Source organism: Micromonospora sp. M71_S20 (genome assembly GCF_003664255.1).
Classification (GTDB): domain Bacteria; phylum Actinomycetota; class Actinomycetes; order Mycobacteriales; family Micromonosporaceae; genus Micromonospora.
In genome coordinates, this window is the sequence record NZ_RCCV01000001.1 from 4,344,109 (window position 1) to 4,805,481 (window position 461,373).

Sequence of the window (461,373 nt, forward strand, 5' to 3'; positions counted from 1 at the left end):
ACCTGCCCATCGACGCCGGTTACCCTCCGCAGCGGGTCCGGCACATGCTCACCGACTCCCGGGCTCGGGTGCTCGTCACCGTACGGTCGCTGGTCCGGGCCGACCTGGTGCCGCCCGGCACCCCGGTCGTCCTGCTCGACGACGACCGGGCCGCGCTCGCCGCGTACCCCGACCGCCCGCCGGCCGTGCCGATCGGCCCGGGCGACCTCGCCTACGTGATCTACACCTCCGGGTCCACCGGCCTCCCGAAGGGGGTCATGGTCGAGCACGGCTCGCTGCGTGGGCTGGCCCGGTGGCGCGCCGACGCGGAGCGTCTCGGTCCCGACGACCGTTGCCTGCACCTGTTCTCCCCCGGCTTCGACGCGTCGGTGTGGGACATCTGGGCGCCGCTGGTGGCCGGCGCCAGCCTCTGGATGCCCGACGACGAGACCCGGGTCGACCCCGACCGGCTGGTGGACTGGCTCGCCGCGCACGCGATCACCTCGGCGACGCTGCCCACCCCGCTCGCCGAGGCCGTGCTGACCCGGCCGACGCCGCCCGCCGGGGCACTGCGCATCCTCGGCGCGGGGGGCCAGCAGCTGCTCGCCCGCCCCCGCCCCGAGCACACGTTCACCACCGTCAACCTGTACGGCCCCACCGAGGCCACCGTGCTGGCCATGAGCGGGGAGGTGGCGGTCGAGGGCGACGGCCCGCCGTCGCTCGGGCATCCGGCTGCGGGCGCCGCCATCCGGCTGCTCACCGACGACCTGCGCCCGGTGCCCGCCGGCAGCCTCGGCGAGGTGTTCATCGGCGGGCCGGGCGTGGCCCGGGGGTACCACGACCGTCCCGCCCTGACCGCCGAACGCTTCCCGCCCGACCCGTACGGGCCGCCCGGCAGCCGCCTCTACCGCACCGGCGACCTGGCGCGCCAGCTACCGGACGGCACCTACCACTTCGCCGGTCGGGTCGACGACCAGGTGAAGCTGCACGGCCACCGGATCGAGCTGGGCGAGATCGAGAGCGTGCTGCTGCGTCATCCGGGCGTGCGGGCCGCCGCGGTCCGTCTGCACGAGGGCACGGCCGGTCCCCGGCTCGTCGGGTACGTCGTGCCTGAGATCGGTCCGGACGACGCGACGCTGGCCGAGCACGCGGCGCGCCATCTGCCCGCGACCATGGTTCCCGCCGCGTGGGTCCGCCTCGCCGGCCTACCGCTCACCCCGCACGGCAAGCTGGACCGGGCCGCGTTGCCCGCACCGGCGGAGCGGGTCAGCGAGCCGCCCCGCGACGACCTGGAGCGGCAGGTGGCGCAGGTGTGGGCGGAGGTGCTCGGCCGGTCGCCGGGCCGGGACGACAACTTCTTCTCCCTGGGCGGGCACTCGCTGCGGGCCACGATGGTCGCCGTCCGGTTGCGCGACCGCTTCGGGCTGCCGCTCTCCGCCGCGATCGTGTTCGAGGCGCAGACCGTGGCCGCGATGGCCGACCGGCTACGGGACGAGGTGGCGGCCGGGCAGGAGAACGTCCGGGCCGAGCCGGATCCGGTCCTGGTGCTGCCGGCCGGTGTGGCGTCGTCGTCGGGGCGGGTGTTGTCGTTCGCCCAGCAACGCCTGTGGTTCCTGCACACCCTCGACCCGAAATCCACCGCCTACAACACCCAGACCTCCTGGCACATCGACGGCGAACTCGACCTCGACCACCTCGACACCGCCATCACCGAGATCATCCGCCGACACGAAGTCCTGCGCACCACCTTCACCGAACACGACGGCATCCCCGTCCAGATCATCCACCCCCACCCCACCTACCACCGCACCCGCCACGACCTCACCCACATCGACCCCCGACACCACGACCACCACATCCGCGACATCCTGCGCACCGAACTCGACCAACCATTCGACCTCACCACCGGCCCACTCCTACGCTGCCGAACCCTACGACTGTCCGACACCACCCACGTGCTCTGCCTGACCTGGCACCACATCGTCCTCGACGGCTGGTCCGTCGGCCTGTTCCACAACGAACTCGACCACCTCTACACCGACCTCACCCACCACCGAACCCCCTCACTACCACCCCTCAACACCCAGTACGCCGACATCGCCCAACGCCAACACCACCACTGGCAGAGCACCGACGCACAACACCACCTCGAACAACTCGCCGCACGACTACGCGACGCCCCACCCGTCTGCCACCCACCCACCGACCGACCCCGCCCCGACACCAACCCCGGCCCCACCGCCATCCACCACAGCCAACTACCCCCCGACACCACCACCGCGCTCACCACCCTCGCCACCCAAACCGGCTCCACCCCCTTCGGCATCCTCCTCGCCGCATTCCAACTCCTCATCCACCGCTACACCACCCAGAACCCCGTCGTCATCGGCACCCCCCTCACCGGCCGCACCGACCCCGACGCCGAAAAACTCATCGGCTTCTTCGTCAACACCCTCCCCCTCGCCGTCGACATCCACCCCCACCACACCTTCCGCCAATTCCTGCACCACTCCCGCACCGTCCTCATGCACGCCGTCACCCACCAGGACATCCCCTTCGACAAACTCGTCGAACACACCCAACCCACCCGCGACCGCCACACCCCACCCCTCATCCAAACCGTCTTCACGACCATGGAAGGCACCGATCCGGCGCCGCTGCACACCGCCACGATGACGCCGCTGCCGATCGACGAGGGGGTCGCGAAGTTCGACCTCACCGTCCAGGTGCAGCTGGAGCCGGACGTCATCCGGGTGCTCTTCGACTACGCCTGCGACCTGTACGAGCCTGCGACGATGGCCGAGCTGGCCGACAGCTACCGGGCCCTGGTGTCCGCCGTGCTGGCCGAGCCGGACCGCCCGCTGTCCACCGTGGTCGCGGTCACGGCCGCCCAGCGGCAGCGGCTCGCCGACGCGTTGACCGCCAGCCCGGTTCCGGTCCCGCCCGGTGGTGTGGGGTGTGTGCCGCGGCTAGTGACGGAGACGGCCCGACGCCAGCCCGACGCCGTGGCGATCGTCGACGGCACCGGCACACTCACCTACCGCGAACTCGACGAGTGGTCCAACCACCTCGCCCACCAACTCCTACGACACGGCACCCGACCCGACCACCCCGTCGCGGTCAGCCTCCCACCCGGCGCACCCGCCATCACCGCCATGCTCGCCGTCCTCAAAGCCGGCGCCGCCTACCTCCCCATCGACCCCACCGCACCCACCACCCGCCGACACCACCTCATCACCGACTCCGGCGTCACCATCCTCATCGCCGCACACCCCCACGACACCGACACACCCCCCGGCGTCGTCACCCTCATCCCGCACCGCTCCGCCTCCCCGGCGGCACCCCGGGTCGACATCCACCCCGAGCAGGTGGCGTACGTCATCCACACCTCCGGGTCCACCGGCACGCCCAAGGGCGTCATGGTCCCCCACCGGGCGCTGACCAACCTGGTCCACTGGCACCTGGACACCCACCCCACCGGCCCCGGCCAGCGCCACGGCCAGGTGGCCAGCCTCGGCTTCGACGCCGCGATCTGGGAGATCTGGCCCGCGCTGGTCAGCGGCGCCACCCTGCACATCGCCGACCCGGCCGACCGCCTCGACCCCACCGCGCTGCACGACTGGCTGGTCCGGGAAGACGTCACGAGGACGTTCCTGCCGACCCCGGTCGCGGAGGCCGTCCTCCGGTTGCCCACCCCGTCCACCAGCCACCTGCGGACGATCTTCACGGGTGGGGACGCCCTCACCACCCGACCGTCCGCGCAGGCGCCGTACACCCTGTTCAACATCTACGGGCCGACCGAGACCACCGTCGCCGTCACCGTCGGGCCCGTCAGCACCGACGGGGTCCACCGGCCCGATCTCGGCGTCCCGATCGCCGGCGCCCGCATCTACCTCCTCGACGCCGACCTCCAGCTCGTCCCGCCCGGCGCGCCCGGCGAGGTCTGCGTCGGCGGCGACGTGGTCACCCGCGGCTACCTGAACAAGCCCGGGCAGACGGCGGAGCGGTTCCTGCCCGACCCGTACGCCACCACCCCCGGCAGCCGCCTCTACCGCACCGGCGACCTCTGCCGCCTCCGCACCGACGGCACCCTCGAATTCCTCGGCCGCACCGACGAACAAATCGCCATCAACGGCTACCGCATCGAACCCGGCGAAATCGAAACCGCCCTACGCGCACAACCCCACGTCGAAGCCGCCTTCGTCACCACCCGAACACTGCCCACCGGCCGCCACCTCATCGCCTACGTCACCGGCACCAACCCCGACACCCACCAACTACGCCACAACCTCCACCACACACTCCCCCGCCACCTCGTACCCCACAGCATCATCGCCCTGCCCCACTTCCCCCTCACCCGCAACGGAAAGATCGACCGCAACGCACTCCCCGCACCCGATCTCACCGCGCGCGGCGAGCCGCCCCGTGACGCCCTGGAGCGGCAGGTGGCGCAGGTGTGGGCCGACGTGATCGGTCGGTCGCCCGGCCGGGACGACAACTTCTTCGCCTTCGGCGGGCACTCCATGCAGGCCACCATGATCGCCGCCCGGCTGCGCGAAACCCTCGGCGTGCCGGTCTCGGCGGCGATCGTGTTCGAGGCGCAGACCGTGGCCGCGATGGCCGACAGCCTGCGGGACGAGGTGGCGGCCGATCCGTCGGCCGTCGGCGGCCAGGACGGTCCGGTCGCGTCCGGCGCGGGGGAACCGAGCGAGCCGGATCCGGCCCCGGCCCTGCCGGCCGGTGTGGCGTCGTCGTCGGGGCGGGTGTTGTCGTTCGCCCAGCAACGCCTGTGGTTCCTGCACACCCTCGACCCGAAATCCACCGCCTACAACACCCAGACCTCCTGGCACATCGACGGCGAACTCGACCTCGACCACCTCGACACCGCCATCACCGAGATCATCCGCCGACACGAAGTCCTGCGCACCACCTTCACCGAACACGACGGCATCCCCGTCCAGATCATCCACCCCCACCCCACCTACCACCGCACCCGCCACGACCTCACCCACATCGACCCCCGACACCACGACCACCACATCCGCGACATCCTGCGCACCGAACTCGACCAACCATTCGACCTCACCACCGGCCCACTCCTACGCTGCCGAACCCTACGACTGTCCGACACCACCCACGTGCTCTGCCTGACCTGGCACCACATCGTCCTCGACGGCTGGTCCGTCGGCCTGTTCCACAACGAACTCGACCACCTCTACACCGACCTCACCCACCACCGAACCCCCTCACTACCACCCCTCAACACCCAGTACGCCGACATCGCCCAACGCCAACACCACCACTGGCAGAGCACCGACGCACAACACCACCTCGAACAACTCGCCGCACGACTACGCGACGCCCCACCCGTCTGCCACCCACCCACCGACCGACCCCGCCCCGACACCAACCCCGGCCCCACCGCCATCCACCACAGCCAACTACCCCCCGACACCACCACCGCGCTCACCACCCTCGCCACCCAAACCGGCTCCACCCCCTTCGGCATCCTCCTCGCCGCATTCCAACTCCTCATCCACCGCTACACCACCCAGAACCCCGTCGTCATCGGCACCCCCCTCACCGGCCGCACCGACCCCGACGCCGAAAAACTCATCGGCTTCTTCGTCAACACCCTCCCCCTCGCCGTCGACATCCACCCCCACCACACCTTCCGCCAATTCCTGCACCACTCCCGCACCGTCCTCATGCACGCCGTCACCCACCAGGACATCCCCTTCGACAAACTCGTCGAACACACCCAACCCACCCGCGACCGCCACACCCCACCCCTCATCCAAACCGTCTTCACCGGCGGGAACGTCACGGGCATCGCCGCCGGCCCCGTGCCGCTGCACACCGCCACGATGCGTCCGATGTCGATCGAGCCGGGAACCGCGAAGTTCGACCTCACGGTCCACGCGGAGGTGGGGACCGACACCGTCGGCGTGTACTTCAGCTACGCCTGCGACCTGTACGACGCCGCGACGATGGCCGACCTGGCGGACAGCTACCGGGCCCTGGTGGCCGCCGTGCTGGCGGACCCCGACCGGCCCCTGTCCACGGTGGAGGCCGTCACCGACGAGCAGCGCCGGCGGTTGGCGACGGTGTCCGCGGGGCGGCGACGGCCGACGACCGGTCGCGCGGCCCGGCGGCCCGAGGCCGTCCCCGACGGTCCCGACCGGGCGGGCGCCCGGGCGACCGTGGTGGGCGCGCCGACGGCCGCAGTCGCCGGATGGTCGGACGGGGAACTCGGGTGTGTGCCGCGGCTGGTGACGGAGACGGCCCGACGCCAACCCGACGCCGTGGCGATCGTCGACGGGAACGGCGCGATCACCTACCGCGAACTCGACGAGTGGTCCAACCACCTCGCCCACCAACTCCTACGACACGGCACCCGACCCGACCACCCCGTCGCGGTCAGCCTCCCACCCGGCGCACCCGCCATCACCGCCATGCTCGCCGTCCTCAAAGCCGGCGCCCCCTACCTCCCCATCGACCCCACCGCACCTGCGGCACGGCGACACCACCTCATCACCGACTCCGGCGTCACCATCCTCATCGCCGCACACCCCCAGGACACCGACACACCCCCCGGCGTCGTCACCCTCACCCCGCACCGCTCCGCCTCCCCGGCGGCACCCCGGGTCGACATCCACCCCGAGCAGTTGGCCTACGTCATCCACACCTCCGGGTCGACGGGTGTCCCCAAGGGCGTCATGGTCGCCCACCACGCGCTGGCCAACCTCGTCCGGTGGCACCTCGACACCTATCCGAGCGGCCCCGGCGAGCACCACGGCCAGATCGCCAGCCTCGGCTTCGACGCCGCCGTCTGGGAGATCTGGCCCGCGCTGGTCAGCGGCGCCACCCTGCACGTCGCCGACCCCGCGCACCGCCTCGACCCCACGGCGCTGCACGACTGGATGCACCGGCAGGGCCTCACCGTGGCCTTCGTCCCCACGCCCATCGCCGAGGCCATCCTGCGACTGCCCACGCCGTCCACCAGCACCCTGCGCACGCTGCTCACGGGTGGGGACGCCCTCACCACCCGGCCCTCCGCGCGCACCCCCTACGCCCTGGTCAACCACTACGGGCCCACCGAGGCCGCGGTCGTCGCCACCGCCGGGCCGGTGCACCCCGACGGGACCCACCGGCCAGACCTCGGCACCCCGATCGACGGTGCCCGCGTCCACCTCCTCGACGCCGAGCTGCGACTGGTGCCGCCCGGCGCGCCCGGCGAACTCTGCATCGCCGGCGACGGACTGGCCCGGGGATACCTCGGCCGTCCGGGGCAGACGGCGGAGCGGTTCCTGCCCGACCCGTACGCCACCACCCCCGGCAGCCGCCTCTACCGCACCGGCGACCTCTGCCGCCTCCGCACCGACGGCACCCTCGAATTCCTCGGCCGCACCGACGAACAAATCGCCATCAACGGCTACCGCATCGAACCCGGCGAAATCGAAACCGCCCTACGCGCACAACCCCACGTCGAAGCCGCCTTCGTCACCACCCGAACACTGCCCACCGGCCGCCACCTCATCGCCTACGTCACCGGCACCAACCCCGACACCCACCAACTACGCCACAACCTCCACCACACACTCCCCCGCCACCTCGTACCCCACAGCATCATCGCCCTGCCCCACTTCCCCCTCACCCGCAACGGCAAGATCGACCGCAACGCACTCCCCGCACCGGATTCCGCGACCGTCCGTTCCGAGCCGCCCGGCGACGCCGTGCAGCGGCAGCTCGCGGGGATCTGGGCGACGGTGCTGGGCACCTCCATCGCGGGCATCGGCGTCCGCGACGACTTCTTCGCCCTCGGCGGGCACTCCCTGCTCGCCACCCAGGTCACCGCGCAGGCCGCCGCGGCGTTCGAGGTCGAGCTGCCGGTCGCGGCCCTGTTCCGGGACCCGACGATCGTCGGCCTGGCCGGCGAGCTGCGCCGCGTCGAGCGCCGGCCCGGCTGGGTGGACACCGTGGCCGGCATGCGCGAGGCCGTCGCCGCGCTCACCGAGGACCAGGCCCGACGAGCGCTGGCCGCCGCCACCCGGCCCGGCCAGCCGTACGACGAGACAGGAGCACCGCGATGAGCGGCCCGTCGCCCGACCCGGTCGCCGCGCTGCTGCGACCGCCGCCCGGCTGGCCAACGGAGGAGCACCGGCAGCTGCTGGTACGGCTGCTGCGCGAGCGGCTGCCCGCCGCGCCGACCGGTCCCGCCACCGTGGCCCAGCGTCAGCTCTGGTTCCTGCAACAGCTGGAGCCGACCAGCACCGCGTACCACATCCTGACGGTGGTGCGGATGACCGGCGAGCTGGACCTGCCGGCCCTGCGCGGCGCGCTCGCCGCCGTCACGGACCGGCACGAGCAGCTCCGGGCCACCTTCGCGATGGTCGACGACGAGGTGGTCGTGCGGATCGGTCCCTGCGCGCCGGTGCCGGTACCGGTCGTCGACCTGAGCACCACGGACGCAGCGACCCGCGAGCAGCGGGTCCGGCAGGAGCTGGAGAAGGCCCACGACGAGCTGTTCGACCTCGCCGACGGCCCGCTGCTGCGGGCGGTGCTGATCCGCTGCGGGGCCTCCGAGCACCTGCTCGCGGTCACCGTGCACCACATCGTCTTCGACGGCGGGTCCCGCCCGGTCTTCTGGGAGCACCTCGCCACGGCGTACGACGCGCTGCGGGCGGGGAAGGTGCCGGACCTCGATCCGCCGGTGCCCGACGACGAGGACGACGACGAGGACGACTTCGCCGACCCGGAGGATCCGGACGCGGCACTGGCCTACTGGCGCAAGCAGCTGGCCGGCCTGCCCGACCTGGACCTGCCCGGCGTCCGCGACCGGGCGTCCGGGGCGTTGACCGCCGGGCGGCGGCTGGACGTCCCGCTCGACCGGGACGTGACGACGGCCCTGGCCCGGCTGGGCCGGTCCCGGCGGGCCACCCCGTTCATGACGCTGCTGGCCGCGTACCTGGTGCTGCTGTCCGTGCGCACCGGCAGCAGCGACGTCGCCGTGCTGTCGCCGACGACGGGCAGGACGAGCGAGGCCGACGAGAGCCGGATCGGGTACTTCGTCAACACCGTGGTGCTGCGCGGCGACCTGGCGGGGAACCCGACCTTCGCCGAGGTGGTCGACCGGGTCCGGGAGCTGACCCTCGGGGCGTACGCCCACATGGCGGTGCCCTTCGAACGGATCGTGGACGAGGTGCGTCCGGCGCGGGTGCCGGGCCGGATGCCGTTCTCGCAGTTCGCGTTCAGCGTGGAGGGCCGCCCCGCGCCCCCGCCCCGGCTCGCAGGCCTGAGCACCGCCTGGATCGACGTCGACACCGGCACGGCGAAGTTCGACGTGCAGCTGGACGTCCTCACGGACGCCTCGGGCGGGCTCGTGGCGGCCTGGACCTGGCGCGACGAGCTGTTCGACCCGGCGGACCTGGCCGCCGTCGCCGACGACTTCGTCGCGCTGCTGGGCGCGGTCGTCGCCGACCCGCAGGCCACCGTCGACGCGCTGCCGGTGCGCCGGCCGGTGCCGGCCCCGGGCGTCCCGGCGGCGACCCCGCCGCCCGCGGCGCGCACCCGGCCGGGCGCAACGGCCTCCGGCACGCTGGTGCACCTCGGCGGGCCGACGGACCGTCCGCCGCTGGTCCTGCCGCACCCGGTCAGCGGCACGGTCGGCGCGTACGCCGAACTCGCCCGGCTGCTGCCCGCGTACCACCTGGTCGGCATCGAGTCGGCCGCCGACGCCACCGGCGACTCCATCGACGCGCTCGCCGAGGCGTACCTGGCCGAACTGGTCGCCCGCTGGCCGGCCGGCCCGTACCGGCTGTGCGGCTGGTCGATGGGCGGCCTGCTGGCGTACGAGATGTCCCGCCGGCTGGTGCGGGCCGGGCGTGCCGTCGACCTGCTGGTGGTCGTGGACACCGCGCCCGGGCAGGCGCGCCCGGCCGGCGAGGGGAGCGACGACGCCGCGGTGGCGGCCCGGTTCGCTGCGGACCTCGCCGCGTCCCTCGGTCGGGACCACCCGGCGCCGACGGCCGCGACGCTCGCCGCGCTGCCGGTCGAGGAGCAGACGATGCTGCTGCGCCGGTGGCTGGTGGACGCCGGGGTGACCCCGGTGGCGCTGCCGGTGCGCGAGGTGCGCCGCCGGGTGGAGACCTTCGCCCGGCACGTCACCGCCGTGGCCGGGTACCGGCCGGAGGGCGTGGAGCTGCCGGTGACCGTCGTCCAGGCCTCCGCGTCGCCGCGCTGGCAGCCGCGCTGGGAGCGCTACGTGGGCGCCCGGACCACCGTGCACGAGTACGAGGGCGACCACTACTCGCTGCTGCGCCGGCCCACCGTGGAGCGGATCGCCGGATGGCTGGCCCGCGCGCTGGACGGTCGGTGAGCGCAGGCGCTCCGGCGGGTGATGCGCGCGTGGGGCCGCCCGGCGGCCCCACGGGTGCGGGTGCGTCCGGACGGTGGGCGGGAGGGCCGGCGGGCGCTGACGGAACGGTCACGCCCGGGCGGCCGGCCCTCCCGTCCGCGTTACCGCGCCTCGGCCGCCATCGCCCGGCGCAGGCTCAACGGGCGCATGTCCGTCCACACCGAGTCGATGTGCTCCAGGCACCGGGCCCGCGGCCCGACGAAGCCCTCGGCACGCCAGCCCGCCGGGATCTCCCGCCCGTCCGGCCAGATCGAGTACTGCTCCTCGTCGTTCACCACGACCCGACAGATCTCGGCCGTCTCCGGCTGCTCCACCGTCATCCTCTTCTCCTCACACCTCGGACACCATGGCCAGGGCCCGGTCGATCCCGACGATCCCGTCGGTCAACTCCGCCTCCGTGATGGTAAGCGGGGGGAACAGGTGCAGCCGGTTGCCCGCCGCCAGCGGCCAGACACCCTGCCGCTTGCACGCCGCCAGGACGGCGGCCATCTCGGGCGCCAGCGTCCCCGGGGCCGCGTACGGCGCCAGGGGCTCGCGGGTCGCGCGGTCCCGGACCAGTTCGACGGCCCAGGCCAGGCCGACGCCGCGGACGTCGCCGACGATCGGGTGGCGCTCGGCCAGCTCGGCCAGCGCCGGGCCCACCACGTCCCGGCCGAGTACGGCCGCCCGGTCGACCAGGTTCTCCTCCCGCAGCACCCGCAGCGCCGCCACGATGGAGGCGCAGGCCAGCGGGTGCCCGGAGTAGGTGAGCCCGCCGGGATAGCGGCGGTGCGCGAAGTGGGCGGCCACCGCGCGGGACAGCAGCACCCCGCCCACCGGCACGTAGCCGGAGTTGACCCCCTTGGCGAAGGTCATCAGGTCGGGCACCACGTCCCAGAGGTCACCGGCGAACCACCGGCCGCACCGGCCGAAGCCGGTCATCACCTCGTCGGCGATCAGCAGGATCCCGTGCTCGTCGCAGAGCCGACGGACGCCGGCCAGGTAGCCGTCCGGCGGGACCAGCACGCCGTTGCTGCCCACCACCGGCTCGACGAGGATCGCGGCGATCGTGTCCGGGCCCTCGTAGCCGACGAGCCGGCGCAGGTGCTCCAGCGCCCGGTCGCACTCCTGCGCGGCGTCCTCGGCGTGGAAGTCGCTGCGGTACGGGTACGGGCCCATGAAGTGCACGGCGCCGCCGCTGGCGGTGTCCACCGGCCAGCGGCGGGGATCACCGGTCAACGCCAGCGCCCCCGCCGTGGCACCGTGGTAGGACCGGTAGGCGGCGAGCACCTTCGGCCGCCCCGTGACCACCCGCGCCATCCGCACCGCGTGCTCCACGGCCTCCGCGCCGCCGGTGGTGAACAGGACCGTCTCCAGGTCCCCCGGGGCGACCTCGACGATCGCCCGGGCCGCCTCGTCGCGGATGTCGACCGCGAACGACGGCCCGATGGTGCACATCCGCCCGGCCTGCTCACGCAGCGCCGCGACCAGGGCCGGATGCTGGTGGCCCAGGTGCAGGTTGCCCATCTGGGCGTGCAGGTCGAGCCACCGGTTGCCCCGGTCGTCCCAGAACCAGCTGCCCGCGCCGCCGGCGACGCGGACCGGGTCGATCTCCTCCTGGGCGGACCAGGGGTAGAAGACGGGCCCGGTCACGACGCGCGCCGTTCACGGACCAGGTCGACCTGCTCGGCCAGCGTCGGCGCCGCGAACACGTCCTGCAGGGAGAGCCGGACCTGGTAGGCCTTGCGGATCCGACTGATCAGGCGGATCGCGAAGAGCGAGTCGCCGCCCAGGTCGAAGAAGTCGTCCCCGGGATCGACGCCGTCGACCTGGAGCAGGGTGGCCCAGATCTGCCCGAGTTGGTCGAGCACCTCGGACCGGCCGTCGTCGGACACCGGGCCCGCCGCGGCGGCCGGCCCCGCCGTGGTCGCCGGGCCCGCCGTCGTCGCCGGGTCCGGCGGGGCTGCCGGCTCACCGGGGGGCGTCGCGGGTGGCACCAGGTCCAGCCGTCCCGCCGTGGTCCACCGCACGGTGGCCCCGGTGTCCCGCATCCGCGCGCCCGGCGTCCCGGCGTACGGGTCGTCGACGTCACCGGCGCCGCTGACCCACAGCCGCCCCGGGGTGTTCACCGGCACGGGTCGCGCGCGGTCGTCGAGGACGTAGCAGCGGGCCACGGCCGGCAGGTCGTCCTGGCCGGCCAGCGCGTCCGGCAGCCGCGCCGGGTTCCAGCCGTCGAGCACGGCGCGCAGCTCCCGCCGGGGCATCGCGGACAGCTCGCCCACCCGCCGGTCCTGGTCGGCGACGAGCTGGTCGAGCACGGTCAGCATCGAGTCGAGGATCCGCTGGACGGTGGCCCGGTCGAACAGGGCGAGCCGGAAGTCCAGGCTGCCCACCATCCGGTCCTCGCCGACCTGGTTCACGGCCAGCGCCAGGTCGTACTTCGCCGACGTCCACTCCGGCGGTTCCAGCCGGACCGCCTCGACCTCGCCGAGCCGGAACCGGTCCGGCACCGCCCGGCCGTACCGGACGCAGACCTGCACCAGCGCGGAGACCGCCGGGTCGCGGCGCGGCCGGAGCTCGCCCACCAGCGTGTCGAAGGGCACCCGGCGCAGCTCCAGCGCGGTCAGCACGCTGCCCCGCACGTCGTGCAGGAACTGTGCCACGGTGGCGTCCCGGTCGACCCGGACCCGCAACGGCAGCAGGTTGACCAGGCAGCCGATCAGGTCGCGGGTCGACTCGTCGTCGCGTTGCAGGCTCGGTGTGCCGATCAGCAGGTCGTCGCCCGCGCCGTACGCGCTCAGGGTGCGGGCGAACGCGGCGGTCAGCAGCGTGAACGGGCTGGTCCGCGCCACGGCGGCGGCCGCCACGAGCCGGGCGGCGAGGGCGTCGTCGACGGTGAAGCGCACCGACCCGCCCCGGTGGTCGAGGACCGGCGGCCGGGGCCGGTCCGTCGGCAGGGCGATCACCTGCGGGGCCCCGTCCAGGTAGCGCCGCCACCGGGCGAGCTGCTCGGCCATGCCGGGCCCGGCGAGTTCGGCCTGCTGGCGGCGGGCCACGTCCGCGTACCGGCACGGCACGTCCGGCAGCCGGACGGGCTTGCCCAGCGCGTAGGAGGGGTAGAGCCGGGCCAGTTCGGCGAAGAAGATCTCCGCCGCGGTCGGGTCGGCGGCGACGTGGTGGACCACCAGCAGCAGCGCCGTCCGGCCGGCGGGCAGCAGCACGGTCGCGACCCGGATCGGCCACTCCCGGCCGAGGTCCCACCGGCGGTCCCGGAACTCCGTCACCCGTACGTCGCTGGCCCAGCCGTCCGCGCGCGCGTCGGTGAGGTCCAGGCGCGCGATGGTCAGCGGCGCCGCCGGATGGATCCGCTGGACCGGCTCCTCGTCGACCTCGACGATGGTGGTCCGCAACGCCTCGTGCCGGCGGACGATCTCGTCGACCGCCGCGTGCAGCGCGCCGGCGTCCACCGGTCCGGTCAGCTCGACCGCCGCGTCGAGGTGGTACGCCGCCCCGCTCGTGCCGGCCTGCTCGGCCAGCCAGATCGCCCGCTGCGCCACCGACAGCGGCGCCGTGACGTCGTCCACCCCGGCGTCGGCGTCCCCACTTTCGGGGGCCACCACGCGGGGCAGCTCCAGCGTCGGGGCGGCGTCGGCGTCGTGGCGCACCGTCAGCACCGGCGCGACGTCCCGGGGCACGGTCAGCGCGTTGTCGGCGTCCGCCCCGGTGATCGCCAGCCGGATCCGATCGCCCGCCGCGAACCGGTACGCGATCGGGTGCAGCTCGATCTCCAGGCGGGAGTCGCCGGGAGCGCCGTCGACCTGGCCGCAGCCCTCGGTGACGTACAGCGAGGTGCCGTCGGGGGCGACCGACTCCAGGTAGGCGAAGACGTCCGCCGGGCCGTCGGTGACCCGGGCCGCCAGGCGCAGCACCGGGGCGCCGACCAGCTCGACCGCCTCGGTCAGCGGGTCAGAGGTCCAGCACAACGCCCGGGTGTCGTTGTCGGTCAGGTCCGGCCGCTGGAAGGGCGAGCCGTAGCCGCTGGCCCACCGGCTGGTCTTGCCGGACGTGGTGGCGTAGTCCACCTCGTACCGCCGGGCCTGGCCGGCCCGGGGTTCCGGTCCCAGCTCGCCGGCCGGGCCGAGGTGCCACGTGCCGGTCGTCGCCGGCTCCGGCGGCCAGGACCGGGCGGTACGCCACGCGTCGGCGCCCAGCACGTGGTACCGGACGGCCGGGCCGTCCATGACCCCGGTGTCCCGGCCCCGCAGCCAGTGGTCGAACCAGCGCAGGTGCTCGTCGGCCAGGTTGTAGCCGGCGCCGCCCAGCACCCCGCCGGTGTGCGCCCAGGGGCCGATGACCACCCGGTGCGGCACGGTCAGCCGGCGGGCCCACTCGGTCGCGTCGCGCGCCCAGACGTCGTGCCAACCGCCCAGGTGGTAGACGGCGACCCCGGAGGCGTTGATCGCCTCCAGCAGCGCCGACGGGCTGCGGGTCAGGTACGCCGCCTCGCCGGTGTCGGCCAGCCGCGACTCGCGTCCGGGCAGACCGGCGAACATCGTCCGGACGTCCCGGTTCGCCACGTGCTGCTCGCGGGCGGCGGCCAGCAGGAGACCGTCCGGGTCGTCGTCGAGGGGCGCGACCGGGCCACGCAGGTCGAGTTCGCGCACGTCCTCACCCCAGGCGCGGGCGAAGTCGTCCCGGAACACCCCGCCGTCCCAGGCGAAGCGGTACAGGTCGAACAGCGCCATCTGCGGGAAGATCGCCACCAGGTGCGGCGGGGCGGTGCTCGCCGCCAGGTACTGCGACACCCCGAGGTAGGAGCGGCCGAACATGCCCACCCGGCCGTCGCACCAGGGCTGGGCGGCGATCCACTCGGTGACGTCGTACGTGTCGGTCGCCTCGGCCGTGCCGAACGGGCCGTCGCTGGTGCCGAACGACGCGCCGCTGCCGCGGCTGTCCACCACCACCACGACGTAGCCCCGGGCCAGCAGGCGCTGCGCGACCGGGAAGGCCCGCAGCGTCACCTCCCCGGGGGCCACCTCGGCCACGCCGAGGTCCTCGATGTCGGTGAGGTCGACGTCGGCCAGTTCGGCGCGCACCACCGCCAGGAAGTCGTCCCGCCCGGGGCGCGGCGACACCTGGTGGTAGCGGTCGTGGGCCCAGACGACGGGCGCGGGGTCACGCTGGCCGACCGGCCGGAAGACGTACGCCGCCAGCCGGGTCCCGTCGCGCGTGGCCACGTACCGGGACTGGCACGTCCAGCTGCGGCTCATGCCAGGTCGGCCCGTCCGTAGAGTTCCCGCGCCGGCACTCCGACGTCGGCGCAGCGCTGGAAGAACTCCGCCATCTGCTTGAGCTGGTACGACTCGTCGGTGTAGTTCGTCGCCATGACGAACACCAGCCACGGCTCGCGGCCCATCGCGTACACGTACGCCTGCCGGGCCCGCAGCCGCCGCACGATGCCCATCGCCTCGACGGCGTCGGAGCCGTTGAGCTTGCGGCTGCGGCTCATCTTCTGGTCGACGCGGCGGGAGAAGAGCGGACCGTACATCCAGGACAGCGGGGCGCCGTCGCACTCCATGCCGAGGAAGGCCATGTCGACGTCACCGATCATGTCGTGGATGTGGCCGAACAGCGCCGGGTCCACGCAACGGTTGTCCGCGCCGAAGTAGAGGTTCTTCCCGCCGGTACGCACCGAGTAGGTCACCTTCGCGGCGATGTCGAGGTCGCAGTGCTCGCCGACGAAGGGGCAGACCACGATCTGGCCGTCGGGCAGCTCGATGGTCTCGCCCGGCTCCACGTCGACCACGTTGGGGAAGCCGAGCGCCTCCAGGCACAGCCGCAACGACGGGTCCTGCAACGCCCCGGCGGCGGTCTTCGGCACGACGACCGTGCCGATACGGTGCCGCAGCTTCAGCAGGGTGGCCAGTTCGAGGTGGTCCTGGTGCCCGTGCGTGATGAGCACGTAGTCGATGACGTCGGGCAGGTCGGCGTAGGCGTACCGGTCACCGTCGCCCAGGGCGTCGGACAGGAACGGGTCGGTCATCACGGTGACCGGGCCGGACTGCACCACCACGCAGGCGTGCCCGAAGTAGCGCACCCGCAGCCCCGGGCCGTCCAGGTTGCGGTCCGGGCTCCCGCTCGGCTCGGCGGAGAACAGCCCGCTGAAGGTGGCCAGGTCGGCGTCGGAGACGTCGAACGCCTCCCGCAGCTCGCCGAAGGGCCGGGCCGTGGTCATGGTGGAGAAGAGCAGGTCGATGCGGGGATCGCGCAGCGGCATGGTGGCCTGCACGTGCCCGTTGCCGGGGAACCGCGGGGTGGTCATCGCGAAGGGCCGCTCGTCGCCGGTGGCCAGCGACAGGTCCACCGAGTGGGCGGTCTCGTCGAAGTGCCGCGAGCGGTAGAGCATCCGCTCCGCGAGCCGGATCCGGGCGTGGTCGTTGAGGTCGTAGACCAGCTCGACGTAGCCGCGCAGCGCCGGCGGGATCTCGCCGTAGCGGGGCGTCAGGTCGAACCCGTCGGCGAGCTTCTCCAGGTTGACCGTCAGCTCGTCCATGGCCGCCGACAGGTCCGGCATCGGCCCGTCGGCGAGCCGGCCAACAAGGTCGGACACCCCGTCGAGGTGGTCGTCCTCGAGGTCGACGAACATGCCGCCGCGCAGCTTCGGGTCCCGGGCCGAGCGGCGGTGCAGCGCCGGCGCGTCGAGGAACGAGCGCAGCAGCGGCACGTGCAGCTTGGCGAAGTTCATCGCCGCCGGCACCGGCGACACCAGGTTCAGCCAGGCGTAGTACCGGTGGATCAGCGGTTCCAGCGCCAGGTTGGGCCGGGCGTGGACGAGGTCGTGGCTGGCGAAAGGCGGGTTCATCGCTCTCCCTCGGTCGGGTCCACCCGCAGTCGGTCACGGACGGTCCGGACGACCTGTGCGAGGTTGTGGAAGTCTTCGTCGTCGGCGGGGGTGTCCAGCACGAAGGTGCGTACCCCGGCCCGGATCATGCCCAGCAGCCGGTCGACGGCGCCGGCGTGGTCGGCGACCAGGTACGGCCCGTCCGCCTGGCCGGAGCGGAACGGCGCGAGCCGGTACGCCGGGTCGACGGTGACGGCGCCGTGCCCGGCCTCGGCCTCGGCGAAGAGCCGCTGCTTCCAGACGGAGTCGGTGTTGGCCATCGTGACCGCGGTGATCTTCGCGCCGTCCGGGTCCTCCGGGAAACGGGCCTCGGCGGCCCGCTCGGTCTCCTCCGCCGTCGCCCGGGTCAGCAGCCCGAAGTTCAGCGCGCCCGGCGCGCCGTCGGCGTCGGGCCGGGCCGCCGTCAGCATCTGGATGCTGGTGGCGCCCACCCGCTCGGCCACCTCCCGGGCGGCCGGGGACTGTCCCGCGACGAACAGCCTGGGCAGCAGGTGCGCGGGCAGGCCGGGCGTGAGCTGCAACCGGGACACCTGGTAGAACCGCCCGTCGAAGCTGAACGGGCGGCGGCTGCCCAGCACCCCCATCATGATCTCGACGTACTCGGCGAGGCGCGCGTACCGGTCGTCGTGGTCCAGCCGGTCGCCGAGCGCGTCCAGGTCGCTCACGGCGGTGCCGGTGATCAGGTTGAGGTCGATCCGCCGCTGGTAGAGCAGGCCGAGCGAGGCGACCATACGGGCCGCGGTGAACGGGTGCTGGTAGACGGGGTTCACCGCCACCAGCGGGCTGAGCCTGGTGGTGCCGGCCGCCGCGGCGGTCGCCAGGATCCAGGGGTCCAGCACCGCGCCGCTGCCGGTGAAGATGAGCACCCCGTCGAGGTCGGCCGCGTCGGTGCGGCGAATGACGGACATCGCCGTGTCCGCGTACGCGGTCAGGTCCCGGACCCGGGGCACCACGGTGATGAAGCTGATGTCGGGCACGGCCTCACGCTCCCTCTTCGGTGACCGCGGCGAGCGCGGCCCGGATCTCCTGCGCCTCGCGCAGCTTGCCGTCGATCACCTCGGCGAGCGCGGCGACGGTGGGGTTCTGCAGGAATACGCCGAGTTGCAGCTCGACGTGGAAGGCCTGGGCGAGGTCCCGCAGCGTGCGGGCGGCGCTGAGCGAGTCCGCGCCGAGCATCAGCAGCGAGTCGTGCGGCCCGATCCGGTCCACCCCGAGCCGGCGGCGCCACACGGCGGCCACCGCCTCCTCCAGGACCGAACCGCCGGCCGGCTGGGCGTCGACGGCCGGGGCCGCCGGCGTCGGGCCGGTCACGGGCGCCACGGCCACCGGGTCGACCCAGTGCCGCGAGCGCTGGAACGGGTACGTCGGCAGGCCGACGCGACGCCGCGACGCGCCCTCGTGCAGGGCGGCCCAGTCCACCTCGACGCCCCGGCGCCACAGCTCGCCGAGCGCGCCGAGCAGCCCACGCAGGCTGCCGGCGTCGTCGGTCAGGGCCAGCGTCGCCGCCTCGGCCGGGCCGACGGCCAACGTCAGGTCGGCCTGGGCCGGCGCCCCGGCCGGCGCCGGCGGGTGGCTGCCGGCGCGCAGCGCGCGCCCGGCCTCCGCCACCGTCCAGCGGCCGTCGACGACGGCGGCCGTCACGGCGCCCGGGCCCTCGCCGTGGGCGGCGACCGGGGTCACGCCGCAGGCGCCCAGCAGCCGGGCGAGCGCGAGCTGCCCGGTGACGGTGGCCGCGTCGGACCCCGCCGCGCCGGCACCCGGGTCGACGCCCAGCTCACCGGCCACCCGGTCGAGCTCCGCCCGCAGCCGGGGCAGGGCGTCGCACAGCGCGGCCAGGTCGGGGCAGGTGGCGCCGAACGCGTACGCCACGGTGGCGGCCTCCGGCGACGCCTCGCCCGCGCCGACGGCGGACAGCGCGCGGGCCGCCTCGTCGGCGTCGGCGGCCACCACGAAGGCCCGGTGCCGGAACGCGCGACGGCCGACCTGACTGGTGTAGGCGATGTCAGCGAGGGCCTGCTCCCGGTGGCGCCCGAGGTGCTCGGCGAGCCGGCCGGCGGCGGCGGCCAGCGCCTCGCCGCCGGCCGCGGAGACGGCGAGCAGCACGGCCGGCGGGTTCGGTCCCGGCGGCGCGGGCGGCGGCGCCTGTTCGAGGATGACGTGCGCGTTGGTGCCGCCGACCCCGAACGAGCTGACCGCCGCCCGGCGCGGCCCGGTGGCCTCGGGCCAGTCCCGCAGCATGTCGTTGACGCGGAACGGCCCCCGGTCGAGCGAGGTCTGCGGGTTGGGCTTGCGGTAGTGGATCGACGGCGGCAGCTCGCCGTGGTGGATGGCGAGGACCGCCTTGATCAGCGAGGTCACGCCGGAGGCGGTGTCGAGGTTGCCGACGTTCGGCTTGACCGAGCCGATCGCCCACCCGGCGCCCGGGCCGCCGGCGGCGCCGTACGCCTCCTCCAGGGCGGACACCTCGATCGAGTCGCCCATCAGGGTGCCGCTGCCGTTGGCCTCGACGTACTGGATGGAGCCTGCCTCGACGTCGGCGACCCGCAGCGCCCGGCGGATCACCCGCACCTGCCCCGACCGGCCGGGTGCCACGAAGCTGACCTTGCCGGCGCCGTCGTTGTTCACCGCCGAGCCCTTGACCAGGGCGTAGATCCGGTCGCCGGCGTCCTCGGCGTCCTCGCGGCGACGCAGCACCACCACGCCGGCGCCGTCGCCCAGGTGGTAGCCGGCGGCCTCGGCGTCGAAGGCCCGGCAGCGGCCGTCGGGCGAGTTGATGCCGTCGGCCTCGTGCCGGTAGCCGCGGGGCACCGGGTTCTTGACGCTGACCGCGCCCACGATCGCCATGTCGCACTGGTAGTCGAGCAGGCTGCTGATCGCGTGGTGCAGCCCGACCAGGGCCGAGGAGCAGTTGGTCTGCACCGTCATGCTGGGCCCGGTCAGGTCGAGCTTGTACGAGATGCGGGTGGCCAGGTTGTCCTTGTCGCTGGCGACGGCCATGCCGAGGCGGCCGGCGGAGTCGACCAGCTCCTGCTGGGGCAGCAGGTGGTAGAGCAGGTACTGGTTCAGGCCGCACCCGGCGTACACGGCGATGTCGCCGGGGAAGCGGCGGCTGTCGTAGCCGGCGTCCTCCAACGCCTCCCAGGCGCACTCCAGCAGGATCCGGTGCTGCGGGTCGATCAGCGTCGCGTCCGTCGGCGAGTAGCCGAAGAACTGCGCGTCGAACCGGTCGGCGCCCTCGATGCCGGACCACACCGGCACGTACGCCGGGTCGGTGCGTTCCTCGGCCGGGACGGCGTCCAGCTCGGCGGCGGTCAGCTCGCGGCCGGCGTCGACGCCGCCGCGGAGCAGCTCCCAGAACTCGGCGACGTTCGCCGCGCCCGGAAACCGTCCGCTCATCCCCACGACGGCGATGTCCATCTCGCTGCTCATCGACTTCCCACTTCCTGAATACGCTGGCGCATCAGCCGGCGGCGGTTGGCCACCTGCTCGTTGCGGTCGGGCCCCGGGTCGACGGGCGGGTCCGTCGCCGGGCGCGCGGGCTCGCCGAGGTGCTCGGCGAGCTTGCGCACGGTGGTGTGCTCGTACAGGTCGACCAGCGGGAACTGCCGGCCGAGGAGTTCCTGGAGGCGGATGTGCACCTGGACCAGGCTCAGCGAGTTGCCGCCGACGTCGAAGAAGTTGTCGTCGAGCCCGACGGCGCCGACGCCGAGGACGTCCAGCCAGATCTCGGTGACCTGGGCCTGGAGCCCACCGGCCGCCGGGGCGAGCGGCCGGGCCGTGGCGCCCGCGCCCAGCCGGGCCAGCGCCTCGGTGGCCTCGGCCGCGACGGCGCGCCGGCTCACCTTGCCGGTCGCCGTGGTGGGCAGCTCGTCGACCAGGTGCAGCAGCGGCACCATGAACTCCGGCAGCCGCTGCCGCAGGTGGGTGCGCAGGTCGTGCAGCAGGTCCCGCCGCGCGGTGGCACCCAGCGGGTCGTTGGCCAGCTCCGACCAGTCGGCGCGCCGGGTCCCGGGCGGGGTCCAGGCGACCGCGTCGTCCGGTCGGGCGGCGGGCCAGAACCGCAGGTCCATCGCGTACGGGTCGCGGGCGGTCGACGGCACCACGGCGGTCCGTCGGCCCAGCGCCTCGCCGATGCTCCAGCAGTCCTCCGGGTCGACCCCGGGCGGCAGCTCGCCGACCGGTCGGGTCACCGGGTCCGAATCGGCGAGACCGGCCAGCTGGCGTACGGGGCCGGCGACCGTGACCAGCCGCGCGTTCGGCACGTCGCGCACCTCGACCGGCCGGTTGCGGTTGCCGCGCAGCAGGCTCCGCAGCCGGGCGACGTCCAGCCCGTCGCCCGTCCAGTCCAGCCGCACCGGCTCGACCGGCTCGGCGGCCTCGCCGTCGGGGGCGGTGCCCACGTGCAGGACGACGTCGTAGCGGAACGCGCTCAGCTCGTTGGCCTGCCGGCCGCGCTTGAGATGCAGTTCCGCGCCGGTCACCCCGGGCAGCCAGTCCGGCGCGGTGAGGAACAGGTCGGGGGCCAGCACCAGCTCGTCGTCGGCGAGCACCCGGGCGGCGACGCGGCGGCGCAGCTCGGCGACGGTCAGCCCGGGTTCCGGGTCGGCGCCCAGCTCCACCGAGGCGTGGAACACCTCCAGCAGGTCCAGGTCGCGTACGTCGCCGAGGTAGATCCGCCCGCCCGGCGAGGCCGCGGTGACCGCCGCGCGCAACACCCCGCGCAGGTAGTCGTGGTTCGGGAAGTACTGGGTCACCGAGTGCAGCACCACGGTGTCGAAGCTGCCGGCCTCGATGCCGGTGAGGTCGTCGGCCTCGCGCAGCAGCAACGTGACCGTGTCCCGGTCCACCCCCTCGGCGTCGAGCCGCTGTTCGAGCACCTTGAGGCCGGCGGCGGAGAAGTCCGTGCCGACGTACGCCTCGCAGTCCGGCGCCAGCGCCAGGGTCAGGTTGCCCGTGCCGCAGCCCAGCTCCAGCAGCCGGCGGGGACGCAGCTCCCGGATCCGCCGGACCGCCTGGTCGATCCACTCGCCCATCTCGACGTCGGTGAACGGCGCGCCCGTGTAACTGCTGGTCCAGATCGCCTGCTGGGCCTCCTCGGCGGGACCGGCCTCGGTGTACATCCGGTCGTAGAGCAGCCGCCAGTCCGACACCCGGGTGGTGGCTGGCGCCCCGCCCGGGTCTGACCCGGCCGGCGCCGGCCGGGACGAGTCGCCCCGGCCCCGGGGCACGACGGCCGCGACGATCCGCTGTTCGCCGCCGCCCGGCGCCTGGGCGAGCGCGGCCACCGCGGCGGCGACCCCGGGGTGCGCCCGCAGCGTCGCCTCGATCTCGCCCAGCTCGATCCGGAAGCCGCGGACCTTCACCTGGTGGTCGGCCCGGCCCAGGAACTCCAGCCGCCCGTCGTGGCTCCACCGGCCCCGGTCTCCGGTGCGGAACAGCCGCCCACCGGCCCCGTACGGGTCGGGGAGGAACCGCGCCGCCGTCAACGCCGGCTGGTCGAGGTAGCCACGGGCCAGGCCGGCCCCGCCGACGTACACCTCGCCGGCGAAGCGGGGCGGCACCGGCCGCATGGCCTCGTCCAGGACGTAGATCCGGGTGTTGCCGATGGGCCGCCCGACGCTGCCGACCCGCTCCGGGCCGGTGACCACGTCCAGGGTCACGTCGGCGGAGATCTCCGACGAGCCGTAGAGGTCGACCAGGACGCAGCCGGGCAGGGCCGCCAGCCACCGCGCGGCCAGGTCCGGGGTGAGCGCCTCCCCGCTGGAGTGGCAGTAGCGCAGCGCCGACAGGCGCTCGCCGGCGTCGGCGACGCCGTCCAGGATGGCCCGCAGCAACGACGGTACGGCCACCAGGCGGGTGACCCGGTGCCGGGCGAGCAGGTCGACCAGGCGGACCGGGTCGCGTCCGACGTCCTCGGGCACCACGACGACCGGAGCGCCGGCGAAGAGCGGGAGGAACATCTCGCCGCCGGAGTCGAAGAAGCTCAGCGAGGTCTTGTGGCTGCCCACCTCGTCCGGCCCCATCGGGAAGCGGTCCATGATCCACCGTTGCCGGTTGACGATGCCCCGGTGCAGGCCGAGTACGCCCTGCGGGGTGCCGGTGGACCCGGAGGTGTAGACGACGTAGGCCACGTCGTCGGGGTGGGCCGTCGACCACGGGTCGCGGTCGTCCTCGCCCGCGAGCGACTCCTCGGCCGGGTCGACCACCGCGACGTCCGGGAGGCCGCCGGCCGCGCCGGGGGTGGCGACGAGCAGCCGGGCCCCGGAGTCGGCGAGCATGAACCGCAGCCGGTCCACCGGGTACGACGGGTCGAGCGGCACGTAGGCGGCACCGGTCTTGAGGATCGCCAGCACGGCGGTGAGGCTGACCGTGGAGCGGGGCACCAGCAGGCCGACCCGGGTGCCCCGACCGGCGCCCAGCCGGATCAGCCGGTGCGCCAGCCGGTTCGCCGCCGCGTTGAGCTCGGCGTAGGTGAGCCGGGTGGTGTCGTCGATCGCGGCCGGCGCGTCCGGGGTCCGCCGGGCCTGCTCGGCCACGATCTCCGGCGCGCACCGGTCGGTGTCGTAGTCGGCCGTCGTGTCGTTCCACTCCGCCAGCACCTGCCGGCGCCGCTCGGCGCCGAGCAGCGACAGGGCACCGACCGGGGTCGCCGGCGCCGCGACGGCCGCGGACAGCAGCGCGGTCAGCGCCTCGGCCAGCACGCCCATGGTGTCGGCGTCGAACAGGTCGGTGCTGTAGTCGAAGGTGCCGAGCAGTTCGCCGCCGTGCTCGCCCAGGTAGAGCGAGAGGTCGTAGTAGGTGGCCCGTTGCCGCACCGGCCGGCTGCGCACCCGCAGCCCGGCCCAGTCCCCCAGCGCCCCCTCGTGGTTGAGCACCATCGGCGTGAGCCCGAGCCGGTCGGTGCCGCGCCCGTGCTGGTAGGCGAAGGCCGCGCTGAGCAGCGCGCCGCGGCTGGCGTCGGCGGCCTGCCCGAGCCCCTCGACGATCCGCCCGAACGGCACCTCGGCGCGGTCGGAGGCAGCCAGCACCGCGTCGTGGGCCGCCCGCGCGAGGGCACCGAACTCCGGGTCGGCGGACAGGTCCACCGGCACCGGCAGCGGGTTGACCAGGTAGCTGACCAGGTCGGCGAAGCGGCTGCGGACGCGGCCGGCGTGCACGAAGCCCAGCGGGAACGCCGCCTGGCCGGCGTAGCGCGACAACACCGCCGCGTAGCCGGCGAACAGCACCGCGGTGCGGCTGACCCCGTGCGAGGCGGCGAGCGCGTCGATCCCGGCGCACAGGTCGGCGTCGAGCCGGAAGGCGTGGGCGGCGCCCCGGAAGGTACGCACCGACGGGCGGGGCCGGTCGGTCGGCAGGTCCAGCGGCACGAGGTCGGCGGCCTGTGCCTGGCACGTCGCGGTCAGCTCCCGGCCGGCCGGAGTGTCCAGGAAGGAGCGCTGCCAGGCGACGAACTCGGCCGGGTGGGCGGTGGGTGCGGGCGGTGCCGCGTCGACCCCGGCGGCGTGCCGGCCGTATCCGGTCGCCAGGTCCTCGACCAGCACCGCCAGCGACCACACGTCCATCACGCTGTGGTGGGTGCACAGCAGCAGCGTGTGGCGGTCGGCCGCGTGCCGGAACAGCACGGCGCGCAGCAGGGGCGGGCCGCCGAAGCCGGCCCTGAGCTCCGCCTCGATCTCCTCGTCGAGCCGGCCCGCCGGCCAGCCCGCCGCGTCGCGCACCTCCAGCGTCACCTCGGCGTCGTCGGCCACCCGCTGGGTCACCTCGGCGCCGGAGTCGTCGTAGCGGGTGAGCAGGGCCGGGTGCCGGACGCCGAGGTCGCGGACGGCGCGGGCCAGCGCCGCGGCGTCCAGCTCGCCGTCGACGGTGACCGCGCGGCACAGGTTGAGGTTGGCCGGGTCCTCGGCGAGGGCGCCCTGGAACCAGATCGCGCGCTGGCCGTACGACAGCGGGTAGGGCCGGTCGGCGGCGGCCGGGGCGGCCGGCGGGTCGGCCGGCGCGGGCGCGGACGGCAGCGCGGCGGCCAGTTCGGCCACCGTGCTGTCGCCCAGCAGGTCGGTCAGGGCCGGGCGGACGCCCCACTCCCCCTCGATCAGGTGTTGCAGCTCCACGGCCCGCAGCGAGTCGAACCCGAGTTCCGGCAGGCAACGCTGCGGGTCGATCCGCTCCGGATCGACGTCGAGCAGCCCGCCGGCCAGGACGCGCAGCCGCTGCGCCTGCGCCGGCGCGGCGGCCGGGGCGTGGCGCGCCGCCGGGCGCAGGGGGTCGTCCGCGACGATCGTGGCGCTGCCCGCGGCGTACGCCCGCGCGCAGTCGCCGCGACGGGTCTTGCCGCTGGTGGTGACGGGAATGGTGCCGGGCGGTACGGCCAGCACCCGGTGCAGGTCCAGGCCGTGGACCGTCACCACGGCCCGGCGGGCCGCCTCGGCGATGGCCGGCGCCTCGTCCGACGCCCGGTCGGAGCGGGTCTCGTACCACAGGACCACGGCCTCGCCGACGCCGTGTCCGTCGTCGGCGACCTCCACGCCGAACGCCGCGATCCGCCCGCCGAGGCGGGGGCAGGCGGCGCGGACGGTCTGCTCGATGTCGTCCGGGTAGTGGTTCTGGCCGCGGACGACCACCGTCTCCTTGATCCGGCCGCGGACGTACAGGTGACCGTCCTGGCGGAAGCCGAGGTCGCCGGTGCGCAGGTAGGGGCCGTCGTCGGGGTCGCCGCCGAGGGTGGCGTGCAGGGTCCGCGCGGACTCCTCCGGCCGGTTCCAGTACCCGTCGACGACGCTGCCGCCACGGACCCAGATCTCGCCGGCGGTGCCGTCGGGGACGGGATGGCCGGTCGGGTCGACGATGCGGACCTCCGCCTCGGGCAGGATCTCGCAGCCGACCACCTCCGTGCCGGGACGGTGGGGTTCCGGGTCGGCCACCGTGGTCACGACGGGCCGCTGCGGCCGGGCCCGCCCGGCGACCAGCAGCGTCGCCTCGGCCAGCCCGTAGCAGGGCAGGAAGGCCCGCTCGTCGAAACCGTGCGGGGCGAACGCCTCGGCGAAGGCGCGCAGGGTCGCCGCGCGTACGGGCTCGGCGCCGTTGAAGGCCACCCGCCAGGAGCTGAGGTCCAGGGCGGCCCGGTCGGCCTCGGCGACCTTGCGTACGCACAGGTCGTAGGCGAAGTTGGGCCCGCCACTGATGGTGGCCCGGTACCGGCTGATCGCCTGGAGCCACCGCACCGGGGTGCGGATGAACGTCGCCGGGTCCATCAGCACCGTCGGCACCCCGAGGTAGACGGGGGTGAGCAGGGTGCCGATCAGGCCCATGTCGTGGTGCGGGGGCAGCCAGGAGGCCATCACCGTCGCGTCGTCGAAGCCGAAGGAGCGGCGGATGGCCCGCAGGTTCTCCAGCAGGTTCGCGTGGCTGACCATCACCCCCTTGGGGGTGCTGGTGGTGCCCGAGGTGTACTGGAGGAACGCCAGTCCGCCCTCGGCCACCGCCGGCTGCCAGCCGGCGGGCGCGGCGTCGAGGGACTCGAGCTCCAGGACCGGCAGCCGGCGACCGGGCATGAGCGTGGTGAGGTCCACCGCGCTCGTGACCGCGCGGGCGGCCAGCACCGCGCTGGCCTGCGCGTCGTCGAGGATCCGCGCGACGACCGGGGCGCTGGCCCGGTTGAGCCGGGCGGCCAGCGGGACCGGCACGGTGCCGGCGTAGAGGCAACCGAAGAAGCCGGCGAGGAAGTCGACGCCCGCCCCGACGAGCATCAGCACCCGGTCACCGGGGCGGCAGTGCCCGGCCAGGGCCGCGCCGACCCGGCGGGCCCGGGCGTCGAGCGTGGCGTAGTCCACCGTGTCGGCCGAGCCGTCCTCGGCCACCAGGTGCAGGGCGGGGCTGCCGGGCTGGACCCGCGCCTGGTGGGACAGGGCGGCGCCCAGGTTGACGACGTCCGTCGCCTCGTGGGCCAACGCGCCGGTGTGCTCGGTCATCAGGCTCTCCACTCGCTGCACAGGGGTCCGACCGGGGGTCACGGCTGCCCGGGCGCGAGCCGGGCGGCCAGCTCCGCGACCGTCGGCGCGTCGAAGATCACCGCCACCTCGACGTCCGCCCCCAGCTTCGCGCCGGCCATGGCCACGATCCGGGTGGCCGTGAGGGAGTCGCCACCGAGGTCGAAGAAGTCGTCGTGGATGCCGATGCCCTCGCGTCCGAGCACGTCGCACCAGATGTCCAGGAGCACCCGCTCGCGCTCGTCGCGCGGCCCGTCGGCCCCGGCGGCGGGCTCGTCCTGGCCGGGTGGTGGCAGCGCCGCGACGTCGAGCTTCCCGTGGTTGGTCAGCGGCAGCCGGGGCAGGCTGACGAAGGCGGCCGGCACCAGGTAGTCCGGCAGCCGCCGGCGCAGGTGGGCGCGCAGGTCCGCGGTGCCCGGCAGGTCGTCGCCGACGACGTAGCCGACCAGCCGGGCGTCCCTGCCGGGCGGGTCCCGGCGTACGACGACGGCGGCCTCGCGGACCGCCGGGTGGCGGCGCAGCGCGGACTCCACCTCGCCCGGCTCGATGCGGTAGCCGCGCAGGTTCAGCTGCCCGTCTCCCCGGCCGAGGAACTCCAGGACGCCGTCCGGCCCGAACCGGGCCAGGTCGCCGGTGCGGTAGACGCGGGCGCCGGGCCTGCCGGCGAACGGGTCGGGCAGGAACCGCTCCGCGGTCAGGGCGGAGTTGTCGAGGTAGCCCCGGGCCAGCCCGGCGCCGCCGACGTACACCTCCCCCGCCACGCCCGGCGGTACGGGCTGCATCGCCTCGTCGAGCACGTACACCCGGACGTTGGCCATCGGACGGCCGATCGGGACGAACGGCCGCTCGTCGGCGGGGTCGCACGGCCAGGCGGTGCAGGAGACCGACACCTCGGTCGGGCCGTACAGGTTGAACATGGTGACGTCGAGCCGGTCGAAGACCAGCCGTTGCGTCTCGGGGGTGAGTTCCTCCACGCCCGAGACGATCCGCCGCAGCGACTTCAGGTCCGCGGCGTCGGCGCTGAGCAGCACCTCGCGCAGGGCGGTCGGCGCGAAGTCGGCGTCGGTCACGCCGTGCTGGGCGATGATCCCCGCCAGCCGGCGCGGGTCGAAGGTCGCCGTCTCGGGCATCAGCACGCTGGCCGCGCCGTTGAACAGGGCCCGGAACAGCTCGTCCAGCGAGACGTCGAAGGTGCAGGCCGCCTTGCGCAGCACCCGGTCGTCCGGGCCGAGCGGGAAGTTGCGCTGGGCCCACAGCATCCGGTTGGTGAAGCCACGGTGGGTGACCTGCACGCCCTTGGGCTGCCCGGTGGAGCCGGAGGTGAACAGCGTGTAGGCGAGGTTGTCCGGGTGCAGCGGCACGGCGGGGTCGGTGGCGGGGCACGTGCCGGTCAGCGACGACTCCCCGTCCAGGTCGATGATCCGCCGGCCGGGGCTCCACACCTCGTCGCACAGGTCCCCGGCGGAGATCGCGACCGCCGGGCGGACCTGCCCGAGCAGCGCGTCCCGGCGGGCCTGCGGGTCGCGCGGGTTGACCGGCAGGTGGTAGCCGCCGGCCTTGAGCACCGCCAGGATCGCCACCACCTCGGCGGTGCAGCGCGGCAGGCACACCGCCACCGGGTCCTCCACGCCGACACCGAGGTCGCGCAGGTGGTGCGCCAGGCGGTTGGCCCGTTCGTCGAGTTCGCGGTACGTCGTGCGGACGTTGCCCTCGACGACCGCGACCGCGTCCGGGGTGCGCCGCGCCTGCGCCTCGACGAGGCGGTGGACGAGCGCCTCGGGGCCGAGGTCGGCGGCGGTGTCGTTCCACTCGTGCAGGATCCGGTGGCGCTGCGCGTCGTCGAGCAGCGGCAGCCGCCACACGCTCGTGTCGGGTTCCCGCGCCGCCGCGACCAGCAGCAGCTCGAACTGCCGCGCCAGGGCGCGCATCGCCTCGGCGGTGAACAGGCTTGTGTCGTACTCGAACTCACCGACCAGTCCGTCGACCGTCTCGGTGATCTTCACCGTCAGGTCCATCCGGGACCGGCCGGTCTCCATCTGGTGCACGTCGACCCGCAGCTCGGGCAGATCGAGCCCGCCGGCCGGCACGTTCTGCAGCACGAAGGCGACCTGCGCGAGAGGCTGGTGGCTACGGCTGCGTTCCGGCTGCAACGCGGCGACGAGACGTTCGAACGGCACGTCGCGGTGCCGGAACGCGTCCAGGGAGGCCGCCTTGACCCGGGCCACCAGCTCGGCGAACGTCGGTTCGCCGGAGAGATCGGCCCGCACCACGATCATGTTCAGGAAGCAGCCGATCAGGTGTTCCAGCTCGTGCTGGTCGCGCGTGGCGATGGGGCTGGCGACGACCATGTCCCGCTGTCCGCTGTGCCGGGCCAGCAGGGCGGTGAAGGCGGCGAGCAGGGTCATGTAGGTGGTGGCGCCCTGGCGCTGCCCGAGGGCGCGGATCCGGTCCGCGTCGGCCGAGCCGAGCCGGAACCACTCGGACGCGCCGACGAACTGCTGGACCGCCGGCCGCGGGCCCCGGGTGGGCAGGGTGAGCAGGGGCGGCACGCCGGCCAGTTCGGCGACCCGCTCGCGCAGGTGCGCCGCCATCCGCTCCTCGCCGACGGCGGTGCGCTGCCAGGCCGCGTAGTCGGCGTACTGGATCGGCAGCTCGGGCAGGTCCGGCGTCGCGCCGGAGGCGAAGGCGGCGTACGTGGCGGCCAGCTCACGGCAGAAGATGGTGAACGACCACAGGTCGCAGACGAGGTGGTGCACGGTGACCCCGAGCACGTGCACGTCCGGGGCGATCCGGTAGAGCACCGCCCGCATGCTCTGGCCCGCGGCCAGGTCGAGCGGAACCCGCATCTCCCGCTCGACGGCGGCCCGCAGGACCGGGTCGTCGGGGCGCGCGGTGGCGCCGGGCAGGTCGACCACGTCGATGCTCAGCGGGGCGGGCGGCGTGACGGCCTGCACGACCTGCTCGCCGAGCTGGCGGAAGGCGGTACGGAGGATCTCGTGCCGGCGGACGACCTCCTCGATGCTGCGGCGCAGCGCGACCTGGTCCAGCGCGCCGGTCAGGATCAGCAGCGTGGCGTCGTTGTGGTGGACTGCGTCGTCCTCCAGGCGCTCGATGAACCACAGCCGCTCCTGGGCGAACGACAGCGGTGCCTCGGGGGCGGCCAGGCGGGGAATGGCGCCGGCGACGGGTGCCGGATCGGAGCGGCCGGCGCGCAGCCGCTCGTCGAGCAGGGCCCGCGCCGAACTGGACAGCCGCGCCACGCGTTGCGTGACGTCACTCGCGACCGGATGTTCCTGCCGTCCCACTGGTCCTCCGTTGTCCGTCGGTGATCCGGTCCGCGGGCCGGGATCACCGCCGGGCGCGGGCACGCCCCACCGATGCGGGTGCCGATGATCGATCTGTACCAGGCGACTGAGCGTGTAGTCAGCGAACGACGCCGTTATAGGGGTTTGACCTCACAATTCACGACATCTGTTCAGAGTCCTAGGGGTTGGGCAACCCGTTTCCCTGCCACATGATGGGCACGCTCGTGACACCGCCGGTGCGCCGGCACGCGACCCGTTCGACCGGCCGACCGGAGGTGATGCCAGGTGCGCGACGACCTCCGGATCCTGGCCGACCGGTCGTACCGGATGCTGTTCCTGGCCCGCACGCTGTCGCTGCTGGGCAGCGCCGTGATCCCGGTGGCGCTGGCCTTCGCCGTCCTCGACGCGCCGGGCGGCTCCGCCACCAACCTCGGTCTGGTGCTCGCCGCCCGGTCGCTGGCACAGGTCGCGCTGCTGCTGTTCGGCGGTGTCCTCGCCGACCGGATGAACCGCTTCCGCCTGATGGTGGGCTCCGACCTGCTGGCCTTCGCCGCGCAGGCGGTCCTGACCGTGGTGTTCGTCAGCGGCCGGCCCTCACTGCCGGTCGTCATCGCGTTGTCCGCCGTCAACGGCGCCGCCGCCGCGCTCTTCCTGCCGGCCTCCCGCGGCGTGGTGCCGCAGGTGGTGGCCCGGGAGCAGCTCCAGTCGGCCAACGCGCTGCTGCGGCTGTCCCGCAACAGCACCACCATCGGCGGCGCGGCCCTGGCCGGCGTGCTGGTGGCCGCCCTCGGCGCCGGCTGGGCGCTGGCGGTACCCGCGGCCACCTTCCTCGGCTCGGCGCTGCTGCTGGCCGGCGTCCGGGTGTCCCACCCCGGCCGGGCCGTCACCGGCTCCATGCTCGCCGACCTGCGGGAGGGCTGGCGGGAGTTCAGCTCCCGGTCCTGGGTCTGGCTGGTGGTCGTGCAGTTCGCGTTCGTCAACGGATGCTTCTCGGCGATCTACGTGCTCGGCCCGCTGACCGCCAAGGAGCAGCTGGGCGGCGTCACCGCCTGGTCGGTGATCGTCACCGCGCAGGCCGTGGGGCTGGTCGGCGGCAGCCTCGTGGCGATGCGGATCCGCCCCCGCCGGCCGATGCGGGTGGCGGTGCTGGCCACCTTCGGTTTCCTCCCGCCGTTCGCGCTGATCGCGGCCGGCGCGCCGGTCTGGCTGATCGCGGCCTCGATGCTGGTCAACGGCGTCTGCGTCGACATCTTCGAGGTGCTGTGGGACACCGCCCTGCAGAACCACGTGCCCAACGAGGCGCTGTCGCGAATCAGCTCGTACGACGCCATGGGCTCGTTCGTGCTCGGCCCGCTCTGCCTGGCCGTCGTCGGCCCGGTCGCCGAGCGGATCGGCGTCGCCCAGACGCTGGTCATCGCGGGCGGGGTGCTCGGTCTGGTGAGCGTCGCGACCTTCTCCGCGCGGTCCGTGCGTCAGCTGCCCGCAAGAGTCCCCGCCGCACAACCCACCACGGTGTGAACCCGGCGACCTCGCCGGCCACGGATCAGGGTGGAGATCGGAGCAGGATGGAGCACCGGATAAGTCGGCAGATGACCGACGCGACCGACGCGTACGGACGGCGCTTGGGGGCCTACCTCGAGCAGTCCTCCTACTCGCGGCTGCGCGGCGGCCCGGGCGTGATCGACCTCGCCTTCGGCGATCCGCACGAGTTTCCCGCCCCGGCCCTGGTCGAGGTCCTGCAGCGGCACCTGAGCCCGCAGCACACCGACTGGTTCGCCTACACCCGCGACCACCCCCCGGCCCAGGAGTCGGTGGCGGCCACCCTGAGCCGGGAACTCGCGCTGCCGTTCACCGCCGACGACGTCGCCCTGACCAACGGGGCGTTCGCGGGGCTGACCATCTGCCTGCGCAGCGTCTGCGACCCGGGCGACGAGGTGATCTACCTCGACCCCGCCTGGTTCTACTACGAGCCGATCATCGCCTCGGTCGGTGCGGTCCCCCGGCCGGTGGCGTTGACCCCCGGCTCCTGGCGACTCGACGCGGAACTCGTCGCGGCGGCGATCACGCCCCGGACCAGTGCCGTCATCGTCAACAGCCCCAACAACCCGACCGGCGCCGTCTACACCGACGAGGAGTTCGCCGCCCTCGCCGAGGTGCTGCGGGAAGCCTCCGCCCGCAACGGCCGGCCGATCTACCTGCTCTCCGACGAGGCGTACCGGCGCATCGTGTTCGACGGGCGGACGTGCCCCAGCCCGGCGACGCACTACCCGTTCACGTTCCTGGTGCACACCTACACCAAGACGCTGCTGCTGCCCGGGGAGCGCGTCGGCTACGTCGCGATCCCGCCGACCGTGCCCGACCCGGCGGTGCTCCGCCGGGCCCTGACCGTGGCCCGCCTGACCACCGGCTGGGCGTTCCCCAACAACTCGCTGCTGTTCGCCCTGCCAGAGCTGGAACAGCACGCGCTGCAGGTCAAGCCGATCGAGCAGCGCCGTGACCTGCTGGTCGACGCCCTGCGCGAGGCCGGGTACGAGGTCCAGCCGAGCGAGGGAACGTTCTACCTGCTGGCCCGGGTGCCGGACGCGGACGACTGGGCACACGCGGCCCTGCTCGAGGAGCGCGGCCTCCTGGTGCTGCCGGCCTCGGTCATGGGCGCGCCGGGCTACCTGCGGCTCTCCCTCACCGTCACCGACGACATGCTGGAGGAGACCGTCGGCCGGCTGCGGTCGGCACACCCCTCGGACCGGGAGCACGCCAGTGTCCAGCGGTGACCTCCGCGAGGCCGACGCGGCCGTGACGCACACCGGGGTGCCGGACGCACCGGCCCCGAGCCGCCGGGACGGGATGCCGGCCGGCGGCGTCTCCACCGAGAAGGAACGGCCCGACGTCGAGACCACCATGGCCCGCGCCCGTCGGGCCCAGGCGGAGGTCGAGTTCTGGCCGCAGGACCGCGTCGACGACCTGGTCGCGGCCCTCGGCTGGGCGGCCTACCAGGAGGACACCGCCCGGTCGCTGGCCGACCTCGCGTACCGGGAGACCGGCCTCGGCGACCCGGAGCACCTGTTCACGCTCTACCGGCGCCGGGTCCTCGGCACGCTGCGCGACCTGCACGGGGTCGTCACCAGCGGGATCATCGAGGAGCTGCCGGAGCGGGGCCTGCGCAAGCTGGCCAAGCCGATCGGGGTGATCGCCGTGGCCAGCCCCGCCACCGCACCCTGCTCCGGGGTGGTCGGCAACGCCCTGCCGATGCTCAAGACCCGCAACGCGGTGGTCATCACCCCCAACCCCCGGGCCCGGCACTCCGCGGCCCGCACCGTCGAGCTGCTGCGTCGGGCCCTGGAGACGGTCGGCGCCCCGGCGGACCTCGTCCAGTGCCTGCCGGTCACCGACCGACAGACCACCGAGGCCCTGATGGCCGCCGCCGACCTGGTCATCGCCGCCGGCGGGCCCGGCACGGTGCGCCGGGCGTACCGCAGCGGCACGCCGGCGATCAGCGCGGGCGTCGGCAACCCGGCGGTGATCGTGGACGCCTCGGCGGACGTGACCGCCGCGGCGGAGCTGATCGTGCTCGGCGGCAGCTTCAACAACGGCACCTCCTGCTCGTCGGAGAGCAACGTGCTGGTGGACGCCGGGATCGCCGCCGCCTTCCGCGACCAACTGGCCCGGCAGGGCGCCCACCTGTGCGACCCGGCCGAGACGGCACGGCTGCGTACGCTGCTCTGGCCGGACGGACGGCTGCTCAACCGCGACGCGGTCGGTCGACCCGCCGCGGCGCTCGCCGCCGCCGCCGGGATCGACCTGGCCGAGCCGACCAAGACTGCCGCCCTGGTGGCCCAGCTGCCGCCGCTGGCGCCCGGCGGTGTCCCGGCGCTCGACGACCCAATGCTCGGCGAGAAGCTGGCGCCGGTCTTCACCGTGTCGACGTTCACCGCCTTCGACGACGCGCTCGTCGCGGTGGAGGCGCTGCTGGGCCGGATCGGGCAGGGCCACAGCTGCGGCATCCACACCGAGCGGCCCGACCGGGTGGTCAGGCTGGCCGAGCGGGCCCGCGCCGGACGGGTCATGGTCAACCAGTCGACCGCCGTGGGCAACAGCGGCAGCTTCGACAACGGGATGCCGTTCACCCAGGTCATCGCCAGTGGCAGCTGGGGCGGTTGCTCCCGGTCGGAGAACGTGACCTGGCGCGACTTCCTCAACTACACCTACGTCTCACATCCCCTGCCGGCCAGCCTGCCGGACGAGGAGACCCTCTTCGGCGCCCACTGGCGGCGTCTTCCCTGACGGAGACCACTCACATGGACATCAGCCCTCCCGAGGCACCACCGCGCGACCTCACCCAGGCCGAGATCGACGCCTTCCACACCGACGGCGTGGTCCGGCTCTCCGGCATGATCGACGACAAGTGGCTCGGCCGGATCGCCGAAGGCGTGGAGTACCTGCTCGCCAACCCGACCGTGCTGGCGCAGGCGACCGCGTTGCTGGGCGGCGGCGGCTTCGCCGGGGACGCCTTCATGTGGAAGACCCACGACGGCTTCCGCGACTTCATGTTCTTCTCCCCCGCGGCGCGCATCGCCCAGCAGCTGTTCGGCTCCACCGCGATCACGGCCTTCTACGACCAGATCTTCGCCAAGCCGGCCGGGTCGGGTGCCCCGACGCCGTTCCACGAGGACGTCAGCTCCTGGCCGATCGCGGGCGACCAGGTGTGCGCAATGTGGATCCCCCTCGACCCGTGCACTCCCGACACCGCCGCGCTCCAGGTGGTGCGCGGATCGCACCGCTGGGGCCGGCGCTACGTGCCGATCACCCCGGGGGCCACCCACCTGGGCCGGCGCGAGGAACTCGAGGCGGTGCCGGACGTGTCCGACCAGGAGATCCTCAGTTGGGACCTCACGCCCGGCGACATCGTGCTGTTCCACCCGGCCGCGTTGCACGGCGCCACCGGCACCGGCCCCGAGCGGCAGCGTCGGGCGTTCGTCTCCCGGTGGGTGGGCGACGGCGTCACCTTCCAGCCGCAGCACGCCGTCCTGCCGTTGCTGTGGGAACACGGCCTGCGGCCCGGTGATCCCATCGGGGGTCCGCTGTTCCCGAGGGTGCTGCCGACGCCGGTGCCGACGGAGACCGGCGCCCGCTTCGACGGCCCGCAGCAGCCCCACGCCGAGCGGGCCGAGGAGTTCCTCTCCATCCTGAGGATGCTGTAGGTGTTCGGAGAACTCACCGCCACGACCGCCGCCGGCCGGGAGCTGGTCTCCCTCGCCGAGGGCCACGTCGGCACCCTCGCCGAACGGGCCGGCCGGCACGACCGGGACAACACGTTCGTCGCCGACAACTTCGCCGACCTGCGTGACAGCGGGGTGCTCTCCGCGTGCGCCCCGACCCGGCACGGCGGGCTGGGGGTCCGCTCCCTGCACGACGTGCTGGTGGCCGTCTCCCGGCTGGCCCGGGGCTGTGGGTCGACGGCCATCTGCGCGAACATGCACATGGCCTCGGTGTGGGGGCAGGTCCGCCGGTGGGAGCGGGCCGAGGCGGACGGCGACCGGGTCAGGGCGACGCAGCTCGACGCGATTCTGGAGGCGTTGGGCGGCTCCGACCTGATCATGGCCGGGGCGTCCACCGAACCGGGCGCGACGTGGAACGGCGCGCTCACCGAGGCCGTCCGCAAGGGCGACGAGTACGTCATCACCGGGCGCAAGACGTTCGTCACCAACTCGGCCGTCGCGGACTCGTTCAACGTCGCGGTCCGGGTCGCCGATCCCGACGGCGGGTGGCGGCACGCCGAGGCCGTCGTCCTGGCCGGCACCCCCGGGCTGACCGTGCTGGGCGACTGGGACGCGTTGGGCATGCGGGGCTCCGGCAGCCACGGGCTCCTGCTGGAGGACTGTGTCGTCCCCGCCGACCGGGTCACGGTCGGCGAGCCGTTCGGCCCGCCGACGTCGGAGGACCTGGCGCGTTCCTGCGCGATCAACTTCCCCCTGTTGGGCGCCTCACTGGGGATCGCCGAGGCGGCCTTCCAGATCGCGGTGGAACACGCCACGAGGATTCCCCGGCAGCCCGGGCGGGCAGCGCCGGCACACCACCCGTCCGTGCAGCGGGAGATCGCCGTCATGGAGCTCGACCTCGCGGCCACCCGGGGGGTGCTGGAGCGCTCCGGACGCCTGGTGGACGCCCTGTTCGCCGCAGACCCGGCGGAGCAGTCGGAGGCCGCCGTCCGCGACGTCGTACGGGGGTGGCAGACCGCGAAGCTGCTGGCGAACCGTACGGCGGTGAGCACTGTCGACCGGGCCATGACGATCTGCGGCGGGGCGTCCTTCAGCACCCGGCACCCCCTGTCCCGGCTCTACCGCGACGCCCGTGCGGGCGGCTTCATGCAGCCCTTCGGCTCGCTGGACGGCTACCCGTTCATCGGGCGGGTCGCGCTCGGACTCGACCCGCACGCCGACTGAAGCCGGCGGCTGCTGCGCGCTGGCCACACCGGCGGCACGTGTCCGGCGTCGGTGGCCACCCAGGTAGGCCACGCCGTCGGGCGGCGCAGCTCGGCTACCGTCGCGCGCCGGGCCGACCAGGTGCCGGCAACGCGCGCACGTCCAGCTTCCCGCTCGGCGTCCGGGGCAGCTCGTCGAGGCACACCACGGCGCCGGGCAGCAGGTAGTCGGGCAGCGTCTCGCGGAGCTGCTCGCGCAGCTCACGGGCCGTCGGCCCGGGCGGCTCGCTCGGCACGACGTACGCGACCAGGCGCGGGACGGAGCCGGTCCCGCCGACCGGCACCACCGCCGCCCGGCGCACCCCGGCGCACCGGCGTACCGCCTGTTCCACCTCGCCCAGCTCGACGCGGTGGCCTCGGATCTTGACCTGGCCGTCCCGGCGGCCGTGGAACTCCACCAGTCCGTCGGGGTGGCGGGTCACCAGGTCACCGGTGCGGTAGCACCGGCCGTCGAGATGGCCGGTGGGGAACATCTCGCCGGTCAGTCCGGCGTCGCCGCGGTAGCCGAGGGCGAGCCCCGCGCCGAAGATCAGCAGCTCCCCCTCGACGCCCGCGGCGACCGGGCGGAGGTCGGCGTCGACGACGGCGGCCCGCGCGTTGTCGATCGGACGGCCGATCGGCACGGTGGCGGTGCCCGGGCGCGCCGCCGGGTCGGTCGGCACCTCGAAGGTGAGCGCGCCGACGGTCGTCTCGGTCGGGCCGTAGTGGTTGACCATCCGCACGTCCGACAGCTCGCGGACCTGGTCCACCAGCTCCCAGCGGCACACCTCGCCGCCGACGATCAGCAGGCGGCGGGGCAGCACCCGCTCCGCCGCCTCGTCGAGCAGCGCCGCCAGGTGCGACGGGGTGATCTTCAGGACGTCGACGCGGTGCTCGTCCTGGTAGTCGGCGAAGTCGTCGGGATCCGTCGCGGTCCCGGTGGGCACCAGGTGGACCGCGTCTCCCTCGGTGAGCGCCGGGAAGACCGCGGTGTGCCCGAGGTCCGTCGCGAGGCTGGTCACCGACGCGAAGCGAAGCTGTCCGCCGTCGGCCCGTTCCGGTTCGACCAGCCGGGCGACGAAGGCCGCGTAGTTGGCCAGGGCCGCGTGGGGGATCTCGACGACCTTGGGTACGCCGGTGGAACCGGACGTGAACACGGTGTAGGCGAGCTGGTCCCCCGCCACCGGCAACGGACCGCGCGGCGCCCCGGCGCTCTCCGCCGCCGCCCCCGCGTCGATCCAGCCGGCCAGGTCGACGGCGAGCACCACCTGCCCGGACACCGGTGGGTCGTCGCGATCCGTCACCACGACGGCGGCCCCGCAGCCGCGCAGCTGGCTCTCGACGCGGGCCCGGGGCTGGTTGGCGTCCACGCAGGCGTAGCCGGCCCCGGCGTGCAGCGCGGCCAGACACGCCACCAGCTGGGCGGCGCCCCGGTGGGCCAGGACGGCCACCGGGGCGCCTGCCGCACCGTGGTGCCGCAGCACGTCGGCGAGACCCGCGACGGCGTGGCGAAGCTCGGTGTAGCTCAGCGTCGCGTCCGCGCCGACGACGGCCGTACGGTGACCGTGCCGTCCCGCGGCCGCCCAGATCAGCGCGGGCACCGCCCGGTCGGGGTCCCATCCGGCCGGCGGCCCGGACACCTCGGGATCGGCAGACATTGCAGGTCCCTTCGGGTTCGACGGCGGCGGGCCGACGGGCGGCGGGCCGACCGTGGGGTCGCGCGGCACGGGCTTCGGTGGCAGCGATCGTGACACGGGGGTCGCACCGCGACAACACCTCATTCGTGCCGCGAACCCCTATCGTCGCGACCGCTCGACGGGCGACGGCACTCCCCTGTGGTCAGACCGCCACCATGCAGTTGTCGGCGCCGCTGTCGCGCCCCCGGGCGCTGACGATCCCGGCGGAGCCGTCACCGTAGTAGCGACAGAACAGGCCCGCCGCGCGCCCGCCGAACAGCAACGGCCCGATCACCGGGGCGACCTCGACGTCGTGGGGTTCGTCGGCGCCGTCGGCGACGAGCGCGACCCGGCACGTGCGTGGCGCCACGAAGTCCTGCACCACGCTGGTGCCGTCGGCGGCGGCCTCGGCGACCGCGGACTCCCACGTCGCCTGGTCGACCTCGCCGCCGATGACCACCTGCTTACCGCTCTCGCCCAGGCCCGCCTTGAGCACCAGCAGGTCCCGGTTCGCCAGGACGAACGGGAGCAGCTCGACCTCGCGGCCCTCGCGCCCCGTCCTGCGGTCCGAGAGGATCCGCGTCCACGGCACGTACCGGTCGACGAGGCTGCGCTCGGCCGCGCTCATCCACGGCCGGCCCTCCGACAGCAGGCCCATGGTCAGCTTGCTGTGCATGAAGGTCGACGTCTGGGTGCCCACGAGCAGGCAGCCGTTGTCCAGCGCGTCCTGCACGTAGGTGGTGTCGAGACCGGCGTCGAGCCAGTCCGGGATGGTGAAGTTGCGCAGCCCGATCGGGTAGCGCAGGTGGGGCGGGCAGTCCCACGCCTCCGGCAGCTCCTCGGGCTCGAAGAAGCGGGCGGTGAGGCCGTGGTTGTTGAGGTAGTCGGCCTCCAGCTGGAAGTAGCGGCTCTGCACGCCGTAGACCCGGGCGCTGCCGACGATGGCCACCCTGGGCGCCAGGCCCAGCTCGGCGCAGAGCGACCGGTACATCTCGGCGCGCACGGCGAACGGGTCCGGGGAGCTGAACGGGGTCCTGCCCTCGGCGTCGGCGTGGAGCTTGCGCCACACCTCGAGGCGGCAGTGCGTCTCCACCACGCCGCCGAGCGCGCCGCTGACGTTGAACTCCAGGAACTGCGGCCCGTCCGGCCCGATGACGACGTCCGGCCGCACGACGCAGTCCGGATAGCGCTCCTCGACGAACGGGTCCCGCACGAACAGCTGGTCCTCGCTCTGCGGCATGCGGTAGGCCGCCAGCCGGCCCTGCGTGGTGGGGGCCGTTTCGAGGGCGGTGCGGCGGAGCAGGTCGACCAGCGCGGCGGCCGCCCGGAAGATCTCGGCGTAGGACGCGCGCGGGATTGCGATCGGCGCCGCGGGCAGCAGCCGCTGGTAGGGCCAGCCCGTGTCCCGCAGCTCGTGGCGGAGCATCCCGCGGATCGTCTCGGCAGGCGCGGCCGGCGCCAGGCGGTGTGTGCCGAACCACGGATGCCCGGCCGGCCCCGCACTGCCGACATGCTCGCGCACGGTCATCTGACGCTCCCCGGAGTTGCACGTCGGGCCGGCCGCCGGAGCGTGCTCGCGCGGGCCGGTGTCTCCGAAACGATGATCGACATAGACTAACATTCACGTTCGACAAGGACCGCGCCGGCTCGTCCACACGCGAAACGGGAGAACTGCCGATGACCTTGCGTCACGTCCAGGGCAACGAGTACCGCGAAGAGCACGGCGGGGACTACGAGGACTTCGAGCCCGGCATGGTGATCCGGCACTGGCCGGGCCGCACCATCTCCGAGACCGACAACACCTGGCTGACCCTGCTCACCATGAACCAGCACCCGCTGCACTTCGACGAGCACTACGGCGCGGGCAGCGAGTACGGGCGGGTGCTGGTCAACAGCGGGATCACCCTGTGCCTGATCGGCGGCATGACCGTGCAGGCCCTGTCGGCGCGGGCCGTGGCGAACCTCGGCTGGGACAAGGTCCGCCTGCGGGAGCCGGTCTTCGTCGGGGACACGCTGTACGCCACCAGCCGCATCCTCGACAAGCGCCTGAGCCGGTCCCGGCCCGGCCAGGGCATCGTCACGGTGGAGACGACGGGCACGAAGTCCACCGGCGAGACGGTCATCGTCTTCGAGCGTTCCTTCATGGTCCGCTGCCGGGAGAGCTCCTCCTGACCTACGCCCCGGGCGCCGCCCCCTCGTGCAGCGCCACCGCGGCGGCGGTGTCCTCGATGGCCATCCCGACCGTACGCAGGACCGACGTCCGCCCGCCGACGCGCACCGCGCCGGTGACCAGCGCGCCCAGTTCGCACAGGTCGTCCACGCCGATCAGGCCGGCGGCCAGGGCGGCGCGCACCTCGCCGGCGCCCTCCAGCGCCGCGGTCCGGTCCTCGACGACCGCCACGGCGTCGGCCAGCAGGGCGGGGTCGAGCTCGATCGCGTCGGGGTGGGTGCCGCCGATGACGTTGACGTGGGCGCCGGGCGCCACCCAGTCCGCCTCCACCAGCGGCGTGTTGTCGCTGGTGGAGGTCGCCGTGCAGATGATCGCGGCGTCGGCGACGGCGGCCTTGGCGCTGTCGCAGACGCTCGCGTGCACCGGGTGGGGCACGACGTCGCCCACCCAGTCGGCGAACTGCTCCGCCCGGTCGCGGGTGCGCGAGAACACCCGGACGGTACGGATCCGGCGCACCGCCGCCACCGCGCGCACCAGCGACCGCGCCTGCACCCCCGCCCCGATGACCGCGAGGTCCTCGGCGTCCTCGGCGGCGCACCAGCGGGTCGCCAGGGCGGCGACCGCACCGGTGCGGACGGCGGTCAGCTCCGCGCCGTCGAGCAGGGCCGTGATCTGCCCGGTGGTCAGGTCCGTCAGCGCGACGATCCCGTGGATCAGCGGCAGCCCGCGCCCCGGGTTGTCGGGGGTGAGCGTGGTGATCTTGACACTGCCCACCCCACGCCGCTCCCAGACCGCGGGGCTGACCAGCAGGACCCGCTGGGGGCCGTGTTCGATGACGGTGCGCGCCGGGGAGTCGGTCCGGCCGGCGGCCAGGTCCGCGAACATCTCGCCCAGCGCGTCGATCACCCGCACCAGCTGGGGCGTACCCGCCATCTGCGCGGCGCCGACCGTCACCGGCCCGGTCATCCGGCAGCTCCCTCGGTGCCGAACCGGACGGCCCAGGCGTCCTCGCGGGACACCGTGGCGCGGGCCATCCGGGCGAACGGCGGGCCGACCATGTTGCCGTCCAGCACCGCGATCCCGCCGTTGGCCGCCCGTACGGCCTCGGCCACCCGGCGTGCCAGGCGCAGGTCGTCCGCCTGGGGGCGCAGCACCCGGTTGATCTCGTCGAGCTCGCCCGGGTGCACCGTCGCCTTGCCGTGGAAGCCGAGCGCCCGCACCCGGGCGGTCTCCTGCGCTAGGACGGCCGGCTCGGCGAGCCGGAAGTTGGCGGTGTCGATGCAGGCCGTGCCGTGCCGCGCGCAGGCCAGCGCCATCGCCTGCCGGGCGGCGAGCATGGCCTCCCAGGTGATCTCGACCCCGAGCGTCGCGGCCAGGTCGGCCGAGCCGAGGACCAGCCCGTCACTGGCCGCGGCGATCGCGTCGATCCCCGCGACCGCCTCCACGGTCTCCACCGTCACGTAGATCTCCGGATGCGCGTCCGCGGAGGCCAGGATCCGCCGCAGCAGGGCCACCTCGGCCGCCGAGGTCACCATCGTCATCATGACGATCCCGGGCCGCACCGAGCCCTCCGTGAGCGCCACCAGGTCCTGCACCGCCGCGACGCTGCCCAGCTCGTTGATGCGTACCGCGACGTTCTCCGGGCGTGGCGCCTTCTCCAGGGCGGACCGGCACACGGTGCGCGCGGCCGGCTTCTCGGCCGCCGGCACGGAGTCCTCCAGGTCGATCAGGTGGACGTCCGCGTCGTAGGACCACGCCTTCACGACCCGGTCCAGCGACAGCGCCGGGGTGTAGAGGATGCTGCGCGGGATCGCCCGCGCGGCGCCGGTCACCGGTTCACCGGCTCGGGTCGCGCGGCCGGGCGGGCGCCCGCCTCGACGAGCACGGAGCACAGCCGGGTGATCTGTTCCTCGGTCTGGCCCGCGCGCAGCATGACCCGCAGGCCGGCGGTGCCGCGCGCGACGATCGGGAAGAACACCGGCGAGGTGTAGAACCCGGCCGCGAAGACCCGCTGGGCCGCCTCGACGACGGTCTCGTCGCTCATCGGCACCACCCGGATCGGGTACGTGCTGCCGGACTGTTCGGTGGCGAGCAGCGAGTCGAACAGCGCGATGTTGGACCGCAGCCGCCCCTGCAACCGGGTGAGTTCCTCGGTGCGGTGGATCTCGGCCGAGGCGAGCGCGGCGCCCACCGCGGCGGCGTTCATCTTCTGCGAGTAGCCCAGGGGCCCGGCGAAGCGCTCGATGATCCGCCGCGTCTCCTTGGGGAAGCCGTCGAGCAGGATCGCCGTACCGCCCGCCCCGAAGCCCTTGCTCAGGGTCGCGACGGTGATGGTCCGGTCGTCCCGCACCGGGCAGTGCGAGCGGACGTAGCCGATGCCGCGCTCGCCGTACGCCGACAGCGAGTGCGAGTCGTCGTAGAAGACCAGCATGTTGTACTTGTCCTGCAACACGGCCAGTTCCTCGACGGGCGCGTAGCCGCCGAGGCTGTCCGAGCCGTCCACGACATAGCAGACACGCTCGTAGGTGCGGCACATGTCCTCGAGGTAGTCGAGGTCGTGGTGGCGACAGGTGACGACCTCGGTCTCGTCGGCACAGTTCGGCTTGGCGTTGGCCATCGACACGTGGGCGTTCTTGTCGAAGACCATCAGCGGGCGGGTGCCGTTGCCGAGGTGCCCCGACGCGATCAGCGGCAGCAGGCCGGTGCTGGCCGCCGCCGTGGAGATCGCGCTGATCACCATGGCGTCGAACAGCTCGCCCAGCGACTCCTCCAGCTCCAGCAGCACCGACGTCTGCACGCGGGTACGCGGGATGCAGTGGTCCAGCACACCGAATCGGCGCAGCGCGTCGACGGCCCCGTCGATCACCTTGGGGTGGGTGTCCAGGTCCAGGTAGGAGCAGACGGTGAAGTTGACGAACTCGTGGCCGTCGGCCATCCGGAACACGCCGTCGGAGAGGTCGCCGACGATGCCGGCGACCCCGTGCTCCTCGGAGAGGTTCCAGAAGGTGTTCCCCACACCGATGAGCTTGTCGTTGTTGCGGTAGCGGTGGGTGGGGGTGATGGTCTTGCGCTCGCTCATCAGGAGTTCACCTCGGTGGGCTTGTAGCTGTAGACACCCTTGACCCGCCGGTAGGCGTACGTGTACAGCGCGACGCCGAGCGCGTGCGGCCTACGGAGGATCTTCTTCGACTTCAGCCAGAAATTGACGTTGATATTCATCTCGTCCAGCGACTCGGCCTGGTGCCACCAGCCGAGCGGCAGGTAGAGCATGTGGCCCGGTTCGAGGACGAAGTCACGGCGCTGGGCGAGCTTGGGCGCCAGCCTCGGGTAGCGCGCCAGGTCCACGTTGTCCAGGTCGAAGACCTGGGACTTGTCCCCGAACCCGCGCAGCACCGAGCGCGGGTAGTACTCGCGGGAACCGGGCGGGGCGATGATGAACCGCTTGCGGCCCTCCAGCGCGATGTTGAAGTTCTCGAACTCGTCGAAGTGGTTCTTGGTGAACACACCGCGGTGGCTGATCCACAGGTTCGCCGCGTACAGCGTGTCGCCGTAGCCGAAGAACTTGTCCGCGTCGAAGCCGATGACGGCGTTCACGTCGGCCGGGCTGTTGCGGATGTTCGACACCACCCGGTGCCACGTGCCCGGGGTGGTCAGGTGGCGCTCGTCGGCGAAGAAGTCGCGCAGCTTGATGTCGCGGGTCTCCCAGCGCCCCGGGTGGTTCTTGTCGCCCGGCTCGGTGAACAGGGTGACGGTCATGTCGGCCAGCCGACTCGCCACGCCCTCCCGGCCGAGCCCCTGCACGTCGCCCGGCAGCGCGATCACCACGGGCACGTCGGCCTTGAACAGGCCGCCGGGACCGACGGCCATGAACTCGTCGAACGTCATGCGGGCCACGGGGACACCCGCCGACCCGTTCGCGTTGGACACTGCGTCCGAAACTCCCATGTCGCCTTTCCTCACTGCTGGGGGCCGCGGTGCACGGCCGGTCACGTGGTGACCCTACGGGCGCTCAACTCCGCCACCACGTCCACGATCAGGTCCTCCTGGCCGGCGATGGCCTGCCGCCTGCCGAGTTCGAAGAACACGTCACGCGCGTCGACGCCGGCACGGCCGGACAGCTCGACCACCCGGTGCTTGAACCCGGAGAACACCCCGGCCAGGCCGCTCACGATGGACATCGAGGCGGTCACCGGCGGCGCGGGCATGAGTTCGCGTTCCGCGAGGTCGGCGGCGTCGAGGAGCGCGTACAGGTCGATGCCGGTCGCGAACCCGCTGCGCTCCAGCACGGGAACGAGCACCTCGAGCTGGGTGTTGCCCGCCCCGGCGCCGAAGCCGCGCGCGCAACCGTCGATGATCAGGGCGCCGGCCTGCGCCGCGGCCACCGAGTTGGCGACGGCCATGCCGAGGTTGTCGTGGCCGTGGAAGATCACCGGCGTGTCGACCGCCGCGGCGATCGCAGCGATCCGCGCGGTGACGTCGGCGGGCAGGAAGTGGCCCGCCGAGTCCATGATCCCGACCGCCTGCGCGCCGTACGCGACGGCCTGCGCGGCGTGCTCGGCCAGTTCGCCGGGGGACGCCATGTGGCTCATCATCAGCACGCAGTGCGCCTCGGCGCCGGCCTCGCGCAGGACGTCCAGGTGGCGCTCGGCCAACGACGTCTCGGTGGCGTGCACACCGATGCGGACGACGTCGGCGCCGTGGCCGATCGCGCGCCGCAGGTCGTCGGAGGTGCCCCAGCCCGGCAGCATGAACACGCCCATCCGGCTGTGCCGCAGCGCCTCCCGGACCGTCGACAGCATCTCGTCGTCGCTGACCGCCGCCTGCCCGACCTGCAGGGACGACGCGCCGAGGCCGTTGCCGTGGCCGACCTCGACCACCGGGATCCGCGCCGCGTCGGCCGCCTCCGCGTACCGGCGCAGGGCGAGGGCCCCGAGCTGGTGGCGGACCGCGTGCTGGCCGTCGCGCAGCGTCGGGTCGTGGATCACGACGTTCCTCATCGGGCCGCCTCCGTCCGGGCGGACCGGCCCAGCCGGGCCGCGTGCTGCTCGGCGACCAGGATGGCGGCCGAGTTGATGATGTCGAGGTTGCCGGCGTACCGGGGCAGCACGTCGCTGTGGGCGGTGACCTGGAGGGCGACCGTCACCCGGTCGTCGACCACGGTGCAGGCGGTCACCGCGTAGCCGGGGGCGAACGACCGCACCTGCTTGGCCACCGGGTCCACCGCCGCACGCACCGCGGCGACGTCGGCGCCGGGAATCCGCGCGTGCACGGCCGTCCGGAACGTCGCCGGCGGCACCGCCGGGCTGATGTTGAGGATCGCCTTGACGTCGGGTACGCCGGAGAAGGTCGTGACGGCGTGCCGGGTGGTCGCCACGTACTCGTCGAGGTTCAACCGCGTGCCGCGGCCCGCGACGTCGCTGGCCACCGTCGAGACGACCTCGATGTAGCTCACCGGGAAGCGGGCGGCGAGCGCGTGCGCGACCGGGATGGACGCCTGACCGCCGCAGCTGATCAGGTTGATGTTGCGCCCGGTCGTCGCCTCCACCCCGGTCACGGTCGGCACCACCATCCGGCCCGCCCTGCTGGGCGTCAGGTCGACCACCAGCGTGCCGAGCGGCTCCAGCAGCGACCAGTGGCGCAGGTGCGACGCCGCGTTGGTGGCGTCGAACACGACGTCGAACGCGTCCCCCGCCGCCAGCACGGCGTCGATCCCGGCGGCGCTGACGGGATAGCCGAACCGCTCGGCGTGCCGCAGGCCCGCCGAGTCCGGATTGCGCCCGGCCACCAGCCGACAGTCCAGCAGGGAGGAACGGTGGATCTTGCTGATCAGGTCCTGGCCGATCGCCCCGGTGCCGATGACGGCGACGGTGGCGGGTTCGACGACGCGGACCTCGGCGTCGGTCACGTCCGCGGTGAGACTCAAGGCATGCCTCCAGGGCGCCGGAGCCGGCCGATCCGCGACCACCGGGCGAGGGATCGGCGGGTACGGGTCGGATGGCTCGCGGATTCCGGGTCGTAGGTTCTCAAGTAGGTCGTCCTCACCAGTCGATGTGCACGGCGGCCCGGGCGGAACCTCGTGCGGCACCACGGGGGCCGGGTGCGCGGGGTCGGCGTGCCGGGCGTCGTCGCCCAGCCGTGCCGTCTCCCGGGTGCGGGTGCCCGGACGACCCGCGCGACGCCCACTGCGGCGCGACCGCCCTCGCGGGCGTCGCGGCCGGTGGGTCGTCGGGAGACGGGTGCGCCGGGCGCATGTCGGGACACGTCGTGACCGGGAGTCGTCCGGCGGATTCCGTTCGCTCGGAATTGCCGCTTCGTCGAACAACAATCGGACATATAGCTTGATCTCAGAAGTCTCGACGTAATATCCGAAGAAGCCCCCGTCTACAAGCACGACAACCAATGCGGCCGTTGCGCTCCACGTCAGCCGCAGCGCTCCGCCGGCATCGAAGCTATCAGATGGTCGCGCCGAGTGAACCTGGCTGTTGGGTCACTCTCACGACAGTCCACGCTGGGGTGTGACGGCGCCGACGGCACTGCGCCGTCGACGCCGGCACGACCATTTGCGACTATCTTCGTCAGCCCCACCGTGCTGGCATTTTCGGACGGTCCGGTCGAATTGTCGACGGCGGTGGATCGGCAGCTCGAAAGGGAGGGCGGAATTTGTCGTCCGCCGCCCGCCAGCGAAGCTCGACCGGCGACGGACGACGATCACCGCCGCACGCCCCTGCCGGCCCCGCCCGGCCCCGAACCGGACGCGCCACCCGCCCCGAAAGGACACACCATGACGACCACCCGGCCGCCCGCAGTGAGCAGGTCGCCACTGGGCCGCGCGTACGCCGAGCACCTCGCCCGGAGCGCGTCGACGGACCACCCGACCGCCGCCGCCCTCGACTCGGCCATCCTCGAGCCGTACCGGGACCGGTTCATGAACGGCCCCGCCTTCCTGGCCGAGAGCGAGTGCCGGGCCGTCGCCCGGGACCTCCGCACGGTCTACGACCTGCTGCGCGCCCTGCCGGAGCGGGTGTTCGACGGAGACCTCACCGCGCTGGCCGAGGCCGTCGGCATGGATCCCCGGCAGACGGCGCTAATCACGCGCGGCGCCCGCGCCGGGTCGCTCGTGCCGCTGGGCCGCGCCGACCTCTACCACGACGGCTCGGGCTTCCGCCTGCTCGAGTTCAACCTGACCAGCGCCCTCGGCGGCTTCGAGTGTGCCGAAATCAACCGGGCGATGCTGGCGTACCCGCCGCTGCGGGAGTTCGTGGACCGGCACCGGCTCCGGTACCGGGACACGCTGGGCTGCATCGTGCGGACGATGTACGCCGAGTGCGCCCCGATGATCCCCGCGGACCGACCGCCCGTCGTCGCCGTGGTGGACACGACGGAGAACTACCCGATCGTGGGCGGCCGCCTGGAGGTGCTCGCCGAGCTGCTCGCCGGGTACGGGATCGAGGGGATCGGCTGCCACCTCGGCCAGTTCACGTACCCGCAGGGTCGGCCGACCGTGGCGGGCCGCGCCGTCGACGTCGTCGTGCGCTACTTCCTGCCCGAGGACCTGGCGGACCCGGCGGTGGAGGCCCAGGTGGAGCCGCTGCTGGTCGCCGCGGAGCAGGAGAAGGTCGGCCTGTTCAGCCGCCTGGACGCCGAGCTCTACGGCAACAAGGGCACCCTGGCCATGCTCTCCGACGACCGGCACCGGGGCCTGTTCGACGCCGACGAGCTGGCCTGCATCGACCGGATCCTGCCGTGGACCCGGCACGTACGCCCGCGCGGCACCGATCCCGAGGGGGCCCAGGTCGACCTGCTCGCCTACGCCCGCGCCCGGCAGGAGGAGCTGGTCCTGAAGCCGACGCTGCTGCACGGGGGCAACGGCGTGCTCGCCGGCTGGACGGTGGACGCCGACGAGTGGCGGTCCCGGCTCGACTCCGCGCTGGACGGCCCGTTCGTGCTGCAACGCCGGGTCCGGCCCGCCGCCGAACCGTTTCCCGACGGCGCGGGCGGCGTGCAGGACCTCTACCTCAACTGGGGGGTCTACCTGGCCGACCGCGACGTCGTGGACGAGGACGGATACGCCGGCTGCCTCGTCCGCGGCAGCACCGACCCGGGGGTCGGGGTGGTCAGCATGGCCGGCGGCGCGAGGATCGGCTGCACCTTCCACGGCGGCTGAGCGCCCGCCACCGGCCGGGTACGGGCCGTCGCGCCCGTACCGCCGCCTGCCGGGCACCGGATCGCGGTGCCCGGCGGGCTGGCGGTGGGCGCCGGCCGGAGGGGCCGGCGCGGCCGGGCGCTCGGCGCCCGTGCGTGCCGGCCCACACGTCGCGGGGCGCTCAGGCACCCGCGCCGGAGCGCACCCGGTCGATCCAGGCCTCGACGTCGTCGGCGGTACGCGGCATGGCCGACGACAGGTTCTCGTGGCCGTCCTCGGTGACCAGCACGTTGTCCTCGATACGGACGCCGATGCCACGGAACTCCGCCGGCGCCAGCAGGTCGTCCGCCTTGAAGTACAGGCCGGGCTCGACGGTGAGGATCATCCCGGGCTTCAGCTCGCCGTCCATGTAGTCCTGCCGCAGCAGCATCTGGCAGTCGTGCACGTCCATGCCGAGGTGGTGGGACGTGCCGTGGACCATCCACCGCCGGTGCCAGCCGCCGCTCTCGCGGTCCAGGGTCTGCTCGAGGGTCACCCCCTCCGGCAGCAGTCCCCACTCGTACAGCCGTCGGGCGATGACCACGTTCGCGGCGGCGTGGATGTCGCTGAACTTGTTGCCCGGCTTCACCGCCGCCAGGCCGGCCTCCTGCGCCTCCAGGACCGCCTCGTAGATCTTGCGCTGCACGTCGGTGAAGCGACCGGTCACCGGGAGGGTGCGGGTGATGTCGGCGGTGTAGAGGGAGTCGACCTCGACACCGGCGTCCACCAGGATGAGGTCGCCCTCGCGGACCGGCCCGGTGTTCTTCGTCCAGTGGATGGTGTTGGCGTGGTCGCCGGACGCGCAGATGGTCTCGTAGCCGATGCCGTTGCCGTCGTGGCGGGCGTACAGGCCGAAGAGGCCCTCGACCCACCGCTCGCCGCGCTCCTTGCCGACGGCCTCGGGCAGCCCGGCGATGATGGCCTCGAAGCCCCGGTGGGTGGCGGCGATCGCCTTGCGCATCTCGCCCACCTCCCACTCGTCCTTGAGCAGGCGCATCCCCGAGAGGTGGCGGGCCAGCTCCTCGTCCGCCTCGTGCTGCTGCGTCACCGACGCGGGCGTCTCCGCCTGGGCCCGGGTCTCGTCGACGAGCCGGGCGAGCTCGCCGTCGGCCCCCCGCACGACGCGCACCACGGTCGCGCCGGCGTCCTTGGCCAGGACGTCCGGGAGCGAGTCGATGTGCCGGGTGCCGATGCCCAGCCGCTGCTCGATCTCGCCCATCGTCGGGCGGGGCCCGACCCAGAACTCGCCGAACCGGGAATCCGCGAAGAACTCCTCGCTGTCGCGCGGCGCGAGCGGCCGGAAGAACAGGATCGCCTCGTGGCCGTCGGGCCTGGGATCCAGCACTAGGACGCTGTCGGGCTCGGTGTCGAACCCGAGACCGGTCAGCCAGGCGAAGGCCGTGTGCGGCCGGAAGGTGTAGTCGGTGTCGTTGCTGCGCACCTTGAGGCCGCCGGCGGGGATGATGAGGCGCTCGCCGGGGAACCGCCGTGACAAGGCCGCCCGGCGGCGGGCCGCGTGGTCGGCGACCTCCGCCCGCGGGACAGGTGCCGCATCCGGACTGGCCCAACCGGAGGCGATGAAAGCGCGGAACGCGTCGCTCGTCGGGGTGTTGCGGTGGCTGGCTTTCACCTGCTCGTCGCTTGTCATGGTCGCATCCTGCCACGCGCTCGGGAGCCTCGGCAAAGCCGTCGCGACCCTCGACTGTGGCTCCCGCGGCGGCACGGGCGGCTCGCGGTCGTCGCCGCCGGCGTCCGCCTCGGGGCCTAGCTGTCCTCGTAGACGAGGTCCATGACGTCGGTGCGTCCGGCCCAGCGCAGTTCGAGGTGCCAGCAGCCGGCCCGCGGCATGTCGATGATCGACGGGCCCGGGCCGCCGGTGACCTCCCGGGTCACCCGGGTTCCGGTGCCGTCCAGGGTCGCGGTGATCCGCAGGGCGTCCGGGGTGGTCGCGGCGGGAGGCGTCGCGGCGGGACGGGCGACCCAGAGGATCTTGTTGTTCGTCCCGTGCTGCCTGGCCCGGGTCAGCGGGTGTCCGAACAGCACCGCGACGATCTCGCCGTTCGCGCCGAGAACGTGCGGCATCCGGGTGCTCCCGCTGAACCCGGCGTCCGCCCAGTCGGGCAGCGGCCCCGTCTCGACCCGGGAACCGCAGCCGGTGGTGGCACCACCCGACGCCGCGCCCGCCGACGCCGTCACGGCCGGAGAGGCGGCCTGCGGGAGGGGCCGCCCCGCTGTCGTGCACCCCGCCAACAGGACCACTGCCCCCAGCAACACCCTGCGCGTCGCACCCATCTCACGCCTCCCGACGACCTGCTCGTGCTCTTCACTGTCGGGACACCGGCCGGCTCCCCCGGGTTCCCGGCCCGGGCCCCTCGCCGGTGGTGGGCCGGCACCGGCACGACCACCCCTAACGCAGTGACCGGGCGATCTCGATCGCCTCGGGCCTGGTGAGGTCGCCCTCGATCCGATAGCTGACGCCGGCCTGCTCCCAGATCAGGGTCGAGGCGGCGAGCCGCGCGGTCTCCACCCGGACGGCGCCCGCGCGATCCACGTAGGAGACCGGGTGCGGGGCGTCGATCCAGACGGCGAAGCCGCCGTTCACCTGGACCCAGCTGGTGCCCGCCGCGCTGCTCTCCTTGTGGAAGGCCAGGTCGAGACGGCCGTCGAAGGCGTCGATGCGCAGCGCTCCCCCGGAGTAGAGCAGCGTCGCCACCCGGCAGAAGCCCGCGCCGTCGGGGTCGGCGACCAGCACCTGCTCGGGCGGCCCCAGCCTCGTCGGCGTGCGGACGGGGAAGCGCACCTTCCGCTGCGCCTCGGCCACGGTGGTGAGCCGCTGCGTCGGCAGTGGCGAGGCGGCACCGGTGGGACGCGCCGGATCGGGCGTCGTGGCGATCGTGATCCCGGCGAAGCGCAGCAGCCCGGCGGCGGCGTCGGCGAGGGCGGCGCGCCCCGGCGGCAGCGCCGCCACGACCAGGGCGGTGAGCGCTGCGGCGACGAGGTGGCGCCACCGGCGTCGCCTCGGCGCGGGGGCGGCGAGGCGGGCGCGTACCCGGGCGGTCACGTCGGGCGGGTCGGGCGTCTCCAGCCAGGCGGAGAGATCGCGCAGTTCGCGTTCGAGGTCATCCACGGCGCACCTCCGCGACGTCGAGCAGGCCGCGGAGCTTCGCCAGTGCCCGGGAGGTCCGCGACTTCACCGTGCCACGCGGCCAACCCAGCATGGTCACGGTCTCGTCCTCGCTGAGGTCGAGGAAGAACCGGCACACGATCACCTCACGGTCCTTCACCGACAGCGAGCGCAGGGCCCGCACCAGGGTGGCCCGGCGTTCCCCGGCGAGGACGGCCTCGACGGCGGCGTCCTCGCCGATCTCCGCGTGCGGGTCAGCCGCAGCGGCGCGCAGGGCGAGCCCGTCGCGCCGGCTGCGTGACCGGTGCAGGTTGCGGGTCTCGTTGGCCACGATCGCCATCAGCCACGACCGGAACGACGACTCTCCCCGGTAGCGGGAGATCTTGCGGTGTCCCTTCACGAACGCCTCCTGGATGACGTCCTCCGCGTCCGGACCCGCGCCGAGCAGCACCGCCGTCCGGTACGCGGATGCGGTGTGCCGGGCGACCAGGAGTTCGTACGCCTCCAGGTCGCCCGCCCGGGCACGGGTGACAAGGTCTTCGTCGTTCAGGGGTACCTCCGGTGGGGACACACTCATGACACCACCGACGCCCCGCGGGTTCCGCCGCGTCGAGGGAGATGTCCGGTCGCCGGCCTCCGCCGACCGCCCCGAGTCCGGCCGGGCCTGTAGCAAACCTTCTTGACGATTCATCGATGCGTAGCTAAGTTTCAGCCATCCGGACTGAGAGGTCGTCATCCATGAAGGCCCGACTCGTTACCGCGACCGTCCTGGTGGCCACCCTGTCGACCACCCTCGCCCCGCTGCCCGTCCAGGCCTCCGCGGCGCCCACGCCTCCACCGGGCGGCGAGCACGGCTGGGTCACCTCGACACTGCGGCACATGAGCCTGCCGCAGAAGGTCGGCCAGCTCTTCGCCACCTACGTCTACGGCGCTGACGCCACCGAGCCCTCGGCCGCCGACCGCGCCGCCAACCGCGCGGCGTTCGGTGTCGAGACGCCGGCCGAGGTCGTCGACGAGTTCCACCTCGGCGGCGTCTGCTACTTCTCGTGGTCCCACAACCTGGACAGCCCGCGCCAGATCGCCACCCTCTCCAACGGGTTGCAGCGGGCCGCCGTCGGCGACGGCACGAAGGGGCGGGTGCCCCTGCTCGTCTCCACCGACCAGGAGCAGGGCGTGGTGCTGCGGATGCCCGCCCCCGCCGCGCAGTTCCCCGGGTCGATGGCCCTGGGGGCCGGACGGTCGCCCCGGGCCGCCCACGAGGCCGCGAAGATCACCGGACGCGAGCTGCGCGCGGTCGGCATCCACCAGCCGTACGCGCCGATCGCCGACGTCAACGTCGACCCCGGCAACCCGGTGATCGGCGTACGGTCCTTCGGCGCCGACCCCACCCTGGTGGCCGAGCTGACCGCCGCCCAGGTCGCCGGGTTCCAGGACGGAGCCGGCGCGACGGCGGTGGCGAAGCACTTCCCCGGCCACGGCGACACGGCCACGGACAGCCACACCGACCTGCCGGTCATCGACCACACTCGACAGGAGTGGGACCGGATCGACGCGCCGCCGTTCCGGCGGGCGATCGACGCGGGCGTCGAATCGATCATGACGGCGCACATCGTGGTACCCGCGCTCGATCCCTCCGGCGACCCGGCGACGCTGTCGCCGACGATTCTCAACGGCGTGCTGCGCGGCGAACTCGGTTTCCGGGGAGTCATCGTCACCGACGCGCTGAACATGGCCGGCGTGCGGCGCAAGTACGGCGACGACCGGGTGCCCGTGCTGGCGCTCAAGGCCGGCGCCGACCAGCTCCTGATGCCGCCGGACCTGCGGCTGGCCCGGGACGCGGTGCTGCGGGCCGTCGCCACCGGCGAGCTGACCGAGCGGCGCGTCGACGAGTCGGTCCGGCGCATCCTCGCCATGAAGTACCGGCAGGGCCTCGCCCGGTCGCCACTGGTCGACGTCGAGCAGGCCGTACGCACGGTCGGGGCGCCCGCGCACCTCGCCGCCGTGGCACGGGTCACCGACCCGACCCTCACTGCGGTCCGCAACGACACGGGGCTGCTGCCGCTGGCCCCCGGGCAGCGGTCGGTACTGGTCACCGGCTGGAACAGCGCCGCCTTCGCGCCGGTCGAGACCGTCGCCGACGGGTTCACCGCCCGCGGCGCCCGGGCCACCGCCCGGCCCGCGACCCTGCCGTCGGACCAGACGATCGCCGCGACGGCCGCGACGGCCGCCGAGCACGACCTCACCGTCGTGCTGACCAACAAGGCGTGGGACACGACCGTCACCGATCCACGCGGCACCCAGCGGCGGCTCGTCGCCGCGCTGCTCGGCACGGGCCGGCCCGTGGTGGTGGTAGCGGTCCGGGACCCCTACGACGTCGCGTACCTGCCGGGCGTGACCACCTACCTGGCGACCTACTCGTACACCCGGGCGGCGATGGACGCCCTCGTGCGTGCGCTGCACGGCGAGTTGTCCCCCCGTGGACGGCTTCCCGTCACGATCCCCACGGCCGAGGGTGCGGGCACCGTGCTCTATCCCTACGGCCACGGCATGAGCTGGTAGGAGGCAACCCACCATGTCGTCGCTCCGTCCGCCCGCGCTCCGCCCCTTCGCGATCGGCCTGACCGCCGCCGTCCTGGGCGCGGCCCTTCCGGCCACGGCGGCCGGTGCCGCGCCGCCGCCGGCCGGATCGGCGCCGCCGGTCGTCACGCCCGCCGACATCACGTTCCGGCACGACACGCTGCGGCCCGGCCACGCCCGCGAGGTCGGCCTGCTCCCCGAGCACGTGGATCGCCTGCCCGCCGACCTGGCGGCGTACCTCGAGCCGACGCCGGACCACCCCGGCCATCCCGCCTACGCGGGTGCCGTGGTCCTGGCGGCCAAGGACGGCGTGGTCGTGCAGCACGCCGCGGTGGGTTCCGCGGTGCGGTACGCCGCCGTCGGCCCGCCGCCCGGGCTGGAAGGGGTGGAACTCCCCGCCGACGAGCAGATCCCGATGCGGCCCGACACCATCTTCGACCTGGCGTCGGTGTCGAAGCTGTTCACCGCCATCGTGACCATGCAGCAGGCCGAGCGGGGACGGGTGGACCTCGACGCGCCGGTCGCCCGGTACGTCCCGGAGTTCGCGGCCGGCGGCAAGGCGGCGGTCACCGTACGGATGCTGCTCACCCACACCTCGGGGCTGCCCGCCTTCGCGCCGCTGTGGAGCAGGTACCCGACGCCGGCGGAGCGCTTCGCCGCCGCGCTCGCCACGCCCCTCGCGCCCGGTGCGCAGCCCGGCACCCGGTACGTGTACTCCGATCTCGGGCTGATCGCGCTGGGCGTGCTGGTGGAGCGGGTGACCGGCCGGCCGCTGACCGCGCTCGTCGCCGACGGCGTCACCACGCCGCTGGGCATGACCGACACCGGCTACAACCCGGGGCCGGAGCGGCGGTCGCGGATCGCCGCGACCGAGTACCAGCCGTACGCCGGACGGGGCATGGTCCACGGTGAGGTGCACGACGAGAACGCGTGGTCGCTCGGCGGCGTCGCCGGGCACGCGGGGGTGTTCTCCACCGCGGCGGACCTGGCCGTGCTCTGCCAGTCCCTGCTCAACGGCGGCGAGTACCGGGGGCGACGGATCCTGCGCGCGGACACGGTGCGCGCGATGCTGGTCAACCACAACGCCCCGCTGGAGCAGGCCTACCCCGAGAGCGACCGCGGGCTGGGCTTCGAGCTCGACAAGCACTGGTACATGATGGGGCTCTCCTCCCCGGTGGCGTTCGGGCACACCGGCTTCACCGGGACGTCGATCGTCGTCGACCCGCTCTCCCACTCGTTCGTCATCCTGCTCAGCAACCGGGTGCACCCCGATCGCGGCTGGGGCAGCAACAACGTCGCCCGGCGCGCGGTCGCCCGCGATCTCGCCGAGGCGACGCCGGTGCGACCCCGGTCCCGCGAGGCGTGGCGGGCCGACCCGCGCGACCTCGCGACGGTCACCCTCACCGCCCCGCTGCGCCGGGCGGCGCGGGGCGGCGGCACGGCGAGCTTCCTGCTCTGGTACGACACCGAGCCCCGCTACGACAGCGCCCGGTTCGAGGTCTCCACCGACGGCGGGTCGACGTGGGCTCCGGGACGGCTGCTGCTGCGGCACTCCGACCGGCGGTGGAGCAGTGACGGCACGGTCACCGGCTACGGCGGCCGAGTCTGGTGGCAGGTCTCGGTCGAATTGCCCGACCGGGCGACCCACCTGCGTTTCAGCAGCACCACCGACGCCTCCAGCCAGGGTCGCGGCGTCTACGTCGACCGGATCGTGGCGGCGGACCGCGACGGTCTCCTCTTCCAGGGCGAGGGCGGCGACGCCGCCCGGCTCGTCCCCGTCGGCTGGTCGCCTGCCCGCACCTGACCGGACCACGACGCGCCCCGGCCCGCGTCGCCTGTGCGCCACCGTTCGGGCAGGGGCACCGCAGCGTCGACAGGAGTTCCCGCACCGCCACCGGCGGCTGGCGAGGTGTGCCGGTTCGCCGGATCCGACGTGGCCCCGATCGCACCTGCCGGGCATTGTCGATCGCCGAAACCGCGCGCCCGGGGAACACATCGCGCCGAAAAGGGTCAAGCCACCATGAAGGGCCACGACCCGACTCGGCACACCGAATGCAGTCAATTTATCGACGCCAACGCGTCACCGTTTTTAACCGAAGCGAGACGAGCCACCACTAGGGTCAGGAAACCAATTGATCGGCGTCGTGCCTGAAAATGTCCCCGGAGTGGGTGGGGCACCGGAAGGGGTGGGAATGAGGGGGGTGGCTCCGCTGGTCATCGGCATTGCCTCCTCGCCGGCCGAACGCAGGCAGCTCGCACGTCTGCTCGGCGGGACCGAGGCGTTTCTGATCGTCTCGAGCGTCGATCAGGCGCGCACCTTCCTCGGCGTGCCCGGTGCGCCGGTGGCTCGGCCCGAGCCCGTCGCGACGGCCGAGCGCGTCGTGGCGGCCGAGCCCGTGCAGGGCGCCGTGGCACCGCCGCCGGCCGACCTGAGCGTCGACTCCGACCGACGGATGCTGTGCTGGCTGGACCGCGAGGTCGAGTTGACCCGCCTGGAGCACGACTTCCTGCGGTGCCTGGTCGCCGCGCCCGGGCAGGTCTGGACCTACGAGCGGCTGCACCTCGAGGTCTGGGGCAACGTGCACCTCGGGCGGGGTTCCGACATGCACTCGGTGGTGCGCAGGGTGCGGCGCAAGCTCGCCCGGCTGGACGCCTCGGCGTCGATCCACGCGGTCCGCGGGGTCGGCTTCCGCCTCGCGCCGATCTGACCGCCCGGCCTCTTCGGGGCCCCGACGCGATCCGGCCCGCCTGGTCGGAAACCAGGCGGGCCGGACCTGTCAGCTGACGGTGGGTGTCAGCAGCGGACGGGCGACAACGCGAAGTCCTCCACCGTGGGTGCGGTGGTGTTGATCCTCGTCTGCCGGGTCTGGGGCTTCCAGTTGTCCTTGGCGACGATCATCGTCAACGGGTTGTTCCGACGGTCCAGCCAGTAGGCGTACTTGCCCTCGGCGTCCGTGGCGAACGTCCAGGACATCGCCCACGAGTCGACCTGGACGGTGGCACCGGAGAGCGGCGAGCCGGCACCCTGGCAGCTCGTCCCGGTGACCGTGCCCGTCAACTTGCCCCAGGTGGTCGGCTGCAGCACGTTCATCGTGACCGCGACCGGCTCCACCGTGTACGGGGTGTTCTCCTTGATGGCGACCGAGGCGGTGTAGGTGCCGGGCTGGTCCACGTTCGCCGTCATGCCGACGTTGACCGTAACGGCCTCGCCCGGCGCCAGGGTGGCCGCCGTCTTGTCGATCGTCATCCAGCTGACGTCGGCGGTGCTGGCGGCGCACTCCTCGAAGCCCGGCAGCGCCTCGCTGTCACGCGTCGCGGTGAAGCCGCCGGAGGAGCCGCCGACCTTGTAGAAGCCGCACGCCGCGCCGCCGCGGTACCGCGCCGTGTTGGCGTTCGGCAGGCTCGACCACGAGGAGGTGGCCGGGTCGTAGGCGAAGCCCACGTTGGTGATGGCGCCGCCCTGCGAGCCGCCGACGACCAGGAACTTGCCGTTGGCCACGGCGAACGAGCTGGCCCAGTTGTCGGCCGGCGCGTCCGCGATGGCCGTCCAGGTGTTGGCGCCCGGGTCGTAGGCGTAGCTCGCCTTCTGCGCGGCGGAGCCGTCGTTGCCTCCGGTGCAGTAGACGATGCCGTCGATCCCGCCGCAGGAGACGAAGGCCACCGACTTCGGGTAGTCGGCCAGGGTCTCCCAGCTGTCGTCGGCCGGGTCGTAGCGCACGACGTCGTTGGACATCGGCGTGCAGGACGCCGTGGTGCAGCCGCCGATGGCGTACAGCTTGCCGCCCGCGACCGCCTGGCCCGCCGCCGAGCGCGGCGCGGGGTTGTCGGCCTTCTCCGTCCAGGTGTTGGCCGCCGGGTCGTACGACCAGGTGGTGCCGTCCGGACCGGCCGCCGCCCAACCGCCGGTCGCGATGATCTTGCCGTCCAGGACGCCCACCGTCATGGCGGTACGCGCGCCGGGCAGATCGGCGATCGCGGTCCAGGTCTGCGCGACCGGGTCGTAGGCGTAGTTCTTCGCCGAGGACGCCGAGCCGGTGCCGCCGGCGATGGAGTACACCTTGCCGCCGAGGTTGACCACCCGGTTGTCCATCACCACGGCCGGGTAGTTGGCGATGTCGGTCCAGGGCGCGGCCTGCGGGCCCGCCTCGGGCGACGCCGCCGCCGTCGACTTGCCGGACGTCTTCGCCGCGAACGAGGTCGGGACCTCGAGCCGCTGCACCGGCGCGCCCTGGGAGCCGAGCACCTCCTGCTTGCTCAGCCGGGACCCGTCGGCCCGGAGCAGCTCGAACCCGCCGTCGCGCTCACTGAACTCGACCGCGACCGGGGCCCCGCCGGTGTTGGTCACCGTGAACGCCTTGGTGACCTTGCCGCTGGGCATCCGGACCGTCCCGGCCACCTGGGCCGGCTTGACCGACAGGCGGCCGGCCGCCAGCTGGAAGTTCGCGGCGGTCGCCCAGTCTGCCTGGACATCGACCTGCTTGCTCTGGCTGACGTAGCTGCCGGCCCGGGCGGTGAACTTGTGGGTGTCCGTCAGCGACGAGAACAGCCAGTAGAAGCCGTCCGCCAGCCCCGGGTCGTCCGGGGTCGCCACGGTGGTGGCCTTCTCCGTCGGCCGGTCGTCGCTGGTGACGGTGGCGCCGTTGACGTAGCCGTTGTCGTTCCTGTCGCGGACGTGGCCGAGCACCAGGCCGCCGTCGATCGGCTCGCAGGTGAGCTGGCTGCCGATCAGGACGTTGTCGACCCCCCACCACCACTCGTACGAGGCGTCGTAGTAGCGGAACCGGACCCGCGCCTGGGCCTGGCCCGCAGCCTGCGGGATGGCGACCTCGGTCACCTTCGGGCCGCGCACGTCGGCGGCCTGCCGGAGCACGTTGGTCCACGTGGTCCCGCCGTCGAGGCTGAGGTCGACGTCGGCGCGGTCGCTGCCCAGCCAGTTGTAGTCCTGGTTGAACCGGATCACCGGTGCCGTGACGCCGGTCAGGTCGACGACCGGGCTGACGAGCGAGGTGTCCTGCTTGCCGCCGGAGCCGTACTCGTCGCTGTCGACGATCGCGAAGTTGCCCGTGCCGCCGGTCAGGTTGCCGCGGGCGCCGTCGTCCGTGAACTTCCAGACCTGGCCGCTGGCGGCGTGGTCCACCACGGACCAGCCGGCCGGCACGGTGCTGCCGTCGAAGGTCTCGTACTCGCCGTCGGAGCCGAACCGGTAGCCGGGCGCGGTCGTGCAGGCGTCGGTCCGCACCGGCACCGCCACGTTGGCCGTGGCGTTACCCGTGCCGACCACGACCTGCTTGGTCACCGCCTGGTAGCCCGGGTACTGCGGCTCGACCTTCAGGTTGTAGGTGGTGCCGGCCGGCAGCTTGAGGCTGTAGCGGCCGTTGACGGGGGTGGTGTAGTCGGACACGCCCGACTGACCCTCCACGGTCACCTTCGCGTAGAGCGGCCAGCCGTGTCCGGAGCCGTCGGTGACGGTTCCGCTGACGGTGACGCTCGGCACTGCCGTCAGCGCCACGTCGACGGTCGTGGTCGCGTTGCGGGCGACCGCTGCCGGCGTCGTCTTCGCCTGGTAGCCGAACGCCGCCACGGCGACCTGGTAGTCGCCGACCGGAAGCAGGGACGAGTACGTCCCGTCGGACCCGGTGGTCAGCTCGCGGTCCGCCGCGCCGGTCAGGGTCACCGTGGCGCCCGCGATCGGGGCGCCGGTGGCCGCGTCCGTGACCTTGCCGGCCAGGGTGCCGGTGTCGCCGATCGGGGCGGCGTTGAGCAGCGTGAGCGCGTCCAGGCGTCCCTCGCCGAACACGTTGTTGTCGTCGGCGGTGCCGCCGCACTGGGCGTCGGCCTTGTCGATCGCCGAGTTGTCCAGCAGCGCGCGGGTGGCGGTGACGTCGCCGACGAGCGCCGGCGCGGCCGACCACAGCAGCGCGATCGCGCCCGCGAGGTGCGGGGCGGCCATCGAGGTGCCGTTGTAGCTGGCGTAGCCGCCGCCCGGAATGCTCGACCGGACGTTCACCCCGGGTGCCGCGATGTTGGGCTTGATCTCGCCGTTCTGGCCGGCGCCGCGGGAGGAGAAGCTGGCGATGTTGTTGTTGACGTCGTAGGCGCCGGCGGAGTAGTTGCTGACCAGGCTGCCCGGTGAGCCGCTGGTCTGGCAGGCCGATCCGCTGTTGCCGTTGGACCAGACGCCGAAGATGCCCGACGCGGTCCAGGCCAGCGTCACGTCCTCCATGAACGGGTCGTTGGAGGGCAGCGTGGTTCCCCACGAGTTGTTGATGATGTTCGGCCGCTTGCTGGCGTCCGGGTTCTGGCCGTTGAGGTCCGTCGGCTCGAGCATCCACTGGCCGGAGGTGACCAGCGCCGCGTCGCTCGGGCAGCAGCCATTGGCCGCGATCCACTTCACGTCGGGTGCGACGCCGATCTGGTTCGCACCGGCGGAGCCGGCCATCGTGCCCATCGTGTGGGTGCCGTGGCCGTTGGTGTCGCAGGGCGCGGCGCAGGAGCCGGTGGCCCGGTACCAGTTGTAGTTGTGGTCGAACGTGCCGTCGCCGTTGTTGCCCCGGTAGGAGTTCACCAGCGCGGGGTGGTCGAACTGGACCCCGGTGTCGATGTTCGCCACCGTGATGCCGGCGCCCTTGGCGCCGTACTGGGACCAGACGTCGTCGGCGTTGATGTTCGCGATGCCCCACTCGAGGGCGTTGACCGTCTTCTCGTCGGTGCCCTCGGTGACCTCGGGAACCTTGTAGGCGACCGGGGCGTACAGGCCCTCGACCTCGGCGTGCGCGGCGAAGCTCTGTGCCATCGTCAGGGAGCCGCCGCTGACCTTGATCGCGTTGGTCGCCCAGAAGGTCTCGTACTTCGTGCCCGAACCGTCGAGCTCGGCGCGGATCTTGGACTGGCTGCTGGCGGCGGTCTTCTTCAGTGCGTCGGCGACGGCGGTACCGCGCTTGGCCCAGTCCTTGATCGCGGCGGCCCCGCTGAGGTCCGCCTTGTCCTTGAAGCGGATCCAGAAATCGCCCTCGGTCTTGCCCTGGAGTTCCTTCGTGAGCTCCGGCCTGATCTTGTCGGACGGGGAGGCCTGTGCGCCTGACCCGGTCGCGGCCAGGCCTGTCGCGGCGAGGATCATCGCCGCGCCGGCGCTCACCAGAGATCTGGCTAAGCGCCTTGCGGGTGGACGTGTGAACATCGGTGGTGCCTCCTCCAGAACGACCCAGAGTGGAACGAGCCATGGTGGAGGGTGCAGGGGCCCGGCTCCGTTCGGATGATCCGGATCCGACCCCTACATGCCCCCCAGGCACCGCGCGGGTCGCGCCGGCTGCCCGTCTGGACACTATGATCGACAAGAATGGACGATCAAGAACTTGCCGTAAGCAATTTGTCACTAGCCGTTGGCCGGCGAATGGGGAGCTTGCCAATGATTGTCACGGTCATGACGAAGACGGGCAGAGGCTGCCCATAGTTTCCGGGTGGGTGCTGTGGGGGCACGCGACGAAAGCACTACGCCGGACGGACCAGCTCCGGCCGAAGAACCATTTCCGCTGGTGATCGCGGTGACGCCGTCGGCGGCCGAGCGGATACGACTCGCCGAGCGTCTGGACGGGGTCGCGCCGCTGCTGCTGGTCGCCGACCTCGACGAGTTGCGCAGGCTGATCGGGGCTCCGCCGGGGCCCGCCCCGGAGCCGTCCGCGCGCCCGCCGACCGCCGACGGCGACGCGCTGCTGATCGACTCGGCCCGTTCGACGGCCCGCAGCCGGGGCCGCGAGATCGGCCTGACGCGGCTCGAGCACGATCTGCTGGCCTGCCTGACCACCGAGCCGATCCGGGTGTGGAGCTACGCCGAGCTGCACCGCTCGGTCTGGCGTGACGAGGGGCGGGAACGCAGGGCGGACGTGCAGTCCCTGGTGAAGCGGCTGCGCCGCAAGCTCCACGAACTCGGCACCGGGGTGGCCATCGACGCGGTGCGCGGCGTCGGCTTCCGGCTGACCGACCATCAGCAGCCGAGGGTCAGCGGTTCAGGATGACTGCCTGACTTGGGCAGCCCGTGTCCGGCCCGTCGCGACCGGTGGGCCGAACCGCACCGGGACCCCGGGGGAATACAGCACGCTCACCGGCGCCCCGACGGGCCGAGGCAGCCCTGCGGCCTCGACCAGTTCGTCGTCCAGGTGCAGCAGCTCCGCCCGGTGCAGCGGCCAGCGGGGGTGCCAGTTCGGCAGGTGCAGCGTCCGCCCGTACGCCCGGGTGTGCAGCCCCCAGCGGGCGGTGACGAAGTGCTCCAGCGGGGTCGGGTCGGCGATTGGCTCCCCCACCCGCACCACCATCCGGCTCGTCGCACCCACCGGCCCGGGCCAGCGGCGCCGGCACCGGTAGGTGTAGCGGTCGCCGTCCCGGTCCAGCCGCATCGCCGACCACATGTACGGCAGTCGCAGGGTCGCCCGGGCGACCAGCACCGGGACCAGCCGCGACGCGTCGAGCGAACGGAACACCACGGCACGCCGGCCGGTGTCGTCGACCGAGTAGAGCCGGACGTTGGTCTCCCAGAAGCTGCCGAAGTACGGCACCCCCGGCCCTCGGCCGAGGCCCAGCCCGACCATCCGGAAGCCGATCAGCCCGACGTGGCTGACCCCGTCGAGGGTGTCGGGACGGGTTCCCTCGGGCAGCAGCGGCGCGACGAGCTCCGGCGCGACCGCCCAGTGCAGGAACGTCAGGTCGTCCCAGCGCTGCCGCAGGATCCCCCACGGGAACGCCTGCTCGGGCGCGGAGTCGACCGGCTCGATGTCCACGTACCCCATCCTGCCCCGGCCCCGGCGGGCGACGCCACGCGGGCAGCGCCCGGAGCGGCCCGTTGCGTCGTCGGTGCGGCGTACGGCTACCGGCGTGCCGACGACGCCCCGCGGTCGCGCCCTAACCCGGAGACACGGCCGAGCGTGGACGACGGGCGGCGGCGGGATCCTCGCTCCCGCGTCCCTTGGGGACCACGGGATCGGGCGTGCTCCAGGACCGCCACAGCCGGCTGTACCCGCCCCCGGCCGCCAGCAACTGCTCGTGCGTGCCGTGCTCGACGACGCGCCCGTGCTCCAGGACGACGATGCGGTCCGCGGTGGCCGCCTGGCTGAGGCGGTGGGCGACGATGAGTGTGGTGCGGCCTTCGGTGGCCGCCGTGGCGGCGCGGTCGAGGTCGCGCGCGCCCGCGCTGCCGGCCTCCGCGGTGGCCTCGTCGAGGACCGCGACGGCGGGGTCGGCGAGGACGAGGCGAGCCAGGGCGAGCTGCTGGGCCTGGGCGGCGGTGACGCGACGCCCGCCCTCCCCCACGCACGTGTCGAGGCCGTCGGGCAGGGTACGGAGCCAGTCGGTGACGCCGACGAGGTCGAGCGCGGCGGTGATCTCGGCGTCGGTGGCGTCCGGATCGGCGAGGCGCAGGTCGTCGCCGAGGGTCCCGGCGAAGACGTGCACCTCCTGGCTGACCAGGGCGATCTCGCGACGCACGCGGTGCTCGTCCAGTTCCGTCAGCGGCACGCCGCGCAGCCGGACCGAGCCGTCGGTGGGCGCGATGATCCCGGCGGCGACACCGGCGAGCGTGCTCTTTCCCGCTCCGCTCGCGCCGACGAGGGCGACGCGCTCCCCCGGTGCGAGACGGAGGGTGACGTCGCGCAGCACGACGGGCCCGTCGTCGTAGCAGTGCCGGGCGACGACCACCTCCAGCGCCGCGGGTTCGAGCGCGCCCGGCCCTGCCGTCGCGGGCCGTTCCGCACGGGCGGGCCCGGAGCCGTCGGGCGAAGCGGTGTCGGGCAGCGCGGTGACGCCGACGAGCCGGGCGAGGCTCGCCCCGGCCTGGAGCACGGAGTCCGACTGGAGCAGCAGCAGGCCGATCGGGTTGAAGAGGCGGTGGAAGTAGAGGGCGGCGGTGGTGGCCGCCCCCACGGTCGCCAGGTCGTCGCGGACCAGCAGGAAACCGGCGAGCAGCACGGCGGCGAGCCCCACGAACTCCGACCGGTTGATCCGCAGGCCGAACCGGGTGTGCAGGCCGAAGATCTCCAACGACAGGTCGCGGGCCGTGGCGGAGCGATCGGCGATCCGACCGACGTGGGCGTCCTCCATGCGGTACGCGCGCACGGTCGCCGCGCCGTGGAGCGCCCCGGCCATGGCCTGTGACCGCTCGCCGGTCGCCACCCGCTCGCGCGCGTAGTACGGAACGGAGCGCTTGAGGTACCAGTACAGCGCCAACGCGTAGGCGGGGGCCGCGGCCAGCCCGGCGAGGCCGAGCCGCCAGTCGAGGGCGAAGAGCCCTGCCGCGGTCAGCACGATGGACAGCAGCGCGCCGAGGAAGGCGGGGCCACTGGTGGCGATCACGTTCGTCACCACGGCCACGTCGTCGCCGGCGCGGGCGATCAGGTCCCCGGTCCCGGCGCGCTCCAGCGTGGCTGACGGCAGGTGCAGGGCGCGGTCGAGGACCCGCTCGCGCAGCCGCGCCAGCACGGTCTCGCCGAGGCGTGCGGCGAGCGCGGCGCCGACCGCGGTGAGCAGGCCGGCGAGCACCGCGGCGCCCGCGATCACACCCGCCCAGGCCACGATCCGGGGCGTGTCGGACCCGGCGATGACGTCGTCGACGAGGCGGCCGAGCACCCATGGGGCGACGAGCCCGGTCGCCGCCGCGGCAACCAGCAACGTGGCGGCGGCGGCGCTGAGCCCGGGCAGCCGGGCGAACTCGACCCGCAGTGCGGCCCAGGTCTGCCGGGCGGTGGCCGTGGGCAGCAGCCGCCTGGTCTCCACGCCGAGCGTGCTCGACTCATCGGTCACCGCAGGACCTCCTCCCGGTAGCGGGCGTCGCGGGCGAGCAGTTGCTCGTGCGGGCCCTCGGCGACGACGCGCCCACGGTCGATCACGGCCACCCGGTGCGTGGCCCGCAGCAGGACCGGACTGTTGGTGATCAGCACCGTGCCGCGGGCCGCCGCCGCGCGGGCCGAGGTCAGCCCCTCGGCGAGCAGCGCCTCGGTCACCGCGTCGACCGCCGTGGTGGGGTTGTGCAGCACCAGCACCGGCGGGTCGGCGACGAGCGCCCTGGCCAGCCCGATCCGCTGCCGCTGCCCGCCGGAGAGGTTCGCCCCCCGCTCGGTGAGCAGGCGGTCGATGCCGTGCGGGTGCGCGGCGAGCACGTCCTCGGCCGCCGCGGCGCGTACGGCGGCGCGCAGGACCGCCTCGTCGACGTCTGCGCCGGCGGCGAGGTTGGCGCGCAGCGTCCCCTCGAACAACGCCACGTCGTGCTGCTCGACCAGGAGGACGCCGCGCACGGCGTCGATGTGCAGGTCCTCGGCGGGCACGCCGTCGACGCACAGCGTGCCCCGGTAGTCCTCGCGGGGCACGCGGCCGGACAGCAGCCGCACCAGCGCCTCGGCCTCGCCCGGATCGTAGGCGAGCACACCCAGGACCTCGCCGGCGCCGACCCGCAGGCACAGCCCGTCGAGTCCGGCGTACCCGATCGTGTCGAGGGTGAGCCGCGCCGGGTCCGGGGCGGGTGGCCCGGCGGTACCCGGCCGGGTGAGCGGCTCGGCGCCCAGCACCCGGGCGACCCGCCCGGCGGAGGCGCGGGCCATGGCGAACAGCTGTACGCAGTAGCCGAGCGTCTGCACGGGCTCGGCGATGAACTGGGCCAGCCCGACGACGGCGACGAGCTCGCCGACGGTGAGCCGCCCCTGCAGGGCGAGCCAGCCGGCGACCCCGGCGACGGCCGCGAGGAAGAGGCCGTTCACCGTGGTGGTGAGCCCGAGGTGCAGGCCCTTGGTGGTGGCGGCGCGCAGGGTGACGTCGAGGGCGTGGCGGCTGGCGACCGCGTACCGGCGGGCGGCGTGGTCCTGGGCGCCGATGCCGCGCAGCACGCGTAGGCCGGTGACGAGGTCGACGGCGAGCGCGGTCGTGGCAGCGAGCGCCTCCTGCTGCGACGCGCTGCGCCGGCTGAGCAGCGGCGCCATCCGTTGCAGGGCGACGACCACCAGCGGTACGCCGAGGAGCACCCCGAGCCCGAGCGGGACGTCGACGACGAGCAGCGCGACGGCCGCTACCACGATGGCGGTGACCGCGGCGGCGCAGAGCCCCGCGACCCGCACGACGAGCGCGGACAACTCGGCGTCGGAAGCGGTGACGGACAGCAGTTCGCCGTCGCGCATGCCCGAGCGGTTCCCGCGCGGGTCGAGGGCGCTCCTGGCGATCTCGACCCGCACGAGGTGGGCCTCCTGCTCCACGGCCGCGTACGCCTGGCGGGCGCCGGCCCGGTAGGCGAAGGCGAGGACCGTGAAGAGGGCGGCGAGACCGACGAGGGAGAGCAGCAGCGCCCGCACGTCCCCGGTGGCGACGGCCCGGTCGATGATCAGGCCGATGGCGACCGGGACGAGGGCTTCGGCGGCCTGGTGGGTGCAGAGCAGCACGATGCCGGCCACCACACGACCCCGCTGGCGGCGCAGGGCGCGGCGCAGCACCGCCGGACCGCTGATCACGTCGGCTGCCATCGGCGTCACGCCCCGGTGCGCGAAACGGGGGCGTCGGCCCAGGTGGAGGCTGGGGCCCGCCTGGTCCCGGAGACGGCCCGGACGAACGTGGATGTGTACACGAGATGCGCCCTCCCAGCGATCGAGGGCCAGGTTAGCCTCACCTAATGGCCTCGGTGAACGAGGGCTCGACGACGCGTCATTCGGGCACGCCGACGCCGGGGCGGGTCGTCACGTGGTGGCGGCCGATCGGCAGCATCAGCGGCTTCTGCGACGTCGGATCGACGATGACCTGGCTCTCGAGGCCGAACACCGCGCGGACGCACTCCTGCGTCAGGACCTGCGCCGGCTCCCCCGCGGCGTGCAGCCTGCCGGCGGCCAGGGCGATGAGGTGGTCCGCGTACCGGGCGGCGAGGTTGAGGTCGTGCAGCACCATGACGATCGTCGTGCCGCGCGTCAGGTTGAGGTCCGTGAGCAGGTCGAGGACCTCGACCTGATGGCTGACGTCGAGGAACGTCGTCGGTTCGTCGAGCAGCAACAGGTCCGTCTGCTGGGCCAGGGCCATCGCGATCCACACCCGTTGCCGCTGGCCGCCGGAGAGCTCGTCGACCGGGCGGTCGGCGAGGTCCGCCGTCTGTGTCGCGTCCAGGGCCGCCGCCACGGCGGCGTCGTCCTCCCTGCTCCAGCGGGAGAGCACGCGCTGGTGCGGATTGCGCCCACGACCGACGAGGTCGGCCACGGTGATCCCCTCGGGCGCCGTCGGCGACTGGGGAAGCAGGCCGAGGGTACGGGCCAACTGCTTGGCCGGCAGCCGGTGCACCTGCTTGCCGTCGAGCAGGACGTGGCCGGCGCGGGGCGCCAGCAGGCGCGACATCGATCGGAGCAGGGTCGACTTGCCGCACGCGTTGGCGCCGACGATCGCCGTGATCTTCCCGGGCGGCACGACGAGGTCGAGCGAGGAGATGACGACGCGGTCGGAGTAGCCGAGCGTCAGGCTCTCGACCGCGAGCGTGTGGGTGGTGGTCACAGCGAGCCTCCCGCGCGGTTCGTACGGATGAGCAGGTAGATGAGGTAAGGGGCGCCGAGCACGCCGGTGACGACACCCACGGGGTAGCGCGTGTCGAAGGCGAACTGACCGACGAAGTCCGCGACGAGCACCAGCAGGGCGCCGACGAGGGCGGAGGGCAGCAGCAGCGAGCCGGCCGGGCCGATGATCCGGGCGGCGATCGGCCCGGAGAGGAAGGCGACGAAGGCGATCGGCCCGGTCGCGGCGGTGGCGAAGGCGATGAGACCGACGGCCGCGACGATGACCAGGATCCGGGTGCGTTCGAGGCGGACCCCGAGCGCCGCGGCGGTGTCGTCGCCCAGCTGCATCATGGAGAGGTTGCGGGCCTTCCCCAGCAGCACCGGCGCCAGGACGGCCACGGCGACGGCCACCGGAACGGTCTCCGCCCAGGTGGCGCCGTTGAGGCTGCCGGTCAGCCAGCGCATCGCCTCCTGCAGGTCCCATTCGGCGGCCTGGGTCAGGACGTACGCGGTGATGCTGTCGAGCATCGCGGCGATGCCGATGCCGATCAGGACGAGGCGGGTTCCCGCGACGCCGTCCTTGAACGACAGCGTGTAGACGACCAGCGCCACCGCCAACCCGACGACGATCGCGAAGGCGGACACCCCCGCCTCCCCGAGGTGCAGCGTCACGATCGCGAAGGCGGCCGCGGCGCTCGCTCCGGAGCTGATGCCGATGATGTCGGGGCTGGCGAGCGGGTTGCGCAGCATCGTCTGGAAGGTGACGCCGCCGAGCCCGAAGCAGGCCCCGGCCAGGATCGCGAGGACGGCCCGGGGCAGGCGGAGCGTGCCCACCGTGAAGGAGGCCCCGGGGACGTCCTCGCCGGCGATCACCGCCAGGACGTCCGCCGGCGGGTAGAAGGTGCGCCCCGCCATCAGCGAGACGGCGAACGCGGCGACGACGAGGACGGCGAGCACCACGAGCACGCCGCGTCGCCGGAGCGTACGGCGGACCCGGCCGTGGGTGACGGCCTCGAGAGTCGTGGTGCTCACAGCTCGCGCACTTTCTGCCGGCGGACGATGTAGATGAAGAACGGGGCGCCGATCAGCGCCGTCACGATGCCCACGTCGATCTCCGCCGGGCGCGCCACCACCCGGCCGACGACGTCCGCGGCGGTCAGCAGCGACGCGCCGAGGAGCGCGGAGAACGGCAGCAGCCACCGGTGGTCGAGCCCGACCAGCAGGCGGCACACGTGCGGGACGACCAGGCCGACGAACCCGATGGGTCCGGCGACGGCCGTGGCGGCGCCGCAGAGCAGCACGGCGCCGATCGCCGCGACGGCCCGCACGACGGCCACCCGTTCGCCGAGCCCCGCCGCGAGTTCGTCGCCGAGCGCGAGCGAGTTCAGGGCCCGGGCCGACAGGATGCAGATCGCGAAACCCACGGCGAGGAACGGCAGGGCCTGCCGGAGGCTGTCGTAGGTCGCACCGCCGACCCCGCCGATCTGCCACGAGCGGAAGCCGCCGGCCACGTCGTTGCGGGGCAGCACGAAGGCGCTGATCAACGACGCGAGCGCGGCGGACGTGGCGGCGCCGGCGAGGGCGAGCTTCAGTGGCGTCGGGCCGCCGCGTCCCAGGGAGCCGACGGCGTACACGAAGACCGCCGCGAGGCCGGCGCCGAGGATCGCCGTCCAGAGGTAGCCCGTCGCCGAGGAGAGGCCGAAGGTGACCATGGCGGTGACCACGGCGAGCGACGCCCCCATGTTCACGCCCAGGATGCCGGGGTCGGCCAGCGGGTTGCGGGTGACGCCCTGCATGACCGCCCCGGACAGGCCGAGGGCCGCGCCGACGGCCACGGCGAGCAGGGTCCGCGGGATCCGTTTGGTGACGGCGGCCTGTTCCATGGTCGCGTCCGCGCCCTGGAACGCGGCGAGGATGTCGGACCAGCCGACGTTGCGGGAGCCCAGCGCGACCGACGCCAGCATGAACGCCAGCAGCACCGCGGCCGAGACGAGGAACCACAGCAGCCGTACCCGTGCCGGACGCCGCACCACGGCGACGTCCGGCAGGGCAGGCGAGTCGAGCCGGGTCATGACACCCGGTCGGCAGCCTTGGCCAGCATCGCGACGTAGTCGTTGAGCACGAAGGGGATGGCCAGCGGGGTCGGGTTCGCCGCGGTGCCCAGCGGCGTGGTGCCGGAGAGCATGACCACCGAGCCGCGCTTGATCGCGGGGATCTTCGACAGCAGCGGGTCGGCCTGCGCGGCGGCGAGCAGCTTGTCGTCACCGTAGGCGACGATGATGTCCACGTCGTCGAAGACCTGGATCTGCTCGGCGCTCTGGTTGAGCGTGAACTTGTCGGTGCCGGCGGAGAGCTTGGCGATGCTCGCCGGGGCCTTCATCCCGAGGTCCGCGAAGAACTGGGCCCGGGTGTCGTGCGTCGTGTAGAAGCCGATCTTGCTCAGGTCGGTGGGGTCGACGTGCGTCATGAACATCGCCGACTTCCCTGCCAGTTGCGGGTGCTTCCCGGCGGCGTCGGCCATCTGCCGCTCGATGTCGGCGATCAGCGCGTCGCCCTCCTTGGCCAGGCCGAGGGCCTGGCTCTCCAGCTTGATCGTGTCGCGCCACGCCGTGGCCCAGGGCGCCTTCGGGTACGCGACCACCGGGGCGATCTTGCTCAGGGTGTCGTAGTCCTGCTGGGTCAGACCCGAGTACGCGGCGAGGATGACGTCGGGCTTGGTGTCCGCGACCGCCTCGAAGTTGATGCCGTCGTTCTCGTCGAAGAGCACCGGGGCTGTCCCGCCCAGTGACTTGAGCTTTTCGGCGACCCACGGCAGGACGCCGTCGTTGTCGTCGTCGCCGAAGTTGGCCTTCGCCATTCCGACGGGAACGATGCCGAGAGCCAGCGGAACCTCGTGGTTCGCCCAGGCCACTGTCGCGACCCGCTTCGGCTTCTCCTTGATCGTCGTCGTGCCGAGCGCGTGCGTGATCGTGACGGGGAACGCTGCGGAGCCGCCGTCGGTCGAGGCGTCCTCGGCCTTCGACGAACCGCCGCACGCGGTGAGCGCCAGGGTGGCGGCCAGGGCGACGATCCCGGTGAGGAAGCGGTTTGAACGCATGAAATTGCACCTCAATGCTGGTAAGGGGAGGCTAACCTAACACACGTTTCGGGGCGCTCTTGATCTACCGCGGCTCCGCCGGGAACGCCCCCGCACGCCGCCTCACCTGGGTTGCCGGGGCGACGGGTCCGTGCCGCGGAGCGCGGCGCCGACACCCGATGAGCGCGACGGGCACCGGCGGACGGGGCGCGGCCGGGAACACGAACCGGGCCGGCGACGGCCGGACGGGGCGCGGGACGACCTCCGCGCCGGACGGCGAACATCCCCACCCGGGCCGATTCCGCCTTCGATGACCAGGGGCAGAGGATCAACCGCGCTCAGGGCAGGCTAACCTAACTTCGCAGCAGGAGGTGGCTCACGATCCTCGAAGGAGCGACACCATGACCGTCGGCAGCACACTGGTCGAGGCCGGGGTGATCAGACGCCCGATGCTCGCCGAGGTCGTCGCCAACCGGCCGCTCACGCCTCATCTGCGGCGCATCACCCTGACCGGCGCCGAGATCGACCGCTTCGGCTACGACGGGCCGGACCACCTGGTGCGGATCTTCCTCGTCCCCGCGCCCGACGCCGACCTGCACCTGCCGGACTCGGCGCAGTGGTGGCCCGCCCTGCAGGCCATGCCGGCGGAGCGGCGGCCGGTGGTCCGCAACTACACGGTCCGGCGCCTGGACGCCGGCCGGCGCGAGCTGGACATCGACTTCGTGCTCCACGGCGACGGCGGACCGGCCTCCGCCTGGGCGCTCAGGGCCGCCCCGGGGGACCGGATCGGCGTGCTCAGCGACGGCGCCGCGTACGCCCCGCCCGCCGACACCGACTGGCAGCTGTTCGTCGGCGACGAGACCGCCATGCCGGCGATCACCGCGGCCGTCGAGGCGCTGCCGCCGCAGGCGCGGGCGATCGCGCTGATCGAGGTGGGTTCGGCAGAACACGAGATCGGGGTACGCACGCCGCCCGGCGTCACGCTGACCTGGCTGCACCGGGGCGGCGCACCGGCGGGCGGCAGTGACGTGGTGATCCGTACGCTGCGGGACCTGGCGTTGCCGGCCGGCACGCCGTACGCCTTCGTCGCGGGCGAGTCCGCCATGGTCACGACCGTCCGTCGGCACCTGTGCACCGAACGCGGCATCGCCAAGGAGCGCGTCTACTTCGGCGGCTACTGGAAGCTCGCCCCGCACTGAGCGCCCGCCGGCCGGTGTGCCCGCCGGGGCACCCGGAGCCGCCGCGCGCGGGGCAGCCGCCGGCGTACGCGCCCGGGCCCGCCCCACGGTCAGGGCGGGCCGGGATCCGCTGGCCGCGACCGGGTCGACGCGTCGGTGCGGTGGTGCTCGCGCCGCGCGGGTCGCAGCAGGCCGCGGGCGACCAGTTCGACGGTGAGGACGACGGCGACGGCCTCGACCGCGAGGAGCCCGACGAGCACGACCAGCTGCGTCACCCCGGCGGCCAGGGGGCTCGCTCCACCGAGCAGCACCCCGACGAACGCGCCCGGCAGAGTCACCAGGCCCACTGTCCGGGTCTGGTCCAGTGCGGGGACCAGTGCCTGCCCGGCCGCCGGGCGGCACACCAGCAACACCGCCTCGCGTGGCAGCAGGCCCAGGGCCAGGCCGGCCTCCACCTCGCCGCGCCGGCCGGTCAGCTCGTCCAGTGCCCGACGGCCGGCCAGCGAGGTGGCGGTCATCGCCCCGCCGATCAGGATCCCCGCCACCGGAACGATCGCGATGCCCCGCAGCGGCACCAGGCCCGACAGCAGCAGCCCCAGCACCACCAGCATGCTTCCCGCGACGATCGGCGCGCCGGCCCACCACCCCCGCCTGCCGCCCGTGATGCGCCGGCCGGAGGTGGCCGCCGCCACGGCGCACATCAGGGCCACGAACGCGGCAGTGGCCCAGAGCGACGCCACGATGGCCGCGATCAGCAGCGACACCGCACCCAGCTGGACCGCGGCACGGACGGCGGCGACCATCACCTGCCGACCGTGGCCCAACTTCCCCACGGTCACGACGGCCGCCGCCACGAGGGTCAACACCACCAACGCGACGCCGAGCTTCGGGCCGACCACCAACATCGTCGAGGGCATGCGGTCAGTCTCCCGCCACCCCGACGGCCAGCGCGCACGACGCCGGGCCGCGTGCGCCGACCGCCCTGGGGATCAGTTCCAGGACATGTCCATGGCGCGCTCGACGTTGACGTAGCCGGCCCTGACGAAGGCGTCCGCCATGGGCAGGTCGCCCAGGTCGGTGGCCGCACGGAGGCGCGGGACGGCCTCGTCGGCCGGGATGCGGGTGCCCTCGGTGGCCGTACCGGGAGCGGTCACGCGTCCGCCCGACCAGTGCGGTCGTAGGTCAGGAAGAGCGCGCCGCTGCCGAGGACGACGTGGTCCGTCAGCTCCCAGGTGCGCGGCTCGAAGACGGCGCCGCGGCCGAACAGCGGGATGCCGGCGCCGATGGTCAACGGGGCCAGCTTGACCACGAGGCGGTCGATCTCGGGATAGAGGGCGCCGGCCAGGGCGCCGCCGCCGATCACCCAGACGTCCCGGCCGTCGTGCCGCTTGAGCTCGCGTACGGTGGCGACCGGGTCCGCGGACAGGACCTCGACGGCCGGGTCCGGGCTCTGCCCCATCGTGCGAGAGAACACCAGGTGGCGCAGGTGCGGGTAGGCGTCGGTGAGGCCGGCCTTCAGCCCCAGCTCGTAGGAGTGACGCCCCTCCAGGACGGTGTCGAACCGGGCGCCCTCGCCGGTGATGCCGAACGCCTCCCGGGCCGGGCCCGGCAGCGTCTCCGGATACTCAGCGACGAGGTGTTGCAGGTAGTCGTCCGGGATCGGCCAGAATCCGTCGGGGCCGGTGGGGTCCGCGCCGTCGGGGCCGGCGATGAAGCCGTCCAGGGTGACGGCGATGTAGTACACGAGCTTACGCACGGTTGTTTCCTTCTGTTCGGGAAGCTCAGGCGGTGGACGACGCCGTACCGCCCGTGCCGGGTGGGCGTACGGCGCCGTTCTGATGATCACCATCATGCGCAGGCGCGACCCGGGCTTCAACGCTCGGTTCGGCACGGCTGACGAGCCGGTGACCTAGGCGTTGGCGGGGTCCTCCCCCGCCGCAGGCCGGTAGCAGCCGCTGGCCAGGATCACCGCGACGCGGTCCCGGCTCGCGGTGGTGGTGAGGCTGATCGTGATCCCGGTGCCGGGGTCGCGCATGGAGACGGCGCCCCGGGCGCCGTCGGCGAAGGTGCGGTCCTCGGTGATCTCGTAGCCCTGCTGCCGCCACATGTCCCGGATCCGCCGCAGCGTGGCGATCTGGTCGGCGGGCGGGACCGGAAGGCCGGCGAAGCCGCTCAACGTCCACCGTCCGTCGTCGGCGATCTCGCCCCGCTGGCCCTGACAGGGCGAGGTGTTGGTCCGCCAGCCGTCCAGCGCGACCCCGGCGGTGGCGGCGACGGCCTGGGCACGCGCCTCGGCCAGGGTGCTCACCTCGGCGACTGCCTTGGTCTGCAACGGGTCGTCCTTTCCTGAGGAACCGGGGTCACCACCGGTGCAGGCGGTGGCAGGCACCAGTACGGCCGCCAGGACCACCGCCCGCCACCAGGGCGTGCGGTGCGGCGGGGTCATGGTGCTTTGCCGTGGTCGAGTGCGGCGGCCTCGTAGTCGCCGACGATGACGGCCGCCTGGGAGCGCAGCATCTGGCTGTTCTGCGCCCAGTATCCGCTGTGGCCGGAGGTGTCGACGTGCAGGACGTTGCCGCCGAACTCCGGGTCGTGCGGGGCCGGGCCGTGGATGCCGACGAGGCCGTCGACCAACCACTCCCCGACGACGGGTACGCCGTCGAGCCAGCCGATCGTCTCCTCCGGTCGGGCGACGACGGTGTCGTCGGCCGCGGCACCGGCCCACACGTGTCTCGGGTCGACGTTGAACTCGCCGGCGTTCTCGACGCGCATGCCGGGACTGCCGACGGCGATCAGGTCGTCCGCGGCGAGGCCGTCGCCGGTGCTGGCGGCCTCGCCGAGGACGGTCGACCCGTAGCTGTGACCGATGGCGGTGAGGTGGGAGGGACTGTCGTCGTGGGAGGCGCGCAGCCCGTCGACGAAGCCGTCGAGCGCGCGGGCCCCGGCCTCGGACTTGGCCCCGAACACGGCGCTGACGATGTCGAGGTTCACCGACGGGGTGTCGTAGCCGAGCCAGGCCACGACGGAGACGTCGGTGCCGGCGGGGGCAAGCTCGACCGAGGCCTCCCGCAGGTCGTTGGCCCGCCCGATCAGGCCACGGATGTCATCGAGTTCGGTGCCGACGCCGGGTACGAGGACCGCGGTGTGGGCGGCGGTGTCCGGGTTGCCGATCGCGACCGCCGCCTTCCCGTCACCCGTCGGATCGACCGAGAGCAGGTAGAGCCGCTCGTTCGGCGCCGCGTGCTCCGTGCCTTCGAGCTTGTCCAGCAGCATGAGCGCGGTGGCATGCTGCGGGTCGTCCCGGTCGCGGTGGCGGCCGGCGTCGTCACCGACGAACGTGCGCAGCGCCAGTTGGTTCGCCGCGTCGCGGTCGGTGGCGGGCAGCCCGTCGAGGGCGCCGATCCGCTCCGGGTAGGCGGTGAGGTAGACCTGCCGCTCGTCGTCGGACAGGCCGCTCCACCAGGCGTGCACGTCGGCGGGACTGCTGCCCGGCGCCGGGATGCTCTCCTCGCTGAGCTGAAGCGCCGCGGCGGCGGCGAGAGCGCCGTCGTTGGCCCGGTTGTACTCCCAGGCGAACTGTCCCGGCGCGCCGGCCTTCAACTGGGTCAGGGCGCGGGCGATCCGGCTGTCGGCCTCGGTGGCCTCGGTGACGATCCGCGCGATGAGATCGGTGTAGATCGCGGCGTTCTGGACGTGCCGACGGTGGATCGTCTCCGCGTCCGGGTCGTGCCTGTCCCCTGCCACCACCGCCGGCGCGGACACCCGCCCGGCCTCGTCCACGGCCAGTCCGAGGGACCGGGCGGCGCCGACGGCCGACTCCAACCGCCGTTGCAGGTCGCCGAACTCCTCCGCCGCCTCCCGCAACACGCTCGCGGCGGTCCGCGTCTGCAGGCTCGCGACCTCGAACTCGTCGTCGAGTTCGTCCAGCCGGCCCAGCGCGGCACTGGCGGCCGGCCCCTGCCAGCCCGAGACGCGCAACGGCCCGGTCAGCTCGGCGCCGCACCGCTCCTCCAGCTTCGCACAGGCCCGCGACAGCTCCGTCCAGGCCTGCGCGGCGTCCCGGAGCGGGGCGACGCGCGCCTCGCGCAGGTCCGCGTACGTCACCACCGCGCGGTCACCGCCCGTGGATGTCGAAACGGGCGGCGTTGGCCTCGTCGCTGTAGCGGTAGTCCATCGCGCAGCCCTGCAGGGCGTCGCCCACCTGCGACAGATAGCGGTCCAACCTGGTCAGGTCGTCCGACCACGACCAACGCAGCTGCTCCAGCGCCGCCCGGGTCTGCCATCCGGGCAGGCCGGAGACCGCGGCCCGCGTCTCGTCTCCGACGTCGGACACGTCGCGCCGCAGATCGTCCCGCAGGTCGTCGCACACCCGCGACGCCTTCTCCAGCAACTCCGGCTCGACGTGTAGTTCGATCATTGACCGGCCTCCCGCGAAGATCGATGCGAGCCTACATAACCGCCCCACGCGCCGCGCGGATCGGTCGCCTCAGCCCGTGCTCAGCCCGGCCATCACGTCGCCGGCGTGCAGCACCGTCCACGGACGGCCGGGCGTGCCGGTCACCGTCACCACCGTCGAGCCCGGCGCGACCGGGGCGGGCACGCGGACCAGCCGGTCGAGGGCGTCGGGGTCGGTGGCGCCGGCCAGGACCGTGCGGCCGGCCAGGTCCGGCGGTACGCCGATCTCGCCGGTGTCCGCCGACGCCGCCGCGCGGACGGCGGCAACGTCGGGCGGTACCTCGGTGTAGGTGTGGTCCGCGTGGCCGACCAGGATCCGGTCGGCGCGCCCGACCGCGTGCCATGCCAGCAGGTCGAGGACCGTGGCGTGGTGACCGCCCAGGAAGTGCTCCCACTGGTCGGCGGCCGCCCGCGCGAGCTGGTCACCGTGCCGGTCGACGCTGTGGCCGTAGCCACGGCCGGTCAGGGTCAGGTCGGTCCAGAGCAACCGTCGGGTGCGCAGGTCCACGACCATCGGCAGCAGCATCCGGGCGTTGCCGCGCAGGTCGAACCGCTGCGCGACCCGGGCGCCGTCGAACTGCTCGCCCCGGGCGAGGGGCAGCATGACGCCGGCGACCGCCTCCGTGAGGGCCTCGAACGGCACGGCGTTGTAGCTGAGGACGGTCGGCACGGCGTAGTGCACGCCCTGCTCGGCGAGACGGGTCAGGTGCAGGTCGAGGAACTCGGTGGCCCCGAGCGGAGCCGGGGCGGAGGTGAGGTCGCCGGAGTGGACCGCGCCGTCGCCGGCGAACCGCAGCCGGGTGAAGTCGCAGTGGCCCACCCGCTGCCAGTCCCGGTCAAAGAACACGCAGGACAGGTCGAGGTCGACCCGCGCGGCGCCCGGCTCCTCCCAGTGCAGGAAGAACCGCAGCACCTCCGCGTCGGGCAGCGCCCGCACACTGCCCCGTGGCCACCCCGCCAGCTGCGCCGAGGCGGCCCGCTCCCGCGTCGGCGCGGGCACCTCGGCCAGGGCGGCGTCGAGGACGGCCACGTCGAACCGGCCGAGCCGGGCGGCGCGGGCGGTCAGCTCGGCGTCGACCAGCCCGCGTACCGCGCTGATCGCCGGCGCGGGCACCGGCGTGCGTCGCTCGGGCTCGGTCCAGGTGGTCACGACGCTGCCGCGGGGATGGAACACCCGCCGGGGCATACCGGGACCGGGACGGCCACCGACGATCCCGGACTCCTCGACGGGGGCGCCCACGGGCGGTGCCTCGGCGGGAGGGGGCAGCTCGCCGCCCGACCGGAGCGCTTCCCGCAGGAAGGCGGGGGTGGCACCGCGCACGCCCCGCGCGACGGCGCGCAGGACATCGCCCAGCCCGACGGCGAGCACCGGGGCGGCCCCGGTGTGCGCGGAGCCGCGAGCCCGCGCCGCCGCCCGCGCCCGCGCGGTCGCCGCCAGCTCGGCGGCCGTCGCCCGTACCGTCTCGGCGCGGCCGGTGAGTTGAGCCGCCGCCGCGGCGAGCACGCCGGGCGCCACCCGGGCCACCGTCCGGCGCATGGCCGTCTCGACGGCCGCGTACGCCGCCGGATCGTCCCCGGCGACCCGCAGCAGGTGGTCGAGCCGGCGCCACAGCTCGCCCGGACGCTCGGTGAGCAGGCCGGCGGCCCCCGCCACGTCGCCGTCGGTCAGGGCCTCCTCCACCAGGGACGCGTGGGTCCGCACGCGGACCGTGAGCGTGCCGTCGGGGTGCCCCGTCAGCACGAGCTGCCGGGGCTCGCGGGCGCAGGCCGCCACCATGGCCGCGCCGAGGGCGCTGGCGCGGGCCGCGCGGGTGCCGCGCAGCGCGGCGAAGGCGACGGCCGCCGCCGGGTGCGCGGCCACCTTCTCGTACGGGTGCAGCCGCTCGCCGAGGCGCTTCCAGACGGTGGGGTGCCGCCGCAGGTCCTCCGCCGCGCCCGCGGCACCGCAGGCGTCGAGATGCGCGAGAGCCGCGCGCCGCAGCGGCCTGGGCAGGGCCCGCACCCGGGTGACCGGCACGACGACGACGGGCTCGTGGACCGGTCGCCAGGCCGCGCCCGGAGCATCGGACTCGTCGTCCCGCCGCGGCAGGACCAGCCCGGGGTCCCCACCCGAGTACGCCCAGAGGGTCCGCGCCACGTCCGTGGCGGTCGACCACCGCCGGCGGGCCGCGGCGACCAGGTCGTGGTAGCCGGGGGTGCACGCCGTGGCGTGCAGCGCCCAGGCGACGACCAACGCGAGGGTCTCCCGCGCGGGCACCACCTCGGGCAGCCAGTCAAGGCGGCCCGGCGCGGTGGCGTTCACCAACACCTCGAGGTCGGCCCGGTCGGACTCGCTCAGGGCGGCAGGACGGGCGACCAGCTCGTCGCGGAGCCGGGCCGCGGCGCCGACCGGGTTGGCCTCGAGCCCGGCGAGACGCATCGGCAGCGGCGGCGCGGCCGGGACGGCGTGCGCGCCGGTGTCCTCGACCGGCGCACCGGCCCGCCGCAGCCGGCGGCGCACCGGGGCCGGGGGCGCGACGACGGTGAGGTAGGTGTCGTCCGCCGCCAGCCGGCGGCCGCAGACCGGGCACGCGGTGACCTGCTCCGGCGGGAAGCACGCCGGGCACACGGGATGGCCGCACGGGTCGAGCGGCGCGCCACCGTCCTCGCGGCCGCACAGCACGCAGGGCGCGCCGGGCACGGCGAACAGATGGGTCAGCAGCCGCCGCACGTAGACCGCTTCGATGTCGCGCGGGGTGTCGGGGAACGACCGGTAGAGCGGCAGCATCGAACGATCCGCGCCGACCATCTCGTCGATGGTCGCCAGCAGCCAGTCGGCCCACCGGACCCGCACCGACGCCGGCAGCCGGGCCGCCGCCGTGCGCAGGTCGTCCCGGAGCAGCCAGCCCCGACCGGCCAGATCGGCCTCGAGCGCGGCCACCCAGGCGGCACCGTCGGCAGGGGCGGGGCCCGTACCGACCACCGCGACCCGGCCGGTGCGTCGCAGCAGCACCACGGCCAGCGGATCCATGCTCGCGCCCTCCCCGTGCGAAAGCGGTGGGCGGAGAGTCGCGACGCTAGTTGCCAGGAAAGGGTGAGAAGGAAGCACCGCGGGGAGCCGCCCACCGCGGGGAGGATCATACGGGGCGGCCGCGGCCGGCCTCACCCTGATTCCCGGCCGGAAGACGTCCGCCGGCGTGCCAGGGGCACCGCTCGCAGGGGGGATCGGATTACCCTCGCCGACATGAGCCGACGCACCGATCCGGTTCCGCGTCCCCTGTGGCGTGATCGCAACTTCGGCGCCTACTGGGCTGCGCAGTCGCTCTCCGCCGCCGGCGACTCGTTCGCCTACATCGCGGTGCCGCTGCTCGTGCTCCACGCGACCGGGTCGGTCGCCCAGATGGGCCTGCTCACGGCCGCGGCCGGTGCCGCGTCCGTCGGCGCGGGGATCTTCGGCGGCGTCCTGGTCGACCGGTACGACAGACGGAAACTGATGATCACCGCCGATCTGGCCCGGCTGGTGCTCTACGGCCTCATCCCGCTGGCCTGGCTCGCTGGTCCGCAGGTCTGGCTGCTCTTCGTCGTGCTGCCGATCTGCGAGGCGGCCGGCATGGTGTTCCAGGTCGCCGCGGTGACCGCGGTGCGCAACCTCGTCGACCGGCCCAGGATCACCGAGGCCAACGGCCGCCTGCAGGCGACGTACGCGGCGGCGGCCGTGCTCGGGCCGCTGCTCGCCGGCGTGGTGTCGGCCCGCTTCGGCCCCACGGCGGCCATCGCCATCAACGCGGCCAGCTTCGCCCTGTCGGCCTTCGGCCTCTGGCTGGTGCGGCTGCGGCGGTCCGACGAGGGTGCGGAGGCCGGCGGCGCGGTGGCGCGGGAGGGCCGGCTGGCCGAGTTCCTCGCCGGCGCGCGGTTCCTCTGGCGGCAGCCCGTGCTCCGCTCGCTGACCGTGCTGCTGTCGGTCTTCATCTTCCTGACGTACGGCTTCACCGACGTCCTCGTCTACCACGTCAAGCACGACCTCGGCGGCTCCGACGGCACGGTCGGCACGGTGCTGGGCCTGGCGGCCCTGGGCACGGTCGTCGGAGCGCTGTTGGTGGCGCCGCTGCGCCGCAGGCGTGGCTTCGGCATCACCTGGATCGGCGCGCACGCGATGTGCGGTCTCGCCATCGTGGGCATCGGCGTCGTCGGGAGCGTGCGGGGCGTCACCGTGCTGACCGCGGTGTACCTGTGCGGCGTCAGCGTGGGCGGGATCTGCTCGATGTCGCTGCGCCAGGAGATCACCCCCGACCACCTGCTCGGGCGGGTCACCTCGGCGTTCTGGAGCACGCACTACGCGCTCGGCCCGGCCGGCGCCGCCGTGCTGACCTGGGCCGCGGGCCGCTACGGCGTCACCGCGGTCACTCTCGTCGCGGGAGCGGGATGTCTCCTGGTCGCGGTCGGCGGGCTGTTCACTCCGGTCCGCCGCGCCGGGTCCGAGCCGGTGGCCCGCCGGTCGGCGACCCGACGGCCCGCGACCAGCCAGGCGTCGTGACCCTGGGAGGTGCCACCCGCACGCCGGCCCCGCGCGGCACCGACGCGGCCGCGCCACCGCCGTCGGACAAGGGATCAGCGCAGGCCCTGCCCGATGCCGCCGACCCGGCGCGCCGAGGGTGCCGCCGGGCCCACCGGCCGGCCGACCCGGGCCACGTGCAGCAGGCGCTCCGGCGCCACGCCCAGCAGCGAGCCCAGGGCCTCCCGGGTCGCGGCCGTGTCGATCAGCTGGCTCAGCGGATGCGCCGCCAGCCCGGCCGCGTGCAGGGTCAGCCACGTGCGTGCGAGCACCCGACCGAATTCGACCTGGGTGGCGTCGTCCGTCCCGGGCGGTCCGATCAGGACGATCACGGCGCCACCGCGCGCGAGCGGGTTGCCGGAGGCCGCCGCGAGGAGCCGGGGCAGGCCCAGCCGGCGCAGGACCGGGTACGCCGCCAGCGCCGCCCGCAACGCGGTCGCCTCGCGCCCGGACAGGCCCAGGCACCGGTCGGTGAGCCCGTCGGCGTGGTAACGCGGATGCGCCGGCGTGAGCCGCAGCCACGACCGCAACTCGCCGACCACCGCGGGATCCGCGTACGTCTGCCGGTCGGCGGTCCTCAGCAGGCGGGCCAGCAGGCCGGCGTCCGGTACGGCCCGGACCGCCCCGTCCGAGGCCCGCGCGACGGCGTCGACGGCCGCCACCACCTCGGCGTCCGGGCCGGCCGAGAACCGGCCCCGGTGGGTGCGACGGGTGAGCACCTGCGCCGCGTCGAACGGGGTGTCGTAGCGGTGCGGGGACGCCCGCAGCCAGCCCGCCCGACGGTCGGTGGCGCAGTGGTCGGCGACGAAGCGCATCCGGAGCCCGGCGTCGGCCGCGACGACCAGGCAGGTCTCGACGAAGGCGCCCAGGGACAGCCGCAGGTCCCGGCCGGAGGGGTCGGCCGCCGGCAGGGTGTGCGCCTCGTCCCAGCCCACCCGGACCGCTCCGGGCTGGTGGTCGAGGCACCACGGCTGGGTGTTGTGCGCGCTCGGCGCCCGCCAGCAGAGCGGCTCCAGGGCGCGGAACGCCGTGAGGCCCATGTCTACAGCGCCTTCTCGTAGAAGGTGTAGCCGTGCAGCGGCCGGCCGCCCATCGCGCGGTACTGCGCGGCCGAGGCCGGGTTGTCCCGGCCGACGTAGGTGCTGCGCAGCGTGGTGTACCCGCCGGTGTACAGGTTGCGGCGCAGCGCGGCGGAGAGCAGCCGTTGGTACCCGCGCCCCTGGTGCTCGGGCAGCACGCCCTTGACGATCAGCACCGCCTCCCGCCGGTACCGGCGGCGGACCGCCAGCAGCCGGAGCTGGTTGACCGCGTGGAGGTCGCCCCGGACCCGGACCACGAACTCGCTGATGTCCGGTACGCACAGCACGAACGCCACGGGCCGCCCGGCCCTGGTCAGGTAGAGCAGCAGCGACTCGTCCAGCAGGTACGCGAGCCCGTCGGTCTGCCGGCGCAGCTGCGCGGCGGAGATCTGGGTGTAGTAGCCGAGCTGGGCGAAGGACGCGTTCAGCATCCCGCGCAGCAGTTCGAGCTGGTCGGCGAGCCGGCGGACGTCGCCCCGGTGCACCCTCAGCTCCGCGCCGTCCTCGTCGGCGCCGGGCGGGACGTCGGCGCCGGGCGGGACGTCGGCGTCGGGCGGGACGTCGGCGTCGGGCGGGACCTCGTCTCCGGCGGTGACCGGGCAGATCCAGGTGTCCGACTCGAACCGCCGGCGGAACCCGGACGACTCGTACGCGGTCACGTACCGGGGCGGGTTCCACGCGCTGTCGATGAAGCCCCGGTCGGCGTATCCGGAGGTGATGACCCCGCCCGACTGGTTGGGCAGCAACGCCACCGGCCCGAAGAGCGCGTCCCGGTCGCCGGCGGCGCGGGCGGCGGCGCCGATCGCGTCGAACAGCGGGCGCGCCGCCGCGTTGGTGAACTCGGTGAGCCCGAAGAGCTGGCACCGGCGGCCGAGTCGGGCGTCGAGGGCGGCGTCGGTGTGCAGCGTGGTCCGGGCCACGACGGCACCCGCGCCGTCGCGGAGCACGTACATCGGCACGCCGTCGCGCCACCACCGCCGCACCTGCTGGCGCGACGGCGGCACGAAGCGCGGCTCGCCGGCGTACACCCGGTCGGTGAGCGCCAGGAACTCGCGCAGGCCGCGCCGGTCGACGATGCGTTCCAGAGCGCGCGGGGCGGTCATCGCCGCACCGCCGGTCCCACCGTCTCCGATCCCAGCGGCGTGAACGTCGCGATGTGCCCCATCTCCGGGGACTCGGCCCGCCACAGCCCGTTGGAGTAGCCGTCGGGTTCGGCCGTGAAGAGCCGGATGAAGCCCGCGCTCGCGTTGCGGTTGCCGTCGGTGAGCCAGACCATCAGCTTGCGGTGGTGCCGGGACCGGGCGAAGCGCAGCAGGGCGTCGCGGTCGGCGAAGAACGCGACGGTGCCGAGGGTGAACGGGAACTCCCAGTACACCCGGTGCCAGCGGTATCCGGACATGCGGCGCATGTCGCGGACCATCCGCAGCCAGGCCGGGAGGAGCCGCAGGATCGCCAGCGGCCCGCTGTAGCGGGTGGCGCCGAAGAACATGGCGCCGGCCTGGGCCCGTGCGGGGGCGCGGGAGAAGTCACGGGTACGCATCTCTCAGCCCTTCAGGTAGACGTTCTTGATCTTCTGCTGGCCGGCGAACGGGCCGGCGCCCGGTTCGTGCAGCTCGATTCGGAGGTCACCGGCGGTCGGGTCCTCGGTCAGCGACTGCGCGAAGTCGCGGGAGACGGCCGCCAGGTGCCGGCGTACGCCGCTGCGGCAGGCACCGGCGAGAGCCTCGCGGTCCGAGTCGGGCAGCGGGCGGCGCAGTTCGAGGTGCACCACGGGCCGGGTCTCCAGCGCGGTGTCCTCGGCCAGCGCCAGGCAGAACCGGCTGATCTCGGCGGCGTACGGGTTGCCGGCGTAGAGGCCGTACTCCACGTCCTGCGGATAGAGGTTGGCGCCCAGGTACGACACCGTCGAGTCGCGCCGGCCGAACAGCAGCAGCACCGGCAGGGTCATCCGCTCGCTGGCCAGCGCCGCGCGGCACTCGGCCCAGCGCTGCGGGTCGCCGCGGACCTGGTCGAGGATCCGTCGGTACCCGACGAGCAGCGCCTCGTCGCCGACGTTGTACCGCAGCCGCGGCTGCAGGACGTCGGGGCCGGTGATGGTGCAGAGCAGTTCCCGGCGCTCGTTGGTCTCCAGGTAGGTGGCCAACGGGTTGTACTGGAACACCATCGGCAGCCGCTGCTCGTCGACGCCGAGCAGCGCCGCCCGCAGCTCGGGGTCGGTGCGCAGGCGGCGCCGCAGCCACACGGTGAACCGGGTCTCCGCGCCGATCCCGATGGTCAGGTCCGAGGCGCCGTACGCCGACCGGACCTTCAGGAACCGCTCCTCCAGGTAGGCGCGCAGCGCCTCGGTCATCCCCTCTCCCCCGCAGCTGGCGAAGATGCGGTGGCGCGACCAGTCGAAGCCGTCGGCGTCGAGCCGGTCGCGCAGGTGCTTCAGGAACGGCGGGTACGCGGTCACCAGGTAGTCGAAGTCCGGGCCGAACTCGCGAATCGTGTCGACGATCTTGCCGAGGTCCGGGCCGGTGTTCTTGACCACCGCGATCCGGGCCATCGCGGCGCCGGTCGTCGTCCCGGTCGCCCAGGCGCCCATCGAGTAGGCGTTGATGACGAACGGGCGACGCATCGGGAAGACCAGGCTGGTGTAGCCGACGATGTCGCGGTGCACCGCGCGCAGTTCCCGCTCGCCGCGCGGCCAGTTGAAGGGCCGGCCCGACGACCCGGCCGACTCGTCGACCACCACGCCCCGGGCCGGCAGTCGTCCGCCCCGGCAGCGCCGGGCGGCGTCGAAGGGAACGACGTAGCTCACCTTGTCGGTCTCCGGGAAGTCCCGCAGCCGGCGACGGACCCCGGCCGGCCGGGCGCGCAGGAAGGAGCGGTACGCCGGGACGTCCAGCGCGGCGAGCGCGCAACCCGCACGCGCGTTCGCCGCCGCGAGCAGGTCCAGTGCCGGGTGGTGCCGCCGGGCCGACCACCGCCACGAGGCGGGGTGGCGACCGGCGAGCCGCACCGCCGCCCCGAGAACCCGGCCGAAGGCCGTCAGACGTGCCCGTCGCCAGCGTTCGCCGGCCGTCAGGCGTGGTGACGCGAGAAAGGACGGATCAGCGTATCGGTGCAGCGTCTCGGCCATGTCAGAATCCTCGGCGCATCCGGCCGGGGACGCCTGAGCTGTCGCACCGATCCGACGCTGAGTATCCGCACCCAGCCCGGTCCAGGCTCCCGGCCCCTACCCGAGGTCGGTGCGGTGGGCGAGGCCTTCGACGCCGGCCTCGGCGCGCGGCAGGTGGGTGTGGTGCGCGACCGTGGCGCCGTCAGGAGTCGGAGGACCCGGGCCGCCGCGGGCGCGGCGCCACAGCCTCCAGGGCGTCGACGCTGCCGGACATGATCGTGCGGACGTGCTCGGTGAGGTGCGGGAGCGGCCAGTCCCACCAGGCCAGCGCCAGCAGGCGGACGACGTCCTCGTCACTGTACCGGCGGCGGATGAGCCTGGCCGGGTTGCCGCCGACGACGCCGTAGTCGGGGACGTCGTCGACGACGACGGCACCGGAAGCGACGATCGCCCCGTGGCCGATGCGGACGCCGGGCATCACCATGGCGCGGTATCCGAACCAGACGTCGTTGCCCACGACGGTGTCACCCCGTCCGGGCAGGCCAGTGATGAGGTCGAAGTGCTCGGCCCAGGAGCCACCCATGATCGGGAAGGGGAACGTCGAGGGGCCGTCCAGACGGTGGTTGGCGCCGTTCATGATGAACCGCACGCCCTCGCCGAGTGCGCAGAACTTCCCGATGACCAGCTTCTCCGGCCCGTAGTGGTACAGCACGTTGCGGGTCTCGAAGGCGGTCGGATCGTCCGGGTCGTCGTAGTAGGAGAACTCGCCGACCTCGATGAGCGGCGAGGTGACCAGGGGCTTCAACAGCACCACCCGCGGCTGCTCGGGCATCGGATGCAGGACGTTCGGATCGGCGGGGACGCCTGCCACCACGGATCACTTCCTCTCGGGCGGGTCGACGTACCCATGATCGCAAAACCTATATCCGGCTGCGCTGCCCCGCCCCGACGGCCGAGACTGGCGGCCATGGATCAGGTTCGGCAGGTCGTGAGGCTGGTCGGCGACGTGCTGGGTGGCGAGACCGTCGGCGCCTACCTGCACGGGTCCTGCGTGCTCGGCGGCCTCAGGCCGGCCAGCGACCTGGACGTCCTCGTCGTCTCCCGGCGGCGGATGGACGATCAGGAACGAAGGTCACTCCTCGACGGGCTGCTCGCGATCTCCGGCTCTCCCGCCGGGGCCCGTCCGGTCGAACTCACCGTGGTCGTCCAGTCCGAGGTCCGCCCGTGGCGGTTTCCGCCGACCGGCGACTTCCTGTACGGCGAGTGGCTGCGCGCCGAGTTCGAGGCCGGTGCCGTCCCGCGCCCGGAGCCGATGCCGGACCTGGCCCTGCTGATCACGATGGTGCTGGCCGGCGACCAGCCCCTCACCGGCCCGCCGCCGGCGCAGGTCCTGGACCCCGTACCGCACGCGGACCTGGTCCGGGCGTGCGTGGCGGGCATCCCCGGCCTGCTCGACGACCTGGACGGCGACACCCGCAACGTCGTGCTGACCTTCGCCCGCATCTGGAGCACGCTCGCGACGGGCGAGATCCGGTCGAAGGACGTCGCCGCCGACTGGGCCCTGGCCCGGCTACCGAGGGAGCACCGACCCGTGCTGGCGCACGCCCGGGAGCTGTACCTCAACCGCCGCTACTCCGAGGAGAGCTGGAGCGACGAGCTGCGGGCCCAGGCGCGTCCGCAGGTGGAGCGGATGCTCGCGGAGATCGACCGGCTGTCGCAGCGCTGAGCGTCGCCGGGGCGGGGCGGGAAGGAGAGCCGGTCACCGGGCCCCGGGTCGAGGCGTCGCACCGTCGACCGCCACCTGCTGCCGTCGACTGCGCCTACGTACCGAGGCGGTCCCCGCGAGGCGCGCGGCGGCCGTGCCCGCGCGGCTCAGGCCCCGGGTGACCCGGGTGGCGGCAGCGGCAACTCGACGGCGTCCACCGTCGCGACCCGTACGGCCGAATGCGCCGGCGGCAGCTTGTCGGCTCGCGGCGAACGACTGTGCACGCGACCCCGGCCGGTCGGGTCCGGCCGCCCGCTCACCTCGCAGGTCACCATCAGGATCGGCGCAGGCGGCGCGGTGAACCGGCCGGCGCCCCAGCGCACCCAGAGCGGGACCCGCCCCGCGTCGGCCTCGGCGAGCAGCTTCTCCCAGGTACGGCGGCGCGTACCGTGATCGACCTCGACGACGACCGGCGGCCCGTCCGGGCGGGCACAGGCCACGTCGAGCACCGACTGCTGCGCGGACATCGGCGGCGGCAGCGGCAGCACGCTGGACGCCCGCCGGTAGACCCGCCAGCCCCGCTCCTCCGCCCAGTCGACCACCGCGTCGATCAGCCGGGCGGTGACCTGGTCCGTGGTCAGGTCGGTGAAGGTGACCGCGTCGAGCCGGTCGGCCAGCGACGCCGCCAGCCGCTCCCCGTCCTCGCCGACCACCACCGCCGCAGGGTAACCGGCGCGACCGGACGTCGCCGCAACCGGGGCGACCCCTCCGGCGCGCCGCGTCGCCTACCGTGTTCATCCCGCTCTGGCCGTCTACACCTGTCCGGGTGTCGCCCGGCACCTGACGGGCCTGGAGGATCGGGTCCGCGTGGTCCGCGAGGGCGACGTGCTGCACGCGGCGGGCTTCCGGGTACGGGTGGTCGGGGAGAAACACCACCCCAGCCACCCCGACGTCCCGCCCGTGGACAACGTCGGCTTCCTGATCGACGAGGAGGTCTTGCATCCCGGGTGACGCGCTGACCGTCGTGGACGTGCCCACGCTGCTCGTGCCCGGCCAGGCGCCGTGGATGACCGTCCCCGACCTGATCGGCCACCTACGCCGGACGGCACCCCGGCGCGCCTACGCCATCCACGACGGCCTCCTCAACGACTGGGGCCTGCGGGTGCTCGACGGCGTACTGCGGAGCGAGGCCGACCGCCTGGGCGCCGACATCCGCCGCCTGCGACCCGGTGAGCGTGTCGACCTCGCCCGTTGACCGCTCGCTCCTATCGGGTGTCGACGGCCATCGGTGCGCTGAGGCGGCCCTCGTTGCCGCTGCGGTCCAGGCCGGAGACGCAGTAGGACAGTGGACGGTCGGCCGGGGCAGTGCGGTCGACCCAGCCGGCGCCCCGGGCGGTGCCGACGAGCCGGGCCGTGTCGCCGTCGACACGGTAGACGGCGAAGCTCGCGGCGCCGTCCCCGCGCCAGCTCAGCGTCACCTCGCCGACACCGGCACGCCGCGCGCCGGTGACCGTGGGGGCGGCCGGCGGCGCCGCCGGCAGCTGCGCCATCGCGGGCACCAGCGCCGGCCCGGCGTAGTGGGCCCCGCTGTACCGGCTGACCGCGCCGAGCTTGTCGGTGCGCACCTGCCTGGCGCTGAAGTGCACGCTCCCGCTCGCGCCGTAGCGGCGGTTGAGGGCGAGCTGGCGGTCCAGCTCGGCCGGGTCACGCCAGGCGCCGCGCTCGCCCACCCGGTAGTCGGCTTGGCCGATGTAAAGCTGGACCCGGGTGCCCCGCACCGTGGCCGTCCACCACGGCAGCAGCTTGGCGTAGTCGGCCTTGTCGAACCCGATGTGCCAGTACAGCTGCGGCACGACGTAGTCCAGCCACTGCCGCCGTACCCAGAGTCGGGTGTCGGCGTAGATGTCGTCGTAGCTCTGCAACCCGGCGGTCGCCGAGCCGGCCGGGTCGGTGCGCTTGTTGCGCCAGATGCCGAACGGGCTGATGCCGAACTTCACCCAGGGCTTGATCGCCTTGATCCGCTCGCTCATCTCGCGGACCAGCGTGTTCACGTTGTCCCGGCGCCAGGCGTGCTTGTCCGCGAACCCCCGGCCGTACCGGGCGAACGTCGCGTCGTCCGGGAAGTCCTGCCCGGCCTCCGGGTACGGGTAGAAGAAGTCGTCGAAGTGCACCCCGTCGACGTCGTACCGCCGGACCGCCTCCAGCATCGAGTCCTCGACGAACGTGCGTGCCTCGGGGATGCCGGGGTTGAAGTAGAGGCGGCTGCCGGGCCGGTCGGCGCTGGGATAGGTCACCACCCAGTCGCGGTGCCGCCGCAGCGGGTGCGTCGGCGCGAGCCGGTCCAGCCTCGGGCCGGGCCCGCCCACCGTGGCCGGCTGCCCGCCCCGGTACGGGTTGAACCAGGCGTGGAACTCCAGGTTGCGGGCGTGCGCCTCGGCGACCATGAACTCCATCGGGTCCCAGCCCGGGTCGCGGCCGTCGCGGCGCCCGGTCAGCCACTCCGACCACGGCGCGTACGCCGACGGCCAGAGCGCGTCCCCGCTCGGCCGCACGTGCACGAAGACCGCGTTGTGGTTGTGCCGCACCGCCAGGTCCAGCCAGCCCCGGAACTCCGCCCGCACCGTCTCGGCCGGCAACCCCCGTCGGCTCGGCCAGTCGATGTTGTTCACCGTCGTGATCCACATGCCCCGCAACTCGCGGGGTGCTCGGGCCGGTCGACCGGCGCAGGCGGGGGCGCGATCCGCCGGGGCGGCACCGGAGGCGGTCACGGCGCCCCGCTCCGACAGGCCGGGGAGACCGGCGACCCGGTCCCGCAGCGACCAGGCGCCGAGGGCGACCGCCACGGCGAGCGCGGCGACCACCGCGACGAGTGTCTGGGTACGACGGCGGCGGGCGGGCGGGTCGGCGGCGGGCATCGCTCCAGTCTGCCCAGTCCAGCCCACCTGACGCACCAGTTCGACCGTTACTTAACGGTCAGATAAGGCGGAGGCGCTCGGTCGGGAAGTCTCCAGCGAGGGACCCGGCGTGACCAACCTCGAACCCGAGGGCTTCGTCTACCCCGACCCCGTCGCCGCCTGCCTCGACCTCGTCGCCTCCCCGGAACCCAAGACGGTGAAGAACCGCGTGCACGTCGACCTCGCCACCACCTCGGCGGCCCATCAGGCGGAGGTGGTCACGCGCTCGGCGCTCGAAGGATCTCGGCGCAACACCCGCCGATCTGGGCCAAGGCGACGTGCCATGGACGGTCATGGCCGGACCCGGAGGGCAACGAGTTCTGCGTGCCGGACCCCCGACCGCTCTACCGGGACACCGGACCGATCGCCGCGGTAGTGGTCGACTGCGCGGATCCGCGAGCCATGGCTCGCTTCTGGGGCAAGGCCACGGACTGGGCCCTGCACGAGGTGACCGACCATGACGCGGTACTGCGCTCCGCCAGGGGCGTCGGCCCATATCTGCGGTTCATTCGCACACCCGACGTCAGGACCGGGTGGAACCGCGTCCACCTCGGCGTCCGCCCGTACCCGGGTGACGACCCGGAGGCCGAGGCGGCCAGGCTGCGGGCTTCGGCGCCACCGCCGTCGACCTGGGCCAGAACGACGTCCCGTGGACGGTCCTCGCCGACCCCGAAGGCAACGAGTTCTGCCTCCTCGCCCCAGGCTGACCCGAACGCTCGTCATCCGCGCACCACGGCCACCAGCCCGGACCTTGCGACGCGCCCTAGTGTCGGCCGGTCTCGTCAGCGGTGCCGCGGTCGGTGTCCCGGGAGACGAACGGGGTCCGCATGCGGGTCATCGCGTCCGCGCTCACGTCCACCGCCTGCCCAGGTTCGCGGTCAGTGTCCCGGTCGCTCTCTGATCCGAAGGGATTCAGGGCGGGCGGCGTCATATCTGCCAAAACGTACTCCAGGATGTCACAGGGCAGCGCACAACAGATTCACTGGCAGCTGCAGCCGGGAAGAAGGCGGGTGGTGGGGGCGCGTCATCGGCCGCCACCTACCCGCTTCGACAGCCTACCGCTTTCACGCCCCCCGTAGACGGGGAGGTGCGACCGGGGCGATCGGGCATCGCGCCGAACCAGGGCCGGCGGTCATGATCCGCGCCGGGCTGACCGCCGGTCACATCCTGGCCGATGCCGTGAAGACGTCGCATTCGCATGCTCGCCGGCACCCGAATCCCATCGACAGTCGTCGACCGATTTGCGATCTTTGAATCGACTGTTACCTTCTCGTAAATCTTGCAGGACTTTCCAAACCCCCGGATGTCATACCGGTAGAGCGGCCGGGATCGCCCCACCTCGCATCGTCCGACCCGTTCCACCACGTCACGTCGGTTCCGCGCCCCGTCCGGAGAAGACCATGTCCGCACCGCAAGCCTCGCGTGCCCGAGCCATCCTCGCCGCCCTGCTCTCCGCCGCGCGCTGGCCACCGTCGCCGCGCCCCTGATCACCGCGCCCGCGCCGGCCGTCGCCGGCATCGACACCCGCGTCCTCGGCGCCCGGTACGACACCGCCGGGTCGCGGATCACGTTCCGGGTCCACTCGTCCGCCGCCACCCGAATCGCTGGCAACCACGCGCTCGGCTGGCGGATCGACGGCACCGAGTTCGGCGACCCGGCATCGGCGATCTACGTCGGCTACAACGGCTGGTCCGGGGATGTGAAGTTGAACTTCCCGTCCCCGGGAGCCGGGAAGCACTGGTACCGGGTCGCCGACACCGCCACCTGGGCGGAGGGCGCCAACCAGGTCGCGCCCGGGTCGGAGACGCTGATCGGCGGCCAGGGCACCGGCTATCTGCTGCGTGGTCGCAGCCTGCTGCTCCTGGTCCCCCGCTGACGCGGCGTCAGCGTGCGAAACGAAGGCCTCCTGGTTGCCGGAGCGGTTCCTAACAGCTCCACTCCGCAACCGGAGGCCTTCGTCATCACGTCTGTCTACGTCGTGTCGTCACACGACCTCCATCAACCTCTCCGGGCAGTGCGACTAGCAGATGGGGACGCCAGGTAGTTGTGACGCCGGGTGGTCAATGAAGATGTTTGTGATGTAGCCGTTCTGGTCCCGCAGCCGGGCCCACCAGTTGTTCGTGTAGCCCTCGGCGGAGACCCAGTCACCCTGCTTCTGGCACAACACGTGGACGAGGGTGGGGCCGGCCAGGCTGGTCACGGTCGCGGAGGAGAGGTACGCGTCGGCGCGCACCCGCACGCCCGAGCCCCAGGTCCAGAAGGCGGTACCGCCACCGCAGCCGTTGTCGCTGGTCAGGTACTTCTGGTGGTACGAGCCGGGGTACGCCGCGAGGGAGACCCCGTTGATCCTGATGGTCTGACCGACGCCGTTGTAGAGCTGCTCGTAGTGGATGTGCGCGCCGGAGGAGTTGCCCGTGCTGCCGGTGGTGCCGATCTGCTGTCCCGTGTTCACCCACGCGCCGCTGGCGACGGAGTACGCGGCGAGGTGGAAGTAGTAGGTCTTCCAGCCGCCACCGTGGTCGATGACGATGTAGTTGCCGGCGCCGCTGGACTGGTAGTGGCGGGTCGCGGTGCCGGGTGCCGAGGCGAGCACCGGCGTGCCGGCGGTGACGCCGCCGTCCGCACGGACGAAGTCGAGGGCCAGGCGCACCTCAGCGCTGTGGTGGCTGTACGTCCACCGCTGGCCGCAGGGGTACGGCGCCTTGAAGTTGGGGGCCGCCTGGGCGGGTGAGGCGACGAAGAGTGTGGCGGTCAGCGCCGTGGCGAGGGCGGCCACGAGCGTGACGAGGGATCTGAATGATCGCACGGTCCATCCTTGGGGAGCTGGGGATAGAACACCTTCGATGCGCGCGCAGTACCGAGATCGTAGGCATGCCGTTGATCAATGTAAATAACTACCCGGAAAGAATGATCTACGGCAGTTTTCCTGCGGTCGCCGCCACGGTCCCCGCAGCGACCCGGCCGACGCCGATGACGACCGCGGCTCCGAACGTCGCCGCAGTTCGCGAGGTCACGGGGTCGACGGCGGCGTCGTGGCGGTCAGCACGGTCGCCGCCGCGGCGAGGCCGAGGAGGCAGGTCAGGGCCGCGACGCCGGCCATCCAGCCCGCCCCCGGGGTGACGACCGTCGGCCCCGGTGGCATCGGCTTCCCGCGCGCCGTCGTGGCCGGCCGCCGCCCAGTGGTGCGGCGCGATGGGACGCACCTCGCGAGGGCGAGCGCGCCCGCGCAGAGCGCCGGTGCGGCCACGGCCGGGTAGGCCCAGCCGCCGAGCAGCGGGGTGAGCAGGCGCGCGCCGACGGCACCGGCCACCAGGAACGCCGCCGCGGTGCGCCGCCAGGCCAGCATGGTCCGCTCGAGTTGCAGGCCGGGGTCGCCGTCCAGGGGCGGCGGTGTCACGGGGGGCCCTGTCGACGCCGACCGGTCCACGTACCGGGCGCGGCGGCGCGGCTCACCGGACGAGGCCGATCAGGATCAGTCCGGCCGCCGCGACCAGGCCCAGGCCGAGCGGCATCGCCAGCGCGGGTGGCGGCAGGCTCCGGCCGAGGCGCAGCGCCGCCTCCGTGCGCAGCCAACCGATCCACGCCTGCACCGGTGCCGCGGCGCCGAGCGCGATCAGGACGACGGCCGCAGCCCGGCGCAGCCCGGGCGCGATGGGCAGGGCCAGCGCCTCCAGGGCGATCCCGGCCGCGAAGAGCGCCAGCGACGTACGGATCCAGGCCAGGAACGTCCGCTCGTTGGCGAGGCTGAACCGGGGGTCGGGGTCGACGCCGGTGTCGAAGACCCGACCGGGCCACCGGCGTCGCCGGTCCGTCCGCGAGGAGGCGTCGTCGCCGATGTCGGCTACCACAGAGCGGTCACTCCCTTTCCGACGGCGATGATGCTGCCGATCAGCGCCAGGCCGATGACCGACCGCCGGGCCCGCTCCTCCGGCAGCCAGCGGCACAGGACCTGGCCTGCGGCGATGCCGACCGTCATCGCCACGCCGCAGGCCAGCAGCAGGGGCCAGGACAGCGCCGGCGTGCCCTTGGCCGCCAGCGACAGCACGTTGGTGACCAGGCCGACGATCTGCACGGTCGGCACGAAGCTGCGCTGGCCCCAGTCGGTGCTCACCGCGTAGACGGCCAGGGGTGGCCCGCCGGTGCCCGCGGTGGTGTTGAAGAACCCCGAGGTGAAGCCCGACAACACCGGCCCGCCCCGGCTGCGGAGAAACCGCAGCGGGTTGCCCCGGGCGACCCAGGCGACGGAGATCGCCGTGATCGAGCCGACGCCGATGAGCAGCAGCGGGCCCGGCAGGGACGCCACCACCCAGGCGCCGAGGGGGACGGCGGCCACGACGCCGACGATCATCTCCACGGCCAGCCTGCGGTGCAGGGCCCGGAAGGTCGAGGCCAGCACGACGAGGTTGATCGCGGCGGAGAGCAGGTTCGCCAGCACGACACCGGTGAACGGACCGAGGATGATGACGAGGAACGGCGCCGCGACCAGCGCGAAGCCGAGCCCGGTGACCCGCTGCATGGCCGCACCGAGGGCGACCGCCACCACCGCGAGGGCGGCGCCGAGGAGGGCCACCGTCAGCGGGACACGGCGTCGTCAACCACGTCGCAGAGGCGGCGCAGCCGGTCCACGGAGATGGTCCGCAGGTCGTCGGCCATCGTCGGGCTACCGACGACCGACGCCCAGATCGCCCGGCCCGCCAGGAAGCCCGACGCGCCGGCCTGGCAGGCGAGGCGGACGGCGTCGGGGAAGAGTTCGGCGGGTACGCCCGACGACAGCACCACCCAGGGCCCGGCGATGGACTCGCTCAGCTGGGAGCAGCCGGCGACGATCTCCGCCGGGGTGCCCTGTCCGGCGGTGGGGACCTCGGCCTTGTAGAGGTCGGCGCCGAGCGAGCCGAGTTCCCTGGCGGCGGCGAGGATGCCGGCGTCGTGGTCGAAGGCGCCGCCCTGGCGAGGGGCGCGGGACACCGGCTCGATGATGCTGACGAGTCCGTTGTCGCGGCACCGCCGCACGAAGTCCGTCACCAGGGCGATCCGGGGGGCCGGGTCCTCGTCGGGGCGCCAGAGCACGAGCAGCTTGAGCGCCTTGGCGCCCTGGGCGCGTACGGCGGCGGGGTCGACGCCGTCGTCGATGGCGACGTCGGCGACGAACTCGGTGGCGCTTGCGGTGAAGCGGTCGGCGGCGGCGATCAGGGCGCACTCGGCGGCGACGGCCTCCTGGGCGATGACGGCGTCCCAGCCGAACTGCTTGTCGACGAGGATCGCCGAGGCGTGCGGGCTCAGCGCGCGGGCCGCGGCGACCTTGAAGTCGGTGATCTGCTCGTCGGTCACCGGCTGGCTCTGGTGTGCGGCGAACATCGCCCGCAGGGCCTCCCGCTGGTCGACGGCGAGCATGGCGTAGCCGCCGGAGGGGCGGGCCAGGACGGTGGGCGACACGGTGGCAACGGTCATGATACCTCCCAGAATTACCAAAGGACGTTGGCAACGTACCATCCGATGGTAGAAAAATAACATCCCTCGGTTGCTCTAAACTCTCCACCGAACCCCGTGGGGTGACATCCGGCAGGAGGGCCCGGCGTGAGCGTGCAGACGTCCCGTTACGAGAGCGCCCCCCGGCGCCGCACGCAGATCATGGCGGCGCTGCGGCGGGCGGGCTTCCTCTCCGTGGCGGAACTCAGCGCCCAGCTCGGCGTCTCGCAGATGACCGTCCGCCGCGACCTGCGCCAGCTCGCCGAGTCGCACGAGGTGACCCTGGTGCACGGCGGGGTGAGCCTGCCGCCCGGCGGGGTGGCCGGTCCCGGTTTCGCCTCCCGGGCCCAGACCCACACGCAGGCCAAACTGGCGATCGGGGCGGCCGCCGCCGGCCTGGTGCAGCCCGGCGACACCATCGGCATCGACAGCGGGACCACCGCCGCCGAGGTGGCGCACGCCCTGCCCGCCGAGTTCGAGGGATGCGTGGTCACCCACTCGGTGCCGGTGCTGGGGCACATGCTGTCGCGTCCGCGCGCCCGCGTCATCGGGATCGGCGGCGAACTGCTGCACGACAACCAGGCGCTGGTCGGCTTCGCGGCCCTCGACCTGACCCGCCGCCTGCGGATCCGGATGCTGTTCCTCGGCGCCGGCGCCGTCGACGAGCGCGGCGTCTACGTGCGCTCGGAGATCGAGCTCAGCGCCAAGCACGCCCTGATGGAGATCGCCGACGAGATCGTCCTGGTGGTCGACGCGAGCAAGTTGACCGCCACCGCCCCGGTGCAGGTCTGCGGGCTCGACCGGATCGACAGCATGGTCGTCGACGCGCCACTGCCCGAGGCGGTCGCGGCGACGGCGCGGCGCAACGGCATCCGCGTCATCACCGCCTGATCTTTCGGCCCCCCTCGCCACCGGCCGCCACACCGCGCGGCGACGCGTCCCGTTGCGGGGCGCGTCGTCCTTTTTCGCCCTCCACCGCCCGCCGCCGGGTCGACCCAGTTTGTTTCCAGCCCTTGACGGGCCGATGAACGGCGGCTAGAACTGCATGCAGTTCTTCACAAGTGTGAGAGAGGCCTCATGGGACTCAGCGGAGATCTGCAGCACGCCCCGGACGCGGTCCACCAGACCGGCTCCCCGGCCGACCAGGCCGGCCCTCCGGTGGACACCGTGCGGCTGCCCGACGTCCCCGTCGCCGACGTGCGCTGCCGGGTGTTCCGCGCCCGGCCCGCCGAACGAATCGCGATGTCCTTCGCCCCCCTGACCCACCGGGTGATGGTGCTGGTCGAGGTCGAGCTGGCCGACGGTTCGGTCGGCGTCGGCGAGAGCTGGGCCAACTACCCGTCCTGGGCCTGGCGCGAGCGCGTCGCCACGATCCGGGAGGGCGTGGCGCCGCTGCTGCTCGGCGCGCGGCCGGCCGACCCCGCCGACGCGCAGCGGGCGCTGATGGCGAAGCTGGGTCCGCTGGGCCGCCAGTGGGGCGCCCCCGGCCCGATCCACCAGGCCGTGAGCGCCGTCGACATCGCGCTGTGGGACCTGGCCGCCCGGCACGCCGGACGGAGCCTGGCGTCGCTGCTCAGCACGCACCCCCGCACCGAGCTGCCCGTCTACGGCTCCAGCCTCGGTCCCGACGGGGTCGCGGAAACCGCGGCGCACTGCGGGGCACTCGGGCTGACCGCCGTGAAGGTCAAGGTCGGCTTCGGCCGGGACCGGGACCTGGACAACGTCCGCACCGCGCGGCGCGTCCTCGGCGATAAGGCACAGATCTTCGCCGACGCCAACCAGGCGTGGTCGCTGCCCGAGGCGCTGCGGATGCTGCCGGCGCTGGCCGACCTGGGTGTCGCCTGGGTCGAGGAGCCGCTCGCCGGCGACCGCCCGGAGGAACTGGACGAACTCGGCGCCCGCACCGGCATGCCCCTGGCCACCGGCGAGAACCTCTACGGCGCCGCGGCCTTCACCCCGTACCTGCGGGGCAGCGGCGTCACCATCCTGCAACCGGACCTCACCAAGGTCGGCGGGATCAGCGAATACCTGACGGTGCTCGCCGCCGCCGAGGCCGCCGGCAAGACCGTCAACCCGCATCTGTACAACGGCGCGATCGCCACCGCCGCGACCGTGCAGGTGGCCGCCAGCAGCCAGGCGACGTCCCTCGTCGAGTGGGACGTCCGTTCCAACCCGCTGCGCCGGGCCGCCGACGAGTTCCTGACCGCACACGGCACGGTCACCGTGCCCCACCGCCCCGGTCTCGGTATCGACCTCGATCCGGACCAGCTCGAGCCGTACGAGGAGCAGCAGTCGTGACCGATTCCCCGATCGTCGACGAGGTCCTGGCAACCCGGAGCGCGGTGCGCATCGGCGGCCGGGCGGTCCCGGGCACCGCCACGGGGGCGCCCGCCCTGCCCGTCGTCGACCCGTCCACCGGGACGGCCTTCGCCGAGGTCGCCACGGGTGGCCCGGCCGACGCCGCCGGCGCCCTCACCGCCGCCACCGACGCGCTGCCGACCTGGGCGGCCACCCCGGTGACCAGGCGCGCCGCCGCCCTGCGGGCCATCGCCGACGACATCGAGGCCCTGGCGACCCGACCGGACTGGGCCGCGCTGATCACCCGGGAGACCGGCAAACGCCTCACTGAGTCCACCGCCGAGCTCGGGCTGACCGTGACGTACTTCCGGGTCATGGCCGAGCTCGCCGAACGGCAGGACGAGCAGCGGCTGACGGTGGTGCCGCAGCACGAGCACCGGGTCGGCGTCCGGCCGGTCGGGATCGCGGCCGTACTCACCCCGTGGAACTTCCCGGTCTCGATCCCCGCCCGGAAGATCGCACCGGCGCTCGCCGCCGGCTGCCCGGTGCTGTTCAAGCCCTCGGAACTGGCTCCGCTGTCGTCGATGGTGCTCGCCGCGGTGTGCGAGCGGCACCTGCCCGACGGGGTGCTCGGCACCGTGCTCGGCACCCCGGCCGACGTGGTCTCCCCGTGGCTCGCGGCACCGGCGGTGCGGGCGGTCTCCTTCACCGGGTCGACGCGGGTCGGTCGCCTGGTGGCCGCCGAGGCGGCGCCGCGGTTCCTGCGTACCGTGATGGAGTTGGGCGGCTGCGCGCCGTTCGTCGTCCTCCCGGACGCCGACCCGCAGGCCGCGGCGCAGACGCTGATGGTCGCGAAGTACCGCAACAACGGCCAGTCCTGCATCGCGGCGAACCAGATCCTGGTCGCCCGGGAGGTGGCCGGCGAGTTCGTCGAGGCGTTCGTCGCGGCCACCCGCGCCCTGCGCGTCGGCGATCCCCGCGATCCCGGCACCGACATCGGCCCGCTCGCCCCGGCCGGCGACCCGGCACGCATGGCCGAGCTGGTCGACGAGGCCGTCGCCCGGGGCGCCCGTGCCGTCGCGCCGCACGGCGCGGCACCGGTCGCCGGGCACTACGCCACCCCGACTGTGCTGCTCGACGCGCCCGTGGACAGCCGCGCCATGACCGGAGAGATCTTCGGACCGGTCGCGCCGGTGCACGTCTACGACGACCTCGACGCGGCGTTGGCGGTGCACCACGCCACGGGCTACGGGCTCGCCGGCTACGTGTGCGGCACCGACCTGGACGCCGCGCGGGCGGTCGCCGACCGGCTGCGCGCCGGCATCGTCGGGATCAACACGGGCACGCCGAACACGCCGTGGGTGCCGTTCGGCGGACTCGGTGACTCGGGCGTCGGCTACGAGGGCGGCCGGCCGGGCCTGGAGGCGTTCCAGACCTACCTCAGCGTCGCCTCACGCCCGGTGAGGGCCTGAGCGTCATGCGCCTGCTCATCGGCCAGACCGGCGCGCCGACCGCCGTCGTCAACGCGAGCCTGCGCGGCTTCCTGGAGGGCGCCGAGGGACACGAGGTCCTCGCCCTGCGCGGGGGCCCCGACGGTCTCGTCGACGGCCGGCTCACCCCGGTCACCCTCGCCGACGTCCCGCCCGCCTGGACCCACCGCGGCGGATCCTGGCTCGGCGCCGGCCGCCGGGCGGTCACCGGCGACGACCTCGACGCGGCGGTCGCGACGCTCGCCGAGCACCGCGTCGACGGGGTCGCGCTGATCGGCGGCAACGGCACGATGGCGCTGCTGCGGGCCCTCACCGAACGCGCCGAGCAGGCCGGGTTGCCCCTGTGCACCGCCGGCATCCCCAAGACCGTCGACAACGACCTGGTCGGCGTCGACCACTGCCCCGGATTCGGCTCCGCCGCGCGCTACCTGACCCGGGTCGTGCCCGACCTCGCCCGCGACCACGCGGCCATGCGGGCGATCGAGCCGGTACGCATCGTGGAGACCCTGGGCCGGTCGGTGGGCTGGCTGGCGCTGGCCGCGACGTGGCACCGGGAGGATCCGGCACACGCACCGCACCTCGTCCTGCTGCCGGAGGTGCCGTTCGACCGGGCGGACTTCCTGCGGCAGGTCGCCGACGCCCTGCACACGCACGGCCGCGCGTTCGTGGTGACCAGCGAGGGCGCCGCCCGCGAGCTGACCGACGAGCCCTTCGAGGCGGCCAACCACACCCGGATCCTGCTGGGCGGGGTGTCCCGCCAGCTCGCCGCGCTGGTCACCGCCGAACTCGGGGTGGCCGCCCGCGGCGAGGTCCTCGGCATGGTGCAGCGCTCGGCCGGCGCCCTGGCGGGCGAGGTCGACCGCCGGGAGGCGACCGAGGCCGGACGGCACGCCGCGCGGCTGCTGGCGGCCCGGCGCAGCGGACTCATGGTCGGCCTGCACCGCGTCGGCACGGACCCCTACGCCGCCGGGTACGACCCGGTGCCACTGGCCGAGGTGGCCGGCCACACCCGACCGGTACCCGCGCGGTGGCGCACCACCGACCCCGCCGACCTCGACGACTTCCACGACTGGCTCACCCCTCTCATCGCCTGAGTGACCCCTCCATCGAAAGGCAGGCACATGCGGCACAGGTACCTGAGCGCGGCGCTCGCCCTGGCCCTGGTCGGCGGGCTCACCGCCGGCTGCGGCTCGGACTCCGCCGGCTCCGCCAACGAGATCAACCTGATCATGTCGAACCACCCCTGGCAGCGGGCGATCGAGCCGTTGATCGACGACTTCGAGAAGGAGTCGGGCGTCACGGTGAAGGTCCAGACGTTCGCCGAGCAGCAGATGCGCGACAAGGTGCAGCTCAACCTCCAGTCGCGCAGCTCCTCGATGGACGTGTTCATGACGCTGCCCTCCCGCGAGGGCCCCCAGTTCGCCAAGTCCAACTACTACGAGCCGCTGGACGAGCACGTCAGCAAGGCCGGGGCGGACTACGACGTCGACGACTTCCCGACCGCCGTACGTGCCGGCATGACCGTGGACGACAAGCTGATCGCGGCGCCGATCAACGTCGAGGGCGTGGTGCTGTACTACCGCACCGACCTGTTCGACAAGTACGGCGTCACGCCGCCGAAGACCCTCGACGAGCTGACCACCACCGCGGAGACGATCAAGCAGAAGTCCGGCGGCAGCGTCACCCCGATCGCGTTGCGCGGACAGTCCGCGGCGCTGCCGTTCACCTTCGGCCCGTTCCTGCACTCGCAGGGCGTGAGCTGGACCAAGCCCGACGGCACGCCCAACTTCGACGACCCCAAGGCCGTCGAGGCGATCGACCGCTACGCCACCCTGGCCCGCGAGTACGGCCCGCCCGGCGTCGTCAACAACACCTTCACCCAGTCCTCGGCCCTGTTCGCCGCCGGCGACGCCGCCATGGAGCTGGAGTCGAGCAACGAGGTCAGCAGCATCATCGACCCCAAGACCTCCAGGATCGCGGACAAGATCGGCGTCCTCGACTTCCCGGCCGGGGCCGCCGGCTCCAAGACCACCGTGCTGTCCTGGGGCCTGTCGGTCTCCTCGTTCTCCAAGAACAAGGACGCGGCGTGGAAGTTCGTGCAGTGGGCCACCAGCGCGAAGACCCAACTGGAACTCACCAAGTCCGGCATCGCCCCGCCGCGCACCTCGGTCAGCCAGGACCCCGCCTACACCGCCACCCTCAACACCGAGACGCTCAAGCAGTGGAACGCGGCGCTGACGAAGGCGCAGACCGACGGTGCCACCGAGGTCGGGCCCGTGGGTGTCGCGGCCCCCGAGATGCGCAAGGTCATCGGCGACGCGGTCGGCACCGTGATCCTCGGCCGGGCGAGTGCCGAGGAAGCGGCCAAGCAGATCCAGGACGGCCTCACCCCGCTGCTGGCGAAGAACAGCGAGTAGGAGCCTCATGAGCACCGACACGACGACGAAACGCCCGACCGGCCCCCGCTCCGCCAGCACGGCGGGGCGGGGGGCGGGGCGCCGGCCGAGAAGGACGGTGCATCCGACCGCCCGGGGGATCTGGCCCTTCGTGGTGCCGGCCGCCGTGGTCACCGCCCTGCTGGTCCTGCTGCCGATCGCGTACACCGTCTGGCTGTCGGTGACCGACCGGCAGTCCGACGGCACGAACACGGGCTTCCTCGGGTTCGACAACTACGCCCAGATGTTCGCCAACCCGGCGTTCTACAACTCCCTGAAGGTCACGCTCTTCCTCTTCGTGGTGTGCCTCGCCGTGGAGACCGTGCTGGGACTCGCGCTCGGCTACGTGATGAGCCTCGACGTGCCGGGTCGGCGCGTCTTCCAGGGCATGATGCTCATCCCGGCGATCACCGCGTCGGTGGCGGTCGGCCTGCTCTGGCTGCTGATCATGGATCCGTCGCTGGGGGCGGCCAACGAGCTGCTGGCCGTCATCGGGATCGACCCCGTGGTCTGGCTCGGTGACCCGTCCATCGCGCCCTGGTCCATCGCGCTCGTGGACATCTGGCAGTGGACGCCGTTCATGGCGCTGATCATCTCCGCCGGCATCCGGTCGTTGCCGGAGGAGCCGTTCGAGGCGGCGGCCATCGACGGGGCGAGCGGCTGGCGTACCGCGTGGAACATCGGTCTGCCCCTGCTGCGGCCGGTGCTCATCGTCGCGATGCTGCTGCGCACCGTCGACCTGGTCCGCTTCTTCGACACCATCTACATCATGACCCAGGGCGGGCCGGTCGACTCGACGAACACCCTCAACGTGTACGGCTACAACGAGGCGTTCATCAACCAGGCACCCAGCTACGCCGCCACCCTGCAGATCGCCCTGCTGGTGCTCGTCGTCCTGATCGCCACCGTCTTCACCCTGGTCCGAAGGAGGGCCGCGAAATGAGCGCGGGCAAGCGGCTGGTCGGCGTCTACACCGCGTACGTCCTGTTCGCCGTGGTCTTCTTCGGCCCGGTGCTGTTCATGCTCTGGTCGTCGCTGCGGCGCAACGTCGACATCACCGGTTCCCTGTTCGACGTGGCCTCGCCGCTGACGCTGGAGAACTTCACCAACCTGTTCGAGCGGTTCGAGTTCGGCCGCTACATCGCCAACAGCTTCATCGTCGCCGGCGGCTCCACCCTGCTCGGCCTGGTGCTGGGCGCCCCGGCCGCGTACGTGATCGTCCGGCGGCAACTGAACACGCTGGGCTTCGTGACGCTCCTCGCCCGGATGGCACCCGGCGTGCTGTTCGTCCTTCCGCTGTTCGTGCTCTCCATCCGCATCGACGCCCCGTCGAACACGGGGCTCAACTACGCCCTGCTCATCGTGGCGCACCTGATCGTCACCCTGCCGCTGTGCATCTGGCTGCTGATCCCGTTCTTCGAGGAGATCCCGATCAGCATCGAGGAGTCCACGCTCATCGACGGCGCCTCCACCTGGCAGCGGTTCCGCATGGTGGTGCTGCCGCTCGCCCTGCCCGGCGTCTCGGTGGCACTCACGCTCAGCTTCGTCTTCTCCTGGAACTACTTCCTGTTCGCCCTGGCCCTCGCCAACGACCGGACGCTGCCGCTGACGGTCATCGCCTTCAACTTCATCGGCCAGGGATCGAACGATTTCGGCGGTCTGATGGCCGCCAGCACGCTCATCTCAGCGCCGGCCCTCCTGCTGACGATCTTCGCGCAGCGGTGGCTGGTGCGTGGAATCACCGGAGGTGCCGTCAAGTGACGACCACCAGTGTCCGTGCCCGCTTCCTCGGCGACGGACGGATCGACTTCGAGCGGGCCACGCTCGGCCCGGTCGCCGACGGGCAGGTACGCGTCCGCGTCGACGTCTGCGCCCTCTGCGGCTCGGACAAGCGGCTGCTGCGGTCGGGCTCGCCCGTGGTGCCGGGACACGAGATCGCCGGCACCGTGGTCGACGTCGGCGCGGACGTCACCGTGCCCGTCGGGACCCGCGGCATCGTCTACATCCCGGTCTTCTGCGGTACGTGCCGGCGCTGCGCCGCCGGACGCACCAACCAGTGCCTGCACCTGCGGGAGCTGATCGGCTGGCAGCGCGACGGCGGGTTCGCCGAGCACGTCGACGTGCCGGCCCGCTGCCTGCTGCCGGTGCCCGACGACGTGCCGCTGGACACGGCGGTGCTGGGTCTGGACACCGTGGGCACCGCCGCGCACGCCCTGCGCCTGTGGCAGCGCACCCAACCCGACGGTGTCGACCGGGCGCTGGTGATCGGCGCCGGCCCGTTGGGCCTCGGGGTCGTCGCCGTGGCGGGCGCCTTCGGCGTCGGCGGGGTCGACGCCTTCGACCCGCACGAGGGTCGGCTGTCCACCGCCGTCGAGCTGGGCGCCCGGGCCGCGGGCGACCTGACGGCCGAGAACCAGTACGACCTCGTGGTGGAGGTCAGCGGCGCGGCGGCGGCCCGGGAGACCGCGCAGCGGGTGGTCGCGCCCGGCGGCGCGGTGATCGCCCTCGGCGAGTCCGACGAGCCCTACACGATGCCCGCGACGCCCCGGTGGCGGCGCACGGACTGCTACACCGTGCGTTCCTTCTACTTCCCCACCAGCGAGGTCGAGGCGAACTGGGACCTGCTGCGCGACCACGGCGCCGCGCTGCGGGACCGGCTGACGGTGCCGGTGACCCTCGCCGAACTGCCCGACGCCTTCGCCCGCTTCGTCGCTGGCGACTACTTCAAACCCTGCATCGTGTCGGAGGACGCCCGATGAACCAGCCGCAGCACCTGCTCATCCTCGCGGTCGACCAGCGGCCCTGGCTCACCCAGGCGCTCTACGGCCACACCGGCACCGCCACGCGCAGCCAACGCGCGGCGATCACCGACGGCAAGCACATGGTGGTGGAGGGGCTCCTCGCGGCGCTCGCCGACGAGCCGAGGCTCGCCGCGCACGCCGGCATCCTCGTCGACGCGACGCTGGGCCCCGGCGTGGCCGAGCGGGCCCACGCCAACGGCGTGACCGTGAGCATGCCGCTGGAGCGCGGCGGTTGCGAGATCTACGAGACCGAACCGGCCGACCTCAGGTCCCACCTGGAGCACCACCAGCCCGAGCTGCCCAAGGTCCTGGTCCGCTACAACGTCGAAGGCGATGTCGACGGCAACCGCGTCCAGCGCGCCCGGCTGGCCGAGGTTTCCGCGGCGGTCCGCGACGCCGGTGGCCGTTTCCTGTTCGAGCTGCTCGTGCCGCCCACGCCCGCGCAGCTGGACGCCGTCGGCGGCGACCCGGGACGGTTCGAACGGGAACTGCGTCCCGCGCTGGTGCACCGCGCGATGACCGAGCTGCTCGACGAGGTTCCGGTGGACGTCTGGAAGCTGGAGCACCTCGACCGGCAGGAGCACTACCGCACCGCGGCCCGGATCGCGGCCGAGGCCGGCGGCGAGTGCATCCTGCTCGGCGCCAACGCGCCGGCGCCCCGGGTCGAAGGCTGGCTCGCCGACGCCGCCGCCGCCGGATTCACCGGCTTCGCTATCGGGCGTAGCATCTGGTGGGACGCGCTGCGCGGGCTGCTCGCCGGGGACCTGGCCCGCCCTCAGGCGGTGGCGGCGGTCGCCGCGAACTACCGTGGATTCGCCGCCGCGTTCCTCGCCGCGGTGCCGGTCGGGCCCGAGCCACACGAGTGAGGACACCAGTGACGCCACCCTCCATGCCCCGGCCCCCCGCCGCGACGCTGCCGGTGCCCGCGCAGGAAGCGGATCCCCAGACCGGTGAGCGGGTCGGCGAGCTGCTCTACCGGACGCTGCGAGACCGGATCATCTCGGGCGAGCTGCGGCCCGGCACCCGGCTGAGCGTCCCGGCGCTGGCCGAGGAGTTCCGGGTGAGCCGCAGCCCCGTGCGCGACGCGGTGATCCGCCTGGTGCAGGACGAGCTGGCGCGCGAGACCCTCAACCGCGGCGCGGTCGTCGCCCGCATCGAGGGCGAGGAGCTGGTCAGCCTCTACGAGGCCCGCGAGGCTCTGGAGTGGGCGGTGGCCCGGCTGGCGGCGCAGCGGTACAGCCCGGCGCTGCGCCGCCGCCTGCTCGCCCTGCTCACCGAGCACCGGCAGGTCGCGGCGGACGGCGACTTCGCCCGCCACATCGAACTCGACGCCGCGTTCCACCGGGAGATCCGGCAGGCCGCGCAGAGTCCGGTGCTGACCCGGATGCTCGACGGCGTCCAGAGTCGGGTCCTGATCGCGATGCGCTCGACCAGCCTCACCGGAGGCATGGCCCAGGCCGTCGCCGACCACCAGGCCATCTTCGAGGCGCTCTGCTCGGGTGATCCCGACGCCGCGGGTGAGGCCGCCCGGGCGCACATCCGCCGACTCAAGGAGCTGCTTCGTGCCGCTTACTGAAGCCCGCACGATCACCGCCGTCCGGTGCCACGGTCCGGGCGACGTACGCGTCGAGCACCTGCCCGAGCGCGCCCCGGGCCCCGGCGAGGTGGCCATCGAGCCCCTGGCCGTGGGGGTCTGCGGCACGGACAGCCACATCGTCGGCGGCAGCTTCCCCGCGGCGGCGCCGGTCGTGCTGGGTCACGAGGTCTGCGGGCGGGTGCGGGAGGTCGGCCCCGGGGTCGACCGGCTCGCGCCCGGCGACCTCGTGACCGTCGAGCCCCACGACTACTGCACCGCCTGCGCGTACTGCCGGCTGGGGCAGGAGCATCTCTGCGACGCCAAGCGGGGCTACGGCGTACGGCTGGACGGCGGGATGGCCGAGCGCATGGTGGTGCCGGCACGGATCGCCTACCGGCTGCCCCCGGACACGCCACCGTGGATCGGCGCCCTCACCGAGCCGCTCGCGTGCTGCATCCACGGCATGGACCAGCTCGCGCCCCGCTCCGGCCTGCCCGTGCTCGTCCACGGCGCCGGCCCGGCGGGCGCGATGATGGTGGCGCTGGCCCGCTCCCGCGGGCTCGCCCCCGTCGTCGTCATGGATCCCCGCCCGGACCGCCGCGACCTCGCGCTGCGCATGGGAGCCGACGCCGCCCTCGACCCGACCGACCCGGCCAGCGGGGCGGCGGCCCGGGCCCTGACCGACGGCCTCGGCTTCCCGTACGTCGTCGACGCCGTCGGCTCGGCGCGCCTGCTGGAGTCCGCGATCGGCATGGCCAGCCGCGGCGGCCGGATCCTGATCTTCGGTGTCGCCCGGCCGGACGAGGAGGCACGGGTGCGCCCCAACGAGGTCTTCGCGCGCGAGCTGACCATCGTGGGGGCGGTCATCAACCCGTACACCCATCACCGCGCGGTGGGCATGCTGCCGACGCTCGGCCTGGACCGGCTGCGGCCGGCGTTCTTCCCGCTGGAGGAGGTCTCGCAGGCGCTCGAGGCCCAGGCCGTCGGACAGGCCGACAAGGTCTTCGTCGCCCCGCACGGCGTCGACGCCGCCCTCCGGTAGCCCGGGGACCCGACCGGGTTCACCCCGTCCGGCGTCACCGTGGCCGGTCCACGGTGGCGCCGCACGGCGTCGACGACTTTTGCCCGTCCGGACGAAAGTTCAGGCGATCTCACACAAACATCTAGACATTTAGATTTAAGAATCCTAGTGTTGCCTCACCAGGCAGCGGCGTGCCAGGCCAACCATCAGGACATGACAACGATGTCCGTTCGATGTCCGGGCCCGCCGCTGAGCCCGAGCGCCGCGCGACGACGTACGTCGTTGTCCCGCTCCCCTGGAGGAGAAGAATGCTCGGATCGTCCCGACGAGCACGCGTGCCCATCGCGAGCGCCATCACCGCCGTCATGGCGGTCGCCGGCCTGTGGCTGTCCCCGCCGAGCGCGGCTGCCGCTCCGCCCCCGCAGGAACCCGGCGTCACCCTGCGCGTCTTCGACCTGCAGGTGCCGCTGAACAACCTCTGCACCCTGAAGGCCGGCCAGACCCCGAACGTCGACAAGCTCATGCCGACGGTCAACTGGACGAGCGCGGCGGACTTCGGCATCGAGGACCACTTCCTGGTCCACGTCCTCGGCAACGTCAACATCACCCAGGCCGGCAGCTACACCTTCCGGCTCATCAGCGACGACGGGTCACGTCTGCTGATCGACGACACGCTGATCGTCGACCACGACGGCGCGCACGGCCCGGAACCGAAGGACGGCGCGGTCGACCTGACCCCCGGATACCACTCCCTGCGCATCGAGCACTTCGAGCGTACGGGCGGCCAGCAGCTCACGTTGCAGTGGCAGACGCCGGGCTCCGGCACGTTCGTGAACGTCCCGAACTCGGCGCTGAGCACCGACGCCGGCGTCGTGCGGGTGACCGCACCCGGCCGCAAGGAGTGCGAGGCCAGTGGCGACTCCCCCGGCGACGGGCTGCCGCTCACGTCGGTGCACCCGAACTACACCCTGACCGACCTGCGCCCGAGTGGTTTCCAGCCGCAGGTCACCGGGTTCGACTGGTTCCCCGACGGCCGGCTGGCCGTGTCCACCTGGGGCGGTTCCCTGACCAGCGTGGGCGAGGTGTGGATCCTGGGCAACGTCACCGGCAGCACCAGTGCCGGCCAGGTGACCCGGCAGCGGGTCGCGACGGGGCTTCAGGAGCCGATGGGGATCAAGATCGTCGATGGGAAGATCTACGTCGCGGAGAAGGCGAAGCTCACCGAACTCAACGACACCAACGGCGACGGGGTGACCGACCAGTACCGCACCGTGGCCACCTGGCCGTTCGGCAGCAACTTCCACGAGTTCGGGTTCGGCCTGCTGTACCGGGACGGGTACTTCTACCTGAACCTCTCGGTGTCCATCAACTACGGCGGGGCCACGACCGACCCGCAACCGGCCCCGAACCGGGGCACGACCATCAGGGTGAACCGCAGCACCGGCGCGGTCGACTACGTGGCCGGCGGCCTGCGCACGCCGCACGGCATCGGCTGGGGCCCGGAGGGCGACATCTTCGTCACGGACAACCAGGGTGGCTGGCTGCCGTCGTCGAAGCTCGTGCACGTCAAGCAGGGCCGCTTCTTCAACCATTACATGAACCCGGCCGGCCCGTTCGACAACAACCCGGTCACCCCGCCGGTCCTCTGGATGCCGCAGAACGAGATCGGCAACTCGCCGAGCACCCCGGTCATGCTCAACCAGGGCCCGTTCGCCGGGCAGATGCTCATCGGCGACGTCACCTACGGCGGGCTCCAGCGCGCGTACCTGGAGAAGGTCAACGGCGAGTACCAGGGCGCCCTGTTCCGGATGACCCAGGGCCTGGAGGCGGGGGTGTCCGAGGTGTCCGTCGGGCCCGACGGCGCCATCTACACCGGCGGCCTGCACGGCGGCGGCAACTGGGGGCAGGAGGGCAAGCTCAGCTACGGCCTACAGAAGATCGCCCCCAACGGCGGCAACAACTTCGACATGCTGGCGATGCGGGCGCTGCCCAACGGCTTCCAGATCGAATACACCCAGCCCCTGTCGGCGACGACCGCCGCCGCGCTGGCCAGCAAGTACCGGGTCAAGCAGTGGCGCTACGTGGCGACGGCCGCGTACGGCGGGCCAAAGGTCGACGAGGAGACCCTGTCGGTCTCCTCGGCCACCCTGTCGGCCGACGGGAAGACCGTCACGCTGGCGATCAACGGCCTCAAGCCCGGCCGGGTGGTGCACGTCCGCTCGCCCCGGCCGTTCTCGGCCAGCAACGGCCAGTCGCTCTGGAACACCGAGGTGTGGTACACACTCAACGCCATCCCCGGTCAGCAGCCGCCCGTGAACCTCGCGCTCGGCAGGGCGGCGACCGCCGACAGTTCCTGCTCCGCCGTCGAGGGCCCGGCCAGGGCCGTCAACGGAACGGTCACCAGCGGCAACCTCGACAAGTGGTGTTCGACCGGCACCAACAAGTGGCTCCAGGTCGACCTGGGCACCGCCCGGAGCGTGAGCCGCTTCGTCGTACGGCACGCGGGCGCCGGCGGCGAGAACACCGCCTGGAACACCCGCGACTTCACCATCCAGACCAGCACCAACGGCACCTCCTGGACGACGGCGGCGACCGTCACCGCCAACACGGCGAACACCACCACCCACGACATCTCCCCCACCCAGGCCAGATACGTCCGACTGAACGTCACCAAGGCCACCAACACCTCGGACAACGCGGCACGCATCTACGAGTTCGAGGCCTACGGTGGGCAGGCCGCCACCGAGAACCTCGCGCTGGGCAGGGCGGCGACGGCCGACAGTTCCTGTTCGGCCACCGAGGGCCCGGCCAGGGCCGTGAACGGCAGCGTGTCCGGCGGGAACAGCGACAAGTGGTGTTCGACCGGCACCAACAAGTGGCTCCAGGTCGACCTGGGCACCGCCCGGAGCGTGAGCCGCTTCGTCGTACGGCACGCGGGCGCCGGCGGCGAGAACACCGCCTGGAACACCCGCGACTTCACCATCCAGACCAGCACCAACGGCACCTCCTGGACGACGGCGGCGACCGTCACCGCCAACACGGCGAACACCACCACCCACGACATCTCCCCCACCCAGGCCAGATACGTCCGACTGAACGTCACCAAGGCCACCAACACCTCGGACAACGCGGCACGCATCTACGAGTTCGAGGCCCACGGCCCCGGCGGCGACACCGGCCGGGTCACGCTCCTCGACGGGTCCCACCTCGACAACTTCGAGTACACCAACGGCACACCGGCGACCTGGCCGCTGGCCAAGGGCGGGGTGGAGGTCCTCGGCGGCGACATCCGCAGCAGGCGCGCTTTCGGTGACTTCCGGCTGCACGTCGAGTTCTGGCTGCCCAACCTGCCGCCGGACGTCACCGGCCAGGCCCGCGCCAACAGCGGGATCTACCTACAGGACCGCTACGAGCTCCAGGTCCTGGACTCCTTCGGCGACACCACCCCGGCCAACGACGAGGGCGGCGCCATCTACGGAAAGATCGCGCCGTCGGTCAACGCGGCCGGCGCGCCGGAGACGTGGCAGACCTACGACGTCACCTTCCGGGCGGCCCGCTTCGACAGCGCCGGAGTCAAGACGGAGAACGCCCGGGTCACGGTCGTGTGGAACGGCGTCACCGTCCACGACAACGCGGTGATCAACGGGCCCACTGGCAACGGCGCCCCGGAGGGCCCCTCCGTGGGGCCGATCCGGTTGCAGGACCACGGCGACCCCGGCCTCAACGTCCACTACCGCAACATCTGGGTCGAGCCGACGAGCTGACCGCGCCACCCCGGGGCAGGACGGCCCACGCGGGTCGTCCTGCCCCGGCCTTCACCGCCGCCGTACGCCCCATCCCGGGGAACCCCCCGTCCCGTCGCACGGGCACGTCCCCGCGCCCGCGCCGACCCGTCCACATCGGAGACGGCATGACACGTCGCGCCCGCATCCGCACCCTGCCGCTCACGGCCACCCTCACCCTGCTGGCCGCCCTGCTCCCGCCGGTGTCCCCGGCCCGGGCGGCCCCCGCGAAGACGCCCCCACTGACCACGCCGTGGACCAGCCAGGCCCTCACCGGCACGCCCCTGCCGGAATACCCGCGACCGCAGATGACCCGGCCCGACTGGCTCAACCTCAACGGCGAGTGGCAACTCCGCCAGTCCGCCACCAACGACGCCCCGCAGTTCGGCACGAACCTCCCCGAGCGGGTGAACGTGCCGTTCCCGGTGGAGAGCGCCCTGTCCGGCGTGCAGCGCGCCGCCAACGACAACCGCCACTACCTGTTCTACCGGCGCACCTTCACCGTGCCGGCCGACTGGTCCGGCCGCCGGACACTGCTGCACTTCGGGGCGGTCGACTGGCAGGCCACCGTGTGGGTCAACGGCGCTCAGGTCGGCGGGCACACCGGGGGCTACGACGCCTTCACGTTCGACGTCACGCCGCATCTCGACGGTGGCACGAACGAGATCGTGGTGAAGGTGTGGGATCCGACGGACAGCCGTCAGGACGGCAGCCTGCCGCCGATCGGCAAGCAGACCAAGAGCCCGGGCGGGATCTTCTACACCCCCAGTTCCGGTATCTGGCAGACCGTCTGGTTGGAACCGGTGCCGACCGCGTCGATCAGCAGCGTCGACGTCTATCCGAACCTGTCCACCAACACGCTACGGGTGCGGGTGTTCACCCGGGGGAACGTCGCCGGGCACAGTGTGCTGGCCGAGGCGCTGAACGGGACCACGGTGGTCGGCTCAACCACCGGTGGCTTCACCGACTTCAGCGTGCCGGTGCCGAACGCCCGCCGGTGGTCCCCGGACGATCCGTTCCTCTACGGCCTACGGGTGACGCTGCGCGACCCGGGCGGCGCCCGGACGGACCGGACGACGCACTACTTCGGGATGCGGGAGATCACCACCGGGATGGTCGGCGGGGTGCTGCGCCCGAAGCTCAACGGCCAGTTCGTGTTCCAGGCCGGCACCCTCGACCAGGGGTACTGGCCGGACGGGCTCTACACCGCCCCCACCGACGCGGCGCTCGCCTTCGACCTGCAGAAACACAAGGACCTCGGGTTCAACATGGTCCGTAAGCACATCAAGGTCGAACCGCAGCGGTGGTTCTACCACGCCGACCGCCTCGGCCTGCTGGTGTGGCAGGACGTCCCGTCCCTGACCGCGCAGGACGTCAACGCCGACGACGCCCAGCAGGCGCAGTTCGAGGCCGAGACGCGGGAGGTGGTCGACGAACACCGCAGCAGCCCGGCGGTGGTCGCGTACACCGTCTACAACGAGGGTTGGGGCGAGCGCGCGCTCGCCGACACCCGGCGGGTCGGGCAGAACGTGAAGAACCAGGACCCGACCCGCCTGGTGAACGTGCACAGCGGCCACAACTGCTGCCAGTCGCTGGGCGACCCGGGCAATGGTGACATCGACGACTGGCACGTCTACCTCGGCCCCGCGTCACCGAGCCCGTCGGCCTCCCGGATCGCCGTGCTCGGTGAGTTCGGCGGCCTGGGCCTGCGGACGCCCGGGCACGAGTACAGCCCCAGCGGCGGCTTCTTCGCCTACGAGTGGCAGCCGAACTCCACCGCCCTCACCGACCGGTACGTCGGGCTGGTGCAGGGCACCCGGAACCTGATGCTCGGCAAGGGCCTCAGCGCCTCGGTGTACACCGAGATCACCGACCTCGAAGGCGAGTTGAACGGCTTCCTCACCTACGACCGCCGGATCGTCAAGATGGTGGAGTCCCGGGTCCGGGCGGCAAACCAGGCGCTCATCGACGCGTCCAGGTCGCTCGGCGACAACCAGCCGGTGGCACTGCCGCTGAACACGCGACGGTCGTTGCAGGTGACCACGCCCGGACACACGGGGAGGTACCTGCGGCACCAGGACAGCCTCGCCTACACCGCGATCGTCGACGCGGGCAGCACGGCGCTGCTCAAGAACGACGCCACCTACACGATCCGGGCGGGGCTGGCCGACGCGAACTGCTACTCCTTCGAGTCGGTCAACTTCCCGGGGCAGTACCTCCGGCACGCCGGGTCCCGGGTCCGCAACTCGCCGAACGACGGCTCGGCGCTGATGCGCGCCGACGCCACCTGGTGCGCCCGCACCGGGCTGACCGGCAGCGGAGTCTCGCTGGAGTCGTACAACTTCCGGGGCTCGTTCCTGCGCCACTTCAACTCGGAGGTGTGGCTCAGCAACGGCGCCGGCGGCGCGGCGTACGACACGCCCACCCTCTGGAGCGCGGACAGCACCTGGAACGTCGCCGCGCCCTGGGCACCGTGAGGACCGCACGCGCGCCGGCCGCACCGCCGCCCAGGTCGGTCAGTCGCCCAGTTTCGCCACCGCGGCCTCGACCGCCGCATCGAGCAGCCGCTCGTCCAGGGGCTCAGAGACGGCGCTGCCGTAGACGGTCACCAGGTTGTGTCCCACCCGCACGATCACGAAGGCCGACCGCCCGGTGATCCGGGCCCGCCCGCTGCCCGCGCTCAGCCGGTAGTCCACCCGCCAGGACTGCTCGCCGAGCGCGGGTGGCGGCTGCGCGTCGACCGCGAACCGCACCGCCGAGCCGCCCGCGCCCCGGGCGGTGAAGCGGGGGCAAGCCCGGCGCGCCGACTCCGCCTCGGCGAGCACCGAGGCGGGCACCGGTTCGGCGTGGGACCTGATCTCGATCACCAGTTCGGCCGACGCCGTGGCGGTGAGGCCAGGCACCGTGGCGAAGCGGGCCCGCTCCCGGACCCGTTCGACTCCGCCGAGCCGGTCCAGGTAGGAGTCCTCGGCCAGGGGCCGGCAGGCCGACGGGTCTATCCGGGAGCCGCCGCCCTCAGCCCGGTCGGGTGGCACCCGCCAGCCCCGGGGCAGCACCGCCCTGACCGCGCCGGCCGCCCGGCGGGCCTGCGCGTGGGTGAGCGGCCGACCGGGGTCGGGGCGTCCCGGAGCCGACCGTGTGGGGGTGGCGTCGGGCACCGGCGGGACGACTGGAGCGATCGACGGCGCGGAGAGCCCGGCCGGCTCCGCCACCGGAAGCGGGGCGTACGCCCCGGGGATCCCCGGACCGAGTACCGCCACCGCGAGCAGGGCCGCCAGCACCGCGACCGCCGCCACGGGCCCCCGGACGCCGGCCGGAGAGGACGGGACCGGTCCGGGCACGGTCGGCCGGGACACCAGGAACGGCAGGGTGAACGCGACGAGGTAGCCCAGCCAGGCCAGCGGGGCCAGCAGGTGCGCCTCGGCGGTGTCCCACCCGTCCGCCCGTCCGGTCAGCAGGGCGTGTGCGTACTGCAGCAGCGCCGCCGCCGTGCCGGCCGCCCAGCCCGCGGTCAGCGCCCGGCCGACACCGGCACGACGGCCGACCGCGAGCACCACCAGGACCGCCCAGCCGGTGAGCGCGCAGAGCAGCCAGCGCTGTTGGGCCTGCCGGCCCGCCTCGGCCAGGGTGCCCGGCGGGAACAGCTCGGTCCGCCACAAGGCGGCTCCCGCACCGATCAGCACGGCGGTCAGGACCGCCGCCACGACCCCCCGGTCCCACCGGCGCGGCGGGCGTCGGTGCCCCTCCCCGGCCCCGCGCAGCAGCAGGCCGACCAGCAGCGGTACCAGCAGCGCGAGCAGCGGCCAACCGCTGCGGGGCAGCGCGAAGACCAGCCAGTTGCGGGCCGCGTGGCCGTCGGTCGGCACGGACGCCACCGCCGGCAACGGCCAGAGGACCGCGACACCGGCGGCCGCCGCCACCAGGTACGTGGCCGAACGCCAGCCGACCGACCCGGGCCGGCGGGCGACCACCAGTCGTGCCAGCAGCACGCAGAGCCCGGCCGCCGACGCGGCGAGTGGCCCCGCGAGCGCGGCGACGAGCAGCGCGACGGAAACGTCCGGCCGGGCGGAGACGCCCGAGCTTCCCGGAACCGGCAGTGCGGTGGCGACGAACGCCGTCACCGCGAAGCCGATGGCCGCGCCGAGAACGGGTCGCCACCAGCCACCCGCCCCGGCGGCGGCCCGGCGGACCAGCGCGGGCAGCAGTCCGAGGCTCAGCAGGAGGGCGCCGACACAGACCGCGACGGGCGGGCCGACGGCCGCCTGCGCGGTCAGGAAGAGGTCGCGCGCGAGGGCGTCGGCGGCGCCCGTCGCCAGCATCGCGACCGCGCCGACCGCCAGCCCGTGGGTCAGGCCGCCCGGCGGGTCCGCCGGCCGGCCCAGCGCCGCCGCCCGGGTCGCCGGATCCGAATGCCGGGCGAGCAGCCGACGCCGTCGCGTGGGACCCGCGGTCCCGGCGCGCAGCAGCGCGGCCAGGCGCTCGCCGTGGCCGGCACCGGCGGCGTACCGGTCGGCTTCCCGCTCGCGCCGCCGCAGCAGCCCGGCCGCCAGCAGGGCGGTCAGCACCGCGACGACCGTCGCCCGGCCGAGCGCCGTCAGGTAGGTGGCGTTCGGCCCGAAGAAGGCCACCTCGAGCAGGCCGGCGGCGAGCACCGCCGGCACCGGCACCCAGATCAGGGCACGCACGGCCGACGCCCAGGCCACGTCCCGGGCGAGGACGTGCGCGAGTTCGTGCGCCACCACGGGGTCGAACCGCGCCGGGTCGGCGTGGGCCACCGCGACGGCCGCCGGGAGCACCACCGTCGGCGCGCCGATCACACCACCGGTGGTGTACGCCTGCCGTACGGGCGGGGCGGCGACGATCAACCTCGGTCGGCGTCGCCCGGCCAACCCGTTGCGGTCGCAGAGATCGACGAAGCGTTCCTGCGCGCCCGGCACGGTGAGCCGGCGACGAAGCCGACGCCGGTCGGCCAGCGGCAGGACCAGGACGAGCGCCGCCGCCGCGCCCAGCGCGATACCCGCCCCGGCGAGCATGACCACTCCACGCCGGCCGAACTGCCCGGCCAGGCAGCGGTCGCGGGCGGCCGACTGCTCCGCCGCCGCCACCGGATGGGCCCGGGTGCAGACGTCGACGGCGGCCGCCCAGGGCCGGGAGAGCGAGCGGTCGGCGACGAAGTAGAGGCCACCCGCGCTGATCCCGACGCTGATCAGGGACGCCAGCACGAGTGCGTAGAGCCAGCCGAGCCGGTCCGGAGGCAGGGGTGGGCCGGTGCCGGTGCCGGCGTCGCCGACGCCGGTCGTGCCGTCCGCAGCCGTACCGCCGTCGTGGTGGGCCCCGCCGGCACCGGGCCCGGTCATGCGTCCGGCGGATCGACCATCGCGCCGACCGCGGCGTCGGCGAGCAGTTCCGCCCGATCGGCGTCCAGGCCCAGCGCCACCGCGTGCCGGTGGCACGCCTCCCGCAGGCGGCGTGCCTGTTCGGGGTCCAGCCCCGGTCGGGCGTCGGGCGGGGCGGGCAGCTCCCGGCGGCGGCGACGCAGCAGGCCGGCCCGGACGGTGGTGGCACCGATGACCAGCACCTCGCCCACGGCGGCGGCCACCACCTGGAGCACGAGCTCGGTGAGCAGGGTGACGTCGATGCCGAAGCCGACCCCACTCTGCGGGACGGACCAGCTGACGCGTCCCTTCGACAGCTGCCGCCGCCAGCCGGCGGCCACCTCGTCGAAGACCGGAAGTTCCTCGGGGGCGATTCGACGCACCGCCGCGTGGGCAGCGCCCACGACCAGATCGGCGGCGACGTTCTGGGGCTCGGTCACGATGCCATCGTGCCGCTACGGCGCCAGCCCGGAGACCCGACAGTAAGGTTTCCGGCACCAGGATCCGTCGCCCGGCACGGAGTTCGAGGCCGTGCGCTGCGCCACGTGAACGTCCCCGGGCGGGTTCCCCTCATGACGTACGCCCCTGGGTGAGAGTGGCTGCCACGTACGCGGCGGCTTCGGCGACGAGGGCCTGCTGGTATTCCGCGTCCCTGGTGGCCTTGCTCGACATGATCGCGATGACGAGGGGCGCGGACGTCGGGGGCCACACGACGGCGATGTCGTTGACGGTGCCGTAGTCGCCGGTCCCGGTCTTGTCGGCCACGGTCCAGCCCCGGGGCACGCCGGCGCGGACGCGTTGGGTGCCGGCGCGGGTGGCGTTGCGTTCCAGCAGGTCACGGAGGACGGCGCGCTTCTCGGGCGGCAGGGCGTCGCCCAGCACGATCCGCTGGTAGGTGGTGCCGAGTGCTCGCGGAGAAGACGTGTCGCGGGCGTCTCCCGGGATGGCGGTCGTGATCGCCGGCTCCGTGCGGTCCATCCGGGTGACCGCGTCGCCGAGGCTACGGGCGTACGCCGTCAGTTGGGCCGGCCCGCCCAGATCGCGGAGCAGGAGGTTGCCGGCCGTACCGTCGCTGTGGCGCACCGCGGCGTCGCACAGTTGGCGGATCGTCATCCCCGAGGCCACGTGCCGCCTCGTGATGACGGAGCTCTTCATGAGGTCGTCGGCGGTGTACCTGACGACGGTGTCCAGGTGGGACAGCGGGTGGCGGTGCAGGACCGCCGCGGCCGCCAGCCCTTTGAACGTGAAACAGAACGCGAAGCGCTCGTCCGCACGGTGGACGATGGTGTCGCCGGTGTTGGTGGCCAGGGCGTACACGCCCAGGCGCGCGTCGAACGTGCGCTCCAGCTCCGCCAGGCGATCGTGGTGACCACCCGTCGCGGCGGCGGAGGGGGAAGCGGGGACAGCCGAGGTGGTGGCGACGGAAGGCGTCCTGTCGTCCGCGCAGCCGGCCAGCGGCAGCGCCGCCACCGCCCCCAGCAGAGCGCGACGGGTGACGGTCGGCTGCGTTGAAGGCATGGTCTTCCCTCCGTTGTCGGGTCACGAGGATGGGCGGGGTCGCGTCCGGCGACCGCCGACCCGCGACGCCGGGCACCCCCGGCGTCGACGCGACGTCGACGGGCGCTGCCTGAACCGGCCCGGAGCGCTTCGCGACCCGGCCGCCCGATGAGTCAACGCGCCGCCCACCGCCCGCGGTTGCGTCCACGGCAGGGATCGACGATCCGCCCGCGCGGGACGGATCCGGCCGCCTGCCGTGGCGCGTGGTCGGGCCGGCGGCACCCCCGCGTCGGCAGGAGGCAAGATGGGCGGGTGACTGCCCCCACCCGCCCGCCGTCGGCCGTGTTGGACGCGGTGCTCGAGCGGTTGACCTACGTCAACGAGGAGACCGGCTACACCGTCGCCCGGGTGGCCACCGACCGCGGCAGCGACCTGCTCACGGTGGTCGGTGCGCTGCTGGGAGCCCAGCCGGGGGAAAGCCTGCGCCTGTCCGGTCGGTGGTCGTCGCACCCGCAGTACGGCCGGCAGTTCGAGGTGCACTCGTACACGACCGTCCTGCCGGCCACGATCCAGGGCATCCGCCGTTACCTCGGTTCCGGGCTGGTCAAGGGCATCGGTCCGGTGTTCGCCGAGCGGATCGTCGCCCACTTCGGCCTCGACACCCTCCGCGTGATCGAGGAGGAGCCCGCCCGCCTGGTCGAGGTGCCCGGCCTGGGGCCGAAGCGCACCGCCAAGATCACCGCGGCGTGGGAGGAGCAGAAGGCCATCAAGGAGGTGATGGTCTTCCTCCAGGGCGTCGGCGTGTCGACCTCCCTGGCCGTACGGATCTTCAAGCAGTACGGCGACGCCTCCATCACGGTGGTCAGGAACGAGCCGTACCGGCTGGCGGCCGACGTGTGGGGCATCGGCTTCAAGACCGCCGACACCATCGCGCAGGCCGTCGGGATCCCGCACGACAGCCCTCAGCGGGTCAAGGCCGGCCTGCAGTACACCCTGTCCGAGGCCACCGACAACGGGCACTGCTATCTGCCCGACAGGCAGTTGGTCGCCGACGCCACCAGGATCCTCAACGTGCCCGCCGACCTCGTCGCCACCTGCCTGGACGGCCTCGTCGGCGAGGAGGGGGTGGTCCGCGAGACGCTGCCCGGGCCGGACGGCGAGCCGACGGCGGCGGTGTACCTGGTGCCGTTCCACCGCGCCGAGCAGTCCCTCGCCGGATCCCTGCTGCGGCTGCTGCGCGACCGCGCCGACCGGCTGCCCCACTTCACCGGCGTCGACTGGGGCAGGGCGCTGGCCTGGCTGAAAGCCCGCACCGGCACCGAGCTGGCCCCCGAGCAGGAACAGGCGGTCCGCCTCGCCCTCACCTCCAGGGTCGCCGTGCTGACCGGCGGGCCCGGCTGCGGCAAGAGCTTCACCGTACGCTCGATCGTCGAACTCGCCGCCGCGAAGAAGGCCAAGGTCACCCTCGTCGCGCCGACGGGCCGCGCCGCCAAGCGGCTGTCGGAGCTGACCGGGCATCCGGCGGCCACCGTGCACCGGCTGTTGCAGCTGCGCCCCGGCGGGGAGGCCAGCCACGACCGGGACAACCCCCTCGACGTCGACCTCCTCGTCGTCGACGAGGCGTCCATGCTCGACCTCATCCTGGCCAACAAGCTCGTCAAGGCCGTCCCGCCCGGCGCGCACCTGCTGCTCGTCGGCGACGTCGACCAGCTCCCCTCCGTCGGCGCCGGCGAGGTCCTGCGGGACCTGCTCGCCGCCCCGGCCATCCCCCGGGTCCGGCTGACGCAGGTGTTCCGCCAGGCCGCGGAGTCCGGCGTCGTCACCAACGCCCACCGCATCAACGCCGGCAAGCCGCCCCTGCTCCAGGGCCTCAGCGACTTCTTCCTGTTCGCCAGCGACGACACCGACGCCACCGCCGCCCTGACCGTCGACGTCGCCTGCACCCGGATCCCCGCCCGCTTCGGCCTCGACCCGCGCCGCGACGTCCAGGTCCTCACCCCCATGCACCGCGGGCCCGCCGGCGCGGCGGCCCTGAACACGCTGCTCCAGCAGCGGCTCACCCCGGCGCGCGAGGGCCAACCCGAGCGTCGCCTGGGTGGCCGGGTGTTCCGCGTCGGCGACAAGGTCACCCAGATCCGCAACAACTACGACAAGGGCCAGGCCGGCGTCTTCAACGGCACCGTCGGCATCGTCACGGCGCTGAGCACCGACGAGCAGACCCTGACGGTACGCACCGACGAGGACGAGAGCATCGACTACGACTTCGACGAACTCGACGAACTCGCCCACGCGTACGCCATGACCATCCACCGCTCGCAGGGCTCCGAGTACCCGGCCGTCGTCATCCCGCTGACCACCAGCGCCTGGATGATGCTGCAACGCAACCTGCTCTACACCGCCGTCACCCGCGCCAAGAAGCTCGTCGTCCTGGTCGGTTCCCGCCGCGCCCTCGCCGCCGCCGTCCGTACCGTCGGCGCCGGACGCCGCCACACCGCCCTCGACCACCGCCTCGCCTGAGCGCCTCGCCGCCTCCGCACCGCCCGGCTCCGGGGCCGCCTGCCCCCTACGCCACGGGACGGGGCGCGGTCGGCGCGGGGCGCAGCGCCGCGAGCTGGATCTGCAACGCCAGCCGCGTGCGTGGCGAGTCGAGATCCACGGGGACGACCTCGGTGAGGCGACGCAACCGGTACCGGAGCGTGTTGGGATGCACGTGCAGCTGCCGGGCGGCCCGCTGCGGGTCGCCCTGCTGGTCGAGCCAGGCGGCGACCGTGGCGACGTAGTCGGTGCCGTGTTCCCGGTCGTGGGCCAGGAGATCGGGCAGGGGGCCGCCCACCAGCAGGTCCGCGGTCGGCACGGCGCCGACCACCCGGTGCACGACAACTTCCGCCCAGTGGTCCTCGAACCGCAGCACGGGGCCCCGCTGCCCGGTCGGACCGCGCAACGCGAGCAGCTCCGCCGCCTCGGCGCGGGAGCGCGGCAGGTCCGTCAGGCTCCGGGCGACACCGCCGGACGCGGCGTACAGCCCGGGGTCCTGCACGGCGACGTCGTGGACCAGCTTCTCCATCCACCGCCGGGACCCGGGCGAGGCCCCCTCGTCGACCAGGACGGCGAACAGGACGTCCCCGACGTCCGCGAGCAGCGGCTGGCGCCAACCGTGCCGACGGGTGATCGACTCCCACAGGGCGAGGTTGTCGACCATCTCCCCCGTCCCGCCGAGGGCGACGACCCGCCACGGCCCCTCGGGGAGGGCCAGCTCCTCCCGGCCCATCCTCCCGGGGGCCCGCAGGACTGCCCGCAGGCGGTCGGCCGACACCCGGCGCGCGACGTCGGCCTGCACGCGCAGGCGGAGCAGGTGCAGGGCCAGCACGGACGCGGTGCCCTGGAGGTCGCGCAGCTGCCCCTGCGGCACCGGGCCCTCGACGACGGCCCAGATCGAGCCGAGCAGCTCGCCTCCGGCGCGGATCGGGATGACGAGGCGGGGCAACGTCCCGTCCGGGCCCTGCGGGACGAAGATCAGCTCGCTGCCCGTCGCGAGCTTGCGGAAGACGCCCCGGGAACGGAAGTGGGCGATCACGTTGCCGGGGGCGCGACGACCGACGATCGTCGACACGCGCGCCGGGTCGGTGCGGTCCTGGCGCGAGGAGTAGGCGAGCACCCGGGACCGGGCGTCCTCGATCGTCACCGGCGCGTCGACCACGGCGGCGGTCGCGTCGGCGAGGGCGAACAGCTCGTCGTACACGCCGGGCTCCCCGGTCTCCGGCGAGCCGGGCGCGACGGCCCGGTCGATCATCCCGCGGAGCAGCCAGACGAGCTGGGCCCAGGAGCCGTGACGCTGAAGCTCGACCAGGGTCAGGCGCCGTTCGGCGGCCGCCGTCGTCACGTCGGGGTGCGCGGCCAGCGGGGGCTTGAGCACCAGGCCGGCCGCCCCGGCCTCCTGGCAGCGGGCGACGACGGCGAGGGCCTGTTCCGGGGTCGCGACGCCCGCGCCGAGGACGAGGTCGCCGCTCTGGCCGGTCGTGGCGTCGTCGGGTTCGGCGAGGGTCACGTCGCGTACCTCCGCCTCGTCGGCGGCGACGACGACCTTGAGCAACGCGGCGCCGGCCGCGTCCACCACGCCAGCCACGGTGAGCATGCCGCGATTGTGCCCCGATCTTGTGCGCCAGGGCCAATGACCTGGGCGATCGTTGGCCGGAACGGACAATGACCTCCCGGCCCGGCGGGGACAGGATTGCCGCGATCCCTGTCGCGCCCGAAGGAGAAGACGCCATGTCCCCCGCCGAGTCAGTGCCCGCCCCCCAGCACGTCGCCGTCGTCGGCGCGGGGATGGTCGGGCTGGCCACCGCCTGGTTCCTGCAGGAGCGGGGGGTCCGGGTCACCGTGCTGGACCGTACGGGGGTCGCGGCGGGCGCGTCGTGGGGCAACGCGGGCTGGCTCACCCCCGGCATCACCACTCCCCTGCCGGAGCCGGCGGTGCTGCGGTACGGGGTGCGCGCCGTGCTGAGCCCGTCCTCGCCGGTCTACGTGCCGCCGCGCGCCGACCCCCGGCTGCTGCGGTTCCTGGCCGGCTTCGCGCGGCACAGCACCGCGTCGAGGTGGCAGAGCGCGATGCGGGCCCTCATCCCGGTGAACCGGCGGGCGCTGGCGGCGTTCGACGCGCTGACCGCCGGTGGGGTCGCGGCGCCGACGCACGAGGCGAAGTCGTTCCTCGCCGCGTACCGGACCGAGGCCGAACGGTCGGTCCTGCTCGACGAGCTGGCGCACATCCACTCCGCCGGCCAGGGGATCGAGTTCGACGTCCTGACCGGGGCCGAGGCACGGGAGGTGGAGCCCTCCCTGTCGGACGCGGTCGGCGCCGCCATCCGCCTGCACGACCAGCGCTACGTCAACCCGGGGCAGTACGTGCATGCGCTGGCCGACTCCGTCCGCGCGCGGGGCGGGGCGATCGAGACCGGGGTGGACGTCGTGGACGTCCGCGACGAGGCGACCGGGGTCCGGGTGCTGACCTCCGCCGGCACGGACGAGCGCTACGACGCGGTGGTGCTGGCGACCGGCACCTGGCTCGGCCAACTGGCCCGGCGCTTCGGCGTCCGCACCCTCGTGCAGGCCGGCCGCGGCTACAGCTTCAGCGTCGCGATCGAGCACCTGCCGGCCGGTCCGGTCTACTTCCCCGCGCAGCGCGTGGCCTGCACGCCGCTGGGCGACCGGCTGCGCGTCGCCGGGATGATGGAGTTCCGCAGCGCCGAGGCGCCGCTGGACCGGCGCCGCATCTCGGCCATCGCCGAGGCCGCCCGACCGCTGCTGCGGGGCGCCGACCTGGATGCCCGCACCGACGAGTGGGTCGGCTCGCGGCCCTGCACCCCCGACGGCCTTCCCCTGATCGGCCGGACCAGGTCGCCGCGCGTCTACGCCGCCGGCGGCCACGGCATGTGGGGCATCACCCTCGGCCCGCTCACCGGCGAACTGCTCGCCGAGCAGATCACCGGCGGCGGGCAGCCCGTCGAGCTGCGCCCGTTCGACCCACTGCGCTGACGGGCACCGCCCGGAACCGACGAGCCGCCGGCTGGGCCTCGCTGCACACCGGACGGATACCGCAGGCAGGCGGGAGACGGGCGAGCCTCCCGCCTCCCGCCCCGCGGCCACCGGATCAGCACAGCCGGACGTGCCAGCAGCCCAGAGCTTCCGGCGCCCGTCGAGGAAGCCCTGGTGGTCGGCAAGTCGCAGAGATCAGGGGGCGGTCGCGACCGGCGAGGGGTTGAGCCTGGCGAAGCCCTCCTGCCGCTGGTAAGGGAAGTACGGGTAGGGCGCGGTGCGGGCGCTGGCGGTGTCGAGCCGGGCGATCTGTTCGGGTGTGAGTGACCAGCCGACGGCTCCGATGTTCTGCCGCAGTTGCTCCTCGTTGCGGGCGCCGATGATCACGGTGGCCACGGTGGGTCGTCGCAGCAGCCAGTTGACCGCGATCTGCGGCACTGCCCGGCCGGTCTCGCGGGACAGATCGTCGAGGACGTCCACGATGCGGAAGAGGTGCTCGTCGTCGACCGGCGGGCCGAACGCGGCGGTGGCGTGCAGCCGGCTCGCGGGCGGTGGCGGGGTGTCGCGGCGGATCCTGCCGGTGAGTCGTCCCCAGCCGAGCGGGCTCCACACGACGGCTCCGACGCCCTGGTCGAGGCCCAGGGGCAGCAGTTCCCATTCGTAGTCCCGGCCGACCAGGGAGTAGTAGACCTGGTGCGCCACGTACCGGCAACGGTGGTCCCGGTCGGCGGCGGAGAGGGACTTCATGAGTTGCCAGCCGGCGAAGTTGGAGGCGCCGACGTAGCGGATCTTGCCGGCCCGCACCAGGTCGTCCAGTGTCGCTACGACCTCCTCGACGGGCGTCGCGGCGTCGAAGGCGTGCAGCTGGAACAGGTCGATGTAGTCGGTGCCGAGTCGGCGCAGCGCCGCGTCGACCGATCGGATGAGCCGGGCTCGTGAGGTCCCCGCGTCGTTCGGTCCGTCGCCGGTCGGCAGGCCGCTCTTGGTGGAGATCAGGACGGCGTCGCGTCGGCCTCTGATCGCCTGCCCCAGCACCTCCTCGGACGCGCCGTCGGAGTACACGTCCGCGGTGTCGAACATGGTTATCCCGGCGTCCAGGCAGATGTCCACGAGGCGCCTGGCCTCGCGCGCGTCCGTGTTGCCCCAGGCGCCGAAGAGCGGTCCGGAACCCCCGAAGGTGCCGGCACCGAAGCTCAGCGCGGGCACGGTGAGGCCGGATGCCCCCAGTCGTCGGTACTCCACGATCACACCCCTTTGTTAACGGAACTGTGGTTCCTTTAAGATGTTGAGTACGATAGCAGCCATCCGCAGTTAAGGGAACTGGAGACCCGTTATGACCGTCGGTGCCATCCGGCCCGGAGGACGGACCGCCCGGGTACGCGCCGCCGTGCTCCGAGCCGCCAGTGACGCGCTCATCGAGCACGGCTTCGACCGTCTCGACCTCGCCGATGTGGCGCGCCGCGCCGAGGTGGGCAAAACGACGGTCTACCGCCGCTGGGGTACGGTCGCCGGCCTCGTCGCCGATCTGCTGGCGGACATGGCGGAGCAGTCGTCGCCCCGGGCCGACACCGGCTCGCTGATCGGGGACCTGCGCGCCAATGCCCGGCTCGTGCAGCGCACCCTGGTCGATCCGCGCCAGGGCGCGCTGTTCCGGGCGGTCATCGTGGCCGCGACCTGCGACTCCCGTGCCGCCGAGGCGCTGCATCGCTTCTATGCCGTGCGCATCGCCGAGTGGGCTCCCTGCGTCGAGCAGGCCGTGCAGCGGGCGGAGCTGCCGGCGGGCACGGATGCGGCCGAAGTCATCCGCGCCGTCTCGGCCCCGCTCTACTACCGCCTGCTCGTCAGCGGAGATCCCGTCGACGAGGCCGCGGCGGACCGGGCTGCCGAAGGGGCAGCGGCAGCCGCCCGGGCCGGCGTCTACACGCCGACCAACGGTCGCAACTGACGGTGCGCCACATCCTCGGCTGCCGCGCTCGTTGCCGGGTCGGAGGCGGGCCGCCGCGCTCGTTGCCGGGCCCGAGGCGGCACGACAGGGACGGGGCCCTCGTTCGCCTCGGCCTCAGGTACGCCCGGCGTGGCGAGACGCCTGCCTACGTTCCGCGACCGGCGCGGCACCGCAGACCAGCCGGACGGCGGCCGGCTCGCCGACGCGCGCGGGGCGTCAGGCACGGTTCTCGGCCAGGCCAGCTCGGCTGCGAGCCGTCCGGTGACACCGATGACGATTCGTTCGCAGCTCCATGACAGTTGTGTGAAGAAGCCGTGAAAGTAACCGTGAGTGGTTTCGCCGCCCTTCCGGCGGGGGCAACACCCCGCTCGACGACAACTCTCCGGAAGGACGGCTCCAGTGGAAGTCACCGGTTTCTTCACTGCCATCATCATCGGTCTGATCATCGGGGCGTTGGGCCGCCTGGTCGTACCGGGCAAGCAGAACATCCCGATCTGGCTCACACTGCTCATCGGTGTGGTGGCGGCGATCCTCGGCACACTCGTCGCCGGGGCCCTGGGCGTCGACGACACCCGGGGGATCGACTGGATCGAGCTGGCCCTCCAGGTCGTCTTCGCCGCGATCGGCGTCGCCATCGCCGCTGGCGCCTACGGACGCCGACGTATTCGCTGACCTGCGCGCCCGGCGCCGGCCCACCCTCCCGGTGGCCGGCGCCGTCCTGTCCGCCGCGCTGCCCGAAGGACGAAGACAGGCGGCGCGCCTAGCTACGACAGTCGCAGCTGGTGCGGCCGTGGGCGGCGCGCCGGTGGGGCGCGGGCCGGCAGGTGGCGCAGTACCGGGCCGACGGGCGGTGCGCCAGCTCCTCGATCGGGATGTCGCGGTCGCACCCCTCGCAGGTGCCGTAGCGGCCCTGTTCCAGGTAGTGCAGCGCCCGGGCGATGTCACCGAGGGCCCGTCGCGTGGCGGCGGTCAACGCGGCGGCGGCCTCGAGATCGGCGCCGTCGGAGCGCACCTGGCGGGCCTGCCGGTCCAGCAGCGCCAACTGGGTGCTGTGCCGCTCGTACTGCTCCTCCAGCACGATCCGGAGCACCCCCAGCTCGTCCTGCCTGTTCACGACGTACACGATCGGTCCTTCTCCCTGCTCGGAACGAAAAGAAAGGGCGGAGCGCTGATGCGCTCCGCCCGCCGTGTGCCGGTCCTGTGGATCTCGACCGGGTGGCGGCGGGCGGCCCTGGCGAGGCGCCCGCCGGGTCGGCGGCGCGACGATCGGCGCGACGGCGCCCCGGCGGGCGCGGACGACCGACGGCACGACGAGGCGACGGGTGATCGCGCCCGCGACGAGGCGGCTCCGCCGCCCGACCGTCGCGGCCGTGCGCGACGGCGCGGAAAGGTCCTGGTGCGCCGCGGTGCGGGGCTGCCGGGAGGGGCCGGGGGCGATCACGGCGTCACCATAGACCGAACGCCCGCGCACCGGCCAGCGTCCGCAGCCTCAGGGCCTCGTCGTGGGGTCGGCCGGGGCGGCCGTGACCCGTCGCACAGGCCCCGAAACTGAGGTGCGCGCGCCGGCCCCGGCGCTCTACGTTTCGGCCGTGACCCTCGACATCGTGAGCCTGGCGGACCGCCCCGACCTCGCCCGTTCGCTCGACGAGGACTTCGACGGGGCGTGGCCGCCGTTCATGCTGTGGGACCCGATGGGCGCGCTGTACTACGGCGTCGCCCACGACCTGTACCCCGAGTTCGTGTTCGCCGCCGTCGACCCCGCCGATCCCGCACGCGCGGTCGCCCGGGCGTACGCGGTGCCGCTGCGCTGGACGGAACCCGAGCTTCCCGACGGTGGTTGGGACCGGGTGATCCAGCGATCCACCCTCAACCGCCTGACCGGCGCCGACCCGAACATCGTCTCGGCGTTGGAGATCTGCATCCGGCCCGACCGGCGGGGCACCGGGCTGTCCGCCGTGATGCTCGCCGCGATGCGGGAGGCTGTCGCGAAACTGGGATACGACACGCTGGTCGCGCCCGTCCGACCGAGCGGCAAGCACGCCCAGCCCGAACTGCCGACGGCGGAGTACGCGGCGCAGCTCCGCGAGGACGGCCTGCCGGTCGACCCCTGGCTGCGGGTGCACGTCCGCGCGGGCGGACGCATCGAACGCGTCGCCACCCGGTCGATGACGATCGCCGGGACCCTCGCCGACTGGCGTCGCTGGACGGGCCTGCCGTTCGACACCAGCGGGCCGGTCCACGTGCCCGGGGCCCTCGTGCCGGTGCACTGCGACGTGGCGCACGACCACGCCGTCTACGTCGAGCCCAACGTCTGGGTCAGGCACCGGCTCTAGGTCGTCGCGCCGCGCTCAGGGCGCGGGCCAGTTGCGCAGCAGGGCGTCGAGGGCGTCCAGGACCCGTGTCCAGGTCTCCTCGGTGTCGGGGGCGCTGTGGCTGAACCCGCCGCCCAACTCCAGGCTGACGTAGCCGTGGAAGACGCTGCCCAGCAGCCGGACCGCGTGCGTCTGGTCCGGCTCCGTCAGGTCGTAGCCGCGCAGCAACGCCCGGGTCATCTGCGCGTGCCTGCCGCCGGCGCTGGCGGCCGCCGTCTGCGGGTCGAGCCTGAGCTGGGCCGCGGCGTAGCGGCCGGGATGCTCCCGGGCGTAGTCGCGGTAGACGTTCGCGAGGGCGGTCAGGGCGTCCTTGCCGGCGCGCCCCGCCAGCGCGTCGGCGGCCCGGTCGGCGAGTTCCTCAAGGGCGAGCAGGGCGATCCTGGTCCTCAGGTCCTGGGAGCTCTTCAGGTGCGAGTACAGGCTCGCGACCTTGACGTCGAACCGCCTGGCGATCGCCGAGACGGTCACCTGGTCGAAGCCGACCTCGTCGGCGAGTTCCGCCCCCGCCAGGGTCAGGCGTTCCGTGGTCAGCCCTGCCCGTGCCATGCTCCTCCGCCCGCTAGGCATAACCGATTATGCATTTGCCTAATGCATTTAGGCAAATTAGCCTTCCTCGCATGAAGCCGCTGACCGAGCAGGAGATCCGCGCCGCCTTCGTGAACTGCACCAGGGGCGAGGCGAAGCGCCTGTCCGTCCCCCGCGACCTGGCCGAGCGCCCCTGGGACGACCTGGACTACCTCGGCTGGCGAGATCCCCGGTCCCCCCAGCGCGCCTACCTCGTCGCCGAGCTGGACGGCCGGCCGAGAGCCCTCGCGCTGCGCTGCCCCAGCCCCACCCCCGCGCAGCCACGGCGCGGCATGTGCTCGATGTGCCTGACCGCCCCGAGCGGGGGCGTCTCCCTGATGGTCGCGCCCAGGGCGGGTAGGGCCGGGCAGCAGGGCAACACGGTCGGCACCTACGTGTGCAGCGACCTCGCCTGCTCGCTCTACGTGCGGGGCAAGAAGGACGCGGGAGCCGGCGCACGGCTGCAGGAGTCCCTCACCCTGGAGGAGAAGATCCAGCGGACCGTGGCGCACGTCGCCGCGTTCGTCGCCAACGTGACTGCCTGATCCGCGGGGTGCGGCGACCCGAACTCACGGCGCGGCGGGGGGCGGCCCGGTGTAACCGCTGTTCCAGCGGAACCGATTGGGTGCCTGGGCGTACTCCTCGTTGACGTGCGCGAGCCAACCCGCCGTCCGGGCGACCGAGAAGATCACCTCGGCGGCGCCCGGCCCCATGCCGGCCGCGTGCGACAGCACGGCGACCGCGAAGTCGACGTTGGGCAGGACGCCCCGCCGCTGCGCCGTGGCCGTCAGGTCGTCCACGGCCCGCCGCAGGTCACCCTCGATCGGCAGGTCCGCGACGAGGTCGAGCAGGGTCGCGCCACGCGGGTCGCCCGCCGGGTACAGCGGATGCCCGAACCCGGGCAGGTTGCCGGCCCGCAGCCACTCGACGATCGCGGCCGACGCCCCGTCCCGCCGGGCGGCCTCGATCATCCGGTGGACGCCGCTGCCGATGGCTCCGTGCATCGGCCCGTCCAGCGCCCCGAGGCCCGCCAGGACCGCCGCGTAGGGGTTCGCCCGGGTCGAGGCCGCGACGCGTACCGCGATGGTCGACGCGGCCAGGTCGTGGTCGGCGAGCAGGACGAGCGCGGCGTTGAGCGCCCGGAGACCGGCCGCGGACGGTGGCGTGCCCGTCAGCCGCGACCACAGCCGGGCCGCGAGGCGCTCGTCGGCGGGCGCCCGCCCGGCCAGGGGCAGGGCGTCGACCATGGTGGACAGCAGCGCCGGCGCGAGGGCCGTCACGGTCGCGGGCGCCAGGTCGAAGCGCAGCGGGTCCATCGCGGCGGCGACGGCGACGACCACCGGCAGGCGGTCGAACAGCCGCGCCCGGGCGGGCAGGTGGGCGCTCGCCAGCCTGGCCCTGTCGAGGGTCTCGGCGGACGCCGCGAAGGCGCCCCGGTGCCGTTCCCCCGTCCACAGCCAGTGCACGACCTCCTCGAACGCGGTCGCCGGCGCGAGCGTGCCAACGTCCAGCCCCCGGTAGTGCAGCCGTCCGTAGGCGATCAACGTGGTGGCGGTCCGCATCGCGGGGGCCGCGTCGCGGTCCGGCCGGGTCGCCTGCGTCCGCGCGGCCAGCCGCTCGACGTCGGCGAGCCGGAACCGGCTGATCCGCTCGCCGGGGACCTTGACCCGGGGAATCAACCCGCGACTGACGTACGCGTAGATCGTCTCCGGCTTGACGCGCAGGCGAAGCGCCGCCTCGACGGTCGTCAGCAGCTGTTCCCCGGACATGTGGGCATGGTCTCACGTTGACTGAATCAACGTTGACTGTGCCCGTTCGACGGCGTGACGCTGCCCGCATGCCTGACACCATCACCGTTCCGCGCGGGCTCGCCGGCGTCGTGGTCACCGACACCACGATCGGCCGCGTCCGCGGCGCCGAGGGCTTCTACCACTACCGGCAGTACTCCGCGATCGACCTGGCCGAGCAGCGCACCCTGGAGGACGTCTGGGCGCTGCTCCTCGACGGTCGCCTGCCCGCCGATCCCACGGCGCTGCGCCGCGAGATCGCGCCGCTGCGCCACATCCCGCCCGCCGTCGCCGCCGCGCTGCCCCACATCGCCACGGCGTCGACGTCGCCGGACCCGATGGGCGGGCTACGCGCCGCGCTGGCCGTCGCCGGCCTCGCCGCCGGGGCCCGCCCGCTGTACGACACCTCGCCGGCGCAGCGCCGGGCGCAGGCCATGGCGCTCTGCGCGCTCACGCCCAGCCTGCTGGCCGCGCTGTTCCGGCTGCGGGCGGGGCTGGAGCCGGTCGAGTCCCGCGACGACCTGTCGCACGCGGCGAACTACCTGTACATGATCACCGGCGAGGAGCCGTCCGCCGCGCACGCCCGCGCGATCGAGCGCTACCTGATCGCGACCGTCGACCACGGCTTCAACGCCTCCACCTTCACCGCCCGCGTCGTCGCCTCCACCGGCGCCGACATCTACGCCTGCGTCGGCGGCGCCCTCGGCGCGCTCTCCGGCCCGCTGCACGGCGGCGCGCCCAGCCGGGCCCTCGACACCCTCGACGCCATCGGCTCCCTCGACCGGGCCGACGCGTGGCTGCGCGAGCGGATCCTGAGGGGCGAGCGGATCATGGGTTTCGGGCACCCCGTCTACCGCACCGAGGACCCCCGCTCGCGCCTGCTCAAGGGGATCGCCCGGTCCCTCGGCGGCGATCTGGTGGACTTCGCCGTGGCCGTCGAGGAGCGGGTCCTGTCGCTGCTGGCGGAACTGAAGCCGGGCCGGGAACTGCACACCAACGTGGAGTACTACGCCGGCGTGGTCATGCACCTGTGCGGGCTGCCCCGGGAGATGTTCACGCCGACGTTCGCCACCAGCCGGGTGATCGGATGGTGCGCCAACGTGCTGGAACAGGCCGAGGACTCGAAGATCATCCGGCCGGACTCGCGCTACGTCGGCCCCAGGGCGCCCCAACCGCTGCCGACCACAGCCGCACCGCCGCGGGGCTAGGCCCGGTCCGGTTCTCGTACGCGTCGCACGGCCGGCGCGACGACGTCACCCGGTTGCGGGCGCGGCCGGGCCACCGGGCCCGCCGGGCGGGCAGGCGATCCGCACCGGTGGCACCAGCGCACCGGCCCCCGACCTCGCCGCGCCCGTCCTCCACGCCACCGGCCCGCCGGAGACGGCCGGCACGGTCGCGCCGAGAAGATCCGGCGTCGCGGCGGCGGGGGCGGTCGCGACGAAAAGGTCCGACGTCACGGCGGGGGTGCTGCGCCGAGCGGCCTCCGCCCGGTACGGCGGGTCGACCCGCTCCGGTGCGGCCGTGCCGGCAGCGGCCAGCGCCACGAACGCCACCGCGACGACGGCGGCGGCGAGGGCCGCGCGAGGTTCGGCACGCAGCCCGCTCGACGGGGCCTGATCCGGGCGGACCGGCGGCGGTGGCACCGGCCGCGCACGCCGGTGGGCGGCCAGGAGCGCCTCGAGCTGCGCGGTGACGACGGCCCGTCCGCCCGTGGCGGCGGCGAAGGCGAGGGTGAGGTAGAAGCGGAAGTTAACGGTCCCGGCGGCGGGCACCCGCAGCCCGGCGAGCCGCCGCCCGTCGGTGGCGTGCAGCAGGGTGAGCGGGAGCGCCCGGTGGTGCGCGGGCCCCACCAGGTCCGCGTACCTCCACTCGTGCCGCCGCCCGCGCTCCGAGGAGAAGGCGACGCGGCGGCTGGTCACGACGGCCAGTCCGGTGTCGAGGACCCGCGCGCCCCTCGGCAGCGCGCGGCCGGCGACGTCGTCCGTGGCGACGGTCAGACCCGGCGCGGGCAGCCTCGTGCCGTGCCGCGCGTCCACCTCGATCAGGTCCGCGACCGGCAGCACCCGGTAGACGACCTCGTCGTCGTCGAGGGCCACCGGCAGGCCGGCACGCGGCTGCGTACAGCCGAGGAACCCGGCCGCCTCGATCCGCAGCCGGACCAGGTGGTCGTGGCGCCGCTGCCAGGCCGCGGACCGCGCGTCGTACGCGCGCCGCCGCCGCTCGTTCTCGCGCTCCGCCCACCTGAGCCGCCACGCGGGCTGCGTCGACGCCGGGACCGCCATGATGGAGTACGGGGCTGCCGTCACGTCTCGTACAACCACCGGCCGCGCGATGAGGAAACTGCGCCGGTCGATACTTCCCATTGTTACCGGTAGGAACGGTTCGACCCTTCGATCCCGGCCTACGGACCGTCCACGCCGCCGCACGGCGCTCCCACGCCCATCCGCACCTGCGCCTGCCGCCCGGCCGAGCGGAGCACCATCGGCACGCAGGCCGGCCGCGCCACCCAGGTCCCGCCGGCGAAGGCCAGCCACTGCGGCCGGCCCGTGCCGGGACCGCAGGCGTTCACCCGTACGCTCGGCGCGGGCGCGACCGCACCGCCCCAACCGATGCGGGCCTCGCCCTCCCGGCCCGGCGCCACCTGGATGTCGACCACCGCGCCGGAGCGCACCAGGAGCCCCCACTTGGCGAACAGCCTCAGGGCGGGATCGGCGTCCCCCGATTCCGCCACCTGTAGGACAGGCGATTCGGGCACCGCGACGTCACCCAGGACGATCCGGTAGCCGGCCGGCGGCTCCGGCAGGGTGTCGATCGCGTACGCGCACGCCACCTCGCCCGGACCGCCGGGTGTCGGGGCCGGCACCCCGCTGCCGGTACCGGCGGCCCGCGTCGGGGGCCGGGGATCCTCGGCCGGCTCCCGGGTGGACGTGCACGCCGCGAGCGACAGGAGCAGACAGCACACGACCGGCGCGCGACGCCACATGTCGTCGTCCCGCATCACCCCATCCTGCCAGCTCGCCGGCCCGTCGAGGGTCGACGTCTTCTCCACCCGCGGCGGCTGCCGACGCGGGAGACGGATGGGAGGTCAGGCCCGGCCACGCAGTATCGTCGTCCGATGCGCACGAGGGCGGAGCATGCGGTGAACCCCCACGGCGGAACCCCTCGGATCGTCGGGGAGGAGGACCTCGCCGGCTTCACCGCCGGGCAGTTCCTGGACGTGGTGAAGGCCCTCACGGCGATCCTCACGCTGCCCCCGTCGGCCGCCGACCGCGTCGACGCCCTCGTCGTGGCCACCGGCCAGGGCGAACAGTGGCGGCTCAGCCACGCGATCCGCAGTTGGGAGACGAACCCCGGCCTGCGTCACCTTTTGGTGACGAACGGGAACCCGGCCGAGGAGACCTACGTCGAACTCACGCTCGACCACCTGCGCGGCCTCGGCCTCCGCCGCTGCGAGGGGGTCTGCCTCCAGGCCACACCCGCCCCCCACACCGGCCGACAGGCCGCCTGGATCGCCGACCAGGCACAGGGCCTCGGCCTCGCGAGCCTCGCGCTCGCCGTCTCCCCCTACCACCTGCCCCGCGCCTACCTCACGGTCCTCAAGGCACTGGACAGGAAGAGCCTCCGCCTGCCCGTCATCCCGGTCCCTGTGGCCGTCTCCCCCGACACGCCCGTCCCGGAGACCGGGGCCACCGCCTACGACCTCGTACCGGGGGAGGTGAAGCGGATCCTCACCTACATGGACGAGGACCAGATCGCCACCCTCGGGGAACTCCAGCAGTACCTGCGGTGGCTGTGGAGTCGCCACGAGTCCCTCCTCGTCGGGGCCCCGGGCCGAGCCGGACGACCCGACGGTCCGTCGGCGGCCCGGGTCGCGCTGCCCTGAGCAGAATCGCTCGCCTTCCGGGCCGTAGGGCCGGAGGCTGGCGGCATGGGAACGGGCTTCAGCGGCGAGGTGGCCACCTACTACGCGAGGCACCGGCGCGGGTACCCGCCGGAAGTGATCGACGCCGTCGTCGGGGCCTTCGGTCTCGACGACGGCGACACGGTCGTCGACCTCGGCTGCGGCACCGGCCAGCTGAGCCTGCCGCTCGCCGCCCGGGTGGGCGCGGTCGTCGGCGTGGATCCGGAGCCGGACATGCTGGCGTTGGCCCGCCGGGCCGCCCTCGACGCGGGAGCGACCAACGCCGCGTGGCTGCTCGGCGCGGACACCGACCTGCCCGTCCTGGGCCGGCTGCTGGGTGACGGGGCGGTCGGCGCCCTGTCCGTGGCCGTCGCGATCCACTTCATGGACCGCGAGGCGCTGTTCCGGGCCGCCCGGCCGCTGCTGCGCCCCGGCGGCGGGATCGTCGTGATCACCAACGGCGACCCGCTCTGGTGGCAGGACGCCGAGTGGTCCCAGACCCTGCGCGGATGCCTGGAAGGGCTGCTCGGGCACCCCGTCACCGCGACGTGCCAGACCGACGCCGCCGGCCGCCGGCGCAACCGGGACGCCCTCGCCGCCGCCGGCTACCGGGTGGTGGAGTCGTCGGTGGAGTACGCCGCGCCGCTCACCGTGCACGACATGGTCGGCGGCGTCTTCTCCGCGATGTCAGCCCACCTGTTGCCCCCGCCACCGGAGCGGGCCGCGTTCACCGCCGAGGTCCGCGACGCCCTCGGCGGGCGGGAGGCGGTCACCGAGCGGGTCCACGTCTCGCTCCAGTTCGGCCTGCCCGGCTGACCGCCGACGCCCGGCCGCCCACGAAGCGCAGGGACCCCGCCGAGATGGCGGAGCCCCTGCGTCGACGCTACGGCCGGGTGCCGGTCAGCACCAGCCGTTGATCGGGCCGTTCACCCCGCTCGCCAGGTAGGCGTCGGAGATCCAGGTGCCGTCGCTCAGCCGGTTCCACAGCGCGGTGGTGCCGTACCGCCCGGTGTGGGAGGTGCCGTTGGCGGAGCAGGAGACGGTGACCGTGGCGCCGTCGCCGACCGATCCCCGCACGGCGTAGCCGGTGCCGGGCCCGGACCGCTTGTTCACCGAGCCCCCACCGTTGGCGTCGACCACCGCCTGGTTGAAGCCCAGCGCCCCGTAGTTGTAGAGGCCGGCGCCGGGGCCGGCCCAGGCCGAGCCGTGCCGCGCGCCGCCCTGGTAGGGGCCGGCGCCGTTGACGAACTCCCACTTGCCGAGGCCGTGCCCGCCGATGGAGACGTAGGCGCTGTTCTGCCGCAGCCCGAAGTGGACGTGCCGGCCGGAGGCCGCCCCGCCGCAGGTGACGTCGGTGCCCGTGTAGCCCAGGTACGCGCCCTGGCCGACGGCGGCGCCGTTGACCGAGATGCTGCTCCACAGGTGGTAGTAGTCGGTGGAGTAGCCCCGGTCGTGGATCACCCGGATCCATCCCGTGCACATCGTGTACGCCGTGCCGGCCCGCGCCGCGCGGACCACCTGGTCACCGCCGGCCAGGTCGATCGAGCTGTACGGCGTCTCGGAGCCGCCCCAGCCGTGCGGGCCGCCGGTCAGCGTCCAGGTCTGGCCGACCGCGAAGGGCAGGGCCATCCCGGTCCGGTAGTCGCCGCCCGCCTGCATGGTGCTCGGCGTACGCGTGAAGACCGCCTTCTCCTGCCTGTTCACCAGGGGCGACTCGGCGGCCAGCTCGCTGAACCCGGCCTCGCCGTCGAAGTTCACCCGCCACGTGCCGGCCTCCGCACGGGCGATGAAGATCGCCCCGGTCGGATGGACGTCCTTTTCGTGGGAGGTGACGGCGACGGCGGTGCCGAAGGCCCACTGGCCGTTCTTGCGGGTGACGGTCACGCGGGTCTCGGAGCTCTTGGCGTGCTCCGCCGCGGGGCTGTCGGCGTGCTCCCCCTCGTGGCTGTCGGCGTGCTCCGCCTCCGTGGCCCGGACCTGCGCGCGCAGCTTGGCGGTGACGGCGTCCTCGACGCTCACGCGGACCGGGTCCGGGGTGGGCGCGGCGTGCGCGGCGGTGCCCGCGACCAGGAGTTCCGTCGCCAGCAGGGCTGTGGCGATGCCTGCCCATCGTCTGATGTGCACCATTGACGACCTCTTTCAAATCGAAGGACATCGCTAAGTGGTGCTGACGATAGACAGAACGAGGAAGATTGTCTACATGTTGACCCGCCGGCAATGAAGGTATGTTTCGGCACGGGGGTCGAAGCTCCGCGGGCGGCGGGCGGGGGCCGGCCGGATCGGGGCGCCCCGCCGCACGAATCTGCTGGTCGACGCCCCTTTGCGCGGGTCGGGTGGAAGACTGGGGCTGTCGCCGAGGGGGATCCCGTATGTCTGCTGGTCGCTATCTCGCGGTCGCCGGTCCGCGCGAACTCCGTGCGGGAGAGGTGTCCGGGACCGAGCCGGGGCCCGGTCGCGTCACCGTCGACATCACGTACACGGGCATCTGCGGCACGGACGTGCACGGTTACACCGACGGACACATGCTGCCGCCGGCGGTCTTCGGCCACGAGTGGACCGGTTCGGTCTCGGCCGTGGGCGCCGGCGTGGACGGGCTGCGGGTCGGCCAGCGCGTGGTGGGCGCGGTGGGGCCCGCGTGCGGCCGTTGCCGCCAGTGCGTCGCCGGGCACGCCCGCAACTGCGACACCGTGTTCGCCGAGGCCAACGGGGTCGACGCCGACGCACCGCCGCACGGCGCCTTCGCCACCCGGGCGCAGGTCACGGCGCGGCGGGTGATCCCGGTTCCGGAGAGCCTCTCGGCGGTGGAGGCGGCGCTCGTCGAGCCGGCCACGGTCACCTTCCACGCCGTACGGCGGGTGGCGGCGGAGTACGGCAGCACCACCCTGGTCCAGGGCGCCGGCCCGATCGGGCTGCTCACCGCCCAGCACGCGCGCAACGCCGGGGCGGGGCCGATGATCATCTCGGAGCCCTCGGCGGCGCGTCGTGCGCTGGCCGGCAGGCTCGGCTTCGCCCACGTGGTCGAGCCCGCCGACCTGCGGGCCGCGCTGGACGAGCTCACCGCAGGCATGGGCGCCGACGTCGTGTACGAGTGCAGCGGCGTTCCGTCGCTGTTCCAACCGTCGGCGGAGCTGGTGCGCCGGGGCGGGACGCTCGCGTTGCTCGGCTACCCGCTGGAGAACTCGAGCGTCAGCTACGGCGACTGGCAGAGCCGGGAACTGACGGTCATCGGGTCGCTGGCCTACCACCACGAGGACTTCGTGGGCGCCATGCACGCGATCGCCGCACACCGCATCGACGTGGCGGCACTGCACACGGGCACCTTCGGGCTGTCGTCGTTGAAGGACGTCCTCGACGAACTCGACTCGGGACGCAGCGAGCACACCAAGGTGCTGATCGACCCGAACCAGCCGGACGGGGCCTGAGTCGGCGGGCCGCGCGGCCGCCGGGTCGGTGCGGGAAGACCCGGGGCGGGGCGGGTCCGTTCAGAACAGCGTCGACGGCCCGATCGGCTCCGGCTCCGGCAGCGGCTCGACCTCCGGCAGGCGCGCCCGCACCTCGCCGTGGAACCGGCGGGCGAGCTCGGGCGCGTCGGCGTTGTCCGGGGTGTGCACGAACACCGTCGGCGATCGTCCCTCGCGCAGCCAGCCGGTCACCACGTCGAGCCACGGCTGCCAGCCCTCGACCGTGCGTGCGGGGTCGTCCCGGCCGAGGTACCGGACGATCGGCCGGTCGGTCAGCGCGCGGGTGCGCAGCGGCGTGCGCGGCTTCCTGGTCCACGCCTCGCGTTCCGCGTCGCTGGTCGGCGGGGTGCGGAAGAACGCGGTCGTGTCGAAGGGCACCCACTCCGCGCCGACGGTGGCGAGCGCCTCCTCCAGCGTCCGCGCCGCCCGGGGGTCGTCGAAGAACGCGGGGTGACGCACCTCCACGGCGTACCGGTGGGCGGCGGGCAGCCCGCGCAGGAAACGGGCCAGCGCGGGCACGTCGGCGGGGCCGAACGAGCCCGGCAGCTGGATCCAGAGAGCGTGGGCCCGTGGGCCGAGGGGTTCGACGGCGTCCAGGAAGGCCCGGAGTTCCTCGTCGGCGCCGGCGAGCCGCCGCTCGTGCGTGACGACCTTCGGCAGCTTGGGCACGAACCGGAAGTCGGGGTCGGTCTGCCCAGCCCAGGACGCGACCGTCTCCCGGCTGGGGGTGGCGTAGAAGGTGGTGTTCCCCTCGACCGCCGTGCACCAGCCGGCGTACGCGCGCAGCCGCTCGTGGGCCGGCAGCGGGTGCGCCAGGTAGCGCCCCTGCCAGGACCTGTGCGTCCACATGGCGCACCCCACGTGCAGGCGCATCGGGTCCTCCCACCGCTCGACGGCGCGACCCGGGGTGACCCGCGCCGCCGGTACGGTATCCGGCCGCGCCGGCGGGGGCGAGCCCAGGCACGGGCGCCGGCCGTACCCGCGCGGTACGGCCGGCGCCCAGGTGTCCCCGGTCCGGTCAGTCGCGGCCCCGGTCGTGCGGCACGGTGACCGTCACGGTGCAGCCGACCGGGCGCCCGATCTCGTCGTGACCCGCGTACGTCAGGGTGTAGACCCTGTCCCCACCGGCGCCGTCGCGCTCCGCCCGCAGCCGGCCGCTGGTGTCCGGGGTGCCGACGGTGAAGCCGCTGACGTCCGCGGCGTCGCCGCCGGTCACCGCCGTCAGGTTGAGCGCGTACGGGCCGAGGACCCCGTCGCGCAGGTCCGCCGTCACGGTGACGTCGACCAATTGGTGGTTCGGCGGCCACAGCACCGGCCGGTCCACCACGCAGTCCACCTCGCGGGTGGGCACCGGCTGGTCCAGGGTGGCGACGGCGTGTCCGATCGTCGCGGTCAGCCGCCCGCCCGCCTCGTAGTACATGTGCGCGGTGCGCCCGTCGAAGTAGAACGTCGGCGCGGCCGAGCGCCCCAGGTCCGGCGCGGCGACCATCGAGTCGTGCACGACGCCGAGGTGGACCTCCCGGTCGAGGTCGTCGCCGACGTCGACGGCGTGCATGTTGCCGTCGGCCGCGTGGAAGATCACCAGGTTACGGCCGTTCCAGCGCAGGAAGAACGGGCCCGAGGCGTTCGGGCCCTGGACGCCCTGCGGGGTGACGATCGGGTCGGGCTGGATCGTCCAGGTCCGCGCGTCCGGGGAGACCGCCCAGCGGATCCGCCGGGACACCGGCCCGGTCGGCCCGGGCGGCGCGGCGGTCGGATTGTCCATGAAGAGCATCAGGTACCGGCTGCCCAGCCGCGGCACGGCGTGCTCGAACACCCGGGCGTAGGAGGTCTCCCCGCCGGTGCTGTCGTCGCGGCTGACCGCCGTCCCGCCGTAGTCGAAGTGGATGCCGTCCTCGGAGGTGGCGTACCGGGTGATCGAGTTCTCGCCGTGGAAGTAGAGGAACAGCTTGCGCTCCCCCTCCACCCAGATCGCATGCGGGGAGGAGATGTGGCTGACCGTGGAGTAGTGGGGCAGCCAGGTGTTGCCGATCAGCGGGTTGGCCCGGTACTCGGTCCACGGACCGTTGATCGAGTCCGCGTACGCCAGGGCGATCCCGCCGGGCCGCTCGTGGGGCGCGTAGTACAGGTAGTAGGTGCCCAACGGGTTGGGGAAGTAGTCGGCGGCCCGGATGACGCTCGGGAAGATGAACTCGTTGGTCGGGTTGTAGGTCAGGGCGCTCTTGTCGAACGCGGTGCCCGCGTAGGTGAAGCGCGGGAAGTCGGGGGCCGGGTCGGCGGCGGCCGGAGCCGCACCGGCCAGCGCGGTCACCAGCATGCCCGCGCCGGCTGCCGCCACGGCGGCGCGACCGGGCACTCGGACGGGTGCTTTCGTCATCGCTGTTCCTGCTCTGTCGGTGGGTGGTGGGGTTCCCCGGCCGCCCGTACGGGCTGCCGGCGCACGGGCCGTCGACGGAAAGCTCAGGGGGCGGGGACGGGTCCCCACCGGTGACGACTGTGGACGTCGGGCGGCACGCCGCCGCAGGGCGGCACGAAGTCACGCTGCGTGAGACGGTCGGCCACCAGGAGGGTGAGCGGGCCGCCTACCTCAATTGCTAATACGTATTACCATCTATGCTTCTCGAATGTTGCTCGACCTGGACGAGTCTTGTCAAGAGGTCGGCCGCCGGCCCCGGCGGGACGGCCCGTCGGCCCTGGCGGGAGCCGCCCACCCCCGAAGGCCGCGTCGATCGACCTGAGCTAATCCGCATTACTCCAGGGACTTCATCTCGACGAAATCTCTGCGCCCACCCCTTGACACAAACCCGGTCGGCCCGCCAGGCTCCTCCCCAACGCCGAGCGCTAATACGCATTAGCCGCACCGGAAGGACCTGCTGTGCCCTCTACACCCCGACGCGTCACTCAGCGTGACATCGCGCGGCTGGCCGGCGTCAGTCAGGCGACCGTGTCGCTGGTGCTCAACAACCGGGCCGACGCCGACGTCCGCATCGCGCCCGAGACCCGCGACCGCGTGCTGCGGACCATCGCCGAGACCGGTTACGCCGCTGATCCCGTGGCCCGCCGGCTCGCCGCACGGTTCAACCGGATCATCGGCGTCTTCACCTACGAGCCCGCCTTCCCCAGCGGCAGCCGCGACTTCTTCCACCCCTTCCTGCTGGGCATCGAGGAGTACGCGGAGCGGGCCGGCTGCGACCTGCTGCTGTTCACCAGCGCCCCGGTGGTCGACGGGCGGCGACGCATCTTCCACCAGGACAACCGGCTCCGCCTCGCCGACGGCTGCATCCTGCTCGGGCGCGAGATCGACGCCGCGGAGCTGCACCGGCTCAACCGCGACGGCTTCCCGTACGTCGCCGTCGGGCGCCGCGACGACGCGGGCGGCCCGGTGCCGTACGTCGGTGCCGACTACGCGGCGGCGGTGGGCGAGCTGGTGGCCCTGGCCCTCGCCCGCGGCCACCGGCGCCTGGCCTACCTGAACACGGACCTGAGCGCGGAGTCCTCGGCGGACCGGCGGCGCGGGTTCGTCGAGGCCGCGACGGCCGCGGAGAGCGCCCGCCACCTGACGACCGTCGCCCGGGACGCCGAGGCCATCCTCGACGACCTGCTGGCCGACCGGACCACGGTGGCCTTCGTCGAGGACTTCGCCACCGCCGTGGCGCTGGAACTGGCCAGCCGGCGGCGCGGCCTGAGCGTGCCCGGCGACCTGTCGATCCTGACGCTCGGCGACCCGACGGTCCCGGTTCCGACCGACCTCGCGTTCACCGGATTCCGCATCCCCCGCGAGGAGATGGGCCGGCAGTCGGTCGAGGTGCTCGCCAGCGTCATCGACGGCAGCGCCGTCGGCGTCCAGCAGCGGCTCCTGCCCTGCGAACTCGTCGAGGGCGACACCCTCGGCACCCCTGATCGGCGGTCCACCGCAGCTGAGCGGTGACCGTGCAACCCGGAAGGAAGCAAGTGGTACAGATGCGTGCGGACGTCCTCGTCGTCGGGGGCGGGCTGGGCGGGGTGGCGGCGGCGCTCGCCGCGGCCCGGGCCGGCCGGTCGGTCATCCTGACCGAGGAGTTCGACTGGCTCGGCGGACAGCTCACCAGCCAGGCCGTCCCGCCGGACGAGCACTCCTGGATCGAACAGTTCGGAGCCACCGCGAGCTACCGGGCCCTGCGCACCGGGATCCGCGACTACTACCGCCGGCACTACCCGCTCACCGAGCGGTCGCGGGCCTGGACCGACCTCAACCCGGGAGCCGGCTGGGTGAGCCGGGTCTGCCACGAGCCCCGGGTGGCCGTCGCCGTCATCGAGCAGATGCTGGCGCCGTTCCTCGGCTCCGGCCGGCTGAGGGTGCTCCAGCCGTACCGGCCGGTCGCCGCGGAGACCGACGGGGACCGGGTGGTCGGCGTGACCGTCGCGCACCGCGACCGCGACGAGCGGATCGACCTCGTCGCGCCGTACATCCTCGACGCGACGGAGACCGGCGAGCTGCTGCCGCTGACCGGCACCGAGTACGTCACCGGCTTCGAGTCGCAGGCCGACACCGGCGAGCCCAGCGCGCCGGCCGAGGCGCAGCCGATGAACATGCAGGCCGTCTCCGTGTGCTTCGCCCTCGACCACGTCGACGGCGACCACACCATCGAGCGGCCGGCGAACTACGACTTCTGGCGCGACTACAAGCCCGACTTCTGGGGCGACCGGCTGCTGTCCTGGCGTTCGCCGCACCCGCGCACCCTGGAGATCGTCGAGCGCAGCTTCACCCCCAACCCGGACGACGACCCGCTGGCCGTCAACGCCGACCAGCGACTCAACCCCGGCGACGGCAACCTCTGGACGTTCCGGCGCATCGCCGCCCGGCGCAACTTCACCGACGGCGCGTACGACAGCGACATCACGCTGGTGAACTGGCCGATGATCGACTACTTCGAGGGTCCGGTCATCGACGTGCCGAACGCGTCGTGGCACCTGAGCAAGGCCCGCGAGCTGTCGTACTCGGTGCTCTACTGGATGCAGACCGAGGCGCCCCGGCCGGACGGCGGGACCGGCTTCCCCGGCCTGCGCCTGCGCGGCGACGTGACCGGCAGCCGTGACGGCCTGGCGCAGGCGCCCTACATCCGGGAGTCGCGCCGCATCCGGGCCGAGTACACGGTGGTCGAGCAGGACCTGTCGCTGGCCGTGCGCGGCGAGCACGGCGCGGTCGCCTACCCGGACTCGATCGGCGTCGGGATGTACCGCATCGACCTGCACCCCTCCACCGGAGGCGACAACTACATCGACGTCGGGTCGTGCCCGTTCGAGATCCCGCTGGGCGCGCTGATCCCGCAGCGGGTCGAGAACCTGCTCCCGGCCGGCAAGAACATCGGCACCACCCACATCACCAACGGCAGCTACCGGCTGCACCCGGTCGAGTGGAACGTCGGCGAGGTCGCCGGCCTGCTCGCCGACTTCTGTCTGGCGCGGGGCGAGTCCCCGCGCGCGGTCCGCGGCACCCCCCGCCTGCTGGCCGACTTCCAGGACCGCCTCTCGGCGGCCGGCGTGGAACTGCGCTGGCCTCAGATCGCGGGCTACTGAACACCCCCGTTTAGGAGAAGATCATGAGATTGGGAAAGGCTGTGCGCGGTGTCGCGGCGACACTGGCCGGTGTCCTCGCCCTGACCGCCTGCGGTGGCGGTGACGAGGCCGGGGACAAGGGTCCGGCCAGTCTGCGGATGACCGTCTGGTCCGCCAACGAGGCGCACCTCAAGCTGTTCAACGAGATCGCCGACGAGTACCGCAAGACCCACCCGGATGTCGCGGCGATCACGTTCGACCCGCTGCCGTTCGAGAACTACACCACGACGCTGACCACGCAGATCGCCGGCGGCAACGCGCCCGACCTGGCCTGGGTGTTCGAGAACTCGGCCCCCGACTTCGTCGCCTCCGGCGCGCTGCTGCCGCTGGACGACAAGCTCAAGAAGACCGAGGGCTACCAGTTCGAGGACATCTCCCCCGCCACGCTCAAGCTCTGGCAGGACGGCGGCAAGCTGTACGCGTACCCGTTCTCCACCTCGCCGTTCGGGGTCTTCGTCAACACCGACCTGCTCAAGAAGGCCGGGCAGAAGACCCCGGCCGAGCTGATCGCGGCCGGGCAGTGGAACTGGGACACCGCGCTGACCGTCGCCGGCGCCACCGCCGGCGCGACCGGCAAGGCCGGCCTGGTGATCCGCGACTTCGACTACAAGGGCTGGGACAACCTGTCGACCGTGTGGACGGGTTGGGGCGCCCAGGCCTGGAGCGAGGACGGCAAGTCCTGCGGCTTCGCCGCCCCGGAGATGGTCGAGGCGATGACCACCCTGCACAAGGCGATCTTCACCGGCAAGGCCCTGCCCGGCCCGGGTACGACCGCCGACTTCTTCGCCGGTGACGCCGCCATGACGGTCACCCAGATCTCCCGCGCCTCGCTGCTGAAGCCGGACGGCTTCGGCTGGGACCTGGTGCCGCTGCCGGCCGGGCCGAAGGGCAACTACTCCGTGGTCGGTCAGGCCGGCGTCGGCGTGATGAAGAAGAGCAAGAACGCGGACGCGGCGGCGGACTTCCTCGCCTTCCTGACGAACCCCACCAACTCGGCCAAGCTGGCCCAGTTCTTCCCGCCGCCGCGCCAGTCGCAGCTCACCGCGGAGACGCTGGCCAAGTCGAACCCGACGCTCAAGCCCGAGCAGTTGCAGAAGGTCGTCATCGACGGCATCACCAACGGCGTGGTCAAGCCCAGTCACGCCGGGCAGGCCGAGCTCAGCCAGCAGGTGCGCGCCGGGCTCGACCCGCTCTGGAAGGCCGACGCGGACGTCAAGGCCGTCCTCGACGGTGTCTGCACCAAGATCCAGCCGCTGCTGGCGAAGTAGGGCAGCCTGACCATGTCCCAGACGGACACGACGGTGGGCGGGGTCGAGGCCCCGCCCACCCGGGACCGGTCGCGGCCGTACTGGACCAGCCGCCGCCGCGACCAGCTCACCGGTTACCTGTTCATCGCTCCCCAACTGCTCGGCAGCGCCGTCTTCGTGATCCTGCCGCTGATCCTGGTGGTCTGGTACAGCCTGCACGAGTGGAACGTGCTGGCCGGCACGTTCGAGTTCGTCGGCTCCGAGAACTACGCGAACCTCGCCGACGACACCAACCTCGGCTCGGTGCTGCGGGCCACCGGCCTCTTCTCGGTCGGGCTGGTGGTGTTCAACCTCGGCCTGGCCCTGCTGCTCGCCGTACTGCTCAACCAGAAGCTGCGCGGGACGATCGTGTTCCGCACCCTGTTCTTCTCCCCCGTGGTCGTCTCGCTGGTCGCCTGGACCATCGTGTGGGGGTTCCTGCTGCAGGACAACGGCGGCGTGAACGGTCTGCTCGACACGGTCGGCGTGGACGGGCCGAACTGGCTGCGCGGTGAGGGCACCGCCATGTTCTCGGTCGTCGTGGTGCAGGTGTTCAAGAACGTCGGCCTCAACATGGTGCTCTTCCTGGCCGCGCTCCAGGGCGTGCCGGCCGAGCTGTACGAGGCCGCCGAGGTGGACGGGGCGAGCCGGCTGCGCCAGTTCTGGCGGATCACCGTACCGATGATCAGCCCGACCATCCTGCTCACGTCGATCATCACGGTGGTCGGTTCGTTGCAGGTCTTCGCGCAGATCGCGGTGCTCACCCAGGGCGGCCCCGGCACCTCCACCACGGTGCTCGTCTACTACCTGTACCAGCAGGCGTTCCAGTTCCACCACTTCGGTTACGGCGCCACCCTGTCGATCGTCCTGTTCGTCATCGTGCTCGCGCTCACCGTGCTCCAGTGGCAGATGCGTAAGAGGTGGGTCCACCATGAGTCGTGAGCTGTCGCGCCGGACCAAGCTGGTGCTCTACGGGGTGCTGATGGTCCTGGCGGTCCCGTTCGTCTTCCCGACCTGGTGGATGGTCACCTCGTCGCTGAAGCCGGTGGCGGACATCTTCGCCTTCCCGCCGAAACTGCTGCCGGTCGACGCGGAGCTGGACGCGTACCGGCGGGTGTTCGAGTTGCAGCCGTTCGGCCAGCAGTACCTGAACAGCCTCTACATCGCGCTGGTGGTCACCGTCGGCACCCTGGCCGTGGCGGCGCTGGCCGGGTACGCCTTCGCCCGGATCCGCTTCCGTGGCCAGAACGTGCTCTTCCTGGTGATCCTCGCCGGCCTGCTCATCCCGAGCGAGGTGACGATCGTGCCGCTGTTCCAGATGTTCTTCAAGCTGGGCCTGGTCGACACCCACTGGCCACTGATCCTGGTGCCGATCCTCGGCGCGCCGAGCGTGCTGGCGACCTTCATCATGCGGCAGTTCTTCATCAGCTTCCCCGGCGAACTGGAGGAGGCGGCCCGGGTGGACGGGCTGGGTCGGTTCGCCACCTTCTGGAAGATCGCCCTGCCGCTGTCCCGGCCCGCGCTGGGCGCGGTCGCCATCTTCACCTTCCTGCACAGCTGGAACCTCTACCTGGAACCGATCGTGTTCCTCTCCTCGCCGGAGAAGTTCACCCTGCCGCAGGCGCTCACCCAGTTCGTCGACGCCTACGGCGGCCCGATGTGGAACGTCCAGCTCGCCGCGGCGTCGATGACCGCGCTGCCGGTCCTGGTGGTCTTCGTCATCGCGCAGAAGCAGTTCGTCGAGGGCCTGGCGCACACCGGGCTCAAGGGATGACGGTGCCGGTGCCCCTGGTGGGCCTCGACATCGGCGGCACCAAGACGGCGGCGGCGCTGGTCGGACCCGACGGGGCGGTGCTCGGGCGTCGCCTGGCACCCACCCCTGCCGCGTCGGGGCCGGCCGCCGTGCTGGACACCGCCGCGCGGCTCGCCCGGGAACTGCTCGACCCGGGCGGCGCCGGCCCGGTCGGCGTGGGCACCGCCGGCACGGTCGATCCGGCCACCGGCACCATCCGGTACGCCACCGACAGCCTGCCCGGCTGGTCCGGCACGCCGGTCGCCGACGAGTTGGCCGAGCGGCTGGCCCGACCGGTCCGGGTCACCAACGACGTGAACGCCGCCGCGCTCGGCGAGAGCTGGGTCGGCGCGGGCCGGGACCGGCGGGACCTGCTGCTGGTCGCGGTCGGCACGGGCCTGGGCGGCGCGATGCTCCAGCACGGCCGGATCGCCACGGGCGCCCGGGGCGGGGCCGGCGAGGTCGGGCACCTCCCGGCTCCCGGCGCCGAGCGGTTGCGCTGCGGATGCGGCCGGTACGGGCACCTGGAGGGCGTCGCCTCGGGCACGGGACTGTCCGCCGCGTACGCCCTCGGGACCGGCCTGCGGATCACCGGACGGGCCGTGGCCGACCGGGCGGCGGCCGGCGAACCGACCGCCCGGGAGGTGGTGGACCGTGCCGCCACGGCCCTCGGCCGGGCGCTCGCGGGGCTGGTCGCCCTGCTCGACCCGCAGGCGGTGGTGCTCGCGGGCGGGGCGGCCGACGCCCTGCTCCCCGGCGCCCGCGCCGCCTTCACCGCCGAACTGCCCGCGGCCTGGGCGGACGTGCCCCTGCTCGCCGCGGCGCTCGGCGCCGACGCGGTCGTCGTGGGCGCCGCCCGGCTGGCGGGCCACCACCCGGGCCACGGCCGGCTGGTGGGCGACAGCCCCGCCGTGGTCACCGACGAGAGGACGAGAGCGTGAACGTGTTCGACGAGCTGGCCGGCGGCCTCGTGGTCTCCTGCCAGCCGGTGCTCGACGATCCCGACGACCCGATGCGCGACCCGTACGTCCAGGCCCGGGTGGCCGCGGCGGTGGTACGGGGCGGCGCGGTGGCCGTCCGGGCCAACGGCACCGCCGACGTCCGCGCGATCCGCGCCGCCGTCGACGTGCCGGTCATCGGGTTGCACAAGCAGGGCGTCGACGGGGTGTTCATCACCCCCACGGCGGCGCACGCGCTCGACGTCGCCGCTGCCGGCGCGCACATCGTCGCCGTCGACGCCACCGACCGTCCCCGCCCGGACGGGCGCAGCTTCGCCGACACCGTCCGGGCGGTCCGGGAACGGACCGACGCGCTGATCCTCGCCGACGTCTCCACCCTCGAGGAGGGCGTGGCCGCCGTGCGGGACGGTGCGGACGCCGTCGCGACCACCCTCTCCGGCTACACCCCGGCCAGCCCGCCGACCGACGGACCGGACCTGACGCTGCTGGCCCGGCTCGCCGGCGTGCTGTCCGTGCCGGTGATCGCCGAGGGCCGCTACCGCAGCGCCGAGCAGATCGGGCAGGCGTTCGCGGCGGGCGCCCACTCGGTGGTGATGGGCAACGCGGTCACCTCGCCGCTGTGGATCACCCGTCGCCTGGTGCCGGCCACCCCGGCGGGGGCCCGGCTCATCTGACGCCACCGGAGCGGGCTCAGGTTCCAGCGGTCCTCACAACAGACACACCTGATCAGGAGTTGTCGGGACCATCCCCGGTCAACGATGAGCAGACTCCCACCACCGCCCATTGGCGGCGGCGTGGGCCACCGGTTCGATGATCTCCCATGCCTCCGCGATGAACCCGTCGGCGATACGCAAGACGTCGACGACCACGATCTCCGGTCCCGCGTCGGGTAGCCCGCGTCGCGAGTGCACCACGACGTGATCGCCGTCGGCCAGCAGGTGAAGGATTTCGACCCGCATGCCGGCGGTCGGGCCCAGCGCGGCGCGGACGGCGGCGAGCCATTCCGCCTTGGTCGAGGTTGTCGAATCCGGCCGGTGGTGGATGAACTCGTCGCTGAGGAACGAGGCGAGCGTATCGACGTCGCCCGTCTCGACCAGCCCCGCCAGCGCATGTTGGACGATGCCCTTGTTCTCCTTGGTCATGGGATCAAGTGTTTGCCCGGCCCGTTCGGTTGTCGATGAACTCGCACTTCATGGCGCCCGGCGCGACGATGAGTACGCTCATGATCGTGTCTACGGTCGGGGAACTCCTGCGGCAGTGGCGGCGGCGCCGGGGACTCAGCCAACTCCACCTGGCGATCGCCGCGGATGTCTCGGCTCGTCACGTCAGCCTGGTCGAGACCGGCAAGTCCAGGCCGAGCGCGGACATGATCCTCCGGCTTGCCGATCAGCTCCATGTGCCGCTGCGTGATCGCAATCGGCTGTTGCTCGCCGCCGGCTTCGCCCCCCGGTACGCGGAGCGCCCGCTCGACGGCACCGCTCTGTCGGCTGCCCTCGAAGCGGTCCGCAGGGTGCTCCAGGCGCATGAGCCGTATCCGGCGCTGGTCTTCGACCGCCGGTGGAACATCGTGATGACCAACCGCGCGGTCGACCCGTTCTTCGCGCAGGTCGCTCCCGATCTGTTGCGGCCACCGGTGAACCTCGTTCGCCTGGGCCTGGACCCGCGCGGGCTCGCTCCCCTGGTCGTCAACCTGGCAGACGTGCGTGCGGTGTTCCGCAACCGGATCTCGCGCCAGCTCGCCACCGCTCCCGACGCGGAACTCACCGCACTCTACGACGAACTGCTGAACCCTCTGCCCGAAGAACCGACGGGCCAGCGGGTCGACGGCGACGTGGTGATCCCGATGATCCTCCGGATCGGCGGACGAGAGCTGCGGCTGTTCTCGACCATCACCACCTTCGGCACTCCGATGGACATCACGATCGACGAAATCGCGATCGAGTCCTACTACCCGGCAGACCCGCAGAGCGCCGCCTACTTCACGGGGTAGCGCACTGTCATGCCGTCCGACGTGCGCACTGGCGGCTCGGACAGCGCCCGCCTCTGACGATCCGCACCGCGATCAGGAGACGGGTTCGGGGCAGCAGACCGTCAACGCGCCGGGCACCACCCGCACCTTGAGCCTGGTGACCTCCCCGCGCGCACCGCCGTCCAGCTCACACGTGCGCGGCGCGGCGAGCCGGACCTTGATCCTGCGGCCCCGGGTGATCCGCACGAACGGCGACTCCTCCGAGCGGCCGGCCGCCATCCGGCCGAGGGTGCGCGCCCAGTCCACCGCGCCGTCGGCGGTGGACACGCCGACTTCCAGGCAGCCGTCGTCGGGGCGGGCGTCGTCGAACGCCGGGATGCCACCGGTGATCGTGCCGACGTTGCCGAACAGCACGCAGCTCGCGTCGCCGTCGAACCAGTCCGCGCCGTCGACCGTGATCCGCGTGCGGACCAGTTCGCCGCGGACGTGCCGCAGCCCCGTCCACATGTAGGCCAGGCGCCCGAGCTTGCCCTTGAGCGTGCGGTCCGCCTCGCGGATCAGGTCGCCGTCGAAGCCGGCACCGGCCATCACGGCGAAGTGCTCGCCGTTGATCCTGCCCAGGTCGAGGGCGCGGCGCCGGCCGTGCAGGCCGATGCGGACGGCCTCGGGAAGGTCCTCCGGGACGCCCAGGTTGGCGGCGAAGAGGTTGGCGGTGCCGGCGGGCATGATCGCCATCGGGATGCCGGAGCCGGCGAGGGTGTCGGCGCAGCGCTGCACCATGCCGTCGCCGCCCCACACGAAGACCAGCTCGGCACCCTTCTTCAGCGCCTTACGGACCTTCTTCGGCGCCCTGCGGCTCTTCGGCACCTCGTACCAGACGAGGTCCTCGACGCCCGCGTCCGCCAGCTCCGCGCGCAGTTCGTCGAGGCCGCCGCCGAGGGTCTTCCTCCGGTGGGCGACGACCGCGACCGTGCCCACCCGGACGGCGGTCGCCGGCTCGTCGCCCACCACGCTGCTCGTGCTCATGACCGCCGGGAATACCCGACCCGCGGGTTCCCACGCCCCGAGGGCCGGTCGGTGCGGTCTGCGGCGAGGCGGTCGGCCTCACCGTCGGGCCGGACGCCGCCCCCGGGTCGACACGAACTGGTACGACATCACGACGAACCCGGGATCGCGCAGGAGCCGGCGGAACGCCTCCAACTGCCCCGGGGACACCCCCGCCTCGATCAGCTCCGGCTCCAGCTGCCGGGAGTTCGTCTCGTAGAGCGAGGCGCCGAGCGAGCCGCCGGGCCAGCTCTGCGAGTGGGTGACCGTGTCGACCTCGACCAGTCCCGCCGACGCGAGGTGCCCGTGCACGTCCTGCGCCCAGGCCAGGTCCGCGCCGTTGCTCTGCAGGACGCCGAGCATCGCGTCCGTCACGTGGGCGAAGAGCTTCGCCGCGTCGTCGCTCGGCGCGGTCAGCACGCGCAGCGGGGCGGTGCAGTCGAACTCCTCGACCACCAGCCACCCGCCCGGGGCCAGCGCGCCGGTCAGCGAGGCCAGCACGCGCCGCCGCTCCGGCAGGTGGAGCAGCACCAGCCGGGCGTGGATGAGGTCGAAGGCGTCGCCGGGCGGCGGCTCGCTGCGCACGTCGTGCCGACGGACGTCGAGATTGGCCGCGGGGGCGAGGCGCGCGACGTCGATGTCGGTCGCCAGCACGCGCCCCGCCGGGCCGACCGCCTCGGCCATGCTCCGGGCGACCGAGCCCCCGCCGGCGCCGATCTCCCAGCACACCGCGCCCGGGGCGAGCACCGGGGCGCCGATCCGGGCCGCCGTGATCGGATCCAGGAAGGACTCCAGCGCCCGCAGCTGGGGCACCGCCTCCGGGGAACCGTTGTCGAAGGTGTACTCGGTGTCACGGATGTCTGTCGGCATCGTCGCTCATCCCTGTGGAAGGTGATCGGGTCAGGTGCGCGGGATCGGCCCGGAGGCCGGGCACCGGTCGGGGAGCCGGCAGCTCCGCGACGGCGGCGACGCTGAGCATCGCCGCCAGCCGGCCCGGTTCGGCCCGGGCCTCGTCCGCCGGGCGGTCGTAGACCACCCGGCCGTACTCGAGCACCGCGATCCGGTCCGCGATCTCGACGGCGTGCTGGAGCTGCTGCTCGACGAGGAGCACGGCCAGCCCGGTGCCGGCGAGGGTGCCGACGAGGTCGCGTACCCGGGCGGCCAGGCCGAGGGCGAGCCCTTCGCACGGCTCGTCGAGCAGCAGCACCCTGGGCTGGCCGAGCAGGGCCCGGGCGATCGCCAGCATCTGCTGCTCGCCGCCGGAGAGCTGGTCGCCGCGGTGGCGCAGCCGAGCCGCCAGCCGGGGCAGCAGCTCCAGGATCCGCGCGACGGTCCACCCCTCGCCGCCGGGTGTCGCCGCGCGCCACGGCACCGCCGCCAGGGCGAGGTGCTCGGCCACGGTCAACCGGGAGAAGACCCGCCGGCCCTGCGGGACGAGACCGACCCCGCACCGGGCGATCCGGTGCGGCTGCCGGCCGGCGACCGGCACGCCGTCGACCTCGATCCGCCCCCCGGAGGGCCGCACGAGCCCGGCGACGGCGTGCACGAGGGTGCTCTTGCCGGCCCCGTTGCGGCCCACCACCGCCTGCACGGTGCCGGCCGCCACGTCGAGGGTGACCTCGTGCAGCACGATCCCGCCGGCGTAGCCGGCGCAGAGCCGCTCCGTCCGCAGCATCACGACACCCCTTCCGCGTAGGCCTGCCGGACCGGACCGGAGGCACGGATCTCGGCCGGCGTCCCGGTGGCCACCGTCCGGCCGTCCCGCAGCACGGTCACCTGGTCGCAGAGCGCGTACACCAGGTCCAGCCGGTGCTCGACCAGCAGCACCGCGACGGCGCGCGGCAGGGTCCGCAGGAACTCCACCAGCCGGCCGACCTCGACGACGGACAGGCCGGCGGCCGGCTCGTCGAGCAGCAGCAGCCGCGGGCGACCGGCCAGCGCCATGGCGATCTCGAGTTGCCGGCGCTGTCCGTGGGCGAGCTGACCGGCGGGAGTCGCGCCGAGCTCGCGCAGGCCCATCCGCTCCAACCACGCGCCCGCCGTACGCTCGGCGGCGCACCGCCGCGCGCCCGGCCGCCACCGGCCGGGCCGCACCGCGTGGGGCAGCGCGGCGACCACCACGTTCTCGGTGGCGGTCAGGGTCGACCAGACGGCGGGACGCTGGTGGATCCGGCCGATGCCCCGCCGGGCCCGGGCGGCCGGGCCGAGCCGGGTGACGTCCCGGCCGGCGAGGAGCACCCGGCCGCCGCCCGCCGGGGTCGCCCCGCCGAGCACGTCGAGCAACGTGCTCTTGCCGGCGCCGTTGGGCCCGATCAGGGCGTGCCGCTGCCCGTGGTCGATCCGCAGGTCGACCCCGTCCAGCGCGACCAGCGACCCGTAGCGGACCGTGACGCCCCGGGCGGACAGCAGCGGCGTCATGCGCGTGCCCCCGTCGGCGCCGGCCGCTCCGCACCAGGAGGCTCCGCCGGCAGTCCCGGCAGCAGCCGGCCCCGCACGCCCGCCGGCCGGCGTCCGTCGCCGGGCAGCAGGTAGACGGTGGCGACGAACGCCACCCCCAGCACCAGGGGCGCGTGCCCGGGGAGCACGCCGAACAGCCAGTCCCGGGCGGCGATCACGATCGCGGTGCCGACCAGGGCGCCACCCACGGACGCGACGCCGCCGACCACCACCCCGAGCAGCAGGAGGGCGGAGGTGTCGAAGCCGAAGTCGGCCGGCGAGACGAATTGTTGCGCGACCACCAGCAGCGAGCCCGCGGCGCCCGCGACCGCCCCCGCGGCCACGTGCACGGCCGCCACGTGGGCCGACACCCGGTGGCCGCTGGCCCGCAGCCGCGCCTCGTCGTCGCGGCCGGCCCGCAGCAGCAGGCCGACCCGGGTGCGCAGGATCAGCAGCACCGCGCCGACCAGTACGGCGACGACCGCCAGGGCGTACAGGTAGCGCGCCCGGTCGGTGGCCAGCACCGGCAGCCCCCACAGGGGACGCACCGGCGGAACCCCGGCGAGCCCGTCGGTGCCGCCGGTCACCGAACGCCACCGCCCCACGACGGTCACCACCAGCTCGCCGATCGCCAGGGTGATCATCAGGACGATCACACCGCGGGCGTACACCACGAGCGGGACGGTCGCCGCCGCCAGCGCCGCCCCGGCCGCCGCCGCGACGACCAGGTGCACCACCGCCACGTCGGAGAGCCGGCTGCCGACGACCGCGCTGGCGTACGCGCCCGCCGCGTAGGGCGCGGTCTGCCCCAGGGTGGGCAGCCCCGCGACGCCGGTGAGCAGGGCGACGCTCACCCCCACCAGGCCCAGCGCGAGGGTACGGGCCAGCAGGGCCACGGTGTAGTCGTCGACCGCCCACGGCGCCAGCACCAGGCCGGCCAGGACGAGGACGGCGACACCGCGCCGCAGCGCGCGTACCGCCTCGTCCCTCACGTCGCCCTCCGGGCCGTGGCCAGGCTCCGTGCCCGCACCGCGAGGACGGCGGCCATGGCGGCGAAGAGCAGGAACGGGGCGGCCGACGGGGCGAGCGCCACCCCGAGGGTCTGGATCTGCCCGACCGCCAGGGCCGCGAGCAGCGTGCCGGTCATCGACCCGAGCCCGCCGAGGACGACGACCACCAGCGACAGCAGCAGCACCGCGTCGGCGGTGTCCGGCCCGGGACCGATGATCGGCGCGCCGAGCACGCCCGCGGCGCCGGCCAGCGCCCCGGCGACGGCGAGCACGCCGACGCGGATCCACGCCGGGTTCACGCCGAGCACGGCGACCATCTCGGCGTCGTCGACGGCCGCGCGGACCAGCATCCCGGCCCGGGTGCGGCGCACCGCGACGTGGAGCAGGCCGGCGAGCACGGCGGCGACGACGATGAAGACCAGCCGGTACGCCGCGTAACGGTGCCCGGCCACGACCACCGACCCGTCCACCGCCGCCGGCACGCGCACCGGCGGGTCGTCCGGCCCGAACGCCCCCACGAGCAGGCTGCCCCCGGCCAGCGCCACCCCGAAGGTCAGCAGCGCCTGGGTGAGATGACTGCGCGCGGCGACCCGGGTGAGCAGGCCGGCGACCAGCGCGCCGGCCGCGGTGGCGGCGACGGTCCCGACGGCCAGCGCCAGCACCAGGCTCGGCCAGCCGCCGTCCAGCAGCGCGGCGGCGGTGTACCCGCCGATCGCGTACAGGGTGCCGTGCGCCAGGTTCAGGATGCCGGCGACGCCGAAGCAGAGCACCAGTCCCGCCGCGGCGACGAAGACCAGCAGCCCGTAGGCCACCCCGTCCAGGGCCGGGACCAGGTACGGGTCGATCCGGATGCCGCCCGCCACGGCGCTCACCCGCCGATGGTGGCGAGGTCACCCACGACGGTGTTGGACAGCGCCCGGCCGTCCTGGCGCACCTGGCGCAGGTACCACTTCTGCACCGGCGCGTGCGTGCTCGGCGAGAACTGCCAGGTGCCGCGCGGGCTGGCGATCTGGCCCAGCTGGCCGATCGCCGCGTTGATGCTCTCCGGGGTCGGGTCGTCCCCGGCCGCCGCGATGGCCCGGTCCAGCACGGCCGCGGCGTCGTAGGAGGCCATGGCGTACGTGGTCGGGGAGCCGTCGTTCTTCGCCTTCCAGGCGGCCACGAAGGCGCGGTTCTCCGCGTTGTCCAGGTCCGGCGAGTAGTTGAGCACCGAGTAGACGTCGCGGGCGGCCTCGCCCTGGGCGTCGAGCACCCCGCCCTCGGTCAGGAACCCGGCGGCGTAGAGCGGCAGGTCGCTGATCTCCGACTGCGCGTACTGCTTGACGAAGTCGACGGCCGCGCTGCCCGCGTAGAACGTGTAGACGGCGTCCGCCCCGGAGGCCTTGATCCGGGCGAAGTACGGGGTGAAGTTGGTGGTCGTCGGGAACGGGGTGAAGGTGGTCTTGCCGTCGGCGTTGGCGAGCCTGCCGCCCTCCTTGACGAAGGCGTCGGTGAAGCCGCGCAGCTCGTCCCAGCCGCCCTGGTAGTCGGGGCCGATGGCGTAGACGCTGCCCTCGACGTTGTCGCGCACGTGGCGGGCGATCGCCTCGCCGGGCTCGTCGGAGAGGTACGAGGTGTGCCAGATCCGGGACACGTCCTTGAGTTCCGGGCGGCCGTTCGAGCCGACGAACGGCACCTTGGTCTCGTTGAGCAGCGGATAGACCGCGGCCACCGATCCACCGCCGACGATCCCGGTGAGCGCGACCACGCGGTCCTGCTTGAGCAGTTTCGTCGCGGCGGGCACCGCGGTCGCGGCGCCGTTGCCCTCGTCGGCGACGACGAGTTCCACCTGTCGTCCGCCGAGCTTGCCGTCGTGGGTGGCCAGGTAGAGCTCGAAGCCGGCGCGGATCTCCTTGCCGACCGCCTGGTACGTGCCGGACAGCGACGCCAGCAGGCCGATCTTGATCGATCCGGCGGCGCCGGCACCGCGCCCGCCGTCGGCACAGGCGGTCGCGGCGAACAGGACGAGGGCGAGCAGGGCCGCGGTGCGGGCACGGCTGCGCCGGGGGATGGTCAGCGACATGTCTTCTCCAGGAGGGATGGGGGTTCCGGCGTGAGGTGCCGGGGTGTCAGCGGCTGCGGCTGAGTGCCGCCCGCGCCGCCGGGGTCAGCGCGTCGCCGATGCGGTTCGCCAGCTCGGTCATCTCGTAGGAGACCTTGCCGACGTCGCACTGCGGGTCGGCGAGCACGAGCAGGGACGCGCCGTCGTTGAAGGCCATCGAGAACATGAAGCCGCCCTCGAGCTGGGTCACGTTGGAGATCACCGCGCCGGCGTCGAAGAAGGCCGCCGCGCCGCGCAGCAGGCTCACCAGCCCGCTGCCGGTCGCCGCCAACTGGTCCGCCCGGTCAGGCGGGAGGCCCCTGGTGGCGGCCACCATCAGGCCGTCGCTGGAGATCGCGATCGCATGGCTGACCTCGGTGGCGCGCTCGGCGAAGGCATCCAGCAGCCAGCCGAGATCCTGGTGGTCGGTCACGTGCTCTCCCTGTCGGATCAGTTGTTGATCAGGTTGGGCCGGCGGCCCGCGACGCCCCGCGCGTACGCGGCCATCGCGGTGGCCACCTGGGTCGGGTCGCGGTGCGCGGAGCGCTGCTGCGGCACGGCGACGCCGCCCGGGACGAGGTGCTGTTGCGGCTGACGCCGCGGCAGACCGGACGTGGTGGTGGCGACCACCTCGGGCGCGTCGGCCCGGGCGGCGGTCCGCCAGGCCTCGTCGGCGGGGCTGGCCCACGGCCCGCCGTTCGTGGCGTCGTCGTGGCCGGCCTGGAACCAGTGGTTGACCTGCTCGAAGATGACGAGTTCCTCGGTGGGCTCGTCACCTCGCCCGGCCGGCGTGGGTGCGGGCCGGAACACCGGCGCCACCGGCAGTGCCCGCTCGGCCGGCGGCCTGCCCGCCCACGGTTGCGCCGGGCTCCCCGCCCACGGTTCCGGGGCGGCGGTGTACGCCGGCGACGCGAGGGTGGTCCGCGCCGCGCGCCGCGACGGCCTGGTGGGCGTGAGCAGGAACTCCTCCGGGGGCAGCGGTCGGATGATCGCCCCCGGGAGCGCCGCCTCGGCGATGGTGCCGCGGCGGGGGCCCGGACGGAGCTGGACGGCCACGCCCAGCCGGGCGGCGAGCTGTCCCACGACGACCAGCCCCATCGCCCGTACGGCCGCGACGTCGATGGCGGGCGGGCGGGCCAGCAGGTCGTTGAGCTGTTGCCGGCGCTGCGGGGACAGCCCCACGCCCTCGTCGCTGACCTGGACGATCACCCGGTCGCCGAGGCTGCGGCCGGTCACCCACGCCTCGGTACCCGGCGCGGAGTAGCCGGTGGCGTTGTCCATCAGCTCGGCCAGCAGGTGCACGACCTCGTCGACGGAGTCGGCCGCGACGGCGACGTCGCCGTCGACCATGCCGAGGCGGATCCTGGCGTAGTGCTCGATCTGGCTCTGCGCGGCCTGGCACACCTGTTGCAGCGGCACGTCGTGCTGGCGTACCCGCCCGACCCCCACCCCGCCCAGCACCAGCAGGCTGGCGTTGATCCGTCCCATCCGGGTGGCGAGGTTGTCCAGCGTGTAGAGCTGGTCCAGCCGCTCGGGGTCGGTCTCGTCCCGCTCGACCTTGTCGACCTGGGCCAGCACCGCGTCGACCAGCCGCTGCTCGCGGCGACTGAGGTGGATGAAGATGTCGGCCGTGTTGGCCCGCATGACCGCCTGCTCGGCCGCGGTACGCACGGCCGCGCGGTGCACGGCCGCGAACGCCTCCCCCACCTCGCCGATCTCGTCGCCGCGAGACGGCTCCAGGGCGTCCTCGGACTGCCGGCGGGCCAGCTCGTCCGGGTCCACCGACGAGCTGTCCGGGTGCTGGAGCCGGGCCACCACCTGCGGCAGCCGTTCGAAGGCGACGGCATTCGCCGCGTCCCGCAGCCGACGTAGGCGCCGCGTGATCTGCCGAGCCACCGCCCAGGTGACCAGGGCCGTGAGCAGCAGGGCCAGCACCACGGCCGCCGCCTCCACGGCCGTGCGCCGCCGCTGGTCGGCGTGGGCGGAGCGGATGTCGTCGAGCACCGCCGCGTCGACCCGTTGACGCAGCTCGGCCAGGCGGACGGACCACTGCTGGGTCGCGGCGATCCAGGCGCCGAGGTCCAGCCGCAACCGGCTCCCCGCGCGGGTCCTGGACACCTCGTCCTGCAGCCGTTGCAGCAGCAGGGCGTCCTCGCCGCTGCCGGCCTGCTCCCACCAGCCCCGCCAGGCGGGCCGGGCGAGGGCCAGGAAGGACAGGCTGGACTCGGTGAAGCCGGACCGGGCGGCGGTGATGTCCTGCTGCATGGCGGGGGTCAGCTGGTCGGCGGCGACCGCGCGCAGGACGGCGACCTGCTGCTGGCCGGCCGCCTCGGCCGCCTTGGACAGCGCCGCCGAGGCCCGCATGCCGTCGGTGATCCGGGCGTTGACCGCGCCGAGGGTGACGCTCTCGCGGAGGCTGAGCAGGTCGGCGATCACGATCCGGTAGCTGAAGGTCATCGCCGACACCGAGGCGTGCGCCGCCGTACGCACCTGCGCGCGCAGCGGCGGCAGGCCCTCCAGCGCCAGGTCGATCCGCTGGAGCGCGGTCTGGCCGGCGGCGGGTCCGGGGGGCACCGTCGCCCGCTGCCGGCGGTAGCGGGCGACGGCGTCGTCGGTGCTCCCGGTGGCGTCGGCGAAGGCTTCCTGCTGCTCGGCCGCGCCCCGGCTGAGCAGGTCGGCGGCGACGACGCGCTCACGTTGCAGCCGGTGGGCCAGGTCGCCCGCGTCGGCGCCGAGGTGCGCCAGGAGTCCGAGGTCGCTCGCGCGGGTCGTCTGGCGGACGCTCTCGGTCAGCGCGAGCCCGGCGAATCCCATCACGGCGACCAGCGGGGCCGCCACGATGAGGCGCATCCGGGTGCCGATCTTCCAGCCGCGGCGGCCGGTCGGGTAGGGTCGGGCCGCGTGGGACCTCGTGCTCGACGCCAAGACTGACTCCCGCGACTCATCCAAGACGGCCAATGCGCACCTTGCCATTTGCACGTCTCATTCCGCCGGAACCCGCGCCCGCAGAGAAGACCTGACGGTGGTACAAACGGCCCGTACCGGCATCTGTACCCAGCGTCAGCAGCGCCGGTCCCGCCCCGCGATCCCGACCCCCGGCAGGTCAGGGGCGTCCGGACCGCTCGCCTGACGGGTGCGGCGGGAGGTCCGCCTCCGACTGTCCGCCGAGCACCTGGCCGATCAACTCCCGCAGTTCGTCGATCGCGGCCACGACCGCCTCCGGGTCGCGCGCGTCCCGCCGCGCCACCGGCGGCGCGGGGATCTGGTCGAGCCCAGCCACCGCGAACCGGGGGCCCCGGCGGCCGTCCGCCGCCAGCTGCTCCGCCGCGACCTGCGGCCACAACGCCGCCAGGCAACCGCCGGTGCCGAGCACCTCGTCGCAGCGGACGGCGAACTCGTGACTGCCGTACCGGCGACCGGACTCGACCGCGGCCACCGTCTCGCGGCTGAACCGCACCCGCTCCGCGAGCGCCCGCTGGGTCAACCCCTGACGGGTACGCCAGGTGCGCAGCTCGGAGCGGAACCGGTGGATGGCACCGGAGCGGTCGGCGCTCGACGGGGGCGTGCGATCCATGTGTTCACCTTCACGACGCCGACCGGCCGGCGTCGGCATCAATAGACATTGGGCGATGAATGGGTATTCGCAGGGGACAATTCTTAACCCATCAGCCGACGGGTGTGAAGACGTGACTTCGGAGGGTAGTCGCCCGCCGGAGGCCACCGGGCCGGGCCCACCGACCCGACGGGGCCGCGCACAGCCGGCCCAGCGCCGCACGGCACGGGCCGACGCACACCCGCCCGGGGATCAGGACCGGCGCAACCGCGAGGCGACCGGTCACCCGGCGACGGGCGCCGCCGGAGGACCGGACGGCACCGTCGCGTCGATGACCACCGGCAGGCTCCGGTGCGCGCGGAAGGCGATGTTGACCTTGTACGAACGGCGATGGCCGGGGGTCAGGCGCAGTCCGGGAACCGCCCGGCAGAGCCGGGTCAACGCCATCCTCGCCTCCAGCCGGGCCAGCGCCGCACCGATGCAGAAGTGCGGCCCGTGCCCGAACGACAGGTGCCCGTCCGCGTCGGACCGGTGCGGATCGAATTGCTCCGGACGGGCGAACACCGCCGGATCCCGATTCGCGGCGCCGATCAGCAGCAGGCAGCGCGCACCCGCCGGAATGGTGACGCCGTCCAGGGTCACGGATCGACGGGTCACCCGCAGCCAACCGTCGATGGCGGGCGCGAAGCGCAGCGTCTCGGTCAGGAACGCGGGTATCCGTCGCGGGTCCTCGCCGAGCTCCCGCCACCTGTCCGGGCTCGACAGCGCCTGGTCCAGCGCGTGGGCGAGCAGCCCGGCAGTGGTCTCGTGCCCGGCGACCAGGAGGTTGAACACGATGCTCGACACCTCGGCCACCGTGAGCACCTCGTCGTCGCCGTCGCGGTACGCCAGCAACTGGCTGACGTAGTCGTCGCCGTACCGGCCACCGCCGAGCCGGGCGCCGACCAACTGCTCGCAGTAGCACCAGAACTCCCACAGACCCCGGGCCAGCCGGACCTGTTCGGCCGGCTCCGGCCGCCCCCAGAGCAACGCGATCTGACCGTCCCCCCAGGCCCTGACCCGCCCGACGTCCTCCTCCGGTACGCCGAGGATGTCGAGCAGGACCAGCAGGGGCAGCTCGGTGGTGAACTCGCCGACGAGGTCCGCCCGCCCGTCGGGGCGGTCGACGAGCCGGGACACCAGCTCGTCGACCCGACGCTGGACGATCGCACCGTAGCGGCGCTCCACGCGTTCGGCGGTGTTGGCGAAGGTCGCCCGCAGGGCCCGGCGGGTCCGGGGGTGCACCGGGGGGTCCGCGGCGGCGGTGGTGGGCGGCGCGTCGATGCGGGCGATGAACTCCATCGCCTCGGGGCAGAGGTCGTAGATCGGAGCGAGGGTGAGGGCGTTGCCGAAGGCCTCCGCGTCACTCAGCGCGCGGCGGACGTCGGCGTGCCGGGTGATCAGCCACAGCCCCAGATCCGGGTCGTGGTGCACCCTCTCGGGCTCGTCGAGCAGCCGCCGCCACACCTGCGCCGGATCGACGAGATACGCCCCCGCGAACGGATCCAATCGCATGACCGCCTCCTGGAGTGCCATGGCCACGAACGGAATTGCCGAACGACTTCCGAGGATCCGGTTATCGCCGCACGCCTTCACGGTGCGCCCATTCCGAGAGCAAGTCAATATCAGCGTTCTTCAATGTGCCGATGTGCAATTTCCACGCCTTCGGTCAGGCGCGCACCGCGTCGTGCTGCAAGTTGCGGGGTGTTCCTTGCTCGCCGGTCGCGGCGATGAACAGGGTAGACGACGCAGCCGCCGACTTCGGGCACTCCGTCGCGCCACGGCCCCGCGTGTCCCGGGCGGCCGGGCGGAAAGGCAGTGCGACATCGGCCGATGGGGTGGCCGTGAAAGGCCGACGGGCGTCCGTACGCGTACCAGAAACAGGGCTCACGATGCGTTGCGTGAACGGCCGCCCGAATGCCGGCAGGAGTTTTCCCCGGTAGGACGCGGCGGATTCCGGAGGACGACTCGGGTCCGCGCGCCGCGACGCGGGCGCGGTGTGCTCGTCGAGCAGGACGACGCGCGGTCGGCGGCGCTCCGGCGACCGGCGACGGGCCGTCCGCGGTCCGCCGGGGCGTGGGAGCCGACCGGTCACGGGCCGGCCGGCGGCGCTCCGCCGACCGGCCCGTGCGTGGTGCTAGAGGGTACGGGCGAGGCGGTCGGCGAGCACGCGGGTGAACCGGGCCGGATCGGCCAGCTCCCCGCCCTCGGCGAGCAGCGCCAGACCGTGGAGCAGCTCGGCGGTCTCCTTCAGCGACTCCTCGGCACCGCCCTGCTCGTGTGCCTTGCGCAGGCCGTTGACCAGCGGGTGCCCGGGGTTGAGCTCCAGGATCCGCTTCACCGTCGGCACCTCGTGCCCCATCGCCCGGTACATCTTCTCCAGGGTCGGGGTGATGTCGTGGGCGTCGCCGACGACGCAGGCGGGCGAGGTGGTCAGCCGGGAGGAGAGGCGGACCTCCTTGACGGAGTCGGCGAGGGTGGCGCCCATCCAGGTGAGCAGGTCGGCGAAGTCCTTGCGCTGCTGCTCGCGCTCGGCCTCGGCCTCCTTCTTCTCCTCCTCGGTGTCCAGGTCGACCTGGCCCTTGGCGATGGAGCGCAGCGTCCTGCCGTCGTACTGGCCGACGCGCTCGATCCACACCTCGTCGACCGGGTCGGTGAGCAGCAGCACCTCGTAGCCCTTGGCGCGGAACGCCTCCATGTGCGGCGAGTTCTCGATCATGGTGCGCGAGTCGCCGGTGGCGTAGTAGATGTCGGTCTGCCCGTCCTTCATCCGGCCGACGTAGCCGGCGAGGTCGGTGGGCTCGGCCGGGTCGTGGGTGGAGGCGACCGACAGGATCTCCAGGAGGGTGTCCCGGTTCTCCGTGTCGTCGATCAGGCCCTCCTTGACGGCGGCCCCGAACTCGGTCCAGAAGGTCCGGTAGCGCTCGGCGTGGTTGGCCTTCATGTCCTTGACGGTGGACAGGATCTTCTTGACCAGCCGGCGGCGGACGACCTGGATCTGCCGGTCCTGCTGGAGGATCTCCCGGGAGATGTTCAGCGACAGGTCGTGCGCGTCCACGACGCCCTTGACGAAGCGCAGGTAGTTCGGCATGAGCGCTTCGCAGTCGTCCATGATGAAGACGCGCTTGACGTAGAGCTGCACGCCGCGGCGGCCCTGCGGGGCGAACAGGTCCAGCGGCGCGTGCGACGGGATGAACAGCAGGGCCTCGTACTCGAAGGTGCCCTCGCCCTTCATGTGCACGATGTCCAGCGGGTCGGCCCAGTCGTGGCTGACGTGCTTGTAGAACTCCTTGTACTCGGCCTCGTCGACCTCGTCGCGGGACCGGGCCCAGAGCGCCTTCATCGAGTTGAGCGTCTGGGTCTCGGTGCTGGTCTGGTCGCCCTCGCCGGGGCGCTCGACGGTCATCCGGATCGGCCAGGCGATGAAGTCCGAGTACCGCTTGACGATCTCCCGGATCGTCCACTCGGCGGTGTAGTCGTGCAGGTTGTCCTCGTCGTCGGCCGGCTTGAGGTGCAGGGTCACCGAGGTGCCCTGCGGCGCCTGTTCAACCGACTCGACGGAGTACGTGCCCTCACCGGCCGACTCCCACCGGGTGCCACCGCTCTCCCCCGCCCGGCGGGTCACCAGCTCCACCCGGTCGGCGACCATGAACGCCGCGTAGAAGCCCACGCCGAACTGGCCGATCAGCTCCTGCCGCGCCCCGGCGTCGGAGGACTCGCGCAGCTTGCGCAGCAGCTCGGCGGTCCCGGACTTGGCGATCGTGCCGATCACCTGGACCACCTCGTCGCGGGACATGCCGATGCCGTTGTCCCGCACGGTCAGCGTGCGCGCCGCCTTGTCGACCTCGATCTCGATGTGCAGGTCGGAGGTGTCGACCTCCAGCTCCTTGTCGACCATCGACGCCAGGCGCAGCTTGTCCAGCGCGTCCGAGGCGTTCGAGATCAGTTCACGCAGGAAGACGTCCTTGTTCGAATAGATCGAGTGGACCATCAGCTGGAGCAGCTGACGCGCCTCGGCCTGGAACTCCAACGTCTCGGCCCGGTTGCTCACACCGTGTCCTTTCATCCTCGAAAGCCCACCGAAGGTTCGCGGAAAGGATACGAGCCGTCGCCGACGGCGAGACGACGGGACCGCTGAGCGTCGACTGGCGTCGCGTTGCCCCCGCGCCCTACCGTCGGGGGTGGCGTCGACGTGGCCGCCGGGAGAAGCCGAGGGCTGGTGCGACCGCCGCGGCGGGCGGTCAGTACGGTAGGGATGTGTCTCTATGGATGGCCGCGATGTGGGGACTGGTCGGCAGCGCGGTGGCCGAGGCGCTGAACCTCTCCGGGATGATGCGCCCGACCAGCGAGTCCGGGGGCCGGTGGCAGTGGCCGTGGCGGGACCGGCGGGACGCCCCGATCGTCGTGTTCGCGGTGCTGCTCAGGACCGTGGCCGGCACCGGCCTCGCCGCCGCGGCCGGGGCGGGTGGCCTGGCCACCACGGCCTTCGCCAGCTTCACGTTCGGGGTCGCGGCCCCGCTGGTGATCGCCAAGATGTTCGACCAGGTACGGGTGGCGGAACGACCGGCCGACAGCGGTCGGGACGGCACGAGCGGCACGAGCGGCGAGCACGATGACGCCGCGTGATGACCTGCTGGGCAGGTTCGTCTCCGCGCTGGCCGCCCGCCCGGCCACCACCGCCACGGCCGTTCCCGTACCGGCCCGGACGAGGCTCGCCGCCGCGCTGGCCGCGCGCCCGGTCACCGCCCGCAGCACCGGCCCGCTCCCCCACTCCGACGCCGAGGACGACGGCGGCGGGAAGCTGACCCACCGGGTCAGGGCGGTGCTCGCCGGCCTCCTCGGCGTCACCACCGACCAGTTGCGCGTCGACGCCGACGGCGACGTCGGCATCCGCGCCGGCTCGGCCATGATCTTCGTACGGGCGCAGGACGACCCGCCGCTGGTCGACGTGTTCTCCCCGCTGCTCACCGGCGTCGACCCGACCGAGTCCCTGTACCGGCGGCTCTCCGACCTCACCAACGGGCTCGTGGTCGGGCGCGTCTACTGCACCGGCGACACCGTCTGGGCGTCCATCCCCGTCTTCGGGCAGGACTTCGCCCCCACCCACCTGCTGCTGGCCCTGCGGGCCATGATCGCGCTCGCCGACGACCTCGACGACCAGCTCCGGCGGGAGTTCGGCGGCAGCCGCTTCTTCGGCCCGGAGTCCGCCGGGCTGGTGGCGGTGCCCGACCCGACCGGTTACCTGCGCGACCTCGACCGGGCCGGCGCGAACGGGGCGGGCAGCGTCCTGGTCGACCTGCTGGCGGACCGAGGGCGGACGGATGAGCTGCGGATCCGCGCCGAGCACGGCGACTGGCACGCCGCCGCCCGGCTCGCCGCGCTGCTCGCCGGGGAGGGCCGCACCAACGAGGCCGAACGGTACTGGCGGATCGCCGCCGAGCAGGGTGATCCGCGCGCCCGGGACGAGCTGGCCGCCCTGCTGGCCGCCCGGGGCCGGCGCGACGAGGCAATCGATCTGCTGCGGCAGGCCGTCGACGGCGGCGACTGGCGGCACCTGCCGCTGCTGCTGACGCTGCTCACCGAAGGCGGCCTGGTCGACGAGGCGGTCGAGCTGCTGCGCCGCCGGGCGGCCGCCGAGGGCTGACCCCCGTCCGCCCCTGCGACCCGACCTGGTGGGTCGAGGTGTGGAAACGCGGAGGCCTGGGTACAGACACCCGCTGGGGTGCCGGCGGACGTGCAGCTGAAGCCGGGTGCCAGGATGTGCGGGTAACACCAGCAAGGGTCGTCGGGGCCCGGAAGTGAGGGCTGCGATGGGGTGCGACCGAGGGTGACGCGACCCACGGGGGACCTGTTCGCCGACGGTGGTGGGACCGGGCGGCTGATGGCGCGCCTGGACTGGGCCGCCACCCCACTCGGCCCGGTCGACGGCTGGCCGCAGAGCCTGCGCGCCGCCGTCCGGATGGTCCTCTCCTCCCGCTACCCGATGCTGCTGCTGTGGGGGGACCGCTTCACCCAGCTGTACAACGACGCGTACTCCGCCCTGATCGGCGACAAGCACCCCGACGCGCTCGGCGGCGACGTGCGGGTCACCCTGGCCGAGGGCTGGGACGTGCTGGCCCCCCTGATCGACGAGGCGATGGCGACCGGGGTCGCCAGCTGGGTGCCGGCCCTGCAACTGCTGCTCGACCGCGCCGGCTACCGCGAGGAGGCGTACTTCAGCGTCTCGCACGCCCCCGCCCGCGACGACGAGGGACGCACGGTGGGGGTGCTCACCGTGTGCAGCGAGGTCACCGAACAGGTCGTCGGCGAGCGCCGGCTGCGCCTGCTGCGCGATTTGTCCGTCGGCGGCGACGGGCGGACCGTCGACGTCGAGAGCACCTGCGCGCGGCTCGCCGAGGCCATCGGCGGGCACCCGCTGGACGTTCCGTTCGCCGCGATCTACCTGCGCGAGGGCGCGCTGCTGCGCCGCGCCGCTCACGTCGGCGGGCGTCCCGTGGCCGCCGCCCTGCCCGGCACGCTGCCGGCGGGCGAGGAGCACGAGTGGGGGCTGGCGGCCGCCGCTGCCGGCACGACGACCGAGGTGGCCGGCGTCGACCGGCGGCTCGCCCTGCCCGCGGGGCCGTGGGGCGACCTGGTCGGCACCGCTCTCGCCCTGCCGCTGCCGTCCGCCGAGGCGGGCCAGCCTCTCGGGGTGCTGCTGGTCGGGGTCAGCCCGAGCCGGGGGCTGGACGAGGCGTACCGGTCGTTCCACGCGCTGCTGGCCCAGCAGGTGGCCGTCGCCGTGCGCAACGCGCAGGCGTACGAGGAGGAGCGCCGGCGGGCCGAGGCGCTCGCCGAGCTGGACCGGGTCAAGACGGGCTTCTTCACCAACGTCAGCCACGAGTTCCGGACCCCGCTGACGCTGATGCTCGGCCCGCTGGCCGACGCCCTCAACGACAACGAGCATCCCCTGCCGGCGACGCAGCGGGAACGGGTCGACACCGCCTGGCGCAACGCCACCCGGCTGCTCACCCTCGTCAACAGTCTGCTCACCTTCTCCAGCCTGGAGGCCGGGCAGGCACACAGCCACGCTCGCGAGGTCGACCTGGCCGGGCTCACCACCGAGCTGGCGAGCGTCTTCCGGGCGGCCGTCGAACGCGCCGGGCTGTGCCTGGAGGTCGACTGCCCGCCGCTGCCCCGCGCGGTCGCCGTCGACCCGGTCAACTGGGAACGCATCGTCACCAACCTCCTGTCGAACGCGCTGAAGTACACCTTCGTCGGCCGGATCCGGGTCGGGCTGGCCGCCGACGACGAGGAGGTACGGCTGACCGTCGCCGACACGGGCATCGGCATCGCCGAGGAGGATCTGCCCCGGCTCTTCGAACGCTTCCACCGGGTGCAGGGCACCCGGTCGCGCAGCCACGAGGGCACCGGCATCGGGCTCGCCCTGGTCCGCGAGCTGGCCCGCCTGGAAGGCGGCGACGTGCGGGTGGAGAGCCGGATCGGGACGGGGACGACGTTCACGGTGGCGCTGCCCTGGTCCGCCGCGGGGCGGACCGCCCGGCCGGCCGCCGACGTGGACGGGGTCGGGGACGCCGCCCGGGCCGCCGTCCAGGAGGCGGTCGGCTGGCTGGCCGACCCGGCGCAGGCGGGGGCGTCCGCGCCGGCCGGGCCGCCGGTGCCGGCGTACGGTGGCGCGGACGCGCTGCGGCACGCGCGGATCCTCGTCGCCGACGACAACGCCGACATGCGCGCGTACCTGGCCCGGTTGCTGGGCGAGCAGGGCTGGCGGGTGGAGACGGTCGGTGACGGCCGGCAGGCCCTGGAGGCGATCCGCCGGGAACAGCCGGACCTGGTGCTCACCGACGTGATGATGCCCGGGATCGACGGCTTCGAGCTGGTCCGTCGGCTGCGCGGGCAGGCCGGTACCCGGACGCTGCCGGTGGTGGTGCTCTCCGCGCGCGCCGGCGGGGACGCCAGCGTGGAGGGGCTCGACCTGGGCGCCGACGACTACGTCGTCAAGCCCTTCGCCGCGGCCGAGCTGATCGCCCGGATCCGGTCCGCCCTGCACGGCGCCCGCACCCGGGGGCACCACCGGGACGAGACGGCGCCCGCCGTGGACGGCCCCGGCGGCACGCCACGCGAACCGGACGGCCTCGGCGGCACGCCACGCGACGCGGACAGCCCTGGCGGCACGACGGCCGACGCGGGCGGTCCCGGCGGGACCGCGCCCGGGTCGGCGGCCGGGGCGCGGCCGGCGACGTCGGCCGGCCCCGTCGGCGGCAGCACCCCGGACACGCAGGGTGCCCCGGCCGGGTCAGCGGCCTCCGGTGGCGGTCCCGTGGACGTGGGTGCCGGTCCGCTGAACGGCCCACCTGCCGCGCCGGGCGTCGGTGCGTCGGTCGGTCGCAACGGGGAGCACGCGCACAACGGGGCCCGGCGCCCGGCTCCCGAGCACGCGGCCGTGCTGGACACGGGCTGGACGTACCCCTCGCAGCCCACCTCCGCCGCCGCGATGCGCCGGGACGTGCGGGCCTCGCTGGAGAACCTGGACGTCGATCCGGACACCATGGCCGATCTCCTGCTGGCCGCCTCCGAGGCGGTCAACAACGCCGTCGAGCACGCCCAACGCCCCACCCGTCCCGAGGTGCGAGTACGACTGCGGGTGACCGATGGCACGGTACGGATCTCGGTGCGCGACTTCGGCACCTGGCGGGACCGTCGTCCGGCCATGGACCGGGGGCGGGGCGCCACGCTGATGAACGCGTACGGCGACGTGCGCCTGGTCTCCACCGCCGAGGGCACCACCGTCACCATCGAACGCGGCCTGCCGCCCACCACCTGACCCGCCTCCCGCACGGCGCGGCTCCACCCGCGCAGCGGCACTGCCGGCGTGCGGCCCCGCCCAGTCCGCTCGTCCCCCCGCACAACCCGGTTCGACCATGCGGTTGTGGTGGCGGCTAATGGCCGGTCTGGGCGTTTCGCGCCTCACCACGACCGGCACGCACTCGCCTCCGCCGCGACCGATCGGGCCATGAGGCGCGTATGTCGGGTTTGTGGTGGTGGGCGCCACGGGTGGGGTGGGCATGGGCCGGGGTGCCGGGTCGTTGTAACCATCGTGGCCGCGTGACCCGGCCGCTCGCCGGCCCGGTGGTCGGCGGAATGCGGACCGGGCCGGCGTGGTTACATCCGGCGGACCACCGAGTACCCGCGTCGGGATGACCGGGTGCCGGGTCGCCGGAATGACGGGCCGCCCACGGTGGTTACATCCCCCGGGCCACCGAGCGGGTGACCGCATCCGGCCCTCTTGATATCTCGACCTTTCCTTTCCCGTGGCGCACCCGCCCCCCTTGGTGTGTGTCGCGTGCCCCCGATCGAAAGGTGCAGACGAATCATGCGTACCGACATGCTGCGTAAGACCGCCCTGACCGCTGCCGGGCTCGCCTTCACCGGCGGCGCCATCGCCGGCCCCGTCACCACCGCCTTCGCCGCCCCCGCCGAGGCCAAGCCCACGACGACGGTCAGCCAGGACCGCAAGGGTGGCGAGCGTGAGCTGGGCGTGCGCTACGAGGCCCAGCCCAACTTCTACTACTGCGGCCCCGCCGCCGCCCGCAACGCCCTCAGCGTCCAGGGCAAGAACATCGACGTCGACGGCATGGCCCAGCGCATGGGCACCACCGAAGCCGGCACCAACTCCATCAACGACATCACCCCCGTACTGAACAAGGAGACCGGCTCCGACGCCTACCAGTCCGTCGAGATCCGCGACCCCAAGGCCGACGACACGCAGACCGACAAGCTGCGCGCCGACATCGTCACCGCCATCGACGAAGGCCACGCCGTCGTCGCCAACATCGCCGGCACCGCCACCGACACCGACGGAGTCACCCACTCCTTCGAAGGCGGGCACTACATCAGCGTCGTCGGCTACCGCGACAACGGTGCGACCGTCACCATCGCCGACTCGGCCGACCCGAACCAGGCCTCCTACCGGATGAGCGTGGACAACCTGGCCGACTGGATCGCCACCCGCGGCTACACCGCCTGACCGACGACAACACCCACACGAAGACGACAAGGGCCGGACCCCACACAGGGGTCCGGCCCTTTCGCCATGCCCGGGGCGCTGGCCCGCCCTGCCCGCCCCGCTCAGGACCGGCGGTTGCGCTCCTGACTGAGCCGCTCGTCGAGCCGGCCGAGTTCGTAGATCGCGTTCAGTTCCGTCGGCAGGTGGGTCACGTTGTCGACCACGGGTTCGTCGTCCGGCTCGGGGTCGAGGGCGGTGACGGGGGCGGGGACCGGTGGGCCGGCCGGCCCGGCCGGGCCGGTAGCCGCAGCGGCGGGCCGGCGCCGCCGGTTCGGGACGAACAGCACCGGCACCGCCAATCCAGCCAGCACCAGGCCGTAGACCAGCCAGCGGTCCATTCCTCCGTCGTCCTCGCGCGGTGGGGTCGCGACCGTCGAGGGGGCATCGGAGGCGGCCCCCCGCCCGGGCGGGGCGTCGGCCCCGCGTTCGGCCGGTCGCCCGGCAGGCCGGTCGCCGGCGGGTGCGGGCGCGGACGTACCCCCGGGGCTGGGCGCGGGCGCGGACCGGCCCGGTGCCGACGGGCCGGCCGGGGACGGGACGGGGGCCGCCGAGCTGGACGGCGCGGGTGTCGGGGAGGCGCCCGGAGTGGCCTTGCCGCCTCCCTGGAGCAGGTCGTCGACGACCCGCCCGACGCCGTCGAGCAGGTCACCGACCGGCCCGCCGGAGGCCGTCGGCGTCGGCGCGGGAGCGAGCGCCAGGGTCAGGGCGAGCGCGGCCACGACACGCATGGTTCACCTCGGAAGGGGTCGATGTGCCAGGCACCGTACCGCACTCCGGGTGCTCGCCGCGTGACGCCCCGGCGGCACGGCCGGGGCGACGACGCACGGGGGACGCCGCACGCGGCGTCCCCCGTACCGGGGTGGGGTCAGACCGGCAGGCCGCCGACCTGGGTGTTGATCCAGGTGCGGATGGACGGCAGGTCCACGTAGATGGACGGGCCGGTGGCGCAGGTGGAGTTGTTGTTGCCGGCCCGGCTGGTGGCGCCGATCAGGGCCCACGCCCCGTTGATCCGGCGCACCTGCGGGCCGCCCGAGTCGCCGTAGCAGGCGCCCGCGTTGCCGTTGGTGTTGTTGGTGCAGATCTCGTACGGGCCGTTGATGCCGAGGCAGCGGCTGTCCGCGACGATCGAGGTGTCCAGCTCGTGCGCGACGGTGGGGGCGCTACCGCAGCCCCGGGGGGCGCAGGTCTGGCCCCAGCCGATGATCCGGGTGGCGGTGCCGACCGCGCCGGAGGTGCTCGGGATCGGCGCCGGGGCGTAGCTGACCGAGCTGCCGAGCTGGAGCAGCTTCACGTCGACGCTCGGGTGGCCGACCGCCCGGATCACCGAGACGACGGTGCCGCCGCTGGTGCGGTTGATGCTGCCGACCCGCACCGAGGAGGGCGTCCCGCAGTGCTTGGCGGTGACCGCCCAGTTGGCCTTGATCAGGGTGCCGGTGCAGCCGGAGACGTACACCATCCACGGGTAGTTCTCGCTCGCCGGCCGGCCGTTGACCACCTGCGGCGAGATGTCGTCGGTGTCGTTCCACGTGAACGTGCCGGTGGGCGCCTCCGCCGCGGCGAGACCACCGGCGAAGAGCTGGTTCACCCTGGACGCCTCGGCGGCGCTCGGGTACGCGTTGGTGCAGGAGACCGGCGCGCTGCTGCCCGACATCAGGTCGGAGCAGAGCCCGGTACGCCGGTCGGGCAGGCCGAGGATGTGGCCGAGCTCGTGGGTGGCGATGCGGGTGCGGTTGTACCCCTGGTTGACGGCGGTCCAGCCCATCCAGACCCGGCCGGCGCCGAGGCTGGTGACCTGAGCGCGCGGCCAGCCGCTGTCGACGTAGATGGTGACGTTGCCCGGCGTGCGGGCGACCAGCTGGACGTTGCTGACCTGGCTGTTCCAGATGGCGGCGGCCTGGTCGAAGTTGGTGCGGAACTCGCCGGCGCGGCTCGCGTCGTAGTAGACGGTCCGGGCGGCGGACGCGCCCGGGTCGGCGGCGGACGCGCTCGTGCCGGTGGCGACCTGCATTCCGGTTGCGGCCAGCACCGCCGCCAGCGCGGCGGTCGCCGCGTGCAGCAGTTGTCGTCGGAACATACACGCACTCCCTGAGGTTGTCCGGCGGCGTGCCACCGCCAGTCATCGATGTACGTGAATGCTAGAGCGAGGGCCGCCGATATGCGGCATAACGGAACCGTCATACCGGCGACACCGCCGCGCGCCGCACGGGCCGGATCGGCGCGCGGCCGCGGGCGGCGCGCCGGCCGCCGGGAAGACCGCCCTCCGCCCCCTCGGCGCCACCCGCTCGTCAGCCGACCGGGCCAGGCGGCGCCCCGAGCGGATCGGCCCCGGCGCTCATCCGGCTGACGACGCGGCGGTCCGCTCCGACGAGCGGGCGGCCCGGCGGACGTCGCCGGCCGCCAGCGCGAACAGCGCGAGTGCACCGGCGAGGGCCGCGTCCACCCCGATCACGAATCCGCGCTCCGACCCGGCCGGCGCCACAGCGACACCGGCGGCAAGCGCCACCGCCGCCGCGAGCGCCATGCCCAGGCGGGCCGACGCCTCCCACCGCACGGCCCACCGGGTCCCCGGCGACCGCCCCGAGGCGAGGGCCGCGCGTAGTCGCCACGCGGCGGCGGCGATGAGCGACGCACCGAGCGCGCCGGCGGCCCCGATCACCAGCCACGGCACGGCGAACGCCCCCGCCCGCCCGGCGGGCGACGACACGCCGCCCGCCGCGAGCAGCGCGAACCCCGCCGAGAACGCGACATGGACGAGGATCACCCGCGACAGGCGACGCCGCAGCTCACTCAGCTCGGTGACGGGTATCGACACTGCTGCCTCCCCCTGCTCGGGTCCACCCCGCATCGTGCCACGTCGCGCGCCACCCACCCAGGGGTGACCGGCCCGGACGTTTGACAGCCAATCGACGCACTGCTATTTGTTAATACAGTTTCCTGAAGCTCCTGGTGGCCGTCCGGCACGTCCCACGGCGCCGCGGCTCACCTACCGAGGCGGCGCGCCGCCATCCCATCCGAGGAGCGCCATGCCTCGCAAGCGGACAGTCGCCCAGCTCTCGGGGGCCCTCGCCGTCACCGTCGCCGCGATCGGCTACGGCCTGCCCTCGGCCAGCGCCGCGGCGGCCGGGCCGGTCACCGGCCTCGGCGGCAAGTGCGTCGACGTCGCCGGGGCCAACCCGGCCAACGGCACGCCGATCCAGCTCTGGGACTGCAACGGCACCGCGGCCCAGGTCTGGACGGTCGGCAACGCCGACGGATCTGTCCGCGCGCTCGGCAAGTGCCTGGACGTCACCGCCGCGTCGACCGCCGACGGCGCCAAGGTGCAGCTGTACGACTGCAACGGCACCGGCGCACAGAAGTGGACCGCCAGCAACGGCACGCTGGTCAACACCGGCTCGGGCAAGTGCCTCGACGCCACGGACTGGAGCACGGCCAACGGCGCCCGGTTGCAGATCTGGAGCTGCGCCGGCACCGCCAACCAGCGGTGGACCCTGCCCGGCGGCGGCGCCACCCCCACCCCGTCCGCCCCGGCCGGCGCGCCCCTCGACGACCCGGCCAAGAAGGACGTCGCCATGCAGCTCGTGTCGGCGGCGGAGAACTCCTCGCTCGACTGGCGCGCGCAGTTCTCCTACATCGAGGACATCGGCGACGGGCGGGGCTACACCGCCGGCATCATCGGCTTCTGCTCCGGCACCGGCGACATGCTCGAACTGGTGGAGGCGTACACGCGGACCAAGCCCGGCAACGTGTTGGCCGGCTACCTGCCGGCGCTGCGCGCCGTCAACGGCAGCGACTCGCACGCCGGCCTCGACCCGTACTTCCCCCGCGACTGGCGCACCGCCGCCGCCGACCCGGTGTTCCGGGCCGCGCAGGAGGCCGAGCGGGACCGCGTCTACTTCAACCCGTCCGTCCGCGACGGCAAGGCCGACGGGGTACGGGCGCTCGGGCAGTTCGCCTACTACGACGCGGCCGTGATGCACGGCTACGAGGGCATGCGCGCGATCCGCAGCCGCGCCCTGGCCCGGGCGAAGCCCCCGGCCCAGGGCGGCGACGAGCGGACCTGGCTGCACGCCTTCCTCGACGAGCGGGTCGCCGAGATGAGGAAGGAACCCGCCCACTCGGACACCTCCCGCGTGGACACCGCGCAGCGGGTCTTCCTCAACAACGGCAACTTCAACCTGGACACGCCGCTGGTGTTCGCCGTCTACGGCGACCAGTACCGCATCGGCTGACGTCCCGGGTCACGACTCCGACGCGACGCCGGCGCCGGTCTCCCGCAGCCGGCCGTCGGCGAGCCGCAGCCAGCGGTCCACGCCGATCGCCGCGAGGAACCGTTCGTCGTGGCTGATCACGACGAACGCGCCCTCGTACGCGTCGAGCGCGCTCTCCAACTGGCCGACGCTGACCAGGTCCAGGTTGTTGGTCGGCTCGTCGAGCAGGAGCAACTGCGGTGCCGGTTCGGCGAACAGCACGCAGGCCAGGGTGGCGCGGAGCCGCTCGCCGCCGGAGAGCGCCCCGACCGGGAGGTGGGCGCGGGAGCCCCGGAACAGGAAGCGGGCGAGCAGGGTCATCCGCTGCGCCTCCGGCATCGCGGGCGCGTACGCGGCCAGGCTCTCCGCCACCGTGCGGTCGAGGTCCAGCAGGTCCAGCCGCTGGGACAGGTACGCGATCCGGCCGTCGGCCCGCCTGGTCCGACCGCCCTCCGGCTGCACGTCGCCGCTGACCAGGCGCAGCAGGGTGGATTTGCCGGCGCCGTTCGGACCGGTGAGCGCGATCCGCTCCGGCCCCCGGATCGTGAGGTCCACGCCGTCACCGGCGAACAGGGCACGCTCGCCGTAGCGGACCTGCATCGCCTCGCCGTGGAAGACCGTGCGACCGGCCGGAAGGTTGGTGCCGGGCAACTCCAGCGTGATCCGCTGCTCCTCGCGCAGCGCGCGGCCCGCCTCGTCGAGCCGGGCCTTGGCGTCGCCGACCCGCGCGGCGTGCGTCTCGTTCGACCGGCCCGCCGACTCCTGGGCGCCCCGCTTCATGGTGCCGGCGAAGATTTTCGGCAGGCCGGCGCTCTTCAGGTTGCGGGCGGCGTTGCCGGCCCGGCGCTCGGCCCGCTCGCGCGCCTGCTGCATCTCCCGCTTCTCCCGCTTGACCTCCTGCTCGGCGTGGCGGACGTTCTTCTCCGCGACCTCCCGCTCGGCGCGCACCGCCTCCTCGTACGCGGTGTAGTTGCCGCCGTAGGAGCGGACCTCGCTCCGGTCGAGTTCGAGGATGCGGTCCATCCGGTCCAGCAGCGCCCGGTCGTGGCTGACCAACAGCAGGCAACCGCTCCAGTCCTCCAGCACGGCGTGCAGCTTGCGGCGGGCGTCGAGGTCCAGGTTGTTGGTGGGCTCGTCGAGCAGCAGGACGTCGGGGCGCCGCAGCAGTTGCGCCGCCAGGCCGAGGGAGACGACCTGACCGCCGCTGAGGGTGTGCAGGGGCCGGCCGAGGGAGACGTCGTCGAGGCCGAGCCGGTCCAGTTGGGCTCGGGTGCGCTCCTCGATGTCCCAGTCGTTGCCGATCGTGGTGAAGTGCCTCTCGTCGGCGTCCCCGGACTCGATGGCGTGCAGCGCCCCGAGTACCGGCGCGATCCCCATGACCTCGGCCACGGTCAGGTCGCCGGCCAGCGGAAGGCTCTGCGGCAGGTAGCCGAGCAGCCCGTCGACGGTCACGGAGCCGCCGGTGGGCCGGTGCTCGCCGGCGATCAGCTTGAGCAGCGTGGTCTTGCCGGCGCCGTTCGGCGCGACGAGGCCGGTGCGGCCGGCGCCCACCGTGAAGGACAGGCCCTCGAAGACCGGGGTGTCGTCCGGCCAGGAGAAGGAGAGGCGCGAACAGATGATGAACGCATCGGACATGCGGAAACCCTTGGTGTGACGTGGGCGCGCGGGGCGCCCTGGGGACGGGATTCGGGAACGACGGCCCGCGGCCACGGCGGCGGTCGACCGCCTGCCGCTGGCCGGGCACTTCCGGTGTCACCCGGAGATGTCGTCGTCACCCGCCACGTCTGGTCTCCCTGTCCCGATCACTCGCGCCCATCCTAACAGCGCGGGCCCGGTGCCACGGGCACCCGCGACGGCGTCAGAGACCCGCGCACGGGTCGCCGCCCAGCGAGCAGTCCTCGGGCGCCCTGGTGAGCTGGTCGACGTCGCGCACGGCGAACGTGAAGGTCCGCGAGCGACCGGCCGGCACGGGCGGCCCGGTGAAGGTGACGACCTGCCCGTCCCGCCGCCAGTCCGCCCCGCTGACGTCGGTCAGCGTGCCGCCCTCGGCCAGCGTGACGACCACCGCCCAGCCGTTCACCGCCGTGCTGCCGGGATTGTCGACGACCACCTCGCCGGTGAAGCCGAGCAGCCGCGTCGACACGGTCTCGTAGCGGGCGGTCATGGCGGGGGCCGACGGCGCGTTCGAGGTGGGCGTACGCGAGGGCGTCGCCGAGGGGCTCGCCGACGGCGTCCGGCTCGGGCGCGACGGGGTAGGCGTGGCGCTTCGCGTGGGGCGGGCCGACGGGGTCGCCCGCGGCGTACGGCTCGGGGTGGGCGCGGCGGTCGGCGACGGCGTCGCGACCGGGCCGGCGACCGGGTCCGGCTCGGCGGGCAGGACCGCCCACACCGCCGCCCCGGCGGCCAGCGCGACGCCGGCCAGCCCCGCGACCAGCAGCGGCCAGCGGCGGCGGCCGGCCGGTGCCGGCTCGTCGCCGACCACCTCGGTCACCGGCATCTCGGCGGTCATCCCGGCCTCGCCGCGACGCAGGTCGACCTGCCGGAAGGCCAGCCAGTCGAGGATCGCCGGCAGGCGTCCCGTCAACGCCTGCCGGTAGGACTCCTCGCGGCGCTCGCGCTGCTCCGCGCTCCAGCTGCCGTGCTCCAGCACCTCGCGGACCGACAGCCGGCACCCCTCGGCGGTGGGGGCGACGGCACAGGCCAGCCGGCTGCGCCGGCCGCCCTCGAGGCACCGCAACGCGATCAGCTCCGGTTCCCGCCGGTCGGTCACCTCCGCGTCGACGGCGGCGTCGAACCCGGGCAGGCCGGCGGTGAACAGCAGCAGCCGGCCGCGCGACCCGGCCATCGGCTCGACCTCGGTGAACCACCGGGCGAGCAGAGCGCGATCTGTCAATGCGTGCCACACCCGGTCCGCCGGGTGGAACAGGTCGACCTGCACGTCGATCTCGATCACGGCGAGACTCTACGGGTATCGATCGCGGGCCGACCCGGACGGGGGGATCCCCAACCGGGCGTGGTCGGCATCGCGCGGGCCGTCGGGGTGTGCGACCGGCGCCCTCCCCTCCCGGGCGCCGGTCGGCGGTCATCCCTTCACGCAGACCACCTGCTTGAGGTGCGCCACCACCTCGACCAGGTCCTCCTGCTGCGCCATCACCTGGGTGATGTCCTTGTACGCTCCCGGGATCTCGTCGACCACCCCGGCGTCCTTGCGGCACTCCACGCCGGCGGTCTGCGCGGCCAGGTCGGCGGTGCTGTACGTCCGCTTCGCCTGCGCCCGGGACATCCGCCGTCCCGCCCCGTGCGAGGCGGAGCAGTACGCGTCCGGGTTCCCCCTGCCCCGCACGACGTACGAGCCGGTGCCCATCGATCCCGGGATGATGCCCAGGTCCCCCCGACCGGCCCGGATCGCCCCCTTGCGGGTGACCAGCACGTCGACGCCGTCGTAGCTCTCCTCCGCCACGTAGTTGTGGTGGCAGCTGATCGGCTCGTCGTAGCCGACGTGCGGGAACTGCTCCCGGACCACCCCGCAGAGCAGGGCGAGCATGACCGCCCGGTTGCGCCGCGCGTACTCCTGCGCCCACCACAGGTCCCGGCGGTAGGCGTCCATCTCCGGCGTGCCGGCGAGGAACACCGCGAGGTCGCGGTCGGGCAGGTCGGTGTTGTGCGGCAGCCGCCGGGCGACCGCGATGTGCCGCTCCGCCAGCTCCTTGCCGATGTTGCGGGAGCCGGAGTGCAGCATCAGCCACACCCGTCCCTCGTCGGCGCCGCCCTGCTCCAGGCAGACCTCGATGAAGTGGTTGCCGCCGCCGAGCGTGCCCATCTGCCGCTGGGCCCGCGTCTCCAACTGCGCCACCCGCCGGTCGAGGTCGGCGAACCGGCGCCAGAAGTCGTCCCAGCCGGCCTGCTCCAGGCCACGGACCCGGCGCGGGTCGACCGGCTTCTCCCGCTGGTTGAACCCGACCGGGATCGTGGCCTCGATCGCCGAGCGCAGCCCCGCCAGGTCGTCCGGGAGATCGGCGGCGGTCAGCGAGGTGCGCACCGCGGACATGCCGCAGCCGATGTCGACGCCGACCGCCGCCGGCGAGACGGCCTGCCGCATCGCGATGACCGAGCCGACCGTGGCGCCCTTGCCGAAGTGCACGTCGGGCATGACCGCGACGCCCTGCACCCACGGGAGCGCGCCGATGTTGCGCAGTTGCTGGGCGGCCTGCGGCTCGATGCCGTACGGGTCGGTCCAGACCCGGACCGGCGCGCGGGTGCCCGCGAGCGGGGTGTAGCTCATCGTCGTCTCCTCGTGTCGTCGGCTGGTCGCCGCCGTGGGGCGGGACCTGAAGGCATCGACGACCGCCCGGGAATCGAACCCGGAGGGAGTGGCCTGCACGGCCTCTCCGCGCCCAGCGCGCGGCCGGCCCGCCGGGCGGGGCCCGACGGGTGCAGCGGTGGGCCGGTTCGGCACCGGGTGAGCCTCCCGGTGCTCCGACGGCCCGTGTCAGGGCAGGGCCGAACGCCCTGCCCTGCCGTCCGGGACCGGGGAATCGAACCCCGTGTCTCTCGCGCCCAAGGCGAGCGGGTCAGCCAGCTCCCTCGTCCCGGTGACGGTCGTGCTCCCGGTCGGCCCGTGGCGGGCGACCGGGTCGTTGCTTCCACTGTGGAGTTGGGAACGGGTGGCGTCGCCGGGTGTGGCCGGCACGGAGGTGGACGGCGGTCGGGGTGGACGAAAAAGCCGCCCGGCCCCGGTGGGGTGGGCGGCTGCGCGTACGCGCGGGCGCTAGACGCGCCGCCACCCCCGTTGCCGCCCCTGTCCGGGACGGCGCCGCCCGCAGGCTGGTGTGCCCGTGGGCAGCGGGGCACCACCGCGCGGCGTCGGCCACACGGCGTCGGTGCGGGTGCGCTGCGACACGGCGTACTCCCCTGGGTCGTTCGGTTGACCTTGCGCCGATGACGGTAGGTGGGCCGGGACGGTGGCCGCAATGGATATTCGCGTTCCGTTCGGCCGGCACCGGCGCGGGCGGGATCGACGCCTTCATCACAACGGCTTCCCTATCCTTCCCCTCCGGGGCTAGATTAGGGAACGATGAGTGAGGAAATGTACTCGGTCGAGCAGGTGGCCGAGCGGCTGGGCCTGCACGTGCGCACCGTGCGGGGCTACATCCGCGCCGGTCGGCTCAGGGCGGTGCGGATCGGCAAGCAGTACCGGATCGCCCGCGCCGACCTCGACGCGCTGACCGGTCGGCCGGCACCCGCCCGTCCCGCCGGCGGTGCGGCGGTGGAGGTGTCGAGCATCGTGCAGATCGACGGCGTCGACCGGGCCGCGGCCGACCGGCTGGCCACGCTCGTCCTGGCCGCGGCGAACAGCACCCACCACCACCCCGCGCACCCGCTGCGCATCCAGACCGTCCACGACGAGGAGCGCAACCGCATGAAGATCGTGATCCTGGGCGGCGCCTCGGCCACCGCCGACGTGCTGCACCTGGTCGATGCCGTGCTCGACGGCGACAACGGCCTGCTCACCGGGGAGGCCGGCGATGCCTGACGTCATCCAGGAGCGAGCCGGGGTGCCGGTGCTGGTGTGCGACCCGGACGGGCCGCCGGTGACCACCGAGCAGGACGCGCTGGACCTGATCGGCTCGGCCTTCCTCGGCGCCCAGGTGGTGGCCGTGCCGGTGAGCCGGCTCGACGCCTCCTTCTTCGCCCTCGGCACCCGCTTCGCCGGCGAGATCATGCAGAAGTTCGTCAACTACCGGCTGCGCCTGGTCGTCGTCGGCGACATCGGTGAGCACCTCGCGGCCAGTTCGGCCCTGCGCGCCCTCGTCCACGAGTCGAACCGCTCCGGCCACGTGTGGTTCGTTGCCGACCTCGACGCCCTCGACGCCCGCCTGGCGCCGGCGGCGCGACCCGGTGGGGGCACGCCCGCGCCGGACGGGGCGCCGACGCGCGGCTGACCGCACCGGGGGTTGCCGGCGCGCGGGGCGGGTAACCGGCGCGGATGAGGCCGGAGGCCGAGCCGGTGGACGTCGACGAGCCGCTGGCCGTCGACGTACCGCCCGCGCCGCACGACGCCAGCGGCGAGCGCGTGCCGACCCGCGACCTGGCCGGGCTGGCGCCGGCGGCGCGGCCGGCGCGGAGATGGACGCCGCGCCGGGTGGTCGCCACGCCGGCCGCGCTGGAGCACCCGCACGGCCGACGGATCGCCCGGCGGGTCGAGGCCTTGGGCATCGAGGTCGAGCGGCTGCGCGCCAACCGGCTCACCGGCGTCCGCGGCGCCACCGAGCGGGAGACGTACGCGCGGGCGAAGGCGACCATGGCGATCGTGGTCAGCCCGCCGTCGCGCCGGAAGCTGCAACCCATCGCGCCCAGCGCGGACTGGCGCTTCGACCTGGCGGAGGGCTGCCCGGCCCACTGCCAGTACTGCTACCTGGCCGGCTCGCTGTCGGGGCCACCGGTGACGCGGGTGTACGCCGACCTGGACGAGATCCTCGCCGGCCTGGCCGACTACGCCGGGCGGGGCACGGTCACCAGCCGCAACGCCGGACGGGCCGCCGAGGGCACCACCTTCGAGGCGTCCTGCTACACGGACCCGCTGGCCCTGGAGCACCTCACCGGCAGCTGGCGGCGGGCGGTGGAGCACTTCGCCGGCTGGGACGCCCCGGTGCAGCTGCGCTGGACCACCAAGTACGCCGACGTCGACACGTTCGTGGGGCTGCCGCACGCCGGCCGCACCCGCGTGCGGTTCAGCGTCAACTGCCGCCCGGTCAGCGAGCGGATGGAGGGCGGCACGGCCACGGTCGCGCACCGGCTGGCGGCGCTGCGCCGGCTCGCCCTCGACGACTACCCCGTGGGATTGACGGTCGCACCGATCATGCCGCTGCCCGGCTGGCGGGAGCACTACGGCGAGCTGCTCGACGCGGTCGCGGACGCCGTCGCCGGGGTGCCCGGGCTCGACCTGACCGCCGAGCTGATCACCCACCGGTTCACCCCGGGCAGCAAGGAGGTGCTGCTCGGCTGGTACCCGCGCACGAGGCTGGAGATGGACGAGTCCGTCCGCAGCCGCAAGTACGGCAGGTTCGGCGCGGTGAAGTACGTCTACCCGCGCGACACCATGGCCGAGCTGCGCACCTGGTTCGAGCGCGAGCTGGCCGCCCGGCTGCCGGCCTGCCGGGTCCTGTACTGGACCTGACGATCCGCTACGGTCGACGACCGTGGCCCTGACGCGTGTCGACTTCTACTCCGAGGTGCTCGGTCTCAGCACCTCGATGACGGTGATCCTGCCCCAGCAGACCACCACGCAGATCGGCATGTCCGGCAGCGCCGGGCAGGGCGAACCGCCCGTGCTCTACCTGCTGCACGGGCTGTCCGACGACGACACGATCTGGCTGCGCCGCACCTCGATCGAGCGGTACGTGGCGCCGCTCGGCCTGGCCGTGGTGATGCCCCAGGTCGGGCGCAGCTTCTACACCGACGAGGAGCACGGCAACCGGTACTGGACCTTCCTCACCGACGAGCTGCCCCGGCTGTGCCATGGGTTCTTCCGGCTCTCGGCGCGTCGGGAGGACACCTTCGTCGCCGGGCTCTCGATGGGCGGCTACGGGGCGCTGAAGTGGGCGCTGCGTGACCCGGGCCGGTTCGCCGCGGCGGTGAGCCTGTCCGGGGCGCTCGACGTCGCCAACCGCCGCCACCATCCGACCGCGCCCCTCGACACCGCCGTCTGGCACACCGTCTTCGGCGAGCGCACGGTGACCGGCACCGACGACGACACCGTCGCCCTGCTCGACGCGGCGGCGGGCGCCGACCTGCCCGCGCTCTACGTCGCCTGCGGCACCGAGGACTTCCTGTACGAGGACAATTTCACCTTCGTCACGGCGGCCCGCGAGCGCGGCGTCCCGCTCACCGTGGACTTCTCCCCCGGCGCGCACGACTGGGCGTACTGGGACGCGAAGATCCAGGACGTGCTGGCCTGGCTGCCGCTGCGCACCGGCGGCTGACCCGACCGGCCCCCGGTGCCGGCTGAGCGGCGCCGGTGCCGGTGACCGGGCGGCCCGGCGCGGGTGGCGCCGCTGGCGTCGTACGCCCCTGGAAGTCGCCGGAGTCCGACCGGACCGGCGGCACGTCCTCGCCGTCGACGGTCCGGCGGAACCAGGCCCGCTCCGCCTCCGCCATCTGCCGGGCCGGGCCGAGCAGCGACAGCGCGGACGGGGGCACCGACTGTCGGCGCGGGTCCTCGTCGGACCGCCCGTCGCACCTCATCGCGAGGGACGCGGGGAGGGTGTCGGCTTCGGGGAAGCGGCGGGCGGCAGCCGGAGGAACGGGGTGCGAGGTCTGGTGAGGCCAGGGCCCGGAGCGCGGGGGTGGCCCTGTCCGCGCTGTCGAGCTGCCCCGTTGATGAGACCAATCGTCACCGCCGTGTGCCGCCGCGCCATCGGGGAGTCCGGGACGGCCGCCCTGCCCCGTCCATGGGGGCAGCTCGACAGCGCGAGCGCGGCGACTGCGCCCACAGGCGCGGCGCCGGGCGAGACGGTTCGGGCGGCGCCGGGGGTCGCCCGGTGGTGGTCGAGGGCGCGCAGCATCTCGCGCTCGTCCCCGGTGACGGGCGGCCCGATCCGATCGGTGGCCACGGCTCCCCCCCTCGCCTGACGGCACGTGCGACGGTCGCCCGGCTGCGCGGCGGAGCCCCGCTGCGGGTGATCATGCCGGGCGCCGGCGGGCCGTGGCGCGCGGCCTTCCCGCCGCCCCGACCCGCAGGACCCGGAGGATCCCCACGGCCAGCAGGAACTGTCCGATTTGTTCCGTGATGCTCCCCTGAGGCGAGTCGCGATCCATAAGAATGACGAAATTCGTCGCTCAGGAACCAATATTTGACGAGTTCGCCAGGATCTATGGACAGGAACCGGCGGCACTCGTAGGGTCTCACCCATCTTCCGATGATCCTGGAGATGATGTGAACACTGCCGTCACGGAAATTCCCGCCAACCAGGCGACCGAGCTGCACGCCGCCGCCACCGTGGTGGACGGGAGCACGGTCATCGAACTCAGCGACGCCCACCTCGACCGGATCCGGCGAGGTGGCGTAACCGCCGTCAACCACACGGTCACCAGGCCGTACGCGGACACGGTCACCGCCCTGCGGGAGGTGAACCGGTGCCGCAGGTGGATCGACGAGCACTCCGACGACGTGCTGCTCGCGCTGACCGTCGCCGACATCGAGCGGGCCAAGGCCGAGGGCAAGGAAGCCGTCATCTTCGGTCCGCAGGACACCGAGATGATCGGTGTCGATCTCGACCTGCTCGGCACCTTCTACGATCTCGGCGTCCGCATCCTGCAGCTGACCTATCAGCGGCAGAACCTGCTCGGCGCCGGCTGCGGCGAGGAGACCGACTCGGGCCTGACCCACCGGGGCCGCCGCTTCGTCCAGGCGATGGACGAGCTGGGCATCCTGGTCGACGTCTCGCACTGCGGCGAGCGCACCGGCCTGGACGCCATGGAGGCCTCCGCCAAGCCGGTCGTCGTCACCCATTCCTTCTGCGACGCCATGTCGCCGCACATCCGGGCCAAGTCCGACGGCTACCTGCGCCGCCTCGGCGAGCAGGGCGGCGTCATGGGTATCACCACCCTGTCCGGTTTCCTGTACTACCCGGAGGACCCGTCCCGGCGTCCGGATCTGGCCCGCTTCGTCGAGCACGTCAGCCGCGTGGTCGAGGTGGCCGGCATCGACCACGTCGCGATCGCCACCGACTACGACGAGACGTGGACCGAGCCGATGCGGGTCGCGCAGCTGAAGTCCATCGCGCGGTCGAACTCCAAGGAGCACCAGAACCTCCTCGGTGACTTCGGTTGGACCGAGCGCCGGGCGATCGGGATGGACGACGCCGCGGACTTCCCCAACTTCACCCAGGCCCTGCTCAACGGCGGCTTCTCACCGGCGGACGTGACCAAGATCCTCGGCGGCAACTGGCTCCGGGTCTACGGACAGACGTGGAAGCCGGCCTGACCTGTAAGTGCTGATCGTGACACCAGCCAAGGAGACCAATGCGTACTCGTGTTTTGACCAAGGTGCTGGCAGTGGGCGTCATCTCGGCGCTCGCCGCCGGCTGCGGAGGCGGTGAGCCTCCGTCCAAGAACAGCGGCAGCAGCTCCAACGACGGCCTGAGCGGCAGCGTCCGCCTCCAGGACGAGTCGCAGCCGGCAGGCACCCCGAAGTCCGGCGGTCGGCTCCGGATCATGATCCGGCTGGACGCCAACGAACTCGACCCGCACCGCATGTCGGAGACCTCGGCCTTCGTCATCAACGAGCAGATCTACGAGTCGCTGGTGCAGTCGTACCGGGGCGAGATCAAGCCGGCGATCGCGGAGTCGTGGACGCAGAGCACCGACGGGCTGACGGTGACGTTCAAGCTGCGCGACAACGCGGTCTTCCACAGCGGGCGCAAGGTGACCGCGGCGGACGTGAAGTACTCGATCGAGCGGATCAAGGACCCGGCGACCCGGGCGCCACGGGCACGGAGCTACGAGGGCATCAGCTCGGTCACGGCGCTCGATGAGCGCACCGTCGAGATGAAGCTGGCCAAGCCGAACGCCGCCATCCTGACCCTGCTCTCCACCGCCGCCTCGTCGATCGTGGACCGCACGGTGGCCGAGGCGGGCGGCCTCAACGGCAGCGTCGACGGCGGCAGCGGCCCGTTCAAGATGGCCTCGCGGGTGACCGGCCAGGCCATCAAGCTCGACAAGCACGCCCAGTACTGGGAGCAGGGCGTCCCCTACCTCGACGGGATGGACTTCACCTTCAACCCGGACGACAACGCCCGCGCCGCGGCGGTCCGCAGTGGCACCGTCGACTTCCTCTGGCGTCCCGCGCCCGAGTTCATCGACGCGCTCAAGCGCGACGAGAAGCTCAAGTGGTACGGCGGATCCGGGTCGCTCTCGCTGCACCTGCGGCTCAACACCTCCAAGGCCCCCTACGACAACGTGAAGGTCCGGCAGGCCATCTTCCTCGCGCTCGACCGCCAGGAGATCCTCAACGTGGCCAACTCCGGCTTCGGGACCGCGCTCAACTCGGGTTACCTGCCGCCGGACCGGTTCGGCGCGGTGAAGGAGCCGATCTACGGCAAGGCCGACATCGACAAGGCCAAGGCGCTGCTGGCCGAGGCGGGGTTCCCGAACGGCTTCGAGGCCAAGCTCATGGTCATCGCCACCTCGGCCTTCCAGGTGCGCTCGGCCGAGGTGGAGCAGCAGCAGCTCGCCAAGATCGGTATCAAGGTGACCATCGAGTCGGTCGAGTCGACCATCGCCGACACGAAGACGAAGTCCGCGGACTTCGACATGTACCAGTCCGGCTTCGGTCTGACCTACGACCCCGACGAGCGGTTCACCGCCAGCTTCCTCCCCGGCGGCGGCCTGAACTACGGCAACTGGTCGGACAAGGAGTACGAGAGCCTCGTCGTGCAGGCCCGCTCGGAGATGGACAAGGACAAGCGCGCCGCGCTCTACCAGCAGGCCGAGAAGATCCTGGCCGAGCGCGGGCCGGTGGCCATGACCTTCCTGAACGCGGACTTCGACGTGGTGCAGAAGGACGTCATGGGATACCAGGGCGACCCGACACCGACGTACCGCTTCTACCGGCACATCTGGCTCGACCGCTGACGGCCGTGGCGGGGGCGCCGACCTCCCGGCGCCCCCGCCACCACCCGCGAAGACGACGAAAGGCAGGCCCATGACGTCCGTACCGCTGACCGACCGCTATGTCATCGCCGCCCGGCTCAAGGGCTACCTCAACAAGCACGGTGAGGCGGTGGCACTGCTGACCGAGGCGCTGGAGCTGGAGCCGGGCAGCGCACGCCTGCTGCGCTTCCGGGGACACCGGCGCATCTCGATCGGCGACTACGCCGGTGCCATCGCCGACCTGCGCGCCGCGGCCGACCAGCTGCCCGGCGTCGAGGACGAGTACGAGATGTACCAGCCCGAGGTGGAGAAGGACGTCGTCAGCCTGATCCTCGGCAGGCCCGAGCAGGTGCGCCCGCAGCACCTCACCGACACCATGGCCGCCCGGGACCCGGAGGCCCTCGGCCGGTACAACACGACGCTGCACGCCGGCATCTGGTACCACCTCGGGGTCGCCCAGTACCTCAGCGGTGACTTCGAGGGCTGTCTGCCCAGCTTCCGCGCGGCCGAGGAGTCCTCGCGGCACCAGGAGGGCATCGTGGCGTCGCAGGACTGGCAGTACATGGCGCTGCGCCGGCTCGGCCGACCGGCCGAGGCCGAGGAGGTGCTCGACCGGTTCCGCAAGATCAGCCTGGTCCAGGAGGACCACCTCGTCGGGTACGAGGGCCGGATGCAGCTCTACACCGGCGACATCACCCCGGAGCAGCTGTGGGCGATGTGCGACGGCAACGACCTGAAGACCGTCACCCAGGGTTACGGTCTGGGCAACTGGTACTACCACGAGGGCGACGTCGAGAAGGCCCGTGAGGTCTTCGACGGGGTGCTGCGGACCGGTGTCACGCACGCCTTCGCCTACCTCGCGGTCAAGGCCGAGTACGCCAACAATCCCGACTTCGCCGCGGCGGCGACGACAAAGGAGAACTGACGATGGCAATCATCCGTGCCGAGATCGGCAAGCGCGACCAGGAGACCAAGAACGCGATCATCGCCGAGCTGACCGACGTGCTGGTCAAGTACGGCTCCCCGCGCGAGAACACCCACGTCCTGCTCTACGAGGTCTCGTACGACAACTGGGCCAAGGGCGGCCTGACCTACAACGAGCGGAAGAAGCAGGCGCAGGAGTCGTCATGACCGTCGGCACCCGGGGACCCCACGTCCTGATCACGCCGAACCTGGCCGAGCTGCTGCCGCAGCTGCGCGAGCGCTATCCGCAGTGCCGGTTCACGCCGGTGCCGGAGGACGAGCCGGTACGTGAGGAGTACCTCGACGCCGAGGTGATCCTGCGCAGCGCGATGAACGAGGACACCTTCGACGAGCTGCTCAGCAAGTGCGACGGGCTGCGCTGGATCCAGATCACCGCCGCCGGCTTCGACTGGGTGGGCGGCGACATCATGCGCCGCCGCCTCGACGAGGGGCTGATCTACACCCGGTCCGGGAACTCGTACAACGTGCCGATCGCCGAGTACATCATCGGTGCGGTGCTTCTGCACCAGCGGGCGTTTCCCGAGTTGCGCGAGGCGCAGGAGCGCCGCGAGTGGGTGCGGATCGTCGGGCGCGACCTGATCGGCAGCACCATGCTGGTCTTCGGCACCGGCGGGATCGGGCGTGAGGTGGCCTGGCGTGCCCGGGCCCTGGGCGTCACCGTGATCGGGGTCAACCGCGCGGGTACGCCCGCCGAGGGCTTCGACCGGGTGGAGTCGTTCGCCGACCGCCTCGCGTTGCTGCCCGAGGCCGACTCCGTGGTGCTGGCCATGCCGCTGACCGAGGAGAACCGGTACTTCTTCGACGCCGCGCACTTCGCGGCGATGAAGGAGAGCGGCCTCCTGGTCAACGTCGGTCGGGGTGCGTTGATCGTCGAGGACGCGCTCGTCGACGCCATGCGGCAGGACCGGATCGCCGGCGCCGTGCTCGACGTGTTCGAGGAGGAGCCGCTGCCTCCGGACCACCGGTTGTGGAGCCTGCCCCGCACGACGGCCACCCCGCACACGTCGTTCCGGGGTTCGGGCAACCTGCAACGGCTCTACGCGGACTTCTGCGCCAACTTCGACCTGTACCTGGCCGGTGAGCCGTTGACCGGCACGAAGCGTCAGCCGGAGCTGGGGTACTGACCGACCCGACCCGCGTCGAAAGGCGGCGGCGCACCCGGACACCGGGTGCGCCGCCGCCTGCACGTCGTGCCCGGCCGCTGCGCGCCGGGCGTCCGGGCGGACGTGGGGCCTGATGTCGTGGACGACTCAGCTCGACAGGGCGGACACGCCGTACGCGTCCCGTACACGCGCCGGCGGCCCACCCGGTCTGTCGGGTGGGCCGCCGGCGTCAGGCCGTCGGAGTCGGGATCACCCGAGCAACGAGCGGGCCGCCGCCAGCACGTCGTCCTCGCCCAGCAGCACCTGGTCCGCGGCCGGGCCCAGGGGGATGTAGCTGTCGACGCTGTTGACGCGGGAGATGCGGCCGGTGAAGCCGCCGTCGACCAGGGCGGCCACCACCGCCTCCGAGACGCCGCCGCTGGTGCGGCTCTCGTCGACGACGAGGACCCGCGGGATCCCGGCGAGCGCGGCGCGCAGGCTCACGGCCGGCAGCGGCGCCAGCCACTGCAGGTCGATCACCCGGGTGCCGACCTGGCGTTCCCGGGCCAGCGTCCCGGCCACCCGAAGGCTCATCGGGACGCCGTTGCCGAAGGTGACCATCGCCAGGTCCGTGCCCTCGCACACCGTCCGCACCTGGCCCAGCGGGTTCTCCGTCGCCGCCCAGTCCGCCGGCTCCGGATAGTCGGCGAGCCAGCCGCCGTCGCCGTCGGTGTGCAGGTCACGCCGGTGGTAGAGCGCGATCGGTTCCAGGAAGACACACACCCGCCCCTCCTGCTCGGCCAGGGCGAGACACTGGCGCAGCAGGGCGGGGGCGGTGGCCGGGTGTGACGCGACCGCGAAGGCCAGGCCGGGGATGTCCCGCAGCACCGCCACCGAGTTGTCGTTGTGGAAGTGCCCGCCGAACCCCTTCTGATAGGCCAGGCCGGCGATCCGCACGACCATGCCGTTGGAGTACTGCCCGTCGGAGAAGAAGCGCAGTGAGGCCGCCTCGCCGCGCAGCTGGTCCTCGGCGTTGTGCAGGTATGCCAGGTACTGGATCTCCGGGATCGGCAGGGTGCCGGCCAGGGCCCCGCCGAGCGCGACCCCGAGGACGGTCTGCTCGTCGAGGAGCGTGTCGAAGACCCGGTTGGCTCCGAAGACCTTCCGCAGCCCCCGCGTGACGCCGTAGACGCCGCCCTTGCGCGCCACGTCCTCGCCGAAGACCTGGGCCTGCGGCCAGGTCAGCAGCGCGTCGTGCAGGGCGGCGTTGATCGACTGGGCCAGGGTGAGCGGGCCACGGGACTCGGGGGGCCTGCCGCCGAACGCCCTCTCCCGCCCGGCGCCGGCGCGGCGCGCGGCGGCGCCGACCCGGCCCACCCGGCGGGCGGTCAGTGGTGCGGTCACCGCCGCCGGATCGTCCAGCCGCCCCACCCGGCCCGGTATCAGCCGGGCCTGGTCCATGACCTGCTTGCGGGAGTGCTCGTAGCGGGTGAGGGTCTCGGCCGGGCTGAGGATCCGCCGCCGCGCGAGCAGGGCCGCGGTCGCCAGGATCGGGTCGCGGGCATGGTCGGCGAGGATCTCCGCGCGGGTCCGGTAGGCCAGCTCGGCGTCGGAACCGGCGTGGCCCATGAACCGAACGGTGCTCAGGTGCAGCACGGCGGGCTGACGTCGGGTACGCACCCGGTGCGCCACCTCGGCCGCCGTCGCCAGCAGGCCGGCGGGATCGGCGCCGTCGGCGTACGCGTAGTGGATGCCGGGCAGGGCCGACAGCATCCGCCGCACCCAGCCCCGCGGGGAGCGGGTGCTGATGCCGATGCCGTTGTCCTCGCAGACGAACAGCAGCGGCACCGGGATCTTCTGGTGGGCGCTGTAGCCCACCGCGTTCAGGGCGCCGGCCGCCGTCGAGTGGTTGGCCGAGGCGTCGCCGAAGCTGCACACCACCACGGCGTCGGCCGGGTATCCGGTGTCGGTGACGCCGCGGTCGAGCGCGAACGCCATGCCCATGGCCCGGGGCAGGTGGGAGGCGATCGTCGACGTCTGCGGAATGATGTTCAGCCCCCGGTGGCCGAAGACCTTGTGCCGGCCACCGGAGATCGGGTCCTGGCGGGACGCCGCCGCCGAGTGCAGCACGTCCGCGATCGGCGTGGAGCCGGCGACCTGACCGGCCCGCGCCGCGTAGAAGGCTCCGGAGCGGTAGTGCAGCAGGGCGGGATCGGTCGGGCGCAGCGCCAGCGCGACGGCCGCGTTGCTCTCGTGCCCGCTGGACCCGATCGTGTAGAACCCCTCCTGCCGGGTCTGCAACCACCGCAGCGCGAGGTCGAGGTGCCGGCTCTGGATCTGGGCGTCGAGGTAGTCCACCAGCAGGCCGGGGTCGATGTCGACGTCCGGGGAGGTCTCCTCGGGAAGCGGCTGGCCCGCGGACCACTCGGTGAGGCGGCGGACCAGGTGCTCGTCGATGGATTCCACGCGGTTGTGCTCCTTGCGGGTCAGCGACTGGAGCGGCCCCGCAGCCGCGGGTCCAGTACGTCGCGAAGGGTGTCGCCCAGGAGGTTGAAACCGAGGACGGCGATCATGATGCAGACCCCGGGTACGACCGACGGCCAGATCGACATCTCCATGAAGGACTTGCCGTTGGAGAGCATCGAGCCCCAGGACGGCTGGGGCGGCTGCACACCGAGCCCGAGGTAACCCAGGGACGCCTCGATCAGGATCGCGTAGGCGATGCTCGTGGTGAACTGCACCGCGATCGGAGCGACCGAGTTGGGCAGGATGTACTTGAGGATGAGCCGGGTGTTGCTCAGCCCGACCGCCTGCCCCGACTCCACGTACGGCTCCCGGCGCACCGACATCGCGGTGCCGCGCACGATCCGGGCGAAGCTGGGGATGAAGACGATGACCAGGGCCAGGACGAGGTTCTCCGTGCCCGGCCCGCGGGCGGCCACGACCGCCAGGGCCAGCAGCAGGGTGGGGAAGGAGAACATGATGTCGGTCGCCGGGGTGATGATCGCGTCGAGTACGCCCCGGTAGAAGCCGGCGAGCAGCCCCAGCAGGACGCCGATGGCCCCGGCGCAGGTCACCACGATCAGGCTCACCGTCAGCGAGGTGCGCGCCCCGTAGAGCGCCCGGCTGAGCAGGTCGCGCCCGGCCTCGTCGGCGCCGAGCGGGAAGTCGCCGCCGGGCGGGGCGAGCCGCTGGTCGGACATCGCGGTCGGGTCGTAGGGGGAGATCAGCGGGGCCAACGCCGCGGCCGCGATCATCAGCACCACGATGACCAGCCCGACCAGGCCGACCTTGTCCCGCGTCATCAGTCTCAGCAGGTGGCCCCCGCGGCGCCCGGCGGGCTTCGGGGCGGCGCCCTCCTGCTGCTTGCCGCGTCGTTGGCGGCGGCCGGGAGCGGCTTCAGTGACCACTGCGCAACCTCGGATCCAGGTAGGTGTAGAGCAGGTCGACGAGGAGGTTGACCACGACGTAGAAGAAGGCCAGGAAGAGCAGGGTCCCCTGGACGACGGGGTAGTCACGCTGGCTGATCCCGCGGATGACCATGGTGCCGAGCCCCGGCCACGCGAAGACCTGCTCCACGATGACCGTGCCGCCCAGCAGCGCCCCGGCCTGGATGCCCAGCACCGTCACCACCGGGATCAGCGAGTTGCGCAGGGCGTGCCGGACCATGACCCCGCGTTCGCCCAGCCCCTTGGCGCGGGCGGTGCGGACGTAGTCCTGGTTGAGCACCTCCAGCATGCTGGACCGGGTCATCCGCATGCTGATCGCGGCGAGGCTGGCGCCGAGGGTGACCGAGGGGAGGATGAGGTACTTCAGGCTGCCCAGGAAGCCCTCTCCCTCCCCCGCGCCCTGTGACGGCAGCCAGCCCAGCGAGACCGAGAAGATGTACACCAACAGGATGCCGAGCCAGAAGTTCGGCAGCGACAGCCCGATCAGCGACGCGACCCGGGTGCTGGCGTCGAGCAGACCGTTGCGCTTGGTGGCGCTGAGCACACCGAGCGGGATCGAGATGAGGATCGAGACCAGCAGCGCCGACACCGCCAGCAGCAGCGTGGACGGGAAGCGCTGCATGATCTCTTCGAGCACCGGCTGGCCGGTACGCATCGAGGTGCCGAGGTCGCCCTGGAGGAGGGCGCCCAGCCACCTCACGAACTGCTCGTAGACGGGCATGTCGAGCCCGAAGTAGCGGCGCATCTCCGCCTCGATCGCGGGGTCGCCGAAGTCCTGACCCATGATCGAGCTGATCACGTCGCCGGGGATCATGCGGATCACCAGGAAGGAGATCACCGAGATCCCGAGCAGGACCGGAATAACCGATATAAGGCGGATCAGCGTGATGCGCAGCATGTCTTGCCTCTCTCGGTCTGATCAGACTTCAGAACCGGGCATGCCAGGATCCGAGCCTGTGTCCCAGGCGGAGTCCTCGTCGCCGGTGACCGCGATGTCGCGGGCCCACTCGTGCGCTCGCTTGGCGACCCGTAGCACCATCACCGAGCGGCTCTCCATCACCCCGTCGAGGTGGCCCAGCCGCTCCGTCCAGAACCGCCGCATGGCGTTGCTGGAGGCGAAGTAGCCGACGGCGATGACGTCGAACTGCCCGGTCACGTGGTAGACGTACGCGATCTCGGGCATGCCGGCGAGCTTGTCGATGAGCTGTTCGGTGCTGCCCGGCGCACTCTGGATCTCGAAGAGTGTGTGCACCGGACGACCCATGAAAGCGGCGCTGGGGATCGCGGCGAACTGCAACTGCCCGTCCGCGACCAGTCGTTCCATCCGTCGTCGGACCGACCCCTCGGACAGGCCGACCTTGGCGGCGAGCGCCACGTTCGTCTGCCTCGGGTCCTGGACGAGTTCCCGGATGATGCTGCGATCTTTTTCGATCGAGCCCTTGGATGCCAACGTTGCTCCAACTTCATTTGGTGGCGGTATTCGTCGCTGCCGGGAGCCTAGACGACGAACATCGTCTGTGCAACACTCCTGGTTGACGAATGGCGACGTTGAGACGTCCAGATTGCGGGGTGGGTTCGATGGCCTTGTTGGAGGTGCGGGACCTGCGCACCGAATTCCGTGCGGCACGGGGTTCGGTGACGGCAGTCGACGGGGTCTCCTTCACCGTCGACGCGGGCGAGACGGTGGCACTGGTGGGCGAGTCCGGCTGCGGAAAGTCGGCCACCGCGCAGTCCATCATGGGCCTGATCGTGCCGCCGGCCGGTCAGGTGACCGGCGGACAGGTGCTCTTCGAAGGAAGGGACCTGGTGCGCCTGCGCCCTCGCGAACTGCGGGCCGTCCGCGGCAAGGGCATCTCGATGATCTTCCAGGACCCGATGACCTCGCTGAACCCGGTGCTGACCGTGGGGAGGCAACTCACCGAGACCCTGGAGCTCCACCTCGGACTCGGTCGCAGGGCCGCGCGGGCGCGCGCCGTCGAGCTGCTGGAGATGGTGCGCATCCCGGCCGCGGAGACCCGGCTGAGCTCCTATCCGCACCAACTCTCCGGCGGCATGCGGCAACGCGTGATGATCGCGATGGCCCTCTCCTGCCAACCCCGGCTGATCCTCGCCGACGAGATCACCACCGCACTCGACGTCACCATCCAGGCGCAGATCCTGGAGCTGCTGCGGGAGTTGGCGAGGGAGACCCGCACCGCCCTCCTGCTCATCACCCACGACCTCGGGGTCGTGGCCGGCATGGCGGAGCGGGTCAACGTGATGTACGCCGGGCAGATCGTGGAGCGGGCCGAGACGGTCGACCTGTTCCACCGCCCGCAGATGCCCTACACCTGGGGGCTGCTGGGGTCGGTGCCCCGGCTGGACCTCGTCCGGGGCGGCAAGCTCCGCCCGATCGCCGGCCGCCCGCCGGAGCTGTCGGAGATGCCTCCCGGCTGCCGGTTCGCGCCCCGCTGCGCGCACGTGCGGGACACCTGCCACGGCGGCGCACCCGACCTCGTCACGACGTGGGAGACGCCGGACCGGGGCCAGCTGACCCGCTGCTGGGGCATGCGACCCGAAAGCGAGGGCGGCTGGCTCTCCACCGAGGACCGGCACCCCTACCTCTCGACCGAGGAGAGCCGATGACCGAATCCCCCGTCACCGCTGTGGAGCACGCCCTGCTGCGGGTGCGCGATCTGGCGGTCGACTTCAAGGTGCCCGCGCGTGGCAAGCTGCGACCGGCCCGCCTGCGTGCCGTGTCCGGAGTGGATCTCGACGTCCGGCGTGGCGAGATCATCGGTGTGGTGGGCGAGTCCGGCTGCGGCAAGTCCACCACCGGGCGGGCCATCCTCCAGCTCCTCAAGCCCACCAGCGGGACGGTGACCTTCGACGGCACCGAGCTGACCACCCTCAGCCGGGGCCGGATGCGGGCGATGCGCCGCCGGATGCAGATGATCTTCCAGGACCCGTACGCGTCGCTGAACCCGCGCATGACCATCGGCGAACTCATCGAGGAGCCGCTGCTGGTGCACGCGGATCTCTCCGCCGCCGGCCGGCGGGCCAAGGCGGTGGACACCATGCAGCTGGTCGGGCTCAGCGAACAGTGGCACAGTCGCTATCCGCACGAGTTCTCCGGCGGCCAGCGGCAACGGGTCGGCATCGCGCGGGCGCTGGTCAGCAACCCGGACTTCATCGTCGCCGACGAGCCGGTCTCCGCGCTGGACGTCTCGGTCCAGGCCCAGATCGTCAACCTGCTCGAACAGTTGCAGGAAGACCTGGGCCTGACGATGATGTTCATCGCCCACGACCTGGCCGTCGTGCGGCACCTCTGCGACCGCATCGCCGTGATGTACCTCGGCACCGTCGTCGAGGTGGGCGAGTGCGAGGACATGTACCGCCGGCCGCAGCACCCGTACACCAAGGCGTTGCTGTCGGCGGTGCCGATTCCCGATCCGCTGGTCGAGACCGAACGCCAGCGCGTCATCCTCACCGGAGACGTGCCGAGCCCGCTCAGCCCGCCCAGCGGATGCCGCTTCCGCACCCGGTGCTGGAAGGCGCAGGAGATCTGCGCGGCGCAGGAGCCGGTGCTCACCACGGCCGCCGGCAGCGGCCACCAGGTCGCCTGCCACTTCCCGGAGGACCCCGGCCCGTTGGACCAGCCCCTCGCCGCCGCGGCCGGTGGCCGATGAGCACGACCGTGCCGCACCACCTCAACCTCGTCGACGGCGAGTGGATCGACGGGGAACGCCGGCCGAACGGCAACCCCGCGCGCCCCGGCGAGGTCGTCAGCGAGTACGCCGTGGCCGGCCGGGACACCGCCCGCGCGGCGATCGAGGCCGCCCGCCGCGCCCAGCCCGGCTGGGCCGGGCAGTCCGTCGGGTCCCGGATGGAGATCCTGGACCACATCGGCACCACCATCCTGCGACGGACCGAGGAGCTCGCGGTCCTGCTCTCGCGGGAGGAGGGCAAGCTGCTCAGCGAGGCGCGCGGGGAGGTCACCCGGGCCGGTCAGACCTTCCGCTACTACGCCCACCAGCTGCTGCAACCGCAGGGCGAGGTCTACTCCTCCACCCGCCCCAACGTCCACGCCGAGGTCCGGCGCCGACCGTTGGGCGTCGTCGGCATCATCACGCCGTGGAACTACCCGCTCGCCATCCCGGCGTGGAAGGTCGCGCCCGCGCTCGCCTACGGCAATGCGGTCGTGCTCAAGCCGGCCGAACTGGTCACCGCCTCCGCCGGGGAACTCACCCGGATCATCGCCGGGTCCGGGCTGCCACCCGGCGTGTTCAACCTCGTCATGGGCGCCGGCCGGGTGGTCGGCGAGGAGCTGTTGACCTCGACCGGGATCGACGGCGTCTCCTTCACCGGGGGCACCGGCACCGGCCGCCACGTGGCACAGCGGTGCCTCGCCCACGGCAACAAGCGGTTCCAGCTGGAGATGGGCGGCAAGAACCCACTCGTGGTGCTCGACGACGCCGACCTGGAGGTCGCGGTGCGCTGCGCCCTGGACGGCAGCTTCTTCAGCAGCGGCCAGCGCTGCACGGCGTCGAGCCGGCTGATCGTGCAGGCGGGCATCCACGACCGGTTCGTCGAGACGCTGGCCGCGGCGGCCGGTGCGCTGCGGGTCGGCGACCCACTCGACCCCCTCAGTGACCTGGGCCCGGTGGTGAGCCCCGAACAGCTCGCCCAGAACCTCGACTACGTCCGGATCGGACGCGACGAGGGCGCGACCGTGGTGGCCGGCGGGACGCACCACCCGGACGAGGGACAGTTCATGCGGCCCACCCTCTTCGCCGACGCGCGCAACGACATGCGGTTGGCCCGGGAGGAGATCTTCGGCCCGGTCTCCTGCGTGATCAGGGTCGACGACCTCGACGAGGCGATCAGCGTCGCCGGCGACACCGACTACGGGCTCTCCGCCGGCATCGTGACCACGTCGCTGTCGGCGGCCGAACGGTTCAAGCGCGACGCCCGCGCCGGCATCGTCTCGGTCAACCTGCCCACCGCCGGCACCGAGCTGCACCTGCCCTTCGGCGGCACCGGCGCCTCCAACCACGGGCCCCGGGAGCAGGGCGGCTACGCGCGGGACTTCTACTCCGTGCCGGTGACCTGTTACACCGGCTGGTGATGACGGCATGACACCGAAGATCCTGCTCACCGAGCCGATCGCCGAGGCCGGCATGGCGCTGCTGCGGGCGGCGGGCGAGGTGCACGTCGCCCACGCCACCGACCCGGCGGCACTCGCCGCCGGGCCACTGACCTCCGCCGACGCCCTCGTGGTGCGCTCCTCACCGGTGACGGCCGGCATGCTCGAAGCCGGCCGGCGACTCAGGATCGTCGGCCGCCACGGCGCCGGGCTGGACGGCATCGACCTCGCCGCGGCCGACCGCCTGGGCATCCGGGTGGTCGGCACGCCGGGCGCCAACGCCGAATCGGTGGCCGAGTTCGTCATCCTGGCCGCCCTCGCCCTCGCCCGGCAGGCGCCGGCGGCCGCCGCGTCGTTGACCCGGGGCGCCCTGCCGGCCGGCCGGTCACTGCCGTCCGCGGTCGTCGCGGCCGGGCTGACCGGGACCATGCTGGCCGGCCGCACCCTGGGCCTGGTCGGGCTCGGCGCGATCGGCCGGGGCGTCGCGGCCCGCGCCCGGGGACTGGGCATGAACGTGATCGGGCACGACGTCGCGACGGCCGGCCCGCCGCCGGGAGTACGCCTCGTCGCGCTGGACGACCTGCTGCGCGAGGCCGACGTGGTGAGCCTGCACGTGCCGCAGACCCCGCAGACGATCGGGCTCGTCGACGCCGCCGCGCTCGCCCGGATGCGACCGGACGCCCTGCTGGTCAACACGGCGCGGGCCGGGGTCGTGGACAGCGGGGCCGTACTCGCCGCGCTCGACGCCGGGCGGCTGCGGGGCTACGCGGTGGACGTCTTCGCGCCCGAGCCGCCCCGTCCCGACGATCCGCTCCTGCACCACCCGAGGGTCTTCGCCACCCCGCACATGGCGGCGATGACCCGCGACGCGCTGGACGCGATGGCCGTCGCCGTCGCGCGTAGCGTGATCGCGCACCTGCAAGCCCCGGAAGGAAACGAACCGTGACCCTGTCCACCCCCGCGACCACGCTCGCGTACTTCGGCGTCGACGCCCTGATCGACGACGACACCCGAGACCTCCAGGCCGCCGTACGCGGCTTCGTCGACCGACGGATCCGCCCGGAGATCGCCACCTGGTACGAGCAGGGCCGCCTGCCCGTGCGGGACCTGGCCCGCGAACTCGGCGAGCTCGGTGTGCTCGGCATGCACCTCAACGGCTACGGCTGCGCCGGCACCTCCGCCGTCGCGTACGGGCTGGCCTGCTTCGAGCTGGAGGCGGGCGACTCGGGGCTGCGCTCCCTGGTCTCGGTGCAGGGGTCGCTCGCCATGTACGCCATCTGGCGCTTCGGCTCCGAGGAGCAGAAGCAGCAGTGGCTGCCCCGGATGGCCGCCGGCGAGGCGATCGGCTGCTTCGGCCTGACCGAACCGGACTTCGGCTCCGACCCGGCCGGCATGCGGACCAGGGCCCGCCGCGACGGCGACGACTGGGTGCTCAACGGCACCAAGATGTGGATCACCAACGGCTCCGTCGCGGATGTCGCCGTGGTGTGGGCCCGCACCGACGAGGGCGTACGCGGCTTCCTCGTCCCGGCCGGCACCCCCGGCTTCACGGCCCCGGAGATCACCCGCAAGCTCTCCCTGCGCGCCTCGGTGACCTCGGAACTCGTCCTCGACGACGTGCGGCTGCCCGCCGACGCGATGCTGCCGGAGGCCGCCGGCCTGTCCGGGCCGCTGTCGTGCCTCAACGAGGCCCGCTTCGGCATCGTCTTCGGGGCGCTGGGCGCGGCCCACGACTGCCTGGAGACGACGATCGCGTACGCCCGCAGCCGGCAGATCTTCGACAAGCCGCTCGCCGCGTACCAGGCCACCCAGCTCAAGCTCGCCGACATGGGGCTGGAGCTGGGCAAGGGGATGCTGCTGGCGTTGCAGATCGGCGCGATGAAGGACGCCGGCACGCTCGACCACCGGCAGATCAGCCTGGGCAAGCTCAACAGCGTGCGGGAGGCCATCGCCATCGCCCGCGAGTGCCGCGCCATCCTGGGCGCCGCCGGGATCACCCTCGACTACCCGGTCATCCGGCACTCGGCCAACCTCGAGTCCGTGCTCACCTACGAGGGCACCTCCGAGGTGCATCAGCTGATCATCGGACAGGTGCTGACCGGCCACGCCGCCTTCAAGTAGGCGGGGCGGACCCTGGTCGTCTCAGCCGCCCGCGGGCTCGGCCGAGGAGCGGGCCACCGGCAGGTCGAAGTACGTGTCCGGCCAGGGCTCGTCGCGGTAGCGGTAGTGCCACCACTCGCGGTCGTAGTTGACGAAGCCGCCGTCGGTCATCAGCTGCCGCAGCAGCCGCCGGTTGTCCCGGGGCGCGCCGGTGACCTGCGGCGAGTCGGTGTGCGCGAGCGGGTCGAAGCAGTCGAAGCCGGTGCCCATGTCGACGCCGTTGTCGGCGAACCGCTGCCCCCGGGGGGCGGTGCAGGAGACCAGGGGCTGGCCCGGGGCGTACGGGGGCTGGGTGGGGGTCGGCACGTCGACCAGGGTCAGGTCGAGCGTGCTGCCCCGGCTGTGCGCGGTGGGTGCGCCGATGTACCCCTCGTCGAACAGGTCGGACTTCGCCACCCGGGGATAGAACTCCGCCTTCATCCGCTGCTCGCCGGGCTGCCTGGCCCACTCGACGAAGTCGACGGCGGCCCGCCGGGGGCGGTAGCAGTCGTACACCTTCAGGCTGCGGCCCCGGGCGAGGGCGGTGTCCTGCACCCGGCGCAGCGCCTCGGCGGCCCGGCGGGTGAGCAGGCAGAGCGGTTCGGGGTAGCCGGCGACCGGCCGTCCGACGAAGTTGTGCGCGGTGGCGTACCGGATGTCGGTGCGGATGCGCGGGTCGACGTCGGTGAGGACGACGAGGCCCGGCCCGGGCGGCGTGGCCGCCGACGCCGGCGTCTGCGGGGCGGACGGTGGCGGGGCGGACGGTGGCGGCGTCGGTGCGGCCGACGGTGGCGGCACGGCGGACGGTGACGGCGACGGCGCTGGCCGTGTGCAGCCGGGCGCGAGCGCCGCGATCACGACGGCCACCGCGACGGCCCGCCCACGGACGGTCGCGGCGCCCGGGGCTCGCCGGCGGATCCGGACTGGCCTGGCCACGCCCCCTGTCTATCAGGCTACGGACCGTCGGGCGCCCGGTCCGGCGACAGGTGTACGCGCAGGAAGCGCAGCGCCGCCTCGTCGTCGTCGATCCCGCCGGCCTCGTGACCGTTGTACCGCCAGACCGACAGCTCCGTCGGCCCCCGACAGGCGTTGACGGCGGCGAAGACGGTCGACGGCGGCACGATCTCGTCCATCAGCGCGACGGAGAAGCGGGCCGGCAGGTGGCACCGGCGGGCGAAGTTCACCCCGTCGACGTAGGCCAGGGTGGCCAGCACCCGTTCCTCGGCGTGCCGGTGGACGGCCAGATAGTCGCGGATCTCCCGGTACGGATGCGCGTCGGTGAGCACGATCGCGCGCGGGATGTCGCACAGGAAGGGCACGCCGGCGACGACGGCCCGCAGGCCGGGCGTCAGCGCGGCGACGGCGAGCGCCGCGCCGCCGCCCTGGCTGTGCCCGAGGACCGCGACCCACGCCGGATCGACCGCCGGCAGGGTACGGACCGCGTCCACCGCCCGCACCGCGTCGGTGAGGAACCGCCGGTAGTAGTACGTGCGGGGGTCCGCCACGCCACGGGTGGCCACCCCGGGCGCCTCGGGGCCGGCGGCGGCCGGATCCGGGGTGTCCCCCCGGGCCCAGCCCGCGCCCTGCCCCCGGGTGTCCATCTGCAGGTGCCCGAAGCCGGCCGAGGCCCACAGCAGGTTCTCCAGCGGGTGGCCCCGGCCGCCGCCGTAGCCGGCGTACTGCACGACGGTGGGCAGGGGTGCCACGGCGCCGCGCGGCAGCCGCAGCCAGGCCCGCACCGGCTGCCCGGCGAAGCCGGGAAAGGTCACGTCGTGCACGTCGATCGTGGCCAGCCCGGTGGGCACCGGCTCGGCGCGCACCGGCCAGCCACACTCCCGCGCCTCGGCGATCGTGTCCGCCCAGAACCGGTCGAAGTCCGCCGGCTCCGCCACCTGACCCCGGTACGCCCGCAACTGCTCCTCGGGCAGGTCGGTGAGGGCCACCGTTCAGCCGGCCGAGGGCGTGACGGCGAACCGGGGGTGCAACCGCCGGGTGTGGTCGACGTGCCGGGCGGAACCACGCAGCGCGACCGCCGCCACGAGCCGGTGGTCCGTGCTGGACGCCGAGAGCCGCAGCTCCAGCTCGCCCGGCTCGACGACGCGCCGCCCGTCGCGCCCGGTGAAGGAGAACAGGTCGGCCGGCACGGCCAGGTCGATCCGGCAGGCCGCGCCCGCCTCCAGCGGCACCCGGAGGTAGCCGACGAGGCGCTGCACCGGCTGGACCACCGAGGCCACCGGATCGTGCGCGTACACCTGCACCACCTCGCTGCCCCACCGGGAGCCGGTGTTGCGCACCGTGAAGTGCAGCCGCAGCTCACCGTCGGTCGCCGCGACCGGCTCGTCGACGACCAGGCCCGACCAGTCGAACGTGGTGTAGCCCAGGCCGTGCCCGAAGCCGTACGCGGGCGTCGGGTCGACGTTGGAGACGTCGCTGGCGTGGCCCAGCCGGGCCGAGAGGTAGGTGGTCGGCTGCGCGCCGGGGCCCCGGGGCACGCTGACCGGCAGCCGCCCCTGCGGCGCGACCCGGCCGCTGAGCACGCCGGCGATGGCCGGGGTGCCCTCCTCGCCGGGGAAGAACGACTGCACGACCGCCGCCGCGTCGGTCACCGCCCGCCCCAGCGCGTAGGGGCGCCCGGCGAGCAGCGTCACCACCACGGGCGTACCGGTGTCCAGCAGCGCGTCGAGCAGGTGCTGCTGCGCCCCGGGCAGGGCCAGCGACTCGGCGTCGCAACCCTCGCCGCTGGTGCCCCGGCCGAACAGTCCCGCCCGGTCGCCGAGCGCGGCGACCACCACGTCCGCACCCCGCGCCGCCGCGACCGCCGCCGCCACCCCGTCGGTGCCGTCGCCGTCGACGGAGACGCCGGCCGCGGTGACCACGACGCTGTCTGCGAACTCGGCGCGCAGCGCCGCCGCCAGGGTGGGCAGCTCGATGCCGACGGGCACCTCGGGATGCCGCGAGCCGACGTGGGCCGGGAACGAGTAGCAGCCGAGCACCGCCGTGGGGCTCTCCGCCTGCGGGCCGACCAGCGCGATGCGGGCCGGCCGGTCGAGCGGCAGGGTGCCGTCGTTGGCCAGCAGCACCACGGCACGCTCGGCGACCTCGCGGGCCAGCGCCCGGTTGGCCGGCGGGTCCAGGTCGACGGTGCCGCGCAGCGCCTCCGGGTCGGACAGGTCGGCGCCGGCCAGCGCGGCCGGCACCGGACTCCAGTCGGCGTCGAGGAGACCGAGCTGCGCCTTCTGCGTCAGCACCCGACGGACCGCCCGGTCGACCAGCGCCCCCGGCACCGCGCCGGCCGCGAGCGCCTCGCGCAGCGGCTCGCCGAACGTCTTCACCGTCGGCAGCTCGACGTCCACTCCGGCGGCGAGGGCGACGGCCGCCGCCTCCGCCCAGCTGCCGGCCACCCCGTGCAGGGTGCGCAGGAAGGCGACGCCGAAGTAGTCGGCCACCACGGTGCCCGGGAAGCCCCAGGCGTCGCGGAGCAGGCCGGTCAGCAGGTCCTCGTCGGCCGCCGAGGGCATCCCGTCGGTGTCGGTGTAGGCGTGCATCACCGACCGCGCGCCGCCCTCGCGTACCGCCATCTCGAACGGCGGGAGGATCACGTCGGCGCGCTCGCGGGGACCCATCGCCACCGGCGCCAGGTTGCGCCCGCCCCGGGAGGCGGAGTAGCCGGCGAAGTGCTTCAGCGTCGCCACCACGCCCGCGGACTCCAGGCCCCGCACGTACGCGGTGGCGATCGTGCCCACCAGGTAGGGGTCCTCGCCGATGGTCTCCTCCACCCGTCCCCAGCGCGCGTCGCGCACCACGTCGAGCACCGGGGCCAGTCCCTGGTGCACCCCGACGCGACGCAGGTCGGCGCCGATGGCGGCGGCCATCCGCCCGATCAGCTCCGGGTCGAAGGTGGCGCCCCAGGACAACGGCACGGGGTAGGCGGTGGCGCCCCAGGCGGCGAAGCCGGCCAGGCACTCCTCGTGCGCCATCGCCGGGATGCCGAACCGGTTCGCGGCGGCGACGCGCTGCTGGGTCCGCAGCAGCGACAGCGCACCGAGCGCGGGGTCGACCGGGGCGGTGCCGAACGGGCGGGTCAGCTGGCCGAGACCCGTGCCCAGCAGGGCGGCCAGGTCGACCGGTTCCTCCATCTCGTGCTGGTACGGCGCGACCTCTCCCCCGTCGGCGGCGGCGCCGACCCAGACGCCGTAGAGCTGGGCCACCTTCTCCGGCAGGGTCATCGCGGCGACCAGGGCGTCCACCCGGGTCGCGAGGTCGAGGGTCGGGTCGGTCCAGATCGCGGCGCCGGTGGCGATGTCCAGGGTCACGTTGTCGGTCACTTTCCTCCGACGCCCATCAGCCCCTGCACCAGGGCCCGTCGGGCGAACAGATAGACGAGCAGGACGGGCACCATCGACAGCACGACCGCGGCGAGCAGGCCGGGAATGTTGATCCCGTACTGCGTCTGGAAGTTGTAGAGGCCGAGGGTGATCACCTTGGTGGAGTCGGACTGGGTGAGGATCAGCGGGAACAGGAAGCCGTTCCACGCCTGCAGGGCGGAGAAGACCGCGATGGTGGCGATCCCGCCGCGCGACAGCGGCAGCACCAGTTGGCCGAACACCCGCGCGGGGCTGGCGCCGTCGATGGCCATCGCCTCGTACAGGTCGGGGGTGATGTCGCGCATGACGCCGCTGAGGATCAGCGCGCACACCGGCAGGGAGAAGGCGGCGGTGGGCAGGATGACGCCGACGAGGTTGTCGTAGAGCCCGGCCTTGCTGATCAGGTAGAAGATCGGCACGATGACCGCCTGCGCGGGGATCGCCAGGCCCAGCAGGAACAGCCGGAACACGCCGGAGGTGAGCCGGCTGCGGCTGCGCACGATGGCGTACGCCAGGGGCGGCACGAGCAGCAGCACGATGCCCACCACGCTCGCCGTGACCACCAGGGTGTTGAGCAGGTAGCGGCCGAAGCCCTCGTCGAAGGCGCCGGTGTAGTTGTCCAGGGTGAAGGTGTCGGGCAGCGCGATCGGGCCGTTGCGGCCGTACCCCTCGCGGGTCTGCACGGTGATCGCCAGCATGACGTAGATCGGCAGGCCGACGAGGAGGAGCCAGGCCACGGCGCCGAGCCCGGCCAGCCAGTTGGGGCGGTGCCGCTTCACAGTCCCTCCATCGTGGAGCGCATCCGGTCGTAGCCGGAGACCCGGACCACGATCAGCGAGATGACGGTGGCGACGACGACGAGGAGCAGGGCGATGGCCGCGCCGGCGCCGAAGTCGAAGCTGCGGAACGCCTGCTCGTACATGTGGTAGGCGGTGATGGTGGTGTCGGTGCCCGGCCCGCCCTGGGTGAGGATCAGCACGGTGTCGAACGTGGTGAGCCCGCCGACGACCATGAGCACCACCGAGGTGATCATGGCGTTGCGCAGCTGCGGCAGGGTGACGTGGCGGAACTGTCCCCACCGGCCGGCGCCGTCGACCTCGGCGGCCTGGTAGAGCACCGCCGGTACGGCGCGGGCCGCGCCCTGGTAGATCAGCGCGTGGAACGGGATGAACTGCCAGCTGCCGACGAAGACCAGCACGGCGATCGCGCCCGTCCGGCTGCCGAAGAGGTTGCCGTCGCCGAACAGCCACGGGGCCTGGCCGGGCACGCCGAAGTTCGGGTCGAGCAGTGCCCGCCACAGCACCGACACGGCGGTCGCCGACAGCAGCAGCGGGAGGAAGAAGATCGCGGACAGCACGGCCCGGTTGCGCTGCGGCCCGGCCGCCCACACGCCGATCAGCAGGCTCAGCGGCGTCTGCACCAGCACGCCGAGGGCGGTGAGCAGGACACTCAGCCACAGGCTGTTGATCATCACGGGGTCGCGGGCGAGCCGCCGCCAGTTGTCCAGCCCGACGTACTCCGGGGAGCCGAGGCCCGCCCAGCTGGTGAAGCTGAGCACGACCACGAGGACCAGCGGGACGAGTGCGAAGAGCCCGAAGAACAGGGTGGCGGGGAGGGCCCAGGCGAAGCCCGGGCGGCTGAGGGTGGGGCCGCCCGGGCTTCGTCGGGCCCGTCGCTGCTCCGTCGCGGTGGGGGCGGCGAGGGTGGTGGTGGACATGGTCGCGCTCAGCCCGCCTGGAGGGACTGCATCGCCTTGATGAAGCCGGCGGCGTCCATCCGGCCGTTGCAGTACTGCTGCACGGCCTGGTGGATGGTCGTGGTCGCCGCCGGCGGGTACGCCTGGTCCCAGGAGAGCTGGAAGTTCGGTGCCTCCTTGACCAGGGTGAACTGGTACTTCAGGTAGTCCGGGTTGGTGGCGCCGTCGAGGAACTTCTCGGTGTTGGTGGTGGTGGGCAGGTTGCCGATGGCGAGCTGCGCCTGGACGAACTCGTCGGAGTACTGGAGCTTGAGGAACTCGGCCACCGCCTCCGGGTGCCGGGTCTTCTTCAGCACGGAGTAGAAGTTGTTGGTGTTGCCGACCACGTTGCGCGGGTCGCCCTTGCCACCCGGGACGCTCGGGAAGGCGCTCCAGCCGAGGCCCTCGGCGGCGAAGGTCGGGTTGGCGTCGTGGTGGGTCGAGTAGTTCCAGGAGCCCATCAGCTCGAAGCCGGCCTTGCCGCCCGCCAGCAGGGCGGGCGAGCCGCCGTCGGTGAACTTGACCGAGTCGAAGTTGGTGCCGAACGCGCCCGCGTCGGTCAGTTGCCGCAGCAGCTCCAGGGCGCGGCGGCTCTCCGGGCTCTCCCAGGCACTCTTGTCGCCGTCGAGCGCCTTGGCGAACAGCTCGGGACCGGCCACCCGGTCGTAGAGGTACTGGTACCACATCTGGGTCGGCCACTGGTCGCCGCCGCCGAGGGCGATCGGCGTGAGCCCCTTGCCCTTGAGGGTCTTCACGGCGGCCAGCAGGTCGTCCCACGTCTTCGGCGGGGTGATCCCGGCGTCGGCGAGGACCTTCTTGTTGTGGAACAGCAGCACCGGCTGGGTGCCGCGCATCGGCACCCCGTACGCCTTGCCGTCGACCATGGCGGTGTTGAAGACCGACGGCAGGAAGTTCGCCTTCAGCCCCGGGTCCTTGGCGATCATGTCGTCGAGCGGCAGCAGCAGGTCGGCCTTGACGAACGGGGTGATGCTGCCGCCGCCCCAGTTGAAGAAGACGTCCGGCGCCTGCTTGGTGTTGATGATGGTCTGGAGCTTGGTCTGGTAGTCGGCACCGGGGATGGTGTCCAGCACCGCCTTGACCTTCGACGTCTTGTTGAACGTCTCGACGAGCTGTTTCTCGACCTTGTTGGTGGCGTCGCCGTACACCAGGATGCGGATCTCGTCCGGGCCGGCGGCCGAGTCACCGTCGCCGCAGGCGGTCAGTGGCAACGCCAACGCCAGGGCGGCGCCGAGCGCGACGACCCGGGCGAGCCGCGTGCGTACAGTCATGATCGACCTCTCGTGGTGGGGGTGTGGTGGGGGACGTCGCCGCCGGCGCGACGACCGAAAGGTGTCCGACAAGTTTCCGGAATACTTCCGTAACTCGTCCGAACGCTAGAACCGACCTGCCGTGTCGTCAACCCCCGATCGTGGGGCAAGATGGGCCGGTGGAGCGGCCCCGCCGTTCCGGACGTTTTTCGGTGGTGACGGGTACGGTCGGTCTTCCGACCGGTGAAGGAGACGCGGGTGGACGGCGACGACGGGCGCAGGATCACCATCACCGCTATCGCGCGGGAGGCCGGGGTCTCGGTGCCGACCGTGTCACGGGTGCTCAACGGGCGCTCGGACGTGGCTCCCGGCACCCGCGAGCGGGTGGAGGAGCTGCTGCGCCACCACGGCTACCAACGCCGCGGCAGCCGCACGGTGAGCCACGTCGGCCTGGTCGACCTGGTCTTCAACGACCTGGACAGCCCCTGGGCGGTGGAGATCATCCGGGGGGTCGAGGACGTCGGGCACGGCGCGGGCGTCGGCACGGTGGTCTCCGCGATCCACCGCCAGTCGACCGCCGCCCGGCAGTGGTTGCAGAACCTGCGGGCCCGCGCCACCGACGGCGTCATCTTCGTGACCTCGCACCTGAGCCCGCCGCTGCACGCGCAGCTGCGCCGCCTCAACGTGCCCGTGGTCGTGGTCGACCCGGCCGGCGTGCCCGCCACCGACGTGCCCACCGTCGGGGCCACCAACTGGGCCGGCGGGCTCGCCGCGACCGAGCACCTGCTGTCGCTCGGGCACCGGCGGATCGGCTTCGTCGCCGGGCCGACGCACCTGCTGTGCAGTCGGGCGCGTCTGGACGGCCACCGGGCCGGGCTGGAGGCGGCCGGGGTGCCGGTGGAGGACCGGCTGGTGCACCCCGGCGACTTCTACCACGCCTCGGGCTTCGCCGCCGGGACGGCGCTGCTCGACCTCGACGACCCGCCGACGGCGATCTTCGCGGCCAGCGACCAGATGGCCTTCGGCGTCTACGAGGCCGTACGCCGCCGGGGGTTGCGGATCCCCGACGACGTCAGCGTCGTGGGCTTCGACGACCTGCCGGAGGCCCGCTGGGCCTCACCGCCGCTGACCACCGTCCGGCAGCCGCTGGTGGAGATGGGTCGCCTGGCCGCCCGCACCGTGCTGCGGCTGGCGCAGGGCGAGGCCATCGACTCCCCCCGGGTGGAACTCGCCACCAACCTGGTCGTCCGGGACAGCACGGCCCCGCCGCGCCGGCCGTGACGGCCGTCGTGCCGCCCGCCGCCCCTCGGCCGCGCTCCCGGTAGCGTTCCGGAACTTCCGGTCGGCCGCCGCCCGCGTGGTCGCCGGCCTCACCGCCCGACCGGCCCGAGGTTCCGGCCCGCCACGCCACTCCCCCGGTCGCCCGGGGCCGCCCCGGGGTTCCGGGGCGACGCCACGGACGGCGGGATCACCGGCTTCGGGCTCAGCGGTGCTGGTGGTGGTGCCGGACCGCGCGCCGGATGTCCACCGGCAGGGCGGGCGCGCCGTCGACCGGCGCGGGATCCTCGACGGTGGGGGCGATGCCGCCGGCGGCGATCCGGTCCAGGGTGGCCAGGCCGGCGGCGTCGATCGAGCCGAAGACGGTGTAGTTGGGGCGCAGCGCGGAATCGCCCTGGACCAGGAAGAACTGGCTGCCGTTGGTGTCGGGGCCCGCGTTGGCCATGGCGAGGGTGCCCCGGGCGTAGAGCCGGCGCACCCCGGTCGGGTCGGTCGGCGCCGGCGGCAGGTCGGTGGGCAGCTCGTCGGCGTAGCGGTAGCCGGGACCGCCGGAGCCGGTCCCGGACGGGTCACCGCACTGGAGCACCCGCAGCGTCGGGTACGCGGTGAGCCGGTGGCAGGAGGTCCGGTCGTAGAAGCGGTGGCGCACCAGGTGCAGGAAGCTCTGCACGGTGCAGGGGGCGGCCTCCCGGTCGAGGGTCAGCCCGATCGGCCCCTGGTTGGTGCGCAGCGTGACCCGCACCGTCCCCCGGTCGGGGGTGCGCCTCGGGTCGGGCGGCAGCGGGACCGGCCTGGCGGCGGGGTCCTCGGGCGTCTCCGTGTAGGCGCATGGGCCGGGCGTGATCCGGGCACCGGCGGAGGCGTCGGCCGGGGCTCCGGCGGGCGCGGCGACCGCGGCGGCGCCGCCACCGGTGACGAGCGCGCCCGCGACCAGGGCCACCCCGGCGAGGCGGGACAGCGTACGGGCCGGCCGGCGGCGCGCCTCGATCGACGGCGGGACGGGGTGCGGTCGGGGTTCGCTCGACACGGGGATCCTCCTGGGCTCGTGGCGCCGGAAAGACCGGAGTCTATGGATCCCGTCGTCGCTTGTCGATCCGTCCCGCCTCCACCGAGGTCAGGGAAGGGTCCTCCCTCACCGACGCCGGGCCGCCCGGCGGCGCCAGAGCAGCGCCGTTCCCAGCAGCCCGACCGCCGCCGCCACGAGCGCGGCCACCGGCCACCGGGCGACCAGCCCGTCCTCGAGCGGGCCGCTGGCCGCGGCCGGGCGCGGGTCGCCGGTGGCGGCGAGCACGGGCGGCGAGGGGGCCGCCGAGGCGGTCAGCTCCCCCGGCTCGACCAGCCGGCCGACGGCGGCGTCCCGGGGCAGCGAGAAGCCCCAGTCGAGCAGGGCGGCGCCCTGCTCCCAGCCCCGCGCGGGCTGCGGCTCGGCACCGAGCAAGGTGACCACCAGCCGCCGCCCGTTGCGCTGGGCCGCCCCGACGTACGTGTGCCGGGCCAGGTCGGTGAAGCCGGTCTTGCCGCCGAGCGCGCCCGGGTAGCGGTAGATGAGCTGGTTCTCGTTCTGGATCTCGAAACTCTTGGTCCGCTGCGCCGGCTGGGCGGGGATGCGGTGCGTCTCGGTCAGCGCGTACCGGCGGAACGTCGGGTCGGCGAAGCAGGCCCGGGCGACCAGCGCCAGGTCGTACGCGCTGGTGAACTGGCCTCGTCCGTCGAGGCCGGAGGGGGTCACCGCGTGGGTCTGGAGGGCGCCGAGGCGGTGCGCCTCCTCGTTCATCGCCCGCACGCCGCCGGCCATCCCGTCCGGCCCGCCGCCGAGGCGGGCCAGCACGTTGGCCGCCTCGTTGCCGGACTGGAGCAGCAGTCCGAGCCAGACGGTCTCGATCCGGTACCGTCCGCCGGCGACCAGCCCGACGGCCGAGGAGCCGGGTTCGATGTCCATGTCCCCGTCGGTGACGGTGACGACCTGCTGCGGGTCGAGTCGGGGCAGCATGGTGGCCGCCAGCAGCAGCTTCTGCACGCTGGCCGGGGTGCCGTACTCGTGCGGGCCGCAGCCGCCCAGCACCTGGCCGGTGTCCAGGTCGGCGACCAGCCACGAGGTCGCGGTGACCGCCGGCGGGCGGGCGGCCCCCGCCGGGACGACCAGACCGGCGGTGTCGAGCGCCGGGCCGCCCACGGCCCGCTCCTGCGGCACCGTCGGCGGCGGCGACGGACGGGGCGGCCGGGACACCCTGGGCGCGGGCGCCTTCGGGCAGGGCACGGACGCGACGACACCGGGCGCGGAGCCGGCACCGGGCGCGGGCGGCACCGCGCCGGGCGGGGACGCCACGACACCGGGCGCGGGAGTCGCGGACGCGATGACGCCGGGCGCGGATGTCACGAGGGCGGTGGGACCGGCCGGGCCGGCCGCCGCGGGGACGGGAGCGCCGGTGCCGAGGAGGACGGCGGTCGCCGTGGCCGCCAGCAGCCGAACCTTCATGCCCCGCACCCTAGTCGGCGGAGTTCGGGGCGCGGGCCGGGTTCTCCAGGCCCAGGCTCCCAGGCGTGCCGGAGGCGTGGCCGGCTCACCCCCCGTCCGACCACGTCCGGCGGCGCGGACCACTCCGGTTCCGGGATTATCGGCCCTGCCGCGGGACCCGGCCGGGACGGAAGCTGGAGAATGAAAGCGGTAAACGATCTTCCGGTTTGCGTGCCGGGCGGCGCCGTACCGGCGTCCCCGCCCCGCGGGCCGCACGACACCGACGAAGGGACGACCATGGAAGCCCTCTCGCTGACCCGCCTCGCCGACGAGCAGCTCGCCGCCGCGCGGGAGGCCGACAGCGGACGCAGCGCCCGTTCCCTGCGCCCGGGCCGGGACCGCCGGCTGCGGCAGACCCTGCTCGCCCTGCGCGGCGGCCGGTCCCTCGACGAGCACGACAGCCCCGGCGAGGCGACGCTGCAGGTGCTCGTGGGGCAGGTGCGCCTGGTGGCCGGGGACGAGTCCTGGGCGGGCGACGCCGGCGACCTCGTGGTCATCCCGCCGCGGCGGCACGCGCTGCACGCCGTCACGGACGCCGCCGTCCTGCTCACCGTGGCGCCGCGGCCGTGAGCACCGTCCCGGCCCGTCGTCACCGCCCGGTCGTCGACCCGGCCGGACGGCCCACGGCGGGCGCCCCGGGCCACGCTCCGAGCCGGGGCCGGTCGCCGGGGTGGGTGCCGCCGCAGCACGGCGCGTGGGCGATGCTGCTGCTGCCCTTCCTGACGGCGCTGACCGTCACCGGCCCGCACCCGCTGCACCTGCCCCTGCTCGGGGCCGCGCTCGCCGGATACCCGCTGTCGTACTTCGGGTTGCAGGCGGTCAAGACCGGGCGGATCCGCCGGGTACGACCGCACCTCGTCGGGTACGGCCTCGCCACGGTCGCGCTCGGCACGCCGGTGCTGGTGGCCCGGCCCGCGACGCTCGCCTACGCCCCGCTCTTCGCGGCCCTCGCCGCCGTCAACGCCGCCTACGCGCGCTGGCGCCGGGACCGGGCGTTCGTCAACGACCTCGCCTTCGTGGCGCAGTGCGGCCTGCTCGGCCTCGGCGTCGCCACGGTCGCCGAGGTGCCGTGGACCAGCGTGGCCGGGGTGACGGTCGTGGCACTGGGCTACCTGGTCGGCACCGTCCTGCACGTCAAGACGATGATCCGCGAGCGGGACAGCGTCCGGTACCGGTGGGTGTCGTGGACGTACCACGCCGCCGTCGCGGTCGCCGCGGCGCTCTGGGCGCCGGCGCCGGTCGCCGTGGTCTTCGCGGGGCTGCTCGCCCGGGCGGTGCTGCTCGCCGGGCGCCGGGTCGCGCCGACGCGGGTGGGCCTGGTCGAGACGGCCTGCGCCCTGCTGGTGCTGGCAGCGGTGGCGCTCTGACCCCGACGGGGCGGGGCGCTGGCCCGGCCTCCACCGGTCCGCGTCGACGGTAGGGCTCCCACGGGCCGGGACGCAGCGCGTCGGTTGGCTCACAAGCCGTTGCCTCCGGCGTCGCTCACCGACTAGAACCGGGGAACGATCGCCCGGACCTCCCGGCGACGGTGGCGAGGTGATGGCCGTGGCTCTGATCTCCTACGACGACACCGACTCGGCGGCCTTCGCCGCGACCCGGGAACTGCCGCGCAGCGGCCTGGACCGGTGGCGGCACGCGGTGCAGCAACACCTGCGGCCGCGTACCGGCACCACGGTGCTCGACCTCGGAGCCGGCACCGGCGCCTGGGCCGCCGCCTTCACCGAGTGGTTCGGCGCCCGGGTCGTGGGGGTGGAGCCCGCCGCGGCGATGCGCTCCCGCGCCAGCCACCGGCCGCTGCTCGCCGGCGACGCGGTCGCCCTGCCGCTGCGCGACTCCGTGGCGGACGCCGCGTGGCTGTCCACGATGGTGCACCACATCCCCGACCTCGACGCGGCGGCGCGGGAGCTGCGCCGGGTGCTCCGCCCGGGTGCCCCCGTGCTGATCCGCTCGCCGTTTCCCGGCCGCCACCAGCGGATCACGCTGTTCCGCTGGTTCCCGGAGGCGGTACGGGTCCTCGAGACCTATCCGGACCTGGCCCGGGTGCGCGCGGCGTTCGCCACGGCCGGGTTCACCGTCAGCACCGTCGAGCCCGTCGCGCAGACCACGGCGGCGTCGCTGGCCGAGTTCGCCGAGCGCCTCGACCGCCGTGCCCACACGCCGCTCCAGTCGATCACCGACGAGGCGTACGCCGACGGCCTGGCCCGGCTGCGGGCCGCGGCCGGCGCGGCGAGCGGCCCGGTCGTCGACCATCTCGATCTGCTGGTGCTGCGCTGAGTCACCCGGGCAGGGCCGGGTCGCGGTGCCGCAGGTAGTCGTAGAGCGCCGCCGAGGCGCGCAGTCGTCGCAGGCTGCGCCGGTGCAGCTCCTGCTCCCGCTTGGCCAGCTCCGCGTGGACCCGCTGGGCGCTGCCGGTGGTGCGCATCTCGCCGAGCACGGCCGCGACGATGTCGAACGGGTACGCGCCCCGGCGCAGCAGCGCGACGACCTGCGCGGCGCGCAGCTCGGCCGCGTCGTACACCCGGTAGCCGGTGCCGCGCTCGCGGACCGGCCGGAGCAGGCCGCGCTGCTCCCACAGCCGTAGCTGCGAGGTCCGGACGCCGACCAGGTCGGCGACCTCGCCGATGCGGGCCCCGCGCCGGGGCGCCGGCAGGACGGCCGCCGGGCTGGTCACCACGGTCTCGAACGCGCCGAGCACCCGCCGGATGTCGGCCCGCTCCCGGTCCAGCTCGGCGTGGCCGGCGTCGAGCGCCGCCAGCGCCGCCGCCAGGTCGCCCCGGTGCACCGCGGCCATGACCTCCCGGGTACGCGCCCAGCCGTGCCCCTCGGCCATCCGCCGGAGCACCGCCAGCGCCCGCACGTGGTCGTCGGTGAAGACGCGGTAGCCGGCGGGGGTGCGCTCGACCGGCGGCAGCACGCCGAGGTCGACGTAGTTGCGCACCTGCTGGACGGAGATGCCGGCCGTCGCCGCGACCTCCGCCCCCCGCCACCGTCCGGCCCGTCGTCCCGCATCCGCCACCGGGCCACCCTATCTGTCTCCACGTGGTTTGAGACTTTCCACCCTGCTTCGGGCGGCTGTTGCCGCTCACCGATGTGAAACCCTCCACGGGCGGTTGAATGAGACGATTGAAGGCGGCCTGGCCCCCGTAGATGTACCTCGGGCGGGACTCCGCCCACGATCTCGCGAAGGGTTCGCATGCAGCAGCCAGCACGGTCCGCCGCCGACAGTCACGACATGATCGAGGTACGCGGAGCCCGGGAGAACAACCTCGCCTCCGTCTCGGTCGACATCCCCAAGCGCCGGCTGACCGTCTTCACCGGGGTCTCCGGCTCCGGCAAGTCCTCCCTGGTCTTCGGGACCATCGCCGCCGAGTCGCAGCGCCTGATCAACGAGACCTACAGCGCCTTCCTCCAGTCGTTCATGCCGAACCTGAGCCGCCCCGACGTCGACTCGCTGCGCAACCTGAGCGCGGCCATCGTCGTCGACCAGGAGCGGATGGGCGCGAACTCGCGCTCCACCGTCGGCACCGCCACCGACGCGTACGCGATGCTGCGCATCGTCTTCAGCCGCCTCGGCACCCCGCACGTGGGCGGGGCCGGCGCGTTCAGCTTCAACCTCGCCGAGGGCATGTGCCCGACCTGCGAGGGCCTCGGGCGGGTCTCCGACCTCGACGTCGACGAACTGGTCGACCGCGAGCGCTCGCTCAACGACGGCGCGATCAAGGTACCCAACTTCGCCGTCGACTCGTGGTACTGGCAGACCATCGTCAACTCCGGGCTGTTCGACCCCGACACCAAGCTCCAGGACTACACGCCGCAGCAGTGGGAGGACTTCCTCCACAAGCCGTCCACGAAGATCAAGGTGGGCAGCAACAACTGGACGTACGAGGGCCTGGTGGTCAAGGTGCGCCGGCTCTACCTGGCCAAGGACCGCGAGTCGATGCAGGCGCACATCCGCGCGTTCGTCGACCGGGCGGTCACCTTCACCACCTGCGCCGACTGCGGCGGCGCCCGGCTCAACCAGGCGGCCCTGTCCGCCCGGATCGCCGGGCGCAACATCGCCGAGTGCTCGGCGATGCAGATCAGCGACCTGGCCGCGTTCGTCCGCGCCGTCGACGACCCGTCGGTCGCCCCGCTGATCGGCAACCTGCGCGACCTGCTCGACTCGCTGGTCGAGATCGGCCTCGGCTACCTCAGCCTGGACCGCGAGTCCGCCACCCTCTCCGGCGGCGAGGCGCAGCGGGTGAAGATGGTCCGGCACCTCGGTTCCAGCCTCTCCGACGTCACGTACGTCTTCGACGAACCGACGGTCGGCCTGCACCCGCACGACATCGCCCGGATGAACGACCTGCTGCTGCGCCTGCGCGACAAGGGCAACACGGTGCTGGTCGTCGAGCACAAGCCCGAGACGATCGCCATCGCCGACCACGTGGTCGACCTCGGGCCCGGGGCCGGCACGGCCGGCGGCAGGATCTGCTTCACCGGTGACGTCGCCGGGCTGCGCCGCTCCGACACCCTCACCGGCCGGCACCTCGACCACCGCGTACGCCTGCGCGAGGACGTACGCCGGCCGACCGGCCAGCTGTCGATCCGCGACGCCGACCTGCACAACCTGCGGGACGTCAGCGTCGACATCCCGCTCGGGGTACTGACCGTGGTGACCGGGGTGGCCGGCTCCGGCAAGAGCTCACTGATCCACGGCTCGCTGCACCGCCGCGACGGCGTGGTGGTCGTCGACCAGTCGCCGATCCGGGGTTCCCGGCGCAGCAACCCGGCCACCTACACCGGCCTGCTGGACCCGATCCGCACCGCCTTCGCCAAGGCCAACGGGGTCAAGGCCGCGTTGTTCAGCGCCAACTCCGAGGGCGCCTGCCAGACCTGCAAGGGCATCGGCCTGGTCTACACCGACCTGGCGATGATGGCCGGCGTCGCCTCGGTCTGCGAGGGGTGCGAGGGGCGGCGCTTCACCGACGAGGTGCTCACCTACCGACTGCGCGGGAAGAACATCAGCGAGGTGCTCACGATGCCGGCCACGGAGGCCCGGGACTTCTTCCCCGGCGGCGCCGCCCGGGCGATCCTCGACCGGCTGGTCGACGTCGGGCTCGGCTACCTCACGCTGGGCCAGCCGCTCAACACCCTCTCCGGCGGCGAGCGGCAGCGACTCAAGCTGGCCATCCGCATGGCCGACAGCGGGAGCACGTACGTGCTGGACGAGCCGACCACCGGCCTGCACCTGGCCGACGTGGACCAGCTGCTCGCCCTGCTGGACCGGCTGGTCGACGCCGGCAACACCGTCGTCGTGATCGAGCACCATCAGGCGGTCATGGCGCACGCCGACTGGCTCATCGACCTCGGGCCGGGGGCGGGGCACGACGGCGGCCGGATCGTCTTCACCGGCACGCCGGCCGATCTCGTCGCCCACGGCGACACGCTGACCGCCCGTCACCTCCGCGAGTACGTGGGCCGCTGAGCCCACCGGCCGGACGGAGCCGACCCTCCGGACGCCGCACCGGGCCGGGTCACCGGCTCGGTCACGTCCGACCCCCCGGATACGCGTCGCCCTCGGTCACCCGGGTCACACCCCGGCTGCCTACCGGGGGCGGTGCCCCGGGTTGCCCGCCGGGCGGTCAGCGTCCCGACACGGGGACTTGGCGGCCACGTGGTCGGCGGTGGCGACGACCTCGCGGATGGTGCGTCAGGTGAGGCGGCGCAGCCAGCGACGCTGCCAGGGCGTCTCCACGGCCCGCGGGCGGTAGGTGGCGCGCACCCAGTCCACGGCCCGCTCGGGCGGCAGCCCGTCGAGGATCGCCAGCGCCGCCAGCGCGGTGCCCGTACGCCCGGTGCCGCCCCGGCAGGTCACCTCCACCCGCTCGCCGCCGTGGGCGCGGCGCAGCGCCTCGGTCAGCGCGTCGACCGCGTCCGCCCGGTCGACCGGAACCCAGAAGTCGGGCCATCGGATCCGCCGGTGCGGCCAGGCGGGCGCCGGCCCGGGCGCCAGCAGCAGGGCGAAGTCGGCGGGCGACGCCGCGTCCGCGATCCGCCGCCCCCGCACCTCCACCCCGCTGGGCAGTACGACGACACCCGACTGCTCGCCCCACACCCGCCCATCACCCATCCCCCAATCCTCCCCCGCTCACCCGCTCACCCGCTCACCCGCGTCGATCATGAGGTTAGCGGCGATGTCGATCTCCACCAGTGCCGCCAACCTCATGATCACCGGAGGTAGGAACCGGGGGCGGGTGGGGTGGGAGGGGTGGGGTGGGTCAGTTGGGAGCGGGGGGTGGGGGTGGGGGTGGGGGTGGGGGTTGGGTCCTCGGGCGGGCGCGTAGGTGGGCGCGTTCGCCCTGCCTGCCGAAGAGGCTGAGGAACTCGACCGGCTCGGTGTCGGCCGACCCGAACCAGTGCGGTACACGGGTGTCGAACTCCGCCGCCTCTCCCGGCGTGAGCACGAGGTCCTGGTCGCCGAGGACGACCCGCAGCCGCCCGTTGAGGACGTAGAGCCACTCGTAGCCCTCGTGGGTCTGCGGGTCGGGCTCCGCCCTGCGACCGCCGCCCGGGATCACCAGCTTGTACGCCTGGATGCCGCCGGGCCGGCGGGTCAGGGGCAGCATGGTCATCCCGTGGCGGGTGACCGGGCGCAGGTGGATGCGCGGGTCGCCGGTGGACGGGGCGTCGACGAGTTCGTCGAGCGTGACGCCGTGCGCCCTGGCCAGCGGGAGGAGCAGTTCGAGGGTGGGCCGGCGGGCGCCGGACTCCAGCCGGGAGAGCGTGCTCACCGAGATGCCGGTCGCCGCCGACAGGTCGGCCAGGGTGGTTTCCCGCTGCCGGCGCAGCGTGCGCAGCCGGGGCCCGACCGCGCCGAGCGCCTGGTCCAGGTCGTCGTCCATGCCGCCATCTTGCCACTATGGCAACAATGTTTGCCACCACGGCGGCTGCGGTCGCATCGTGGTCGCGGGAGGTGGTCACGTGACCGATCGGTTGGACGGCAGCTACGACGTGGTGGTGATCGGGGGTGGCGCCGCGGGGTTGAGCGGGGCGCTGACGTTGGCGCGGGTGCGGCGGTCGGTGGTGGTGCTCGACGCGGGCGCTCCGCGCAACGCCCCGGCCGAGGGCGTGCACGGGCTGCTGGCCCGCGAGGGGATGCGGCCGGCCGAGCTGCTGGACCGCGGCCGCGTGGAGGTCCGAGGCTACGGCGGCCGGGTGGTCACCGGCGAGGTCGGCGCCGTGGCTCGCGACGACGGCGGCTTCACGGTGACGCTGGCCGACGGTCGGACGGTCCGTGCGCGCCGGCTGCTGGTGGCCACCGGGCTGGTGGACGAGCTGCCGGACGTCCCGGGCCTGCGGGAGCGGTGGGGCAGGGACGTCCTGCACTGCCCGTACTGCCACGGCTGGGAGGTCCGCGACCGGGCCATCGGTGTGCTGGCCAGCGGTCCGCTGTCGGTGCACCAGGCGTTGCTGTTCCGGCAGTTGAGCGCCGACGTCACGTACTTCGGCCACACCATGCCGCCGCTCACCGACGAGCAGGCGGAGCAGCTGGCGGCCCGCGGCATCGCCGTGGTGGACGGCGAGGTGGCCGCCCTGGAGATCGTCGACGACCGCCTCGTGGGCGTACGGCTGGGCGACGGCACGCTCGTGCGCCGCGAGGCGCTGGCCGTCTCGTCGCGGATGATGGCGCGCGCCGGTTTCCTCTCGGCGCTCGGGCTGCGCCCGGCGGAACACCCGGCGGGGATCGGCGAGCACGTCCCCTCCGACGCGACGGGCCGCACCGACGTGCCCGGGGTGTGGGTCGCCGGCAACGTCACCGATCCGGCGGCCCAGGTCGGTGCCGCCGCGGCGGCCGGAGTGTTCGCGGCGGCCCAGATCAACGCCGATCTGGTCGCCGAGGAGACCCGACGGGCCGTCGCCGCCCACCGCGACCCGCTCTCCGGGAGGTCGGAGGCGGCCCTCTGCGAGCAGGTGGTGGGCGACCGTCGCCACGGCCTGTGACGTCGCGGCAGGCGCCGGCTGGGCCGCCGCGCCGGAAGCACGGCGGCCCAGCCGGGACCACGGCGGCCCAGGTAGGAGGCGGCCAGGCGGGGAGCGCGGTGGCCCAGGCGGGAGCACGGCGGCCCAGCCCGGAGCGCGGCGGTTCAGGCGGGAGGCGGTCCGACGCGGGCGCGGGCCTTCCTGGCGCACGCGTCGAGCACGAGACGGGAGTCCAACCCGAGGCTCTCGATGGCGACCAGCGCGGTGTACGCGACGTCCGCCAGTTCCGCCGCCACGTCCTCGCGGCTGTGGGTGACACCCTTGCGCGGGTTCTGACCGAGCAGACCGATCCAGGCGCTCGCCGCCTCCCCCGCCTCCTCGGTCAGTTTGAGGATCCGGCAGGTCATTTCGGTCTGCCCGGTGCCGTTGGCGGCGTCCGACCAGCCGCGCGAGGCCCGGACCGCGTCCCAGATCTACTCGTCCACGGAACCAGTCAACCGGACGGAGGTCACGGTCCGTATCGCGGGACGGTTGGCGGGTAACCGGGTCCGGGTGGTAGCAACAGGGACTACCAGCGCAAGCGAAGGGACGTGTCGTATGCCGGAGACCGTGGAGACGGTGTTCACCAGCGTGGTCGCCCGCAATCCGGGCGAGCCGGAATTCCACCAAGCGGTACGCGAGGTGCTGGAGAGCATCGGCCCGGCGCTGGCCCGACACCCCGAGTACGCCGAGGCGCGGATCATCGAGCGGATCTGCGAACCGGAGCGGCAGGTCATCTTCCGGGTCCCGTGGGAGGACGACCGCGGCCGGATCCAGGTCAACCGGGGCTTTCGGGTGGAGTTCAACAGCGCCCTCGGCCCGTACAAGGGCGGGCTGCGGTTCCACCCGTCGGTCTACCTCGGGATCGTGAAGTTCCTCGGCTTCGAGCAGATCTTCAAGAACGCGTTGACCGGGCTGTCGATCGGTGGCGGCAAGGGCGGCGCGGACTTCGAACCGAAGGGGCGCTCGGACCGGGAAGTGATGCGGTTCTGCCAGAGCTTCATGACCGAGCTGTACCGGCACATCGGCGCGGAGACCGACGTGCCGGCCGGGGACATCGGCGTGGGTGGCCGGGAGATCGGCTACCTGTTCGGCCAGTACAAGCGGATCACCAACCGGTACGAGTCCGGGGTGCTCACCGGCAAGGGCCTGGCGTACGGGGGCGCGCAGGTGCGCCGGGAGGCGACCGGCTACGGGGCGGTCTTCTTCGCCGACGAGATGCTCAGGCAGGTCGGGGACAGCCTGGACGGCAAGCGGGTCGTGGTCTCCGGGTCCGGCAACGTGGCGATCTACGCGATCGAGAAGGTGCACCAGCTCGGCGGGAAGGTGGTCGCCTGCTCCGACTCGTCCGGCTACGTCCTGGACGACAAGGGCATCGACCTGGAACTGCTGCGGGAGCTGAAGGAACAGCGCCGGGCCCGCCTCGACGACTACGCCCGGCACGTGCCGCACGCGGTGGCGGTCTCCGGCCGTACCGTCTGGGAGGTGCCCTGCGAGCTGGCGCTGCCGTGCGCCACGCAGAACGAGATCGGCGGCGCGGAGGCCGCGGCGCTCGTGGCCGGCGGCTGCGTCGCGGTCGTGGAGGGCGCGAACATGCCCACCACGCCGGAGGCGGTCCGCATCCTCGGCCGGGCGGGGGTGCGCTTCGCGCCGGGCAAGGCGGCCAACGCCGGCGGGGTGGCGGTGAGCGCGCTGGAGATGCAGCAGAACGCCAGCCGGGACTCGTGGACGTTCGCCGAGTCGGAGCAGCGGCTGCGCGGGATCATGCGGAACATCCACGACCGCTGCTGGAGCACCGCCGAGGAGTACGGGCTGCCCGGCGACTACGTGGCCGGGGCGAACATCGACGGGTTCCGCCGGGTGGCGGAGGCGATGCTGGCCCACGGCCTGATCTGACCGGGCGGCCGGCCCGCCGTCGACGGGGTCCGGCGGCTCAGAAGCTGCTGACCAGCTTCACGAACGCCTCGTCGATCATGGCGGGGTCGGTGGCGTCGAACGCCTTGCCCGACGACGCCTTGGCGATCCGGTCGAGCGTGTCGAACTGCGAGTCCTTGTCGAAGGCGATGCAGAAGACCTTGACCGGACGCCGCGGGTCCAGGGCCACGTCGGCGAGCAGCCGGTTCAGGTCGTTGTCCCGGGCGTACTCGTTCTTGCCGTCGGTCAGCACGACGACGGCGTTGATCCGGTTCGGGTCGTACCGGTCGAGCAGCTGCCGGTGGGCGGCCCGGACCGTCGCGTAGAGGGCGGTGTCGCCCGCGACGTGCAGGCCGGCGATCCGGTCGTTGATCCGCTTCTGGTCGAAGTCGCCGAGCCGGACCTCCTCCCGGTACGGGCCTTCGGGCCGCTTCGGCGTCTCGGAGGAGAACGACCAGAGCCCGACCCGGTCCTCGGAGTTGAGCAGCGCGAGCCCCTTCTTTGCCGCCGCCGAGGCGACCTGGAAGCGGGTGCTGTTCCCGACCCGTTTCTCCATCGACCCGGAGGTGTCCAGCGCGATCAGGATGTTGGCCTTCTTGCGCAGCGTGCTCCAGCCGCTGAGCATCGCCTCGACCACCTCCGGGTTCGGCGGATCGAAGTAGGACAGCCCGCCGTCGGGCTCGGTACCGACGCTGGCGAGCAGCTCCGCCGAGGCCTGGCGTTCGTGGTCCCGGAAACCGAGGCGGGCGAAGCTCTTCTGCTGGGGTTCCGCGGTCAGGAACTTCAGGAAGTCGTCCGCCGCCGCGCGCTGCCGTTCGTCGGCGGAGGGGAGCACCACGAACGGGTGGTCCAGGTTGAAGGTGCCCTCCTTCGGGTGTACGGCCACCAGCGGGACCTTCGGCCGGGGGCCCCGCTCCTGGCCCTCCTGCCGCGGGCTCAGCCCGCCCTCGTTGTAGAGGTGGACCAGCTCCTCCTGCATGACGATGGCGCTCATGTCGCCCGTGCCGGCGCCCGTACCGGTCAGGTCGGCCTCGGCGAGGTCGCGGAGCAGCTCCACCGAGTCGTCGCTGTAGTGCGACACGTTGGCCTCGATCTGCCGGACGAACCGGGTCACCTTCGGGTCCGACAGGTCCGACTTGGTCAGGTCGCTGGAGCGGTTCGCGGCGGCGTAGTAGGTGGCGATGGTCGCCGCCAGCCCTGAGGTGGAGAGGTTCGGGTTGTCCTTGCCGAAGGTGAAGCGGCCCCACTCCGGCCTGCCGAAGCCCGCCCAGCCCTGCCGCCCGGAGAGGCCGAGGATCTCCCCCCAGCCCAGCGGCCCGCGCCCGCGTACCAGCTCGCCCTTCGGCTGCGGCATCGCGATGACCAGCGGGCTGTTGGCGATCGGCGGGTACCGGTCCGGCGTCTGCAACGGCCGCCCGGCGGCCTCGTCGAGCAGCCGCAGCTGGCCGGTCCACAGGCTCGACGTCGGCAACCAGACCTGCGGCTCCGGCAGGTTGGTGCCCCTCCAGCCGGCGGCGAGCGCCTCGGTGGCCTTACCCGAGTTCAGGGCGCTGACGTGCACCTGGGCGCAGCCGCCGCCCTCGAGCGTCCGGTCGCTGTCGTTGTACCGCGCGGCCAGCTCGACCAGCAGCGCCGCCTTCTCGGTCGAGGAGTTGACGTCCAGGCGGACGGCGCAGTCGGCCCGGGACCGGTCGCTGCCCGCGTCCTGCTGCCGCACGAGCACGAACGCCCCGCCGATGACCAGCAGCCCGGCGGTGACGGCCGCGGTGTACGGCAACCACTGTCGTGCACGCGACGGGGCTGGGGCCATGGCGATGTCCTCCTCGGCGGTCAACTGGTGGCAGTCAACCTATCGGTGCGGCGCCACCGGCGGTGCCCGACCCGGCGGCCGGGACGCCCACCCCCGCCCACCTGCGCACCCTCGGTCAGTGGCGGTCGGAGCGGTCGCCGAGGGCCGTCGCGACCAGCAGCCGCACCGCGTAGACCACGACGAAGGTGGTCGCCCCGGCGGCCGCGGCCGCGTCCACCGTGCTCGACGCGACGTAGCCGGCCGCGGCGCCGACCGAGCCGAGGAAGATCGCGGTCGAGATGCCCCAGGCGTCGGTCGACTCCCGGCGGAGCCGCCGCCCCCAACCGCCTTCCGCCTGGTCGGCGGGCGCGGAAGCCGTGGACGGGCTCTGCTGCTGTCGCACCGGTTCCGGCCGGGCCGCCGGTGCCGTACCGACTCGGGTCGGCGCCGTCGGTTCCGGCCGGGCCGGCGGCGGATCCGACGCGGTACGGGGCAACGGCAGCGGCTGGTTCGGCGTCGCCGCGCCGGCGGTCTCGTTGCCCAGTTGGAGCACGGTGTCCCGGCGCAGCGGGCCCGCGTCCCGGACGTTCTGCCCGAGCAGCCGCATCAGCACCTGCTCGGCCTCCGGCCGCTCCGCCGGCTCCTTGGCCAGGCACTGCCGGATCAGCTCGTCGAGGCCCGGTGGCAGCGCGGGCAGGTCGGGCGGCTCGTTGAGCACCCGGTGCATCACCGCGAAGAGCGAGTCGTTGCCGAACGGTGGCCGGCCCCCGGCGGCGAAGGCGATGGTGGCGGCCCAGGCGAAGACGTCGCAGGGTGGCCCGACCGAGTCGTTGCGGAACCGCTCCGGGGCCATGTACGCGGTGGTCCCCATCACCCGGCTGGTCACCGTCTCGGTGACGCCCAGAGCGCGGGCGATGCCGAAGTCGATCACCCGGGGGCCGTCCCGGCCGAGCACCACGTTGTCGGGCTTCAGGTCGCAGTGCACGATGTCGGAGCGGTGGATCGCGGCGAGCGCGGTGGCCGTACCGACGGCGAGCCGGTGCAGCGCGTTGCCGGCGACCGGGCCCTGCTCGCGGACGTGCCGGTAGAGGGTCGGGCCCTCGATGAACTCGCTGACCACGTAGGGTCGTTCGCCGTCGACCTCGGCGAAGAGCACCTGCGCGGTGCAGAACGGCACGACGCGGCGCGCCGCGGCGATCTCCTTCATGAACTGCGACCGCGCCCGCAGGTCACTCAGGTCGATGTTGATCATCTTGACCGCCACCCGGTGGCCCTGGTCGTCCTCGCCGAGGTAGACCACCCCCTGGCCGCCCGCGCCCAGCCGGCCGACCAGCCGGTAGGGGCCGGCGGTCACCGGGTCGTGCGTCCACAGTGGCGCCAGCCCCGGCACCGGCGCGTCGGCCAGTCCTGTCATCCCGACTCCATCGATGTCGTGTCCCCGACCACCCGGCGGCGGAGGACACGGTCATGGTGCCATGTCCCCGCCTTCCGGCCGAGGGTGCCCGGACGGCCGGCCGACCTCGCCGGGCAGGGCGCGGCAAATCGGACGGGCCGGCGGGGTGGGGCGGGGCGAAGCGGCACGGGACGAGCTGGCGCCCGTCGGAGGTCTCCGACGGGCGCCAGCCGTTTCGCGGTGTCCGGGCCCTGCCCGGAGGGAGTTTCACCGTCAGCGCGCGGCTCCCATGCCGAAGCGGTGGCGCTTGCGCCAGACCAGCGACAGCAGCAGGAGCACCGCGCCGGCGCCGACGAGGCCGCCGCCGAACTTCATCGGGGTGCTCAGGCTGTCGCCCGTGACGGGTAGCGGCGGCGCGTGCTTCTTGAGCACGGTCAGCGTCGCGGTCGCCACTCGGTCGAAGGTCTGGCCTTCGGCCCGGAAGGTGTACGTGCCGTGGTGACGCGGCGTGTAGGTGGTGCGGAAGTTGCCGAGAGCGTCCGCAACGACCGTCAGGGTCCTGGGGCTCGGCTGGGGCGCCCGCTGGAACGAGACCGGCGCCATGGCGACCATCTCGCCGTTGCTGCGGCGCGCCTGGTCGGCGCCCGGCACGGCGGCGGCGAGCGGCGACGTGCTGACGGTGATGATCACCGTCTCGCCCGGCCCCCAGCCACTGCCGATCAGGGTGACGGTCTGTCCGACCACGACGGTCGGCGGGCTCACCGCGAGCGTCGGGGTGCCGCCCGGCGGGTAGACCGGTGGCTGTGGCGTTCCGGTGCCGGGCGCCGGCTGCGGCTGGGCCGCCCCCGCTGCGGTCGGCGCGGCCAGCACGGCCATACCGACCGTGAGCGCCATGATGATGCGGGATAGCCGCATGATTGGTTCCCTCCTACTGATCACAGCTTGGTGCGGAAACAACTTGGGTGGTCCATGGGGTGGCGGTGGGGGTCAGCCACAGCTCGGCGGTGCCGACGCCGGTGGTCGCCGTCAGGACGGTGACCTCCAACGTGCGGGAGTCCCCCGGGCCGACCTCGACGTTGGCGGTGCTCACCTGGCGGCGCCGTTCGGTGCCGCTGCCCACCGCCGTCTCGACGCCGTCCAGACGGGCGGCGAGCACCGCCCCGCCGGCCGGGCTGTGCACCGACACCAACGTGCGGACGGTGTACGGGTCACCGGCCAGACCGAGGCCGAGAACCGACTCGCTGAGACCCGACTTCGGCGCCGACGAACGCAGGGTGACCCGGAGCCGGAGCTCCCGGCGGCCGTCGGGTCGACAGTCGCCGACCGCCAGGGTCGCCGACGGCCGGAGGTAGTAGCCGAGCTTCGCGCCGCTGCCGTCGTTGAGGAACACGCCGACCGTCGGCACGGTGTCCTTCTCCGGAAGCGCCCCGGCCATCCGGCTGTCGCCGATCTTCCGTTGCTCTTCGTGTCGGGCACTCCAGAACAATATCCGGCGTTCGGTGACAGCACGGTCAAATGAGGACAATAACGCCTTCGGGTCTACTTTCTTCGTAACCAGGGCGTCGAACACGGCGGCGGCGGAGGCGGCGAAGAAGGCGTCCTGTTTCTCGTTGTCCATCCGCTGGTAGCTGTCGCTGAGCATCGTCTGCACGACCTTCTCGGCGGCCAGCGGGACACCGCCGGGCACCATGACCGGGCCGGTGGCCTTGAGCAGGTACGACAGCACCACCGGGTCGACGGCGAGCACGCCGTCCACGGTGGTGCCCGTACGCCGCCGGAACATCTCCCGGTAGAGGGCGGCGGCGGTCGGGAAGTGCGGGGTGAGGTTGACGTCGGCCGGGTAGATCCCGGGCAGGTCGGCCCAGAGGCTGCGCACCTCGGCGGGCACCTTCAGCGGCGGCTGGAAGCGGCCCAGCGTGCTGCTGCTGCCCTGCCGACCCATCCGGACCCGGCCGTCGGCCGCGTGGATGACGGCGTACGCGCCGATCATGCCGCCGGTCGCGCGCAGCTCGGCGGGATTCTGGGAGACCACGAGGTAGGTGCGGGGGCCGTCGGCGCCCAGCAGCGGCGGAAGCAGTCGGGTGGCCTGGTCCGCGGCGGCGGTCAGGCCGGCCAGCCGGTCGATCTCTCCCCGCAGGTCGCCGAGCGCCTGGCGGACCTGGGCGACCAGGCCGTCGGTGGGCACCGTCGCGAGGCTGTCCCGGGCGCCCTGCACCGTGGCGTTGACCCTGGCCAGCTCGGACGACAGGGTCCGCAGTCGACCCACGTCCAGCCGCCCGCCCGCCGGCACCAGGCTGGTCAGGTCGGCGCGCAGCAGCGGCGGAAACGCCTGCCGGGCCAGGTCGTCGATGGCCACCGAGATCTGCCGGATGGCCGCCAGGTTGTCCCCCGCGTACGGGGTGTGCCGACCGAGCCACCAGCCGGGGTCACCGGTCGCCGCCCGGGCGCTGCCGGACTGCTGCTGGAGCGCCGCGAGGGTGCGCTGCGCCCTGGCGGTGTCACCCCCGACCACCTGGGCGCTGAGCTCCCGGGCCAGGCCGGCGGCGTTGAGCAGGTGGGCGCGGGCCTGCCAGCCCCGGAAGCCCACCCAGCCCCCGGTCAGCAGCAGCAGCGAACCCACCACGAGGGCGGCGAGCAGGGCCCGGCGCAGTTGCCGCCGCCGGCGGGAACGACCACGCCGTCGACGCGGTCTCGCGCTCTCCGTCACACCACACGTCCTTCCTGGGGAACGGAGCAGCGGACCCCGTTCCGCTGCCGTCCCCCACTGCTAACGATCGTTTTCACCCGGAGATGACGCACTTGACCGGTATGCGAGCCCCGCTCACCGTTCACCGGGCGCCGGGGCGCCCGGCAGCCGCCTCGTACAGCAGGCGTTCGATCCGGTCCACGCCCGCCGACATCGACATCTCCCGCAGGTACGCCTCCCGGCCACGCCGACCCATGTCGGCCCGGGCGGGTGGCGGGATGGTGGCGGCCAGCCAGAACCGGTCGGCCAGGCTCGCCCAGTCCCCCGGCGGGCAGGAGAGCCCCGCCCGGGCCCGCTCCACCAACTCGGCGGTGTCGCCGCCGGCGGAGGCCACCACGGGCGCGGCGCAGGAGAACGCCGCCTGGAGCTTCGCCGGCAGGGTGCTGCGCAACTCGGGCAGGTCCCGCAGCATGACGAGCTGGTAGTCGGCGGCGGCGTACAGCTCCGGCATGTCCGGCGGAGAGCGCCGCTCGACGAAGCGCACGTTCTCGACGCGCAGGTCGGCGGCGAGCCCCCGCACCCGCCGCTCGTCCGCGCCCGAGCCCACCAGGACGAGGTCCACCGTGTGGTCCAGTGCCGCCGCCGCCCGTACCGCGGTCTCCAGGCCCTGTCGGACGCCGATGGTGCCGGCGTGCATCACCACGCAGCGCTCGTCGCGCCGGACCAGCCGGTGGGCCGCACGGCTGGGCCGGGCCGGATGGAAGATCCGCTCGTCGGTCCAGTTGAGCACCACCCACACCCGGGCCGGGTCTGCTCCCGCCGCGACGACCCGGTCGCGCAGCGACGGCGCGGCGACCGCGATCCCGTCGGCGGCCCGGTAGACACGCGCCATCGCGGCGGCGATCCTGCCGGCCCACCGCCCGTTCTCGGCCCCGACCGGCTCGTCCTCCGCCCAGACGTCCTGCACGTGCACGACGGTCGGCACCCGGCCCAGCAGGCGGAGCAGGCCCGCCGCCGCGAAGGCGTTCGCCGGCGGCAGGTGGACGTAGAGGGCGTCGACGTCGGCCAGGAACGACCGCCCGGTGACCGCCGCGCTGCCGGCGAACGACAGCTGACCGGCCATCCGGCCGCGGAGCGAGCCTTCGCCGGCGGAGTAGCGCGGGACCCGCCGGACGGTCAGCCGCTCGCTGCGGGTCTCGTGCCGCCAGCGCTGCCGCCAGCCCGGGTAGACGTGGCCGCCGGGATAGTCGGGGAAGCCGGTCAGCACCTTCACCTCGTGCCCCCGGACGGCGAGCTCCTCGGCCAGACTGCCCGGGATGAACGCGGGCTCGGGCGGGAAGTGGTACGACAGGATCCCGATCCTCACCGCCCCGCCTCCGTCCGGTGGGGACTCCTCGGCGCGGCACCGTGACGTGGACGCGTCCGGTCCGCGTACGATGCCGACATCCCCTCCACGTCCGGCCGGTCCCGACGGCCGGCGGCCGGCGCGGCGCCACCGCCCGCGACGGCACCGACGAGAGGGGTCCGCATGGTCGACCGGGTGCTGTTCGTCTGCCACGCCAACCTGTGCCGGTCACCGATGGCCGAGTACATCGCCCGTCGCCTGCTGGCCGGGCGCGCGGTTACTGTCGCCAGCGCCGGCACGGACGCCGTCGACGACCTGCCGATGCACCCGTACGCGGCGGACCTGGCGGCGGAGACCGGTGGGGATCCCACCGACTTCCGCAGCCGCCGGCTGCGCCGGGAGCACCTGGTCGGGGCGACGCTGGTGCTGGCCGCGACGCGCCGCCAGCGCTCGGTGTGCACCGCCCTCGCGCCGGCCGCGCTGCACCGGACGTTCACCCTCCGCCAGTTCGGCCGGCTGGCCGCGGCCGCCGACCCGACGACGGATCCGGCCGACGGGCCCCTGCGGGCGGCGGTCGAGGCGGCCGCCCGCGCCCGGGGGTGGCTGCAACCCGCCACCCCCGACGCGGACGACCTGCGGGACCCGATCGGCGGCACCGTCGCCGACTTCCGACGCTGCGCGGAGGAGATCGAACGGTCGATGCGGCCCCTCGCGGCGCTCATCGCGACAGCCGGGTGAGTTCCTGCGTACGGTCGCTGACGACGTCGTCGATCCGCTCCGCGTGCCGGGCGGACGGAGCCGCGTCGGCCGGCACGTCCGGAGTCGCGGCGGCGGCGACCACCCGGTAGGCCTCGTACTGGTACGCCTCCGCCTTGGCCACCTTCGCCATGTTCAGCACGCAGCCGAGCAGCCGGACGGAGACCGAGTTCAGGGCGCGGGCGGCCTGCGCCACCTGGCTGCGCGAGGTGCGACCCTGCTGGGAGACCAGGAGCGCGCCGTCGGCCTGCACGGCCACCACCACGCCGTCGGTCACGGCCAGCAGCGGGGCGGTGTCGATGATGACGATGTCGGCGGACTCCCGCAGGGCGAGCAGCAGGTCCGCCATCGCCTTGGAGCCGAGCAGCTCGCTGGGGTTGGGCGGCGCCGAGCCGCTGGGGAGCACCAGCAGGGACTTGTCGCCCCAGCGCTGCACCACGTCACCGACCTGGACGTCGCCGACCAGGACGTCGGTGAGCCCGATGCCCGCGTCGAGCCCCAGGTAGTCGGCGACCTTCGGGCGGCGCAGGTCGGCGTCGACCAGCAGCACCCGCCAGCCGGCCTCGGCCAGGGCGATCGCCAGGTTGCAGGAGAGCGTGGTCTTGCCCTCGCCCTGAAGCGCGCTGGTGACCGCGATGACGCGGGCGGGCTCGTGCACGTCGACGAAACGCAGGTTGGTGCGCAGCTTGCGGACCGCCTCGGCCCGGGCGGAGTTCGCCGCCGCGCCGACGATCAACGGCTCCGACTTCGCGGTGCTCTCGAAGGGGATCTCGCCGAGCAGCGGGCTGCCGGTGGTGCGCTGGAGGCCCGCGGCGTCGCGCAGGCGGACGTCGGCGACCCCGCGCAGGATCGCCAGGCCCACGCCGGCGAGCAGGCCGAGCAGCGTACCGACGGCGAAGTTGCGGACCGGCTGCGGCGAGACGGGCGTCGGGGTGACCCGGGGCCCGCTGACCACCTCGATCCTGATCGGGCCGGCCTTGCCGTCCGAGGTCGTCTCCACCTTCTGCACCAGCTCGACGAACTTCGCGGAGAGCACTTCGGTGACCTTCAGGGCCCGGTTCTGGTCCGTGTCGGTCACCGACGCGCGCAGCAGCACGGTGCCGGTCTCGGTGGAGGTGCTGACCCGGCGCTGGACCTCCTCGGCGGTGAGCCCGACCGGAGCCTCGGCGACCACGCTCTGCGCGAGGCGGTCGCTGGTCAGCAGTTCCGCGTACGACTTGACCCGCTGTTGGAGGAAGAGGCCGCCCTGGTAGGCGTCGGTGACGCCCTGACTGGGCGTGGTGACGAAGAAGGTCACCGAGGCGACGTAGCGGGGCTGTGCCCGGACGGTGACGAGGGCCGTGACGCCGAGCGCGACCATGACGGTGAGGAGCACGATCCACCAGTGCCGGCGCACGAGGCGGAGTTGGCGGTACAGGTCCATCAGGCGCGCCTCCGTACCAGGCCGGTAACGCCAAAAAACTTCACGAAAACCCCCAAGGTCGACTTAATCTCGTGAAACCATTAAAGCGACTCATACGTCTTATGTCCCGAGTTATGCGTTTTCACCCCTTGACATCCGGCCCCGACCCACCACCGGACAAACGGGCGGACGGGGTCCCGGGTGGCGGGGAGAAACCGACCGGACGTGACGTCGCCGGCAATCACCCGTCCCGACTCGCCGGTCACGGCGGCGCTGGATAGGGTCGGGGACGGTGTGCCGGGAAGCCTGGTCGGCGTCGACCCCTGCTGCCCGAGACAAGGTGGATCCCGCGCCATGACCGACCGCGCCCCGCACGCCGACCGCCCCCGCCCGCCCCGCCGGTTCTTCTCGCGTACCTCCTGGCCGGAGGCCCGGTTCCTGGCCGACGTGCTGCGGACCGAGACCGTCGGCGGCGGCCTCCTGCTGCTCGGCGCGGTGATCGCGTTGGTCTGGGCCAACTCGCCCTGGGGGCCCTCCTACGCCGCCCTCGGCGAGTGGGTGCCCTTCTCGGGCGGGGCCGCCCTGCACCTGGACCTGGACCTCGCCGCCTGGGCCGCCGACGGCCTCCTGGCGATCTTCTTCTTCGTCGTCGGGCTCGAACTCAAACGCGAGTTCGTCGCGGGCGACCTGCGCGACCCCCGCCGGGCGGCGCTGCCCGTGATCGCGGCGGTCGGCGGCATGGCGGCGCCCGCCCTGATCTACCTCGGGATCAACCTCGCCGCCGGCGGCGACGGGCTGCGGGGCTGGGCCATCCCCACCGCGACGGACATCGCCTTCGCCCTCGCCGTGCTGGCCGTCATCGGCTCCCACCTGCCGCAGGGCCTGCGCGCCTTCCTGCTGACCCTGGCGGTGGTCGACGACCTGCTCGCCATCACCATCATCGCGATCTTCTACACCGCCGACTTCAACGCGCTGCCGCTGCTCGCCTCCCTGGTCCCCATCGCCCTCTTCGGCCTGCTCGTGCAGCGGCGCAAGACGTGGTGGTGGGCGCTGATCCCGTTGGCGGCCACCGCGTGGGTCCTCATGCACGCCTCCGGGGTGCACGCCACCGTGGCGGGCGTCCTGCTGGGCTTCACCGTGCCCGTCCTGCGGGGCAAGGCCGGCGACGCGCACGGGCTCGCCGAGCACCTGGAGCACCGCTGGCGCCCCATCTCGGCCGGCTTCGCCGTGCCGATCTTCGCGTTCTTCGCGGCCGGGGTGTCGCTTCGGGGCGCCGACCTGGGGGCCATCGTCACCGACCCGATCGTGATCGGCGTCGTCGCCGGCCTGGTGCTCGGCAAGGTCGTCGGGATCTTCGGCTCGACGTTCCTGCTCGCCCGGTTCACCCGCGCGCAACTCGACGAGGACATCACCTGGACGGACCTGCTCGGCGTGGCGCTGCTCGCCGGGATCGGGTTCACCGTCTCCCTGCTGATCGGCGAACTCGCGTTCGGCCCCGACAGCGCCGCCGACGGCAACGTCAAGGCGGCCGTGCTGACCGGCTCGGTGATCTCCGCACTGCTCGCCACGGTCGTGCTGGTGCGGCGCAACGCCGCCTACCGGCGGATCGCCGAGGCGGAGCGGGTGGACGCCGACCACGACGGCGTGCCGGACGTCTACCAGCGCGGGCAGGACTGAACCTGCCGGCTCGTTCAGCGCCGGTCGCCGGGGGCGCACCGGCCGGTCGCCGGGCCTGCCGTTGCTGCTGTCGGCGGGGGCACGGTGTCGCTCATCCGGCCGCGTCCGGAGCCCGCGCCGGCGGGTTTCGGACCCGCCCCGGGGGCCCGGCCGGTCCGCCGGCGGTGAGCGCGGCCCAGAGCAGCCGGCGCAGCAGGACGATCGACGCCGCCGCGGCCAGGGCCGTCCAACCCTGGCCGCCGGCCAAGCGCAGCAGCCCCGCGGCGGTCAGCAGATCCAGCAGCACCCGCATCGCGCACCGCCAGGAGCCCGTGCCGAGCAGCACCGACAGCCCGGCCAGTGCGGCGAGGGCGGTGATGGCGGTGACCAGGGCACGGATCACCTGGCACGCTCCGACTCCCGGACCTGCTGCTGCTCCTGGCGGATCTCCCGACCCAGGAAGTAGTTCAGCGCGGTCCGGATCGCGGCGATGGCCGCCAGCTGGCCGATCTGGGCGAAGGTCGGCGAGACCGCCGTACGCAGGATGTCCGCCGCGAGCTGGAACTCCAGCCCGAGGGTGAGGAACCGCCCCAGGGAGAGCCGGATCGGCGTGAACACGGCGGCGCTGCGGTGCCGCAGTCCCTCGACCACGAACCGCAGCGCCGCCCACGCCGCCCCGACGAAGATCACCACCGCCCCGGCGACCTCCACCGCGGTGACCAGGGCCTGGTAGCCGTGGCGCAGGATCTCCTCGACGCCCATCCGCTGGCGTTACCCGGCCAGCCCGGCGGTAGTCGACGTCAGGTGAGCTGCGTGACGGCCTCCAGGATCAGCCAGAGCCCGCAGATCGCGAAGAGCACCGCCGCGCCGTACTTGATCGTCTTCTCCGGCAGGCGCTTGCCGAGCATCCGGCCGACGAGGATGGCGAGCGCGTCCGCCGCCACCATGCCGATCGTCGAGCCGAGCCAGGTGCCGAACCAGCCGTACTGGGTGGCGAGGGTGATGGTGGCGAGCATGGTCTTGTCGCCCAGCTCGGCCAGGAAGAACGCGACCGACACCGCGACGATGGCGGACTTGCTGGTTTTCTCGGCCTTGCGCTTCTCCTCCTCGGTGAGGGTGTCACCGCGCAGGGTCCAGGCCCCGAAGCCGAGGAACGCCACGCCCGCGACGAGCGAGATCCACTCCGTCGGCAGCGCGGCGCCGAGCCCGTAGCCGATCGCCACCGAGGCCAGGTGCACCACGGCGGTGGCGACGGTGATCCCGATCAGGACCGGTACGGTTTTGAAGCGCGTGGCGAAGGTCAGGGCCATCAGCTGGGACTTGTCCCCCAGCTCCGCGACGAAGATGACGCCGAAGCTGACCACCAGCGCGACGAGGAAACCTTCCATGACATCCTTCCGGATCAAGCCGGGAGGAGGTACGGGGGCGCCCTCGACCCGGCTGCAACAGCCTGGGTCGAAGGTCTCGCCCGCCTCGGATGACGAGGCCGCGTGGCCGGATGCGGAACGCACCAGTGTGTCGACCACGACATTGGGGGCTACTCCCCTTCGCGCCGCCCAGCCTAGCCGATCACCGGTCGGGCCGGCCCCGGCGGGTGAAGATGCTCACCCCCGGGCGACCCGCCCCGGTCACCCGCGGCCCCACCGGTCACTCGGCGCGGGCCAGCGTGACGCCGAAGAGGCCGTCCGGATCGGTCCAGAAGGCGTGGGCGGCGAAGCGGGCCGAGCCCAGCTCGGCGGCGATCCCCTCGGGCCGGAACTTCGCCGACACCTCCGTGCGCAGCTCCTCGCCCTCGGCGAAGTCGACAGTCAGGTCGAGCACCCGTACGCGCATCGGCCGCCGCGCCCGCAGGCGCATCTCGATCCACTCCCGCTGCGGATCCCAGAGCGCGACGTGGGCGAACCCCGCCGGATCGAAGTCGGCGCCCAGCTCCCGGTTGACCACCCGCAGCACGTTGCGGTTGAACTCGGCGGTGACCCCGGCCGCGTCGTCGTACGCCGGCACGACGATCGCCGGGTCCTTGACCAGGTCGGTGCCGATCAGCAGCCAGTCCCCCGGCTCCAGCGCGGCCCGCATCGCGGCGAGGAACCGCGCCCGCTCGGCCGGCAGGAGGTTGCCGATCGTGCCGCCGAGGAAGATCACCAGCCGGCGCCCGCCGGTCGGCAGGCGGTCCAGGTGGCGGGTGAAGTCCCCCACGATGCCGCGCACCCGCAGCCCGGGGTAGTCGGCGGCGATCTCGGCGGTGGACTGCCGCAGCGCGCTGACCGACACGTCCAGCGGCACGAACGTGCCGAGCCCGCCCCGGCGGGTGAACGCGTCCAGCAGCAGCCGGGTCTTCTCCGACGAACCCGAACCGAGCTCGATCAGCGTCTTCGCCCCGGTCAGCTCGGCGATCGTGGCCGCCCGCTCGACCAGCACCGCGCGCTCGGCCCGGGTCGGGTAGTACTCCGGCAGGCGGGTGATCTCCTCGAACAGCTCGCTGCCGCGGGCGTCGTAGAACCACTTGGGAGGCAGCCACTTCTCCTCGGCCGTCAGGCCGGTGCGGACGTCCTCCCGCAGGCTGCGGCCCAGGTCCTGCTCCTCCAGGTGGATCTCCAGCGGCTCCGCGCTCATATCGTCCCCTTCGTCGTCGGGTGGAACGTCCCTGTCGGCCGGCAGTCAGACCTCGGCGAGGGCGCGGACGCGTACCCCCGTGGCGGTGGCCTCCACCAGTTGCCCCTCCGGCACCGCCTGCCAGCCGGGGTCGTCGTCGTGCGGCTCGGACGCCAGCAGCACCGAGGCCGGCGTCGCGCGGATCGACAGCGCGTGCCCGGCCACGCTGGCCACCACGGTGCGCCCGTCGGTGAGCAGCAGGTTGAGCCGGGACCCGGGTGCGGCCCCGGCCGCCGCCGTCACGGTCTCGGCGATCGCGCGCGCCGGCTTCACCCCGGCCCGCAGCCGGTGCCGCACCAGCGCCCACAGCAGCGCCGAGTCGGTGGCCGCGTCGAGGGTGAGCAGATCGCGTACGGGCAGGGTGGCGGCGAGCGGGACCATCGAGTCGGGCCAGCCCCGCACCACCCCGTTGTGGCTGAACAGCCACCGCCCCTCGGCGAACGGGGCGGCGGCCCCGTCGAGGACCGCCATGCCCACCGTGGCGGAGCGGACGGCGGCCAGCACCGCGCCGGCCGAGGTGACCTGCGCGAGCTGGGCGATGGTGGGGTCGCTCCAGATCGGCTGCGACCGCCGGTAGCGCACCGGCTCACCGTCGCCCGGGTACCAGCCGACGCCAAAGCCGTCGGCGTTGATCGTCCCGCCGCCGCGCATGTCGCGGGGCGCCCAGGACTGCCGCACGAGGGAGTACGGCGGGTCGAACAGCAGTTCCCGCAGGGTTACCGGCGGCCCCAGGTAGGCCAGGTGGCGGCACATCAGGCGGCACCGCCCGGCCCGGCGACGCGGTGGCCCGGCTGCCGGCCCCCGGCGCCGCCCGGTCCCGGGTCGAGGCGGCCCCGGTGTGGGCCCCGATGGAGGGCACGCGGTCGGCGCGCGACCCGGCCGTCCGGCGGCCCCGTCCTCACGGCTGCGACTCCTCCGGCCGGGCGTCGCGCGCGCAGCGGAAGCCGCTGAAGATCTGCCGCCGGATCGGGAAGTCCCAGTTGCGGAAGGTGCCCCGGCAGGCGGCCCGGTCGGTGCCGAACGACCCGCCGCGCAGCACCCGGTGGTCGTCGCCGAAGAAGACCTCCGAGTATTCGCGGTAGGGGAACGCGGTGAAGCCGGGGTGCCCCCGGAACGGGGTGGAGGTCCACTCCCACACGTCGCCGATGAGCTGGTGCACGCCCAACGGCGAGGCGCCGGCCGGGTAGGCGCCCACCGGGGCGGGCCACAGGTGCCGCTGGCCCAGGTTGGCGTGCTCGGCGGTGGGATCGTCGTCGCCCCAGGGGTAGCGACGGGAGCGGCCGGTGACCGGATCCCAGCGGGCCGCCTTCTCCCACTCCGCCTCCGTCGGCAGCCGCCTGCCCGCCCAGGCGGCGTACGCCTGCGCCTCGTGGTAGCAGACGTGCACCACCGGCTCGTCGTCGCGCACCGGCGCCCACCTCCCGAACCGCCGGTAGGCCCAGCCGTCGCCGTCGCGTCGCCAGTGCATCGGCGCGACCAGCTCCGCCTCCCGACGGTGTCGCCAGCCGGCCGGGCTCCACCAGCGCGGGTCCTCGTAGCCGCCGTCGGCGATGAACTCGCGGTACCGCCCGTTGGTCACCGGCGCCGCGTCGATGGCGTACGCCGGCAGGTGGACCCGGTGGGCGGGGCGCTCGTTGTCCAGCGCCCACGGGTCGGTGTCGGTGCCCATGGTGAACTCGCCGGCCGGCACCAGCACCTCGGCGGCGACCCGGGCCGTCGGTTCCGGCGGCGGCGGGGCGTGCAGCACCGCCGGGCCGGCACGCAGCTGGTGGGTGGCGAGCATCGTCTCGTCGTGCTGCTGCTCGTGCTGCACGATCATGCCGAAGGCGAAGCCGTCGACGACCAGCGGCCGGTCGGTGAACGCGACGCGGTCCAGCAGGTCGAGCACCTTGTCCCGGACGGTGAGCAGGTAGGCGCGGGCCTCCTGCGGGGGCAGCAGTGGCAGCGTCGGGCGGTCCCGGCGGGGCTGCTTGAACGCGTCGTACAGGTCGTCGATGTCCCGCCGGACGGGTTCGCGCCCGCCCACGTCCCGGACCAACCAGAGTTCCTCCTGGTTGCCGACGTGGGCGAGGTCCCAGACCAGCGGGGACATCAGCGGCGAGTGCTGCCGCATCAGGTCGGCCTCGTCGACCGCCTCGGTCAGCAGGGCGGTGCGGGCGCGGGTGCGTTCCAGCTCCGCCGCGATCCGGCTGCGCAGCTGCTCCGGGCCCGTCCGGCGCGTGGTCGCTCCGGTCACCGGTGACTCCTCCCCGCGGCGTCCCGTCGCCGCCGTACGCCTCGGTCGATGTCGTCGTGCAGGGCCGCCGGCAGGTCGAGCCGGGGCAGGGCCGCGAGGGCCAGGTCGAACAGGTCCGCCGCCGCGGCGGCCAGCGCCGGGTCGCGCAGGCCGTGGCGGGCGGCGGCGTGCCAGCGGTGCGCCACCGGCCCGGCGACGGCGCGGGTCGCGCGGACCGTGCCGGGGTCGGCGAGCAGAACGGCCAGCACCGCGAGCGGGAGCACCCAGCCCCGGCCGGGCTGCGTGTCGAGGTAGCGCAGCTCCAGGTAGCCACGGGGTCGCACCGGCGGAAAGAGGGTGCTCACGTGGTAGTCGAGGTCGTCGGTGGTGGGCGGCCGGGGCAGTGCCCCGTCGACCCAGTCGGCGAACGTGATCCCCGGCGGCGGCGTCCAGTCCGGGCCGTCGCCGCGCACGCAGAGCAGCGGCGCGGCGAGGACGTACCTGGTCCAGGCCGTGACCGGGTCTGCGTCGCTCTCCGGCGTCCACACCGGACGGGTGCGGGCCGGGTCGATGCCGTACCAGGCGGCCATCCGGGCGGACGCCCAGCCGGTGCTGCGCCCGGCGTGCCGGTCGGCGGTGGCGAACGCGGCCAGCAGGGGCGGCCCGAGCGCGTGCACCGCCGCCCAGCGCTCCGGCAGGTGCTCCGGCTCCCCGGCGTCCAGGCAGACCTGGAGACCGGCGGTGCTGTACATCATCGTCCGGCCGGCCGGGCCGCGCCGGTCGAAGACGTGGCGCATGGCGCGGTAGCGGGGGCCTTCGACCACCGGGCGGGGCGGCCGGTGCGGGTCTATGCCGCTGCGTCCGAGGACCAGCCCGGCGGCGTCGAGCAGGCCGCTCAACTCGGCGATGTCGCCGTCGGTGGCGTGGATGAGGGTGGCGAGCGAGGAGCGTGGCACGGTGGAGATCTCCAACTGCCCGCCGGGCTCCACGGTCACGGTGCCACCGTGCGGGAGCGGCTCGGCGGGACTCGCGCTGTCGAGGGTGCGGGGGCTGTGTCGCCCCAGGGCCGCCCGGAGCCGCTCGCCGTCGACCGGGCGGGCGGGGTCGGCGGCGTCGTGCACGGTCCATTCGAGTTCGACGCCGGTGCGGGTCGGCGGGCCGGTCTTGAAGCAGATGCGCGCGAGGTGGCCCTCGGCGGCGGCGGACTCCCGCAGGACGGTGGTCCGGTCGATCTCCGGCGACGTCACCACGGCATGGGCCCCCTTCCCGGCCGGCTTCCGTTCCGTGTCACCGTAACGCCACCCACCGTCATCGGCGCGGGCGTCGGTGGCCCCACCCACTTCTGTCTAGCAGACGAATTCCGCGCGACAGGCCGGAACGTGCAGCGGAAACGGGCGGCCCTCGCCCGTCGCGACGGGCGGGGAGAATCAGCGACCGGGACCGACCGCGAGGACGTCAGCCGGCCGGGGTCGGGGTCAGGGTCGGCCCCTTCCCCGGCTTGTCCGGCGACGCCTTCGCCGCCGCCTCGGGCACCAGTTCCCCGCAGAAGCCCTCGACCCGCTCCCGGCCGCCCGCCGCGGTCACCAGGTGGGCGAACGAGGGGCTGTCCAGCGCCTTCTCCCGCTGCGCCGGCTTCTTGGCCAGGTACGCCCGGCAGAGCCCGCGCAGTTGTTCGGTGCGCTGCTGCGGCGTCCCGGGCGCGTCGCCGGCCGTGCTGCCGGGAACGGGTGCGCCCGAGGTCGCGGCGGCGGAGGAGCGGGGCGGGGTCCCGGTGGGGCGGCCACCGGTGTCTCCGGTCGGCCCGCCCCGGTGCGGGTCCGTGGTGGCCGGTGCCGGTGCCGGGGCCGCCGGCGTCGGGGTGGCGGGGCGGGGCGGCGGGGGCGGGTCGTCGGCCCGGTCCAGCGTGACGGCCGCGAAGGCGGCGCCCGCGGTCGCGGTGACCGCGATCCCCGCGCCCCATGCCACGGCGCCGGCGGTGAACCGGCGTCGGCGTGGCGACGGGACGCCTCCGGCGGCGGGGCCGGCCGCACGGGCCGCCCGGAAGGCGGCCACGGCGTCCTCCTCCCCGGCCAACTCGCCGGGGCGGGCGGGGGCGGCGGCGGCGGAGAGCAGCCGGGCGAGCGGCTCGGACCCCTCGGTGTCCGGTGTACGGGCGGCGTCGAGGAGCCGGTCGGACGCGCCGCGGTCGGCGGGCCGCTCGGTCCGGCGGAAGAACATCCTGAGTCCCCTCACGTCAACCGTCCGCCGGCTCGGCGTGCGACGGCTGCCGCCGGCCGGTCCGCGGTCGGGGCGGCGCGGCGGCCTCGGGGGTGGCCGGTGACCGGCTCGGGTCGTAGCGTTCCATCAGGGCCGCGAGCCGGCGCAGCCCTCGATGGGCGGCGGTACGCACGGCACCGGGCCGGCGGCCGAGCACCCGCCCGGCGGTCTCGGCGTCCAGCCCGACGACCGCGCGGAGCAGGACGGCCTCGGCCTCGCGGGGCGGCAGGGTGGCGATCAGCGCGAGCGCCGCCTCGGTGCCGATCGTCTCGCCGGCGCGTTCGGCGGTGTCGGCGTCGCCGGCCAGCTCGGCGAGCGCCTGCACCGGCACGGGCAGCGAGGGGCGACGGCGTTGCCGGCGCAGGTGGTCCATGGCCCGGTTGCGGGCGATGGTGACGGTCCAGGCCCGGAACTCGCCACCGGTGAAGCTGGGCAGGTCGCGGGAGATCTGCAACCAGGTCTCGGAGGCGACGTCCTCGGCGTCCGCGCCGACCAGGGCGGTCAGGTACCGGAGCAGGCCGGGCTGGAGGCTGCGGTAGAGGAAGCGGAACGCGTCCTCGTCGCCGGCCTGGGCCGCCACGACGGCCTCGTTCAGCTCACCCGCCATGGGCTCGCCGCTTCCGTCCCGTGGACACGCGCAGGCGGCGCACGCCGACCTGGGCGTGCGTGAGGCAAGCACGGTCCGGCAACCGGACCTGATCCCGCACCCTCAGCCCCCCGCTGACCTGATCACGCCCGGGACCGCGTCGCCCGGACGGTACGTCTGGACTCCTGCCGTGGCGGCACGGCAGGTGGCGCAGGTGCCGCGGCGACGCCGTGGGGCGGGCCCGAGTCGGGCTAACGCTAGGAGCGCCGGGTCGATCGGGCAAGCCCGCCCCGGTGGGCAGAAGAGTGAGAATTATCTAGCCGTTCGGACGGCCCGTCGCCGTAACGACGCGGAGGCCCGGGACGCTGCACCACCCTCGGTGGGCGCGGACGGCGGCGCATTCGGCCAGCCCACGGCGGACATGGGGGGAATGTCGTCACAGACGGTCCACGGGCGCTCACAGCCTATCCGAGGCGGGTCCGGTCCCGCCGCCCCCGGCGTGCGGGCGGCACGGGTCGGGGCGACGGCACGCGGCGCGCCGATCCCCGCCGGTCTGGGTACGGTAATGCTGTGTTGTCATCGGAGGTCGTACTCAGCGGTCGCTACCGCCTGGACGAGCGTGTCGCCACGGGCGGCATGGGCGACGTCTGGCGGGGCAAGGACCTCGTCCTCGGCCGCCAGGTCGCGGTCAAGGTCCTGCTGCCGGCGCTGGTCTCCGACCCCGACTTCATCGCCCGCTTCCGTGCCGAGGCCCGGATCATGGCCGCCCTGCGCCACCCGGGCATCGTCCAGGTCTTCGACAGCGGCGAGGACGACCTGCCCGACGGCGGGCGGGCCGACTACCTGGTCATGGAGTTCGTGACCGGTCAGCCGCTGTCCAAGCGGATCGAGGCCGCCGGGCGTCTCGACGTGGCCGAGACGATGACGATCGTCGCGCAGGTCGCGCAGGCGCTGCACGCCGCGCACCTCGGCGGGATCGTGCACCGCGACGTCAAGCCGAGCAACCTGCTGGTGCAGGAGGACGGCAGCGTCGTGCTGGTCGACTTCGGCGTCGCCCGGTCGACAAACATCACCAGCATCACCAGCACGAACGCCGTGCCGGGCACCGCGCTCTACATGGCGCCGGAGCAGGCCGCCGGCCGACCGGTGTCCGGCGCGACCGACATCTACGCCCTCGGTGCCGTGGCCTACTGCTGCCTCAGCGGCAGCCCGCCGTTCACCGGCGACAACCCGCTCCAGGTCGCCGTGCGCCACCTCGACGACGAGCCGCCGGAGTTGCCGCACGACGTTCCGGAGGCGGTCCGCGCGCTGGTCTCCCGCGCCCTGGCCAAGGATCCGGCCGACCGGTTCAGCAGCGCGGCGGCGATGGCCGAGGCGGCCCGCGCCGCCGTGTCCGACCCCTCCGCGCCGACCGCCATGGTGCCCGCCGCCGCGGCGGCGGGCGGCGTCGACCCGGGCACCCGCACCGACGTGCCGGTGGCCGCGACCGCCGCCCGCCGGAGGCGACGCGGCACCCTGGTCGGCGCGGCGGCGGCGGTGCTGGTGGCGCTGGCCGGGCTCGGCGCGGCGCTCGGCATGACCAGGGAGGCCGACGCACCGGCGGTCAAGGTTCCGCAGGCGACCACCCCGGCCGCGGAGCCGAGCGGGGGCGCCGAGGCGCCGGCGGACCAGGAGGACGCCCCCGTCGACCCCGGCCGGCCGTTCCGGCCCACCGGCTCCACCTCCAGCCCCTCGCCGTCGGCCACCGCGCCGCCGGTCACTCCCCAGCCGAGCGGGTCGGCGGCTCCGGAGTCGCCGGACCCCACCAAGAGCGACGATCCGCCGGCAGCGACGCCCAGCAACCCCGCCCCGACGCAGACCACACCGCCGGCGCCGGAGCCGACCGAGACGCAGACCACCCCGGTCGACCCGGCCAATCCGCCGGTGGTCTGAACCGCCGGCCCTGCCGGGAGCCGCAGCGCGCTGGGCCTGTGCATGGGCTCCGGCGGACGGTCGCCCGGCGACGCCGCGGTCACCCATCTCGGGCCACGCGGCGGTCCCGCACGGCCGCCCGAGGTCGCCCCGCGTGATCCTGCGGCGACGCTGCGGTCACCTCACTGGCACCGATAATCCCAAACCGGACTTACGGGCACACAAATCGCTCTAGGCTCCTCAGCAGGTCCTTTCCGCCGTCTGCCTCGGGAGCCCGGGTGAGCGTTGAGAAGTTGGTCGTGATCGGCCAGGGGTACGTCGGCCTGCCGCTGGCCATGCGGGCCGTCGAGGCCGGCCTGGACGTGGTCGGCCTCGACGTCGACTCCGACCGGGTCAAGCGGCTCGCGTCGGGCGAGTCGTTCGTCGAGGACATCCCCGCCGACCGGCTGGGCCGGGCGCTGGGCAGCGGCCGGTACCGGCCGAGCACGGCGTACACCGACGCGGAGGGCTTCGACATCTGCGTGATCACGGTGCCCACGCCGCTGCGCGACGGCACGCCCGACCTCAGCTTCGTGGAGCAGGCCGGCGTCGGCATCGGCCCGTACGTGCGGCCGGGCTGCACCGTGGTCCTGGAGTCCACCACCTATCCCGGCACCACCGAGGAGCTGCTGCGCCCGTTGCTGGAGTCGGCCAGCGGGCTGCGCAGCCCGGGCGACTTCCACCTGGGCTACAGCCCCGAGCGGATCGACCCGGGCAACCGGACCTGGCGCCTGGAGAACACCCCGAAGGTGGTCTCCGGGGTGGACGCGGTCGCGCTCGCCCGGGTGGAAGGGTTCTACCGCCGGCTCGTGGAACGGACCGTGCCGGTGGACTCCACCCGGGTGGCGGAGCTGACCAAGCTGATCGAGAACACGTTCCGCCAGGTGAACATCGCCCTGATCAACGAGCTGACGATGCTCTCCCACCACCTCGACATCGACGTCTGGCAGGCGATCGAGGCGGCGGAGACCAAACCGTTCGGCTTCATGCCGTTCCGGCCCGGCCCGGGGGTCGGCGGGCACTGCCTGCCGATCGACCCGTGCTACCTGTCCTGGCAGGTCAAGCGGCGCCTCGGGCGGCAGTTCCGGTTCATCGAGCTGGCGAACGACGTCAACCACGAGATGCCCGAGCACGTGGCCCAACGGATCATGAACGGGTTGAACCGGACCGGTCGCGCCGTCAGCGGGGCCCGGCTGCTGCTGCTCGGGCTGGCGTACAAGAAGAACACCGGTGACATGCGGGACTCCCCCGCCGTCGACGTCGCCCGGCGGCTGCAGGCCCTCGGCGCGGACGTCCGGGCGGTGGAGCCGTACGCGGAGCCGCACCAGATCCCGGGCGGTGTGCTCGTGGTGGAGCTGACCGAGCGGGAGGTCCACGCGGCGGACGCGGTGGTGGTGGTCACCGACCACGACGACTTCGACTACGACCTGGTGACCCGGCACGCCCGGTACGTCTTCGACACCCGCAACCGGTGTGCCGGCCCCGTGGTGGAACGCCTGTAGACCCGGCACCGCTGGCCGGTCCCGTCACCTTGACGGGCGACGGGACCGGCCGGCGGATGTCACTGGTCGCCGAGCGCCTCGACCACCGGCCGGGACAGCGCCCGGCGGGCCGGCAGCACCGAGGCGACCAGGGCGGCCACGACCGCGACCCCGAGGATCAGCGCCAGCTGCCCCACCGGCAGCACCACGGCGAAGTCGCCGCTGATCCGGGCCAGCAGGGCCATCGCGGCGGCGCTGACGCCGGTGCCGAGCCCGACCCCGAGCAGCGCGCCGACGAGCGCCATCAGCACCGCCTCGACGGCCAGCATGGCGCGCATGCGCCCCCGGGTCAGGCCGACCGCCCGCAGCACGGCGTTCTCCCGGGTCCGCTCGACCACCGACAGGCTCAGCGTGTTCGCGACCCCGACCAGCGCGATCACCACGGCCAGGCCCAGCAGCGCGGTGACGAGGGCGAGCAGCATGTCGACCGTGGCGGTGAGCATCTTCTTGTACGCGCCCTGGTCCATCAGGTTGGCCGTCGGATACCGGGTGACCACCGCCTCGATGGCGGCCCGGGCCCGCTCGGCGGAGACCCCGTCGGCGGGGTCGATCTCGGCCAGGTAGCCCCGCTCGTCGGGGAAGAGGGCGGCGAAGTCGGCGTCCACCACCTCGATCACGTGACCGTCGGGAACGGTGCTGCCGGCGAGCGTCGGTCCGTCGGCGGTGACGACCGCGGCCACCCGCAACGACCGGCCGCGCACGGTGACGGTGGAGCCGGTCGTCCAGCCTCTGGCCTCGGCCAGCTCCCGGTGCACCAGCACCCACCCGGGTCCCAACCGGCCGACGTCGCCCGCCACGACGCCCGTCAGCGTCCGGGCCACCAGGGCGGGGTGCGCGGCCTGGATCTGCACGCCGGCGGCGACGGCGCCGCGCTGCTCGTGCACGACCGCCAGCTCGGGTCGGGCGCGCAGCTCGGCCACGAGCGGCGCCGGCAGGTCCCCGCCGATCCCGGTGACCAGCCAGTCGACGCCGATCTCCGCGTCCACGCTGCGCTCGATGCCGTCCTTGGTGCTGCGGGCGCCGACCACGAAGGCCGACACCAGTCCGATCCCGATCACCAGGGCTGTGGCGGTCGCGGCGATCCGGCGCGGGTTGCGCACGGCGTTCGCCACGGCCAGGCCGGCGGTGGCCCCGAACAGCCTGCGGGCCGGCCACCCCAGCACCCGGACCAGCGCCGGCACGAGCACCGGGCCGAAGAGCACGATGCCGAAGAAGGTGAGCACGCCGCCGGCGGCCACGAGCACCACCTGGACGGCGTACGCGGCGCCGACCAGCGCGGCGATCCCGGCGGCGAAGACCAGCGCCCCGGCGGTCAGCCGGAGCCGGCCGGCACCCCGGGCGGGCTGGACCGCCGCGTCGGTGAGCGCGGCGACCGGGGCGATCCGGGTGCCCCGCCACGCGGGCAGCAGGGCGGCGCCCATCGTGATCGCCGTGCCCAGGAGCAGGCTGACCAGCACGGTCGACCCGGTGACGGTGAGCCCGCCCGAGGCCGGCGCGTCGAGCCGCGCCAGCACCTGGTTCATGCCGCCGGCCAGGGCCACGCCGACCAGCACGCCGGCCGCGGAGGCGACCAGCCCGACCAGCGCGGCCTCCAGCAGCGCGGCGCGGAACAGCTGGCCCCGGGTCGCGCCGACCAGCCGCAGCAGCGCCGTCCGCCGGGTCCGCTGGGCCAGCACGATCGCGAAGGTGTTGGCGATGACGAAGCCGGCGACCACGACGGCGACCCCGGCGAAGGTCAGCAACGCCATGTTGAACTGCTGCAGGTCGCGGACCGCGTCGGTCACGGCGTCGTCGAGGATGCGCTGCCGGGACTTGACGGTCGCGCCGGCGCCGACGGCCCCGGCGGCCCGCTCGGCGAGCGCCGCCTCGGCCACGCCCGGCCGGGCGGCCACCATGATCCGGTCGTAGCCCCGCTGGCCGGTCACGGCGAGGGCGTCCGCGCCGACCAGGCCGATGAACGGGCCGCCGACGTCGCGGGCGGTGCCGGCCACGTCGACCGTGCCGACCAGGGTGTACGGGCGGGCCGCTCCCCCGCCGCCGCCGACGCGAACGGAAGCGCCCAGGGCGAAGCCCTCCTCGTCGGCGGTCGCGGCGTCCAGCACCACCTCGCCCGGGCGGTCGGGCAGCCGGCCGGTCACCACGTCGTACGAGCGCAGGGCCTCGTCGACGGGGATGGCGGCGAGGACGGCGTAGCCGAGCACGGGGCGGCCGTCGGCGCCGACGACGCCGCCGGAGCCGAGCAGTTCCCCCTCGGCGGCGGCGACCCCGTCGAGGGAGCGCACCTTCTCGACCAGGGCGGCCGGCAACGGGTCGTCGGTGGTGGAGTGGACGGCGAGGTCGGTGTGCCGGTCGAACGCCCCGGCCCGCTCGTACGCGCCGGCCCGCATCCCGTCGACGAAGATCAGCGTGCCGGCGATGAACGCGACGCCGAGCACGACGGCCAGCGAGGAGAGCATCAGGCGCAGCGCCTCGGCGCGCAGCTGGCGCAGGGTCGTGCGGATCACCGGGTCACCGCCTCGCGGCCGGCGGCCGGTACGCGCGCCGGGTCGAGGCCGGCGAGCGCGTCGAGCACGCGCTCGGCGGTCGGCGCGGTGAGGTCCCGTACCGGTCGGCCGTCGGCGAGGAAGACCACCCGGTCGGCGTGCCCGGCGGCCGAGGGGTCGTGGGTCACCATGATCACCGTCTGGCCGAGGGTGTCGACGGCCTCGCGGAGCAGGCGCAGCACCTCGGCGCCGGAGCGCGAGTCCAGGTTGCCGGTCGGCTCGTCGGCGAAGATGACCCACGGCTTGGTGATCAGCGCGCGGGCGACCGCCACCCGCTGCTGCTGGCCGCCGGAGAGCTCGGCGGGACGGTGGCGCAGCCGGTCGGCGAGCCCCACCGCGGCGACGACCTGGCGCAGCCAGGCCCGTTCCGGCCGCCGGCCGGCGATCGCCAGGGGCAGCACGATGTTCTCCTCTGCGGTCAGCGCCGGCAGCAGGTTGAACTTCTGGAACACGAAGCCGACGCGATCGCGGCGCAGCAGGGTGAGCCGCTTGTCGTCGAGGCCGGCGAGGTCGGCGTCGCCGATGCGCACGCTGCCGGAGGTGGGCCGGTCCAGGCCGGCGAGGCAGTGCATGAGGGTGGACTTGCCGGAGCCGGAGGGGCCCATGATGGCGGTGAACCGGCCGGCGGCGAAGTCGACGTCGACCCCGTCGAGGGCGACGACGGCGGCCTGGCCGGAGCCGTACCGCTTGGACAGGCCGCGGGCGGTGACCGCGACGCCGGCGGTGGCGTGCGCGGGAGGTGCGACGGACACGTGGAGCTCCCCGTGGAGATCGTGGCTGGGACGTCTCCGACGCTATGGGCGCCGCCGGTGCGGCCGCGTCCACCCGCGCGTGGTGATCCCGCTGCGACCTGGGGAGCCCCTGACGGGGTGGGCCCGTACGACCTGGGTCGCAGACCGGCTCAGCCGCCGGGGGTGACCAGCCCCGTCTCGTACGCCAGCACCACGGCCTGCACCCGGTCGCGGAGCTGGAGTTTGGCGAGGATCCGCCCGACGTGCGTCTTCACGGTGGCCTCCGCGACGTGCACCCGGGCGGCGATCTCCGCGTTGGAGAGCCCCTGCGCCACCAGCAGGAGGATCTCCCGCTCGCGTTCGGTGAGCTGGCCGATCCGGGGGTCCTCGGCGGGCCCCGGGCCGAGCCGGCCGGCGAACCGGTCGAGCAGCCGCCGGGTGATGGACGGGGCGACCACCGAGTCGCCCTGGGCGACCACGCGGATGGCCGCCAGCAGCTCCTCCGGCGGGACGTTCTTGAGCAGGAAGCCGCTGGCGCCCGCCTGGAGCGCGGCGAAGGCGTCCGCCTCGGTGTCGAAGGTGGTGAGCACCAGCACCCGGGGCGATCCGGCGGGACGGTCCCGGCAGATCCGGCGGGTCGCCTCCACCCCGTCCATGGTCGGCATCCGGACGTCCATCACCACGACGTCGGCCTCGACGCGGGCCAGCAGCCGCAGGGCGTCGGCGCCGTCGATCGCCTCGCCGACGACCGCCAGGTCCGGCTGGGAGTCCAGCACCATCCGGAAGCCGGCGCGGACCAGCGCCTGGTCGTCCACGATCACCACGCGGACCGTCATGCCGCCGTCACCTCCGTCGTCGGGGACGTCGACGGTAGCGGTAGCCGCGCCTCGACCTGCCAGCCCCCGGCGAGTCGCGGCCCCGCGGTGAGGCTGCCGTCGTACACGCCGACCCGCTCGCGCATGCCGACCAGGCCGTGCCCGCCGGACGGCGCCGGGCTGACCGGCGGCCGGCCGCGTCCGTCGTCGACCACCCGGACCAGCACGGCGTCGCCGGCGTGCGTGACGGTGACCTCGACGTCGGCGCCGACCCCGGCGTGCTTCAGCGCGTTGGTGAGCCCCTCCTGCACCACCCGGTAGACGGTCAGTTCCAGCCCGGGCGGCATCGGCGCCGGCTTGCCGGAGACAGCGTGCCGGGTCCGGAGGCCGGCGGCGCGGAACCGGTCGAGCAGGGCGGGCAGCTCCGCCAGCGCCAACCGACGGTGCGCCGGGTCGGCGCTCGCCCCGGCGTCGCCGGGCCCGGCCTCCGCGTCCGGCGCGTCGGGCTCCCGCAGTACGCCGACCAGCCGGCGCATCTCCTCCAGCGCCTGCCGGCCGGTGTCGGCGACCACCTTCACCGCTTGGCGGGCGGTCTCCGGGTCCCGGTCGAGCGTGAACCGCGCCCCGTCGGCCTGCACGATCATCACCGCCATGCTGTGCGCCACCACGTCGTGCAGCTCTCGGGCGATGCGGGTGCGTTCCCCGGCGACCGCGGCGCGCGCCTCCGCCTCGCGTTCCCGTTCCAGGGTGGCGGCCCGCTCCTCCAGGCTGAGCACGTAGAGCCGGCGGGTGCGCACGTTCAGCCCGACCAGCCAGACCGCCCCGGTGACCAGGCCGTAGTAGATCGCCGTCGCCCACCAGGAGATGGCGCCCTGGGTCTGGAGGCCGGCCAGCACCACCCCGACGGCGGCGCCGATCCCGGCGAGGACCCCGTCGCGGAGCCGGTCGGCGTACTTGACCACGCTGTAGAGAGCGATCAGCACGGCGACGTCGAAGGCCAGCGGCCCCCACCCGGCGACCACCTGCACCAGCGCAAGCGCCGCCACGACCAGGGCGACCGCCGACGGGTGGGTCCGGCGGAACAGCAGCGCCACCGCCATCGCGGCCCCGACCAGGGTGGCCATGCCACCACCGGGCTGGTGCGCCAGGCCGGCGAGCCCGAGGAGCGCCACCGTGGCGGAGACGAAGGCGTCGAAGGCGACGCCGCGCAGGGGGCGGCCGAGGATCGTGCGGTTCACGGTCACCCAGCGTACGTGCCGCAGGTCAGGGGGCCACTCCACCCCGAGCCCGGGCCGGGCCGCCCGGCTCAGGCCAGCAGCTCGCGCATCCGGTCGATCTCGACGGTCTGCTCGGTGGCGACGGAGTTGGCGAACTCCGACAGGGTGAGGTCGGCGCCGACCTTGAGCAGGTCCGTGGCCATCTGGACCGCGCCCTGGTGGTGCTCGGTCATCATCCGCACGAAGAGCCGGTCGAACTCGGCGCCCCGCGCCGCCGCGAGCTGCCGGATGGCCTCGGGCGTCTGCATGCCCCGCATGCCGCCGTGTTCGTGCCCGGCCACCTCGGTGGAGAGCCCGCGAGCCTGCAACCAGCCCCGCATCAGGCCGATCTCCGGGCCCTGGCTGGCCCGGATGCGCTCGGCGAGGGCGCGCAGGGCCGGGTCGCCGGCGCGGTCGCCGGCCAGCTCCGCCATCTCCAGCGCCTGGGCATGGTGCGGGATCATCATCCGGACGAACCAGACGTCCATCGAGTTGTGCCGGGCCGTGGTGGCGTCGCGCATCTCCTCGGCAGGCCGGACCGCGGCGGTCTCGCCGGGCCGACCGGGAACGATCACCGCAGGGCGGCTCGGACCGGCCGGGGCGGACGTCGCGGCGGCGGCCTGTCCCGCCGGCGCCGTGGTCGGGCCGCCGGCGGAACGGGACAGGACAACGACCACCACCGCCAACAGACACGCGGATATGACGACGGCCAGGGTCCGCGCGCGACGGCTGGTCATGGGCCACTCCCCCCGGTAGAGGTCATGGCGATGCTATCCATCGACGGACGAGCTTTCACGTGATCCGCGTCACATCGATGGAACTCTTCGGACGGTAGGGTGTCCACAATCGCCATCCCCTTGCGAAGGACGTCGCCGATGACCAGTTTCCGCACCCTGCGGGCCAGGCGGCTCACCACTGTGAGCCTGGCCGCGGCCGGCCTGCTCCTCGCCAGCGTCGCCACCGCCGCACCGGGAAGTGCCGGCGTGGCGACGCGCTCGGCCCCCTCGGGCACGGTGGGCGCCACCAACACCATCCCGGGCGTCGACGAGATCGTCAGCAGCCCCAACCTCCGGCAGGTCGCCAACCTGCCCAAGCAGGCGCCGCTGGACGCCACCAACAGCGACCTCGCCTTCCAGGGCCGCTACGCCTTCGCCGGCAACTACAACGGCTTCGTCGTCTACGACATCTCCCGACCGACCGCGCCGACGGTGGTGTCGCAGGTGTACTGCCCCGGGTCGCAGAACGACATCTCCGTCCACGGCGACCTGCTGTTCCTCTCCACCGACTCCTCCCGCAGCGACGACTCCTGCAACAGCACCAGCGCGCCGGCGACGGAGAAGGCGTCCTGGGAGGGCATCAAGATCTTCGACATCAGCGACAAGGCCAGCCCCCGCTACGTCAAGGCGGTCGAGACGGCCTGCGGGTCGCACACCCACACCCTCGTGCCGGGCAAGGACCGCAAGACCGTCTACCTGTACGTCTCCTCGTACAGCCCACGGGCGGAGTTCCCCGACTGCCAGCCCCCGCACGACTCCATCTCCATCGTGAAGGTGCCGGTGAAGTCCCCCACGGACGCGGCGGTGGTGGCCGCCCCGAACCTCTTCCCGGACGGCGGCTACGAGGGCCGGCCCGGCGGTTCGGCGACCACCGGCTGCCACGACATCACCGCCTACCCGGAGAAGGACCTCGCCGCGGGCGCGTGCATGGGTGACGGCATCCTGATGGACATCTCGAACCGCGAGGCCCCTCGGCTGATCAACCGGGTCCGGGACACCGTCAACTTCGCGTTCTGGCACTCGGCCACGTTCAACAACGCCGGCACCAAGGTGGTCTTCACCGACGAGCTGGGCGGCGGCGGCGCGGCCACCTGCACCGAGGCCATCGGACCGGAGCGGGGCGCGGACGCCATCTACGACATCACCGGTCGCGGTGACGCCCGGACGATGGTCTTCCGCAGCTACTACAAGATCCCCCGGATCAACGCCGACACCGAGAACTGCGTGGCGCACAACGGCTCGCTGATCCCCGTGCTCGGGCGCGACATCATGGTCCAGGCGTGGTACCAGGGCGGCATCTCCGTCTGGGACTTCACCGACTCGGCCAACCCGAAGGAGATCGCGTTCTGGGAGCGAGGTCCGCTCTCGGCCGACCGGCTGGTCGGCGGCGGCACCTGGTCCGCGTACTACTACAACGGCTACATCTACTCCAACGACATGACCAAGGGCCTCGACGTCCTGAAGCTGACCGACTGGCGCACCTGGTCGGCCAACCTCGTGCGCTACCGCGAGCTGAACGTGCAGACCCAGCCCAGCTACCTGAGCTGGTAGTCGCACCCGCGCCGACGGGCCCGACCCCCGCGGGGGTCGGGCCCGTTCGTGTCCACGGCGGACGGCGGTCAGCCGGCCGGCGGGTACGGGTCGTTTTGGTAGGTGTACTCCGTCTCGATCTTGCCGTCGGACGTGTGCACGACGAGCTGGCTCGGCTCGTTGCCGTGCGCCGCCCGGCGCCCCGCCTCGACGGCGAGCTGCTTGGTGTCGAACGTGCCGACGACCTGGTTGCCCTGCTCGACCTTCCAGCCGCCACCGTTCGGCACGACGTGGTATTGATTGCGCTTCATGTCAGTCACCCGCCTCTCGGTCAGGCTTCCGAGGTACCCGGGCCCCGGAAGCGGAAAACCCTCCTCCGTGGACAACCGTCCGCCGCGCCGCCGGTACCGGTGAGTGACCGCCGGTCAACCGGCCGGAATCCGGTCGAGCTGTGCGCGGATCGCCTCGGGTGTCAGCGCGGGCCGCCCGCCCGGATGGCCGACGGTGGCACCGGCCGCCGCGACCGCGTACCGCGCGACCCGCTCCCGGGGCTCACCGCGCAGCACGCCGAGGGTCAGCGCGGCGACGAAGGCGTCCCCGGCGCCGGTGTCGTCCACGGTGGGCGTCTCGCTCAACGGCACGAACAGCTCGCCGTCCGGCCAGACGAACGCGTTGCCCTCCCCGGCCACCTCGATGGCCAGCAGCGACGGGCCGCGACGCAGCAGCCCACGCCCGGCGGCGAGCCCCGCCGCGGCGTCCCGCGGCGCGTCGCCGGTGATCAGCTCGACCTCCTGCGCGTCGGCACGCAGCACGTCGGCGACGGCGAGCAGCGCGTCGACGTCGTCCGCGTCGCTCGGCGCGCCGTCGAGCACGACCAGCCGGCCGGCCTCCCGGGCGGTCCGGGCCGCGGCCAAAGCGGCCCGCGTTGGCTGCTGGAGTTGCACCAGTACGGCCCGTGCGGCCCGCAGCGCGGATGCCGCCCCGGCGACGTCGTCGGCGGTCAGCAGGGTGGCCTCGGGAAGGTCCTCCAGGTAGCGCCAGTCGGCGTCGGCGTCGACCACGTCGACGATGAGCCCGGTCGGGGTGCCGGGCCGGCGCCGTACCCACCGGACGTCGATGCCGTCGGCCCGCGCCTGCGCCAGCAGCCGCTCCCCCACCTCGTCGTCGCCGACCACCCCGAGCAGACCGACGGCGGCGCCGAGCTGCGCCAGCCCGACGGCCTGGTTGGCCCCCTTGCCGCCGAGCAACTCGCGCCGCCGCCGTACCGGTGTGCTCCCGCCGGCCCCCGGCACCTCGTCCACCAGCAGCACGAGGTCCCGCGCCACCTGCCCGACCACCATCACGTCAAGTCCCGCCATGCCCGCACCACTACCCGCGAGCGCCGGGGTTGATCCGCGCCGCGCGCGAGGCGTGCCCGGCCGCGAGGCGTGTCCGGTCGCGAGGTGCGGCCCGGCCGACGCCGCGCGGGGCGCGTGTCGACCGGTCACCCGGGCAGCGGCGCCTCGTCGCCCCGCGTGCGGCGCGGCCCGACCAGCCGGCGCACCATCGGGGCGGCGTTCCACTTCGCCGCGCCGGCCAGGTCGCGGGCGTGCTCCAGCAGGGTGTGGTCGGGCCGGGCCCGGCCGTCGGCGATGGCGCGGTCCAGGTCGTTGCCGCACCGGGTCAGCACGGTGTCGAAGTCGCGGCGCACCGGTTCGAGCAGGTGGTAGCCGAACGAGCGGTGCAGCCGGGCGAAGAGCGGCTTGTAGAGCCGGGCCCGCTCGTGCAGCCCCGAGGAGTACGACATCGGGTTCTTCGGCCGGCGCCGGACGTAGTCGGGCAACAGGTCGGCGAAGGCCCGCCGGACGATCCACTTCTCCTGCCCCTCGCGCATCTTCAACCCGATCGGCAGCCGCATCGCCAGCTCGACCAGGCTCAGGTCCAGAAACGGCACGCGGGCCTCCACCCCGTGCCCCATGCTGGCCCGGTCGACGCGCTGCAACTCCGTACGGCAGAGATTGCGGATCTTGTGCAGGAAGAGCCGGCGGGACGCCTCGGGGCCGACCTCGTGGTACATCGGGTAGCCGCCGAACAGCTCGTCGGAGCCGTCGCCGGTGAGCACCACCTTCACGCCCAGCTCCCGCAGCCGGCGGAACAGCGGCACGGTGACCACCGCGTTGATGATGTCGCCGTACTCGGTCAGCTCGGACATCCGGATGGTCTCCCGGATGTCGGCCAGCCGGATGTCGCGCGGGCGCACCTCGACCACCTCGTGCGGCACCCCCAGGTCCCTGGCGAGCCGCCGCGCGTACGCGACGTCGGGGCTGTCGGGCACCCCGACCGTGACCGCGACACAGTCGGGGTGCATCTCGCGCACGTGCAGCAGGGCCAGCGAGCTGTCCAGCCCGCCGGAGAGCACCACCCCCACGGTGAGGTCGGTGTCCACCCGCATCCGGATGCTGTCGGTGAGGGCGGCACGGACGAGCAGGGCGGCCTCGTCCGGGTCGTCCACCACCGGCAGCCCCTCACCGAGGGTCAGCAGGTCGACGTACGCGCGCAGCCGGACCGGCCCGTCGGGCTCGGCCCAGCCGTGGTGCCCGGGCGGCACCTCGGCGATCGGGGCGCGGTGCCCGACCAGCGCCTTGACCTCGCTGGCGACGTGCAGGCAGCCGGGCGTCCGCGCCCAGTACAACGGCTTGACGCCGAGCGGGTCCCGGACCAGGTAGGCCCGGCCGGTGGCGCGTTCCACGACGGCGAAGGCGTACTCGCCGCGCAGCCGGGTCACCATGCCCTCGCCCCACTGCAGGAACGCGGCGAGCACCACCTCGGTGTCGCCGGCGCTGCGGAAGCGGTGCCCCAGCCGGAACAGTTCCGCGCGCAGCTCGGAGTGGTTGAAGACCTCGCCGTTGTAGCAGAGCAGCCACCGCTCGTCGGCGGAGGCCCACGGCTGCACCGCGCGTTCCCGGTCCACGATCGGCAGCCGGCGGGTGCCGGTGAGCAGCCCGTTCTCGTAGCGGGTCTCGGTGACCTCGCCGCGTGGGGCGAGGGTGGCGAGCATCCGCCGGAAGATCGTCGGATCGGCCTCGGGGCCGAGGCTCAACGCGATGCCGCACATCGGCTCAGGCCCCCATCTCGGCTTCGTACGCGCGGCGCAGCCGCCGCCGCGCCGCCGGCGCGAGGCACAGGTGCCACGCCTGCCCCTCGTCGACCACGTTGACCTCACCGGCCCGCTGCCGGGCCAGCAACAGCTCGGCCAGGGTGTCCCGCGCGCCGAAGCGGTCGAACCACTCCATCTCGACGTCGACCGCCCAGCCGAGGCAGTGCCCGCTGGGCATCATGGCGGCGTACCCGAGTCGGCGCAGCCGGTGCTGGTGCTCGGCGCTGCGGACCAGGCTGGTCACCCACAGCGGCGGCGTGGCGGGCGGGGTGCTGGCGGCGAACTGCCGGGCGACGTCGTTGAGCAGCGCCACCATCTCGCGGCGGGCCCGCCGGAACCGCAGTCCGGCGGTCCGCGGCGTGGCGTCGGGCCGCAGCCGGCGCCGCACCGCCCGCATCCCGCGGCGGAGCAGCGTCCGCGGCTGCTCGGTGTAGCGGAAGCGCAGCAGGTCCCGCCGGCGCAGCCACTCCAGGTCCACCAGCTCGGGGCTGGCGTCGACCTGGGCGTCGGTGAGGAAGGTGGGGGCGTCGCGCCACCACAGCACGTCGATGCGGGAGAGCAGGTAGATCCGGACCAGCGCGGTGAGGTCGGCGGCGGAGCTGCGCGCGTTGGGCTGGTAGCGGGCCATCTCCAGCAGCAGCGTCTCGCGTGCGCCGACGAGCCCCTGCGGGGTGGCGTCGAGCACGGCGGCGATCGCGGGCTCGCGCAGCCGGTCGTCGATCAGCACCTGCCGGGCGCCGGTGCAGGACGCGCCGGCCAGGGCGCCGACCTCGACCAGCAGCTCGGCCACGGCCGTCCGGTAGGCGTCGAGGTCCGGCGCGGCGGCGGGCCGCGGCGGGGTGGCGAACGCGCGCCGCCGGGTCGGGGCGGCGGGTGTGACGGAGGAGCCGGGCTGCTGTCCCGGGCTTCGGCTGGGCACTCGCATGGTCGGGTCCTCTCTCCCGTCACGGCATCACTGTGTGCATCGCCCTGCACACACCGTAATCGGACCGGGAGGGATGAGTCCGAACAATCCTCCTATCTACTCCTTCGGGACGTGCGGCGGCCACCGCCGCGCACGAAGGGTCACGGTCGGGACGCCCCGCTCAACCCCTGCACCTCGGCGTACGAGGGCGGTTCCGCGCGCGGCGCGGCGCCGGACCGGACGGCGTCCAGGGCGTCCAGGGCGGCGCCCAGCGCGGCCCGGAACAGCAGCGAGCCCGTGCTCACCCGGGCCACGCCGAGCGCCCGCAGCTGGTCGAGGGTGGGCCCGCCCGGCCGGTGCAGCACGTTCAGCGGCGCGTCGATCCCCGCGACGAGCGCGGCGACGGTGGCGGCGTCCGGCGCGCCGGGCACGAAGATCCCGTCCGCCCCGGCGGCCAGGTATGCGCGGGCCCGGCGCAGGGCCTCCGGCAGGGGATCGGGCGTGCCGAGCCACCACGGGTCGGTGCGGGCGTTGACGAACAGGTCGGGCGCCGCGGCCTTGATGGCGGCCACCTTCGCCGCCGCCAGCTCGGGCGGGTCGAGGGTCCCGTCCGCCCGGCCGTCCTCGACGTTGACCCCCACCACCCCGAGCGCGGCCAGCTCCGCCGCCAGCCCGGCGACGACCGCCGGGTCGTCGGCGTACCCCGCCTCCACGTCGACGGTCACCAGCACCGGGAGCGGGCGCAACGCCCGGGCCAGGCGGAGGTTCTCCGCCCGGGTGGCGGCCGCCGCGTCCGGCACGCCGGCGGCGGCGGCGACCCCCAGGCTGGTGGTGCCGACCGCCGGGTACCCGCGCGCCGCGAACGCGGCGGCGCTGGCGTGGTCCCAGGCGTTGGGCAGCAGCAGCGGCCGGGCGGCGCGGTGCAGGGCGTGAAAGGCGGCACAGCGCGCGTTCATCCGGGTTCCACCTCGATCAGGCTCGGGCCCGTGGGGCCGGCGATGGTCGTCTCCCGCGACGGTAGGGCCGGAACCCTTCGGCGCCCGCCGAAACGTCGGCTGCCGGCGCGTGCGGTGCCGTCACGGTCGGACCACAGTCCCCTGCACGGATCGTCGCAACGGGTCGACGTCAGTCACACCGTCACGAAGGGTGACGGCCAGAGCCGGCCAGCCATCATGCCTCCGGCCCCTTTGCTCTGCATCCACATACGCAACAGATACGGACGGTCAGCGAGACATGCGCCCTCGATCATCGCGCCTCTTCGAATCTCCCAGTTCAGCCCGGTGGTGCGCCGACGAATGCAGAGCAAAGGGCGCGCAGGGCACCGGGCGCCCGGGACGTCGGCAGTTACGACGAGTGACCAACCCGGTCGTCATGAACGGTAACGATGGCGGCGACCGGGTCCCTCGCCGTCCGTCTCAAGGAATGAGGTCAGGGGTCGCCTCCAGAGATCGCCAACTGTCTCGAGAAACGAGGTCCGAAGGCGCCGAGCAGGGCGGACGAGCGACCCGGTCAGGCGCGACCGCTGCCGCGGTCAGGCGCGGTCGCGGGCGGCGCGAGGTCGGCCGGGGCGAGACCGAGTGCGGCGGCCAGCGCCGGAGCACCGTCCGGGGTCAGCCGGACCTCCCGTCCGCCGCCGCGGGTCAGCCAGCCCGCCTCGAAGAAGCGGGCGCACAGCGCCGCGCCCAACGCGCCGGCCAGGTGCGGCCGACGCTCGGTCCAGTCCAGGCAGTCGCGCAGCAGGGGACGGCGGGCGGCCCGCAACGGCGCGATCGGCACCCCCAGCTCAGCCAACCAACTCCGCCCGGCCGAGGTGAGCGCCGACCCGCCGGTGCCGTCGAGCAGCCCGCGCGCGAGCAGCCTGTCGCGCAGCAGCACCCCGAGGTGCCCGGCCAGGTGGTCGTAGCAGGTGCGGGCGTACGCCAGGGCGGCGCCGGCACGGGCGGCGCGCAGCGAGCGGGCCGGCTCGGACCGCCCCGGCGCGTAGCCGGCCAGATCCTCGACCAACTGGGCCGCCGAGGGGCCGGCGAGCTGGACGTAGCGGTGTCGTCCCTGCCGTTGCTCGACCAACAGCCCGCCCCGGACCAGCCGGGTGAGGTGGTCGCTGGCGGTGGACGGGGCCACCCCGGCGAGTCGGGCCAGCTCCCCCGCCGTCCACGCCCGGCCGTCGAGTAGCGCCAGGCAGATGCGGGCCCGGGTGTCGTCGGCGAGCAGGGCGGCGAGCCGGGCCAGGGCCCGACCGTCCGGCGCGGGGATGGTCACGGACCCCATGCTGGCACGGGCACCCTGCGGCCGGCACCGAAGCGTCGCCACGTCTTTACAACGTTGTATCCAACGTTGTACAAACGGACACGCACCGATCCTGATCGAAATCCCGCACCCGAGGCAGGTCTGATGGGACATCTCCGCCGCGCCGGGGCGCTCGCCGCCGCCATCGGTCTGGTCCTGGCCGCGACGGCGTCCGCGCCGGCCGCCGCCACACCCGATCCCCGCTACCGCAACCCCGTCTCGGCCGGGTTCGCCGACACCTTCGCCGACCCCGTGATCGTCCGCGGTGAGGACGGCTTCTGGTACGCGTACGGCACCACCGACCCGCTGCGCGAGGGCGAGGGGACGTTCCACGGGGTGCCCACCGCCCGCTCGGCCGACCTGGTCGACTGGACGTACGTCGGGGACGCCTTCGGCGCCGGCCAACGCCCGGCGTACGCGGCCCCTGGCGCCGGCTTCTGGGCCCCCGACGTGCGCCGGATCGGCGACCGCTGGGTCATGTACGTGACCGTCACCGACACGACCGTCTCCCCCGACGGCGGTGACTTCGCCGTCGGCGCGGCCACCGCGCCCACCCCGACCGGCCCGTGGACCTTCGCCGACGAGCCCGTGGTCGCGCCCCGCCCCGGCGGTGGCGGGGGCTGGCTGTGGACCATCGACCCGAGCCAGTTCACCGACGTCGACGGCCGGCACTACCTCTACCACGGCAGCTACTACGGCGGCATCTCGGTGACCGAGCTCTCCGCCGACGGGCTGCGCGCCGTCGGCACGCCCACCCTGGTCGCCATCGACAACAAGTTCGAGGGCAGCCACGTGGTGCGCCACGACGGCTGGTACTACCTGTTCGCCTCCACGGCCAACTGCTGCGCCGGCCCGGCCACCGGCTACTCCGTGCACGTCGGCCGGTCCCGCGACCCGCGCGGGCCGTTCATCGACCGCGACGGCATCGCGCTGACCGCCTCCCGGGCCGGCGGCACGCCGGTGCTCACCCAGAACGGCAACCGGTGGATCGGCACCGGCCACAACGGGTTCCTCACCGACCTCTCCGGCCAGGACTGGATCGTCTACCACGCGATCGACCGCGCCGACCCGTACCTGGACGAGCCGTTCGGCATCAACGAGCGGCCGATGCTGCTGGACCGCCTCGACTGGATCGACGGCTGGCCGACGGTGAACGCCGGCGCCGGCCCCTCCGAGGGCGCCCGGCCCGCGCCGGTCACCACCGGCCGCGTGGACGAGCGCTTCGACGCCGGGCTGGCCGGCTGGCGACGCGGCACCGGGGACTGGCGGGTCGCCGACGGCCGGCTCACCGGCAGCGGCACGCTGACCAGCCGTACGACCGTGGGCGGGGACGTGCGCGCGGAGGCCGACCTGCGGCTGCCCGCCGGCGCAGCGGCCGGGCTCACGCTCGGCGACCGGGTCTCGGTGCGGGTGGACGCCGCCGCCGGCCGGCTGGTCGCCCGCGACGGCGACCGCACCGCGAGCGCGCCGTTGCCCGCCGGCTTCGACGCCGCGGCCGGGCACCACCTCGCCGTCGAGGTCCGCGGCCGGCACCTGGTCGCCGAGCTGAGCCCGGCGCGGCTCGGCGACCAGTTGGCGGTGGTGTCGCTGCCGCTGGCGCGGCCGGTGGCCGGGCGGCTCACGCTCACCGCGACCGGCGGGGCCGCCGGGTTCGACAACGTCAGCGTCGCCCGGCTGCACCGGCCGGTGCGCCACGCCGTGGCCGAGCCGCGGGCGGGCCGCCTGCTGCCGGCGTTCTCCGACGAGTTCACCGGCGGGCTGGACCCGGCGTGGCGGTGGGTCCGGCAGGACCCGGCGGCCACCGTGTCCGGCGGGGCGCTGCGCTGGCCGGTGCAGGGCGCCGACCTGACCGGCACCGGCAACACCGCCGGCGTGCTGCTGCGCGACGCGCCCGGCGGCGACTACGTCGTGGAGACGAAGGTGACCCTGGACCTCGGCGAGGAGACCGTCCGCAACTACCAGCAGGCCGGGCTGGTCGCCTACGTCGACGACGACCGGTTCGCCCGGCTGGCGCAGGTCGCCATCTGGAACACCCGGCAGGTGGAGTACGGCTACGAGCTGCCCTTCGCCGGCCAGCCGGTCTACGGCGGCAACATCGTCGGCACCCCGGCGACCACCACCTGGCTGCGGCTGGCGCACAAGGTCGACCCGGCCACCGGCGAGCACGAGTTCCGGGCCGGCTCCAGCCGGGACGGGCGGAACTGGACGTGGGGCGGGGTGTGGACCTTCCCTGCCGACACCACCCCCCGGATCGGGCTGGTCGCGCACGGCGGCGCCGACCCGGCGGTCACCGCGCGCTTCGACTACCTGCGCTTCCACCGCTGAGCCCCGCGATCGGTCGGGCCCCCGCCGGACGGTGGGGGCCCGGTCCCGTCCCGGGCGCCCGGCGGGGCGCGCCCCCAGCTGTCAGGTGCGGTGGTCGGCGCCGCCGAGCGGGCTGACCGTCCGGCTCTGTCCGTCGTAGCTGCGCCCGGCGACGAAGGCACCGTCGGGGCGGTCGGCGCCCGCCACCGCGCGGGCCAGCCGGCGGTCGGCGTCGCGGAAGCGCAGCGCCAGGCTCAGGTGCGGGCACCAGCGCCCCGGCGCGTGCCAGGGACGCTGGCCCGGCGCCCCGGCGAGGACGTCCCACACCGACGCGTGCAGGGCGGTCAGCTCCGGCGACGGATGCACCAGCCACACCAGCGGGGCGCTGCCGTCGAGCACCGCGATCCGGTCCAGCCGCACGGGCAGGGGCAACGCCGCCTCGAACAGGTCGACCAGCCGCCGCTGCGCGCCGGGCGGGAAGTCGTCGACCGCGGCGAGGGTCAGGTGCGGCCGGTTCGTCGGGTGGGCGTTGCGGGCCAGGCTGGGCAGCCCCACCGCGGCCAGCCGCTGCCAGGCGCCGCGCACGGCGGCCTCCAGGTCGGGCGAGCAGACCAGTTCGACCGTACGCACGCCGCCAGGCTAGCCCCCGGGGCACGGCGACGGGCGCCCGCCGGACCCGCGCGGACGCCCGTTGTGCCGGTCGGCGAAACGGCGTCGCGGCGGTGATGAAAAGCTTGGCGGCATGAGTTCCGCACCCGTACGGCACGACCCGCCCACCGAGCCCGGCCCCGACGCCCTCGACGACACGAGCGCCTTCGCGGACCTCGGGCTGCGCGCCGAGTTGCTGGGCGCGCTGACCGCCCTGGGCTACGAGGAGCCCACCCCGATCCAGCGGGAGGCCATCCCACCCCTGCTGGCCGGTCGGGACCTGCTGGGCCAGGCCGCGACGGGTACGGGCAAGACGGCCGCCTTCGCGCTGCCGCTGTTGCAGCGGATGCCCGACGACCGGCCCGGCGGCGCCCCGGTGGCGCTCGTGCTGGTGCCGACCCGCGAACTCGCGGTGCAGGTCTCCGAGGCGTTCCACCGCTACGGCAAGGACCTGGGCGCGCGGGTGCTGCCGATCTACGGCGGGCAGCCGATCGGCCGGCAGCTGCGCGCCCTGGACCTCGGGGTCGACGTCGTGGTCGCCACCCCGGGCCGCGCGCTGGACCACATCGCCCGGGGCACGCTCGACCTGGGCTCGCTGGCCACGGTGGTGCTCGACGAGGCCGACGAGATGCTCGACATGGGCTTCGCCGAGGACATCGAGGCGATCCTGGAGCACGCGCCGGAGCAGCGCCAGACGGTGCTCTTCTCGGCGACGATGCCGGCGCGCATCGACGGGCTGGCCCGCAAGCACCTGACCGACCCGGTACGCATCCTCATCGCCCGCGAGCAGACGGTGGCCGGCGAGGCGCCCCGGGTGCGGCAGAGCGCGTACATCGTCGCCCGGGCGCACAAGCCGGCAGCGCTGGGCCGGGTGCTGGACGTCGAGTCCCCCACGGCGGCGATCGTCTTCTGCCGCAGCCGGGAGGAGGTCGACCGGCTCACCGAGACCATGAACGGCCGGGGCTACCGGGCCGAGGCGCTGCACGGCGGGATGAGCCAGGAGCAGCGCGACCGGGTGATGGGCCGGCTGCGCACCGGCACCGCGGACCTGCTGGTGGCCACCGACGTGGCCGCCCGTGGCCTGGACGTCGAGCAGCTCACCCACGTGGTCAACTACGACGTCCCGTCGGCCCCCGAGTCGTACGTGCACCGGATCGGGCGGGTCGGCCGGGCCGGGCGGGAGGGCGTGGCGATCACCCTCGCCGAGCCGCGCGAGCACCGGATGCTCAAGACCATCGAGCGGGTCACCGGCCAGCGCATCGCCATCGACAAGATCCCGACGGTGGCGGACATGCGCACCCGGCGGTTGGAGCTGACCCAGGGCGCCCTGCGGGAGAGCCTGCTGGAAGACGACCTCGACCCGTACCGGGCGATCGTCGAGTCGTTGACCGACGAGTTCGACCTGGTGGAGGTGGCGCTCGCGGCGGTGAAGCTGGCGCACGAGGCGACGTCGCCGGGCTCGGACGACGAGGAGGAGATCCCCCAGGTCCCCGTCCGGGGCCCGCGCGAGGGGCGGCCGGAGGCCGGTGGCCGGGGCGAGCGGCGGGGCGGTGCCCGGCCCCGCACCGGCGGCACCACCCAGGTCTTCATCGGGCTGGGCCGGCGCGCCGGGGTCCGCCCGCAGGACCTGGTGGGCGCGATCACCGGCGAGACCGGGATCAGCGGCCGGGACATCGGCTCGATCGAGATCGCCGACCGGTTCTCGCTGGTGGAGGTGCCCCAGACCGTCGCCGACGAGGTGATCGCGGGGCTGCGTGGCAGCACCATCAAGGGCCGCAAGGCGACCGTACGCCGGGACCGTGACGGCGACGGCGGCGGCGAGCGCCGCTTCGACGGGGCCGACCGGCGCGAGCGCCGCGACCGGGACTTCGACCGGCGCGACCGCCGCTAGGACGCTGCGGGCAGGGGCCCTTCCCCTCCCCGCGCTTCCGATCGAGGGAAGGGGCCCCTGCCGCGTGGCGGGGGCCCCTTTCTCGACGCCTCAGGCGGCGGCGAGCGCCGGATCGGGGCGGGTGTCGGCGTCGGCCGGGCGCAGCGCCAGGGCGAGCACGTCGGCGACGTCGGCCAGGGTGTGCACGGTCAGCGCCTCCCGGACCTCGGCGGGCAGGTCGTCGAGGTCCGGTTCGTTGCGGGCCGGGATGATCACCTCGGTCAGGCCGGCCCGGTGGGCGGCGAGCAGCTTCTGCTTCACCCCGCCGATGGGCAGCACCCGGCCGGAGAGGGTCACCTCGCCGGTCATCCCGAATTCGGGTCGCACCGGCCGGCCGCTGGCCAGCGACGCCAGGGCGGTCACCATGGTGATGCCGGCGCTGGGGCCGTCCTTCGGCACCGCGCCCGCCGGCACGTGCAGGTGGATCCGCCGGCCGGCGAGGGCGTTCGGGTCGAGTCCGAGCCGGCGCCCGTTGGAGCGCAGGTACGACAGCGCGATGTGCGCCGACTCCTTCATGACGTCGCCGAGCTGGCCGGTGAGGGTCAGCCCCGGCTCGCCCTCCATGCTGGTCGCCTCGATGAAGAGCACGTCGCCCCCGGCTCCGGTGACCGCCAGGCCGGTGGCCACGCCGGGCACGGCCGTGCGCTCCGCCGACTCCGGGGTGAACTTCGGCCGCCCGAGGTAGGTGGCGAGGTTGCCGGTGTCGACGCGGACCGGTGCCGGGTCGGTCGCCAGGGCCACCGCGACCTTGCGGAGGATCTTCGCCAGGGACCGTTCGAGCTGCCGCACGCCGGCCTCTCGGGTGTACTCACCCGCGATCCGGGCGAGGGCCTCGTCGGCGACGTCGACCTCCTCGGCGGTGAGCCCGGCCCGCTCGCGCTGCCGGGGCAGCAGGTGGTCCCGGGCGATGGCGACCTTCTCCTCCTCCGTGTACCCGTCGAGGGTGACCAGTTCCATCCGGTCCAGCAGCGGGCCGGGGACGGCCTCCACCACATTGGCGGTGGCCAGGAAGAGCACGTCCGACAGGTCGAGGTCGACCTCGAGGTAGTGGTCGCGGAAGGTGTGGTTCTGCGCCGGGTCGAGCACCTCGAGCAGGGCGGCGGCCGGGTCGCCGGAGTAGCCGGCGGCGAGCTTGTCGACCTCGTCGAGGAGCACGACCGGGTTCATCGAGCCGGCCTCGCGCAGGGCGCGCACGATCCGGCCGGGCAGCGCGCCGACGTAGGTGCGCCGGTGGCCACGGATCTCCGCCTCGTCGCGTACGCCGCCGAGGGAGACCCGGACGAAGTTGCGGCCGAGCGCGTGGGCGATCGACTCGCCGAGGCTGGTCTTGCCGACGCCGGGCGGGCCGGCGAGGGCGAGCACCGCGCCGGAGCCCCGGCCGCCGACGACGCCGAGGTTGCGCTCGGCCCGCCGGTTGCGCACGGCGAGGTACTCCAGGATGCGGTCCTTCACGTCGGCCAGGCCGGCGTGGTCGGCGTCGAGCACGGCGCGGGCCGCGGCCAGGTCGGTGTTGTCCTCGGTACGGGTGCCCCACGGCATCTCCAGCACCGTGTCGAGCCAGGTCCGGATCCAGCCCGCCTCCGGGGAGGCGTCGCTGGCGCGTTCCAGCTTGCCGACCTCGCGCAGCGCCGCCTCGCGGACCTTGTCGGGCAGGTCGGCGGCCTCCACGCGGGCGCGGTAGTCGGCGGAGCCGTCCGGCTCGTCCTCGCCGAGTTCCTTGCGGATGGCGGAGAGCTGCTGGCGCAGCAGGAACTCCCGCTGGGACTTCTCCAGCCCTTCGCGGACGTCGGTGCTGATCTGCTCGGCGATCTCCTGCTCGGCCAGGTGGTCCTTCACCCAGCCGACGAGCAGTTCCAGCCGGGCGGTGACGTCCGGCGCGGCGAGCAGCTCGGTCTTCTGGGCGAGGCTGAGCCAGGAGACGTAGCCGGCCGAGTCGGCCAGCTCGGAGAGGTCGGTCATCCGCTCGATCGCGTCGATGACCTGCCAGGCGCCGCGCTGCTGGAGCACGGACGTCATCAGGGCGCGGTACTCGCGGGCGAGTTCGCGGGCGCGGCCGGCGGGGGCGGGTTCGTCGAGTTCGGTCGCCTCGACCCAGAGGGCGGCGCCGGGCCCGGGTACGCCGGAGCCGATCCGGGCGCGCGACAGGCCGCGGACGACGGCGGCCGGTTCGCCGCTGGGCAGCCGGCCGACCTTCTCGATGGTGGCGACCGCGCCGACGGGGCCGTACTCGCCGTCGAGGCGGGGCACGGCGAGCAGCTTGCCCTCGCCGGTGGCGCGGGCCGCGTCGACGGCGGCCTGGGTGGTCGGGTCGAGGGTCACCGGGATCACCATGCCGGGCAGGAGCACGGCGTCGGTCAGGGGAAGTACCGGGAGAGTTGCCATCGAACACCTGCTATCGCGTTGAGTTGAGCGTGTCCAACTCAAGTAACAAATCGTTCCCCTTGTTCCGGGCTGTGACCCAGACCACCCCCGCCCGCCGGACGCCGCCGCGGGCGCAGCAGCTCCCGCGCCAGGCCGGCGCCCCCGGCGGCCGCCACAGCGAGCGGGATCGCCAGGCAGCTCAGCGCAAGCGCGGCGACCGTCCAGCCCGGCAGGCCGGCCACCGCGGCGACGCCGGTCAGCACGGCGAAGGCGAGGAGCTTGCGACGGGTGCGGGCGATCGGGATCGCGACGGACATCGGGATCTTCCTTCCGTACGGGATCAGAGCAGGACGAGCAGGGCGGCGCCGACGGCTGCCGCCGGAACGGTGGTGACGACGGTGGCGAGCGCCGCCGAGTGCCGGCGCAGCGCGGCGAGCGGGATCAGCGCGTCGCCGTCCTGGCTGATCGCGTTGGCGACCAGGGTGGGCAGCGGCAGGCCGCCGCTGACGTACAGGCCGGTGAAGACGATCTGCACCGCGCACCCGGGGATGAGGCCGATGCCCGCGCCGACCAGCACGCCGACGAGCCCGGTGAGGGCGAGCTGCGAGCCGTCGAAGCCGGTCGTGGTGGTCACCACCTGCCAGCCCAGGTACGCCACGGCGACCCAGACGGTGACGAAGGACGCCTCGTGCGCGCTGTGCCGCAGCGTCTGCCGCAACGACCGGGGCTGCGCCGTCTCCAGGCTGTCGTCGGCCAGCTTCCCGCGCCCCCCGGCGAAGATCAGCGCCGCGGTGAGCGAGCCGAGCACCCCCAGCGCCAGGTACGGGTCGACGCCTCCGAGGGAGCGGGTCAGCGCGCCCGGGTCGACCAGCTGGAAGACCACCGGCACCGACACCGCGAACGCCGGCGTGGTCAACCCCCAGAACGCCGTGGACGCCGGCACGCGGGGCAGCAGCCCGCCGAGCAGCCGCCGCGACCCGGCGAGGTCCGGCCCGCCCGCGGCGGCCAGGCCGACCGGTACGGGCGCGGGCGCGGCGGCGACCCGGTGGTCGACCGCGCGGGCCGGGTCGATGCCGAGCGCGTCGACGACGTACCCGGTGACCAGGCCGACGGCGAAGAGCAGCGCATGGATCTTGAGGGCGAACACCGGGTTCCAGGCGAGCACCACCCACGACGAGTCCCCCATGGTGGCCGCCAGGGCGGCGACCACGGTGCCGAAGGAGACCTTGCCCCGGGCGTACAGCGGCATCAGGATGATCGCCCCGCCGCAGCCGGGACTGACGCCCAGCAGGGCGCCGACCAGCGGACCGAGGCGGGGCCGGCGGGTGAGCCCGTCGGTGACCCGGTCGCCGTGGCGCCAGCGCAGCCAGCCGAAGAAGGCCACCATGACGGCGACGTAGACACCCACCTGCATGAACGCGTCCGCGAGCGGGCGGAGCACGAGTTCGGTCACGGCACACCTCCTCCGGCACGGTGCCGCCGGGCCGTCCGCCGCTCGCGGACGACCCGGCGCGACGGCGTCAGGTGAGCTTGCTCTTGACCTTGTTGACGGCACCCTTGGCGAGGCCCGGGTTCGTGCCGTAGAGCCGCGGGTCGCCGGGCGGCAGGACCGGCTCGGGCGCGTGCGCGCGAGGGCTGTGGTCGTAGCGGAACTCGCCCTTGCCGTCGGGCGCCGGCCCGGACGCCCAGCGCCCCTCCGACGCGTCGGTGCCCGGCGAGAAGTCCAGGTACGTGTAGCTGAACTTCTCGGTGAACTCCTTGGAGTCGGGGAACGCGTCCGGCACCGGCATCTCCTCCAGGCCGTCCTCCTTGAGCTGCTCGATGGCCGCCATCCACATGTTCTGGTGCATGGTGTCGCGGGCCAGCAGGAAGCGCAGCATGTTCTTGACCCCGGGGTCGTCGGTCATGTTGAACAGCCGGGCCACCTGGAGCCGGCCCTGTGCCTCGGCGGTGACGTTGAGCTGGAAGTCGGCCATCAGGTTGCCGCTGGCGGTGACGAAGGCGCCGCTCCAGGGCACGCCGTTGCTGTCGGCCGGCAGCGCTCCGCCGCCGCCGTGGATGAAGTGCGCCGGGTTCGACCCGCCGTAGATCGCCCCCACCATGGGGTTGTCCGCGGCGGCCTCCTGCAACGACAGCGGCGCGTTCTCCAGCAGCCGGGTGATCATCGTGGCGATCATCTCGACGTGACCCATCTCCTCGGTGCCGACGTCGAGGAACAGGTCCTTGTACTTGCCGGGCAGCCGGCAGTTCCAGCCCTGGTAGAGGTACTGGTTGGCGACGGTCATCTCGCCCCACTTGCCGCCCAGGATCTCCTGGAGCCGGCGGGCGAACGCGGCGTCCGGACCGTCCGGCTTGGCCTCGAACTGCAGGTCCTTGATGTGGCTGAACACGTGTCCTCCTCGGTGCCGGTCGGGCTGTCACCGAGGCGGTTCCCGCGACGGGCGGCCCTATCGGGCCAACCGGCGGCCCGGCGGGGTCAACCTGTCGACGGGAACGCGGGCAGCACCACCTCGAGGGCCACCCCGCGCGGCCGCAGCCGGTGCAGGCGCAGCCGCCCGCCGTCGGCGGCGAGCAGCCGCCGGACGATCCACAGCCCCAGCCCGGAGGCCCCGGCGCCGGGCGCGGGCCGGCGCAGCGCCTCGACGAGGGGCGGATCGACCCGCCCCTCGTCGGTGACGACGATGCGCAGACCGGAGCGGCCGAGCGCGGCGTGGATGCCGATGCGGCCCTCGGCCGGACCGTGCCGCAGCGCGTTCTCCACCAGGTTGGTCACCACCTGCCGGGTCCGCCGCCGCGGCACCGGGCAGTCCCCGGCCCGCCGGGTCACCCCGGTCCGCCGCCGGTGCGGGGGCACGAGGGCCGCCGCGCCGCGCAGGACCTGCGCCAGCGGCGCCGCCGGGTCCGCCGCCGGCGCCAGCGCCCCGGTGCCGGCGGCGGCGTCACGCAGCAGGCCCTGCAGGTGTACGGCCTGCTCGTGGGCCAGGGCCGTGATGGCGCGCCGGTCGTCGCCGGTGAGTGGGAGCCTGTCGTCGGCGAGCGCCCGGGTGAGCGAGGTGAGGGCGCTGACGGGGGTACGGAACTCGTGGCAGAGCACGCGAAGCAGCAGTTCCGGGTCGGTGTCCAGCGCCGCCGGGTCGGCCGGACCGGGTTCGGGCCCCGCCCACCGGAGCAGTCGCAGCGGTCCCCGCCCCCCGTGCCGTCCGCGCATCCGCCCGACCTCCCTCGTTCGGCCGCATGATCGGTACCCGCTTGGGAACGGACCAGACATGCCCGCTCCCCCCGTCGTCCGGTTGGCCGTGGTGGACGACCACCCGCTGTTCGTCCGCGGGCTGGAACTGCTGTTGCCGGCCACGACCGACGGGCGGGCGGAGGTGGTGGGCTCCACCGGCGACGCGTCGGCCGCCGCCTCGCTGGTCAGCCGCTGCCTGCCCGACCTGGCGCTGGTCGACCTGCACATGCCGCCACCGGGCGGGATCCGGGCCGTGGCGGCGATCCGGCGCACCACGCCCCGGGTGCGGGTGGTCGCCATGTCGGGCGCGGAGGACCCGGCCCCCGCCCTGGAGGCGCTGCGCGCCGGCGCCGAGGCCTACCTGCCGAAGACCGCCGAGCCGGAGGAGTTGCTGCCCCCGCTGCTGGCCGTCCTCGACGGCTGGGCGGTGCTGCCGGGGCACCTGCTCCGCGCGTTGCTGCGTCCCGGCCGGGCGGCTCCGGTCGATCTCGACGACGAGGAACGGGCAATGCTCCAGGCCATCGCGGCGGGCCGCAGCACCGTCGAGATCGCCGAACGGATGCACGTCTCGGAACGCACCGTGAAGCGGATGACGGCCGCGCTGCTGCGGAAGTTGCGGGTATCCACCCGGGCCGAGGCGGCGGCGCTCGCCGGGCACGCCGGTCTGCTCGGCGACTGACCCCGGGCTTTGCGCCGAGCCGTTTTCCCGCGATAACGCGACCCGCCGAAATGAACACGACGCGCATTGTTGCGGATTCGCCATGGGATACGTCAAACTTTGACCACACCCCGCCCCACACAGGGAGTAATTAACGATGGCGAGAAAAGTAATCACGGTCCTGACCGACGACCTCGACGGTGGAAAGGCCGACCGGACCGTCGAGTTCAGTCTGGACGGCGTGGCCTACACCATCGACGTCTCCGACGAGAACGCGGGCGTGCTGCGCAAGGCCCTCGACCCGTACATCAACGCTGGCCGGCGCATCGGTCGCGGAACGGCCGACACCGGGCGGGCACCCCGCCGGGCAGGCGCGCCGGGCGGCTCGGGAATGGACCGGGAGCAGAACCGGGCCATCCGGGAATGGGCCACGAAGAACGGCTACAAGATTTCCGAGCGCGGCCGCATCCCGGTCGAGGTCGTGGAGGCGTACAAGAACCGCTGACCGGTGCCGGGCTCACGCTCGGGCGCGCGCGGGGTCACGCTGAGGAATCAGCGCGGCCCCGCCGGTCTTTTCCCACGGCCGTCCATTCGCACGACCGGCACCCGGCCGCGGGTCCATTGTCAGCCCGACCCATTAGCCGCTCCGGCCATCGGCGAGTCTCCGGGACGCCCCGGGCCGACCGACAACCGGACGCCCGCCGACCTCACGACCGTGATCATCGCCACGATCGCACCGGTGCGACCGGAGATCGCCGAACGTCCCGAGTGTAATGAGCGACAGCTTTGTCGAGCATTACCTGCACGGATCTCGGGGGTGGCGGATGACGCGATGGTGGAGCCAGACGGCCGGCGGGTTGCCGCGCACCTTCTGGTACCTCTGGACGGCCACGCTGATCAACCGGCTGGGCAGTTTCGTCGCCATCTACCTCGGCGTCTATCTGGTGTCGGTACGTGACCTCAGCCCCGCGTACGCCGGGATCGTGATCGGGTTGCACGGGGCCGGCAGCGCGGCGGGAGGCGTGCTCGGCGGGATCGTCGCGGACCGGTGGGGGCGACGGCCCGCCATGCTCGCCGGGAACGTCGCCGCCGCGACCGCGGCGGCGGCGCTGGGCCTCAGCGGGCACCCGGCGGCGCTCGCGGCCCTGACCCTGTTGCTCGGGCTCTTCCTCGGCGTCGCCCGGCCGGCCTTCACGGCGACCATCATCGACGTGGTGGGCGAGCGGGACCGGCTGCGGGCGCTGACACTGAACTACTGGGCGATCAACATCGGGTTCGCCGTCGCCGCGACCGTGGCCGGCCTGCTGGTCCGGGTCGACCCGCTGCTGCTGTTCGCGATCAACGCGGCGGTGCTCCTCGGCACCGCCGCGCTGATCGGCCTGAAGGTGCCCGAGTCGCGCCCCGCCCCGGTGACCGTCGGGCAGTTCACCCGCGCCGATTCCGGCGGGCTCGGCACCGTGCTGCGGGACCGGGTCTTCCTGACCTTCACCGCCCTCACCGGGCTGGCCTGGCTCTGCGTCCAGGGCAGCGTGATGCTCCCGGTGGCGTTGCAGGCCGACGGACTGCCGGCGTCGGCGTACGGGCCGGTCATCGCGGTCAACGGCCTGATGATCGTGCTGGGACAGCTCTTCGTGCCCCGGCTGGTGGGCCGCTTCGACCGGTCCCGCACCATCGCGGTCGCGGTCGTGGTGATCGGCGTCGGGTTCGCCCTGACCGCCCTGGCCGACGTCGTCTGGTTCTACGCGCTCACGGTGGCTGTCTGGACGCTCGGCGAGATGCTGATGACCCCGTCGAACTCGGCGCTGACCGCGGACCTGGCGCCGGCCGCGCAGCGCGGTCGCTACCAGGGCGTCTATTCGCTCGGCTACGCGTTCGCCAGCTTCGCCGGGCCGACGGTGGGCGGGCTGGTCGCCGCCCGGTTCTCCACCGACGTCCTCTGGCTGGGCCTGTTCGGGTTGGCTCTGCTGGTGGCCGCCGGCAACCTCGCCGCGGTCCGGCCCCGGGCCCGGCGGATCGCCGCCCTGCGGGCCGCCGCGACGCCGACGGTTCCGCGCGAGGCGGCGGCACTGGTGTGAGCGCACCGGCGGGGGCCGCCGAGGTACGCCCCGGACCGCCCCCCGCCGGTGGTCAGCCGACCTCGATGCGCACCACGTCGAAGGCAGGGGTCTGGTTGGCCCGCTCCATCATCGGCACCCGGTGCGAGCCGTCGCCGGCCCAGACCGCGCACTGGGCGGTGCCGGATCCGGGCAGCCCGGGGATCTGGATGACCACGTCGTCGGGCTCGGCGCCACCACGGCTGTCCTCGGTGGCGACGAAGAACGCCGGCACCTCCTGCGGCTCCGGCGGCTGCCGGAGGCTGTCCAGCATCCGGCAGGCGGTGTGGAAGTGGCCCCGCACCAGTCCCTGCTCGTTGAGCAGCGAGCTCTCCACGTAGTACCCGCCCTGCCCGGCGGCGAGGAAGCGGTCCCGCACGAGGTTGCGGGTGGAGACCCGGAGGGTGAACGGCTGGTTCGCGTTCACCCGGTCGGGGAACTCGGTGATCAGCAGCGACGGATTGTTCGCCGCGGCGCCGACCTCGCCGAACGCGGTGCTGACGCAGCGGTTGCCGTTCTGGAAACCGTCGTGCGGCTGCAACCGGCTGTCGTCGCAGTCGTTCGCGATCACCCCCAGCCCGGCACCGGGCCCACCGTTGTCACCACCACCACCGTCGTCACCACCGCCGCCGTTGTTGCCACCGCCATTGTTGCCACCGTTGTTGCCGCCGCCGTCGTTACCGGTCGGGGCCACCTGGCACTCGGCGAGCCGGGCCAGGCCCTGCGGCCGGGGGCCCACCCGGTCGATCGCGACGGTGATCCGCCCCAGCGTCGCCCGGCGCTTGCCGGCCAGCGGCTGGAGGATCGAGGTGCGGACGAACTCCTCGCCCCGCCGGCCCTCGGCGGCCAGCCGCCGGTCCGCCTCGGCGATCTGGGTCTGCAACAGGTTCAGGTTCCGGTCGACCTCGGCGCGGGCGCGGTCGGGCACCCGCGGGAGCCGGCTGGCCACGTCCGGGCAGGCCACGGCCGAGCCGCCGTTGTCGGCGCCGCCGCCCCGCGTCTGCTCGCACTCGGCGACCGACTGCTGCCCGTCCCCCCAGTGGTTGCGCACCCACCGGCCGTCCTGCCAGGTCCGGCTGGTGCCCCGCCCGCTCGGCGCGGTCGCGCCGGGGCTGGGCTCCACGCAGGCGGCGGAGGCCGGTCGGGTGGAGGTCGACCGGCGGTCCTCGGCCGACGAGATCTGGGTCACGGCGACGATCCCGCCGAAGACCGCGAGCGTGCCGACGACGGCCAGCAGTCGCTTGCTCCGCGCGCTACCGGATGACCGGCGCGCCCGTGTGGACCTGCGCATCGAATTGCTCTCCTTCGCGATCCGGTGGTTGGTTCGAGATCTCGGCGGACCGACGGAATTGAGGCGGCACACCCCGACGGGGGCCGTCGCGGCGAACCGGTGGCACGTCGATGGCCGACGATGCCCTTTCCGCACCGTCCGCCGCGCCGCGCGGCGCGGTCGGGGAGATCCTGTCCATTCCCGCAGGAGTACGGGACGTCCGGCGCGAAGGTTCAACGCGATTCGGGGAATTCGGAAGGGGCCCAGGCATCGACCGGTGACGTGCGTCGGGCCGGCGACCGGTGGCGCGCCGAGGCGCAGCGGTCAGTCCGCGCAGAGGTGGGCGAACGCGAAGCCGCCCGTCATGTCGCCGTGCCGGGACTCCAGCCGCCGGATCTCGGCGAGCAACTCGTCCCAGGGCGTCAGGACCGGCCCGGCGGCGTCCGGCGCGCGCAGCCGCTCGCCGACGGCCACCGCCGCCAGGTCCTCGGCCAGCCGCCCCGGATCCACCCCGGCCGAGACGCGCTGGGCGTGCACCGTCACCCGCTCCACGAGGCAGGCGTCGGGGCGCACCCGCACCCAGCTCCACCCCTCGGCCGGCCCGCCCGTCCAGCGCAGGTGCAACCCCCGCACGATCGGGTCGGCCAGCCGCCGCGCCACGTACGCCTCGACGGCGGCGGCCCGGGCCAGGGCGCCGAGGTCGTTGACGTGCCCGGTCCGCCCGTCGGGCAGCCGACCGAGGATGTCGCGGAAGCCGACCGGGGGCACCCCGGTGTCGTCGGGCTCCCCTGCGTCGAGGGCCGCGTACGCGCGCGCGTCGATCACGTACGTCACGATCCGGCGCCCGTGCTCCGCGGCCCGCAGCGTCGACGACCCGATGCGCAGGACCGCCAGGCCGACCGCCTCGGCCACCGCGTTCTTCAGCCGCTCGACCCGCTGCCCGGCGGAGCCGGGGGCCGCGACGGGGCCGATCTCGACGGCGAAGACCGGCCGGGCCGTGTCGGCGGCGCAGACGACGAGGTCGTAGCCCTCCCGGCTGGCCGTGCTCCACTGGCTGCCGGTGACGCCCGGCGGACGCCCCTGCACCAGTTCGCCGAGCCGGCGGGGGCCGTGCACGAGCTGGCCGTTACGGGCGAGCAGCGGGCCGCGCCCACCGTCCCCCGCGACCGCGCGCAGCCAGGAGCCGTCCCCACCACCGGTGCCCGTCATCCGCCTGATCCGTCCGTCCCGCCGCCGATCGGAGGCCGACGCGTCGGCCGGGGCGAGTCTAGGCCGTCGATCATGACCGGCGTGGTGGTGGTGTCCTCCCCCGGGACGTACGACCGCAATTCGCTTGAGGTCCCCCGCCCGCGCCGGTGGGATGGGCGGGTGAGCGTCTTCCTCTCCACCGGGCGGCTGGTGCTGCGCGAGTTCACCCCCGACGACGCCGACCTGCTCGTCGAGCTGGACGGCGACCCCGAGGTGATGCGGTACCTCACCGGCGGGCGCCCCACCCCGCCCGAGACGGTCCGGCAGCGCGTCCTGCCCCGGATCCTTGCCCACTACCGACGACCGCCGGGACTCGGGTGGTGGGCGGCGCTGCGCCGGGGGTCGGGCGACTTCCTGGGCTGGTTCGAGTTCCGCCCGACCCGCGACGGCGACGCCCGCGAGGTGGAGCTGGGCTACCGGCTGCGCCGCTCCGCCTGGGGTGTCGGCCTCGCCACCGAGGGCTGCCGGGCGCTGATCGACACGGGCTTCACCGCGCTCGGCGTGCAGCGGGTCACCGCGAACACGATGTCCGTCAACGCCGCGTCGCGTCGGGTCATGGAGAAGTCCGGGCTACGGCTCGTGCGGACGTACGTCGGGGACTGGCCGGAGACGATCGACGGCGCGGAGCACGGCGAGGTGGAGTACGCGCTGACCCGGCAGCGCTGGCTGCGCCGCGACGCCGACTAGGCCGGCGCGGGCCGCCCGGGTCACTCCGCCCCCATCACCAGGCCCTCGATGGTGTGCTTCTGCCGGATCGGCGTCAGGGCGTCGACCACCGGGCAGGGCAGGTGGGCACGTACCTGCTCGGGCAGGCCCGCCCAGTACTCCCGGGTGACCGCCATGTCGTGGTGCTCGGCGTTGCCCGCTCCCGGCGCGTCGACGCCGAGCACCAGCACCGGGCGGGACAGGGTGGAGACGTTCGGGGTGCCGCGGTGGATGGTGAGCGCGGACCGGGCGGAGATGTCGCCGCGCTGCGGGTACTTGCGGACCGCCCGTTGCGCGTAGCGGGGGTAGCGCTCCCGGGGCGGGAACATCTGGTGGTCGAAGTCCCGTCCGTCGTCCCACTGGGTGCCCGGGGCGATCTCGAACGGGCCCATCTCCTCCACCGTGTCCACGGTGGTGAGGTTGAAGGCCAGCGAGGTCAGCCGCCGCTGCCGGCGGGTGTCCTCGGGCATCGGGAAGTCCCGGTGCCACGGCTGCATGGCCGCGCCGGGAAACGGGATGTCGAAGCCGAGCTCGACGATCTGGTAGTCGGGCCCGAGCACGGCCCGGCACACCGACACCACCCACGGGTGGGTCACCAGGTCGACGAAGCCGCGCAACTGCTCGGGGTGGATCTCCACGTACCACCGCTGCGGACCGCGGCCGACCGCGCCGTCGGGACGGGAGCGGGCCTCCCGGAAGGCGGCCTCGATGTCCTCGCCGACCCGGTCCACCCAGTCCACGGCGAAGGCTCCCCGACATGCGGTGATGCCGTCCCGGTAGAGGTCGCCGAGCGCCTCCAGGGGGACCTCCTCCTCGACGGGGGCGGCGGGCTGGTCGGTACGCGGCGCGGGTGCGGTGGAGTGGGACCTCATCGAACCTCCTGACGGGACCAGCCGAGTATTACAACGTTGTAGAGACGTCGCAAGGGATGCCCGGGCCGCGACCCCTGCGGCGGGTCGGGGCATGATCGACCGGTACGCCGGTGGTCGGCGCACGGGACCGGGGAGGTGCGCGGGGTGCGGGTCGTTTCGCTGGTGCCGTCGCTGACCGAGGCCGTCGCCCTGACCCTGCCGGGTCTGCTGGTCGGCGCCACCGACTGGTGCACCCACCCGGCCGGGCTGGACGTGGCGCGGGTCGGCGGGACCAAGTACCCGGACCTCGACCGGGTGCGCGCGTTGCGACCCGACCTGGTCCTGCTCAACGTCGAGGAGAACCGCCGGGAGGACGCCGACGCGCTGACCGCCGCCGGTGTGCCGGTGCGGGTGACCTATCCGCGTACCGTCGACGAGGCGCTGACCGAGCTGGCGGAGCTGCTCCGCGACCTGGGCGCCCCGGCCGAACCGGAGTGGCTCGCCGTGGCCCGCCGGGCGTGGGCCGGGCTGCCCGCCGACCGACCCGCCCGCCGGGCGGTGGTGCCGGTCTGGCGGCGGCCGTGGGTGGTGCTGGGCGCCGACACCTTCGCCGGCGACGTGCTGCGCCGGCTCGGCGTGACCAACGCGTACGCCGACGACGCCGAGCGCTATCCCCGGCCGAGCCTCGACGAGCTGCGCGACCGCGCGCCGGAGCTGGTGGTGCTGCCCGACGAGCCGTACCGCTTCACCGCCGACGACGGGCCGGAGGCGTTCCCCGGCACCCCCTGCGCCCTGCTCTCCGGCAGGCACCTGACCTGGTACGGCCCGTCGCTCGCCGAAGCGCCCGCCGTGCTCTCCGCCCAGCTCGCCGACCCGGTCGTGCACCCGGGCTGACCGCCGCGGCCCCACCTCGACCGGTCACCCGCGCGCCCGCCGGCGTCGTTCCCGACGGGCGTCGGCGATGCTCCACCCGATCGCGACCGACAGCGTCAGCACCACCACCGCGAGGGTCAACCAGACCGGCAGCTTGCCGACCGGCGTCTCGGCCAGGATCAGCTTCGCCCCGGCGAAGGCGAGCAGGAGGGCCAGCCCGTACCGCAGGTAGCCGAAGTGCCGCAGCAGCCCCGCCAGGCAGAAGTAGAGGCTGCGCAGACCGAGCACGGCGAACGCGGTCGCCGTCCAGACGAGGAACGTGTCGGTGGTGATGGCCAGGATCGCCGCCACCGAGTCGATCGCGAAGACCACGTCGGTGGCCTCGATCGCGACCAGCGCCACCAGCAGCAGCGTGGCCCTGCGCCGGCCGTCGACCCGGACGGTGAACCGGCCGCCGTGGAAGCCCGGCTCCGTCGGCACCAGCCGCCGGAACACCCGCACCGCGACGATGCGGTCGGGGTCGACGTCCGGCTCGCCGCGTACCGCGAGCCGCCACCCCGTCCAGATGAGGAAGGCGCCGAGCACGACGCCGGCCCAGGTCAGCCGCTCCAGCAGCCCCGCGCCGGCGAAGATGAAGGCCAGCCGGAACGCGAGCGCGCCGACGACCCCCCAGAAGAGCACCTTGTGCTGGTACGCGGCCGGCACCCGGAAGTACCCGAACAACAGCGCGAAGACGAAGACGTTGTCGACGGAGAGCGCCTTCTCCAGCAGGTAGCCGGAGAAGTACGCCCCGGCCGGCTCGCCGCCCCGCCACAGCCAGATGACCAGGCCGAAGGTGAGCCCCGCGGTGATCCAGACGCCGCTCCACAGCAGCGCCTCGCGCAGCTCGATCACGTGGTCGTCGCGGTGGGAGAGCAGGTCCACGGCGAGCATGACGGCGATGACCGCGCCCACCGCCGCCCAGGCCCAGAGGGGTGCCGCGAACGTCGCCTCGTCCACCCGGCGTCCTCCGCTTCCCCGACGGCGGCTCCGCTCCCGACGCCCTGACCCGGCCGGCCCGGGTACGCCCCGGCGGCCTGCGGCGCGGGCCGCCCCGATGGCCCGGAGGCGGGCCCGGAGCGCGTCCGATTCGAGCCTAGGCGAGCCGCCCACCGGCCGACGGCGGTCCGGGCAAGTCGATGCCACCGGCCCGGACGGTTCGATGCCACCGGCGGGCCGGACGGCTCGATTTCACCGGCGGGCCGGCCCGCACGGCTTTCAGGCAGACCGGACCGGCACGGGGCGTCAGGGGGACCGGCCCGCCCAGGCGTCGTGCGGACCGGGCCCGCACGGGCGTCAGGCGGACCGGGCCCGCACGGGCCCTCAGGCCACCGGGGTGATCCGGGCCGTGTCCGGATCGGTGAGCGTGGTGTCGTCGACGTCGTAGGCGAGGGTGCTGGTCACCCGGACCACGCCGCTGACCTGCCCCGCGAGCCGGCCTGCCAGCTCGACGGCGCTGCGCCGGTCCAACCGGCCGTCGAGCGTCACCTCGCCCCCGCGCACCCGTACGGTGACCAGCCCGTCCCGCACCGCGAGCACCCGGCGCAGCACCTCCTGCACCACGTCCTCGCGGATCTCCGCGTCGGTGCGCAGGTGCACCCGCAGCAGGTCGCCGCGCGTGACGATGCCGACCAGCCGGCCCAGATCGTCGAGCACCGGCAGCCGCTTGACCGACTCCCGGTCCATCTGCCGCGCGGCGGCGGAGATCGTCGCCTCCGGCCAGGTCGCCACCGCCGGGGCGGTCATCAGGTCACGCGCCAGCAGCGCCTCGGCCTTCTCCCGGACAATGCGGCGCCTACGCCCCTCGAAGACCCGCCGCTCGTCCGGGCGGCCGGCCCGTTCGACCTTGTGCAGCAGGTCCGACTCGGAGACCACGCCGAGGACCCGACGGGAGCCGTCCACCACGGGCACCCCGCTGATGCCCCGCCGGACCAACGCGTCGACGATCTTCCGGTAGGGGGTCTCCTCCCCCACCGTCGCGACCTCCCGGGTCATCACGTCGCCCACCTGCCACGTCCTCATCGCGACCTCCCTGTCGTTCCCACCGCGACGCTACGGCCGCGGCGGGCCGCCGGGTCAGGGCCGCCGGACCGGGCCGGCACGGCCGGACGGACCGGTACGGGAGGGGTCGAAGGTCCCGGTCCGGTGGGGCCCGGTCGGCCCTGCCCGACCGGCGCCGGCGGGCGTCCAATGGAGTTGCCACCGGAAAGCGCGGTGCCAGGCACACGAAGGGACGTGGAGACAATGGCCGCGACGATCGAGCGCACCACCGTCGGGACCGACGCTGCGGTGGCGGAGACCCGGCACACCGGCGAGACCACCAGGGAGCGGGCCGCCCGGTACGTCTTCGCCGGCATCCGGATCGCCCTCGGGTGGACCTTCCTCTGGGCGTTCCTGGACAAGGTCTTCGGTCTGGGGTTCGCCACCGAGGCGAAGAACGCCTGGATCAACGGTGGCAGCCCCACCAAGGGCTTCCTGACCTTCGGCGCGGCCGGCCCGTTCGCGGACTTCTACCACGGCATCGCCGGGGCCGCCTGGGCCGACGTGCTCTTCATGGCCGGCCTGGCCGCGATCGGCGTCGCGCTGCTGCTCGGCATCGGGATGCGCCTCGCCGCCGTCGCCGGAGCGGTGCTCAACGTGATGATGTGGACGGTCGTCCTGCCTCCCGAGAACAACCCCTTCATGGACGAGCACCTGATCAACGCGGCGCTGCTGGTGGGTCTCGCACTGGTCAACGCCGGCGCGACCCTCGGCCTGGGCGCGACGTGGGCGAAGCTCCCGATCGTGCGGCGGTTCCCCTGGCTGCGGTGATCCGGCGCGGCACCGCCCCTCGGCGGGCGTCACCACCGGTGACGCCCGCTTCCGCGTGCCCGCCGCGGCACGCCGTCGCCCGGGGGCCGGTCGCGACGGATGCGCCGGGACCGCCGGGCATCGGCCGGACGCCATCGGGCAGGATCTCGGGTGACGGACATCAGGACCGAAACGGCAGGAGACTCCCGAATGAACCAGGCAGCAGGCGGCAAGCCCGAGGTGGGTCCGATCGAGGGCGCGCCGCCCGCCGATCTCGTCATCGAGGACATCACCGTCGGCGAGGGGCCGGAGGCCCAGCCGGGGCAGTTGGCCAGCGTCCACTACGTCGGGGTCGCGCACTCCAACGGTCGCGAGTTCGACTCCTCGTGGAACCGGAATGAGGCGTTCGAGTTCTCGCTCGGCGGTGGTCAGGTCATCTCCGGCTGGGACCGGGGCGTCGTGGGCATGCGGGTCGGCGGCCGGCGCCGCCTGACCATTCCGCCGCACCTGGGTTACGGCGACCGGGGCGCCGCCGGCGTCATCAAGCCGGGCGAGACCCTGGTCTTCGTCGTCGACCTGCTCGGCGTCCGCTGAGCGGACGATGATCCGCTGAGCGGGTGACGAACCGCTGAGTGGGCGGCGAACCGCCGGGCCACGGGCCGGCGCGGATGGCGGACGACGCCGTCGGCACCGGCCCCGCTCGCCACAGCGCCCTGAGGCCGGGCGCCGCAGGTCAGCAGGGCACCAGCTCCCGGTCGGCGCACGGGTCCACGATCGGGATGACCCGGTGCAGGCCGGTGGCCCGCAGCACCCGCTCGATCACCGGGTCGGGGCGGACCAGCACCAGCTCACCGCCCCGGGCCCGGACGCGCAGGTGCGCGGCGACCAGCGCCCGCACCCCGGCCGCGGAGAGCAGGCGGACGCCGGAGAGATCCAGCCGGAGCACGGGCCGGGCCGGGGCGTCCCAGAGCGCGGAGCGGAACGCGGCGACCGTGGCGATGTCGACCTCGCCGGTCGCCCGCACCTCCACCTCGTGGTCGGCCACGGTGATGTCCACGTGGAGCCGGTCGTCGCGCTGTCGCATACGACGAACCTATCCCCCACCTCCGACATTTCCGCCCTGCTGAGGGACCGGATCCGGGTACGCCCAGGGTCAGACCCCGAGACTCCCGGATCCCCCTCAGGGATGACGCGACGAGGGCCTGCGGGCTACACATCGGCGGGCGAGAATGAGCCGATGGTCGCCCCCCGCCGTCGCGCGCCCCGGCTGATCCGCCCCGTGCGCGAGCCCGCCACGGTCCCGCCGCCGCTCGACGGGCCGTGGACACCCGCCGACCTGCGGCTCGACTCCGTGGAGCTGCTGCCCCTGCCCGACGGTGTGTCCGGCCCGGAGGACGTGGTCGTCGACCCGTCCGGCCGGGTGGTCAGCGGGACCGAGGACGGCCGGCTCTGGTGGTGGCCGGTCGACGCGCCGCCCGGCACCCGACCCCGGCCGCTCGCCGACACCGGCGGCCGGCCGCTGGGGGTGGAGGTCGACCCGCTCGACGGCAGCCTCGTGGTCTGCGACGCGTACCGGGGGCTGCTGCGGGTGACCGGTGACGGGGCGGTGCGCGAGCTGGGCGGCCTCGGGGCGAGGGCGCACCTGGCCGACAACGTCACCGTCGCCCGCGACGGCACGGTCTACTTCACCGACTCCTCCGACCGCTTCCCGCTCGCGCACTGGAAACGGGACCTGCTGGAACACCGACCCAACGGGCGGGTCCTGGCGTACGACCCGCGCAGCGGGCGCACCGACGTCGTCCGCACCGGGTTCTACTTCCCGAACGGGCTCGCGCTCACCCCGGACGAGTCGGCGCTGATGCTGGTCGAGACCGCCGCCCATCGACTGGTGCGGGTGGCGCTGGCCGACGGCGCGGTCACCGTGCTGGCCGACCTGCCCGCGTACCCGGACAACCTGACCCCGGTGGGCGACGGGACGTACTGGATCGCGTTGCCCAGCCCCCGCGTGCCGGTGGTCGAGCGGCTCTTGCCCCACCCGCGGCTGCGGCAACTGGTGGCGGTGCTGCCGGCGGCGGTGCAGCCGAAACCGCTGCGCTACGGCCTGGTGGCCCTCGTCGACGGCGAGGGGCGGGTGCTGCGGACCCTGCACGGCCCCCGCGGGACCTACGACATGATCACCGGCGTCCGCCAGCACGGCGACCGCCTGTGGCTGGGGAGCCTCACGGGTCCCGGGGTGGCCCGGGTGCCGCTGGGCTGAGCCGCGACGCCGGACGGGGTCGGCGCGGAACGCCTCGGTGCGGTCGACGCGCCGGGGGACCGGCCCGCGTGGCGGCGGACCGGTCCCCCGGGTGTGCGTACGGTCGGCTCAGCCGCCGCGGACGGACGGCGCCGGCGCCGGCGAGCCCCCGGCCACCGCACCGGGGTGCGGCACGGGCGACGGGGACGGCCGCAGCCCGGCCGGCACGGGCAGCGCGCTGCCCTTGACGAACTCGTCCCAGCTGACGTTCCAGGCCGTCCAGCCGTTGCCCTCGGTCAACGGCACCTCGGTGCCCTTGACCGTGACCAGGTCGCCGACCTGGGTGACCCCCATCAGCCAGTCCGCGGCGGCGGCGGAGACGTTGGTGCAGCCGTGCGAGACGTTGGTGCTGCCCTGGTCCCCCTCCGACCACGGCGCCCCGTGGATGAACTCGCCGCCCCAGGTCAGCCGCTGGGCGTCCTCGACGTCGACCACGTATGGGTCGGCAGAGCCCCGCGTGTCGAACGTCGTCTGCTGGTGCTTCTCCATGATCACCATCTTGCCGCTGGAGGTCGGCGTGCTCGGCTTGCCGAGGCTGACCGGGATCCGGCGGACGACCTTGCCGTCGCGCAGCACCGACATCTGCTTGGTCGCGTTGTCGATCTCCAGGGCCACCTGCCGGCCGATCCGGGAGGTGGCGGTGCGGTCGGAGTCGCCGACCCGGTCCTTGCCGATCGGCAGGCCCTCCAGCCCGGCCCGGACGCTGATCCTGGTCCCCGGGCGCCAGAAATCGGGGGCCCGGTAATAGGCCTGACTGCCGTCGGAGACCCACGACCAGGCGCCCGGCTGCGGCGGGTCCGTCTTCACGAACAATCGGCGCTGCACGTCGTCCCTGGCCTCTTTCGGAATGGGTGGGTCGAACGCCACGGTCACCGGCATGGCGGTGCCGTACGTCCGGTCGCCGGCGAAGTACAACGTGCTGGTGATTTCCGGCTTCGTCGATTCCGGCATCGTGGTGAAGGTGGTCCTGCGGGTCGTCGTCGTACCCGAGTCGCCCGTGGCGGTCACCTCCGCCGTGTAGGTGCGCCGCGGCTTCAGGGGCGCCTTCGGCACCCAGCCCGAGCCGTCCTCCCGGGGCTCCGCCGCGACCTGTGCGCCCTTGTCGTCGGTGATCCGCACGGCGGTGACCTTCCCGTTCCTTACCGCGGTCCCCACCTCGGCGGTGATCGGCACCTCGCGGGCGCGGTCGGTGGGCGTGACGGTCAGCTCCGGCGCCGCCGCCTGCCCCTCGGCCGGCCGGGCACCTGGTTTGCGGTCGGCGGTGCACCCGCCGAGGGCCAACGGCGCGGCCGCGATGGTCACGGCCAGCACCGTCAGTCGCCGCCTCAACTCCATGATGCGTCCCCCCGTTGATTGGTGTCCCTCAGCCACATTCTCTCCACGCCGCGCCGGACGGGCGCGCAATTTCGGAGGAATCGCGAAAGCAATTATGGGAAGCATTTTCCCGCACTGCGCGGAATAGGGCCGCACGCGCCGGTTTCCGGGTCCGTCCGGAATCGTCCGACGCGCCACCGGCCGGCCCCCGGACTGCCGCCGCGTCCCGGTTCGGGCGACGGCGTCGTCGGTGTCGGCGGACAGCCTCGCCCACCCGCGATCGGCGGCGAGGCGAAGCCGTGCGGCACGACGCGGTCCGCCGCCGACGGGGGGCGGGACCCGCGCCGGTCGTCGTCAGCCGTGGTTGCGTTCCCACCGGCCGCCGACCGGTGGGGTGTCCAGTCGGGTGGCGGAGTCCGCGTTGCCGGCGAAGTCGTTGTCCTCGACCCGGCAGTCCACGCAGCTGCCCCGCTCGGTGATCCACAGTCCGTGGTTCTGCGTGCTGGGCTCCCGGCTGTCCCAGATCCGGTTGCCCCGGATGGTGGCCGACTCGACGGCCGCGTTGATCGCGATGCCGGCCCGCACCGGCGGCCCGGCGGGCAGCTCGTACCGGGTACCCGGCGCCGGAGTGGCCCCGCTCCACCCGCTCGGGGAGTCCGGCCGGATCGGCGCGAGGGTGAGCTCGGTGTCGTCGTTGGCCGCCACCACGGCGATCCGCTCGCCGACCCGCACCACCTTGCCCCGGTGGCCGTCGTTCGGCCAGTTCGCCCGCCGGTTCACCACCGACTTCTCGGTGTACCGCACCGAGTCCCCGTGTTCGCTCGTCGCCGGCGCCCACTGCCGTCCGTTGTTCCGGATCCGGTTGGCGACCAGGAAGGCGTCGCGGACCGGACGGTCGATGCGGATGGCGTCGGCGCTGTTGCCGTAGAAGTCGTTGCTCTCGATGACGATCTCCTCGGCGGTCCGCTCCTCGGACCCGCCGAGGTTGCGCTGGTGGTAGCCGTACCGGCCGTTGCCGCTGATCCGGTTGCCGCGGATCGTGTACGGGCCGGGGGTGTTGCCGATGCTGACCCCGTCGCGCAGGTTGCCGTCGATGACGCAGTCGGTGAGGATGCCGCCCCGCCCGGCGGTGTGCGTGGTGCCCTTCGCCGAGACGTGGAAGCCCGCCTCCAGGTTCCCGGTCATGGTGCAGGAGGAGACGATCAGGCCGTTGGCGCCCCAGTCGGAGATGCCGAAGCGGTTGCCCTGGGCGTGGCAGCCGATGATCCGCACTCCCCGGGGACGCAGGTGGTCCGCCTCCTGCAACTCCAGGAAGATGCCGTTGGTGGCGTTGGCCACGGCGCTGCAGTTGACGATGTTGAGCCGCTCGACGCTGCCCCAGCCGCCGATGCCGACGCCGATGCCGGCCCCGCCCATCTCGGTGCCGCTGTCCAGCCGTCCGCACCCGACGACCAGCACCCCCTCGATCAGGCAGTCCTGGAGGAAGTCGCAGCCCAGGCCGGTGGCGGCGGTGTGGTGGATGTACAGGTTGCGGAAGATGCCCCGCACGACGTACTGCAAACCGAGCCCCTTGGCCAGCGGGTTGTAGTCCGCCGACGCCACGCCCGAGCCGTCGATCTCGAAGTCGGAGAAGGTGCAGTCGGCCAGGTGCCGGTTCCGGTCGGCACCGTGCTCGTTCGTGGTGTAGAAGGCCAGCGGCGCCGGGTCGGCGCGGTTGCCCGAGTTGCTGAGCACGAAGCGGGTCGCCCCCGGGCCGGCGCCGACGAGCGACACCCCGGTACGCCACACGGTGCCCGAGTCCCGCATCGAGTAGACCCCGGGCGGGCAGTAGATGATCCGGGCCCGGCCGTCGGCGGCGTACGCGTCGCCGAGCCGGTCCACCAGCGCGGCGAGCGCCGGCTGGTCGTTGGCCACCCCGTCGCCGATCAGGCCGTGCTCCCGGGCGTCGCAGAGCAGCGGGGCGCCAGCCACCGCGTGACGGCGCACGCCGCCGGCGGAGGGCATGTCCGGATACGCCACCTCGTCCTCCCCTCGGCGAGACTGCCCGGCCCGCATTCCCGGCCCGTCCCCCGGGAAACGCGGGCCGCGACGGCGACGGCCCCGGCGCCGCCGGGAGGCGGAGCCGGGGCCGTCGCGGCCGGGGTCAGACGTTGGCGATCAGCACCGCCGGCCGCTCGACGCAGTCGGCGACGTGCCGCAGGAAGCCGCCGGCCACCCCGCCGTCGCAGACCCGGTGGTCGAAGGTCAGGCTGAGCTGCGTCACCTTCCGCACCGCGAGCTGCCCGTCCACCACCCAGGGCTTGTCCACGATCCGTCCCACCCCGAGCAGCGCCGCCTCCGGGTGGTTGATGATCGGGGTGGAGCCGTCGACGCCGAAGACGCCGTAGTTGTTGAGCGTGAACGTGCCGCCGGTCAGCCGGGCCGGGGGCAGCGTGCCGGCCCGGGCGGCCGTGGTGGTCGCGGTCAGCTCGGCGGCCAGTTCGGCGGTGGTCAGCCGCTGCGCGTCCCGCAGCACCGGCACGACCAGCCCCCGGTCGGTCTGGGCGGCGATGCCCAGGTGCACCCCGGCGGACTGGACGATCCGCTGGCCCTCGGTGTCGACCCGGGCGTTGAGCTGCGGGTACCGGCGCAGCCCGGACAGGCAGATCCGGGCCAGCAGGGCCAGGATGCTCACCGGCGCGTCCGGGGTCGCCGCGTTGATCGCCGCGCGGGTCTCCAGCAGCCCGGTGGCGTCCACGTCCACCCAGATGGTCACCTCGGGGATCTCCCGCCGGCTGCGGGAGAGCTTGTCGGCGATCGCCTTGCGGATGCCGGTCAGCGGGACGACCAGGTCCTCGGCGCCGGGGACGGCCGACGGGGCGGGCACGTCCGGCACCGCGGCGAGCCGGGCGGCGGGCGTAGCCGCCTCGGCGACGGCGGCCTCCACGTCGGCCCGGCGCACCACGCCGCCCGGGCCGGTGCCGCGCAGGGTGGCCAGGTCGAGGCCGTGCTCGCGGGCCAGCCGGCGCACGATCGGCGAGATGACCAGGGGTGCCGCCGCGCCGTGCGGGCGGTCGGCCGAATCGGCCGCGGTCGCCGCCGGGGCGGGAGCCGCCGGCGGACCGGCCGGGGTGGGCTCGGGTGCGGCCACGAGACGGGGCCGGCGACGCCGCCGCCCCGCGCCGCCGTGGCCGGTGCCGTACCCGATGAGGACGTTGCCGGAGCCGGCCCGTTCCTCCTCGCGGTAGGTGGCGTGCCCGGCGGGCTCGTCGCCGGCGCCGCCGTCCAGCGGCGCGATGGTGATCAGCGGCTGGCCGACCGGGCGGGTCTCGCCCGCCGCGCCGTGCAGCGCCACGACCCGCCCGGCGTACGGGCAGGGCACGTCGACGACGGCCTTGGCGGTCTCCACCTCCACGACGCTCTGGTCCACCGTGACCACGTCGCCCACGGCGACCCGCCACTCGACGATCTCGGCCTCGCTCAGCCCCTCGCCCAGGTCGGGCAGGAGGAAGACCTGCGCCCCGTCCACGGTGGTCACGCCGCGCTCCCCCGGCTCAGCCAGCGCCCGTCGGGCTGGTCGTCCCACTGGAGCCGGGCCACCGTGTCGAGCACCCGGTCCACCGACGGCAGGTGGGTGTGCTCCAGCATCGGCGCCGGGTACGGGATATCCAGCCCGGACACCCGCAGCACCGGGGCGTGCAGGGCGTGGAAGCAGCGCTCCTGGACCCGGGCGGCGATCTCGGCGCCCACCCCGGCGAAGCCCTGCGCCTCCTGGATCACCACGCACCGGCCGGTACGCCGGACCGAGGCCGTGACGGTCTCGTCGTCGAACGGCACGATGCTGCGCACGTCCACGACCTCGAGGTCCCAGCCCTCCTCGCGGGCGGCCTCGGCGGCCTCGAGCGCGACCGGCACCGCCGGCCCGTAGGCGACGAGGGTGGCGTCGCGGCCGGGGCGACGCACGACCGCCCGGCCGATCGGCGCGGCGGTCGCCGGAAGCTGCGCCTCGGCGCTGGAGAAGTAGAGCTTCTTCGGCTCCATGAACACGACCGGGTCGGGATCGTCGATCGCCTGGCGCAGCAGCGAGTACGCGTCCTCCACCGTCGCCGGGGTGACGACCTTCAGTCCGGGGGTGTGCGCGTAGTAGGCCTCGCTGGAGTCGCAGTGGTGCTCGACGCCGCCGATGCCGCCGGCGTACGGCACCCGGATGACGATCGGCACGCTGAGCGCGCCCCGGGTGCGGTTGCGCAGCTTCGCCACGTGCGAGGCGATCTGCTCGAACGCCGGGTAGGCGAACGCGTCGAACTGCATCTCGACCACCGGGCGCAGCCCGGACATGGCCATGCCGACGGCGAAGCCGACGATGCCGGCCTCGGCGAGCGGCGTGTCGAAGCAGCGCTTGTCGCCGAAGCGGGCCTGGAGGCCGTCGGTGATCCGGAAGACGCCGCCGAGCGCCCCGACGTCCTCGCCGAAGACGACCACCCGGTCGTCGTCGAGCATCGCGTCGGCGAGCGCGGCGTTGAGCGCCTTCGCCATGGTCAGGGCGGCCATCAGCGCTCACCCTCCTCGTCTGCGGCGGCGGCCAGCTCGGCGCGGACCTGCTCGCGCTGCTCGACCAGCTGTGGAGTGGGCTCGGCGTAGACGTGGTCGAAGAGGCTCATCGGGTCGACCGTCGGCTGCGCGTTCATCCGGGTGCGCAGGTCGGCGGCGTACGCCTCGGCCTCCTCGGCGACCGCGGCGACGGCGGCGTCGTCGAGCGCGCCCCGGGCCCGCAGGTACGTCTCCAACCGGACCACCGGGTCCCGGTCCCGCCAGGCCTCGACCTCGGCGCCGTCGCGGTAGCGGGTCGCGTCGTCGGCGTTGGTGTGCGCCTCCATGCGGTAGGTGTGCGCCTCGACCAGGAACGGGCCCTTGCCCGAGCGGGCGTGCTCCACCGCGCGGGTGAGCACCGCGAGCACGGCCACCGGGTCGTTGCCGTCGACCTGTTCGCTGGGCACCCCGTAGCCGACGCCCTTGTACGCCAGCGACGGCGCGGCGGTCTGCCGGGACAGCGGGACGCTGATGGCGTACCGGTTGTTCTGCACGAAGTAGACGACGGGGGCCTTGAACACGGCGGCGAAGTTGACGCCCTCGTGGAAGTCGCCCTCGCTGGTCGCCCCGTCGCCGATGAACGCCAGCGCGACGGTGTCGCGCCCCTGGTACGCCTCGCCGTAGGCCAGCCCGGCGGCGTGCACGCACTGGGTCGCCAGCGGGGTGCACTGCGGGGCGGTGTGCCGCTCGGCGGGGTCGTAGCCGCAGTGCCAGTCCCCGCGCAGCAGGGTCAGCACCTCGACCGGGTCGATGCCCCGGCTGACGAGGGCCATCGACTCCCGGTAGGTCGGGAAGACCCAGTCGGTGTCGCGCAGGGCGAGGACGGCGCCGACCTGGCAGGCCTCCTGCCCGCGCGAGGACGGGTAGACGGCCAGCCGGCCCTGCTTGGTCAGCGCGGTGGCCTGGACGTCGAAGCGGCGGCCGACGACCATCCGCCGGTGCATCTCGACGAGCGCCTCGACGGGCGGCTCGGGGTAGTCGGCGGGGGCGCGCAGCGGCGTGCCGGTCGGATCGAGCAGGCGGACGGGCTCGGTGGCCGGCAGCAGCGGCTTGGCCGGGTCGGGCGGGGTGGCCGCCCGGCGGCTGCGCGGGGATGCCCTGCGGACCGCCTCGGGTGTGGTCGTCACGGCGGGACCTCCTGGACGTGTGGTGGGCCTATGCTCCTGCTGTCGGATGATTGACTCAAGATCCAGGACAAACGCGGGACGGATGGCATGGGGAAGGCGGCGAGATGAGCCAGGAGTCCGGGGGCGCAGCGGAGCGGGCGGCCGGAACGGGACGTTCGGCGCGACCGCTGGACGACGTCGACCGGCGGATCCTCGACGAGCTGGTCCGCGACGGTCGCACGTCGGTGCGCACCCTCGCCGAGCGGATCCACATCTCCCGCACCAACGCGTACGCCCGGGTCGAGCGGCTGCTGCGCGACGGGGTGATCACCGGCTTCCGGGCCCGGGTCGCGCCCGAGGCGGCGGGGCTGGGCACCTCGGCGTACATCGCGTTGAAGATCGAGCAGAACACCTGGCGGGAGGTGTCGGCGGAACTGGCCCGGGTCCGCTACATCGAGCACGCCGCCCTGCTCGGCGGCGACCACGACGTGCTCGCCCTGGTCCGGGCGCCGGACAACGCCACCCTGCGCGACGTGGTGCTGGGCCGGGTGCAGGGCATCGCCGGCGTGCTCTCCACCCGCACCTGGCTGGTCTTCGAGGAGTTCGACGGCGAACGCAGCCCGTGGGAGTGAGCCGACCCCGGCGGGCCCCCGACCGGCCGGCTCAGCGCTCCGGCGGGGCCTCCAGCCCCTCCCGGTCGGCCAACTCCAGCAGCGGTTCCAGGGAGAACCGCCGGTCGTCGAGGCCCGCGTGCGGGTCGCCGCGCTCGGCGAACCGGGCGGGCATCGTGGTCACGGCGAAGTCCTCCGGCCGGACGTCGTCCAGCTCCGACCAGTCCAGCGGCGCGGAGACCAGCGCCTGCGGGGTGGGGCGGATCGAGTACGCCGAGGCCATCGTGTGGTCCCGGGACATCTGGTTGTAGTCGACGAAGACCGGCCGGTCCCGCTGCTCCCGCCACCAGGTGGTGGTGACCAGCTCCGGCAGCCGGCGTTGCATCTCCCGGCCCAGCGCCAGCACCGCCCGCCGGCAGTCGCCGAAGCTCCAGCGGGGCTCGATGGAGAGGTAGACGTGCAGGCCCCGCCCGCCGGTGGTCTTCGGGTAGCCGGTCAGGCCCAGCTCGGCGAGGAACGCGCGTACCTCGTGGGCCACCGGCACCACCTGGTCGAAGCCCACCCCCGGCATCGGGTCCAGGTCGATGCGCAGCTGGTCGGGCCGCTCGACGTCGGCGGCGGAGACCGGCCACGGGTGGAACCGCAGCGTGCCGAGGTTGGCCGCCCAGATCACCACCGCCAGTTCGCTCGGCGCGACCTCGTCGGCCGTACGCCCGCTGGGGAAGGTGATGTGGGCGGTGCGGACCCACTCGGGCGCCCCCGCGGGCAGCCGCTTCTGGTAGAAGGCGTCGCCCCGGTTGTCCTGCCGGGTGCCGATCTTCGCGCCGTCGAAGACGCCGCGCGGCCACCGCTCCAGCATGGTCGGCCGGTCCCGCAGGGCGCGCAGGACGCCGTCGCCGACGGCGAGGAAGTAGCGCACCACGTCCAGCTTGGTCAGCCCGAGTTCCGGGAAGTACGGCTTGTCGGGGCTGGAGACGCGCACCAGCCGCTCCCCCACCTGGATCTCCTCGGCCGGCGTCGCCACGCCTGACACCGTAACCCGCCCGGTCGGCCGGCACGCCCCGTCACGGCCCCGCGCGCCGGCACCTCGGCCGGCCGCCGGCCCGGGATGGCGTCGCCGGCACCCGGCGGTCGTACGCGCGGCGGCCGGGCGGCCCGTCTCCGGCCGCCCGACCGCCGGCGGGTCGAACTCAGCTCATCTCCTCCTGGAGGCGCGCCAGGAGCATCCTCTTGCCCTGCTCGCCCGCCTTGCGGTTGTTCTCCTGCATCTTCCGGAACCAGGTGGCCAGTTCCGTGTCGCCCCGCGCGTCGGCGTCGGCGACGTAGTTCTCCAGCTGCCAGATGTGCTGCAACGACATCTGGAGCGCGTGGATCAGGTCGTAGTTCTGGTCCTTCACCGGGCTCGCCGGCTCCCTGACCATGGTGGCCACGGCGCACCTCCCCGTCTCGGTGATCGATGGAGGCAGCGCTTACCCGGCCCCGCCCCGATCACGCCCCGCCGCGCGGGGCGCCGGCGGACCTGGTCGACGCCTCCCGGGCCGGAACCGGACGCCGGTGACGACTCCCGTCGTTCGTCGTACCGGTGGGTTACGGTGCGTCGATGATCCGATGACCGGGTCGGGGGGAGACGGTTCGTGGGTGAAGGTGGCGCGGGATCGGGCGGGAGCGGGGTGACCGTGGCCGGTGCGGCCCTCCGGTCGGGCGACGAGCAGGCCTTCGCGGAGCTGACCGACCGGCACCGGCGGGAGTTGCGGGTGCACTGCTACCGGATGCTCGGGTCGTTCGACGACGCCGAGGATCTCGTGCAGGAGACGTTCCTGCGGGCCTGGCGCAGCCGGGAGAGCTTCCAGGGCCGCTCCACCGTGCGGGCCTGGCTCTACCGGATCGCCACCAACGCCTGTCTCGACTTCCTCGACCGCCGCCAGCGGCAGCCGGGTCCGCTCGTCGCGCCGACGTCGTCGCGGGTCTCCGGGCCCGGCCGGGCCTCGTTGCCGCAGGCGGAGATCCCCTGGCTCCAGCCCTATCCGGACCGGTTGCTCGATCCGCCCGCCCCGCCCGACGTCGAGCCGGACGCGGCACTGGTGGCCAAGGAGACCATCGAGCTGGCGTTCCTCGCCGCGATCCAGCACCTGCCACCCCGGCAACGGGCGGTGCTCATCCTGCGCGACGTGCTCGGCTGGCCGGCGGCGGACACCGCCGCGCTGCTCGACGGCACGGTCGCCGCGGTCAACAGCGCCCTGCAACGGGCGCGCGCCACCCTCCGGCAGCGCCTGCCGCAACGGCGGACGGAGTGGCCGGCGGCGACCGACCCGAGCGCCGAGGAACGGGCGGTGCTCCAGCGGTACGTGGCGGCGACCGAGAGCGCCGACCTGACGGCGCTGGCGGCGTTGCTGCGCGAGGATGCCCGCTTCACCATGCCGCCAAAGCCGACCTGGTACGAGGGACGGGACGCGATCATCGAGTGCTGGGCGCCCGCACTGGTCGGGCCCACCGCCTGGAAGGACTGGTGTCACGTGCCCACCCGGGCCAACCGCCAGCCCGCCGTCGCCTGCTACGTGCGTGAACCGGGCCGGTCCCGCTACCACGCGCTGGGCCTCGACGTGCTCCGCATCGAGGGTGGCGAGGTCGCGGAGGTCACCGCGTTCCCGCCCCGCGTCTTTCCGGCCTTCGGGCTGCCGCTGACCCGTTGACGGATGGCGGCGATGAGTTCCTACGCGCCCCGCCGTCTCAATGGGGTGGCCGGCGGTGCGGCGCGACGCTGACGTCGCCGGAAGGACGGAGGCAGGAGAGACGCCATGACCCAGCCGAGAGTTGTCAGCCGAGACGAGTGGGAGGCGGCCCGTGCGGAACTGCTCGTCAGCGAGAAGGCGCTCACCCGGGCACGCGACGCGTTGAGCGCTCAGCGGCGCCGGCTACCGATGGTCCGGATCGACAAGGAGTACCTCTTCGACTCCCCGGACGGCCCGGTGGATCTGCCGGGTCTGTTCGACGGTCGTCGCCAGCTCGTCGTCCGGCACTTCATGTTCCACCCCGACTGGGACGAGGGTTGCGTGGGCTGCTCCCTACAGGTCGACAACCTCGGCCACCCGGCTCACCTGCACGCCCGGGACACCAGCCTGGTGCTGGTGTCCCGGGCGCCGCTGACGAGGATCGAGCCGTTCCGGCGGCGGATGGGTTGGACCGTTCCCTGGTTCTCGTCCTTCGGTGGAGACTTCAATCCCGACTTCGGGGCCACCAGGGACGACGCGGAATGCTCCGGGCTGAGCGTGTTCCTCCGCGACGGGGCGGACGTCTTCCACACCTACTCGTCCTTCTCCCGGGGCGGCGACGCGTTGATCAACACCTACAACTACCTCGACCTGACGGCGTTGGGCCGGCAGGAGGAGGGGCTCGAATATCCGCAGCAGTGGTGGCGGCACCACGACCGGTACGACGACCGACGCCACGGGACCCGGCGCCGCGACGCACTGCCCGCGCGGGCCATCGGCCACTCCCCGGAGCTGGAGGTTCACTGACGTGGCGACCTACGTGTTGATCCCGCCCGCGGGCAGCGGGCCCTGGTACTGGCACCTGTTGGCGGAGCAGTTGCGGGACCGGGGGCACGACGTGGTGGCGGTCGACCTGCCGTGCGACGACGACTCGGCGGGGCTGGCGGAGTACACCGACGCCGCCGTCCGGGCCGTCGGGGACCGTACGGACCTGGTCGTCGTGGCCCAGTCGTTCGGCGCGTTCACCGGCCCGCTGGTGTGCGACCGGGTCCACGCTGACCTGCTCGTGCTGCTGACCCCGATGGTGCCCTCCCCCGGCGAGTCGCCGGGCGAGTGGTGGAGCGGCACCGGCTACGCGCAGGCCCGACGGGCCCAGGCCGAACGCGAGGGCTGGACGCCCGAGCAGGACGAGGACCCGAACGTCGTCTTCTTCCACGAGCTGCCGCCCCGGCTGGTCGAGGAGGCCACGGCGAACGCCCGGGACCAGTCGGGGACGCCGTTCGAGAAGCCCTGGCCGCTCGCCGCCTGGCCGGACGTGCCGACCCGGGCGTTGCTCTGCCGGGGTGACCGCTTCTTCCCCATCGATTTCCTGCGGAAGCTGGTCTCCGACCGGCTGGGGATCACCCCGGACGAGATGGGCGGCGGGCATCCGGTGGCCCTGAGCCGGCCGCGGGAGCTGGCCGACCGGCTGGAGGAGATCCGGCGGGAGGTCTGCGAGGTCGCCCACCCCACGCCGGACCGCCGGCGGTGACCGGAGCTGACCCGCGCCCTGCCCGGGACCAGCGAGCCGGTGCTGTCGTGCGCCGGGGCCGGGTGCGGAACCGGCACCCGGCGCGACCCGGCGCACCGGCTCCGTCCGCTGCCCCGGCCGGACGACACCGGTGGCGGGCGCGGTTACCCGGGGCGGGCTTGCGGGTAGGGGTTGCCGCATGGCGGAACTGGCGACGCTCTGGATCGTCCGACACGGCGAGAGCACGGCGAACGTGGCGGCCACGGCGGCCGAGGCGTCCGGCGCCGAGCTGATCGACCTGACCCACCGGGACGCGGACGTGCCGTTGAGCCCGACCGGGGAGGAGCAGGCCCGGGCCACCGCGCGCTGGCTGGCCGGGCTGCCCGAGGCCCGCCGGCCGGACGTGGCGGTGGTGTCGCCGTACCTGCGGGCGGTGCGGACCGCCGAGCTGGCCCTGGCCGGCACCGGGATCCCGCTCAGCCGCGACGAGCGGCTGCGCGACCGGGAGCTGGGCATCCTGGACGGCCTGACCGGGCAGGGGGTGCGCCGGCGGCACCCGGAGGAGGCGGCGCGCCGCGACCGGCTCGGCAAGTTCTACTACCGGCCGCCGGGCGGGGAGTCCTGGACCGACGTGGCGCTGCGCCTGCGTGCCCTCCTCGGCGACCTGCGCCGCGACCACGAGGACCGGCGCGTGCTGCTGTTCGGCCACGACGCCCTGGTCTTCCTGACCCGTTACCTGGTGGAGGGGCTCACCGAGGCGGAGCTGATGGCGCTGACCCGCGAGCACGTCATCGCCAACTGCTCGATCACCGGCTGGTCCGCCGGGGCCGACGGCCGGCTGACCCCGGACGTGTTCAACGACGTCGGTCACCTGCGCGAGCAGGGCGCCCGACAGACCAGGGAGGACGAGGTCCATGCCGAACCGGTCTGACACCCGGGTGATCACCCCCGGCCTGCTGCGGGAGTGGGCGCTGCCCGTGCCGACCGGCGGCAAGGAGGCCCGGGGCACGGTGCTGGTGGTCGGCGGCTCGCGGTTCACCCCCGGCGCGGTGCTGCTCGCCGGCGTGGCCGCGCTGCGGGCCGGGGCCGGCGTGCTCCAGCTCGCCGCCGCCGAGTCCACCGCCGCCGCGCTGAGCATTCAGGTGCCCGAGGCGCTGGTGGTGGGGCTGCCGGAGACCACCGAGGGGGCGGTCGCGGGACGGCCCGGCGAGCTGCTGGGCGACCTGGTGGCGGAGGCGGACGTGGTGGCCGTCGGCCCCGGCCTGAAGGACATCGACGAGACCGGCCGCCTGCTGCGCCTGGTGCTCGACGCGGCCGGTCCGGAGACGTCGCTGGTGCTCGACGCGTACGCCCTGGGGGCCCTCAGCCACGCCCCGGACCTGCTGGTCGGGTCCGGCCGGCCGGTGGTGCTCACCCCCAACCTCACCGAGGCCCGGCACCTGCTCGACCGGGAACCCGGCGACGACCTCGACGCCGAGGCGACGGAGCTGGCCCGCCGGTACGACGCGGTGGTGTCGCTCTACGGCCACATCGCCACCCCCGACGGCCGGAGCTGGCGGGAGGAGAGCGGCGACGCCGGCCTGGGCACCTCCGGCAGCGGGGACGTCCGCGCCGGGCTGCTGGCCGGGCTGCTGTCGCGGGGCGCGGAGCCGGCACAGGCCGCGTGCTGGGGGGCGTTCGCCCACGCGGTGAGCGGTCAGCGGCTGGTCCCCCGGTTCGGCCGGATCGGCTTCCTCGCCCGGGAGCTGCTCGACGAGATCCCCCACACCCTGGCGACCGTCTGACACCTCCCGCCCGGGCCCCGCGGACGCGTGTAACGCCACCGGACGCCGCGACGCTGGTGCTTGCGGAGGCGTGCATCCCGCCCGCCTCCCGCCGGTCGCTCCCCGCCAGGGGGCGCACCCCGGCTGGAAACAGCCCCTGGGAGTCTGTGTGAAGAACCTCCGTCGCAAGACACTGGCTGCCGCATCCGCCGTGACGCTCGGCGTCGGCCTCGCCGTCGCCGGCGGGGTGGCCCCGGCGGCCTCGGCCGCCGGCCCGGACACCACGTTCCTGGTGCTCGCACCGCAGGGCGCCAAGACCGACAAGGCGGCTGCCCGCGTGGCCGCCGCCAACGGCACCGTGGTGGCCAGCTACGACCAGATCGGCGTGCTCGTCGTCCGGTCGACCAACCCCGACTTCGTCACGGACGTGGCGGGCGCGGGCGTCGACTCGGTGGCGTCCACGGCCGGCCTGGGCACCGCCCTCGACGAGGGCGAGACCCTGGAGGTCTCCGCGGCCGAGGCGGCCAACACGACCGCCGACCCGACCAAGGAGCCCCTCTTCGGTCAGCAGTGGGACATGCCGATGATCGACGTCCCGCAGGCCCACGCCGTCAACGCCGGCCGCGCCGACGTGGTGGTGGGCGTGCTGGACAGCGGCATCTCCTCCAGCCACCCCGACCTGGCCAGCCAGATCGCGAAGAACAAGAGCACGTCCTGCATCGGTGGGGTCACCGACACCACCGAGTCCGCCTGGAACCCGACCACCTCCGACCACGGCACCCACGTGGCCGGCACCATCGCCGCCGCCGTCAACGGCGTCGGGGTGACCGGCGTCGCCCCGGGCGTCAAGGTGGCCGCCGTCAAGGTGGTCAACGACGACGGCTACATCTTCCCGGAGGCCGCGGTCTGCGGGTTCATGTGGGCCGCCGAGCAGGGCATGCAGGTGACCAACAACAGCTACTACATCGACCCGTGGCAGCTCAACTGCCGCAACGACGCGCGCCAGCGTCCGGTGTGGAAGGCGGTCCAGCGGGCCCTGCGTTACTCGCAGGGCAAGGGCGTGCTGCACGTGGCGTCCGCGGGTAACAGCAACTGGGACCTCGCCCACAAGATCACCGACACGGGCAGCCCGAACAACGGGACGCCCGAGGAGCGCGAGAACCTCACCAACTCCTGCCTCATCCTGCCGGGTGAGGCGCCGGGCGTGGTGACCGTGTCGGCGGTCGGCCCGACCGGGCAGAAGAGCTACTACTCCTCCTACGGCCAGGGCGTGGTCGAGGTGACGGCGCCGGGTGGCGACACCCGCTTCCGCACCCGGGGCGCCAGCTCGACCCCCTCCGACGGCATCCTGTCCACCACCTACAACACCGCCACGAAGACCAACGGCTGGGGCTTCAAGCAGGGCACCTCGATGTCCTCGCCGCACGCCGCCGGCGTGGCGGCCCTGGCCGTCTCGGCGCACCCGGGCATGGCGCCCGGTCAGCTGTCGGCCTTCCTGGGCAACACCGCCGAGGCGATCTCGTGCCCCGGCGGCATCTACAACCCGGTGCCGCTGATCGCGGCCGGTCCGAACGCCTACGACGCGACCTGCTCCGGCGGCAAGCGCAACGGCTTCTACGGCGCCGGCATGGTCAACGCGTACAACGTGGTGAAGTAACAGCACGGCACGACCCGTGGTGGGGCCCGGCGGTGATCCGCCGGGCCCCACCCGTTTTCGCTGCTCACCCCGGGGGTACGGGGGAGGTGTCAGTCGAGCGAGGAGGTCAACGGTGTCCACCGATGCCATCGTCCTGTTGAAAGAGGACCACAAGGAGATGCGCCGCCTGTTCAAGGCGTTCCAGGATGCCGAGGAGGGTCCGGCGGCGCGCCGGCAGAAGCTGGTGAACGAGATCCTGGAAGCCCTCACGGTCCACACCTACCTCGAGAACGAGGTGATGTACCCCGAGGTCCGCAGGCTTCTGCCCGACCTGGAGGACGACATCCTCGAGTCGTACGAGGAACACCATGTCGCCGACGTGCTCTGCGCCGAGCTGTTCACCATGGACGCCGCCGACGAGCGCTTCAACGCCAAGACCACGGTGCTGATCGAGAACGTCCTGCACCACGTCGAGGAGGAGGAGGAGGAGTGGTTCCCGAAGGTGCGCGAGGCCCTCGGCCGTAAGCAGCTCCAGGAGATCGGCGAGCGGATGATCGAGCTGCGCGCCGACGCGCCCCGCAAGCCGACCGACCCGAAGGCGATCAAGAAGTCGCTGGACGCCGTGACGGCCTGAGCGGACGGCACTCCACGGGCCCCGGTGCGCCGGGGCCCGTGGTCACGCCGGGGGCCCGGGCAGGATCCGCCGCAGCGCCGGGGGCGCGGCCCGGGGCCGCCACTCCCGCGGGTAGCCCACCGAGACCTCCTCGAACCGCACCCCGTCGTGCCAGGTGGTACGGGGGATGTGCAGGTGGCCGTAGACCACCGCGGCGGCGTCGAAGCGCAGGTGCCAGTCGGCGGTGGACTCGGTGCCGCACCACTGGGCGAAGATCGGGTAGCGCAGCACCCGGGTCGGCTCGCGCAGCAGCGGCCAGTGGTTGACCAGCACCGTCGGCAGTCCCGGCTCCCGTTCGGCGAGCCGACGCGCGGTCTCGGCGACGCGGGCGGCGCACCAGGCCGACCGGCTCGGGTACGGGTCGGGGTGCAGCAGGAACTCGTCGGTGCACACGATCCCCGTCCGGTACGCCTCCTCCAGCGCCGCCTCGGGGGTGTCGAACCCGTCCGGACGCCAGCTGTAGTCGTAGAGCAGGAACAGCGGCGCCACGACCACGGGCCCGCCCGTCCCCCGCCACACCGGGTACGGGTCCTCCGGGGTCAGCACGCCCAGCCGCCGGCAGGCGTCGACCAGGTACGCGTATCGCGCGGCCCCGCGCAGCGTCACCAGGTCGGCCGGCGGGGTCCACAGTTCGTGGTTGCCCGGCGCCCAGACCACCTTCGCGAAGCGGCGGCTGAGCAGGCCGAGGGCCCACTCCACGTCGGCCACGGTGTCGCCCACGTCCCCGGCGACCAGCAGCCAGTCCCCCGGCGATCCGGGGCGCAGCCCCTCGACCACCTCCCGGTTGTCCCGGTGACCGACGTGCAGGTCGCTGATGGCGAGCAGGCTGCCGCCCTCGCCCTCCGCCCCCGCCATGCCGCTGATCATAGGCAGCGGCGCGCCCGGCCGCGAAGTTCCCCCGCACCGGCGGCGGGCCCCACGACCCGCCGCCGCGACCCGGAAGGGTCAGCTGCCGGAGCCCGGCTCGGCCATCCTGCGGTGCTGCGCCGCCTTGAGCTTGTCCGGGACGATCTTGCCGGCGGCGGTCTGCACCTTGTTGAGCAGCGAACCCGCGGTCACCGTCTGGTCGCCCCGCATCATCGCCGCGAAGCCCTGCTCGGCCACGGTCCGCGGGTCGTCCTTGCGTCCCGAGCCGACCCGGGTGTCCTCCATCTCGGCACGGGCGAAGAACTCCGTGTCGGTCGGCCCCGGCATCAACGAGGTCACCGTCACCCCGGTGTCCTTCAGCTCGTTGCGCAGCGCCTCCGCGAAGGACTGCACGAACGACTTCGAGGCGTTGTAGACGGCCTGGAAGGGCCCCGGCATGGTCGCGGCGATCGACGAGGTGAACAGGACCCGGCCGGTGCCGCGCCGCACCATGCCGGGCAGCAGCAGCTTGGCCAGGTGCACCGTCGAGCGCACGTTCAGGTCGACGACGGCCAGCTCGTCCGCGAGCGTGGTGCCCCCGACGAACTCCCCGCCGGCGCCCCGCCCGGCGTTGAGTGCCAACGCGTCAACCGGGCGGCCGGTCGCGGCCACCGCCGCCGCCAGCTTCTCGACCCCCTCGGCGCGGGTCAGGTCGGCCCGGACGGGATCCACCCGGGGCCCTCCGTCGCGCCGCAGCCGCTCCGCCGCCGTGCCGATCCCGTCGTCCTCGGCGGCGACCACCACGTCGTACCCGTGCTCGACGAACTGGACCGCCAGCTCGTACCCGATGCCGCTGGACGCGCCGGTCACCACGGCGAACGGCCGGTCCGTACCCGATGTGGTCATCTGCTCGTCACTCCCCTCGTCGGTGGGCGGCCCGCGCACCGAGGCCGTCCCAGGTGTGCTGTGCCCCGGTCCGGGCCGGTCAATCCCCACGTCGGCACCCGCCCACCCCGCCGGGGGCCCACCGCCGGGACGAGGTGGGCCGGGAACCGCCAGGGTCGACCCGGTAGGATCGGCACGGGCCGTGACTGGCGCGTAGGGATGGAGAACCATCGGGAAGCGGTCCCGTCATGAGGACGCATGCCGAGCGCCTGGGCCTTCCGCACGTCACTGGAGGTCGCATGTCGTCGCTGAACGCCGAATCCACCGCCTTCCGCAGCGCCCTCGAGGTGATCCGCGCCGTCGAGCCCCGGGTGGCCGACGCCATCGGCGCCGAACTCGCCGACCAGCGCGAGTCGCTCAAGCTCATCGCCAGCGAGAACTACGCCTCCCCCGCGACCCTGCTGACCATGGGCAACTGGTTCAGCGACAAGTACGCCGAGGGCACCGTCGGCCGCCGCTTCTACGCGGGCTGCCAGAACGTCGACACCGTCGAGGCGCTCGCCGCCGAGCACGCCCGGGAGCTGTTCGGCGCCGCCCACGCGTACGTGCAGCCGCACTCCGGCATCGACGCCAACCTGGTGGCGTTCTGGGCGATCCTGGCCGACCGGGTGGAGTCGCCGGCGCTGAAGAAGGCCCAGGTGCGGCAGGTCAACGACCTCACCGAGGCGGACTGGTTCGCGCTGCGCCGGGAGCTGGGCAACCAGCGGATGCTCGGCATGTCGCTGGACGCCGGCGGCCACCTCACCCACGGGTTCCGGCCGAACATCTCCGGCAAGATGTTCGACCAGCGCAGCTACGGCACCGACCCGGTCACCGGCCTCGTGGACTACGACAAGGTCGCCGAGGCGGCCCGCGAGTTCAAGCCGCTGATCCTGGTCGCCGGCTACTCGGCGTACCCGCGGAAGGTCAACTTCCGGATCATGCGGGAGATCGCCGACTCGGTCGGCGCCACCTTCATGGTCGACATGGCGCACTTCGCCGGCCTGGTCGCCGGGAAGGTCTTCACCGGCGACTTCGACCCGGTGCCGCACGCGCACATCGTCACCACCACCACGCACAAGTCGCTGCGCGGCCCGCGCGGCGGCATGGTGCTCTGCCAGCCCGAGCTGGCCGACCAGGTCGACCGGGGCTGCCCGATGGTGCTCGGCGGCCCGCTGCCGCACGTGATGGCCGCCAAGGCCGTCGCCCTCGCCGAGGCCCGCCGCCCCGACTTCGCCGACTACGCCCAGCGGATCGTCGACAACGCCCAGGCGCTCGCCGAGGGGCTGCTGCGGCGCGGCGGCAAGCTGGTCACCGGCGGCACCGACAACCACCTGGTGCTGATCGACGTCTCCGGCTACGGGCTGACCGGCCGGCAGGCCGAGCAGGCGCTGCTCGACTCGGGCATCGTCACCAACCGCAACTCCGTGCCGCAGGACCCGAACGGCGCCTGGTACACCTCCGGCATCCGGGTCGGCACCCCGGCGCTGACCAGCCGAGGGCTGGGCACCGCGCAGATGGACGAGACGGCCGAGCTGATCCACACCGTGCTCAGCCAGACCAAGCCGGGCGCGAACCCGGACGGCACCGCGTCCAAGGCCAAGTACGTCCTCGACCCGGCCGTCGCCGACCGGGTCGCCAAGCAGGCCAGCGACCTGCTGACCGGCTTCCCGCTCTACCCGGCCGTCGACCTCGGCTGAACCGCACCACCCCGACGCCCCCGCCCGGCCCACCGAGCGGGGGCGTCCCCGTCCCCGCACGCCTCCCGCTACCCCCGGGGCGATGCCCGGCACCGCGTCGCCCGGCACCGCGTCGATCATGCAGTTCCGGTGCCCGTTTCATGCGCCCTGATGCCGTTTTGCGGCCCCCGCAACTGCATGACCGACGCGGTGGGTGGGGGTGGGGAGGGTGGGGCGGGTCAGTGGGGGTGGGGGCGGCGGCGGAGGGTGCGGAGGTGGTGCAGGACGTCGGTGCCGCCCCGGCCGAAGTGGTCGTGCAGGGCGCGGTACTCGGCGTACAGCTCGTCGTAGGCCGCCGCCCGGGCCGAGTCGGGGTGCCAGGTCTCACGTCGGCCGGCGCCCATCGCCGCCGAGGCGGCCGGCACGTCCGGGTACGCACCGGCGGCGACCGCCGCGTGGATGGCCGCGCCCAGCGCCGCCGGGTGCGCGGAGTCGACCACGTGCAGCGGCCGGCCGAGCACGTCGGCGTAGATCCGCAGCAGCAACCGGTTGTCGGTCAGTCCGCCGGCCACGGTCAGTTCGTCGACGGCCACCCCGGCGGCGGTGAACGCGTCGACGACGGTCCGGGCACCGAAGGCGGTGGCCTCCAGCAGCGCCCGCCAGATCTCCTCGGGCCGGGTGGCCAGGGTCAGCCCGACCAGTACGCCGCTCAGCTCGTGGTCCATCAGCACCGAGCGGTTGCCGCTGTGCCAGTCCAGGGCCAGCAGCCCGTGCCCGCCCACCGGCTGGTCGGCGGCGAGGGTGTCCAGCAGCTCGTACGGGCTGAGCCCCCGGCGGCTCGCCTCGTCGGCGTAGCCGGCCGGCAGGGCGTTGCGGGCGTACCAGGCGAAGATGTCGCCGACCCCGCTCTGCCCCGCCTCGTAGCCCCAGGCCCCGGTGGTGACGCCCCCGTCGACCACGCCGCAGACGCCGGGCACCTCGCGGTACGCCGCCGCGTTCATGATCAGGCAGGTGGAGGTGCCGAGCACCGCCAGCATCCGGCCGGGCTCGACCGCGCGGGCCGCCGCGGCGGTGACGTGCGCGTCGATGGCGCCCGCCGCGACGGCGGTCCCGACCGGCAGCCCGGTCCACCGGGCCGCGTCGGCGGTGAGCCCGCCGGCCCGGGCGCCCATCGGCGCGAGCGGGCCGTCGACGCGGGGCAGCAGCCCGTCGAGGCGGGGATGCAGGGCGCGCAGGAACTCCGCCGACGGGTACCGCCCGTCCTGCCGCAGCCCCTTGTAGCCGGCGGCGGAGACGTTGCGGGTCTCCCGGCCGCAGAGCTGCCAGACCAGCCAGTCCGCGGTCTCGATGAAGCGCTCCGCCCGGTCGAAGACCTCCGGAGCCTCCTCCAGCACCTCCAGCGCCTTGGCGAGCTGCCACTCGGCGGAGACCCGGCCGCCGTAGCGGGGCAGCCAGCTCTCCCCGCGCGCGGCGGCGACGTCGTTGATCCGGGCGGCCTGCCGCTGGGCGGCGTGGTGCTTCCACAGCTTCGGGTACGCGTGCGGCCGGCCCGCCAGGTCGGGCAGCTCGCAGAGCGGGGTGCCGTCGGCGAGGGCGGGCAGCATCGTGCAGGAGGTGGCGTCGACGCCGATGCCGCACACGTCCTCGGCGCGGACCCCGGCGGCGCCTAGCGCGGCGGGCACCGCGACGCGGAGCACCTCGCGGTGGTCGTCGGGGTGCTGCAACGCCCAGTCCGGCGGCAGCGGCGTGCCGTCCGGCAGCCGCTCGGTGATCACCCCGTGCCGGTACGGGTGGACGGCCTCGCCCCGCACGGCGCCGTCGGCGACGTCGACCACGACCGCCCGACCGGAGAGGGTGCCGAAGTCGACGCCCACGACGAACCGGGCCGGCCCGGCCGTCGGTCGCGCCGTGTCTCCTCCTGCCGCCACGGCTCCTCCTCCTGCCGCGCGGCGCCGGTGCCCCGGGCGGGCGACCGGCCGGCGACGGCGGGAGAAGACGCTAGCAACAATCGCCGCGCGCCCGGCACGCCGCCGACGGATCGCGGTGTGCTCCGAACCGGCGCCGGGGCGGCCGGACCCGGGCCGGACCTGGGCGCATCCGGGGCGGCGGGGAGGAGGGGAACGGCCGAGGCCTCAGGCGACGGGCCGCTTCAGGTGGTAGCGGTGCACCTCGGTGCTGCCCTGGACGTTGTTCACGTCCTCGGCCGCGGAGACCAGTTCCCAGCCCTCCCGGCCGGCCCGGTTGAGGTGCGCGATCGCGGTGTCGCCGTACGCGGTGATGTCCCGGCGCGACCCGTCCGGGCCGTACCAGATGAAGCTGACATGGAAGTTGCGGCCCTGCCCCTGATAACGGCGGACCAGCAACGCGTACTCCCAGGCGACCATGGCGTCCATTATGAGTGTCCATCCAGGACGGCGAAACACGGGCAGTCGCGCTTTGCCGTGCGGTGAACGCGGTGTGTCATCCCACCTCGACCGTCGCCGCCCGGCGGGCCGTCTCGTCGGCGACCAGCGCGGCCAGCCGGTCCAGCCCGAGATCGATCTGGTCCGGGGTGACGGCGCTGACCGACAGCCGCAGCGCGTCGACCGGGGCGCCGTCGTCGTAGAAGTGCGCCATCGGCGTCCAGAGCAGCCCGTACTCGCGGGCGGAGCGGTGCAGCAGGGCGTCGTCGACACCGAACGGCACGGTGACCACGACGAAGAACCCGCCGGCCGGGACGTTCCAGCGCACCGGCGAGGTGCCCACCGGGAAGCGCCGGGCCAGGCCGTCGACCAGGTGGCGCAGGTTGCGACCGTACGCGGCCCGCTCCCGGACGGTGGCCGCCGCGAGGCTGCACCCGTGCTCCAGCAGCGCCCCGCCGACCACCGCCTGGGCGATGGCCGAAGTGTTCACCGTGACCATGCTCTTGATCTTGGCGAGCTGGTCGGCGAGCAGCCCCACCGTGCCGTCGGCGCCGGCGACGCGCTGGTCGGCGACCACATAGCCCACGCGCGCGCCGGGCAGCACCGTCTTGGCGAACGAGCCCAGGTAGACCACCCGCCGCGCGGTGTCCAGCGCCTTGAGCGTCGGCGTCCGACCGGCGTCCGAGGCGGGAAAGAGACCGTACGGGTTGTCCTCCAGCAGCAGCAGGTCCTCCTCGGCGGCCAGGTCGAGCAGCCGCCGCCGGTCGGCGGGGCCGATGCTGGTCCCGGACGGGTTGGCGAAGTCCGGCATCACGTAGCAGGCGCGTGGGCGCAGCCCCGCCGCCCGGGCGAGGCGCACCTGCTCGCGCAGGTCGGCCAGGTCGATTCCGGCCGGGCCGCCCCGCACCGGCCGCACCGGCAGGTCCAACAGCCGGGCGGCGCCGGTCAGCCCGACGTACGTCGGGGCGACGGCGAGCAGCACGTCGCGCGGATCGGCCCGCAGCGCCCGCAGCACCAGGAACATCGCCTCCTGGCAGCCGACGGTCACCACGATCGCCTCCGGGTCGACCGTCATCCCCTCGTCGACGGCGAGGTTGCGGGCGACGAGGTGGTGCACGATGCCCTTGGTGCGGCCGTACTGCAACAGCGTCCGCTGCACCTGCGCGGGGCTCTGCCCGAGGTCGTCGGCCAGGTGCCGGCGGAACCTCTCCAGGTGCCGGTGCAGCGCCGCGACGTCGAAGAACTCCTCGTACGGCCGTCCGGCCGCCAGCGACACCGCGTCGGGGTAGTGCTGCGCCACCTCGTTGAGGAAGTTCATCGAGTTCAGCGCCGGGTCGTCGACCGCCGGGTGCAGGTCGGCGACGTGCAGGTCCACCGGGTCGGCCACCGCTCAGCCCTCCGTCAGCACGCGCAGCTCGCGGGCGGCCTGCGGGTCGGCGCAGCCGGCCAGCGCCAAGGCGTCGCGGAACTCGCCGGCCAGCAGCTCGAGCGCCGTCCGGGCCCCGGCCTCGCCGCCGGCGGCGAGCGCCCACAGCATCGGCCGGCCGACCAGCACCCCCCGTGCGCCGAGGGCGAGCGCGCGCAGCACGTCGACGCCGTCGCGCACGCCGCTGTCCAGCAGCACCTCGCACCGGTCGGCCACCGCCGCCACCACCTCCGGCAGCATGGTCGCGGTGGCCGGCGCCCCGTCGAGCTGCCGGCCGCCGTGGTTGGAGACCACCACGGCGTCCGCGCCGGCGGCCACCGCCAGCTCCGCGTCGCGCGGGTCCAGCACGCCCTTCACCACCAGCGGCAGGGCGGTACGGCCGCGCAGCCACTCCAGGTCGGCCCAGGTCAGCGCGGGCGCGAAGACCTCGCCGGTGTGGGCGGCGATGGCGGAGACCCCCGGGGTGGCGGTGTGCGCGAGGTCGTCCCGGCCGGCCGGCAGGTTGGCCGCCACGACGTGTGGCGGGATGGCGAACGCGTTGCGCACGTCGCGCCGCCGCGGGCCGAGGATCGGCACGTCCACGGTGACCGTGAGCGCGGTGCAGCCCGCCGCGTGCGCCCGGTCCAGCAGGTCGGCGACCAGGCCCCGGTCGCGCAGCCAGTAGAGCTGGAACCAGACCGTCGCGCCGGTCTCCGCGATCTGCTCGATCGGCACGCTGCCCAGGGTGCTCGCCACGTACGGCACGCCGGCCGCGCCGGCGGCGGCGGCCAGCGCCAGCTCCCCGTCGGGGTGCACCAGCCGCTGGTACGCCATCGGCGCCACGGCCACCGGCATGGCGTACGACGCGCCGAGCAGCCGCGCCTCGGTGCGCGGGGTGTGCACGCCGCGCAGCACCCGGGGCAGCACGGCCACCCGGTCCAGCGCGCGGCGGTTCGCGGCCAGCGTCGTCTCGGCGCCGCTGCCACCGTCGACGTAGTCCCACACGTCGGGCGGCAGCACCGCCCGGGCCAGCCCCGCGAAGTCGGCCAGGCTGGCCGGCGACGGCTGCGCCACCGGCAGGTCCGACTTCGGCAGCACGCCCTCCACCATCACCGGTCTCCCTTCCCACCGGCGCCGCCCCCACTGGCGGTCGCCGCACTGCCGGCCGATGCGCCGTCCGTCGCGCCAGCGGCAGTCGCCCCGGCGGTCGCTCCGCTGCCGGCCGGTTCGCTGCGCGCCTCGCCGCCTGCCGCCAGGCCGGGGGCTCCGCCACCCGCCGCGCCGCCACCCGCCGCGCCGAGCCGTGCGCGCAGGAACGCGGCGGCCTCGTCCTGGGCGCGCCGGCCGTCGTCGAACACCGCCGGCATGGCGAAGAAGCCGTGGATCATGCCGGCGTACCGGGTGAGGGTGGTGGGCACCCCGGCGTCGCGCAGCCGGTGCGCGTACCGCTCCCCCTCGGCGCGCAGCGGGTCGTGCTCGGCGGTGATCACCAGCGCCGGCGGCAGGCCGGTCAGGTCCGCAGCGAGCAGCGGCGACGCCAGCGGGTGCCGCGCGTCGGCGGAGTCGCCGAGGTAGTGGCGCCGGTACCAGGCGACCGAGCGGCGGTTGAACAGCAGCGGGTCCTCGCCGTCGCCGTCGGGTTCGGCGCTCTGGTCGGTGTTCGGGTACACCAGCAGCTGGGCGGCGAGGCGGGGCCCGCCGCGCTCGCGGGCCAGCAGGGTGACGGCGGCGGCGAGGTTGCCGCCGGCGCTGTCCCCGCCGACCGCCACGCGCCGCGGATCGACGCCGAACTTCTCCGGGTGCGTGGCGAGCCACCGGGTGGCCGCGTGGCAGTCGTGCACGGCGGCGGGGAAGGGATGCTCCGGGGCGAGTCGGTAGCCGACGGTGACCACCTGGCAGGGCACCGCGTTGGCGAGGCGCCGGCAGATGCCGTCGGCGGTGTCGACGCTGCCCAGCGTCCAGCCGCCGCCGAAAAAGTAGACCAGGGTGGGCAGCCGCCCCTCCCCCGCCGGCCGGTGGATCCGCACCGGCAGGTCGCCGGCCGGGCCGGGCACGTGCGTGTCGCGTACCTCGTGCACCGGCTCGACCGCGCCGCCGCCGGCGCGGATCGCGGCGAGGTCGGCGGCGCGGGCCTCGGCCAGGCTCTGGGTGTACAGCGGCGGGGTGCCGGCCGCCTCGCGGGCGGCCCGGTACGCCGCCACCTGCGGATGGACGCTCACGCGGGACCTCCTCGGGGATGCACCGTCAGCTTGTCGACGCCGCGCAGGAAGAGGCTGCCGCTGTACGTCGGCGCCTCGGCGACGGCGAGCCCGGGGAAGCGGGCCAGCAGCCGGGGCAGCGCGAGCCGACCCTCCAGCCGGGACACCGCGGCGCCGAGGCAGAAGTGCGGGCCGGCACCGAACGCCAGCGACGGCGGGCCGCTCCGGCGCGGGTCGAAACGGTCCGGGTCGGGAAAGCGGGCCGGGTCGCGGTTGGCGGCGGCGAGGATCAGCAGCACGTTGCGGTCCTGCCCGACCGGCACCCCGCCGACCTCGGTGTCGTGGGGCGCGGCCCGGGCCAGGAAGTGCACGGGTGCCTCCAGCCGCAGGATCTCCTCGACGGCGCCCCGGGTCAGCGCGTCGTCGCCGGGCAACGCGGCGGCCACCTCGGGGTGGGCCAGCAGCAGCGGCAGCCCGTTGGAGAACATGTAGACGGTGGTGACGAAGGCCGCGTTGAACAGCACGATCAGGTTGCTGACCAGCTCGTCGGCGGTCAGCTCCACGTCGCCGGAGTCGACCGCCTCCACCAGCGCGCTGACCAGGTCGGCGCCGGGCCGGCGATGCCGGTGGGCGATCAGTTCCGCGTAGAAGTCCCGCAGCTCGGCGGCGGCGGTGTTGGCGGCGGCGAGGCGCTGCGGGGTCGTGCCCGCCACGTCCAGGAACTCGTCGATGCGCTCCACCCGCTGCCGGTAGAAGTCCAGCTCCCCGGCGGGGATGCCGATGAACTCCGCCATCACCAGGGCCGGCAGCGGGTACGCGAACTCCGCGACGAAGTCGAGGCCGGCGTCCCCGGCGTCGGCCATCCGGTCCAGCAGCCCGTCGACGACCCGGTGCACGGCCGGCTCCAGCGCGCCCAGCCGGCGCGGCGTGAAGGTCCTCGCGAACACCGCCCGCATCCGGGTGTGCTCCGGCGGGTTGACGAACATCATCGAGGTCTGGAGGGTGCGCAGCACCTCGTGCTCTCGCCAGCCCGGCGGGGCCTGCTTGTACCACCGCGGGTCGCGCAGGACCTGACTGACCAGGTCGTAGCCGACGGCGACGGCGGCGACCGAGCGGTGCTCGGCGCGCGCCGGCACCGGGCTGACGGGCCCCAGGCGGTGCAGGGCGGCGTAGCAGGGGTACGGGTCCTGCCGGCCCTCGTCACTGTAGAGACGGGTCAGCAGCTGGGTGACGTCCACGGTCCTCCGGTCCCCCATCGACGGCGCCGCGGGCGGCGGGGGGTCGCCCGCCGCCCGCGCCGGTGTCACAGGCCGAGCAGTCGCAGCGGTACGGCGTTCGCCAGCGCCTGGTTGCCGGCGTCGTTCGGGTGGATGTGGTCGCCCGAGTCGTATGCGGGCAGCAGCCGGCTCGGCTGCGCCGGATCGCGCAGCACCCGGTCGAAGTCGAGCAGCCCGTCGAACTCGTCGCTGCCGCGCAGCCACGTGTTCACCGCCTGCCGGGTGGCCTCCTTCTCGGGCGTCCACACCCCCGGGTTGCCGTGCCCCTCGTACGGGGTGAGCGTCGATACGAGGCTGCGCAGGCCGCGCGCCTTCACCTGCTGGTTGATCTGCCGCAGTGAGGCGATGATCTGCTCGGCGGAGTCGCCCGACATCCAGACGTCGTTGATGCCGAGGTGGGTGATCACGGTCCGGGCGTCGGTCTGCGCGAAGACGTCCTCGTCGAGCCGGGCCAGGGCGTTGGGGCCGAGCTCGTGGTAGCCGGGGAAGCCGCCCGCCCCGGGCTCCGGGCCCTCGTGGTTGAGCCGGTTGCCGGCGAGGCTGAGGTTGAGCACGCCCGGGGTGCGTACGTCCGGGCGGGCGTCGATGAGCCGGTCGGCGAGCAGATCGGGCCAGCGCCTGTTGGCGTTGACGGTGCTGCCGTTGCCGTCGGCGATGGAGTCGCCGAAGACCACCACCGAGCCGGGGCTGTGCCGGCGCTGCACGTCGATGCCCGACAGGAAGAACCAGCAGCAGTTCGGCCGGATCGTGAACCCGGCCCCGCCGGCGGCGGAGGTCAGGTCGGTGGCGCCGATGAAGTTGGTCTGCCGGGACTGGCCGTGGAAGGTCACCGGCCCGGTCGGGGTCGGGAAGTGCACCGTCAGCACCAGGTCCTGCTGGTCGCCGACGGGCAGCGCGACGGGATCGCTGACCAGCTCGGCGCCGCGGTTCATGGTGGCCGAGGTCGCGCCGCCGAAGGTCAGCGTCCGCAGGGTCGAGGTGTCGATGTCGGACAGGTCGTCGGGGGTCGCGGTGTTCGGCTTCGCGACGGTGGCGCGGCCGACCCGCACGGCCTGCTCGCCGTACGAGTTGCTCAGCCGGACCCGGAACCGCTCTCCGCCGACGGTGGTGTGCACGACCATCCGTACGCTCTGGTCGTTGAGGCCGTTGTTGGTCAGGCCGGTCGCGTTTCCCCTGGTGACCGCGGCGGCCCAGCTGCCCGCCCAGACCGTGCGTTGGTGGGACGCCTCGGTGTCCGACGGGCCGGCGCTGGCCACCATCGCCGGGGTGCCGGCGACGAGCAGGGCGGCGGCGGACGCGACGACATGCCATCTCTTCGGAGTCGACATTGAACCTCCATCGTTGGCAGCCCAGGGCCGTCCGCTGACGGCACCGCCTGGACGATGGTCCAGAAACCTAGCCGTCCCGTTTCACGACCGTCAATCAACCTGATCGACGCGATCAAATGTCCTCCGGTCTGGCCGGAGCGCCGTTCAGGCCCTGTCCGGTGACAGCTGGTGGTACCTACGCTCACGGACGGCGGCGGTGCGGTCGCCCGACCGCCGCGCCGTCCCGGGCTGCCCGGCACACGGCCACACTTCTGCGGCGAGGGGGCTGTCGGATGACCGACCGACCGGAGCGACGGGCCGGCTACGTGCACCGGGCGCTGGAGCTGTTCGCGGGCTTCGGCGACCGGGAGGCGCTGGTCGGAAACGGACACCGGCTCAGCTACGCCGAGGTCGCCGCGCAGGTGCGCGGGCTGGCCGCGACCCTGCTCGGGCACGGCGTACGGCCGGGGCAGGCGGTGCTGCTCGCGCTCGGCAACCCGGTGGAGGGGCCGCTGGCGCAGCTCGCCCTGCACCTGCTGGGCTGTCGGACGATGTGGGTCGCCCCGGTCACCTCCCGCCGGGAGGTCGACGAGTTCGTCCGGCTGGCCCGTCCCGACGCGTTCGTCTACGACGCCCGGGACCCGACCGGCCTCGGCCCGGAGCTGGCCGCCGGGCTGTCCGGCGTACCCGTGCTCTGCCTCGGCCCGGGTGGCGCGGGCCCGGACCTCCTCGCCGCGGCCGCGCGCGCCGGGGCGGTCGAGCTGCCGGCCGAGGTGCCGGCGCCGGAGTCCTTCCTGCAGACCAGCGGCACCACCGGCACCCCGAAGCTGGTGCACCACCGGGAGAGCTTCTACGCGCAGATCCTCGCCCTGGCCGCCGACTTCCGCGCCGCCGGCCATCCGCCGCTGCGACACCTGTCGCACTCGCCGATGTGGCTGGCCAGCGGCCAGATCACCACGCTGTTCAACCTCTTCACCGGCGGGGTGCTGTTCCCCCGCGACGGCTGGGATGCGGCGCGGTTCATCGCCACCGTCGACCGGGAGCGGATCAACTCGACCTTCGTCACGCCGCCGATGCTCTACGAGGTGCTCGACCATCCGGCGCTGGAGGGCGCGGACTTCTCCGCCATGTTCATGTTCAACGTGGGCGCCGGGCCCGCCGCGCCCGCCCGCCTGCGCCAGGCCATCGCCCGCTTCGGGCCGGTGCTGCGCATCGTGTACGGCCTCAGCGAGGCCGTCGTGGTCACCGCCCTGCCGGGGTTGACCGACGACCCGGCGTACCCGCAGCGGCTGCGCTCCTGCGGGCGACCCTACGGCGACGTACGCGTCGAGGTCCGCGCCGAGGACGGCACGGTGCTGCCGCCCGGCGCCGACGGCGAGGTGTGGGTGCACACCGACCTGCGCTTCGCCGGCTACCACGGCCAGCCCGAGCTGACCGCCGAGACGCTGGTCGACGGCTGGGTCCGCACCCGCGACGTCGGGCACCTCGACGCCGACGGCTACCTCTACCTCGTCGACCGGTTGCAGGACCGGATCCTCACCCGGCGGCGCAGCTGGCCGATCCACTGCCGCCCGATCGAGGACGTCCTGGCGGGGCACCCGCAGGTACGGGCGGCGGCGGTGATCGGCGTGCCGGACGAGGCGGCGGGCGAGCTGCCGTACGCCTACGTGGTGCCGGCGCCCGACGCGACGGTGACCGCCGGGGAGCTGATCGACCTGGTGACCGCCGAGCTCAGCGACACCTGGGCGCCGGGCGGGGTGGAGTTCGTCGACCGGCTGCCGCTCAACCGCTCGGCCAAGGTGGACAAGCGCGCGCTGCGGGCCCGGTACGCGGCGGACCACCCGTCGTCGGTCGAGCACCCGGAGGCGTCGATCGGCAGCCTGGCGTGACCCCCCGGCGGGAACTGACCGTCCTGGTCGCCGCCGACCTGATCTCCAACCTGGGCAGCCGCATCTCGGTGGTGGCCATCCCCTGGCTGGTGCTGGAGACCACCGGCAGCCCGGCGAAGATGGGCGCGGTGGTCGCCGCCGAGACGCTGCCCTACCTGCTCTCCAGCGCCCTGGGCACGCCCTGGGCGGACCGGATCGGGCTGCGCCGCAGCTCCATCCTGGCCGACGCCGGCAGCGCCGCGCTGATGGTGGCGGTGGCCCTCACCCCGTGGCTCGGGTTCGGCGCGCTGCTCGCCCTGGTCGCCCTGGTGGGCGCGCTGCGGGGCGTCGGCGACCGGGTCAAGCACGTGATGTTCCGCCCGGCCGCCGAGGCCGCCGGGGTCCGGCTGATCCGGCTGACCTCCGTCTACGACGGGTTGGGCCGGCTGGTCACCCTGCTCGGCGCGGGGCTGGGCGGGCTGCTCGTCTGGTGGTTCGGGGTGACGCAGGCGCTCCTCCTCGACGCCGCCAGTTTCGCCGCCTGCGCCCTGCTGGTCGGCCTGCTGGTCCGCCCGCCGGCCGAGGCGTCGGAACCGGCGGCGCCGGAGCGATACCTGCGCGCGCTCGCGGGCGGGTTCCGTCACCTGGGCCGCGACCGGATGCTGCTGACCATGCTGCTGGTGATCTCGGCGCTGAACATGGTGGTCAACGCGAGCGTCGCCGTCTACATCCCGCTCTGGGTGGCCGACGTGCTGCGCGGCCCCGCCGGGCTGGGCCTGGTGCTCGGGGCCTTCTCGGCCGGCGCGCTGCTGGGCAACCTGCTGTTCACGGCGTTCGGCCCCCGGCTGCCCCGGTACCTGACCTTCGTGGTCGGGGCGGCGGTCGGTGGCGCCCCACGGCTGCTGGTCCTGGCGCTGAGCGAGGAACTGGCGGTGGTGCTGACGGTGACGTTCGCCTCCGGCATCGGCATCGCGGCGGTCAACCCGCTGCTCGGGGTGGCGATCTACGAGCGGGTGCCGGCCGCCCTGCAGACCCGGGTGATCGGGCTGGCCGGGTCGCTGGCGTTCGCGGGCCTGCCGCTGGGCGCGCTGCTGGGCGGCTGGTCGGCCACCGCGCTCGGCCTCGTACCCGCCCTGCTGGTCATGGCGGCGTTCTGCCTCGTCGTCACCCTGCTGCCGCTCCTGCCCGGACTGCGTCCACGGCCCACCGCCGCGCCGGCCGGGCGGGCGCCGGGTGTCGTGGGTCGGGCGTAGGGTCGGGACATGGCCACGTGGGAGGACGTACGCCGGATCGCGCTGGGTCTGCCGGAGACGGGCGAGCACCCGTCCTACCAGGGGGCGCCGGCGTGGAAGGTCCGCGACAAGGCGTTCGTCTGGGAGCGACCGCTGCGCCGCGCCGACCTCGACGCCCTGGGGGTGGCGGCGCCCGACGGTCCGGTCCTCGGCGTACGGGTGCCGGACCTGGGGGCGAAGGAGGCGCTGCTCGCCGACGACCCGGCCGTCTACTTCACCACCCCGCACTTCGACGGCTACCCGGCGGTCCTCGTCCGGCTCGACCGGATCGACCCCGACGAGCTGGCCGAGCTGATCGTCGAGGCTTGGCAGGACCGGGCGCCGAAGCGGCTCGCGGCGGCCTACCGGGCCAAGCGGCAGGCGTAACCCGACCAACGCACCGTTCCCGCTGCCGTCACGGCTCACCCGGGGTCGGGCGACGGACCCTGTTCCGCACGTCGGGCGTGGGCTAGCGTGCCGGCATGCCATCGAAGTTGACCGAATCGACGGATCCGTGGTGCCTGCGCGGCGGGGAGAGCGCGGCGCTGCTGCGCGACCACCCGTGGCGGCGCTTCGCGGTGCTGGGCGACAGCGTGGCCGAAGGGCTCTGCGAGGCCACCGACGGCTATCCCGACGTGCAGTGGGCCGACCGGATCGCCGCCGAGCTGCGGGCCGTCCGGCCCGAGCTGGCGTACCTCAATCTGGGCCTGCGAGGGTTGCGGGCGCACGAGGTGCGCGCCGCCCAGCTCGCCCCGGCGCTGGCGTTCCGCCCCGACCTGGCGCTGGTGGTCTGCGGCGGCAACGACGCCTTCGGGCGGGGGTACGACGCGGACGCGGTCGACGCGGAGCTGACCGCGATCATCGAGGCGCTACAGGCCGCCGGCGCGGACGTGATCACCGTCGGCATGTTCGACGTGTCGCTCAGCCCGGCCGTGCCCGAGCGGCACCGGGCCGGCCTCGGCGAGCGGATGCGGCGGCTCTCGGCGCACACCGGGGCCCTCGCGGAACGGCTCGGCACCCTGCACGTGCGCCTCACCGACCATCCGCTCACCGCCGACGCGTCGATGTACAGCAGCGACGGCCGGCACGGCAGCGCCCGCAGCGACGCCATCGCCGCCGCCGAGACCGTCCGCCGCCTCGGCGCCCACCTTTCGAGCACCCGACTGGGGTAAGGATCGGCCGAGGTCCGGTGCCGACCTGTCGGGCGTACGGTGATCGCCGAGTTGACGCGCGGCGGTCCGGTGCCGGCCGGCGTGGCGCACCTGGCCACCCTTTTCGGCCTGACCCGCTGACCGTGCCTACGCCCGACGTACGGGTCCACCACACGGGCACCATGAGGGGCGGACAGTCCCCCGCCCGCCCCTCCCCCGTCATGGCATCCGGTCGCGGCTCACTCCCAGCGGAAGTAGCGGGCCGCGAACCCGCCCAGCACGGCGGTGAAGGCCACCATCACGGCCAGGTGCAGCAGCGTGGGCCACGAGCCCGCCCAGGCGTCCTGCACGGCCAGGGACGCGGCCCCCAGCGGGGTGAAGTCGGCGATCTTCCGCACCAGGTCCGGCATCTGCGGCCCCGGCGTCCACACCCCGGCGAAGAACATCATCGGGAAGTAGATCAGCTGGCCCACCCCCGACGAGGCCCGGGCGCTCGGCGTGACCGCCGCCACGAGCAGCGCGACGGCGCACATCGCGCTCGCCCCGAGCGTGAACGCCAGCACGAGGCCGACCGCGTTGCCGGGCGGCGGGACGTCGAAGACGGTCGCCGCCACCAGCCAGGCCAGGCCGCAGGCGAGCAGCAGTGCGCCGACGTTCACGGCCACCTGCGCGACGAGCAACGCCGTTGGCGAGACCGGGGTGGTCGCCAGCCGGCGCAGGACGCCCCGCTCGCGGTAGCTGGCCACCACGGCCACCAGCGTCACCATCGTCACCGTCGCGATGGCCAGCGTCATGGTGATGGGCAGGTAGACCTCCAGGGGAAGGCGGCCGTCCAGCTCGTCCGCCGGCTCCCGGATCCCCGGCATGGCCAGGCCGAGCACCAGGATCAGCAGGGCCGGGAACGCGATGGCGAAGAACGTACCGACCGGATCCCGGAGAAACAGCTTCGCCTCGACGCGGACGATCTTGGCAAGGGCGCTCATCAGTTGCTCCTGGCAGAGGTGAGGGCGAGGATCGCGTCCTCGAGGGTGGGTCGTTCGACGCCGGACACCTGGGCACCGGCGATCAGGTTGCGGGGAGTGTCGACGGCGACGACCCGGCCGGCCGCGACGACCGCCAACCGGTCGCACAGCCGCTCCGCCTCGTCCATGAAGTGGGTCACCAGCACGACCGTGACGCCCCGGTCCCGGACCTGCCGGACCAACTCCCACGTGTCCCGCCGCGCCTGCGGGTCCAGCCCCGTGGTCAGCTCGTCCAGGATCGCCACCGACGGGTTGCCGACCAGCGCGAGCGCGATCGACAGCCGCTGCTTCTGACCGCCGGAGAGCTTCGCGAACACCGTGTTCCGTTTGGCGGCCAGGCCCAGCTCGTCCATCAGCGCCCGCCAGTCGGCCGGATGCGGATAGAACGAGCTGTACAGGTCGAGCGCCTCCCACACCTTGATCCGATCCGGCAGTTGGCTCTCCTGGAGTTGGATGCCCAGCTTCCGACGCACCGCCGCGCGGTCCCGGCGCGGGTCCAGCCCCAGCACCCGTACCGATCCGGAGTCCGGGGCCCGGAGCCCCTCGATGCACTCCACGGTGGTGGTCTTGCCGGCGCCGTTCGGGCCGACGAGCCCGAAGATCTCGCCCTCGTCCACGCTCAACGACACGTCGGCGACGGCGATCTGGTCGCCGTACTGCTTGCGTAGGTTCGTCACCTCGATGACTGGCATGCCGACGACGGTAGGAATCTCGCAGGCCCGGGAGAATGGGCTCAACTGCCTGGTAGAGGTGTATCCAGCCCCACCCCCGGCCGGTACCCTTCCCCAGTGCGGCGGCGGTCGGTGCGACGAAGACTCGACCCATGACCCGCTTCGCGCTCGCCGTGCCACGCTGCGTCGCCCTGGTCGTGCTGGGCGTGGCCGGGTTCGCCTACGGACACCTCCTCGTGGTCGGCGCCACCCTGGTGGTCATCTACCCGCTCGCCGTCTCCGGCCAGTTCCGGCTGACCGCGCTGGCGCGCCGGCTCGCCCGCGCCTGGGCCGGGGCCGACCTCCCCGACCCCGTCCGGTCGCCGCCACGCGCACCGCACCGGCGCGAGGACGGCTGGTACGCCCACGAGGGCACGTTGTTCAGATCGCCACGGCTGCCGGCGTTCCTGCTCAAGCTGGACCAGCACGCGAAGGACCCGACGCTCAGCCGGGAATGGCTGTGGCTGATCCTCACCCCGGTCACCGGCGGGCTCCCGCTCCTGGTGCCGCCCGCGCTGATCGCGGCCGGCGTGTACGTGCTCGCCTCTCCTCCCTGGGATCCCGCGTGGTCGGTGCCGGTGGCTGTCGGGGCCGTCGTGGCCGCGTTCCTGCTCGCGCCGGGTGCGCTGCGGGCGTACGGGCTGTGGGCCGGCGTGCTGCTGGGGCCTGGGAAGCCGCCGCAGACGGCGGTCGGCCGGTGGGTCACCCGGACGTCGGCCGCGACCTGGCGGGGGGCCGGCCTGGCCGGGCTCTCCCTCGCCGCGTTCGGCGGCCTGCTGCTCAACCTGCTCGCCGCAGCCGTCTCGTGGGGCGGGCTGCTGCCCTACACCCTGCCGGTCACGCGGTCACTTGTGCAGCTCTACCGGCGCCACGTCGGCCGGTGGACGGGCACCGACCTGCCCGCACCGTACCGGCCGTACCCGCCGTCGCCCAGCCCCGCCGAGGACGGCAACTACCGGGTCGGGCGGGTCCTGTACACCGACCTCCCGGCGGCCGTCCAGGGTCAGCGGCCGGGGTGGTTGTTCGGCGACCCGGCCACCTGGCGGGACCAGCTGTGGTCACTGGGCTCGGTCGTCCTGGCCCCGCTCTCGTTCGTCCCGGCGGTCCTGGTCGCCTTCGGGTTCTACGGCCTGTTCTGTCAGCCTTTGACATGGGTGGGCTGGGCGGTGCCGATCGGCCTGCTCACCGGCTACTGGGCCACCCCGTTCTACCTGTGGTTCGGCATCGAGCACGTCGGCCTCGTCGCGCCGTGGTTTCCGGACTGGGCGAGCATGCCCGGCGGGCTGGTCATGACGCTGCTCGGGCTCGGCCTGGCCAGCCCACTGATGAGGCTGCGGCTGTCGTGGGACCGGCTCCTGCTCACCCCCACGGCGGCCACCGTGCTCGCCTCGCGGGTCGCGCACCTCGCCACCACCCGGGCCGACGCCGTCGACGTGCAGGCGGCCGAACTGCGCCGCATCGAACGCGACCTGCACGACGGCGCCCAGGCCCGGCTCATCGCCGTCGGGCTCGGCCTGGCCGCCGTCGCACGGCTCATGGAGACCGACCAGGTGCGCGCGCGGCGGCAGCTGGAACAGGCGCAGGAGACGTCCGCCGCCGCGCTGGCCGAGCTGCGCGACCTGGTACGCGGCATCCACCCGCCGGTGCTCGCCGAACGCGGACTCGGCGACGCGATCCGGGCGCTCGCGCTCGACACCCCGCTGCCGGTGGACGTGGACGTCGACCTGCCCGGCCGGTTCGACGCACCGGTCGAGTCCGCCGCCTACTTCGTCACCTGCGAGGCCCTCACCAACGCGGCCCGCTGCGCGCCCCGCATCTCGGTCTCGCTGTCCCACCGCGACGGGACGCTCCGGATGGTGGTGACCGACGACGGCCCCGGCGGGGCCGACCCGGCCAGGGGAACCGGGCTGCGCGGCATCCAACGGCGGCTCGCTACATTCGACGGGACCCTGACCCTGCACAGTCCGCCCGGCGGACCCACCGTCGTCACCATGGAGATCCCGTGCGCGTCGTCCTCGCCGAGGACCTCCACATCCTGAGGGATGGGCTGGTCCTGCTCCTCGAAAGCCACGGCTTCACCCTCGCCGCGGCCGTCGGCGACGGGCCGGCACTGCGCGCCGCCCTGGCCCGGCACCGACCCGACGTCGCCATCGTCGACGTACGGCTGCCGCCGACCTTCACCGACGAGGGCCTCCAGGCGGCACTGGCCGCCCGGCGTGACATCCCCGGCCTGCCGGTGCTGGTGCTGTCCCAGCACGTCGAGCAGCTCTACGCCCGGGAACTACTGGCCGACGGGGCCGGTGCCGTCGGCTATCTGCTCAAGGACCGGGTCCTGAACGCGGACCAGTTCATCGACGCCGTACGCCGGGTCGCGTCGGGCGGCACCGCGATGGATCCCGAGGTGATCGCCAAGCTGCTGACGGCCGGCGGCACCGCCTCGCCCCTGGCGCGCCTCACGCCGCGCGAGCGGGAGGTCCTCGAACTCATGGCCCAGGGGCGTTCCAACGCCGCCATCTCGCAGCGGCTGTTCCTCAGCGAGAGTGCCGTGGGCAAACACACCGCGAGCATCTTCGACAAGCTGCGTCTCCCTCCGTCATCCGACGACAACCGCCGCGTCCTCGCCGTCCTCGCGTATCTCAACAACGCCTGATCCCGGATACGCGACCGCACGGCCTCGCCGCCACCGATCTCGGCAATACGGCCTCAGGCGAGCTGCTCCAGCGTCCGAGTGATGTTGTGCTCGACGATGGCGAGCATGCCGGCCCGGTCCGGGAAGTCGCCGTCGAGCAGCCGCAGCGGGCCCGCCACCAGGGACAGGTGCGTCGCGAGCCGGCAGAGGCGCATCCGGTTGCCGTCGAGGCCGTCGACGGCCAGCGCCGCATAGGCGTCGCCGAAGCGCAGTTCGAGGAAGGCGTGCTCCCACTCCACGTCGAGGAACACCGCGCCCTCGATGTCGACGAGCACCGGACGGTCCCGCTCGTCGACCAGCACGTGGTCCGGGCCGAGTTCGCCGTGGATCAGGCCGTACCGGGAGCGGGGTGTCACGGCGGCGCACCGCTCGGCCAGGGCGTCGGCGAGACGGTCCCGCACGGCGGCGATCCGCTCGACCCGGGCGGCGGCCTCGGTCAGGTCCCGCAGCGCCCGGTCGAGCACGATCCGCTCCACCGGCCGCCCGGGCGTCGGCCCGTCGAGGCCCGGGCGGCCGTACCGGTCGCGGCGGCGGGCGTGCATGCTCCGGACGGCGTCGCCGAGCCGGGCCAGCACCACCCCGGCGCGTCGCGGGTCGCGCCGGCGCAGGTCCTGCAGCGTGCCGCCCCGGACGTCCTGCACCACCGCCACCTCGCCGGGCAGCAGGCCCGCGGTGGGGGCGAGCAGCAGCCGGGGCACCCGTACCCCGGCGGCGGTGAACTCCCGGTGCGCCGCGGCGAACAGCCCCGCCCCGGTGGCGTGCCCGAACGGGTCGTCGCGTTCCGGTGCCACCCGCGCCGACCCCACCCGCGCCCCACCCACCCGAAGATCATGCCTGACCGAACCCGCCCCTCAGGGGGTGGTCAGAAGGCCGGAGAGGAGGACGCCGCGGGCCAGGTTGAGCACTCCGTCGCAGCCGGGGAAGCCCGTACGGATGCAGGCGCCGGCGGGCCGGCGGCCGAACAGGTACGGGGCGATGCTGTACGGCACCTCGGCGGCGACCGTCTCTCCGGTTTCGATGTGCACGAAGTCCAGCGGCACGTCGTCGGCCTTCACGTACTCCTGGAGGATGAAGCCGCCCCGCCCGACGGCGCGGGTCAGCCCGTCCCGCCACGCGTCGGCGTCGGTCTCCCGGCCGATCAGCACGTCCACCCCGGCGGAGCCGTCGGCCGGCTTCGCCACCAGGCCGGCCCGCTCGGCCACCGCCCGGTCGAGCAGTTGCGTCGTCAGCGACCAGGTACGCGGCACGTACCGGTGCACCAGGTCCCGATCGGCGGCCGGCAGCGTGTCGGCGTCCTCCCACAGCCAGGCAAAGGCGCGCTTGTTGGCGACCAGCCAGGCCGCCGCCGACACCCACATCGGCACCGTGCCCGCCGCCAGCGCCGCCTCCAGGGCGTCGACCCCGGCGCTCGGGGTGACCCGGTTGGGCACGAAGAGCCGGAACACCCCGTCGACCGGCGCCCCGCCGGCGACCAGCCGCTTCCGGTCGTCGAGCGTGACCTGGGAGACCGGCGCGATGACCAGGTCCATGCCGCTCGCGGCGGCCCGCTCGACCACCGGCGACAGCAGCCGGATGAACCGTTGCGGGTCGTCGAGACCGGGGTACTCGGCGTCGAAGTCGACAAGCATGGCTACGCGGGCGCCCTCGGGCAGGCCGAGGCCGGCGCGGATCGCGGCGAAGCGCCGGTCCACCGCCGAGGGCGCCGCCGCCAGCCGGACCCGGTCGGTGAGGCCGGTCCGCCGGTAGACGTCGACGAAGCGGCGCACGGTGGTGTCGGCGTCGAACGCCCCGCCGAGGCTGCTGTCGATGTTGTACTCGACGAACCGGGGCACCCCGTCGCAGAGCAGCACGTCCGGGCGGAAGGCGTCCAGCAGCGCCTCGGTCAGCGGCTCGTCGTCGTCGAGCAGCCGGGTCTCGCCGTCGGCGACGTCCAGCAGCCGGCGCAGCTCCCCCGCCGTGCCGGCCCGCCGCCGGCACGCCTCGAAGAGGAGCTGCGCGAGGCGGTCGGCGACGGCGTTGAGCACGCCCAGCGAGGTCTCGTCCATCACCGGCGGCCGGGCCAGGCGCCACTGCTCGTTGTACGTGGCGCGGCCGTCGAAGACCTCGCGCCAGGACCCGGCCCCGGCGGCCACCATTTCGGCGCGCACCGGCGCGGGCAGGTCGAGCCACGCCCGCGCGGCGGAGGGCCAGCGGTAGTCGACGTCGTCCATTCATCCCTCCTTCATGACGTGTCCGATGGCGGCCCGCAGCTGCTCGCGGCTGGGCTGCACGGCCCGGTCCAGCGCCGGGGCGAACGGCAGCACCGCGCCGTCGGGGCGGGTGACCCGCCGTGGCGGCGCGACCAGCCGCACCCGCTCGACCACGGTCGCGATGATCTCCCCGGCGATGCCGCAGGAGCGGTTGGAGTCGTCCACCACCACCAGCCGCCCGGTGCGGGCCACCGAGGCGGCGAGGCCGTCCCAGTCGAACGGGTAGAGCGTGCGTGGGTCCAACACCTCCACCGACACCTGGTCGGCCAGCTCCTCGGCGACGGCGAGGGCGTCGTGCACCAGGTGTCCGACCGCGACCACGGTCACGTCGTCGCCGGGCCGGTGCACCCGGGCGCGGCCCAGCGGCACCGGGGCGAGCGCGGCGAGGTCGACGTCGGCGCGGACGTCCAGCGCCCCGGCCGGGGCGAAGACCACCACCGGGTCGTCGCACCGCACCGCCGACACCAGCAGGCCGTACGCGTCGGCGGGGGTGGCCGGCACGACCGTGGTCACCCCGACGTGGGCGAAGAGACTGTACGGGTGGTCGGAGTGCTGCCCCGCCCAGCCCGTCCGGGAGCCGGAGCCCGGCACCAGGTAGGTGACGGGCACGGCGCACTGCCCGCCGGTCATCAGCGGGAATTTGTGCGCGTGGTTGACGACCTGCTCGAAGACCAGGAACAGCAGCGACGGGATCTGGAACTCCACCACCGGCCGCATCCCGGCCAGGGCCGCCCCCGTGGCGAAGCTGGTGAACGCCTGCTCCGACAGCGGGGTGTCGAGCACCCGGTCGGGGCCGAACCGCTTGACCAGCCCGGCGGTGACGTTCGAGGCGGCCACCCGGATGTCCTCGCCGAGCAGGAACACCGACTCGTCGCGGGCCAACTCGTCGGCGAGCGCCCGGGTGAGCGCCTTGCGGTAGGACAGTCTGGGCATCTAGCCACCTCCGGTGCGGGCGGTCAGGCCGCTGGCGTACAGGTGTGCCAGGGCGTCGGCCGGGTCCGGCTCCGCGCTGGCGAGCGCGAACCGCACGGCCGCCGCCAGCGTCGACTCCACCTCGGCGTCCACGTCGGCCCGCACGGCGGCGGGCAGCCGGGCGCCCTGGATGTCCACCGGGTCGCGGGAACGGCCCCGGGCCACCTCGTCGGGCGGGCGGTAGTCGAGGCGTACCGCGTGCTCGAAGGTGTGGTGGGCGTCGAACCGGTAGGTCAGCGCCTCGATCAGCTCGGGGCCGCCGCCGGCGCGCATCCGGTCGACGGCGGCGCTCGCGGCGCCGCGTACCGCCTCGGGGTCCTGGCCGTCCACGACGGCGGCCGGGATGCCGAAGGCGGCGGCCCGGCCGGGGATGCTGCCGGCGACCGCGCCCGCGACGGGCATGGTGGTGGCGTAGCCGTTGTTCTCGCAGACGAACAGCACCGGCACCCGCCACAGCGCGGCCAGGTTGAACGCCTCCAGCAGCATCCCCTCGTTGACGGCGCCGTCGCCGAAGAAGCTCACCCCGACGACGTCGTCGCCCCAGCGGCGGCGCGCCCAGACCGCGCCGGTGACGATCGCCCCGGACGCGCCGACGATGGCGTTGGCGCCGAGCACGCCGACGCCGAAGTCGGCGGCGTGCATCGAGCCGCCCCGGCCGGCGTTGAGGCCGGTGACCCGGCCGCACAGCTCGGCCATCATCCGGGCCGGGTCGGCGCCCTTGGCGAGCACGTGCCCGTGCCCCCGGTGGGTGCCGGCGACCAGGTCGGCGGGGCGCAGCGCGGCGCACACCCCGGCGGCGATCCCCTCCTGCCCGAGGTACGGGTGGATGCCGCCGACGACGTGCCCGGAGCGGACCAGCTCGATGGCCCGCTCCTCGAAGCGGCGGATCAGCCGGACCGTCCGGTAGAGCCGGACCGGGTCGGTGCCCGTCACCGCGCGCGCCCCTCCTCGACGGCGGCGAGGATGTCGTCCCAGAGCCGGGCGCGGGCGGCGAGCGCGGTGTTGACGGTGTCCGCGCACTCCTGCCACCTGGCGTCGTCGTCGCCGCACAGGTCGGCGAGCATCTGCATCGCCATCGGGGTGTGCTGCTCGCCGTCGACCTCGATGTGCCGTTCCAGGTAGTCGACGAACGTGTGCAGCCGCCGGCTGCGCTCGTTGACGGCCACGACCTGGGTGAACATGTCGGGGATCAGGTCTTCCCGGCCGAAGGCGAAGGCGGCGGCCTGGCAGTGCACCGGGGTGCTCTCGATGATCCGCCAGGTGGTGCCGGCGAAGGCGGCCGACGGCGCGGGCACCCCGGCGTCGACCAGCGACTCGGCCACCGGCCGGCCGGCCCGCAGCAGGTCGATCAACTTCTCCACGGCCGTGGTGTCGGCGCCGGCCTCGCGCATGCCCCGCACGTACAGCTCGAAGTGGCTTAGGTAGCCGTCGCCCAGCTCGTCGCTCTCCTCCACCATCACGATGTCGTTGATCAGCCGGCGGCTGCCCGTGGGCCCGGTCGGGATCCACGGCACGGTGACGCAGGTGAGCTGCCGCTGCAACGACGTCAGCAGGGACATGAAGTCCCAGACGGCGAAGACGTGGTGCTCCATGAAGGTGACCAGCGCCTCGTGGGTGTCGAGGGCGGCGTAGAGGGGGTGCCGCACGACCGCCTCGCGGCGCTCGCTCACCGCCTTCTCCAGCCGTTCGATCCCCGGGTGCGTCCTACCCCAGTCGTACCGTGACATGTCAGCCTCCCTGCGGGGCGCGGTGGCGCCAGATGACCGGGCAGTACTCGGGGTCCGCGTAGTCCGGCCGCCCGTCGTCGGTGCGGCGGACCAGCACGTCGTGGTTGTACGCGGCGAGGCTGCCGTCGGAGAGCGGATACGCCCGCCAGGCGTTGTCGCCGTCCTGCAGGTGCAGCGAGATCGCCCGGCGCGGGCGGCCGCTGACGTTGGCGCCGCTGCCGTGGTAGGTGCGGCAGTGGTGGAAGCTCATGTGTCCCTTGGGGATCACCATCGGCACCTTGCGGATCTGCGCGCCGTTGTGGGCCGCGTTCTCGGCGAGCATCTCCTCCAGCTGGTCGCGGTCGCGCTCGGCGAAGTGGCGCACCACCGTGTCGTCGGCCCCGGTCTCCGCCCAGCGGTGCGAGCCGTCGACCATCGTGATGGTGCCCATCTCCTCGCCGCAGTCGTGGAACGGGATGAACGCGGTGAGCATGTCCTCCGACGACGAGGACGCCCAGTAGTGCTTGTCGAAGTGCCAGGGCACGATGTTCGACGGCTCGCCCGACACCGGTGGCTTGTGGATCAGCGTGGACTGGAAGACGCGGATCTCGGTGGCCCGGGCGAGGCGGGCGGCGACCGCGCCGATCAGCGGCTTGCGCAGGATCGCCCCGAGCACGTCGTGCTCGTGGTGGACGTAGTCGTTGTGCCGCTGCACCGGGCCCTTCGACGGGTCCCAGTAGGCGAGCCTCGGCGGGCGCACCGGCAGGCGGCGGTACCGCTCGCCGGCGTAGTAGCGGTCGGCGGCGGCCGTGAGGGCGTCCACCTCGTCGTCGGTGAGCAGCTTCTTCGACAGGTACCAGCCGTGCGCGGCGTAGAACGCCACGTCCTCCTCGGAGGGCAGCAGCGCCTCCTCCTCGGCGGTCAGCGTCGGCTCGAACTCGGTCGCGGTCACGCCCGCACCTCCTGCGGTGTCGGGGCCGCGACGGTGGTTCCCGCCGCGGCCAGTTCCCGTTCCTTGGCCTCGTAGAGCGCCTTGATGTTGCCGCTGCCGAAGGTCCGCGCCCCGCGCCGCTCGATCAGCTCCAGGAAGAGCGTGCGGCGCACGTGCATGGACTCGGTGAAGATCTGCAGCAGCTGACCGCCGTGGTCGCGGTCGACGAGCACGCCGAGGTCGCGCAGCCGCTCCAGCGGCGCGTCCACCGGGCCGACGCGCGCCTCCAGGGCGTCGTAGTAGCTGGCCGGGGTGCCGGCGAAGCGCACGCCCCGCTCGGCGAGGGCGGCCACGGCGGTGACGATGTCGTCGGTGCGCAGCCCCAGATGCTGCACCCCGGCGCCGACGTGCTGGTCCAGGAACGCGTCGAGCTGCCCGGGCCGGCGCGAGCGGTCCGGCTCCAGCAGCACCAGGGTCACCCGCCCCGAGCCGCTCTGCACCACCGTGGAGTTCATCGCCTGCCCGGCGACCTCCACGTGCTCGGTGAAGATCTCCGCGAACCCGAAGACGTCCCGGTAGTGCCGGACGGTCTCGTCGAGCTGCCCGGGCGGCACGCAGACCGCCAGGTGGTCGATCTCGGCGAGCAGCTTGCCGCCGCCGTCGGAGGGGATCATCTCGATCGCCCCGGGCAGGAACTCGCCCCGGTCGCCGTGGCGGGACACGAGGCGGTGCCGCACGTCGCCGAAGCCGCCCACCTCGGCGGTCACCACCTCGGTGTCCGCGCCGGTGCGGGTCGTCGGCGGCGTCACCCCCGCCGCTCCCCGGCGCACCAGTTCGGCGTACGCGCCGGCGGCGTCGTCGACCTCCAGCGCGACCACGGCCACGCCGTCGCCGTGCCGCTGCACGTACCGCGACGCCGGGTGCCCGGCGGTGAGCCCGGTGGTGAGCACCATCCGGACGTCGCCCTGGCTCAGCAGCAGCGACCGCTGGTCGGCCAGCCCGGTCTCGGGGCCGCCCTGGCCGAGCAGTTGGAAGCCGACCGCCCGGTCGAAGTAGAAGGCCGCCTGCCGGGCGTCGCCCACGAAGAGTTCGATGTGGTCTATCCCACGGATGTCCATGTCCTCAGCCCTTTCACGGTTCCCCGTGGTTGCCGTCCGGGCGCGGTCCGCCCGGGATGGTGCGTGGAAAGTCCCTCGGCCGGGCGGCCCGCGCGAGCAGCAGGCTCACGTTCTGGCCGCCGAAGCCGAAGGAGTTGGTCAGCGCGTATCCGGTGTCCGTCTTCCGCGGCTCGGCGCGGATGTGGTCCGCCGGGCAGGCCGGGTCCGGGTCGTCGAGGTTGTGCGTCGGCGGCAGCAGGCCCCGGCCGAGCGCCAGCGCGGTGGCCGCCGCCTCCAGCGCCCCGGAGGCGCCGAGGAGGTGGCCGGTGAGCGCCTTGGTGGAGCTGACCGGCACGCCGCCGGCGCCGAACACCTCGGCCAGCGCGGTCGTCTCGGCGATGTCGCCGAGCTTCGTGGCGGTGCCGTGCGCGTTGACGTAGCCGACCCGCGCGGCGGGCACGCCGCCGCTGACCAGCGCGCGCCGCATGCACTCCGCCGCGCCGGCGCCGTCCGGCCGCGGGGCGGTCGGGTGGTACGCGTCGGTGTTCACCCCGTACCCGGCGACCTCGGCGTAGCCGGCGGCGCCCCGGGCGGCGGCGTGCTCGGCGCGTTCGAGCACGAGCAGGGCCGCGCCCTCGGCGAGGACGAAGCCGTTGCGGCGGGCGTCGAACGGCCGGCTCGCCGCGGTCGGGTCGGCCCAGCCCCGGGCGAGCGCCCGGGCGTTGCCGAAGGTGTCGGCGAAGGTGGGGAACAGCGGCGCCTCGCTGGCCCCGCAGAGCACCACGTCGGCCTCCCCGGCGCGGATCAGCCGCACCGCGTCGGCGATCGACTGGGCGCCGGAGGCGCAGGCGGTGCCGACCGACGAGGTGTAGCCGCGGATGCCGTGGCGGATGGCGATCCGGGCCGACGGCATGTTCGGCAGGATGCCGGTGAGCAGGTACGGGCTGACCGCCGCCCGGCCGCGCTCGGCGCGGGCCAGCACCTGCGCCTCCAGGGTGGCCATCCCGCCGACGCCGCCGACGATCACCCCGATCCGGCCCGGGTCCACGTCCCGGCCCACCTCGATGCCGGCGTCGGCGAGGGCGTCGGCGGCGGCGAGCAGGGCGAGCACCACGACCCGGTCCAGCACCCTGGTCTCCGGCCCGGTGGCGACCGTGCGGGGATCGACGTCGGGTAGCACGCCGGCCACCTCCAGCGACCCGGCCGCCGGGTGCCCGGCCGGCGGCCGGGTCAGCCCGGACCGGCCGTCGCAGAGCGCGTCGAAGGTGGCGTCGACGCCCCGTCCGACGGGGGTGAACAGCCCCATCCCGGTGATGACGGCGGTCATGACGGCGTCTCGGTGAGGTAGCGCTCCCGCAGGGCCACCTTGCGCACCTTGCCCGTGACGGTGACCGGGATGTCGGCGGAGCGGACCGGCACGACCCGGCGCAGGGTCGCGCCGACGTCCGGGCCGAGCGCGGCCCGGACCCGACCGGTGCGGTCCTCGGCGGGGTCGACGCCGGCGGCGAGTTCCAGCAGCACGTCGGTGACCACCCCGCCGGCCCCCGAGGTGATCACGACCGTGCAGTCGGTGACGTCCGGGCAGGCGGCGAGGACGCGCTCCTCGGACAGCGCGGTGTAGAACCACCGCCCGTTTCCGGCGTCGACCGCGTCGACGGCCCGGTCCAGGTGGTGGTAGCGGCCCTCGTCGTCGGCGTACACCAGGTCGCCGGTCAGGTACCAGCCGCGTCGCCGGGACCGGTACGTGGTGACGGAGTCGTTCCAGTAGCCGCGGAACAGCGACGGCGAGTCGACGCCGAGCCAGCCCACCTCGCCGGCCGGCACCGGATCGCCGTCGGCGTCGAGCACGGCGACCCTGGCGAACCGGTAGGGCCGGCCGACGCAGCGGCCGTACCGGTCGGTGTCGACGCGGTGGGTGATGTGGAACATCGAGTGCCCCATCTCGCTGGAACCCAGCCCGTCGATGAAGACCGAGCCGGGCACCCGGGTGACGCCCTCGCGGGTCACCACGTCGCGGGAGCCGACCGCGACCAGCCGGCGCACGTGCGGCTCGTGCGAGCAGTCGCCGGTGTTGAACCACAGCGACACCGAGTCCAGGTCGTACGCGGACAGGTCGAAGCGGGCCAGCTCCGCCCACGTCACGGAGAACCCGAAGACCCCGTCGGGACGCCAGCGCTGGATCGCCTCCAGCACCCGCTCCCCACCCTGCTCGGAGAGCAGGAGCATCTCGGCGGAGTTGCCGAGGGCCTGGTTGACCATGAGCACGGTGGCGGTGTGCGGGGCGGGCAGGGCGTTGAGGATGCGGCGGGTGCCCTGCGCCTGCGGCATGGCGAGCAGGTGCCGGGTGGCGGCGAACAGGCTGGCGTGCGAGTGCAGCACCGCCTTGGGCACCCCCGTGGTGCCGGAGGTGTGGGTGATGACCACCGGGTCGTCGGCGTGGTGCCGGTAGTGCTCCGGCGCGGCGGCCGGGTCGCCGGTGCCGGCCTCGGCGGGCGTGCCGAGCACCGGCACGCCGAGGTCGTGGCCCGCCAGCAGGGCGCGGTGCGCGTCGTCGGCGAGCACGCCGACGCCGCGCAGCCGGCGGACGTACTCGGCGGCGATCTCGGGACGCAGCCCGCCGTTCACCAGCGCCGGGATCGCGCCGAGCCGGGTCAGCGCGAGGAAGCTGAGCACCATGTCGGCGGCGGCGGTGGCCCACACGGCGACCGGGTCGCGGGGCTTGATTCCCCGCTCGTGCAGCCAGGCGGCGCGGGCGGCGACCCGCTCGTCGAGCCGGCCCAGCGTGAGCGCCCGCCCGGCCGGGTGGCCGTCCACGGCGGTGTCGAAGGTGAGGCCCGGCCCGTCCGGGTCGGCGCCGTGGGCCAGCACCCGGGCCAGCACGTTGCCCGCGCCGATCCGCTCGTCGGCGGCCAGCACCCCACGCAGTCCCCTGTTCCTCATGGTGCGTCTCCTCCCCCCAGCAGCACCGCGACGGCGCCGGTCCCGGGTGCCCCACCCGGGAGGCCGTCGTCGGGTGCCTGTTCGATCAGAACCAGCAGCGCCCGGTCGGCGTCGCCGTCGTGCAGCAGCAGCTCGGCCTCCGCGGTGCCCTCGGCGCGCGGGTCGCCGGTCGGCGCGAGGCAGAGCACCGGCCCGCCGAGGCCCCAGCGGGCGGCCACGTGCCCGGCCACGCTGTTGGGCACCGACTGGAAGAAGAACAGCGGCCCGGGTCGGCCGCCGCCGGCGACCGTGGCACGCACGTGCGCCGCGCTGGCCCGGTCCCCGGCCGCACTGACCAGCACGACCGCGATCCGCTCGCCGTCGGGGGCCGGCCGCCGGCCGTACGCCCGGGTCAGGCAGCGCTCGGCGACGGCCGCGACGAGGGGCGGGAAGCTGGAGTGCACGTACCCGGGCACCGGCGGCGGCGCCCCGTCGCCCGGCTCAGGCCAGGCCGCCTCGGCCAGCACGGTGAGGCGGCCGGCGGGATGCCCGGCGGTCGGACTCATGCCGCACCGACCAGCAGCGCCGTGTTGGCGCCACCGAAGGCGGCGTTGAGGCTCAGCGCGTACCCGGTGGCGGCGGGCCGGGGTGCGTCGCGGACGACGTCCAGCGGGCAGGCCGGGTCGGGGCCGAGCCAGCCGGCGTTGACGGGCAGTTTCCCGTGCCGCAGGGCGAGCACGGTCACCACCAGTTCCAGCAGGCCGGAGGCCTCCAGAGCGTGCCCGTGCAGCGCCTTGGTGGAGCTGACCGGGACGCGTGCCGCCGCCGCGCCGAGCGCGGTGCGCAGCGCCGCCGCCTCGGAGGCGTCGCTGTGGCCGGTGCCGGTGGCGTTGGCGTTGACGTACCCGATCGCCTCCGCTGGCAGCCCGGCCCGGCACAGCGCCGCGGTGACCGCCCGGGCCAGCCCCCGCCCGCCAGGCTCCGGCTGGCAGGGGTGGAACGCGTCGCCGGACCGGCCCCAGCCGAGCAGGTCGGCGACCGCGCCCCGAGCGACCACCCGCGACTCCAGCACCACCGCGGCGACGCCGTCGCCGAGCAGCAGACCGGTGCGGCCGGCGCTGAACGGGCGCACCGCGCCGTCGGTGGCGAGGGCGCGACCGGCGTCGAAGAGCGCGTACTGGTCCGGCTCGACCAGGTAGCCGGCGGCCACCACCGCCCGGGTGACGTCGCCCCGGCGGATCAGGGCGGCGGCGTCGGCGACCGCGCTGCTGGCCGAGACGCAGGCGGTGGTGTACGCCCGGGTCGGGCCGGTGAGCCCGGTCCGGGCGGCCAGCCCGGTGGTGAGCGCCGGCACGTGCGCGCCGCCGTGCACCGCCAGCAGCAGGGCCGTGCCGGCCCGGCGGCCGGCGTCGAGCCCGGCGTCCCGGCAGGCCGCGTCGACCGCCTCGGCGAGTTCGTCGGTCAGGTCGCCGGCGTCGGACAGGACGGCGGCGGCGTCGACCCGGCGGGGCGTCGTGTCGAAGCGGTCCACCGGCCGGAACGCCGGGGCCCCGGCGAGCACGCCGGCGAGCAGCGCTTCGGTTCCCCTGCCGAACGCGCTGGTCGCGTGGGCGCCGGTGAGCTGAACGGCCACCCGCTCAGCCATCGGCGGCGGCGGTCAGGGTGGTCCGGAAGACCGCCAGAGCGTCGTCGACGGTGCGGATCCCGGCGAGCTGGTCGTCGGTGAGGTCGAGGCGCCGGTCGAGGCGCTGCTCGACGAGGTGCACCAGCCAGGCCAGCTCCATGGAGCCGATCCGGTCGCCGACCTCGGCGGCCGGTTTCCCGGCCAGTTCGGCGAGCATGGCCAGCAGGTCGGCCCGTTCCAGCTCGGGCTGACCGGCCATCAGGCGTTGTCGCTCGTCGCCCCGGCGACCCGGTCGGCGACCATCGTGGTGAACTCGCCGACCGTCATCAGGGCCAGCTTCTCGGACTCGTCGTCGGCGAACTTCAGGCCGTAGCGGTCCTCCACGCGCACGGCGAGGTCGGCGAGGGCCAGCGATTCCAGGTCCACCCCGGACGGGCCGAGGGTCGTGTCGTCGTCGAGGCCCTCGACGTCGTAGTTCATGTCCTCGAGCTGCTCGACGACGAAGGCGCGGATCTCGGGTCGCATGGTTAACCTCTTTCCGTGAGCCAGTTACCGGTGCCCGGTCGGGACACCGCGTACGTGTGGATCGGTCGGGGCGTCGGCGGTCGGCCGCTCCCGGCCGGGCGGCTGTTGCGGCGGGCGGGTGCCACGCTGCTCGGCCGCGCGGAGGCGGAGATCGTGGTGGAGCACGGCCGCGACGGGCGTCCGCTGGTCGCGGTGTCCGGCGCGGGGGCCCGGGTGGAGCTGCCGGTCAGCGTCAGCCGGGCCGACGGCGTGGTCGCGGTCGCCGCCCGGGCAGCCGGCCCCGTGGGAGTCGACGTGGAGTGGTGCCGCCCGCTGCCCGCGCTGGCGCTGGCCGGGCGTTGGTTCGCGCCGGCCGAGGCGGCATGGCTGGCCGGGCGCGGCGCCGACGGACGGGCGCGGGACTTCCTGCGGCTGTGGACGGCGAAGGAGGCCGTGGGCAAGGCGCTCGGGACGGGGCTGCGCGACGGCGGTCTGCGGCGGCTCATGCCGGTGCCCGAAGACCCCGACGGGGCGCTGTGGCCGGTGCCCGACTCCCCCGACGGCACGCTGCGCCCGCTGCCCGAGGCCGGCGACGGCGGGCTGCGGCAACCGTCCGGGGCCGGGCGGCTGCGCGTCGGGCATCCCCGGGTGGGCGGGGGCCTGGTCCTGGCGGTCGCGGTGGCCGCCGGCGAGGCGGGGCCGGTCCACGTCGTGCCGATCGGGGCGGTGCCGGTCGGCACGGACGGATCGGACGGGGCGGCCGGATCGGTCGGGGCGGCCGGATCGGTCGGGGCGGCGCGGGGCGGCGCTCACGTGGCGGCCGCCCGCAGCGCGTCGGCCGAGCGGACCAGCTTGCCGGTGGTGGTACGGGGCAGCTGATCCACCAGACGCAGGGTGCGGGGGCGCTTGTAGCCGGCCAACCGCTCGGCGATCAGCTTGTCGAGCACCTCCTCCGACAGCGGCCCGTCCGGCTGCACGTAGGCGGTGATCCCGCCGTCGAAGACGACCACGGCGGCGGCGACGCCGGGCAGCTCGGCGACCGTCGCCTCCACCTCGGTCAGGTCGACCTTCAGGCCGCCGACGGAGACCTGCGAGTCGAGCCGCCCGCGGACGGTGACCAGGCCGGTGTCCGGGTCCACCGCGCCGGCGTCGCGGGTGCGCAGCCAGCCGTCGGCCCAGCGGGTGGGGTCGCTCAGCCCGACGTACGGTGACGCGGGGCAGCTCACCCACAGCTCGCCGTCGACCTCGCGGACCTCGATGCCGGGCGCCGGGGCGACCGACGGGCGGTGCCGGCCGTGCAGGTCGGTGCCGATGACGCCGACCTCGGTCATCCCGTACATGTTGCCCAGCGGTACGCCGTACCGGTCGGTGAAGGCGCGGGCGACGGCGGCCGGCACCAGCTCACCGCCGGTGGTCATCCGCCTGAACTGCGGCAGGGGACCGGCGGGGCGGGTGGAGGCGAGAAGTCCGATGTGGAACGGGACGCCGAGCACGGTGGCCGGCGAGTCGGCGGCGGCGATCGCGGCCAGCACCGCGTCGCCGGCGAGCCGCTCCGGCGGCACCAGCTCGACGCCGGCGTGCAGGCCGTAGAGCAGGCCACCGACGAGGCCGAGCACGTGCACCATCGAGGGCAGCAGGATGATCCGCTCGCCGGGCAGCGCCACGCCGTCGACGCGGGTGTAGCGGCGCACCTCGGCGACCAGGTCTTCGGCGGTACGACCGATCACCTTGGACGGTCCGGTGGAGCCGGAGCTGAGCTGGATCACCGCGTGCCCGCTGACCGCCGGGCGGTCGGCGTAAGCGGTGACGCCCTCGGTGACGTCGACGAAGACCCGCAGCCCGCCGCCGCCGGTGCGGACCGGGGCCACGACCACCTGCGGGGTGAGCCGCGCGAGCGCCCGGTCGACCTCGTGGTCGGTGAGCCGGTGGTCGAGCAGGATCGCCTGCGCCCCGCTGCGCCAGGTGGCCAGCAGGTTCACCACGTACGCCAGCGAGGGCGGCATCCGCAGCGCGGCGGCGCCCCCGGGGCGCAGTCCGGCGGCGCCGAGGCGGGCCTGCGCGTCGGTCACCAGCCGCCGCAGGGTGCCCCGGTCGACCGGTTCGGGCAGTCGGAGACAAATGTCGGTCGAACGGCCTTCGAGCAGAATATCGTCAACCCAGATCGGGTCTGTCGCCGCAGGATTTCCCCTGGTCACTACCGTTCACCGCCCAGCCTCAACAAGGGCTAAACCGCCCATAAGGTGCGCCTGTCGGGGTGCTGCGGGGAACCTTACGACGCCGTCCGGACACATAGCTAGATGCGAATGGCTAGATCAGAAAGGGCGGCCGGCCGGATTGCCCACGACCGGTTCGGCGGGCAGGATCGGGCGCGTACGGCGGCTCAGGGTGACCGCCGGATGACCCATCGTGCGTACGGCGCGAGACGCCCACCGGACGGCCGATGGTGCTCTTCGAGGGGGATCGTGGAGAGGGGTCAGGGTGCCGGTGGGAGGACGACGCGGGCGGTGCGCCGCTCCCCGTCCATCGCGCGCATCGCCCGGGCCAGGGTGCCTGCGTGCAGCTCGGTCTCGCCGCGCTCGCGCATCAGCTCTGCCACGGCCTCGATCGCCCGCGCCTGCGCCGCCAGGGCCTGGGCGGCGAACACGCAACCGAGCGGGTCGAAGTGCCCGCTGTCGCGGGCCGGGTTGAGCCGGGCAACCAGGTCGACAACACGCAGGTACCGCTCGACGAGTTCCTGCTCGGCCCGGGTCAGGGCGGGCAGGTCACGTTCGCTCATCCCCGCAGCCTGCCACCGCCCCCGGCGCCCGGCAGCCCCACCGCGGTGCCGGCGCGCCGCCCCGCGACGCCCGGACAGGCGGGATCAGGCCGGGGACGTGGCGGGGGTCTGGGCGTGGATGTGGAAGCGCAGCGACCGGGCGTCGGTGAAGCACTCCCGCATCGGCCGCACCAGGTCCCGGTGCTCCGGGCTGCGTTCCCACGCCTCGAAGTCGGCCAGGCTCGCCCACTCGCTGGTGATCAGCCACTGCTCCGGGTCGGTCGACGACCGGCAGACCTGGTCGACGAGGTGCCCCGCAACGCCCCCGGCCACCAGGTGCCGGACCGCCTCGTACGCGGCCAGGAACGCCTCCGTACGCTCGCGCGGCACCCGCACCAGGAACACCACCCGCGCCCGCTGCCCACCCGCGTCGGCTCCCCGCTGCGCCCCGACCCGGGATCCGACGGGTGTCGTACCGGTGACCTGCTCGCTCACGGCGTCACTCTCCTCTGCGGCGCGGCCCCGCGCAGGACCAGCGCGCTGTTGAAACCGTCGAAGCCGCGGGCGCAGACCAGCGCCAGCCGGCTGCGCGGTCGCCGGTGCTCCCGCAGGAAGTCCAGCTCGCAGCCCTCGGCCACCTCGTCCGGCCCGGCGGAGGCCGGCAGCGTGTCGTGGCCGAACGCGAGCAGCGCGGTGGCCACGTCCAGCGCCGAGCCGCCCTGGTGTGCGCGGCCGGTCAGCGGCTTCTGGGTGCTCACCGGGGGCGGCCGGTCGCCGAAGACGGCGCGCAGCGCCGTGGCCTCGCTGCGGTCGTAGCGGGGCACGCCGAGCGCGTCGGGCAGCACCACGTCGACCGTCTCCGCCCCGACGCCGGCCCGGTCCAGGGCCAGCCGCATGGCGCGGGCGTACTGCCCGGGGTCGCCCGCCGTGTCCGGTCCGGTGTGGACGGCGTCGTGGGTGGCGCCCCAACCGGTCACCTCGCCGTACACGCGGGCGCCCCGCGACAGCGCGTGGCCCAGCTCCTCCACCACGAACACCGCGCCGCCCTCGGCGGGCAGGTAGCCGCTGGCGGCGGCGTCGAACGGCCGGTAGGCCCGCTCCGGGTCGGCGGAGTCGCTGAGCAGGCCGGAGCGCAGTTGGCAGGCCAGGGCGTACGGGCTCAGCGGGCACTCGGTCGCCCCGGCGATCACCACCGGCGTGCCCCGGCGCACCGCCCGCGCGGCGTGCGCCAGACTGTCCAGTCCGCCGGCGGCCTCGGCGACCAGGACCCCGCACGGGCCCTTGAACTGGTGGTGGATGGAGAGCTGGCCGACGCTGGCCGCGTAGAACCAGGCGATCGACTGGTACGCCCCGACGGTGCGCGACGGCCCGCCCCAGAGCCGTTGCAGCTCCCGCTGCCCGAACAGGTTCCCGCCGGAGGAACTGGCCAGCGCCACGGCGTAGCCGTACGGGTCGGGGGCCCGCTCGGGCAGGCCGGCGTCGGCCAGCGCCAGCCGGGTGGCGGCGAAGCCGAGGTGCGTCCACCGGTCGGTCTGCACCAGCCGGCGGTTGTCGGCGTACGCGGCGGCGTCGAAGCCGGGCACCTCCCCGCCGTGGCGGGTGGGGTAGCCGGCGGGGTCGAACAGGGTGATCGGTCCGGTGCGGCGGGTGCCGGCGAGCACCGTACGCCAGTGCGCGTCCACGCCGATCCCGCTGGGCGCGACGACGCCGATGCCGGTCACCACGGCCCGCGCAGTCACGGCAGCACCCGCCCCGACAGCCGGCGGAACACCATCGCCGACTGGAAACCGCCGAACCCGCTGCCCACCGAGAGCGCCACGTCGACCGGCAGCTCCCGCGCCTCGTTCGGGACGTAGTCCAGGTCGCACTCCGGGTCGCGGGTGCTCCAGTTGGCCGTCGGCGGCACCACGCCGAACTCCACGGCCAGCGCGCACGCGGCCATCTCGATCGAGCCGATCGCGCCGAGCGAGTGCCCGACCATCGACTTGATCGAGCTGATCGGCACCCGGTACGCGGCCTGACCCAGCGCCCGCTTGAACGCGGCGGTCTCGTGCCGGTCGTTCTGCCGGGTGCCCGAGCCGTGGGCGCTGATGTAGGAGACCTGCTCGGGGGCGATGCGGCCCTGCTTCAGCGCGGCCGAGATGGCCAGCCCCATCTCCAGCCCGTCAGGCCGCAGCCCCGTCATGTGGTAGCCGTTGCTGCGGCTGGCGTAGCCGGCCACCTCGCAGTAGACGTGCGCCCCGCGGCGCCGGGCGTGCCCGGCCTCCTCCAGCACCAGCACCGCCGCCCCCTCGGCGAGGACGAAGCCGTGCCGGTCGGCGTCGAACGGGCGGGAGGCGTGCGCCGCGTCGTCGTTGTCCGGGCTGGTCGCCTTGATCGCGTCGAAGGAGGCGACGGTGACCGGGGAGATCGGCGAGTCGGCGGCCCCGGCCAGCACGATGTCGGCCTCGCCGTCGGCGATGAGCTGGTGGGCGTACCCGATCGCGTCGATGCCGGAGGTGCAGCCGGTGGAGACCACCTGCGCGGGGCCGTGCAGCCCGTGCCGGCACGCCACGTCGGCGGCGAGGCTGCTGGGCACGAGCGCCTGGTAGAGGTACGGGCCGCCGCGCCCGGCGTCGACCAGCCACCGGTTGCCGGCGTCGCTGACCGTGACGTACTCCTGCTCCAGGGCCGTGGTGCCGCCGACGGCGGTGCCGAGCACCACGCCGGTGCGGTCCCGCTCAGCGTCGGTCAGCTCCAGGCCGGAGTCGGTGACGGCCTCGGCGGCGCAGGCGAGGGCGAATTGCACGTACCGGTCGGCGCGTTGCCGCTCGGCCGCGGTGAGGCCGGCGGCGACCGGGTCGAAGTCGCACTCGGCGGCGATCTGGGAGCGGAACGGCGACGGGTCGAAGAAGGTGATCCGCCGGGTCGCCGTACGCCCCTCGGTGATGGTCTTCCAGAACCGGTCCCGGCTGGCGCCGCCGGGGGCGACCACCCCGACGCCGGTCACCACCGTGCGGCGCCCGCTCACGGCGTCACCTCGGTTCGTGACTGCGGGGCTCGCAACCCCGGCTCACTCCTCACGCTCACGGCGACACCTCGGTTCGCGACTGCGGGGCTCGCAACCCCGGCTCACTCCTCACGCTCACGGCGACACCTCGGTTCGCGACTGCGGGGCTCGCAACCCCGGCTCACTCCTCACGCTCACGATCCGCCTCGCTGTTCGACCAGCTCGGTGTCGACGTGGCCGAGTTCGGGTCGGGGCGCCAGCGGTCCGAGGTGGAAGACCACCTCGGCCGGCTCGTCGCCGGTGTTGCGCAGCCGGTGCCGGACGTTGCGCGGCACGAACAGCGCCTCTCCGGCGGCCAGCGGCACCGGCTCGTCGTCCAGGTCGACGGTGATCGCGCCCCGGGACACGTAGAGAAACTCCTCGCTGTAGGGGTGGTAGTGCTCGGCGATCCGCTCCCCCGGGCGCAGCGTCGCCACCCCCATGAAACCCGAGGTGCTGCCGACGGTCTTCGGGCCGAGCAGCACCCGCAGCTCGCCGCCGCGGCGGCCGTCGGGCGCGACGTCGGCGGCGGCGACCAGCCGCAGGGTCCGCTCACTCATCGCCGGCTCCCGTCGCCCGGTCGGCCCCGGCCAGCCGCTCGAGCTTCTCCTTGATGACGGCGAGCTGCACCGCGCTGTTGGCGTTGATCCGGTCGGTCATGCCCGCGTCGTCCACCGGCGCGGTGGGCTTCATCGCGAAGTCCTGCACCCAGGTCATCCGGGTCCCGCCGGGCTCCTCGTCGTAGAACCAGTGGATGCGCATGTACTCGAACGGCCCGGTCTCCACCCGCCGGGCGTCGACCTGCCGGGTGACCGGGTCGGCGGTGCGTTCGCTGACCCAGCTCCACACCGTGCCGTTCTCGTCGGGGTGCATGGTGAGCCGGAACCGCACCGTGTCGCCGTCGCGGTGCAGGATCTCCGCCCGGGCGTACTCGGTGAACAGCTGCGGCCAGTTGGCGACGTCGTTGGTGACGTCCCACACCAGCGGCAGCGGCGCGGCGATGAGGACGCTGTTCTCGGTGTGCCCGGGCGTCCCGGCGCGGCGGCCGACCAGCTCGGCCACGCCCGCGATGCTGAGCTGCCCGGCCTGTTCGGGGATCTGCACCCGCCACCGGTCGGCGACCACGGCGGAGAGTTCGAGCAGCGCCAGCGAGTCCATGCCGAGTTCCTCCAGGGACGCGGCCGGGGCGCGGGCGGCGGCCTCGGCGTCCAGCCCGCAGTTGGCCACCAGGATGTCGGTGATCTCGGCGGTCAGCGGACGGCCATGGGTGACGGTCATCAGAGCCTCCTGTGGTGTGCGTCGGGCGGGCCGGCGAGCAACTGCTCGACCAGGCCGGTGGTGTAGCGGCCCTTGCGGAACCCGGCGTCGTCGAGCACCCGCCGGACGAACGGGATGGTGGTGTGGACCCCGGGGCCGGCGATGTCGAACTCGTCGAGGGCGCGTTCCAGCCGGTTGAGCGCGAGCTCCCGGTCCGGCGCCCAGACCGCCACCTTGGCCAGCAGGGAGTCGTAGTGCGGGCCGAACAGGTAGCCGGTGTAGCCGTGCGTGTCGACCCGGGTGAACGGGCCGCCGGGCGGGAGGAAACGCTCCAGCCGGCCGGGCGTCGGCGCGAAGCCGCGGTCCGGGTCCTCCACGTTGACCCGGCACTCGATGGCGACCCCGTGCGACCGGACGTCCTCCTGCCGCCAGCGCAGCGGCACCCCGGCGGCGATGTGCAGCTGCTCGTGCACCAGGTCGATCCCGGTGATCATCTCGGTGACGGGGTGCTCGACCTGGATCCGACAGTTGATCTCCAGGAAGTGGAACCGTTCGTCGGGGTCGACGAGGAACTCCACGGTGCCGGCGCCGGTGAAGCCGGCGTGCAGGGCACCGCGCAGGGCGCACTCCGCGATGGCCTCTGCGGTGCCGGCCGACAGTGCCGGGGCCGGGGCCTCCTCCACCAGCTTCTGGTGCCGACGCTGCACCGAACAGTCCCGGGTGCCCAGGTGCACGCCGTTGCCGTGGGAGTCGCACAGCAGTTGCACCTCGACGTGCCGGGCACCGGTCAGGTACCGCTCCACGTAGACCCGGTCGTCGCCGAAGGCGGCCTGGGCGGCGGCCCGGGTCCGCGCGTACGCCCGGGGCAGCTCCGCCGGGGTGGCGACCACCGTCATGCCCCGGCCCCCGCCGCCGGCCGCCGCCTTGACGATCACCGGGTAGCCCACCTCGGCGGCGACCTCCGCCGCCGCGGCGGCGGTGGGCACCGGCGCGACGCTGCCCGGCGGCAGGGGCAGCCCGGCCCGGCGCATCAGCGCCCGCGCCGAGGACTTGTCGGCCAGCACGGACATCACCTCCGGCGGCGGGCCGATGAAGACCAGGCCGTTGTCGGCGCAGATCTCGGCGAAGTCGGCGTCCTCGGAGAGGAACCCGTAGCCGGGGTGCACCGCCTGCGCGCCCACCTGCCGGGCCGCCTCCACGATCGCCGCGGCGTTGAGGTAGCTGCGCCGGCTGGCCGGCGGCCCGATCCGCACGGCCTGGTCGGCCAGGCGCACGGCGGCGGAGTCGGCGTCCGCGGTGGAGTAGACCACCGCCGTACGCACCCCCAGCTCGCGGCAGGCACGCAGCACCCGCACGGCGATCTCCCCCCGGTTGGCGATCAGCACCTTCTCGAACATCGCGGCCCGTCCCCTCAGACCGGATCCAGCGCGACCAGCGGCTGGTCGTACTCGACCGGCTGGCCGTCGGCGGCGAGGACCTCGACGACCCGGCCACCCCGGTCGGCGGTCACCTCGTTCATCAGCTTCATCGCCTCGACGATGCCGACGACCTGCCCGGCACGGACCAGGTCGCCGACTGCCACGAAGGGCGCGGCGCCCGGCTCCGGCGCGCGGTAGAACGTGCCGACGATGGGCGAGCGCACGGCGTAGCGGGCCGGCGATGGCGCGACGGGCGGCGGGGGCCCCGGGGGCACCACGGCGGGCGCGGCGCCGGCGGGGGCGTCGTGCCACTCCACCTCCAGCACCGTGTCCCCGTTGCGCAGCCGCACCCGCCGCAGCGGGCCGGCGAGCTCGGCGACGAGGTGCCGGGCGTGCCGCCGCAGCCCGGCCAGCACGGCGTCCACCCCGTGCCCCGCCTCCGCCGCCACGCCGGAGGCCGCCGCCACGTCCCGCGCCGCATGCCCGCCGGACGCCGGCTCCGCGTCCCGCGCCGGCTGCCCGGCGGGTGCGGGGTGCGCGTCAGGTGCGGGGTGCGCGTCGGGGGCGGCCCGCGTGCCGGGCGTCGGCCGCGCGGCGGTCGTCGTCTCCGTGCCGGGCGTCGGCCGCGCGGCGGTCGTCGCCTCCGTGCCGGGCGCCGACGGCGGGGCGTCGACCGGGATGCCGCCGGCGCTCACCGGGCACCCGCCCGGGCACCGAGGCGGGCGGCGCCGAAGCGCCGGAAGCGCTGCCGCCGGCGGCGGACCAGCGTGGCGGGCGGCACGTCGAGCAGCGGCAGCAGGTGCGCCAGCACCGCCTCGCGCAGCGCCCGGGCGGCGGCCTGCGGATCGTGATGGGCGGCCGGGGCCGGCTCGGGGACGAGGTCGTCGACGATCCCGAGCCGGCACAGGTCGGGGGCGGTCAGCCGCAGCGCGCGGGCCGCCTGCGGCGCGGCGCCCCGGTCCGGCCAGAGGATCGCCGCGCAGCCCTCCGGGCTGATCACGGAGTAGACGGCGTGCTGGAGCATGAGCACCCGGTCGGCCACCGCGAGAGCCAGCGCACCACCGCTGCCGCCCTCGCCGGTGATCACGGCGACGACGGGGGTGGGCAGCACGGTCAGGGCGAGGATGTTCTCCGCGATGGCCGCCGCCTGGCCCTGCTCCTCGGCCCGCACGCCGGGATCCGCCCCGGGGGTGTCGACGAGGGTGACCACCGGCAGGCCGAGGCGGGCGGCGAGGCGCATCAGCCGCAGCGCCTTGCGGTGCCCCGCCGGGCTGGCCATGCCGAAGTTGCGCCCGACCAGCTCGGCGGTGGTGTGTCCCTTCTGGTGCCCGATGACCATGACCGGCCGCCCGTCGAGCCGGGCCAGCCCGCCCACCACGGCCGGGCAGTCCGCGCCGAGCCGGTCGCCGTGCAGCTCGACGAAGCCGTCGAACGCCGTCTCCAGGTAGTCCAGCGTGGTCGGACGGCCCGGGTGCCGGGCCAGCCGTACCGTCTCCCAGGCGTCGCCGCCCGGGCCCGGCGCCGTCGTGGCGGCGGCCCCGCCGGCCGGCCGCGCCACCAGCGGCGACGGCTCCTGCCGGGGTACGCCGGCACGCGACGCCGGCCGCCGCCCGGCCCGCGCGGCGGCGAGCAGCGCCACCAGCCGCCCCCGCAGGGCGTGCCGGGGCACCACCATGTCGACCTGGCCGTGCCGGAGCAGGAAGTCGGCGGTCTGGAAGCCCTCCGGCAGGTCCCGGCCGGTGACCTGCCGGATCACCCGGGGGCCGGCGAAGCCCATCCGCGCCCCGCTCTCGGCGAGCACCACGTCGGTGTTGGTGGCGAACGAGGCGGCCACGCCCCCGTACGTCGGGTCGGTGAGCACGCTGACGGTGAGCAGGCCGGCCTCCCGCAGCGCGGCGATCGCCTGGCTGACCGTGGCCATCTGCATCAGCGACAGGGCGCCCTCCTGCATCCGCGCCCCGCCGGAGGCGGTGACCAGGACCAGCGGGACCCCGTCGGCCAGGGCCCGCTCGGCCGCCAGGGTGATCAGCTCCCCCACGACACAGCCCAGGCTGCCGCCGAGGAACCGGAAGTCCATCACGGCGAGCACGCACGGATGCCGCCCCACGGCGGCGGTGCCGCAGACGACCGCCTCGGCCAGACCCGTGCCGGCCCGCGCCGCGGTGAGCCGGTGCGGGTACGGCAGCAGGTCGACGAAGCCGATCGGGTCGACCTCGGCCGGCCGCTCCGGCAGGGCGGTGAACGACCCCGGGTCGACGAGTTGGCGCAGCCGCTCGGGCGCGTCGACCCGGGCGTGCGCCCCGCACTCGGGGCAGACGTCGAGGTTGCGCCGCAGCCGCTTGCGGTACAGCAGGGTGGCGCAGCCGCCGCAGCGGGACCAGAGCTGTCCCTCGCGGGGCGCGGTGGCGGTCACGACGACCGCCCGACGGGCGCGGCGTCGAAGCGGTAGAAGCAGCGGGCCATCGCGTCGCGCGGCTCCCGCCACGTGGGCAGGTACGGCGACACGTACGGCCGCAGCCGGGCGCTCACCCTGGCGAACTCGGGGTGTCCCCGGGCCGCCTCGACCGCTCCCCCGCCCGGCGTCTCCGTCTCCAGCAGGTGCACGTACAGGTCACCCAGCCGGTAGAGCGACCGGTGCCGGACACCGACCAGGCGCGGCAGTTCGGTCGCGTCGGACTCGGCGAAGATCTCGGCGACGCGCGCCTCGGCGCTCGGCACCACCTTCGCGACGATCAGCGAACGGTCCATGGACGGGCCTCCCTCCACGGCATCCGGCGTCGGTGACGACGGCACCGGCCGAGCCGGACGACTGGCGACACGATCCGGTCCCGGGCGTCACGGCGGCGTCACCGGCGACCGCCGAGCGGCGACGCAGCTTCCGTGACGCTGCGTTGACGCCACCTGTGTATCCGCCGTGCACCACCGATCATCCGACGTGGACTATCCGCAGTTAGGAAGGGTTCTCGTGGGACGCCGACAGGCAAGCGCGATCCCGTACAGGATATTGACCGAGAGTGACCACAATTGATAATCTTCGTCACGGTCAGCCCGGCGGCCGCGGTGCGCGACGCCGTGCCGCGGCGGAGCGACCCGACAGTGGGGTCATGGGCAGCCGCGCCGGGGACAGCAGACGAGTCGGGACGTGCGTTCCGCAGGGGGTGCCGCCGTGGCCGCTGATCGATCGACGCCGACCACCGATTGCCGTGCCGACGCCGAGATCTCCCTGCACCTGCTCGGCGGGTTCCGGCTGCTGCACGGCGACGCGCCGGTCGTGGTGCCGCGCGGCCTGCAACGCGTCATCGCGCTGATCGGGCTGCGCCCCGGCGCCACCCGCAGCAACCTGGCCGGCCTGCTCTGGCCGGACGCGCCGGAGGACCGCGCGCTGTCGTCCCTGCGGACCGCGCTGTGGCGGCTGCGCCAGGATCCCTGCTGCCCGATCACCACCTCCGGCGACACGGTCTCCCTCGGCCCGGTCGTCCGGGTCGACGTCGACGCGCTCGTCGGCACCGCGGCGCGGGTACGCGAGGGCGACGACCCGTGCGCCGCCGCCGCGCTCGCCGCCGGCCGGCACGACCTGCTCCCCGGCTGGTACGACGACTGGGTGCTGGCCGACCGGGAGCGGCTGCGCCAACTGCGCCTGCACATGCTGGAGGAACTGGCCGGCCAGCACCTGTCGGCGGGCCGCCACGGCGCAGCCCTGGAAGCCGCGTTGGAGGCGATGGCCGCCGAACCCCTGCGCGAGACGCCGCACCGGCTGGTGGTCCGCATCCACCTCGCCGAGGGCAACGCCTTCGAGGCCGTGCACGCCTTCTACGTCTACCGCGACCTGCTGCTGCGGGAACTGCGGCTGGAGCCCTCGGCGGCGATGACCGCCCTGCTCGACGACACCCTCGCACCGATCCGCGAGGCCACCCGCACGGCCCCGGCCGGGCCCCGCCAGGCGCCGTCCACCCGGATCGCGCCCCACGCGCGCTGAGGCGGCGTCACCGGCACGGCGGGGCGAGTGACGGACAGGTGACAGTCGTCGGGGCACGGTGGGCCGCACAGCAGTCCGTGGTCTCCGACGTGCTCGCGGAGCGCCACCGACGAGAGGGGTCCCATGAGCCGTCTTCTGATCGTCAGCAGGATCATCCCGGGCGCGGAGGGACGGGTGGCGCAGATCTTCGCCGAGTCCGACGCGACCGAACTGCCCGCCCTCACCGGGGTCCGGCACCGGTCCCTGTACTGCCTGCACGACCTGTGCGTACACCTGATGGAGACCGCCGACGTGGCCCCGGACGCGTTGGCCGACGCCCGCAACCACCCGCTCTACCGCCAGGTCAACGAGCGGCTGTCCGCGCACACCACGCCGTACCTGCCGACCTGGCGCTCGCCGCGCGACGCGATCGCGGGCTGCTTCTACCGGTGGGACGCCGCCGACGCGGCGGCGTCGTCGCAGCCGGCCGGCTGAACGGGGCGGTCGCCATGTCCTCCAGACCACCCCACGTCCTGATCGTCGGGGCCGGCACGGGCGGGCTGTGCCTGGCGCACGGCCTGCGCCGGGCCGGGATCAGCGTCGCCGTCTACGAGCGGTACCGCACCCGCGGCGAAGGGCTGCTCGGCTACCGGGTCGGCATCGGGCCGACCGGCAGCCGCGCGCTGCGCGAGTGCCTGCCGCCCGCCCTGTTCGACGTCTACCTCGCCACCTGCGCCCGCTCCCCCCGCTACTTCAACGTCATCACCCAGGGCATGCGGCGCACGGCCTCGTTCACGCTCCGGCCGGACACCGACCCGGTGGACACCGAACGGTCCGTCGCCCGGATGACCCTGCGCCAGGTCCTGCTCACGGGCATGGAGGACGTCGTCCACTTCGACAAGGCCTTCACCCGGTACGACCAACGCGACGACGGCACCGTGACCGCGCACTTCGCCGACGGCAGCACCGCCACCGGTGACCTGCTCGTCGCCGCGGACGGCACGCACTCGGCGGTACGCCGCCAGTACCTGCCGCACGCGGTCACCCGCGACGCCGGCACCACCAACATCGCCACCCGGATCCCGCTGACCCCGCACACCCGGGGGCTGCTGCCCGAGCGGATCGAACAGGGCATCTCGCTGATCTTCGGCACCGGCGGGATGATGGGCGTGCTGCACGTGATGGAGTTCAAGTGGGACCGCGACGGCGCGCTCAAACCCGGCGTCGATCCCGCCGACGCCGAGCTGCTGCGCGGCTGGCCGGGGCTGCGCCACGACAACACCCGCGACAACATCAACCTGGTCGTCTGGAGCACGGCCCGCCGGTTCCCGCCCGACGTCATGCAGCTGCGCGGCGAGGACCTGGTCCTGCTCGCCCTGCGGCTCACCCGCAACTGGCACCCCAATCTGCGCGAACTGCTCGCCCGCAGCGACCCGGGCAGCGCCCTGCCCATCAAGGTGGCCACCAGCGAGCCGGTGCCGCCCTGGAAGAGCAGCACCGTCACCCTGCTCGGCGACGCCATCCACACGATGACGCCGGGACGCGGGGTGGGCGCCAACACGGCCCTACGCGACGCCGCCCTGCTCTGCCGCCAACTGCGGCTGGCCGCCACCGGCGACAAGACGCTGCTCCAGGCGGTGGCCGACTACGAGGCCGCGATGGTGCCGTACGGGTTCGCCCGGGTCGCCGACTCGCTCAACCGCAGCGGCACCAGTGGGGACGACCGGATGTACAAGCCGGTCGTCGGCCGGCTCGCGCTGCTCGGCGCGCGGGGCTACTTCGGCGTCACCAGCCGGGTACCCCGCCTGGCGCGCCGGTTCGTCGACGACTTCTACAGCTACCGGGGCGAGGAGGACTGACCGTCCGACCGGGACCCCGGCGCCGCCAGTGGGCGCCGGGGTTCCCGCGTACCCGCCTGACCGCGCACGGACGTGGGGACGGCGACCCTCCGTCGCCCCGACGGACACCGCCCGTCGCGACCCGTTGCGCCGCCACAACCGGCACCCGGTCCAGCCTGTCGGCGTGATCGCGCGTGTGCGAAGCTGCGGCGAGTTTTTCTCGCGGGTTTCCGGACGTGAACGATAGGGAGGTTTGCCGTGGCGTGGTCTTTCGGGCACTGGCTGATACTGATCGTGGCTCTGGTGGTGGGTCTGGCGGGCGGCTGGTTCTGGCGCGGCCGGCAGGACGCGGCGGCCGCCACCCACGGCTCCCCCATGGTGGACGGTGACCCGGTCGCCGGCATGACCGCCGTGGTGGTCGACCCGCCTCCCGTCGCCACCCTGGACGAAGCGCGCCCCGAGGTGACCGTGGACCCCGCGCCGGACGCGGTCGCCGACCGCGTCCCCGCCGCGCCCGGGGCCGACGCCGACCCGCGCAGCACCGACGCCCCGCCGGCCACGGTCGTCGCGGCCGACGCGTCCCGGGCCGACGACGTCGACCCGGCGGAGATGGCGCTGACCGGCGACCCGGTGCCGGCGCCCGACACCGACCCCGTGCCGTCCGACACCGCCGCCGCCCGACCGGAGCACGAGGTCGTGCTGCCGGTGGCCGCCGAGGTGACCGGCCCCGTCGACCGCCGGCCGGCGGAGGAGCCCGTCCCGGCCGCCGCCGGCCCGACCGAGCCGGAGTCGAACGCCGTCGCCCCGACCGAGCCCTCCACCACGCCCGCGCCCACCGCCGACGGCCCGACCGAGCCGACGCTCGCGCCCGTTCCCGCGACCGTCTCCCCCGTCGAGCCGGAGCCGGCCGCCGCCACCGCGGTCGAGCCGGCCACGCCCGCCACCGAGCCGGCCACGGCCGGCGCCGCGGTCGAGCCGGCCACGGCCGGCGGCGCACCCGTCGGGCCCGAGTCGACGCCGGCCGACGCGCCGGTTGAGCCGGTGGTCGTTCCGGCGCCGCGCGGCGAGGTGGACACCCCGGCCGCGACCGACTCCGACGCCGCCGACGACTTCCGCCGGATCCAGGGCGTGGGCCCGAAGATGGCCGCGGCGTTGCAGGCGGCCGGCATCCGGACGTACCGACAGCTGGCGGAGCTGGACGAGGCCGCCCTGCGGGAGACGATCCGGGCGGCCGGGCTGCGGGCCGCGCCGAGCCTGGCGACCTGGCCGCAGCAGGCGAAGGTGCTCGCCGGCGCTCCGCAGGAGGCGGCCGCCGCCCTGCCGACCCCGGTGGGCGGCACCGACGCCTGACCGGCCTCGCCCCGGCTGCCGTGCTTCTGTTGGCACCGGACGGCGGTACCCGGTGGGTCGGGTACCGCCGCACGACCGAGCCGCTGTCGCCGACATCGCGGCGCCCCGTCCGTCGGGCGCCGCGATGTCGGCGTTCCGGGCCGGAACCGAGCGGGGGACCGCGCATCGGCTCGCCGCCTGCCCCGGGCAGCGGGCCGCCTCCAGCTCGGGATCGGAGTCGGCGCAGACTGCCGACCCCGCGCGCCACCGCCTCGGCCCCGCAGCCTCGTCCGTCCACCCGTCGGCCGTCCGCCGCGCCGGCGCCTCGGCGCCCGGCACCGTTAGCCGTTCATCGCGATTGGGTACAACGCCCATCACCTCGAACCACCACACCCTTGCGGAGGCAGCGATGCGCGGCACGTCGATATTCGGAGTCCTGGTCGTCATCTGGCTGATCATCGGCGCGGTCGCCGCCGGGCAGCGCGGCTACTACAGCGGCGACGACACGAACTGTGCCGAGGCCGGCACGATCCTGGTGACCATCGTCGCCGGGCCGCTCAACTACATCGGGGCCAACCCGAAGGTCGACTGCGAACTGCCTCAGCCGTCCAAGTAGGACGCACTCCTCCGGCCCGCGCCCACTCGGGGCGCGGGCCGAGCCGTGTCCGGGGACCCAACGACGACTCCCCGTCTCCGCCCTTCTCGCCGACGCCGCTCCGGCCGGCGGTGTCCCTCCCCCCGTCGCCCGTCTGGCTCGTGGCACCGGTGTCCGCGCGCGGTGCGCCACACCGCGTACGGCATCCTAGGAGGCTGGGTCATCGGTGCCAGCGTCCCCGGCCCCGGCCCCCGCCCCCACGGCCCGACGTTTGTCGGGTCTCGCCGCGGGAACCGGCGTTGCGCCACCAGCGCCGCACGGGACGGGAGCACCGGCATGAGGATCGGCTACAAGCTCGCCTCCGAGGGGTACGGACCGCAGGAGATCATCCGCCAGGCGGTCCGGGCCGAGCAGGCCGGCTTCGACTTCGTCGAGATGAGCGACCACTTCCACCCGTGGCTCGACACGCAGGGGCACTCGTCGTTCACCTGGAGCGTGCTCGGGGCGGTCGCGGCGAAGACCGAGCGGATCGGCCTGGCCACCGGGGTCACCTGCCCGACCGTCCGCTACCACCCGGCGATCATCGCGCAGGCCGCCGCGACCATGGCGCTGATCTCCGACGGCCGGTTCACCCTCGGCGTCGGGGCCGGGGAACGGCTCAACGAGCACGTGGTGGGTCAGGGCTTTCCCAGCGTACGGGGCCGACATGAGCGGCTCCGCGAGGCGCTGGAGATCATCCGGCTGCTCTGGCAGGGCGGCTACCGCTCGTACGAGGGCAAGCACCTGCACCTGGAGGACGCCCGGATCTTCGACCTGCCGGAGACCCCGCCGGTCATCGCGGTCGCCGCGAGCGGCCGGTCCTCGGCGACGATGGCGGCGGAACTCGGCGACGGCCTGTTCGTCACCGAGCCGAAGGCCTCGATCGTCGAGCACTACCGGCAGGCCGGGGGCGACGGTCCCCGCTACGCCGAGGTGCCGATGGCCTGGGCCACCGACGACCAGCAGGCCGTGCGGGCGGTACTGGAGACCAGCCGGTGGATGGTGACCGGCTGGAAGGTGATGAGCGAGCTGCCGAACCCGGTCAACTTCGACGCCGCGAGCGCGTACGTCGAGGAGCACCACGTCCGGGAACTGTTCTCCGTCGGGCCGGACCCGGAGGCGCACGTGGCGGCCGTCCGCCCCTATGTCGAGGCCGGCTACGACCACGTCGTGCTGCAGAACGCCGGCCCCGACCCGGACGGCTTCCTCGACTTCTTCGCCGGCGACCTCGCCGGCCGGCTGCGCGCCCTCGGCTGAGCCGTCCGACGCGCGGGGGGCGCGTCCGGCACCGCCCGCCGCGATCGCGATGATCGCCGACGGGCGGCCGGACGCGCCCCCGGGTCGGGGCGGGTCGTCCCGGCCGGGACGGCCCGCCGACCGGTCAGCGGAAGCAGTTCGCCACCGGCACCCTGCTGCCCTCGCAGTTGGTGGGCTCGTTGTCGATGATGTCGGTCTCGTCGTCGACCTTGACGCGGGCCTTGTCGACGAAGAGGCCGCCCGGCTTCACGATGGCGACGTTGCCGGTGATCCGGCTGGAGTAGAGGGAGACCTGACCCATCGACGCGAAGACGCCGCCACCCGTCGACGCCGCGCCGACGGCGTGGTTGCGGTCGATCTCGCTGCGGCGCAGCAGGAGGTTCGACTTCTGGGCGTGGATCCCGCCGCCGGAGCCCCGCGCCGTGTTGCCCGACACGACGCTGTCGTCGAGCGGGACCAGGCCCTGGAACGTGGAGATGCCGCCGCCGTTGCCCGTGGCGGTGTTGTCGCGCACCTCCAGGCCGCGCAGGAAGATCAGCGCGTCCGAGTTGGCGATGCCGCCGCCGGTCTGGGCGGTGTTGCCCAGCACCTTCGTGTCGGCGACCCGGGTACGGGCCGAGAAGCTGGCGACGCCGCCGCCCTGCGCCGCGTTGTTGCCCGCGAAGGTGCTCGAGTGCACCTCGGCCGCGCCCCGGTAGTTGGCGAAGCCGCCGCCGTACGCGACGGCGCTGTTGCCCCGGAACTGCGAGGTCTCCAGGCTCAGCACGCCACCGTTGAGCAGGCCCCCGCCCTTGCCCTTGGTGCCGGCGGCGTGGTTGTCGACGAACGTGCTCCCGATGACCACCAGGTGCCCGTCGTTGAAGATCCCGCCGCCGCCCCCCTCCGCCGAGAGGGAGGTGCTGTCGACGATCGTGGTGCGCTCGACCACGGCGGACGCGCCGTGCACGACGTGGATGCTGCCGCCCTCGGCGGCGGAGAGGCCGTTGCGGAGCACGACGTCGGACAGCGTCAGTTCCCCGCCGTCGCGGACGGTGAAGAACCGGAACGCCTCGGCGTGCACGCCCCGGACGATGGTGGCGCCCTCGCCCCGGATGGAGATCGGGTGGTAGATGACGGGCAGCCCGGCCCGGTCGTGCTGCGGGTTGCGCGGGGGCGCCTCGGCGTCGCCGGGGTTCTCGGCGCTGTCGGCGGCCTCCCGGGCGTCGCGGATCCCGCCGTCGTACTCGTCGGGCTGTTGGAAGGCGTGGGTCAGCTCGTACGTGCACTTCGACGCCAGCCGCAGGTGGGCGCCGCCCTCGGCGTTGGCCCGGACCAGCGCCGAGATCAGCTTCGCCGGGTCGCACGGCACCGCGACCTCCGCGTGGTGCCCCTGGCCCGGCCGTCCGGGGCGGCCGTCCGGCTTCCCGCCGCGCCGTTCCTCGCGGGCGTGGTCGCGGTCCTCGACGGCGTCGCCGCGGTCGCGCTCACCGGAGTGGTCGTCGGCCCACCGCGCCGGCGACAGCGAGGCGGCGGGCAGGTCCCGGTCGGCGGCGACGGCGGCGGCACCCGTGAACCCGGCCGAGGCCGCCACCAGGCTGCCCGCCACGAGGCCGCCGGCTAAGAACCACCGCGACCGCCGCCTGGGTGGTGCGGCCCGCCGGCCCCCTTGATACGTCGTCATCAGGCTTCCCTGCCTCTCGCGCATGCGTGACACGGCCGCGTCGAACGGGACGCGGGGCGGCTGACGTCGCGACGGCCGCCGAAGGTCACGATACGGACGAGAATCGGGCAAGTCCGTCGAACATGAATAAGCGTATGATTCACCTCGACGAGCACGAAGGGACGCAGCCCCCGTCAGCCGCCGACGTGGATGCCGGGCCGGCGGGCGGGGTCCGGCTCGGACTTGCGGATGATCTCCCGTACGACGGGCGGGGTGTCGCCGCGGCCGAGGATGAGGTAGCGCAGCAGGTGCCCGAGCGGGTTCCCCTCCGACCATTCGAAATGGGCGTGCGGGCGTACGCCGGTGGCGTCGCGCAGCGCCAGCAGGATCGCCGCGATGGCGTTGGGGACGGCCGGGCTGCCGGCCCGCAGCACCCGGAAGCCACCCACCTGGACGCCGTGCACCCGCAGCACCTGGCTGAACTCCGACGGGTCGACGACCTCGATCTCCAGGAAGAGGATGTCGCCCTCGCCGGGCACGGGGTTCATCCCCCGCTGCGCCCGCTCCTTGACCGTGTACTCCTTGACCGCGCCGGCGGCCCGCTTGTGGGCGATCAGGTGCAGCCGGCCGTCGTGCGCCAGCGACTCGGCGATGAACCGGCGGGCCCGCTCGTCGAACTCGATCCGCTCCGTGCGCAGTTCGGTCGTCCGGGTCACCCGGGAGACCAGCGAGACGACCACGATGCCGAAGATGAACAGCGCGGAGATGGCGATGCCGTCCGGCTTCGCGATGACGTTCTCGGCGAGCGCGTACAGCAGGACCAGGGTGAGCACGGCGAAGCCGCCGGCCGCGACGCGCTGCCGGCGGCGGGCCGCGGAGATCGTGACCGCCACGGCGGCGGAGACCATCATGGCGAGGATGCCGGTGGCGTACGCCCCGGCCTGGTCGTTGACGTCGGCCCGGAACACCAGGGTGATGGCGACGCTGATCATGGTGTAGACGATCACGACCGGCCGCACGGCCCGTGCCCACTCGGGCGCCATGCCGTAGGTGGGCAGGTAGCGGGGCACGATGTTGATCAGGCCGGCCATCGCGGAGGCGCCGGCGAACCAGAGGATCAGCACGCTGCTGAGGTCGTAGACGGTGCCGAACGCCTCCCCGAGGCGCTCGTGGGCGAGGTACGCCAGCGCCCGGCCGTCAGCGGCCCCGCCCGGCTCGAACTCCCGGGCGGGGATGAGCACGGTGGTCACGAGGGTGGTCGAGATCAGGTAGACCGACATGACCAGCGCGGCGGCGGTGAGCAGCCGGCGGGTGTTGCGGATCCGCGCCGCCAGCCGCGCCTCGCGGTCCGCGCCCCCGCCGGCCACCAGCGGCATCATGCTCACCCCCGTCTCGAAGCCGGAGAGCCCCAGCACCAGCAGCGGGAACGCCAGCACGGCGGTCACCGCCACCTCGCCGGGGCCGCCACCGACGGTCAGCGCGGCGGTCCAGTTCGCCAGCGCCCGCGGGTCCGTCACGATCCCCACCAGCCCGTCGGCCACGATCAGCGCGTTCAGGGCCAGGAAGACCGCGACCAGCGGGACGGCCACCACGACCGCCTCCCGGAAGCCGAGCAGGAACACCCCGCCGAGGACGAGCAGCAGGACGACGGTGACGCCGACGGCGACGCCGGTGCCGCCGACGCCCTCGGGCACGTGCGGGTTCTCCAGCAGGTGCACGGTCGCGTCGGCGGAGGAGAGGGTGATCGTGATGATCCAGGAGGTGGCCACGAACCCGAGCAGCACCAGTACGAAGATCTTGCCGCGCCAGAACGGCAGCAGCCGCTCCAGCATCGCCACCGAGCCCTGCCCGTTCGGGCTCTCCCGGGCCACCCTGCGGTACATGGGCAGCATGCCGAACAGCGTCAGCGCGACGATGAGCAGGGTGGCCAGCGGGGAGAGCGCCCCGGCGGCCACCGCCGCGATCCCGGGCAGGTACGACAGGGTGGAGAAGTAGTCGACCCCGGTCAGGCACATGACCTGCCACCAGGGGTGTGAACGGGTCTGTCCCTCCGCCGCCTCGGGGCCGACCGGCTGCACCCGGTGCGCGAACAGCCACCGGCGCAGCGGGCTCAGCGGCGCGGCGGGCCGGGTGGGGCTGGCCTGCGCCTCCGGGACGGCGACCGGGCGTCCGGCGCGGTCGCCGGGACGGGTCGGGTCCCGGGCGGCGCGCAGGTCCCGTGGCGGGCCGGCGGGCGGCGGCCGGCGACCACGCGTGCGCCGCGACCTCGGCCCGTGCTCGTCACGCATGTCCCGTCCCCACCCTCGGCGGTCCTGACCCGACCGTAGGCGGTCGCCGGCCGGCCGCCCGCCGGAACGGTGAAGCCGGGACGGCTCAGTCGCCGTCGGGGGCGGCCAGCACCCGGGCCAGGGCGTCGGGATCCGCCACGGTGACCGTCGCCCCGGGGTGCCGCAGCCACCCGCCGGGCAGCAGGGCGGGCACCGGCTCGGCGAAACGGAGGCAGAGCCCGGCGGCGGTGCTGCTGGCGAAGGTGACGCCGGCGTCGGCCAGCGAGAGGCGCACGCCGATCCCCCGCCACCAGCGGTACGGGCCGGTGGGTGCGGCGTCGACGACGTTGCGCCGGGCGGTGCGCAGGTGCCACGGGCCGAACCGGACCACCAGCTCGGCCCGGTCGACGCCGACCCAGGCGGTCGCCGGCCGGACGCCCACCAGCGCGAGCGCCGGTCGGAAGACCGGGTCGAAGCGGAACGCGAACCGGTGCGCCCCGCCGGTCATCGCGCACCACCCCGGCCGGTGGGGCGGGCGGCGCCCGGTCGGGCGGGGCGGGGCGGGGCGACGGGCCGGGGACGGGGTCGGGCGGCGGGCCGCCGGGCCGGGTGACTCATGGCGCGGGCGTACCCCGTGCGGGCCGGCCGACACCCCCCGGGCCGGCCGACCCGCGAACCCCGCACCCCCGCTCCCCCGCCCCGGCGTACCCCCGCCCGCACGGACCGCCCCCGACCTCAGGCCCGACGCCCCCCGGCTGACGGGCCTGATCCGGCGGGGACGCGTCCCCGCGCTCCGCCGGGTGCCGGATGCGGAGCGCGGGGACCCCCCGTCACGGCTACTGCAGGAACGCCCCGAGGGGCGAGAGCAGCAACCGACCGAGCGCCGCGGCGGTGTCGTCCAGCCGCGCGCGCTCGCACTCGTGGGCGGCCGGGTCGTGCCGGCACCGCCAGATCTTCTGCGCGTTGCGCCAGGCGACGTCGCGGGTGTACTCGACCAGTTCCCCCTGGTACCAGTCGTCGATGTCGCCGTTGAGCATGTCGATGAGCAGCTGCCACCGCTCCAGGTAGCCGCGCCGCAGACCGGGGATCTTGTCCGCGAAGATGTTGTTGATCTCCAGGTAGTCGCGGTGCTGGTCGGTGCCGTCCACCGGCTCCGACTCCAGGCTGTCGAACGTGGTCACCAACGCGAACGGCAGGTCGAAGTTGATGTGCGCGTTCACCCCGGCGGCGGCCGACGGCAGCGGGCGGGCGTCCGGCCCGCGCATCCGCTGGAACAGGCAGGCCCACGCCTTCGGCGTGCCCGGGCTGGAGTCGGTCCACAGCCGCATCGCGTCGAAGTAGCGGGCGGCGAACTCCACGTCGAGCCGGGACAGGAACACCGGATCGGCGAACCGGTCGTCGTAGAGGCCGTTCAGCACGCTCTCGGTGATCGTCAGGTACAGCCGGTTGAAGTCGGCCAGCGGGCAGCTCGCCTCCAACGGAGGCAGCCGGACCAGCAGGTCCTGGAGCTTGGTGAGGTGGTCCACCACCGCCGGCACGTCGGCGGGATGGTCGGCGAGCAGATCGACGATGTCCCGATGTACGGGCCCCCACACCGGTTCGGTCATCTCTCCTCCACACTGGTTCCCGGCACCCCCCGTGCCGTCGGCGACGCAGCACAGACTGCCAGCCGGCGACGGCCGGCCGGATCAGTAGAACGACGTATCCCGCCGCGCGTCAGTCGCCCTTGTTGCGTAGGAAGATCGCGCTGGCCTGCACACGGGTGCGGACCTGGAGCTTGTCGAAGATGTGCGAGACGTGCACGCCGATGGTGCGCTCGCTGATGAACAGCCGCTGGCCGATCTCCCGGTTGGTGAGCCCCTCGGCGACCGCGGCGAGCACCTCCCGCTCCCGGGCGGTCAACGACGCCAGCTCGTCGCCGTCCGCCCCGGCGGCCGGACCGCCCGTGGCCGGACGTTCCTCCAGCGACACCCGCGCCCTGCCGGCGAGGGTACGGATCTCCGAGGTCAACGGCACCGCGCCGAGCCCCTGTGCCACCTCGTACGCCTGCCGCAGCAGCTTGGCTGCCGTGGCGCTGCGGCTGCGCCGGGCCAGCAGCGCCTCGGCCTGTCGCAGCCGGGAGTAGGCCGCCGGGTAGGGGTGGTGGCGGCGGTCCCACTGCGCCACCGAGCGGGCCCACAGCTCCGGGTCGCTGCTGTCGAGGCGGCTCACCTCGGCGGCGCACAGCGCCAGGAAGCCGTCCACCACGTCGCGCACCGGGCGGGCGGCGTGCTCGCTCTTGCGGGCGACCCGGTCGGCCACCTCCCGCAGCCGCCGCACCGCGGTCTCGTCCACGGCGATCGTGCGGCCGGCGTGCGCCTCGGCCTCGGCCCGCAGGCCGTGCCACACGAGCGCGGCGAGGATGCCCACGTCGTCGGAGCGGCTCTCGGTCAGGCCGCGCTGCACCGCCTGCCGGGCCAGGTCGTGCCGGCCCTGCCACATCGCCAGCCCCGCCCGCAGGGTGAGCAGCGGGATCACGTGCCGCGCCCCGCCGCCGGCGAGCACCGTGGCCACCGCGTCCAGGTCGCGGTCGGCGGCCTCGATGTCGCCGTAGCCCACTGACAGCCGGCAGCGCGCCAACAGCAGCTCCACCGCGTCGGCGCCGGAGGGGCGGTGCCGCAGCGCCGCCGCGACGACCTTCTCCGCCTCGGCCCACTGGCCGACCCGGAACAGCCCGTTGGTGGCGATGGCCAGCAGCCGGGTCTCGTACGTGCGGCCCAGGCCGAGTTCGGCCACCCGCTCGGCGCCCCGGCGGGCCACCACGACGCCCTCCTCCAGGACGTTCAGCGGGCCGGTCAGCAGCTCCGCCAGGTGCAGGTACGCGCACGCCACGTCCTCCGGGCGACCCGAGCGCTCGGCGGTCCCCAACGCGCGGCGCATCACCGCCAGCCCGGCGTCCGGGTCCTCCAGGTACGCCTCGGAGAAGCCGAGCGCGGCGCTGGCCAGCACCACCTCCGACGTGGAGCCCGTCACGTCGGCGGAGAGCTCCAGCGCCTCCCGGGCCCGCCGGCCGGCGTCGGCGTACCGGCCAAGGTGCAGCAGCAGCTCGGCCAGGTGCGCCGCGGCCGTGGCCCGCTCCCGGGGCGTGCAGTCCGCGGCCTCCAGGGCACGCTGGTACTCCGCCTCCGCTGGCGCCGACCGGCCGGCGGCGGCCAGGTAGCGGGCCCGGCGGATGTGCAGCGCGCAGGCCGACGGGTCGGTTTCGGCGGCGGCCAGCTCCTCCAGCAGCGCCAGCGCCCGGGCGTGCTCGCCGCAGTGGTGGGCGGCCTCGGCGGCGTGCCTGAGCAGCGTGACCCGGTCCACGTCCGGCGGCGTGCGGCCCGGCGAGGCGGCCAGCTGCAACGCGACCGACCAGTGCCGGTGCGCCTCGGCCCAGCCGTGCAGCCGCTCGGCCTCCCGGGCCGCGGCCATCGCCGCCGGCAGCGCCCGCGCCGGCTCGCCGGCCCGCCGCCAGTGGTGTGCAAGGCGTGCCTGGTGCAGCTCCGCCGGGGCTGCGGTGAGCGCCTCGGCGTAGCGGCGGTGCAGGGCGGCCCGCTCGGCCGGCAGCAGCTCGTGCTCCAGCACCTCGGCGACCAGCCGGTGCCGCAGCCGGTAGCCGTCGTCCGCGCTGACCAGCAGCCGGTGGGCGACCGCCGCCCGGGCCGCCTCGATCAGCTCGTCCTCGGGCAGCCGCACCACCCGGGCGAGCAGCCAGTGCTCCACGGGCTCGACCCCGGCCGCCACCGCGTGCACCACGGTGTGCGCGTGCTGCGGCAGCGCGTCCACCCGGGCCAGGAAGATCTCGCGCAGCGTGTCGGAGAGACCGTCCCGGCCGTCGCGCAGGTCGCGGGCCAGCTCCTCCACCACGAACGGGTTGCCGCCGCTGCGCTGCCACACCAGCTCCGCCGCTTCCGGGCTGAGCGCCCGCCCGACCACGGCGGCGGCGAGCCGGTCGGTGCCGGCCCGGTCCAGCGGGGCCAGGTCGAGCACCCGCACCGTACGCAGCCGGCGCAGCTCGGTGAGCACCCGGCGCAGCGGGTGCGCGCCCTGCAACGACTCGGCCCGCACCGCCGCGAGCACGGACAGCTGGAGGTCGCCCAACCCGGCCAGCAGGTAGAGCAGCAGCTGGCGGGTGCTCCGGTCGACCCACTGGAGGTCGTCCAGGACGAGCACCAGCGGCCGCCCCTCGGCGATCAGGTGCAGCCCCCGCGAGACCCGCTCCAGCAGTGCCCCGGCGCCGTCCGGGCCGGCGGTCTCCTCGGCGAACACCCGCAGGAGGCCACGGACCGCCGAGGAGGTCCGGGCCTCGGAACCGGTCAGTTCGGCGTCGAGGCGGCGCAGCGCCTGGAGCAGCGGGTGCAGGGGCGACGCGTCGCCGATGTCCAGACAGGAGCCGGTGAGCACCAGGGCCCCGGCGTCGCGCAGCCGGGCGCCCACCTCGCGCAGCAGCCGGGTCTTGCCGACGCCGCTCTCGCCGGTGAGGAAGACGGCGGCGGTGTTGCCCTGCGTGACGTCGTCGAGCAGCACGGACCGTACCGTCGTCACCAGGTCGGCCCGGCCGACGAGTGGTGCGGTGTCCACTTCGCTGGCCATGGCACGCAGCCTAGTCACAGGGCCCCGCACCGTTCTACGGGTCTTTCGCGCCTGCGGTACTCCTCGCGTCGACATTGCGACCGAAGGTTGCGCAGGGCCGACATACGTCGTTCGGCAGATCCCCCGTCGGCGGATCGGTGACAGTGTCCGAGGCGTCGTCAGCCACCGTGGGGAAAGGCGGGTGCGATGCCCATGCCCACCATCGTCGTCGGTTCGCAGCGGCTCACGTCGGCAGGCTGGCCGGTGCCGGAGGAGAGACGCCTCGTCACCGTGCTGTTCGTCGACATCGTCGGGTCGACCGCGCTCGTCGACCGGCTCGACCCCGAGGACGTGCGGATCCTGCAACGGGCGTACTTCGACACCGTGGGCGGGGTGCTGCGCCGGTGGCACGGGGTGGTCGAGAAGTACGTCGGCGACGCGGTGATGGCCCTGTTCGGGGCCCGCCGGTCCGACGGGTTCGACGCGTACCGGGCGGTGCGGGCGGCGCTGGAGATCCAGGGGGCCCTCGACCGGCGACCGCCACCCGGCGCGCCGCGCCTGCGGGTCCGGGCCGGGGTGGCCACCGGTGAGGCGCTGGTGGACCTCGCCGCGGCGCGCGACGGCGGGCACGGCGTGGCCAGCGGGGCGGTGATCACCACCGCCGCGCGGTTGCAGGAGTACGCCCCGCCCGGCGGGGTGGCGCTCTGCCCGGCCACCCACCGCGCCACCGTGGGGCTGGTCGGCCAGCGCCGCGTACCGCCGGTGGCCCTGGCCGGCAAGGCGCTGCCGGTCGACGTGTGGCACGCCACCGGCACGACCCGACCGGCCCCGCCCCGACACGAGGGGCCGCTGGTCGGGCGGCGGCGGGAACTGGCCGCCGCCCGGGACCTGATCGTCCGGGCCGTCCGGGGCCGTGACCCGCGCTGGCTGTCGCTGGTCGGCCCCGCCGGCAGCGGACGCAGCCGGCTGCTGCACGAGCTGACCCGGGCGGTACGGACCGTGGACGGGGCGCCGGTGCGCTGGTGCGTCGCGCACTGCCCGCCGTACCCGGAGCCCCTGGCGCCCGTCGCGGACCTGGTGCGCGGGCTCGCCGGCCTGCGCGCCGGTGAGCCGCCCGCGACGGTACGGCGGCGGCTCACCGCCGCCCTCACGGACCTGGTGCCGCCCGCCGGCCTGACGGAGGCGGTGTACGCGCTGGAGGCGCTGCTGGCCACGCCGGACGGCTCCGGCGACGCGGCGCGGGGCGCCGAGGTGGCACGCGAGGCGCTCCTGGGGCTCGCCGCCCGGCAGCCGGTGATGGTGGCGGTGGACGACCTCGACCGCGCCACCGCGGCGCTGAACCGCTTCCTGCACCGGCTCTTCGCGGCGGCCACCGCGCGGTCACTGCCGCTGGTGGTGGTGGCGCTGCACCGTCCCGAGTGGACGGACGTGTGGCCCGGCCCGCGGGGTCGGCGGCACCGGTTGGCGGTGCCGCCGCTGCGCCCCGTGGAGACGGGACGGCTGCTGCGCCACCTGCTCGGCCGGGTCGACCGGCCGGCGGCGATCGCCCGGCTGCTGCCTCTCGTCGGCGGCAATCCGGGGCGGGCCGCCGCGTACGTGGCGTCGCTGGGCGCGGCGCAGTCCGTGCCGGAGGCGGTGCGCCGGGAGGTCGACGCCCGGCTGGACCGCCTCGACGGGGCGCGGCGGGCCGTGCTGATGGCCGTCGCGACCGTCGGCGCGGGGATCAGCGCCGCGACGGTGGCGCGCCTGCTCGACTGGGCCCCCGGGCGGGCGGCCCCGGTGCTGCGCGCGCTGGCCGCGACGGGTCTGCTGGTCGCCCGCGCCGACGGCCGGTACGCCGTCGCCGACGCGGTGGTCCGCGAGGTCGCGTACGCCCGGCTGCCGAGGGCGGCGCGGGCCGCGTTCGCCCGCCGGGCCGGGCGGCCGGCGGAGGCGGACGCGCCGTCGGTGCCCGTGGTCCTCCACGCCCCCACCGCCCAGGTTCCGCCGGTGCCGGCGCGCGCCGGCGCCGACCGCCCGACCGCGCGGGACGCGCGCGGGGCGCACCCGGCACCGCTCCGGCGGCCCGCCTCCACGCCCCTTTTCCCTGCGACGCCCCGGCCCGCCACCACCCCCCGTCTCTCCGCCACGCCCCGGCCCGCCACCATTCCTCAGGTCGCGGCCCTGCCTCAGGTCGCGGCCCTGCCCAAGGGCGCGACCCTGCCCCGGGTCGCCGACGTGCCCCGGGTCGCGGTGGTGCCGGGGGCGCGTCCTGTGCCCGGTCCGCTGTTCGCCGTCCCCTCCGAACGTGTCGGGGACGGTCGGGTGGTGGAGCTGCGCGGATGGACCGCCGCCCGCGGTCGCGTCCCCTCGGCCGGCCCCGGTCCGACAGCCGCCCTCGACCTGACCGTCGGCCCCGACCCGACGGCCCCCTCCGGCCCGACGGCCGGCCCTGGCCGGACGACCGGTCCCGGCCGGTCGTCCGGCCCCGATCGGACGACCGGTTCCGACAGCCCTGCCGGGCCCGACCGGGTGAGCCGGTCCGCCGGCCCCGGTCGGGCGGTTGCCCCGCACGCGGCGGCCGACGGCGGTGGCGTCCCGTCCGCCCCCGGGCCGGGTGGGTCGGCGCGGCGGCAGGGACGCGGGCAGCGGCCGGGATGGGTCCTGCCACGCGGGACGCCGATCGCGGCGTGAGCGGGCTGGCAGGGTGCCGGGCCCCCCGTCGAACGGGGGTGCCGGACGCGGCGGGGAGTGCGGGCGGCCAGGCGGATCTCCCCCACGATCCAAGCTAACAGGCGCCCGATCCGGGCGGTATCGGGCGGCCGGCCGAGTGCGCGGACCGGCGCCGACTGGCTAGGTTCGCCCGATGCCTGTCGAAGAGACCACCGCCTCCGCCGCCGGCACCTGGACGCTCGGCGACCGCACCGTGCACCGGATGGGGTTCGGCTCCATGCGGCTCACCGTCGACCCGGACCGGGCGCGCGCCGTCCGCGTCCTGCGCCGGGCCGTCGAACTGGGCGTCAACCACATCGACACCGCCGCCTTCTACGTCTCGCCGGGCGGGCCGCTCGGCGTCGGCACCGGCTCGCCCCGGTACGCCATCGACCTGATCCGCGAGGCCCTCTCGCCGTACCCGGACGACCTGGTCATCACCACCAAGGTCGGGCCGTCCTTCGACGCGGCGACCCGGCACCGCGAACTGACCCCGGCGGAGCTGCGCCGCGAGGTGGAGGAGAACCTGCGCCGGCTGGGCCGGGACCACCTGGACGTGGTCAACCTGCGGATCGTCCGGCGACCCGGGCGGGACTCGGTGGCGGAGCGGTTCGCCGCCCTCGCCGAGCTGCGCGACGCCGGGCTGATCCGGCATCTCGGCCTGTCCAACGTGCGGCTGGACCACCTGGACGAGGCGCGGGACATCGCGCCCGTGGTGTGCGTGCAGAACGCGTACGCCCTCGACGTGAACCGGTGGGCCGACGAGCTGCTGCGCGTCTGCGGCGGGCGGGGGATCGCCTTCGTGCCGTTCTTCGCGATCGCGGGCGCCGGGCGGGAGGCGGGCGCGGGCGGCGACCACGACGAGGCCGTACGGGCGGTGGCGCACGCGCACGGCGCGACCCCGCACCAGATCCGCCTGGCCTGGACGCTGCACCAGGGGCCGCACGTGCTGGCCATCCCCGGCACCGGCGATCCGGAGCACCTGGCGCAGAACGTGGCGGCCGGGGCGATCCGGCTCACCCCCGAGGAGCTGGCCCGTCTCCGCTGACGGCGGGACGCCCCGCCCGTACGGCGGCGCGGCGCGTCAGCGGCCGTCCAGGAAGGCGACCGCCCGGTCCCACGTCCGGGTAGCGGCCGCCAGGTCGTGGTCGGGCAGGTCGGGGTCGGTGTAGAGGTGACCGACGCCGGGATAGCGGTGGACGCTCAGCTCCGCGCCCGCCCCGGTCATCGCCCGCTGCCACCGGCCGAGCTCGGGCTCCGGGGGGTATTCGTCCGGGTCGGCCACGTGCAGTTGCACCGGCAGGCCCGGCCGGACCGCCTCCGGCGCGCCGCCGGCGCCGTGCAACAGCAGCAGCGCGGCGGCGGCGGGGCGCTCGGCCAGCAGCGCGCCGGCCACCCCGGCCCCCATGGAGAACCCGGCCAGCACCGCCTCGGGCGGCGCCTCGTGCAGCGCCGCCCTGGCCCGGCCCATCACGGCCGCCCCGCCGACCTCGTCGAGCAGGGCGAAGCCCTCCTCGATGGTGTCGACGGCCGGCGCGCCGTAGAGGTCGGGGGTGACGACGTGGTGGCCGGCGGCGCGCAGCCGGTCGGCGGCCGTCAACACGGCGGGTCGCAGCCCGTAGGCGGAATGAAACAGCACGACGTGTCCCATCGGGACATTCTGTCTGACCGTTGTGACAGGACCGGCCGCCGCGCGGGCCGGGGCGCCGACGCCGGTGGGCCGTCGGCGCCGGGTCAGCGCAGCGACTCCAGCCGCCGCACCAGCTCGCTCGGCCCCGGCATGGCGGCGATCTCGGCGCTGACCTGCCGCGCCGCGTCGCGCAGCGCGGTGTCGGTGACGAGCCGGGTCAGGCTGTCGGCGGTGATGTCGCGGGTGCGGACCGCGATGCCGACGCCGCGCGCGGCCACCAGCCCGGCGTTGTGCCGCCGGTCGCCCGCCCCGACGGTGGCCAGCTGCGGCACCCCGGCGATCAGCGCGCTCAGGACGCTGCCCGCGCCGCCGTGGTGGACCAGCGCCGCGCTCGCCGGCAGGGCCGCGGGGATCGGGATCCAGTCGACCGTACGCACGTTGCCGGGCAGCGCCCGGCGGGCCAGCCGCGCCTCCGGGCGGACCAGCACGAACTCGGCGTCGACCCGGTCGGCGACGGCGACGACGGCCGGCATCGGTCCGGCGCTGCCGGGGCCGACGAGGGTGCTGCGGCTGACCAGCACCCGTGGCCGCTCCCCCGGCTCGCGCAGCCAGTCCGGCAGCTCGCCGCCGGCCTCGGTGGCGTAGCGCATCGGCCAGCCGTCCTGACGCAGCACGCTGGGCGGGGCGACGGCGATCGCGGCGGCCGGCGGCGGCAGCGCGGTCAGGCCGTGCCGGCGCAGCGCCGGCCCCAGCCGCGCCAGGGTGGCCCGGGCCAGCTCGCGGCCGTCGAAGAGGGCGTTCTCCAGGCGTACGGCGGGCACGCCGAGCGTCGCGGCGGCGAGCGCCCCGGCCACCGCGAACGGCTCGTGGATGACGAGATCGGGCTTCCACTCCCGGGCCACGGCGACCACCCCGTCGGCGAGCTGGTCGTTGACCGCGCCGAAGAGCAGCCCGGCGCCCCGGGTGCCGCCGGTGCCGGCCAGCTCGGCCCGGGCGATCAGCGGGTGGCGCAGCAGCACGCGGCGGGCGATGCGTCCGAAGTCGAACGCCGGCGCGACGTCGCGCGTCGGCACCCCGGGCCGCGCCGCCCGCAGCCCGTCGGCGGCGGTGGCGACGAGCACCTCGTGCCCGGCGTCGCGCAGCGCGCCGGCCAGCGGCAGCAGCGGGGCGACGTGCCCGATCAACGGCGCGGAGACCACGAGTACTCGCACTGCGCCGATGCTAGCCCCGGCGGGGCCCGTCGTGGGGGCACCGGACGGGGCGGCCCGGACGACGGCGGGTTCAGCCGGCGGGCGGGGGCAGGGTGCGGCTACGGCCCCGGAACTCGGCCACCACCGCGCCGTCGTCCCGACTGACGGTGACGTCGTAGATGCCGCTGCGGCCGTACCGGGTGCGCTCGGTGGCGCGCGCCGTCAGCAGGTCACCCTCGCGGGCGGGACGGACGAAGCTGATCTCGCCGCCGGCGGCGACGGTGGCGGGGCCGTGGCTGTTGCAGGCCAGCGCGAAGGCGGTGTCGGCGAGCAGGAACACGAAGCCGCCGTGGGCGATGGCGTGGCCGTTGACCATCGCGGCGGTCACCCGCATCCGGGCCACCGCCGCGCCGTCGGCGGCCTCCACCAGCTCGATGCCGAGCCCCCGGGAGGCGACGTCGGCGGCGAACATGTCGTACGCGGCGTTGCGCCCGACCACCTCGGCCGTCCCGCCGCTGCTCGACGATCCGCCCCGTCCCGCCATCGACCCCTCCACCCGTCCGGGGCGGCCCCCTCGACCGCAGTTCCCGGTACCGTACGCCGGCCCGCGCACGGCACCGACGGCACCGTCACGGGTTCTCCGGGTCCAGGTCGCGCTCGCGCAGCAGCGCGTCCAGCTTCGCCTCGATCCGCTCGTCGGACTCGCGGGACTGGGAGGAACCCCAGTGGTAGAACAGGGCCAGCCCCGCCGCCTGCCAGATCAACTGGAGGAACTCGGACTGCCAGTTCTCGAAGGTGGCGGCGAGGAACTGCGGCAGGAAGTCGGCCCAGGCGAAGGACCGGCCGTGCTGGCTCGCCTCGTCGCTCGCCACGGTGGCCTGGAAGACGAACTGCGCGATCCAGGAGAGCAGGAACAGCGCCCCGGTCACCAGCGCGAAGGCGTACGCCCTGGGCCACCTCGGTCTGCGGAACGGCGGCCCCTCCGCCCGGCCGCGTGACCGCCCGTCCCGGGACGGGGCTCCGGCCGGACGCGCGCCGGAGGTCGTCGTGTCGGACATCGCGCTCCCCTTTCGACGAATCCCCAGGTAGGAGGCCTATGCCCCGGGGCAAGCGCGACAAAACGGCGCCCCGGCGTGGCGGGCCCGCCACGCCCGCGCCTTCCCGCCGCGCGGGCTTGTTGCAAATCTCTGGCAACAACATCTGGACGCGGCCCGTCTCCGTAACTAGCCTGGCCCACATGAGTCCTTACATCACGGATGTCGCGGCCTGGCAGGAGAGCTGGGACCGCCAGCAGGAGGCGTACCTGCCGGACCGGGAGCACCGGTTCACGGCGATGCTCGACGCCGTCGACGCGGTCCGCGACGACGACCGGCTGCGGCTGCTCGACCTGGCCGGCGGCACCGGCACCATCTCCGACCGGGCGCTGCGCCGCTTCCCCCACGCCGAGGTGACCCTGGTGGACCTCGACCCGGCGCTGCTCGCCCTCGCCCGCGCCTCGCTCGGGGACCGGGTCACCGTCGTCACCGCCGACCTGAACCGGCCCGACTGGCACGCCGCGCTCCCCCACCGCGAGTACGACGCCGTCCTCACCGCCACCGCGCTGCACTGGCTGCCGGGCGAGCGGCTCGAACGGCTCTACGCCGAACTGCGCGACCTGCTGCGGCCGGGCGGCATCCTGGTCAACGCCGACCACATGCCCGACGACGCCCTGCCGCAGCTCACCAAGCGCCTGCTCGACCGGGCCCGGGACCGGCGGGCGGCCCGGTACGCCGCCGGCGCCGCGCTGTCCTGGTCGGAGTGGTGGGACCGGGCGGAAGCCGACCCGGCGCTGCGGCCGCTCGTCGCGCAGCGGCGCGACATCTACCCGAGCGGGCACAGCCCGGAGTGGACCCCGCCGGTCTCCTGGCACCTGTCCGCGCTGACCGCCGCCGGCTTCGCCGAGGTGGGCACCGTGTGGCGGGGCGGCCCCGACGCCGCCGTCGCCGGGGTCCGCTGACGCCCCGACGACGGCCGCGCCGGACGCTAGGCTGACGGGCGCGCGCCGAGGTCACGCCCGTGGCACCGGCGGGGAGGGCGAGGTGACCGGACCGGATCCGCGGGTCGACCCCGACGTCGACCTGCGCGTACCCGCCGACCGGGGCGAGCTGGCCGCCCGCCCCGGCGCGGTGCTCGGCTCCGTCGCGGCCGGCGGCGCGCTCGGCGCCCTGGCCAGGGCCGGCCTCCAGCACGCCGTCCCGCACGGCCCGACGGGCTTTCCCTGGGCCACCTTCGCCGTCAACCTGACCGGGTGCCTGCTGATCGGCGTCCTGATGGCGACGCTGGAGCGCTCCGCCGGCCGCCGACCGCTGCTGCGGCCGTTCCTCGGCGTGGGCGTCCTCGGCGGCTACACCACCTTCGCCACGTACGCGGTGGACGTCCGCCTGGCGCTCGACGCCGGCGCACCGGAGGTGGCCCTGGGCTACCTGGCCGCGACCCTGCTCGGCGCGCTGGTCGCGGTCTGGCTCGGCGACGCCGTCACCGGCCGGCTGCTCGACGCCCCCCGCCACGGCCGGCCGGCGCGCGGGGCCGGCCGGTGACCGTCCTGCTGATCGCGCTCGGCGCGGCCGTCGGCGCGCCCCTGCGTTACCTCACCGACCGGGCGGTGCAGGCCCGGCTCGGCGGCGCCTACCCGTGGGGCACGCTGACCGTCAACGTGGCCGGATCGCTGCTGCTCGGTCTCCTGGCCGGGCTGCCCGTCGGCCCGACCGCCGGCGCCCTGCTCGGCACCGGCTTCTGCGGCGCGCTGACCACGTACTCCACCTTCGGGTACGAGACGCTGCGGCTGGCGCGCCGGGGCCGGCGGTTCCTCGCGCTGGTCAACGTGCTGTCCAGCGTGGCCGCCGGCCTCGGCGCCGCCACCGCCGGCTTCGCCCTGGCCCGGGCCGTCGCCGGCTGAGCGGGCGGTTCAGCGGCCCGGGTCCGCCGGCCCTTCGGACAGGCGCAGGTCGACCACCGGGCCGAGGACGAAGACGGCCGGCGGGGCGATCCGCTCCCGGGCGGCCACCGCGCCGATCTCGTCCAGCCGGGCGGTCACGGTGCGCTGGTCGGGATGCCCGGCGTCCTGCACGGCCAGGACCGGAGTGTCCGGGGCCCGGCCGTGCTCGACCAGGACCGCGGCGATCTTGTCCACCGTGTCCACGGCCATCAGCAGCACCAGGGTGCCCCGGGCCCGGCCCAGCGCCGCCCAGTCGACCAGCGAGTCGGGGTGCCCGGGCGGCAGGTGCCCGGAGACGACGGTGACGTCGTGCGCGACGCCCCGGTGGGTGACCGGCACCCCGGCCAGGGCCGCCGCGGCGACCGCGCTGGTCACCCCGGGGACCACTGTCACGTCCACCCCGGCCGCCGCGCAGGCCTGCACCTCCTCGTGGCCGCGCCCGAAGACGTACGGGTCGCCGCCCTTGAGCCGCACCACCCGCCGCCCGGCGCGGGCGTGCGCGACGAGGGCGGCGTTGATCGCGTCCTGCCCCATCGCGGGTCCCCGGGGCACCTTCGCCGCGTCGATGACCTCCACCCCCGGGCGCAGCCCGGCGAGCAGTCCACGCGGGGCGAGCCGGTCGACCACCACCACGTCCGCCGCGTCCAGCAGCGCCCTGCCCCGTACGGTGATCAGATCGTCCGGCCCGGGCCCGCCACCGACCACGGCGACCTGGCCTCGGCGCGGGCCGGGACCGTGGTGGGCGTGGCCGTGCCCGTGGTGGTCGTGATGGTGGTGGTCGTGCCCGTGGTGGTGGCCGTGGCCGCCGACCGGGTCGTCGGGGTGGTCGTGCGGCGTCTGCGGCCGGCCCACCTTGTCGGCGAAGCCCGGCATCAGCACCCGGTACGCGCAGGTGTCGCAGTTCATCCGGATGTCGCCGCGACGCGCCTCGGCGTGCCGTTCGAGGACCAGGTCGGCGAGCGCGTCGCAGTCGCCGATCAGGTCGGCCACCCGCACGTCCAGCTCGGGATGGGCGGCGGCGAACGCGGCCGACTGCGCGACGATCCGGTCCGGCAGCACCCCGGCGAAGAGGAAGTACGGCGCGACGACGATCCGCCGGGCGCCGAGCCGGCGCAGCCGGTCCAGCACCGCCGGCACCGAGGGCTCGGCCAGCGAGACGAAGCCCGGCTCGACGCCGGCGTAGCCGCGACCTTCCCAGAGCAGCCGGGCCACCTTGGCGACCTCGGCGTTGGCGTCCGGGTCGGTGGAGCCGCGCCCGATCAGCGCCACCCAGGTGCCGGCCCGGTCGTCGCCGGCGAGGGCGGCGTCGACGCGCTGCTCCAGCGCGGTGTGCAGCAGCGGGTGCGGGCCCAGCGGCCGGCCGTAGACGTAGCTGAGGCCGGGATGGCGCTCCCGCTCGCGGGCCAGCGCGGCGGGGATGTCGCCCTTGCCGTGCCCGGCGGCGGTCAGCACCAGCGGCAGGGCGACCAGCGCGCGGTGCCCCCGGTCGACGAGCGCGCCGACCGCGTCGGTCAGCGGCGGCCGGGACAGCTCGATGAAGCCGCCCTCGACGTCGCCGAGGGTGCCGGCGGCGCGGCGGCGCACCCGCTCGACGAACGCGACGAACTGCTCGACCCCGGCCGCGCTGCGCGTGCCGTGCCCGACGATGACCAGAGCGCTCACTGTTCCTCCTCCACGTACAGCAGGGCGTTGAGGGCGGCGGCGGCGACCGCCGAACCGCCCTTCTCGCCCCGGTTGGACACCCCGGGCAGGCCGCTGGCCCGCAGCGCCGCCTTCGACTCGGCGGCGCCGACGAAGCCGACCGGCAGCCCGACGACCAGCGCCGGCCGGGCGTCCAGGGTGATCAGTTGCTCCAGTGCGGTCGGCGCGCAGCCGACCACCCAGACCGCGCCCGGACCCACCCGCTCCAGGGCGATCCGCACCGCCGCCGCCGACCGGGTGATGCCGGCCGCCCTGGCCAGTTCGGCGGCGGCGGGCTCGGCGACCGGGCAGACCGTGTCCCGCCCGGTGACGCCCGCGGCGACCATCGCCACGTCGGTGACCACCGGCGCGCCGGCGCGCAGGGCGGCCAGCCCGCCGGCGAGGGCCGCCTCGTCGCAGACCAGGTCGGCGACGTAGTCGAGGTCGGCGCTGGCGTGCACCACCCGCTCGGTGACGGCCCGGGTCAGCGGCGGCAGGTGGCTCAGGTCGACCCGGGAGCGCAGGATCCGGTAGGACTCCCGCTCGATGGGGTGCACGACCCGGCTCACTGTCGCACCTCCGTCGCGGCCACGCCGTAGCGCTGGTCGTAGCGGCCCAGCTTCCACAGCGCCACCGCCCCGGCCCAGGCGAGCACGAACAGGGCCACGACGGCGTACCCGAGCTGCTCGAAGTGCCCGGCGATCCCCGCGTACCCGGACAGCGCCGACACCCCGAGATGGTCGACCAGCAGGCCGGCGGCGTAGACGCTGGCGACGAGGGCGCCGACCAGCACCGTCACGGCCGTGGTGGCCAGGTTGTAGTAGAGCCGACGGGCCGGCTGCCGGTACGCCCACGAGTAGGCCCGGCTCATCAGCAGGCTGTCGGCGGTGTCCATGGCCGACATGCCGGCCGCGAAGAGCAGCGGCAGGGTGAGCAGGGCGAGCACCGGTAGCCCACCGGCGGCGGCAGTGCTCGCCGACAGGGCGAGCAGGGTCACCTCGCTGGCGGTCTCCAGGCCGAGGCCGAAGAGGAACCCGACCGGCGCCATGTGCCAGGAGGAGCGCACGAGCGCCCGGGCCCGGGAGCCGAGGACGCGCTGCACCAGCCCTCGGTTGAGCAGGTGCAGGTCCAGCTCCCGCTCGTCCAGGTCGCCGTGGCGCAGCCGCCGCCAGAGCCGGGCCAGGCCGGCCAGCACCGCCGCGTTGAGGGCCGCGACCAGGGCGAGGAAGACGGTGGCGGTGAGGATCGCCACCGTGGCGCCCACCTCGCGCGCCTCGGCCAGCCCCGGCCCGGCGAGATTGGCCGAGGCCAGGCCGACGACCAGGGCCAGCAGCAGCACCACCGCGCTGTGCCCGAGCGCGAAGAAGAAGCCGACGCCGACCGGGCGCCGCCCGCGCAGCAGCATCAGCCGGGTGGTGTCGTCGATCGCCGCGATGTGGTCGGCGTCGAAGGCGTGCCGCACCCCGAGCAGGTACGCCAGCGTGCCGGCCCCGGCGAGGCCGCCGGCCGCGGCCGGCTGGTCGTTCCAGTACAGGTAGAGGCTCCACCCGGCGACGTGCAGCACGGCGACGGCCAGCACGATGCCGCCGAGGCGTACCCGTTCGGCGCGGCTCCACGGGCCGGCCGGTGGTGCGGCGCTGAGCGCGGTCGAACTCATCTGGTCCCTCCACGTTCGTCGGTGTCCGTGGCGCGGATCGCGTCCACCGGGCAGATCTCCAGGCATTCCAGGCAGCCCGTGCAGCGGTCGGCGCGCACGGCGAGGCCGCCGGGCACCGGCCGGATCGCGTGCGTCGGGCAGGTGAGCAGGCAGGCGCCGCAGCCCTGGCAGGCGCCGATGGTCACGGCCGCCACCGGTACCCCCTCGGGGTGACCATCCGGCCGGCCACGATCCGGGTCTGGCTGCTGCCCACCACCACGACGCTGTACATGTCGACCAGCGCCGCATCGAGGGTCGCCAGGGTGGCCAGGTGCACCCGCTCGCCGGCCCGGCTGGCGTTGCGCACCACCCCGACCGGGGTGTCCGGCGGCCGGTGCGCGGCGAAGACCTCCAGCGCCGCGCCGAGCTGCCAGTCCCGGGCCCGGCTGCGCGGGTTGTAGAGCAGCGCCACGAAGTCGCCCTCGGCCGCGGCGGCCACCCGGCGGGCGATGACCTCCCACGGCGTGTGCAGGTCGGACAGGCTCAGGTAGGCGTGGTCGTGGCCCAGCGGCGCGCCGAGCAGGGCCCCGGCGGCCAGCGCGGCGGTCACCCCGGGCACGCCGAGCACGTCGATCCGCTCGTCGGCGTACTCGAGGGCGGGGCTGGCCATCGCGTACACGCCGGCGTCGCCGGAACCGACCAGCGCCACGGCGTGACCGGCGGTGGCCTCCGCGACGGCGGCGCGGGCCCGTTCCTCCTCGGCGCCGAGCCCGCTGGCGAGCACCCGGGTGCCGGGGCGCAGCAGGTCGCGCACCTGCTCGACGTACTGGTCCAGGCCGACGACCACGGCGGCGCGGCGCAGCTCGGTCACCGCGCGGGCGGTGCGCAGGTCCGCCGCGCCGGGGCCGAGGCCGACGATCGCCAGCCGGCCGCGCGGGGCGTGCCGGGCGACGGCGACGGTGGCCATCGCCGTGGCGGTCTTCGGCACCAGCAGGTCGGCGCCGCCGCCGAGCAGCGCCGCCGCCTCGGCGACGCTGGGGGTGCCGACGGCGGCGCGGACCACCTCGCTGGGGTGCGGCACGTCGACCGCCGCCAGCTCCGCTGCCGGATGCGTCACCAGCGGTACGCCGAGCGCGTCGGCGGTCGCCCGGATGCCCGCCTCGTCGGCCTTTATGTCGGCGCTGGCGAGGTGCCGCAGGCTGGCCGGGCTGAGGCCGGCCTCGGCGAGCACCCGGTCCAGCAGGCCGCGCACCTCGGCGGCGGGCACGCCCCGGCTGGACCCGACGCCGGCGACAAGCGACGGGGGCCGCAGCACGGCGGTCCGGTCGTCGAGCGGCACCACCCGGTCGGTGACCAGCAGCCGGTGCCCGCCGTCGACCGCCGGCCCGGCCGGCCCGGACCCGACGCCGCCCCGCCCTGCGTCCACTGGACCAACGGGCGCGGGGGTCGCCGGCCCGACGGACGCGGATGCCGTCGGACCGGCGGGGATCGGCGGCCCGGCGGACGCGGAGGAGTGCGGGCCGGCGGGGGCGGGGCGCACGTTGTCGGGCAGGGCGGGCAGCGGCCAGGTGGCGTCGGCGACGAGGGTCACCGGCTCGCCGTCGAGGATGGCGCGGCCGACGGCGGCGACGGCGCCCTCGACGGGCCAGCCGAGGGTGTCCAGGCCGGGCAGGCCGACGGCGTCGGTGGCGGTGGTGACCACCGGGTGCGCGTCGAGCAGCGCGCCGACCCGCCCGGCGAGGTCGTTGCCGCCCCCGGCGTGGCCGCCGAGCAGCGCGACCGCGTGCCGGGCCGCCTCGTCGACCACCACCACGGCCGGGTCGCTGCGCTTGTCGCCGAGCAGCGGCGCGAGGATGCGCACCACCGCCCCGGTGGCCAGGAACGCCACCACGGCGTCGTACCCGGTCCAGGCGGCGCGCAGCGCGTCCGCGACGGTGTCCGCCGTGACGACGCGGGCGTGCGGCCAGGCGTCGGCGAGGGTGCGGGCGTGCCGCCGGCCGGCGGCGGTGGCGGCGACGAGCCCGATGCGGTTCGGCTGGTCCGTGGCGGCGGGCGGGTGGTTCACGGGCACTCCCCGGTGAGGACGACCACCGGGTTGGTGGCCGCGAGTCGGACGGACCCGCCGGGCAGGTCGGCGAGGCGGGCGGCGGAGAGCTGGACGCCCTGCACGTCGTAGCCGGCGGCGCGCAGCAGCCCGACGGCGGGGGCGACCCGGTCGACGGCGGCGAGGGCGGCCACCACCCGCTCGGGTCGGCGGTGCGCCACGGCGGCGAGCACGTCGGTGCCGCCGCCACCGACGAAGACGGCGTCGGGATCGGGCAACCCGTGCAGCGCCCCGGGCGCGGCGCCGGCCACCACCCGGACGTCGACGCCGTGCCGGGCGGCGTTGGCGCCGACGGTGGCCCTCGGGTCGCGGTCGACGGCGATCACGGCCGCGCCGAGCAGGGCGCACTCGATGCCGACCGAGCCGCTGCCCGCGCCGACGTCCCAGACCAGCCGGCCGAGGCGGGGACGCAGCCGGGCGACGGCGAGGGCGCGTACCTCCGACTTCGTGATCATGGAATCGCGGTGGTCGTAGGCGGACTCGGGCAGCGCCCACCCGCCGGCCGGGGCGGCGGCCGGCTGGTTGTCCGCCCGCATCCCGGCCGCGCCGGGCTCACCGGCGAGGCTGAGCAGCACGTGGGGGTCGGCCCAGTCGCGGCCGGCGGCCTGCTCTGGGGTGGTCTCGGTGATCCGTTCGGCGTCGGTGCCGAGGTGTTCGGCGACGACCAGGCGGCGCGTCCAGCCGGTCAGCCCGGCGCCCAGCTCGGCGGCCCCGGCGCCCGGGGCGGTGAGCACCGCGACGGCGGGCAGCGCCCGGCAGGCGTTCAGCGCGGGCCGGGGGTCGCGGCCGTGCGCGGTGACCACGGCCGCGCCGTCCCACGGCAGGCCCGCGCGGGCGAACGCGGCGGCCACGCTGGACACGGCCGGCAGCACCCGCAGCGGCAGCCCGGCCGCCCGCAACGCCCGGACCACCCCGAACAGTCCGGGATCGCCGCTGGCCAGGACGACGGCGGGACTCCCGGCGGCGACGGCGTCGGCCAGCCGCCCCAGCGCGGGCGCCAGCGGCCCGAGGGCGACGGTGTCGGCGTCGGCCGGCAGGCGGACGGCGGCCAGGTGCCGGGCCGCGCCGACCACCAGCCGGGCCCCGGCGAGCGCGGGCGCGGCGGCGGGGTGCGCGGGTCCGCCCGCGACGTCGATGCCGACCACGGTCACCGCCGGCCCGACGCCCGCGACCGGCTGTCCGGCGGTCACGCCGCCCACCGGCCCGAGGACGCGACCACCCGGTCGCCGGCGAAGTCGACCATGGCGACGTCGACGGTGACGGCACCGCCGGCGAACCGGACCAGCACCTGCCGCACCCGCTGGCAGAGCAGGTCGCCGGCGGCGCCGAGCAGCCCGGCGGCCTCCCACAGCTCGTACGCGTGCCGCCCGGTGTTCGCGGCGGTGACCGCCGCCACCAGCGCGGGGTCGCCGCCCGCCTCGGCGGTGACCGCCCCGAGCAGCGAGAGGTCCACCTTGGACCGGGTGTAGTGGGTCATCAGGATGCCGGCCGCGAGCTTGGCCAGCTTGCCGGCCATCCCGACGAAGACCACGCCGGTCATCCCGTCGCCCACGGCGGCGGTGACGGCCGCGCCGGTGAAGTCGCCGACCTCCACGAAGCACACCTCGGGCAGCTCCGGCAGCAGCGCGCGGGCGGCCCGCTCGGTGCGCCCGCCGGTGCACAGCACCACGGTCCGCTCCCCCTGGGCGGCCATCACGTGCACCGCCTGCACCACGCTGGCCCGCCACGACGCGGTGGAGAACGGGCGGACGACGCCGGTGGTGCCGAGGATGGAGATGCCGCCGAGGATGCCGAGCCGGCGGTTGGTGGTCTTGCGGGCCATGATCTCGCCGCGCGGCACGCTGACCACCACCCGGACGCCCACCTCGGTCAGGTCGACGACCTCGGCGACGGCCTGGCCGATCATGCGGCGCGGGGTCTCGTTGATGGCCGGCCCGCCGACGGGCAGGCCGAGGCCCGGTCTGGTGACGGTGCCGACGCCCGGCCCGCCGTCGAGGCGCAGCCCGGGTGTGTCCCGCCAGCTCACGGTGGCGGTCAGTTCGGCGCCGTGCGTGACGTCCGGGTCGTCGCCGGCGTCCTTGACCACCACCGCCTCCGCCCGCGCGCGGCCGTCGACCTCGCAGCGGGCCACCGGGAAGCTGACCCGCCGCCCGGCGGGCAGCCCGATCTCCACCTGCCGCTGCGGCACGCCGGTGACCAGGGCGGTCAGCGCCGCCTTGGTCGCCGCCGTCGCGCAGGCGCCGGTGGTCCATCCGGTGCGCAGCGCGGTCGGCCGGACCTTCGCGGTACGCGGCAGGTCCGGCTCGCGCAGCGGCGGCTCGGCGTACGTCATCAGGCGCGCCCGTCCCCCGGTGTCCCGCCGCCGGCGCGGGCGCGGCGCAGGTCGGCGCGGGCGGCCGGCTCGGCCCGGCGGAAGGTGTGGAAGTGCCCGGGGTGGTAGAGGTGCGAGCGGGTGCCGGCGGCGGCGAGCGCCGGGCCGACCAGGAAGAGGGTGTGCTTCCAGAGCTTGTGCTCCTTGACGGTGGCCTCCAGGTCGCCGAGCGCGCACCGCACCACCAGCTCGTCGGGCCAGGTCGCCTGGTACGCCACCACGACCGGGGTGTCGGCCGGGTACCCGCCGGCCAGCAGCTCGGCCTGCGCCTGGCCGGAGCGGGCGGCGGAGAGGAACAGGGCCATGGTGGTGCCGTGCCGGGCGAAGTCGCGGACCCGCTCGCCCGGCGGCATCGGGGTCTTCCCGCCCTCCAGCCGGGTGAGGATCACGGACTGGGCGACCTCGGGGATGGTGAGTTCCCGGCCGACGATCGCCGCGACGGCGGTGAACGACGAGACGCCGGGGACGATCTCCACGGCCAGCCCGAGCGCCCGGCACAGGTCGAGCTGCTCCTGCACCGCGCCCCACAGCGCCGGGTCGCCGGAGTGGATCCGCGCCACGGTCAGCCCGTCGGCGGCGGCGCGCTGGTAGAGCGGCAGCACGCCCTCGATCGGCAGCCGCGACGAGTCGACGATCTCCGCGTCGGCGCGGGCGTGGGCGAGCACGTCGGCGTGCACCAGGCTGGCCGCCCAGACCACCACGTCGGCCGCGCCGATCACCCGGGCGGCGCGCAGGGTCAGCAGGTCCGCCGCGCCGGGGCCGGCCCCGACGAACCACACCTTGCCCGTGCTGGTCGGCCCGCCGTCCTCGGCGTGGCCCGCGATCGGCCCGGTGCTCATAGCTTTCCTCCCCTACGGTCCCGGCGGGCCGGGACCAGCAGCGTCGACAGGTACGGCAGTTCGTCGGCCGCGTCGGCGACCGGGCCGATCCGCTCGCCGGGCAGCCCGAGGCCCCGGCCCAGCACGGCGTCGCCGAGGCGGCCCTGCCGGCGCAGCTCGGCGACCAGCTCGGCGTGCCGCCGCCAGCCCTTGTAGGCCACGACGGTGCCCGGGCCGGCGAGCGCGTCGGCGAAGAGCGCCAGCCCGGCGGTGGCCGGCAGCAGGGTGAGCGGCTCCCGGCCCTCGCAGAGCGGCACGCCGCTGCGCGCCGCGAGGTCCTGCATCGCGGTGATGCCGGGGACCGTGCGCACCTCGACCGCCGGGCGCAGGGCGCGGACGCCCTGCGCGAGGTAGCCGAAGGTGGAGTAGACGTTTGGGTCGCCGATGGTGGCGAAGACGATCGCGCGGGCGCCGCCGTCGACCGCGTCGAGCACCGCCCGCGCGGCGTCGTCCCAGGCGCGTTCCCGGCGGGCGGTCACCCCGCCCCGGTCGTCGAGAGCGAACGGCAGCCGGCGCAGCCGGCCCGGCGCGACGTGCGCGGCCACGGTGGCCTCGGCCCGGCCCGGGGGCGCGTCGCCGGCCGCGGCGAGCCGGTCCAGCACGGGTACGAACACCACGTCGGCCTCGGCGAGCAACCGGGCCGCCCGCAGGGTGAGCAGCTCGGGGTCGCCGGGACCGACCCCGACCCCGGTCAACGTCGCCGCACCGTCGCGCCCGGTCACCGGGCCGCCGCCTCGACCAGGCGGCGGGCGGCGTGCGGGTGGCCGGCCCAGTGCGTGTGCAGGTAGGAGGCGTGCACGCGGCCCGCGACGAAGCCGTGCTCGGCGCCGTCCCAGCGCCACGCCGGCCGGTCGCCGTGCCCGGGGTCGGTGACGGTGCGGTGGAACTCGTGGCCGCGTACCGGGTCGCCGGGGCGGTGCAGCGGGGAGCCGGTGACGGCGACGGCGTCGCGATAGCCGAGGGTGAGCCGGTCGGTCATCCGGGCGGCCAGGTCCAGCCGGCCGCACATGGGCACCCCGTCGAGGTGCCGGCCGAGGTAGAGCAGGCCGGCGCACTCGGCGACCACCGGGCCGTCGAAGTCCGCCAGCTCGGCGCGGAGCGTGGCGTTGTCGGCGAGCTGCGGCGCGTACGCCTCGGGGAAGCCGCCGCCGACGACCACCGCACGGGTGCCGGCGGGCAGGGCGGGGTCGCGCAGCGGGTCGAAGGGGGCCACCGTGGCGCCGGCGGCGGCGAGCAGCTCGGCGGTCTCGGCGTACGAGAAGGTGAAGGCCGGCCCGCCCGCGACCGCGACCACCGGACGTCCGGCGCCGGCGGGGCCGCCGACAGCGGCGGCCGGGTCCCAGGCCGGGGCGTGCAGCGGACCCGCGGTGCGGGCCAGGTCGAGCACGGCGTCCAGGTCCACGGTGGCCGCGACGAGGTCGGCGAGGGCGGCCACGATCGCCAGGGACTCCGGTGCCCGCTCGGCGACCGGCACCAGCCCGAGGTGGCGCGCCGGGGCGGCGACCTCGACGGCGCGGGCCACCGCCCCGAGCACCGGCACGCCCACCTCGGCGAGCGCGTCGCGCAGCAGCGACTCGTGCCGGGGCGAGCCGACCCGGTTGAGGATCACCCCGCCGATCCGCACGCCGGGGTCGAACGCGGCCATGCCCAGGGCGAGCGCGGCGGCGGAGCGGCCCTGGGCGGTGGTGTCCAGCACCAGCAGGACCGGGGCGTCGACCAGCCGGGCGACGTGCGCGGTGGAGGCGTACCCGCGGCGGCCGACCGCGCCGTCGTGCAGCCCCATCACGCCCTCGACGACGGCGATGTCGGCGGGCGTCGGGGTGCCGGCGCCGTGCCGCAGCAGCGGCGCGATCCGCTCCTCGCCGACCAGCCACGGGTCGAGGTTGCGGCCGGGGCGGCCGGCGGCCAGCGCGTGGTAGCCGGGGTCGATGTAGTCGGGGCCGACCTTGTGCGGGCTGACCACCAGACCGCGGCGGCGCAGCGCGGCGAGCAGCCCGGTGGCGACGGTGGTCTTGCCGTGCCCGCTGGCGGGCGCGGCGACCACCACGCGGGGCAGCGCCCACGCGCCGCCGTGGTCGCCGGTCGCGTCGCTGTCCCGGGCGCCGCCGGTAGGGTCGGCGTCGGTGGACGGTGCGCCGCCGACCGGGTGTCCGGCCGGCGCGGTGGGGCCGTCGGGACCGCGCGGGTCGGTGCGGCGGCCGGGGCCGGTCACCATTCGATGCCCTTCTGGCCCTTCTGGCCGGCGTCCATCGGGTGCTTGACCTTGGTCAGCTCGGCGACCAGGTCGGCGGCCTCCACCAGACGCGGGTCGGCGTCCCGGCCGGTGATCACGACGTGCTGGAAGCCGGGGCGGTTCGCCAGGGTGTCGACCACCTCGGCCACGTCCACCCAGCCCCACTTCATCGGGTAGGTGAACTCGTCGAGCACGTAGAGGCCGTACCGCTGCGCGGCCAGGTCGCGCTGGATCTGCCGCCAGCCCTCCAGGGCGTCGGCGGCGTGGTCGGCCTCGCCGCCGCGCTGGATCCAGGACCAGCCCTCGCCCATCTTGTGCCACGCGACCGGGGCGCCCTGCCCGGTGCGCTCGTGCACCTCGCCGAGGGCGCGGAAGGCGTTCTCCTCCCCCACCCGCCACTTGGCGCTCTTGACGAACTGGAACACCCCGACCGGCAGCCCGGCCGTCCAGGCGCGTAGGGCCAGCCCGAACGCGGCGGTCGACTTCCCCTTCATCTGCCCGGTGTGGACGATCAGCAGCGGCCGGTGGCGCCGCTGCCGGGTGGTCAGCCCGTCGACGGGCACGTGGGACGGCTTCCCCTGCGGCATCAGGCGACACTCCTCTTCTGCCCGACGGCGGCGACGGCGGCGACGCTGGTGGCGGTGGCGGTGACTGCGGGGGCGATCTTGGAAGGGGCGGGCCCCCGTGGGGGCCGTTCCTTGCCAAGATCCACGGCGGACCTGTCGTGCGGGCCGGGACGGGATTCCGGCGCGGGCGCCGGGGAGCGGCCGGTGGCGAGGGTGGTCAGGGGGGCGGTGGCCACCTCGTCGAGGCGGTGGTGGGCGGCGTCCAATTGGGCGGCGAGGCGGCGGGCCAGGCCCAGGCGGACCGGGCCGCTCTCGCAGTCGACGACGACGCAGGGCGCGCCGGTCGCGGCGAGCACGCCCGCCGCGCGGGCCGCCCGGTCCAGCGGGCGCTCGCCGGCGGTGGCCCGACCGTCGGTGACGACCAGCACCAGGGGACGGCGGCGGGGATCGCGCAACCGCTCCAGCCGCAGCAGGTCGGCGGCGGCGAGCAGCCCCTCGGCCAGCGGGGTGCGCCCGCCGGTGGGCAGCTCCGCCAGCCGGACGGAGGCGGCGAGCACCGACGAGGTGGCCGGCAGCAGCAGCTGCGCGGCGGCGCCCCGGAAGGCGACCACCGCGACCTTGTCCCGGCGCTGGTAAGCGTCGGTGAGCAGGGCGAGCACGGCCCCCTTGACGGCGGCCATCCGCGCCCGGGCGCCCATCGAGCCGCTGGCGTCGACGACGAAGAGCACGAGATTGCCCTCGCGCCCCTCGCGGACGGCCTCCCGGACGTCGTCGGGGCGCAGCCGCAGCGGCCCGCCGACACGGCCGCGGGCGGCCTGGTGCGGGGCGGCGGCCCGGACGGTCGCCGGCAGGTGCAGCACGCCGGCCCGGCCGGTCGGCACCCGCGCCCCGGTGGTCCGCCCGCGCCCGGTGCGGGCCCGGGAGCGGCGGCCGGGCACCCCGTCGCCGACCCCGGGCGCGGTGAGCAGCCGGGCCTTCAGGCCCTGCCGGGGTACGGCCACGGCCTGCCCGCCGCCGGAGCGGCCGTCCGCCGGCCGGGCCCGGCAGGGGGCACCTTCGCCGCCCGGGTCCCCGGCGTCGGGCGGGCCGGTCGAGGCGTCGGCCGAGGGCCCGGTGGCGTCGTCGCCACCGCCGGCCCGGTCCGGCCACGTGCCCTCGCCGCCGTCCCGGCCGGTGTCGCCGTCGCGCCCGAGGTCCGGCGCGTCCGCGCCGGCCGGCGTGGTCCCGTCGGCGATGCCGGGGTCCGGGGCGCCACCGGCCCCGTCCGGGCCACCGTCCGGGCCACCGGGGCCTCGGCCGCCGGGCCCGCCGCCGCCGTCCGGGCCGGAGTCCGGGCCGTCGCCGGGGCCGCCGTGCTCGTCGTCGGGGTCGTCGTCGCCGGCGCGATCGAGAGCCTCGTCCAGGCGCTTCTCGTCGAGCCCAGGAGCGTCGAACGGGTCCCGGCGACGCCGGTGCGGCAGGGCCAGCCGGGCGGCGACCCGCACGTCCTCCACCGTGACCACGTCCCGGCCGTGCCAGGCGGCGTGCGCCAGCGCCGTACGGGCGGTGACGATGTCGGCGCGCATGCCGTCCACGTCGAACGCGGCGCACACCTCGGCGATCCGGCGCAGCGCGGCGTCGGGCAGCAGCACGCGCTCCAGCCGCTGCCGGGCTGCGACGATCCGGCGGGCGACCTGCGCGTCGGCGTCGGCCCAGCGGGCGGCGAACCCCGCCGGGTCGGCGTCGGCGGCGAGCCGGCGGCGGACCACCTCGACGCGTACGGCCGGGTCGCGGCTGGCGCCGACCTCCACGGTCAGCCCGAACCGGTCCAGCAACTGGGGGCGCAGCTCCCCCTCCTCCGGGTTCATCGTGCCGACCAGCAGGAACCGGGACGCGTGGCTGACCGAGACGCCCTCGCGCTCGACGTGGCAGCGGCCCATGGCGGCGGCGTCGAGGAGCAGGTCGACCAGGTGGTCGTGGAGGAGGTTGACCTCGTCGACGTAGAGCACCCCGCGGTGGGCGGCGGCGAGCAGGCCGGGCTCGAAGGCGCGCACCCCCTCGCCGAGTGCCTTCTCCAGGTCGAGCGAGCCGACCACCCGGTCCTCGGCCGCCCCGACCGGCAGCTCCACCAGCCGGGCGGGACGCCGCTCGGCCGCCCGCGTGGCCGGGTGCGGCCCGTCCGGGCAGGACTGGTCGGGGGCGGCGGGGTCGCACGCGAAACGGCAGCCGGCCACCCGGTCGACGGGCGGCAGCAGCGCCGCCAGGGCCCGTACGGCGGTCGACTTGGCGGTGCCCTTCTCGCCGCGTACGAGCACCCCGCCGATCGCCGGGGAGACGGCGTTGAGCAGCAGGGCCAGCCGCATGTCGTCCATGCCGAGCACGGCGCTGAAGGGGAAGGTGGTCATGAGCGCTCCTCCAGGTCGCCCTCGCTGGCCAGGTACGTCTCGCGGAGGCGGTCCAGGGTGGCCGGCTCGGGCTCGGCCCACAGGCCCCGGTCGGCCGCCTCCAGCAGCCGCTCGGTGATGCCGCGCAGCGCCCACGGGTTCGACTGCTCCAGGAACTCCCTCGTGGTGTCGTCGAAGACGTACGCGGCGCTCAGGTGCTCGTACATCCAGTCGTCGACGACGCCGGCGGTGGCGTCGTAGCCGAACAGGTAGTCGACGGTGGCGGCCAGCTCGAAGGCGCCCTTGTAGCCGTGCCGGCGCATCGCGGCGATCCACTTCGGATTGACCACCCGGGCCCGGAACACCCGCCGGGTCTCCTCGCCGAGGGTGCGGGTGCGCACGTCGTGCGGCATCGCCGAGTCCCCCACGTACGCGGCCGGGGCGGCGCCGGTGAGGTGGCGGACCATCGCCACCATGCCGCCGTGGTACTGGAAGTAGTCGTCGGAGTCGACGATGTCGTGCTCGCGGGTGTCCTGGTTCTTGACCGCCACGGCGATCCGGGCGAAGGAGCGTTCCATGTCGGCGCGCGCCTCCCGCCCGTCCAGCCCCCGGCCGTAGGCGTAGCCGCCCCAGACGGCGTACACCTCGGCGAGGTCGGCGTCGCTGCGCCAGTTGCGGGCGTCGATCAGTGGCAGCAGCCCGGCCCCGTACGCCCCGGGCTTGGAGCCGAAGACGCGGGCGGTGGCCCGCCGCTCGTCGCCGTGTTCGGCGAGGTCGGCGGCGACGTGCGCGCGCAGGAAGTTCTGCTCGGCGGGCTCGTCCAGGGCGGCCACCAGCCGCACCGCGTCGTCGATGAGCGCGACCACGTGCGGGAAGGCGTCGCGGAAGAAGCCGGAGATGCGCACGGTGACGTCGACCCGAGGACGGCCCAGCTCCGCCGTCGGCACCACCTCGACGCCGGTGACCCGGCGGGACCGGTCGTCCCACGTCGGGCGGCAGCCGAGCAGGGCGAGGATCTCGGCGATGTCGTCGCCCTGGGTACGCATGGCGCTGGTGCCCCAGACCGTGAGCCCGACCGAGCGGGGGTACTCCCCGGTGTCGGCGAGGTGCCGGGCGAGCAGCGAGTCGGCCAGGGCCACGCCGACGTCCCAGGCGTTGCGGCTCGGGATGGCCTTCGGGTCGACGGAGTAGAAGTTCCGGCCGGTGGGGAGCACGTTGACCAGGCCCCGGGTGGGCGAGCCGGACGGGCCGGGCGGCACGAACCGCCCGTCGAGCGCGCCCACCACCCGGTCGATCTCGTCGGTCGTACGGTCCAGGCGCGGCACCAGCTCGGTGGCGGCGAAGCGGAGCACCGCGGCGGCGTCCGGTACGGCCCGCCCGGCCACCTCCTCGACCACCGCGTCGACGGCGTCGACGTCCCAGCCGAGGGTCTCCATGCCGACGACCAGCCGGCGGGCCAGGGCCTCGATCAGGTCGACCGCGTCGGCGGCGGTCACGCCCGGTCCCTCCACGGTCTCGGTCAGCGCCTCGGGCACGGTGAGCCGCTCCCCGGGGGCGGCGAGCAGGGCCTGCTCGTCCAGCCCGTACGCGCCGGCCAGCGCCTGCCGCAGGCCGGGCAGCGCGCGGGCGCCGCCCCAGACCTGCGGGGCACGCAGCACGGCGAGCACGAGGTTGACCCGGGCCTCGCCGGTGGGCGCGGCGGCGAGGATGTGCAGGCCGTCGCGGATCTGCACGTCCTTGACCTCGCACAGGTAGCCGTCGAGGTGCAGCACGAAGTCGTCGAAGTCGTCGGCGTCGGGCATCCGCTCGGCGTGCAGGTCGTGGTGCAGCTCGGCGGCGCGTACCAGCTCCCAGATCTGGGCCCGCAGGGTCGGCACCTTGGCCGGGTCGAGGGCCTGCACGGTGGCGTACTCGTCGAGCAGCTGCTCCAGCTTCGCCAGGTCCCCGTACGTCTCGGCGCGGGCCATCGGCGGCACCAGGTGGTCGACGACGACGGCGTGCGCGCGCCGCTTGGCCTGCGTGCCCTCGCCGGGGTCGTTGACGATGAACGGGTAGACCAGCGGCAGGTCGCCGAGGACGGCGTCCGGGGCGCAGTCGGCGGCCAGCCCGAGGCCCTTGCCGGGCAGCCACTCCAGGGTGCCGTGCTTGCCCAGGTGCACCACGGCGTCCGCGCCGAACCCGCCGTCGGCGACGGGCGCGGCCAGCCAGCGGTACGCGGCCAGGTAGTGGTGGCTGGGCGGCAGGTCCGGGTCGTGGTAGATGGCGATCGGGTTCTCCCCGAAACCGCGCGGCGGCTGGATCAGCAGCACCACGTTGCCGAAGCGCAGCCCGGCGAGCACGATGTCGCCGCCGTCGGTGTAGAGCCCGCCGGGCGGCTCGCCCCAGTGGGCGAGCATCCGTTCCCGCAGCTCCGCCGGCACCTGCGCGAACCACCGCCGGTACGTCTCCCCCGGCACCCGCGCCTCGGCGGCGCCGAGCTGTTGCGGGGTGAGCCACTCGACGTCGTGGCCGCCGGCGGCGATGAGGGCGTGGATGAGCGCGTCGCCGTCGTCGGGCACCGGGGCGTCGCCGAGGTGGTAGCCGGCGTCGGCCAGGGCGGCGAGCAGCCGCACCGCCGAGGCGGGGGTGTCCAGGCCGACGGCGTTGCCGACCCGGGAGTGCTTCGTCGGATACGAGCTGAGCACGACCGCGAGCCGCTTGTCGGCCTGGGGCACGTGCCGCAGCCGGGCGTGCCGCACGGCGATGCCGGCCACCCGGGCGGCCCGCTCCGGGTCGGCCGCGTAGGTGGAGAGCCCGTCGGCGTCGATCTTCTTGAACGAGAACGGCACGGTGACGATCCGGCCGTCGAACTCGGGGATCGCCACCTGCATCGCGGCGTCCAGCGGGGACAGCCCGGCGTCGCTGGCGGCCCACTGCTCGCGGGTGCTGGTCAGGCAGAGCGCCTGGATCACCGGCACGTCCAGGGCGGCGAGCGCGCCCACGTCCCAGGCGTCCTCGTCCCCTCCGCCGGAGGCGTCGGCGGCGACCGTGCCGCCGGCGGCGAGCACGGTGACCAGCAGGGCGTCGCAGCGGGCGAAGAGCCCGAGCGGCCCCGCGCCGGCGGTGAGTCCGCGCAGCGAGCCGCAGTAGATGGGCAGCGGGTCGCCGCCGGCCGCGTCGACCGCGTCGGCGAGGACGTCGACGAACCCGGTGTTCCCGGCGAGGGCGTGCGCCCGGTAGAAGACGATCCCGACCGTCGGCCGGTCCGGCCGCGTGGGCCGCTCGCCGTGGATGCCGTACGTCGGGGTGGGCGCGGGCGGAGCGAAGCCCTCGCCGGTGAGCAGCACCGTGTCGGAGAGGAACCGGGCGAGCTGGGCGAGGTTCTCCGGCCCGCCCTCGACCAGGTAGGCCAGCGCCTGGGTGGCCACCCCGGAGGCCACGGTGGAGGCCGCCATCAGCTCCGCGTCCGGCACGTTCTCGCCGCCGAGCACGACCGTCGGCACGCCGGAGGCCAGCACCGCCGCGAGCCCGTCCGGCCACGCCTGCCGGCCGCCGAGCAGGCGTACGACGGCGAGGTCGACGCCGTCGAGCAGCGCCGGCACGGCGTCGGCGGCGACCCGGGCGGGGTTGGCGAGCCGGTAGTCGGCGTCGCTGGCGCGGGCGGCGAGCAGGTCGGTGTCGGCGGTGGACAGCAGCAGGATGCGCACGGACAGCTCCGGAGAGTGACGCCCGGGTCGACGCGGGGACGACCGGGCGATGCGGGGATGGGCGCGGTTCAGCGGGTACGACGGGCCGGCGGCCGGCTCACCGGCGGGCCGGCGGGGTCGGGCGGCGCGGTGCGGGCGTCAGCGGTAGGTGGCGAGGGCGCGCCCGGGCACGGCGGCGAGCCGGCCGGTCACGGTGCGGGCACCACCGAATGCCGGGCGACCGACGGCGGGCGCGGTGCGGGCCGGCGGGTGCGCGGCGGCCCGGCGGCTGACCGGCGGGGCAGCGTTGCAGCCGCCCGCGGGAGAGCCGCCGCCAGCGGGGCCGCTGGCACGACCGGGCACGATGCGACGATGATCGTCGATGGGGGAGACGCGGTGCGTCATCGGGTCCTCCTCGGGTGTCCACGCCCTGGAATCGCTCCGACGGCCGAAGTATCCTGGCTCCCGGATCGACGCTCTCCCCCGGCCTTCCAACCGCGCACGCACGGCCGTGACTCACGAGGGGGGATCGCTCCCCGGTGACAGTGGCGGGACCGCGCCGGAATCGCACCGGCTTCCTTCACTGCCGTCAGGCCGCGAATGCTGCCACACCCCGGGCCGCCGGTCAACGCCGCCCCACCCCGGCTCACGGCACCTCGTGTCGATCGACGGGGAGCGATCATTACGCCCTTTCAGGCACGCCTTTCGCATTGTCGTCGACCGATGTAAGGTCTGAGCCGCCGAATACCGTGACGGTGGCCCCGGAACGCGCACGGGCCGAGCGTCCCGGCACCCGCGCGCACCCCGGCGCCCGCGTGCCGTTCCGCTTCCCCAGCAGGCAGGCTGCGGCGCGCGGGAAGCGTCCTCGTCTGCCCGACGTGGTGACGGGGACCTCGACCACGGTCGACGTCGGCTCACCGGCCGGCGAGCCCCGATTCGTAGCCCGCGATCACCAGCTGCGCCCGGTCGCGGGCGGCCAGCTTCGTCAGCAACCGGCCGATGTGCGTCTTCACGGTGCCCCGGCTGAGGTGCAGGTGCCGCTCGATCTCGGCGTTGGACATCCCACGGGTGATCAACGTCAACACCTCCCGTTCCCGCCGGGTCACCCCGTCGAGCCGTCCGGACACCCGCCGGGCGGCCGGCAGTCGGGTGAACTCGGCGATGAGCCGCCGGGTGACGCTCGGGGCCAGCAGCGCCTCGCCGGCGGCGACCACCCGGATCGCGTCGAGCAGCCGCACGGGTGGCGTGTCCTTGAGCAGGAAACCGCTCGCCCCGGCACGCAACGCCCGGTACACGTACTCGTCGAGGTCGAACGTGGTGAGGATGAGCACCCGCGGCGCGTCCCGGAGCGCGGTGACCTGCTCGGTGGCGGCGATACCGTCCAGTTCGGGCATCCGGATGTCCATCAGGACCACGTCGGGCGCGTACGCCCGTGCGAGTTCCACGGCGGCGCGCCCGGTGCCGGCCTCCGCCACCACGGTCATCCCGGGGGTGGCGTCGACCAGCAGGCGGAGGGCCCCGCGCAGCAGCGCCTCGTCGTCGGCCAGGAGCACGCGTACCGGCTCACTCATCGTCGGACACCCCCACGGTGAACGGCAACCGGGCACGGACGGCGAACCCGCCGCCGGGCGCGGGGCCGGCCTCCAGGCTGCCGCCGTGCATCGCCGCCCGTTCGCGCATCCCCCGCAGGCCGTGGCCGGGCGGCCCCACGGCACGCCCCGCCGTCCGGTCGCGACGACGGCGACGGTCAGCACCCCGGGCCCGATCGCGACGGCGATCCGGCAGCGGGTCGGGCCCGCGTGGCGCAGCACGTTGGTGAGCGCCTCCTGCACGATCCGGTACGCCGAGGCCTGCACGGCCGCCGGCACCCGCGACAGGTCGGGCGCCACCTCCAGGTCGACGGCGACGCCGGCGAGGCGGACGTCCGCCATCAGCCGGTCGAGTTCGGCGAAGCTCGGCGCGGTGTCGACCGGATCGCGCAGCGCGCCGAGCACGACCCGGACGTCGTCGAGGGCCGCCCGGCTGACCCGCTCGATCGCGGCCAGGGCGTCCCGGCCCTGGCCGGGATGGCTGTCGGCGAGGTGGTTGGCGACCGCCGCCCGCATCGCGATCACGCTCAGGCTGTGCCCGACCACGTCGTGGATGTCCCGGGCGATGCGCAACCGCTCCTCGGCCACCGCCCGGTCGGCACGCAGCTCGGCGAGCTGGGCGGCGTGCTGCCGGCGGGCGCGTACCGCCCGGCCGAGCGCCCACGAGCCGGCGATCACGGTCGCGGCGTAGAGCAGGACCGGCACCGGCGTGGCCGCGAACGACTCCTCCCCCGGCCGGATCGGGACCACCGGCAGCCCGGGTACCGCCGTGGCCGACACGCCCCCTGCCGTGACGCCCGCGAGCGCCCCGACGAGCGCCGCCCCGGCCCGCCGGGTGGGGGCGCACAGGGCGGGCGGGTAGAGCGCGAGCGCCACCGCGAACACCACGGCGTCGCCGGCGACCCCGACCGCGACCGCCACGGCCCCGGCCACCACCACGACGGTGAGCACCGGCAATGGCCAGCGCCGGCGGAGGGCGAGGGGGAGCCCGAACAGCACGGCCAGTCCTCCGGCGAGCACCGGGGCGGCGGGCGTCCGGAACACCGCGAGGGGTACGAGGGCCACTGCCGCCAGCGCGTCGAACGCCACCAGCCGCCGCGGCCCGAGCCGCTCCATGGTGACCACCCGGCCACCGTATCCGCCCGACGACCGCCGGGCGTCGGACCAGGGTCCGATGCCGGTCCGGACCGCGCTCCGATGTGCGCGGGCGGTCGGCCGGCCCAGAATCCCGGCATGACCGTCCGATTCCTCGCCGCGGTCGCCGCCGTGGCGCTCGCCGCGTCGCCGGCTCCGGCGCCCGCCGCCGGATCTCCGGCCCGTGTCGACGCCCCTGCCGTCGACGCCCTCGTCCGGGAGTACCGCGAGGCGACCGGGCTGCCCGGTGTCGCGGTGGCCGTCACCCGGGGAACCGACGTGCTGCACGCCGCCGGCTACGGCCACACCCCTGCCGGCGCCCCGGTCACCGCGTACACCCCCATGGCCGTGGCGTCGGTGAGCAAGTCGTTCACCGCCCTGGCGGTGATGCAGCTGGTGGAGGCCGGCCGGGTGGAACTCGACGGCCCGGTCCGGCGGCACCTGCCCGAGTTCACGATGGCCGATCCCCGCGCGGCCACGATCACCGTACGGCAGCTGCTGGACTGGAGCAGACCTCCGGTATGTCGGACAGGACGTTTCCCGCGTTCAGCCGGCGGCAGCCGGGCTCGTTGCGGGAGGCCGTGGCGGGGATGCGCACCGCGCGGCTGGCCGCCGCCCCCGGCACGCGGTGGGAGTACCACAACCCGAACTTCCAGGTGGCCGCGCGCCTGGTGGAGGTCGTCAGCGGCCGCACGTTCGACGACTACCTACGGACTTACGTCTTCGGTCCGCTCGGCATGGCCGACAGCCGCACCATCGACGTGGCCGCCGAGCTGCCGGCGAGCGCGCGCGGTCACCTGATGATCCTCGGCGCGGCCGTCGCCCTGCCGGAGCCGCCGGCCTTCGGCAACGGTTCCGGCGGGGTGCTCAGCTCCGCGCGCGACATGGCGGCGTGGCTGGTCGCGCAGGGCAACCGGGGTCGCGGCCCGGACGGCACGTCGATCGTCTCCCCTCCGGGCCTCGCCACGCTGCACCGCCCGTCGGCCGTCTCGGGCTCCTACGCCCTCGGCTGGTCCGTCGGAAGGACCGCCTCGGGGGCGCCGACGATCGGACACGGCGGCGACCTGTTCACCTCGACGGCGTACCAGGCGCTGCTGCCCGCATCCGGCCACGGTGTGGCGGTCATGGCGAACACCGGCCTGTCCCACGGCCACGCCTCAGCCCTCGCCGAGCGGCTCATCGCGCTGATCGAGGGAACGCCGCCACCCCCGGCGGGTACGCCGCTCGTGGTCGTCGACGCGGTGCTGCTGGTGCTCGCCGTCGCCACGGCGGCGCTCGCGGGTCGGGCCGTGCTCCGCTCGCGCCGCTGGGCGGCCGGCCGGGTGGTACGCCCGTGGACGCTGGTGAGGCTGCTCCCGCTGCTCGCGCCCCTGCTGCTGCTCGCCTCGATCCACCGGGTGGTCGGCGCGCTCTACCGGGGCCGCGACGTCGCCTGGGTCCAGGTGGCGTACCTCTATCCGACGTTCATGGTGCTGCTCGCCACCGCGACGCTGGGGTCCGCCGCCGTGCTCGTGGCGCGGCTCTTCCGACTCGGGCGACGCGAGCGCGCCTGACGACGGGCGTACCGGTCAGCGGGCGTGGCGCTCCGGGTGGGCCCGGTTCCACGCCCGCATCCGCTCCGGGTAGCCGGTGCGGGCGGCCTCGTACAGCGGCACCGCGTGCTTGCGGGCGATGGACCCGGCGGCACGCGGCGAGCCGGTGCGCCGGCGGATCCACTCGCCGTCGTGGGCGATGGCGACCACGGTGGTGTCCGTCGCGGTGGTCTCCGGTTCCAGGTAGAACTCCACGCCCTGGCGGCTGGTCACGAACGCCTCCAGCGCGGCCAGGTCCTCCCGGGTCGCCTCCCGGTCGAGCTTCGTCGGGGTCGGGTCGGCGGCCCGCGACCGCCGGTTGAACCAGCCCATGTCCCGCTCCTCTCCTCCGGGTCCTCCCAGTGCAGCACCCAAACCTGCGAGGCGGCTGCGAGCGGGGTGTGAGTGCCCTGCCAGGCGACCTCAGCGGGCCGGCGGGCGGGTGGCCGGCACCAGGGCGAGGGTGGGCAGCAGCAGCAGCGGCACCACGAGCAGGGCGTGCAGCGTGCCGACCCGGTCGCCGAGCAGGCCGAGCAGCGGCGGGCCGGCGAGGAAGGCGGTGTAGCCGATCACGGCGACCACGCTGACCCGGGCCGGCGCCCGCTGCTCCTCGTCGGCCGCCGCGCTCATCCCGACCGGGAAGCCCAGCGACGCGCCGATCCCCCAGAGCGCGACGCCGGCGATCGCCACCGGTCCGGACCCGGCGAGCACCGCCACGCCCGCGCCGAACGTGGCGAGCAGGATCGTGGCCGACAGGACGGGCACCCGACCCCACCGGTCGAGCGCGACCGTGCCCACCGTGCGCCCCAGGGTCATGCCGACGACGAAGACGCCGAAGACGGCGGCCCCGGCCGCCTCGCTGAGGTCGTACCCGTCGATGAAGGCGACGGCGAGCCAGTCGTTGGCGCTGCCCTCGGCGAACGCCGCCACCAGCACCAGCAGCCCGATGAGCAGGGTTCGCGGCTCCCGCCAGGCGGCGAGCAGGTCGCGGCGGCGCTCGGCCGGGGCGGCCGACGCCGAGGAGGTGCCGGCCTCGGCCGCCGGCAGGAACGACCGGACGGCCAGCAGCGTGCCGAGCAGCACCACCGCGGCCAGGACGGCGAGGTGCGCGGCGACCGGTACGCCGAGGCGGGCGGACCCGGCACCGAGCCCGGCGCCGGCCACGGAACCGAGGCTCCACGCAGCGTGGAAGCGGGGCATGATGGTACGCCCGAGCCTCCGCTCGACCACCGCGCCCTCGACGTTCATCGCCACGTCGCAGATGCCGGAGCCGTAGCCGAGCGCGCACAGCCCCACCGCGACCCCGGGCAGGGAACCGGTCGGGGCGGCGACCCCGGCCACGGTCAGCCCCGCCGCGACGAGCGCGCTGCCGAGGGCCACCGTGCGGGCCGTACCGAGCCGCTGCGCCACCAGGCCGGCGGTGGGCATCGCCAGCAACGAGCCGACGGACATGGCGAGCAGGAGCAGCCCGAGCCGGCCCGCGCTGAGCCCGAGCGCGTCGCGGACGGCGGGCACCCGGGAGAACCAGGTGGCCACGGCCAGGCCGTTGAGCGCGAAGACCACGGCCACGCCGGTGCGGGCGGCCAACACCACCCGGGGTACGGCCGGGGGCGGCGCGGTGGGCGGGGCGGCGGTGCGGCTCACGGTGGCGGTCCTCTCGCCTCGGGTGGTCTGCCGTCCGATCCCACACCTGAGAGCGCTCTCAGGACAACCCGGTCCCGCCCCTTACCGTCGGCGCGCCGGGGAGGGATGATTCGGTCGACCGTCCACGCCGCGACGGCCGAATCACGGGGAGGACCGGGATGACGACGACGCACCGACCACCGACCCTCCAGGACGTCGCCCGGGTGGCGGGGGTCTCCCGGGCCACCGCCTCGCGGGTGATCGCCGGCACCGGCTACGCCTCCCCCGCCGCCCGTGAACGGGTGAGTCGAGCCGCCGACCGGCTCGGCTACGCGCCGAACCCGGCGGCCCGCGCGCTGGTCCGGGGCACCGGGTTCCGGCTGGTGGTGGCGGTGACCGGCACCGCCGCCACGGTCCTCGACGACCCGTACGTCCACCGGGTGCTCGGCGCGTGCGCCCGGGTCTGCGCCCCGCACGGGCTCGGGGTGACACTGCACTGGCTGCCCACCCGGGCGCCGGGCGAGGTGCGCCGGCTGGCCGGGGACCGCGGCGTCGGCGGGGTCGTCCTGATCAACACCACCGAGGGGGTGCTGGACGCGGTCCCGGCGAGGCTGCGCGGCCGGGTGGCCTCGATCGGCATCGGCTCCGCCCTCGTACCGGCCTTCGACGTGGACAACGGCGGCGGCACCGAGGCCGTCGTCCGGCACCTGTACGCCACCGGGCGCCGCCGCATCGCCATGGTGACCGGGCCCCGCTGGCTGTCCTGCGCCGGCCGGTCGGTCGGCGCGTACCGGCGGATCGTGCGCGACGCCGCCCTGCCGGAGCGGCTGGTGCCGGGGGACTTCAGCGCGGACCGCGGCCGGGCGGCGGCCCGGGAGGTGCTGGAACGCTGGCCGGACACGGACGCGATCGTCGGCAGCAGCGACGCGACCGCGCTCGGGGTGATCGACCGGCTGCGCGGCGACGGCGTCCAGGTGCCCGGGGACGTCGCCGTCACCGGCTTCGACGACATCCCGCTCGCCGCGATGACCACCCCCGCGCTGACCACGGCGACGCATCCGGTGACGCAGATCGCCACGGCGGCGGCGACGGCCGTGCTGGACGGGCGGCCGGTGCCGCCGGCGACGATGTTCCCGTCCCGGCTGGTCCGCCGGGTGAGCGGATGAGCCGGCCTCCCGCCGGAGCCGCGCCGGCGGGACTCGCCTCGTGGACGGGTGCGCCGACCGCCGACCGCGTCCGTGCCGGGTCGCGCCGGTGGGATTGAGCGTCGGGTTGGCGGGTAACCGCCGGCGCATGCCCGCCCAGGACGAGGAGCGGTGATCCCGTGGCCGAGCCCGCGCCGCCGCACCGGCAGCCGGAGGAGAACTTCCGGCACGGCCGGCTCGCCGCGCGTCCGGCGCCGCCGACCACCCTGGCCGCCGCCGGGCTGGCGTCGCTGACCGACCCACGGGGCGCCGCGCTGGCGATGGTGTACGCCCCGGAGCCGGTCGACGGCCCCCCGTACCGGCTGGTGCTGCTCCTGCACGGGGCCGGCGGCTCGGCCCGGCAGGGGCTGGACCTGCTGCTGCCGGTCGCCGACGCGCACCGCCTGCTGCTGGTCGCCCCGCAGGCGGTGGCGAGCAGCTGGGACCTGATCGGCGGCGAGGGCTTCGGTACGGACGTACGGCGCATCGACGGCCTGCTGGCCACGGTCTTCGCCGGCTACCCCGTGGCGCGGGTGGCGTTCGGCGGGTTCTCCGACGGCGCCTCGTACGCCCTCTCCCTGGGCCTGACCAACGGCGACCTGGTCGACGCGGTGGTGGCCTTCTCCCCCGGTTTCGCCGCGCCGCTGGTCACCCACGGCCGGCCCCGGGTCTACGTCTCGCACGGCGCGCGGGACCCGGTCCTGCCGGTGGACGTGTGCAGCCGCCGCCTGGTCCCCCGCCTGCGCTCCCTCGGCTACGACGTCACCTACGACGAGTTCCCGGGCCCCCACGAGATCCCCCCGCCCATCCGCACCCGCGCCACCACCTGGCTGACCACCTGACCCCGCCCCGCCCGCGCCGCTCCCGTCGATCATGCAGTGCTGGTGGCCGGTATGGGGGGTAAGTGGCTTTCGTGGGGAATCACGACTGCATGATTGACGGGGCGACGGCGGGACGTGGTTAGGATCCGGGCGTGGATCCGCTGAGCGGGCTGCTGGATGGGCCTCGGGCCCGGGGCGCCTTCCTGCTCCGGTCGATGCTCGATCCGCCGTTCGCGCTGCGGATCGAGGACCGCGCCCCGCTGACCGTGGTGGCCCTGGTCCGCGGCACGGCGTGGGTGGTCCCCGACGACGGCGCGCCGGCCGCGCTCGGGCCGGGCGACGTGGCGGTGCTGCGGGGACCGGACGGCTATCTCGTGGCCGACGACCCGGCCACCGCGCCGCAGGTCGTCGTCCACCCCGGGCAGCGGTGCACCACGCTGCGGGGCGAGCCTCTGGCCGAGGTGATGACGCTGGGCGTACGCACCTGGGGCACGGGCGCGGACGGCCCCACGGTGCTGCTGACGGGCACCTACCAGCTGCCCGGCGAGCTGGGCCGGCGACTGCTGACCGCCCTGCCGCCCCTGCTGGTGGTCGGCGGCGAGGACCGGAGCGACCCGCTGGTGTCCCTGCTCGCCGACGAGGTCACCCGGGACGCGCCCGGCCAGGAGGTGGTCCTCGACCGGCTGCTCGACCTGGTGCTGATCGCCGCGCTGCGGACGTGGTTCGCCCGCCCCGGCGCCGCGCCCGCCTGGTACGTCGCCGCCGCCGACCCGGTCGTCGGCCCGGCGCTGCGGCTGCTGCGCAACGATCCGGCCCGGCCCTGGACCGTCGCCGCCCTCGCCGCCGAGGTGGGCGTCTCCCGGGCAGCGCTGGCCCGCCGCTTCACGGAGCTGGTCGGCGAGCCGCCGATGACGTTCCTGACCGGGTGGCGGCTGGCGCTCGCCGCCGACCTGCTCCGCGAGCCCGACGCCACCCTGGGCGCAGTCGCCCGCGAGGTGGGCTACGGCAGCCCTTTCGCGCTGAGCAGCGCGTTCCGTCGGGTCCACGGCGTCAGCCCCCGCGACCACCGGCTCGCCCGCTGACCGCGCGCCCCCGGTCGGGGTGCGGGCCGGGTCACGTCGATGGACGGTTCGGGCGTGGCCGGTTGGGGAAAGTGACCCCGGCGGGACGATGAGGGGCAGTGCACGGCGGCTGCTTGCGACCCGGAGACCAGCGCGGGGACAGGGGGCCGGGACGTGGATTCGAAGCAACGCGTCGGACCGGCGGGCGCCGGGGCGGCCGTCGACGATCTCTTCGCCGGTGACGACGAGACCAGCGCCGCGCACCGGGCAACCGACTGGGCCGCCACCGCCCTGGGTCCGGTGGAGAACTGGCCGCCGGAGCTGTGCGCGGCGGTACGCACCGTGCTGCCGTCGAAGATCCCGATGCTGTTGTGGTGGGGCACCGAGCTGGTGCAGATCTTCAACCACGCGTACACCCCGGTGCTCGGCGACAAGTACCCGGCCGCGGTCGGCCAGCCGGGCGCACGGTGCTGGGCGGAGGTCTGGACCGAGTTGGGCCCGCTCACCGACCAGGTGCTCGCCGGCCGGGGCGCCACCTACGCGGAGAACCAACTGCTCCTGCTCAACCGGCACGGCTACCTGGAGGAGACGTACTGGACCTTCTCCTACAGCCCGGTGCGCGCCGGGCACGGCCAGGTCCCCGGTGTCTTCGTGGCCACCACCGACGTCACCGCCCGGGTGCTGGGTGACCGGCGGCTGGAGACGCTGCGCGAGCTGGGCTCGATCTCCATCGCGGCGGCGGACACCACCCGCGACGCCGCCCGGGCGGCCGCCCGGGTCCTCACCGGCAGCCCGGCCGACCTGCCCGCCGTGATGATCTACCTGCGTCCGGAGGGCGCGACGCCGGGCGACGACAGCGACCCGACCGGCCCCGGACCGGACGGCAGCCGAGGCTCCGAGGCGGACGAGCTGGTGCTGGCCGCCTCGGTCGGCGTGGCCGACGACACCGCCGCGGCGGCCGGGTGGCTGGCACAGATCGCCGAGGTGGCGCGCACCGGACGCCCCGCGCGGGTCCGGGGAGTGGCCCTGCCGGGCGACCCCCGCGCCGGGGCCGGGGCGGTCGTCGGGGTGCCGGTGGACGAGGTGGTGGTGCTGCCCCTGCTGGCGACCGGGCAGGCTCGCCCGGCCGGCGTGCTGGTCGCCGGCATCAGCCCCTTCCGGGAACTGGACGAGGCGTACCGCGGGTTCCTCGACCTGGTGGCCAACCGGGTCTCGACGGCGCTGAGCGACGTGCTGGCGTACGAGGCGCAGCGACGCCGGGCCGCGGCGCTGGCCGAACTGGACGCGGCGAAGACGGAGTTCTTCACCGACGTCAGCCACGAGCTGCGCACCCCGCTGACGCTGATCGCCGGCCCGGTGCGGGAGAGCCTCGCCGACCGGCGCGAACCACTCCCGCCGGGCCAACGCGAGCGCCTGGAGCTGGTGCACCGCAACACCGGCCGGCTGCGCAAGCTGGTCAACGACATGCTCGACTTCGCCCGCCTGGAGGGCGGCCGGCTGGACGCGGAACGGGTGGAGACCGACCTTCCGGCGCTCACCGCCGGCGTCGCCGAGTCGTTCGCGTACGCGATGCGCCAGGCCGGGCTGGCCTACCGGGTCGACGTCGAGGCGCTGCCGCGCACCGCGTACGTGGACCGCGACATGTGGGAGAAGGTGGTCGTCAACCTGCTCTCCAACGCCCTGAAGTACACCCTGGCCGGGTCGGTGCGGCTACGGCTGCGTGGCGACGGCGAGCGCGTCACGCTGACCGTCGACGACACCGGCGTCGGCGTCCCCGCCGACCAGCAGCCGCTGCTGTTCCACCGCTTCCACCGCGTACGCGGCGCCGGCGGCCGGTCGCACGAGGGCACCGGCATCGGGTTGGCGCTGGTGCAGGAGATGGTCCACCTGCACGGCGGCGAGGTCCGCGTGCGCTCGGTCGAGGGCGAGGGCTCGACGTTCACCGTCCGCCTGCCGTACGGCCGGCCCACCGCCACGACCAGCCGCCGCGAGCGGATCCACGAGCCGGCCCACGAGGCGTACGTCGCCGAGGCCCTGCACTGGCTGCCGGAGGCCGCGCCCGCCCACCCCGAGCGGACCGACGACGACGCCCGGGACGCCGCGACGGTGCTGGTGGTGGACGACAACGCCGACCTGCGCGCGTTCCTCGCGAGCCTGCTCGCGCCCCACCACCGGGTGGTCGTCGCGGCCGACGGTCGGGAGGCGCTCGACCGGATCGCCGAGCGGGTGCCGGACCTGGTGCTGACCGACGTGATGATGCCCCGCCTGGACGGCTTCGGGCTGGTCCGGGCGCTGCGCGCCGACCGGCGTACGGCCGGGCTGCCGATCATCGTGCTCTCCGCGCGCGCCGGTGAGGAGGCGGCGGTGGAGGGGCTGCGGACCGGGGCCGACGACTACCTGGCCAAGCCGTTCTCCTCGGAGGAACTGCTGGCGCGGGTGGGCGCGCACCTGGAGCTGGCGCGGTTGCGCAACGAGGAGGCGACCTGGCGGGCGGCGCTGATCGAGTCGTTGCAGGACGCGTTCGCCGTGGTCGACGCCGACGGCGCGCTGGTCGAGGCGAACGAGGCGTTCTGCCGCCTGGTCGGCGCCTCCCGGCTGGCGGCGCCGGTCGCGCCGCCGCACCCGTGGTGGCCGGAGGCCGACGCCGCGCCCGCCGACCGGCGGCTGCTGATCGACGTGCTGTGCACCGCGCGGGGCTCCGGCCGAGGTCGGGTCACCCTGCCGCTGCGGCACGCCGACGGGCGGCGGATCTGGGCCGAGGCGGTCTACAACTCGCTGCGCGAGCCGCGTACCGGCCGCCGCCTCTACGTCGCCACGCTGCGCGACGTGACCGCCGAGGTCCGCGCCGCCGCCCGGCAGTCCGCCCTGACCGCGCTCTCCGGCCGCCTCGCCCGCGCCACCGACGTGGCCGAGGTGCTCGACGCCGGCCTGTCCGAGCTGTGCACCCTGCTGGACGGCACCCGCGGCCTGGCGGTTTGCGCCGACGCCGCCGGCACACCGCTCGTGGTGACCCAGGGCCTGACGCTGACCCGGCAGGTGCAGCGGGCGCTCGACGGGCTGGCCGCGGAGGGCGAGCCGCAGCTCGTCGTCGACGACGCCGGCCGGGTGACCGCGCTCGGGGCGCGCATCGAGCCGGGCGGGGCGCCCGGCGGGGTGTGGCTGGAGCTGGAGCCGCCCCGGTCGGTGCCGACCGTGGACCGGCCGCTCGTGCGACAGCTCTGCGCGGCGCTGGCCCAGGCGCTGGTCCGCGCGCGGGCCTTCGAGACCCAGCGCACGGTGGCCCTGGCCATGCAGCGGGCGATGCTCGGTCCGGTCGACCTGCCGGCCGGGTTCGCGACCCGCTACCAGCCGGCGGTGGCGCCGCTGGAGGTGGGCGGCGACTGGTACGACGTGGTCCAGCTCCCCGGCGACCTCGTGGGCGTGGTGGTGGGCGACGTGGTGGGGCGGGGCCTGCCCGCCGCCACCGTGATGGGCCAGCTGCGCAGCGCCTCGCGCGCCCTGCTCCTGCAGGCCAAGAGCCCCGCCGAGGTGCTCTGCGCGCTGGACGACTTCGCCCGGATGGTGCCCGGCGGCGCCTGCACCACCGTCTTCTGCGCCATCATCGACCGCTCGCTGGGCGTGCTCCGCTACTCCTCGGCGGGCCACCCGCCGGGCATCCTGGTGCACCCGGACGGCTCCGCCGACCTGCTGACCCGCGCCGGCTCGGTGCCGCTGGCCAGCGTCGCGGTGCCCGGCCGGCCCGAGGCCGGAGCGCAGCTGCAACCCGGTTCGACGCTGCTGCTCTACACGGACGGGCTGATCGAGCGACGACGGGAACTGATCGACGCCGGCATCTCCCGGGCGGTCGCCGCGCTCACCCAGGGCCGCGAGCTGCCCGAGGGCGCGCTGGCCGACCGGATGGTCCGGGACCTGCTGCCCGACACCCGCAACGACGACGTGGCGGTGCTGGTCTACCGGCACCGGGAGCCGGCGGTCTTCGCCGCGGCGCTGACCGCCGACCCGGGGCAGCTCGCGCCGACGCGGCAGGCGCTGCGGGAGTGGCTGACCGGCCTCGGCATCGGCGAGACCGACGTCGACGCGGTGCTGATCGCGGCCGGCGAGGCGTGCGCCAACGCGATCGAGCACGGTTACCGGTTCGCCCCGGACGCGTCGGTCACCGTCCGGGGGCGGCTGCGCGCCGACCGGCTGGAGATGGTGGTCAGCGACACCGGCGGATGGCGGGAGGCGACCCCCGACGACAGCGAGCGCGGCCGTGGCCGGCTGATCATGGCCCGGTTGATGGACGAGGCCGCCGTCGCCGGCAGCGCCGAGGGCACGACCGTACGCCTGGTCAAGCGCGTCTCCGGCACCTGACCGGCTGCCGTCGCGGCGACCGCCGCCCGGGGATACCGGCGTCGGGTGGCCGACGGCCCGGGTTGTGGTGGTACTCCTGCGGCGACGACACTCCCGCGCGTCCGGCAGGCTCATGATCATTTGCTGAGAACCGGTAGAAGTGGTGGGTGGCTTCCGGGTGACTGGCAAACGATCATCGCTGCTTTAGCAGGGTTTTGGGCGTCGTGGGCGTTGTCCACAGCAGGGCCGCTGTCCACAGCGCGCGGGGGAACATGTGGCGAGCGGTGGCCGCGTCCGGCACGGTCGGCGGCGTGAACTCCGTGCTGCGGGCCCTGGTCGACCGCAACGGCGGGCTCGTCACCCGACACGCTGCCGTGCAGGTACTCCCGCGCTGGGTGCTGGAGGACGCGTCGCGTTCCGGACGCCTGTTCCGGCTTCTGCCCGGGGTCTACGTGGACGCCGCCCTGGTCGACGGCGTGGAGAGCGCGCCGCCGCTGGCCCGGGTCGCTCCCGCCCTGGCTCGGCGGGCGGCTGTGGCCTACACGGGCGGGCGTGGTGCGCTGAGTCACCTCACCGCTCTGGACGTGTGGAAGTTGCGCCGTCAGCTGCCTGGCGAGCCCCTACACCTGGACGTGCCGATCGGTGCGGGGCTGCGCAGCGGACCGCACCTGGTCGTACACCATCGTCGGTCCTTCGCCCCGGAGCCACCCCATGTGCTGGTACGCGACGGCGAGCCGGTTACCCGGTTGGACCGGACGCTCGTCGACGCCTGGCCGCTGCTGCCCCCGGCGGACCGGCCGGCGACCCTGATCAGGGCGGTCAACGACCGCCTGACCACCCCGCAGCGGATCGCCGCCGCGTTGGCGACCGCGCCGAAGCTCGCGGATCGTGCCGCACTACGTGGGCTGCTGGACCGGCTCGCCGCCGGCTGCCGCAGTCCGTTGGAGATCTGGGGGCACGACCACGTTTTCGTCGGGCCGGGAATGCCGGCGTTCCGACGACAGGTGCGGGCGCAGCTGGGCGGACGGGTGATCTACCTCGACCTGTTCGCCGAGGCCGAACTCGTCGACATCGAACTGGACGGCGCGACGACCCATGCCGACAGGCGGGAACGCGAGATCGACCTGCGACGCGACGCACTGTTGGCGGCTCGGGGCGTTCTCGTCGTCCGCTTCAGCCACCGCCGACTGCTTCACGAGCCCGACGAGGTGCGTCGCGACACGCTCGCCATCCTCGCGACCCGCCGCGGGACCTCACGCCCGACCCCGGACTGGAGCGACGAACCTCAGGTCGAATGAGCGGCACCGGGCGGCCGCTTTCGGCACCGCTCCGCCGACCATGATCGTTTGGCAGGAAACCGGTGGAATCCATCCCCACACCCCGGTCGACCATCAACCGATCATGAGAGTGATCGAGCAGATGGCCTACCCCACCAAAGTGGAGGCGTCGGCTGTTCGGAGGGTGGCGCGGAGATCAACGTGGCGGCACGCTTGTCGGCGTGAAGGCCTTCGTGGGGGTCACGGATGAGAAGTGGTACCGCTTCCTGGCGGCCCGTCCCGAGCTGAACGAGGTCAACTTCTGGCGACCTTCGGGCGGTGGGTTTCGGGCCCTCACGGCTGGCGAACCCTTCTTCTTCAAGGCCCACCACCCCCTCAACCGCGTCATCGGTGGCGGCTTCTTCAGCGGCTTCACTCAGCTGCGGATCTCCGAGGCATGGGAGTTGTTCGGAGAGGCCAACGGCGCGAGCAGCATCGACGAGATGCGCCGCAGCGTCGGCCGCTACCGAAGGCAGCCGATCGCGCCCGACGAGGATCCCGTCATCGGCTGCATCTTCGTGCGTGACGCCAGCTTCTTCCCCGACGAGTCCACCGTTGGCCCGCCGCCCGAGTTCAAGTCGAACGTGGTGCAGGGCAAGACGTACGACCTCGCGGATCCCGCCTGGGGCGACTACTTCGAACTGCTGATCCACCGCCTGATCGGCACGACTGTCGAACTCGACCTGAGCGAATCCTGGCATCGGCCCGGCCCGGTCTACGGAGATCCACGGTTGGTGCCCCAACGGCTGGGCCAGCAGTCGTTCAAGGCCGTTGTGCTCGGGGCGTACGGCCGACGCTGCGCAATCACCGGCAACAGGGTGCAACCGGTATTGCAGGCCGCGCACATCCGACCGCTGCCGAAGGGCGGCGAGCACCGCCTGGACAATGGCCTGCTCCTGAAGTCGGACGTGCACATTCTCTTCGACAAGGGCTATTTGGGAGTGGATCCCAAGTACCGGCTCATGGTCAGCCCTCGACTTCGCAGCGAGTTCGGCAACGGCGACCAGTTCTATGCCAAGGCGGGCGAGCAGATAGCTGTTCCAGATCGCCGTGCCGACCGACCGAACACGGAGTTCCTGGAATGGCACCTCGACAGCGTCTACAAGGCGGCCTGACCCCCAGCCGAGATTGAGCGTCAACTTTGGCCGGGACGATCGAGCGGGTCAGTTCGGGTGGGGTGGTTCGTCGAGGATGGCGCTGAAGCGCTCCTCGGCCAGGTCGAGCTGGCCGAGGATGTGCTCCTTGACCGGCGCCGACAGGGGCGTGTCCGACCGGGTGACAAGGTCGCGATAGACCGGCACGAGCGGGCGGTACTTGCGGGCGGACGAGGTCACCTTCGGGCCGACGGTGTGGATTACGCCCACCCCGTTGTCCGTGAAGTCGGAGATCTTGATGACTCGCGCCCACGGTTCCCGGTCCAGGCTGGCCGCCACGTGCTCCCGGTACTGGACGTGCTTGTCCCGCCCCGGGTCGTACGCCGGATTGGTGACCGCGCCGACCAGGCGGGCCACCCTGGGGCCGAACCGCTCCGCGAGCACCGCCAGGGCGGCGGCGGTGACGTCCCCGCCGTCGTGCGCCCCGGCCAGTTCGTCGGGGTGGTCCTCCACCGCGTCGTGCAGCAGGCCGGCGACGATCACGTCGACGTCGCGGACCTGGTAGTGGTGCATCATCCGGATCGCCACCCGCAGCAGGTGGTTCAGGTAGGGCTCGCGTACCCGCCGGTCGTCGCGGTGCAGCTCGGCGGCCAGGTCGAGGGCCTCTGTGAGCCGTTCCCGGGCGGCCTCGTCGAACGCGCGCAGCTCCAGCCGGAACCGGGCCAGCAGGCCGGGCTCGCCGTGGATCTCGGTGATCGCGTGCATCGGCATGGTGGCCAGGTAGGCGGGAAACTCCATCCGCCACTTATAGCCGATCTTCACCGTGCCGGGGGCCCCTGGCGTCGGCCACCCGACGCCAGTGCCCCCAAGTGACCGCTGACCTGTTCGTCGTCGACGGCCGGGCCTCGGTGCAGTTCGCCGGGGACCGCGCCCTGACCTTCCGCGTCGTCTCGGTCTGCGACCAACCGGCGTACGCCGGCTGGATCTGGCTGACCGGCTACGTCCTCGGCCGTCGCGGCGAAGCGACCGCCAAGCGCGAGATCTACGTCCAGCTCGCCGGCCTCCGTCCGGCGGCGGCCGCCCCCGCCCCGAGACGGGCCCGTGGCACCGGCTCCTATGCTGCACGGCGTGACCAAGGTGACGGCGGAGCAGCTCGCGACCGCTCGGGGCTGTGTGCTCGGGCTGATGCTCGGTGACGCGATCGGCGCGACGGGCGGCACGGTGCCGGCGTCCGGGCCGTTGCCCGCGACCGCCGCCGGGCAGCTCGCCTGCTTCACCGTCGACGGCCTGATCCGCGCCCACGTCCGGCAGCGGCACCGGGGCATCTGTCACCCGCCGAGCATGGTGTGGGAGTCGTACCGGAGTTGGGCAACGATCCAGGGCGTCCCCGGCTTCACGGCCGGCGGCGAGGGCCACCGGCCGGGAGGCTGGCTGGCGAAGGTGCCGGTGCTGGCGGAGCGGCGCGGATCGGCGCCGGCGACCGTGGCGGCACTCCAGCGGCGCAAGATCGGCACGATCGACGAGCCCAACGGCACGAGCACCGGGGCGCACGCGCTCACCCGCACCCTGCCGGTCAGCCTCTACCCGTGCGACCCGGCGGAGATGGCCGCCCTTACGCACGCCGGTGACGCTGTGGCCGCCGCCGGGCTGGGTGGTGCGGTGGTCCGTCTCCTCGCCGCAGGACGTCCGCTCATCGAGGCCCTGGAGAGCGTGGCGGCGGACCCGGCAGGCTTCGCCGAGGCGTCGCAGCGGTCCCTGGTTCCGGCCCTGGCCGCCGCCCAGTCGGGTGCGCCGTCGACGGGCGAGCTGACCCGGCTCGCTCCCGATGCCAGGGCGGTTTCCGCGCTGGCGGGTGGCATCTACGCCGTCGCCTGCCTCCCGGGGCGGGAAACGGTACGCGAGGCGCTCCTCTTCGCCGCCTCGGCCGGCGACGGCGGCCACGCCGTGACGGTGGCCGGCGCCCTACTGGGCACGGCACACGGGCCGGACGCGCTCCCGGTGGACTGGCTGTCCCGGCTGGAGTTGGCGTGGACGGCCGACACGCTGGCCCGCGACCTCGTCACCGAGCTGCACGACAGCCCTTCGGGAGGCGAGTACTTCCCCCCGACCGATCCTCACTGGAGGACCCGCTACCCCGGCTGACGCCAACAGCGAAGCGCCGCCACCGCTCGCTGCGCCACGGCGCCTGCACCCACGCCAGCGCCTCCCGCTCGTGCGTGAACCGCGACGGCTGAGCCTCCTCCACCGCCCCGCCGTCGGCCATGGGAACTCGACGGGTCCGGGGTTTGACCCTCGAGTCGGTCGAGCCCCGAGCATGGGCCGCGAAGACCCGGCGGCCGGCCGGCGGGTCCCCGACCGCGAGGAGCACAGTGGACACGAACGACGGCGACGACGTCATGGCGCACATCGGCCGCGCCCTGGAACTGGGTGGAGCTGGCGACCGGGCCGCCGCACGCGAGGCCCTCATCCAGCTCTGGGACCGGGTCGGCGGCACCGGGGACGCCCTGCACCGCTGCACCATCGCGCACCACCTGGCCGACCTCCAGGAATCGGTCGCGGACGAGGTGGCGTGGGACCGCCGCGCGCTGGCCGCCGTCGCCGAGCTCAGCGACGAGCGCGTCCAGCGGCACGACGCTTCGCTGCGGGTACGCGCCCTCCTGCCGTCCCTGCACCTCAACCTCGCTGACGGGTACCGCCGCGCCGGCGACCCCGCCCGCGCCCGGGAGCACCTGGCGGTCGCGGCGCCCCTCGCCGCCGAGTTGCCGGACGACGGGTACGGCACGATGATCCGCGAGGCGATCGCGCGGGTGGGCGCCCTCCTCGACGCCGGGTCCCGGGAACCCCTCGCCGCACCGTGACACCGCGTCGCCCCGGCCTGGGTCGGCGGCGCGTCACCGGCGCGAGCGACGGCCGCTCAGGTCCGGCAACGGTGTCCGGAACCCGAGCGGGACGCGTCGGCAGGGTCCGTCAGCTCGGGACGTCGCGGCGGCGGAAGCCGGCCGTCCCGACCACCAGGAGCGCGGCTCCCACCCCCGTCAGCACGACGAGCGGCAGCGCCGCCGGGTCGACCGCCGGGGCCGACGGCACGTGGGTGTACGGCGACAGGTTCAGCGCCGCCTGCGGCAGGTCGAGCACCGCGCCCAGCTGCCCGAGCAGCAGGAACGCGATCATCGCCGCCCAGGACAGCGCCACCGACCAGCGGGGCAGCAGACCGAACAGCGCCGTCACCACCCCGGCGACCACCAGCAGGGCCGGCAGCCGTACCAGCGCCGCCCCGCCCAGCTCGACGGCCCGGCCGAGGGGGTCGCCGGCGACGAGGCCGTAGCCGAGGCCGGTGGTGAGCCCGCCCAGCAGCACCAGGGCGAGCGCGCCGAGCGTCGCCGCGACCACCTGCGTGGTCAGCCAGCGGGTGCGGCCGACCGCCGTGGCCAGCACCGCCTCCAGCGGCCCGTCGGTCTCGTCGCCGCGCGTGCGCAGCAGCGCCTGCACGACGTACGCCCCGATGGTCAGCGCGAACAGCCCCAGCATCGCCGCCAGGTACGCGTCGATCAGCCGCGCGCCGCCGCCCATGGCGCTGATCGCCTCGGCGGCGGCCGGGTTCTCCTCGATCATGGCGTTGAACTCGTCGCCGGCGATGCCCATCGAGAACCCGAGCACCGCCACCCCGACCGCCCAGCCGAGCAGCGTGCCGCGCTGCAACCGCCAGGCCAGTCCGGCGGGGCTGAGCAGCCCGGGTGCGGCCGTGGCCGGTCCGCGCCGGGGCGCGACGAGCCCGGCGCCGATGTCCCGCCGCTCGGCGAGGGCGTAGGCCACCACCACCCCGGCGACCAGCAGCGCGACGGGCAGCGCCAGCACCCACCAGCGTTCGCCGCCGAAGGCGCGCACCTGGTTGCCCCAGCCGAGCGGCGAGAGCCAGGACGGCCAGGCGCTGTCCACCCGCAGCCCGCCGTCGGTCTGCTCGCCCAGCACGTCTCCGGCCGCGCGGAGCAGGAAGGCGATGCCGACGGCGGCGGCGGCGAGCGCGTTGGCGCACCGGGAGGTGACCGACAGTTGGGCGGTGACGGCGGCGACGCCGGTGAACGCCACCCCGACGCCACCGACCGCGGCGGCCGCGGCGACGGACCCGGCGAGCGGCAGTCCGGCGCCGGCCAGGGCGGCGGCGAGCAGGGCGGTGGCGGCCACGTTCGCCGCGACGACCACCAGCAGGGCGGCGGTGAGCAGCGCGTACCGGCCGACGACGGAGGCGCCGAGCAGCTCCGCCCGGCCGGTCTCCTCGTTCTGCCGGGTGTGCCGGACCACCGCGAAGGTGCTCAGCAGCGCGGCGAGCAGGGCGAGCGTCACGTACGTCTCGGCGACCACCACCGCGCCGAGGTCGGTGCCGGCGATCGGCCCGTTGAACGCGCGGGCGACGAGGCTGGACGCCGACGTGCTGGCGTAACCGACCCGGGACGCCTCGTCCGGGTAGAACTCCTTGACGCTGCCGGCGAGGGCGTAGCCGAGCAGGGGCGTGCCGAGCACCCAGATCGCCAGCCGGACCCGGTCGCGGCGCAGCACGAGGCGGGCGAGCCGCCCGGTGCCGGTGAACGCGCTCACCGGGCACCCGCCGGCCGCTCGGCGCCCGGGCTGCGGCCGTCGGTGGGACCCGCCACCGGCGCGGAGGGCCCGGCAACGGCGGCGCGTTCGTCGCCGTAGTGGCGCAGGAACAGCTCCTCCAGGGTGGGCGGGGCGCTGGTCAGCGCGCGGACACCGAAGCGCACGAGGTGCCCGAGCAGCTCGTCGAGGTGGGCGGGCTCGACCTCCAGGTGGGTGCGCCCGTCGACCTCGCGCACCTCGTGGACGCCGGGCAGGGCGTCCAGGCCGGTCGCCGGCCGCGCCGTCTCGACCGTCACGGCCGTACGGGTGAGGTGGCGCAGCTCGGTCAGGGTGCCGGACTCGACCGTGCGGCCCTCGCGGATGATGCTGACCCGGTCGCAGAGCGCCTCGACCTCGGCCAGCACGTGGCTGGAGAGCAGGACGGTGGCGCCGTCGCGCTTGAGCTGGCGGACCTCGTCCTGGAACACGGCCTCCATCAGCGGGTCGAGCCCCGAGGTCGGCTCGTCGAGCACGTAGAGCTCGACGTCCGAGGCGAAGGCCGCGACGATGGCGACCTTCTGCCGGTTGCCCTTCGAATAGGTGCGGCACTTGCGCGTCGGGTCGAGGTCGAAGCGCTCCAGCAGGTCGTCGCGGCGGCGCCGGTCGAGGCCGCCGCGCAGCTGGCCGAACAGGTCGATCGCCTCGCCGCCGGAGAGGTTCGGCCACAGGTTCACGTCGCCGGGCACGTACGCCAGGCGGCGGTGCAGGGCCACCGCGTCGCGCCACGGGTCGGCGTCGAAGACCCGTACGTCGCCCGCGTCGCGGCGCAGCAGGCCGAGCAGGATGCGGATGGTGGTGGACTTGCCGGAGCCGTTGGGGCCGAGGAAGCCGTGCACCTCCCCCGCCCCGACCTTCAGGTCGAGCCCGTCGAGCGCGCGGACGCTGCCGAACGTCTTGACCAGGTCGTCGATGGAGATGACGGGCATTACCCCTCCTGCCGCTGGCGGTGCCGACGACCCCACTGTACTGACCGGTGGTCAGTCGAATCAACAGTGTCGCCTGCCACCGGTCAGGCGCGGCTAGGCTTGCCGCCATGACCGTCGAGGCGCCCGACGACACGCGTACCCGGATCCTGCGCGCCGCGCTCGACCTGTTCGCCGAGCACGGCTACCAGCGCACCTCGCTGCGCCAGATCGCCGAACGGCTGCGGCTGACCAAGGCCGCCATCCTCTACCACTTCCCCGCCAAGGAGCACCTGCTCGCGGCCCTGGTCGAGCCGCTGGTCGCCGACCTGGAGGCGCTGCTCGACGCGGCCGAGGCAGGGCCGGCCGAGCGGGCCCGCTGGACGGTGCTGGAGGGCTGGGTGGACACCATCCTGGGCCACCGCCGCCCGCTCGGCATGCTCTTCCACGACATCGCGCTCGTCGGGCGGGGCGACACCTACCACCGCCTGATGCGGATCGCGATGCGGGCCAACGACCTGATCGCCGGGGTGGACGCGGGGCGCCGGGAGCGGGTCCGGGCGGTGCAGGCTGTCGCCGCGTGCAGCGACCCGGTCGTCTTCTTCACCGACATTCCGGTCGAGGTGCTGCGGGCCGACATGCTCGACGGCGCACGCCGGCTGCTCGGCGACCCGGGCGAGCCCCGCCCGGACGGCGACGCGGGCGCGGCGGCGGTTCGGCGGCGGCCCGGGCGACCACGGGCGATGAGCCCGGAGCAGGTCGAGAAGGCCCGGCGGATGCACGCCGGGGGCGGACACTCGGCGGACGAGATCGCCGCCGCGCTCGGGGTCTCGCGGGCCACCCTCTACCGCCACCTCGACCCGGCCGGCGCGGAATAATGAGACGGATATTGCGACGTTTTTGAGACGGCGGCGGTGCCCCGTCAGGCGGCGAGGGTGGCGTAGCGGCCGGCGCGCTCCAGCAGGCCGTCGTGGCTGCCGGACTCGACGATCCGGCCGTGGTCGAGTACGGCGATCCGGTCCGCGTCGCGCACCGTGGAGAGCCGGTGCGCGATGGTGATGGTGGTACGACCCCGGGCCACCTCGTCGAACGCCCGCTGCACGGCGCGCTCGGTCTCGGTGTCCAGTGCGCTCGTGGCCTCGTCGAGGATCAGGATGCGCGGGTCGCGCAGCAGCGTACGGGCGATCGCGAGGCGCTGCTTCTCGCCGCCGGAGAAGCGGTGTCCCCGCGAGCCGACGACGGTGTCGTACCCGTCGGGCAGCCCGGCGATCAGGTCGTGGATCTGGGCGGCCCGGGCGGCGGCCTCGATCTCGGCGTCGGTGGCGTCCGGACGGGCGTAGCGCAGGTTCTCCCGCACGGTGGTGTGCAGCAGGTACGTCTCCTGGCTGACCACGCCGACGATCGCGGCGAGGTCGGCCAGGCGCAGGTCGCGCAGGTCGACGCCGTCGACGGTGATCCGGCCGCTCGTCGGGTCGTGCAGCCGGCTGACCAGCGCGGCCAGGGTGCTCTTGCCGGAGCCGGTCTCGCCGACCAGGGCCAGGCCGGTGCCGGCCGGCACGTCGAGGGTGATCCCGGCGACGGCGGCGGTGTCGCTGCCCGGATAGCGGAAGGTGACGTCGGCCAGGCGCAGCTCGCCCCGGATCCGGCGCGGGTCGACGTCGACCGGCTCGGCGGGGTCGTCCACCTCGACCGGGAGGTCCAGGTACTCGAAGATCCGGGCGAACAGCGCCAGCGAGGCGGTCACCGAGACGCCCACGTTGAGCAGGCCCATCAGGGGGCGGAACAGCCCGCCCTGCAACGCGGTGAAGGCGACCAGGGTGCCGATGCTGAGCGTGCCGGCGGCGCCGGGCAGGCCGGCGCTGAGGTAGATGACCGCCGGGATGGCGGCGAAGACGACGCTCATGGTGGCCATCCGCCAGCGGCCGGCGAGTTCGGAACGCAGTTCCAGGTCGACCAGGCGGTCCGACGAGGCGGCGAAGCGCGCGGCCAGGGCGGGGCCGGTGCCGAGGGTCTTGGCCAGGTGCACGCCGCTGACCGACAACCCCTCCTCGACGGTGACGTTCAGGTCGGCGAGTTCGCGCTGGCGCTCGGCGGTGATCTCGCGGCGCAGCTGGGCGACCCGGCGGGTCAGCCAGACGGCCGGCGGCAGCACGACGAGGGAGACCAGGGAGAGCCGCCAGGAGAGCGCGACCATCGCCGCCGCCGTGGCGACCACGGTGGTCAGGTTGGCCGCGATCGAGGTGGCGGTCGAGGTGACGACGCTCTGCATGCCGCCGATGTCGTTGGTGATGCGGGACTGCACCTCGCCGGTGCGGGTGCGGGTGAAGAACGACAGTGACTGCCGTTGCAGGTGGGTGAAGACGTCGGTGCGCAGCCGGTGCATGACCTGCTGGCCGACCCGGGTGGAGATCCAGGTCTGCGCCACGCCGAGCACCGAGGTCATGGCGGCGACGGCGACCATGCCGGCGACCAGCGCGACGAGCAGGGCCAGGTCGCGCTCCGGCAGGGCCCGGTCGATCACGGCGCGCAGCAGGAAGGGCGAGGCCATGGCGAGCACCGAGGAGACCACGATGATCGCGGTGACGGTGGCGAGCGCGGCCCGGTGCCTGGCGAACAGGGCGCCGATGCGCCGCAGGGACACCTGGCGGGCCTGTGCCTTCTCTGCGGCGCTGACCTTGCGGGGGCCGCGGTCGCGGCCGGAGGGGACGGGTTCCAATGGATACTTCCTCACGTCGGATATGCTGAGGTTACCTCAACATGAGGAAGCAACAGCTTCCGCTGCTACGGTATTCCCCGTGACGGCAGACACCGACAGCACCGAGGACGGCCTGGCCGAGGCGTTCCGGGCGGTGACCCGGCGGCTGCGCCACCGCACCGGCGAGGCGCTCGCGCCCTGGGACGTGACCCCCGGCCAGTCCCGGGCCCTCGGCGTGCTGCTCCGGCACGGCGCGTTGCGGCTCAGCGCGCTCGCCGAGCACCTGCGCATCGCCCCGCGCTCCGCCACCGAGGTCGTGGACGACCTCGAGGCGCGCGGGCTCGTGCGGCGCCGGCCCGATCCGGCGGACCGACGCGCCACCCTGGTCACGCCGACCGAGGAGGGCACGCGCGCCGGCGCCGCCATCCACGCCGCCCGCCGGGCCGCCGCCGAGGAGCTGTTCGGCCGCCTCGCACCCGCCGACCGGGACCAGCTCGCCCGCATCCTGCGTACGCTGCGCGACTGACCGGCCGCCCACCGCCCGGCGCCCGCCGACGCCCCGCGACCCGGGCACCGCCCGGGTTTGCCGCTCCCGGCGGCGGGTAGCCCAGCCACCCGTCCTGCCGACGGGACCGGGCCCCCGCGAGCGGGCGGCCCGGCACACCTGCGACGCCCGACAGGAGTGATCACGGTGGGTCGGATGCCCGGCAAGCCCGGTGACCGCTGACCATGTGCGGCATCAGCGGCGAGGCGAGGTTCGACGGATCGACGCCGGACGCCGACGCGGTGACCCGGATGACCGAGGCGATGCGGTCCCGGGGCCCCGACGGCGAGGGCCTCTTCGACGACGGCTGGGTGACCCTCGGGCACCGCCGGCTCACCGTCATCGACCTCACCGAGGCCGGCTCCCAGCCCATGGTCCGCGACGACCTGGGGCTGGCGCTGGTCTTCAACGGCTGCGTCTACAACTACCCCCAGCTGCGCCAGGAACTGCGGGACGCCGGGCACACGTTCCACTCCACCAGCGACACCGAGGTAATCCTGGTGGCGTACGCGCAGTGGGGCGAGCACTTCGTCGACCACCTGGTCGGCATGTTCGCCGTCGTGCTGGTGGACCGCCGGCGGCGCCGGCTGGTGCTGGCCCGCGACCGGCTCGGGATCAAGCCGCTCTACCTCGCCGAGTCACCCGGCCGGCTGCGGTTCGCCTCCACGCTGCCGGCGCTGCTGGCCGCCGGCGACGTGGACACCACGATCGACCCGGTGGCGCTGCACCACTACCTTTCCTGGCACTCCATCGTGCCGGCGCCCCGCACCGTCCTGCGCGGCATCCGCAAGCTCCCCCCGGCGACCGTGCGCGTCGTCGAGGCCGACGGGCGCAGCCGCCAGCACGTGTACTGGCGGCCCGACTACGCCCGGGACCCCGCCCACGCCGGCATGGACGCCGGGGACTGGCGGGCCGCCGTCGGGGAGGCGTTGCGTGAAGCCGTACGCCGGCGGCTCGTCGCCGACGTGCCCGTCGGCGTGCTGCTCTCCGGCGGCCTGGACTCCAGCATGATCGTGGCGCTGCTCGCCGAGGCCGGGCAGCAGCACCTGCGGACCTTCAGCATCGGCTTCGACAGCCGGGACGGCGAGGCCGGCGACGAGTTCCACTACTCCGACCTGGTCGCCCGCGCCTTCGGCACCGACCACCACCGCATCCGGCTCGCCGACGACGACCTGGTCCCGGCGGTACGCCGCACCGTCCACGCCATGACCGAGCCGATGGGCAGCCACGACGTGGTCGCCTTCCACCTGCTCTCGGAGCAGGTCGCCCGGCAGGTCAAGGTGGCCCAGTCCGGCCAGGGCGCCGACGAGGTCTTCGCCGGCTACGGCTACCACCAGCCCCTCGCGCGGGCGCCCCGCGACGGCGCGGCCGCGGCCTTCGCCGACGCGTTCTTCGACCGGGACCACGCCGAGCTGAGCCGGGTGGTCGACCCCGCGTACGCCTGCGACCGCGACGCCAGCCGCGAGCTGCTCGCGGCGGAGCTGGCCGCGCCGGGCGCGGAGACGGCGCTGGACGCGGTGCTGCGCCTGGACACGCACCTGATGCTCCCCGACGACCCGGTCAAGCGGGTGGACAGCATGAGCATGGCGTGGGGGCTGGAGGTGCGCACCCCGTTCCTGGACCAGGACCTGGTCACCCTGGCGGCGGCCTGCCCACCCGAGCACAAGGTGGCCGACGGCGGCAAGGGCGTGCTCAAGGAGGTGGCCCGCCAGGTGCTGCCCGCCGAGGTGGTCGACCGGCCGAAGGGCTACTTCCCGGTGCCGGCGCTGCGCAACGTCGACGGGCCGCTACGGCAACTCGTCACCGAGGCCCTCGCCGCGCCCGCCGCCCGCGAGCGCGGACTGTTCCGCCGCGAGTACGTCGACGAGCTGCTCGCCGAGCCGGACCGGGCGCAGGCCGCCGCCGGCAGCAACAAGCTGTGGCAGCTCGGCCTGCTGGAACTCTGGCTCCAGTCCCACGACATCCGCTGACCGGGCGCGGCGGGGCGCAGCCAGGGCATCCTGCCTGGCTGCGGATCAGGCGGCGCGAGTGAGACGGCGCGGGTCAGGCGGCGCTGGTCTCGGCGGCCAGGTGGTCCAGGACGGCGCGCACGTCGTCGCCGGTGCGGGCCATGACGCGGCGCTGCCGGGTGGCGCCGTTGCCGTCGCGGCGCAGGCGGACCAGCTGGTCGCGTACGTAGTCCAGGTCGCCGTGCCGGGCCAGGGCCGGCGTGACCGTGTCGACGAGCTCGCCGACCAGGTCCCAGGCGGGACGGGCGACGCCGGCCCGCAGGTCGATGAGGTCACCCTCAAGCCCGTCGTGGGCGGCCCGCCAGTGCGCGGCGGAGACCAGGCAGTCCCGGATCCGTCGGGCGGGAAGCCCGGCGCGGACGTCGTCGGCCAGCGTCGCGACGAGCGCGCGGACCAGCCCGGCGACCAGCACGGTGTCGTCCACGGCCGGGCAGACGTCGCCCACCCGCACCTCCACCGTGGGGTACGCGGCCGACGGGCGCGCGTACCAGTAAACCATCGCGGCGTCGAGCATGATCCCGGCGTTGATCAGCTCCGCCACCGTCGCGTCGTAGTCGGCGACCGACTCGAAGTGCGGGGTCGGCCCGATGCTGGGCCAGCGTTCCAACTGCATGGAGCGCCAACTGGCGTGCCCGGTGTCGCGTCCGTCGTGCAGCGGCGAGTTGGCGGTGATCGCCTGCACCACCGGCAGCCACGGCCGCAGGTGGTTGCAGACCTGGATGGCCAGCTCGCGGTCGGGCATCCCGACGTGCACGTGACAGCCGCAGACGGCCGGGTCGTGCGCCACCGGCCCGAACCGCCGGGACATGGCGTGGTAGCGCGGTTTGTCCGGCACCGTCCGGTGCGGCTCGTGCACGGGCGTGGCGCCGACCGCGACGAGCCGGGCCCCGGCGGCCTCGGCCGCGTCGCCGGCGGAGCGGCGCAGCGACACCAGGTGCGCACGCAGCTCGGCCAGGTTGGCGGTGACCGGAGTGACCATCTCCACCATGCTGTGCCGGAACTCCTGCCGGCTCTGGTCCCGCGCGCTGCCGGACAGGGCGGTGAGCACCCGGTCGGCGACCGGAAGGCTCTCCCCGGTCCGCGGGTCGAGCAGGAGGTACTCCTCCTCGACCCCGAGCGTCAGCGTGCTCTGGTCGGAAGCGGTGGCAGGTGCCGGACGGTACGTCATGGGCGCTCGCGTCCGTTCGTCGGGCGGCGCGCCGGGCGCCGCGCTGCCGGACGACCCGGGTTCCCGGCCCGCCGCGCGGGCAAACGCGCAGGACGGGGGCGTCATCCGCCCGTCAGCACCGAGGCCGCCCGGGTGTCCAGGAAGGCGCGTTCGGCCGCGTTGTCCGTCCGCTCGGCAGCCGTCCGGTACGCCTGCGCCGCCTCCCCCGCCCGGCCGAGCCGCCGCAGCAGGTCCGCCCGGACGGCGTGGAACACGTGGTACCCGGCCAGGTCGAGCCGCTCGACGGCGGCCAGCCCCGCTGCCGGCCCGGCCACCTCGGCGAGCGCGACGGCCCGGTTCAGCGCCACCACCGGCCCCGGGGCGTACGCGGTGAGCTGGTCGTACAGCTGGAGGATCTGCGCCCAGTCGGTGCCGGCGGCGTCGGGCGCGTCGCTGTGCACGGCGGCGATCGCGGCCTGGATCTGGTACGGCCCCGGCCGGTCGCGGCGCAGGCAGCGGCGGACCAGGGCCTGCCCCTCGCCGACGAGCCCGGCGTCCCACCGGCGGCGGTCCTGCTCGGGCAGCGGCACCAGCGCGCCGTCGGCCGTGGTGCGGGCGGGGCGGCGCGCCTCGGTGAGCAGCATCAGCGCCAGCAGTCCCAGCGCCTCCGGCTCGTCCGGCATCAGCCGCACCAGCAGCCGGCCCAGCCGGATCGCCTCGGCGCACAGGTCGTCGCGGGCCAGCCGGTCGCCGGAGCTGGCCGTGTGCCCCTCGGTGAAGATCAGGTAGAGCACGGCCAACACGGCGGGGAGCCGGTCGGGCAGGTCGGCGTCGCCGGGCACCCGGTACGGGATGCCGGCGTCACGGATCTTGGCCTTGGCCCGGACGATGCGCTGGGCCATGGTCGCCTCCGGCACGAGGAACGCCCGGGCGATCTCGGCGGTGCCCAGCCCGCCCATCAGCCGCAGGGTCAGCGCGACCCGGGCGCCGGGGCCGAGCGCCGGATGGCAGCAGGTGAAGATCAGGCGGAGCCGGTCGTCGCGCACGGGTCCCTCCTCGGCCGGTACGTCGCGGACGTGCAGCAGGGCGGCCTGGGCGTGCCGGTCGGCGCGGAAGGCCTCCCGCCGCAGCCGGTCGACGGCCCGGTTCCGGGCGGTGGTGATGATCCAGCCGGCCGGGCTGGGCGGCGGCCCGGTCTCGGGCCACCGCGCCACCGCCACCGTGAACGCCTCCTGCACCGCCTCCTCGGCGAGGTCGATGTCGCCGAGGAGGCGGACCAGGACGGCGACCGCGCGGCCGTACTCCGCGCGGAACACCGCCTCCACGTCCGACACGCTCAGTCCTCGCCCTGGAAGGGGCGCACCTCGATCGGCAGGGTGGTGGCCAGCGCGTACCGGCGGCCCCACGCCAGCGCGGCGTCGAGGTCGGGCGCCCGGAGGATGGTGAAGCCGCCGAGGTGCTCCTTGCCCTCGACGAACGGCCCGTCGGTGACCAGCACCTCCCCGTCGGACGGCCGCAGCACGGTCGCCGTGTCCGGCGCGTGCAGCCCTTGGCCGAAGACCCAGCACCCGGACGCCTCCAGCTCCTCCCGGATCGCGCCCACCTCGCGCATCACCCCGGCCAGGAACTCCGGGTCCGGCGTCCCCTCGCCGCCGGGCTGGTAGATGCTGACCAGGTACTGCTTCATGACTTCTCCTCGCGTCGACGGCCGGCGCCACCGCCGACCTCTCATCCTCCATACGAACGAGGCGAGCCCGGATCGACAACCCGTGGGCGATTCGGCGACCGGCCGTCGACGGTGGGGCCACATCATCGTTTGTGGATGTGCTGACGATCGTCAGCGTGGTGATTGCACGCAGTGCGGCGAGAATCGGTCCCATGACAGACGACAGCGCGCCGGCCGAAGACCGGCCGTCCGACCCGACGTACTCCGTCGACTACGAGCGGGCCGTCGCCCGGAAGATGCGGGCTCTCGGGCTCTCCACGGGCTCCGACTACTGGGTGTACGTACACGACGATCCGGAGCTCGTCGCGCTTCGTCGGTCGCGTTCCGCCCCCGCCGCGCAGCCTGATCAGCCACGGTCGCCGGAACCACCGGGCGCGGGACAGCCCCCGGTCGGAGACGACGCGTAGCCACGCCCGATCCCCCCGTCCGGCGGCCTCCGCTGCCGGCGGCGGTCAGGGTCGCCGGACCAGTTCGCCGACGGTGGTCCGCGCCGGCGGGCCGACGAGGCACCGCCCGCCGTGCGGGCCGGACGTACCGCCGGCCCGCCGTCAGCTCGGCTGGCCCGCCAGCAACGCGGCCACCGCATCGGCGGTCTCCGGATGCGCGGACAGCAGGGTGGTCAGTTCCAGCGGGGTGGCGCTCGCGGTGGCGGCCTCCTCGCGCCACCCGCCGTCGCAGCCCAGCAGCGCGGCGACGGCGTCCACGGCCTCCGGATGGCCGGACAGCAGGCCGGCCACCGGCCCGGACGCGACCGCGGGGAGCGCCGGCGCCGGCGGTGACGCCGGCCTCGACCACGGCGGCACCCAGGCGTCCAGCGCGGGCAGCGAGCCGGGGAACGTACGCCCCGCCTCCCGCACCAGCAGCGGCACCAGCTCCGCACCGTGCTCCCGCAGGGTGGTGATCAGCGTGGGCAGCCAGGGCAGCAGGACCGGGTCGGGCAGCCGGGCGAACGCGGACGACATCACCTCCACGACGAACGGGGCGAGCCCCGGCACCGGCTCCAGTGCCTGCACGAAGCCGCTGAGGTACTGCGGGAAGGCGGGCACCACCAGCGGGTTGGCGAGCAGCGCGCCGCACCGCTCGCGCAACTCGGCCAGGGGCAGCAGGCCCAACTGGTGCCGGGCGGCCCAGAGCAGCGCCACCTTGGCCGGCGCCTCCGGGTGGGACTGTGCGACGGCGAGTTCGAGCTGGGACCGGTCGCAGCCCAGCGAGAGCGCCAGGCTCTCCATGCCGAACAGGAAGCCCAGCATGGCGCCGACCTGCCGCACCCCGCTCTCCTCGTCGAGGAACGCGGTGGGCAGCAGGGTGCAGTAGTGCGCGTACCCGGTGGTCACGAACGCCTCGCACCAGGCCGGCAGCGGCCCGGTGGCGCGGTGGTGGGCCAGCAGCCGCCGGATCCGGCGCAGCACCTCGGGGGCGTCGTCGACGGTGCGTTCGGCGGCGAGCAGCTCCACCGCCCGGGCGCCGAGCTCGTCGACCAGGCGCGGGCTGTCGAGCAGCCGGATGGCGTCCTCGACGGCCTCCAGCGCGACCGAGGCCGTCGCGTCCGGGCCCCGCACGGCGCGGCGCAGGCGCTGCTCCAGCACCTGCTCGACGGTCACCCCCTCGTAGCCCAGCTCGATCAGCGCCCGCTGGCTGCGGCCGAGGGCCAGGTCCCAGCTCTCCTGGATCGAGCGGTGCCCCAACCGGCGCTCGCCCATGATGGGCCGGACCGCGTCGCGGGGCAGCAGGTGCCGCAGCCGCCACAGCAGGTCCGAGCAGGGCACCAGCTCAGGGCTGGCCCGCAGGTCCACCAGGGCCCGCTGGATCGTGCGTTTCTCCAGGTCCAGCCCGAGCGGGGCGAGCCGGTCGTGGACGTCGCGGGCGAGCGGCGGAAGAGCCTCGTAGCCCACCTGGCCGACCCGGTCGCCGCCGAAGAGGATCTCGCAGAGCCGGCGGACGTCGCGTCGGCCCGGGACGACGTCCTTCTCGATGCAGGTGACCGCCGCGTCGGCGAAGTCGTACGGCGTGGGGCGGGCGCGGTTGCGCAGGCCGGCGAGGAGGATCGAGGTCTCGAAGACGGCGATCGCGTCGGCGGTGCTGGCCAGGTAGCCGTTGCGCCGGGCCAGCCGGACGATGTCGACGCACCAGCCGCGCAGCTCCGCCTCGTCCAGGCCCTGCGCCGCCGGCGGCTGCGCCAGGTATCCGGAGAGCCGGTCGGCGACCGGGGCGGCCGGCCCGGGGGTCGGGGCGGCGCGACGGCGGCCACCGCCGCGGGTCCGGCCGCCACGCTGCCCCTCCAGCCGGAACGGGCTCAGCCCGGTGCGGGCGACCGCCTTGGTCCAGGTGGCGGCGGCGATCGAGACCGAGCCGGGCGCGAGGCCGAACTGCGCCTCGATGGCGGAGTGGCTGGACGGGATCAGCCCGTAGTGCCACCGGGTGCCGGTGCGCGGGGTGATCTCGAACGGGGCGTCGGCCCGCAGCCCGAACTGCTCCACCCGGCTGGCGGCGTGGAACGCGCCGCAGACGTAGAGGCAGTCGGCGGGATCGGCCCCGGAGGCGGCGAGGTGCTGCCGCATCCGGGTCCACATGTAGCGCTCCCGGTCCTCGTCACGGTCCTGCCGGTCCGACCCGGCCGGGCGCAGCCGCCGGAACAGGCTGCCGATCAGCACCATCACCTGCCGGTAGGTGTCGTGGTCGGCGTCGGCCAGGGGCTGCTCGACGTACTGGTCCCACCACTCCGACCAGTGCCGGACCTTGCCGTGGTGCAGGAGGTAGGCCTCCAGCTCCGCGAAGCGGGGCCGCAGGTCGCCGATCTCGACGCCGACCGCGTCGCCGTGCAGGGCGGCCTCCTCCCCCGCCGGTGCGGCGGCCTCGACGTCCCCGCCGGCCGGGGCCTCGTGGGCGTCGTCGGCCAGACGGCGCGGCGACCACTGGAAGACGTGGTCGGTGGAGCGGTCCACCAGCACCAGCTCGACGCCCGGCGTCTCCAGCGCGTACGCGACGGCCTGGTATTCGGCGCTGGCCTCGGTGATCGGCGCGACCACGCTCAGCGGCCCCCAGTCGGCCGGGAAGCCGTCCAGCTCCGAGGCGAACGCCTGCACGGCCACCGGCAGGCGGCAGTTGCGCAGCTCGCCCAGCAGCGGCTGGAGGTCCTCGCAGAGCTCCAGGTAGATCACCTTCGGCTGCTTCGCACGCAGCCTGCGGACCATGGCCAGCGCGGACGCCGGGGAGTGGTGGCAGACCGGGAAGATCTCCAGTTCCTCGCCGAGGGCGCGGTCGACGTCGTCGACCATGCCGGCGAGGATCTCGGAGACGGCGCCCGAGCTGCCGGCGAAGGCGCCGGCGGCGGCCGTGAGCTGCTCACGCAGCGCACCGAACGGCCCGGCCGTGGTGGGGGCGGTCACGACAGGGCGGCGATCGCCTGGCGGCCACCGTCGAGGAAGCCCTCCCAGCCGTCGTCCTGCTTGGCGCGCGGCTCGACCACCCCGTGCAGGTACTTGTTGAGGATCGCCAGGTCCTCCGGGCTGCGCCGGGCCAGCGAGCCCACCAGCGACCCGGCCAGCGTCGCGGCGCGCAGGGTGCGGTCGCCGAAGAACTGGCTGTGCAGGATGGCATCCTCCAGGACACCGATCTGCTCGGCGGTGGACAGCGCCGACTCCAGCTTCTCGTCGTCGCTGGTCGCCGAGGTGGCGGCGGCGCGCAGGTCGGCGAAGCTCTGCAACAGGATGTCCAGCAGGGTGGGCGGCACGTCCAGCGTGATCTGGTGGCGGCGCAGCAGCTCCTCGGTGCGGAAGCGGACGATCTCGGCCTCGCTGCGCTTGTTCGTCACCACGGGGATCCGGACGAAGTTGAACCGCCGCTTGAGCGCGGAGGAGAGGTCGTTCACGCCCCGGTCCCGGCTGTTCGCGGTGGCGATGATCGAGAAGCCCGGCTTGGCGAAGACGATGTTGTCGTGGTCCAGCTCCGGGATGGAGACGTACTTCTCCGACAGGATCGAGATCAGCGCGTCCTGCACGTCGCTGGTGGAGCGGGTCAGCTCCTCGAACCGGCCGACCGTGCCCTGCTCCATCGCCGTCATGATCGGCGACGGGATCATGGACTCGCGGGACTGGCCCCGGGCGATGACCATGGAGACGTTCCACGAATACTTGATGTGGTCCTCGGTGGTGCCGGCGGTGCCCTGGACCACCAGGGTCGAGTTGCGGCAGACGGCGGCGGCCAGCAGCTCGGCCAGCCAGCTCTTGCCGGTGCCCGGGTCGCCGATCAGCAGCAGGCCCCGGTCCGACGCCAGGGTCACGATGCTGCGTTCGACGAACGTACGGTCGCCGAACCACTTCTGCGGGATCTCCCGGTCGAGCCCGTCGGCCCGTTCCGAGCCGAGGATGAACAGTCGGACCATCCGCGGGCTCAGCCGCCACGAGAACGGCTTCGGGTCGGTGTCGACCGACTCCAGGAAGTCGAGTTCCTCGGCGTACTTGACCTCGGCGGGGGCGCGGAGCATCTCGGACATGAGGGGTGTTCTCCTAGGTGAGGAAGCTCTTGAGCTCGAAGACGAGTTTGCGGATGTGGCCGGAGATGACCGGGGTGCCCAGGTCCTTGAAGCGTTGCCGGAACCAGGGGTTGACGCTCTGCTGGCCCGAGCTGTTGACCGAGCCGACCGGGATGAACCGCACCCCGGAGCGGTGCACCGCCTCGATGCCGTCGAACAACGGCTGGGAGCGGTCGAACTCGTAGAAGTCCGAGATCCACACCATGACCGTGTTCCTCGGCTCGACGATCTTGGGACGGGCCAGCGCCATCGCGACCGGGCCGTCGTTGCCGCCGCCCAGCTTGGTGCGCAGCAGCACCTCGAACGGGTCGTGCACCCACGGCGTGAGGTCCAGCGCCCGCGTGTCGTACGCGATCAGGTGCACGTCCACCTTGGGCAGGCCGGCGAAGATCGACGCGAGGATGGTGCAGTTGACCATCGAGTCGACCATCGAGCCCGACTGGTCCACCACCACGATCAGCCGGGCCGGCGTGACGCGGCGGGCGGTCTGCCGGTAGTAGAGCCGGTCGACGTAGAGGCGCTCGTCCTCCGGGCTCCAGTTCGTCAGGTTCTGCCAGATGGTGCGGTCGAGGTCGAGGTTGCGGTACACCCGCTTCGGCGGCACGGACCGGTCGACGACGCCGACGCTGGTCTGCGCGACCTGGGTACGCAACACCTCGGCGACCTCGTCGACGAACCGCCGGATGAGCGCCTTGGCGTTGGCCAGGGCCACCCCGGAGAGGTTGGACTTGTCGCGCAGCAGCTGCTCGATCAGCGACATGCTGGGCGTCAGCCGGCTGGCCAGCACCGGGTCGGCCAGCACCTCCCGCAGGTGCATCCGGCGGACCAGGTCACCCTCGATGCCGGCCAGCACCTTGCCCAGGCCGTCGCCGCCCTGCCGGCGCAGCCCGCCGGGTTCCATCCCGAGGGCCTGCTCGAACCAGCCGGCGTCGGACTGCCACCGCGCCAGTTGGCCGGCGTCGACCGCCCCGTGGCCGGTGGCGAACACGTTGAGCAGCAGCTTCGACACGAGCGCGGCGCGGCGTACCTCGGCGGCACCCGGCGCGGACGACGCCCCGTCGTCACCGGGCCCGGCGACAGGTTCGCCATCGGGCTCGGTTGCGGGCTCGCCACCGGGCTCGGTTGCGGACTCGGCGGGAGCGTCGGACGCCGCGGCGTCGGGGGCGTCGGGCGTCGGGCGGAGCAGGCCGCGCAGCTCGTCGGCGACGGCCGGGAAGCGCTGGACGACGGTGTCCACCGACACCGCCGGGTCCAGCAGGGCGGCCGGCAGGCCGAGGTCGTCGACGACCGCCATGCTGGCCGACTCCAGGGTGGGCTGCTCCTCGGGGTCGAAGAGCCGGGCCAGCAGCCGCCAGTAGAGCACCTGGCGCCGGTTGGCGTCGGCGAGGTCCGCGGGGGTCGGGGAGTCGGTCATCGGCGCAGCAACCGTCCCGCGCGCTCGCGCAGCACCGCCACGGCGTCGCCCGCCTTGGCCTCGGCCTTGGCGATCCTCGGGTCGGTGACCCCGCCCGCCCAGTCGCCGGTGTGCGCCTCGACCGGCCGGCGTTTGACGGTGGCCCGCACCGCCAGGGGTTGCAGCAGCCAGCGACCGTCGTCCCACCGCACCAGGCCGAGACACGCGGAGGACGCGGCCACCAGTTCGGGGGTGAGTGGGCCGCAGGAGGGCAGCCGGTCGACCGCGACGGCGATCGACTCACCGTCCAGTTCGAAGGTCGTCGTGCCGTCGTCGTCGCGCACGGCGTAGCCCTCCACCAGCACGGGCTCGGCGATCCCGACGGGGTGCCGCTCCAGCGGCGGCGCCGCCGCCGCGACCGCGGTCGGCAGCAGGACCCGGGCGGTGGCGAACGGGTCGGCCGGCTCGCCGGGGCGTACCCGGTCGTCCTGCCAGAGCAGGTCCGCGCCGTGCAGCGGCAGACCCGTGACCGTCACGGCACGCCGTTCGGCCAGCGCGGCCAGCAGTACCGGGTGGGCGTCCAGCAGGCGCCACAGCGCCGGCCCGACGATCGTCTCCACCTTGACCGCGCCGACCGCGCAGCGGACCAGCCGGGGCGGCCCGCCGTCGGCCGGTTCGAGGATCGCGTGCAGCTGCGCCTGCACGGCGGTGTCGTGCTCGTGCACGTCGACGCCGAGCACGAGCAACCGCCCGGAGACCTCCTCGACGGCGGTCGGGACGGAGGCGGCCGCCGCGTCCTGGGCGAGCAGCGCGCCCCGGGCCCAGAGGTCGGCCCAGCGCCGCAGCGGCGGCTGCGCCATCGTGGCGACCGGCACGCACGCCCGCAGCTCGGCGGCGAGCCCGTCGAGCAGCACCGCCAGCCGGCGCAGGCCGGGCTCGGCCAGGGCGGCCTCGACCGGCGCCCCCGCCGCGGCCACGAGCTCGTGGTCGAGGCCGCCCCACCCCGTCACCGCCACCTCGTGCAGCCAGGCGCGGGCGGCGGCGCGGGCCGGGGACCCGGCGCCCGGGGGCTCGGCCGCGCCGGGCGTCCAGGGGGCGCGGGCCCGGCCCAGCGCGGTGTCGAGCTGCCCGAGCAGCGCTTCGTGGGCGGCGCCGAGCAGCGCGCACCGGGCGCCGGCGAGGGCGAGGAGGTGTTCCTCGGCCACCGAACCGGCGGTCACCTTGGCCACCGCCTCGGCGAGCCGGTCGCCGAGTGGGGTGCTGGTCAGCGCGCCGGCCAGGGCGGCCAGCGCGGCGGCGTCGTCCTCACCCACCCGGGCGAGGCCGCGGAGCAGGGCGTCGTCGAGGTCGGCGACCAGGTCGAGGGCGTCGGTCAGGCCGGTCGGGGTGCCGTCGCGCAGGACGGCGAGCTGTGTGCCGAGCATCAGCGGGCCGCCCCGGTGGCCGGGAACCAGTGCAGCTCGGGCAGGGGGACCGTGCTGCCGGGCAGTTCCAGGTAGGACAGGTGGCGCAGGAAGCGGCTGAACACGACGGCGGCGGGGGTCGGCTCGTGCCGCCCGTCCAGCGCGGCGAGCAGCTCCCGGGCGGTTTCCGTCCCCGCGCCGACGTCCACCCGCAGGTAGCGGGCGACCCGGTCGGCGCCGTACTGCAGCAGTGCCTCGTCGGCCAGGGCGTGCAGGTGCTTGCACGGCGCGCCGCGCAGCCCGCCGCAGGGACGGTTGTTGTTGGTGCTGCAGTGGTAGGCGTGGGTGCCCGAGGCGATCGACGAGACGTAGACCCGGTCGACGTCCGACCCGCTGGAGACCACGCCCTGCAACCGCCCGTCGGCCAACTCCACGAAGGGCACCTTGGCCAGCTTGCGGGGCCGCGCCGGCGGCACCACCCGCACCGTGCTGCGCCGTCGCCACGCGGTCCGTTCCGCGTCAGCCACTGTCCGACCTCCCGTCCGCCGCTCCCGGCGCCGCCCATGACCATCCGGACGCCGGAGGGGGCGCCGGCGTCGCTGTGACGACAAGGATCATGGACCACGGGTACGACACGACCCCGGTCGGGTTTGCGGACGGCGGCCGCCCGGGGACCGCCCGTCCCCCGTTCGGACACGCCGAATCACGGCTCGCTTAAATAAGCCTGGCGTGATAGAAACTGTCCGTGCACGCCTTCGACGTACTCGGTGACCCGGTGCGACGCCGCATCCTCGAACTGCTCACCGACGGCGAGATCACCGCCGGCGGGCTGTGCGACGTGATCCGGCGGGAGTTCGGGATCTCCCAGCCGGCCGTCTCCCAGCACCTCAAGGTGCTGCGGGACAACGGCTTCGCCACCGTGCGGGCGGAGGGGACCCGACGTCTCTACGCCGTCGATCCCCGGCCGCTGCGGGAGGTCGACCGCTGGCTCGACCACTTCCGCCGGTTCTGGACGCCACCCCTGCACGCCCTCGCCACCGAGCTGGCCCGAGGCAAGCGCGAACGGCGGCTGCGCGAGCAGCCGCCCACGACAGACGACACGACCGACCACGGGAGAGACCGATGATCGACGCGACCGAACAGATCAACGCCGTACGCCGCCAGCTCGGCCGGCGGGTGCTGGAGGCCGGCGAGGCCCGGGTGATGACCATCAGCCAGACGTACGACGCGCCGCTGGAAGACGTCTGGGACGCCTGCACCAACGCCGAACGGATCCCCCGCTGGTTCATGCCGGTCTCCGGTGACCTGCGGCTGGATGGCCGCTACCAACTGGAGGGCAACGCCGGCGGCACGATCGAGCGCTGCGACCCGCCGAAGGGCTTCGCCGCCACCTGGGAGTTCGGCGGCGAGGTGAGCTGGATCGAGGTGCGGCTGACGCCGGTCGAGGACGGCCGGACCCGGTTCGAGCTGGAGCACGTCGCGCACGTCGACCAGGAGCGCTGGGACCAGTTCGGCCCGGGCGCCCTCGGGGTCGGCTGGGACCTGGCGCTGCTCGGTCTGGCGTCGCACCTGGCCGCCGACGGCAGCGGGGTCACGCCGGAGGAGAGCGAGGCCTGGTCGGTCTCCGAGCAGGGCCGGCAGTTCGTGACGGCGAGCAGCGAGCGGTGGGGCGAGGCGAGCGTCGCCGACGGCACCGACGCCGAGGCCGCGCGGGGGGCCGTGGAGCGCACCACCGCCTTCTACACCGGCGCGCCGGCAGCCTGACAGCCCGCGCACCCGACCGGTCGACGCGACGGCGGCCCCACGCACCCGGCCGGTAGGCGCGGCGGCGGCCCCGCGCACCGGGGCGGTCGGCGCGGCGGCGGTCCCGCCCGCACGCCGGGCGGGCGGGCGGAAAAGCGCGCGCGTTCCGTCGTACCCCTCGGGCAGACTCGCCGCCATGTCGCCACGATCCGTCGCCGAGCTCGTCGCCGCCGTCCAGGCCGGCGAGAAGATCCGCTACCTGCACTTCTGGGGGCACCGACCGCAGCGTGACGGCAGCGTCGGGCCCGGCTGTCTGAGCCAGTGGTGGCCGGCCTCGTTCACCGACGGCGAGCGGACGTACGCCACCGCCGAGCACTGGATGATGTGGCACAAGGCGATCCTGTTCGGCGACGCGGCGGCCGCCGACAGGATCCTGGCCGCCGGGCATCCCCAACGCGCCAAGTCGATCGGCCGCCAGGTGCGGGGCTTCGACCAGGCGACCTGGGAGGCCCAGCGACACGACATCGTGGTTGCGGGCAGCGTCGCCAAGTTCGGCCAGCACGACGACCTGCGGGCGTTCCTGCTCGGCACCGGTGAACGGGTGCTCGTGGAGGCCAGCCCGCTCGACCGCGTCTGGGGCATCGGCCTGGCCGCCGACGACCCGCGCGCGGACGATCCGGCGCGCTGGCAGGGCGCGAACCTGCTCGGTTTCGCCCTCATGGCGGCCCGCGACGCCCTGCGCGCGGGTGCCCGGTGAGGACGGCGGTCTGATCAGGGTCGTGGGCGTGTCGGTGATCGATACGCGGTGAGGTCTCCGGTAGATGGTTCAGCGACCAAGCAGAACCTGAAACCGGAAACCTCGTGGCCACCATGCCGGTGACGAGGCGGCATGACCTGACCGACGCTCAGTGGGCGGTGCCCGCGCCGCTGCTGCCACCGCATCGCCGAGACCGTCGCCAGCGTCAACGGCCGGCGACACCTGCTCACAAAAGGCATCGCGGGTTGTCCTCGTCGCTGGCTGGTCGACGACGTTTGACGGCGCCTTGTGCCCCACCTGTGTCCCGAGCGGTCTACCGCGCCCCAGTCGTCCCCGAGCTGGCGTCGGCGCACACGGCTCAGACAAGGGTAGGGCGCGGGCTATCCGAGCGCCTGCCGGGCGGCCTCGCCCATGGGGTCGTCGCGGGTGGGCATCCCCTGGACAGTTGGCAGCACCTCCTCCTGGAAGACGCCGTGCAGCCGGCGCAGTTCCCGCGCCGGATGCTCCGCGTCGTCGACCCGCACGTCCCAGAGTGGGTACGGCTGATCGCCGATCACCGTCACGGTCGCCGACCGGGCGCCGTGCCGGTCACCGCCGGCCTCCTCGCCGGTCTCGATGGCCAGCACCAGCCGCTCCGCCAGGTCGATCTCACGGCTGTCCTCGAACACCCGGACGATCTCCGCGAGGGTCTCGGGGCCCACCAGGCGGTTGCCCTGCACCGCGAAACCCGGCCCGGTGTGGTGTCCCGCCCAGTCCCTCGTACGGGAGCCGGTGAAGGCGTGCGAGCGACCCTGCCGGTCGACCATGCCGACCTGCCGCACCTCCCGACCCGGGTCCCGGGCCAGCAGCTCGGTCAGGACATCCTGCGGCGAGCGGCCCTCGCCCAGCAGCGGCAGGCCGTCGTAGGCCAGGAACGGATTGGGGGTGGCCTGGGTCGCCACCACACCACCGGGGTGGACGTGTGCGACAAACTTGCCGACCGCGGGCCTGGCCGTCAGGGCTCCCACCCCAAGCTGGCCGGTGCGCGGACACCGTGCGGCGATCGAGAAGGTCACGGTCGGCAGATACCCGGACGAACGCCCGGCATTACCGGATCCGGCGTCGGTTGCTGTCACCGTTGCCGCCGTCAGGACCTCCACGAACGGCACCCGCCAGCAGACACCGCCCCCTACAACCTCCACAGCCCACCCGTCTGGCTCGGCATCAGCTGCACACCTCTGGGCCGTGTTCACAGTTCGCGTCAGAGCCACTCGTTGATCGCGACGACGTGACGTGTGGCCTGGTGGCGCGGGAGGTCGCGGCGTCCCCGGGTGCGCCGGGTAACGTGCTGCGGCATGACCGCCGTGGCGTACTCCCACTGCTCCTTCTGCGGCGCCGCCTATCCGGCGGCGGCCGGGTGGCCGCGGGTCTGCGCGGCCTGCGGCGGGACGGTGTGGCGCAACCCGCTGCCGGTCGCGGTGGCGGTGCTGCCGGTCCGCACGGCCCGGGGCCTCGGGGTGGTCGTCGTGCGCCGCGACATCGAGCCCGCCCGCGGCCAGCTCGCGCTGCCGGGGGGCTTCATCGAGTACGGCGAGGAGTGGCAGGAGGGGCTGGTCCGGGAGCTGTGGGAGGAGACCGGCCTGCGCGCCGACGCCGCCGACGCCCGGCTCCTCGCGGTGCACGGCGCCCCGGCCGGCGGCACGATGATGGTCTTCGGCGAGCTGCCCGAGCGCCGGGCCGACGCGCTGCCGCCGTCGGCGCCGACCGAGGAGGCCACCGAGTGGCTGGTGCTCACCGAGCCGACGGAGCTGGCCTTCTCCACCCACACCCGCGTGCTCGCCGACTTCCTCGCCCGGCGCGCGGGCTGAGCCGGACCGCTCAGTCGGCCAGGTACCGGGCGGGCACCGCGTCGGTCAGCCAGACGCCGTTGGCGCTGCGATAGAAGGCGTGCCCGTCGCGGGCCATCGCCGCCGCGTCCACGGTCAGCACCACCAGCTCGCCCGGCCGGCGGGCACCCACCCGCCGGGCGGTCGCCACGTCCGGCGACAGGTGGACGTGGTGCCGGCCGGCCCGGTGCAGGCCGGTGGCCCGGATCGAGTCGAGCGCGACGCGGCTGGTGCCGTGGTAGAGCCGCGCCGGCGGCGGGCTGGGCGCCAGTTCCAGGTCGACCGGGATCGAGTGCCCCTGGTTGGCCCGGACCCGTTCGACGCCGTCGGCACCGCGTTCCACGGCGAAGCGCTGCTTGTCGTTGCCGGCCACCACGGCGTCCAGGTCGGCCCGGTCGATCCCGAGCGCGGCGAGCAGGTCGTCGACCGACACCCAGCCGGCCCGGTCGGGCACGAGGCCGAACCGGGCGGGCTCGTGCCGCAACGCCAGGGACATCCGCTTGCTCAGCCGCACCATCGCCCGGTGATCCATTGGCGGAGTCTCCCCCGCCGGGCACCGCCGGCGCCATCGGATTCGGCCGGATCCGCCGGGCCTCGGCGAAGGGCGGGACACCGACGGCACCGGCGGTCAGGCGGCGGGGGGTCACGGTAGGGATTCGAGCGCGCTGGAAGTCGACACCGCGACGACCGGTGACGGTTGACCGCCCGCCGGGCGGGTAGACGCCCGGCGCCGCGTGGGTGACGGGCACCCGGCCGGGCCGCCGCGGGGACGCCGACACGCCTCGGGGGGCCGATGTCCGATCCACCGGTGACGCCGTACGACGTCGTGGAGCTGCGGGTGCACGGGGTCTCCGGCGCGGACGCGAGCGCGGTGCTGGGCCGCCCCTTCGTGCAGCAGGTGGCCGGGGACCGCAACGGCGGCTTCCACCGTCCCCGGCCCGGTTACCCGGACAGCCGCGGGGCGGGCGGGGTGACGATGGAGGCGTACCGCTGGAGCGACCTGCCGTCGGGCACCGCGGTGCGGACGTTGTCGCTGGTGTTCCTGCTGCCCTTCATGCTCTGCAACGTCGCGATCTGGATGCGCCCGCGCAGCCGCGGCTCCGGGGCGGGCGTGAAGGCCCTCTGCCGGATGCTGGCGCTCACGCTGACCGCGCTCTATGTGCTCTCCATCGTCGGGGTGGCGCTGGACCTGGTGGCCTGGCGGTGCATGTCCTCGCCGCGCTGCCTCGCCGGCCGGGACTGGCTGTCCTGGCTGGGCGGGCGGCCGACGGGGCTGCGCCTGGCGGTGCTCGCGCTGGTCCCGGCCGCCGCGATCGGGCTGGTCTGGCGCCTCGGCGCGCGCCCCGGCCGCAACTTCGACGCCTTCCGGGGGCCGGCCGTCGTCTCGGGGGCGCACCAGCTCAGCGCGGTGGGCCAGTGGGACGCCGCACCGCTGGTCGGGCGGCTGCGGTCGATCCACGTGGCGGCGGCCTTCGCCACCCTGGATCTCAGCCTGCTCGTGGCCCGGTCCGCCCGGGACGCCTCCGTCGTCGTGCTGGCGCTCACCGCCGCGACCGGCGTGGTCCTGCTGGCCTGCCTGGTCCTGGTGTGCGCGCACCCGGTGATCGACGGGACCGCCCCGGCGGGCGTGGACCAGGCCACCGGGGCCCTTCAGGCGGCGGCCTGCGCGCTGACGGCGCTGGTCCTGGTGGTGGTCGCCGCCGATCCCGCCCCCTGGCCCTCGGGCGGCGGGCTGCCCGGGTACGGCCTGATGGTCGCCGGCCTGTTCGCCGTCCAGACGGTCCTGCTCGCGGCGCTCGGCCTGGTGGCGCTGCGGGGGCCGGACGGACAGCGCGGCGGCACCCCGCTGCGCGGGCTCGGCGGGCCGGTCATCGCCGCCGTCGCGACCGGGCTGGCGGTGGCGTTCTCCGCCGAGCTGGTCTACCGGGTGGCGGACATGCTGGACCGCGACGCCCCCACGGCGCAGCGGCTGGCCACCAGTCCGCCGTTGGCCTACAAGTGGGCGATCTTCGGGTTCATGCTGGCGGTGCTGGCCACGCTGGCCGTCGCCGCCGTGGCGACGGTGCTCACCCGGCCCGGCCGGTTGCGCGCCGCCGCGTCCACCGTGGCCCGGGACTTCCCCGACGCCCCGCCGGAGGCCGACGGCCGGCTGCGGCAGGTCGAGAAGGCCGTCGCCCGGGCCCGGTTCACCGAGTGGCTGGAACCGCTGACCGTCGTGTACGCGTGCCTCGCCGCCCTCGGCCTGGCCGCCAGCTCCCTCGGGATGCTGCGGCTCAATCCCGGTGACGCGGCCGAGCGGTACGCGGGCGTGCCGGCGGCCCTGGTCGACTTCGGCATCGGCGTCGGCAGCTACCTGATCGCGGCGGTCGTCCTCGCTCTGGTCGTCGGCGGGATCTTCGCCTACCGGACGGCCGAGTTCCGCCGGTACGTCGGCGTGCTGTGGGATCTCGGCACGTTCTGGCCCCGGGCGGCGCACCCGTTCGCGCCACCCTGCTACGCCGAGCGGGCCGTGCCGGAGCTGACCCGGCGGATCTGCTACCTGACCGGGCGCGGCGACACGGTGCTGCTGGCCGGGCACAGCCACGGCTCGGTGCTGCTCGCGGCGACCGTGCTGCAACTGCCGCCGGGCGTCGGCGAGCGGGTGGCCCTGCTGACGTACGGGTCGCCGCTGCGCCGGCTCTACACCCGGCTCTTCCCCGCCTACGTCGACGCGGACGTGCTGCGCGAGGTGGGCGAGCGGGTGGGCTGGCGGTGGTTGAACCTGTGGCGCGACACCGACTCGATCGGCAGCTGGATCTTCTCCCCGCACCGTCCCGGCGAGCCCCCGGCGGTGGCCGGCGCGGCGGGGGCGGTCGACCGGCGGCTGCGCGACCCGTGGGACGTGGTGGCCCCGCCGAGCGACAGCGTCCCGCCACCGATCCTGGGGCACTGGCCGGGCGAGTCCGACGTGCGCTTCGCCGCGGCGGTGGAGGAGCTGGCCGACCGGTTGCGCCGCCAGGCGCCGCCGCCCGCCTGATCCGCCCGGCCTGCCGCGCCGGCGGGCGGCCGATATCCTCGACCGGGTGAACGCGGCCCGGCAGACCGAGCGCAGGCTGATCGCCTCCAACAAGAAGGCGCGGCACGACTACACGATCCTCAAGACCTACGAGGCGGGCATCGTGCTCGCCGGCACCGAGGTCAAGTCGCTGCGCGAGGGCCGGGCGTCGCTGGTCGACGCGTTCGCCCAGGAGCGTGACGGCGAGCTGATGCTCTACGGGTTGCACATCGCCGAGTACGGCTTCGGCAGCTGGACCAACCACGCGCCCCGGCGCACCCGCAAGCTGCTGCTGCGCCGGGTGGAGATCGCCCGGATCCTGGAACGGACCCGCGAGGGCGGCCTGGCCCTGGTGCCCCTGTCGATGTACTTCTCCGGCGGCTGGGCGAAGGTCGAGCTGGCCCTGGCGAAGGGCAGGAAGTCGTACGACAAGCGGCAGGCGCTCGCCGAGCGCGACGCCGAGCGGGAGATCGCCCGGGAGCTGGGCCGCCACCTCAAGGGCCGCTCCACGCGGCGGGGCTGACCGCTCCCGCCGCCGTCCGCCGGCCGTCAGCGGGGGCCGGGAGACGGCGGCGCGGACGGGTCGGCGGACGGCGGCGCGGACGGCTCGGCGGGGTCCCCGGCCGGCACCCGGCCCAGGCAGCGCGGGTCCGCCCGCCCCACCGGCTGCCGGGGGATCATCCAGTCCAGCGCCGTCTCCTCCACGTGCCAGCCGTACACGTCCACGCGGGTGACCGGGATCCGCCCCGGGTCGGGGCAGAGGAGCTGCCCACGCACCTGGTCGTTGGGCAGGAAGCGCACCGCGCCCCGCTCGTCGAGCACGATCGTCATCCGGTCGGTCACCGTGACCGCCTGGCCGCGTACCACCTCCCGGACCGGGCCCGCCTCCGGGCCGACCTCGACGGCGACCGCGGGCAGCAACGGCACCCGCAGGAAGACCACGCCCGTCACCAGTGGCACCACCGCGGCCACCACGTAGGCGAGGACGCGGGTCAGCGCCGGGGCGACCGGGCGCGGCACCGGGCCGGTGAGCACCACGGCTCCCAGCGGCGGCACGACCAGCAGCAGGGCCGTGGCCAGCTCGCCGTCGCGGATCGCGGTCGGCACGGCGGGCGCCAGCCAGGCGTAGCTCGCGGTCGCCGCCACGACCGGCAGCACCAGGGTGGCGACCAGGAGCAGGCGGGGCCGGTCCGGATGACGCAGCCGGGTCCGCAGCGCCAGCAGCCAGAGGGCCAGCATCATCAGCAGCGGTAGGAACCGCAGCTGCCAGGTGAGCGCCGCCAGCCCGGTCGCCGCCACCAGCACCCAACCGGGGGTACGCACGGTGCCGTAGGCGAGCAGCGAGCGTTCCGGGTCGAACCGGTCAGGCGCGCTCACCTGGAGCAGCCGACCGAGGACGGCCAGCACCAGCACCACCAGCGGGAACGCCCACACCAGCGCGATCAGCAGGGCGCTGAGCAGCCCGAGCGGGCTGACGTACTGCACCAGCAGCAGCATCGTCGGCATGTCCTGCCGGCTGAGCCGCCAGAGCCGCAGCACCAGCAGCAGCACCGGGAACGCGGGCAGCAGCGTCAGCAGCCACTGCTGCGCCTGTTGCGCCTGCTTGGTGCCCGGGCGGCGGTCGGCGCGACCGATCGCGGCCGGCTCGGAGACGGCAGGGCCCATCTCTCCCACGGCCACTGCCGCACCTCCACCGTCTCCTCGGGCTCCGGCTGCCGGCCGACCGCCACCTGCTGCGGGTTGCTGTACTGCTGCTCCGAGGCCAGGTACCGGTCGAACGCCGCCTTCCACCGGTCGCCGTCGGGGCCCTTCGCCGACTGGTAGAGGGAGAGGTTGACCAGGTCGCGCATCGCCGGATTGGGGCCGGTGTTCACGCCCCACTTCTCCGCCGACTCCGCGCCGATGTCCCAGTGCCGCAGCTCCTTTCGCCGCAGCAGCTTCGTCGCCGGCGGCAGCTCGCCCGGCGGACGCGGGCCCACGAAGCCGGCCAGGATGGCCGCGTCGGTGGTGACCGCGTCGACCTCGCCGTCGTAGAGCGCCTGGACGCACTGGCTGATCCGGTTGCGGCCGATCGGGTTCGCGCCCGCCTCGCGCAGGCGCTGCTCGGAGGTGGACGTGCCAAGCGTGCAGACCTTCGCCCGGTCGAGGTCGCGCAGGCTGGCGACCTGTCGGGGATCGGACGCGAGCGTCAGCACGGACTGCTCGGTCTCCAGGTACGGGAAGGAGAAGACGACGCCCTGGTCCCGGCGCTGCTCGGTGACGCTGTAGGAGGCGATCACCAGGTCGACCGTGACGAAGCTGCCGTTGGCGTCGCGCGCCTGCCGGCGGGCCCGGTCCTCGCTCTCGATCGACAGCAGCGTCACCTCCGGGGCGTCGAAGCCCAGGTCCTCGGCGACCATGTACGCGATGTCGATGTCGAAGCCCTCGAACGCGCCGTTCTCCAGCTTCTGCGCCACGCCCGGCTGGTCGTCCTTCACCCCGATGATCAGCCGGTCCCGGTTGGTCAGCCCGGCCCGCTCACGCAGCTCGTCCCACGTGGGCGGGCCGGTGGCCACGACCACCCGTACCGTGGCCGCCACGACCACCACCAGCAGGAGCAGCAGGGCCGCCAGGCGCACCTGCCGGGACCGGGATGCGCGGGCGGGGGCCGCCGACGCCGGCGCCGGTGGGGTGCTGCTGGTCTCGTCGTCCCGACCCAACTCGGCCCTCCCCGTCGCCGTCCCCCGTGCGAGCCCTTCATTGTGGTCTATCCCGCCACGCCGCGACAGCATGCGACAGGGCGGTCGTGTCGCCGGCCCCGGCAGCCGCGTACGCCAGGCCCGGTGGCCGCTCGCGGCAGCAGCCACGAGAGCCACCCACTGCCCGGCCTCGCATCTGCCGGTCGGTAGGGTGGGCCGGTGACGACGTTCCGCATCGGGGAGGCCGCCGAGCTGCTCGGGGTCAGCGCCGACACCGTACGCCGGTGGGTCGACGCCGGGCGGCTCGCCGCCGGCCGCGACGCGCACGGGCACCGGGCGATCGACGGGGTCGACCTGGCGGCGTTCGCGCGCGGTCAGGCCGCCGACCCGGACGACCGGTCGGACGCCTCCTCGGCCCGCAACCGGCTGCGCGGCATCGTGGTCAACGTCGTCAAGGACACCGTGATGGCGCAGGTCGACATCCAGGCCGGGCCGTTCCGGATCGTCTCGCTGATGAGCCGCGAGGCGGTCGACGAGCTGGACCTGCGGGTCGGCTCGCTGGCCGTCGCGGTGATCAAGTCGACCACGGTGGTGGTGGAACGCGCCTCCCCGCCGGGGGCCTCCCGGGGGAGGCAGGCCTCGTGAGGGCGCAACGGCCGCGCCGCGGGGCGGCGGGCGTGACGGCGGCGGTGCTGGCCCTCGCCGCCGTGGCCGGCTGCGGCGGGAGCGCCTCCGGCGGCGGGTCGGCGGGTGATCCGGGTGCCGGCGGCACGGTGAGCGTGTTCGCCGCGGCCTCGCTGACCGAGTCGTTCACCCGGCTGGGCCGGGACTTCGAGGCGGCCCACCCGGGCACCACCGTCGTGCTCAACTTCGCCGGCAGCGCGGCGCTGGCCGCCCAGATCAACCAGGGCGCGCCCGCCGACGTGTTCGCCTCGGCGGCGACGCGGAACATGGCCACGGTGACCGGGGCGGGCAACGCCGACGGCGACCCGGTGGTCTTCGCTCGCAACCAGCTCGTCGTCGCCGTGCCGAAGGGCAACCCGCGGGGCGTCGCCGGACCGGCCGACCTGGCCCGGCCGGGGGTGAAGGTCGCGCTCTGCGCCGAGCAGGTGCCCTGCGGGGCGGCGGCGCGGACGGCGCTCGACGCAGCCTCGGTCGCCCTCACCCCGGTCACCCTGGAGCAGGACGTGCGGGGCGCGCTGTCCAAGGTGCGGCTCGGCGAGGTCGACGCGGCCCTCGTCTACCGCACGGACGCCCTGGCCGCCGCGGCCGACGTGACGGCCGTCGAGTTCCCCGAGTCCGCCCGCGCCGTCAACGACTACCCGATCGTCGCGCTGCGGGACGCGCCGAACCCCGACGGCGCCCGGGCGTTCGTCGCGTACGTCCGCTCGGAGCGGGGGCGCGAGGTGCTCACCGAGGCCGGGTTCCAGGCCCCGTGACGCGTACCCACGTCCGGCCGGCCCGGCGGCGGGGCGCCGGGGTGCCCGTCGCGCTGCTGCTGCCGGCCGTGCTGGGCCTGGTCTTCCTCGTCCTGCCGCTGGTCGGGCTGCTGGCCCGTACGCCGTGGGCCACCCTGCCGCAGCGGCTCGCCGCGCCGGGCGTGCTCACCGCGCTGCGGCTGTCCCTGCTGACCGCCACCCTGGCCACGCTGCTCTGCCTGCTGCTCGGGGTTCCGCTGGCCTGGCTGCTGGCCCGCGTCGAGTTCCCCGGCCGCCGCCTGGTACGCGCCCTCGTCACCGTGCCGCTGGTGCTGCCGCCCGTGGTCGGCGGGGTGGCGCTGCTGCTCGTCTTCGGCCGGCGGGGCCTGCTCGGCGGCTGGCTCGACGCGACCTTCGGGATCACCCTGCCGTTCACCACCGCCGGCGTGGTGCTGGCGGAGGCGTTCGTGGCGATGCCGTTCCTGGTGATCGCCGTCGAGGGGGCGCTGCGCGGCGCCGACGGCCGGTACGAGGAGGCGGCGGCGACCCTCGGCGCCGGCCGGTGGACGACGTTCACCCATGTCACCCTGCCCCTGGTGGCTCCCGGCCTGGCGGCCGGGGCGGTGCTGTGCTGGGCCCGGGCGCTCGGCGAGTTCGGCGCCACCATCACCTTCGCCGGCAACTATCCGGGGCGGACGCAGACCATGCCGCTGGCCGTCTACCTGGCGCTGGAGACGGACGTGCAGGCCGCCGTGGTGCTCAGCCTCGTGCTGCTCACCGTCTCGGTGGTCATCCTCGCCGGGCTGCGCGACCGCTGGATCACCAGCCCGTGAGCGCGCCCCTGCTCGACGCGCACCTCGTGGTGGAGCGGGACGGGTTCCGCCTCGACGTCACGCTGCGGGTCGCCGCCGGCGAGGTGGTCGCGCTGCTGGGCCCCAACGGGGCGGGCAAGACCACCGCGCTGCGCGCGCTCGCCGGCCTGCTCCCGCTGACCGCCGGGCACCTCACCCTCGACGGCGTCGACCTGGACCGGCCGCAGCGACGCGCCTGGACGCCGACCGAGCGCCGCCCGATCGGCGTGGTCTTCCAGGACTACCTGCTCTTCCCGCACCTGAGCGCGCTGGAGAACGTGGCATTCGGGCCCCGGCGGCACGGCGCCGACCGGCGTACCGCCCGGCGGACCGCCCACGGCTGGCTGGACCGGGTCGGCCTGGCCGAGCACGCCCACCGCCGGCCCCGGCACCTCTCCGGCGGGCAGGCGCAGCGGGTCGCGCTGGCCCGCGCTCTCGCCGTCGAACCGGCGCTGCTGCTGCTGGACGAGCCGCTCGCCGCGCTCGACGCGCGCACCCGACTGGACACCCGGGCCGAGCTGCACCGGCACCTCGCCGCGCACCCGGGGGCCACCCTGCTGGTCACGCACGATCCGCTGGACGCGCTGGTGCTGGCCGACCGGCTCGTGGTCGTCGAGGAGGGCCGGGTGGTGCAGGAGGGGGACGCCGCGACCGTCACGGCGCGGCCACGCACCGACTACGTGGCCCGGCTCGTCGGGCTGAACCTGCACCGGGGCCACGCCGACGGGCACCTGGTCCGGGTCGCCGACGGGCTGACCCTCACCGTCGCCGACCGGCTCGACGGGGAGGTCTTCGTCGCCTTCCGGCCCTCGGCGGTGGCCCTGCACCCGTCGCGCCCCGAGGGCAGCCCGCGCAACACCTGGGCGGCGACGGTGGCCGGCGTGCAGCGGCACGGCAACGACCTGCGGGTGCAACTCGACGGGCCGATCGGGGTTTCCGCGGACGTCACGCCGGCCGCCGCCGCGCAGCTGCGACTGGCCCCCGGCCAGCCGGTCTGGGCCGCGGTGAAGGCGGCGCAGACCCACGCGTACCCCGCCGGCTGACGCCCCCGGCCCGGAGCCGGGTCAGGCGGCGGGATCCGCGGCCAGCAGGTCGGCGTGGGCGGCCCGGAGCCGGGCGAGACCGGGGTCGCTGCCCGGGGTGACCCGGCGGTCGAGTTCGGCCCAGACCTCGGCGAGAGCGGCGGTGACCGCGCGCAGCTCGGCGGCGTGCCGGTGGCTGCTGCGCCGGTGCGCCTCGTCGAGGCGCCGGGCCCAGCCGGCGGTGACGGCGGCGAGGCGATCGGTGTCGGCACGCGCCTGGGCGGCGCTGCGGGCGGCGGCCGCCGGGACGATCGCGGCCACCGGGCGGGGATCGCCGTCGCGGGTGACGACGGTGACGGTGTCGGTCAACTCGGCCAGCGCGACGAGCTGGGTGAGCCGGGTGCGCGCCTCGCGCAGCGGCACCGAACGCGGCTGGTCGGTGTGCGGGGTGAGAGCGGGGACAGCCATGGATGGATGGTCGCCGCCGGGTACGACATTTCCGCACGCCGACGGTCCAGGTTGGACGCGCGGGCCGGAAAACTGGCGCGAGCCGGGGCCCTCGCGGCGGATACGCTGCCCGCCCGACGCCGCACCGCGAACCGGCGCGGCGGACCCCGCCACGTGAAGGAGCTGCCGTGTCCCGCCTCGACGTCCGGACGGTCGACCTGCGCACGATCAACTCACTGACCAAGTACCCGTCCATCCCCACCTACCACGCCCTGGACCCCCGCGACGGCGGCCTGCTGGCGGAGTGCGTGGCGTTCACCGGGCCGGTCACCCTCACCGAGAAGATCGACGGGACGAACGCCCGGATCGTCGTGCTGCCCGGCGGCGCGTACCTGATCGGCAGCCGCGAGGAGCTGCTGTACGCGCGGGGCGACCTGATCGGCAACCCCGCGCTCGGCATCGTCGACGCCCTGCGCGACGTGGCCGAGCGGCTGGCCGTCGCGGCGGCGGACGACCGGATCACGGTGTTCTACCTGGAGGTGTACGGCGGCAAGGTCACCGCCGCCTCCCGGCACTACACCGCCGAGCGCCGGGTCGGGCACCGGCTCTTCGACGTGGCCGTGCTGGACGACCCGGCGCCGATGCTCGACTGGCCGACCCCGCGGATCTCGGCCTGGCGCGACGGCGGCGGCCAGCGCTTCCTCGGCGAGGCCGACCTCGTGGGGCGGGCCGACGCGCTGGGTCTGCCGACCGTGCCCCGGCTGGCCACCGTCCCCGCCGGGGACCTGCCCCGCGACATCGCCGGGACGCACGCGTTCCTCACCGGTCACCTGCCCCGGACCCTGGTGGCCCTGGACGGACCGGCCGGCAGGTCCGAGGGGCTGGTGCTCCGCGCGGCGGACCGCTCGGCCATCGCCAAGGCGCGGTTCCAGGACTACGAGCGCACCCTGAAGCGCCGCGACGGCCGGCGCTGACCACGGTTCGGTGGCGCGCCGGTCAGGCGCGCCACCGGACCGGCCGGCAGGCGGGGCGTCGACGGTCGGGCGCGGGCGTCGGGACGCGACGGGAAGTCCGGCCCGAACGCCTGGACAATTACAGTTAACAATCCTAATAATTGTGCATCCGTCGATCCGACGGCCCTCGTACCCGGGAGGTCCGGATGCGTCGCCCTGCCCGAAACCTGCTGCTGGCCGCCGTGGCGGCCCTCGCCACCGTCACCGCCACCACGCTGACCCTCGCCGCGCCGGCCCGCGCCGCCGGCCCGACCGCCACCTTCGTCAAGACCGCCGACTGGGGCACCGGATGGGAGGGGCGCTACACCGTCACCAACGGCGGCCCGAGCACCATCACCGGCTGGCAGGTCGCCTTCACCCTGCCCACGGGCACCACGCTCGGCTCCTACTGGGACGCCACGGTGAGCAGCGCCGGCCAGCGGCACACCTTCACCAACCGCTCCTGGAACGGCACCGTGGCCCCCGGCGCCTCGGTGTCGTTCGGCTTCCTGGCCACCGGCTCCGGTTCCCCCACCGACTGCACGCTCAACGGCGCGCCCTGCTCGGGCGGCACGCCCACCACCCCGCCCACCACGGCACCGCCCACGACCGCCCCGCCCACCACGGCACCGCCGACCACCCCGCCACCCAGCACGCCGCCGCCGACCACCCCGCCGCCCACCACTCCCCCGCCCGGCGGGCTGCCCCGGCACGCGCTGATCGGCTACCTGCACGCCAGCTTCGCCAACGGCTCGGGCTACCTGCGGATGGCCGACGTGCCCGCCGACTGGGACATCGTCAACCTCGCCTTCGGCGAGCCCACCACGGTCACCTCCGGCGACATCCGGTTCCAGCTCTGCCCGGCCAGCGAGTGCCCCGGCGTCGAGACCGAGGCCGAGTTCATCGCGGCGATCCGCGCCAAGCAGGCGCAGGGCAAGAAGGTGCTGCTCTCCATCGGCGGGCAGAACGGCCAGGTGCAGCTCACCACGACCGCCGCCCGGGACACCTTCGTCCGGTCGGTGTCGGCCATCATCGACCGGTACGGCCTGAACGGGCTCGACATCGACTTCGAGGGGCACTCGCTCTATCTGGACGCGGGCGACACCGACTTCCGCAACCCGACCACGCCGGTGATCGTCAACCTGATCTCCGCGATCCGCACCCTCAAGCAGCGGTACGGGGCGGGCTTCGTGCTCACCATGGCGCCGGAGACGTTCTTCGTCCAGCTCGGCTACCAGTTCTACGGCTCGGGCCCGTGGGGCGGGCAGGACCCGCGTGCCGGGTCGTACCTGCCCGTGATCCACGCGCTGCGCAACGACCTCACCGTGCTGCACGTGCAGGACTACAACTCCGGGCCGATCATGGGGCTCGACAACCAGTACCACACGATGGGCAGCGCGGACTTCCACATCGCGATGACCGACATGCTGCTCGCGGGCTTCCCCGTCGCCGGCAACCCCGACCGCGTCTTCCCGCCGCTGCGCGAGGACCAGGTGGCCTTCGGCGCGCCCTCCTCCCCCAGCGCCGGCAACGGATACCTCGCCCCGGCCGGGGTGCAGGCGGCGGTGACCTGCCTGGTGAAGGGGCAGGGCTGCGGCCCGTACACCCCGCGCAGCGGCACCAACCCCGCCTTCCGGGGCCTGATGACCTGGTCGATCAACTGGGACCGGTTCTACGCCTGGGAGTTCCGCCTGAGCCACGGCCCGTTCCTGCGGGCGCTGCCCTGAGCAGGTGCCGCCGTCCGGGCCACCCGGCCCGGACGGCGGCCCGGCCCCGACGACGGACGTGTCCGGCACGCCCGCCCACGCGCCGGAACCCGGTTGCGCCGCCGGGCCGGTCCGGCCCACCATCGCGTGGCGGACACGGGACCGGACCGCCCGGAGCGACGCCCGGCCGCGCGGCCGGGCGCGGCGGCGTCCGGGGCGGGAGGCGAACGTGCGCGGCATCCGCGAACTGGCGGCCGGCATCGACGCGCGTGCGGTGGTGCTCGTGGAGGGGGCGAGCGACCGGGTCGCCCTGGAGACGCTCGCCGCGCGCCGCGGCCGGGACCTCGACGCCGACGGCGTACGGGTCGTGGCCATGGGCGGCGCGACGAACATCGGCCACTTCCTCGACCAGCTCGGCCCGGCGGGACGCGGGCTGCGGCTGGCGGGCCTCTACGACGAGGCCGAGGAGGGCTTCTTCCGGCGCGGTCTGGAACGCTGCGGCCTCGGCGCCGACCTGTCCCGCGCCGGTCTGGCGGCGCTCGGGTTCCACGTCTGCGTGGCCGACCTGGAGGACGAGCTGATCCGCGCGGTCGGCGTCGCCGGGGTGCGGGCGGTGCTCGCCGCCGAGGGCGAGCTGCGCTCGTTCGACCTCTTCCAACGGCAGCCGGCCCAGCGGAGGCGCGCCGTCGAGACGCAGCTGCGCCGCTTCCTCGGCACCCGGTCCGGCCGCAAGAGCGCGTACGCGCGGCTGCTCGTGGCGGCGCTGGAGCCGGACCGGGTGCCCCGCTCACTCGACGCGGTGCTCGCCGACGTCTGAGCGCACGCCGCGCCACTCGGGCGCCAGCACCGACCACACCTCGAGGTCGATCCGCCCGGCCGGCCCCGGGTAGACCTCGCGCAGCGTCCCGTCGAGGCGCATGCCCAGCCGCCGGGCGGTCGCGATGCTGCGGGCGTTGCGCGCGTTGGTGCGCCATTCGACACGGTGGATGCCGCGCTCCCGCACCGCCCAGTCGACGATCCGGCCGACCGCCCGGGTGACCAGCCCGTGGCCCTCCCCGGCCGGCTCCAGCCAGCAGCCCGCCTCGCAGACGCCCCGGGCGACGTCGAACGAGACGAACATGACCCCGCCGACCAGGTCGCCCCGCCGCCAGATGCCCCAGATGCCGCCGGCGTCGCGCGCCCACCGGTCCGCGTAGCTCTGGAGCACGGCCCGGGCGGAGTCGAGGTCGCCGACGACGAACGAGGGCGACACCCAGGGCGCGATGTGCGCGCGGGCCCGGTCGAGGTGGGCGAGGAACTCCCCGGCCCGCCAGGGCTCCAGGGGACGCAGCTCGGCGTCCTCGGTCAGGGACAGGGCGAACACGTGACCTCCCGATGCAGACGGTGAGCGGGCAATGTACCGGTATACACGCGAGGTATACGCGGTGTGTATAGTCTCCGGCATGTCGATCGGACAGACCTTCCTCGGCCTCCTGGAGGCCACCCCCCGCCACGGCTACGACATCAAACGCCTCTACGACGAGCGCTTCGGTCACGCCCGCCCGCTCGCGTACGGGCAGGTCTACGCCACCCTGTCCCGGCTGCTGCGCGGCGGCCTGGTCGAGGTGGAGTCGGTGGAGCCCGGCGAGGGCCCGGAGCGCAAGCGGTACGCGATCACCGAGGCCGGCGTCACCGACGTCACACAGTGGCTGGCCCGGGCCGAGAAGCCCGAGCCGTACCTGCAGAGCACCCTCTACACCAAGGTGGTGCTGGCCCTGCTGACCGGCCGCCCCGCCGCCGACGTGCTCGACGTGCAGCGCTCCGAGCACCTGCGGATGATGCGCGAGCTGACCCGGCGCAAGCGCGACGGCGACCTCGCCGAGCAGTTGGTCTGCGACCACGCGCTGTTCCACCTGGAGGCCGACCTGCGCTGGCTGGAGCTGACCGCCGCCCGCCTCGACGAACTCGCCGCGGCGGTCCGGTCGTGAGCGCGCCGCTGCTGCTCGCCGAGGACCTGCACCGCTCGTTCGGGCCGACCCGGGCGCTCGCCGGGGCGAGCATGCGCGTGCACCCGGGCGAGGTGCTGGCCGTCATGGGCTCGTCGGGCTCCGGCAAGTCCACGCTGCTGCACTGCCTCGCCGGCATCACCCGGCCCGACTCCGGCCGGGTGTACTACGCGGGCCGCGACCTGACGGCGCTGAGCGACGCCGAGCGCAGCGCGCTGCGCCGGGAGGAGTTCGGCTTCGTCTTCCAGTTCGGTCAGCTCGTGCCGGAGCTGACCTGCCTGGAGAACGTCGCGCTGCCGCTGCGGCTGGCCCGGGTCGGCCGCCGCGAGGCGGAGCGGCGGGCCGCCGAGTGGCTGGACCGCCTGGAGGTCACCGAGGTGGCCGGCAAGCGGCCCGGCGAGGTCTCCGGTGGGCAGGGGCAGCGGGTGGCGGTCGCCCGGGCGCTGGTCACCCGGCCACGGGTGGTCTTCGCCGACGAGCCGACCGGCGCGCTCGACTCGCTCAACGGCGAGCGGGTCATGCGGCTGCTGACCGCCGCCGCCCGGGACACCGGGGCGGCCGTGGTGCTGGTGACCCACGAGGCGCGGGTGGCCGCGTACTCCGATCGGGAGGTCGTGGTCCGCGACGGCCGCACCCGGGACCTGGAGGTCGCGGCGTGACGCGGCTGCGCGACCGCGCGGCCGATCTGGTCATGGGCGCCCGGATGGCGTTCACGGGCGGCCGGGACGGCTGGCTGCGGGCCGTGCTCACCGCGGTCGGCGTCGGCGTGGGGGTGGCGATGCTGCTGCTCGCCGCCGCGGTGCCCGGCGCGCTGGACGCCCGGCAGGCGCGCGGCGACGCCCGCGACGACCTGCGGATGGGCGAGAAGATCCCGGCCGCCGCGAACACCCTGCTGATCCGCCAGACCGACACCGAGTTCCGGGGGCAGCCGGTGCGCGGCCGGGTGCTGCGGCCCGAGGGACCGGCCGCACCGGCGCCGCCGGGGGTGGCCGCGCTGCCCCGCGCCGGCGAGGTGCTGGTCTCCCCCGCCCTGCGCGACCTGCTCGGCTCCGCCGACGGCGCGCTGTTCGCCCCCCGCCTCGGCGGCGCCACGGTCACCGGCGTCATCGCCGACGAGGGGCTGGCCGGTCCCCGCGAGCTGGCCTACTACCTGGGCAGCGGCACCCTCGCCCCCGACGACGCGACCCGGCTGGACGCGTTCGGTGGCGGACTGCCCGGCGAGGCCTTCGACCCGGTGCTGATGGTGCTGGTGGTCGTCATCTTCGTGGTCCTGCTGCTGCCCATCGCGGTGTTCCTCGGCGCGGCGGTGCGCTTCGGCGGGGAGCGGCGCGACCGGCGGCTGGCCGCGCTGCGGCTGGTCGGCGCCGACGCCGCGATGGTCCGCCGGATCGCCGCCGGGGAGGCCGCCGCCGGCGCGCTGCTCGGCGTCGCGGCCGGCGGCGTGCTCTTCGCGCTCGGCCGGCAGGTGGTCCCGCTGGTCACCCTCATGGACCTCAGCGTGTACGCCGCCGACGTGCGCCCGCCGCTGCCGCTGGTGGCCGCCGTCGTGCTGGCGGTGCCGGCGCTCGCCGTCGTGGTGACGCTGGTGTCGATGCGCGCCGTGCTGGTCGAGCCGCTCGGGGTGACCCGGCGCGCCACGCCGGTGCGCCGCCGGCTGGTGTGGCGGCTGCTGCTGCCGGCCGCCGGGCTCGGGCTGCTGCTGGCCGGCGCCGCCGGAATCGCGCCGCTGGGCAGCGAGCGGCAGACCGCAGCCGGCGCCGTGCTGCTGCTGGTCGGCGTGGTCACCCTGCTGCCCTGGCTCACCGACCTGCTCGTACGCCGGCTGCGCGGTGGTCCCGTCGCGTGGCAGCTCGCGGTGCGCCGCCTCCAGCTCGACAGCGCCGCCTCGGCGCGGCTGGTCAACGGCATCGCGGTCGCCGTGGCGGGCACCATCGGGTTGCAGATGCTCTTCGCCGGCGTCGCCGGCCGGTTCACCTTCGACACCGGGCAGGACACCGCCCGCGCCCAGGTGCAGGTGCAGTTCCCGGCACGGCCGGACGCCCCGGCGGCCCTGGACCGACTGTCCGACGTCCCCGGGGTGACCGCCAGCACCGCCACCCTGACCACCTCGATCACGGCAGACGACGCGTACGGCATGCTGCGCATCGGCGACTGCGCGGCGCTGGCCGAGTTCGCCCGGCTCGGCCGGTGCGCCGACGGCGACGTGTTCCTGGTGCGCGATCCCGAGGGTCAGCCGGCCGGCGTCGGGCCGGGCGCCCCGGTGGTGGTCGCAGCCGCCGAGGGGGTGACCTGGCCGGTGCCGTCCACCGCCCGGGAGGTGCCGGTGCGCAGCGACCCGTCCGGCTACCGGCAGGGCGGGGTGCTGGTCACTCCCGGCGCGGTCGACGCCGCCCGGCTGGGGCCGCTGCGCGCGGAGGCGTACCTGCGCTTGGCCGCCGACCAGCCGGACGCGGTGGAGCACGTGCGCAACGCCGCCATCGGGGCCGACCCGTACGCCTCGGTGCTGACGCTGACCGAGAACCGCCAGGCCAGCCAGTTCGTCAACGTCCAGCGGGGTCTCTACATCGGCGCGGTGGTCACCCTGCTGCTGATCGGGGCCAGCATGCTGGTCGGCGTGCTGGAGCAGCTGCGGGAGCGCCGCCGGTTGCTGGCGATGCTGGTCGCGGTGGGCACCCGGCGCTCCACGCTGAGCTGGTCTGTGCTGTGGCAGAGCGCCGTGCCGGTGGTGATCGGGCTCGCCCTGGCGGTCGTGTTCGGGCTCGGCCTCGGCGCGGTGCTGCTGCGCATGGTGCAGACGCCGGTGACGGTCGCCTGGCCGGCGCTGGGCATCTCCACCGGCCTCGGGGCGGCCGTGGTGCTGCTGGTCACCGGGCTCAGCCTGCCGGCGCTGTGGCGGCTGACCCGACCCGACGGCATCCGCACCGAGTGAGGCGGCGCCCGCCCCGGGCGGTGTGGCTTCCGGCCGGGGCGGCGTCAGGCGCGGTCCCGGGCGGTGCACGCCGGCCGGGGCCGTGTCAGGCGCGGGCCGCCGGTCGCGGGCGGGCGCCGCGCCGTAAACTGGTGGGCCTGTAGCGGACGCCGACAGGGGCGTCGCGAACGCGCGTCAAGCAGCGGCGCCGGTCCCGGATCCGAACGTGGATCCGGTACAGCGGTCCGTGCCCTCGGACCGCCACCACGCGCTGTCCGGCTCCGCCGGAGTACCACCGCGCCGTTCGCCGAGGACGAGTGACGCCATGCCGCAGCCACCGCTGGATCTCACCGACGCCGTCATCCGGCTCGGGGCGATCCGTCACGACGAGTCCGATCTGGACACCGTCCTGGCCCGGATCGCCGCGGTCGCCAAGGAGAGCATCCCGGGCACCCGGGAGGTGTCGGTGACACTGGTGCACGGCACCGAGGCGCACACCGCCGCGTTCACCGGCGAGCTGGCGCTGCGTCTCGACGAGTGGCAGTACGAGCAGGGCCGGGGACCCTGCCTGGACGCCGCCACCACCGGCACGACCATGGTCGTGCACGACATGGCCAGCGAGAGCCGCTGGCCGGAGTGGGCCCGGGCCGCGCACGCGGCGGGCGCCGGCAGCTCGATGTCCATCGGCCTGCCGATCCAGGAGGCCGTGGTGGGAGCGCTGAACGTCTACGGCGCCGAACCCGGCGCGTTCGACGACGTCACGGCGGCGGCCCAGACGTTCGCCGGCTACGCCGCGATCGCCCTGGCCAACGCCCACCTCTACGAGAGCACGGCGACGCTGGCGCAGCAGATGCGGGTGGCCATGGAGAGCCGCGCCGTCATCGAGCAGGCCAAGGGGATCATCATGGGTCAGCGACGGTGCACGGCGGAGGAGGCGTTCAGCATCCTCGCGAAGATCTCGCAGAACTCCAACCGGAAGCTACGCGACGTCGCGGAGGCCCTGGTTCGCAGCGCCGCCGCGGGACGGCACCGCTAGGGCGGCGTCACGGTTGCCGGCCGATGGCCCGGTCGACGAGTGCCGCGGCCACGTCCCGGACCTTGCGGTTGCTGTCTTGGGAGACCTTGGACAGCAGCGCGAACGCCTCCTCGGGCGTGCACCGCCGCTCGCCCATGATGATCCCCTTGGCCTGCTCGATGACCGCGCGGCTCTCCATCGCGGTGCGCATCTGCCGGGCCAGGGTGGTGGTGCTCTCGTAGAGGTGGGCGTTGGCCAAGGCGACGGCCGCGTACGCCGCGAAGGTCTTCGCCAGCTCGATCCCCTCCGGGTCGAAGGCGTGCGGCCGGGTGCCGTAGACGTTGAGCGTGCCGACCACGGCCTCCTGGATCGGCAGTCCCATGGAGAGCGAACTGTGCACCCCCCGGTCGCGGGCCTCGGCGGCCCATGCCGGCCACCGGTTCTCGGTGGCCATGTCCGGCAGGCTCAGCACGCCCCCGCTGACCGACGCGTCGAGGCAAGGGCCCCCGCCGTGCGCGTACTGCCACTCGTCGAGTTCCCGCGCCATCGCGCTGGTGTACGCGAGACTCTGCGGGGCCTCGCCCCGCAGCAGCGTCACGGAGACGTCCTCGGCGCCGGGGACGCCCCGCCGGGCCAGCGCCGCGATCTGCGACATGACCGCTTCCAGGCTGGCTTCCCCGAGCCGGATCCGGCCGAGCTCGGCGAGCGCCTCCCGGGGGTCCAGCGGGCTCTGCTCCATCGGGTGGGCCCCCTTCACGGTCGGAGCGCCGACCGCCCGTGCCGGGATCGGCTGTGCACGGCCCCAACCTACCGGCCGGCCGGTCCCGCGCGCAGAAGCGCCGGCCCCCCGCGTGCCCGGATGTGTGCGGGCCCCGGAGCGCGGGTAGCGTCTGACCCGGGTCAAGACATGCGCCCCCAGGGCACGGTGCCCCACCGCCAGCGCGGTGGACCGCCGGCCCGCCACCCCGTCGTCCATTGCCGGGAGGCGTCATGTCGACCGCACGACCGTCACCCGATGCGACGGTGCACGCGACCGGAACGGGTCGTGTCCGCCGCGCGGCCCCGCCCGTCGTCTCCCTCTCCGTGACCGTGCAGCGCACGACCCGGGTCGTCGAGGTCCGTGGTGAGCTCGACATGAGCAGCGCCCACCTGCTGGTCGAGTTCGTGGAGCTGTTCTGCGGTGGGCACGCGGGCGAGGTCCGGCTCGACCTGTCCGGGGTCACCTTCTTCAGCGCCCACGGCATCACCGCGCTGCTGCGGGTGCGGCAGGCGGTGGGCCTCGCCGGTGGCCACCTCGCGTTGCCCGACCCCGCCCCCTGCGTACGCCGCCTGCTGGACCTGAGCGGGGCCGCTCGGGAACTCCCTCCCGACGGCGGGTCGCGCACCGCCGCGCGGCCCACGCCCCGGCGGTCGCCGTCGGCGTACCTCGTGTCGGACTGATCGGCCGGGACTGCCCGCGCGCTCGCGCGGGGCCGGCGGCGCGACGCCGCCGTGGCGATCCGCGTCACCGCCGCCACGGCGGTCCCGTGACCGGCGACCCGGGGGATCCGCTCAGGCCGGTCGCGGCGGCGGCTCGACGCGGGTGAGCAGCTCGGCGAGGTGCACGGCCCGCACGGGCGACCGACGCCGACGCAGGCCCGTGCGCAACTGCCGCAGGCAGCCCGGGTTGACCGCCACCACCAGGTCCACCCCCGCGGCCTCGATCTCGTCGAGCTTCGCGTCCAGGATCCGCCGCGACTCCTTCGGCCGCAGCAGCGAGTACGTGCCGGCGGCGCCGCAGCAGGCGGCCGCCGACGGCAGCTCGACGTAGTCGGCGACCTGGCGCAGCAGCGTCCGGGGCTCGGCGAAGACGCCGAGGCCGTTGCGCAGATGGCAGGAGTCCTGGAGGGCGACCCGGGCGCGCCGCCCGCCCACCCGCAGCTCGGCCCCGGCGGGCCGGTCGGCGAGCCAGGTGGACAGCTCGCGCACCCGGTCCCGGCCGAGCACGGCGGCGAGGTGCGCGGCGCAGCCGCCGGAGGTGGTGACGATGGTGCCCGGCAGGTCCGCGCCGAGCCGCTCGGCCAGCCGCTCGCCGCCGGCCAGGTCGCCGTTGTGTGCGTGCAGCGCGCCGCAGCAGCCCTGAGCGGTGGGCACGGCCAGCTCGGGGGCGAGCGCGTGCGCCCCCCGGCTGACCGCCGGGAAGAGCCCTCGCTCGACGCAGCCCAGCATGAGCTGCGCGCCCGGCCCGCCGGCGGCGGCGGCCCCGGGGGCGGCCGCCGGAGCGGGTGCCGCGGCCCGGGTCGGCCCGGCCTGTGGGGTGACGGCCCGGCCGCGGGCGGCGCGGCGGACGAGGCCGGACAGCCGCAGCAGCCACCGCTGCTCGACCAGCAGCATCAGCGCCCGGGCCACCAGCGGTCGCCGCCAGCCCCGCCACTGGTGCACCCGCCACTGCTCCAGCAGGCTGCCGTACTCCACCCCGGCCGGGCAGACCGGTTCGCAGGCCCGGCAGCCCAGGCAGAACGAGGACTGCTCGGCGAGGGTGCCGTCGTCGGGGGGCAGGGTGCCGTCCTGCAACGCCCGCATCAACGTGATCCGCCCGCGCGGCGAGGACGCCTCGTCGCCGGTCATCGCGTACGTGGGGCAGGCCGGCAGGCAGAACCCGCAGGAGATGCAGCGGGACAGCTGCTCGGGGTCGAACACGTCGCCGGTCACGATCCCAGCTTTCCGGGGTTGAGGACGCCCGCCGGGTCGAAGGCACTCTTGATCCGGCGCAGCAGGGCGAGCTGGTCCTCGCCGAGGCGGGCGGCGAGGAACGGCAGTTTCGCCGCCCCCACCCCGTGCTCGCCGGTGATCGTGCCGCCGAGGTCGATGGCGGCGGCGAAGATGTCGGCGAAGGCCGCCTCGGCCCGGCGTACCGCCTCGTGGTCCTCGGCCGAGTCGAGCACGCAGGTGGGGTGCAGGTTGCCGTCACCGGCGTGGCCGAAGGTGGCGATGGCGACGTCGTGCCGGGCCGCGACGGCGTCGATCCGGTCGACCATCTCGGCGATGCGCGGCCGGGGCACGGTCGCGTCCTCCAGGATGGTCACCCCGCCCCGGCGGGACAGCGCCGGCAGCGCACAGCGCCGGGCGGCCAGCAGCGCCTCGGCCTGGGCGACCTCGCGGGCCGTGGTGACCTCCACCGCGCCGGCCTCGACGCAGGCCGTGCCGATCCGGTCCAGGTGGGCGGCGACCAGGTCCGGCGGGCCGTCGTCGCCGAAGAGCAGCAGGGCACCGGCGTCGGCGCGCAGCCCCAGGTGGGCGAAGTCCTCCACGGCCCCGATGCAGGCCCGGTCGAGGAACTCCAGCGTCGCCGGCACCACGCCGGCCCGGATCACCCGGGCGACGGCCTCCCCCGCGTCGGCCAGCGTCGGGAAGTACGCGACCCCGGTGTTCGCCGACGCCGGGGCGGGCAGCAGCGCCACGGTCGCCTCGGTGATCACGGCGAGGGTGCCCTCGGAGCCGGTGAGCAGCCGGGTCAGGTCGTAGCCGGCGACGTCCTTCCACAGCCGCCCGCCGGTGCGGATCACCTCGCCGGTGGGCAGCACCGCCTCCAGGCCCAGCACGTAGTTGCGGGTCACGCCGTACTTCAGCCCGCGCAGCCCGCCCGCGCAGGTGGCGATGGTGCCGCCGACGGTGGCGACGGTCCGGCTGCCGGGGTCGGGCGCCCAGAGCAGGCCCCGGGCGGCGGCCGCGTCGGCCAGGGCGGCGCTGGTCACGCCCGGTTGCGTCCGGGCGAGCAGCTCGTCCGCGCTGACCTCCAGGATGGCGTTGAGCCGGGTCAGCACCAGCACGATCCCGCCGCGCAGCGGCACGGTCGCGGCGCACAGGTTGGAGCCGGCGCCGCGGGGCACCACGGGCACCCGGTGCCGGGTGGCGAGTGCCAGCACCGCGGCGACCTCGGCGGTGTCGGCCGGGAAGACCACCGCGTCGGGCCGGTGCGAGAACAGCGGCGTCGCGTCCCGGGCGTACGCCACGAGATCGCCGGCCGCGTCGTGCACGTGGGACGGGCCGACGATGCCGCGCAGTTCGGCGAGGACGGTCGCGGACAGCGCCATGCCCACCCTTCCCGGCGCCGGTCGCGCCTGTAGCTTTTTGCCGGCCTATGACCGGCTGTCTGGCGACAGTTTTCACCGATCATAGAGAGCCGGGCAGCTCGGGTGAAGACGACGGCCCGTCCTGCCGTCAGCGCGGCGGCAGGTGCTCGCGCAGCGCGGCGAACTCGGCCACCGTGAGGAAGGACGGATTGGCCCCCTGCGGCTGCCGCAGCACCTCCGCGCCGCCCAGCCGCGCGTCGCCCCGGAGGCACGCACGGGGCACCCGGTGCGCCTCGTCGAGGACCGTCAGGTCCAACGGCACCGTCCAGGCCGCGCCCGGCTCACCCGGCACCGCGGCGGCGGCCACCAGCCCCACACCCCAGACGCCGTACGCGAGCCGCCCGCGGCTGCCACTGGCCCAGAGGACCACCGGCTGACCGGCGCGCATCAGCCGGGCCCGGTAGCCGGGGCGTACGCACCAGCCCGTCACCCGCGGATCGCGGGCGAAGCGGCCGGCCAGGTCGACCCGGTCCGCGTTGCCCTTGATCAGCCACGCGCCGAGGTCGTCGAGGTGCACCCGTCGGTCGGTCACCCCCTCATCCTCGCCCGGATCCCGGCCGGCCGCCCGACCGGCCGGGACCCGTCGTCAGGCGACGTGGCGCAGGTAGCCCGCGACCGACGCGTCCAGGACCTCCCGGCCGGGCCGGGCCCACACCTCGGCCGAGAAGACCTCCACCTCGACCAGCCCGGTGTAGCCGGCCTCGTCCACGGCCTCCCGCAGCCGGCGCAGCTCGATGCAGCCGTCCCCGGGCAGGGCCCGGCCGAGCAGCACCCCCTCGGGCAGCGGGGTGACCCAGTCGCACACCTGGAACGCGGCGATCCGCGCCCCCGCCCGGGCGATTTGCGCGTACACCGTGTCGTCCCACCACACGTGGTAGGCGTCGACGACGACCCCGACCACGCCCGGGTCGAACCGCTCGGCGATGTCGAGCGCCTGGCCGAGGGTCGACACCACGCAGCGGTCGGCGCAGAACATCGGGTGCAGCGGCTCGATCGCCAGCCTCACCCCCGCCGCGGCGGCGTGCGGGGCCAGCTCGGCGATCGCGTCGGCCACCCGGTGGCGGGCGCCGTCGACGTCCCGGCTGCCCGCCGGCAGACCACCGGAGACCAGCACGAGGACCGAGGTGCCGAGGGTGGCGGCCTCCTCGATGGCCCGCAGGTTCTCCTCCCGCCAGCCGTCGGCGGTGAAGAAGCCGCCCCGGCAGAGCGACGTCACCTCAAGGCCGGCGTCGCGGACCAGCTTCGCGGCGCGGGCCAGCCCGTGTTCGGCGACCGGCTCCCGCCACAACCCGATCCCCGGCACACCGGCGGCGACGCAACCGGCGACCACCTCGGGCAGCGGCCAGTGCTGCGACGTGGCCTGGTTGAACGAGAACCGTTCCAGCCCACTCACTGGGGCACCCCCGCGACGGTGAACAGCGCCCGGGCGCGGGCGGCGGCCAGGTCCGCGTCGGGCAGCAGCCCGGCGGCGTCGGCGAGGGTGAGCAGGGTGGCCAGGTGCGCCGGCGAGCGGCCGGTCTGCGCACCGCCGACCATCGTGAAGTGGTCCTGGTGCCCGGCCAGCCAGGCCAGGAAGACGATGCCCGTCTTGTAGTGCCAGGTGGGGGCCGCGAAGATGTGCCGGGCCAGGGGCACGGTCGGCGCGAAGATCGCGTCGTACGCCTCAAGCTCCCCCCGGTCCAGCGCGGCGAGCGCGGCGGCGGCGGCCGGCGCGATCGCGGCGAACACCCCGAGCAGCGCGTCGGAGTGGCCGCTCGCGTCGCCCCGGATCAGCTCCGGGTAGTGGAAGTCGTCGCCGGTGTAGAGGCGCACCCCGGCCGGCAGCCGGCGGCGCAGCGCCACCTCCCGGTCGGCATCCAGCAGGGAGACCTTGATCCCGTCCACCCGGGTGTCGTGGGCCTTGATCAGCCCGATGACGGCGTCGGCGGCCTCGTCGAGGTCCGTCGACCCCCAGTAGCCCGCGAGCGCCGGGTCGAACATCGGGCCGAGCCAGTGCAGCACCACCGGCTCGTCGGCGGCGCTCAGCAGTTCGTCGTACACCCGCAGGTAGTCCTCCGGGCTGCGGGCGGCGGCGGCCAGGTGGCGGCTGCACATCAGCACCGGGCGGGCCCCGGCGGCCCGCACGTCGTCGAGCTGCTCGCGGTAGGCGCGGGTGACCTCGGCCAGGGTCGCCGGGCCGGGCGGGAGCTGGTCCGTGCCGACGCCGGCGACGATCCGCCCGCCGACCGCGCGGGCCTCGGCGGCGCTGCGCCGGATCAGCTCGCGGGTGGCCGGGTAGTCCAGGCCCATGCCGCGCTGCGCGGTGTCCATCGCCTCGGCCACCCCGAAGCCGTACGACCACAGGTGGTGCCGGAACGCCAGGGTGCGGTCCCAGTCCAGCACGGCCGCGGCGCCGGGGACGTTCTCGGCCGTCGGATCGGCCACCACGTGCGCGGCGGCGTACGCGATGCGGCTCGTCGGCGGCCCGGCGGGGCGCGGGAAGCCGGCGCCCCCGGTCAGCCGGTACCGCCGCCCACCGGGCAGCACCACCTCGGCAGCGCTCACAGCTCCACCTCCGTTCGCGACTGCGGGGCTCGCAACCCCGGCTCACTCCTCGCGCTCACAGGTCCACCTTCCGTTCGCGACTGCGGGGCTCGCAGACCCGGCTCACTCCTCGCGCTCACAGCTCCAGCTCCGGGATGTCCAGGCGGGCGCCCTCGCGCGCCGACCGCAGGCCCAGCTCGGCGAGCTGCACGCCGCGCGCGCCGGCCAGGAAGTCCCACGGGAACGGCTCGTTGGCGACGACGTGCCGCAGGAACGCCTCCCACTGCACCTTGAAGCCGTTGTCGAACTCCTCGTTGTCCGGCACCTCCGTCCACTGTGACCGGAAGGGCTCGGTGACCGGCAGGTCGGGGTTCCACACCGGCTTCGGGGTGACCGCCCGGTGCTGCACCCGGCAGCTGCGCAGGCCGGCCACGGCGCTGCCCTCGGTGCCGTCGACCTGGAACTCGACCAGTTCGTCGCGGTGCACCCGGACGCACCACGAGGAGTTGAGCTGCGCGACCACGCCGCCGTCGAGCTCGAAGATGCCGTACGCGGCGTCGTCGGCCGTCGCCGGGTACGTGCGGCCCGCCTCGTCGACCCGCTGCGGCACGTGCGTGGCGGTGAGGCAGGAGACCGTACGCACCCGGCCGAAGAGCTCCTCCAGCACGTACTGCCAGTGCGGGAACATGTCCACGACGATGCCGCCGCCGTCCTCGCTGCGGTAGTTCCAGGACGGGCGCTGCGCCGGCTGCCAGTCGCCCTCGAACACCCAGTAGCCGAACTCCCCGCGCACCGACAGGATCCGGCCGAAGAAGCCGCCGTCGATGAGCCGCTTGAGCTTGCGCAGCCCGGGCAGGAAGAGCTTGTCCTGCACCACCCCGGTACGCACGCCGGCGGCGCGCGCCGCCCGGGCCAGGTCGAGGGCGCCCTCGGTGTCCTCGGCCAGCGGCTTCTCGGTGTAGATGTGCTTGCCGGCGTCCAGCGCCCGGCGGATCGCCTTCTCCCGCTGCTGGGTGACCTGGGCGTCGAAGTAGATCTCGACGTCGTCGCGGGCCAGCGCGGCGCTGAGGTCGGTGGTCCAGTCGGTCAGCCCGTGCCGCTCGGCGATCTCGCGGAGCTTGGTCTCGCTGCGCCCGACCAGGACGGGCTCGGGCCAGATCGACGTGCCGTCGGCCAGGGGCACGCCGCCCTGCTCGCGGATGGCGAGCAGGGAGCGCACCAGGTGCTGCCGGTAGCCCATCCGGCCGGTGACGCCGTTGACGATGATGCCTATCGACCTGCGGGTCATGGTGTTCCTTCCCTCCGCGGGCGCCTCCGACCGGGACGGCGGCGGGCGGCGACCTGTTCCACGCCTGCGCCGCCGCCGGGAGGCCCCCGGCGGCGGATCCAGGCAAGCGCTTTCCTGGGCAGCGTAGGGAACGCCTCCCTCCTCAGGCAAGGGGCTGTCCGCCCCGTCACGCGACCGTCGTCGCCCGCCGGGCCGCGCGGGCGGGCGCCGGAGCGGGGAAGCGCTCTCGCTGCGGTACGGTGACGGATGGCCGGCACCGGGGCGCGGCCGTCGAGAAACGACCGAGGGGGCGGCAGTGGCGACCCTGTCCGACGTGGCCCGGCGGGCGGGGGTCTCGCCCGCGACGGCCTCCCGGGTGATCAACGGCAGCAGCAAGCCCGTCACCGAGGAACTCCGCGAGCGCGTGCTCCGCGCCGTCGCCGAACTGCAGTACGTGCCGAACGCGCACGCCCAGCTGCTGGCCCGCTCGCACCGCGTGGCGGTGGGCGTCATCGTGCACGACGTCTCCGACCCCTACTTCGCCGAGATCACCCGGGGCCTGCAACGGGTCGCCACCGACCAGGGCCGGCTGCTGATGATCTGCAACAGCTACCGCGACCCGGACCGCGAGCTGGAGTACGTCGAGCTGCTGCGCGGCCAGCAGGTCGCCGCGATCATCCTGGCCGGCTCGGGCTACCACGACGCCACCTTCACCCGCCTGCTCAACGAGAAGCTCGCCGCGTACGAGGCGACCGGCGGACGGGTCGCGGTCATCGGCCGGCACGAGCACTCCGGCGACGCGGTGATGCCGGACAACCGCGCCGGCGGCCGGTTGATCGGCGCGGAACTGTACGAGCTGGGGCACCGCGCGATCGGGGTGGTGGCCGGGCCGGCGGTGCTCACCACCACCACCGACCGGCTCACCGGGCTCCGGGAGTCCCTCGCCGCGCACGGGCTGAGCCTGCCCGAGCACCGGGTGCGGCACGCCGAGTTCGACCGCGACGGCGGCGTCGCCGCCACCGCCGCGCTGCTCGACGCCGACCCCGAACTGACCGCCGTCGTGGCGCTCAACGACTCGATGGCGATCGGCGCGCTGGCGCTGCTGCGTTCCCGGTCGGTGGCGGTGCCCCGGCAGATGTCGGTCATCGGCTTCGACGACATGCCGATCGCCCGGGACGTCACCCCGGCGCTGACCACCGTCCGGCTGCCCCTGGTCGAGATGGGGGCCCGCGCGATGTCGCTGGCGCTCGACCCGGGGGCCGCGGCGCCCCGCGTCGAGGTGCTGCCCGCCGAGGTGGTGCGCCGGGACAGCACCGGGCCGGCCCCCGAGGTCACCCCGGTCCGCCCCCGGGAGGTCAGATGATGAAGTGGGTCCAGTAGGCGAGCCAGGTCACGAAGAGCGCGCCCTGGAGCAGGGCCAGGGCGGCGGTCAGCCAGGCGTCGGCGCCCGCCTGCCGGGCCCAGCGGGCCAGCACGAGGGCGACCGGGAAGACGGCTAGCAGATAGCGCAGCAGGCTCTTGTACACCGGCGGGCCCATCGACAGCGGCACCAGGACCATGATCAGCCCGTACACGAGATACGGCAGCCCGAGCCGGCGGGCGCCCGCGAGCAGGACCGCCAGCACCAGCACGGCGACCCACACCCGCAGGGCGTCGCGGGGCGGGGTGTCGGTCAGACCGTGCCACAGCACCGCCAGCGGGTTCTGCACCCGGATGCCCCAGCCCTTCTCCTGGGCGTGCTTGTAGGCGAACCAGTCGCCGCTCTGCCACCGGCAGAACGCCATGAAGACCAGCCAGCCGGCGGGCACCAACGCCAGCGGCCAGCCGACGCGGACGTACGCCCACCACGCGCGCGGACCCAGCCGATAGCCGTGCTGCCGCAGCAGCACCAGGGCCAGCGGGAGCACCACGACGAACCCGACCGAGCGGCTCATCGCCAGGAAGAAGCCGACGACGCCCACGAGCAGCCAGCGCCGCCGCTCCGCGTGGTGGAAGGCGGCGAGCGCGAGGCAGAGGAACAGCGACTCCGTCAGCGCCGCCTGGAACAGGAACCCGGCCGGCAGCAGCACGAGGTAGCGGACGAACCGGCGGGCGGAGGCGTCGTCGCCGAGCAGCCGCTCGCCCAGCCGGTGGGCGTAGAAGAGCATCAGCAGGAACGCGACGTTGGCGACGAGCAGCAACGCCAGCGCGGTGTCCCCGCCCAGCAGCGGGGCCAGCGGCCGGGCCAGGAACGGATAGAGCAGGGGAAAGCCGAAGTCGCGCCACGGCTCGTCGAGCGGGAGCTGCGCCAGGCGGTCGTAGAGGAAGGAGTCCCAGGCGAACCAGAGCGCGACCGCGCGGTGCCCGGAGACCGCCCGCTGCTGCTCGCGCATCATCGTCTCGTCCGGCGGCGGGGCCCAGGGCACGTCGTCGAACGCGCTCAGCGCGAGCACCCCGAGGGCGCTGAGCACGATCTTCGTACCGAAGAAGACGGCGAGGACGAACAGCCACGGCGTCGGTATCCGGCCTGCGGCCCGCGACGCCGCCCGCCGCAGGTCGTGCCCGCGCCCGGCCAGCCGGGCGGGCAGGCCACGCCACCGCCGGTCCGAGACGGCCCGCCCACTGTCCATCACGCGTCTCCCGATCCGGCCGCCCGAACGGTGCCACATCCCCGTTCCCGGGCCGTTGACACGTCCGCGCGACCGCGGGTGCGGAACCGGGAGCCGGGCGCGTCGGCGGCCCTCCCGGGCGGTCCGTCCCGTCGGGGTGTCCCGGGAGCGGACGGCAATCCGGGGTGAGTTCGGGCCGGTGCCGGGTAAGCGGGCCGCCTCCGGGAGGCGGAAGCAGGGGGCGACGGGCATGGGCGAAGAGCGCGGCACGGTGGTCATCGGCGCGGGGCCGGCGGGCCTGACCACGGCGTACGAGTTGCTCCGGCAGGACAGCCCGGTCCGGGTGTTCGAGGCCGACGAGGTGGTGGGCGGCATCAGCCGCACCGTCGAGCGGGACGGGTGGCGCTTCGACATCGGCGGGCACCGGTTCTTCACGAAGGTGGCCCGGGTCGAGGAGTTCTGGCACGAGATCCTGCCCGACGAGGACTTCCTGCTACGGCCCCGGATGAGCCGCATCTACTACCGGGGCGCCCTGTTCGACTACCCGCTGAGCGCGACGAACGCCCTGCGCAACCTCGGCGTGCGGGAGGCCGTGCTGTGCATGGGCTCGTACGCGCGGGCCCGGCTGCGCCCGCCGAAGGACCAGTCGCACTTCGAGGGTTGGGTCTCGGCCCGGTTCGGCTGGCGCCTCTACTCGATGTTCTTCAAGACGTACACCGAGAAGGTCTGGGGCATGCCGGCCGACCGGTTGCAGGCCGACTGGGCCGCGCAGCGGATCAAGAACCTGTCGTTGGCCAAGGCGGTCCGCAACGCGGTGCTGCCCAAACGCAACCGCAAGGACGTGACCAGCCTGATCGAGGAGTTCCAGTACCCGAAGCTCGGCCCGGGCATGATGTGGGAACGCTGCGCCGAGGAGGTGCGCCGGCGCGGGGGCCGGGTGGACACCGGCACCTGGGTGACCGCCGTGCACCGGGACCCGGAGCGCCGCCGGGCCGTCGCCGTGACCGTCAACGGGGCCGGCGGGCAGCGTACCGAGCCGGCGGAGCACGTCGTCTCCTCGATGCCGATCTCCGAGCTGGTCGCCGCGCTGCGCCCGGCGGCCCCGCCGGAGGTGCTGGCCGCCGCGGCCGACCTGCGGTACCGGGACTTCCTCACCGTCGCGCTCGTGGTGCCGGAGGAGTTCTCGTTCCCGGACAACTGGATCTACGTGCACGACCCGGCGGTGAAGGTGGGCCGGATCCAGAACTTCGGCTCCTGGTCGCCGCACCTGGTCAAGGACGGCCGCACCTGCCTCGGCCTGGAGTACTTCGTGTTCGAGGACGACGAGACCTGGCGTACGCCGGACGCCGAGCTGATCGCCGCCGCGACCGCCGAACTGGAGCGGCTCGGCCTGGTCCGGCCGGGGGTGGTGGAGGCCGGGTACGTGGTGCGGATGCCGAAGGCGTACCCGGTCTACGACGAGCGCTACCAGCACAACGTCGACGTGATCCGGGACTGGCTGGCGCGCGAGGTGCCCAACGTGCACCCGGTGGGCCGCAACGGCATGCACCGCTACAACAACCAGGACCACTCGATGCTGACGGCGATGCTCACCGCCGAGAACATCGCCTGCGGCACCCGGCACGACGTGTGGTCGGTCAACGTGGAGCAGGACTACCACGAGGAGTCGAGCCACGACGGGGACGGTCACCGGGGCACCGGCCGGGACGCGCCCGTCGTACCGGCCCGGCCCGCCGGCCCGGTCGGCACGACGCTCGACGGTGCCGCCCGGCCCGAACGGCCGGCCCAGGTACGCCTCGGCTGAGCAGACGGCGCGTGCCGATGGCCGAGCCCGGGGTCTTCGCAGCCCGGCGGCGGACCGGCCCGGGCTCAGTGCGCTTCGAGGACGAAGAAGATGAAGCAGATGAACGACGTGCGGCCCACGAGATGCGGGGGCAGAATCTCGCGCGGAGTCTCGGGAGACATGGGGGGTTCGCTGACGACCGAGATGCGGAAGCCCGCGTCGGTGAACGCATCCGTCATCGCGTGCAACGGCCGGTGCCAGTAGGTCAGCTCCGTGCTGTGCCCGTCGAACGTGTAGTCCTCCGACCACCGTGCGAGGGCGAAGTAGTCGGCGTCCGGGTGCACCGCCGTGTAGACCATCGGGTGGTTCACGGACAGGATGAGGCGCCCCCCTGGTCTCAGGACTCGTCGCAGCTCGGCCAGGGGCGCAGTCCAGTCCTTCAGGTAGTGCAGGACCAGGGACACGACGACGTCGTCGAACGCACCGTCGGCGAAGGGAAGCGGCTCGCTGAGGTCGGCGACCAGCAGCGTGGCGTCCTCGCCCAGTCGCCGTTCGGCCAGCTGGACCATCGCGGGGCTGGAGTCGAAGCCGGTCACGATGGCCCCTCGCTCGCGGAGCGCCGCGGACAGGGGACCCGAACCGCAGCCGGCGTCGAGGACCCGTCGGCCGTCCACGTCCCCGGCGAGTCCGATCATCGCGGGCCGCTCGTAGTAGCCGTTGATGAGGTTGGCTTCGTTGTCCGCGGAGTAGCGCTCGGCGAAACTGTCGTAGTGGTCGGCCTTCACCAGGTCGTCTCCCAAACAGGTGCTCCGGGGTCGAATGCACGATCCTGCCATGGAGGCGGAGACACCACGTGCCCCTGCCGCGCGCGGGATCAACCGGATGGGCTCGCTCGTGTCGGTCACTATGGTTGGTCGATGGACGTTGTCAGCACTGCCGACGTCTCGCCGGGCGACCGGTTCGCCTTCTGGCGCGAGGTCAGCGCGAAGCTCTGGGTACCGTACGACCTGGCCCGGGAACGGCAGGCGGAGGCCGGATTCGAGGCGCGGGTCGGCATCAGCGAGTTCGGCCCGGTGCAGGCGACCCTGATGACGACGATGGCGCACTCGGTGCGCCGTACGCCCCGGCTGATCCGGCAGGCCGATCCGGAAGTGTTCAAGGTGAGCTGCATGGTCAGTGGCAGCGGCACGCTGACGCAGGACGGCAGGCGCGCGGAGTTCGGCGCCGGGGATCTCGTGCTCTACGACACCTCGCGTCCGTACGTGGCCGAACTCCGCCCGGACGATTCGACGAGCCGGATGCTGCTCCTGCGTTTCCCCCGGGCCCTGCTGCCGTTTCCTCCCCGGGAACTGCGCGAACTGAGCGCCGTCCGCATTCCCGGTGCCCGCGGCGTCGGCGCGTTGTCGTCGCGTTTCCTGCTGCAACTCGCCGACCAGATGGACGAACTGACCCCGGCCGAGACCGCGCGTCTGGCCACCCTGACGCTCGACGTGCTGATCACGGCGTTGGCCGACGCGCTGGACACCCGGAACGTCGTCCCCGCGGACACGCGCCGGCGGGCGCTGACCGCCCGCATCCACGCCTTCATCCGCGACCACCTCGGTGACCCGGGCCTGACCCCGAACGTGATCGCCGCGGCGCACCACATCTCCGTGCGTTACCTCCACAGGCTGTTTCAGCGGGAGGGGCACACCGTCGCAGGCTGGATCCGCGAACAGCGCCTCGACCGGTGCCGACGCGACCTCGCCGAAACCCGGCTCGCCGCCCGCCCGGTCAACGCGATCGCCGCCCGGTGGGGATTCACCAGCGCCGCGCACTTCAGCCAGGCGTTCCGCGCCCGTTACGGCCAGTCGCCCTCCGAGTTTCGCCAGCAGTTCCCGACCTTGCACGGAGACTGAACACCTGTGCACCCCGCCACAACGACAGGTGTGGATGCGGCGGGCAGTCTCGTCCCAGGGCCTTGCCGACTCCTCGTGTCCGACGGCCCGGCCGACCGCCGCACACTGGTTCCACGAACGGCCACGCCTCGATACGACACCGTCTGCGGAGGTCCAGACTACGGCACGAGGGGTGGGACGAGCACGGTCGTTTTCGAAGCCGTTCGCGTTACCCGGCAGTTGTGGTGGCGCGAACGGGCACGGTCCGGGATAGCCTTGCCGCATATGGCTACCTATCGCAGCGCCTCAGTGCTCCTATCCTCCGACGGCACCCGGACCCCCGGCACCGCCGCGCTCTTCGCCGAGCCCGCCCGCAAGGGTGGGACCCCGCCGTGGGCGGGCGACTTCCGACCCGCCAACAGCGCCGGCAACGGCCCCAAGAACGCGGTCGGGAAGACCTTCACGTTGGAGTTGCCCGACGGCAGCACCGGCAAGGTCGTGGTCCAGGGCCTCAAGAGCGGGAAGGGAGGCGTCGTGCTGGCGTTGATGGGCGAGGACGCACCCCCCTTCTGATCGCCCACTGACGTCACCGGCTGGAGACGGCCGATACGCGCGGTGCAGCGGCGGTGGCGGCTCGGGTCCCGGGCTGCCGGACGCTCACGGATCGGACCCTGGTCGGCGGCCCGCCGACCAGGGCCACCGGTCAGCGGCGGCCGGCGGCCAGGGCGACGAGGTACTGTCCGCCGCCCGCGTCGACGCTCGCGGTCACCGGCAGTCCGGGCACCAGGCGGGAGAACCGGTCGACCAGCCAGTCCGCCGCCTCCTGGGCGTCCTTCTCGCTCGGGCAGCGGGCGACCAGCTCGCGGCCACCCTTGCGTGCGAGTCGCTCGGCGACGGTGATCAGTGGCGCGGGCTCCACCACGTGCAGGTGCTCCGGCCAGGCGATGACCACCTTGACCGCGCCCTTGCGGGTGTTGCAGGCACGGTGCGCGAGTCGCTCGGCGACCTTGGCCTTCTTGTCGGCGGTGCGGCTGTCGACGCTGGGACCACGCGGGTCGTTCACCGACATGCCGGCGTCGACCGGCTCGTCGCACACCCAGCATCGCCAACCGTCGCGCCTCGCGACGTCATCGAGGGAACTCATCCGAGCAAACTAGCCCGTGCCAGCCGAACCGCCCGCACTCGGCCTGGGCCACCGCCGATGTCCGACACTGCTCCCGGGCGACGGTCTGGAATGCTTCTCCCATGCCCTCCTACCCGCCCACCTTCGCCGACCAGGTCGTCACCCAGCCAGCCCGCGCCCAGTTCGAGGCGTTCCTCGACGAGCACCGTCGTGCCCTCAACGGCTGCCTGGACGGGCTGACAGAGGAACAGGCGCGCCGGTCGTTGGTGGCCTCCCGGACCACGCTGCTGGGTCTTGTGAAGCACGCGACCTTCGTCGAGAAGGTCTGGTTCGACGAAGCCGTCACGTGCCGGTCGCGCGCGGAGATCGGCATCCCCGCGACGCCGGACGAGTCGTTCATCCTCGATGCCGACGACACGATCGCCACCGTCCAGCACGCACACCGCGAAGCCTGCGAGGCAGCACGCCGTGCGACGTCGTCCCTGGGTCTGGACGACATCCTGCACGGCAACCGGCGGGGCCCGCTTCCGCTGCGATGGGTGTATCTCCACATGCTGCGCGAGCTCGCCCAGCACTGTGGGCACGCGGACATTCTCCGGGAGCAGCTCGTCGACGGGTAGCGCGGACGTCCGCTCATGCCGCGGCGGTCCGACGAGGGGTGCGCCGATGTCCGGCGGCCTACGGCCGGGTGGACGAAGGCACCTTCCCCAGCGTGCGCACCGCGGTCGAGGACACCGCGGCCAGTTCGGGCTGCGCGGGCAGGAACACCGTGGGGACGCCCAGCGACTGGTTCATCGCGGCGAGCCGGTACTCGCTCTGGAGGTCGGTGGTGTTACGCACGCCGCGGACGATCACTCCTACGTCGTGGCGACGGCAGTAGGCGGAGGTCAATCCGCTCCAGGCCGCAACGGTGACGGAGGTCCACCCGACCGGGAGGATGGCCCGGACAGCGGCCGCTCGCTCCTCCTCGTCGGCGCTCGGCTGCTTGGTGCTGTTGACCGCGACGAGCACGACCACTTCGTCGAAGAGGCCGCGTGCCCGGTTCACCACGTCCAGATGCCCGGGAGTGAAGGGATCGAAGCTGCCGGGGTAGACGGCTCGCACGCGTACGCGACCGGGGGTGCGTGCTGTCGAAGTGCTCATGGCCCGACTGTAGGTAGGTCGGCAGACCCCGCCACCCTCAACCCGAGCCCGCGACGGCGCGCCGGTGCCGCGGCCGGGCAAAACGCTTTGCCGCCGCGCCGGGCCGCCCATAGCATCCGTCGGATGCGGATCCGCGAGTTCCACGAGTCCGACTGGGCCCAGGTGTGGCCGATCGTCCAGGAGGTGGTCCGGGCGCGGGAGACCTTCCCCTACGACCCGGAGCTGACCGCCGAGCAGGCGTACGACATGTGGGTGGAGGCCGCGCCCGGCCGGACGGTGGTCGCGGTCGACGGCGACGCGGTGCTGGGCACCGCGAAGATGGGCACCAACCGCCCCGGGCCGGGCTCGCACGTCGCCACCGCGAGCTTCATGGTGGCCCGCGCGGCGCGCGGGCGAGGCCTGGGCACCGCGCTGTGCCGGCACGCCGTCGACTGGGCCCGGGAGCGGGGGTACGCCGGGATGCAGTTCAACGCCGTGGTGGCGAGCAACGCCACCGCCGTGGAGCTGTACCGGCGGGAGGGGTTCGCCGTGGTGGGCACGGTGCCCGGCGCGTTCCGCCATCCCACCCTCGGCCGGGTGGGCCTGCACGTCATGTACCGGGAATTCTGACCGGCACGACGGACGCCGCCGCGCGCCGGGACGCCCACCCCCGGCGGGTGGGATCCGGCGCGACGGCGGCGTCGCTCAGACGGCGGCCTTCGCGACGACCTCGGCGCGCAGGTCCTCCTCGGAGGCGCCCCGGCGCCAGTAGCCGGAGAAGGTGACGTGGCGGCGGTCCAGGCCGCGCTCGCCGACGAGGTGCCGGCGCACCGAGCGCACCATCGAGGACTCGCCGGCGATCCAGGCGTACGGGGTGCCGGCCGGCAGCCGGGCGGCGCGCACCGCGTCCGCCAGCAGCGTGCTGCCGGGGGCGGTGCCGCCGCGCACGATCCAGCGCACCTCGGCCCGCGCCTCGGTGGGCAGCTCCTGGATGTCCCCCGCGTCGGGGACCTCGATCCAGGCCCGCACCGGGGTGCCGGGCGGCAGCCAGGCCAGGATCCCGGCGGCGGCCGGCAGCCCGGTCTCGTCGGCCACCAGCAGGACGGAGTCCGTGCCGACCGGGGGGCGGAAGCAGACGCTGCGGTTGTCGTGCACGGCCGGGCCGAGCAGCACCACCCGGTCGCCCGGCAGGGCGTGCCGGGCCCAGCGGGAGGCGGGGCCGGTGTCGCCGTGGCTGACGAAGTCGATGTCCACCTCGGCCACCTCGGTGCGCTGCTCCCGGATGGTGTACGAGCGCATCACCGCGCGCACGTCGGGGTCCATGGCCCGGTAGGCGCCGAACCAGTCCTCCCCCGCCTCGACGGGGAGCACCGGCTCGGGCTGGCCGGGGTGCGGCAGGAACAGCGAGACGCTCTGGTCCCGGCCGCCACCGGCGAAGTCGGCCAGCTCCGGCCCGCCGAAGGTGACCCGGACCAGGGAAGCGCCGACGCGGCGGGCGCCGACGACCTGCGCGGCGAAGAGGCGGTACTGGACGGCGACGGCGGTGGTCACGGGGTGACCTTCTTCGCGCCCTTGATGGCGGTGGCCAGGTTCTCCAGCAGCGGCGCGGCGCCAGCGTACGAGAAGCGGGGCACCGCGTCCCACGCGGCGATCTGGTTGGCCTTGACGGCCGGCAGCTGCTGCCACGTCGGCTTGGCGGCCAGGTCCTTGGGCTGAAGGGCGGTGTTGCGGTTGTCGAGCAGGAGCAGGTCGGCCGGGAACTTGCCCGCGTTCTCCCAGCTCAGGGCCTCGAAGTAGTCGCCGGCCTCGAGCTTGGTGGGCACGACGATGTCGACGCCCAGCTCGGCGAAGTACATCAGGTCGGTGCTGACCTTGGGGTTGGAGGCGTAGAACAGGTCGGGGCTGCCGGAGCAGGCGAGCACCTTGATGCCCGGATTCGCCTTGACCGCCTGGCGGACCGACTCGGCGGCGGCCTCGAAGCGGGCCTTGGCGTCGGTGACCTTCTTGGCGGACAGGTCGGCGCCGAGGGACTCGGCGAGCTGCGCGTACCGCTCGATCGGCTTGGTCATCGGCACCCGGGCGGTGGTCACGGTGACGGCGGGGGCGAGCGGGAGGATCTTGCCCTTGCTCTCGTCCGGCACGTACCAGAAGGCGCCCGGGTCGTACATGTGGGTGACGAGCAGCTCGGGCCGCAGGGCGGCGTACTTCTCCAGGTTGAACTCGCCCCAGACGTTGCCGAGGATCTCCACGGACTCGACGTCGAGGTCGCCGGCCTGCGGGTCCTTGGTGCCGTCGGAGCGCTTCGTCTCGCCGAACACGCCGACGATCTGCTTGTCGAGCCCGAAGTCGACAAGCGCGGCCGCGACCCCCGTGAAGGCGACCACCCGGGTCGGCCGGGCGGGGGCGCTCACCTTCTCGTTGCGGTCGTCCGTGAACGACCACGGCCCGCCGGAATCCTTGGCGGCGGGGGTGGCGGAGTCCTCGTCCCCGCCGCAGCCGGCGAGCAGGGCCGCCAGGGTGGCGGCGCCACCGGCGGCGAGCAGGCCCCGGCGGGAGAGGCGGCGGGCGGACACGGGATGCGGCATGGCGGTGTCTTTCGATCAGGGTCGGACGAATGACCATGGACAGCGGGGTTAGGTTAACCTAACCTAAACGGCTGTCAAGTCCCGTTCGGAATTCCGCACCACATCGGAGCCCACACTGTCCGCCACCCTCTCCCCCCGCGTCGGCGCGCCGCCGGCACCGCCGGCCGTACGCCGGCCCGGCCGGACCGCGCTGCGGGCCGCCGGGCTCGCGGCGTCGGTGCTGCTGCTCGCGGCCGTCGCGGTGCTCAGCATCGCCGTGGGCGCCAAACAGCTCCCCCTCACCGACGTGTGGCAGGGCCTGCTGGACCGCGACGCCGCCGAGTACGCCGTCGTGCACCGCATGCGGCTGCCGCGTACGCTGCTCGGCCTGCTCGCCGGGGCGGCGCTCGGCGTCGCCGGCGCGGTGATGCAGGCGCTGACCCGCAACCCGCTCGCCGACCCCGGCCTGCTCGGCATCAACGCCGGCGCCTCGGCGGCGGTGGCCACCGGGGCGCTGCTGTTCGGCATCGGCGGCGTCGGCGGGCAGGTGTGGTTCGCCCTGCTCGGCGCGGCGGCCGTCACCGCCGCCGTGTACGCCGTCGGCGGCGGGCGCGGGGCCACCCCCGCGCGGCTGGCGCTGGCCGGCGCGGCGCTCAACGCCACCCTCTACTCGTACGTCAGCGCGGTGATGCTGGTGGACACGGCCTCGCTGGAACGGCTGCGGTTCTGGACGGTCGGCTCGCTGGCCAGCGCCGAACCGTCGACCGTCCGCACGGTCGCGCCGTTCATGGCGGCGGGCCTGCTGGTCGCCCTGGCCGTCGCCCGCCCGCTCAACGCGCTGGCGCTCGGCGACGACGCGGCGCGCGCGCTCGGCGCCCGCCCGGCCCTGGTCCGGGGCGCGGTCATCCTGGCGATCACGCTGCTCTGCGGCGCCGCCACCGCCGCCTGCGGGCCGATCGTCTTCGTCGGGCTGCTGGTGCCGCACCTGGTGCGCGCGCTCACCGGGCCGGACCTGCGCTGGCTGCTGCCGTACTGCATGGTGCTGGCGCCGGTGCTGCTGCTCGGCGCCGACGTGCTCGGGCGGGTGCTGAGCCGCCCCGGCGAGCTCCAGGTCGGGCTCGTGACCGCCGTGGCCGGCGGGCCGCTCTTCCTCTGGCTGGTGCAGCGCGGGCGGGTGGCCCACCCGTGATCACCCTCCGTACCCGCAGCCTGTCCCTGCGGCTGCGTCCCCGCGCCGTCGCCGTCGGCGTCGCCTGCGTGCTGCTGGCCCTGGCGCTGAGCGTGCTCGCCATCGGCAGCGGCGACTACCCGATGAGCCCCGCCGACGTGCTGCGCGCCCTCACCGGCCGGGGCACCCCGGCCGAGGAGTTCATCGTCACCGAGCTACGGCTGCCCCGGGTGGTCACCGCGCTCTGCGTCGGCGCCGCGCTGGCGTTGGCCGGCGCGGTCTTCCAGTCACTGGTACGCAACCCGCTGGGCAGCCCCGACATGCTCGGCTTCACCCAGGGCGCGGCCACCGGGGCGCTCGTCGTGGTGGTGCTCGGCGGCAGCAGCCTGGCGCTGGCCTCGTCGGCGGTGGTCGGCGGGCTGGTCACCGGCGCGCTCGTCTACGCGCTGTCCTGGCGGCGCGGCGTGCACGGATACCGGCTGATCCTGGTCGGCATCGGCACCATGGCGATCCTCACCGGGGTCAACGGCTGGCTGCTCACCCGGGCCCCGCTGATGGACGCCGCCCGCGCCGTGCTCTGGCTCACCGGCAGCCTCGACGGCCGCGGCTGGTCGAACGCGCTGCCGCTGCTGATCGCACTGGGGGTGCTGGTGCCCCTCATGCTGGCCGGCTACGGGCCGGCGATGCGGCTGGTCGAGATGGGCGACGACACCGCCGCCGCCCTCGGCGTACGCGTGGAGCGGCTGCGCCTGGTCGTGCTCGCGACGGCGGTGCTGCTGGTCTCCCTCGCGGCGGCCGCCGCCGGGCCGGTGAACTTCGTGGCCCTCACCGCGCCACACCTCGCGCGGCGGCTGACCCGGGCCCCGGGGCCGAACCTGCTGCCCTCGGCGGCCGTCGGCGCGGTCCTCCTGGTCGCCGCCGACCAGCTCGCGCTGCGGGCCTTCCCCGGGCACCAGCTGCCGGTCGGCGTGGTGACCGGCGTGCTCGGCGGCGCCTACCTGGTCTGGCTGCTGGCCACCGAGCGCCGGGCCGGCCGGCTGTGACCGGGCCCGGCCGGCGGGCCACCCACGACGAGAACGGAGCACCGAGCATGCAGTCCCGGCTGAGCGGCACCGCGATGACCCTCGCCTACGAGCGGCGGACCATCGCCCAGGACCTGAGCGTCGCCGTGCCCGACCGGTCCTTCACGGTCATCATCGGCCCCAACGCCTGCGGCAAGTCCACCCTGCTGCGGGCCCTGTCCCGGCTGCTGAAGCCGGCCGCCGGGGCGGTGCTGCTCGACGGCGAGGACATCCACCGGCAGCCCGCCCGCAGCGTGGCCCGCACCCTCGGCCTGCTGCCGCAGACGTCCGTCGCGCCGGACGGCATCGGCGTCGCCGAACTCGTCGCCCGCGGCCGCTACCCGCACCAGGGGCTGCTGCGGCAGTGGTCGCGCGAGGACGAGCGGGTGGTCACCGAGTCGATGGCCGCCACCGGGGTCGCCGACCTGGCCGACCGGGCCGTCGACGAGCTCTCCGGCGGGCAGCGGCAGCGGGTGTGGATCGCGATGGCGCTGGCCCAGCAGACCCCCCTGCTGCTGCTCGACGAACCGACCACCTACCTGGACATCGCCCACCAGATCGAGATCCTCGACCTCTGCGCCCGGCTGCACGAGGAGCAGGGCCGCACGCTGGTGGCGGTGCTGCACGACCTCAACCACGCCGCCCGCTACGCGACGCACCTGATCGCGATGCGCGAGGGGCGGGTGGTCGCCGCCGGCGCCCCCCGGGAGGTGGTCACCGCCGAGCTGGTCGAGGAGGTCTTCGGCCTGCCCTGCCGCGTGATCGACGACCCGGAGAGCGGCACCCCGCTGGTGGTCCCCGCCGCCCGCCGCCGGGCCCCCGCGAGCGCCCCGACGGTCGCCGCCGCCGGCGGGTGATAGCTGTGGGCGGGTGACGGGCGCGGGCGGGTGAGGGGCGTTCGCGCCGCCGGCCGGGGCCGCCGGACCGCCCGCGCCGCGCCGGGGGTCGACCTACTCGCGCATCGACCGGAATCATCGTACGGTGGCACACGATGCGTGATCTCGCCAGCACCTACCGCCAGGATGTCGACGGCTTCGGCCGGGTGACCATCCGCCCCGTCGACCCCGACACCGACACCGACATCGACCTGATCCACGCCTGGGTCAGCCAGGAACGCGCCCGCTTCTGGGGCATGCGCGACGCCGGCCGGGACCGGGTCGGGGAGATCTACCGCTACCTGGACTCCTTGCCCACCCACCACGCCTGGCTGACACACCGCGACGGCACGCCGGTGGCGCTGTTCCAGACCTACGAGCCGGCCGCCGACCCGGTCGGCGAGTGCTACCCGGTCCAGCCCGGCGACCACGGGGCCCACCTGCTGATCGGCCCGCCCGACACGGCCGAGCGGGGCTTCACCGGCACCCTGTTGCGCGTGTTCCTCGACTTCGTCTTCGCCGACCCGCGACACCGGCGCGTCGTGATGGAGCCGGACGCGCGCAACGACAAGGCGGTGGAGCGGCTCCTGCGCACCGGCTTCGTCGCCGGCCCGCTGATCGACGTGAACGGCAAGCGGGCCCGGCTGCTCTTCCTCGACCGCGAGACGTTCGAGGCCGGCCGGCCCTGAGCGCGGGGACGGCCGGCGGGTCCCGCACGCAACGGCCGGCGTCGTGGCCGGTGCTCCCCGGGCGGTCGCCCGCCCGGGGAGCGTCAGCGGCTCAACCGCCCGGTCGCAGCACCCGGCCCGGGCCGGCGGCGTTGTCCGCCGCGGCCCGGCTGCGCTGGACGCCGGTGACGCAGACGTAGTCGGACTGGTCGGCGGCGGG

The 461,373-nt window shown here is 74.3% G+C and carries 389 protein-coding genes, 1 tRNA gene, 9 pseudogenes and 2 riboswitches (2 of these 401 cut by a window edge); of the genes and pseudogenes, 162 read left to right on the forward strand and 237 right to left on the reverse strand.

Going from position 1 to position 461,373, the window contains the following annotated elements:
• Both DER29_RS18715 and DER29_RS18720 read left to right on the forward strand, forming a co-directional pair.
• A protein-coding gene (locus tag DER29_RS18715) for a non-ribosomal peptide synthetase (protein WP_121398501.1) crosses the window boundary here: on the forward strand, positions 1-8,072 show its 3' portion. Its footprint begins 307 nt before the window's first position; 8,072 of the gene's 8,379 nt are visible here — the last part of the coding sequence; its start codon lies beyond the left edge, outside the window; its stop codon occupies positions 8,070-8,072.
• The gene (locus DER29_RS18720; RefSeq protein ID WP_121398502.1) at positions 8,069-10,357 is read left to right on the forward strand and encodes a condensation domain-containing protein; all 2,289 of its coding nucleotides are present in this window, start codon (positions 8,069-8,071) and stop codon (positions 10,355-10,357) included. The genes DER29_RS18715 and DER29_RS18720 overlap by 4 nt, the downstream gene beginning before the upstream one ends.
• Before the next feature lie 140 nt (positions 10,358-10,497).
• On the opposite strand, the gene DER29_RS18725 is transcribed toward DER29_RS18720, so the two are convergent.
• From DER29_RS18725 to DER29_RS18760, 8 genes are read right to left on the reverse strand one after another with little or no spacing between them, the layout of a single operon-like run.
• Positions 10,498-10,710 (reverse strand): MbtH family protein, encoded by a 213-nt coding sequence (locus DER29_RS18725; protein WP_370040316.1) that lies wholly within the window; start codon positions 10,708-10,710, stop codon positions 10,498-10,500.
• A 16-nt stretch (positions 10,711-10,726) separates the two neighbouring features.
• Entirely contained in the window at positions 10,727-12,028 is a 1,302-nt protein-coding gene (locus tag DER29_RS18730) for an aspartate aminotransferase family protein (RefSeq protein ID WP_121398504.1), read from the reverse strand.
• Positions 12,025-15,645, reverse strand: a complete 3,621-nt coding sequence (locus tag DER29_RS18735; RefSeq protein ID WP_121398505.1) for a CocE/NonD family hydrolase — start codon at positions 15,643-15,645, stop codon at positions 12,025-12,027. The genes DER29_RS18730 and DER29_RS18735 overlap by 4 nt, the downstream gene beginning before the upstream one ends.
• Positions 15,642-17,237, reverse strand: a complete 1,596-nt coding sequence (locus DER29_RS18740; protein ID WP_121398506.1) for an MBL fold metallo-hydrolase — start codon at positions 17,235-17,237, stop codon at positions 15,642-15,644. Before DER29_RS18740 ends, DER29_RS18735 begins: the two co-directional genes overlap by 4 nt.
• Positions 17,234-18,253, reverse strand: a complete 1,020-nt coding sequence (locus DER29_RS18745) for an LLM class flavin-dependent oxidoreductase (RefSeq protein ID WP_121398507.1) — start codon at positions 18,251-18,253, stop codon at positions 17,234-17,236. Before DER29_RS18745 ends, DER29_RS18740 begins: the two co-directional genes overlap by 4 nt.
• Before the next feature lie 4 nt (positions 18,254-18,257).
• On the reverse strand, positions 18,258-20,705 hold the full coding sequence (locus DER29_RS18750; RefSeq protein WP_121398508.1) for a type I polyketide synthase: 2,448 nt from the start codon (positions 20,703-20,705) through the stop codon (positions 18,258-18,260).
• Positions 20,702-27,241: a non-ribosomal peptide synthetase gene (locus DER29_RS18755; protein WP_121398509.1), complete on the reverse strand. Its 6,540-nt coding sequence runs from the start codon at positions 27,239-27,241 to the stop codon at positions 20,702-20,704. Before DER29_RS18755 ends, DER29_RS18750 begins: the two co-directional genes overlap by 4 nt.
• A 38-nt stretch (positions 27,242-27,279) precedes the next feature.
• Positions 27,280-30,564: a non-ribosomal peptide synthetase gene (locus tag DER29_RS18760; protein ID WP_148710082.1), complete on the reverse strand. Its 3,285-nt coding sequence runs from the start codon at positions 30,562-30,564 to the stop codon at positions 27,280-27,282.
• A gap of 285 nt (positions 30,565-30,849) precedes the next feature.
• Between DER29_RS18760 and DER29_RS18765 the strand changes: the two genes are divergently transcribed.
• From DER29_RS18765 to DER29_RS18785, 5 genes are all read left to right on the forward strand, one after another.
• A complete protein-coding gene (locus tag DER29_RS18765; RefSeq protein WP_121398511.1) occupies positions 30,850-32,082 on the forward strand; it encodes an MFS transporter in 1,233 nt (410 codons plus the stop codon).
• A 71-nt stretch (positions 32,083-32,153) separates the two neighbouring features.
• Entirely contained in the window at positions 32,154-33,335 is a 1,182-nt protein-coding gene (locus tag DER29_RS18770; RefSeq protein WP_158619050.1) for an aminotransferase class I/II-fold pyridoxal phosphate-dependent enzyme, read from the forward strand.
• Positions 33,322-34,845, forward strand: coding sequence for an aldehyde dehydrogenase family protein (locus DER29_RS18775; protein ID WP_199729354.1), 1,524 nt, complete (start codon positions 33,322-33,324; stop codon positions 34,843-34,845). The genes DER29_RS18770 and DER29_RS18775 overlap by 14 nt, the downstream gene beginning before the upstream one ends.
• Before the next feature lie 14 nt (positions 34,846-34,859).
• Positions 34,860-35,762, forward strand: coding sequence for a phytanoyl-CoA dioxygenase family protein (locus tag DER29_RS18780; protein ID WP_121398513.1), 903 nt, complete (start codon positions 34,860-34,862; stop codon positions 35,760-35,762).
• Positions 35,763-37,004 carry an acyl-CoA dehydrogenase family protein gene (locus DER29_RS18785; protein WP_121398514.1) on the forward strand — a complete coding sequence of 414 codons (1,242 nt, stop codon included), beginning with the start codon at positions 35,763-35,765 and terminating at the stop codon, positions 37,002-37,004.
• A 94-nt stretch (positions 37,005-37,098) separates the two neighbouring features.
• Here DER29_RS18785 and DER29_RS18790 read toward each other — a convergent pair whose 3' ends face one another.
• Together DER29_RS18790 and DER29_RS18795 are read right to left on the reverse strand one after the other, a co-directional pair.
• Entirely contained in the window at positions 37,099-38,679 is a 1,581-nt protein-coding gene (locus tag DER29_RS18790; RefSeq protein ID WP_158619051.1) for an amino acid adenylation domain-containing protein, read from the reverse strand.
• Between the two features lie 181 nt (positions 38,680-38,860).
• Positions 38,861-40,225 (reverse strand): hypothetical protein, encoded by a 1,365-nt coding sequence (locus tag DER29_RS18795; RefSeq protein WP_121398516.1) that lies wholly within the window; start codon positions 40,223-40,225, stop codon positions 38,861-38,863.
• A 149-nt stretch (positions 40,226-40,374) separates the two neighbouring features.
• Between DER29_RS18795 and DER29_RS18800 the strand changes: the two genes are divergently transcribed.
• Positions 40,375-40,869: a MaoC family dehydratase gene (locus tag DER29_RS18800; protein ID WP_121398517.1), complete on the forward strand. Its 495-nt coding sequence runs from the start codon at positions 40,375-40,377 to the stop codon at positions 40,867-40,869.
• 1 nt (position 40,870) lies between these two features.
• Here DER29_RS18800 and DER29_RS18805 read toward each other — a convergent pair whose 3' ends face one another.
• The 6 genes from DER29_RS18805 to DER29_RS18830 form a co-directional block, all read right to left on the reverse strand.
• On the reverse strand, positions 40,871-41,833 hold the full coding sequence (locus DER29_RS18805) for an ornithine cyclodeaminase family protein (protein WP_121398518.1): 963 nt from the start codon (positions 41,831-41,833) through the stop codon (positions 40,871-40,873).
• Complete coding sequence (locus DER29_RS18810) at positions 41,830-42,699, reverse strand: CoA ester lyase (RefSeq protein ID WP_121398519.1); 870 nt, start codon at positions 42,697-42,699, stop codon at positions 41,830-41,832. Before DER29_RS18810 ends, DER29_RS18805 begins: the two co-directional genes overlap by 4 nt.
• Positions 42,696-43,946 (reverse strand): aminotransferase class I/II-fold pyridoxal phosphate-dependent enzyme, encoded by a 1,251-nt coding sequence (locus DER29_RS18815; protein WP_121398520.1) that lies wholly within the window; start codon positions 43,944-43,946, stop codon positions 42,696-42,698. Before DER29_RS18815 ends, DER29_RS18810 begins: the two co-directional genes overlap by 4 nt.
• On the reverse strand, positions 43,946-44,752 hold the full coding sequence (locus tag DER29_RS18820; RefSeq protein WP_121399328.1) for a cupin-like domain-containing protein: 807 nt from the start codon (positions 44,750-44,752) through the stop codon (positions 43,946-43,948). Before DER29_RS18820 ends, DER29_RS18815 begins: the two co-directional genes overlap by 1 nt.
• Before the next feature lie 101 nt (positions 44,753-44,853).
• On the reverse strand, positions 44,854-45,864 hold the full coding sequence (gene dmpG, locus DER29_RS18825; RefSeq protein ID WP_121398521.1) for a 4-hydroxy-2-oxovalerate aldolase: 1,011 nt from the start codon (positions 45,862-45,864) through the stop codon (positions 44,854-44,856).
• Complete coding sequence (locus tag DER29_RS18830) at positions 45,861-46,790, reverse strand: acetaldehyde dehydrogenase (acetylating) (protein ID WP_121398522.1); 930 nt, start codon at positions 46,788-46,790, stop codon at positions 45,861-45,863. Before DER29_RS18830 ends, dmpG begins: the two co-directional genes overlap by 4 nt.
• Positions 46,791-47,648: 858 nt before the next feature.
• On the opposite strand from DER29_RS18830, the gene DER29_RS18835 reads away from it, so the two are divergent.
• The gene (locus tag DER29_RS18835) at positions 47,649-49,031 is read left to right on the forward strand and encodes a hypothetical protein (RefSeq protein WP_121398523.1); all 1,383 of its coding nucleotides are present in this window, start codon (positions 47,649-47,651) and stop codon (positions 49,029-49,031) included.
• Positions 49,032-49,191: 160 nt separating this feature from the next.
• Here the strand turns inward: DER29_RS18835 and DER29_RS18840 are convergent, their stop codons facing one another.
• From DER29_RS18840 to DER29_RS18855, 4 genes are all read right to left on the reverse strand, one after another.
• A complete protein-coding gene (locus DER29_RS18840) occupies positions 49,192-50,697 on the reverse strand; it encodes an aminopeptidase P family protein (protein WP_121398524.1) in 1,506 nt (501 codons plus the stop codon).
• Positions 50,698-50,813: 116 nt separating this feature from the next.
• Positions 50,814-51,245, reverse strand: a complete 432-nt coding sequence (locus DER29_RS18845; RefSeq protein WP_233599917.1) for a hypothetical protein — start codon at positions 51,243-51,245, stop codon at positions 50,814-50,816.
• A gap of 211 nt (positions 51,246-51,456) precedes the next feature.
• Positions 51,457-52,176, reverse strand: coding sequence for a hypothetical protein (locus tag DER29_RS18850; protein ID WP_121398526.1), 720 nt, complete (start codon positions 52,174-52,176; stop codon positions 51,457-51,459).
• Positions 52,169-52,750 (reverse strand): RNA polymerase sigma factor, encoded by a 582-nt coding sequence (locus DER29_RS18855; protein WP_233599919.1) that lies wholly within the window; start codon positions 52,748-52,750, stop codon positions 52,169-52,171. The genes DER29_RS18850 and DER29_RS18855 overlap by 8 nt, the downstream gene beginning before the upstream one ends.
• 161 nt (positions 52,751-52,911) lie before the next feature.
• On the opposite strand from DER29_RS18855, the gene DER29_RS18860 reads away from it, so the two are divergent.
• The 3 genes from DER29_RS18860 (at position 52,912) to DER29_RS18870 (ending at position 57,458) form a co-directional block, all read left to right on the forward strand.
• On the forward strand, positions 52,912-54,732 hold the full coding sequence (locus DER29_RS18860; protein WP_121398527.1) for a glycoside hydrolase family 3 protein: 1,821 nt from the start codon (positions 52,912-52,914) through the stop codon (positions 54,730-54,732).
• A gap of 13 nt (positions 54,733-54,745) precedes the next feature.
• Positions 54,746-56,554 (forward strand): serine hydrolase domain-containing protein, encoded by a 1,809-nt coding sequence (locus tag DER29_RS18865; protein WP_121398528.1) that lies wholly within the window; start codon positions 54,746-54,748, stop codon positions 56,552-56,554.
• A 388-nt stretch (positions 56,555-56,942) separates the two neighbouring features.
• Positions 56,943-57,458, forward strand: coding sequence for a winged helix-turn-helix domain-containing protein (locus tag DER29_RS18870; protein ID WP_121398529.1), 516 nt, complete (start codon positions 56,943-56,945; stop codon positions 57,456-57,458).
• 86 nt (positions 57,459-57,544) lie between these two features.
• Here the strand turns inward: DER29_RS18870 and DER29_RS18875 are convergent, their stop codons facing one another.
• The gene (locus tag DER29_RS18875) at positions 57,545-61,885 is read right to left on the reverse strand and encodes a S8 family serine peptidase (RefSeq protein ID WP_233599920.1); all 4,341 of its coding nucleotides are present in this window, start codon (positions 61,883-61,885) and stop codon (positions 57,545-57,547) included.
• Between the two features lie 397 nt (positions 61,886-62,282).
• Here DER29_RS18875 and DER29_RS18880 point away from each other — a divergent pair, with 397 nt between their 5' ends.
• Positions 62,283-62,762 carry a winged helix-turn-helix domain-containing protein gene (locus DER29_RS18880; RefSeq protein WP_233599922.1) on the forward strand — a complete coding sequence of 160 codons (480 nt, stop codon included), beginning with the start codon at positions 62,283-62,285 and terminating at the stop codon, positions 62,760-62,762.
• On the opposite strand, the gene DER29_RS18885 is transcribed toward DER29_RS18880, so the two are convergent.
• From DER29_RS18885 to DER29_RS18915, 7 genes are all read right to left on the reverse strand, one after another.
• Positions 62,754-63,521, reverse strand: a complete 768-nt coding sequence (locus tag DER29_RS18885; protein WP_121398532.1) for a YqjF family protein — start codon at positions 63,519-63,521, stop codon at positions 62,754-62,756. The genes DER29_RS18880 and DER29_RS18885 overlap by 9 nt on opposite strands.
• Before the next feature lie 121 nt (positions 63,522-63,642).
• The gene (locus DER29_RS18890; protein WP_233599924.1) at positions 63,643-65,535 is read right to left on the reverse strand and encodes an ABC transporter ATP-binding protein; all 1,893 of its coding nucleotides are present in this window, start codon (positions 65,533-65,535) and stop codon (positions 63,643-63,645) included.
• On the reverse strand, positions 65,532-67,238 hold the full coding sequence (locus tag DER29_RS18895; protein WP_121398533.1) for an ABC transporter ATP-binding protein: 1,707 nt from the start codon (positions 67,236-67,238) through the stop codon (positions 65,532-65,534). Before DER29_RS18895 ends, DER29_RS18890 begins: the two co-directional genes overlap by 4 nt.
• A gap of 178 nt (positions 67,239-67,416) precedes the next feature.
• Positions 67,417-68,244, reverse strand: a complete 828-nt coding sequence (locus tag DER29_RS18900; protein ID WP_121398534.1) for an ABC transporter ATP-binding protein — start codon at positions 68,242-68,244, stop codon at positions 67,417-67,419.
• On the reverse strand, positions 68,241-69,275 hold the full coding sequence (locus DER29_RS18905) for an iron chelate uptake ABC transporter family permease subunit (RefSeq protein ID WP_121398535.1): 1,035 nt from the start codon (positions 69,273-69,275) through the stop codon (positions 68,241-68,243). Before DER29_RS18905 ends, DER29_RS18900 begins: the two co-directional genes overlap by 4 nt.
• The gene (locus tag DER29_RS18910) at positions 69,272-70,315 is read right to left on the reverse strand and encodes an iron ABC transporter permease (RefSeq protein WP_121398536.1); all 1,044 of its coding nucleotides are present in this window, start codon (positions 70,313-70,315) and stop codon (positions 69,272-69,274) included. Before DER29_RS18910 ends, DER29_RS18905 begins: the two co-directional genes overlap by 4 nt.
• Positions 70,312-71,340, reverse strand: a complete 1,029-nt coding sequence (locus DER29_RS18915; protein ID WP_121398537.1) for an iron-siderophore ABC transporter substrate-binding protein — start codon at positions 71,338-71,340, stop codon at positions 70,312-70,314. Before DER29_RS18915 ends, DER29_RS18910 begins: the two co-directional genes overlap by 4 nt.
• Positions 71,341-71,720: 380 nt before the next feature.
• On the opposite strand from DER29_RS18915, the gene DER29_RS18920 reads away from it, so the two are divergent.
• A complete protein-coding gene (locus DER29_RS18920; protein WP_121398538.1) occupies positions 71,721-72,518 on the forward strand; it encodes a siderophore-interacting protein in 798 nt (265 codons plus the stop codon).
• A gap of 89 nt (positions 72,519-72,607) precedes the next feature.
• Here DER29_RS18920 and DER29_RS18925 read toward each other — a convergent pair whose 3' ends face one another.
• From DER29_RS18925 to DER29_RS18950, 7 genes are all read right to left on the reverse strand, one after another.
• Positions 72,608-73,414: an ABC transporter permease gene (locus DER29_RS18925; RefSeq protein WP_233599926.1), complete on the reverse strand. Its 807-nt coding sequence runs from the start codon at positions 73,412-73,414 to the stop codon at positions 72,608-72,610.
• Between the two features lie 72 nt (positions 73,415-73,486).
• Positions 73,487-73,651: a hypothetical protein gene (locus DER29_RS34215; protein ID WP_158619052.1), complete on the reverse strand. Its 165-nt coding sequence runs from the start codon at positions 73,649-73,651 to the stop codon at positions 73,487-73,489.
• The gene (locus DER29_RS18930) at positions 73,648-74,253 is read right to left on the reverse strand and encodes a dihydrofolate reductase family protein (RefSeq protein WP_121398540.1); all 606 of its coding nucleotides are present in this window, start codon (positions 74,251-74,253) and stop codon (positions 73,648-73,650) included. Before DER29_RS18930 ends, DER29_RS34215 begins: the two co-directional genes overlap by 4 nt.
• Positions 74,254-74,406: 153 nt before the next feature.
• Positions 74,407-74,943 carry a hypothetical protein gene (locus DER29_RS18935; RefSeq protein ID WP_121398541.1) on the reverse strand — a complete coding sequence of 179 codons (537 nt, stop codon included), beginning with the start codon at positions 74,941-74,943 and terminating at the stop codon, positions 74,407-74,409.
• Positions 74,940-76,601: an alpha/beta hydrolase gene (locus DER29_RS18940; protein WP_233599927.1), complete on the reverse strand. Its 1,662-nt coding sequence runs from the start codon at positions 76,599-76,601 to the stop codon at positions 74,940-74,942. Before DER29_RS18940 ends, DER29_RS18935 begins: the two co-directional genes overlap by 4 nt.
• 10 nt (positions 76,602-76,611) lie before the next feature.
• Positions 76,612-76,914 carry a type VII secretion target gene (locus tag DER29_RS18945; protein WP_101410182.1) on the reverse strand — a complete coding sequence of 101 codons (303 nt, stop codon included), beginning with the start codon at positions 76,912-76,914 and terminating at the stop codon, positions 76,612-76,614.
• Positions 76,915-76,983: 69 nt separating this feature from the next.
• Positions 76,984-79,962 carry an MXAN_6230/SCO0854 family RING domain-containing protein gene (locus DER29_RS18950; RefSeq protein WP_121398543.1) on the reverse strand — a complete coding sequence of 993 codons (2,979 nt, stop codon included), beginning with the start codon at positions 79,960-79,962 and terminating at the stop codon, positions 76,984-76,986.
• Positions 79,963-80,175: 213 nt separating this feature from the next.
• On the opposite strand from DER29_RS18950, the gene DER29_RS18955 reads away from it, so the two are divergent.
• Entirely contained in the window at positions 80,176-81,465 is a 1,290-nt protein-coding gene (locus tag DER29_RS18955) for an MFS transporter (protein ID WP_121398544.1), read from the forward strand.
• Positions 81,466-81,539: 74 nt separating this feature from the next.
• Here DER29_RS18955 and DER29_RS18960 read toward each other — a convergent pair whose 3' ends face one another.
• From DER29_RS18960 to DER29_RS18980, 5 genes are all read right to left on the reverse strand, one after another.
• Entirely contained in the window at positions 81,540-82,523 is a 984-nt protein-coding gene (locus DER29_RS18960; RefSeq protein WP_121398545.1) for a nitroreductase, read from the reverse strand.
• A gap of 2 nt (positions 82,524-82,525) precedes the next feature.
• Positions 82,526-83,665 carry a GNAT family N-acetyltransferase gene (locus tag DER29_RS18965; RefSeq protein WP_121398546.1) on the reverse strand — a complete coding sequence of 380 codons (1,140 nt, stop codon included), beginning with the start codon at positions 83,663-83,665 and terminating at the stop codon, positions 82,526-82,528.
• Complete coding sequence (locus DER29_RS18970; protein WP_121398547.1) at positions 83,662-84,102, reverse strand: DUF4188 domain-containing protein; 441 nt, start codon at positions 84,100-84,102, stop codon at positions 83,662-83,664. Before DER29_RS18970 ends, DER29_RS18965 begins: the two co-directional genes overlap by 4 nt.
• 3 nt (positions 84,103-84,105) lie before the next feature.
• Positions 84,106-85,686, reverse strand: coding sequence for a phenylacetate--CoA ligase family protein (locus DER29_RS18975; protein WP_121398548.1), 1,581 nt, complete (start codon positions 85,684-85,686; stop codon positions 84,106-84,108).
• Between the two features lie 181 nt (positions 85,687-85,867).
• Positions 85,868-86,497 (reverse strand): CatB-related O-acetyltransferase, encoded by a 630-nt coding sequence (locus DER29_RS18980; RefSeq protein WP_199729475.1) that lies wholly within the window; start codon positions 86,495-86,497, stop codon positions 85,868-85,870.
• Between the two features lie 135 nt (positions 86,498-86,632).
• On the opposite strand from DER29_RS18980, the gene DER29_RS18985 reads away from it, so the two are divergent.
• Positions 86,633-87,391: an aminoglycoside adenylyltransferase family protein gene (locus DER29_RS18985; RefSeq protein ID WP_121398549.1), complete on the forward strand. Its 759-nt coding sequence runs from the start codon at positions 86,633-86,635 to the stop codon at positions 87,389-87,391.
• Between the two features lie 146 nt (positions 87,392-87,537).
• Here the strand turns inward: DER29_RS18985 and DER29_RS18990 are convergent, their stop codons facing one another.
• Positions 87,538-88,086 (reverse strand): hypothetical protein, encoded by a 549-nt coding sequence (locus DER29_RS18990; protein ID WP_121398550.1) that lies wholly within the window; start codon positions 88,084-88,086, stop codon positions 87,538-87,540.
• A gap of 151 nt (positions 88,087-88,237) precedes the next feature.
• Between DER29_RS18990 and DER29_RS34650 the strand changes: the two genes are divergently transcribed.
• Positions 88,238-88,381 carry a hypothetical protein gene (locus DER29_RS34650; protein WP_199729355.1) on the forward strand — a complete coding sequence of 48 codons (144 nt, stop codon included), beginning with the start codon at positions 88,238-88,240 and terminating at the stop codon, positions 88,379-88,381.
• Positions 88,382-88,400: 19 nt separating this feature from the next.
• Positions 88,401-88,625: a hypothetical protein gene (locus DER29_RS34655; RefSeq protein WP_199729356.1), complete on the forward strand. Its 225-nt coding sequence runs from the start codon at positions 88,401-88,403 to the stop codon at positions 88,623-88,625.
• Between the two features lie 10 nt (positions 88,626-88,635).
• Here the strand turns inward: DER29_RS34655 and DER29_RS19000 are convergent, their stop codons facing one another.
• On the reverse strand, positions 88,636-90,285 hold the full coding sequence (locus DER29_RS19000; protein ID WP_121398551.1) for a glycoside hydrolase family 10 protein: 1,650 nt from the start codon (positions 90,283-90,285) through the stop codon (positions 88,636-88,638).
• A gap of 67 nt (positions 90,286-90,352) precedes the next feature.
• On the opposite strand from DER29_RS19000, the pseudogene DER29_RS36305 reads away from it, so the two are divergent.
• A pseudogene (locus tag DER29_RS36305) lies at positions 90,353-91,031 on the forward strand (VOC family protein); the annotation flags it as partial.
• An 857-nt stretch (positions 91,032-91,888) separates the two neighbouring features.
• Positions 91,889-92,200, forward strand: coding sequence for a hypothetical protein (locus DER29_RS36310; protein WP_370040318.1), 312 nt, complete (start codon positions 91,889-91,891; stop codon positions 92,198-92,200).
• 264 nt (positions 92,201-92,464) lie between these two features.
• Here DER29_RS36310 and DER29_RS35465 read toward each other — a convergent pair.
• The 5 genes and pseudogenes from DER29_RS35465 to DER29_RS19030 form a co-directional block, all read right to left on the reverse strand.
• A pseudogene (locus tag DER29_RS35465) lies at positions 92,465-93,079 on the reverse strand (M23 family metallopeptidase); the annotation flags it as partial.
• Positions 93,080-93,334: 255 nt separating this feature from the next.
• Positions 93,335-93,721, reverse strand: coding sequence for a DUF202 domain-containing protein (locus DER29_RS19015; RefSeq protein ID WP_233599928.1), 387 nt, complete (start codon positions 93,719-93,721; stop codon positions 93,335-93,337).
• 52 nt (positions 93,722-93,773) lie between these two features.
• Positions 93,774-94,172, reverse strand: a complete 399-nt coding sequence (locus DER29_RS19020; RefSeq protein WP_233599930.1) for a YidH family protein — start codon at positions 94,170-94,172, stop codon at positions 93,774-93,776.
• Positions 94,166-94,894, reverse strand: coding sequence for a sulfite exporter TauE/SafE family protein (locus tag DER29_RS19025; RefSeq protein ID WP_121398553.1), 729 nt, complete (start codon positions 94,892-94,894; stop codon positions 94,166-94,168). The genes DER29_RS19020 and DER29_RS19025 overlap by 7 nt, the downstream gene beginning before the upstream one ends.
• A gap of 2 nt (positions 94,895-94,896) precedes the next feature.
• The gene (locus tag DER29_RS19030) at positions 94,897-95,772 is read right to left on the reverse strand and encodes an aldolase (RefSeq protein WP_121398554.1); all 876 of its coding nucleotides are present in this window, start codon (positions 95,770-95,772) and stop codon (positions 94,897-94,899) included.
• 126 nt (positions 95,773-95,898) lie between these two features.
• Between DER29_RS19030 and DER29_RS19035 the strand changes: the two genes are divergently transcribed.
• The 13 genes from DER29_RS19035 (at position 95,899) to DER29_RS19100 (ending at position 113,670) form a co-directional block, all read left to right on the forward strand.
• Positions 95,899-96,681, forward strand: coding sequence for a DeoR/GlpR family DNA-binding transcription regulator (locus tag DER29_RS19035; protein WP_121398555.1), 783 nt, complete (start codon positions 95,899-95,901; stop codon positions 96,679-96,681).
• Between the two features lie 186 nt (positions 96,682-96,867).
• Positions 96,868-98,088, forward strand: coding sequence for a mandelate racemase/muconate lactonizing enzyme family protein (locus tag DER29_RS19040; protein ID WP_121398556.1), 1,221 nt, complete (start codon positions 96,868-96,870; stop codon positions 98,086-98,088).
• Positions 98,085-99,560 carry an aldehyde dehydrogenase family protein gene (locus DER29_RS19045; RefSeq protein ID WP_158619054.1) on the forward strand — a complete coding sequence of 492 codons (1,476 nt, stop codon included), beginning with the start codon at positions 98,085-98,087 and terminating at the stop codon, positions 99,558-99,560. Before DER29_RS19040 ends, DER29_RS19045 begins: the two co-directional genes overlap by 4 nt.
• Before the next feature lie 5 nt (positions 99,561-99,565).
• Positions 99,566-100,672 (forward strand): diphosphate--fructose-6-phosphate 1-phosphotransferase, encoded by a 1,107-nt coding sequence (locus DER29_RS19050; protein WP_121398558.1) that lies wholly within the window; start codon positions 99,566-99,568, stop codon positions 100,670-100,672.
• Between the two features lie 27 nt (positions 100,673-100,699).
• Positions 100,700-101,995, forward strand: coding sequence for an ABC transporter substrate-binding protein (locus tag DER29_RS19055; protein ID WP_121398559.1), 1,296 nt, complete (start codon positions 100,700-100,702; stop codon positions 101,993-101,995).
• Between the two features lie 7 nt (positions 101,996-102,002).
• Positions 102,003-102,956 carry a carbohydrate ABC transporter permease gene (locus tag DER29_RS19060; protein WP_121398560.1) on the forward strand — a complete coding sequence of 318 codons (954 nt, stop codon included), beginning with the start codon at positions 102,003-102,005 and terminating at the stop codon, positions 102,954-102,956.
• Positions 102,953-103,774 carry a carbohydrate ABC transporter permease gene (locus DER29_RS19065; RefSeq protein ID WP_121398561.1) on the forward strand — a complete coding sequence of 274 codons (822 nt, stop codon included), beginning with the start codon at positions 102,953-102,955 and terminating at the stop codon, positions 103,772-103,774. Before DER29_RS19060 ends, DER29_RS19065 begins: the two co-directional genes overlap by 4 nt.
• Complete coding sequence (locus DER29_RS33940; protein WP_158619055.1) at positions 103,771-104,772, forward strand: alcohol dehydrogenase catalytic domain-containing protein; 1,002 nt, start codon at positions 103,771-103,773, stop codon at positions 104,770-104,772. Before DER29_RS19065 ends, DER29_RS33940 begins: the two co-directional genes overlap by 4 nt.
• A complete protein-coding gene (locus tag DER29_RS19080) occupies positions 104,769-105,680 on the forward strand; it encodes a 2-deoxy-5-keto-D-gluconate 6-phosphate aldolase domain-containing protein (RefSeq protein ID WP_199729491.1) in 912 nt (303 codons plus the stop codon). Before DER29_RS33940 ends, DER29_RS19080 begins: the two co-directional genes overlap by 4 nt.
• Positions 105,681-105,703: 23 nt before the next feature.
• Positions 105,704-106,390: a GntR family transcriptional regulator gene (locus tag DER29_RS19085; RefSeq protein ID WP_121398563.1), complete on the forward strand. Its 687-nt coding sequence runs from the start codon at positions 105,704-105,706 to the stop codon at positions 106,388-106,390.
• Positions 106,377-107,432 carry an alcohol dehydrogenase catalytic domain-containing protein gene (locus tag DER29_RS19090; RefSeq protein ID WP_158619056.1) on the forward strand — a complete coding sequence of 352 codons (1,056 nt, stop codon included), beginning with the start codon at positions 106,377-106,379 and terminating at the stop codon, positions 107,430-107,432. Before DER29_RS19085 ends, DER29_RS19090 begins: the two co-directional genes overlap by 14 nt.
• Positions 107,433-107,719: 287 nt before the next feature.
• Positions 107,720-111,175, forward strand: coding sequence for a discoidin domain-containing protein (locus DER29_RS19095; RefSeq protein ID WP_121398565.1), 3,456 nt, complete (start codon positions 107,720-107,722; stop codon positions 111,173-111,175).
• Positions 111,176-111,321: 146 nt separating this feature from the next.
• Positions 111,322-113,670 (forward strand): AbfB domain-containing protein, encoded by a 2,349-nt coding sequence (locus tag DER29_RS19100; protein ID WP_199729357.1) that lies wholly within the window; start codon positions 111,322-111,324, stop codon positions 113,668-113,670.
• Positions 113,671-113,709: 39 nt separating this feature from the next.
• On the opposite strand, the gene DER29_RS19105 is transcribed toward DER29_RS19100, so the two are convergent.
• The 3 genes from DER29_RS19105 to bla all read right to left on the reverse strand — a co-directional run bounded on the left by DER29_RS19105 (position 113,710) and on the right by bla (position 118,086).
• The gene (locus tag DER29_RS19105; protein WP_121398566.1) at positions 113,710-116,550 is read right to left on the reverse strand and encodes a M48 family metalloprotease; all 2,841 of its coding nucleotides are present in this window, start codon (positions 116,548-116,550) and stop codon (positions 113,710-113,712) included.
• Positions 116,547-117,008, reverse strand: coding sequence for a hypothetical protein (locus DER29_RS19110; protein WP_121398567.1), 462 nt, complete (start codon positions 117,006-117,008; stop codon positions 116,547-116,549). Before DER29_RS19110 ends, DER29_RS19105 begins: the two co-directional genes overlap by 4 nt.
• Before the next feature lie 130 nt (positions 117,009-117,138).
• The gene (gene bla / locus DER29_RS19115; RefSeq protein ID WP_121398568.1) at positions 117,139-118,086 is read right to left on the reverse strand and encodes a class A beta-lactamase; all 948 of its coding nucleotides are present in this window, start codon (positions 118,084-118,086) and stop codon (positions 117,139-117,141) included.
• A gap of 291 nt (positions 118,087-118,377) precedes the next feature.
• Here bla and DER29_RS19120 point away from each other — a divergent pair, with 291 nt between their 5' ends.
• Complete coding sequence (locus tag DER29_RS19120) at positions 118,378-120,582, forward strand: ATP-dependent RecD-like DNA helicase (protein WP_121398569.1); 2,205 nt, start codon at positions 118,378-118,380, stop codon at positions 120,580-120,582.
• Positions 120,583-120,628: 46 nt separating this feature from the next.
• Here the strand turns inward: DER29_RS19120 and DER29_RS19125 are convergent, their stop codons facing one another.
• On the reverse strand, positions 120,629-122,197 hold the full coding sequence (locus tag DER29_RS19125; RefSeq protein WP_121398570.1) for a helix-turn-helix domain-containing protein: 1,569 nt from the start codon (positions 122,195-122,197) through the stop codon (positions 120,629-120,631).
• Between the two features lie 134 nt (positions 122,198-122,331).
• Between DER29_RS19125 and DER29_RS19130 the strand changes: the two genes are divergently transcribed.
• Positions 122,332-123,594, forward strand: a complete 1,263-nt coding sequence (locus tag DER29_RS19130) for an FAD-binding oxidoreductase (RefSeq protein ID WP_199729358.1) — start codon at positions 122,332-122,334, stop codon at positions 123,592-123,594.
• Positions 123,595-123,789: 195 nt separating this feature from the next.
• Here the strand turns inward: DER29_RS19130 and DER29_RS19135 are convergent, their stop codons facing one another.
• Positions 123,790-124,836: an aldo/keto reductase gene (locus DER29_RS19135; RefSeq protein ID WP_121399335.1), complete on the reverse strand. Its 1,047-nt coding sequence runs from the start codon at positions 124,834-124,836 to the stop codon at positions 123,790-123,792.
• A gap of 145 nt (positions 124,837-124,981) precedes the next feature.
• Between DER29_RS19135 and DER29_RS19140 the strand changes: the two genes are divergently transcribed.
• The gene (locus DER29_RS19140; protein WP_233599931.1) at positions 124,982-125,539 is read left to right on the forward strand and encodes a TetR/AcrR family transcriptional regulator; all 558 of its coding nucleotides are present in this window, start codon (positions 124,982-124,984) and stop codon (positions 125,537-125,539) included.
• Positions 125,540-125,938: 399 nt separating this feature from the next.
• On the forward strand, positions 125,939-126,211 hold the full coding sequence (locus tag DER29_RS19145; RefSeq protein ID WP_121398573.1) for a GlsB/YeaQ/YmgE family stress response membrane protein: 273 nt from the start codon (positions 125,939-125,941) through the stop codon (positions 126,209-126,211).
• Between the two features lie 88 nt (positions 126,212-126,299).
• On the opposite strand, the gene DER29_RS19150 is transcribed toward DER29_RS19145, so the two are convergent.
• A complete protein-coding gene (locus tag DER29_RS19150; protein WP_148710084.1) occupies positions 126,300-126,653 on the reverse strand; it encodes a TraR/DksA family transcriptional regulator in 354 nt (117 codons plus the stop codon).
• 475 nt (positions 126,654-127,128) lie between these two features.
• Between DER29_RS19150 and DER29_RS19155 the strand changes: the two genes are divergently transcribed.
• Positions 127,129-127,872, forward strand: a complete 744-nt coding sequence (locus DER29_RS19155; RefSeq protein WP_121399336.1) for an N-acetyltransferase — start codon at positions 127,129-127,131, stop codon at positions 127,870-127,872.
• Between the two features lie 15 nt (positions 127,873-127,887).
• Here the strand turns inward: DER29_RS19155 and DER29_RS19160 are convergent, their stop codons facing one another.
• Positions 127,888-128,457 carry a TetR/AcrR family transcriptional regulator gene (locus DER29_RS19160; RefSeq protein WP_121398575.1) on the reverse strand — a complete coding sequence of 190 codons (570 nt, stop codon included), beginning with the start codon at positions 128,455-128,457 and terminating at the stop codon, positions 127,888-127,890.
• A gap of 71 nt (positions 128,458-128,528) precedes the next feature.
• On the opposite strand from DER29_RS19160, the gene DER29_RS19165 reads away from it, so the two are divergent.
• Positions 128,529-129,020, forward strand: a complete 492-nt coding sequence (locus DER29_RS19165; protein ID WP_121398576.1) for an FBP domain-containing protein — start codon at positions 128,529-128,531, stop codon at positions 129,018-129,020.
• Positions 129,021-129,044: 24 nt separating this feature from the next.
• On the opposite strand, the gene DER29_RS19170 is transcribed toward DER29_RS19165, so the two are convergent.
• Positions 129,045-130,244 carry a citrate synthase gene (locus DER29_RS19170; RefSeq protein WP_121398577.1) on the reverse strand — a complete coding sequence of 400 codons (1,200 nt, stop codon included), beginning with the start codon at positions 130,242-130,244 and terminating at the stop codon, positions 129,045-129,047.
• 68 nt (positions 130,245-130,312) lie between these two features.
• On the opposite strand from DER29_RS19170, the gene DER29_RS19175 reads away from it, so the two are divergent.
• Positions 130,313-131,470 carry a citrate synthase gene (locus DER29_RS19175; RefSeq protein ID WP_121398578.1) on the forward strand — a complete coding sequence of 386 codons (1,158 nt, stop codon included), beginning with the start codon at positions 130,313-130,315 and terminating at the stop codon, positions 131,468-131,470.
• A gap of 45 nt (positions 131,471-131,515) precedes the next feature.
• On the opposite strand, the gene DER29_RS19180 is transcribed toward DER29_RS19175, so the two are convergent.
• Both DER29_RS19180 and DER29_RS19185 read right to left on the reverse strand, forming a co-directional pair.
• A complete protein-coding gene (locus DER29_RS19180; RefSeq protein ID WP_148710085.1) occupies positions 131,516-132,568 on the reverse strand; it encodes a hypothetical protein in 1,053 nt (350 codons plus the stop codon).
• A gap of 95 nt (positions 132,569-132,663) precedes the next feature.
• Entirely contained in the window at positions 132,664-133,311 is a 648-nt protein-coding gene (locus DER29_RS19185) for a hypothetical protein (RefSeq protein ID WP_148710086.1), read from the reverse strand.
• Between the two features lie 90 nt (positions 133,312-133,401).
• On the opposite strand from DER29_RS19185, the gene DER29_RS19190 reads away from it, so the two are divergent.
• The gene (locus DER29_RS19190) at positions 133,402-134,145 is read left to right on the forward strand and encodes a hypothetical protein (RefSeq protein WP_370040320.1); all 744 of its coding nucleotides are present in this window, start codon (positions 133,402-133,404) and stop codon (positions 134,143-134,145) included.
• A gap of 45 nt (positions 134,146-134,190) precedes the next feature.
• The gene (locus DER29_RS19195; RefSeq protein WP_121398581.1) at positions 134,191-134,979 is read left to right on the forward strand and encodes a class I SAM-dependent methyltransferase; all 789 of its coding nucleotides are present in this window, start codon (positions 134,191-134,193) and stop codon (positions 134,977-134,979) included.
• 84 nt (positions 134,980-135,063) lie between these two features.
• Here the strand turns inward: DER29_RS19195 and DER29_RS19200 are convergent, their stop codons facing one another.
• On the reverse strand, positions 135,064-136,290 hold the full coding sequence (locus tag DER29_RS19200; RefSeq protein ID WP_121398582.1) for a peptidoglycan DD-metalloendopeptidase family protein: 1,227 nt from the start codon (positions 136,288-136,290) through the stop codon (positions 135,064-135,066).
• 242 nt (positions 136,291-136,532) lie between these two features.
• Between DER29_RS19200 and DER29_RS19205 the strand changes: the two genes are divergently transcribed.
• The gene (locus tag DER29_RS19205; protein ID WP_121398583.1) at positions 136,533-137,585 is read left to right on the forward strand and encodes a zinc-binding dehydrogenase; all 1,053 of its coding nucleotides are present in this window, start codon (positions 136,533-136,535) and stop codon (positions 137,583-137,585) included.
• Positions 137,586-137,645: 60 nt separating this feature from the next.
• Here DER29_RS19205 and DER29_RS19210 read toward each other — a convergent pair whose 3' ends face one another.
• Together DER29_RS19210 and DER29_RS19215 are read right to left on the reverse strand one after the other, a co-directional pair.
• Positions 137,646-138,473 (reverse strand): DUF72 domain-containing protein, encoded by an 828-nt coding sequence (locus tag DER29_RS19210; RefSeq protein ID WP_199729477.1) that lies wholly within the window; start codon positions 138,471-138,473, stop codon positions 137,646-137,648.
• Positions 138,474-138,642: 169 nt separating this feature from the next.
• The gene (locus DER29_RS19215; RefSeq protein ID WP_148710087.1) at positions 138,643-140,001 is read right to left on the reverse strand and encodes a hypothetical protein; all 1,359 of its coding nucleotides are present in this window, start codon (positions 139,999-140,001) and stop codon (positions 138,643-138,645) included.
• 498 nt (positions 140,002-140,499) lie between these two features.
• Between DER29_RS19215 and DER29_RS19220 the strand changes: the two genes are divergently transcribed.
• The 7 genes from DER29_RS19220 to DER29_RS19250 are packed head-to-tail and all read left to right on the forward strand — an operon-like array spanning position 140,500 to position 147,930.
• A complete protein-coding gene (locus DER29_RS19220) occupies positions 140,500-141,552 on the forward strand; it encodes a LacI family DNA-binding transcriptional regulator (RefSeq protein ID WP_121398586.1) in 1,053 nt (350 codons plus the stop codon).
• 32 nt (positions 141,553-141,584) lie between these two features.
• Positions 141,585-143,180 carry an FAD-dependent oxidoreductase gene (locus DER29_RS19225; RefSeq protein WP_121398587.1) on the forward strand — a complete coding sequence of 532 codons (1,596 nt, stop codon included), beginning with the start codon at positions 141,585-141,587 and terminating at the stop codon, positions 143,178-143,180.
• A gap of 23 nt (positions 143,181-143,203) precedes the next feature.
• On the forward strand, positions 143,204-144,487 hold the full coding sequence (locus DER29_RS19230) for an ABC transporter substrate-binding protein (protein WP_121398588.1): 1,284 nt from the start codon (positions 143,204-143,206) through the stop codon (positions 144,485-144,487).
• 12 nt (positions 144,488-144,499) lie between these two features.
• Positions 144,500-145,447: a carbohydrate ABC transporter permease gene (locus DER29_RS19235; protein WP_121398589.1), complete on the forward strand. Its 948-nt coding sequence runs from the start codon at positions 144,500-144,502 to the stop codon at positions 145,445-145,447.
• A complete protein-coding gene (locus DER29_RS19240; protein ID WP_121398590.1) occupies positions 145,437-146,279 on the forward strand; it encodes a carbohydrate ABC transporter permease in 843 nt (280 codons plus the stop codon). Before DER29_RS19235 ends, DER29_RS19240 begins: the two co-directional genes overlap by 11 nt.
• 2 nt (positions 146,280-146,281) lie before the next feature.
• The gene (locus DER29_RS19245) at positions 146,282-147,238 is read left to right on the forward strand and encodes an ROK family protein (protein WP_370040169.1); all 957 of its coding nucleotides are present in this window, start codon (positions 146,282-146,284) and stop codon (positions 147,236-147,238) included.
• On the forward strand, positions 147,235-147,930 hold the full coding sequence (locus tag DER29_RS19250) for an N-acetylmannosamine-6-phosphate 2-epimerase (RefSeq protein WP_121398592.1): 696 nt from the start codon (positions 147,235-147,237) through the stop codon (positions 147,928-147,930). Before DER29_RS19245 ends, DER29_RS19250 begins: the two co-directional genes overlap by 4 nt.
• A 78-nt stretch (positions 147,931-148,008) precedes the next feature.
• On the opposite strand, the gene DER29_RS19255 is transcribed toward DER29_RS19250, so the two are convergent.
• Entirely contained in the window at positions 148,009-148,398 is a 390-nt protein-coding gene (locus DER29_RS19255; protein WP_121398593.1) for a nuclear transport factor 2 family protein, read from the reverse strand.
• Between the two features lie 35 nt (positions 148,399-148,433).
• Between DER29_RS19255 and DER29_RS19260 the strand changes: the two genes are divergently transcribed.
• Positions 148,434-149,246: a helix-turn-helix domain-containing protein gene (locus tag DER29_RS19260; RefSeq protein ID WP_305036127.1), complete on the forward strand. Its 813-nt coding sequence runs from the start codon at positions 148,434-148,436 to the stop codon at positions 149,244-149,246.
• Positions 149,247-149,318: 72 nt separating this feature from the next.
• Here the strand turns inward: DER29_RS19260 and DER29_RS19265 are convergent, their stop codons facing one another.
• From DER29_RS19265 to htpG, 12 genes are all read right to left on the reverse strand, one after another.
• Positions 149,319-150,251, reverse strand: coding sequence for a diacylglycerol kinase family protein (locus DER29_RS19265; protein ID WP_121398594.1), 933 nt, complete (start codon positions 150,249-150,251; stop codon positions 149,319-149,321).
• Between the two features lie 78 nt (positions 150,252-150,329).
• The gene (locus tag DER29_RS19270) at positions 150,330-151,139 is read right to left on the reverse strand and encodes a methyltransferase domain-containing protein (RefSeq protein WP_121398595.1); all 810 of its coding nucleotides are present in this window, start codon (positions 151,137-151,139) and stop codon (positions 150,330-150,332) included.
• A complete protein-coding gene (locus DER29_RS19275) occupies positions 151,120-151,944 on the reverse strand; it encodes an ABC transporter ATP-binding protein (RefSeq protein WP_121398596.1) in 825 nt (274 codons plus the stop codon). The genes DER29_RS19270 and DER29_RS19275 overlap by 20 nt, the downstream gene beginning before the upstream one ends.
• Positions 151,944-152,687, reverse strand: coding sequence for an ABC transporter ATP-binding protein (locus DER29_RS19280; protein ID WP_121398597.1), 744 nt, complete (start codon positions 152,685-152,687; stop codon positions 151,944-151,946). The genes DER29_RS19275 and DER29_RS19280 overlap by 1 nt, the downstream gene beginning before the upstream one ends.
• Positions 152,684-153,697, reverse strand: coding sequence for a branched-chain amino acid ABC transporter permease (locus tag DER29_RS34660; RefSeq protein WP_199729360.1), 1,014 nt, complete (start codon positions 153,695-153,697; stop codon positions 152,684-152,686). The genes DER29_RS19280 and DER29_RS34660 overlap by 4 nt, the downstream gene beginning before the upstream one ends.
• Positions 153,694-154,587, reverse strand: coding sequence for a branched-chain amino acid ABC transporter permease (locus tag DER29_RS34665; RefSeq protein ID WP_199729361.1), 894 nt, complete (start codon positions 154,585-154,587; stop codon positions 153,694-153,696). The genes DER29_RS34660 and DER29_RS34665 overlap by 4 nt, the downstream gene beginning before the upstream one ends.
• Complete coding sequence (locus DER29_RS19290) at positions 154,584-155,777, reverse strand: ABC transporter substrate-binding protein (RefSeq protein ID WP_121398598.1); 1,194 nt, start codon at positions 155,775-155,777, stop codon at positions 154,584-154,586. The genes DER29_RS34665 and DER29_RS19290 overlap by 4 nt, the downstream gene beginning before the upstream one ends.
• Before the next feature lie 46 nt (positions 155,778-155,823).
• Entirely contained in the window at positions 155,824-156,228 is a 405-nt protein-coding gene (locus tag DER29_RS19295) for a roadblock/LC7 domain-containing protein (protein ID WP_121398599.1), read from the reverse strand.
• A gap of 17 nt (positions 156,229-156,245) precedes the next feature.
• Positions 156,246-158,645: a nitrate- and nitrite sensing domain-containing protein gene (locus DER29_RS19300; protein ID WP_158619057.1), complete on the reverse strand. Its 2,400-nt coding sequence runs from the start codon at positions 158,643-158,645 to the stop codon at positions 156,246-156,248.
• Between the two features lie 253 nt (positions 158,646-158,898).
• A complete protein-coding gene (locus tag DER29_RS35470) occupies positions 158,899-159,369 on the reverse strand; it encodes a helix-turn-helix transcriptional regulator (RefSeq protein ID WP_233599935.1) in 471 nt (156 codons plus the stop codon).
• A 261-nt stretch (positions 159,370-159,630) separates the two neighbouring features.
• Complete coding sequence (locus DER29_RS19310) at positions 159,631-160,902, reverse strand: cytochrome P450 (protein ID WP_158619058.1); 1,272 nt, start codon at positions 160,900-160,902, stop codon at positions 159,631-159,633.
• A gap of 622 nt (positions 160,903-161,524) precedes the next feature.
• Positions 161,525-163,438, reverse strand: a complete 1,914-nt coding sequence (gene htpG, locus DER29_RS19315) for a molecular chaperone HtpG (RefSeq protein WP_305036128.1) — start codon at positions 163,436-163,438, stop codon at positions 161,525-161,527.
• A gap of 206 nt (positions 163,439-163,644) precedes the next feature.
• Between htpG and DER29_RS19320 the strand changes: the two genes are divergently transcribed.
• The 4 genes from DER29_RS19320 to DER29_RS19335 all read left to right on the forward strand — a co-directional run bounded on the left by DER29_RS19320 (position 163,645) and on the right by DER29_RS19335 (position 169,414).
• Complete coding sequence (locus tag DER29_RS19320; protein WP_148710088.1) at positions 163,645-164,013, forward strand: hypothetical protein; 369 nt, start codon at positions 163,645-163,647, stop codon at positions 164,011-164,013.
• Entirely contained in the window at positions 164,000-165,031 is a 1,032-nt protein-coding gene (locus tag DER29_RS36315) for a hypothetical protein (RefSeq protein WP_121398604.1), read from the forward strand. The genes DER29_RS19320 and DER29_RS36315 overlap by 14 nt, the downstream gene beginning before the upstream one ends.
• Positions 165,032-165,214: 183 nt before the next feature.
• Positions 165,215-168,211 (forward strand): ATP-binding protein, encoded by a 2,997-nt coding sequence (locus DER29_RS19330; protein WP_121398605.1) that lies wholly within the window; start codon positions 165,215-165,217, stop codon positions 168,209-168,211.
• Positions 168,212-168,760: 549 nt separating this feature from the next.
• Positions 168,761-169,414 (forward strand): C39 family peptidase, encoded by a 654-nt coding sequence (locus DER29_RS19335; RefSeq protein WP_121398606.1) that lies wholly within the window; start codon positions 168,761-168,763, stop codon positions 169,412-169,414.
• 101 nt (positions 169,415-169,515) lie between these two features.
• On the opposite strand, the gene DER29_RS19340 is transcribed toward DER29_RS19335, so the two are convergent.
• The 3 genes from DER29_RS19340 to DER29_RS19350 all read right to left on the reverse strand — a co-directional run bounded on the left by DER29_RS19340 (position 169,516) and on the right by DER29_RS19350 (position 172,265).
• Entirely contained in the window at positions 169,516-170,181 is a 666-nt protein-coding gene (locus DER29_RS19340; protein ID WP_121398607.1) for a hypothetical protein, read from the reverse strand.
• 137 nt (positions 170,182-170,318) lie between these two features.
• On the reverse strand, positions 170,319-171,527 hold the full coding sequence (locus DER29_RS19345) for a snapalysin family zinc-dependent metalloprotease (RefSeq protein ID WP_121398608.1): 1,209 nt from the start codon (positions 171,525-171,527) through the stop codon (positions 170,319-170,321).
• A gap of 258 nt (positions 171,528-171,785) precedes the next feature.
• Positions 171,786-172,265 carry a hypothetical protein gene (locus tag DER29_RS19350; RefSeq protein WP_121398609.1) on the reverse strand — a complete coding sequence of 160 codons (480 nt, stop codon included), beginning with the start codon at positions 172,263-172,265 and terminating at the stop codon, positions 171,786-171,788.
• A 211-nt stretch (positions 172,266-172,476) separates the two neighbouring features.
• Here DER29_RS19350 and DER29_RS19355 point away from each other — a divergent pair, with 211 nt between their 5' ends.
• Positions 172,477-173,682 carry a chitosanase gene (locus DER29_RS19355; protein WP_199729362.1) on the forward strand — a complete coding sequence of 402 codons (1,206 nt, stop codon included), beginning with the start codon at positions 172,477-172,479 and terminating at the stop codon, positions 173,680-173,682.
• A gap of 9 nt (positions 173,683-173,691) precedes the next feature.
• Here DER29_RS19355 and abc-f read toward each other — a convergent pair whose 3' ends face one another.
• The 4 genes from abc-f to DER29_RS33945 all read right to left on the reverse strand — a co-directional run bounded on the left by abc-f (position 173,692) and on the right by DER29_RS33945 (position 178,293).
• Positions 173,692-175,335 carry a ribosomal protection-like ABC-F family protein gene (abc-f, locus tag DER29_RS19360; RefSeq protein ID WP_121398610.1) on the reverse strand — a complete coding sequence of 548 codons (1,644 nt, stop codon included), beginning with the start codon at positions 175,333-175,335 and terminating at the stop codon, positions 173,692-173,694.
• Between the two features lie 223 nt (positions 175,336-175,558).
• Complete coding sequence (locus DER29_RS19365; RefSeq protein ID WP_121398611.1) at positions 175,559-176,653, reverse strand: SRPBCC family protein; 1,095 nt, start codon at positions 176,651-176,653, stop codon at positions 175,559-175,561.
• A gap of 129 nt (positions 176,654-176,782) precedes the next feature.
• A complete protein-coding gene (locus DER29_RS19370; RefSeq protein WP_121398612.1) occupies positions 176,783-177,982 on the reverse strand; it encodes an RtcB family protein in 1,200 nt (399 codons plus the stop codon).
• Between the two features lie 238 nt (positions 177,983-178,220).
• Positions 178,221-178,293: transfer RNA gene (locus DER29_RS33945), tRNA-Pro, on the reverse strand.
• Between the two features lie 481 nt (positions 178,294-178,774).
• Between DER29_RS33945 and DER29_RS19375 the strand changes: the two genes are divergently transcribed.
• From DER29_RS19375 to DER29_RS19390, 4 genes are read left to right on the forward strand one after another with little or no spacing between them, the layout of a single operon-like run.
• On the forward strand, positions 178,775-179,233 hold the full coding sequence (locus DER29_RS19375; RefSeq protein ID WP_233599936.1) for a helix-turn-helix domain-containing protein: 459 nt from the start codon (positions 178,775-178,777) through the stop codon (positions 179,231-179,233).
• A complete protein-coding gene (locus DER29_RS19380; RefSeq protein WP_121398614.1) occupies positions 179,226-179,642 on the forward strand; it encodes a DUF4180 domain-containing protein in 417 nt (138 codons plus the stop codon). Before DER29_RS19375 ends, DER29_RS19380 begins: the two co-directional genes overlap by 8 nt.
• A gap of 44 nt (positions 179,643-179,686) precedes the next feature.
• Positions 179,687-180,877, forward strand: coding sequence for a spore photoproduct lyase family protein (locus DER29_RS19385; RefSeq protein WP_199729363.1), 1,191 nt, complete (start codon positions 179,687-179,689; stop codon positions 180,875-180,877).
• A gap of 22 nt (positions 180,878-180,899) precedes the next feature.
• Positions 180,900-181,682, forward strand: coding sequence for an alpha/beta hydrolase family protein (locus DER29_RS19390; RefSeq protein ID WP_121398615.1), 783 nt, complete (start codon positions 180,900-180,902; stop codon positions 181,680-181,682).
• Here the strand turns inward: DER29_RS19390 and DER29_RS19395 are convergent.
• The gene (locus tag DER29_RS19395; RefSeq protein ID WP_199729364.1) at positions 181,585-181,944 is read right to left on the reverse strand and encodes a DUF664 domain-containing protein; all 360 of its coding nucleotides are present in this window, start codon (positions 181,942-181,944) and stop codon (positions 181,585-181,587) included. The genes DER29_RS19390 and DER29_RS19395 overlap by 98 nt on opposite strands.
• 691 nt (positions 181,945-182,635) lie before the next feature.
• Here DER29_RS19395 and DER29_RS19400 point away from each other — a divergent pair.
• From DER29_RS19400 to DER29_RS19420, 5 genes are all read left to right on the forward strand, one after another.
• A complete protein-coding gene (locus tag DER29_RS19400) occupies positions 182,636-183,685 on the forward strand; it encodes a dipeptidase (RefSeq protein ID WP_158619059.1) in 1,050 nt (349 codons plus the stop codon).
• 38 nt (positions 183,686-183,723) lie between these two features.
• Positions 183,724-185,334: an ABC transporter substrate-binding protein gene (locus DER29_RS19405; protein WP_121398617.1), complete on the forward strand. Its 1,611-nt coding sequence runs from the start codon at positions 183,724-183,726 to the stop codon at positions 185,332-185,334.
• A 70-nt stretch (positions 185,335-185,404) separates the two neighbouring features.
• Positions 185,405-186,277, forward strand: coding sequence for a tetratricopeptide repeat protein (locus DER29_RS19410; RefSeq protein WP_121398618.1), 873 nt, complete (start codon positions 185,405-185,407; stop codon positions 186,275-186,277).
• 2 nt (positions 186,278-186,279) lie between these two features.
• Positions 186,280-186,483: a tautomerase family protein gene (locus DER29_RS19415; protein ID WP_089000078.1), complete on the forward strand. Its 204-nt coding sequence runs from the start codon at positions 186,280-186,282 to the stop codon at positions 186,481-186,483.
• A complete protein-coding gene (locus DER29_RS19420) occupies positions 186,480-187,460 on the forward strand; it encodes a D-2-hydroxyacid dehydrogenase (RefSeq protein ID WP_121398619.1) in 981 nt (326 codons plus the stop codon). The genes DER29_RS19415 and DER29_RS19420 overlap by 4 nt, the downstream gene beginning before the upstream one ends.
• A gap of 228 nt (positions 187,461-187,688) precedes the next feature.
• On the opposite strand, the gene DER29_RS19425 is transcribed toward DER29_RS19420, so the two are convergent.
• Genes DER29_RS19425 through DER29_RS19440 form a run of 4 tightly spaced genes read right to left on the reverse strand, consistent with a single transcriptional unit; the run spans position 187,689 to position 192,317 of the window.
• Complete coding sequence (locus DER29_RS19425) at positions 187,689-189,884, reverse strand: thiamine pyrophosphate-dependent enzyme (protein WP_121398620.1); 2,196 nt, start codon at positions 189,882-189,884, stop codon at positions 187,689-187,691.
• 20 nt (positions 189,885-189,904) lie between these two features.
• A complete protein-coding gene (locus tag DER29_RS19430; RefSeq protein WP_233599938.1) occupies positions 189,905-190,828 on the reverse strand; it encodes an ABC transporter permease in 924 nt (307 codons plus the stop codon).
• Positions 190,818-191,765, reverse strand: coding sequence for a nickel ABC transporter permease (gene nikB, locus DER29_RS19435; RefSeq protein WP_233599939.1), 948 nt, complete (start codon positions 191,763-191,765; stop codon positions 190,818-190,820). Before nikB ends, DER29_RS19430 begins: the two co-directional genes overlap by 11 nt.
• Positions 191,766-191,786: 21 nt before the next feature.
• Positions 191,787-192,317 (reverse strand): Lrp/AsnC family transcriptional regulator, encoded by a 531-nt coding sequence (locus tag DER29_RS19440; protein WP_148710089.1) that lies wholly within the window; start codon positions 192,315-192,317, stop codon positions 191,787-191,789.
• Positions 192,318-192,445: 128 nt separating this feature from the next.
• Here DER29_RS19440 and DER29_RS19445 point away from each other — a divergent pair, with 128 nt between their 5' ends.
• The 5 genes from DER29_RS19445 to DER29_RS19465 are packed head-to-tail and all read left to right on the forward strand — an operon-like array spanning position 192,446 to position 198,113.
• A complete protein-coding gene (locus DER29_RS19445) occupies positions 192,446-193,492 on the forward strand; it encodes an ABC transporter ATP-binding protein (RefSeq protein WP_121399342.1) in 1,047 nt (348 codons plus the stop codon).
• A complete protein-coding gene (locus tag DER29_RS19450; RefSeq protein ID WP_121398623.1) occupies positions 193,489-194,535 on the forward strand; it encodes an ABC transporter ATP-binding protein in 1,047 nt (348 codons plus the stop codon). Before DER29_RS19445 ends, DER29_RS19450 begins: the two co-directional genes overlap by 4 nt.
• Positions 194,532-195,974 carry an aldehyde dehydrogenase family protein gene (locus tag DER29_RS19455; protein WP_121398624.1) on the forward strand — a complete coding sequence of 481 codons (1,443 nt, stop codon included), beginning with the start codon at positions 194,532-194,534 and terminating at the stop codon, positions 195,972-195,974. The genes DER29_RS19450 and DER29_RS19455 overlap by 4 nt, the downstream gene beginning before the upstream one ends.
• A gap of 7 nt (positions 195,975-195,981) precedes the next feature.
• Positions 195,982-196,938, forward strand: a complete 957-nt coding sequence (locus tag DER29_RS19460; RefSeq protein ID WP_121398625.1) for an NAD(P)-dependent oxidoreductase — start codon at positions 195,982-195,984, stop codon at positions 196,936-196,938.
• 47 nt (positions 196,939-196,985) lie between these two features.
• The gene (locus tag DER29_RS19465; protein WP_370040322.1) at positions 196,986-198,113 is read left to right on the forward strand and encodes an acyl-CoA dehydrogenase family protein; all 1,128 of its coding nucleotides are present in this window, start codon (positions 196,986-196,988) and stop codon (positions 198,111-198,113) included.
• Positions 198,114-198,134: 21 nt separating this feature from the next.
• Here the strand turns inward: DER29_RS19465 and DER29_RS19470 are convergent, their stop codons facing one another.
• The 6 genes from DER29_RS19470 to DER29_RS19495 all read right to left on the reverse strand — a co-directional run bounded on the left by DER29_RS19470 (position 198,135) and on the right by DER29_RS19495 (position 205,519).
• A complete protein-coding gene (locus tag DER29_RS19470; protein WP_233599940.1) occupies positions 198,135-198,929 on the reverse strand; it encodes a M15 family metallopeptidase in 795 nt (264 codons plus the stop codon).
• A gap of 155 nt (positions 198,930-199,084) precedes the next feature.
• Complete coding sequence (locus DER29_RS19475; protein ID WP_121398628.1) at positions 199,085-200,074, reverse strand: acetylxylan esterase; 990 nt, start codon at positions 200,072-200,074, stop codon at positions 199,085-199,087.
• Positions 200,075-200,077: 3 nt separating this feature from the next.
• Positions 200,078-202,456: a beta-glucosidase gene (locus DER29_RS19480; protein ID WP_233599942.1), complete on the reverse strand. Its 2,379-nt coding sequence runs from the start codon at positions 202,454-202,456 to the stop codon at positions 200,078-200,080.
• The gene (locus DER29_RS19485; RefSeq protein ID WP_121398629.1) at positions 202,453-203,274 is read right to left on the reverse strand and encodes a carbohydrate ABC transporter permease; all 822 of its coding nucleotides are present in this window, start codon (positions 203,272-203,274) and stop codon (positions 202,453-202,455) included. Before DER29_RS19485 ends, DER29_RS19480 begins: the two co-directional genes overlap by 4 nt.
• Entirely contained in the window at positions 203,271-204,212 is a 942-nt protein-coding gene (locus DER29_RS19490; protein ID WP_121398630.1) for a carbohydrate ABC transporter permease, read from the reverse strand. Before DER29_RS19490 ends, DER29_RS19485 begins: the two co-directional genes overlap by 4 nt.
• An 8-nt stretch (positions 204,213-204,220) precedes the next feature.
• On the reverse strand, positions 204,221-205,519 hold the full coding sequence (locus tag DER29_RS19495; protein ID WP_121398631.1) for an ABC transporter substrate-binding protein: 1,299 nt from the start codon (positions 205,517-205,519) through the stop codon (positions 204,221-204,223).
• A 237-nt stretch (positions 205,520-205,756) separates the two neighbouring features.
• Here DER29_RS19495 and DER29_RS19500 point away from each other — a divergent pair, with 237 nt between their 5' ends.
• On the forward strand, positions 205,757-206,779 hold the full coding sequence (locus DER29_RS19500; RefSeq protein ID WP_121398632.1) for a LacI family DNA-binding transcriptional regulator: 1,023 nt from the start codon (positions 205,757-205,759) through the stop codon (positions 206,777-206,779).
• Between the two features lie 202 nt (positions 206,780-206,981).
• On the opposite strand, the gene DER29_RS19505 is transcribed toward DER29_RS19500, so the two are convergent.
• Positions 206,982-207,803: a peptidylprolyl isomerase gene (locus DER29_RS19505; RefSeq protein WP_370040176.1), complete on the reverse strand. Its 822-nt coding sequence runs from the start codon at positions 207,801-207,803 to the stop codon at positions 206,982-206,984.
• A gap of 105 nt (positions 207,804-207,908) precedes the next feature.
• Positions 207,909-209,252, reverse strand: a complete 1,344-nt coding sequence (locus tag DER29_RS19510) for a D-alanyl-D-alanine carboxypeptidase family protein (RefSeq protein WP_233599944.1) — start codon at positions 209,250-209,252, stop codon at positions 207,909-207,911.
• A gap of 276 nt (positions 209,253-209,528) precedes the next feature.
• Between DER29_RS19510 and DER29_RS19515 the strand changes: the two genes are divergently transcribed.
• From DER29_RS19515 to DER29_RS19525, 3 genes are all read left to right on the forward strand, one after another.
• Positions 209,529-209,861, forward strand: coding sequence for a cupin domain-containing protein (locus tag DER29_RS19515; protein WP_121399346.1), 333 nt, complete (start codon positions 209,529-209,531; stop codon positions 209,859-209,861).
• A 104-nt stretch (positions 209,862-209,965) separates the two neighbouring features.
• Positions 209,966-210,658 carry a YwiC-like family protein gene (locus DER29_RS19520; protein ID WP_233599946.1) on the forward strand — a complete coding sequence of 231 codons (693 nt, stop codon included), beginning with the start codon at positions 209,966-209,968 and terminating at the stop codon, positions 210,656-210,658.
• Positions 210,659-210,836: 178 nt separating this feature from the next.
• Positions 210,837-211,565 (forward strand): class I SAM-dependent methyltransferase, encoded by a 729-nt coding sequence (locus DER29_RS19525; protein WP_121399348.1) that lies wholly within the window; start codon positions 210,837-210,839, stop codon positions 211,563-211,565.
• 1 nt (position 211,566) lies between these two features.
• On the opposite strand, the gene DER29_RS19530 is transcribed toward DER29_RS19525, so the two are convergent.
• On the reverse strand, positions 211,567-212,307 hold the full coding sequence (locus tag DER29_RS19530; protein WP_121398633.1) for a MerR family transcriptional regulator: 741 nt from the start codon (positions 212,305-212,307) through the stop codon (positions 211,567-211,569).
• Between the two features lie 177 nt (positions 212,308-212,484).
• Here DER29_RS19530 and DER29_RS19535 point away from each other — a divergent pair, with 177 nt between their 5' ends.
• Entirely contained in the window at positions 212,485-214,758 is a 2,274-nt protein-coding gene (locus DER29_RS19535; protein WP_121398634.1) for an excinuclease ABC subunit UvrA, read from the forward strand.
• A 225-nt stretch (positions 214,759-214,983) separates the two neighbouring features.
• Here the strand turns inward: DER29_RS19535 and DER29_RS19540 are convergent, their stop codons facing one another.
• On the reverse strand, positions 214,984-215,403 hold the full coding sequence (locus tag DER29_RS19540) for a protein-tyrosine phosphatase family protein (RefSeq protein WP_121398635.1): 420 nt from the start codon (positions 215,401-215,403) through the stop codon (positions 214,984-214,986).
• 148 nt (positions 215,404-215,551) lie between these two features.
• Positions 215,552-216,175, reverse strand: coding sequence for a helix-turn-helix domain-containing protein (locus tag DER29_RS19545; protein ID WP_121398636.1), 624 nt, complete (start codon positions 216,173-216,175; stop codon positions 215,552-215,554).
• A gap of 79 nt (positions 216,176-216,254) precedes the next feature.
• Between DER29_RS19545 and DER29_RS19550 the strand changes: the two genes are divergently transcribed.
• Complete coding sequence (locus DER29_RS19550) at positions 216,255-217,274, forward strand: NAD(P)/FAD-dependent oxidoreductase (protein WP_121398637.1); 1,020 nt, start codon at positions 216,255-216,257, stop codon at positions 217,272-217,274.
• 143 nt (positions 217,275-217,417) lie between these two features.
• Here the strand turns inward: DER29_RS19550 and DER29_RS19555 are convergent, their stop codons facing one another.
• Positions 217,418-217,660 (reverse strand): MazG-like family protein, encoded by a 243-nt coding sequence (locus DER29_RS19555; RefSeq protein ID WP_121398638.1) that lies wholly within the window; start codon positions 217,658-217,660, stop codon positions 217,418-217,420.
• 190 nt (positions 217,661-217,850) lie between these two features.
• Here DER29_RS19555 and gdhA point away from each other — a divergent pair, with 190 nt between their 5' ends.
• Positions 217,851-219,188 carry an NADP-specific glutamate dehydrogenase gene (gene gdhA / locus DER29_RS19560; protein WP_121398639.1) on the forward strand — a complete coding sequence of 446 codons (1,338 nt, stop codon included), beginning with the start codon at positions 217,851-217,853 and terminating at the stop codon, positions 219,186-219,188.
• 37 nt (positions 219,189-219,225) lie between these two features.
• Here the strand turns inward: gdhA and DER29_RS19565 are convergent, their stop codons facing one another.
• The 5 genes from DER29_RS19565 to DER29_RS19585 all read right to left on the reverse strand — a co-directional run bounded on the left by DER29_RS19565 (position 219,226) and on the right by DER29_RS19585 (position 226,440).
• Positions 219,226-221,040, reverse strand: a complete 1,815-nt coding sequence (locus DER29_RS19565) for a substrate-binding and VWA domain-containing protein (RefSeq protein ID WP_233599948.1) — start codon at positions 221,038-221,040, stop codon at positions 219,226-219,228.
• A gap of 91 nt (positions 221,041-221,131) precedes the next feature.
• Entirely contained in the window at positions 221,132-222,409 is a 1,278-nt protein-coding gene (locus DER29_RS19570) for a serine/threonine-protein kinase (protein WP_121398640.1), read from the reverse strand.
• A gap of 252 nt (positions 222,410-222,661) precedes the next feature.
• Positions 222,662-223,303 carry a hypothetical protein gene (locus tag DER29_RS19575; RefSeq protein ID WP_121398641.1) on the reverse strand — a complete coding sequence of 214 codons (642 nt, stop codon included), beginning with the start codon at positions 223,301-223,303 and terminating at the stop codon, positions 222,662-222,664.
• 13 nt (positions 223,304-223,316) lie between these two features.
• The gene (locus DER29_RS19580; protein WP_121398642.1) at positions 223,317-225,095 is read right to left on the reverse strand and encodes a DUF4012 domain-containing protein; all 1,779 of its coding nucleotides are present in this window, start codon (positions 225,093-225,095) and stop codon (positions 223,317-223,319) included.
• Positions 225,096-225,216: 121 nt separating this feature from the next.
• Positions 225,217-226,440, reverse strand: coding sequence for a glycosyltransferase family 4 protein (locus DER29_RS19585; RefSeq protein ID WP_121398643.1), 1,224 nt, complete (start codon positions 226,438-226,440; stop codon positions 225,217-225,219).
• Between the two features lie 162 nt (positions 226,441-226,602).
• Between DER29_RS19585 and DER29_RS19590 the strand changes: the two genes are divergently transcribed.
• Positions 226,603-227,157 (forward strand): low molecular weight phosphatase family protein, encoded by a 555-nt coding sequence (locus DER29_RS19590; protein ID WP_121398644.1) that lies wholly within the window; start codon positions 226,603-226,605, stop codon positions 227,155-227,157.
• On the opposite strand, the gene DER29_RS19595 is transcribed toward DER29_RS19590, so the two are convergent.
• Complete coding sequence (locus DER29_RS19595) at positions 227,138-228,598, reverse strand: polysaccharide biosynthesis tyrosine autokinase (protein ID WP_121398645.1); 1,461 nt, start codon at positions 228,596-228,598, stop codon at positions 227,138-227,140. The genes DER29_RS19590 and DER29_RS19595 overlap by 20 nt on opposite strands.
• A gap of 333 nt (positions 228,599-228,931) precedes the next feature.
• Here DER29_RS19595 and nhaA point away from each other — a divergent pair, with 333 nt between their 5' ends.
• Entirely contained in the window at positions 228,932-230,254 is a 1,323-nt protein-coding gene (nhaA, locus tag DER29_RS19600; protein WP_121398646.1) for a Na+/H+ antiporter NhaA, read from the forward strand.
• Positions 230,255-230,345: 91 nt separating this feature from the next.
• Here nhaA and DER29_RS19605 read toward each other — a convergent pair whose 3' ends face one another.
• The 9 genes from DER29_RS19605 to DER29_RS19650 form a co-directional block, all read right to left on the reverse strand.
• Positions 230,346-230,636, reverse strand: a complete 291-nt coding sequence (locus tag DER29_RS19605; protein WP_199729365.1) for a hypothetical protein — start codon at positions 230,634-230,636, stop codon at positions 230,346-230,348.
• Entirely contained in the window at positions 230,633-230,995 is a 363-nt protein-coding gene (locus tag DER29_RS19610; RefSeq protein WP_121398647.1) for a DUF1622 domain-containing protein, read from the reverse strand. The genes DER29_RS19605 and DER29_RS19610 overlap by 4 nt, the downstream gene beginning before the upstream one ends.
• A 38-nt stretch (positions 230,996-231,033) precedes the next feature.
• Positions 231,034-231,621, reverse strand: coding sequence for a TMEM165/GDT1 family protein (locus DER29_RS19615; protein ID WP_121398648.1), 588 nt, complete (start codon positions 231,619-231,621; stop codon positions 231,034-231,036).
• 259 nt (positions 231,622-231,880) lie between these two features.
• Complete coding sequence (gene egtD, locus DER29_RS19620; protein WP_121398649.1) at positions 231,881-232,846, reverse strand: L-histidine N(alpha)-methyltransferase; 966 nt, start codon at positions 232,844-232,846, stop codon at positions 231,881-231,883.
• A gap of 45 nt (positions 232,847-232,891) precedes the next feature.
• The gene (gene egtC, locus DER29_RS19625) at positions 232,892-233,638 is read right to left on the reverse strand and encodes an ergothioneine biosynthesis protein EgtC (protein WP_121398650.1); all 747 of its coding nucleotides are present in this window, start codon (positions 233,636-233,638) and stop codon (positions 232,892-232,894) included.
• Between the two features lie 145 nt (positions 233,639-233,783).
• A complete protein-coding gene (gene egtB / locus DER29_RS19630) occupies positions 233,784-235,121 on the reverse strand; it encodes an ergothioneine biosynthesis protein EgtB (protein ID WP_121398651.1) in 1,338 nt (445 codons plus the stop codon).
• Positions 235,118-236,350 carry an ergothioneine biosynthesis glutamate--cysteine ligase EgtA gene (gene egtA / locus DER29_RS19635; protein ID WP_121399350.1) on the reverse strand — a complete coding sequence of 411 codons (1,233 nt, stop codon included), beginning with the start codon at positions 236,348-236,350 and terminating at the stop codon, positions 235,118-235,120. The genes egtB and egtA overlap by 4 nt, the downstream gene beginning before the upstream one ends.
• 205 nt (positions 236,351-236,555) lie before the next feature.
• On the reverse strand, positions 236,556-237,317 hold the full coding sequence (locus tag DER29_RS19640) for a hypothetical protein (protein WP_158619060.1): 762 nt from the start codon (positions 237,315-237,317) through the stop codon (positions 236,556-236,558).
• A 16-nt stretch (positions 237,318-237,333) separates the two neighbouring features.
• Positions 237,334-237,963 (reverse strand): RNA polymerase sigma factor, encoded by a 630-nt coding sequence (locus tag DER29_RS19650; protein WP_121398654.1) that lies wholly within the window; start codon positions 237,961-237,963, stop codon positions 237,334-237,336.
• A gap of 549 nt (positions 237,964-238,512) precedes the next feature.
• Here DER29_RS19650 and DER29_RS19655 point away from each other — a divergent pair.
• A complete protein-coding gene (locus tag DER29_RS19655; RefSeq protein WP_121398655.1) occupies positions 238,513-239,874 on the forward strand; it encodes a serine/threonine-protein kinase in 1,362 nt (453 codons plus the stop codon).
• A 257-nt stretch (positions 239,875-240,131) separates the two neighbouring features.
• Positions 240,132-241,394, forward strand: coding sequence for a nucleotide sugar dehydrogenase (locus tag DER29_RS19660; RefSeq protein WP_121398656.1), 1,263 nt, complete (start codon positions 240,132-240,134; stop codon positions 241,392-241,394).
• A 59-nt stretch (positions 241,395-241,453) separates the two neighbouring features.
• On the opposite strand, the gene DER29_RS19665 is transcribed toward DER29_RS19660, so the two are convergent.
• The 5 genes from DER29_RS19665 to DER29_RS19685 all read right to left on the reverse strand — a co-directional run bounded on the left by DER29_RS19665 (position 241,454) and on the right by DER29_RS19685 (position 247,515).
• Positions 241,454-243,937, reverse strand: a complete 2,484-nt coding sequence (locus DER29_RS19665; RefSeq protein ID WP_121398657.1) for an ABC transporter permease — start codon at positions 243,935-243,937, stop codon at positions 241,454-241,456.
• Positions 243,934-244,728 carry an ABC transporter ATP-binding protein gene (locus tag DER29_RS19670; RefSeq protein WP_121398658.1) on the reverse strand — a complete coding sequence of 265 codons (795 nt, stop codon included), beginning with the start codon at positions 244,726-244,728 and terminating at the stop codon, positions 243,934-243,936. The genes DER29_RS19665 and DER29_RS19670 overlap by 4 nt, the downstream gene beginning before the upstream one ends.
• 149 nt (positions 244,729-244,877) lie before the next feature.
• The gene (locus tag DER29_RS19675; RefSeq protein WP_121398659.1) at positions 244,878-245,543 is read right to left on the reverse strand and encodes a response regulator transcription factor; all 666 of its coding nucleotides are present in this window, start codon (positions 245,541-245,543) and stop codon (positions 244,878-244,880) included.
• A complete protein-coding gene (locus DER29_RS19680) occupies positions 245,540-246,766 on the reverse strand; it encodes a sensor histidine kinase (RefSeq protein ID WP_121398660.1) in 1,227 nt (408 codons plus the stop codon). Before DER29_RS19680 ends, DER29_RS19675 begins: the two co-directional genes overlap by 4 nt.
• 62 nt (positions 246,767-246,828) lie before the next feature.
• Positions 246,829-247,515, reverse strand: a complete 687-nt coding sequence (locus tag DER29_RS19685; RefSeq protein WP_121398661.1) for a DUF305 domain-containing protein — start codon at positions 247,513-247,515, stop codon at positions 246,829-246,831.
• 138 nt (positions 247,516-247,653) lie between these two features.
• On the opposite strand from DER29_RS19685, the gene DER29_RS19690 reads away from it, so the two are divergent.
• Entirely contained in the window at positions 247,654-249,105 is a 1,452-nt protein-coding gene (locus tag DER29_RS19690) for an LVIVD repeat-containing protein (protein ID WP_121398662.1), read from the forward strand.
• 68 nt (positions 249,106-249,173) lie between these two features.
• Here DER29_RS19690 and DER29_RS19695 read toward each other — a convergent pair whose 3' ends face one another.
• The 6 genes from DER29_RS19695 to DER29_RS19720 form a co-directional block, all read right to left on the reverse strand.
• Positions 249,174-249,395 carry a DUF2188 domain-containing protein gene (locus DER29_RS19695; protein WP_121398663.1) on the reverse strand — a complete coding sequence of 74 codons (222 nt, stop codon included), beginning with the start codon at positions 249,393-249,395 and terminating at the stop codon, positions 249,174-249,176.
• Positions 249,396-249,509: 114 nt separating this feature from the next.
• Positions 249,510-250,442, reverse strand: a complete 933-nt coding sequence (locus DER29_RS19700; protein ID WP_121398664.1) for a PfkB family carbohydrate kinase — start codon at positions 250,440-250,442, stop codon at positions 249,510-249,512.
• Positions 250,443-250,567: 125 nt separating this feature from the next.
• A complete protein-coding gene (locus DER29_RS19705) occupies positions 250,568-252,178 on the reverse strand; it encodes an asparagine synthetase B (RefSeq protein WP_121398665.1) in 1,611 nt (536 codons plus the stop codon).
• 4 nt (positions 252,179-252,182) lie between these two features.
• Positions 252,183-253,145, reverse strand: a complete 963-nt coding sequence (locus DER29_RS19710; protein ID WP_121398666.1) for a DUF5715 family protein — start codon at positions 253,143-253,145, stop codon at positions 252,183-252,185.
• Between the two features lie 140 nt (positions 253,146-253,285).
• Positions 253,286-254,080 carry an isocitrate lyase/phosphoenolpyruvate mutase family protein gene (locus DER29_RS19715; protein ID WP_121398667.1) on the reverse strand — a complete coding sequence of 265 codons (795 nt, stop codon included), beginning with the start codon at positions 254,078-254,080 and terminating at the stop codon, positions 253,286-253,288.
• A 553-nt stretch (positions 254,081-254,633) separates the two neighbouring features.
• Positions 254,634-255,377, reverse strand: coding sequence for an ArsR/SmtB family transcription factor (locus DER29_RS19720; RefSeq protein WP_370040324.1), 744 nt, complete (start codon positions 255,375-255,377; stop codon positions 254,634-254,636).
• 138 nt (positions 255,378-255,515) lie between these two features.
• On the opposite strand from DER29_RS19720, the gene DER29_RS19725 reads away from it, so the two are divergent.
• Positions 255,516-257,735, forward strand: a complete 2,220-nt coding sequence (locus DER29_RS19725) for a family 43 glycosylhydrolase (RefSeq protein ID WP_121398669.1) — start codon at positions 255,516-255,518, stop codon at positions 257,733-257,735.
• An 81-nt stretch (positions 257,736-257,816) separates the two neighbouring features.
• On the opposite strand, the gene DER29_RS19730 is transcribed toward DER29_RS19725, so the two are convergent.
• Positions 257,817-258,344, reverse strand: coding sequence for a 2'-5' RNA ligase family protein (locus tag DER29_RS19730; protein ID WP_121398670.1), 528 nt, complete (start codon positions 258,342-258,344; stop codon positions 257,817-257,819).
• A gap of 112 nt (positions 258,345-258,456) precedes the next feature.
• Here DER29_RS19730 and DER29_RS19735 point away from each other — a divergent pair, with 112 nt between their 5' ends.
• On the forward strand, positions 258,457-260,253 hold the full coding sequence (locus DER29_RS19735; protein WP_121398671.1) for a DEAD/DEAH box helicase: 1,797 nt from the start codon (positions 258,457-258,459) through the stop codon (positions 260,251-260,253).
• 90 nt (positions 260,254-260,343) lie between these two features.
• Here DER29_RS19735 and lon read toward each other — a convergent pair whose 3' ends face one another.
• The 5 genes from lon to DER29_RS19760 form a co-directional block, all read right to left on the reverse strand.
• A complete protein-coding gene (gene lon, locus DER29_RS19740) occupies positions 260,344-262,674 on the reverse strand; it encodes an endopeptidase La (RefSeq protein ID WP_121398672.1) in 2,331 nt (776 codons plus the stop codon).
• 38 nt (positions 262,675-262,712) lie between these two features.
• Positions 262,713-262,970, reverse strand: coding sequence for a hypothetical protein (locus DER29_RS19745; protein WP_121398673.1), 258 nt, complete (start codon positions 262,968-262,970; stop codon positions 262,713-262,715).
• Positions 262,971-262,993: 23 nt separating this feature from the next.
• Positions 262,994-264,106: a putative manganese transporter gene (locus DER29_RS19750; RefSeq protein WP_121398674.1), complete on the reverse strand. Its 1,113-nt coding sequence runs from the start codon at positions 264,104-264,106 to the stop codon at positions 262,994-262,996.
• 67 nt (positions 264,107-264,173) lie between these two features.
• Positions 264,174-265,043 (reverse strand): manganese catalase family protein, encoded by an 870-nt coding sequence (locus tag DER29_RS19755; protein WP_121398675.1) that lies wholly within the window; start codon positions 265,041-265,043, stop codon positions 264,174-264,176.
• Positions 265,044-265,129: 86 nt separating this feature from the next.
• Positions 265,130-265,861 (reverse strand): sensor histidine kinase KdpD, encoded by a 732-nt coding sequence (locus DER29_RS19760; RefSeq protein WP_158619061.1) that lies wholly within the window; start codon positions 265,859-265,861, stop codon positions 265,130-265,132.
• 58 nt (positions 265,862-265,919) lie between these two features.
• Between DER29_RS19760 and DER29_RS19765 the strand changes: the two genes are divergently transcribed.
• The 3 genes from DER29_RS19765 to DER29_RS19775 all read left to right on the forward strand — a co-directional run bounded on the left by DER29_RS19765 (position 265,920) and on the right by DER29_RS19775 (position 268,615).
• Positions 265,920-266,561 (forward strand): response regulator transcription factor, encoded by a 642-nt coding sequence (locus DER29_RS19765; RefSeq protein WP_121398677.1) that lies wholly within the window; start codon positions 265,920-265,922, stop codon positions 266,559-266,561.
• Between the two features lie 136 nt (positions 266,562-266,697).
• Entirely contained in the window at positions 266,698-267,045 is a 348-nt protein-coding gene (locus DER29_RS19770) for an Lsr2 family protein (protein ID WP_121398678.1), read from the forward strand.
• A 319-nt stretch (positions 267,046-267,364) separates the two neighbouring features.
• Positions 267,365-268,615 (forward strand): MFS transporter, encoded by a 1,251-nt coding sequence (locus DER29_RS19775; protein ID WP_121398679.1) that lies wholly within the window; start codon positions 267,365-267,367, stop codon positions 268,613-268,615.
• 52 nt (positions 268,616-268,667) lie between these two features.
• On the opposite strand, the gene DER29_RS19780 is transcribed toward DER29_RS19775, so the two are convergent.
• The gene (locus DER29_RS19780; protein WP_121398680.1) at positions 268,668-269,924 is read right to left on the reverse strand and encodes a hypothetical protein; all 1,257 of its coding nucleotides are present in this window, start codon (positions 269,922-269,924) and stop codon (positions 268,668-268,670) included.
• A 303-nt stretch (positions 269,925-270,227) separates the two neighbouring features.
• On the reverse strand, positions 270,228-271,112 hold the full coding sequence (locus DER29_RS19785; protein ID WP_121398681.1) for a hypothetical protein: 885 nt from the start codon (positions 271,110-271,112) through the stop codon (positions 270,228-270,230).
• 72 nt (positions 271,113-271,184) lie between these two features.
• Between DER29_RS19785 and DER29_RS19790 the strand changes: the two genes are divergently transcribed.
• A complete protein-coding gene (locus DER29_RS19790; protein WP_199729367.1) occupies positions 271,185-271,838 on the forward strand; it encodes a GNAT family N-acetyltransferase in 654 nt (217 codons plus the stop codon).
• A gap of 20 nt (positions 271,839-271,858) precedes the next feature.
• Here DER29_RS19790 and DER29_RS19795 read toward each other — a convergent pair whose 3' ends face one another.
• Positions 271,859-272,728 carry a phytanoyl-CoA dioxygenase family protein gene (locus tag DER29_RS19795; RefSeq protein WP_121398683.1) on the reverse strand — a complete coding sequence of 290 codons (870 nt, stop codon included), beginning with the start codon at positions 272,726-272,728 and terminating at the stop codon, positions 271,859-271,861.
• A gap of 144 nt (positions 272,729-272,872) precedes the next feature.
• On the opposite strand from DER29_RS19795, the gene DER29_RS19800 reads away from it, so the two are divergent.
• On the forward strand, positions 272,873-273,601 hold the full coding sequence (locus DER29_RS19800; RefSeq protein WP_121398684.1) for a helical backbone metal receptor: 729 nt from the start codon (positions 272,873-272,875) through the stop codon (positions 273,599-273,601).
• Positions 273,602-273,625: 24 nt separating this feature from the next.
• Here the strand turns inward: DER29_RS19800 and DER29_RS19805 are convergent, their stop codons facing one another.
• Together DER29_RS19805 and DER29_RS19810 are read right to left on the reverse strand one after the other, a co-directional pair.
• A complete protein-coding gene (locus DER29_RS19805) occupies positions 273,626-274,513 on the reverse strand; it encodes a TerC/Alx family metal homeostasis membrane protein (protein WP_199729482.1) in 888 nt (295 codons plus the stop codon).
• Positions 274,514-274,942: 429 nt separating this feature from the next.
• Positions 274,943-275,641 (reverse strand): CBS domain-containing protein, encoded by a 699-nt coding sequence (locus tag DER29_RS19810; protein WP_121398686.1) that lies wholly within the window; start codon positions 275,639-275,641, stop codon positions 274,943-274,945.
• A 213-nt stretch (positions 275,642-275,854) separates the two neighbouring features.
• On the opposite strand from DER29_RS19810, the gene DER29_RS19815 reads away from it, so the two are divergent.
• Entirely contained in the window at positions 275,855-276,430 is a 576-nt protein-coding gene (locus DER29_RS19815; protein ID WP_233599950.1) for a DoxX family membrane protein, read from the forward strand.
• Between the two features lie 189 nt (positions 276,431-276,619).
• Entirely contained in the window at positions 276,620-277,003 is a 384-nt protein-coding gene (locus DER29_RS19820; RefSeq protein ID WP_121398688.1) for an FKBP-type peptidyl-prolyl cis-trans isomerase, read from the forward strand.
• Positions 277,004-277,142: 139 nt separating this feature from the next.
• Here the strand turns inward: DER29_RS19820 and DER29_RS19825 are convergent, their stop codons facing one another.
• Entirely contained in the window at positions 277,143-277,493 is a 351-nt protein-coding gene (locus DER29_RS19825; RefSeq protein WP_121398689.1) for an STAS domain-containing protein, read from the reverse strand.
• Between the two features lie 153 nt (positions 277,494-277,646).
• Between DER29_RS19825 and DER29_RS19830 the strand changes: the two genes are divergently transcribed.
• Entirely contained in the window at positions 277,647-278,666 is a 1,020-nt protein-coding gene (locus tag DER29_RS19830) for an SMP-30/gluconolactonase/LRE family protein (RefSeq protein WP_121398690.1), read from the forward strand.
• A gap of 108 nt (positions 278,667-278,774) precedes the next feature.
• On the opposite strand, the gene DER29_RS19835 is transcribed toward DER29_RS19830, so the two are convergent.
• From DER29_RS19835 to pdhA, 5 genes are all read right to left on the reverse strand, one after another.
• Positions 278,775-280,040: an Ig-like domain-containing protein gene (locus DER29_RS19835; protein ID WP_121398691.1), complete on the reverse strand. Its 1,266-nt coding sequence runs from the start codon at positions 280,038-280,040 to the stop codon at positions 278,775-278,777.
• A 333-nt stretch (positions 280,041-280,373) separates the two neighbouring features.
• A complete protein-coding gene (locus DER29_RS19840; protein ID WP_121399351.1) occupies positions 280,374-282,023 on the reverse strand; it encodes a right-handed parallel beta-helix repeat-containing protein in 1,650 nt (549 codons plus the stop codon).
• A gap of 139 nt (positions 282,024-282,162) precedes the next feature.
• The gene (locus DER29_RS19845; RefSeq protein ID WP_121398692.1) at positions 282,163-283,536 is read right to left on the reverse strand and encodes a dihydrolipoamide acetyltransferase family protein; all 1,374 of its coding nucleotides are present in this window, start codon (positions 283,534-283,536) and stop codon (positions 282,163-282,165) included.
• A complete protein-coding gene (locus tag DER29_RS19850; protein WP_121398693.1) occupies positions 283,533-284,549 on the reverse strand; it encodes an alpha-ketoacid dehydrogenase subunit beta in 1,017 nt (338 codons plus the stop codon). Before DER29_RS19850 ends, DER29_RS19845 begins: the two co-directional genes overlap by 4 nt.
• Positions 284,549-285,715 carry a pyruvate dehydrogenase (acetyl-transferring) E1 component subunit alpha gene (pdhA, locus tag DER29_RS19855; RefSeq protein ID WP_121398694.1) on the reverse strand — a complete coding sequence of 389 codons (1,167 nt, stop codon included), beginning with the start codon at positions 285,713-285,715 and terminating at the stop codon, positions 284,549-284,551. The genes DER29_RS19850 and pdhA overlap by 1 nt, the downstream gene beginning before the upstream one ends.
• 104 nt (positions 285,716-285,819) lie before the next feature.
• Here pdhA and DER29_RS19860 point away from each other — a divergent pair, with 104 nt between their 5' ends.
• Complete coding sequence (locus tag DER29_RS19860; protein WP_121398695.1) at positions 285,820-286,326, forward strand: Lrp/AsnC family transcriptional regulator; 507 nt, start codon at positions 285,820-285,822, stop codon at positions 286,324-286,326.
• Between the two features lie 31 nt (positions 286,327-286,357).
• On the opposite strand, the gene DER29_RS19865 is transcribed toward DER29_RS19860, so the two are convergent.
• Entirely contained in the window at positions 286,358-287,329 is a 972-nt protein-coding gene (locus DER29_RS19865; RefSeq protein WP_121398696.1) for a DNA polymerase domain-containing protein, read from the reverse strand.
• A 166-nt stretch (positions 287,330-287,495) separates the two neighbouring features.
• Positions 287,496-287,726, reverse strand: coding sequence for a hypothetical protein (locus DER29_RS19870; RefSeq protein WP_121399352.1), 231 nt, complete (start codon positions 287,724-287,726; stop codon positions 287,496-287,498).
• Between the two features lie 213 nt (positions 287,727-287,939).
• Between DER29_RS19870 and DER29_RS19875 the strand changes: the two genes are divergently transcribed.
• From DER29_RS19875 to DER29_RS19905, 7 genes are all read left to right on the forward strand, one after another.
• On the forward strand, positions 287,940-288,995 hold the full coding sequence (locus tag DER29_RS19875; RefSeq protein WP_233599951.1) for a sigma-70 family RNA polymerase sigma factor: 1,056 nt from the start codon (positions 287,940-287,942) through the stop codon (positions 288,993-288,995).
• Positions 288,996-289,100: 105 nt separating this feature from the next.
• Positions 289,101-289,820: a DUF899 domain-containing protein gene (locus DER29_RS19880; RefSeq protein ID WP_121398698.1), complete on the forward strand. Its 720-nt coding sequence runs from the start codon at positions 289,101-289,103 to the stop codon at positions 289,818-289,820.
• A gap of 1 nt (position 289,821) precedes the next feature.
• Positions 289,822-290,544 carry an alpha/beta hydrolase gene (locus DER29_RS19885; protein ID WP_121398699.1) on the forward strand — a complete coding sequence of 241 codons (723 nt, stop codon included), beginning with the start codon at positions 289,822-289,824 and terminating at the stop codon, positions 290,542-290,544.
• A 178-nt stretch (positions 290,545-290,722) separates the two neighbouring features.
• Positions 290,723-291,454, forward strand: coding sequence for a histidine phosphatase family protein (locus DER29_RS19890; protein ID WP_121398700.1), 732 nt, complete (start codon positions 290,723-290,725; stop codon positions 291,452-291,454).
• Positions 291,438-292,307 carry an NAD(P)H-hydrate dehydratase gene (locus DER29_RS19895; RefSeq protein WP_121398701.1) on the forward strand — a complete coding sequence of 290 codons (870 nt, stop codon included), beginning with the start codon at positions 291,438-291,440 and terminating at the stop codon, positions 292,305-292,307. Before DER29_RS19890 ends, DER29_RS19895 begins: the two co-directional genes overlap by 17 nt.
• Positions 292,308-292,455: 148 nt before the next feature.
• The gene (locus tag DER29_RS19900) at positions 292,456-293,943 is read left to right on the forward strand and encodes a S8 family serine peptidase (protein ID WP_121398702.1); all 1,488 of its coding nucleotides are present in this window, start codon (positions 292,456-292,458) and stop codon (positions 293,941-293,943) included.
• A 112-nt stretch (positions 293,944-294,055) separates the two neighbouring features.
• Positions 294,056-294,556 (forward strand): hemerythrin domain-containing protein, encoded by a 501-nt coding sequence (locus DER29_RS19905; protein ID WP_121398703.1) that lies wholly within the window; start codon positions 294,056-294,058, stop codon positions 294,554-294,556.
• Between the two features lie 42 nt (positions 294,557-294,598).
• On the opposite strand, the gene DER29_RS19910 is transcribed toward DER29_RS19905, so the two are convergent.
• Positions 294,599-295,450 carry a metallophosphoesterase gene (locus DER29_RS19910; protein ID WP_121399353.1) on the reverse strand — a complete coding sequence of 284 codons (852 nt, stop codon included), beginning with the start codon at positions 295,448-295,450 and terminating at the stop codon, positions 294,599-294,601.
• 90 nt (positions 295,451-295,540) lie between these two features.
• Positions 295,541-296,347, reverse strand: a complete 807-nt coding sequence (locus DER29_RS19915) for an SDR family oxidoreductase (protein ID WP_121398704.1) — start codon at positions 296,345-296,347, stop codon at positions 295,541-295,543.
• A gap of 171 nt (positions 296,348-296,518) precedes the next feature.
• A riboswitch (ZMP/ZTP riboswitch) is annotated at positions 296,519-296,608 on the forward strand.
• Positions 296,609-296,625: 17 nt separating this feature from the next.
• Here DER29_RS19915 and DER29_RS19920 point away from each other — a divergent pair.
• Positions 296,626-298,065, forward strand: coding sequence for a glycine hydroxymethyltransferase (locus DER29_RS19920; protein ID WP_121398705.1), 1,440 nt, complete (start codon positions 296,626-296,628; stop codon positions 298,063-298,065).
• Positions 298,066-298,283: 218 nt separating this feature from the next.
• On the opposite strand, the gene araB is transcribed toward DER29_RS19920, so the two are convergent.
• The 7 genes and pseudogenes from araB to DER29_RS19955 form a co-directional block, all read right to left on the reverse strand.
• The gene (gene araB / locus DER29_RS19925) at positions 298,284-299,972 is read right to left on the reverse strand and encodes a ribulokinase (RefSeq protein ID WP_121398706.1); all 1,689 of its coding nucleotides are present in this window, start codon (positions 299,970-299,972) and stop codon (positions 298,284-298,286) included.
• A gap of 204 nt (positions 299,973-300,176) precedes the next feature.
• Positions 300,177-300,437, reverse strand: coding sequence for a hypothetical protein (locus DER29_RS19930; RefSeq protein ID WP_121398707.1), 261 nt, complete (start codon positions 300,435-300,437; stop codon positions 300,177-300,179).
• 67 nt (positions 300,438-300,504) lie between these two features.
• The gene (locus DER29_RS19935) at positions 300,505-301,833 is read right to left on the reverse strand and encodes a PLP-dependent aminotransferase family protein (RefSeq protein WP_233599952.1); all 1,329 of its coding nucleotides are present in this window, start codon (positions 301,831-301,833) and stop codon (positions 300,505-300,507) included.
• A 3-nt stretch (positions 301,834-301,836) separates the two neighbouring features.
• Entirely contained in the window at positions 301,837-302,961 is a 1,125-nt protein-coding gene (locus tag DER29_RS19940) for an alpha-hydroxy acid oxidase (protein ID WP_121398708.1), read from the reverse strand.
• Between the two features lie 191 nt (positions 302,962-303,152).
• Positions 303,153-304,070: pseudogene (locus tag DER29_RS19945) on the reverse strand (alpha/beta hydrolase); the annotation flags it as partial.
• The gene (locus tag DER29_RS19950) at positions 304,067-305,305 is read right to left on the reverse strand and encodes a cytochrome P450 (protein WP_121398710.1); all 1,239 of its coding nucleotides are present in this window, start codon (positions 305,303-305,305) and stop codon (positions 304,067-304,069) included. The gene DER29_RS19950 and the pseudogene DER29_RS19945, both read right to left, overlap by 4 nt.
• 47 nt (positions 305,306-305,352) lie before the next feature.
• On the reverse strand, positions 305,353-306,654 hold the full coding sequence (locus DER29_RS19955) for an SGNH/GDSL hydrolase family protein (protein ID WP_121398711.1): 1,302 nt from the start codon (positions 306,652-306,654) through the stop codon (positions 305,353-305,355).
• A 272-nt stretch (positions 306,655-306,926) separates the two neighbouring features.
• On the opposite strand from DER29_RS19955, the gene DER29_RS19960 reads away from it, so the two are divergent.
• The 4 genes from DER29_RS19960 (at position 306,927) to DER29_RS19975 (ending at position 310,944) form a co-directional block, all read left to right on the forward strand.
• Positions 306,927-308,522 carry a class I adenylate-forming enzyme family protein gene (locus DER29_RS19960; protein ID WP_121398712.1) on the forward strand — a complete coding sequence of 532 codons (1,596 nt, stop codon included), beginning with the start codon at positions 306,927-306,929 and terminating at the stop codon, positions 308,520-308,522.
• Entirely contained in the window at positions 308,519-309,754 is a 1,236-nt protein-coding gene (locus DER29_RS19965; RefSeq protein ID WP_121398713.1) for an MFS transporter, read from the forward strand. Before DER29_RS19960 ends, DER29_RS19965 begins: the two co-directional genes overlap by 4 nt.
• 9 nt (positions 309,755-309,763) lie before the next feature.
• The gene (locus tag DER29_RS19970) at positions 309,764-310,159 is read left to right on the forward strand and encodes an MmcQ/YjbR family DNA-binding protein (protein ID WP_121398714.1); all 396 of its coding nucleotides are present in this window, start codon (positions 309,764-309,766) and stop codon (positions 310,157-310,159) included.
• Between the two features lie 95 nt (positions 310,160-310,254).
• Positions 310,255-310,944 (forward strand): SGNH/GDSL hydrolase family protein, encoded by a 690-nt coding sequence (locus DER29_RS19975; protein WP_121398715.1) that lies wholly within the window; start codon positions 310,255-310,257, stop codon positions 310,942-310,944.
• Between the two features lie 218 nt (positions 310,945-311,162).
• Here the strand turns inward: DER29_RS19975 and DER29_RS34225 are convergent, their stop codons facing one another.
• Positions 311,163-311,906 carry an ABC transporter permease gene (locus tag DER29_RS34225; RefSeq protein ID WP_158619062.1) on the reverse strand — a complete coding sequence of 248 codons (744 nt, stop codon included), beginning with the start codon at positions 311,904-311,906 and terminating at the stop codon, positions 311,163-311,165.
• A 29-nt stretch (positions 311,907-311,935) separates the two neighbouring features.
• Positions 311,936-312,637: pseudogene (locus DER29_RS34230) on the reverse strand (ABC transporter ATP-binding protein); the annotation flags it as partial.
• 131 nt (positions 312,638-312,768) lie between these two features.
• On the opposite strand from DER29_RS34230, the gene DER29_RS19985 reads away from it, so the two are divergent.
• Together DER29_RS19985 and DER29_RS19990 are read left to right on the forward strand one after the other, a co-directional pair.
• Positions 312,769-314,694, forward strand: coding sequence for a sensor histidine kinase (locus tag DER29_RS19985; RefSeq protein WP_121398716.1), 1,926 nt, complete (start codon positions 312,769-312,771; stop codon positions 314,692-314,694).
• On the forward strand, positions 314,658-315,305 hold the full coding sequence (locus DER29_RS19990) for a response regulator transcription factor (RefSeq protein ID WP_121398717.1): 648 nt from the start codon (positions 314,658-314,660) through the stop codon (positions 315,303-315,305). The genes DER29_RS19985 and DER29_RS19990 overlap by 37 nt, the downstream gene beginning before the upstream one ends.
• Before the next feature lie 53 nt (positions 315,306-315,358).
• Here DER29_RS19990 and DER29_RS19995 read toward each other — a convergent pair whose 3' ends face one another.
• From DER29_RS19995 to DER29_RS20055, 13 genes are read right to left on the reverse strand one after another with little or no spacing between them, the layout of a single operon-like run.
• Positions 315,359-316,165 carry a phosphotransferase family protein gene (locus DER29_RS19995; protein WP_121398718.1) on the reverse strand — a complete coding sequence of 269 codons (807 nt, stop codon included), beginning with the start codon at positions 316,163-316,165 and terminating at the stop codon, positions 315,359-315,361.
• 30 nt (positions 316,166-316,195) lie between these two features.
• Complete coding sequence (locus DER29_RS20000; protein ID WP_121398719.1) at positions 316,196-317,554, reverse strand: hypothetical protein; 1,359 nt, start codon at positions 317,552-317,554, stop codon at positions 316,196-316,198.
• On the reverse strand, positions 317,555-318,526 hold the full coding sequence (locus tag DER29_RS20005) for an alpha-ketoacid dehydrogenase subunit beta (protein ID WP_121398720.1): 972 nt from the start codon (positions 318,524-318,526) through the stop codon (positions 317,555-317,557). It lies immediately after the preceding gene.
• Positions 318,527-319,498, reverse strand: a complete 972-nt coding sequence (locus tag DER29_RS20010) for a thiamine pyrophosphate-dependent dehydrogenase E1 component subunit alpha (protein WP_121398721.1) — start codon at positions 319,496-319,498, stop codon at positions 318,527-318,529. It abuts the gene before it with no gap.
• A complete protein-coding gene (locus DER29_RS20015; protein WP_121398722.1) occupies positions 319,495-320,292 on the reverse strand; it encodes a DUF3050 domain-containing protein in 798 nt (265 codons plus the stop codon). Before DER29_RS20015 ends, DER29_RS20010 begins: the two co-directional genes overlap by 4 nt.
• Before the next feature lies 1 nt (position 320,293).
• On the reverse strand, positions 320,294-321,223 hold the full coding sequence (locus DER29_RS20020) for a phytanoyl-CoA dioxygenase family protein (protein WP_121398723.1): 930 nt from the start codon (positions 321,221-321,223) through the stop codon (positions 320,294-320,296).
• Positions 321,220-322,320, reverse strand: coding sequence for a 4-hydroxyphenylpyruvate dioxygenase (hppD, locus tag DER29_RS20025; RefSeq protein ID WP_121398724.1), 1,101 nt, complete (start codon positions 322,318-322,320; stop codon positions 321,220-321,222). Before hppD ends, DER29_RS20020 begins: the two co-directional genes overlap by 4 nt.
• 13 nt (positions 322,321-322,333) lie before the next feature.
• Positions 322,334-323,626: a beta-ketoacyl synthase gene (locus tag DER29_RS20030; RefSeq protein WP_121398725.1), complete on the reverse strand. Its 1,293-nt coding sequence runs from the start codon at positions 323,624-323,626 to the stop codon at positions 322,334-322,336.
• Entirely contained in the window at positions 323,623-325,239 is a 1,617-nt protein-coding gene (locus tag DER29_RS20035) for a class I adenylate-forming enzyme family protein (RefSeq protein ID WP_121398726.1), read from the reverse strand. The genes DER29_RS20030 and DER29_RS20035 overlap by 4 nt, the downstream gene beginning before the upstream one ends.
• On the reverse strand, positions 325,236-325,784 hold the full coding sequence (locus tag DER29_RS20040; protein WP_121398727.1) for a beta-ketoacyl synthase chain length factor: 549 nt from the start codon (positions 325,782-325,784) through the stop codon (positions 325,236-325,238). Before DER29_RS20040 ends, DER29_RS20035 begins: the two co-directional genes overlap by 4 nt.
• On the reverse strand, positions 325,781-326,863 hold the full coding sequence (locus DER29_RS20045) for a beta-ketoacyl synthase (protein WP_121398728.1): 1,083 nt from the start codon (positions 326,861-326,863) through the stop codon (positions 325,781-325,783). Before DER29_RS20045 ends, DER29_RS20040 begins: the two co-directional genes overlap by 4 nt.
• Positions 326,856-327,101: an acyl carrier protein gene (locus tag DER29_RS20050; protein WP_121398729.1), complete on the reverse strand. Its 246-nt coding sequence runs from the start codon at positions 327,099-327,101 to the stop codon at positions 326,856-326,858. Before DER29_RS20050 ends, DER29_RS20045 begins: the two co-directional genes overlap by 8 nt.
• Entirely contained in the window at positions 327,101-327,367 is a 267-nt protein-coding gene (locus DER29_RS20055; RefSeq protein ID WP_121398730.1) for an acyl carrier protein, read from the reverse strand. Before DER29_RS20055 ends, DER29_RS20050 begins: the two co-directional genes overlap by 1 nt.
• Positions 327,368-327,382: 15 nt before the next feature.
• On the opposite strand from DER29_RS20055, the gene DER29_RS20060 reads away from it, so the two are divergent.
• Positions 327,383-328,225 carry a 4'-phosphopantetheinyl transferase superfamily protein gene (locus DER29_RS20060; RefSeq protein ID WP_121398731.1) on the forward strand — a complete coding sequence of 281 codons (843 nt, stop codon included), beginning with the start codon at positions 327,383-327,385 and terminating at the stop codon, positions 328,223-328,225.
• Here the strand turns inward: DER29_RS20060 and DER29_RS20065 are convergent.
• From DER29_RS20065 to DER29_RS20115, 11 genes are all read right to left on the reverse strand, one after another.
• Entirely contained in the window at positions 328,156-329,541 is a 1,386-nt protein-coding gene (locus DER29_RS20065) for a class I adenylate-forming enzyme family protein (RefSeq protein WP_121398732.1), read from the reverse strand. The genes DER29_RS20060 and DER29_RS20065 overlap by 70 nt on opposite strands.
• Positions 329,542-329,819: 278 nt before the next feature.
• A complete protein-coding gene (locus tag DER29_RS20070; RefSeq protein ID WP_121398733.1) occupies positions 329,820-330,122 on the reverse strand; it encodes a hypothetical protein in 303 nt (100 codons plus the stop codon).
• Positions 330,123-330,206: 84 nt separating this feature from the next.
• Complete coding sequence (locus tag DER29_RS20075) at positions 330,207-330,509, reverse strand: antibiotic biosynthesis monooxygenase (RefSeq protein ID WP_121399356.1); 303 nt, start codon at positions 330,507-330,509, stop codon at positions 330,207-330,209.
• Positions 330,510-330,592: 83 nt separating this feature from the next.
• Positions 330,593-331,840, reverse strand: coding sequence for a beta-ketoacyl synthase N-terminal-like domain-containing protein (locus tag DER29_RS20080; protein WP_121398734.1), 1,248 nt, complete (start codon positions 331,838-331,840; stop codon positions 330,593-330,595).
• Complete coding sequence (locus DER29_RS20085; protein ID WP_121398735.1) at positions 331,837-333,111, reverse strand: beta-ketoacyl synthase; 1,275 nt, start codon at positions 333,109-333,111, stop codon at positions 331,837-331,839. Before DER29_RS20085 ends, DER29_RS20080 begins: the two co-directional genes overlap by 4 nt.
• Positions 333,112-333,284: 173 nt before the next feature.
• A complete protein-coding gene (locus tag DER29_RS20090; protein ID WP_121398736.1) occupies positions 333,285-333,689 on the reverse strand; it encodes a cupin domain-containing protein in 405 nt (134 codons plus the stop codon).
• Positions 333,682-334,407: an SRPBCC family protein gene (locus DER29_RS20095; RefSeq protein ID WP_121398737.1), complete on the reverse strand. Its 726-nt coding sequence runs from the start codon at positions 334,405-334,407 to the stop codon at positions 333,682-333,684. Before DER29_RS20095 ends, DER29_RS20090 begins: the two co-directional genes overlap by 8 nt.
• Positions 334,407-335,783, reverse strand: a complete 1,377-nt coding sequence (locus DER29_RS20100) for an acetyl/propionyl/methylcrotonyl-CoA carboxylase subunit alpha (RefSeq protein ID WP_121398738.1) — start codon at positions 335,781-335,783, stop codon at positions 334,407-334,409. The genes DER29_RS20095 and DER29_RS20100 overlap by 1 nt, the downstream gene beginning before the upstream one ends.
• A gap of 14 nt (positions 335,784-335,797) precedes the next feature.
• Positions 335,798-336,499, reverse strand: a complete 702-nt coding sequence (locus tag DER29_RS36320) for an acetyl-CoA carboxylase biotin carboxyl carrier protein subunit (protein ID WP_370040208.1) — start codon at positions 336,497-336,499, stop codon at positions 335,798-335,800.
• Positions 336,496-338,217, reverse strand: coding sequence for an acetyl-CoA carboxylase carboxyltransferase subunit alpha (locus DER29_RS20110; protein WP_121398739.1), 1,722 nt, complete (start codon positions 338,215-338,217; stop codon positions 336,496-336,498). The genes DER29_RS36320 and DER29_RS20110 overlap by 4 nt, the downstream gene beginning before the upstream one ends.
• On the reverse strand, positions 338,214-338,552 hold the full coding sequence (locus DER29_RS20115) for a TcmI family type II polyketide cyclase (protein ID WP_121398740.1): 339 nt from the start codon (positions 338,550-338,552) through the stop codon (positions 338,214-338,216). The genes DER29_RS20110 and DER29_RS20115 overlap by 4 nt, the downstream gene beginning before the upstream one ends.
• Positions 338,553-338,970: 418 nt before the next feature.
• On the opposite strand from DER29_RS20115, the gene DER29_RS20120 reads away from it, so the two are divergent.
• The 6 genes from DER29_RS20120 (at position 338,971) to DER29_RS20145 (ending at position 344,817) form a co-directional block, all read left to right on the forward strand.
• Positions 338,971-339,780 carry a BTAD domain-containing putative transcriptional regulator gene (locus tag DER29_RS20120; protein WP_121398741.1) on the forward strand — a complete coding sequence of 270 codons (810 nt, stop codon included), beginning with the start codon at positions 338,971-338,973 and terminating at the stop codon, positions 339,778-339,780.
• Between the two features lie 123 nt (positions 339,781-339,903).
• Positions 339,904-340,254 carry a TcmI family type II polyketide cyclase gene (locus tag DER29_RS20125; protein ID WP_121398742.1) on the forward strand — a complete coding sequence of 117 codons (351 nt, stop codon included), beginning with the start codon at positions 339,904-339,906 and terminating at the stop codon, positions 340,252-340,254.
• 14 nt (positions 340,255-340,268) lie between these two features.
• The gene (locus tag DER29_RS20130) at positions 340,269-341,618 is read left to right on the forward strand and encodes an NAD(P)/FAD-dependent oxidoreductase (RefSeq protein WP_121399358.1); all 1,350 of its coding nucleotides are present in this window, start codon (positions 340,269-340,271) and stop codon (positions 341,616-341,618) included.
• Positions 341,619-341,855: 237 nt separating this feature from the next.
• Positions 341,856-342,947: a helix-hairpin-helix domain-containing protein gene (locus DER29_RS20135; RefSeq protein WP_121398743.1), complete on the forward strand. Its 1,092-nt coding sequence runs from the start codon at positions 341,856-341,858 to the stop codon at positions 342,945-342,947.
• Positions 342,948-343,335: 388 nt separating this feature from the next.
• A complete protein-coding gene (locus DER29_RS20140; RefSeq protein ID WP_091630565.1) occupies positions 343,336-343,542 on the forward strand; it encodes a hypothetical protein in 207 nt (68 codons plus the stop codon).
• A gap of 315 nt (positions 343,543-343,857) precedes the next feature.
• A complete protein-coding gene (locus tag DER29_RS20145; protein WP_121398744.1) occupies positions 343,858-344,817 on the forward strand; it encodes a TIGR03557 family F420-dependent LLM class oxidoreductase in 960 nt (319 codons plus the stop codon).
• Between the two features lie 124 nt (positions 344,818-344,941).
• Here the strand turns inward: DER29_RS20145 and DER29_RS20150 are convergent, their stop codons facing one another.
• From DER29_RS20150 to DER29_RS20175, 5 genes are all read right to left on the reverse strand, one after another.
• Positions 344,942-346,477 (reverse strand): hypothetical protein, encoded by a 1,536-nt coding sequence (locus DER29_RS20150; protein WP_121398745.1) that lies wholly within the window; start codon positions 346,475-346,477, stop codon positions 344,942-344,944.
• 173 nt (positions 346,478-346,650) lie between these two features.
• The gene (locus tag DER29_RS20155; protein ID WP_199729368.1) at positions 346,651-348,744 is read right to left on the reverse strand and encodes an amino acid transporter; all 2,094 of its coding nucleotides are present in this window, start codon (positions 348,742-348,744) and stop codon (positions 346,651-346,653) included.
• A gap of 85 nt (positions 348,745-348,829) precedes the next feature.
• Positions 348,830-349,231 (reverse strand): hypothetical protein, encoded by a 402-nt coding sequence (locus tag DER29_RS20160; protein ID WP_121398746.1) that lies wholly within the window; start codon positions 349,229-349,231, stop codon positions 348,830-348,832.
• A 328-nt stretch (positions 349,232-349,559) separates the two neighbouring features.
• Positions 349,560-350,330 (reverse strand): DUF5995 family protein, encoded by a 771-nt coding sequence (locus DER29_RS20170; RefSeq protein ID WP_121398747.1) that lies wholly within the window; start codon positions 350,328-350,330, stop codon positions 349,560-349,562.
• Between the two features lie 109 nt (positions 350,331-350,439).
• The gene (locus DER29_RS20175) at positions 350,440-353,334 is read right to left on the reverse strand and encodes a helix-turn-helix transcriptional regulator (RefSeq protein ID WP_121398748.1); all 2,895 of its coding nucleotides are present in this window, start codon (positions 353,332-353,334) and stop codon (positions 350,440-350,442) included.
• Positions 353,335-353,520: 186 nt separating this feature from the next.
• Between DER29_RS20175 and DER29_RS20180 the strand changes: the two genes are divergently transcribed.
• Together DER29_RS20180 and DER29_RS20185 are read left to right on the forward strand one after the other, a co-directional pair.
• The gene (locus DER29_RS20180; protein ID WP_121398749.1) at positions 353,521-355,986 is read left to right on the forward strand and encodes an AAA family ATPase; all 2,466 of its coding nucleotides are present in this window, start codon (positions 353,521-353,523) and stop codon (positions 355,984-355,986) included.
• 172 nt (positions 355,987-356,158) lie between these two features.
• Positions 356,159-357,052: an aldo/keto reductase gene (locus DER29_RS20185; RefSeq protein WP_121398750.1), complete on the forward strand. Its 894-nt coding sequence runs from the start codon at positions 356,159-356,161 to the stop codon at positions 357,050-357,052.
• Between the two features lie 36 nt (positions 357,053-357,088).
• Here the strand turns inward: DER29_RS20185 and DER29_RS20190 are convergent, their stop codons facing one another.
• From DER29_RS20190 to DER29_RS20205, 4 genes are all read right to left on the reverse strand, one after another.
• Positions 357,089-357,655 carry a dienelactone hydrolase family protein gene (locus tag DER29_RS20190; protein WP_121398751.1) on the reverse strand — a complete coding sequence of 189 codons (567 nt, stop codon included), beginning with the start codon at positions 357,653-357,655 and terminating at the stop codon, positions 357,089-357,091.
• Between the two features lie 83 nt (positions 357,656-357,738).
• Positions 357,739-358,845 carry a nucleotide disphospho-sugar-binding domain-containing protein gene (locus DER29_RS20195; protein ID WP_121398752.1) on the reverse strand — a complete coding sequence of 369 codons (1,107 nt, stop codon included), beginning with the start codon at positions 358,843-358,845 and terminating at the stop codon, positions 357,739-357,741.
• Positions 358,846-358,915: 70 nt separating this feature from the next.
• Positions 358,916-359,368 carry a hydroxyphenylacetyl-CoA thioesterase PaaI gene (paaI, locus tag DER29_RS20200; protein WP_121398753.1) on the reverse strand — a complete coding sequence of 151 codons (453 nt, stop codon included), beginning with the start codon at positions 359,366-359,368 and terminating at the stop codon, positions 358,916-358,918.
• 85 nt (positions 359,369-359,453) lie between these two features.
• Positions 359,454-359,882, reverse strand: coding sequence for a DUF6766 family protein (locus DER29_RS20205; protein ID WP_199729369.1), 429 nt, complete (start codon positions 359,880-359,882; stop codon positions 359,454-359,456).
• Positions 359,883-360,061: 179 nt separating this feature from the next.
• Here DER29_RS20205 and DER29_RS20210 point away from each other — a divergent pair, with 179 nt between their 5' ends.
• The 3 genes from DER29_RS20210 (at position 360,062) to crcB (ending at position 361,759) form a co-directional block, all read left to right on the forward strand.
• Entirely contained in the window at positions 360,062-360,820 is a 759-nt protein-coding gene (locus DER29_RS20210; RefSeq protein ID WP_121398754.1) for a trans-aconitate 2-methyltransferase, read from the forward strand.
• An 82-nt stretch (positions 360,821-360,902) separates the two neighbouring features.
• Positions 360,903-361,400 carry a CrcB family protein gene (locus DER29_RS20215; RefSeq protein ID WP_121398755.1) on the forward strand — a complete coding sequence of 166 codons (498 nt, stop codon included), beginning with the start codon at positions 360,903-360,905 and terminating at the stop codon, positions 361,398-361,400.
• Positions 361,397-361,759: a fluoride efflux transporter CrcB gene (gene crcB, locus DER29_RS20220; protein ID WP_121398756.1), complete on the forward strand. Its 363-nt coding sequence runs from the start codon at positions 361,397-361,399 to the stop codon at positions 361,757-361,759. Before DER29_RS20215 ends, crcB begins: the two co-directional genes overlap by 4 nt.
• 9 nt (positions 361,760-361,768) lie before the next feature.
• Here the strand turns inward: crcB and cobA are convergent, their stop codons facing one another.
• From cobA to DER29_RS35485, 17 genes and pseudogenes are all read right to left on the reverse strand, one after another.
• Positions 361,769-363,460, reverse strand: coding sequence for a uroporphyrinogen-III C-methyltransferase (gene cobA / locus DER29_RS20225; protein WP_121398757.1), 1,692 nt, complete (start codon positions 363,458-363,460; stop codon positions 361,769-361,771).
• Complete coding sequence (locus DER29_RS20230) at positions 363,457-364,047, reverse strand: precorrin-8X methylmutase (RefSeq protein ID WP_121398758.1); 591 nt, start codon at positions 364,045-364,047, stop codon at positions 363,457-363,459. Before DER29_RS20230 ends, cobA begins: the two co-directional genes overlap by 4 nt.
• On the reverse strand, positions 364,044-365,135 hold the full coding sequence (locus DER29_RS20235) for a HoxN/HupN/NixA family nickel/cobalt transporter (protein ID WP_233599954.1): 1,092 nt from the start codon (positions 365,133-365,135) through the stop codon (positions 364,044-364,046). The genes DER29_RS20230 and DER29_RS20235 overlap by 4 nt, the downstream gene beginning before the upstream one ends.
• On the reverse strand, positions 365,132-365,329 hold the full coding sequence (locus tag DER29_RS20240) for a 4Fe-4S binding protein (protein ID WP_088999938.1): 198 nt from the start codon (positions 365,327-365,329) through the stop codon (positions 365,132-365,134). The genes DER29_RS20235 and DER29_RS20240 overlap by 4 nt, the downstream gene beginning before the upstream one ends.
• Positions 365,317-366,519 (reverse strand): annotated as a pseudogene (gene cobJ, locus DER29_RS36325) (precorrin-3B C(17)-methyltransferase); the annotation flags it as partial. The pseudogene cobJ and the gene DER29_RS20240, both read right to left, overlap by 13 nt.
• Before the next feature lie 288 nt (positions 366,520-366,807).
• A pseudogene (locus DER29_RS36330) lies at positions 366,808-367,185 on the reverse strand (precorrin-3B C(17)-methyltransferase); the annotation flags it as partial.
• On the reverse strand, positions 367,176-368,417 hold the full coding sequence (gene cbiE, locus DER29_RS20250; RefSeq protein ID WP_121398761.1) for a precorrin-6y C5,15-methyltransferase (decarboxylating) subunit CbiE: 1,242 nt from the start codon (positions 368,415-368,417) through the stop codon (positions 367,176-367,178). The gene cbiE and the pseudogene DER29_RS36330, both read right to left, overlap by 10 nt.
• Positions 368,405-369,550 (reverse strand): cobalt-precorrin-5B (C(1))-methyltransferase, encoded by a 1,146-nt coding sequence (locus tag DER29_RS20255; protein WP_121398762.1) that lies wholly within the window; start codon positions 369,548-369,550, stop codon positions 368,405-368,407. The genes cbiE and DER29_RS20255 overlap by 13 nt, the downstream gene beginning before the upstream one ends.
• A complete protein-coding gene (gene cobM / locus DER29_RS20260) occupies positions 369,550-370,428 on the reverse strand; it encodes a precorrin-4 C(11)-methyltransferase (protein WP_121398763.1) in 879 nt (292 codons plus the stop codon). The genes DER29_RS20255 and cobM overlap by 1 nt, the downstream gene beginning before the upstream one ends.
• Positions 370,425-371,189 (reverse strand): precorrin-2 C(20)-methyltransferase, encoded by a 765-nt coding sequence (cobI, locus tag DER29_RS20265; RefSeq protein ID WP_121398764.1) that lies wholly within the window; start codon positions 371,187-371,189, stop codon positions 370,425-370,427. The genes cobM and cobI overlap by 4 nt, the downstream gene beginning before the upstream one ends.
• The gene (locus DER29_RS20270; protein ID WP_121398765.1) at positions 371,186-372,682 is read right to left on the reverse strand and encodes a cobyrinate a,c-diamide synthase; all 1,497 of its coding nucleotides are present in this window, start codon (positions 372,680-372,682) and stop codon (positions 371,186-371,188) included. The genes cobI and DER29_RS20270 overlap by 4 nt, the downstream gene beginning before the upstream one ends.
• Positions 372,676-373,287 carry a cob(I)yrinic acid a,c-diamide adenosyltransferase gene (gene cobO, locus DER29_RS20275; RefSeq protein ID WP_121398766.1) on the reverse strand — a complete coding sequence of 204 codons (612 nt, stop codon included), beginning with the start codon at positions 373,285-373,287 and terminating at the stop codon, positions 372,676-372,678. The genes DER29_RS20270 and cobO overlap by 7 nt, the downstream gene beginning before the upstream one ends.
• Positions 373,288-373,469: 182 nt before the next feature.
• A pseudogene (locus DER29_RS20280) lies at positions 373,470-375,650 on the reverse strand (VWA domain-containing protein); the annotation flags it as partial.
• A complete protein-coding gene (gene cobN, locus DER29_RS20285; RefSeq protein WP_121398767.1) occupies positions 375,647-379,315 on the reverse strand; it encodes a cobaltochelatase subunit CobN in 3,669 nt (1,222 codons plus the stop codon). The pseudogene DER29_RS20280 and the gene cobN, both read right to left, overlap by 4 nt.
• A gap of 138 nt (positions 379,316-379,453) precedes the next feature.
• Positions 379,454-379,699: a hypothetical protein gene (locus DER29_RS20290; protein WP_121398768.1), complete on the reverse strand. Its 246-nt coding sequence runs from the start codon at positions 379,697-379,699 to the stop codon at positions 379,454-379,456.
• Positions 379,700-379,745: 46 nt separating this feature from the next.
• Positions 379,746-379,875, reverse strand: a riboswitch (cobalamin riboswitch).
• Positions 379,876-380,208: 333 nt separating this feature from the next.
• Positions 380,209-380,865, reverse strand: coding sequence for a response regulator transcription factor (locus DER29_RS35480; RefSeq protein WP_233600082.1), 657 nt, complete (start codon positions 380,863-380,865; stop codon positions 380,209-380,211).
• Positions 380,866-381,276: 411 nt separating this feature from the next.
• Positions 381,277-381,999, reverse strand: a pseudogene (locus DER29_RS35485) (sensor histidine kinase); the annotation flags it as partial.
• A 117-nt stretch (positions 382,000-382,116) separates the two neighbouring features.
• On the opposite strand from DER29_RS35485, the pseudogene DER29_RS36335 reads away from it, so the two are divergent.
• Positions 382,117-382,503, forward strand: a pseudogene (locus DER29_RS36335) (serine hydrolase domain-containing protein); the annotation flags it as partial.
• A 17-nt stretch (positions 382,504-382,520) separates the two neighbouring features.
• Positions 382,521-383,570 carry a serine hydrolase domain-containing protein gene (locus tag DER29_RS35490; RefSeq protein WP_370040327.1) on the forward strand — a complete coding sequence of 350 codons (1,050 nt, stop codon included), beginning with the start codon at positions 382,521-382,523 and terminating at the stop codon, positions 383,568-383,570.
• Between the two features lie 15 nt (positions 383,571-383,585).
• On the opposite strand, the gene DER29_RS20305 is transcribed toward DER29_RS35490, so the two are convergent.
• Together DER29_RS20305 and DER29_RS20310 are read right to left on the reverse strand one after the other, a co-directional pair.
• The gene (locus DER29_RS20305) at positions 383,586-383,921 is read right to left on the reverse strand and encodes a hypothetical protein (RefSeq protein WP_121398770.1); all 336 of its coding nucleotides are present in this window, start codon (positions 383,919-383,921) and stop codon (positions 383,586-383,588) included.
• Positions 383,922-384,011: 90 nt separating this feature from the next.
• The gene (locus DER29_RS20310; RefSeq protein ID WP_121398771.1) at positions 384,012-385,232 is read right to left on the reverse strand and encodes an MFS transporter; all 1,221 of its coding nucleotides are present in this window, start codon (positions 385,230-385,232) and stop codon (positions 384,012-384,014) included.
• 158 nt (positions 385,233-385,390) lie between these two features.
• On the opposite strand from DER29_RS20310, the gene DER29_RS20315 reads away from it, so the two are divergent.
• The 6 genes from DER29_RS20315 to DER29_RS20340 all read left to right on the forward strand — a co-directional run bounded on the left by DER29_RS20315 (position 385,391) and on the right by DER29_RS20340 (position 395,040).
• Positions 385,391-386,377 (forward strand): LacI family DNA-binding transcriptional regulator, encoded by a 987-nt coding sequence (locus DER29_RS20315; RefSeq protein WP_121398772.1) that lies wholly within the window; start codon positions 385,391-385,393, stop codon positions 386,375-386,377.
• Between the two features lie 158 nt (positions 386,378-386,535).
• Positions 386,536-387,237 carry an alpha/beta hydrolase gene (locus DER29_RS20320; RefSeq protein ID WP_121398773.1) on the forward strand — a complete coding sequence of 234 codons (702 nt, stop codon included), beginning with the start codon at positions 386,536-386,538 and terminating at the stop codon, positions 387,235-387,237.
• A gap of 131 nt (positions 387,238-387,368) precedes the next feature.
• Positions 387,369-388,298 (forward strand): AraC family transcriptional regulator, encoded by a 930-nt coding sequence (locus DER29_RS20325; protein WP_121398774.1) that lies wholly within the window; start codon positions 387,369-387,371, stop codon positions 388,296-388,298.
• A gap of 153 nt (positions 388,299-388,451) precedes the next feature.
• A complete protein-coding gene (locus DER29_RS36110) occupies positions 388,452-392,630 on the forward strand; it encodes a SpoIIE family protein phosphatase (RefSeq protein WP_121398775.1) in 4,179 nt (1,392 codons plus the stop codon).
• A 290-nt stretch (positions 392,631-392,920) separates the two neighbouring features.
• Positions 392,921-393,907 carry a DUF559 domain-containing protein gene (locus DER29_RS20335; protein ID WP_121399362.1) on the forward strand — a complete coding sequence of 329 codons (987 nt, stop codon included), beginning with the start codon at positions 392,921-392,923 and terminating at the stop codon, positions 393,905-393,907.
• Positions 393,908-394,107: 200 nt separating this feature from the next.
• Complete coding sequence (locus DER29_RS20340) at positions 394,108-395,040, forward strand: HNH endonuclease (RefSeq protein WP_121398776.1); 933 nt, start codon at positions 394,108-394,110, stop codon at positions 395,038-395,040.
• Positions 395,041-395,088: 48 nt separating this feature from the next.
• Here the strand turns inward: DER29_RS20340 and DER29_RS20345 are convergent, their stop codons facing one another.
• Positions 395,089-395,817, reverse strand: coding sequence for an HD domain-containing protein (locus tag DER29_RS20345; RefSeq protein ID WP_121398777.1), 729 nt, complete (start codon positions 395,815-395,817; stop codon positions 395,089-395,091).
• Between the two features lie 71 nt (positions 395,818-395,888).
• On the opposite strand from DER29_RS20345, the gene DER29_RS35505 reads away from it, so the two are divergent.
• From DER29_RS35505 to DER29_RS20360, 3 genes are all read left to right on the forward strand, one after another.
• Entirely contained in the window at positions 395,889-396,215 is a 327-nt protein-coding gene (locus DER29_RS35505) for a hypothetical protein (RefSeq protein WP_233599956.1), read from the forward strand.
• Complete coding sequence (locus tag DER29_RS20355) at positions 396,148-397,161, forward strand: ADP-ribosylglycohydrolase family protein (protein ID WP_199729372.1); 1,014 nt, start codon at positions 396,148-396,150, stop codon at positions 397,159-397,161. The genes DER29_RS35505 and DER29_RS20355 overlap by 68 nt, the downstream gene beginning before the upstream one ends.
• 254 nt (positions 397,162-397,415) lie before the next feature.
• The gene (locus tag DER29_RS20360; RefSeq protein ID WP_121399363.1) at positions 397,416-397,877 is read left to right on the forward strand and encodes a hypothetical protein; all 462 of its coding nucleotides are present in this window, start codon (positions 397,416-397,418) and stop codon (positions 397,875-397,877) included.
• A 109-nt stretch (positions 397,878-397,986) separates the two neighbouring features.
• On the opposite strand, the gene DER29_RS20365 is transcribed toward DER29_RS20360, so the two are convergent.
• Positions 397,987-399,612 carry an ABC transporter permease gene (locus DER29_RS20365; protein WP_121398779.1) on the reverse strand — a complete coding sequence of 542 codons (1,626 nt, stop codon included), beginning with the start codon at positions 399,610-399,612 and terminating at the stop codon, positions 397,987-397,989.
• Positions 399,609-400,577: an ABC transporter ATP-binding protein gene (locus tag DER29_RS20370; RefSeq protein WP_121398780.1), complete on the reverse strand. Its 969-nt coding sequence runs from the start codon at positions 400,575-400,577 to the stop codon at positions 399,609-399,611. Before DER29_RS20370 ends, DER29_RS20365 begins: the two co-directional genes overlap by 4 nt.
• 107 nt (positions 400,578-400,684) lie before the next feature.
• On the opposite strand from DER29_RS20370, the gene DER29_RS20375 reads away from it, so the two are divergent.
• Positions 400,685-401,431 carry a TetR family transcriptional regulator gene (locus DER29_RS20375; RefSeq protein WP_121398781.1) on the forward strand — a complete coding sequence of 249 codons (747 nt, stop codon included), beginning with the start codon at positions 400,685-400,687 and terminating at the stop codon, positions 401,429-401,431.
• Between the two features lie 44 nt (positions 401,432-401,475).
• Here DER29_RS20375 and DER29_RS20380 read toward each other — a convergent pair whose 3' ends face one another.
• Positions 401,476-403,269, reverse strand: coding sequence for an ABC transporter ATP-binding protein (locus tag DER29_RS20380; protein ID WP_121398782.1), 1,794 nt, complete (start codon positions 403,267-403,269; stop codon positions 401,476-401,478).
• A 79-nt stretch (positions 403,270-403,348) separates the two neighbouring features.
• On the opposite strand from DER29_RS20380, the gene DER29_RS20385 reads away from it, so the two are divergent.
• Positions 403,349-403,774, forward strand: a complete 426-nt coding sequence (locus tag DER29_RS20385) for a MarR family winged helix-turn-helix transcriptional regulator (RefSeq protein WP_233599957.1) — start codon at positions 403,349-403,351, stop codon at positions 403,772-403,774.
• Positions 403,775-403,977: 203 nt separating this feature from the next.
• Positions 403,978-405,762, forward strand: coding sequence for an N-acetylglutaminylglutamine amidotransferase (locus DER29_RS20390; protein WP_121398784.1), 1,785 nt, complete (start codon positions 403,978-403,980; stop codon positions 405,760-405,762).
• A 73-nt stretch (positions 405,763-405,835) separates the two neighbouring features.
• Here DER29_RS20390 and DER29_RS20395 read toward each other — a convergent pair whose 3' ends face one another.
• The 3 genes from DER29_RS20395 to DER29_RS20405 form a co-directional block, all read right to left on the reverse strand.
• Positions 405,836-406,969 carry a glutamate--cysteine ligase gene (locus DER29_RS20395; RefSeq protein WP_121398785.1) on the reverse strand — a complete coding sequence of 378 codons (1,134 nt, stop codon included), beginning with the start codon at positions 406,967-406,969 and terminating at the stop codon, positions 405,836-405,838.
• A gap of 101 nt (positions 406,970-407,070) precedes the next feature.
• Entirely contained in the window at positions 407,071-408,282 is a 1,212-nt protein-coding gene (locus tag DER29_RS20400; protein ID WP_121398786.1) for an RNA polymerase sigma factor, read from the reverse strand.
• A gap of 2 nt (positions 408,283-408,284) precedes the next feature.
• The gene (locus tag DER29_RS20405; RefSeq protein WP_121398787.1) at positions 408,285-408,635 is read right to left on the reverse strand and encodes a YciI family protein; all 351 of its coding nucleotides are present in this window, start codon (positions 408,633-408,635) and stop codon (positions 408,285-408,287) included.
• Positions 408,636-408,826: 191 nt separating this feature from the next.
• Here DER29_RS20405 and DER29_RS20410 point away from each other — a divergent pair, with 191 nt between their 5' ends.
• The gene (locus DER29_RS20410) at positions 408,827-409,081 is read left to right on the forward strand and encodes a hypothetical protein (protein ID WP_121398788.1); all 255 of its coding nucleotides are present in this window, start codon (positions 408,827-408,829) and stop codon (positions 409,079-409,081) included.
• Between the two features lie 141 nt (positions 409,082-409,222).
• Here DER29_RS20410 and DER29_RS20415 read toward each other — a convergent pair whose 3' ends face one another.
• The 5 genes from DER29_RS20415 to DER29_RS20435 are packed head-to-tail and all read right to left on the reverse strand — an operon-like array spanning position 409,223 to position 416,528.
• A complete protein-coding gene (locus tag DER29_RS20415; RefSeq protein WP_121398789.1) occupies positions 409,223-412,060 on the reverse strand; it encodes a DUF5682 family protein in 2,838 nt (945 codons plus the stop codon).
• Positions 412,057-413,166, reverse strand: a complete 1,110-nt coding sequence (locus DER29_RS20420; protein WP_121398790.1) for an AAA family ATPase — start codon at positions 413,164-413,166, stop codon at positions 412,057-412,059. Before DER29_RS20420 ends, DER29_RS20415 begins: the two co-directional genes overlap by 4 nt.
• A 13-nt stretch (positions 413,167-413,179) precedes the next feature.
• A complete protein-coding gene (locus DER29_RS20425) occupies positions 413,180-414,619 on the reverse strand; it encodes a VWA domain-containing protein (RefSeq protein WP_121398791.1) in 1,440 nt (479 codons plus the stop codon).
• Positions 414,616-416,022, reverse strand: coding sequence for a hypothetical protein (locus DER29_RS20430; protein ID WP_121398792.1), 1,407 nt, complete (start codon positions 416,020-416,022; stop codon positions 414,616-414,618). Before DER29_RS20430 ends, DER29_RS20425 begins: the two co-directional genes overlap by 4 nt.
• The gene (locus tag DER29_RS20435) at positions 416,022-416,528 is read right to left on the reverse strand and encodes a hypothetical protein (RefSeq protein WP_121398793.1); all 507 of its coding nucleotides are present in this window, start codon (positions 416,526-416,528) and stop codon (positions 416,022-416,024) included. The genes DER29_RS20430 and DER29_RS20435 overlap by 1 nt, the downstream gene beginning before the upstream one ends.
• A gap of 218 nt (positions 416,529-416,746) precedes the next feature.
• Between DER29_RS20435 and DER29_RS20440 the strand changes: the two genes are divergently transcribed.
• From DER29_RS20440 to DER29_RS20450, 3 genes are all read left to right on the forward strand, one after another.
• Positions 416,747-417,127 carry a helix-turn-helix transcriptional regulator gene (locus DER29_RS20440; RefSeq protein WP_121398794.1) on the forward strand — a complete coding sequence of 127 codons (381 nt, stop codon included), beginning with the start codon at positions 416,747-416,749 and terminating at the stop codon, positions 417,125-417,127.
• Positions 417,124-417,765 carry an SRPBCC family protein gene (locus DER29_RS20445; protein WP_121398795.1) on the forward strand — a complete coding sequence of 214 codons (642 nt, stop codon included), beginning with the start codon at positions 417,124-417,126 and terminating at the stop codon, positions 417,763-417,765. Before DER29_RS20440 ends, DER29_RS20445 begins: the two co-directional genes overlap by 4 nt.
• 175 nt (positions 417,766-417,940) lie before the next feature.
• Positions 417,941-418,501, forward strand: coding sequence for an NADAR family protein (locus tag DER29_RS20450; RefSeq protein ID WP_121398796.1), 561 nt, complete (start codon positions 417,941-417,943; stop codon positions 418,499-418,501).
• A gap of 380 nt (positions 418,502-418,881) precedes the next feature.
• Here the strand turns inward: DER29_RS20450 and DER29_RS20455 are convergent, their stop codons facing one another.
• Complete coding sequence (locus DER29_RS20455) at positions 418,882-419,859, reverse strand: DUF1028 domain-containing protein (RefSeq protein ID WP_370040225.1); 978 nt, start codon at positions 419,857-419,859, stop codon at positions 418,882-418,884.
• Between DER29_RS20455 and DER29_RS20460 the strand changes: the two genes are divergently transcribed.
• Entirely contained in the window at positions 419,836-420,348 is a 513-nt protein-coding gene (locus DER29_RS20460; RefSeq protein WP_121398798.1) for an NUDIX domain-containing protein, read from the forward strand. The genes DER29_RS20455 and DER29_RS20460 overlap by 24 nt on opposite strands.
• A gap of 10 nt (positions 420,349-420,358) precedes the next feature.
• Here the strand turns inward: DER29_RS20460 and DER29_RS20465 are convergent, their stop codons facing one another.
• The gene (locus DER29_RS20465) at positions 420,359-420,898 is read right to left on the reverse strand and encodes an RNA 2'-phosphotransferase (protein ID WP_121398799.1); all 540 of its coding nucleotides are present in this window, start codon (positions 420,896-420,898) and stop codon (positions 420,359-420,361) included.
• A 261-nt stretch (positions 420,899-421,159) separates the two neighbouring features.
• Here DER29_RS20465 and DER29_RS20470 point away from each other — a divergent pair, with 261 nt between their 5' ends.
• Positions 421,160-423,382: a hypothetical protein gene (locus DER29_RS20470; protein ID WP_121398800.1), complete on the forward strand. Its 2,223-nt coding sequence runs from the start codon at positions 421,160-421,162 to the stop codon at positions 423,380-423,382.
• A gap of 46 nt (positions 423,383-423,428) precedes the next feature.
• Entirely contained in the window at positions 423,429-423,923 is a 495-nt protein-coding gene (smpB, locus tag DER29_RS20475; RefSeq protein ID WP_121398801.1) for an SsrA-binding protein SmpB, read from the forward strand.
• A 26-nt stretch (positions 423,924-423,949) separates the two neighbouring features.
• On the opposite strand, the gene DER29_RS20480 is transcribed toward smpB, so the two are convergent.
• Positions 423,950-425,080, reverse strand: coding sequence for a hypothetical protein (locus tag DER29_RS20480; RefSeq protein WP_233599961.1), 1,131 nt, complete (start codon positions 425,078-425,080; stop codon positions 423,950-423,952).
• Positions 424,972-426,099: a transporter substrate-binding domain-containing protein gene (locus DER29_RS20485; protein ID WP_233599962.1), complete on the reverse strand. Its 1,128-nt coding sequence runs from the start codon at positions 426,097-426,099 to the stop codon at positions 424,972-424,974. Before DER29_RS20485 ends, DER29_RS20480 begins: the two co-directional genes overlap by 109 nt.
• Before the next feature lie 198 nt (positions 426,100-426,297).
• On the opposite strand from DER29_RS20485, the gene DER29_RS20490 reads away from it, so the two are divergent.
• The 4 genes from DER29_RS20490 to DER29_RS20505 are packed head-to-tail and all read left to right on the forward strand — an operon-like array spanning position 426,298 to position 429,390.
• Positions 426,298-426,723, forward strand: coding sequence for a molybdopterin-binding protein (locus DER29_RS20490; protein ID WP_121398804.1), 426 nt, complete (start codon positions 426,298-426,300; stop codon positions 426,721-426,723).
• Complete coding sequence (gene modA / locus DER29_RS20495) at positions 426,720-427,517, forward strand: molybdate ABC transporter substrate-binding protein (protein ID WP_370040227.1); 798 nt, start codon at positions 426,720-426,722, stop codon at positions 427,515-427,517. Before DER29_RS20490 ends, modA begins: the two co-directional genes overlap by 4 nt.
• Complete coding sequence (locus tag DER29_RS20500; RefSeq protein ID WP_121398805.1) at positions 427,514-428,329, forward strand: ABC transporter permease; 816 nt, start codon at positions 427,514-427,516, stop codon at positions 428,327-428,329. Before modA ends, DER29_RS20500 begins: the two co-directional genes overlap by 4 nt.
• Positions 428,326-429,390 carry an ABC transporter ATP-binding protein gene (locus DER29_RS20505; protein WP_121398806.1) on the forward strand — a complete coding sequence of 355 codons (1,065 nt, stop codon included), beginning with the start codon at positions 428,326-428,328 and terminating at the stop codon, positions 429,388-429,390. Before DER29_RS20500 ends, DER29_RS20505 begins: the two co-directional genes overlap by 4 nt.
• Before the next feature lie 21 nt (positions 429,391-429,411).
• On the opposite strand, the gene DER29_RS20510 is transcribed toward DER29_RS20505, so the two are convergent.
• Positions 429,412-429,837, reverse strand: a complete 426-nt coding sequence (locus DER29_RS20510) for a hypothetical protein (protein ID WP_088999889.1) — start codon at positions 429,835-429,837, stop codon at positions 429,412-429,414.
• Positions 429,838-430,004: 167 nt separating this feature from the next.
• Between DER29_RS20510 and DER29_RS20515 the strand changes: the two genes are divergently transcribed.
• From DER29_RS20515 to DER29_RS20525, 3 genes are all read left to right on the forward strand, one after another.
• Positions 430,005-430,790 (forward strand): RNA ligase family protein, encoded by a 786-nt coding sequence (locus DER29_RS20515; protein ID WP_199729373.1) that lies wholly within the window; start codon positions 430,005-430,007, stop codon positions 430,788-430,790.
• 206 nt (positions 430,791-430,996) lie between these two features.
• Positions 430,997-432,535 (forward strand): cellulose binding domain-containing protein, encoded by a 1,539-nt coding sequence (locus DER29_RS20520; protein ID WP_121399365.1) that lies wholly within the window; start codon positions 430,997-430,999, stop codon positions 432,533-432,535.
• A gap of 208 nt (positions 432,536-432,743) precedes the next feature.
• Entirely contained in the window at positions 432,744-433,331 is a 588-nt protein-coding gene (locus DER29_RS20525; protein ID WP_233599963.1) for an ATP-dependent endonuclease, read from the forward strand.
• Here DER29_RS20525 and DER29_RS20530 read toward each other — a convergent pair.
• Positions 433,302-433,877, reverse strand: coding sequence for a GNAT family N-acetyltransferase (locus DER29_RS20530; protein WP_121398808.1), 576 nt, complete (start codon positions 433,875-433,877; stop codon positions 433,302-433,304). The genes DER29_RS20525 and DER29_RS20530 overlap by 30 nt on opposite strands.
• A 79-nt stretch (positions 433,878-433,956) precedes the next feature.
• Here DER29_RS20530 and DER29_RS20535 point away from each other — a divergent pair, with 79 nt between their 5' ends.
• The 4 genes from DER29_RS20535 (at position 433,957) to DER29_RS20550 (ending at position 438,443) form a co-directional block, all read left to right on the forward strand.
• A complete protein-coding gene (locus DER29_RS20535) occupies positions 433,957-434,481 on the forward strand; it encodes a PadR family transcriptional regulator (RefSeq protein ID WP_121398809.1) in 525 nt (174 codons plus the stop codon).
• On the forward strand, positions 434,478-435,158 hold the full coding sequence (locus tag DER29_RS20540; RefSeq protein WP_121398810.1) for an ABC transporter ATP-binding protein: 681 nt from the start codon (positions 434,478-434,480) through the stop codon (positions 435,156-435,158). Before DER29_RS20535 ends, DER29_RS20540 begins: the two co-directional genes overlap by 4 nt.
• Positions 435,155-437,428, forward strand: a complete 2,274-nt coding sequence (locus tag DER29_RS20545; protein WP_158619064.1) for an ABC transporter permease — start codon at positions 435,155-435,157, stop codon at positions 437,426-437,428. Before DER29_RS20540 ends, DER29_RS20545 begins: the two co-directional genes overlap by 4 nt.
• A gap of 304 nt (positions 437,429-437,732) precedes the next feature.
• Entirely contained in the window at positions 437,733-438,443 is a 711-nt protein-coding gene (locus tag DER29_RS20550) for a GAF and ANTAR domain-containing protein (RefSeq protein ID WP_121398811.1), read from the forward strand.
• Positions 438,444-438,450: 7 nt separating this feature from the next.
• On the opposite strand, the gene DER29_RS20555 is transcribed toward DER29_RS20550, so the two are convergent.
• A complete protein-coding gene (locus DER29_RS20555; RefSeq protein ID WP_121399368.1) occupies positions 438,451-439,161 on the reverse strand; it encodes a GAF and ANTAR domain-containing protein in 711 nt (236 codons plus the stop codon).
• 251 nt (positions 439,162-439,412) lie between these two features.
• On the opposite strand from DER29_RS20555, the gene DER29_RS20560 reads away from it, so the two are divergent.
• The gene (locus DER29_RS20560; protein ID WP_121398812.1) at positions 439,413-439,862 is read left to right on the forward strand and encodes an STAS domain-containing protein; all 450 of its coding nucleotides are present in this window, start codon (positions 439,413-439,415) and stop codon (positions 439,860-439,862) included.
• Positions 439,863-439,973: 111 nt separating this feature from the next.
• On the opposite strand, the gene DER29_RS20565 is transcribed toward DER29_RS20560, so the two are convergent.
• The 6 genes from DER29_RS20565 to DER29_RS20590 form a co-directional block, all read right to left on the reverse strand.
• A complete protein-coding gene (locus DER29_RS20565; RefSeq protein WP_199729375.1) occupies positions 439,974-441,113 on the reverse strand; it encodes a (Fe-S)-binding protein in 1,140 nt (379 codons plus the stop codon).
• Positions 441,110-442,495: an FAD-binding oxidoreductase gene (locus DER29_RS20570; RefSeq protein WP_121398813.1), complete on the reverse strand. Its 1,386-nt coding sequence runs from the start codon at positions 442,493-442,495 to the stop codon at positions 441,110-441,112. The genes DER29_RS20565 and DER29_RS20570 overlap by 4 nt, the downstream gene beginning before the upstream one ends.
• Before the next feature lie 127 nt (positions 442,496-442,622).
• Positions 442,623-443,066 (reverse strand): hypothetical protein, encoded by a 444-nt coding sequence (locus tag DER29_RS20575; RefSeq protein ID WP_121398814.1) that lies wholly within the window; start codon positions 443,064-443,066, stop codon positions 442,623-442,625.
• Between the two features lie 54 nt (positions 443,067-443,120).
• Entirely contained in the window at positions 443,121-443,918 is a 798-nt protein-coding gene (locus DER29_RS20580) for a sugar phosphate isomerase/epimerase (RefSeq protein WP_121399369.1), read from the reverse strand.
• 5 nt (positions 443,919-443,923) lie between these two features.
• Positions 443,924-445,078 (reverse strand): dihydrodipicolinate synthase family protein, encoded by a 1,155-nt coding sequence (locus tag DER29_RS20585; RefSeq protein ID WP_121398815.1) that lies wholly within the window; start codon positions 445,076-445,078, stop codon positions 443,924-443,926.
• Positions 445,079-445,193: 115 nt separating this feature from the next.
• A complete protein-coding gene (locus DER29_RS20590) occupies positions 445,194-446,345 on the reverse strand; it encodes a Gfo/Idh/MocA family protein (RefSeq protein WP_121398816.1) in 1,152 nt (383 codons plus the stop codon).
• 295 nt (positions 446,346-446,640) lie between these two features.
• Between DER29_RS20590 and DER29_RS20600 the strand changes: the two genes are divergently transcribed.
• The gene (locus DER29_RS20600) at positions 446,641-447,687 is read left to right on the forward strand and encodes a LacI family DNA-binding transcriptional regulator (RefSeq protein ID WP_121398818.1); all 1,047 of its coding nucleotides are present in this window, start codon (positions 446,641-446,643) and stop codon (positions 447,685-447,687) included.
• Here the strand turns inward: DER29_RS20600 and DER29_RS20605 are convergent.
• Positions 447,680-448,933, reverse strand: coding sequence for a hypothetical protein (locus DER29_RS20605; RefSeq protein WP_233599964.1), 1,254 nt, complete (start codon positions 448,931-448,933; stop codon positions 447,680-447,682). The two genes, DER29_RS20600 and DER29_RS20605, sit on opposite strands and share 8 nt — an antisense overlap.
• A 229-nt stretch (positions 448,934-449,162) precedes the next feature.
• Between DER29_RS20605 and DER29_RS20610 the strand changes: the two genes are divergently transcribed.
• The gene (locus tag DER29_RS20610) at positions 449,163-450,716 is read left to right on the forward strand and encodes an NAD(P)/FAD-dependent oxidoreductase (RefSeq protein ID WP_121398819.1); all 1,554 of its coding nucleotides are present in this window, start codon (positions 449,163-449,165) and stop codon (positions 450,714-450,716) included.
• A 65-nt stretch (positions 450,717-450,781) separates the two neighbouring features.
• On the opposite strand, the gene DER29_RS20615 is transcribed toward DER29_RS20610, so the two are convergent.
• A complete protein-coding gene (locus DER29_RS20615) occupies positions 450,782-451,495 on the reverse strand; it encodes a class I SAM-dependent methyltransferase (RefSeq protein ID WP_233599966.1) in 714 nt (237 codons plus the stop codon).
• A 117-nt stretch (positions 451,496-451,612) separates the two neighbouring features.
• On the opposite strand from DER29_RS20615, the gene DER29_RS20620 reads away from it, so the two are divergent.
• Positions 451,613-452,593: a helix-turn-helix domain-containing protein gene (locus tag DER29_RS20620; RefSeq protein WP_121398821.1), complete on the forward strand. Its 981-nt coding sequence runs from the start codon at positions 451,613-451,615 to the stop codon at positions 452,591-452,593.
• A 288-nt stretch (positions 452,594-452,881) separates the two neighbouring features.
• Positions 452,882-453,145 carry a hypothetical protein gene (locus DER29_RS20625; protein WP_091635044.1) on the forward strand — a complete coding sequence of 88 codons (264 nt, stop codon included), beginning with the start codon at positions 452,882-452,884 and terminating at the stop codon, positions 453,143-453,145.
• Between the two features lie 130 nt (positions 453,146-453,275).
• Here the strand turns inward: DER29_RS20625 and DER29_RS20630 are convergent, their stop codons facing one another.
• Positions 453,276-453,716, reverse strand: a complete 441-nt coding sequence (locus DER29_RS20630; RefSeq protein ID WP_121398822.1) for a hypothetical protein — start codon at positions 453,714-453,716, stop codon at positions 453,276-453,278.
• Between the two features lie 101 nt (positions 453,717-453,817).
• Here DER29_RS20630 and DER29_RS20635 point away from each other — a divergent pair, with 101 nt between their 5' ends.
• Positions 453,818-454,315 carry a DinB family protein gene (locus DER29_RS20635; protein WP_121398823.1) on the forward strand — a complete coding sequence of 166 codons (498 nt, stop codon included), beginning with the start codon at positions 453,818-453,820 and terminating at the stop codon, positions 454,313-454,315.
• 58 nt (positions 454,316-454,373) lie between these two features.
• Here DER29_RS20635 and coaD read toward each other — a convergent pair whose 3' ends face one another.
• Positions 454,374-454,838, reverse strand: a complete 465-nt coding sequence (gene coaD, locus DER29_RS20640) for a pantetheine-phosphate adenylyltransferase (RefSeq protein WP_121398824.1) — start codon at positions 454,836-454,838, stop codon at positions 454,374-454,376.
• 123 nt (positions 454,839-454,961) lie between these two features.
• Here coaD and DER29_RS20645 point away from each other — a divergent pair, with 123 nt between their 5' ends.
• Positions 454,962-455,447, forward strand: coding sequence for a GNAT family N-acetyltransferase (locus DER29_RS20645; protein ID WP_121398825.1), 486 nt, complete (start codon positions 454,962-454,964; stop codon positions 455,445-455,447).
• A gap of 75 nt (positions 455,448-455,522) precedes the next feature.
• Here the strand turns inward: DER29_RS20645 and DER29_RS20650 are convergent, their stop codons facing one another.
• A complete protein-coding gene (locus DER29_RS20650; protein ID WP_121398826.1) occupies positions 455,523-456,368 on the reverse strand; it encodes a siderophore-interacting protein in 846 nt (281 codons plus the stop codon).
• Complete coding sequence (locus DER29_RS20655; protein ID WP_121398827.1) at positions 456,365-457,402, reverse strand: ABC transporter substrate-binding protein; 1,038 nt, start codon at positions 457,400-457,402, stop codon at positions 456,365-456,367. Before DER29_RS20655 ends, DER29_RS20650 begins: the two co-directional genes overlap by 4 nt.
• A 217-nt stretch (positions 457,403-457,619) precedes the next feature.
• Between DER29_RS20655 and DER29_RS20660 the strand changes: the two genes are divergently transcribed.
• The 4 genes from DER29_RS20660 to DER29_RS20675 all read left to right on the forward strand — a co-directional run bounded on the left by DER29_RS20660 (position 457,620) and on the right by DER29_RS20675 (position 461,174).
• A complete protein-coding gene (locus tag DER29_RS20660) occupies positions 457,620-458,570 on the forward strand; it encodes an iron ABC transporter permease (protein WP_233599968.1) in 951 nt (316 codons plus the stop codon).
• The gene (locus DER29_RS20665) at positions 458,567-459,592 is read left to right on the forward strand and encodes an iron chelate uptake ABC transporter family permease subunit (protein WP_121398830.1); all 1,026 of its coding nucleotides are present in this window, start codon (positions 458,567-458,569) and stop codon (positions 459,590-459,592) included. The genes DER29_RS20660 and DER29_RS20665 overlap by 4 nt, the downstream gene beginning before the upstream one ends.
• A gap of 47 nt (positions 459,593-459,639) precedes the next feature.
• Positions 459,640-460,467, forward strand: a complete 828-nt coding sequence (locus DER29_RS20670) for an ABC transporter ATP-binding protein (RefSeq protein WP_121399371.1) — start codon at positions 459,640-459,642, stop codon at positions 460,465-460,467.
• Positions 460,468-460,601: 134 nt separating this feature from the next.
• A complete protein-coding gene (locus tag DER29_RS20675; protein WP_121398831.1) occupies positions 460,602-461,174 on the forward strand; it encodes a GNAT family N-acetyltransferase in 573 nt (190 codons plus the stop codon).
• Between the two features lie 91 nt (positions 461,175-461,265).
• Here the strand turns inward: DER29_RS20675 and DER29_RS34235 are convergent, their stop codons facing one another.
• A protein-coding gene (locus DER29_RS34235) for a hypothetical protein (RefSeq protein ID WP_158619065.1) crosses the window boundary here: on the reverse strand, positions 461,266-461,373 show its 3' portion. It continues 42 nt past the right edge of the window; the window shows 108 of its 150 coding nt (coding positions 43-150); its start codon lies beyond the right edge, outside the window; its stop codon occupies positions 461,266-461,268.

Coding starts and splice junctions, on each gene's coding strand:
- DER29_RS18720 (WP_121398502.1), top strand. CDS start 8,069: ATGAGCGGCCCGTCGCCCGACCCGGTCGCCGCGCTGCTGCGACCGCCG.
- DER29_RS18735 (WP_121398505.1), bottom strand. CDS start 15,645: ATGAGCCGCAGCTGGACGTGCCAGTCCCGGTACGTGGCCACGCGCGAC.
- DER29_RS18740 (WP_121398506.1), bottom strand. CDS start 17,237: ATGAACCCGCCTTTCGCCAGCCACGACCTCGTCCACGCCCGGCCCAAC.
- DER29_RS18750 (WP_121398508.1), bottom strand. CDS start 20,705: ATGAGCAGCGAGATGGACATCGCCGTCGTGGGGATGAGCGGACGGTTT.
- DER29_RS18755 (WP_121398509.1), bottom strand. CDS start 27,241: ATGACCGAGCACACCGGCGCGTTGGCCCACGAGGCGACGGACGTCGTC.
- DER29_RS18770 (WP_158619050.1), top strand. CDS start 32,154: ATGACCGACGCGACCGACGCGTACGGACGGCGCTTGGGGGCCTACCTC.
- DER29_RS18780 (WP_121398513.1), top strand. CDS start 34,860: ATGGACATCAGCCCTCCCGAGGCACCACCGCGCGACCTCACCCAGGCC.
- DER29_RS18790 (WP_158619051.1), bottom strand. CDS start 38,679: ATGTCTGCCGATCCCGAGGTGTCCGGGCCGCCGGCCGGATGGGACCCC.
- DER29_RS18795 (WP_121398516.1), bottom strand. CDS start 40,225: ATGACCGTGCGCGAGCATGTCGGCAGTGCGGGGCCGGCCGGGCATCCG.
- DER29_RS18800 (WP_121398517.1), top strand. CDS start 40,375: ATGACCTTGCGTCACGTCCAGGGCAACGAGTACCGCGAAGAGCACGGC.
- DER29_RS18805 (WP_121398518.1), bottom strand. CDS start 41,833: ATGACCGGGCCGGTGACGGTCGGCGCCGCGCAGATGGCGGGTACGCCC.
- DER29_RS18815 (WP_121398520.1), bottom strand. CDS start 43,946: ATGAGCGAGCGCAAGACCATCACCCCCACCCACCGCTACCGCAACAAC.
- DER29_RS18820 (WP_121399328.1), bottom strand. CDS start 44,752: ATGACGTTCGACGAGTTCATGGCCGTCGGTCCCGGCGGCCTGTTCAAG.
- dmpG (WP_121398521.1), bottom strand. CDS start 45,864: ATGAGGAACGTCGTGATCCACGACCCGACGCTGCGCGACGGCCAGCAC.
- DER29_RS18835 (WP_121398523.1), top strand. CDS start 47,649: ATGACGACCACCCGGCCGCCCGCAGTGAGCAGGTCGCCACTGGGCCGC.
- DER29_RS18840 (WP_121398524.1), bottom strand. CDS start 50,697: ATGACAAGCGACGAGCAGGTGAAAGCCAGCCACCGCAACACCCCGACG.
- DER29_RS18855 (WP_233599919.1), bottom strand. CDS start 52,750: ATGAGTGTGTCCCCACCGGAGGTACCCCTGAACGACGAAGACCTTGTC.
- DER29_RS18860 (WP_121398527.1), top strand. CDS start 52,912: ATGAAGGCCCGACTCGTTACCGCGACCGTCCTGGTGGCCACCCTGTCG.
- DER29_RS18865 (WP_121398528.1), top strand. CDS start 54,746: ATGTCGTCGCTCCGTCCGCCCGCGCTCCGCCCCTTCGCGATCGGCCTG.
- DER29_RS18870 (WP_121398529.1), top strand. CDS start 56,943: ATGAGGGGGGTGGCTCCGCTGGTCATCGGCATTGCCTCCTCGCCGGCC.
- DER29_RS18895 (WP_121398533.1), bottom strand. CDS start 67,238: ATGGCAGCCGACGTGATCAGCGGTCCGGCGGTGCTGCGCCGCGCCCTG.
- DER29_RS18910 (WP_121398536.1), bottom strand. CDS start 70,315: ATGACCCGGCTCGACTCGCCTGCCCTGCCGGACGTCGCCGTGGTGCGG.
- DER29_RS18915 (WP_121398537.1), bottom strand. CDS start 71,340: ATGCGTTCAAACCGCTTCCTCACCGGGATCGTCGCCCTGGCCGCCACC.
- DER29_RS18920 (WP_121398538.1), top strand. CDS start 71,721: ATGACCGTCGGCAGCACACTGGTCGAGGCCGGGGTGATCAGACGCCCG.
- DER29_RS18925 (WP_233599926.1), bottom strand. CDS start 73,414: ATGCCCTCGACGATGTTGGTGGTCGGCCCGAAGCTCGGCGTCGCGTTG.
- DER29_RS18935 (WP_121398541.1), bottom strand. CDS start 74,943: ATGACCCCGCCGCACCGCACGCCCTGGTGGCGGGCGGTGGTCCTGGCG.
- DER29_RS18945 (WP_101410182.1), bottom strand. CDS start 76,914: ATGATCGAACTACACGTCGAGCCGGAGTTGCTGGAGAAGGCGTCGCGG.
- DER29_RS18950 (WP_121398543.1), bottom strand. CDS start 79,962: ATGGATCCGCTGGCCGTGGTGCTGCTGCGACGCACCGGCCGGGTCGCG.
- DER29_RS18955 (WP_121398544.1), top strand. CDS start 80,176: ATGAGCCGACGCACCGATCCGGTTCCGCGTCCCCTGTGGCGTGATCGC.
- DER29_RS18960 (WP_121398545.1), bottom strand. CDS start 82,523: ATGGGCCTCACGGCGTTCCGCGCCCTGGAGCCGCTCTGCTGGCGGGCG.
- DER29_RS18965 (WP_121398546.1), bottom strand. CDS start 83,665: ATGACCGCCCCGCGCGCTCTGGAACGCATCGTCGACCGGCGCGGCCTG.
- DER29_RS18970 (WP_121398547.1), bottom strand. CDS start 84,102: ATGCGTACCCGTGACTTCTCCCGCGCCCCCGCACGGGCCCAGGCCGGC.
- DER29_RS18975 (WP_121398548.1), bottom strand. CDS start 85,686: ATGGCCGAGACGCTGCACCGATACGCTGATCCGTCCTTTCTCGCGTCA.
- DER29_RS18980 (WP_199729475.1), bottom strand. CDS start 86,497: ATGCCCGAGCAGCCGCGGGTGGTGCTGTTGAAGCCCCTGGTCACCTCG.
- DER29_RS18985 (WP_121398549.1), top strand. CDS start 86,633: ATGGATCAGGTTCGGCAGGTCGTGAGGCTGGTCGGCGACGTGCTGGGT.
- DER29_RS19000 (WP_121398551.1), bottom strand. CDS start 90,285: ATGCCCGCCGCCGACCCGCCCGCCCGCCGCCGTCGTACCCAGACACTC.
- DER29_RS19030 (WP_121398554.1), bottom strand. CDS start 95,772: ATGACCGTTGCCACCGTGTCGCCCACCGTCCTGGCCCGCCCCTCCGGC.
- DER29_RS19040 (WP_121398556.1), top strand. CDS start 96,868: ATGGGACTCAGCGGAGATCTGCAGCACGCCCCGGACGCGGTCCACCAG.
- DER29_RS19050 (WP_121398558.1), top strand. CDS start 99,566: ATGCGCCTGCTCATCGGCCAGACCGGCGCGCCGACCGCCGTCGTCAAC.
- DER29_RS19055 (WP_121398559.1), top strand. CDS start 100,700: ATGCGGCACAGGTACCTGAGCGCGGCGCTCGCCCTGGCCCTGGTCGGC.
- DER29_RS19060 (WP_121398560.1), top strand. CDS start 102,003: ATGAGCACCGACACGACGACGAAACGCCCGACCGGCCCCCGCTCCGCC.
- DER29_RS19065 (WP_121398561.1), top strand. CDS start 102,953: ATGAGCGCGGGCAAGCGGCTGGTCGGCGTCTACACCGCGTACGTCCTG.
- DER29_RS19080 (WP_199729491.1), top strand. CDS start 104,769: ATGAACCAGCCGCAGCACCTGCTCATCCTCGCGGTCGACCAGCGGCCC.
- DER29_RS19085 (WP_121398563.1), top strand. CDS start 105,704: ATGCCCCGGCCCCCCGCCGCGACGCTGCCGGTGCCCGCGCAGGAAGCG.
- DER29_RS19095 (WP_121398565.1), top strand. CDS start 107,720: ATGCTCGGATCGTCCCGACGAGCACGCGTGCCCATCGCGAGCGCCATC.
- DER29_RS19100 (WP_199729357.1), top strand. CDS start 111,322: ATGACACGTCGCGCCCGCATCCGCACCCTGCCGCTCACGGCCACCCTC.
- DER29_RS19105 (WP_121398566.1), bottom strand. CDS start 116,550: ATGACCGGGCCCGGTGCCGGCGGGGCCCACCACGACGGCGGTACGGCT.
- bla (WP_121398568.1), bottom strand. CDS start 118,086: ATGCCTTCAACGCAGCCGACCGTCACCCGTCGCGCTCTGCTGGGGGCG.
- DER29_RS19125 (WP_121398570.1), bottom strand. CDS start 122,197: ATGCTCACCGTGGCTGGCGTGGTGGACGCGGCCGGCGCCGCGTTGCTC.
- DER29_RS19130 (WP_199729358.1), top strand. CDS start 122,332: ATGTCCCCCGCCGAGTCAGTGCCCGCCCCCCAGCACGTCGCCGTCGTC.
- DER29_RS19160 (WP_121398575.1), bottom strand. CDS start 128,457: ATGGCACGGGCAGGGCTGACCACGGAACGCCTGACCCTGGCGGGGGCG.
- DER29_RS19165 (WP_121398576.1), top strand. CDS start 128,529: ATGAAGCCGCTGACCGAGCAGGAGATCCGCGCCGCCTTCGTGAACTGC.
- DER29_RS19170 (WP_121398577.1), bottom strand. CDS start 130,244: ATGTCCGGGGAACAGCTGCTGACGACCGTCGAGGCGGCGCTTCGCCTG.
- DER29_RS19175 (WP_121398578.1), top strand. CDS start 130,313: ATGCCTGACACCATCACCGTTCCGCGCGGGCTCGCCGGCGTCGTGGTC.
- DER29_RS19195 (WP_121398581.1), top strand. CDS start 134,191: ATGGGAACGGGCTTCAGCGGCGAGGTGGCCACCTACTACGCGAGGCAC.
- DER29_RS19200 (WP_121398582.1), bottom strand. CDS start 136,290: ATGGTGCACATCAGACGATGGGCAGGCATCGCCACAGCCCTGCTGGCG.
- DER29_RS19205 (WP_121398583.1), top strand. CDS start 136,533: ATGTCTGCTGGTCGCTATCTCGCGGTCGCCGGTCCGCGCGAACTCCGT.
- DER29_RS19210 (WP_199729477.1), bottom strand. CDS start 138,473: ATGTGGACGCACAGGTCCTGGCAGGGGCGCTACCTGGCGCACCCGCTG.
- DER29_RS19215 (WP_148710087.1), bottom strand. CDS start 140,001: ATGACGAAAGCACCCGTCCGAGTGCCCGGTCGCGCCGCCGTGGCGGCA.
- DER29_RS19225 (WP_121398587.1), top strand. CDS start 141,585: ATGCGTGCGGACGTCCTCGTCGTCGGGGGCGGGCTGGGCGGGGTGGCG.
- DER29_RS19230 (WP_121398588.1), top strand. CDS start 143,204: ATGAGATTGGGAAAGGCTGTGCGCGGTGTCGCGGCGACACTGGCCGGT.
- DER29_RS19235 (WP_121398589.1), top strand. CDS start 144,500: ATGTCCCAGACGGACACGACGGTGGGCGGGGTCGAGGCCCCGCCCACC.
- DER29_RS19240 (WP_121398590.1), top strand. CDS start 145,437: ATGAGTCGTGAGCTGTCGCGCCGGACCAAGCTGGTGCTCTACGGGGTG.
- DER29_RS19255 (WP_121398593.1), bottom strand. CDS start 148,398: ATGACCAAGGAGAACAAGGGCATCGTCCAACATGCGCTGGCGGGGCTG.
- DER29_RS19260 (WP_305036127.1), top strand. CDS start 148,434: ATGAACTCGCACTTCATGGCGCCCGGCGCGACGATGAGTACGCTCATG.
- DER29_RS19265 (WP_121398594.1), bottom strand. CDS start 150,251: ATGAGCACGAGCAGCGTGGTGGGCGACGAGCCGGCGACCGCCGTCCGG.
- DER29_RS19270 (WP_121398595.1), bottom strand. CDS start 151,139: ATGCCGACAGACATCCGTGACACCGAGTACACCTTCGACAACGGTTCC.
- DER29_RS19275 (WP_121398596.1), bottom strand. CDS start 151,944: ATGCTGCGGACGGAGCGGCTCTGCGCCGGCTACGCCGGCGGGATCGTG.
- DER29_RS19280 (WP_121398597.1), bottom strand. CDS start 152,687: ATGACGCCGCTGCTGTCCGCCCGGGGCGTCACGGTCCGCTACGGGTCG.
- DER29_RS19290 (WP_121398598.1), bottom strand. CDS start 155,777: ATGTCGCTGACCATCCCCCGGCGCAGCCGTGCCCGCACCGCGGCCCTG.
- DER29_RS19300 (WP_158619057.1), bottom strand. CDS start 158,645: ATGCGCCTCATCGTGGCGGCCCCGCTGGTCGCCGTGATGGGATTCGCC.
- DER29_RS35470 (WP_233599935.1), bottom strand. CDS start 159,369: ATGGATCGCACGCCCCCGTCGAGCGCCGACCGCTCCGGTGCCATCCAC.
- DER29_RS19310 (WP_158619058.1), bottom strand. CDS start 160,902: ATGCGATTGGATCCGTTCGCGGGGGCGTATCTCGTCGATCCGGCGCAG.
- DER29_RS36315 (WP_121398604.1), top strand. CDS start 164,000: ATGACGCCGCGTGATGACCTGCTGGGCAGGTTCGTCTCCGCGCTGGCC.
- DER29_RS19335 (WP_121398606.1), top strand. CDS start 168,761: ATGCGTACCGACATGCTGCGTAAGACCGCCCTGACCGCTGCCGGGCTC.
- DER29_RS19340 (WP_121398607.1), bottom strand. CDS start 170,181: ATGCGTGTCGTGGCCGCGCTCGCCCTGACCCTGGCGCTCGCTCCCGCG.
- DER29_RS19345 (WP_121398608.1), bottom strand. CDS start 171,527: ATGTTCCGACGACAACTGCTGCACGCGGCGACCGCCGCGCTGGCGGCG.
- DER29_RS19355 (WP_199729362.1), top strand. CDS start 172,477: ATGCCTCGCAAGCGGACAGTCGCCCAGCTCTCGGGGGCCCTCGCCGTC.
- abc-f (WP_121398610.1), bottom strand. CDS start 175,335: ATGTCCGATGCGTTCATCATCTGTTCGCGCCTCTCCTTCTCCTGGCCG.
- DER29_RS19370 (WP_121398612.1), bottom strand. CDS start 177,982: ATGAGCTACACCCCGCTCGCGGGCACCCGCGCGCCGGTCCGGGTCTGG.
- DER29_RS19375 (WP_233599936.1), top strand. CDS start 178,775: ATGAGTGAGGAAATGTACTCGGTCGAGCAGGTGGCCGAGCGGCTGGGC.
- DER29_RS19380 (WP_121398614.1), top strand. CDS start 179,226: ATGCCTGACGTCATCCAGGAGCGAGCCGGGGTGCCGGTGCTGGTGTGC.
- DER29_RS19385 (WP_199729363.1), top strand. CDS start 179,687: ATGAGGCCGGAGGCCGAGCCGGTGGACGTCGACGAGCCGCTGGCCGTC.
- DER29_RS19395 (WP_199729364.1), bottom strand. CDS start 181,944: ATGAGGTGCGACGGGCGGTCCGACGAGGACCCGCGCCGACAGTCGGTG.
- DER29_RS19405 (WP_121398617.1), top strand. CDS start 183,724: ATGCGTACTCGTGTTTTGACCAAGGTGCTGGCAGTGGGCGTCATCTCG.
- DER29_RS19410 (WP_121398618.1), top strand. CDS start 185,405: ATGACGTCCGTACCGCTGACCGACCGCTATGTCATCGCCGCCCGGCTC.
- DER29_RS19415 (WP_089000078.1), top strand. CDS start 186,280: ATGGCAATCATCCGTGCCGAGATCGGCAAGCGCGACCAGGAGACCAAG.
- DER29_RS19420 (WP_121398619.1), top strand. CDS start 186,480: ATGACCGTCGGCACCCGGGGACCCCACGTCCTGATCACGCCGAACCTG.
- nikB (WP_233599939.1), bottom strand. CDS start 191,765: ATGCTGCGCATCACGCTGATCCGCCTTATATCGGTTATTCCGGTCCTG.
- DER29_RS19445 (WP_121399342.1), top strand. CDS start 192,446: ATGGCCTTGTTGGAGGTGCGGGACCTGCGCACCGAATTCCGTGCGGCA.
- DER29_RS19450 (WP_121398623.1), top strand. CDS start 193,489: ATGACCGAATCCCCCGTCACCGCTGTGGAGCACGCCCTGCTGCGGGTG.
- DER29_RS19455 (WP_121398624.1), top strand. CDS start 194,532: ATGAGCACGACCGTGCCGCACCACCTCAACCTCGTCGACGGCGAGTGG.
- DER29_RS19460 (WP_121398625.1), top strand. CDS start 195,982: ATGACACCGAAGATCCTGCTCACCGAGCCGATCGCCGAGGCCGGCATG.
- DER29_RS19490 (WP_121398630.1), bottom strand. CDS start 204,212: ATGTCCACCACCACCCTCGCCGCCCCCACCGCGACGGAGCAGCGACGG.
- DER29_RS19495 (WP_121398631.1), bottom strand. CDS start 205,519: ATGACTGTACGCACGCGGCTCGCCCGGGTCGTCGCGCTCGGCGCCGCC.
- DER29_RS19510 (WP_233599944.1), bottom strand. CDS start 209,252: ATGAAGGTTCGGCTGCTGGCGGCCACGGCGACCGCCGTCCTCCTCGGC.
- DER29_RS19515 (WP_121399346.1), top strand. CDS start 209,529: ATGGAAGCCCTCTCGCTGACCCGCCTCGCCGACGAGCAGCTCGCCGCC.
- DER29_RS19535 (WP_121398634.1), top strand. CDS start 212,485: ATGCAGCAGCCAGCACGGTCCGCCGCCGACAGTCACGACATGATCGAG.
- DER29_RS19540 (WP_121398635.1), bottom strand. CDS start 215,403: ATGGGTGATGGGCGGGTGTGGGGCGAGCAGTCGGGTGTCGTCGTACTG.
- DER29_RS19545 (WP_121398636.1), bottom strand. CDS start 216,175: ATGGACGACGACCTGGACCAGGCGCTCGGCGCGGTCGGGCCCCGGCTG.
- DER29_RS19555 (WP_121398638.1), bottom strand. CDS start 217,660: ATGACCTGCCGGATCCTCAAACTGACCGAGGAGGCGGGGGAGGCGGCG.
- gdhA (WP_121398639.1), top strand. CDS start 217,851: ATGCCGGAGACCGTGGAGACGGTGTTCACCAGCGTGGTCGCCCGCAAT.
- DER29_RS19570 (WP_121398640.1), bottom strand. CDS start 222,409: ATGACAGGACTGGCCGACGCGCCGGTGCCGGGGCTGGCGCCACTGTGG.
- DER29_RS19575 (WP_121398641.1), bottom strand. CDS start 223,303: ATGCGGCTATCCCGCATCATCATGGCGCTCACGGTCGGTATGGCCGTG.
- DER29_RS19590 (WP_121398644.1), top strand. CDS start 226,603: ATGGTCGACCGGGTGCTGTTCGTCTGCCACGCCAACCTGTGCCGGTCA.
- DER29_RS19595 (WP_121398645.1), bottom strand. CDS start 228,598: ATGGACCTGTACCGCCAACTCCGCCTCGTGCGCCGGCACTGGTGGATC.
- nhaA (WP_121398646.1), top strand. CDS start 228,932: ATGACCGACCGCGCCCCGCACGCCGACCGCCCCCGCCCGCCCCGCCGG.
- DER29_RS19610 (WP_121398647.1), bottom strand. CDS start 230,995: ATGGGCGTCGAGGAGATCCTGCGCCACGGCTACCAGGCCCTGGTCACC.
- DER29_RS19615 (WP_121398648.1), bottom strand. CDS start 231,621: ATGGAAGGTTTCCTCGTCGCGCTGGTGGTCAGCTTCGGCGTCATCTTC.
- egtD (WP_121398649.1), bottom strand. CDS start 232,846: ATGAGCGCGGAGCCGCTGGAGATCCACCTGGAGGAGCAGGACCTGGGC.
- egtC (WP_121398650.1), bottom strand. CDS start 233,638: ATGTGCCGCCACCTGGCCTACCTGGGGCCGCCGGTAACCCTGCGGGAA.
- DER29_RS19640 (WP_158619060.1), bottom strand. CDS start 237,317: ATGTTCTTCCGCCGGACCGAGCGGCCCGCCGACCGCGGCGCGTCCGAC.
- DER29_RS19650 (WP_121398654.1), bottom strand. CDS start 237,963: ATGGCGGGTGAGCTGAACGAGGCCGTCGTGGCGGCCCAGGCCGGCGAC.
- DER29_RS19675 (WP_121398659.1), bottom strand. CDS start 245,543: ATGACGGTCCGCGTGGTGATCGTGGACGACCAGGCGCTGGTCCGCGCC.
- DER29_RS19685 (WP_121398661.1), bottom strand. CDS start 247,515: ATGACCAGCCGTCGCGCGCGGACCCTGGCCGTCGTCATATCCGCGTGT.
- DER29_RS19690 (WP_121398662.1), top strand. CDS start 247,654: ATGACCAGTTTCCGCACCCTGCGGGCCAGGCGGCTCACCACTGTGAGC.
- DER29_RS19695 (WP_121398663.1), bottom strand. CDS start 249,395: ATGAAGCGCAATCAATACCACGTCGTGCCGAACGGTGGCGGCTGGAAG.
- DER29_RS19700 (WP_121398664.1), bottom strand. CDS start 250,442: ATGGCGGGACTTGACGTGATGGTGGTCGGGCAGGTGGCGCGGGACCTC.
- DER29_RS19705 (WP_121398665.1), bottom strand. CDS start 252,178: ATGTGCGGCATCGCGTTGAGCCTCGGCCCCGAGGCCGATCCGACGATC.
- DER29_RS19710 (WP_121398666.1), bottom strand. CDS start 253,145: ATGCGAGTGCCCAGCCGAAGCCCGGGACAGCAGCCCGGCTCCTCCGTC.
- DER29_RS19715 (WP_121398667.1), bottom strand. CDS start 254,080: ATGAACGCGCGCTGTGCCGCCTTTCACGCCCTGCACCGCGCCGCCCGG.
- DER29_RS19725 (WP_121398669.1), top strand. CDS start 255,516: ATGGGACATCTCCGCCGCGCCGGGGCGCTCGCCGCCGCCATCGGTCTG.
- DER29_RS19735 (WP_121398671.1), top strand. CDS start 258,457: ATGAGTTCCGCACCCGTACGGCACGACCCGCCCACCGAGCCCGGCCCC.
- lon (WP_121398672.1), bottom strand. CDS start 262,674: ATGGCAACTCTCCCGGTACTTCCCCTGACCGACGCCGTGCTCCTGCCC.
- DER29_RS19745 (WP_121398673.1), bottom strand. CDS start 262,970: ATGTCCGTCGCGATCCCGATCGCCCGCACCCGTCGCAAGCTCCTCGCC.
- DER29_RS19760 (WP_158619061.1), bottom strand. CDS start 265,861: ATGCGCGGACGGCACGGGGGGCGGGGACCGCTGCGACTGCTCCGGTGG.
- DER29_RS19765 (WP_121398677.1), top strand. CDS start 265,920: ATGCCCGCTCCCCCCGTCGTCCGGTTGGCCGTGGTGGACGACCACCCG.
- DER29_RS19770 (WP_121398678.1), top strand. CDS start 266,698: ATGGCGAGAAAAGTAATCACGGTCCTGACCGACGACCTCGACGGTGGA.
- DER29_RS19775 (WP_121398679.1), top strand. CDS start 267,365: ATGACGCGATGGTGGAGCCAGACGGCCGGCGGGTTGCCGCGCACCTTC.
- DER29_RS19780 (WP_121398680.1), bottom strand. CDS start 269,924: ATGCGCAGGTCCACACGGGCGCGCCGGTCATCCGGTAGCGCGCGGAGC.
- DER29_RS19785 (WP_121398681.1), bottom strand. CDS start 271,112: ATGACGGGCACCGGTGGTGGGGACGGCTCCTGGCTGCGCGCGGTCGCG.
- DER29_RS19790 (WP_199729367.1), top strand. CDS start 271,185: ATGACCGGCGTGGTGGTGGTGTCCTCCCCCGGGACGTACGACCGCAAT.
- DER29_RS19795 (WP_121398683.1), bottom strand. CDS start 272,728: ATGAGGTCCCACTCCACCGCACCCGCGCCGCGTACCGACCAGCCCGCC.
- DER29_RS19805 (WP_199729482.1), bottom strand. CDS start 274,513: ATGCTCGCCGTGGACCTGCTCTCCCACCGCGACGACCACGTGATCGAG.
- DER29_RS19810 (WP_121398686.1), bottom strand. CDS start 275,641: ATGAGGACGTGGCAGGTGGGCGACGTGATGACCCGGGAGGTCGCGACG.
- DER29_RS19820 (WP_121398688.1), top strand. CDS start 276,620: ATGAACCAGGCAGCAGGCGGCAAGCCCGAGGTGGGTCCGATCGAGGGC.
- DER29_RS19825 (WP_121398689.1), bottom strand. CDS start 277,493: ATGCGACAGCGCGACGACCGGCTCCACGTGGACATCACCGTGGCCGAC.
- DER29_RS19830 (WP_121398690.1), top strand. CDS start 277,647: ATGGTCGCCCCCCGCCGTCGCGCGCCCCGGCTGATCCGCCCCGTGCGC.
- DER29_RS19835 (WP_121398691.1), bottom strand. CDS start 280,040: ATGGAGTTGAGGCGGCGACTGACGGTGCTGGCCGTGACCATCGCGGCC.
- DER29_RS19840 (WP_121399351.1), bottom strand. CDS start 282,023: ATGCCCTCCGCCGGCGGCGTGCGCCGTCACGCGGTGGCTGGCGCCCCG.
- DER29_RS19850 (WP_121398693.1), bottom strand. CDS start 284,549: ATGGCCGCCCTGACCATGGCGAAGGCGCTCAACGCCGCGCTCGCCGAC.
- DER29_RS19860 (WP_121398695.1), top strand. CDS start 285,820: ATGAGCCAGGAGTCCGGGGGCGCAGCGGAGCGGGCGGCCGGAACGGGA.
- DER29_RS19870 (WP_121399352.1), bottom strand. CDS start 287,726: ATGGTCAGGGAGCCGGCGAGCCCGGTGAAGGACCAGAACTACGACCTG.
- DER29_RS19880 (WP_121398698.1), top strand. CDS start 289,101: ATGACCCAGCCGAGAGTTGTCAGCCGAGACGAGTGGGAGGCGGCCCGT.
- DER29_RS19890 (WP_121398700.1), top strand. CDS start 290,723: ATGGCGGAACTGGCGACGCTCTGGATCGTCCGACACGGCGAGAGCACG.
- DER29_RS19895 (WP_121398701.1), top strand. CDS start 291,438: ATGCCGAACCGGTCTGACACCCGGGTGATCACCCCCGGCCTGCTGCGG.
- DER29_RS19910 (WP_121399353.1), bottom strand. CDS start 295,450: ATGGCGGGGGCGGAGGGCGAGGGCGGCAGCCTGCTCGCCATCAGCGAC.
- DER29_RS19915 (WP_121398704.1), bottom strand. CDS start 296,347: ATGACCACATCGGGTACGGACCGGCCGTTCGCCGTGGTGACCGGCGCG.
- DER29_RS19920 (WP_121398705.1), top strand. CDS start 296,626: ATGTCGTCGCTGAACGCCGAATCCACCGCCTTCCGCAGCGCCCTCGAG.
- DER29_RS19930 (WP_121398707.1), bottom strand. CDS start 300,437: ATGGACGCCATGGTCGCCTGGGAGTACGCGTTGCTGGTCCGCCGTTAT.
- DER29_RS19940 (WP_121398708.1), bottom strand. CDS start 302,961: ATGGTGGAGGGCGTGCTGCCGAAGTCGGACCTGCCGGTGGCGCAGCCG.
- DER29_RS19950 (WP_121398710.1), bottom strand. CDS start 305,305: ATGGGGGACCGGAGGACCGTGGACGTCACCCAGCTGCTGACCCGTCTC.
- DER29_RS19955 (WP_121398711.1), bottom strand. CDS start 306,654: ATGTCGACTCCGAAGAGATGGCATGTCGTCGCGTCCGCCGCCGCCCTG.
- DER29_RS19960 (WP_121398712.1), top strand. CDS start 306,927: ATGACCGACCGACCGGAGCGACGGGCCGGCTACGTGCACCGGGCGCTG.
- DER29_RS19970 (WP_121398714.1), top strand. CDS start 309,764: ATGGCCACGTGGGAGGACGTACGCCGGATCGCGCTGGGTCTGCCGGAG.
- DER29_RS19975 (WP_121398715.1), top strand. CDS start 310,255: ATGCCATCGAAGTTGACCGAATCGACGGATCCGTGGTGCCTGCGCGGC.
- DER29_RS34225 (WP_158619062.1), bottom strand. CDS start 311,906: ATGAGCGCCCTTGCCAAGATCGTCCGCGTCGAGGCGAAGCTGTTTCTC.
- DER29_RS19985 (WP_121398716.1), top strand. CDS start 312,769: ATGACCCGCTTCGCGCTCGCCGTGCCACGCTGCGTCGCCCTGGTCGTG.
- DER29_RS20000 (WP_121398719.1), bottom strand. CDS start 317,554: ATGGACGACGTCGACTACCGCTGGCCCTCCGCCGCGCGGGCGTGGCTC.
- DER29_RS20005 (WP_121398720.1), bottom strand. CDS start 318,526: ATGCCCAGACTGTCCTACCGCAAGGCGCTCACCCGGGCGCTCGCCGAC.
- DER29_RS20015 (WP_121398722.1), bottom strand. CDS start 320,292: ATGTCACGGTACGACTGGGGTAGGACGCACCCGGGGATCGAACGGCTG.
- hppD (WP_121398724.1), bottom strand. CDS start 322,320: ATGGACATCCGTGGGATAGACCACATCGAACTCTTCGTGGGCGACGCC.
- DER29_RS20030 (WP_121398725.1), bottom strand. CDS start 323,626: ATGACCGCCGTCATCACCGGGATGGGGCTGTTCACCCCCGTCGGACGG.
- DER29_RS20035 (WP_121398726.1), bottom strand. CDS start 325,239: ATGAGGAACAGGGGACTGCGTGGGGTGCTGGCCGCCGACGAGCGGATC.
- DER29_RS20040 (WP_121398727.1), bottom strand. CDS start 325,784: ATGAGTCCGACCGCCGGGCATCCCGCCGGCCGCCTCACCGTGCTGGCC.
- DER29_RS20045 (WP_121398728.1), bottom strand. CDS start 326,863: ATGGCTGAGCGGGTGGCCGTTCAGCTCACCGGCGCCCACGCGACCAGC.
- DER29_RS20050 (WP_121398729.1), bottom strand. CDS start 327,101: ATGGCCGGTCAGCCCGAGCTGGAACGGGCCGACCTGCTGGCCATGCTC.
- DER29_RS20055 (WP_121398730.1), bottom strand. CDS start 327,367: ATGCGACCCGAGATCCGCGCCTTCGTCGTCGAGCAGCTCGAGGACATG.
- DER29_RS20070 (WP_121398733.1), bottom strand. CDS start 330,122: ATGAGCGAACGTGACCTGCCCGCCCTGACCCGGGCCGAGCAGGAACTC.
- DER29_RS20090 (WP_121398736.1), bottom strand. CDS start 333,689: ATGAGTGAGCGGACCCTGCGGCTGGTCGCCGCCGCCGACGTCGCGCCC.
- DER29_RS20095 (WP_121398737.1), bottom strand. CDS start 334,407: ATGACCGTCACCCATGGCCGTCCGCTGACCGCCGAGATCACCGACATC.
- DER29_RS20100 (WP_121398738.1), bottom strand. CDS start 335,783: ATGTTCGAGAAGGTGCTGATCGCCAACCGGGGGGAGATCGCCGTGCGG.
- DER29_RS20115 (WP_121398740.1), bottom strand. CDS start 338,552: ATGGACCGTTCGCTGATCGTCGCGAAGGTGGTGCCGAGCGCCGAGGCG.
- DER29_RS20125 (WP_121398742.1), top strand. CDS start 339,904: ATGAGCCGTCTTCTGATCGTCAGCAGGATCATCCCGGGCGCGGAGGGA.
- DER29_RS20130 (WP_121399358.1), top strand. CDS start 340,269: ATGTCCTCCAGACCACCCCACGTCCTGATCGTCGGGGCCGGCACGGGC.
- DER29_RS20140 (WP_091630565.1), top strand. CDS start 343,336: ATGCGCGGCACGTCGATATTCGGAGTCCTGGTCGTCATCTGGCTGATC.
- DER29_RS20145 (WP_121398744.1), top strand. CDS start 343,858: ATGAGGATCGGCTACAAGCTCGCCTCCGAGGGGTACGGACCGCAGGAG.
- DER29_RS20150 (WP_121398745.1), bottom strand. CDS start 346,477: ATGACGACGTATCAAGGGGGCCGGCGGGCCGCACCACCCAGGCGGCGG.
- DER29_RS20155 (WP_199729368.1), bottom strand. CDS start 348,744: ATGCGTGACGAGCACGGGCCGAGGTCGCGGCGCACGCGTGGTCGCCGG.
- DER29_RS20160 (WP_121398746.1), bottom strand. CDS start 349,231: ATGACCGGCGGGGCGCACCGGTTCGCGTTCCGCTTCGACCCGGTCTTC.
- DER29_RS20170 (WP_121398747.1), bottom strand. CDS start 350,330: ATGACCGAACCGGTGTGGGGGCCCGTACATCGGGACATCGTCGATCTG.
- DER29_RS20175 (WP_121398748.1), bottom strand. CDS start 353,334: ATGGCCAGCGAAGTGGACACCGCACCACTCGTCGGCCGGGCCGACCTG.
- DER29_RS20180 (WP_121398749.1), top strand. CDS start 353,521: ATGCCCATGCCCACCATCGTCGTCGGTTCGCAGCGGCTCACGTCGGCA.
- DER29_RS20185 (WP_121398750.1), top strand. CDS start 356,159: ATGCCTGTCGAAGAGACCACCGCCTCCGCCGCCGGCACCTGGACGCTC.
- DER29_RS20190 (WP_121398751.1), bottom strand. CDS start 357,655: ATGGGACACGTCGTGCTGTTTCATTCCGCCTACGGGCTGCGACCCGCC.
- paaI (WP_121398753.1), bottom strand. CDS start 359,368: ATGGCGGGACGGGGCGGATCGTCGAGCAGCGGCGGGACGGCCGAGGTG.
- DER29_RS20205 (WP_199729369.1), bottom strand. CDS start 359,882: ATGTCCGACACGACGACCTCCGGCGCGCGTCCGGCCGGAGCCCCGTCC.
- DER29_RS20210 (WP_121398754.1), top strand. CDS start 360,062: ATGAGTCCTTACATCACGGATGTCGCGGCCTGGCAGGAGAGCTGGGAC.
- DER29_RS20235 (WP_233599954.1), bottom strand. CDS start 365,135: ATGAGTTCGACCGCGCTCAGCGCCGCACCACCGGCCGGCCCGTGGAGC.
- DER29_RS20255 (WP_121398762.1), bottom strand. CDS start 369,550: ATGACGTACGCCGAGCCGCCGCTGCGCGAGCCGGACCTGCCGCGTACC.
- cobM (WP_121398763.1), bottom strand. CDS start 370,428: ATGAGCACCGGGCCGATCGCGGGCCACGCCGAGGACGGCGGGCCGACC.
- DER29_RS20270 (WP_121398765.1), bottom strand. CDS start 372,682: ATGGTGACCGGCCCCGGCCGCCGCACCGACCCGCGCGGTCCCGACGGC.
- cobO (WP_121398766.1), bottom strand. CDS start 373,287: ATGCCGCAGGGGAAGCCGTCCCACGTGCCCGTCGACGGGCTGACCACC.
- DER29_RS20290 (WP_121398768.1), bottom strand. CDS start 379,699: ATGACGCACCGCGTCTCCCCCATCGACGATCATCGTCGCATCGTGCCC.
- DER29_RS35480 (WP_233600082.1), bottom strand. CDS start 380,865: ATGAGTGAGCCGGTACGCGTGCTCCTGGCCGACGACGAGGCGCTGCTG.
- DER29_RS20305 (WP_121398770.1), bottom strand. CDS start 383,921: ATGGGCTGGTTCAACCGGCGGTCGCGGGCCGCCGACCCGACCCCGACG.
- DER29_RS20315 (WP_121398772.1), top strand. CDS start 385,391: ATGACGACGACGCACCGACCACCGACCCTCCAGGACGTCGCCCGGGTG.
- DER29_RS20345 (WP_121398777.1), bottom strand. CDS start 395,817: ATGGAGTTTCCCGCCTACCTGGCCACCATGCCGATGCACGCGATCACC.
- DER29_RS20360 (WP_121399363.1), top strand. CDS start 397,416: ATGGCGCACATCGGCCGCGCCCTGGAACTGGGTGGAGCTGGCGACCGG.
- DER29_RS20370 (WP_121398780.1), bottom strand. CDS start 400,577: ATGCCCGTCATCTCCATCGACGACCTGGTCAAGACGTTCGGCAGCGTC.
- DER29_RS20375 (WP_121398781.1), top strand. CDS start 400,685: ATGACCGTCGAGGCGCCCGACGACACGCGTACCCGGATCCTGCGCGCC.
- DER29_RS20390 (WP_121398784.1), top strand. CDS start 403,978: ATGTGCGGCATCAGCGGCGAGGCGAGGTTCGACGGATCGACGCCGGAC.
- DER29_RS20395 (WP_121398785.1), bottom strand. CDS start 406,969: ATGACGTACCGTCCGGCACCTGCCACCGCTTCCGACCAGAGCACGCTG.
- DER29_RS20405 (WP_121398787.1), bottom strand. CDS start 408,635: ATGAAGCAGTACCTGGTCAGCATCTACCAGCCCGGCGGCGAGGGGACG.
- DER29_RS20410 (WP_121398788.1), top strand. CDS start 408,827: ATGACAGACGACAGCGCGCCGGCCGAAGACCGGCCGTCCGACCCGACG.
- DER29_RS20420 (WP_121398790.1), bottom strand. CDS start 413,166: ATGTCCGAGATGCTCCGCGCCCCCGCCGAGGTCAAGTACGCCGAGGAA.
- DER29_RS20425 (WP_121398791.1), bottom strand. CDS start 414,619: ATGACCGACTCCCCGACCCCCGCGGACCTCGCCGACGCCAACCGGCGC.
- DER29_RS20430 (WP_121398792.1), bottom strand. CDS start 416,022: ATGCTCGGCACACAGCTCGCCGTCCTGCGCGACGGCACCCCGACCGGC.
- DER29_RS20445 (WP_121398795.1), top strand. CDS start 417,124: ATGATCGACGCGACCGAACAGATCAACGCCGTACGCCGCCAGCTCGGC.
- DER29_RS20450 (WP_121398796.1), top strand. CDS start 417,941: ATGTCGCCACGATCCGTCGCCGAGCTCGTCGCCGCCGTCCAGGCCGGC.
- DER29_RS20460 (WP_121398798.1), top strand. CDS start 419,836: ATGACCGCCGTGGCGTACTCCCACTGCTCCTTCTGCGGCGCCGCCTAT.
- DER29_RS20465 (WP_121398799.1), bottom strand. CDS start 420,898: ATGGATCACCGGGCGATGGTGCGGCTGAGCAAGCGGATGTCCCTGGCG.
- DER29_RS20470 (WP_121398800.1), top strand. CDS start 421,160: ATGTCCGATCCACCGGTGACGCCGTACGACGTCGTGGAGCTGCGGGTG.
- DER29_RS20510 (WP_088999889.1), bottom strand. CDS start 429,837: ATGGCTGTCCCCGCTCTCACCCCGCACACCGACCAGCCGCGTTCGGTG.
- DER29_RS20535 (WP_121398809.1), top strand. CDS start 433,957: ATGTCGATCGGACAGACCTTCCTCGGCCTCCTGGAGGCCACCCCCCGC.
- DER29_RS20550 (WP_121398811.1), top strand. CDS start 437,733: ATGCCGCAGCCACCGCTGGATCTCACCGACGCCGTCATCCGGCTCGGG.
- DER29_RS20555 (WP_121399368.1), bottom strand. CDS start 439,161: ATGGAGCAGAGCCCGCTGGACCCCCGGGAGGCGCTCGCCGAGCTCGGC.
- DER29_RS20560 (WP_121398812.1), top strand. CDS start 439,413: ATGTCGACCGCACGACCGTCACCCGATGCGACGGTGCACGCGACCGGA.
- DER29_RS20570 (WP_121398813.1), bottom strand. CDS start 442,495: ATGGCGCTGTCCGCGACCGTCCTCGCCGAACTGCGCGGCATCGTCGGC.
- DER29_RS20590 (WP_121398816.1), bottom strand. CDS start 446,345: ATGACCCGCAGGTCGATAGGCATCATCGTCAACGGCGTCACCGGCCGG.
- DER29_RS20605 (WP_233599964.1), bottom strand. CDS start 448,933: ATGGACAGTGGGCGGGCCGTCTCGGACCGGCGGTGGCGTGGCCTGCCC.
- DER29_RS20610 (WP_121398819.1), top strand. CDS start 449,163: ATGGGCGAAGAGCGCGGCACGGTGGTCATCGGCGCGGGGCCGGCGGGC.
- DER29_RS20620 (WP_121398821.1), top strand. CDS start 451,613: ATGGACGTTGTCAGCACTGCCGACGTCTCGCCGGGCGACCGGTTCGCC.
- DER29_RS20630 (WP_121398822.1), bottom strand. CDS start 453,716: ATGAGTTCCCTCGATGACGTCGCGAGGCGCGACGGTTGGCGATGCTGG.
- DER29_RS20635 (WP_121398823.1), top strand. CDS start 453,818: ATGCCCTCCTACCCGCCCACCTTCGCCGACCAGGTCGTCACCCAGCCA.
- coaD (WP_121398824.1), bottom strand. CDS start 454,838: ATGAGCACTTCGACAGCACGCACCCCCGGTCGCGTACGCGTGCGAGCC.
- DER29_RS20645 (WP_121398825.1), top strand. CDS start 454,962: ATGCGGATCCGCGAGTTCCACGAGTCCGACTGGGCCCAGGTGTGGCCG.
- DER29_RS20655 (WP_121398827.1), bottom strand. CDS start 457,402: ATGCCGCATCCCGTGTCCGCCCGCCGCCTCTCCCGCCGGGGCCTGCTC.
- DER29_RS20670 (WP_121399371.1), top strand. CDS start 459,640: ATGCAGTCCCGGCTGAGCGGCACCGCGATGACCCTCGCCTACGAGCGG.
- DER29_RS20675 (WP_121398831.1), top strand. CDS start 460,602: ATGCGTGATCTCGCCAGCACCTACCGCCAGGATGTCGACGGCTTCGGC.